The organism is Paraglaciecola sp. T6c (assembly GCF_000014225.1).
GTDB classification, from domain to species: domain Bacteria; phylum Pseudomonadota; class Gammaproteobacteria; order Enterobacterales; family Alteromonadaceae; genus Paraglaciecola; species Paraglaciecola atlantica_A.
This window is the reverse complement of the sequence record NC_008228.1, coordinates 2,537,542-2,998,914: the sequence shown is the minus strand read 5'-3', so window position 1 is coordinate 2,998,914 and position 461,373 is coordinate 2,537,542. Positions and strand designations below refer to the sequence as shown.

Annotated in this window: 382 protein-coding genes, 10 tRNA genes and 1 riboswitch (2 of these 393 cut by a window edge); of the genes, 218 read left to right on the top strand and 174 right to left on the bottom strand. The window is 44.3% G+C overall.

Annotation, left to right across the window (positions count from 1 at the left end; all coding sequences use genetic code 11):
• The 7 genes from aroA to pyrF all read left to right on the top strand — a co-directional run.
• A protein-coding gene (gene aroA, locus PATL_RS12625; protein ID WP_011575255.1) for a 3-phosphoshikimate 1-carboxyvinyltransferase crosses the window boundary here: on the top strand, positions 1-798 show its 3' portion. It extends 492 nt beyond the left edge of the window; only the last 798 of its 1,290 coding nucleotides appear in the window; its start codon lies beyond the left edge, outside the window; its stop codon occupies positions 796-798.
• A 125-nt stretch (positions 799-923) separates the two neighbouring features.
• Positions 924-1,601, top strand: coding sequence for a (d)CMP kinase (gene cmk, locus PATL_RS12620; RefSeq protein WP_011575254.1), 678 nt, complete (start codon positions 924-926; stop codon positions 1,599-1,601).
• Between the two features lie 57 nt (positions 1,602-1,658).
• Positions 1,659-3,398 carry a 30S ribosomal protein S1 gene (rpsA, locus tag PATL_RS12615; protein WP_081429937.1) on the top strand — a complete coding sequence of 580 codons (1,740 nt, stop codon included), beginning with the start codon at positions 1,659-1,661 and terminating at the stop codon, positions 3,396-3,398.
• Between the two features lie 70 nt (positions 3,399-3,468).
• A complete protein-coding gene (gene ihfB, locus PATL_RS12610; protein WP_006991151.1) occupies positions 3,469-3,759 on the top strand; it encodes an integration host factor subunit beta in 291 nt (96 codons plus the stop codon).
• 199 nt (positions 3,760-3,958) lie between these two features.
• On the top strand, positions 3,959-4,228 hold the full coding sequence (locus PATL_RS12605; RefSeq protein WP_041713814.1) for a LapA family protein: 270 nt from the start codon (positions 3,959-3,961) through the stop codon (positions 4,226-4,228).
• Positions 4,229-4,230: 2 nt separating this feature from the next.
• On the top strand, positions 4,231-5,400 hold the full coding sequence (gene lapB / locus PATL_RS12600; protein WP_011575252.1) for a lipopolysaccharide assembly protein LapB: 1,170 nt from the start codon (positions 4,231-4,233) through the stop codon (positions 5,398-5,400).
• 6 nt (positions 5,401-5,406) lie between these two features.
• Positions 5,407-6,102: an orotidine-5'-phosphate decarboxylase gene (pyrF, locus tag PATL_RS12595; RefSeq protein ID WP_011575251.1), complete on the top strand. Its 696-nt coding sequence runs from the start codon at positions 5,407-5,409 to the stop codon at positions 6,100-6,102.
• 107 nt (positions 6,103-6,209) lie between these two features.
• Here the strand turns inward: pyrF and ald are convergent, their stop codons facing one another.
• On the bottom strand, positions 6,210-7,340 hold the full coding sequence (gene ald / locus PATL_RS12590) for an alanine dehydrogenase (protein ID WP_011575250.1): 1,131 nt from the start codon (positions 7,338-7,340) through the stop codon (positions 6,210-6,212).
• Positions 7,341-7,490: 150 nt separating this feature from the next.
• Between ald and lrp the strand changes: the two genes are divergently transcribed.
• From lrp to serS, 6 genes are all read left to right on the top strand, one after another.
• The gene (gene lrp / locus PATL_RS12585; RefSeq protein ID WP_011575249.1) at positions 7,491-7,976 is read left to right on the top strand and encodes a leucine-responsive transcriptional regulator Lrp; all 486 of its coding nucleotides are present in this window, start codon (positions 7,491-7,493) and stop codon (positions 7,974-7,976) included.
• A gap of 124 nt (positions 7,977-8,100) precedes the next feature.
• Positions 8,101-10,614 carry a DNA translocase FtsK gene (locus tag PATL_RS12580; RefSeq protein WP_011575248.1) on the top strand — a complete coding sequence of 838 codons (2,514 nt, stop codon included), beginning with the start codon at positions 8,101-8,103 and terminating at the stop codon, positions 10,612-10,614.
• A gap of 3 nt (positions 10,615-10,617) precedes the next feature.
• The gene (gene lolA, locus PATL_RS12575; protein ID WP_041713789.1) at positions 10,618-11,280 is read left to right on the top strand and encodes an outer membrane lipoprotein chaperone LolA; all 663 of its coding nucleotides are present in this window, start codon (positions 10,618-10,620) and stop codon (positions 11,278-11,280) included.
• Positions 11,280-12,617, top strand: a complete 1,338-nt coding sequence (locus PATL_RS12570; protein ID WP_011575246.1) for a replication-associated recombination protein A — start codon at positions 11,280-11,282, stop codon at positions 12,615-12,617. The genes lolA and PATL_RS12570 overlap by 1 nt, the downstream gene beginning before the upstream one ends.
• On the top strand, positions 12,618-13,001 hold the full coding sequence (crcB, locus tag PATL_RS12565) for a fluoride efflux transporter CrcB (RefSeq protein ID WP_011575245.1): 384 nt from the start codon (positions 12,618-12,620) through the stop codon (positions 12,999-13,001). It begins immediately after the preceding gene.
• A gap of 10 nt (positions 13,002-13,011) precedes the next feature.
• Complete coding sequence (serS, locus tag PATL_RS12560; RefSeq protein ID WP_011575244.1) at positions 13,012-14,310, top strand: serine--tRNA ligase; 1,299 nt, start codon at positions 13,012-13,014, stop codon at positions 14,308-14,310.
• Positions 14,311-14,401: 91 nt separating this feature from the next.
• Here serS and PATL_RS12555 read toward each other — a convergent pair whose 3' ends face one another.
• The 5 genes from PATL_RS12555 to PATL_RS12535 all read right to left on the bottom strand — a co-directional run bounded on the left by PATL_RS12555 (position 14,402) and on the right by PATL_RS12535 (position 16,631).
• Complete coding sequence (locus PATL_RS12555; RefSeq protein WP_081429979.1) at positions 14,402-14,740, bottom strand: TusE/DsrC/DsvC family sulfur relay protein; 339 nt, start codon at positions 14,738-14,740, stop codon at positions 14,402-14,404.
• Between the two features lie 83 nt (positions 14,741-14,823).
• A complete protein-coding gene (gene tusB, locus PATL_RS12550) occupies positions 14,824-15,138 on the bottom strand; it encodes a sulfurtransferase complex subunit TusB (protein ID WP_011575242.1) in 315 nt (104 codons plus the stop codon).
• Positions 15,139-15,501 carry a sulfurtransferase complex subunit TusC gene (gene tusC, locus PATL_RS12545; RefSeq protein ID WP_049765888.1) on the bottom strand — a complete coding sequence of 121 codons (363 nt, stop codon included), beginning with the start codon at positions 15,499-15,501 and terminating at the stop codon, positions 15,139-15,141.
• Complete coding sequence (gene tusD, locus PATL_RS12540; RefSeq protein ID WP_011575240.1) at positions 15,498-15,887, bottom strand: sulfurtransferase complex subunit TusD; 390 nt, start codon at positions 15,885-15,887, stop codon at positions 15,498-15,500. The genes tusC and tusD overlap by 4 nt, the downstream gene beginning before the upstream one ends.
• Before the next feature lie 75 nt (positions 15,888-15,962).
• Positions 15,963-16,631: a Bax inhibitor-1/YccA family protein gene (locus PATL_RS12535; protein WP_006991166.1), complete on the bottom strand. Its 669-nt coding sequence runs from the start codon at positions 16,629-16,631 to the stop codon at positions 15,963-15,965.
• A 231-nt stretch (positions 16,632-16,862) separates the two neighbouring features.
• Here PATL_RS12535 and PATL_RS12530 point away from each other — a divergent pair.
• The 11 genes from PATL_RS12530 to PATL_RS12480 all read left to right on the top strand — a co-directional run bounded on the left by PATL_RS12530 (position 16,863) and on the right by PATL_RS12480 (position 26,374).
• A tRNA-Ser gene (locus PATL_RS12530) sits at positions 16,863-16,954 on the top strand.
• Between the two features lie 59 nt (positions 16,955-17,013).
• A tRNA-Ser gene (locus PATL_RS12525) sits at positions 17,014-17,105 on the top strand.
• Between the two features lie 1,561 nt (positions 17,106-18,666).
• On the top strand, positions 18,667-19,311 hold the full coding sequence (uvrY, locus tag PATL_RS12520; RefSeq protein WP_006991167.1) for a UvrY/SirA/GacA family response regulator transcription factor: 645 nt from the start codon (positions 18,667-18,669) through the stop codon (positions 19,309-19,311).
• Positions 19,312-19,314: 3 nt separating this feature from the next.
• Positions 19,315-21,141 carry an excinuclease ABC subunit UvrC gene (gene uvrC, locus PATL_RS12515; protein ID WP_011575239.1) on the top strand — a complete coding sequence of 609 codons (1,827 nt, stop codon included), beginning with the start codon at positions 19,315-19,317 and terminating at the stop codon, positions 21,139-21,141.
• Between the two features lie 69 nt (positions 21,142-21,210).
• Positions 21,211-21,783 (top strand): CDP-diacylglycerol--glycerol-3-phosphate 3-phosphatidyltransferase, encoded by a 573-nt coding sequence (gene pgsA / locus PATL_RS12510; protein ID WP_011575238.1) that lies wholly within the window; start codon positions 21,211-21,213, stop codon positions 21,781-21,783.
• Positions 21,784-21,975: 192 nt separating this feature from the next.
• Positions 21,976-22,050: transfer RNA gene (locus PATL_RS12505), tRNA-Gly, on the top strand.
• A gap of 74 nt (positions 22,051-22,124) precedes the next feature.
• Positions 22,125-22,198 (top strand) — tRNA-Cys (locus PATL_RS12500).
• 51 nt (positions 22,199-22,249) lie between these two features.
• A tRNA-Leu gene (locus PATL_RS12495) sits at positions 22,250-22,336 on the top strand.
• Between the two features lie 568 nt (positions 22,337-22,904).
• Positions 22,905-23,171, top strand: coding sequence for a hypothetical protein (locus PATL_RS12490; protein ID WP_041713787.1), 267 nt, complete (start codon positions 22,905-22,907; stop codon positions 23,169-23,171).
• 597 nt (positions 23,172-23,768) lie between these two features.
• On the top strand, positions 23,769-24,233 hold the full coding sequence (locus PATL_RS12485) for a hypothetical protein (protein WP_011575236.1): 465 nt from the start codon (positions 23,769-23,771) through the stop codon (positions 24,231-24,233).
• A gap of 437 nt (positions 24,234-24,670) precedes the next feature.
• Positions 24,671-26,374 carry a protein adenylyltransferase SelO gene (locus PATL_RS12480; RefSeq protein ID WP_011575235.1) on the top strand — a complete coding sequence of 568 codons (1,704 nt, stop codon included), beginning with the start codon at positions 24,671-24,673 and terminating at the stop codon, positions 26,372-26,374.
• A 207-nt stretch (positions 26,375-26,581) separates the two neighbouring features.
• On the opposite strand, the gene PATL_RS12475 is transcribed toward PATL_RS12480, so the two are convergent.
• The 6 genes from PATL_RS12475 to PATL_RS12450 form a co-directional block, all read right to left on the bottom strand.
• Positions 26,582-26,992, bottom strand: coding sequence for a hypothetical protein (locus PATL_RS12475; RefSeq protein ID WP_011575234.1), 411 nt, complete (start codon positions 26,990-26,992; stop codon positions 26,582-26,584).
• A gap of 209 nt (positions 26,993-27,201) precedes the next feature.
• Entirely contained in the window at positions 27,202-27,396 is a 195-nt protein-coding gene (locus PATL_RS12470; protein WP_049765886.1) for a DUF2938 family protein, read from the bottom strand.
• Positions 27,397-27,746: 350 nt separating this feature from the next.
• The gene (locus PATL_RS12465) at positions 27,747-28,358 is read right to left on the bottom strand and encodes a hypothetical protein (protein WP_011575233.1); all 612 of its coding nucleotides are present in this window, start codon (positions 28,356-28,358) and stop codon (positions 27,747-27,749) included.
• 53 nt (positions 28,359-28,411) lie between these two features.
• The gene (locus PATL_RS12460; RefSeq protein ID WP_011575232.1) at positions 28,412-30,070 is read right to left on the bottom strand and encodes a S1 family peptidase; all 1,659 of its coding nucleotides are present in this window, start codon (positions 30,068-30,070) and stop codon (positions 28,412-28,414) included.
• Complete coding sequence (locus PATL_RS12455) at positions 30,067-31,281, bottom strand: hypothetical protein (RefSeq protein WP_011575231.1); 1,215 nt, start codon at positions 31,279-31,281, stop codon at positions 30,067-30,069. Before PATL_RS12455 ends, PATL_RS12460 begins: the two co-directional genes overlap by 4 nt.
• A 58-nt stretch (positions 31,282-31,339) precedes the next feature.
• On the bottom strand, positions 31,340-32,167 hold the full coding sequence (locus PATL_RS12450) for a hypothetical protein (RefSeq protein ID WP_011575230.1): 828 nt from the start codon (positions 32,165-32,167) through the stop codon (positions 31,340-31,342).
• 331 nt (positions 32,168-32,498) lie between these two features.
• On the opposite strand from PATL_RS12450, the gene PATL_RS12445 reads away from it, so the two are divergent.
• The 9 genes from PATL_RS12445 to PATL_RS12405 all read left to right on the top strand — a co-directional run bounded on the left by PATL_RS12445 (position 32,499) and on the right by PATL_RS12405 (position 40,439).
• The gene (locus tag PATL_RS12445) at positions 32,499-32,924 is read left to right on the top strand and encodes an energy transducer TonB (RefSeq protein WP_011575229.1); all 426 of its coding nucleotides are present in this window, start codon (positions 32,499-32,501) and stop codon (positions 32,922-32,924) included.
• Positions 32,925-33,099: 175 nt separating this feature from the next.
• A complete protein-coding gene (locus PATL_RS12440; RefSeq protein ID WP_011575228.1) occupies positions 33,100-34,476 on the top strand; it encodes a DEAD/DEAH box helicase in 1,377 nt (458 codons plus the stop codon).
• A 162-nt stretch (positions 34,477-34,638) separates the two neighbouring features.
• On the top strand, positions 34,639-34,887 hold the full coding sequence (locus tag PATL_RS12435; RefSeq protein WP_006990939.1) for a DUF3297 family protein: 249 nt from the start codon (positions 34,639-34,641) through the stop codon (positions 34,885-34,887).
• 350 nt (positions 34,888-35,237) lie between these two features.
• Complete coding sequence (locus PATL_RS12430) at positions 35,238-35,483, top strand: hypothetical protein (RefSeq protein ID WP_011575227.1); 246 nt, start codon at positions 35,238-35,240, stop codon at positions 35,481-35,483.
• 183 nt (positions 35,484-35,666) lie between these two features.
• Positions 35,667-36,515 (top strand): SDR family oxidoreductase, encoded by an 849-nt coding sequence (locus PATL_RS12425; protein WP_011575226.1) that lies wholly within the window; start codon positions 35,667-35,669, stop codon positions 36,513-36,515.
• Between the two features lie 97 nt (positions 36,516-36,612).
• The gene (egtB, locus tag PATL_RS12420) at positions 36,613-37,890 is read left to right on the top strand and encodes an ergothioneine biosynthesis protein EgtB (RefSeq protein ID WP_011575225.1); all 1,278 of its coding nucleotides are present in this window, start codon (positions 36,613-36,615) and stop codon (positions 37,888-37,890) included.
• Between the two features lies 1 nt (position 37,891).
• Positions 37,892-38,896 (top strand): L-histidine N(alpha)-methyltransferase, encoded by a 1,005-nt coding sequence (egtD, locus tag PATL_RS12415; RefSeq protein WP_011575224.1) that lies wholly within the window; start codon positions 37,892-37,894, stop codon positions 38,894-38,896.
• Positions 38,897-39,116: 220 nt separating this feature from the next.
• On the top strand, positions 39,117-39,494 hold the full coding sequence (locus PATL_RS12410; RefSeq protein ID WP_011575223.1) for a VOC family protein: 378 nt from the start codon (positions 39,117-39,119) through the stop codon (positions 39,492-39,494).
• Between the two features lie 324 nt (positions 39,495-39,818).
• Positions 39,819-40,439: an FMN-binding negative transcriptional regulator gene (locus PATL_RS12405; protein ID WP_011575222.1), complete on the top strand. Its 621-nt coding sequence runs from the start codon at positions 39,819-39,821 to the stop codon at positions 40,437-40,439.
• Between the two features lie 220 nt (positions 40,440-40,659).
• Here the strand turns inward: PATL_RS12405 and PATL_RS12400 are convergent, their stop codons facing one another.
• The 7 genes from PATL_RS12400 to xdhA form a co-directional block, all read right to left on the bottom strand.
• Entirely contained in the window at positions 40,660-41,874 is a 1,215-nt protein-coding gene (locus PATL_RS12400) for a urate hydroxylase PuuD (protein WP_011575221.1), read from the bottom strand.
• Positions 41,875-41,914: 40 nt separating this feature from the next.
• Positions 41,915-43,210: a guanine deaminase gene (gene guaD / locus PATL_RS12395; RefSeq protein ID WP_011575220.1), complete on the bottom strand. Its 1,296-nt coding sequence runs from the start codon at positions 43,208-43,210 to the stop codon at positions 41,915-41,917.
• Positions 43,211-43,226: 16 nt separating this feature from the next.
• Positions 43,227-43,559, bottom strand: coding sequence for a hydroxyisourate hydrolase (gene uraH, locus PATL_RS12390; RefSeq protein ID WP_011575219.1), 333 nt, complete (start codon positions 43,557-43,559; stop codon positions 43,227-43,229).
• Positions 43,552-44,061, bottom strand: coding sequence for a 2-oxo-4-hydroxy-4-carboxy-5-ureidoimidazoline decarboxylase (gene uraD / locus PATL_RS12385; protein WP_041713784.1), 510 nt, complete (start codon positions 44,059-44,061; stop codon positions 43,552-43,554). The genes uraH and uraD overlap by 8 nt, the downstream gene beginning before the upstream one ends.
• Entirely contained in the window at positions 44,058-44,987 is a 930-nt protein-coding gene (gene xdhC / locus PATL_RS12380; RefSeq protein WP_011575217.1) for a xanthine dehydrogenase accessory protein XdhC, read from the bottom strand. The genes uraD and xdhC overlap by 4 nt, the downstream gene beginning before the upstream one ends.
• A 1-nt stretch (position 44,988) precedes the next feature.
• Positions 44,989-47,343 carry a xanthine dehydrogenase molybdopterin binding subunit gene (gene xdhB / locus PATL_RS12375; protein ID WP_011575216.1) on the bottom strand — a complete coding sequence of 785 codons (2,355 nt, stop codon included), beginning with the start codon at positions 47,341-47,343 and terminating at the stop codon, positions 44,989-44,991.
• A gap of 98 nt (positions 47,344-47,441) precedes the next feature.
• Positions 47,442-48,884, bottom strand: a complete 1,443-nt coding sequence (gene xdhA, locus PATL_RS12370) for a xanthine dehydrogenase small subunit (protein ID WP_011575215.1) — start codon at positions 48,882-48,884, stop codon at positions 47,442-47,444.
• 313 nt (positions 48,885-49,197) lie between these two features.
• Between xdhA and PATL_RS12365 the strand changes: the two genes are divergently transcribed.
• Both PATL_RS12365 and puuE read left to right on the top strand, forming a co-directional pair.
• Positions 49,198-49,842, top strand: coding sequence for a TetR/AcrR family transcriptional regulator (locus tag PATL_RS12365; RefSeq protein WP_011575214.1), 645 nt, complete (start codon positions 49,198-49,200; stop codon positions 49,840-49,842).
• 13 nt (positions 49,843-49,855) lie between these two features.
• Positions 49,856-50,761 (top strand): allantoinase PuuE, encoded by a 906-nt coding sequence (gene puuE, locus PATL_RS12360; protein WP_011575213.1) that lies wholly within the window; start codon positions 49,856-49,858, stop codon positions 50,759-50,761.
• 154 nt (positions 50,762-50,915) lie between these two features.
• On the opposite strand, the gene PATL_RS12355 is transcribed toward puuE, so the two are convergent.
• Positions 50,916-52,247, bottom strand: a complete 1,332-nt coding sequence (locus PATL_RS12355) for an NCS2 family permease (protein WP_011575212.1) — start codon at positions 52,245-52,247, stop codon at positions 50,916-50,918.
• Between the two features lie 589 nt (positions 52,248-52,836).
• Between PATL_RS12355 and PATL_RS12350 the strand changes: the two genes are divergently transcribed.
• From PATL_RS12350 to PATL_RS12310, 9 genes are all read left to right on the top strand, one after another.
• Positions 52,837-53,853 carry an adenosine deaminase gene (locus tag PATL_RS12350; protein WP_011575211.1) on the top strand — a complete coding sequence of 339 codons (1,017 nt, stop codon included), beginning with the start codon at positions 52,837-52,839 and terminating at the stop codon, positions 53,851-53,853.
• 552 nt (positions 53,854-54,405) lie between these two features.
• On the top strand, positions 54,406-55,872 hold the full coding sequence (locus tag PATL_RS12345; protein WP_011575210.1) for a NarK family nitrate/nitrite MFS transporter: 1,467 nt from the start codon (positions 54,406-54,408) through the stop codon (positions 55,870-55,872).
• Between the two features lie 40 nt (positions 55,873-55,912).
• The gene (locus PATL_RS12340; RefSeq protein WP_011575209.1) at positions 55,913-57,625 is read left to right on the top strand and encodes a bifunctional protein-serine/threonine kinase/phosphatase; all 1,713 of its coding nucleotides are present in this window, start codon (positions 55,913-55,915) and stop codon (positions 57,623-57,625) included.
• Positions 57,626-58,171: 546 nt separating this feature from the next.
• The gene (locus PATL_RS12335; protein WP_232283332.1) at positions 58,172-59,512 is read left to right on the top strand and encodes a CmpA/NrtA family ABC transporter substrate-binding protein; all 1,341 of its coding nucleotides are present in this window, start codon (positions 58,172-58,174) and stop codon (positions 59,510-59,512) included.
• Positions 59,513-59,564: 52 nt separating this feature from the next.
• Positions 59,565-60,554, top strand: coding sequence for an ABC transporter permease (locus PATL_RS12330; RefSeq protein ID WP_011575207.1), 990 nt, complete (start codon positions 59,565-59,567; stop codon positions 60,552-60,554).
• Positions 60,555-60,636: 82 nt separating this feature from the next.
• Entirely contained in the window at positions 60,637-61,491 is an 855-nt protein-coding gene (locus PATL_RS12325; RefSeq protein ID WP_011575206.1) for an ABC transporter ATP-binding protein, read from the top strand.
• 193 nt (positions 61,492-61,684) lie between these two features.
• Positions 61,685-62,917: an alginate export family protein gene (locus PATL_RS12320; RefSeq protein ID WP_011575205.1), complete on the top strand. Its 1,233-nt coding sequence runs from the start codon at positions 61,685-61,687 to the stop codon at positions 62,915-62,917.
• A gap of 252 nt (positions 62,918-63,169) precedes the next feature.
• Complete coding sequence (locus PATL_RS12315) at positions 63,170-63,367, top strand: hypothetical protein (RefSeq protein WP_006990913.1); 198 nt, start codon at positions 63,170-63,172, stop codon at positions 63,365-63,367.
• Between the two features lie 24 nt (positions 63,368-63,391).
• On the top strand, positions 63,392-64,111 hold the full coding sequence (locus tag PATL_RS12310) for an SIMPL domain-containing protein (RefSeq protein WP_041714441.1): 720 nt from the start codon (positions 63,392-63,394) through the stop codon (positions 64,109-64,111).
• A gap of 195 nt (positions 64,112-64,306) precedes the next feature.
• Here PATL_RS12310 and PATL_RS12305 read toward each other — a convergent pair whose 3' ends face one another.
• The 10 genes from PATL_RS12305 to PATL_RS12260 all read right to left on the bottom strand — a co-directional run bounded on the left by PATL_RS12305 (position 64,307) and on the right by PATL_RS12260 (position 75,653).
• Entirely contained in the window at positions 64,307-64,750 is a 444-nt protein-coding gene (locus PATL_RS12305) for a hypothetical protein (protein WP_011575203.1), read from the bottom strand.
• A 136-nt stretch (positions 64,751-64,886) separates the two neighbouring features.
• The gene (locus PATL_RS12300; protein ID WP_006990910.1) at positions 64,887-65,258 is read right to left on the bottom strand and encodes a glutathione S-transferase N-terminal domain-containing protein; all 372 of its coding nucleotides are present in this window, start codon (positions 65,256-65,258) and stop codon (positions 64,887-64,889) included.
• A 218-nt stretch (positions 65,259-65,476) separates the two neighbouring features.
• Complete coding sequence (locus PATL_RS12295) at positions 65,477-66,028, bottom strand: TMEM165/GDT1 family protein (RefSeq protein ID WP_011575202.1); 552 nt, start codon at positions 66,026-66,028, stop codon at positions 65,477-65,479.
• A 250-nt stretch (positions 66,029-66,278) separates the two neighbouring features.
• Positions 66,279-67,529, bottom strand: a complete 1,251-nt coding sequence (locus tag PATL_RS12290) for an ABC transporter permease (protein WP_041713781.1) — start codon at positions 67,527-67,529, stop codon at positions 66,279-66,281.
• Positions 67,530-67,539: 10 nt separating this feature from the next.
• Positions 67,540-68,856: an ABC transporter permease gene (locus PATL_RS12285; protein WP_011575200.1), complete on the bottom strand. Its 1,317-nt coding sequence runs from the start codon at positions 68,854-68,856 to the stop codon at positions 67,540-67,542.
• A gap of 9 nt (positions 68,857-68,865) precedes the next feature.
• Positions 68,866-69,609 (bottom strand): ABC transporter ATP-binding protein, encoded by a 744-nt coding sequence (locus PATL_RS12280; protein ID WP_011575199.1) that lies wholly within the window; start codon positions 69,607-69,609, stop codon positions 68,866-68,868.
• Positions 69,610-69,803: 194 nt separating this feature from the next.
• Positions 69,804-71,135: an efflux RND transporter periplasmic adaptor subunit gene (locus tag PATL_RS12275; protein WP_011575198.1), complete on the bottom strand. Its 1,332-nt coding sequence runs from the start codon at positions 71,133-71,135 to the stop codon at positions 69,804-69,806.
• A 379-nt stretch (positions 71,136-71,514) separates the two neighbouring features.
• Positions 71,515-71,979, bottom strand: a complete 465-nt coding sequence (locus tag PATL_RS12270) for a pyridoxamine 5'-phosphate oxidase family protein (RefSeq protein ID WP_011575197.1) — start codon at positions 71,977-71,979, stop codon at positions 71,515-71,517.
• A gap of 261 nt (positions 71,980-72,240) precedes the next feature.
• On the bottom strand, positions 72,241-73,422 hold the full coding sequence (locus PATL_RS12265) for a PepSY-associated TM helix domain-containing protein (protein WP_011575196.1): 1,182 nt from the start codon (positions 73,420-73,422) through the stop codon (positions 72,241-72,243).
• Positions 73,423-73,511: 89 nt separating this feature from the next.
• Complete coding sequence (locus PATL_RS12260; RefSeq protein WP_041713779.1) at positions 73,512-75,653, bottom strand: TonB-dependent receptor; 2,142 nt, start codon at positions 75,651-75,653, stop codon at positions 73,512-73,514.
• A 257-nt stretch (positions 75,654-75,910) separates the two neighbouring features.
• Between PATL_RS12260 and PATL_RS12255 the strand changes: the two genes are divergently transcribed.
• Positions 75,911-76,888, top strand: a complete 978-nt coding sequence (locus PATL_RS12255) for a DUF2608 domain-containing protein (RefSeq protein WP_011575194.1) — start codon at positions 75,911-75,913, stop codon at positions 76,886-76,888.
• A 126-nt stretch (positions 76,889-77,014) separates the two neighbouring features.
• On the opposite strand, the gene PATL_RS12250 is transcribed toward PATL_RS12255, so the two are convergent.
• Positions 77,015-79,093 carry an NADPH-dependent 2,4-dienoyl-CoA reductase gene (locus PATL_RS12250; RefSeq protein WP_011575193.1) on the bottom strand — a complete coding sequence of 693 codons (2,079 nt, stop codon included), beginning with the start codon at positions 79,091-79,093 and terminating at the stop codon, positions 77,015-77,017.
• A 158-nt stretch (positions 79,094-79,251) separates the two neighbouring features.
• Here PATL_RS12250 and PATL_RS12245 point away from each other — a divergent pair, with 158 nt between their 5' ends.
• Entirely contained in the window at positions 79,252-80,172 is a 921-nt protein-coding gene (locus tag PATL_RS12245; RefSeq protein ID WP_041713777.1) for a carbon-nitrogen hydrolase family protein, read from the top strand.
• A 70-nt stretch (positions 80,173-80,242) separates the two neighbouring features.
• Here the strand turns inward: PATL_RS12245 and PATL_RS12240 are convergent, their stop codons facing one another.
• Together PATL_RS12240 and PATL_RS12235 are read right to left on the bottom strand one after the other, a co-directional pair.
• On the bottom strand, positions 80,243-80,854 hold the full coding sequence (locus PATL_RS12240) for a lysozyme inhibitor LprI family protein (RefSeq protein WP_011575191.1): 612 nt from the start codon (positions 80,852-80,854) through the stop codon (positions 80,243-80,245).
• A 542-nt stretch (positions 80,855-81,396) separates the two neighbouring features.
• Positions 81,397-81,663 carry a DksA/TraR family C4-type zinc finger protein gene (locus PATL_RS12235; protein WP_006990895.1) on the bottom strand — a complete coding sequence of 89 codons (267 nt, stop codon included), beginning with the start codon at positions 81,661-81,663 and terminating at the stop codon, positions 81,397-81,399.
• Positions 81,664-82,343: 680 nt separating this feature from the next.
• On the opposite strand from PATL_RS12235, the gene PATL_RS12230 reads away from it, so the two are divergent.
• Positions 82,344-83,411 (top strand): cation:proton antiporter, encoded by a 1,068-nt coding sequence (locus PATL_RS12230; RefSeq protein WP_011575190.1) that lies wholly within the window; start codon positions 82,344-82,346, stop codon positions 83,409-83,411.
• On the opposite strand, the gene PATL_RS22925 is transcribed toward PATL_RS12230, so the two are convergent.
• The gene (locus PATL_RS22925; RefSeq protein WP_232283222.1) at positions 83,408-83,608 is read right to left on the bottom strand and encodes a hypothetical protein; all 201 of its coding nucleotides are present in this window, start codon (positions 83,606-83,608) and stop codon (positions 83,408-83,410) included. The two genes, PATL_RS12230 and PATL_RS22925, sit on opposite strands and share 4 nt — an antisense overlap.
• A gap of 179 nt (positions 83,609-83,787) precedes the next feature.
• Here PATL_RS22925 and PATL_RS12225 point away from each other — a divergent pair, with 179 nt between their 5' ends.
• The 4 genes from PATL_RS12225 to PATL_RS12210 all read left to right on the top strand — a co-directional run bounded on the left by PATL_RS12225 (position 83,788) and on the right by PATL_RS12210 (position 90,617).
• A complete protein-coding gene (locus PATL_RS12225) occupies positions 83,788-84,231 on the top strand; it encodes a hypothetical protein (protein ID WP_232283221.1) in 444 nt (147 codons plus the stop codon).
• 214 nt (positions 84,232-84,445) lie between these two features.
• Positions 84,446-85,909 (top strand): TolC family protein, encoded by a 1,464-nt coding sequence (locus PATL_RS12220; RefSeq protein ID WP_011575188.1) that lies wholly within the window; start codon positions 84,446-84,448, stop codon positions 85,907-85,909.
• Complete coding sequence (locus PATL_RS12215) at positions 85,906-87,483, top strand: efflux RND transporter periplasmic adaptor subunit (RefSeq protein ID WP_011575187.1); 1,578 nt, start codon at positions 85,906-85,908, stop codon at positions 87,481-87,483. Before PATL_RS12220 ends, PATL_RS12215 begins: the two co-directional genes overlap by 4 nt.
• Complete coding sequence (locus PATL_RS12210) at positions 87,480-90,617, top strand: efflux RND transporter permease subunit (protein ID WP_011575186.1); 3,138 nt, start codon at positions 87,480-87,482, stop codon at positions 90,615-90,617. Before PATL_RS12215 ends, PATL_RS12210 begins: the two co-directional genes overlap by 4 nt.
• 73 nt (positions 90,618-90,690) lie before the next feature.
• Here PATL_RS12210 and PATL_RS12205 read toward each other — a convergent pair whose 3' ends face one another.
• The 3 genes from PATL_RS12205 to PATL_RS12195 form a co-directional block, all read right to left on the bottom strand.
• Positions 90,691-91,692, bottom strand: coding sequence for an NADPH-dependent aldehyde reductase Ahr (locus tag PATL_RS12205; protein ID WP_011575185.1), 1,002 nt, complete (start codon positions 91,690-91,692; stop codon positions 90,691-90,693).
• Positions 91,693-91,925: 233 nt separating this feature from the next.
• The gene (add, locus tag PATL_RS12200) at positions 91,926-92,966 is read right to left on the bottom strand and encodes an adenosine deaminase (protein WP_011575184.1); all 1,041 of its coding nucleotides are present in this window, start codon (positions 92,964-92,966) and stop codon (positions 91,926-91,928) included.
• A gap of 268 nt (positions 92,967-93,234) precedes the next feature.
• Positions 93,235-95,085, bottom strand: a complete 1,851-nt coding sequence (locus tag PATL_RS12195; protein ID WP_011575183.1) for a M61 family metallopeptidase — start codon at positions 95,083-95,085, stop codon at positions 93,235-93,237.
• A gap of 216 nt (positions 95,086-95,301) precedes the next feature.
• On the opposite strand from PATL_RS12195, the gene PATL_RS12190 reads away from it, so the two are divergent.
• The 5 genes from PATL_RS12190 to PATL_RS12170 all read left to right on the top strand — a co-directional run bounded on the left by PATL_RS12190 (position 95,302) and on the right by PATL_RS12170 (position 99,457).
• The gene (locus tag PATL_RS12190; protein ID WP_011575182.1) at positions 95,302-95,928 is read left to right on the top strand and encodes a PilZ domain-containing protein; all 627 of its coding nucleotides are present in this window, start codon (positions 95,302-95,304) and stop codon (positions 95,926-95,928) included.
• A gap of 92 nt (positions 95,929-96,020) precedes the next feature.
• Positions 96,021-96,482 carry a DUF962 domain-containing protein gene (locus tag PATL_RS12185; RefSeq protein ID WP_011575181.1) on the top strand — a complete coding sequence of 154 codons (462 nt, stop codon included), beginning with the start codon at positions 96,021-96,023 and terminating at the stop codon, positions 96,480-96,482.
• Between the two features lie 136 nt (positions 96,483-96,618).
• A complete protein-coding gene (locus PATL_RS12180) occupies positions 96,619-97,701 on the top strand; it encodes a sensor histidine kinase (protein WP_011575180.1) in 1,083 nt (360 codons plus the stop codon).
• Positions 97,691-98,509 carry a LytR/AlgR family response regulator transcription factor gene (locus PATL_RS12175; RefSeq protein WP_011575179.1) on the top strand — a complete coding sequence of 273 codons (819 nt, stop codon included), beginning with the start codon at positions 97,691-97,693 and terminating at the stop codon, positions 98,507-98,509. Before PATL_RS12180 ends, PATL_RS12175 begins: the two co-directional genes overlap by 11 nt.
• A 105-nt stretch (positions 98,510-98,614) precedes the next feature.
• Positions 98,615-99,457 carry a DUF6279 family lipoprotein gene (locus PATL_RS12170; protein WP_011575178.1) on the top strand — a complete coding sequence of 281 codons (843 nt, stop codon included), beginning with the start codon at positions 98,615-98,617 and terminating at the stop codon, positions 99,455-99,457.
• A 150-nt stretch (positions 99,458-99,607) separates the two neighbouring features.
• Here the strand turns inward: PATL_RS12170 and PATL_RS12165 are convergent, their stop codons facing one another.
• The 6 genes from PATL_RS12165 to PATL_RS12140 form a co-directional block, all read right to left on the bottom strand.
• Positions 99,608-100,777, bottom strand: a complete 1,170-nt coding sequence (locus tag PATL_RS12165; protein ID WP_011575177.1) for a cupin domain-containing protein — start codon at positions 100,775-100,777, stop codon at positions 99,608-99,610.
• Between the two features lie 66 nt (positions 100,778-100,843).
• A complete protein-coding gene (locus tag PATL_RS12160; RefSeq protein WP_011575176.1) occupies positions 100,844-102,067 on the bottom strand; it encodes an adenylate/guanylate cyclase domain-containing protein in 1,224 nt (407 codons plus the stop codon).
• Between the two features lie 133 nt (positions 102,068-102,200).
• Positions 102,201-103,568 (bottom strand): adenylosuccinate lyase, encoded by a 1,368-nt coding sequence (gene purB, locus PATL_RS12155; RefSeq protein WP_011575175.1) that lies wholly within the window; start codon positions 103,566-103,568, stop codon positions 102,201-102,203.
• Between the two features lie 13 nt (positions 103,569-103,581).
• The gene (gene hflD / locus PATL_RS12150) at positions 103,582-104,241 is read right to left on the bottom strand and encodes a high frequency lysogenization protein HflD (RefSeq protein ID WP_011575174.1); all 660 of its coding nucleotides are present in this window, start codon (positions 104,239-104,241) and stop codon (positions 103,582-103,584) included.
• Positions 104,241-105,374, bottom strand: a complete 1,134-nt coding sequence (gene mnmA, locus PATL_RS12145; protein WP_049765955.1) for a tRNA 2-thiouridine(34) synthase MnmA — start codon at positions 105,372-105,374, stop codon at positions 104,241-104,243. Before mnmA ends, hflD begins: the two co-directional genes overlap by 1 nt.
• A 109-nt stretch (positions 105,375-105,483) precedes the next feature.
• Complete coding sequence (locus PATL_RS12140; RefSeq protein ID WP_011575172.1) at positions 105,484-106,062, bottom strand: pseudouridine synthase; 579 nt, start codon at positions 106,060-106,062, stop codon at positions 105,484-105,486.
• A 226-nt stretch (positions 106,063-106,288) separates the two neighbouring features.
• Between PATL_RS12140 and PATL_RS12135 the strand changes: the two genes are divergently transcribed.
• Positions 106,289-108,520, top strand: a complete 2,232-nt coding sequence (locus PATL_RS12135; RefSeq protein WP_011575171.1) for an NADP-dependent isocitrate dehydrogenase — start codon at positions 106,289-106,291, stop codon at positions 108,518-108,520.
• 61 nt (positions 108,521-108,581) lie between these two features.
• Here PATL_RS12135 and cspD read toward each other — a convergent pair whose 3' ends face one another.
• Positions 108,582-108,800: a cold shock domain-containing protein CspD gene (cspD, locus tag PATL_RS12130; RefSeq protein WP_006990872.1), complete on the bottom strand. Its 219-nt coding sequence runs from the start codon at positions 108,798-108,800 to the stop codon at positions 108,582-108,584.
• A 201-nt stretch (positions 108,801-109,001) separates the two neighbouring features.
• Here cspD and clpS point away from each other — a divergent pair, with 201 nt between their 5' ends.
• Positions 109,002-109,322 carry an ATP-dependent Clp protease adapter ClpS gene (clpS, locus tag PATL_RS12125; protein WP_006990871.1) on the top strand — a complete coding sequence of 107 codons (321 nt, stop codon included), beginning with the start codon at positions 109,002-109,004 and terminating at the stop codon, positions 109,320-109,322.
• A 20-nt stretch (positions 109,323-109,342) separates the two neighbouring features.
• Positions 109,343-111,610, top strand: a complete 2,268-nt coding sequence (clpA, locus tag PATL_RS12120; RefSeq protein WP_011575169.1) for an ATP-dependent Clp protease ATP-binding subunit ClpA — start codon at positions 109,343-109,345, stop codon at positions 111,608-111,610.
• Between the two features lie 108 nt (positions 111,611-111,718).
• Here clpA and infA read toward each other — a convergent pair whose 3' ends face one another.
• The 4 genes from infA to trxB form a co-directional block, all read right to left on the bottom strand.
• The gene (infA, locus tag PATL_RS12115; RefSeq protein ID WP_006990869.1) at positions 111,719-111,937 is read right to left on the bottom strand and encodes a translation initiation factor IF-1; all 219 of its coding nucleotides are present in this window, start codon (positions 111,935-111,937) and stop codon (positions 111,719-111,721) included.
• Between the two features lie 80 nt (positions 111,938-112,017).
• Positions 112,018-112,713 carry an arginyltransferase gene (locus PATL_RS12110; RefSeq protein WP_011575168.1) on the bottom strand — a complete coding sequence of 232 codons (696 nt, stop codon included), beginning with the start codon at positions 112,711-112,713 and terminating at the stop codon, positions 112,018-112,020.
• Positions 112,713-113,417: a leucyl/phenylalanyl-tRNA--protein transferase gene (gene aat / locus PATL_RS12105; protein ID WP_011575167.1), complete on the bottom strand. Its 705-nt coding sequence runs from the start codon at positions 113,415-113,417 to the stop codon at positions 112,713-112,715. Before aat ends, PATL_RS12110 begins: the two co-directional genes overlap by 1 nt.
• A gap of 51 nt (positions 113,418-113,468) precedes the next feature.
• On the bottom strand, positions 113,469-114,419 hold the full coding sequence (gene trxB, locus PATL_RS12100; protein ID WP_006990866.1) for a thioredoxin-disulfide reductase: 951 nt from the start codon (positions 114,417-114,419) through the stop codon (positions 113,469-113,471).
• 258 nt (positions 114,420-114,677) lie between these two features.
• Between trxB and yfbV the strand changes: the two genes are divergently transcribed.
• Positions 114,678-115,124 (top strand): terminus macrodomain insulation protein YfbV, encoded by a 447-nt coding sequence (yfbV, locus tag PATL_RS12095; RefSeq protein ID WP_011575166.1) that lies wholly within the window; start codon positions 114,678-114,680, stop codon positions 115,122-115,124.
• Here yfbV and PATL_RS12090 read toward each other — a convergent pair.
• Positions 115,121-115,651, bottom strand: a complete 531-nt coding sequence (locus PATL_RS12090; protein ID WP_011575165.1) for a SprT family zinc-dependent metalloprotease — start codon at positions 115,649-115,651, stop codon at positions 115,121-115,123. The genes yfbV and PATL_RS12090 overlap by 4 nt on opposite strands.
• Before the next feature lie 107 nt (positions 115,652-115,758).
• Positions 115,759-117,621 carry a signal peptide peptidase SppA gene (sppA, locus tag PATL_RS12085; protein ID WP_011575164.1) on the bottom strand — a complete coding sequence of 621 codons (1,863 nt, stop codon included), beginning with the start codon at positions 117,619-117,621 and terminating at the stop codon, positions 115,759-115,761.
• Between the two features lie 231 nt (positions 117,622-117,852).
• Here sppA and PATL_RS12080 point away from each other — a divergent pair, with 231 nt between their 5' ends.
• Positions 117,853-118,206: a VOC family protein gene (locus tag PATL_RS12080; protein WP_041713773.1), complete on the top strand. Its 354-nt coding sequence runs from the start codon at positions 117,853-117,855 to the stop codon at positions 118,204-118,206.
• A gap of 55 nt (positions 118,207-118,261) precedes the next feature.
• Here PATL_RS12080 and rnhA read toward each other — a convergent pair whose 3' ends face one another.
• Positions 118,262-118,723, bottom strand: a complete 462-nt coding sequence (rnhA, locus tag PATL_RS12075; protein ID WP_011575162.1) for a ribonuclease HI — start codon at positions 118,721-118,723, stop codon at positions 118,262-118,264.
• A gap of 80 nt (positions 118,724-118,803) precedes the next feature.
• Between rnhA and dnaQ the strand changes: the two genes are divergently transcribed.
• The 8 genes from dnaQ (at position 118,804) to lolE (ending at position 124,703) form a co-directional block, all read left to right on the top strand.
• Positions 118,804-119,511 (top strand): DNA polymerase III subunit epsilon, encoded by a 708-nt coding sequence (gene dnaQ / locus PATL_RS12070; RefSeq protein WP_011575161.1) that lies wholly within the window; start codon positions 118,804-118,806, stop codon positions 119,509-119,511.
• A gap of 29 nt (positions 119,512-119,540) precedes the next feature.
• The gene (locus PATL_RS12065; protein WP_011575160.1) at positions 119,541-120,986 is read left to right on the top strand and encodes a TIGR03503 family protein; all 1,446 of its coding nucleotides are present in this window, start codon (positions 119,541-119,543) and stop codon (positions 120,984-120,986) included.
• Between the two features lie 182 nt (positions 120,987-121,168).
• A tRNA-Asp gene (locus PATL_RS12060) sits at positions 121,169-121,245 on the top strand.
• A gap of 32 nt (positions 121,246-121,277) precedes the next feature.
• A tRNA-Asp gene (locus PATL_RS12055) sits at positions 121,278-121,354 on the top strand.
• 26 nt (positions 121,355-121,380) lie between these two features.
• Positions 121,381-121,457: transfer RNA gene (locus PATL_RS12050), tRNA-Asp, on the top strand.
• Positions 121,458-121,668: 211 nt separating this feature from the next.
• The gene (locus PATL_RS12045) at positions 121,669-122,730 is read left to right on the top strand and encodes a CNNM domain-containing protein (protein ID WP_041713771.1); all 1,062 of its coding nucleotides are present in this window, start codon (positions 121,669-121,671) and stop codon (positions 122,728-122,730) included.
• Positions 122,731-122,770: 40 nt separating this feature from the next.
• Positions 122,771-123,454 carry a lipoprotein-releasing ABC transporter ATP-binding protein LolD gene (gene lolD / locus PATL_RS12040; RefSeq protein WP_011575158.1) on the top strand — a complete coding sequence of 228 codons (684 nt, stop codon included), beginning with the start codon at positions 122,771-122,773 and terminating at the stop codon, positions 123,452-123,454.
• Positions 123,455-123,467: 13 nt separating this feature from the next.
• Positions 123,468-124,703 carry a lipoprotein-releasing ABC transporter permease subunit LolE gene (gene lolE / locus PATL_RS12035; RefSeq protein WP_011575157.1) on the top strand — a complete coding sequence of 412 codons (1,236 nt, stop codon included), beginning with the start codon at positions 123,468-123,470 and terminating at the stop codon, positions 124,701-124,703.
• A gap of 117 nt (positions 124,704-124,820) precedes the next feature.
• On the opposite strand, the gene PATL_RS12030 is transcribed toward lolE, so the two are convergent.
• Positions 124,821-126,170, bottom strand: a complete 1,350-nt coding sequence (locus tag PATL_RS12030; RefSeq protein ID WP_011575156.1) for a dicarboxylate/amino acid:cation symporter — start codon at positions 126,168-126,170, stop codon at positions 124,821-124,823.
• Between the two features lie 125 nt (positions 126,171-126,295).
• Between PATL_RS12030 and PATL_RS12025 the strand changes: the two genes are divergently transcribed.
• Entirely contained in the window at positions 126,296-128,479 is a 2,184-nt protein-coding gene (locus PATL_RS12025; protein ID WP_011575155.1) for an Ig-like domain-containing protein, read from the top strand.
• Between the two features lie 122 nt (positions 128,480-128,601).
• Here PATL_RS12025 and astB read toward each other — a convergent pair whose 3' ends face one another.
• A complete protein-coding gene (gene astB / locus PATL_RS12020; RefSeq protein WP_011575154.1) occupies positions 128,602-129,942 on the bottom strand; it encodes an N-succinylarginine dihydrolase in 1,341 nt (446 codons plus the stop codon).
• A gap of 315 nt (positions 129,943-130,257) precedes the next feature.
• Between astB and topA the strand changes: the two genes are divergently transcribed.
• Together topA and PATL_RS12010 are read left to right on the top strand one after the other, a co-directional pair.
• Positions 130,258-132,897 (top strand): type I DNA topoisomerase, encoded by a 2,640-nt coding sequence (topA, locus tag PATL_RS12015; RefSeq protein WP_011575153.1) that lies wholly within the window; start codon positions 130,258-130,260, stop codon positions 132,895-132,897.
• A 115-nt stretch (positions 132,898-133,012) separates the two neighbouring features.
• Positions 133,013-133,567 (top strand): DUF2058 domain-containing protein, encoded by a 555-nt coding sequence (locus PATL_RS12010; protein ID WP_041713768.1) that lies wholly within the window; start codon positions 133,013-133,015, stop codon positions 133,565-133,567.
• A 199-nt stretch (positions 133,568-133,766) separates the two neighbouring features.
• On the opposite strand, the gene PATL_RS12005 is transcribed toward PATL_RS12010, so the two are convergent.
• Together PATL_RS12005 and PATL_RS12000 are read right to left on the bottom strand one after the other, a co-directional pair.
• Positions 133,767-134,054 (bottom strand): hypothetical protein, encoded by a 288-nt coding sequence (locus tag PATL_RS12005; RefSeq protein WP_011575151.1) that lies wholly within the window; start codon positions 134,052-134,054, stop codon positions 133,767-133,769.
• Between the two features lie 121 nt (positions 134,055-134,175).
• A complete protein-coding gene (locus PATL_RS12000) occupies positions 134,176-135,141 on the bottom strand; it encodes a DUF4862 family protein (protein ID WP_011575150.1) in 966 nt (321 codons plus the stop codon).
• A 343-nt stretch (positions 135,142-135,484) separates the two neighbouring features.
• Here PATL_RS12000 and PATL_RS11995 point away from each other — a divergent pair, with 343 nt between their 5' ends.
• A complete protein-coding gene (locus tag PATL_RS11995) occupies positions 135,485-136,144 on the top strand; it encodes a hypothetical protein (RefSeq protein ID WP_011575149.1) in 660 nt (219 codons plus the stop codon).
• A 358-nt stretch (positions 136,145-136,502) separates the two neighbouring features.
• Entirely contained in the window at positions 136,503-137,348 is an 846-nt protein-coding gene (locus PATL_RS11990; RefSeq protein WP_232283220.1) for an HPP family protein, read from the top strand.
• 163 nt (positions 137,349-137,511) lie between these two features.
• Here the strand turns inward: PATL_RS11990 and PATL_RS11985 are convergent, their stop codons facing one another.
• Complete coding sequence (locus PATL_RS11985) at positions 137,512-138,618, bottom strand: DUF2891 domain-containing protein (protein WP_011575147.1); 1,107 nt, start codon at positions 138,616-138,618, stop codon at positions 137,512-137,514.
• A gap of 371 nt (positions 138,619-138,989) precedes the next feature.
• Between PATL_RS11985 and PATL_RS11980 the strand changes: the two genes are divergently transcribed.
• Together PATL_RS11980 and PATL_RS11975 are read left to right on the top strand one after the other, a co-directional pair.
• A complete protein-coding gene (locus tag PATL_RS11980; protein ID WP_011575146.1) occupies positions 138,990-139,475 on the top strand; it encodes a CIA30 family protein in 486 nt (161 codons plus the stop codon).
• A 46-nt stretch (positions 139,476-139,521) separates the two neighbouring features.
• Complete coding sequence (locus PATL_RS11975) at positions 139,522-141,831, top strand: exonuclease domain-containing protein (RefSeq protein ID WP_011575145.1); 2,310 nt, start codon at positions 139,522-139,524, stop codon at positions 141,829-141,831.
• 89 nt (positions 141,832-141,920) lie between these two features.
• Here PATL_RS11975 and PATL_RS11970 read toward each other — a convergent pair whose 3' ends face one another.
• Together PATL_RS11970 and PATL_RS23045 are read right to left on the bottom strand one after the other, a co-directional pair.
• The gene (locus PATL_RS11970) at positions 141,921-142,325 is read right to left on the bottom strand and encodes a DUF1801 domain-containing protein (protein WP_011575144.1); all 405 of its coding nucleotides are present in this window, start codon (positions 142,323-142,325) and stop codon (positions 141,921-141,923) included.
• 675 nt (positions 142,326-143,000) lie between these two features.
• Complete coding sequence (locus PATL_RS23045) at positions 143,001-143,126, bottom strand: hypothetical protein (protein WP_301547043.1); 126 nt, start codon at positions 143,124-143,126, stop codon at positions 143,001-143,003.
• Positions 143,127-143,201: 75 nt separating this feature from the next.
• Between PATL_RS23045 and PATL_RS11960 the strand changes: the two genes are divergently transcribed.
• Together PATL_RS11960 and PATL_RS11955 are read left to right on the top strand one after the other, a co-directional pair.
• Positions 143,202-143,606, top strand: coding sequence for a LexA family protein (locus PATL_RS11960; RefSeq protein ID WP_011575143.1), 405 nt, complete (start codon positions 143,202-143,204; stop codon positions 143,604-143,606).
• The gene (locus tag PATL_RS11955; protein ID WP_011575142.1) at positions 143,606-144,871 is read left to right on the top strand and encodes a Y-family DNA polymerase; all 1,266 of its coding nucleotides are present in this window, start codon (positions 143,606-143,608) and stop codon (positions 144,869-144,871) included. Before PATL_RS11960 ends, PATL_RS11955 begins: the two co-directional genes overlap by 1 nt.
• Positions 144,872-144,977: 106 nt before the next feature.
• Here PATL_RS11955 and PATL_RS11950 read toward each other — a convergent pair whose 3' ends face one another.
• From PATL_RS11950 to PATL_RS22240, 3 genes are all read right to left on the bottom strand, one after another.
• The gene (locus PATL_RS11950; RefSeq protein WP_011575141.1) at positions 144,978-145,475 is read right to left on the bottom strand and encodes a GAF domain-containing protein; all 498 of its coding nucleotides are present in this window, start codon (positions 145,473-145,475) and stop codon (positions 144,978-144,980) included.
• A gap of 277 nt (positions 145,476-145,752) precedes the next feature.
• A complete protein-coding gene (locus PATL_RS11945; protein WP_011575140.1) occupies positions 145,753-146,280 on the bottom strand; it encodes a hypothetical protein in 528 nt (175 codons plus the stop codon).
• A 31-nt stretch (positions 146,281-146,311) separates the two neighbouring features.
• On the bottom strand, positions 146,312-149,827 hold the full coding sequence (locus PATL_RS22240; RefSeq protein WP_011575139.1) for an Ig-like domain-containing protein: 3,516 nt from the start codon (positions 149,825-149,827) through the stop codon (positions 146,312-146,314).
• 459 nt (positions 149,828-150,286) lie between these two features.
• Here PATL_RS22240 and PATL_RS11930 point away from each other — a divergent pair, with 459 nt between their 5' ends.
• From PATL_RS11930 to PATL_RS11895, 8 genes are all read left to right on the top strand, one after another.
• Entirely contained in the window at positions 150,287-152,083 is a 1,797-nt protein-coding gene (locus tag PATL_RS11930; protein WP_086003961.1) for an alpha-amylase family glycosyl hydrolase, read from the top strand.
• A 47-nt stretch (positions 152,084-152,130) separates the two neighbouring features.
• Positions 152,131-152,997 carry an alpha/beta hydrolase gene (locus tag PATL_RS11925; protein WP_011575137.1) on the top strand — a complete coding sequence of 289 codons (867 nt, stop codon included), beginning with the start codon at positions 152,131-152,133 and terminating at the stop codon, positions 152,995-152,997.
• A 142-nt stretch (positions 152,998-153,139) separates the two neighbouring features.
• Positions 153,140-155,566: a TIM-barrel domain-containing protein gene (locus PATL_RS11920; protein ID WP_232283219.1), complete on the top strand. Its 2,427-nt coding sequence runs from the start codon at positions 153,140-153,142 to the stop codon at positions 155,564-155,566.
• A 240-nt stretch (positions 155,567-155,806) separates the two neighbouring features.
• Entirely contained in the window at positions 155,807-156,583 is a 777-nt protein-coding gene (locus tag PATL_RS11915) for a substrate-binding periplasmic protein (RefSeq protein ID WP_011575135.1), read from the top strand.
• 125 nt (positions 156,584-156,708) lie between these two features.
• Positions 156,709-157,044 carry an excalibur calcium-binding domain-containing protein gene (locus PATL_RS11910; RefSeq protein WP_011575134.1) on the top strand — a complete coding sequence of 112 codons (336 nt, stop codon included), beginning with the start codon at positions 156,709-156,711 and terminating at the stop codon, positions 157,042-157,044.
• A 174-nt stretch (positions 157,045-157,218) separates the two neighbouring features.
• A complete protein-coding gene (locus PATL_RS11905) occupies positions 157,219-157,857 on the top strand; it encodes an HD domain-containing protein (protein ID WP_011575133.1) in 639 nt (212 codons plus the stop codon).
• A gap of 139 nt (positions 157,858-157,996) precedes the next feature.
• Positions 157,997-158,383: a ribbon-helix-helix domain-containing protein gene (locus PATL_RS11900; RefSeq protein WP_011575132.1), complete on the top strand. Its 387-nt coding sequence runs from the start codon at positions 157,997-157,999 to the stop codon at positions 158,381-158,383.
• 223 nt (positions 158,384-158,606) lie between these two features.
• Positions 158,607-159,527, top strand: coding sequence for a M14 family metallopeptidase (locus PATL_RS11895; RefSeq protein ID WP_011575131.1), 921 nt, complete (start codon positions 158,607-158,609; stop codon positions 159,525-159,527).
• Between the two features lie 68 nt (positions 159,528-159,595).
• On the opposite strand, the gene PATL_RS11890 is transcribed toward PATL_RS11895, so the two are convergent.
• Positions 159,596-160,402 carry a class II aldolase/adducin family protein gene (locus PATL_RS11890; RefSeq protein ID WP_011575130.1) on the bottom strand — a complete coding sequence of 269 codons (807 nt, stop codon included), beginning with the start codon at positions 160,400-160,402 and terminating at the stop codon, positions 159,596-159,598.
• An 87-nt stretch (positions 160,403-160,489) separates the two neighbouring features.
• Between PATL_RS11890 and PATL_RS11885 the strand changes: the two genes are divergently transcribed.
• Both PATL_RS11885 and PATL_RS11880 read left to right on the top strand, forming a co-directional pair.
• Positions 160,490-161,407 (top strand): LysR family transcriptional regulator, encoded by a 918-nt coding sequence (locus PATL_RS11885; protein ID WP_041713763.1) that lies wholly within the window; start codon positions 160,490-160,492, stop codon positions 161,405-161,407.
• Between the two features lie 566 nt (positions 161,408-161,973).
• Positions 161,974-163,254 (top strand): DEAD/DEAH box helicase, encoded by a 1,281-nt coding sequence (locus tag PATL_RS11880; RefSeq protein ID WP_011575128.1) that lies wholly within the window; start codon positions 161,974-161,976, stop codon positions 163,252-163,254.
• A gap of 100 nt (positions 163,255-163,354) precedes the next feature.
• On the opposite strand, the gene PATL_RS11875 is transcribed toward PATL_RS11880, so the two are convergent.
• Both PATL_RS11875 and PATL_RS11870 read right to left on the bottom strand, forming a co-directional pair.
• Positions 163,355-164,794 (bottom strand): MFS transporter, encoded by a 1,440-nt coding sequence (locus tag PATL_RS11875; protein WP_011575127.1) that lies wholly within the window; start codon positions 164,792-164,794, stop codon positions 163,355-163,357.
• Between the two features lie 108 nt (positions 164,795-164,902).
• Positions 164,903-166,606 carry an RluA family pseudouridine synthase gene (locus tag PATL_RS11870; protein WP_011575126.1) on the bottom strand — a complete coding sequence of 568 codons (1,704 nt, stop codon included), beginning with the start codon at positions 166,604-166,606 and terminating at the stop codon, positions 164,903-164,905.
• Positions 166,607-166,898: 292 nt separating this feature from the next.
• On the opposite strand from PATL_RS11870, the gene PATL_RS11865 reads away from it, so the two are divergent.
• Positions 166,899-167,306 carry a DoxX family protein gene (locus PATL_RS11865; RefSeq protein ID WP_011575125.1) on the top strand — a complete coding sequence of 136 codons (408 nt, stop codon included), beginning with the start codon at positions 166,899-166,901 and terminating at the stop codon, positions 167,304-167,306.
• A gap of 133 nt (positions 167,307-167,439) precedes the next feature.
• Complete coding sequence (locus PATL_RS11860) at positions 167,440-168,213, top strand: IclR family transcriptional regulator (RefSeq protein WP_011575124.1); 774 nt, start codon at positions 167,440-167,442, stop codon at positions 168,211-168,213.
• Positions 168,214-168,543: 330 nt separating this feature from the next.
• Here PATL_RS11860 and PATL_RS11855 read toward each other — a convergent pair whose 3' ends face one another.
• From PATL_RS11855 to PATL_RS11830, 6 genes are all read right to left on the bottom strand, one after another.
• Complete coding sequence (locus PATL_RS11855; RefSeq protein WP_011575123.1) at positions 168,544-170,013, bottom strand: sodium:solute symporter family protein; 1,470 nt, start codon at positions 170,011-170,013, stop codon at positions 168,544-168,546.
• Between the two features lie 78 nt (positions 170,014-170,091).
• Positions 170,092-170,892, bottom strand: coding sequence for an SDR family NAD(P)-dependent oxidoreductase (locus tag PATL_RS11850; RefSeq protein WP_011575122.1), 801 nt, complete (start codon positions 170,890-170,892; stop codon positions 170,092-170,094).
• Entirely contained in the window at positions 170,892-171,236 is a 345-nt protein-coding gene (locus PATL_RS11845; RefSeq protein ID WP_011575121.1) for a cupin domain-containing protein, read from the bottom strand. The genes PATL_RS11850 and PATL_RS11845 overlap by 1 nt, the downstream gene beginning before the upstream one ends.
• A 91-nt stretch (positions 171,237-171,327) precedes the next feature.
• The gene (locus PATL_RS11840; RefSeq protein ID WP_011575120.1) at positions 171,328-172,260 is read right to left on the bottom strand and encodes a 3-keto-5-aminohexanoate cleavage protein; all 933 of its coding nucleotides are present in this window, start codon (positions 172,258-172,260) and stop codon (positions 171,328-171,330) included.
• Between the two features lie 3 nt (positions 172,261-172,263).
• A complete protein-coding gene (locus PATL_RS11835) occupies positions 172,264-173,175 on the bottom strand; it encodes a 3-hydroxyacyl-CoA dehydrogenase family protein (RefSeq protein WP_011575119.1) in 912 nt (303 codons plus the stop codon).
• A gap of 125 nt (positions 173,176-173,300) precedes the next feature.
• A complete protein-coding gene (locus tag PATL_RS11830; RefSeq protein WP_011575118.1) occupies positions 173,301-174,176 on the bottom strand; it encodes a cyclase family protein in 876 nt (291 codons plus the stop codon).
• A gap of 323 nt (positions 174,177-174,499) precedes the next feature.
• On the opposite strand from PATL_RS11830, the gene PATL_RS11825 reads away from it, so the two are divergent.
• Positions 174,500-176,797, top strand: a complete 2,298-nt coding sequence (locus PATL_RS11825) for a TonB-dependent receptor (RefSeq protein ID WP_011575117.1) — start codon at positions 174,500-174,502, stop codon at positions 176,795-176,797.
• A gap of 295 nt (positions 176,798-177,092) precedes the next feature.
• The gene (locus tag PATL_RS11820) at positions 177,093-178,418 is read left to right on the top strand and encodes a transporter (protein ID WP_011575116.1); all 1,326 of its coding nucleotides are present in this window, start codon (positions 177,093-177,095) and stop codon (positions 178,416-178,418) included.
• A gap of 145 nt (positions 178,419-178,563) precedes the next feature.
• On the opposite strand, the gene PATL_RS11815 is transcribed toward PATL_RS11820, so the two are convergent.
• From PATL_RS11815 to PATL_RS11800, 4 genes are all read right to left on the bottom strand, one after another.
• A complete protein-coding gene (locus tag PATL_RS11815) occupies positions 178,564-179,046 on the bottom strand; it encodes a hypothetical protein (protein ID WP_011575115.1) in 483 nt (160 codons plus the stop codon).
• 15 nt (positions 179,047-179,061) lie between these two features.
• The gene (locus tag PATL_RS11810; RefSeq protein WP_011575114.1) at positions 179,062-179,733 is read right to left on the bottom strand and encodes a C39 family peptidase; all 672 of its coding nucleotides are present in this window, start codon (positions 179,731-179,733) and stop codon (positions 179,062-179,064) included.
• A 19-nt stretch (positions 179,734-179,752) separates the two neighbouring features.
• On the bottom strand, positions 179,753-180,100 hold the full coding sequence (locus tag PATL_RS11805) for a hypothetical protein (protein WP_011575113.1): 348 nt from the start codon (positions 180,098-180,100) through the stop codon (positions 179,753-179,755).
• Positions 180,101-180,181: 81 nt separating this feature from the next.
• The gene (locus PATL_RS11800; protein WP_011575112.1) at positions 180,182-182,140 is read right to left on the bottom strand and encodes a hypothetical protein; all 1,959 of its coding nucleotides are present in this window, start codon (positions 182,138-182,140) and stop codon (positions 180,182-180,184) included.
• Between the two features lie 624 nt (positions 182,141-182,764).
• Between PATL_RS11800 and PATL_RS11795 the strand changes: the two genes are divergently transcribed.
• Positions 182,765-183,592 carry a winged helix-turn-helix domain-containing protein gene (locus PATL_RS11795; RefSeq protein ID WP_011575111.1) on the top strand — a complete coding sequence of 276 codons (828 nt, stop codon included), beginning with the start codon at positions 182,765-182,767 and terminating at the stop codon, positions 183,590-183,592.
• A 58-nt stretch (positions 183,593-183,650) separates the two neighbouring features.
• On the opposite strand, the gene PATL_RS11790 is transcribed toward PATL_RS11795, so the two are convergent.
• The 3 genes from PATL_RS11790 to PATL_RS11780 form a co-directional block, all read right to left on the bottom strand.
• A complete protein-coding gene (locus PATL_RS11790) occupies positions 183,651-184,559 on the bottom strand; it encodes a LysR family transcriptional regulator (RefSeq protein ID WP_011575110.1) in 909 nt (302 codons plus the stop codon).
• Between the two features lie 207 nt (positions 184,560-184,766).
• The gene (locus tag PATL_RS11785) at positions 184,767-185,888 is read right to left on the bottom strand and encodes a zinc-binding dehydrogenase (RefSeq protein ID WP_011575109.1); all 1,122 of its coding nucleotides are present in this window, start codon (positions 185,886-185,888) and stop codon (positions 184,767-184,769) included.
• 157 nt (positions 185,889-186,045) lie between these two features.
• Positions 186,046-188,202: a tetratricopeptide repeat-containing diguanylate cyclase gene (locus PATL_RS11780; protein WP_011575108.1), complete on the bottom strand. Its 2,157-nt coding sequence runs from the start codon at positions 188,200-188,202 to the stop codon at positions 186,046-186,048.
• Between the two features lie 323 nt (positions 188,203-188,525).
• Here PATL_RS11780 and lepB point away from each other — a divergent pair, with 323 nt between their 5' ends.
• Positions 188,526-189,176: a signal peptidase I gene (lepB, locus tag PATL_RS11775; protein ID WP_011575107.1), complete on the top strand. Its 651-nt coding sequence runs from the start codon at positions 188,526-188,528 to the stop codon at positions 189,174-189,176.
• A gap of 112 nt (positions 189,177-189,288) precedes the next feature.
• On the opposite strand, the gene PATL_RS11770 is transcribed toward lepB, so the two are convergent.
• Together PATL_RS11770 and PATL_RS11765 are read right to left on the bottom strand one after the other, a co-directional pair.
• Positions 189,289-190,101 (bottom strand): alpha/beta hydrolase, encoded by an 813-nt coding sequence (locus PATL_RS11770; RefSeq protein ID WP_011575106.1) that lies wholly within the window; start codon positions 190,099-190,101, stop codon positions 189,289-189,291.
• A gap of 13 nt (positions 190,102-190,114) precedes the next feature.
• Positions 190,115-191,233 carry a Zn-dependent alcohol dehydrogenase gene (locus PATL_RS11765; protein ID WP_011575105.1) on the bottom strand — a complete coding sequence of 373 codons (1,119 nt, stop codon included), beginning with the start codon at positions 191,231-191,233 and terminating at the stop codon, positions 190,115-190,117.
• Between the two features lie 154 nt (positions 191,234-191,387).
• Here PATL_RS11765 and PATL_RS11760 point away from each other — a divergent pair, with 154 nt between their 5' ends.
• The 4 genes from PATL_RS11760 to PATL_RS11745 all read left to right on the top strand — a co-directional run bounded on the left by PATL_RS11760 (position 191,388) and on the right by PATL_RS11745 (position 195,377).
• Positions 191,388-192,263 (top strand): helix-turn-helix transcriptional regulator, encoded by an 876-nt coding sequence (locus PATL_RS11760; RefSeq protein ID WP_011575104.1) that lies wholly within the window; start codon positions 191,388-191,390, stop codon positions 192,261-192,263.
• Between the two features lie 206 nt (positions 192,264-192,469).
• The gene (locus tag PATL_RS11755; protein WP_011575103.1) at positions 192,470-193,627 is read left to right on the top strand and encodes a cytochrome P450; all 1,158 of its coding nucleotides are present in this window, start codon (positions 192,470-192,472) and stop codon (positions 193,625-193,627) included.
• 96 nt (positions 193,628-193,723) lie between these two features.
• On the top strand, positions 193,724-194,032 hold the full coding sequence (locus PATL_RS11750) for a 2Fe-2S iron-sulfur cluster-binding protein (protein ID WP_011575102.1): 309 nt from the start codon (positions 193,724-193,726) through the stop codon (positions 194,030-194,032).
• Positions 194,033-194,120: 88 nt separating this feature from the next.
• Positions 194,121-195,377, top strand: a complete 1,257-nt coding sequence (locus PATL_RS11745) for an NAD(P)/FAD-dependent oxidoreductase (RefSeq protein ID WP_011575101.1) — start codon at positions 194,121-194,123, stop codon at positions 195,375-195,377.
• Between the two features lie 75 nt (positions 195,378-195,452).
• On the opposite strand, the gene PATL_RS11740 is transcribed toward PATL_RS11745, so the two are convergent.
• Together PATL_RS11740 and PATL_RS11735 are read right to left on the bottom strand one after the other, a co-directional pair.
• Positions 195,453-196,805 (bottom strand): sensor histidine kinase, encoded by a 1,353-nt coding sequence (locus PATL_RS11740; RefSeq protein WP_011575100.1) that lies wholly within the window; start codon positions 196,803-196,805, stop codon positions 195,453-195,455.
• 2 nt (positions 196,806-196,807) lie between these two features.
• The gene (locus PATL_RS11735; RefSeq protein ID WP_011575099.1) at positions 196,808-197,542 is read right to left on the bottom strand and encodes a response regulator transcription factor; all 735 of its coding nucleotides are present in this window, start codon (positions 197,540-197,542) and stop codon (positions 196,808-196,810) included.
• A 167-nt stretch (positions 197,543-197,709) separates the two neighbouring features.
• On the opposite strand from PATL_RS11735, the gene PATL_RS11730 reads away from it, so the two are divergent.
• On the top strand, positions 197,710-198,153 hold the full coding sequence (locus tag PATL_RS11730; RefSeq protein ID WP_011575098.1) for a Spy/CpxP family protein refolding chaperone: 444 nt from the start codon (positions 197,710-197,712) through the stop codon (positions 198,151-198,153).
• Positions 198,154-198,377: 224 nt separating this feature from the next.
• Here PATL_RS11730 and PATL_RS11725 read toward each other — a convergent pair whose 3' ends face one another.
• Together PATL_RS11725 and PATL_RS11720 are read right to left on the bottom strand one after the other, a co-directional pair.
• Entirely contained in the window at positions 198,378-198,623 is a 246-nt protein-coding gene (locus PATL_RS11725; RefSeq protein WP_011575097.1) for a hypothetical protein, read from the bottom strand.
• Between the two features lie 155 nt (positions 198,624-198,778).
• Entirely contained in the window at positions 198,779-199,174 is a 396-nt protein-coding gene (locus PATL_RS11720) for a hypothetical protein (protein ID WP_011575096.1), read from the bottom strand.
• 402 nt (positions 199,175-199,576) lie between these two features.
• On the opposite strand from PATL_RS11720, the gene sodC reads away from it, so the two are divergent.
• Positions 199,577-200,119, top strand: coding sequence for a superoxide dismutase family protein (sodC, locus tag PATL_RS11715; RefSeq protein WP_011575095.1), 543 nt, complete (start codon positions 199,577-199,579; stop codon positions 200,117-200,119).
• A gap of 65 nt (positions 200,120-200,184) precedes the next feature.
• On the opposite strand, the gene PATL_RS11710 is transcribed toward sodC, so the two are convergent.
• The 5 genes from PATL_RS11710 to PATL_RS11690 form a co-directional block, all read right to left on the bottom strand.
• The gene (locus tag PATL_RS11710; RefSeq protein ID WP_011575094.1) at positions 200,185-200,565 is read right to left on the bottom strand and encodes a hypothetical protein; all 381 of its coding nucleotides are present in this window, start codon (positions 200,563-200,565) and stop codon (positions 200,185-200,187) included.
• 103 nt (positions 200,566-200,668) lie between these two features.
• A complete protein-coding gene (locus tag PATL_RS11705) occupies positions 200,669-201,700 on the bottom strand; it encodes a porin (RefSeq protein ID WP_011575093.1) in 1,032 nt (343 codons plus the stop codon).
• An 18-nt stretch (positions 201,701-201,718) separates the two neighbouring features.
• Positions 201,719-202,999: a TRAP transporter large permease gene (locus PATL_RS11700; protein WP_011575092.1), complete on the bottom strand. Its 1,281-nt coding sequence runs from the start codon at positions 202,997-202,999 to the stop codon at positions 201,719-201,721.
• Complete coding sequence (locus tag PATL_RS11695; RefSeq protein ID WP_011575091.1) at positions 202,999-203,529, bottom strand: TRAP transporter small permease subunit; 531 nt, start codon at positions 203,527-203,529, stop codon at positions 202,999-203,001. Before PATL_RS11695 ends, PATL_RS11700 begins: the two co-directional genes overlap by 1 nt.
• Positions 203,530-203,670: 141 nt before the next feature.
• Positions 203,671-204,744: a TRAP transporter substrate-binding protein gene (locus PATL_RS11690; RefSeq protein WP_011575090.1), complete on the bottom strand. Its 1,074-nt coding sequence runs from the start codon at positions 204,742-204,744 to the stop codon at positions 203,671-203,673.
• Positions 204,745-204,987: 243 nt separating this feature from the next.
• On the opposite strand from PATL_RS11690, the gene PATL_RS11685 reads away from it, so the two are divergent.
• Positions 204,988-206,382, top strand: a complete 1,395-nt coding sequence (locus PATL_RS11685; protein WP_011575089.1) for a cache domain-containing protein — start codon at positions 204,988-204,990, stop codon at positions 206,380-206,382.
• Positions 206,379-207,026 (top strand): response regulator, encoded by a 648-nt coding sequence (locus tag PATL_RS11680; protein WP_011575088.1) that lies wholly within the window; start codon positions 206,379-206,381, stop codon positions 207,024-207,026. The genes PATL_RS11685 and PATL_RS11680 overlap by 4 nt, the downstream gene beginning before the upstream one ends.
• Positions 207,027-207,119: 93 nt before the next feature.
• Here PATL_RS11680 and PATL_RS11675 read toward each other — a convergent pair whose 3' ends face one another.
• Together PATL_RS11675 and PATL_RS11670 are read right to left on the bottom strand one after the other, a co-directional pair.
• Positions 207,120-207,734, bottom strand: coding sequence for a LysE family translocator (locus PATL_RS11675; RefSeq protein ID WP_011575087.1), 615 nt, complete (start codon positions 207,732-207,734; stop codon positions 207,120-207,122).
• A gap of 353 nt (positions 207,735-208,087) precedes the next feature.
• Positions 208,088-211,378: a glycoside hydrolase family 15 protein gene (locus tag PATL_RS11670; protein WP_011575086.1), complete on the bottom strand. Its 3,291-nt coding sequence runs from the start codon at positions 211,376-211,378 to the stop codon at positions 208,088-208,090.
• A gap of 514 nt (positions 211,379-211,892) precedes the next feature.
• Here PATL_RS11670 and PATL_RS11665 point away from each other — a divergent pair.
• Positions 211,893-212,702: a ferredoxin--NADP reductase gene (locus PATL_RS11665; protein WP_011575085.1), complete on the top strand. Its 810-nt coding sequence runs from the start codon at positions 211,893-211,895 to the stop codon at positions 212,700-212,702.
• A 151-nt stretch (positions 212,703-212,853) separates the two neighbouring features.
• Here the strand turns inward: PATL_RS11665 and PATL_RS11660 are convergent, their stop codons facing one another.
• The 5 genes from PATL_RS11660 to pckA all read right to left on the bottom strand — a co-directional run bounded on the left by PATL_RS11660 (position 212,854) and on the right by pckA (position 221,145).
• The gene (locus tag PATL_RS11660) at positions 212,854-215,568 is read right to left on the bottom strand and encodes a cation-transporting P-type ATPase (protein WP_011575084.1); all 2,715 of its coding nucleotides are present in this window, start codon (positions 215,566-215,568) and stop codon (positions 212,854-212,856) included.
• A 273-nt stretch (positions 215,569-215,841) separates the two neighbouring features.
• On the bottom strand, positions 215,842-216,813 hold the full coding sequence (locus PATL_RS11655) for a universal stress protein (protein WP_011575083.1): 972 nt from the start codon (positions 216,811-216,813) through the stop codon (positions 215,842-215,844).
• Between the two features lies 1 nt (position 216,814).
• Entirely contained in the window at positions 216,815-218,521 is a 1,707-nt protein-coding gene (locus PATL_RS11650) for a cation:proton antiporter (protein WP_049765954.1), read from the bottom strand.
• 388 nt (positions 218,522-218,909) lie between these two features.
• The gene (locus tag PATL_RS11645; protein WP_011575081.1) at positions 218,910-219,266 is read right to left on the bottom strand and encodes a DUF1428 domain-containing protein; all 357 of its coding nucleotides are present in this window, start codon (positions 219,264-219,266) and stop codon (positions 218,910-218,912) included.
• Between the two features lie 247 nt (positions 219,267-219,513).
• Positions 219,514-221,145 carry a phosphoenolpyruvate carboxykinase (ATP) gene (gene pckA / locus PATL_RS11640; RefSeq protein ID WP_011575080.1) on the bottom strand — a complete coding sequence of 544 codons (1,632 nt, stop codon included), beginning with the start codon at positions 221,143-221,145 and terminating at the stop codon, positions 219,514-219,516.
• 999 nt (positions 221,146-222,144) lie between these two features.
• On the opposite strand from pckA, the gene PATL_RS11635 reads away from it, so the two are divergent.
• From PATL_RS11635 to PATL_RS11595, 9 genes are all read left to right on the top strand, one after another.
• Positions 222,145-224,994, top strand: coding sequence for an FAD-binding and (Fe-S)-binding domain-containing protein (locus tag PATL_RS11635; protein ID WP_011575079.1), 2,850 nt, complete (start codon positions 222,145-222,147; stop codon positions 224,992-224,994).
• Positions 224,995-225,021: 27 nt separating this feature from the next.
• A complete protein-coding gene (locus PATL_RS11630) occupies positions 225,022-226,047 on the top strand; it encodes a hypothetical protein (RefSeq protein ID WP_011575078.1) in 1,026 nt (341 codons plus the stop codon).
• A 487-nt stretch (positions 226,048-226,534) separates the two neighbouring features.
• A complete protein-coding gene (locus PATL_RS11625) occupies positions 226,535-227,236 on the top strand; it encodes a MotA/TolQ/ExbB proton channel family protein (RefSeq protein ID WP_011575077.1) in 702 nt (233 codons plus the stop codon).
• A 5-nt stretch (positions 227,237-227,241) separates the two neighbouring features.
• The gene (locus PATL_RS11620) at positions 227,242-227,667 is read left to right on the top strand and encodes an ExbD/TolR family protein (RefSeq protein ID WP_011575076.1); all 426 of its coding nucleotides are present in this window, start codon (positions 227,242-227,244) and stop codon (positions 227,665-227,667) included.
• Positions 227,664-228,083, top strand: coding sequence for an ExbD/TolR family protein (locus PATL_RS11615; protein WP_011575075.1), 420 nt, complete (start codon positions 227,664-227,666; stop codon positions 228,081-228,083). The genes PATL_RS11620 and PATL_RS11615 overlap by 4 nt, the downstream gene beginning before the upstream one ends.
• Positions 228,083-229,093, top strand: coding sequence for an energy transducer TonB (locus tag PATL_RS11610; protein WP_011575074.1), 1,011 nt, complete (start codon positions 228,083-228,085; stop codon positions 229,091-229,093). The genes PATL_RS11615 and PATL_RS11610 overlap by 1 nt, the downstream gene beginning before the upstream one ends.
• A gap of 6 nt (positions 229,094-229,099) precedes the next feature.
• Positions 229,100-231,439: a TonB-dependent receptor gene (locus tag PATL_RS11605; protein ID WP_011575073.1), complete on the top strand. Its 2,340-nt coding sequence runs from the start codon at positions 229,100-229,102 to the stop codon at positions 231,437-231,439.
• A gap of 100 nt (positions 231,440-231,539) precedes the next feature.
• Entirely contained in the window at positions 231,540-232,649 is a 1,110-nt protein-coding gene (locus tag PATL_RS11600; RefSeq protein WP_011575072.1) for an alpha-hydroxy acid oxidase, read from the top strand.
• A gap of 118 nt (positions 232,650-232,767) precedes the next feature.
• A complete protein-coding gene (locus PATL_RS11595) occupies positions 232,768-233,451 on the top strand; it encodes a Fe2+-dependent dioxygenase (RefSeq protein WP_011575071.1) in 684 nt (227 codons plus the stop codon).
• Between the two features lie 38 nt (positions 233,452-233,489).
• Here PATL_RS11595 and PATL_RS11590 read toward each other — a convergent pair whose 3' ends face one another.
• From PATL_RS11590 to PATL_RS22690, 3 genes are all read right to left on the bottom strand, one after another.
• Entirely contained in the window at positions 233,490-234,116 is a 627-nt protein-coding gene (locus PATL_RS11590) for a trimeric intracellular cation channel family protein (protein ID WP_011575070.1), read from the bottom strand.
• 75 nt (positions 234,117-234,191) lie between these two features.
• Positions 234,192-234,704, bottom strand: coding sequence for a DUF421 domain-containing protein (locus tag PATL_RS11585; protein WP_011575069.1), 513 nt, complete (start codon positions 234,702-234,704; stop codon positions 234,192-234,194).
• Positions 234,705-235,004: 300 nt separating this feature from the next.
• Entirely contained in the window at positions 235,005-235,145 is a 141-nt protein-coding gene (locus PATL_RS22690; protein ID WP_157043409.1) for a hypothetical protein, read from the bottom strand.
• Positions 235,146-235,657: 512 nt separating this feature from the next.
• On the opposite strand from PATL_RS22690, the gene PATL_RS11580 reads away from it, so the two are divergent.
• The 5 genes from PATL_RS11580 to PATL_RS22920 all read left to right on the top strand — a co-directional run bounded on the left by PATL_RS11580 (position 235,658) and on the right by PATL_RS22920 (position 241,774).
• Positions 235,658-236,278: a hypothetical protein gene (locus PATL_RS11580; protein WP_011575068.1), complete on the top strand. Its 621-nt coding sequence runs from the start codon at positions 235,658-235,660 to the stop codon at positions 236,276-236,278.
• Positions 236,279-236,496: 218 nt separating this feature from the next.
• Positions 236,497-239,370 carry a UvrD-helicase domain-containing protein gene (locus tag PATL_RS11575; protein ID WP_011575067.1) on the top strand — a complete coding sequence of 958 codons (2,874 nt, stop codon included), beginning with the start codon at positions 236,497-236,499 and terminating at the stop codon, positions 239,368-239,370.
• A 195-nt stretch (positions 239,371-239,565) separates the two neighbouring features.
• Positions 239,566-239,919: a RidA family protein gene (locus PATL_RS11570; RefSeq protein WP_011575066.1), complete on the top strand. Its 354-nt coding sequence runs from the start codon at positions 239,566-239,568 to the stop codon at positions 239,917-239,919.
• A gap of 233 nt (positions 239,920-240,152) precedes the next feature.
• Positions 240,153-241,538, top strand: coding sequence for a GntP family permease (locus PATL_RS11565; protein ID WP_011575065.1), 1,386 nt, complete (start codon positions 240,153-240,155; stop codon positions 241,536-241,538).
• Between the two features lie 137 nt (positions 241,539-241,675).
• Positions 241,676-241,774, top strand: a complete 99-nt coding sequence (locus PATL_RS22920; RefSeq protein ID WP_367643188.1) for a hypothetical protein — start codon at positions 241,676-241,678, stop codon at positions 241,772-241,774.
• A 297-nt stretch (positions 241,775-242,071) separates the two neighbouring features.
• On the opposite strand, the gene PATL_RS11560 is transcribed toward PATL_RS22920, so the two are convergent.
• On the bottom strand, positions 242,072-242,431 hold the full coding sequence (locus tag PATL_RS11560; protein ID WP_011575064.1) for a DUF2750 domain-containing protein: 360 nt from the start codon (positions 242,429-242,431) through the stop codon (positions 242,072-242,074).
• Between the two features lie 161 nt (positions 242,432-242,592).
• Positions 242,593-244,458: a tetratricopeptide repeat protein gene (locus PATL_RS11555; protein WP_011575063.1), complete on the bottom strand. Its 1,866-nt coding sequence runs from the start codon at positions 244,456-244,458 to the stop codon at positions 242,593-242,595.
• A gap of 335 nt (positions 244,459-244,793) precedes the next feature.
• Between PATL_RS11555 and PATL_RS11550 the strand changes: the two genes are divergently transcribed.
• The 4 genes from PATL_RS11550 (at position 244,794) to PATL_RS11530 (ending at position 249,512) form a co-directional block, all read left to right on the top strand.
• Positions 244,794-246,428: a cation:proton antiporter gene (locus PATL_RS11550; protein WP_011575062.1), complete on the top strand. Its 1,635-nt coding sequence runs from the start codon at positions 244,794-244,796 to the stop codon at positions 246,426-246,428.
• 188 nt (positions 246,429-246,616) lie between these two features.
• Entirely contained in the window at positions 246,617-246,889 is a 273-nt protein-coding gene (locus tag PATL_RS11545; protein WP_006992215.1) for a helix-turn-helix transcriptional regulator, read from the top strand.
• A gap of 846 nt (positions 246,890-247,735) precedes the next feature.
• Positions 247,736-248,566 carry a hypothetical protein gene (locus PATL_RS22915; protein ID WP_011575060.1) on the top strand — a complete coding sequence of 277 codons (831 nt, stop codon included), beginning with the start codon at positions 247,736-247,738 and terminating at the stop codon, positions 248,564-248,566.
• A 181-nt stretch (positions 248,567-248,747) separates the two neighbouring features.
• Complete coding sequence (locus tag PATL_RS11530) at positions 248,748-249,512, top strand: siderophore-interacting protein (protein ID WP_011575059.1); 765 nt, start codon at positions 248,748-248,750, stop codon at positions 249,510-249,512.
• Between the two features lie 60 nt (positions 249,513-249,572).
• Here the strand turns inward: PATL_RS11530 and PATL_RS11525 are convergent, their stop codons facing one another.
• From PATL_RS11525 to PATL_RS11515, 3 genes are all read right to left on the bottom strand, one after another.
• The gene (locus PATL_RS11525) at positions 249,573-251,699 is read right to left on the bottom strand and encodes a TonB-dependent receptor (protein ID WP_011575058.1); all 2,127 of its coding nucleotides are present in this window, start codon (positions 251,697-251,699) and stop codon (positions 249,573-249,575) included.
• Between the two features lie 214 nt (positions 251,700-251,913).
• Positions 251,914-255,246, bottom strand: a complete 3,333-nt coding sequence (locus tag PATL_RS11520) for a mechanosensitive ion channel domain-containing protein (RefSeq protein ID WP_011575057.1) — start codon at positions 255,244-255,246, stop codon at positions 251,914-251,916.
• Positions 255,247-255,273: 27 nt separating this feature from the next.
• Positions 255,274-256,179 carry an AraC family transcriptional regulator gene (locus tag PATL_RS11515; protein WP_011575056.1) on the bottom strand — a complete coding sequence of 302 codons (906 nt, stop codon included), beginning with the start codon at positions 256,177-256,179 and terminating at the stop codon, positions 255,274-255,276.
• Positions 256,180-256,367: 188 nt separating this feature from the next.
• Here PATL_RS11515 and PATL_RS11510 point away from each other — a divergent pair, with 188 nt between their 5' ends.
• Entirely contained in the window at positions 256,368-257,363 is a 996-nt protein-coding gene (locus PATL_RS11510; protein WP_011575055.1) for an aldo/keto reductase, read from the top strand.
• Between the two features lie 10 nt (positions 257,364-257,373).
• Here PATL_RS11510 and PATL_RS11505 read toward each other — a convergent pair whose 3' ends face one another.
• The 5 genes from PATL_RS11505 to PATL_RS11485 all read right to left on the bottom strand — a co-directional run bounded on the left by PATL_RS11505 (position 257,374) and on the right by PATL_RS11485 (position 262,995).
• Complete coding sequence (locus PATL_RS11505) at positions 257,374-257,808, bottom strand: MarR family winged helix-turn-helix transcriptional regulator (RefSeq protein ID WP_011575054.1); 435 nt, start codon at positions 257,806-257,808, stop codon at positions 257,374-257,376.
• A gap of 115 nt (positions 257,809-257,923) precedes the next feature.
• Positions 257,924-260,266, bottom strand: coding sequence for a bifunctional diguanylate cyclase/phosphodiesterase (locus tag PATL_RS11500; protein WP_011575053.1), 2,343 nt, complete (start codon positions 260,264-260,266; stop codon positions 257,924-257,926).
• 92 nt (positions 260,267-260,358) lie between these two features.
• A complete protein-coding gene (locus PATL_RS11495; protein ID WP_041713731.1) occupies positions 260,359-261,666 on the bottom strand; it encodes a sensor histidine kinase in 1,308 nt (435 codons plus the stop codon).
• On the bottom strand, positions 261,666-262,337 hold the full coding sequence (locus PATL_RS11490; RefSeq protein ID WP_041713729.1) for a response regulator transcription factor: 672 nt from the start codon (positions 262,335-262,337) through the stop codon (positions 261,666-261,668). Before PATL_RS11490 ends, PATL_RS11495 begins: the two co-directional genes overlap by 1 nt.
• A gap of 190 nt (positions 262,338-262,527) precedes the next feature.
• Positions 262,528-262,995, bottom strand: coding sequence for a hypothetical protein (locus PATL_RS11485; protein WP_011575050.1), 468 nt, complete (start codon positions 262,993-262,995; stop codon positions 262,528-262,530).
• 239 nt (positions 262,996-263,234) lie between these two features.
• On the opposite strand from PATL_RS11485, the gene PATL_RS11480 reads away from it, so the two are divergent.
• The 3 genes from PATL_RS11480 (at position 263,235) to PATL_RS11470 (ending at position 269,425) form a co-directional block, all read left to right on the top strand.
• The gene (locus PATL_RS11480; RefSeq protein ID WP_041714417.1) at positions 263,235-266,567 is read left to right on the top strand and encodes an MHYT domain-containing protein; all 3,333 of its coding nucleotides are present in this window, start codon (positions 263,235-263,237) and stop codon (positions 266,565-266,567) included.
• Between the two features lie 36 nt (positions 266,568-266,603).
• On the top strand, positions 266,604-267,599 hold the full coding sequence (locus PATL_RS11475; RefSeq protein ID WP_011575048.1) for a response regulator: 996 nt from the start codon (positions 266,604-266,606) through the stop codon (positions 267,597-267,599).
• Between the two features lie 290 nt (positions 267,600-267,889).
• Positions 267,890-269,425: a methyl-accepting chemotaxis protein gene (locus tag PATL_RS11470; protein WP_011575047.1), complete on the top strand. Its 1,536-nt coding sequence runs from the start codon at positions 267,890-267,892 to the stop codon at positions 269,423-269,425.
• A 199-nt stretch (positions 269,426-269,624) separates the two neighbouring features.
• Here PATL_RS11470 and PATL_RS11465 read toward each other — a convergent pair whose 3' ends face one another.
• Positions 269,625-271,916 carry a sensor domain-containing protein gene (locus PATL_RS11465; protein ID WP_011575046.1) on the bottom strand — a complete coding sequence of 764 codons (2,292 nt, stop codon included), beginning with the start codon at positions 271,914-271,916 and terminating at the stop codon, positions 269,625-269,627.
• Between the two features lie 410 nt (positions 271,917-272,326).
• Between PATL_RS11465 and PATL_RS11460 the strand changes: the two genes are divergently transcribed.
• The 6 genes from PATL_RS11460 to PATL_RS11430 all read left to right on the top strand — a co-directional run bounded on the left by PATL_RS11460 (position 272,327) and on the right by PATL_RS11430 (position 280,548).
• Positions 272,327-272,403: transfer RNA gene (locus PATL_RS11460), tRNA-Met, on the top strand.
• Between the two features lie 834 nt (positions 272,404-273,237).
• Positions 273,238-273,314: transfer RNA gene (locus PATL_RS11450), tRNA-Met, on the top strand.
• A 727-nt stretch (positions 273,315-274,041) separates the two neighbouring features.
• A complete protein-coding gene (locus PATL_RS11445) occupies positions 274,042-277,743 on the top strand; it encodes an ATP-binding protein (protein WP_011575045.1) in 3,702 nt (1,233 codons plus the stop codon).
• On the top strand, positions 277,740-278,363 hold the full coding sequence (locus PATL_RS11440; RefSeq protein WP_011575044.1) for a condensin complex protein MksE: 624 nt from the start codon (positions 277,740-277,742) through the stop codon (positions 278,361-278,363). Before PATL_RS11445 ends, PATL_RS11440 begins: the two co-directional genes overlap by 4 nt.
• Positions 278,360-279,634, top strand: a complete 1,275-nt coding sequence (locus PATL_RS11435) for a hypothetical protein (RefSeq protein WP_011575043.1) — start codon at positions 278,360-278,362, stop codon at positions 279,632-279,634. Before PATL_RS11440 ends, PATL_RS11435 begins: the two co-directional genes overlap by 4 nt.
• Positions 279,635-279,639: 5 nt before the next feature.
• Positions 279,640-280,548 (top strand): DUF7281 domain-containing protein, encoded by a 909-nt coding sequence (locus PATL_RS11430; protein ID WP_011575042.1) that lies wholly within the window; start codon positions 279,640-279,642, stop codon positions 280,546-280,548.
• A 26-nt stretch (positions 280,549-280,574) separates the two neighbouring features.
• Here PATL_RS11430 and PATL_RS11425 read toward each other — a convergent pair whose 3' ends face one another.
• The 4 genes from PATL_RS11425 to PATL_RS11410 all read right to left on the bottom strand — a co-directional run bounded on the left by PATL_RS11425 (position 280,575) and on the right by PATL_RS11410 (position 285,187).
• Positions 280,575-281,708 carry an ABC transporter permease gene (locus tag PATL_RS11425; protein ID WP_232283218.1) on the bottom strand — a complete coding sequence of 378 codons (1,134 nt, stop codon included), beginning with the start codon at positions 281,706-281,708 and terminating at the stop codon, positions 280,575-280,577.
• A gap of 106 nt (positions 281,709-281,814) precedes the next feature.
• Positions 281,815-283,122: an ABC transporter permease gene (locus tag PATL_RS11420; protein WP_011575040.1), complete on the bottom strand. Its 1,308-nt coding sequence runs from the start codon at positions 283,120-283,122 to the stop codon at positions 281,815-281,817.
• Positions 283,115-283,825: an ABC transporter ATP-binding protein gene (locus PATL_RS11415; protein ID WP_041713726.1), complete on the bottom strand. Its 711-nt coding sequence runs from the start codon at positions 283,823-283,825 to the stop codon at positions 283,115-283,117. The genes PATL_RS11420 and PATL_RS11415 overlap by 8 nt, the downstream gene beginning before the upstream one ends.
• 63 nt (positions 283,826-283,888) lie before the next feature.
• Positions 283,889-285,187, bottom strand: a complete 1,299-nt coding sequence (locus PATL_RS11410) for an efflux RND transporter periplasmic adaptor subunit (RefSeq protein ID WP_041713724.1) — start codon at positions 285,185-285,187, stop codon at positions 283,889-283,891.
• Between the two features lie 143 nt (positions 285,188-285,330).
• Between PATL_RS11410 and PATL_RS22470 the strand changes: the two genes are divergently transcribed.
• Positions 285,331-285,654, top strand: coding sequence for a DUF1272 domain-containing protein (locus tag PATL_RS22470; protein ID WP_011575037.1), 324 nt, complete (start codon positions 285,331-285,333; stop codon positions 285,652-285,654).
• 112 nt (positions 285,655-285,766) lie between these two features.
• Positions 285,767-287,947, top strand: a complete 2,181-nt coding sequence (locus PATL_RS11405) for a molybdopterin-dependent oxidoreductase (protein ID WP_011575036.1) — start codon at positions 285,767-285,769, stop codon at positions 287,945-287,947.
• Between the two features lie 103 nt (positions 287,948-288,050).
• Here PATL_RS11405 and PATL_RS11400 read toward each other — a convergent pair whose 3' ends face one another.
• The 7 genes from PATL_RS11400 to PATL_RS11370 all read right to left on the bottom strand — a co-directional run bounded on the left by PATL_RS11400 (position 288,051) and on the right by PATL_RS11370 (position 302,150).
• The gene (locus PATL_RS11400) at positions 288,051-291,119 is read right to left on the bottom strand and encodes an efflux RND transporter permease subunit (protein ID WP_011575035.1); all 3,069 of its coding nucleotides are present in this window, start codon (positions 291,117-291,119) and stop codon (positions 288,051-288,053) included.
• A gap of 12 nt (positions 291,120-291,131) precedes the next feature.
• Positions 291,132-292,355: an efflux RND transporter periplasmic adaptor subunit gene (locus PATL_RS11395; protein WP_011575034.1), complete on the bottom strand. Its 1,224-nt coding sequence runs from the start codon at positions 292,353-292,355 to the stop codon at positions 291,132-291,134.
• A gap of 254 nt (positions 292,356-292,609) precedes the next feature.
• Positions 292,610-293,206 carry an RNA methyltransferase gene (locus tag PATL_RS11390; protein WP_011575033.1) on the bottom strand — a complete coding sequence of 199 codons (597 nt, stop codon included), beginning with the start codon at positions 293,204-293,206 and terminating at the stop codon, positions 292,610-292,612.
• Between the two features lie 17 nt (positions 293,207-293,223).
• Positions 293,224-294,240: an aldo/keto reductase gene (locus PATL_RS11385; protein WP_011575032.1), complete on the bottom strand. Its 1,017-nt coding sequence runs from the start codon at positions 294,238-294,240 to the stop codon at positions 293,224-293,226.
• A 91-nt stretch (positions 294,241-294,331) separates the two neighbouring features.
• Complete coding sequence (locus PATL_RS11380; RefSeq protein WP_011575031.1) at positions 294,332-297,454, bottom strand: efflux RND transporter permease subunit; 3,123 nt, start codon at positions 297,452-297,454, stop codon at positions 294,332-294,334.
• The gene (locus PATL_RS11375) at positions 297,447-300,917 is read right to left on the bottom strand and encodes an efflux RND transporter permease subunit (RefSeq protein ID WP_011575030.1); all 3,471 of its coding nucleotides are present in this window, start codon (positions 300,915-300,917) and stop codon (positions 297,447-297,449) included. Before PATL_RS11375 ends, PATL_RS11380 begins: the two co-directional genes overlap by 8 nt.
• Positions 300,918-300,932: 15 nt before the next feature.
• On the bottom strand, positions 300,933-302,150 hold the full coding sequence (locus tag PATL_RS11370) for an efflux RND transporter periplasmic adaptor subunit (protein ID WP_011575029.1): 1,218 nt from the start codon (positions 302,148-302,150) through the stop codon (positions 300,933-300,935).
• 542 nt (positions 302,151-302,692) lie between these two features.
• On the opposite strand from PATL_RS11370, the gene PATL_RS11365 reads away from it, so the two are divergent.
• Positions 302,693-303,274 carry a porin family protein gene (locus tag PATL_RS11365; RefSeq protein WP_011575028.1) on the top strand — a complete coding sequence of 194 codons (582 nt, stop codon included), beginning with the start codon at positions 302,693-302,695 and terminating at the stop codon, positions 303,272-303,274.
• 93 nt (positions 303,275-303,367) lie between these two features.
• Here the strand turns inward: PATL_RS11365 and PATL_RS11360 are convergent, their stop codons facing one another.
• The 6 genes from PATL_RS11360 to PATL_RS11335 form a co-directional block, all read right to left on the bottom strand.
• Positions 303,368-303,673, bottom strand: coding sequence for a hypothetical protein (locus PATL_RS11360; protein WP_011575027.1), 306 nt, complete (start codon positions 303,671-303,673; stop codon positions 303,368-303,370).
• A gap of 295 nt (positions 303,674-303,968) precedes the next feature.
• Entirely contained in the window at positions 303,969-305,696 is a 1,728-nt protein-coding gene (locus tag PATL_RS11355; RefSeq protein WP_011575026.1) for a cupin domain-containing protein, read from the bottom strand.
• A gap of 83 nt (positions 305,697-305,779) precedes the next feature.
• Positions 305,780-308,218 (bottom strand): TonB-dependent siderophore receptor, encoded by a 2,439-nt coding sequence (locus PATL_RS11350; RefSeq protein ID WP_011575025.1) that lies wholly within the window; start codon positions 308,216-308,218, stop codon positions 305,780-305,782.
• A 316-nt stretch (positions 308,219-308,534) separates the two neighbouring features.
• Positions 308,535-309,914: an 8-oxoguanine deaminase gene (locus PATL_RS11345; protein ID WP_011575024.1), complete on the bottom strand. Its 1,380-nt coding sequence runs from the start codon at positions 309,912-309,914 to the stop codon at positions 308,535-308,537.
• A gap of 149 nt (positions 309,915-310,063) precedes the next feature.
• Positions 310,064-311,524, bottom strand: a complete 1,461-nt coding sequence (locus PATL_RS11340; protein WP_011575023.1) for a uracil-xanthine permease family protein — start codon at positions 311,522-311,524, stop codon at positions 310,064-310,066.
• 47 nt (positions 311,525-311,571) lie between these two features.
• Positions 311,572-313,131: an adenosine deaminase family protein gene (locus tag PATL_RS11335; RefSeq protein WP_041713722.1), complete on the bottom strand. Its 1,560-nt coding sequence runs from the start codon at positions 313,129-313,131 to the stop codon at positions 311,572-311,574.
• Between the two features lie 410 nt (positions 313,132-313,541).
• Between PATL_RS11335 and PATL_RS11330 the strand changes: the two genes are divergently transcribed.
• Both PATL_RS11330 and PATL_RS11325 read left to right on the top strand, forming a co-directional pair.
• A complete protein-coding gene (locus PATL_RS11330; protein WP_041713719.1) occupies positions 313,542-314,381 on the top strand; it encodes a sulfurtransferase in 840 nt (279 codons plus the stop codon).
• A 143-nt stretch (positions 314,382-314,524) separates the two neighbouring features.
• Positions 314,525-315,226, top strand: a complete 702-nt coding sequence (locus tag PATL_RS11325) for an SIMPL domain-containing protein (protein WP_011575020.1) — start codon at positions 314,525-314,527, stop codon at positions 315,224-315,226.
• A gap of 184 nt (positions 315,227-315,410) precedes the next feature.
• Here the strand turns inward: PATL_RS11325 and PATL_RS11320 are convergent, their stop codons facing one another.
• On the bottom strand, positions 315,411-316,100 hold the full coding sequence (locus tag PATL_RS11320) for a cytochrome b/b6 domain-containing protein (RefSeq protein WP_011575019.1): 690 nt from the start codon (positions 316,098-316,100) through the stop codon (positions 315,411-315,413).
• 418 nt (positions 316,101-316,518) lie between these two features.
• On the opposite strand from PATL_RS11320, the gene putA reads away from it, so the two are divergent.
• The 6 genes from putA (at position 316,519) to greA (ending at position 327,137) form a co-directional block, all read left to right on the top strand.
• Positions 316,519-320,325: a bifunctional proline dehydrogenase/L-glutamate gamma-semialdehyde dehydrogenase PutA gene (putA, locus tag PATL_RS11315; RefSeq protein WP_011575018.1), complete on the top strand. Its 3,807-nt coding sequence runs from the start codon at positions 316,519-316,521 to the stop codon at positions 320,323-320,325.
• Between the two features lie 176 nt (positions 320,326-320,501).
• Entirely contained in the window at positions 320,502-320,975 is a 474-nt protein-coding gene (locus PATL_RS11310; RefSeq protein WP_006993387.1) for an Lrp/AsnC ligand binding domain-containing protein, read from the top strand.
• A gap of 89 nt (positions 320,976-321,064) precedes the next feature.
• The gene (gene dapB, locus PATL_RS11305) at positions 321,065-321,868 is read left to right on the top strand and encodes a 4-hydroxy-tetrahydrodipicolinate reductase (RefSeq protein ID WP_011575017.1); all 804 of its coding nucleotides are present in this window, start codon (positions 321,065-321,067) and stop codon (positions 321,866-321,868) included.
• 290 nt (positions 321,869-322,158) lie between these two features.
• A complete protein-coding gene (gene carA / locus PATL_RS11300) occupies positions 322,159-323,304 on the top strand; it encodes a glutamine-hydrolyzing carbamoyl-phosphate synthase small subunit (RefSeq protein ID WP_011575016.1) in 1,146 nt (381 codons plus the stop codon).
• Between the two features lie 38 nt (positions 323,305-323,342).
• Positions 323,343-326,561: a carbamoyl-phosphate synthase large subunit gene (gene carB, locus PATL_RS11295; protein ID WP_011575015.1), complete on the top strand. Its 3,219-nt coding sequence runs from the start codon at positions 323,343-323,345 to the stop codon at positions 326,559-326,561.
• Between the two features lie 99 nt (positions 326,562-326,660).
• Entirely contained in the window at positions 326,661-327,137 is a 477-nt protein-coding gene (gene greA, locus PATL_RS11290) for a transcription elongation factor GreA (protein ID WP_011575014.1), read from the top strand.
• A 159-nt stretch (positions 327,138-327,296) separates the two neighbouring features.
• On the opposite strand, the gene PATL_RS11285 is transcribed toward greA, so the two are convergent.
• The gene (locus tag PATL_RS11285; protein WP_011575013.1) at positions 327,297-327,857 is read right to left on the bottom strand and encodes a type 1 glutamine amidotransferase domain-containing protein; all 561 of its coding nucleotides are present in this window, start codon (positions 327,855-327,857) and stop codon (positions 327,297-327,299) included.
• Positions 327,858-328,405: 548 nt separating this feature from the next.
• Between PATL_RS11285 and PATL_RS11280 the strand changes: the two genes are divergently transcribed.
• Complete coding sequence (locus PATL_RS11280; protein ID WP_041713717.1) at positions 328,406-329,299, top strand: DMT family transporter; 894 nt, start codon at positions 328,406-328,408, stop codon at positions 329,297-329,299.
• Between the two features lie 116 nt (positions 329,300-329,415).
• Here the strand turns inward: PATL_RS11280 and lnt are convergent, their stop codons facing one another.
• Genes lnt through miaB form a run of 5 tightly spaced genes read right to left on the bottom strand, consistent with a single transcriptional unit; the run spans position 329,416 to position 334,772 of the window.
• Positions 329,416-330,909 carry an apolipoprotein N-acyltransferase gene (gene lnt / locus PATL_RS11275; RefSeq protein ID WP_011575011.1) on the bottom strand — a complete coding sequence of 498 codons (1,494 nt, stop codon included), beginning with the start codon at positions 330,907-330,909 and terminating at the stop codon, positions 329,416-329,418.
• A gap of 14 nt (positions 330,910-330,923) precedes the next feature.
• Positions 330,924-331,784 carry a CNNM family magnesium/cobalt transport protein CorC gene (gene corC, locus PATL_RS11270; protein ID WP_011575010.1) on the bottom strand — a complete coding sequence of 287 codons (861 nt, stop codon included), beginning with the start codon at positions 331,782-331,784 and terminating at the stop codon, positions 330,924-330,926.
• 33 nt (positions 331,785-331,817) lie between these two features.
• On the bottom strand, positions 331,818-332,276 hold the full coding sequence (ybeY, locus tag PATL_RS11265) for an rRNA maturation RNase YbeY (RefSeq protein WP_011575009.1): 459 nt from the start codon (positions 332,274-332,276) through the stop codon (positions 331,818-331,820).
• Positions 332,273-333,310, bottom strand: coding sequence for a PhoH family protein (locus PATL_RS11260; protein WP_011575008.1), 1,038 nt, complete (start codon positions 333,308-333,310; stop codon positions 332,273-332,275). Before PATL_RS11260 ends, ybeY begins: the two co-directional genes overlap by 4 nt.
• Before the next feature lie 28 nt (positions 333,311-333,338).
• Entirely contained in the window at positions 333,339-334,772 is a 1,434-nt protein-coding gene (gene miaB, locus PATL_RS11255) for a tRNA (N6-isopentenyl adenosine(37)-C2)-methylthiotransferase MiaB (protein WP_011575007.1), read from the bottom strand.
• 432 nt (positions 334,773-335,204) lie between these two features.
• Between miaB and kdsA the strand changes: the two genes are divergently transcribed.
• Positions 335,205-336,056 (top strand): 3-deoxy-8-phosphooctulonate synthase, encoded by an 852-nt coding sequence (gene kdsA / locus PATL_RS11250; protein ID WP_011575006.1) that lies wholly within the window; start codon positions 335,205-335,207, stop codon positions 336,054-336,056.
• Positions 336,057-336,197: 141 nt separating this feature from the next.
• On the opposite strand, the gene PATL_RS11245 is transcribed toward kdsA, so the two are convergent.
• Positions 336,198-336,485 (bottom strand): hypothetical protein, encoded by a 288-nt coding sequence (locus tag PATL_RS11245; RefSeq protein ID WP_232283217.1) that lies wholly within the window; start codon positions 336,483-336,485, stop codon positions 336,198-336,200.
• Between the two features lie 216 nt (positions 336,486-336,701).
• Here PATL_RS11245 and PATL_RS11240 point away from each other — a divergent pair, with 216 nt between their 5' ends.
• The 10 genes from PATL_RS11240 (at position 336,702) to PATL_RS11195 (ending at position 347,950) form a co-directional block, all read left to right on the top strand.
• A complete protein-coding gene (locus PATL_RS11240; RefSeq protein ID WP_011575004.1) occupies positions 336,702-337,613 on the top strand; it encodes a transcriptional regulator GcvA in 912 nt (303 codons plus the stop codon).
• Positions 337,597-338,220: an alpha/beta family hydrolase gene (locus tag PATL_RS11235; protein ID WP_011575003.1), complete on the top strand. Its 624-nt coding sequence runs from the start codon at positions 337,597-337,599 to the stop codon at positions 338,218-338,220. Before PATL_RS11240 ends, PATL_RS11235 begins: the two co-directional genes overlap by 17 nt.
• Positions 338,221-338,321: 101 nt before the next feature.
• Positions 338,322-338,693 carry a DUF423 domain-containing protein gene (locus tag PATL_RS11230; RefSeq protein WP_011575002.1) on the top strand — a complete coding sequence of 124 codons (372 nt, stop codon included), beginning with the start codon at positions 338,322-338,324 and terminating at the stop codon, positions 338,691-338,693.
• Positions 338,694-338,696: 3 nt separating this feature from the next.
• Positions 338,697-339,767 carry a 23S rRNA (cytidine(2498)-2'-O)-methyltransferase RlmM gene (gene rlmM, locus PATL_RS11225; RefSeq protein WP_011575001.1) on the top strand — a complete coding sequence of 357 codons (1,071 nt, stop codon included), beginning with the start codon at positions 338,697-338,699 and terminating at the stop codon, positions 339,765-339,767.
• Between the two features lie 163 nt (positions 339,768-339,930).
• Positions 339,931-340,455 carry a negative modulator of initiation of replication gene (locus PATL_RS11220; protein ID WP_011575000.1) on the top strand — a complete coding sequence of 175 codons (525 nt, stop codon included), beginning with the start codon at positions 339,931-339,933 and terminating at the stop codon, positions 340,453-340,455.
• Positions 340,456-340,468: 13 nt separating this feature from the next.
• Complete coding sequence (gene pgm / locus PATL_RS11215; RefSeq protein ID WP_011574999.1) at positions 340,469-342,118, top strand: phosphoglucomutase (alpha-D-glucose-1,6-bisphosphate-dependent); 1,650 nt, start codon at positions 340,469-340,471, stop codon at positions 342,116-342,118.
• 252 nt (positions 342,119-342,370) lie between these two features.
• Positions 342,371-344,866, top strand: a complete 2,496-nt coding sequence (locus PATL_RS11210; protein ID WP_011574998.1) for a glycogen/starch/alpha-glucan phosphorylase — start codon at positions 342,371-342,373, stop codon at positions 344,864-344,866.
• Positions 344,867-345,027: 161 nt separating this feature from the next.
• The gene (locus PATL_RS11205) at positions 345,028-346,350 is read left to right on the top strand and encodes a putative bifunctional diguanylate cyclase/phosphodiesterase (RefSeq protein ID WP_011574997.1); all 1,323 of its coding nucleotides are present in this window, start codon (positions 345,028-345,030) and stop codon (positions 346,348-346,350) included.
• Between the two features lie 104 nt (positions 346,351-346,454).
• Positions 346,455-347,507, top strand: coding sequence for a succinylglutamate desuccinylase (gene astE, locus PATL_RS11200; RefSeq protein WP_011574996.1), 1,053 nt, complete (start codon positions 346,455-346,457; stop codon positions 347,505-347,507).
• Between the two features lie 116 nt (positions 347,508-347,623).
• Complete coding sequence (locus tag PATL_RS11195) at positions 347,624-347,950, top strand: heavy metal-binding domain-containing protein (protein WP_006993363.1); 327 nt, start codon at positions 347,624-347,626, stop codon at positions 347,948-347,950.
• 68 nt (positions 347,951-348,018) lie between these two features.
• On the opposite strand, the gene PATL_RS22465 is transcribed toward PATL_RS11195, so the two are convergent.
• From PATL_RS22465 to PATL_RS11180, 4 genes are read right to left on the bottom strand one after another with little or no spacing between them, the layout of a single operon-like run.
• Positions 348,019-348,180: a DUF2897 family protein gene (locus PATL_RS22465; RefSeq protein WP_006993362.1), complete on the bottom strand. Its 162-nt coding sequence runs from the start codon at positions 348,178-348,180 to the stop codon at positions 348,019-348,021.
• The gene (locus PATL_RS11190; RefSeq protein WP_011574995.1) at positions 348,177-348,878 is read right to left on the bottom strand and encodes a M15 family metallopeptidase; all 702 of its coding nucleotides are present in this window, start codon (positions 348,876-348,878) and stop codon (positions 348,177-348,179) included. Before PATL_RS11190 ends, PATL_RS22465 begins: the two co-directional genes overlap by 4 nt.
• Positions 348,875-350,005, bottom strand: a complete 1,131-nt coding sequence (gene dapE, locus PATL_RS11185; protein WP_011574994.1) for a succinyl-diaminopimelate desuccinylase — start codon at positions 350,003-350,005, stop codon at positions 348,875-348,877. Before dapE ends, PATL_RS11190 begins: the two co-directional genes overlap by 4 nt.
• A complete protein-coding gene (locus PATL_RS11180; protein ID WP_041713715.1) occupies positions 350,002-350,346 on the bottom strand; it encodes an ArsC family reductase in 345 nt (114 codons plus the stop codon). The genes dapE and PATL_RS11180 overlap by 4 nt, the downstream gene beginning before the upstream one ends.
• A 229-nt stretch (positions 350,347-350,575) precedes the next feature.
• Between PATL_RS11180 and PATL_RS11175 the strand changes: the two genes are divergently transcribed.
• From PATL_RS11175 to PATL_RS11155, 5 genes are all read left to right on the top strand, one after another.
• Positions 350,576-351,346, top strand: coding sequence for a rhomboid family intramembrane serine protease (locus tag PATL_RS11175; protein WP_011574992.1), 771 nt, complete (start codon positions 350,576-350,578; stop codon positions 351,344-351,346).
• A gap of 202 nt (positions 351,347-351,548) precedes the next feature.
• Entirely contained in the window at positions 351,549-351,995 is a 447-nt protein-coding gene (locus tag PATL_RS11170; RefSeq protein WP_011574991.1) for an acyl-CoA thioesterase, read from the top strand.
• Positions 351,996-352,207: 212 nt separating this feature from the next.
• Complete coding sequence (locus tag PATL_RS11165; RefSeq protein ID WP_011574990.1) at positions 352,208-353,296, top strand: GGDEF domain-containing protein; 1,089 nt, start codon at positions 352,208-352,210, stop codon at positions 353,294-353,296.
• Between the two features lie 360 nt (positions 353,297-353,656).
• Positions 353,657-355,165, top strand: a complete 1,509-nt coding sequence (locus PATL_RS11160) for an MFS transporter (protein WP_011574989.1) — start codon at positions 353,657-353,659, stop codon at positions 355,163-355,165.
• A gap of 22 nt (positions 355,166-355,187) precedes the next feature.
• A complete protein-coding gene (locus tag PATL_RS11155; RefSeq protein ID WP_011574988.1) occupies positions 355,188-356,918 on the top strand; it encodes an alpha-amylase family glycosyl hydrolase in 1,731 nt (576 codons plus the stop codon).
• A gap of 44 nt (positions 356,919-356,962) precedes the next feature.
• Here the strand turns inward: PATL_RS11155 and PATL_RS11150 are convergent, their stop codons facing one another.
• The gene (locus PATL_RS11150) at positions 356,963-357,982 is read right to left on the bottom strand and encodes a LacI family DNA-binding transcriptional regulator (RefSeq protein ID WP_011574987.1); all 1,020 of its coding nucleotides are present in this window, start codon (positions 357,980-357,982) and stop codon (positions 356,963-356,965) included.
• 285 nt (positions 357,983-358,267) lie between these two features.
• Here PATL_RS11150 and glnS point away from each other — a divergent pair, with 285 nt between their 5' ends.
• A complete protein-coding gene (gene glnS / locus PATL_RS11145; RefSeq protein WP_011574986.1) occupies positions 358,268-359,944 on the top strand; it encodes a glutamine--tRNA ligase in 1,677 nt (558 codons plus the stop codon).
• Between the two features lie 111 nt (positions 359,945-360,055).
• Here glnS and PATL_RS11140 read toward each other — a convergent pair whose 3' ends face one another.
• On the bottom strand, positions 360,056-360,799 hold the full coding sequence (locus tag PATL_RS11140; protein ID WP_011574985.1) for a YciK family oxidoreductase: 744 nt from the start codon (positions 360,797-360,799) through the stop codon (positions 360,056-360,058).
• A 258-nt stretch (positions 360,800-361,057) separates the two neighbouring features.
• Here PATL_RS11140 and PATL_RS11135 point away from each other — a divergent pair, with 258 nt between their 5' ends.
• The 6 genes from PATL_RS11135 to PATL_RS11110 all read left to right on the top strand — a co-directional run bounded on the left by PATL_RS11135 (position 361,058) and on the right by PATL_RS11110 (position 371,171).
• Positions 361,058-363,676: a VolA/Pla-1 family phospholipase gene (locus tag PATL_RS11135; RefSeq protein WP_011574984.1), complete on the top strand. Its 2,619-nt coding sequence runs from the start codon at positions 361,058-361,060 to the stop codon at positions 363,674-363,676.
• 96 nt (positions 363,677-363,772) lie between these two features.
• On the top strand, positions 363,773-364,807 hold the full coding sequence (sohB, locus tag PATL_RS11130; protein ID WP_011574983.1) for a protease SohB: 1,035 nt from the start codon (positions 363,773-363,775) through the stop codon (positions 364,805-364,807).
• 366 nt (positions 364,808-365,173) lie between these two features.
• On the top strand, positions 365,174-367,783 hold the full coding sequence (locus PATL_RS11125; protein WP_011574982.1) for a TonB-dependent receptor plug domain-containing protein: 2,610 nt from the start codon (positions 365,174-365,176) through the stop codon (positions 367,781-367,783).
• A gap of 224 nt (positions 367,784-368,007) precedes the next feature.
• The gene (locus PATL_RS11120) at positions 368,008-369,453 is read left to right on the top strand and encodes a cryptochrome/photolyase family protein (RefSeq protein ID WP_011574981.1); all 1,446 of its coding nucleotides are present in this window, start codon (positions 368,008-368,010) and stop codon (positions 369,451-369,453) included.
• Positions 369,454-369,613: 160 nt separating this feature from the next.
• The gene (locus PATL_RS11115; protein ID WP_011574980.1) at positions 369,614-370,375 is read left to right on the top strand and encodes a Nif3-like dinuclear metal center hexameric protein; all 762 of its coding nucleotides are present in this window, start codon (positions 369,614-369,616) and stop codon (positions 370,373-370,375) included.
• Between the two features lie 37 nt (positions 370,376-370,412).
• Positions 370,413-371,171: a methyltransferase domain-containing protein gene (locus PATL_RS11110; RefSeq protein ID WP_011574979.1), complete on the top strand. Its 759-nt coding sequence runs from the start codon at positions 370,413-370,415 to the stop codon at positions 371,169-371,171.
• Between the two features lie 14 nt (positions 371,172-371,185).
• Here PATL_RS11110 and PATL_RS11105 read toward each other — a convergent pair whose 3' ends face one another.
• Entirely contained in the window at positions 371,186-371,671 is a 486-nt protein-coding gene (locus tag PATL_RS11105) for a glutathione peroxidase (protein ID WP_041713712.1), read from the bottom strand.
• A gap of 76 nt (positions 371,672-371,747) precedes the next feature.
• On the opposite strand from PATL_RS11105, the gene PATL_RS11100 reads away from it, so the two are divergent.
• Together PATL_RS11100 and PATL_RS11095 are read left to right on the top strand one after the other, a co-directional pair.
• Positions 371,748-372,620, top strand: coding sequence for an NAD(P)-dependent oxidoreductase (locus PATL_RS11100; protein WP_011574977.1), 873 nt, complete (start codon positions 371,748-371,750; stop codon positions 372,618-372,620).
• 126 nt (positions 372,621-372,746) lie between these two features.
• Positions 372,747-373,010 carry a hypothetical protein gene (locus PATL_RS11095; RefSeq protein ID WP_041713709.1) on the top strand — a complete coding sequence of 88 codons (264 nt, stop codon included), beginning with the start codon at positions 372,747-372,749 and terminating at the stop codon, positions 373,008-373,010.
• Positions 373,011-373,105: 95 nt separating this feature from the next.
• Here PATL_RS11095 and PATL_RS11090 read toward each other — a convergent pair whose 3' ends face one another.
• Both PATL_RS11090 and sbcB read right to left on the bottom strand, forming a co-directional pair.
• A complete protein-coding gene (locus tag PATL_RS11090) occupies positions 373,106-374,764 on the bottom strand; it encodes a DUF342 domain-containing protein (protein WP_011574975.1) in 1,659 nt (552 codons plus the stop codon).
• Between the two features lie 150 nt (positions 374,765-374,914).
• A complete protein-coding gene (sbcB, locus tag PATL_RS11085; protein ID WP_011574974.1) occupies positions 374,915-376,345 on the bottom strand; it encodes an exodeoxyribonuclease I in 1,431 nt (476 codons plus the stop codon).
• A 231-nt stretch (positions 376,346-376,576) separates the two neighbouring features.
• On the opposite strand from sbcB, the gene PATL_RS11080 reads away from it, so the two are divergent.
• The 3 genes from PATL_RS11080 (at position 376,577) to PATL_RS11070 (ending at position 381,436) form a co-directional block, all read left to right on the top strand.
• A complete protein-coding gene (locus tag PATL_RS11080) occupies positions 376,577-376,996 on the top strand; it encodes a CBS domain-containing protein (protein WP_011574973.1) in 420 nt (139 codons plus the stop codon).
• 98 nt (positions 376,997-377,094) lie between these two features.
• The gene (gene hrpA, locus PATL_RS11075; RefSeq protein WP_041713707.1) at positions 377,095-381,018 is read left to right on the top strand and encodes an ATP-dependent RNA helicase HrpA; all 3,924 of its coding nucleotides are present in this window, start codon (positions 377,095-377,097) and stop codon (positions 381,016-381,018) included.
• A gap of 115 nt (positions 381,019-381,133) precedes the next feature.
• Positions 381,134-381,436, top strand: coding sequence for a PilZ domain-containing protein (locus PATL_RS11070; protein WP_006993337.1), 303 nt, complete (start codon positions 381,134-381,136; stop codon positions 381,434-381,436).
• 132 nt (positions 381,437-381,568) lie between these two features.
• On the opposite strand, the gene PATL_RS11065 is transcribed toward PATL_RS11070, so the two are convergent.
• Positions 381,569-382,756: a class I SAM-dependent rRNA methyltransferase gene (locus PATL_RS11065; RefSeq protein WP_011574971.1), complete on the bottom strand. Its 1,188-nt coding sequence runs from the start codon at positions 382,754-382,756 to the stop codon at positions 381,569-381,571.
• A 100-nt stretch (positions 382,757-382,856) separates the two neighbouring features.
• On the opposite strand from PATL_RS11065, the gene PATL_RS11060 reads away from it, so the two are divergent.
• Positions 382,857-383,840 carry an NAD(P)H-quinone oxidoreductase gene (locus tag PATL_RS11060; RefSeq protein WP_011574970.1) on the top strand — a complete coding sequence of 328 codons (984 nt, stop codon included), beginning with the start codon at positions 382,857-382,859 and terminating at the stop codon, positions 383,838-383,840.
• Positions 383,841-384,039: 199 nt separating this feature from the next.
• On the opposite strand, the gene PATL_RS11055 is transcribed toward PATL_RS11060, so the two are convergent.
• From PATL_RS11055 to PATL_RS11030, 6 genes are all read right to left on the bottom strand, one after another.
• Complete coding sequence (locus PATL_RS11055) at positions 384,040-384,258, bottom strand: EF-hand domain-containing protein (RefSeq protein ID WP_011574969.1); 219 nt, start codon at positions 384,256-384,258, stop codon at positions 384,040-384,042.
• 111 nt (positions 384,259-384,369) lie between these two features.
• Positions 384,370-384,576: an EF-hand domain-containing protein gene (locus PATL_RS11050; protein ID WP_011574968.1), complete on the bottom strand. Its 207-nt coding sequence runs from the start codon at positions 384,574-384,576 to the stop codon at positions 384,370-384,372.
• 435 nt (positions 384,577-385,011) lie between these two features.
• Positions 385,012-386,787: a sugar phosphorylase gene (locus tag PATL_RS11045; protein ID WP_041713705.1), complete on the bottom strand. Its 1,776-nt coding sequence runs from the start codon at positions 386,785-386,787 to the stop codon at positions 385,012-385,014.
• A 10-nt stretch (positions 386,788-386,797) separates the two neighbouring features.
• Complete coding sequence (locus PATL_RS11040) at positions 386,798-388,027, bottom strand: hypothetical protein (RefSeq protein ID WP_006993331.1); 1,230 nt, start codon at positions 388,025-388,027, stop codon at positions 386,798-386,800.
• Positions 388,028-388,088: 61 nt separating this feature from the next.
• A complete protein-coding gene (locus tag PATL_RS11035; protein WP_011574966.1) occupies positions 388,089-388,913 on the bottom strand; it encodes an HAD-IIB family hydrolase in 825 nt (274 codons plus the stop codon).
• The gene (locus PATL_RS11030; RefSeq protein WP_011574965.1) at positions 388,906-389,796 is read right to left on the bottom strand and encodes a kinase; all 891 of its coding nucleotides are present in this window, start codon (positions 389,794-389,796) and stop codon (positions 388,906-388,908) included. Before PATL_RS11030 ends, PATL_RS11035 begins: the two co-directional genes overlap by 8 nt.
• Positions 389,797-390,169: 373 nt before the next feature.
• A riboswitch (molybdenum cofactor riboswitch) is annotated at positions 390,170-390,320 on the top strand.
• Positions 390,321-390,345: 25 nt separating this feature from the next.
• Here PATL_RS11030 and moaA point away from each other — a divergent pair.
• The 8 genes from moaA (at position 390,346) to modB (ending at position 395,366) form a co-directional block, all read left to right on the top strand.
• Positions 390,346-391,314, top strand: coding sequence for a GTP 3',8-cyclase MoaA (gene moaA, locus PATL_RS11025; protein ID WP_011574964.1), 969 nt, complete (start codon positions 390,346-390,348; stop codon positions 391,312-391,314).
• A 16-nt stretch (positions 391,315-391,330) separates the two neighbouring features.
• Complete coding sequence (locus tag PATL_RS11020; RefSeq protein WP_011574963.1) at positions 391,331-392,023, top strand: molybdenum cofactor guanylyltransferase; 693 nt, start codon at positions 391,331-391,333, stop codon at positions 392,021-392,023.
• A 114-nt stretch (positions 392,024-392,137) separates the two neighbouring features.
• Entirely contained in the window at positions 392,138-392,683 is a 546-nt protein-coding gene (gene moaB / locus PATL_RS11015; RefSeq protein WP_011574962.1) for a molybdenum cofactor biosynthesis protein B, read from the top strand.
• A 3-nt stretch (positions 392,684-392,686) separates the two neighbouring features.
• Positions 392,687-393,187, top strand: coding sequence for a cyclic pyranopterin monophosphate synthase MoaC (gene moaC, locus PATL_RS11010; RefSeq protein ID WP_011574961.1), 501 nt, complete (start codon positions 392,687-392,689; stop codon positions 393,185-393,187).
• Positions 393,184-393,429: a MoaD/ThiS family protein gene (locus PATL_RS11005; protein ID WP_011574960.1), complete on the top strand. Its 246-nt coding sequence runs from the start codon at positions 393,184-393,186 to the stop codon at positions 393,427-393,429. The genes moaC and PATL_RS11005 overlap by 4 nt, the downstream gene beginning before the upstream one ends.
• 3 nt (positions 393,430-393,432) lie before the next feature.
• The gene (gene moaE, locus PATL_RS11000) at positions 393,433-393,897 is read left to right on the top strand and encodes a molybdopterin synthase catalytic subunit MoaE (protein WP_011574959.1); all 465 of its coding nucleotides are present in this window, start codon (positions 393,433-393,435) and stop codon (positions 393,895-393,897) included.
• Positions 393,890-394,684 (top strand): molybdate ABC transporter substrate-binding protein, encoded by a 795-nt coding sequence (modA, locus tag PATL_RS10995; RefSeq protein WP_011574958.1) that lies wholly within the window; start codon positions 393,890-393,892, stop codon positions 394,682-394,684. Before moaE ends, modA begins: the two co-directional genes overlap by 8 nt.
• A complete protein-coding gene (modB, locus tag PATL_RS10990) occupies positions 394,674-395,366 on the top strand; it encodes a molybdate ABC transporter permease subunit (protein ID WP_011574957.1) in 693 nt (230 codons plus the stop codon). The genes modA and modB overlap by 11 nt, the downstream gene beginning before the upstream one ends.
• Positions 395,367-395,670: 304 nt before the next feature.
• On the opposite strand, the gene fur is transcribed toward modB, so the two are convergent.
• From fur to PATL_RS10960, 6 genes are all read right to left on the bottom strand, one after another.
• A complete protein-coding gene (fur, locus tag PATL_RS10985; protein WP_011574956.1) occupies positions 395,671-396,093 on the bottom strand; it encodes a ferric iron uptake transcriptional regulator in 423 nt (140 codons plus the stop codon).
• 222 nt (positions 396,094-396,315) lie between these two features.
• Positions 396,316-396,840 (bottom strand): flavodoxin FldA, encoded by a 525-nt coding sequence (gene fldA / locus PATL_RS10980; RefSeq protein WP_011574955.1) that lies wholly within the window; start codon positions 396,838-396,840, stop codon positions 396,316-396,318.
• A gap of 54 nt (positions 396,841-396,894) precedes the next feature.
• Positions 396,895-397,107 (bottom strand): DUF2788 domain-containing protein, encoded by a 213-nt coding sequence (locus PATL_RS10975; RefSeq protein WP_006993318.1) that lies wholly within the window; start codon positions 397,105-397,107, stop codon positions 396,895-396,897.
• A gap of 61 nt (positions 397,108-397,168) precedes the next feature.
• Positions 397,169-397,948, bottom strand: a complete 780-nt coding sequence (locus PATL_RS10970) for an alpha/beta fold hydrolase (RefSeq protein ID WP_301547054.1) — start codon at positions 397,946-397,948, stop codon at positions 397,169-397,171.
• A gap of 90 nt (positions 397,949-398,038) precedes the next feature.
• Positions 398,039-398,440 carry an H-NS family nucleoid-associated regulatory protein gene (locus PATL_RS10965; RefSeq protein ID WP_011574953.1) on the bottom strand — a complete coding sequence of 134 codons (402 nt, stop codon included), beginning with the start codon at positions 398,438-398,440 and terminating at the stop codon, positions 398,039-398,041.
• A gap of 181 nt (positions 398,441-398,621) precedes the next feature.
• Complete coding sequence (locus tag PATL_RS10960; RefSeq protein ID WP_081429932.1) at positions 398,622-400,256, bottom strand: electron transfer flavoprotein-ubiquinone oxidoreductase; 1,635 nt, start codon at positions 400,254-400,256, stop codon at positions 398,622-398,624.
• A 443-nt stretch (positions 400,257-400,699) separates the two neighbouring features.
• On the opposite strand from PATL_RS10960, the gene PATL_RS10955 reads away from it, so the two are divergent.
• From PATL_RS10955 to PATL_RS10945, 3 genes are all read left to right on the top strand, one after another.
• Positions 400,700-401,449 (top strand): electron transfer flavoprotein subunit beta/FixA family protein, encoded by a 750-nt coding sequence (locus PATL_RS10955; protein ID WP_041714408.1) that lies wholly within the window; start codon positions 400,700-400,702, stop codon positions 401,447-401,449.
• Complete coding sequence (locus tag PATL_RS10950; RefSeq protein WP_011574950.1) at positions 401,449-402,375, top strand: electron transfer flavoprotein subunit alpha/FixB family protein; 927 nt, start codon at positions 401,449-401,451, stop codon at positions 402,373-402,375. The genes PATL_RS10955 and PATL_RS10950 overlap by 1 nt, the downstream gene beginning before the upstream one ends.
• Before the next feature lie 348 nt (positions 402,376-402,723).
• Positions 402,724-404,682, top strand: a complete 1,959-nt coding sequence (locus PATL_RS10945) for a beta-galactosidase (protein WP_011574949.1) — start codon at positions 402,724-402,726, stop codon at positions 404,680-404,682.
• A 56-nt stretch (positions 404,683-404,738) separates the two neighbouring features.
• Here the strand turns inward: PATL_RS10945 and PATL_RS10940 are convergent, their stop codons facing one another.
• Together PATL_RS10940 and PATL_RS10935 are read right to left on the bottom strand one after the other, a co-directional pair.
• Entirely contained in the window at positions 404,739-405,047 is a 309-nt protein-coding gene (locus tag PATL_RS10940; protein WP_011574948.1) for an isoamylase early set domain-containing protein, read from the bottom strand.
• Between the two features lie 580 nt (positions 405,048-405,627).
• Positions 405,628-406,602: a GlxA family transcriptional regulator gene (locus PATL_RS10935; RefSeq protein WP_011574947.1), complete on the bottom strand. Its 975-nt coding sequence runs from the start codon at positions 406,600-406,602 to the stop codon at positions 405,628-405,630.
• Positions 406,603-406,827: 225 nt separating this feature from the next.
• On the opposite strand from PATL_RS10935, the gene PATL_RS10930 reads away from it, so the two are divergent.
• The 3 genes from PATL_RS10930 to PATL_RS10920 all read left to right on the top strand — a co-directional run bounded on the left by PATL_RS10930 (position 406,828) and on the right by PATL_RS10920 (position 410,347).
• A complete protein-coding gene (locus PATL_RS10930; protein WP_041714407.1) occupies positions 406,828-408,633 on the top strand; it encodes an acyl-CoA dehydrogenase in 1,806 nt (601 codons plus the stop codon).
• A 157-nt stretch (positions 408,634-408,790) separates the two neighbouring features.
• Entirely contained in the window at positions 408,791-409,555 is a 765-nt protein-coding gene (locus PATL_RS10925; RefSeq protein WP_011574945.1) for an SDR family NAD(P)-dependent oxidoreductase, read from the top strand.
• A gap of 27 nt (positions 409,556-409,582) precedes the next feature.
• A complete protein-coding gene (locus tag PATL_RS10920; protein ID WP_011574944.1) occupies positions 409,583-410,347 on the top strand; it encodes an SDR family oxidoreductase in 765 nt (254 codons plus the stop codon).
• Between the two features lie 96 nt (positions 410,348-410,443).
• On the opposite strand, the gene PATL_RS10915 is transcribed toward PATL_RS10920, so the two are convergent.
• The 5 genes from PATL_RS10915 to rne form a co-directional block, all read right to left on the bottom strand.
• Complete coding sequence (locus PATL_RS10915) at positions 410,444-410,773, bottom strand: YdbL family protein (protein ID WP_011574943.1); 330 nt, start codon at positions 410,771-410,773, stop codon at positions 410,444-410,446.
• 9 nt (positions 410,774-410,782) lie between these two features.
• Positions 410,783-410,956, bottom strand: a complete 174-nt coding sequence (locus PATL_RS22460; protein ID WP_011574942.1) for a YnbE family lipoprotein — start codon at positions 410,954-410,956, stop codon at positions 410,783-410,785.
• Between the two features lie 2 nt (positions 410,957-410,958).
• On the bottom strand, positions 410,959-413,550 hold the full coding sequence (locus PATL_RS10905; RefSeq protein WP_011574941.1) for a YdbH domain-containing protein: 2,592 nt from the start codon (positions 413,548-413,550) through the stop codon (positions 410,959-410,961).
• A 131-nt stretch (positions 413,551-413,681) separates the two neighbouring features.
• On the bottom strand, positions 413,682-414,989 hold the full coding sequence (locus PATL_RS10900; protein WP_011574940.1) for a DEAD/DEAH box helicase: 1,308 nt from the start codon (positions 414,987-414,989) through the stop codon (positions 413,682-413,684).
• A 182-nt stretch (positions 414,990-415,171) separates the two neighbouring features.
• Positions 415,172-418,330, bottom strand: a complete 3,159-nt coding sequence (gene rne, locus PATL_RS10895; RefSeq protein ID WP_041713700.1) for a ribonuclease E — start codon at positions 418,328-418,330, stop codon at positions 415,172-415,174.
• Between the two features lie 574 nt (positions 418,331-418,904).
• Between rne and rluC the strand changes: the two genes are divergently transcribed.
• Genes rluC through rfbD form a run of 5 tightly spaced genes read left to right on the top strand, consistent with a single transcriptional unit; the run spans position 418,905 to position 423,383 of the window.
• On the top strand, positions 418,905-419,861 hold the full coding sequence (rluC, locus tag PATL_RS10890) for a 23S rRNA pseudouridine(955/2504/2580) synthase RluC (protein ID WP_011574938.1): 957 nt from the start codon (positions 418,905-418,907) through the stop codon (positions 419,859-419,861).
• Positions 419,862-419,912: 51 nt separating this feature from the next.
• Complete coding sequence (gene rfbB / locus PATL_RS10885; protein ID WP_011574937.1) at positions 419,913-421,004, top strand: dTDP-glucose 4,6-dehydratase; 1,092 nt, start codon at positions 419,913-419,915, stop codon at positions 421,002-421,004.
• A 2-nt stretch (positions 421,005-421,006) separates the two neighbouring features.
• Positions 421,007-421,900 carry a glucose-1-phosphate thymidylyltransferase RfbA gene (rfbA, locus tag PATL_RS10880; protein ID WP_011574936.1) on the top strand — a complete coding sequence of 298 codons (894 nt, stop codon included), beginning with the start codon at positions 421,007-421,009 and terminating at the stop codon, positions 421,898-421,900.
• A 27-nt stretch (positions 421,901-421,927) separates the two neighbouring features.
• Positions 421,928-422,476 carry a dTDP-4-dehydrorhamnose 3,5-epimerase gene (gene rfbC / locus PATL_RS10875; RefSeq protein WP_011574935.1) on the top strand — a complete coding sequence of 183 codons (549 nt, stop codon included), beginning with the start codon at positions 421,928-421,930 and terminating at the stop codon, positions 422,474-422,476.
• A gap of 46 nt (positions 422,477-422,522) precedes the next feature.
• On the top strand, positions 422,523-423,383 hold the full coding sequence (rfbD, locus tag PATL_RS10870) for a dTDP-4-dehydrorhamnose reductase (protein WP_011574934.1): 861 nt from the start codon (positions 422,523-422,525) through the stop codon (positions 423,381-423,383).
• Between the two features lie 65 nt (positions 423,384-423,448).
• Here the strand turns inward: rfbD and PATL_RS10865 are convergent, their stop codons facing one another.
• A complete protein-coding gene (locus PATL_RS10865) occupies positions 423,449-424,033 on the bottom strand; it encodes a Maf family protein (RefSeq protein ID WP_011574933.1) in 585 nt (194 codons plus the stop codon).
• A 123-nt stretch (positions 424,034-424,156) separates the two neighbouring features.
• Here PATL_RS10865 and yceD point away from each other — a divergent pair, with 123 nt between their 5' ends.
• From yceD to PATL_RS10800, 13 genes are all read left to right on the top strand, one after another.
• Positions 424,157-424,684 (top strand): 23S rRNA accumulation protein YceD, encoded by a 528-nt coding sequence (gene yceD / locus PATL_RS10860; RefSeq protein WP_011574932.1) that lies wholly within the window; start codon positions 424,157-424,159, stop codon positions 424,682-424,684.
• A gap of 10 nt (positions 424,685-424,694) precedes the next feature.
• Positions 424,695-424,865 carry a 50S ribosomal protein L32 gene (gene rpmF / locus PATL_RS10855; protein ID WP_011574931.1) on the top strand — a complete coding sequence of 57 codons (171 nt, stop codon included), beginning with the start codon at positions 424,695-424,697 and terminating at the stop codon, positions 424,863-424,865.
• A gap of 12 nt (positions 424,866-424,877) precedes the next feature.
• Positions 424,878-425,903, top strand: coding sequence for a phosphate acyltransferase PlsX (plsX, locus tag PATL_RS10850; RefSeq protein WP_011574930.1), 1,026 nt, complete (start codon positions 424,878-424,880; stop codon positions 425,901-425,903).
• 3 nt (positions 425,904-425,906) lie between these two features.
• Positions 425,907-426,866, top strand: a complete 960-nt coding sequence (locus PATL_RS10845) for a beta-ketoacyl-ACP synthase III (protein WP_011574929.1) — start codon at positions 425,907-425,909, stop codon at positions 426,864-426,866.
• A 61-nt stretch (positions 426,867-426,927) separates the two neighbouring features.
• The gene (fabD, locus tag PATL_RS10840; RefSeq protein ID WP_011574928.1) at positions 426,928-427,857 is read left to right on the top strand and encodes an ACP S-malonyltransferase; all 930 of its coding nucleotides are present in this window, start codon (positions 426,928-426,930) and stop codon (positions 427,855-427,857) included.
• A gap of 14 nt (positions 427,858-427,871) precedes the next feature.
• On the top strand, positions 427,872-428,609 hold the full coding sequence (fabG, locus tag PATL_RS10835; protein ID WP_011574927.1) for a 3-oxoacyl-ACP reductase FabG: 738 nt from the start codon (positions 427,872-427,874) through the stop codon (positions 428,607-428,609).
• Between the two features lie 183 nt (positions 428,610-428,792).
• Positions 428,793-429,032 (top strand): acyl carrier protein, encoded by a 240-nt coding sequence (gene acpP / locus PATL_RS10830; RefSeq protein WP_006993870.1) that lies wholly within the window; start codon positions 428,793-428,795, stop codon positions 429,030-429,032.
• 78 nt (positions 429,033-429,110) lie between these two features.
• Positions 429,111-430,349: a beta-ketoacyl-ACP synthase II gene (fabF, locus tag PATL_RS10825; protein ID WP_011574926.1), complete on the top strand. Its 1,239-nt coding sequence runs from the start codon at positions 429,111-429,113 to the stop codon at positions 430,347-430,349.
• A 132-nt stretch (positions 430,350-430,481) separates the two neighbouring features.
• The gene (pabC, locus tag PATL_RS10820) at positions 430,482-431,297 is read left to right on the top strand and encodes an aminodeoxychorismate lyase (protein ID WP_011574925.1); all 816 of its coding nucleotides are present in this window, start codon (positions 430,482-430,484) and stop codon (positions 431,295-431,297) included.
• A gap of 24 nt (positions 431,298-431,321) precedes the next feature.
• On the top strand, positions 431,322-432,320 hold the full coding sequence (mltG, locus tag PATL_RS10815) for an endolytic transglycosylase MltG (RefSeq protein WP_081429931.1): 999 nt from the start codon (positions 431,322-431,324) through the stop codon (positions 432,318-432,320).
• A gap of 67 nt (positions 432,321-432,387) precedes the next feature.
• Positions 432,388-433,017 carry a dTMP kinase gene (gene tmk, locus PATL_RS10810; RefSeq protein WP_011574923.1) on the top strand — a complete coding sequence of 210 codons (630 nt, stop codon included), beginning with the start codon at positions 432,388-432,390 and terminating at the stop codon, positions 433,015-433,017.
• Position 433,018: 1 nt separating this feature from the next.
• On the top strand, positions 433,019-433,921 hold the full coding sequence (holB, locus tag PATL_RS10805) for a DNA polymerase III subunit delta' (protein ID WP_011574922.1): 903 nt from the start codon (positions 433,019-433,021) through the stop codon (positions 433,919-433,921).
• A gap of 62 nt (positions 433,922-433,983) precedes the next feature.
• Positions 433,984-434,757, top strand: a complete 774-nt coding sequence (locus tag PATL_RS10800) for a TatD family hydrolase (protein WP_011574921.1) — start codon at positions 433,984-433,986, stop codon at positions 434,755-434,757.
• Between the two features lie 172 nt (positions 434,758-434,929).
• Here the strand turns inward: PATL_RS10800 and PATL_RS10795 are convergent, their stop codons facing one another.
• Positions 434,930-435,442, bottom strand: a complete 513-nt coding sequence (locus PATL_RS10795) for a hypothetical protein (RefSeq protein ID WP_011574920.1) — start codon at positions 435,440-435,442, stop codon at positions 434,930-434,932.
• 413 nt (positions 435,443-435,855) lie between these two features.
• On the opposite strand from PATL_RS10795, the gene PATL_RS10790 reads away from it, so the two are divergent.
• Together PATL_RS10790 and PATL_RS10785 are read left to right on the top strand one after the other, a co-directional pair.
• Positions 435,856-437,628 (top strand): alpha-amylase family glycosyl hydrolase, encoded by a 1,773-nt coding sequence (locus PATL_RS10790; RefSeq protein ID WP_011574919.1) that lies wholly within the window; start codon positions 435,856-435,858, stop codon positions 437,626-437,628.
• A gap of 292 nt (positions 437,629-437,920) precedes the next feature.
• On the top strand, positions 437,921-440,365 hold the full coding sequence (locus PATL_RS10785; protein WP_011574918.1) for a membrane-bound PQQ-dependent dehydrogenase, glucose/quinate/shikimate family: 2,445 nt from the start codon (positions 437,921-437,923) through the stop codon (positions 440,363-440,365).
• Positions 440,366-440,461: 96 nt separating this feature from the next.
• Here the strand turns inward: PATL_RS10785 and PATL_RS10780 are convergent, their stop codons facing one another.
• Positions 440,462-441,697, bottom strand: coding sequence for a tyrosine-type recombinase/integrase (locus PATL_RS10780; protein WP_011574917.1), 1,236 nt, complete (start codon positions 441,695-441,697; stop codon positions 440,462-440,464).
• A 491-nt stretch (positions 441,698-442,188) separates the two neighbouring features.
• On the opposite strand from PATL_RS10780, the gene gnd reads away from it, so the two are divergent.
• Together gnd and PATL_RS10770 are read left to right on the top strand one after the other, a co-directional pair.
• Positions 442,189-443,658 (top strand): decarboxylating NADP(+)-dependent phosphogluconate dehydrogenase, encoded by a 1,470-nt coding sequence (gene gnd, locus PATL_RS10775; protein WP_011574916.1) that lies wholly within the window; start codon positions 442,189-442,191, stop codon positions 443,656-443,658.
• 607 nt (positions 443,659-444,265) lie between these two features.
• On the top strand, positions 444,266-445,081 hold the full coding sequence (locus tag PATL_RS10770; RefSeq protein ID WP_011574915.1) for a TlpA family protein disulfide reductase: 816 nt from the start codon (positions 444,266-444,268) through the stop codon (positions 445,079-445,081).
• Positions 445,082-445,089: 8 nt separating this feature from the next.
• On the opposite strand, the gene PATL_RS10765 is transcribed toward PATL_RS10770, so the two are convergent.
• Complete coding sequence (locus PATL_RS10765) at positions 445,090-445,365, bottom strand: TIGR03643 family protein (protein WP_011574914.1); 276 nt, start codon at positions 445,363-445,365, stop codon at positions 445,090-445,092.
• Between the two features lie 963 nt (positions 445,366-446,328).
• Here PATL_RS10765 and PATL_RS10760 point away from each other — a divergent pair.
• The 3 genes from PATL_RS10760 to PATL_RS10750 are packed head-to-tail and all read left to right on the top strand — an operon-like array spanning position 446,329 to position 447,589.
• Positions 446,329-446,808, top strand: a complete 480-nt coding sequence (locus PATL_RS10760; protein WP_011574913.1) for a YeeE/YedE family protein — start codon at positions 446,329-446,331, stop codon at positions 446,806-446,808.
• Positions 446,808-447,281, top strand: a complete 474-nt coding sequence (locus PATL_RS10755; RefSeq protein WP_011574912.1) for a YeeE/YedE family protein — start codon at positions 446,808-446,810, stop codon at positions 447,279-447,281. The genes PATL_RS10760 and PATL_RS10755 overlap by 1 nt, the downstream gene beginning before the upstream one ends.
• 5 nt (positions 447,282-447,286) lie before the next feature.
• On the top strand, positions 447,287-447,589 hold the full coding sequence (locus tag PATL_RS10750) for an ArsR/SmtB family transcription factor (protein ID WP_011574911.1): 303 nt from the start codon (positions 447,287-447,289) through the stop codon (positions 447,587-447,589).
• 94 nt (positions 447,590-447,683) lie between these two features.
• Here PATL_RS10750 and PATL_RS10745 read toward each other — a convergent pair whose 3' ends face one another.
• On the bottom strand, positions 447,684-450,812 hold the full coding sequence (locus PATL_RS10745) for an ATP-binding protein (RefSeq protein ID WP_011574910.1): 3,129 nt from the start codon (positions 450,810-450,812) through the stop codon (positions 447,684-447,686).
• A 416-nt stretch (positions 450,813-451,228) separates the two neighbouring features.
• On the opposite strand from PATL_RS10745, the gene PATL_RS10740 reads away from it, so the two are divergent.
• The gene (locus PATL_RS10740) at positions 451,229-452,110 is read left to right on the top strand and encodes a universal stress protein (protein ID WP_011574909.1); all 882 of its coding nucleotides are present in this window, start codon (positions 451,229-451,231) and stop codon (positions 452,108-452,110) included.
• Positions 452,111-452,371: 261 nt separating this feature from the next.
• Here the strand turns inward: PATL_RS10740 and PATL_RS10735 are convergent, their stop codons facing one another.
• Positions 452,372-452,956: a GNAT family N-acetyltransferase gene (locus PATL_RS10735; protein ID WP_011574908.1), complete on the bottom strand. Its 585-nt coding sequence runs from the start codon at positions 452,954-452,956 to the stop codon at positions 452,372-452,374.
• 382 nt (positions 452,957-453,338) lie between these two features.
• Between PATL_RS10735 and PATL_RS10725 the strand changes: the two genes are divergently transcribed.
• The 3 genes from PATL_RS10725 to PATL_RS10715 all read left to right on the top strand — a co-directional run bounded on the left by PATL_RS10725 (position 453,339) and on the right by PATL_RS10715 (position 455,232).
• The gene (locus PATL_RS10725; RefSeq protein WP_011574907.1) at positions 453,339-453,803 is read left to right on the top strand and encodes a c-type cytochrome; all 465 of its coding nucleotides are present in this window, start codon (positions 453,339-453,341) and stop codon (positions 453,801-453,803) included.
• Positions 453,804-453,959: 156 nt separating this feature from the next.
• Complete coding sequence (locus PATL_RS10720; RefSeq protein WP_011574906.1) at positions 453,960-454,922, top strand: DnaJ C-terminal domain-containing protein; 963 nt, start codon at positions 453,960-453,962, stop codon at positions 454,920-454,922.
• Positions 454,923-454,926: 4 nt separating this feature from the next.
• Positions 454,927-455,232 carry a chaperone modulator CbpM gene (locus PATL_RS10715; RefSeq protein ID WP_011574905.1) on the top strand — a complete coding sequence of 102 codons (306 nt, stop codon included), beginning with the start codon at positions 454,927-454,929 and terminating at the stop codon, positions 455,230-455,232.
• 33 nt (positions 455,233-455,265) lie between these two features.
• Here the strand turns inward: PATL_RS10715 and PATL_RS10710 are convergent, their stop codons facing one another.
• On the bottom strand, positions 455,266-456,123 hold the full coding sequence (locus PATL_RS10710) for a cation diffusion facilitator family transporter (RefSeq protein ID WP_011574904.1): 858 nt from the start codon (positions 456,121-456,123) through the stop codon (positions 455,266-455,268).
• A gap of 202 nt (positions 456,124-456,325) precedes the next feature.
• On the opposite strand from PATL_RS10710, the gene PATL_RS10705 reads away from it, so the two are divergent.
• The 3 genes from PATL_RS10705 to PATL_RS10695 all read left to right on the top strand — a co-directional run bounded on the left by PATL_RS10705 (position 456,326) and on the right by PATL_RS10695 (position 458,695).
• Entirely contained in the window at positions 456,326-457,522 is a 1,197-nt protein-coding gene (locus PATL_RS10705) for a two-component system sensor histidine kinase NtrB (RefSeq protein WP_011574903.1), read from the top strand.
• Positions 457,512-458,150: a response regulator transcription factor gene (locus tag PATL_RS10700; protein WP_011574902.1), complete on the top strand. Its 639-nt coding sequence runs from the start codon at positions 457,512-457,514 to the stop codon at positions 458,148-458,150. Before PATL_RS10705 ends, PATL_RS10700 begins: the two co-directional genes overlap by 11 nt.
• A gap of 137 nt (positions 458,151-458,287) precedes the next feature.
• Positions 458,288-458,695 (top strand): response regulator transcription factor, encoded by a 408-nt coding sequence (locus PATL_RS10695; protein ID WP_011574901.1) that lies wholly within the window; start codon positions 458,288-458,290, stop codon positions 458,693-458,695.
• Positions 458,696-458,874: 179 nt separating this feature from the next.
• On the opposite strand, the gene PATL_RS10690 is transcribed toward PATL_RS10695, so the two are convergent.
• From PATL_RS10690 to PATL_RS10675, 4 genes are all read right to left on the bottom strand, one after another.
• Positions 458,875-459,297 carry a universal stress protein gene (locus PATL_RS10690; protein WP_011574900.1) on the bottom strand — a complete coding sequence of 141 codons (423 nt, stop codon included), beginning with the start codon at positions 459,295-459,297 and terminating at the stop codon, positions 458,875-458,877.
• Between the two features lie 430 nt (positions 459,298-459,727).
• Positions 459,728-459,907 carry a hypothetical protein gene (locus tag PATL_RS10685; RefSeq protein ID WP_041713693.1) on the bottom strand — a complete coding sequence of 60 codons (180 nt, stop codon included), beginning with the start codon at positions 459,905-459,907 and terminating at the stop codon, positions 459,728-459,730.
• Between the two features lie 266 nt (positions 459,908-460,173).
• Positions 460,174-460,527, bottom strand: a complete 354-nt coding sequence (locus tag PATL_RS10680) for a cupredoxin domain-containing protein (protein ID WP_011574898.1) — start codon at positions 460,525-460,527, stop codon at positions 460,174-460,176.
• 35 nt (positions 460,528-460,562) lie between these two features.
• Positions 460,563-461,373, bottom strand: the end of a protein-coding gene (locus PATL_RS10675; protein WP_011574897.1) for a heavy metal translocating P-type ATPase. The gene runs 1,442 nt beyond the window's last position; 811 of the gene's 2,253 nt are visible here — the last part of the coding sequence; its start codon lies off the right edge, out of view — the gene reads right to left on this strand; it ends in the stop codon at positions 460,563-460,565.

The following is a 461,373-nucleotide window of genomic DNA, read 5'->3' as shown; positions in this document are numbered from 1 at the left end:
AATATTAGTGTGGAAGGCGCGGTTTCTAGTCAGTTTTTAACCGCGTTACTCATGGCCGCGCCATTATTTGAACATGACAGCGTTATCAATATTGTCGGAGAGTTGGTATCGAAACCTTATATAGACATTACGCTTAATACCATGGCGCAATTTGGTATAACCGTTGAAAACAACAACTACCAAAGCTTCACTGTCAAAGGTAACCAACAGTACCAAGCTGCTGGCGATTTTTTGGTTGAAGGTGATGCCTCATCTGCATCTTACTTTTTAGCCGCGGGTGCCATTAAAGGCGGCACGGTGCGTGTTACCGGCGTAGGAAAGAAGAGTATTCAAGGGGATATTCGTTTCGCCGATGTGCTCGAAAAAATGGGCGCGAAAATCACATGGGGCGATGACTATATTGAAGTCACAGGTGCACCTTTGACTGCGGTCGATATGGACATGAACCACATCCCTGATGCAGCAATGACCATCGCAACGACCGCATTATTTGCCGAAGGCACCACGTCAATTCGTAATATTTATAATTGGCGCGTCAAAGAAACAGACAGATTAGCCGCTATGGCCTGTGAATTACGTAAAGTGGGTGCAGAGGTTATCGAAGGTCAAGATTACATCACTATTACGCCTCCGAACACGTTGATTCAAACTGATATCGATACTTACGATGATCACCGCGTAGCTATGTGTTTTTCACTTGTGGCATTGAGCGATACACCTGTGACGATTAACGATCCTGACTGTACGGCTAAAACTTTCCCTGATTACTTCACTCGCCTAAAGCAAATAAGCGCCTAAATTAGTGACCGCTGTGAACATGAGCTCGTGTTTACAGCGGTCACAAGATTGTAAACTTGCTTACATTGCTTATATAAATTCAACGGGTATAATTGCGCGCGATTTTCATTAGCTCAGGAGAGAGCATGCAATTATTTCCCGTCATCACAGTAGACGGCCCAAGTGGAGCTGGTAAGGGCACCGTGAGTACCTTATTAGCCAATCGTTTAGGTTGGCACTTCCTCGACAGCGGCGCGATCTATCGTGTTTTGGCTATCGCCTCTATCCATCATCAAATTGATCCTAATGACGAAGCAGGCCTATTGCCATTGGCTTCGGGCTTGGATGTTAACTTTGAGCCAGCAGAGCATGGCTGTAAGGTGATTTTAGAAGGCGAAGATGTCAGTGATGACATTCGTACAGAAGAGGTCGGGGCAGTGGCCTCCAAAGTGGCGTCACTACCAAGTATTCGTGAGGCGTTACTGCGTCGCCAGCGAGCATTTAAAGAAGCGCCAGGTCTTGTCGCCGATGGACGTGACATGGGTACCATTGTATTCCCTGAGGCAGATGTAAAGATATTTCTTACGGCGAGCGCCCAAGAGCGTGCTAGCCGTAGATTTAATCAGTTGAAAGAAGCTGGTCATAATGTTAGCATATTGCGCCTTTTGGCTGACATAGAGGCTCGTGACGAGCGCGACTCAAATCGCAGCGTAGCGCCTTTAGTACCAGCAAAAGACGCGCTTATTGTTGATTCTACTGAATTAACAATAACGCAAGTAATTGATAAGATTACTGAATTTGCTAGTTCTAAAATCGAAATCTGATTTAAGAGCTAGCATTATATCACTTGTAAACTGCCCAACATCAGGATGAAGTTGGCAATGAATAACAACCCCACGTTAGCCGGATTGCAGTGTGGATGTCAAAATGAAACAAATAACTTAACTATGACTGAAAATTTTGCTCAACTATTTGAAGAAAGCTTAAAAGAAATCGAAACCCGTCCAGGTGCAATTGTTAAAGGTACTATCGTATCTATCGACAAAGACATCGTACTTGTAGACGCAGGTTTGAAATCTGAAAGCGCGATCCCAGCTGAACAATTCCGTAATGCTGACGGTACACTAGATGTTGAAATCGGAGACCAAGTTGACGTTGCTCTAGACGCAATTGAAGACGGTTTCGGTGAAACAATCTTGTCTCGCGAAAAAGCAAAACGTCACGAAGCCTGGGTTGAGCTAGAAAAAGCTTACGATGACAAAGAAACGATTAAAGGTGTTATCAATGGTAAGGTCAAAGGTGGCTTTACGGTTGAAGTGAATACAGTTCGTGCATTCTTACCTGGTTCATTGGTTGACGTACGCCCAGTACGCGACACGACTCATCTTGAAGGTAAAGAACTGGAATTCAAAGTTATCAAGCTTGATGCTAAGCGTAACAACGTGGTTGTTTCACGTCGTGCGGTTATCGAAGCAGAAAGCAGCGCAGAACGTGATCAACTTCTTGCTAACCTTGAAGAAGGCCATGAAGTTAAAGGTATCGTTAAGAACCTTACTGATTACGGCGCGTTCGTTGATCTTGGTGGTGTTGATGGTCTTCTACACATTACTGATATGGCTTGGAAACGCGTTAAGCACCCAAGTGAGATCGTTAATGTTGGTGATGAAATCAACGTTAAAGTACTTAAGTTCGACAAAGAAAAATCTCGTGTTTCATTAGGTATGAAACAAATGGGCAACGATCCTTGGCAAGAAATTGCAGAGCGTTACCCTGAAGGTTCTAAATTGAGCGGTGCAGTCACTAACCTAACTGACTACGGTTGTTTCGTTGAAATCGAAGACGGCGTTGAAGGTCTAGTTCACGTATCTGAAATGGATTGGACTAACAAAAACATTCACCCATCTAAAGTGGTTAACTTGGGTGACACTGTTGAAGTTATGGTTCTTGAAATTGACGAAGAGCGTCGTCGTATTTCTCTTGGCCTTAAGCAATGTAAACCTAACCCATGGGAAGAGTTTGCTAAGGCACAGAGCAAAGGCGATAAAGTTAGTGGTAAGATCAAGTCTATCACCGACTTCGGTATCTTTATCGGTCTCGACGGCGGCATTGACGGCTTAGTACATTTGTCTGACATTTCTTGGAACAAGACTGGCGAAGACGCTGTTCGTGAATACAAGAAAGGCGACGAAATCTCTGCTGTTGTTCTACAAGTTGACCCAGAGCGTGAGCGTATCTCTCTAGGTGTTAAACAGATTGAAGAAGATCCGTTTAACCAATACCTGACGGATACTAAGAAAGGTACTATCGTTGTTGGTACTGTGACTGAAGTTGACGCCAAAGGCGTAACTGTTAAACTTGCAGAAGAAGTTGAAGGTTACATCCGCGCAACTGATTTAGCTCGCGAACGTGTTGAAGATGCATCTGAAGTAGCATCTGTAGGCGACGAAATCGAAGCTAAGTTCATGGGCGTTGACCGTAAGAACCGCATCGTTAACTTGTCTGTTAAAGCAAAAGACCAAGCAGACGAGAAAGAAGCACTTGACAAAGTTAACCAACAAGAAGAAGTTGGTTTTGCTAACGCATTTGCTGAAGCCTTTAAAGCGGCGAAGAGCGAAGATTAATCAATCAAGGTGCGTATTATACGCATCGATAAATTTTCACAACGTACTTATATATTGAAGGAGAGTTTTAATGACAAAGTCAGAACTTATCGAAAGACTAGCGGATAAAGCCCGTCACGTACCTTCAAGAGACGTTGAGTTGGCTATCAAGGAAATGCTAGAGCAAATGGCGCAAACCTTACAAAAAGGTGAACGCATCGAAATCCGCGGATTTGGAAGTTTCTCTTTGCATTACCGCGCGCCTCGCGTAGGTCGTAACCCTAAAACAGGTGAGACAGTGGAGTTAGACGGTAAACACGTTCCCCACTTCAAACCTGGTAAAGAGTTACGAGAAAGGGTCAACGAAGATTTAATTGCTTGATTTATCTCTAAATCATTAAAACGGCACTCCAATTGGGGTGCCGTTTTTGTTAGAGTGTAGTAAATTATAAGTGACGTTTATAAACGCATTTCGTTATTGGCCGTAGTGGTAGCTGTTTCGAATACTTAATTCAGGAATGAGTAAAGTATGTTTATAAAAAAGAGTTCAGATCCAAATGCCCACTAGGAGGCAAATAAGTATGAAGTTGAAGGGATTACTATCTCTTATTGCTGTATTAGTCTTGCTGTTAATAGGCGGCTTTATTGGTTCTCAAAATACCCATAGTGTCACAGTAAATTATCTTGTAGCGCAGAGCGACATCCGTGTGTCATTACTTATGCTGATTGTGTTCTTATGTGGTGTGCTACTCAGCGTAATTCTATTCTCACTTTATGCTTTACGATTAAAGTGGCGAGTAGCAAGTTTAGAACGCCAACTTAAAAAATCTAATCGTGTAGACTCCCTTTAATTATGCTTGAACTGCTTTTTCTGCTATTACCTGTAGCCGCCGGATATGGCTGGGTGATGGGGCGCAATAGTGTACGTCAAGCACAGCGTAAGCAATCTAGTATTTTATCTAAGCATTACTATAAAGGCTTAAATTTCCTCTTATCTGATGAGCCTGATAAGGCCGTCGATACTCTCATAAAAATGATCAACCTCGACAGTGATACGGTTGAAACCCATATTGCCATGGGCAAATTTTTCAGACACCGAGGCGAGTTAGACAGAGCAATACGCGTTCATCAAAATCTTGTCAGTAAAGAACAAATTTCTCCAGCACAGCGCGAATCTGCCCTCAAAGAATTAGGCAAGGACTATGTGCTTGCAGGCTTTTTGGAGCGTGCTGAGAACGCTTTTCTGCAGCTATTAAATTCAGACAAACATTTTCTAGATGCACAACAGCAGCTTTTCGATATCTATCAAGCCACCAAAGAATGGGGCAGAGGGATTGAGCTGGCTGAGAATATGATGGAAAATCATGGCGATAGTGACGAGCTATGCATTCGCATCTCGCATTTTTATTGCGAGCAAGCGGCTATTTATGTACGTAAAAATGAACTTAATCTAGCCGAGAAAACCTTGCAAAAAGCCATTATGGCTGACCAAAATACCGTTCGCCCATGGCTAATGCTAGGGCAAATAGCGATTAGCCAAGAGCAATATCAGACCGCCATCGAGTACTTACAACAGGTGCCTTTGCGTGATGTATCTTGGTTGAGTGAAGCGGTGCCGTTGATAGAACAAAGCGCTGAAGCACTGGGCGATCTTGAGCAGCTAGAAAAGATCCTTAACGAATATTGGCAGCAATGTGCCACCTCCTATCTAGCCAAAGTGAAATTAATGGCACGGCAGGGTTTAACAAAAGAAGCGGCTGATGTTTTGCTTGATCAACTGCGTAAACATCCCACCATGAAAGGCTTTAAAACGCTTATGGGGTTGTATATTGAACAACAAGCCCCTGATGAGTCCATGAATAGCCTTGTGCTATTAAAAGAGCTTGTTGAAGAGCAGATTAAGCAGCGACCTAAATATCGCTGTCATAGCTGTGGCTTTTCGGGCGGGCAAATACATTGGTTGTGCCCATCCTGTAAAAAATGGGGCCAGGTTAAACCGATTAAAGGCTTAGACGGAGAATAAACGTTAATGCAAGATCCAAAAGTGGTTATCGCACTTGATTTTGATGTAAAGAAAGACGCACTTGATTTTGTAGATAGGATTGACCCATCTCAGTGCCGTCTAAAAGTCGGTAAAGAAATGTTCACGTATTTCGGTCCTGAGTTTGTTCGCACTTTGGTGGCGAAGGAGTTCGATGTATTCCTCGATCTCAAATTCCACGATATTCCAAATACCGTTGCCAAAGCGTGCATAGCCGCCGCAGATTTAGGCGTATGGATGGTGAACGTACATGCTTCTGGTGGCGAAGATATGATGATACGTGCTCGTGAAGGCTTAGCTCAGTTCGGTCAAGACAAGCCTCATCTTATCGCAGTAACAGTGCTTACCAGCATGGATAAGCGTCAGCTGTCACAAATTGGTATTCAATCATCGCCCATGGAGCACGTGTTAACGCTTGCATCCCTAACCAAACAAGCAGGACTTGACGGAGTGGTATGCTCGGCACAAGAAGCTGCAATGTTAAAAGAGACTTTGGGTAAGGAATTTATGTTGGTGACTCCCGGTATTCGCCCCCAGGGAAGTGACGTTGGTGATCAGAAACGTATTATGACACCTCAAGAGGCTATGCAAGTTGGGGTGGATTACATGGTTATTGGCCGGCCTATTACGCAAGCGAAGGATCCAGTCGCTGCGCTTGACGCTATTAATGTATCTATTGCTTGAGCTAATATTTAAAATTTAGACATTTACGTTAAATTTCTAGACGCATTTAAACGCACAAAAAAGGCACTCGAGAGTGCCTTTTTTATTTAATCTACATCCATTGATGTTTAGGCACTCAGTGCCGTTTTAGGATCGGTGTAGGTCAACCCTAAAGATTTTCCGAGTGCATCAACTACCGCTTTGTAAGTAACTTTACCTTCATGCACATTCAAGCCGTTAAGCAAATGCGCATCATCTAACATAGCCTGCTTAGGCCCTTTGTTAGCCAAAGCTAAACCGAAAGGTAGCGTTGCGTTGTTCAGTGCCATAGTGGATGTACGCGCAACACCGCCCGGCATGTTTGCTACGCAATAATGAACAACACCATCTACGATATAAACCGGATCTTGATGTGTCGTCGCTTTTGAGGTTTCAAAACAACCACCTTGATCAATAGCGACATCAACCACTACTGAGCCCTCTTTCATGTTTTTAACATGTTCTGCGGTCAATAGTTTAGGTGCTGCAGCGCCAGGAATGAGTACTGCACCCACCACTAAGTCAGCTTTTGACGAATAATGCTCAATAGCATCAACTGTTGAAAAAACGGTTTTAACACGGCCATCAAAAATATCATCTAACTCACGTAAGCGCGGTAAAGAGCGATCCAAAATGGTAACATCAGCACCAAGGCCCAACGCCATCTTAGCTGAATTGGTGCCTACAACACCGCCACCGATAATTAGCACTTTACCCGGAGCTACCCCTGGCACACCACCCAACAATGTACCACTACCACCTTGTGCTTTTTCAAGATAGTGCGCGCCAGCTTGTACCGCCATACGACCAGCAACTTCACTCATTGGTGCAAGAAGGGGCAGGGCGTTGCGGTTATCAGTTACTGTTTCATAGGCAATGCAGGTTGCGCCAGATTCAATTAGTAGCTCGGTCTGTTTAGGATCGGGGGCAAGGTGCAAATAGGTATACAAGGTTTGGCCTTTGCGCAGCATTTTGCATTCATTTTCTTGCGGCTCTTTAACCTTTACAATCATCTCAGCTTTGGCAAAAACGGTTGCTGCATCAGGCACTATTTCAGCACCGGCAGCAATAAACTCTTCATTGGTAAAGCCAATAGCGGTACCCGCATTATCTTCAATTAGTACTTGATGTCCATGAACAACAAACTCTTTAACTGCAGCAGGCGTAAGACCTACGCGATATTCGTGGTTTTTAATTTCTTTTGGTACACCAATTAGCATAAATTTTCCTTTGAAGGTTGAACCCGAGGGCGATTGAATGCGGTATTGCATAATGAGCGAAGTATAAGTGAAGGTTCGAAGAAAATTATTCTGAAGATTTAATGCTTTAAGTATAAAATAGGGAGAAAGCCATTAAATGCAGTATTATCTATGTTGATAAAAACACCGAAACACCTCGATAGAATCGATCGCAATATTTTAAGTGAGCTGCAAAAGAACGGCCGTTTATCAAATATCGATTTAGCCAATAAGGTCGGTCTAAGTGCAAGTCCTTGTTTAGAAAGAGTTAAACGTCTTGAGAGTCAAGGCTATATTCTAGGCTATCATGCGCGAGTCGACCCACAAAAACTCGGTGCGGCGATGTTAGTCTTCGTGGAAATTACGTTGACCAAAACGTCGCCTGATATCTTTGAGCTATTTTCTACTGCGGTAAAACAGCATGAAGACATCCAAGAGTGTCATTTAGTCTCTGGTGATTTTGATTTTTTACTTAAAGCGCGAGTGGCGGACATGTCGACCTATCGTAAGTTGCTTGGTGACACCCTACTTAGATTACCAGGAGTGAATGAATCTCGAACTTACGTTGTAATGGAAGAAGTCAAAGACACCACCATGGTGAAAATTAATCAACGCTGAACTGTTTAACCGCAGATTGCTCAAATACTGGGCATAAGCACGCCGTTGTCTAGGATTTTGACCAAAGCACTGGTATCTTATACAGCTAATTTTACGCAGTAACCCTAAGTTGAAAGAAAACGCTATGGCAAGACTCACAGGTATCCAACGGATTATGGAAGTAGGCATGATGCTAAGTTGCGCATTTGCTTTTTTCTTACTCCTCGCATTGGCTTCTTTTCATCCAGCCGACCCAAGCTGGAGCCAAGCTGGTTTGCAAGGTGACATTCACAATTGGGTTGGCGCGATTGGCGCTTGGTTAGCTGATATTTTATTTTTTACGTTCGGCTACATTGCTTACATCTTCCCCTTCACAGCGGCATTCGCCGGTTGGTTTATGTTCCAGCAACGTAAGCGTATTTCTGAGTTTGACTATTTAACGATTGGACTGCGAATTTTAGGGCTATTGTTGGCCCTTGTTGGTGCAGCGGGAATAGCCAGCCTTAACTTTAATGATTTATTCTATTTCTCGGCAGGAGGAATGTTAGGTGATGTAATTAGCGCATCGCTTGTTCCTTATCTCAATTTCGCCGGTACGGTTCTTATTTTACTTAGCTTGTTTTGCACTGGCTTTACGTTTTTAACTGGAATTTCATGGTTAACCGTTGTCGATAAAACCGGTGCGTTGGCCGTCGCGTTTGCAACAGGTGCTTGGTCTCTGCCACAGAAAATCCAAGAAGCTCCCATGCTACGACTCGGTTTTAATCGCGATAGTAAGGACGAGCAAGCAAGCACTGATGACAAGCTGAATACTTCAGTTCCTCCGCCTTATACACCCGATCACCAGCGTGTAGAGCCAAGTGTGACGCCTTTTAGTCATGACGAGCCTGAACCGAGTTTTAGTATTCCCGATGAGGTGTTGTTCGAGCCCGAACCGAAAAAAGAGGAATCGAGCCCAATTTCAATCAGCGAGTTGCGCGACAAGATAGGCTTTGGCCGTAAAAAGAAATCGCAAGACGATATTGATGAAATGCAGGATGAGCCAGAAGCACCTGCTGAGCAGCCCAAGGATAAGGCGCATAATGGCGTTTATGTTTCTGATGACGTTAAAGCCAATCTTGAGGCGCAAGCGGCAGCTAAAGCGATTGCCGACAGTAAACCTCCTGAGCCAATGCCGTCATTTGATTTACTGCAACGAGCAGACAAAATTAAAAATCCGATTACCCCTGAAGAGCTTGAAATGGTCTCTCGCTTACTTGAGGAAAAACTAAAAGACTTTAACATCGATGCACAAGTGGTAGGTGTGTATCCTGGGCCTGTTATCACCCGTTTTGAGATGGACTTAGCGCCAGGTGTCAAAGTCAGTAAGATTACCGGTCTTTCAAAAGATTTGGCCCGTGCGATGTCTGCTATTTCGGTGCGCGTGGTGGAAGTCATTCCAGGTAAATCGGTAATAGGTTTAGAGTTGCCCAATAAAAAGCGCGACATGGTGCGCTTGAGCGAAGTGATTAGCTGTGACGCTTTTCAAAAAGCCGAGTCCGATTTAACCATGGTGTTAGGAGCAGATATATCAGGCCAACCTGTGATTGTTGATTTAGCCAAAATGCCACATTTATTAGTGGCAGGTACCACTGGCTCAGGTAAGTCTGTTGGGGTTAACGTCATGATTTTGAGCCTGTTGTATAAATCAACGCCAGAAGACGTGCGTATGATCATGATTGACCCGAAAATGCTTGAATTGTCTGTTTATGAAGGCATACCGCATTTGCTCGCTGAAGTGGTAACCGACATGAAGGAAGCGGCCAACGCACTGCGCTGGTGTGTCGGGGAAATGGAGCGTCGCTACCGTTTAATGTCAGCCCTGGGTGTACGTAATCTCAAAGGCTTCAACCAGAAAGTCAAAGATGCGATTGAAGCAGGCCAACCGATAAAAGATCCCTTGTGGAAATCAGAAGAGAGCATGTTAACGGAAGCGCCTGATTTGGAAAAACTGCCGGCTATCGTGGTCGTGGTCGACGAATTTGCTGACATGATGATGATCGTTGGCAAAAAAGTCGAAGAGCTTATTGCCCGTATAGCCCAAAAAGCCAGAGCGGCTGGTATTCATTTGGTACTCGCCACACAGCGTCCGTCAGTTGACGTTATCACTGGTTTGATAAAAGCTAATATTCCTACCCGTATTGCGTTTCAGGTGTCATCAAAAATAGATTCACGAACTATTTTAGACCAACAAGGCGCTGAAACCTTATTGGGAATGGGCGACATGCTTTACTTGCCACCAGGTACTGGCGTGCCGACACGGGTCCACGGCGCGTTTGTTGATGACCCGGAAGTACATGCTGTAGTAGCCGATTGGAAAAGCCGCGGTGCACCGCAATACATTGATGAGATTCTCAACGGTGACACCACAGCTGAGGTATTACTGCCCGGTGAGCAACCAGAAGGCGGCGATCAAGAGTTTGATGTGTTTTACGATGAAGCCGTGTCTTTCGTCACTGAGTCACGCCGCGCGTCAGTATCAAGTGTGCAGCGTAAATTTAGAATTGGTTACAATCGTGCAGCACGCTTGGTCGAACAAATGGAACAAAGTGGTGTCGTAACGCCACCAGGGCACAATGGTAATAGAGAAGTGTTGGCACCTCCACCACCAAGAGATTAATTTATGATAGGTATTCAGCAAAATATGAACAGTGTTAAATATATCGGTTACGTGGCGAAGTTATCAGGGACTTTATTGCTAATGTTAGGGGCTATTTTTAGCGTAAATGCCCAGCAAACCGATGAAGATAAACTGAAAGCGCGATTGCAAACCCTACATAACTTTAGCGCCTCGTTTACCCAAAAAGTGACTGACGCGAATCACGAAGTACTGCAAGAAGCAACTGGGGTGATAAAGCTAAAACAACCCAACAAACTATATTGGGAGCTCAACCCGCCCAATGAAAATATTCTCATTGCCGATGGCAGTACTCTATGGAATGTGGACCCTTTTGTGGAGCAAGTTACTGCCATCAGTCAAGACCAAGCAGTGGCCAATAATCCCCTTATTTTGCTCACTCAGCCGAACAGTGACGCTTGGGAGAATTTCAGTGTTTCTCATACCAATGATACTTTTCGTATTGATGCGAAAAAACCTGATTCTGCAGTACACTCACTCGTGTTGGTGTTTGATGGGGCACAGTTAACGTCGATGAGCATGCAAGACAGCCAGCAGCAAATTAGCGACTTGTATTTCAATGATATTCAGCAAAATAAAACGGTCAGTGATGAGGTCTTTACCTTTAGTCTGCCTGAAGGCTACGACTTGGACGACCAACGTAACTGATGAATCAAGGATTCGATTTTAGCCATCAAGACGACCCAAGCTTCGCACCACTAGCTGCACGCATGCGCCCGCAGAATATTGCCGAATATTTCGGCCAGCAACACATTGTTGGTGTAGGCAAACCCCTGCGCAGCGCCATTGAGCGTGGCCACTGCCATTCGATGATCCTCTGGGGGCCGCCTGGTACAGGTAAAACCACATTAGCTGAAATTATTGCTATGCATTGCGATGCGCATATCGAGCGGATCTCCGCAGTTACTTCCGGCGTAAAAGATATTCGCAGTGCTATTGAACAAGCAAAACAAAATGCGCTTAACCAGGCCAAGCGCACCATTTTATTTGTTGACGAAGTACACAGGTTTAACAAGAGTCAGCAAGATGCGTTTTTGCCTTTTATTGAAGACGGCACGATTACGTTTATTGGCGCCACCACAGAAAACCCATCTTTCGAATTAAACGGTGCTTTATTATCTCGTGCTCGGGTGTATGTGCTTAAATCACTGACTGAGAATGACCTGACAGATATTGCTAAGCGCGCGTTAACTGACGAGCCCCGTGGGTTGGGGCAGTTAGCTCTGCAAATAGAAGACAAGGGTATTGCGCTTTTAACCGAGCTTGCAGGCGGTGACGCAAGGCGTCTATTGAATTATATTGAGTTGGCTGCTGACTTCTCCACTGAAGGAAAAATCACGCTTGAAGCCATTAAAGAAGCGGTAGGCGAAAAGGTCGCTCAGTATGACAAAGGCGGGGACCAGTTTTACGATTTAATCTCTGCCTTTCACAAATCTGTGCGTGGCTCATCTCCTGATGGTGCTTTGTATTGGTATGCGCGTATGTTAAATGCTGGGTGTGATCCGCTTTATGTGGCACGGCGTTTATTGGCCATTGCTACTGAAGATATCGGTAATGCCGATCCCCGAGCGATGGAAGTCTGCCTCAATGCGTGGGACATTTTCCAACGCATTGGCCCTGCAGAAGGCGAACGAGCCATAGCGCAGGCTACCTTGTATTGTGCAAGTGCTGCCAAGAGTAATGCGGTTTATACGGCGTTCAAGCAAGCGATGCGGGATGCTAAATCATTGCCGGATTACGAAGTGCCTAGCCACTTACGTAATGCTCCCACTAAGTTAATGAAAGAAATGGGGTTCGGTGATGGCTATCGCTATGCCCATGATGAGCCAAATGCCTTTGCTGCGGGGGAAAGCTATTTACCACCCGAAATGCAAGATACACAATACTATGTGCCTAATGAGAGAGGGCTGGAGATAAAGCTCAAGGCGAAATTAGATTTTCTGACTGATTTAAATAACAAGAGCGCTCATAAAAGGTACAAGTAAATGCAGCATAGTTTTGCTATATACACATATATTGCGCTAGGGGGCGCAACAGGTGCCTGTTTACGCTTTTTTCTTTCCAGTTTGATGTTGCAATGGTTTGGCAAAGGATTTCCTTTTGGTACACTTCTGGTCAATATTGTAGGGTCGTTCAGTTTAGGACTGCTTTATACGCTCATTGAACAGGGGCATCTTGAAATCGTCGTTTGGCGCACAGCCATTGGTATCGGTTTTTTAGGCGCTCTTACTACGTTCTCAACGTTTTCAGTAGATAGCCTCATGCTGTTGCAACAAGGTATGTGGCTGAAAGGGGCGCTCAATATATTTATTAATGTCACCTGCTGTTTATTTGCAGCATGGTTGGGTACACAACTAGTTAAAGGTTAAGTCAAACAAGATGTTAGATGCTAAGTATTTACGTAACGATATAAACATTGCGGCGCAAAAACTCGAAAAACGAGGTTACACCCTTGATGTTGCTCAGTTCACAGCACTAGAGGAAAAGCGCAAATCTTTACAGATGCGCACTCAAGAACTACAAAATGAACGCAATGTACGCTCCAAGTCTATCGGTAAAGCGAAAGCATCAGGTCAAGATATTGAGCCTTTGCTTGCACAAGTCGGCCAACTTGGTGATGAGCTTAATGCGGCCAAAGCCGAACTGACAGGCTTGCTAGATGAAATTCAGACGCTGACTTTGAATATTCCTAACTTGCCTGACGACAGTGTGCCTGAAGGCAAAGATGAAGACGAGAATGTAGAAGTGTCTCGTTGGGGCACGCCTCGGGAGTTTGATTTTGAAGTCAAAGATCACGTTGATTTAGGTGCTGGTGTCGCCAACGGTTTAGATTTTGAAACCGCCACTAAGTTAACCGGCTCTCGTTTTGTGGTGATGCGTGGCCAAATAGCGCGTTTAAACCGAGCCATTGCTCAGTTCATGCTTGATTTACACACAGAGCAGCATGGTTATCAAGAAATGTACGTGCCGTATTTAGTGAACGAAGAAAGCATGTTAGGTACAGGTCAATTTCCTAAGTTTGTAGGGGATGCTTTTCACACCAAACCCGCAACCGAAGAAGGTCAAGGCTTGTCCTTGATACCCACGTCAGAAGTGCCGTTAACCAATATTGCACGTGACTGTATTTTTGCAGCCAATGAATTACCGATTAAAATGACGGCGCATACTCCTTGCTTTAGAAGTGAAGCGGGGTCATATGGTCGTGATACTCGTGGTCTTATTCGTCAGCATCAATTCGATAAAGTGGAGATGGTGCAATTGGTCGAAGCGGACAAATCATTCGAAGCTCTAGACGAATTAACTGGCAACGCTGAAAAAGTACTTCAGTTGCTTGAATTGCCCTACCGTAAGATGTTGTTGTGTACCGGCGATATGGGCTTTGGTGCATGCAAAACATTTGATTTAGAAGTGTGGTTACCCGCACAAGATACCTATCGTGAAATTTCGTCTTGCTCAAACATGCTTGATTTCCAAGCGCGTCGTATGCAAGCACGTTACCGCGACCCGCAAACGAATAAAACCGAGTTGCTACATACGCTAAATGGTTCAGGGTTGGCAGTAGGACGCACGCTAGTGGCCATTTTGGAAAACTACCAGCAAGCCGATGGCAGCATTACCATTCCTGAAGTGCTTCAGCCTTATATGAATGGTGTAACTGTGATTGGTGCCGTTAAATAGCGTGATAGCGCTTTGGCGTTACTGATACAAAAAAGCGCGGCCACTTTGTAGATAAGTGGCCGCGCTTTTTTATGATTTTATATGCTTTAAACTACAAACATTTCGCGGGTTTGGGCAGGCCGGCTATTTTTGTGGCTTGTTTAGCAGGACCTTTTTTAAATAACCTAAATAAATAACGGCTGTTGGCTTTTTCTTCACCAAATTTTACCTTCATGGCTTTGACTAAGGCACGCATAGCTGGGCTGGTGTTGTACTCTAAATAAAAATCGCGTACGAAGTTGACTACTTCCCAATGGGCATCGGTTAACTCGATGCTCTCTTCTTCGGCTAAAAGGGGTGCTAAATCTGGTTGCCAGTCGTCCACATTTAATAAATAGCCTTGTTTGTCTATTGGGATCTGTTGCTCTTTGTATTCTATATAACCGCTCACGTGCACTGAAACCTCTTAATATCTATAATCTCGGGCGACTTACTTCACCTCTGGTTAAAGATGGTGTAAATCAACATTATTATTTACCAACTGATCGTCGTTTTGTAGCCAAGCGTTAGTGCGACAAAACCTTCCATGCTGATAGATTTTATTAATTTAGAGTTTGTACCTGTAGATTTTAGATGATTTGCTCTGGCGACCACATCATCTTCTAGGACAAAGCAGGTAATGCCTAATGATAGGCTCAGTTCTCTTAATTGATGACTGACATCCACATGGTTCAATGCGTATGCGCCATCTTGTATCAACATGATCCCGTCACCGTTATTGCAACGTTTAAAAACACTTTCAAATACAGTGCTGCTAAAAGGACTGGTGCTAACAATATGCAGTGTCATTTAAAATCTCATCAATTGGTCAAGCTGAGCTAGCTGCTGATTTAGCTCTTCTGGGGGCAGGGCGGTGACTTCTATGCACAAGTCTGACACCTCTAGTTTCCTTTCGCTGAGACTTTGCTGACAAACATAAATGTCGTCAATATCGTAGAATGTGAGAGCGGGAAACGTCTTGCTGTAATGCCTACCTTGTTCAGGAGATGGTTGTTGGGATTTGAGCAATTGAAATACGCCATCATCTACAAAAAATAGCGTCACTTCTTGTCCAAAATTGGCCGAGGCCAACGCTAAGTCCAAGCTTTCCTGTCCGTTAGACAGACCATAAGGTGCGGTACTATTAATGATACCTAAGGTTTTCATAATCAAAACTGTATCACCTTATCACTGACTTGGCATAGCTCAACTAAATCACCCAAACCTACTTCGATAAAAGGCTCGGTTAGGTTAAACCCGTGCTGGTCGTTATCTTTGGCATCTTGCGCGTTAATGACGCCTCGGCGGTTAGCCGCGGTGACGCATACATTTAACGGTATGCGATGTTGTGTACCTAACTCTATCCACGCTTGATGCACGTTAAATTCATCACTATGACCCGCCTGATAGCCATTGGCATTCTGTACGCCCGCTTGATAAAAGAAAACGCCTTTTATTTCGTGTCCTAGAGCCAGCACACTGCACGCAAAGCGATAAGCAGTAAATGCATGTTGTTGCTCAAACGGAGCGTGGGTAACCAATAAACAAAAGCTTGCCATAATTGAAAATCACCTGAGTTTAGTACAAATAAAAACACCCCGACTAAGCGGGGTGTTTTTGCAACACATTAACGATTAATCATCGCCACCGAAAGCACCTAGTAGGTGAAGGATCGATGTGAACAAGTTATATATATTCAAGTACATTGAAACTGTCGCGCGAATATAGTTGGTTTCGCCACCGTTGATGATACGGCTAGTATCAAACAAGATGAAGCCAGACATAATAAACACGATAGCAGCACTGACGGCCAAGCTAAGCGCAGGGATTTGGAAAAATAGGTTAGCTAGAGACGCAACAACCGCCACGATTAAGCCGACGATTAAAAAACCACCCATGAAAGAGAAGTCTTTCTTCGTTGTTAAAACATAACCGGATAAACCAAAGAACACTAACGCGGTTGCGCCAAAGGCCTGCATAATCATTTCAGGACCATTTTGGAAGCCAGCATAGTAATTTAGGGTGTAACCCAAAGAGCCACCTAATAAACCGGTAAAGGCAAATACGAATAAAATGCCCATTGAACTTTGTGATGCTTTATTTAAAAAGAAAATCATAACCAATGCGGCAAGGTTCATACCTAACGCAGCACCTGGGCCGATATTCATTGCAGCAGCTATACCAGCACACACTGCGCTAAATGTCAGAGTCATTGCCAATAGTAGGTACGTATTGCGCAAGACCTTGTTAGTTTGCAGGGCAGAACCCTGAGCAGTATTGCTATACGTAGTACGATGTTCCATTTGTTACCTCCAATAGGTAAAGTGATGTAGTGAAAACAGATAATATATCTATGATGCCTTTGTATGGGGTTTTGTTCAATTATTCAAGTGCTAGGGGCGACTAATATGCGAAATATTAGTAACTTGATGTAAAAATGGTCAGTGTGCCTAATTTGTGGTCGGTCAGTAAGTTTTGATTAATTAAGGCTTTACAAGCACGTAAAACGTCATTAATATTCGGCTCCTCAATTCGGAGAGGTGGCAGAGCTCGGTTTAATGCACCTGACTTGAAATCAGACGTAGGGTCAAACCTACCGGGGGTTCGAATCCCTCCCTCTCCGCCATATTGTGAAGTAAATAGATGCAAATCATTAGAGATGAATCTGTTTACACAAAAAGAATTGGATAGCTGGCAGAGCTCGGTTTAATGCACCTGACTTGAAATCAGACGTAGGGTCAAACCTACCGGGGGTTCGAATCCCTCGCTATCCGCCATAAAAACAAAAAAGCCTCAACGTTGTTCGTTGGGGCTTTTTTGTTTTTGCTGTGTCGGTAGTGAGGGGGGAAACCCACGCTGTTCGAACGAATGTCTTGAACATTCATTACCGCCGCAGGCGCGCGTAGCGTCAGGCACAGGGAAGTGCTTGAGTACACTCCTCGCACTGTTTTAATGTCACTAGATAGTTAAATCAAAAACTGTATCTGTAGGCTTTTCCGTTTTCGCTGTGTCGGTAATGAGGGTGAGAACCCCCGCGGTTCGAACGAATGTCTGGAACATTCATTACCGCGGCTGGCGCGCGTAGCGTCATGCACAGGGAAGTGCTTGAGTACACTCCTCGCACTGTTTTAATGTCACTAGATAGTTAAATCAAAAACTGTATCCGTAGGCTTTTCTGTCTTCGCCGAGTCGGTAGTGAGGGTGAAAATCCACGCTGTTCGAACAAATGTCTGGGTTACGCTTCGGGCTTTGTCTCAGTGATAGATAATTAAATCCCCACTCATATTCGTTAATTCTAATGTGAATTAATGCGTGCGCACATATTAAAGTGCAATGGTGTAAGTCTTCGTTATTTCATTCCTCGCAACCGAAGAGCACCCAGTGACCCTCGCTTAACCATATGAGCCAGAGTAACAGCGATACCTCCAAGCAATATGACGCTTGCTTAAAGGTACAAACTAACATTGTAGTTGGCTGACCAAAACACTAATAGCCCTATACAGCTCGGCGCTATGATGCGCGCGGTCCCATAAGCTAAATAAACTTCGTTGGGTTAGGGGGAGAAGCGTCCGAGAGCGTGAAAGGCTTATTCGTATGCGTCGGCGCAGATCTCGGGTACACCATCATCGGTGATGGAATAGTCGTAAATAGCCAATATGAGTCATCATAAAGCATAAGCCTAATTATAGGCCCACAAACAAAATTGAATATTTACCTAATATGCTTCAAAGGTAATATTCAAATTGAAGATGCAAAATTAATAGCAAATTTATCCAATACTTAGAACAGGATGAGTGGCAACTTAGCTTGCATTTTAAGCAATTTGGGGTTTGTTAGGTTGTGAAAATGAGCAAAAAGTTTACGTAAATCGATAAATTAGTACGCTTGACAAAATATAACCGTGACTTTGTAGGGTTATTTACTTTATGCTCTTTGCCTAACGGTAATATCAGTTTAGTTAATATATGAAACACAAAAACGAAGTAGGCAGTTTGGCTAATCGCCTTGCCAACATAGCAGATATGCCAAGTAAATGCCGGTGCGGGGGCACACCTACAGCGCCCGCTAAGGTCCCTGATTGTGAAAACCGATGGATTATTCGATGCTCTGTCGCCACCTGTTTGGCAAGAAATACGGGGCAGGGTTTGAAAGATACCATTCTGGGTTGGAACCGATTAAGCACACACTTTTACCGATAAGTACAAAATTCACACAGTTTTATAAAATAAACACGTCTTGTGAGTGAATACAAGGTAATTGAGGGCTGAAATATTTTCTAATTTGTGTGATATTGAACGCCTTAATCGAGAAAAATAACACTCCTCTAGGAGCACTTGTTTGATAAAAATATTGTTGGTTGATGACCATGAGTTGGTCAGAACCGGTATAAGACGTATTTTGGAAGATGTACAAGGTTTTGTCGTAGTTGGAGAAGCTACAACGGGTGAAGAGGCAGTCAAATTCTGCCGTAAAAATGCACCCGATTTGGTATTAATGGATATGAGTATGCCTGGCATTGGTGGATTGGAAGCGACCAAGCAAATCTTGCGTTTTAGTGAAAATACACGTGTTATCGTGTTATCGGTTCACAAAGAAAACCCCATTCCTGCGAAAGTGATGCGTATGGGAGCATTTGGTTATTTAACGAAAGACTCAGATCCTAAAGAGATGGAGTTGGCTATTCGTAAAGTAGCCGCTGGGCAAAAGTACGTTTCCCCTGATATCGCCCAGCAAATTGCAATAGGTGCGCTAGATTTCAGTGACGGCAACCCGTTTGAGTCTCTGTCAGAGCGCGAATTAGAGATCACGCTTATGCTGACCAAGGGTTCAAAAGTCCCAGACATTGCCAAGTTTTTAAATATCAGTGCGAAAACAGTGAACACCCATCGTTATCGTATGTTTGAAAAGCTCAATGTCAGTACGGATGTTGAGCTGACTCATTTGGCACTGCGCCATAAGTTGATTAATTCAGAAAATTTGTAATTCATGAGTGACACTATCGAGTTTGATTCTAAAGCGTTTCTCAAGGATCTCACTAATCAACCGGGCGTTTACCGCATGTACAATCACAAGCAGGATGTGATTTACGTGGGGAAGGCTAAAAATCTCAAAAATCGCGTATCTAGCTATTTTCGTAGTCAAGTTGATAGCATCAAGACTCAGTCTTTGGTGAAGCAAATTGCACACATGGATGTCACTGTCGTGCACAGTGAAGCGGAAGCTTTCATTCTTGAGAACAATTTTATCAAGAAATATAAGCCCCGCTATAACGTGCTGCTGCGAGATGATAAGTCTTATCCGTTTATCTTTTTATCAGACCACCAACATCCCCGCTTAGCCAATCATCGTGGCCCTAAAAAGCGCAAAGGTGAGTACTTTGGCCCGTATCCAAGTGCTTGGGCCGTGCGCGAAAGTTTGCGCACAATGCAGCGAATTTTTCCTATTCGCCAATGTGAAGACAGCTATTATCGGGCGCGTTCAAGACCCTGCTTACAATATCAACTGCAACGTTGCGCCGGACCATGTGTTGAAGGGCTAGTGAGTGATGAGGACTACCAAGCGCAAGTAGATTTAGCGCGCATGTTTCTTAAAGGTAAGAACAAGCAGGTAATTGACTCTTTGGTGCAGCATATGGAGCGCGCAAGCACGGATTTGCGCTTTGAAGCTGCAGCGCGCTATCGCGATCAGATAAGTGCGCTAAATAAAGTGCAAGAGCAACAGTGGGTCAGTGGTAACCAAGAAGAAATGGACGTGTTTGGTTTTGCTTACCGTAATGGCATTGCCAGTATTCAAGGCCTGTTTATTCGCGACAATAAACTGTTAGGCAGCAAAAGCTTCTACCCCAAAGTGCCTGCTGAGGCTACTGACGAGGAAGTGTTTCAGTCTTTTATCCTACAATTTTACTTAGCAGGCAACAAAGTTATCCCTAAGCAAATTGTTACGCCACTGGAATTAAACGAACAGGGCGCAATAGAAGAGTTATTGACCAAAGAAGCAGGGCGTCGTATTCAGTTTTATCGCGGTGCCAGAGATGAAAAGCGCCGCTATTTAGATTTAGCCAATACCAATGCCGAAAATGCATTGATTGCGAAGCAGGGCCAGCAAAAATCGGTATTTGCACGCTATACCGAATTAGAAAAAATACTTGAGTTTGAGCAACCCATTCAGCGCATGGAATGTTTTGATATCAGTCACACTTCGGGTCAGTTAACGGTGGCCTCATGCGTGGTATTCAATCGTGAAGGGCCGTTTAAAGCAGATTATCGCCGTTTTAATATTGAAGGCATTACCCCAGGGGATGACTATGCCGCTATGGCGCAAGCGTTAGCAAGGCGATATCGCGATGTAAAAGACGACAGTAAAATACCGGATATCCTATTCATCGATGGCGGTAAAGGTCAATTGACCCAAGCTGAGGACTACTTTGAAGATTGGAAACACGAGAAGAAACCTTTACTGATAGGTGTCGCGAAAGGCAGTAGCCGCAAGGCAGGATTGGAAACGCTTATTTTGGCTGGCAACCATGCTACTATCCCGTTATCTGGTGACTCCATCGCGCTGCACCTTATTCAGCATATTCGTGACGAGTCTCATCGATTTGCGATTACCGGGCACAGAGCGCGGCGTCAAAAGGACAAAAAGACCTCTAAGTTGGAATCCATTCCAGGCGTGGGGGCAAAGCGTCGTCAAAGTTTGTTGAAATATATGGGCGGTTTGCAGGGGATCTTGCAAGCCAGTCGCAGTGAAATCGCCAATGTGCCAGGGATCAGCGCAGAACTAGCGGATACGATTTATGACCATATCCACAATTAATAACAGCGCGTGGTTAACACGCAGCAGGTAGGGCAGCCTACCGAATCAATAACGAGGACTCACCGCTCCATGTGGACTATCCCTAATATCATCACAGTGCTCCGGGTTTTACTGATACCGATTTTTGTCGCTGTGTATTTTCTTGATTGGCAGTGGGCGCATCAAGCCGCTGCATTTGTTTTTTGGTTCGCAGCCATCACCGATTGGTTTGACGGCTACTTAGCCCGTAAATTGCAACAGTCTACCGCATTTGGTGCTTTTTTAGACCCAGTGGCTGACAAGCTCATTGTCGCAACGGCCCTCGTGTTAATTACCCACACCTACGCCACCATCTGGATAACCATTCCAGCGATTTTACTATTAGCCCGAGAAATATATATTTCAGCACTACGCGAATGGATGGGCCAAAAAGGGATGCAAGATACCGTCAAAGTTTCGTTTATGGGTAAAGCGAAAACGATGGCACAAATGTTAGCCTTGATAGGTTTACTCTCGGAATTGCAGTATTTTATGGGAATTCCCATTTATTGGGTCACCCTGGGTTACATATTATTGTACTTCGCGGCGGTTTTATCTTTCTGGTCGATGATTTCTTACACACTTGCAGCATGGCCTTCATTATCAAAATCAGAGAAGAAATAGGCTTATTTGCGTTAAATTGATGGAAAAAAAAGCGCATTAGTCAAAAATCAAGCAGTCAGTCATAAAATGTTATTTTTGTTGTTGACAGTCTTGATAGTGAATGTAGAATGCAGCCCAGATTTAGAGAGCAGCACACAACTCGATAAGTAAACAAGTCACCGTTACTTAACCAGTTAGCTTTTTAAAACAGGTGCGGGAATAGCTCAGTGGTAGAGCACAACCTTGCCAAGGTTGGGGTCGCGAGTTCGAATCTCGTTTCCCGCTCCAAATTAAAGTAGCAAGTAGTAGAAAGGTTTTACTACTGGTAGCTTGATACGAATTTCGTTTCTAGCTCCAAATGTGGCGGAATGGCAGAATGGCTATGCAGCGGATTGCAAATCCGTGGATCTCGGTTCGACTCCGGGTTCCGCCTCCATATACGCTTTAGCAATACCAGCTTGTTTTCATTAACAAGTATCCCCCCGATGCCCGGGTGGTGAAATTGGTAGACACAAGGGATTTAAAATCCCTCGTTCGTAAGGACGTGCCGGTTCAAGTCCGGCCCCGGGCACCATTTATATTTTCGTACAAATCCAAATACATCATTTTGTTTCAGAAATCGATAATGGTCTGATTTAAACCACGATTTGCGCAATGTGGCATCTAGTCTAGTTCAAATACCAAATACGCCTCTTTCTGTATCGTGCGTCAATTTCCAAAAAATCTTGTGATGAAAGTGAATAACGCTATTCATCCATTTTTTTATTGCTTTCGATTTTTCGCTTAGCGTAGGGACGTTTGAGCATCTCATCCTTTACCCTATTTTCAAACACCAACTTAGCCGTTGCGCCTCATCCATAACTGTTAATACACACAAGTTTGGGTTTATTTTCGGATAACAGCGAGCTCTAGGCATTTTTCTGTGTTTCCAAAAGTGAATAATATAAAATAGAAAAAATTTAGCCTGTACAACGAGTTAACGCGTATGTTAAAACGAAATATGGGGAAAGGCGGGTGAATTTCGTGCTTAATACGCGGATGCAGTCACGGAAACTTTCCGGATATTAATATTGTTACTTGGTAATACGATGACTTGCATCACTAATGTAATATTAACTACCTCTATACACGACGGCGCTTGGATGAATAGCGACTACGGAAGTGTCGATATACTAAATGACTACTTATATAACCAATACCAAGGTTCCCGGTTTAATTGTGTTGTCGAGCACTCTGGGGGGAATAAGCCTATGAGTTGTGACATTTTTATTGCCGCTATAGATTATTTAGATGTTGAAGCGTTTATTGCATTATTTTATCAGGTTTCTTGGGATAGACCTGAAGAAGCCCAGCTATTGATCAGAACCGAAGGGCAAGTCACATTTACTGCTTACCAGGCAAAAATATAATGAACAAAACTTGGAGCCAAAAACACGCCGACATCGTCGTTTTTTAGCCCAAGCATTTATGACACCACACTACTGCGTTAATGATGGATGTCATCTTATTCGCTTAGGAGGGTATTGCTTATGAACGTTTGCCAAAATTCACTGAGTGACTCAATTGACGACTTTTCAAACCTTTTATTTGGTCAAAAAGATAATTGCTGTCTAGGATAATCCCTTCTCTGATCGGCAGTAATGAGTGATCAGGTACGACGGTAAAAAGGTAAAATAACTGCGATTAATTTGTTTTAGTACTCTGGTCCTTTATACATATGTGATTCGATAATCAATGTCTATACTGAGCATTGATAGATAAAAGCTATCTCCAATTGCCGTTGATATACTTTGAAAAATAGTTAGTCTGTAGTTGTGATATTATCACATAGTGAGATATTACAGTGAATAAGCGCTTTGCTAAGTAACAATGGATGTTTTACACATGCAAGGTTATTGAAATAAAGCATGAATAAGCGGTTATCCTAGCCATTGAGGTTGTCCGAAGGTTTACCCTAAGTATTAAGCCCCCAGAAGACAACGCCCTTACAGGAGAAAGTGTACATTATGTTTACTAAAGAAATGGTACATACAGCGCTACAAACGTGGTGCGACAACGTAGTAAAAGTTGGCAAAGTTCATTCTGAAGGAGGCGACGTTCAAGCGTTTTCTCTGCAGGTACTATCTGAAAGTTACGATTACGATAATGGCCATGTGTTGTTTAAACCAACACTTACGTTTGGTCAACAGACATTTCGTCCCACGAAAGAAGGTGCACTTTCTTATTTTGTAGGCGGAAATAGTGAGTTCCCCGATGATAAAGGATTCAAGCTTAAGCCATGGGTAAAAGTTTGGTTCAGTAAAGAGGATTTTATTCTGCACAATGATTTAGCCATTGTGCAATGTAACGTGCATTTTATTGGTGAAGACGACAGTCATATTTTTGTGAACAAGAGCTTTGTTTTTAAAATATGTGACGATGGCAAGGTACGCATTATTTTGCATCAATCATCATTGCCGTATCAGCCTTAATATTGGCTACGTGTTTTAGTATTTAACGACAGGAGCTGTTGCTCTAACAACGGCTCTTTTTTATAGGCCTAAAGATACAAACACATTACCAGGCCTGTATGGTCTCAAGGTAAAAATCTGGCTAGATGTGGGCGTATTAGAGTCGCCATAAAACATCATTCACAGGCTCGCAAGCATCGCCAAAAGTCAAAGCGCTGCACTCGTGTGTTGTTTACAACGCACTGGACTCAAATCAACTAGACTTGCGCATTTCCAAACAGTATAAATTGCAGTCACCCGATGCTGCAAAGTGCACAGTAAAGCTCAGCTGCTGCTTCGCTTATCGTTGCCAAGATGAAAGTGTTAAATGCATAAAAACAGTTATTGCAGTGCAGCTCCTGTGCAGTTTGAATATACTGTTCTCCATCAATCTGATATCAAAAGGGCGTTTGAATTCCATGGCTAACCAACCTATCGCTGATGTGCCTAAAAGTGTATACACACTTAAAGATTTGGCGTCTTTAAGTGATTACTCCTTACTTAATACGCTTAACTGTGATCCCGATGCCACCGTAACGGGCGATGATTGCGCACCAAGACAAGTGTTTTCTGGGCATTATGTGCCCGTTAAACCGACACCTATTGCTAACCCGATATACGTTGCCCATAGCGAAACATTCTTTGCTGAATTAGGGTTTGATGACAACCTAGTGCACACAGAGGATTTTGCTAGTTTATTTACCGGCGATATATCGAATGTTCCATCCCCTATGCGCCGAGTTGGGTGGGCCACAGGTTACGCGCTGTCTATTTACGGTACCGAATATGTTCAACAATGCCCATTTGGAACGGGCAATGGTTACGGCGATGGCCGAGCGGTTTCTGTGCTTGAAGCTGTGATCAACAAAAAGCGTTGGGAGATGCAGTTAAAAGGTGGGGGCCCCACACCTTACTGTCGTGGCGGAGATGGCAGAGCCGTGTTGCGCTCAAGTGTCAGGGAGTTTTTAGTTCAAGAGCATATGCATGGCTTGGGTGTGCCAACCTCTCGATCGTTATGTTTGTTTGTCTCGCAATCAGAACAGGTGAGACGTCCTTGGTATTCTGAAGGCTCTTATGCCACAAACCCAGATATGAACGTATCTAACCCTGTGGCGATTTCAACGCGTGTCGCCCCTTCGTTTTTAAGGGTGGGTCAACTTGAACTCTTTGCTCGTCGCGCTCGCGTTAATCAATATCCCAATGCGCTAAAAGAGCTAGAGATGATCGTGTTGCATTTGATTGCGCGCGAATATCAAAATGAGATTGATCACGAACTCGCCATTTCAGAGAAGGTCGTACAATTAGCCCTCGCATTCCGTGACCGATTAACCACGTTGATTAGCCACTGGCTACGCGTGGGTTACTGCCAAGGCAATTTTAATAGTGACAACTGTGCTTGTGGTGGTTATACGCTCGATTACGGTCCATTTGGTTTTATTGAGCTTTTTGATCCTTATTACCAACCATGGACGGGCGGGGGACAACATTTTTCGTTCTTCAACCAAGCGGCGGCAGCACAAACAAATTTCGACATGTTTTGTAAAGCCTTACAACCTCTGCTCTCGGAAGCGCCCGAAGCGCTTGAGGAATTGAATCAGATAAACCTTGGGTTCGCTTCAGTCATGCAAGCAAAAATGGAAACAATGTGGGCATCAAAACTTGGCTTGGCATCTTTTGACGCTCAGCTGTTTAATCAACTGATCACGTTAATGGTACAAACCTCTGTCGACTACACCATTTTCTTTCGTGAACTGTCCAAAATCCCAGGTGATATTGCAGGTTTAAGCAAAAGCTTCTACAACGCGCCAACAGGCGAGTTGTCTGAGCAATGGGCTTTGTGGCTGCAAACTTGGCTAAGTGTCGTAAAGGTTGATCAGGACATTCAAAAAGCTGCGCAAATGATGCAGCAAGTTAATCCTAAATATACTTGGCGAGAATGGTTAGTTGTGCCAGCTTACCAGCAAGCGGGAAAAGGTGACTTCGAACTTGTTCGTGAGTTGCAGCAGGTTTTAACGCAGCCCTTTAATGAGCAGTCGAGCGAGATTGAAAATAACTACTACAGCTTAAAACCTCAGGCGTTTTTTGATGCCGGTGGCGTGTCGCACTATAGTTGCTCTTCCTAAATTCAAATAAGCTCGTTGACCTTCCCTGTCACTAGGACAGCAAGACGAAATCTTTATCACGCTGTGTGTCGTGCACTGTTTTTCGCCGACTAAGTAGATAGCGAGCATAAATATCTTCATATGCTTTAGCGGGGAGTATATGAAGATATAGCGTGAAAATTGATTTAATTACGTTATTGCATACCCACTCAAACAACCTATACCTACTTAATACTCTTTTGTTTTGGCTTCGCCTAAAAATAACAGTAAGTAAGTCAGGCCGATAATGCCAAACAATGCGCACCCTGATAATAAGAACGGATCAATCACGATGTTTTCTTTAAACTCGAATGTTCCTGCTGATATTTTCTTCCAGCCCATAAAATGCTGGTTCGCTGCAACGCTTGCGCCAAAAAAGCCAATCACCGAGCCAATGAACTTAGTTATCCAATGGCCGGCGGCGGGAGATACTAATATAAGTCCTAAAATACCGATCACGGTGCGTTGTGCTCGGCAATAAGGGCAAACGTAGACCATGCCGGTGAGGTCCGTCGACCATGCCACTAATGAGATAACAATAGCGACCAACCCCACTATCTTAACGTGCACCAAATAGGTGTTTAATTGGAATAGGTTCATGTGTACTAGTTTCCTTGTTAAAAGCGATGCTCAAAGTGATGTTCAAAGCGAGATTCGGTCGCGTTTGTCGTGTTAAGAATAGCCGTAGGCTCATCGCACCACGGCTCATCTATATGGCTGACAAATCTGTCCCTGCTAAATAACCACGCGGGTGAAGTTCGTAATTGAGTAATGTACTCTCTGTTACCTGCTATCGCGTATGCCATTAATCAATTACAGCGCATAAAAATGATGCGCTGCCACACCTGATAAATCCAAACCAAGGCCAAAGATTGAATGATTGATAACTCTATGACTTTGGCTCTGGCTAAATTAGGATTTGGTGTGCGAGATATGGCAATACCCTCACCCATGCCCGGCTGTGTTATTAAAAAAGGGGTTAACACCGTAGCGGTACCAACCATAACTGCAGGCCCAATGATTGGACTCTGTATTCATGGATTTAGGTAAATAATTAATATAGATACGTAACATGTGCCGATACGCAATGGGCTATCATCCAATCATTAACCTGCATGCGTGACTGCCTACAAAATGCCGCAGCTTGCACTGCGCCGAGCCAAGCCGCTTAAAATTCCCGAGGTTTCCCCGTTTAAAGGGGCTAGCCACTGCTAGCACAATTAAAAATCAACTCTCGAATCACGATAAAGAAATCGCTGTGACTCACAGTATTGCACCAAGCGAGTCAGCAGCCACCAGAACACACTGGGAACGAGCACTACTGGTCAGGTATTAACGAAGTAAACGCTGTTGCTTAATAACCCCAAGGTGCATCGGGCTGAGGGATTGGCTTGGTTAAATCAAAATCCACTCTAAACTCTCTGCCTTCACGAATTAATCGATACGAAAAGACATCCGGATAAATAAAGATTTGCCATGTGTTGGTGATAGATTGCGCTAAACCTTGCTCAGCGAATAACATTTTAGAATATTCATCCGCAGGGAAGGATTGAATCTGTTTATAACCAGCATCAAGTGTATGCCCTCCATACATGGTTACTGGATCATCAGTGCCGTCTTTATGGCGATGGTCGTGCTTTAGACTAAGACCACTGCCGGTTTTTTTAATGATCCAGGTACGTGACGCATTGTCGCCAACATAAAACGGAATGTGTAATTCAGATGGCGTGCACGTGCGTACAAACATCACTAATTTGGCATCAAACGCTGAACTTGGCTGATTATCAACCGCTACCTTACCCCCAAAGGCCTTGCCACAATATTGGGCAATACTGGTAAAAAAGGCATCGTGGGTAGGTATGGAAACCAACGGTGCCTCTTTAGCCAAAGTAGTGCTGCTTATCAAGCAGCTCATCAAGGCGACCATAGATATGAAAGGCGAGATTAACCAAGGTTCTTTATTCATTTTATTCTTCTTATCATTTGTTTTATACAAAAATTGTATCAGTTCAACTTTCGCTAACTGGTCGTTTGGTCACAGGGATTAAGCGTTTTTTTTGATTTGGCGCTTAATGTTTCCGCTAAGTCTTTTAACATATTCGCTAGCATCATTTTGTGCATGGGTGAGGGGAGTTTACCTTCTAAAAGCAAACAGTCCCCTCGAATACTGAGGGTTGCATCTGGTGCTAATCCCGAGAGTATTCTTTTAGGCTGAGCTAATTCAGCGCTTAAATCAAATTCTCCTGAGCTTACCTCAGTTTCTTTCGCGCTGGTAACTTGCGTTAGGTTACAGGGCTCATAGCGCTTACCAAATTGCTGGTTAGCATCCTCTGCCAGCGATTTAAGCAAGGCATCAACTTGCTGTTGCTCAGAAGTGGACGTTAACGCCCCCGTGGCAGAATAGCATTGACCATCAATAGCGAGCTTAATGTTGGTTAAGCCCAGCTCAGCGAGTCTCATTAACCCTGCTCTTAACATCATGCCTTGCGCCATTCCTCCTATTACTGTGAGCTGTTCATCTTCCCCTAACGCCGAGAACGCTTCGTCATCATCAGCTCCATTTTTTTGTGCATTTATGGCCGGTAGGTATTGGCTGAACATACGGTTGAAATCACTTGGATTTGCTTTCATCCATGCGACAGCTCTATTGTCATCACTTCCGCTCTTTTGTTTGACCATTCGCACTTGTGTGGGCCCAACATCGCCATCGGCAATAAATCCATCCATCACTATACCTTCGGTTACGTCACCGTCATTCGGGCCATGTATTTTGAATGTTCCGTGAGAGGTTTTTGCAGATGGCATTGATTGCCATAATCTGACCTCGTCGCCGTCAACCACGGCAACACCAATATTACTTCGCGGGCTAGTAGGAAATTCCACTGTGTAGTCGTAATGCGTCGTATCGTCTGAAGGAGTGAAGGTAAGGCGGATATTATCCGGAATATTTGGTGCCCTTGCAGCCCATATTCCATCAAGCGTGTAAGGGGCATCGACTGATGGGAGCAACCCCCAAGGAAGGCTGCGACTGGTCACAATTTCTTTAATTTTGGCGAGTGAAACGACACCGGTTTGGTGTGATGAATGGGTCGCTATTAAGCCCATGATGCCACGTTCGCCTATTAATGGTGCTCCAGAGGTACCGACATCCAATTCAAGTCCTACGGCATATACATCGTAGAGGTTATTGGCGGATTTATTAACACGTTCAATTTGGCCAAATTGCTCTCCCACGTGCCAATCAGCTGCTTTACCAATATAAGTGACCTTACTTTGCGGGCTAATAGCAGTGATATCAGCCGCAGCGTATAGCCAAGGGGCGCGACGCGGCATGGCAATTTTCAACACCGCTAAGTCGAGCCCTTTTGAGTCCCCAGCAACGACTTGAGCAGTGTGTACTGTGTTTCCATCCCTGAAAAAGCGCACCGTTAATGCCTTCAATTTGTCTCCTGGATTTGCGCCCTCTATAACATGGTTCGCTGTCACCAAATACAGGTATTCGTCTCGTTCACCTATGACCCATGCAAAGCCTTGTTGGTTAGTATTTGTCATTTTGGCGTTAACAGATACGACATTATGGCGTAACGATTGAGCTCTTTCTCGTAACGTTACATCCGCATGTGATGCCGCCGCATTCAATACGAGTACGAGCGCTATCCATTTCATTATCTTTTTCATTGTTTAACCCTTATTACGGCAAAACCTGTTGCCAGTAGTACACCCAAAATCGACCCAATGATGCTCACCGCAGGTATGCCTATGAGATAAGCGAGTAATTTCGGGGTTTGCTCCTGCGTAAACGCTTGGCTTCCCACTCGCATCGATTTGACCATTCCTTGATACCAAATTTGTAAACGGTGGGGATCGGTAACGCTCTCTTGCATTGACATTTCTATCCCCATGGCTCCCTCAATACTTTTGACATGAATACATTCTCCCTTATGTAGGTTTGATGCAGCATGACTGCCCCTTAACTGATATTCGCCCGATGTCACAGTACAGCGTCCACCATTTCTTTTTGAGTCTTCAAGGGTATATTTTGAAAAAGAAAACTGACTCGCCTCTAGGCCCGCAAGACTCACTAAATCACGGGTATGCAGTCGAATGCGTGGGGTTTGCCCTAGTGGGGCGCTGACTAATGTTCTTCGGGGCAATATACACTTATCTTCCATAGGGCAGGTCAGTGGTCGTCTCACCAATGGCGCTTTATCAGCCATCACGAACCGTGTTTCTCCTGCATGTTTGAATTCTGCACGCACGACTAACTCATCAGAGACCGCGGGAGAACTGGGGGTCATAATAAATATCAGAACACGTTCCTGTTCATCCCATTCGATCCATAGCTTTGTACCTGCGGGCATGAACAAAGATTCAAGTGAGGCGGTGCTCAGTGAAGTAATCTGCAAGACATCAGAGTCTAGGGGCTGGGTAAGTTCTGGTATTTGCGGGGAGTCGATTTGCGTGAACTGCGACAACAAAATAGGATTTTTATCCATTGTCCTTAGCGTACCTGACCAGTCGAAGTCTTTTGACAACGTGATTTCAACTGATGTCGATTGCACTTTAATATGACCAGGCGTAGGTAAGCCCGGTATAAATGCGGCAATGGCTAATATCCCAATAGTAACAATGACCACCATGCCATATGCGCCCATTTTTATACTTCTTTGCAGTTCTAGCACGGTTGAAAGGTTGTCTAGTTGGCGTAACGCTTCAGACACAGGTGCCGACGGATCCTTACCCAAACGCAGAGTCACACTTTCGAGTAATGCTTTTTCTTTCTCTTTTATACGCTCGCTAGCCTTGCTAAGTTGCTTCCTACGTTCTCGGCGGCGATTGAAGCTGGATGACTTAAATAGCTGTTTTACACTTGTTACTAGTTTAAACATTGCGACCCTTTGAAACGATCTGTAGCTAAGCGTATTTATCGTTTTAATGATTGATAGACTAGAGCGCTGGGCGCGGCAATGCGATATTGAATATTTGTATAATCCATTCATTGCTTGTCATTGGTTTTGCTGCAACTTCCAGCTTAATAATTTGAGGAAGTGTCGATGGCCATGTAATTAAAATAGGGATTGGGGCACCAACAGCATAGCTTTTTGATTCATTTACGTACTTGTCAGAAACACCTTCACCCAGAAGTCGCCAGGCAATTTTTTTAATCGGCACGCCCGCTCTTACAATAACTTGAGTATCAAACGCTGCGGCTGTTTTGGCAGGTGAGTTTGCGATTTTGGCATCCACAGGTATATAGACCATTCCTTTATTGGTTTCCTGCCAGCCATAAATCCCTAATTCCTGAGCGTCGAGTTTAATTGTGCTCAGCACCTCGTTTACCGGCCATGAAATGGTAGCGCTAGCATCGAAGGTCGTATCCATGCGGTAATACAAGCGCGGCTTTAACGCTAACCCTCTTATGCTGATTGACGATGTGCTCATTTGTTGCGTCAGGTTCGGCTGCATTATCTGGATGACGTCGTCCTTAGAAAAATGCTCTATCAGAGGGGCGTTAAGCATCGAAACAAGCTCAAAATCTGCGGACACCGGGGACTCGTAAAGCCCTTCGCAAATGCCACTTCTGTCCCTGTAGCCATTAGCCCCAGAATCCGCTCTCTTTAATAACTGCGTGTCACATGTGCTTGAGAGCGCCAAAGTAGATGAAAAATACGATGGCATTAATAGCAGGAATAGGCGTAAATAACGTAAAGAATAAAGGCGATAATAGCGTTTATTTAGCGACGTTTGGCGCAGTAAAACTGATGTGTTTTTCATTGCTCTTATGCTCCCTGCATAGTAAGCGGTATGAAACCATGATCCTTATCACTGCAAGAACATCCGAATCCGGTACGCGAAGTGCGTTGTAGTTTTACCTTAGTCGTTCGCTGTGGGTCAATGCTAATTGTGTAAAAAACAAACACTTTAAGTTCGTGAAACGTTCCTAGTAGTACTTTGATAACCTTAATAAATACGTATTAACCTGTTGCGAACATATACGCTATGCGTGTTTCCATGGCTTTTCTGACTCTCCCAGTGCGTAGTTCAATTCGTGCTAACCCCTTCCGCATTTTCTGGTATCTTAATGTTGTCATTGCTTGGAGCGTTTATGAATAAATTACTGTTGGTTATCTCTGGGGCGCTGCTAATCAGTGCTTGCACGAGCGTGCCGAACAAGAGTGCCTTGACCCCATTGGATTTAACGGCCGATAAAGCTGCAGTAGATGAATATTGGCTTGCTTATCGTAAAGTCACGCCTGTGTATCCAACGCTGGCAAAACAACAGAAATTATCAGGTTGCGTTGAGTTTTCTTTGCTTATTGATGCAAATGGCCGGGCGGTCGCGCCTGCCATCATTAAATCTTTCCCGAAAGGGGTGTTTGAAAAGCAGGCAACGATTGCCATTGAAAAATGGGTATGGGTACCAACTCAGACTAATACCAAGCGCCAGCCCGTCATGCTCACCTTTCAACATGATTTCGTTGTTAGGCAATCCTCGAATAGCAAAGCGGCTTACGATGCGTGTAAAATCTAACGTGTTGGCTTAGTTAAGCGCGGCTCGGCTAGATTGGCGTTGGCGCGTCTATTAGATAGCCAAGCTAGAATAATCACCGCACTTGTTGTCGGTTTAGCCTCCGTTTTTCGTCGGCGTTTCATCCGCTTTTTATCTTCTGTTACTGATTTATATTTAACCTAAGGGATCCCAATTTATGTCATTTGAGGCATTAGGCTTGCGTGATGAGCTCATTCACGCCATTGCTACACAAGGTTACTCGGTCGCCACAGACATTCAACGTGAAGCAATACCCCTTGTGTTAGCTCAACATGACCTGTTAGCCGTAGCCCAAACCGGTACAGGGAAAACGGCGGCGTTTACCTTGCCCTTATTGCAACGTTTAGCCGCGAAACAAAGCACCAAGGTACAGGGTGTGCGAAGCTTGATTGTTACCCCAACTCGGGAATTAGCAGCGCAAGTAGCCATCAGTGTTGAAATTTACAGTACTCAGTTGAATATTCGCAGCTTTGCGGTTTACGGCGGCGTTAGAATCGAGCCGCAAATAGCGCAATTGCAAGAGGGCGTAGACGTGCTGATTGCCACACCTGGCCGTTTACTTGATTTGTATGAACAGCGGGCTTTGCACTTTGAAAACCTAGAGATACTCGTGTTTGATGAGGCCGATCGTATGCTGGATTTAGGCTTTATTGATGACGTAAAGCGCATTCAATCGCTGTTGCCTGTTAAGCGTCAAACGCTGTTGTTTTCAGCTACTTTTTCAAAACAGATTAAACACTTTGCGAGGGAAATGCTGAATGCTCCAAAGACGATTGAAGTCAGCGCCGTGAATAGTACAGTGGATTTAGTCGCGCAAACATTCCACCCGATAGAGCAGGCGCGAAAAAGCGCCGCGCTTATCCAACTTATTCAACAGCACAGATGGTCGCAAACACTAGTGTTTATCCGCACTAAGCGAACGGCTGACGCACTAGTGACTGAACTTGAAGATGCTGGTATTGCTGCTGCATCTATTCATGCCAACCGAACACAACATGCACGTACCCAAGCCTTAAATGCCTTTAAGGCCGGTGAAATACAGGTTTTGGTTGCCACCGATATCGCAGCTAGGGGCATTGATGTTAGCCAGTTACCCTGCGTTGTTAATTATGACCTGCCGTACGTACCTGAGGATTACGTGCATCGTATTGGGCGAACAGGACGAGCAGGAAATACAGGGACGGCGATTTCTCTTTTCAGCCCAGATGAGATCTCGCAGCTTCAATCCCTTGAGCGCTATTTAGATCAGCATCTAAAGCCTTCTACTTTGGTTGGTTTTGCGCCAAAAGACCAAGTGACAAAGTCATGGTCAGCCAACAAAGCCAACACACGCGTTAACAGCGCTGAAAAACCCACCTCAAGGAATATGGAAAATACGAAACATGTGAAGGGCAAACCCCCTGCAGCCAAGTTAAACATTGATGATGAAGATGATGAACTGTATGGGAATTTCGAAGCTGACCCGCATACTTCGAGTTCACGAAAACAGCACAAAGGTAGTGCAGGGGGAGCCAAACGAAGTCGCAGAAAATAGTAGGTGCTGCTAACGCATCTCTTTACGGTAGTTTTTTGCGCACTCGTTAAGGCCTAGCAAACAAGCTGTGAAAGGTCGTTTTATACCGATTTGACACAGTTATTGAGTGCACCGGGCATATTGTCTACAATAGCGAACTTTTTTCGAATCTAGGTCATTTTTATGAACGACACCACTAACTTACCACCGTTACCCGATCATCTTTCAAGCAACCCTCGTAGCCGCCACTATGTGGAAGAAGTGTTTGAGCACAACATTGGAATTCGCTTGAATGGTAAAGAGCGCACCAACGTAGAAGAGTACTGTATCAGCGAAGGTTGGGTAAAAATTCCTTCACCTAAAGCGTTAGATCGCCGCGGCCAACCGCTATTGATAACCTTAAAAGGAACGGTTGAAGCTTTTTACGCTTAATCGTTCGCTGTACTTCCGTCGCGCGAGGAAAAGCCGCGGTAGACAACACCCTTATAGACGTGACGAAGATAATAATGCGCATATGAGAAAATACTGTGCGGTGTCTGTGGCAATGTGTCGCGTAATCTAACGCTACGTTTTCATAGGCGACGTGCTTTTCATACGCTACGCACTTTTCATACGCTACGCACTTTTCATACGCTACGCACTTCAGAGCACTACACTGGTCGGCGAACTTGATCGTTTCGCGTGCGTAGCAGACTATTTGCGAAGAAAAGCGCCCTTAACACTGCGCAGCTATACGCTAATACCGCCCGCGATTTACCAATTGACTCGGTTAGATAAACAATATGATTACAATGATTATTACCCTAGTTGGCTTACTAATATTTATTGTCGGGGCGTTGTTACTACTACTTGAAGCGTTCAACCAGAGTACGTTTTGGGGACTCGCGTGTTTATTTATTCAACCTGTATGCTTAGTGTTCATCGTGCTTTATTGGCGTGTGGCAAAACTGTCTTTTTATACTCAGGTGGCCGGGCTCGGTATGTTACTCATTGGTCTTAACTTACACGATTATTTTAATCCACCCTAAGCAACTTCATTTACTTTCAACGCTTTATTGCATCCATAGCTTAATCGTTCATAAAAGCATGTTCATAGCATAATCTTCCATACTTCCTTGTCTTTTTTTTATCTTCCTCAACTGTTATGTTAATTGAGATATTTTTCACGCTATTCACACAATAACGTACAGCTCTATCATCAGGTGGTGAATATGAAGATTGCGGTAACAGCGGCGAGTGGCCAATTGGGCAGGGCGATCGTCAATACCCTTGTCAAACAAGTTGGTGCAGCAAATGTAGTCGCTTTAGCTAGAACGCCGGAAAAGGCCAGCGCCCTTGGGGTTGAAGTGCGCCCTGGTGATTACAATAATTTACCCGAGTTGGAACGCTCATTAATGGGTGTCGACACCTTATTGTTAGTCTCTGGGATGGATGCGCCCGACAAACGAATCGTGCAACATCGCAACGTTATTAATGCAGCTAAAAACAGCGGTGTTTGCAAAATCGTCTATACCAGTGTGCAAGGAGCGCAGCAAGGCACCGCTTTCTCACCCGTCATTCAAAGTAATAGGCAAACAGAAGAAGACGTAAAATCCAGCGGTTTAGAGTGGGTCATTGGCAGAAACGGTATTTATATTGAGCCAGATATTGAATATATCGCAAGCTATAAAAAGGCTGGTAAGGTGACCAATTGCGCAGGGCAAGGGCGCTGTGCGTATACATGTCGGGGGGAGTTAGCGTACGCGTATGCAAAAATGCTGACTGAAGATAAGCATAATGGCCATACCTATAATTTACATGGTGAATTGTTAACCCAGCAGCAACTAGTTGAGCATCTAAACAAAGCATTTGACCTTAACCTTCACTATGTCCCATTGACCTTTGAAGAATACCAAGCAGACCGCATGGCTGAACAAGGGGATTTCATTGGTACCGTGATTGCGGGAATTTACCAAGGTATTGCGATAGGAGCGCTAGAAAACGAAAGTCACTATCAGCAGGCTTGCGGTAGGGCGCACCAATCATGGCAAGACTATTTTCTAGCCTCCGTTAGTGGCTAGGCGTAGCGGCTTTGCTCTTTTTCATCGAGTTTAATGAAATTTTCATGAAGTCAGATAATACTGGCTCAGTAAAATAGACCATAAGAAATCATATGATATGACGGTTGCATCTCACATTTTAGATTCATCAAACATTCCACTGATTACTCGCTTTCATGCTCGTCGCCAGTACAGTCTCGATTTGGCCAAGTCACTAACCAGTGAGGACATGCAGCTGCAGTCTATGCCAGATGCCAGCCCTACCAAGTGGCACTTAGCGCATACGACTTGGTTTTTTGAGCAGTTTATTCTGCACGCTTTTATTGAGGATTATCAGTCACCTCAACCGCAATTTAATTATTTGTTTAATTCCTATTATGAGCAAAAAGGCGAGCGTTATCCCCGTGCTCAAAGGGGGATGATCAGTCGCCCTTCGATAGAAGAGGTATACGCGTATCGTCAGCAGGTTGATGCCGCCATCGAACAATTACTAACCCAAAACAGCGATGCTGAGTTGCTTTCGCTTATAGAGCTGGGCATGAACCACGAGATGCAGCACCAAGAATTATTGTTAACCGATATTTTGCATGCCTTTTCACTGAACCCTCTTTACCCCGCTGCTTTCGCCCTTAGCGCTCAACCAGAGCGAGCATCGGCTGAGTTGTCATTATCTGAGCACTTCATCACCTTCGAGGCTGGGCTACATGAATTCGGTGTTGATCCGCAACCTGAATTTTATTTTGATTGCGAAGGTCCAAAACATAAAGCCTATGTAGCTGCATTTTCATTAGCCAAAGGCTTAGTGACGAATGGTGACTGGTTAGCCTTTATTCACGCAGGCGGATACCAAAACCCTGTGTTGTGGTTAGCCGATGGCTGGGCGACAGCGCAGCAGCAACAGTGGCAGCATCCGCTTTATTGGCGAAAGCAAGAAGAACAATGGTTTCAATTCACCTTAAATGGTCTTGTGCCTTTGGATTTAACGGCGCCGGTTTGTCATATCAGCTATTACGAAGCGGACGCCTATGCTCAGTGGAGAGCGTGCCGCCTGCCTAGTGAATACGAATGGGAGTTAGCAGCACGGACGCAGCACATTGCGGGTAACTTCTCTGAACATCGCGTTTTTACGCCTACTGCACCCGGTAGCCCAGATGATATGCAATTACACGGCGATGTTTGGGAGTGGACACGCAGCCCATACACGCCATACCCTGGGTACAAAGTGCCTGAGGGGGCAGTAGGCGAATACAATGGTAAATTTATGTCAGGGCAATATGTCTTGCGAGGTGGCTCTTGTGTCACGCCCATTGAGCAAATGCGCGCAACCTATCGAACTTTCTTTTACCCCCATCAACGTTGGCAGTTCATGGGCCTGCGTTTAGCTAAGGATTATTAAAATGGCCTTTCCCCCCGTCGCCCGCCAGATTGATGCAGCTCATCAAACTGCGTTAAAAGAATCGTCATCTGAGCAAGATAGGTTAGTTGAAGACATTACTGCAGAAATAACGTCAGGTTTATTAGCAGAGCAAAAATCAATTTCATCGAAGTTTTTTTATGATAGCTTGGGGTCAAAGTTATTTGATCAAATCTGCGATTTACCTGAGTACTATCCTTATCGCACTGAAATGGCGATGTTGCCTAATATCGCCAAGGACTTGTCTGAGTTGATTACTCAACCAATAGAATTGATTGAATTTGGAGCCGGTAGCTTAACCAAAATTAGGATATTGCTACAAAGCGTGAATATGATCCGCTCAGTGGTGCCTATTGATATCGCTCAGGATCACCTGCAGTGCGCGGCTGATTCGCTGGCTGCTGATTACCCAGATATTAATGTATCGCCGATTTTTGCTGATTTTACCCAGCCTATATCATTAGAGAATCAAAGCGACTTTTCCAAACTCGGCTTTTTCCCTGGATCGACGATTGGTAATTTTAATCGCGAATTTGCGCTGCAGTTTTTACAGCGACTTCGCCGTTCTTTAGGGGACAGCGCAATGCTGCTAATTGGCGTTGACACCAAAAAGTCACCGCAGCAGTTACATCAAGCATACAACGACTCCGCAGGTGTTACTGCAAAGTTTAATCGTAATATTTTGCGTCATGTAAACCAGATTACTGGCAGCGATTTTGACCCCGATGCTTTTGAGCACTATGCACTATACAACCCGCACCTAGGTCGAATTGAAATGCATCTAGTCAGCCAGTGTGAACACGTTGTACATATTCGTGACCAGCAGATTTCGTTTCACCAGGGCGAAACCATACATACTGAAAACTCTTACAAATATCGCCCTGATGAGTTTATTCATTTGGCCAGAATGGCGGGGTGGCAATTCGAAAAGCAATGGTTAGCGAAAGACGATATGTTTTCAGTGTTTTTACTGCATGCAGATGGTTAAAAAATGTTATTCACACCGCACAGCCTCGGGATCACTAAAGTGAAAATACTAAACTTATTGCTCATGTTTTGTCGTGCTGGTAAGTTATTGAGTTAACAGATAATACATTAAGGTTCACTGTGATTTATCTATCCTGTTTTGCCAGTTAGATTGGCGTAAAAGGCTCAGGTTTATCGGGTTAACCTCATTTGGGCCATAAGGCAATTTAAGGAGTATAGGTATGTTTAGTCACGTGATGATAGGTGTTAATGATATGGAAGCATCAAAAAAATTCTACGATGCGACCATGCAAGTTTTGGGTTACAAGCCCGGCGTAATGGATGAAAAAGGCCGTTGTTTTTACTTTGACAAAAGTGGCGTATTTGCCTTAACCAAGCCAATTGATGGCGAACCTGCATGTCACGGTAATGGTTCAACGCTTGGCTTTAAGGTTGAAAGCACAGAACAAGCTGAAGCATGGCATGCAGCAGGCATAGCCAACGGTGGTGTGGCCTGTGAAGATCCTCCTGGTGTGCGCGGCGAAGGCGAAAATCAAATGCATTTAGCCTATCTTCGAGATCCTACCGGTAACAAAATTTGTACTCTGCTGCGAGTTTAAGACTGGATTAATGAGGTTGTAAAAAACAGTGCGGTGTAAACATGGGTGCTGGGCGGAACGTGCAGCATCCATGGTTTAACATGACAGCGCAGTGCATCAGCAAAATAGTCATCAAAACGCTCTTTATAGAGCGTTTTTTCGTTTTTACTTTAAAGCTGTATTTTTACTTCACTGTCATCTGAATGTACCTTTTTCGGTGTTAGGCTGTTCTGAGCGCTTTGTCCACAATGGCAAATAGCGAATGAAGAGTACGAAAGCTGAAATAAGAATGTGTTGGCGAAAATCGCACGTTGCTCAACACACAAAAATAAAAGACGTTAATCTATGTTTGTTCCCCCCAATTTGCGTATTCAAGAGAACCAAGAAATTGACCGGTTTATCAGTGAAAATAGCTTTGGTATTTTAGTGTCTGAGTCACTTGATGCTACGCATATCCCGTTTATTTATCATCAAAATGAAGGGGAGTGCGGGATACTCTATGGCCATATCGCTAGAGCCAATCCTCATATTCATCAATTGACACAAGAGAAAGCATTGGTGATTTTTAGTGGCCCCCATGCATATATATCTCCTACATGGTATGCAGAAGGACCTGGTGTGCCCACGTGGAATTACGCCGCGGTTCATTGTAAGGGCCAAGCAAGTCTAATCAGCGATGAAGAAACGGAGCAGGCGATGGATGCTTTAGTGGCAAAGTATGAGCCAAGTTTACTCAACAATGAGGTGAGAATGCCTGCGGATTATCAGGCTAAATTGCGCCGAGGCGTAGTAGGCTTCAAAGTCGTTATCGAACATATCGATGCCAAGGAAAAACTCGGGCAGCAGCGTAAGGAGGCTGATCAACAAGGTGTATTCAAGGCCCTAAGTCAAAGCGCTGATTTAGGCGATATACAATTGGCCAACTATATGCAAAAACGCCAACTTGGTGTGGGCGGCGTCGAATAAGCGCAAACTTATTAGACTCGCCCACTGCCGTGCGCTGGTGGTTCTTTGGCGTTAGGCTAACACTGTTGATTGCAGACGACGAATAGTGGTGACGCAGGCAAGGCGTGACTGACTGTGCTAACCGTATTTGCGATGTAAGCGATATAAAAATGGCCTAAAAGACATTTTAGGCCATTTTTATTACGTATACCGTTTGTGAAAAGAATTCCTACTAAACAGTTTATTGCTCAAACCATTTACGAATGGCTGCTCTGTCTTGCTCTGTCATACCGGTTTTATTCATTAATGGCATATCTTTACTGACAACGGCACGCTGGTATATCAGCGGTGCTTTTGCCTGAATTTGTTGCCACGAATCGAGCATTAATCCCAGTGGCGCAACAACGAACAATTCATCCGTCGGTTTAGCGGAGTGACAATTCGCACAATGGGTTTGAATAACGTCAAACGCGTGTTGTTCAGTCGCGCTAAGTTGAACTGGTGCAGACGCGCTGATATTGGCGGTTTCAAGCGCTTTCGAATCATCAATATGCGATCGAGGGTAAGAGACCCAACCGGCAATTAGTAACATACCTATTGCGCCCGTGATGAGTACTGATGGGCGCGAAATGCCTACGTGCTTTAGGTTAAAGTAATGGCGTATCCACGCTGACACTATACCAATAGCCATAAGCACTGCCCATGCCTGAGGGTGTTGGAAGGTCATAGGGTAGTGGTTGCTGATCATAATAAACAGTAATGGCAGGGTCAGGTAGTTGTTGTGTACTGAGCGCAGTTTGGCCGCTAATCCCCAAGCAGGATTAATCTCCTTGTTGTTGGTGACCGCATCGACCATTAAGCGCTGAGCGGGCATGATTTTAAAGAAGACATTGCCAGCCATTATTGTGCCAATCAAAGCGCCAACATGCATGAACGCGCCTCGGCCACTAAACCAATGTGTGGCTAAATAGCTTACCGCACCGATCAGCACCAACAACATAATGCCGAATAGAGCAGGGTAACGGCCAAGTGCGCTGCGACAAGCACCTTCATAAATAAAGAGTCCGCCAAATATTAAGCCCAAACCACGAATGATGGCTTCTTTTGGGGTTAAGTCCATCACAGCAGGGTCGATCAAATAAATAGAAGCACCGTGGTAGTAAATTAAGCTCAACAGCAAGAAGCCACTTAGCCAAGTGGTGTAGGCTTCCCATTTAAACCAGTGTAGGGTTTCTGGCATTTTCTCTGGACCACGTTGATATTTGGCCACTTCGTAAAAGCCACCTCCGTGTACTGCCCATAAATCACCTTTTATGCCTTTATCTTGTTTCCACTTTGGCGGTGTACGTAGATTGTTATCAAGCCAGATAAAGTAAAAAGAAGCGCCTATCCAAGCGACGCCCGCAATCACATGAAACCAGCGGATAAATAAAGATGACCATTCAAACCATGCCATTATGATGTTCCTTGTTTGTAATTCTTATTCTTATAGTAAGTTATGTGTTTGCTCGGTAAACCGGCTCGCCGGCGATATAAGTGGCCGTGATGGCTCTGTCATCAGCAAGCATACTCAATGCAAATATAATGTCTTGGATCTCGTTTTGTTGTTCACAGCGCAAACTGGTGAGCTCGTCAAAATGCGGGTCAACTATGACGAAATCTGCATCCGTCCCAGCATTTAGGTTGCCAATACTTTGCTCTAAACCTTGTGCAACAGCGGCGCCCTGGGTCATCAGATACAGCCCATGTAATGGTGGTAACTGCTCGGAGCGTAATTGCCCTACTTTATAGGCTTCGCCCAACGTACGCAGCATACTAAAAGTGGTTCCTGCACCAACATCCGTGGCGAGGGCCACTGGGATATCGTATTTTTCCGCCGTTTTTAAATCGAACAAACCACTGCCTAAAAACAAGTTCGATGTAGGGCAAAAAGCAATACTGGCGCCACTATCGCTCATGCGTTGCCATTCATGCTCTTGCATGTGAATACAGTGACCAAACATAGCTTTAGGGCGCAGCATATTGAACTTGTCATATACGTCTAAATAGCCGTTATAGTTAGGAAAGAGTGAATTAACCCAGTCGATCTCATTCAGGTTTTCGTTCAAATGGCTTTGAATGTACACATCTGGATATTGCTGTGCCAACTCGCCCAATGCATGCAGTTGTTCATGGCTACTGGTGGGCGCGAAACGCGGGGTGATCGCATAATATAAGCGGTCTTTGCCGTGCCAACGCTCAATTAATTCAGCGCTTTCTTTTTGGGCGGTTTCTGGCGTGTCTTGTAGCCATGATGGGCAGTGCCTGTCCATGCATACCTTACCCGCGATCATTAACATTTTGTGTTGCTTAGCCGCTTTAAAAAGTGCATCTGCAGCACATTGATGCACCGAAGAGTAGACCATGGCGCTGGTGGTACCGTTGCGATAAAGCTGGCGTAAAAATATATCTGCTATTTTGGCTGCATACTCTGGGTTGGCAAATTTCTTCTCAGTGGGGAAGGTGTAATTATCCAGCCAATCGAGCAACTGCTCACCGAAACTCGCCAACATTTCTGTCTGCGGGAAATGCAAATGGCTGTCGATAAATCCCGGCATGATGATCTGGTCACGATAATCGTGAGAAACCGCTTCAGGGTACTGGCTCAAAAGATCATTAGCCTGGCCTGTGGCTAGGATCTTGCCATTTTGAGTGACCAAAGCGCCGTCCTTGATATAGCTGAAGTCTACTTTCGGCTGCGCCGTCTTCTGTGGAAAATGTAAAATAGAGGCAAGGTATAGATGTGTCGTCATTTAAAAATAGATCCCGTTAGCTACCGCGGTAACTGCTAAAGCCAAATGGAGAGATGAGCAACGGTATATGATAATGACCACCGTCGGCGGTTATTTCAAAATGCACATCTACGAAAGGGTAAAACGCACTGCCGTGGGCCGCTGACAAGTACTCACCAGTGAGAAATCTAAGTTGGTATTGTCCTGCAGAAATCGTTAACTCACCCCACTGATTACAACGGCCATCTGGGTCAGTTTGCACATGCGCAATATTGCCTTCTGGTGTTGTTAGTATTAATTGCATATTAGCCGCAGGCTTGCCTAAGGTGGTGTCTAGCACATGGCTAGAAAGTGACGGTGCTTTATTCATCTGAAAGACCCTTTAGTATACGTAACATGGTAATTTTAATTTGTTCACCACTGGCAATATCGATTTCGGTGGCAGTAGTATTGTGGATACGCTCTTCGATTTCCTGAAGCATGGTTTTCGCGCTCAAGCCGCTGGCGCAAATGATAAAAATAAACCCGTGCTTTTCTTTATAGGCTAAGTTCAGTTTTTGCAAAGCCAGTAGAGTTGCCTCATCCGCTTGTGCAGCCCCATCTTGCTCATTACTTGCCATGGCCTTGGTACTGGCATATTTCTCACGCAAGCTGCTGATATCCCCAATCATGGGATGGGCGTCAAATGCTTGCAGAACATCCTCTTTATTCATGTCTTGCCAACTTGCTTTCGCTTTTTGCAGCAGACTCGGCGCATTGGCATAAGGCCGTTGCTCTTGCATTTTCGTTACCCAGCGCTGCGCTGCGCAAGTTTGAGCAAAAAACGTTTCAGCCTCACTCGCAGTGAGGTTATTCAATTCAGTTAAGGTCATAATGAGTCTTTTAATTTCTTAGAGGCGCGCCACGCGTTCACTTGCTTTTGTCGCATTTTAAGCGCTTGGTTGGTGTTAAGTTGGTTTTCTTGCGTACTCGCGCCCTCACTGGGTTGTTGCTCAAGTGCATCACTGTTTAGGCGTTGTATGATTTGACCCGCAATAGACACCGCCACTTCAATGGGGCGTTTACCTGGAATGTCTAATACCCCAATTGGGCTGACCAAGCGCTCGGGCTGAGTTACATCAGGCATGCGCGCGGCGATACGTGTGACAAATCGTTTCGCTTTGGTGTTAGAGCCTATCATACCGATATAAGGCAGGTCAGGGCGTTTAAGCGCCACCTCAACCAATTCGTAATCTAATTGATGATTGTGGGTCATAACCACCAACCAACTATTGGCAGGTGCCCGAGCGATATGCTCAGTTGGCTCATCGCTCACTATGATATCTAAATTGGCAAAATCGTAATTCGGGTGTCTTTGTCCCGCGCTGCTCTTGGGAAATAATGCTTCACGTTGATCAATCCACTGTATTTGCAAAGGCAGCTGCGCTAGTAACGGAATTAACGCATGGGCCACATGACCCGCGCCGTAAATTTGCACGGTTTGGCATTGTTCTATCATCACTTCAAACAATACGTTGACCGCACCGCCGCAGCATTGCCCCAATTTACTGGAAAGCGGATAGTGCTCAATGTGCTGTGTTTGCTCGTTATTCGCGAGTAGACCTCTGGCTTGTTCCGTAGCGGCAAATTCTAAGTGCCCGCCGCCTATCGTGTCGAAAGTTTCATCCCCGGTCACAATCATTTTGGTGCCGTTGCCGCGAGGAGTCGAGCCCGCAGCGCCAAGGACTGTTACCAATACGTAGGCTTTGCCTTGCGCTTGGCATTGATGCAATGCGTCAAACCATTTATTGGTATTCATCTTAACTAGGCTCGCTAGACGTGGGGTCAGCATCTATAGACATAATACATTTCAGCACGGCTTCTGGCGTGGCAGGGGCGGGTAACTGGGGATCAATTTTGTAGTCTGTTAAGCTTGAAATCGCATCTTTAATGGCACACCAAACTGAATTAGCCAACATAAAGGGCGGTTCACCCACCGCTTTAGAGTGATAAATACTGTCTTCGTCATTGTCCCTTGGATACAGGTCCACATTAAACACGTCGGGGGTGTCGCCAATGGCAGGTATCTTGTAGGTCGCCGGGTTGTTGCTGATCAAGCGACCTTTATCATCCCACTTTAAGTCTTCGGTAGTGAGCCAGCCCATGCCTTGTATAAAGCCACCCTCTATCTGCCCTATATCAATGGCTGGGTTTAAGCTGCGGCCCACATCATGCAGAATATCGACACGCTCTACTTTGTACTCGCCCGTTAAGGTGTCGATGGAGACTTCGGAAACCGACGCACCATAAGCAAAGTAAAAGAATGGGCGGCCATTACCTGTGCTGCGGTCATAATGGATTTTAGGGGTTTTATAGAAGCCCGTTGATGATAACGATACGCGGCCAATGTAGGCATCTTGTACTAGTTGCACGAACTCCACGTTATGTTGGCCTAACGTGACGCGATTGTCGGCGAAAGTCACTTTATCCGCGGTAAGTTCCGAATCGTCGATGGTTTTTGCATAGAATTCTGCTAAGCGCTGTTTGACGCTGATACACGCATTTTGTGCTGCTTTTCCGTTAAGATCGGTGCCACTTGATGCTGCCGTGGGCGAGGTGTTCGGCACTTTATCAGTACGCGTAGCGGTGACTTCTACATCATGCAAAGAAATGCCAAACTCATTGGCTACAATCTGACCAATTTTAGTATGTAAGCCTTGACCCATTTCTGTGCCACCGTGATTAATCTGCATGCTGCCGTCCGTATATACATGCAGCAGTGCCCCAGCTTGATTCAAATGCTTAGCAGTAAAGGAGATGCCAAATTTTACGGGCGTCAGCGCCAGGCCTTTTTTAACAATGGGACTGCTTTTATTAAACTGAGTGATGGCCTCTCTGCGGGCCCAATAGTCAGAAGAGGTTTCTAATCGTGCAATCAAATCGCCCAACAGGTTGTGTTCAACCGTCATACCATAAGGTGTGAGATTTCGATCTTTGTCGCCATATAGGTTTAACTTACGTACCGTTAGCGGATCTTTTCCTACTTTTCGAGCAACAGCGTCCATCATGGCTTCAGCAACTATCATACCTTGTGGGCCACCAAAACCGCGATAGGCTGTGTGTGACACCTGATTCGTACGGCAGCGATGACCCGCCACATTGACGTTTTCAAGATAATAACCGTTATCGCAATGGAACATCGCCCTGTCGACAATGGCATCTGATAAGTCAGGTGAGTGCCCGCAGTTACCGTTTATATCTATATCAGCCGCGTTAATTAAGCCTTCTGAGTTAAATCCCACTTGATAGCTGTTTTCAAATGGATGACGTTTACCCGTGGCAATCATATCTTGCATGCGCGGTAAGCGAAGTTTTACAGCGCACAGGTTACGTTTGGCAAGCAAGGCAGCTATACACGCCCATTGTGCTGCTTGGGTTTCTTTACCGCCAAAACCACCGCCCATGCGACGCATATCCACCACGACCTTGTGCAATTTACAGCCTAATACCTCTGCGATGAGTTTTTGAACTTCACTGGGGTGCTGGCTCGATGTGTAAACCAGTACGCGGTCTTCCTCATCGTTTATCGCCATAGACACTTGGCCTTCAAGATACATGTGCTCTTGGCCGCCTATGCTTATATGTCCTTGCGCGTTTAGTTCGCTTTGGCCAATGGCGGTGTCAAAATCACCTTGTTGCATAAAATGCGCTGGGCGCACAAAATTACTCTGTTGTTTCGCAGCTTCAACCGTTAGGCAAGGAGCTAATGGCGTAATATCAACCTTGGCTTTCAGAGCGGCTTGACGCGCATGTTGCACGCTGTCGGCTAATACCGCGAATAAGGCCTGACCGTTAAATAATACGTTACCTTGGGCAAAAATAGGGTCGCCATCAAATACTGGGGCGATATCTACATGACCTGGTACATCATCCACAGTAATCACATCAGTTACGCCTGGGCTTGCCCAAACCGCTGTCAAATCGATAGAATTTAATGCACCTGAGGCTTCAGGGCTGGTGCCCACGGCCGCGTACTGCAAATTCGCAGGCTGGGGCATGTCATCCACATAACGGGCTTGGCCGCTGACTTGGCGAATGGCACTTTCGTGGGGATGAGACTTGCCTACTTTCCCTTGGGGGTTACTGGTAAACGGCTGTTCAATAAGTTTACGCATGGTCGTAACCTCGCTGTATTAGTGATTGGAAAAAGCTAAGAAGACAAAAAAGCACACGAGGTAAAAATAACTTGTGGCCACAAGTAACACAGCAAAGGTTATTCATATGCGTGCACCCGTGTTTCAATTTGCTGGCTGTGTTGATTCGTTTGTAACCAAAAGCGCTTAAACAGATTGACTAACAAGGTTTGACGATACTCAGCGCTGGCGCGCACGTCATCAAGGGGCGTAAACGATTCACTCAGTACTTTTTTGCCTAACTCAAAGGTACTGTTTTTAGACCAATCTTTGCCTTTTATGGCATCGCTTAACGCATCAACGGATGCTGGTGTGGCTGCTACGCCGCCAAAACCAGATTTTAGTTGTGTTACGTTATTGTTCTCGTCCAGCGTCAAATTAAACACGGCACACACAGCTGAAATATCATCTTCTTGGCGCTTAGAAATTTTATACGCGCGCACTTGGGCGCTCGGCTCAAGGTATGGGATGAAAATCGCTTCAATCCATTCATCACTTTGCAACAACGTTTGGCGATAACCCGTGAAAAAGTCGCTGATAGCGATGTCTCGACGAGCTGTACCATTATCTACCTTGATCACCGCATTTAGCGCCAATAGTGCTGGGGGCATATCACCGATGGGGGAGGCGTTCGCAACGTTGCCGCCCAAAGTGGCTTGATTGCGGATAGGTGTAGAGGCAAACCTGTCGAGTAGTTCGTGCAATGATGGGAAATGTTTAAGAAGTAAAGCTTCCATCTTACTGAAGGGGACCGCTGCACCAATTTTTAAACCGCTGCTGGTTGCTTCAACAACTTGGAGTTCTTCCACTTGCGTCAAGCTGATAAGTGTCGGCAATGACTTTAACTGCTGAGTGACTTCTAATGCGATATCCGTACTGCCCGCAAAAAAGCGTGCGGTAGGTTCTGCTTTAATCGTCGCAGCAAGCTCGTTTCTGTTAGTCGGCATAAATAAGGTATCTAAGCCAGCCTCACTTTTAGGCAGCGCGTTTAACTGGGCTATTGTGGCGGCTTGCTGTTGGCTGAATTTGTCGTGTGGCGCGCCAGTGCATGAGGCTAAAGCGGCATCAATGATAGGGCGATACCCAGTACAGCGGCATAAGTTGCCGCCTAATGCTACATTCACTTGCTCCCGGTTGGGTGCGCTGCCTTGTTGATAAAGGGCGAACATCGACATTACAAAACCAGGGGTACAAAATCCACATTGAGAGCCATGGGCATCTACCATTGCTGCTTGCACTGGGTGCAACGTTTCACCATCGGCCAAATGTTCAACGGTTAAAAGTTGCTTACCTTGCACCGCAGATAAAAACGTAACACAGCTATTCAAAGCTTGGTATTCAAGTGCTGAGCCTTGCTCATTCGCTTTTGCCACCACGACGGTGCACGCGCCGCAGTCTCCTGAGGCACAACCCTCTTTGGTGCCGCACAGATTACGTTCATCTCTTAAATAATTCAGTAAAGTGGTGTCAGCTTGTGTGGCATCTATGTGCACAGCTTTGTCGTTAAGTAAAAAGCTGATCATGGTGGTCTCCGCGTGGCTCAGTCATAAAACTACTTATAATGATGGGTATAATAGCTTGATTAAATACAAAAACCAGACCAGTTGGTCAGGTTTTTGCTAAATACTTTTCGATTCTTGGTATTATGAGTGCTTAGTGCCTAGCGACATTTTATGTTTGTGACTTGCTTGAATAATGCCTAAGTCGCTAATTTGTCGAGAATTAACCGTGAATATAGGCAATCAAGAGATTTTTAGGTAGGATGTTAACTCAATGTTAATGGGGCATGTAAGGCTCTTCAATATGAGCCCTTTGAAAAGGATAGTAACGGATTAGATGAGTGACTCATTATCAAAAAAAGATGACAGCATTGGCGCAATTAATCGCGCAAAAATTTTAACCGCAGCTGAAAAAGAGTTTGCAATTCATGGGTTTAAAGGAACCAGAGTGCAAAATATAGCGGATAGAGCGGAATTGCCGAAGACTAATATTTTATACTATTTCAAATCCAAAGACGGTTTGTATCTTGCGCTGCTACAAGAAATTCTAAGTTTGTGGAACAGCAGTTTCGACAACGCTAAAGCGCAAGACGATCCTGCTCAAGTGTTGGCTGCGTATATAGCAGACAAGATGGAAATCTCTCGTTCTCGGCCTGATGCATCGAAAATCTTTGCACTGGAAATCATCAACGGTGCACCAAACTTGAGCAGCTTTTTTAAAGACCAACATTCCAATTGGATGAATTCTCGAGTGGCAGTAATACGCCAATGGATCGAGTTAGGAAAATTACCAGACATTGATCCTCATTATTTGTTGTTCAATATTTGGGCGAGCAGTCAACACTATGCTGATTTTTCTGCTCAGATCACTGAACTAATGGGGCACGAGATGGATCAAAGCGAATTCGCAAACGCCACTAAGAGTTTAATTAAGCTCATTTTGCAAGGCTGCGGCCTAACAGTACCGAACGAATATAAATGACAAGAGATAGACAATGAACCACGCATATCCACGAGATTTAATCGGTTATGGCGATACTCCGCCCAACCCAAACTGGCCCGGTAAGGCAAAGATCGCGCTACAGTTTGTACTCAATTATGAAGAAGGTGGAGAAAACTGTGTACTTCATGGTGATGAAGCATCTGAAGTTTTTCTTTCTGAGATTATTGGCGCACAGGCATACAAAGACAGGCACCTGAGCATGGAGTCCATGTATGAATACGGTAGCCGTGCAGGTTTTTGGCGATTACACCGCTTGTTTGAACGCTTAAATGTGCCGATCACAGTATTTGGTGTCACGATGGCGCTGCAACGAAACCCAGAAGCGGTCGCTGCAATGAAAGACGCCAAATGGGAGATTGCTAGCCATGGGATGCGCTGGATCCACTATCAAGATATGCCTGAAGCCCAAGAGCGTAAAATGATTGATGCCTCTATGCAGCTTCATCAAGCCATTACTGGTTCAAAACCCGTGGGTTGGTACACAGGCAGAACCAGCCCGAATACCTTAAAGCTCATCTCTGAGCGTGATGATCTGTTATATTGCGCCGACTCTTACGCGGACGATCTTCCTTATTACGACACCAACTATCCAAAACCGTTGTTGATTGTGCCTTACACGCTAGATACCAACGACATGCGTTTTGCCAGTGCACAAGGGTTCAATAGTGGTGAGCAGTTCTTTCAATATCTTAAAGATGCGTTTGACGTGCTATACGAAGAGGGCAATTACGCGCCTAAAATGCTGTCGATTGGTTTGCATTGCAGGATCATAGGTAGACCTGCCCGTATGGCTGCGCTGCAACGTTTTATCGAATACGTACAAAGTCATGACCAAGTATGGCTGTGTACTAGACAAGAAATAGCGCAACATTGGAAAGACAACTTTCCCTACAAGTAACAAGTAGCCAGTAGAAGGTAACAAGCAGCGATAGATTGCTGCGCTGAAGCCATAAAAAAACGCGTAGTAGGCAAGCCCTCTACGCGTTTTTTATGGGGGTGGGGCTCAGGTGCCTACACTAATTCGTTGTTTCAAATTCGTTATTGCAGATTCGTTATTTCAAATCTAGGACGTAACGCAGAATAAACACCGCAGCCATGGCATAGGTTATCCATGTGACCTGTTTGTACTTGCCTGTGCCGACCATGATACCCACATAAGTGATAAAGCCCATGGCTATGCCTTCGCTGATACTGAATGTCAGTGGCATAACCAATAGCGCAACAGTGGCTGTGGCAAGCGCCGTTAAATCATCAAAGTCTAACTGCCTGAAAGAGTCCATCATTAAGATACCCACCATGATCAGCGCCGGCGTGGTCGCCATAAGCGGGATCACTTTCATCAAAGGGGTAAAGAACAAGGCAAGCATGAAACATAACGCTACGAACACACCGGTAAGGCCAGTGCGGCCACCAGAAGATACCCCCGCAGCAGATTCCACATAGGATGTCACGGGGGATGTACCAAGGGCAGCACCGACCACACTTGCGGTTGCATCTGCGGTCATCGCAGGGCCTATTTTGGGTAAACGCCCGTCTTTGTCTAACAAGTTAGCCCGGCGTGAAACGCCAATTAGGGTACCGATAGTGTCAAACATGTTCACGAACAGCAGGGCGAAGATAAGGTCCCACGTGGTTGCGATGTTTTCTATGGGATACATGAGATCCATGGCGAAAAACGTAGAGCTTATGCTATCGGGCATGCCAACAAATGAGTCAGTGTGCTGAGTAAGGTAACCGTCTGCAGTCGGTATAAATGCGCCAATCAAGGTCAGCACCAATACAGAAATTAATATCGCTCCAGTGACCTTTTTAATAAAGAGTACAATGGTTAGCAAAATGCCGGCGACCGCGAGCATAGTGGCAGGCTCTGATAGATCGCCAATCGTTAGGAACGTGGCAGGGTGGTCAACGACAATGCCAGCGTTTTTTAAGCCAATAAAAGCGATGAATAGACCAATACCACATTGCACCCCTATTTTGAGCGCAGCGGGGATGGCATCGGCTATTTTGGTTCGCACCCCAGTCACCGACAACAGCAAAAACAGAATACCGTTCCAAAACACAATACCCAGAGCTGCTTCCCAATGAATGTCCCTAGTTAAACATATTGTAAAGGCAAAGAATGCATTCAAGCCCATTCCGGGCGCCATGGCGATGGGGTAGTTGGTCATAAAAGCCATTAGCAAGGTGCCCAAGCAAGCGGCAAGTGCTGTGACGGTTATCAAGCCGACAACCGGCATACCGCCAGCGGATAGAATGCTCGGGTTAACCACCAATACATAAGACATAGCCGCAAAAGTGGTTAGGCCGGCGATAAATTCAGTTTTAATATTGGTGCCGTTGGCTTGCAGCTTAAAAAGCTTTTCGAATACTGCGTTAAACATGGATGCTTCTCATTGGGTTCTCTTACTAGCCGCACAGGGCCAATGATGAAAGGGTTAAAGTAACCCCGTGAAGCAAAAACCTGACCATTTAGTCTAGCTTTGGTGTGGTTTATGCTGAACAATGATACACAAAGTCACTAAGAAGCGCTTTCTTGAACCGTTAACAACGGGAAAATAATAGCGGCAAGGGTGTTTTCTTGAGGTAAAATACGTATTTAGCTTAGGTTATTGCCAACGACTGCTCATTTTAGGTGCGTTATATGCCTTTTTCTAGTGCAATAGCTAACTCGTTTACTCGATGAAAAGTGCAGTAGATGACACGTTTGGTTGCTCAAGAGCGCAATCGACAGCGAGTGTAGTGACTGACTAAGCGCGCAATAGATAAACAGGTTTAACAACGCGCTGAATGCATGCACAGCAGTGCATCACAAGACACATAACCCATACTTATCCGCTAACGCAGGACTAAAATAACAGACAATAAACTATCACCTTGTAACGCAGCAGAAACTAACAAGAACAACCAAAAGCAATAGAAATATGAATGGGCCTTTGTGTACATCCATAATAATGATAAGAGGAATAAAAAATGCCCACGCCAGCTACACCCATTGCAGAACTGATAAATTCACTTCCCAAAGCTGAATTGCATTTGCATATAGAGGGCACACTTGAGCCTGAATTAATGATGTCTTTGGCAGCAAAGCATAACGTCGCACTGCCGTACGCAACGATCGATGATGTACGCAGCGCCTACAATTTCGATAATCTACAGAGCTTTCTCGATTTGTATTATTTGGGGGCGTCAGTGCTGCAAGATGAAGACGATTTTTACCGCTTAATGTGGGATTACCTGTGTAAGTGTAAAGAAGACAACGTAGTGCATGTTGAAATGATGTTTGACCCACAAACCCATACTGAGCGCGGCGTCGGTTTTGACGTATTCATGCCAGGCTTCAAACGCGCGATGGAACAGGCAGAAAAAGAATGGGGGCAATCTAGTCTCTTGATCATGTCGTTCTTACGCCACTTAAGTGAAGACAGTGCGTTTGAAACCCTCGATGCTGCCGTGCCTTACTTACCTATGATTGCAGCGGTTGGCCTAGACAGCTCTGAGCTGGGTAATCCGCCAGAAAAATTTGCTCGCGTTTTTGCTAAATCGAAATCTCTGGGTTTGATGCGTGTGGCGCATGCCGGTGAAGAAGGGCCCGCTGAATATATTTGGAGTGCGTTAAACGAGTTAGATGTGCACCGTGTGGATCATGGTGTGCGCAGTGTTGAAGATACGCAGCTAATGGCACATCTTGCCAATAGGCAAATGCCGTTAACCGTATGCCCTTTGTCCAATATCAAGTTATGCGTATTTGATAAAATGGCGGACCACAATATTCTTACTCTATTAGATGCAGGTTTGTTGGTGACAGTTAATGCTGACGATCCAAGTTACTTCGGTGGTTACTTAAACGACAACTACCACGCTTTAGCGGCCGATTTGCCCATGACTCATGAACAGGTCAAAACGTTGGCCGAGAATAGCTTTAAAGCAAGCTTCTTGGATGACGAGCAAAAGGCCCATTGGCTTAGCAAAGTGGCCTCACATTTATAACCTTATCTAACGCAAAGGAATGCGTTTTTTCATAGTCGGCAATGTTTTCAACGACTTATTCAAAAAGCACGCTTATTAAAGCGTCTCGCAAAGCTCCTCTCAACGCATTTCTCAACGCATCTCTCAAGGGGTTATTCACAGAGAATAGCGTGGAAACTTACCAGGCAAGTTGTTGTTGCGTGCATAGCGCATAGCATGTTCACGACGAGTAGGATGGGGGGAGGCTATCTAAAGAAAGAGCAAAGCAAGCGCAAAGCACGATTACAGTGCAAAATGCACCAATATCACCCCGCGGTTTCTATTAAACGCGTTTCAAATTCGTCTAAAAATACTTAACTTATTGTAATTAATAGCTTTTAGAATTTTGGCACCATAGGTGCAAACATTATTGCTGAATGCACTTGTGTTAATAATAACGTTAAAAACGAAACACATACTGACAGAATTACCTCGTTGTAATTTCTAAGTAAGGCAATGTAGCCCGCAATGACTTTCCGTGTCCTGGAGTCTTTGCGGGTTTTTTTTTGAGTAAATTTTCTATGAGAATTCATCATGAGCGTTGAGAAATTTAATTTGCTGTCTTTCACCGGCAAAATGAAAACCCTACATCTATCCTGGATAGCCTTTTTTATCACATTTATGGTGTGGTTCAATATGGCACCCCTAAAAGGCGCTATTGTCGATGGTGTAGGCCTGACTCTCAGCGAATGGAAAACCCTGCTCATTATCAACGTTGCGTTGACGATCCCTGCGCGCGTGATTATCGGCGCGCTAACCGATAAGTTCGGGCCACGAATTGTTTACTCTGCATTAATGGCAATATGCTCAATACCCTGTTTTATGTTTGCTCTGGCTGATAGCTTTACCCAGCTGCTTATCGCGCGTTTTGCATTAGGGTGTATTGGTGCAGGCTTTGTTGTGGGAATTCGAATGGTGAGCGAATGGTTCCCACCCAAAGAGCTTGGCACGGCCGAAGGCGTTTACGGAGGTTGGGGCAATTTTGGTTCAGCGGCTGCTGCTTTTACCTTGCCCACTATAGCTATTTTGTTTGGTGGCGAAGACGGCTGGCGCTATGCAGTAGGCATCACCGGGCTGATGAGTTTATTGTTCAGCTTTGTTTACTATAAAAACACCACCGATACCCCGAAAGGTTCTACTTATTTCCGCCCTAAAAACTTAGGCGGAATGGAAGTCACAAGCGTAGGTGACTTTTACTTGCTGCTGGTGATGAAAACACCTATGTATCTGGCCTTAGCGCTACTTAACTGGAAGCTTTCACCGCAAGGCGTATCGCTATTAGGTGAAGGTGTTGCATTAGCAATATATCTGGGTCTAAGTGCATTGTATGTTTACGATGCGTATCTTACCTACAAGGTCAATAAAGACTTATTTACTACCCCGGTTGCCGAGGTACATCGTTATTCTTTTAGGCAAGTGGCGGTATTGAACATTCTGTATTTCGCCACGTTTGGCTCTGAGCTAGCGGTGGTTTCTATGCTACCGGCATTTTTCGCCGAGACCTTTGAGCTCAGTATGGCGACGGCGGGTTTATTAGCGGGTATGTATGCGTTCATGAATTTAATGTCGCGTCCTGGTGGAGGCCTGATTTCGGACCGCTTCGGGCGCAGAAAAACCCTACTTATTTTAACCGCGGGATTAGCAGCGGGTTACTTTTGCTTGAGCTTGATTGATGCCACATGGCCGATTTGGTTGGCGGTGGTTGCGGTTATGGCATGTTCCTTCTTTGTCCAGTCAGGGGAAGGGGCGGTCTTTGCCGTGGTTCCTTTGATAAAACGTCGTTTAACGGGGCAAATTGCCGGTATGACAGGAGCCTACGGGAATGTCGGAGCGGTTGTTTATTTAACGGTTTACTCTGTGGTTGATACGTCCACTTTCTTTGTGGTCATTGCGTGCACGGCTGTGCTTGGGTTTGTGGCATTGTTGTTTATGAAAGAGCCACAAGGAGCGATGACGGAAGTGCGCGAAGATGGTAGTGTCGAGCTTATCAACGTTACATAAGGTAACGTAGCGTTCAGTCTGTTTATACGAGAAAAGAGCCTTGGAAAAACTTAAATTAGAATTTGGCGGTTTTTCCAGTGAAGGGGTAAAGGCAGAAAATCAAGACGCCTTTGCCGCTTACTTACCCAAAGAGCCTGATTTAACCTCTAAAGGCGGCGTGGCCGCTATCGCCGATGGTGTTAGTGTTTGTACACGTGCTAAAGAGGCAGCCATCACCTGCGTTACCAATTTTATTCAAGATTACTACCAAACTCCCCAAACCTGGACGGTAAAACACGCTTCCGGCAAAGTATTACAAGGCCTCAACCGCTGGTGCTATGGTCAGCACGATTACGAGCACGGTGGTCACAGCCAGATGGTGACTACCTTCAGCAGTATGATATTCAAATCGACGACGGGGTTTATTTTACATTCAGGTGACACGCGCATTTGTCGCATACAAAATAATGATTTTGAGCAACTCACCACAGATCACGTATCACGGCAAGGGCGCAATAATGTATTGACTCGGGCGGTGGGGATAGAGGCGCATTTAGACGTTGATTTTCGTACAGTCGAACTCGTCAAGGATGATATTTTCGTTTTAACGTCTGACGGGGTGCATGAATTTTTAAACAGCAAAACACTGATTGCTCTCATGACAGCCAGGGATACTTCCTTAGAGCAGCGGGCTAAAAATGTTGTTAACGCAGCCATGGCCTCAGGCAGTGACGACAACCTAACGTGTCTGTTGGTCAAAGTGACTGAGCTGCCCGATGCCAGTTTAGATGAGCATTATCGACAAATTATGCATTTGGCCATGCCGCCAGCGCTTGAAGTGGGCATGAAGCTTGAAGGCTATCGCGTGGTACAAACGGTGTTTAATGGTACGCGCAGTAGCTTGTACAAAGTCGTAAACGAATCAGACGGCAAAACCTATGGCTTAAAAACGCCCTCACAACACTTTGTTGATGATCCTGTTTATCTCAGTGGATTTCTGCGTGAAGAGTGGATAGGCCAACACATCGCTCATCCAAATATTATGCGTATTCATAAGCGACCAAATGACGCGAAGTTTATGTATCATGTTTGTGAGTACATAGAGGGGCAAACATTACGCCAATGGATGCACGATAACCCCGTTCCGTCTATTGAGCAGGTGCGCACTATTATTCGCCCATTGGTGCTTGCGTTACGTGTGCTGCAGCGCAGAGACATGGTGCACAGAGACGTGAAGCCTGAGAATGTGATGGTGGACGGTAACGGCGAAGTCAAACTGATTGATTTTGGTACTGTGCTGGTAAATGCTTTGGCAGAAACCAATTCACTGCCCCTTGAAAATATAGCCTTGGGCTCGGTTCACTACATTGCACCTGAGTATTTGCTTACGCAAAACAGTGATTACAAGTGCGATATGTTTTCTGTGGCCGTGGTGGTGTATGAAATGCTAACAGGGCACTTGCCGTTTAAAGCGTTTCGCTATCAAGATTACATCCCCCGTTCCTTCGATGAATGGGATTACCAGCCATTACAGACCTTTCGAGGTGATTTACCTCAGTGGTTAGACTTAACGTTACGCAAAGCGCTGCAGCCAAATCCGCTGTTTCGTTATGATGCGTTTTCTGAGTTTTTAGTGGATCTCTCCCAACCCAATCAGGCGCTAGTATCCGCTGCAAACAAACAACCTCTTATCAAGCGTAACCCGTTAGTAGTGTATAAAGGGCTGTGCATTATTCAGCTGGTTATTATCCTGTATCTTTTGAGCTTACTTTAATTATCTTCCCCTTTTTAACGCATCTTTAGCAGCTGTTTCAATGCCGTAATCAGAGCATCTATCAGATTTTTTAGCAGCTTGTTAGCGATTTAGGTGCGCAAAGAGTGTGCAAATGGCGTGCAAAATTGCACCTATATGGTTTTAGTTAAAACAGCTCTTAACACTAACTTCCAGTTAACTGATTGTTTTTAATGGTTATTTTAAGTTGGCATTGTTGATGCTAAGAGGTATTTGCAATAAAACAATAAAAATAGGCATATGGGAAGTGCACTTAACGTGCATGCATAATTGCATTCATAAAGCATGTGTTTAAAACGCATGTATTTATAAAAATGTATTTATAGAGCATACAGCGCAGCATGAAACATATTTGTAGGTTTGCCATGACGGCGGAACTACAACCGGCAAAGTAGCCCACAAGCATCCAAATTTTGGATGGTTGTGGGTTTTTTTTTGGAAAATTTTTGAACTGATACGGAGTAGGAAATGGTTAATAACAGATTGTTAAACTCGCTTGTACATACCGTGAAATCGCTTCGTTTTGCAATGATTTCAGCAGTGTGCACAACAACGTTAGTTGGGCAGGGTGTGTCGGCACAAGAGTTAGGATGGCCAGAAAAAGAAGAACTAAAATTCGGCTTCATTAAACTTACCGACATGGCGCCGTTGGCAATAGCTTATGAGAAAGGCTACTTCGAAGATGAAGGCTTGTACGTCACATTGGAAGCACAAGCAAACTGGAAAGTGCTACTCGACCGCGTCATTGACGGTCAATTAGATGGGGCGCATATGCTCGCGGGGCAACCATTAGGGGCAACCATAGGGTATGGCACAAAGGCGGACATCATTACCGCCTTCAGCATGGACTTAAACGGAAATGCCATTACGGTTTCGAATGATATTTGGCAGCAGATGAAGCCAAATATTCCCAAGGAGAACGGTAAACCAGTCCATCCTATTAAAGCCGATGCCCTTAAACCGGTTGTTGATAGTTACAAAAAACAAGGTAAAGCATTCAAAATGGGCATGGTATTCCCCGTGTCCACTCACAACTATGAGCTGCGTTATTGGTTAGCCGCTGGCGGTATTCATCCGGGATATTATGGGCCGAATAATGACGTGAAAGGCCTGATTAATGCCGATGCTCAATTATCGGTTACTCCACCACCACAAATGCCGTCCACCATGGAAGCCGGCACTATTTATGGTTACTGCGTGGGTGAGCCGTGGAACCAGCAGGCGGTGTTTAAAGGCATAGGCGTGCCGGTGGTTACCGATTACGAAATTTGGAAAGACAATCCTGAAAAAGTGTTCGGGGTAAACAAAGCATGGGCAGAAGCAAACCCAAATACCCATATTCGTGTGGTAAAAGCGATGATCCGCGCGGCTATATGGTTAGATGAGAAAGACAATGCTAACCGTCCTGAAGCGGTACAAATTCTAGCGAAAAGCCAGTATGTAGGGGCTGATGCAGAGGTGATTGGCAACAGCATGACCGGCACCTTTGAATATGAAAAAGGCGATAAGCGCTCAGTGCCAGATTTCAACGTGTTCTTTCGCCACAATGCCACCTATCCCTATTACAGTGATGCTATTTGGTACTTAACGCAAATGCGTCGTTGGGGCCAAATCAGTGAGCAAAAATCTGATGATTGGTACAAAAACATCGCTAAGCAAGTGTATCGCCCTGATATTTATGCTCAAGCGGCGAAGTCATTGATTGCTGAAGGGAAAGCAAACGCAGCGGATTTTCCCGAATTTGCCAGCGAATCAGGCTTCAAAAAGCCACAAACACACTTTATCGACAATATCGTTTATGACGGCAGTCAGCCTAATGCTTATCTTGAAAAGTTCGAGATTGGCTTAAAAGGCGACAGCAAAATTTAATCGCAGCCAAAGAGGTTGGGCATGGCTCAACCTCGGCTTAGAGGAACATATTATGTCTAAAGCACAAACGGCATCGCTTATATTAACACCGGTGAAAAGCGTCAATATCAGCTTGGTTTCATCCTGGCTAAGAAATGCAGCATTGCCACTACTGGGGATCTTAATATTTCTCGGCTTGTGGGCTGTGCTTGCCAAAAACATTGATACATCACTGGGGAAGTTCCCAGGTCCAAGCGATGTGTTAACTCAGGCTCAAGTATTGATTGAAGAGCATGGGGAACAGCGAAGTAAAGCCAACGCATTTTATGAGCGCCAAGAGCAGCGCAATGCCGCACGGGTCGCCAAAGATCCCAGCTACAGTCCGACTATTCGCGCATTTACCGGTGCTCCGACTTTCTTTGATCAAATATGGACCAGTCTATACACAGTCACGGTTGGCTTCTTGATCGCCTCGGTTATAGCGGTACCACTGGGGATATTATGCGGCTTAAGTAAAGCCTCTTATGCGGCCATTAACCCGTTGATCCAACTGCTCAAACCTGTGTCACCTTTAGCGTGGTTACCATTGGTCACTATGGTGGTTAGTGCGGTGTATATAAGCGATGACCCGATGTTTTCGAAATCGTTTATTACATCAGCGGTCACTGTGTCTTTGTGCTGCTTGTGGCCCACTTTAATCAATACCGCTGTTGGGGTATCGAGTATTGACAGTGATTTGATCAACGTGAGCAAGGTGCTCCGATTGGGACCTTTTTCACATGTGATGAAGATTGTGATGCCATCATCAATTCCAATGATTTTTACCGGTTTGCGCTTGTCGTTAGGCATAGGTTGGATGGTGCTTATCGCTGCAGAAATGCTCGCGCAAAACCCAGGGTTAGGCAAATTCGTATGGGACGAGTTTCAAAATGGTAGCTCAGAGTCATTGGCTAGGATCATGGTAGCGGTATTAACGATCGGCTTAATTGGTTTTGCGTTAGACAGACTAATGTTGCTGCTGCAGAAACAAGTGAGCTGGGACAAAGGGGCGGTGCTGCGTTAACAAGCCTTGGCAAAGTCGCCACTGCTCTATCAGCGAGCTAAACCTACTTTCAAACAAATCGGCAACGATAAGGCAGACAATAATGACGCATAAACATCATTTAGAACTAACACAAGTAGGCATTGATTTTCCTACCCCAAAAGGGCCGTTTACGGCGTTAACTGATGTGAACTTGCGTATCAATAAAGGTGAGTTTATATCCCTAATTGGTCATTCAGGGTGCGGTAAATCGACAGTACTCAACATCATTGCTGGCTTGCACAAGGCCACCAAAGGCGGGGTAATCTTAGACAGTCACGAGGTAAACGAGCCGGGACCTGAGCGTGCTGTTGTGTTTCAAAACCATTCCTTGTTGCCTTGGCTGACGGCGTATAAAAATGTCGAACTAGCGGTCAAGCAAACCAGTAAAGGCCGCAGTAAAGCAGAAATGCGCGACTGGGTTGAGCACAATTTAGAGCTGGTACACATGAGTCATGCGGTAGACAAACTGCCTGCTGAAATATCCGGTGGTATGAAGCAACGCGTCGGTATTGCCAGAGCGCTAGCCATGGAGCCTAAAGTGTTATTAATGGATGAGCCATTCGGTGCGCTAGACGCGTTGACTCGGGCGCATTTGCAAGACTCCATCATGGAAATTCACGCTGACCTAGGTAACACAGTGGTGATGATCACCCATGATGTTGACGAAGCGGTGCTTTTGTCAGACCGCATCGTAATGATGACTAACGGGCCGTCAGCCACCATAGGCGAAATTTTGGATATTGAGCTTGCTCGTCCTAGAGACCGTTTGGCACTGGCAGACAACCCTCAGTACAACCACTATCGTCACGAAGTACTGACCTTCTTATATGAGAAGCAGCGCAAGGTCGAATCGGTAGCTGCCCACCGCAAAAAATCACAGGTCAATAACAAGGATAAAAGCGCGAATGTCGCCTAATACAGGCTAATGGCGATACGGGTTATCTGCCATTGATGTAATTAGAACAAGTGGATAAACAGACATAAATGCTGAACAGAATGAACCTAGCCGCTTAGGCTGGCGAAAGGCTCTGTGCGACTAAAAAATCAAATATAAGCTCGACGTAACGGGCACAAACACATTTTACATCACACAATATTAAGGGATATACATGAGCACGCACATCGTAAAACTTAACAAAAAGAAATCTGCACTTGCGCTAATGGTTGGGTTGGTATGTGCTGGGGCGACCATGGGACAGGCACATGCAGCAGAGCAAAGCAGCATTACCAGCGCCTTAAAAGAAGGCACTGCAGCGGTTAACCTGCGATTGCGCTACGAAGATGTTGATCAAGATACTAACGATGCCAGTGCATTAACCTTGCGCACCATGCTTAATTATACCACTGATAGCTACAAGGGTTTTTCAGCCAAAATTGAAGTTGAAGACACACGCATTGTATTGGGGCAGGGCGACTACACCGTTGGCCCAAGTGGCTATAATCCTGGGCAATATTCGGTTATCGCCGATCCAGAGCATACAGAGCTTGATCAAGGCTACGTGCAATACCAAAACGCCGGCGTCACGGCAAAGTTTGGTCGTCAAATTATCACCATGGACAATCACAGGTTTGTGGGGCATGTAGGGTGGCGTCAAGATTGGCAAACGTTCGACGGGGTGAGCGTAAAATACGTGGCCAATAAAGATTTAACCTTAAACTACGCTTATTTAAGCCAACGTAATCGTATCTTTGGCCAAGACGCTGATTTAGACAGCAAAGATCATCTCTTCAATGTTGGGTACAACACCGCATTAGGAAAATTAGTGGGCTACAGCTACTTGTTAGAAGTTGATAACGACATTGACAATTCACTAGATACCTATGGTTTTAGCTTTAATGGCGGCACGAAAATAGCAGATACTTCAGTGTTGTACGGCATTGAATATGCCACCCAGAGTAGCGAAACCGCCACCACTGATTTTGACGCTGATTACTTGATGCTAGAAGCAGGGGTGAAACTGTCGGCAGTGACCTTAAAACTTGGTTACGAGTCACTGGGCTCTGACGATGGCGCATATGGCTTTTCGACGCCACTTGCTACTCTGCACAAATTCAATGGATGGGCTGACACCTTCTTGAGTACCCCAGCTGAAGGGCTGGTGGATGTGAGTGTATCTGCATCCGGCAAGTTGGCAGGTGGTGGATGGTCTGTGATTTATCATGATTTCAGTGCCGATAAGGACTCAAGCACGGTTGATGATTTAGGCAGTGAGATTGATTTCAGTTATGTGCGTAAATTTGAAGGCGGCTATGCCACGGGTATCAAATACGCTGCTTATTCAGGGGACAGTGGCCGTCAAGATACTGATAAGTTGTGGGTTTGGGCAAGTGCTGCATTCTAAACGCGATTCTAGTATCACTATCTGACGGTTTTGAACGGACCTCGTTTTTACGCAAAGTGTTCAATACCTAAATAAACCACAAGCAAGCCAGAAGCAAGTACGTGCGTCGTTAAATGTTTAGCGGCGTCCTACTTGCTTTTTTTCATCATATTATCCTAAAGTCGTAAAAAAGCAGCGCGATTGAATTAGCTTTGATAAGCTAGGGTACGAACGCCATTTCGCACGCTATTTTTATTAATTTCAAGGATATATATGTCGGAATTTGAATCCATCGCCAATACAAGCTCTTATTTTGTTGGCTGGTTTACCCTCGCACTGATTAACGCCGGTTTAGCACAAGGCAAAGGCCGTAATGGTCTTATTTGGTTTATCGTATCTTTGTTTGTGGGACCCTTTGCGACGTTACTGATAGTCGTATTTGAGAACCTTAATAAACAACGCCATTTTTAAGTTCCGATGAAGAATACCCAGGACGTGAATACCCAGACCAGAGGCGCAGCTTTTATATTAGGCACGTTTTTGTGTGCCGGGTTGGTTGTACTGGGTTTTCAGATAAGCAGTGCGGTAATCGAGTACCGTCAATTCGAGCGCAGTGTCACAGTAAAAGGCTTATCTGAACAGGAATATCCCGCAGACATTGTCATTTGGCCAATTCAATACACGGTAGCGGATAACTCACTTGACGCACTTTATGCATCGATTGAAACCAACACCGGTCTCATTTCAGACTTTTTACGTCAACATCACATACCACAGACTGACATCAGCGTATCCGCGGCGGCCATTACCGATAAATCGGCCCAGCAATACGGCGGTAATGCCACGCCCACCTTTAGGTTCACCGCTGTGCAAACAGTGACTGTCTATTCTGGCAACATCAGTTTGGTGCGCGAGGTCATGGGGAAGCTAACTGAGCTGGGCAAAAAAGGCATAGTACTTAATCAAAATAACTATCAAGCCAACGTCGAATATATTTTCACACGTCTAAATGATGTTAAACCTTCGATGATCGAAGAAGCCACCACAAAAGCCAGAGAAGTCGCCGAAAAGTTCGCTAAAGATTCAAACAGTGTGCTTGGTAAAATAAAACGTGCCTCACAAGGGCAATTTAGCATTACCGCGAGAGATAGAAACAACCCCCACATTAAAAAGCTGCGAGTGGTGTCAACAGTAGAATATTACCTGTCTGATTGATGGCGTTTTTATCTCAGGGATGGCACGACATTCTTAATGTCTTTACGCCGTTTTCATTGGCTCAGGCATTTTTGCATCGCTTCTAGCTTGATTTGAAAAACAGGGTTGTGAAAGACCTAAGCGCCGTTAACCTCAAATTTACTGTAGTGGAATATATTTGTTCTGATAACTGACTTGCGAAACAGTTATCGTCAGCTATGAATCCTGTCGCCATAACCGCATTGTACCTAATAAATAAAAGGTACCGTAGATGCAGCATACAATGGAACTTACCATCCAAAACATCATTGAATTTTGGTGAATAACGGGATTCGTGGTAAAAAAAGGAACGACCAAACCAGCGCCCCCACGCACCAAGTAAATAACGCTAATGGCGACTAAACACGTCTTGATAAAGGGCAATTTAAAGATTAACCCTGCACCAGATAAAGCATAAAGCCCCCAAACAGATAAGACTGTCGCGATAACCAGTGTCACAATGGTTGGGTATGAGTCTCCATTAGCAGCCATTTGGGCCATGTGCTCACCAGCACCAAAGAAACGATACCAGTCTGGGCCTCCAAAAATACAGCTAACGTGAAGCAGTGCCGCAAAGAAGCTCAAGTAGCCAGCGCTGACAAGTAAATTATTCCTTTGCACTTACACCCTTTTGGCCCTTAGGCATATTACATTACTACTGCATAACACCGTCTAACAGGCTCAGCATATTGCCCAGATAATTCTTAACCTCAGAAATGCCTAAGTTATGCCGCTTCTTCTTTTAGCCTTTAATTATTTAGGCAAATTTTTGCTGTAAATAATTAATGATTTCAGATGACTCGTACATCCAGGTGTCTTGACCGTCTTTTTGAATACGCAGGCAAGGCACTTTTACGGCACCGCCGCCTTGTAGTAAGGCTGCTCTGTGCTCTGAGCCTTCTTTAGCGTTACGCTTTTGCATAGGTAAATTCAGTTTGTGTAACGCTCGGCGCGTTTTGATGCAAAACGGGCAGGCGTAAAACTGATACAACGCATAATTGCTTAACTCGGCTTCTACTTTAGCTTGTGCTTCAGGACTGCGTTTCTGTTTGCGAGGGCGGGTGATTAAATCAATTAAAATGATCAATCGACCCAAGGCTTCGCGGATAAACTTAATAATAAACTTCATTTCTTGTACTTAACTCTTTCATTTAACCCATTGAACCAATCGGCGCATTATAAGCATTAATGCCGCTAAAAGAGAGCCAATAATGATAACAAAACATTTCACCCCTTCTTGCGATGCTTAAAGAGCAGTAGCTGATTCAATCTAATGGGGTCCATTAATTTTTTGCCAAGGGGCTCATTAGCGAATGGAATAAGTCCTAATAAAACAGCACGAGCATCTCAAAAAAATCCGTACACACCTATCGCAATAAATACTACTGCTGCAAGCACACGGGTCAGGGAAAATGGAATGCGCTGCATGATGTAGTTACCTGCAAATACCACTGGTACATTTGCCAATAACATGCCGAGTGTTGTTCCCATGGTTACCCATACAAAGGATTGGTACTGCGCGGCTAACAGTACCGTAGCGATTTGGGTTTTATCACCGATTTCAGCGATGAAAAACAGCACCAACGACACCACAAACGCGCCATATTTATCCAAGCTTGTATTTGGCGCATCGTCTTTATCGGGAATAAGTAACCACAACCCCACTATGATAAAGCTGGCGTTGATGATGATTTGACCCATATCGCTGGTGAGGAATTGGCTTATCCAACTCCCAAACCATGCGGAAATGCCATGGTTAAGCAAAGTAGCGATTAAAATGCCGGCGATGATTTGCCACGGCTTTTGCAAGCGAGTCACGAGAAGTAAAGATAAAAGCTGAGTTTTGTCGCCCATTTCGGCAAGGGTAACGGTCAGCGTTGAGGTAAATAAGGCGTCCATTTGAAGATACTCGAGCGGGATACTAAACCAAAGGCAAATAGTCGCCTCCCGCAATGGGGCGCTATTTGCCTTAGGTCTTGCCGATATCAACACATGTGAATGTTAATACGAAACTGCCATAAGCCATGAGGGCTCAAGTATGTTGACAGTCTCACTCGAATGAACGAGCGGGCTACTCCCCTAAGACGCAGGCAGGGTACAGAAACTCTGAGGGCGCATCAAGTGTTAATCTGACGTATTTGTTACTAAGTCACGCACTTCTCGTGGCTAGCGCTGGGGGAATGTTTGCTGCCTTTTTAGCTGGGCCATATACGGCTAATTGCCCCACAACCCAAAGCGCTAACATGCCTAGAGGGATGTAATACCAAGTCATTGGATTTAGGCTGAAGACGTCTACCAGCACGATATTCAGCCCTATGGTTAACATTGCGCCCAAGACCACACCCACAGTACTTATTAGCAAGTTTTCTAACATAAAGTAGCGAACAATCGCTTGCTGACTGGCGCCTAAGGCTCGACGTGTGCCTATCTGTTTTTTACGTTGATTCACGCTAAAGCTTGCTAGCCCTACAATGCCAAGGCCAGTGACAATGACCAAGACCACCATAACCGTCACCAAAATTCGGATCATTGCACTGTTGTCGCGATAGGCGCGAACTCGCGTTTCGTCAATGCTACGCATATCTCGCACAATACGACCCGTGTTACTTTTCGCTAGCAGACTTTCCACTTCGGTCATAATGCGGTCACGTTGGCCGGGTTTGGTTCGAATGAAATAGCGGCTCGTTTCAGCATCGCGAATTTCTGGGGTCAGTATCACATTATCGACGTTGTCCCAGCCCACCCAAGGCGCTTGCAATTTGTCGATAATGCCGGTGATTATCATGGGTTCGATATCGTTAATGTACACCGTCTTACCCAGTGCCCCTAAGCCATCATCCGGGAATAAACGATTCGCCATAGCAAGTGTGATGATCACTTTATCTGGCCAGTGGTTTTGACTCGCAACACGCGTCTGAATGTCGGTTGGGCTGAAGTTTTCACCAGCCACTAACGCCACATCCAAGGTGTTTAAAGCGTGTTCGTCGACCATATAGACAGCGCTGCCCGTGCCATCAAACTCGGCTCCAGGCTGGGTTTGTAAGCCCATTGACCAACCACTGTTGCTCATTGGAATGGCGTTGATTTGAATGGCATCCACCACGCCTTCAAGAGATCGAATTAAGTTTAAGTCTTCTTTGATCGTCACTAACGTGTTGAAGTCATGGGTAAAGCCAACGCTTGAAAGATAAAAACTGTTGGCTTCATCGATACCACTAGGGCGTTTCATCTGTTCGCTACGCTCATGAATAATATAGATAGCGTTAACGACTATGGTCATGGTGAAGGCGATTTGCAAAGCAATCAGTATGGCGCCGACTTTGTTTCGCAGCAATGCTCTTAGTATCGGGCCCACTTCCCAGTTTTCAGCGAAAAAAGACCGCTCTTTTAGTTTATTCATCATTCAATCCTTATTGACTTTTAAGCTGACTAGCAGGGGCTATGTTGCATGCGCGCCACGTTGGGTAAAGGCCAGCACAAACACTGGCAAATAACGACAACAGTAGTGCAGTAACAATCATGGTGCTGTCTAATGTGGCTAAATCATTAAGCTCATCGCCGTAAAGGTGGCGAATGCCCACCAAGCCGAGCAGGGCAAGTAATAAGCCCATTGCTCCCCCCGCTAAACCAACCGCGCCGGTCTCAACTGTATACTGTAAAAATAAATCTTGTTTGGTCGCGCCCACCGCTCGGCGCAGGCCAATTTCAGCAGATTTCGCGCTAAACTTAGCCAGTTGCAAGCCTATGGTATTGAGCAAGCACACTATTAAAAACATGAAAGACAGCCACATCATAATTTGAGCGTCATCAGCCACGACTTCCTGGTCGTCCATCCACTGCATCACATTGAGTAATTGATTGTTTAGGGGGCGAGGGAAGCGGCCAAGCTTTTTTTGGTCATTCACGTAATTGTTCAGAAATGTCAGATACGCTTGTTTATCTTGCTCGGTTTCAAGCTCTACCCACATTTGAAAGTTAATGCATTCTGATTGTAAAAATGCCTGAAAGCCTTCCCCTTCTGGGGATTTCCAGCAGTTGGTATTGCCCCAATTTGGCAGCTCAAGTTCTTGCTTTAGATAGAAGGGCATAAATAGATCTTCGGGATCGTCAAATGCGCCGTTGTTAACGTCATAAAATTTTGGCAAGGGTTGCCAAGCATCGAGTACGCCGATAACGCGAAACGATTTGCCAAAGATGATGATGCTTTTACCCACGGAGTTTTCTCCGCTAAACACCTTGTCATTCGTATCTTTACTCAACACGACAACCAGTTGGCGGTCTTCGTCGGCTTGTTGGTCCCAGCTGTTTCCATATTTAAAGGGCACGTTAAACATAGGGAAAAAGTCACTGAATGCTAAGCGGATCGAGGCCTCGAACGGATTTATGTCCGGATTATCTGGCTGAATAATGGCCCCTGATTTGGCCATGGCGGTTTGCCGAAAAGCTTTCTTCGCCGACACAAGGTTAGTGGCTTCTGTCCAGGTCAGTTGATTAGGCGGGGTGTTTGGCTCATCGTTAAAGCCAGTATTGGGGTCCCAGCTGTCGACTTGTACATGAAATAACTGGCTGCTTTTTTCAGGGATAGGATCCCCAGACATCAAGTAATTGACTGTGATTGTGGTCATGCTTGCACCGATGCCAAGGGCGATAGCCGCAATCATTAACCCTGTGAGTATGGGGTTACGTTTGAAACTGTTAAAGGCAAGTTTTAGGTAATAGTTAAACATGGGATGTCCTTATTTAACCAGATCAACAGCAGGGCCGCTATCCGTGGTCGCCGGATTTGGCATATCGACTTTGGTGACAATGGACTCATTCATTTCACTGACCTTGCCGTCACGCACATGTATATTGCGCGTTGCTTGCGTTGCCAAACCCGCATCATGGGTGACCATAATGATGGTGGTTCCATTGGCATTGATGTCTTTGAGTAATGACATAACGCTCTGGGCCATATTGCTATCAAGATTCCCTGTGGGTTCATCAGCGAGTAAAAATCGTGGCTCGCCGGCCAGCGCTCGCGCAATGGCAACGCGTTGTTGTTGTCCACCTGATAGTTGAGCTGGAAGGTGTTTCATGCGCTTGGCTAAGCCGACCATCTCAAGGCTATTTTCGATACGTTTTTTTCGCTCTTGGCGATTAAACCCACGATAGCGCAGGGGCACATCAACGTTATCAAATAAGTTCAGGTCGGGGATAAGGTTAAAACTTTGAAAAATAAAACCAATCTTTTGATTGCGCAGGCGACTGCGAGCGGCATCGTTTTGGTGACTGATATCAACGCCATCAAGTTCAAAGCGGCCCTCTTCGAACGTCTCAAGCAGCCCGGCGATATTCAAAAAGGTGGTTTTACCCGAGCCTGAAGGGCCGGTCACCGCAACGAAGTCACCTTCATTTACTTGTAAGTTGAAATCACGTAGCGCGTGGGTTTCAATTGAGTCGGTACGATAAATTTTCTTGATGTCAGTCATGGTCAGCATGATGTTGTTCCCTGTATGTGTAAACGTTATTACCGCGTATTAGTGGGTGTTTGTTTATGTCTTTTTAAATGAGCTTTCGTGTTACCTTTTTTATGAATTCGTTTGTTTAAGGTGTCTAAATTTTTATTGGCGCTTTGTTTATATGGATGTTCTCTACCTGGTCGCTCTTAGCAGCGTTACTTTTGTGTCCTGCTTCACTGAGTAATAAGCACGGTTTGCGCATCATTGAATTGTTCAGTGCTTGATATGATTACCTGTTGATCAGCGGTTAGACCCGACAATACTTCGACATTGGATAAACTGCGTACGCCAGTGACAATATTGGTACGTTTGGCTAAGTTACCTTCCACGACATAGGCAATGCGTCCTGAGCCACTTTCTAAAAATTGACCGCGAGATAGCATCAATACATTAGGACGTTTGTCCATCAAAATACGCGTGGTTAAGCGTTGATTTTGGCGTAAGCCTTGGGGTTGAATTAGCGCATTGCCTTGAGCGTCTTTATTGGCAAAGCGGACCCGTCCGGTAACTTGGTTATTTTCGATTTCTGGGGAAATAGTGACTAATGTGGCAAGGTGTTCATCACCGTTGATATTGACAATCGCTGACATGTTTATCGCTAAGTCATCGGCGTAACTTTCTGGAATATCCACTTCGAGTTCGAACTCAGATAAGTCAACCACACTTAAAATCGCTTGATTCTTTGCTACCTGATTTTTTTGCTGGGCCGCTAAATTGCCTACAATGCCGCTAACAGGTGAGCGCACGTCAAGTGTGTCGACTTTCCTAGCCAAGTCGCTGACTAACAACGCTTGGCGCTTTACTAATAGCTGTTTTGATTGCACTTCAAACGCCAAGCTCTCTTTGCTCAAAGCGGCATCTTGCTTGGCATGTTGAAACACAAGCTTGGCATTTTCGAGCTCATCTTGGGCCTTTTCGAAATCTATTTGGCTAATAGATTGGGTGCCAAAGGCTTTATCTGCTCGACGCTTTTCACGGCCAGCCGCGACAAGGGCAACATTGGCTAAGTCCACCGCTTTTTGATTTTTCAGTGCTTGCTTTTTAGCTTGAATTCGCTGGCGGTCAAGCTCCATTTTGAGCTTTTGTAGGCTTGATTCCTCTTGTTGTAACTCGTTAGTTAATTCTGGACTATCGACACTGGCGACAACTTGCCCCTTGATGACAGAATCCCCTGCATCTACCAATAGGTTTATCGTGCCTTGTGCTGGGCTATACAAACGCGGGCTAACTGCTGCTACAACCCGCCCCTGAACGGATAAATCACGCACTAAATCACCCCTAACAACTTTGCCTAGGTGAATGCGTTTGGCGGAAATACTGGTGTCGGATGATTGCCAACTGTTTACTGCTGGGGCAACCGCCCAATATAGAATGAGTACGCAGATAACGCTCAACACCGCTATCCACCGTGCATTAGATGACTTCTTTTTTTGAATTATTGTGTCTTGAGCGCTGGTATCTGAAATACCATCATTTTTTGCGCGCCCAGTGTTTGGCGTGTTCATGCTTATCCCTGTTTTTTGCCTTAATCATTGGGTAAGTCGAAGGGGAAAGGAGAAAGGTTTAAATTTGGCGATAATTAATTTAATGAGGCGCTGCACGCTCATCGTTATGTGCTACATTCCTTTTTGACCAATGCGGTGAATACCTGACTATTAAGCGTCGCCACTAATACGCAGCAAATAACAGTGAACTGTATGGCTGTAAGCGTCTAAAAAATAGTGTGGACACGCCTGAAAGAAGGTTAATAGGGCATATAAAAAAGCCAGCACTGTGATGCTGGCTCATAAAGGAATACGTGTATTACAGATTACGCGCCGCAGATGCGATTTATTTTACACCGGCGCTTCTTCATAATGAAGGTTCTCTACAACGAAGTTTTCTCTACAACGAAATTTGTTCGTGCTCGCCCATTTTTTCTGGTTGCACTTTGCCACCAAAAGTAAGGCTTATCATCGCTTTAAAATCAGGATCAGCGTGCCAAACCTCAGCTTCATTTAATTCAAAACGCAGCATTTTAAGGCTAGGGTCGTCTTTACCGTCTTTGTACCATGCTGCAACCTGCTTGGACCAATACTTGTCTATGATCTTAGGATCGGTTTCTTCTACCAAAGTGCCGGATATGCAAGCAAAGACCTTGTGATCTTTACTGACGAACTGTGCCATGGCACTGCCACCTGCAGCACTACGATTGGTTTTGGTGGTATAGAACCAAAAAGCACTATCGGCGTCTTTATCTAATTGGGCGTGCATGGGCTCTTGATGAGCATCTGAATCCGTAAGGCCAAGCATGACGATTGGGCTATCAGCCATGGCTTTCCACATTTTTTCGCGAATATCGTTAGACATTGTGTTCTCCTATTAGCAGTGGCGACACCTTATAATGCTCATGAAGAACATCTGTGCCCCACTTTGAGTAAAGATACTTAACGTTGAAACTAATAAAGCATGGACTGTACCAGACGAGATAAAATCAGACGTCTGCTGCTGAACCTCAATTCACAAGCGGTGTGCGAAGGATGCGTTGCTCTTTAAAGCCAATACCATATACAGATCAGTGGGCAACAAATTTAAGAGAGGGAAGAAAATTATTCATGCTTGGTATAATTGTTACCGAGTCGCACCATTGATAGCCCTGATGCGTTTATTCCTTTGAGTCGTTAATTTGCCTTTCTTTGCTCTGCGTCGAGTAAAATACAAATAAATGCCTGAGCCCACAAAAAATAGCGGTAGCAGGCTCAATATTAGCCATATGAATTTGATCGGTAGGGCAATAAAGTCGCCAATGTGAAAGGCGTATTTAAAGTTCCATACCCGAGTTGCTAAAGAGGTATCACTTGCATCAAAGCTTTCGATAGCGTGCCCCGTCGAGACATTTGACCAACTATAGCTATATGCATGACTTTCATCTGGCATACGTATTCGAAGTTTCAGTGGGGCATTTCGCGTTTGTGGTAAATACACACGATACAGCCAGCCACCCGGCAGTTCAGCCTGAGCAGATTTAACCGCTGCATCCAGTTGATATTGCTCATTGCTTGACTTATTCCACAAGTTTCGCTGAGAAAAGGTTCGATTATCGCTCAGTACTTTCGTTGGTCGCGGGGTTTGAACTGACGAAAATGTCAATGTTTCTACGATTGCCTGAGTTTCATTTTTAAAGTAAAAAGCGAGGCCACTGAATCCAATTAAAAACAGAGGGAGCAAACTATAAACCCCCAACACATTGTGTAATTGCATGAAGCGGATTTTGTTTTTCGCTTTCCATTTCACGTTAAGGCGTTTTAAGCGGTTCTTGGGGCGGACCCACAAGTAAAAGCCAAGTAGCAGTTCGGAACACAAAATTAATGTCGCAATAGGGGGGAGTAAGGCAAATGGCCGAGCATCATCTGCGGTGTATAGTAACCATTGGTGCCAGGCCATGGTAAAGCCATAAAACGTTTCATCATATTGGTAATGTAACAGGACATTGGCGTTGTATTGGTTAATGCTCACATAACTTTTATCAGCGAGGCGAACTTGCCACGCCCTAAAAGGAGATTTGTCTTGTTCAAAAAAAACGATCGGTGATCGAGTCGTTTGATAGACCTGTTCGGCTAGTTGGCTAACAGGTAATGGGATGGGCAGTACATCGGCGATTTGAATGGGCTGTACAGACCAATACTGAGGGTTTAGCCACGCCTGAATATCTTTAGCAAAGACTAAAAATGCACCTGTCACGCTTAAGTTAACGATAAAAATAGCGCTGACTAACGCCAGTATAAGGTGTACTCGTCTTAACCAGGTTTTCAAATTAGTCCTTCAAAGTATGAATACTAGCTGCACACGTGTTGCCCATTGCATCAGGTTACGTGATGCAATGGGCGCGACCATGGGGTGCGTTAAAATTGGTAAGTCGCGCCAAAGTTAACGGTCATTCCTAAGCCTTTGTGGTTATATCCGTCGTAGGTATAGACTTGTGAGCGAGCAGGGTAGTAATCATTGTTCAACAGATTCTCAATGCCCATAAATACTTGCCATTGATTACCTAAATCATAACTGCCGTTAATATTGATCAACTGGTAACTATCAACCGGCCCCTGATCGCCAATATATTCGCCATCAACTTGACCAAAGCGTTTTCGTGAACCTACGTATAAGTAATTTAGTGCCAAGCGAGCACCATCAACGGGTTGCCAATTTACATTAAAGGTGCCTTTTGGAGCACCAATATCTTTACCTCCTAAATACACATCTAATTCAGTATTTTTACCTTCAACCCAAGAGTAAGTCGCTGACAGGTCTAAATTGGACTGCACTTTATAAGTGGCCAACGCTTCGTAGCCATATATTTCTTGTGGGGCACGAACGGGTAAATATACCCCGGTCTCAGCATCATAAGAATTTGTCGTGCCTAACTCTGACGTACTGCGATAGGCGGAAAACTCGACGCGTAGGGCGTCGATTTCAGACGTAAAACCGAGTTCGTAGTTATCAATAATTGAGGCTTGGGTACGAATAAGGGCGATGTCTGTGACGGTTGCAGTGCGCAGCAGGCGGCCGGTATCTGATATGTCTGCGCCCTGCGAATAACTGATAAAGGGTCTAAATGCATCACTTAAGTTATAGCGAATGGCTGCATTGTAGGTAGTGGCTTTGTAATTGAGGGTATCACCGACGACGTCAAAGGCGACTGAGCATTGGTCGGCCGTGCGGCACAAGCGAAGGGTGCTAAAATCAGCCACTTTTAAATCAATGTTTTCATGACGAACGCCGGCTTTGATAATAATGTCATCATTTACAATCCATTTGCCTTGCACGAACCCAGCGATGTTTTCCATATCCATTTCAGGCACCCATACACGGCCGTCGACTAATGGCTGTGAGGTAACATCGTTTAATGCGTCGATGCCGTAAATTAACGTGGTATCAATGTCCTGCAAGGTAAACTGGCTGTTAAATGTGGCCCGTAGGCCTTTTTTCTCAGACTCTATAATGGATTGGCCTCCATCAAATCCTTGTTCTGGGTTGGCTAGATTTGTCGAAAAGAAGAAAACATTTTCAATCCGCTGGGTGTATGCATCGACCACTAATTGGGTTTGACTAAATATCTCGTCATCTGAGTACTTAAGCATGACATTGTGGTTTTCTGGGCCTTGAGGTTCACCGACGATAGACGAGCCGTCGGGGGATTCAATAGCATACGTTTTATCGCCTGAATTGATATTGCCAACCACATTAATTAAGTCAGTATCTTGCTTTGACTTAAAATAATTGTAGGTCAGTTGTAGCGTCTTCTCGTCATCAAACTGATAACCAAATTTAGTAAAATAATTTTGCGAATTAGTATCCGATAGCCCATAAGTTAGACCGAGAATATCGCCTTGTGCATCCCGTTGAACGCCGTTTTCTTCATAGCTTGCATTAAGTACATAGCTAAATTTATTTAGCTGCCCATTCATGCCCGCATCCACCCGACTACCTAAGGTGTCTTCGAGTTTTACCGCACTAAAACGTGAAGAAATGGTAACGTGACCGGCCATCGCTTTATCACTGGCCGCTTTTTTAGTGATGTAGTTGATAATCCCCCCAGCAGCGCCGTTGCCGTATACCGAGGTTGCCCCTTTAATGACTTCGATACGCTCAATGGTGCTAGCATCTAAACTGCGTACTCCCAATGAACCGTTGCGTAATGGTGTGGACTGAGGCACGCCGTCAATCATGATCAAGGGGGCGCGGCCTCGTAGTGTTTGGCTTGAATTACTAGACGTGCCAGTTGATGGTGCTAGACCTGGAACAAGTGTTGATAGTAGAGACTGTAACTCACTGGTTACTTTTAACTGATCTTGAATTTGTTGCTGGGTAATGATCACGATTGATGCTGGCACTTCATCAATGCTCTCCATAATACGGCTACCCGTCACTATCATACGCTCGATAGTTGGGTTATCGTTTTGCGTGTTACTTTGAGCCTGAAGTGCTGTGCTAACTAAAACGCTGAGGATTGATAAATAGCTGATAGGTGTTAAACAGGTGTACCGCATTGAATATCCATTTAGGGTCATGAAAAAGTGCATGGATGTTAATGCTAATTATTATCATTTACAAATTAAAGTTGAACTTTTCTGTTATTCATTAACATGTGAATTTGATAGGGGGTGTGCAGAAGCCTAGCCACATATACTGTTAAATAACGAGTTAATAAGTTGGTTTCACTACTTTAACGCGGAATTGTGGCTACACGATATACGGTAAGTGTTGTATTATCTTCGCCTATTTTGCATAGAACGATAAAATAATAATGCTTAAAAACCTTAGTGTAAATCAGGCCAATGTAACGCGCCTGCAGCGTAAATCATTGATGTATGCCGGTATGTTTGGGCTCAGCGTTTCACTGCTTTTAGGAGGCTGCGCCTCAGGCCTAAGCAGTAATGGCAATACGCAAGCCTCTACCGTGCAAAGTGCTACCGCGACAAGCATAGAGCACGGACAGATCATTAATGTGGTCTACTCATCAAATGACCTACAAGATGCCGTTAATAAGGCTAATGCCTTAGACGCACAATCTACGTTGCTGGTATTTGATATAGACGACACCCTGCTGACCGCGACGGAGTTTTTTGGAAGTGATAAATGGTATGACTGGCAACGAGGCCGAGCCATTAGTCCTAGCGGTAAAGTCATTGCTACCCAAGACAGCGAAAAAGTGAATTGTTTGTTCGATACCTTAGGCATGGTGTTTGAAATAGCGGTGAACAAACCTACGCAAGCTGATATGGCGACATTGGTGAACGGTGTGAGCAACGACGTGGTTATTTTAACCGCACGCTCTGGAGCCTATCGTGCGGGCACCATGCGTGAGTTAGCGCGTAACCAACTGGACTTTAGCGATAAGTCTTTAACTTCACCTGATGTTGGCTTGCATTATGACTATACCCTCGGTGGGCGCACTGCAAATGTGAGCTATGTGGACGGCGTATTTATGGTCCAAGGCATGAATAAAGGCGTAATGTTGCTTGATTTACTGGCACGCACAGGTCATGAGTATTCCTCAGTGGTATTTGTGGATGACAAGCAGCACAATATTGACAACATGGCTAATGCCCTTAAAAGTGCCGGTGTGAATTTTTATGGTTATCACTACACGCGTATAGCAAAGACGGTAACCGACGAAGAAGTGGCGCAAGCCAACGCCGCACGTGAGGCGTTAAGCGATTTGCTCAGTGCACACTTTGCTGATAGGGCAAAGCATATCAATCAGCGCCAATGCGATTATTGATTGCCAATCAATCATCTTTACACTGCCATGAGGCGTTTACTAAAAGATAAAACAAAACCGCTATGGCTCATCCCTTAGCGGTTTTTTTATTGCCATTTCTAAGAGTACTAGCGTGTGCTAAAGGCGCTAAATTTTAGCTGCCAGCTCAGCACCTTGCCTGATTGCCCGCTTGGCATCTAATTCTGCTGCAACATCAGCGCCGCCAATAATATGCACAGGTACACTTAGGGATAGTAAGCCGTTGTGAAGTTCTCTTAGTGGCTCTTGACCAGCACAAACAATGACATGGTCTACTTCTAATACGCGTGGCTTACCTTGAATATTAATATGCAGCCCCGCATCATCCACTTTGACGTATTCAACTGAGTTGATCATTTGCACATTGTGGTGGGCGAGTGATGCACGGTGCACCCAGCCGGATGTTTTACCCAGTCCCGCACCAACTTTGCTCGATTTGCGTTGCAGCAAGTACACCTCCCGGTTTACTTCTGATAGTTGAGGTGCTGTCAACCCTCCTGGGTGAGTCACGGTTTTGTCTATTCCCCAATGCGCTAACCACTTATCAAGGTGGGTGGTCAGGGCTTCGTCTTCTACTAGAAATTCAGCTACATCAAAACCAATGCCACCGGCACCTATAATGGCTACTTTTTGCCCGACCGGTTTGTGATCTCTTAGCACCTCAATGTAGCTCATGACTTTTTCGTGGTCACTGCCTTCAATATCCCAATGCCTAGGCTTAATGCCGGTCGCCATGACGATTTCGTCAAATTTCTGCTCAGCCAGCAGCCCTGCATTTACCACTGTTCTTAGATGTAAGGTCACTCCGTATACCTCAATCATGCGGGCGTAATAGCGCAAGGTTTCGTAAAACTCCTCTTTGCCTGGGATTTGCTTGGCGTAATTAAATTGCCCTCCAATTTCAGATGCTTGATCATATAAGTGCACATCATGGCCGCGCTGTGCAGCATAGGTTGCAAACGCCAAACCTGCTGGGCCTGCTCCAATGACCGCCAGTTTTTTTGGGACTGAGACTGTTTTGAAAATAAGTTCAGTTTCATAACACGCTTGTGGGTTGACTAAGCAACTGGCTCGCTTTTGGGCAAAGGCATGATCCAAACAGGCTTGATTGCAGGCAATACAGGTATTGATTTGCTCTGATTCGTCGCGCATGGCCTTGGCGACAAACTGTGAGTCTGCCAAGAAGGGGCGCGCCATCGACACCATATCGGCTTGGCCCTCAGCTAATATTTTTTCGCCGATCTGAGGAGTATTAATGCGGTTGGTGGTGATAAGCGGAAGCGAAACCTCAGCTTTCATCTTTTGCGTAATCCAGCTAAATGCTGCCCGGGGAACGGACGTAACTATGGTAGGTACTCGCGCTTCATGCCAGCCAATCCCTGTGTTGATAAGCGTTGCACCAGCTTGTTCAATGGCTTTAGCTAGGTAAACCACCTCGCTCCATGGTGCACCGCCCTCTACTAAGTCCAGCATGGATAAGCGATAGATGATGATAAAATCGCTACCGACTTTTTGCCGTGTTTGGGTGACTATTTCAACGGCTAGGCGGGCTCTGTTTTCTACGCTACCGCCCCATTCATCGTCCCGTTGATTGGTACGCTCGCAGAAGAACTGGTTTATCAGGTAGCCTTCAGAGCCCATTATTTCCACACCATCGTACCCGGCGACTTGGGCGTAACTTGCACAGGCCACATAATCGGCAATGGTACGTTTAACTGCACGTGAGGTGAGTGCCTTGGGTTTAAATGGCGCAATAGGCGCTTTAATTGCTGACGCAGAGACATTAAACGGATGGTAACCGTAGCGACCTGAGTGCAAAATCTGCATGCAAATTTTGCCTCCTTCTTGATGCACCGCATCTGTAATGACTTTATGTTTTTTGGCGTGGCGCAAACTGCTCATGCGCCCAGCAAACGGGGCTACCCATCCGGCAATGTTAGGGCTTATGCCGCCGGTAACGATTAAGCCCACACCGCCTCTGGCACGCTCTGCATAAAAAGCGGCTAATTTATCAAAACCCCCTTTTTCTTCCTCTAAGCCCAAATGCATTGAGCCCATCAGCGTGCGGTTTTTTAATGTGGTGAAACCTAAGTCCAATGGGCTCAGCAAATTCGGAAAAGCAGAAGCGCTCTGTTCCTGTGTTCCAGCGTGGTTTTCTGTTTCAGGTGTTACTGTCTGTGCTGTCATGGTGAGGCCTTTTTATTTTTTATCTAAGAGTAAGGCCCACAGCACACCAGTGCAAGTGAGGGAATAACTGCTAAGCATGAATAGGCATATTGACAGCACGTCGAAAAATGCGGCACATTCACGTTACGACTTGGGAATATTGGGAAGCACACATATTAATGAACACTAAAACGATTGCAGCATTACAACTTGGCTCATCTGACTTAGGCACGAGCGACACACTAAAGCGGATATTGGGCTTTAAAGACGCCATTATTAATAGCCAGTGTGATGTATTGGTGATGCCTGAAGCCCTTTTAGGGGGGTACCCAAAAGGCTCTGATTTTGGCACACGTGTGGGCTATCGCACCGAACAAGGGCGTGAACAGTACATGGCTTATTTTAAGCAAGCGGTTGAAATAGATGGCCCTGAGGTGCAAGCCTTAATCGAATTAGCGCGTGAATGTAATACTGCTGTGGTGATTGGCATTATTGAACGGGGCGGCAGTACTTTATATTGCACCGCGTTATTTATCACTCAAGCGGGGGAGGTGCATAAGCATCGAAAACTCATGCCAACCGCTAGCGAGCGTCTAATATGGGGCCAGGGCGACGGCTCGACGATCCCTATTGTGGATACCTCGGCAGGGCGTGTGGGGGCTGCCATTTGCTGGGAAAACTACATGCCATTGCTTCGCAGCACTATGTACGCCAAGGGTATGGATATTTGGTGCGCACCTACCGTGGACGACCGAGATATTTGGCAGGCAAGTATGCGCCACATTGCCTACGAAGGACGAAATTTTCTGGTCAGCGCCTGCCAATATCAAGGGCCACCTAAACCGGGCGAAATGCTCGATCATGCATGGCCAGCGGACAAGCCATTAATTCGTGGTGGCAGTATGATCGTATCGCCAATGGGCGAAATACTCGCTGGGCCATTGTATAACGAAGAAGGCTTGATCAGCGCTGAAATCGACTTAGATGACATTATTAAGGCGCGTTACGATTTAGACCCTGCTGGGCATTACTCGCGCCCTGATGTGTTTAAACTGACGGTGGATGAGCGGCCAAGACCGCCGTTTGAAGCAGAACAATAATTTAATGGCTAAAATCAGTATGCGCTTTATTGTTATAGGCCTCTAATTGTGATGCGGTAAGAAAACCAGCTTATTCACAAAAGGTTGTATTTGGGAAGTGGGGGTCGCAGATGATCCCGCCCCATTGATAGGCTTTTTGCCCGTCGATTTCAATTTGAAACCAAGGGTAGCCATTAAGCATGACATCAGTTTGTGATAGCACTTTGATAGGTTGTCGCTCTCTTGCTGAGCCTAAACGCGTTGCGCTGGTACTTGGTGTTAGGCGATAGTTACCCCCCCAAGAAAAAGCACTCTCGGTGCGAGACAATGCGATGAGTGAACTGATCCTTTTTCGGTAAACTCGCTTTATACAATCAAAACTGAAATGACACGCTTTACGTTGTGAAAGCCACTGGGTTTGGCTGCGCTGAATTTCAAGTTTCTTTGCCGGCTGAGCTTGATTGTTAGCGATGGCGACTTTGTACCGCTTGCTAAGTTGTTCATCTAACGTTGACAACTCTACACTTCCGCACACTATTTTTTCGTCAGTTTGGGCCGCATTTTGGCAATTAAAACTAGCTGAAAACGCATTGCTGGCCATCATTGCCAGGATTGTTGCGCAGCCTAATTTCAAAGTGAGTAGTGTAAATATTTTGCTGAAAGTGGACTCTTGCAGCTGGCTTAAGCCATTTTTGTTATTCATGTATTGACCTTATTACGCCCTGTATTTCGCGCGCTATTTTCAACAAGCTGTATTTCACATGCGATATGTCGCGATAAAAAACGATGTTCATTAGGACAGCCATCTTACCAGCAGCCATGCTACCAGTAAAAATTGACGTTAAAATGGCAAGGGATAAAAAACCATGTTCATTAGGACAGCCATTTTACCAGCAGCCATGCTAGCAGTAAAAATTGACGTTAAAATGGCAAGGGATGAAAACGCCCATGCTGCCATATGATGTAGACTGGGGGATTAGCCTTACGTGGCTATAAGAGCTGTGTTTGGTTTCTCTGGCTTAAACACGTTTGTTTTGCTTATTCGGTGTAAATCATCCGCTTTAAGCAATTCGGTTTACATTATTCAGTTTAACCAATTTGGTTTACACCAGTTGGCTTGGATAGCTTTAAAGACCATATATATCAAACCTTAGAGTCAAGCACTGTGACTTCAGGTGGCGAGCTTGATAAGCCAATCGTCAATTCGATGTCAGGCAGCAAAGCTATGAAGGGGAGCGATGCGGATCATCTTAATTGGCTGTCTTTACTACCGCGGCGATTAATAGAGGAGGTAACACTTGCGTGCTTTTCTATCTCTGTTTGGCAATTGATACACAACTGAACCCCGGGTAATGCGACGCGTCTGCGCTCAGGAATAGGTTCATCACATTCTTCACAGAATTCAGCACTTTCGCCTTTCAACATCTGACTTTTCGCGCGGGCTACCGCTTCTTCAACGCTCGCGTCTATCTGGTCTTGTACTGCACCGTCTTTTGCCCAACCACCAGCCATTTTGCCTCCCGTTTACTTTTTGCATTCTTTGTCGTATTTATGATGCGCGAGTTTCGATTTTTGATTTTTTATCCGCAATCCGCAATCGTCTGTCTTTCAGACGTTTAGTTTTCTGTAATTCTATTTATGGGGTGCTAACGTCAACAGCAGCAACTCACTTCTAGATTCAAAGTAGCAAGGAAAATACCGGATTTAGCATTTGGGGCTTAGCGTCCTAGAATAAAGGTTTCCAGCCAATGACAGCACCAAATGATGTGCAAAAGCTTTGGTCTCTTTGGTTGTCTTTGAGTACCAACGACACCTGATAGGGAACATTTTTCATACTTCATTCAACGAAGTGCGCCGAACAAAGAGTGCCAATAGAGTGCGCCAATAGAGTGCGCCAATAGAGTGTTCCAATAGCGTACGCCAATAAAGTAAGTCAAAAAAATGCGTCGATAAAGTACATCAATTATCAAAGCCCTGAGGCTGTCTCTGAGCAGCCTACCAACAAAACAAGATGCAACCTTGTCGATTTACACCACATAGCTGCCTATCGGATAGCGCTAACACTGCTAAGTACGAACAGTCAGCACGGCGTTTGTGCGACTACTCAAAAGTGTGACAAAGCTTGTCAAACGGGAACCTTTGGCCTAGCCGCTGTCTTTTTAGTAGATGAAAAAACTTGTAAATTGAGCACTATGCATTTTGACCCTATTCTGCCCGCAGTGGTGGGAACCACTTTGATTGGACTATTTCTTTCACTTGCCTTTAGGTATTTCAAGCTCCCTCTTGTTTTGGCCTATATTGTGACGGGGCTGATTGTTGGCCCCCAATGTTTAGGCCTAATTAACGACATTAATGTGATTGAGACCATGGGCTCGTTCGGCGTCATACTGCTGCTTTTTTTCATCGGTATGGAGGTGAGCCCTGATAAGTTACGGCGTAGTTGGCGGGTGTCTATTGGCAGCACAGGATTACAAATTGTTCTGTGTGTGGCATGCGTATACTTGGTCGGTAGTCTGCTTGATTGGTCGCTGCAGCGTATCGTGTTATTGGGCTTTGTGCTGAGTTTGAGTAGTACGGCTGTGGTGCTTAAATTGATGCAAGACAGCAACGAGTTGCATAGTGAGCAAGGTCAGCATGTGTTAGGCGTGTTACTGGTGCAAGATTTGGCTGTGATCCCCATGGTCATTGTGATTGGCATGATGGATGAAACCGGGGTGCAGTCCGATGTGATCGCCATGCAGGTTGGGGCGGGCATAGGTGTGTTGTTACTAGTACGTTGGTTGCTGAATCAAGAATACATTGAATTCACGTGGTTGAATAAGCTTAAGGTGAACCACGAACTTCAAGTTTTTGGCGCGCTTTTATGTTGTTTTGGCTTAGCCTTGTTGTCTGGGTTGATGCATTTATCGACTGCACTAGGTGCCTTTGTTGGCGGCATGCTGGTGGCGAAAATGAAAGATTCGATGTGGATCAGAAGCAGCTTACAAGCCTTTCATGTGGTGTTTATTGCGTTATTTTTTATGTCTATCGGCATGTTGCTAAACGTGCAGTTTATCGTGCAAAACAGCACCTTATTAATCTCATTGCTGCTCATGGTGCTGGTGGGTAATACCTTGATAGCGACTTTCACACTGCGCTTATTGCACGTCAGTTGGACAAAAAGCCTTTATGCTGCGGCGATGCTTGCTCAAGTTGGGGAGTTCAGCTTTATATTGGCTACGCTTGGCCGCCAATCAAAGCTTATCAGTGATTATGGTTAACATGTGACCGTGGCAGTGATAGCCCTGAGTTTATTTGCCAGTCCGTTTTGGGTGGCTTTGGCACGTAGGGTATTGCCGTCACTGCCTAGAGCAGTTGAGCCGAGAGGTGAAGAGTAGAAAGCGACAGAGTCAAAAGCAATAGACTGTAATACAGCAGCGCTAAACGCGGCGGTATTGAATATGACGGCGCGTAGCAAGCTTAATGCGCCGACAATTTGTTGTCGCTATGGTGCTGACGAATTAATAAGCGCCAACACAACAATTAACAATACGCCTGCAAATTTGTCGTGCAAGTTACCGTAATTAAAGGATAAACTAAGGTTACTTGGCATATCGACGCCGAATTTTTAGTGCACAAGATGAGTATTTGCATTTCATGAGTCATAAATTTACATCTTACCTGTTGATCGTATTGCTGCTTGCCATGCAATCTTTTGGGGTGAATGGAATGACATGTATCAGCATGCAAATGGGCGCTGATGATGCTTCCATGCCGCGCTCGCATACTCAAAATCAAACGCTAAATACCGCCCAAAGTGATGACGATGCGCCGTGTTTGATGCAGGCGTCGCACACGCTCGCTAAGTCAGGTATCGCCAGCGACCACCAGGCTCAGGCCAGTGATATGCAAATGGCGTGCTGCGACGAAGACACTGCCGATTCTTGCCATTGTCCCGAAAGTGCTTGCGGTGCAGGGGTGATAATTGCCTCTACTACTGATATGATTTTCTTTCGCTCAGACGACAAAATCATCAGTGTTTTGTTCTCTACCGCGAACCCCTTCCAATCTAGAGCAAAACGCCCTCCCATAAGCGGTTAACACAATCTAATTGGGCTTAAATTTGCCCAAATATTGTTTTAATCGAGAAAGCGAGGTGAATGACTCACTCTTTCTCTTCGAAATAACGCAAGCGATGTGAAACTGACTATGCGCCCTGTGCTATGCACCTCTTACCGTGTAAAGAGCGCAGAATATAACGCTCAGAATAAAGCGCTCAGATCGCATCGCTTAAAAATGTTTGTCGAGACACATCATGACGTTGACTATTTTAGTGCACCCTCTACGTATCAAGGTATTGGGTCAAGTCAAAAACAAAGTGCTGCTTACAGCTTGCTTGCTGTTACCCCTAGTATTTGCATCATCAATGAGTTGGGGAATGTCTTTATCCCAAGCCATTTTACAAGCCCAGCAGCAAGACCCATGGTTAGACGGTAGCCAACAAAAAGAATACGCGTTGCGTGCTCAAGGGCTGGCCAGTGATTCTTTACCTAATCCTGAACTGTCATTTGGTTTATTGAACGTCCCTAGCGACGGCTTTGCGCTAGATCAAGAGCCCATGACCCAGTTTAAGGTGGGGGTGAAGCAATCGTTCACCCGTGGTCAAAGTCGCCGTATTAGCCGCCAGCGTTACCAACAACTTGCTGCTGTTCAACCTTTTCTGCGTGACGATCGTTTGAAGCAAGTCGCATTAACCGTGACGCTGATGTGGTTAGACTTATACCAAGCAAATCAAGAGATTGCACTGGCTTTGCAGTTGCGAGAGACATTGCAGCAACTGATTGATATTAGTAAAGCGAATTACGCGACCACGTTTGCCAGTCGCCGTAACAGAGCCACCCAAAATGACGTGCTGATGGCGCAACTCACCTTGGCCAAAGTGGACGATAGAATTGTTGAAATCAATAGCAGCAAACGTTCAACACAAGCCAAGTTGTGCCAATGGTTAGCTCGGGAAGATGGATATGATGATGACAAACCCACAATTGCCCATGACGAAGTGCCGCCGTCTTTGCAATTACAAGCCTGTCATTTAGATGAGGCGGCACATCAGCACCTGCCATTATTTTCTGCAGTGCCTAGCTTCGTTGTACACGAACCCTTAAACGCACAAACGACGCTGAACACATTACAGGCGGTCGTATCACAGCATCCCCGAGCTAAAGCCGCGCAGCAATCTATTAGCGCTAGCGAAGGGGACGTTAAGTTAGCAGCAGCACAATATGCTCCGCTGTGGGGGGTAAATCTAGGTTACGCCTATCGGCAAGACGACGCCTTCAATCAACGTCGCGCCGATTTTTGGTCAGTAAGTGTGAGCATGGACATGCCGCTTTTTTCTCGTGCTAAACAAGATAATGCTTTGGCTGCTGCACATCATCAAAAAGAAGCGATGCGAACAGAGTATCGCTTGGTTATGCGTGAAATGGTGGGGCAATTAAATGACTTAGCTGTGCAATACCGCCAATACCAAAAGCGTGTAGCGCATTACGAGGGGGTTATTCTGCCGAATATTGCTGAGCAAAAAGAGGTTAGCGTGGCGAATTTAAGTCACGACTACGGCAGTTTAGAACTGGCATCAGAGGTATTGATCACAGCTAACCAGGCGGAGTTTGAACGTCTTGCCTTAGTGGTAAAGCAGCAAAAAGTGCGCGCTAAAATTAACTATTTTCTACCTGGGCAGTCACTGCTGTCTTCGCATGATCAGGAAAATCGCCCATGAAACCCTTTTTCAGTGTCACCATTTCGTTTGTTGTCGGTGCAGTTATTGCCCTTGTTATTTACACACAGTTTAACGAGCAAGCATCGAATACGGGTATGAGTCACTCAAGTGATTCCGCCCAAACGCAACCTAAAAAAACGCCTTTGTATTGGGTGGCGCCAATGGATGCAAATTTCCGCCGTGATGAACCGGGTAAATCCCCCATGGGCATGGATCTTATTCCGTTTTATGGTGCTGGCGATGATGGCAGTGGCTCTTCGCAAAGTGAGCAGGCAGGACGGGTAAAAGTGTCACCCAATGTGGTGAACAATTTAGGTGTACGTACAGACTTTGCGCGCAGTGCCCCCCTTGAAAACACTATTCAAACAGTGGGATACGTGGGCTATAACGAAGACAAAATTGTGCATATGCACCCAAGAGTTGAGGGTTGGGTTGATGCCTTGTATGTCAGTACCGCAGGTGAAGCTGTTACCAAAGGGCAAAAAGTATACGGCATCTATTCACCCCAGTTGGTCAGTGCTCAGGAGGAGTATTTACTAGCGAAAAAAGGTAAGAACCACGCTTTGATAAAAGCAGCGCGTTTACGGTTACAGTCATTACACATGCCACAAGAAGCACTAGTCCAACTTGATAGTAGCAATGAAGTAATGCAAAGCGTGACGTTTTACGCGCCTCAATCTGGGGTGCTGGAACACCTTAAAATACGCCACGGGTTTTATGTAGAGCCGGGCACAACCTTGATGTCGATTGCCAGTTTGGATGAGGTTTGGGTAGAGGCTGAAGTCTTCGAGCAACAAGTTGACTTGCTCGAAGAAGGGCTTGGGGTGACGATGAGCGTGGGGTACTTACCAGGGCGACGGTGGCAAGGAAAATTGGATTATATTTATCCGTCGTTAAATGAAACAACCCGGGCTTTACGTGTGCGTCTTCGTTTCGAAAATCCCGAACGCCTGCTAAAGCCAAATATGTTCGCAAATATTACGATCAAGGCAAACTCAAGCCTGCCCGTGGTACTTGTGCCGCGTAGCGCCGTTATTCGAACGGGTGTTCAGGATCGCGTGGTACTCGCTTTAGGAGATGGTTATTTTAAATCTATAGAGGTCAAGCTTGGGCGCATGAACAGGGACTTCATCGAAATACTAAGTGGCATTCAAGCGGGAGACGAGGTGGTAGTTTCGGCGCAGTTTTTATTGGATTCACAGAGCAGTATTTCGTCAGATTTTAAGCGTTATGAGCACCATGGTGCGCCAAACATGCAAGGCATGGCTGATACGCAAGACATGCCTGATATGGATACCCACTTTGATGCGAACAAGCCAAATATTCAGCGAGCAAGTGTTCGCGGTGTCGTTAATAGCGTTGATGTGTCTACTAGGCAGGTAAATATCAGTCGCGCCGGGATTGAAAAATGGAATCGCGGGCCTGCGACGATGAACTTTGTGCTGGGTCGTGAGCTTGAACACGCCCAAGTTAATAGGCTGCAAGAAACCAAGGCGATTCAATTTACCTTCGAAATACGTGACGGTGACTTTGTGATCACTAAGCTCTCATTCGTCGATGAGGAAACACCATGATTGTGCATGTCATTCGTTGGTCCGTGAACAATCGGCTATTAGTGCTGCTGTTAACAGGGATAATGGTTGGCATGGGGCTTTTTAGTCTCAAGCATACGCCTGTGGATGCGATCCCTGATTTATCTGACGTGCAGGTCATTATTAAAACCAGCTATCCCGGTCAAACTCCTCAAGTAGTGGAAGACCAAGTAACGTATCCGCTCACTACGGCCATGTTGTCTGTGCCTGGCGCAACAACCGTTCGTGGTTTTTCATTTTTTGGCGACTCTTACGTATACGTCATTTTTAATGACGATACCGACCCATATTGGGCCCGAACACGGGTGCTGGAATATTTGTCTCAGGTGAGCCCCAATTTGCCGTCGCAAGCCAAACCGCAATTGGGCCCTGATGCTACAGGCGTGGGCTGGGTGTATATATATGCCCTTAAGGACGAAAGCGGGCAACATGATTTAAGCGAGCTGCGGGCATTACAAGATTGGTTTTTAAAATTCGAATTGCAAACCGTACCGGGTATTTCCGAGGTCGCTGCTATTGGCGGCATGATTAAGCAGTATCAGGTGGTGGTCGACCCGAATAAACTGCGTGCTTACAATATTCCGTTAAGCTTAATACAAACCGCGATACAGCAAGGCAATCAGGAAGTGGGGGCGTCAGTGGTTGAGATGGCCGAAGCTGAGTATTTGGTTTCAATTAATGGTTATGTGCAACAACGTGACGATCTTGCTCGCATTCCACTTGGTGTTAACAAGCAGGGAGTACCTGTGTTGTTGCGCGATGTGGCGAGTATTGCACTAGGCCCTCAGATGCGCCGGGGCATTGCCGAGCTAAACGGTGAAGGGGAAGTCGTTGGCGGTATCGCCGTTATGCGTTTTGGCGAAAATGCGCAAAAGACCATTGAAGCCTTTAAAGCAAAACTGGAGGTGCTTAAGCAAGGCCTACCTGCTGGTGTAGAGGTGGTGCCTGTATACGACCGCTCAGAGTTGATCAACAGCGCTGTCACGCATTTATGGTCCAAGCTGCTAGAAGAGTTGTTGATTGTGGGGCTAGTGTGCGCATTGTTTTTGTTTCATGTTCGCTCATCTTTAGTGGCCATTGTCAGTTTACCCCTGGGGATACTCGTGGCGTTTGTGATCATGTATTGGCAGGGCATTAACGCCAACATTATGTCTCTTGGAGGAATTGCTATCGCTATAGGGGCGATGACCGATGGGGCGATAGTGATGATTGAGAACATGCATAAACATATGCAAGACACACCACTGACAGACGCCAATCGGTGGGATATTGTGGCCAAGTCTGCCTCTGAGGTCGGGCCCGCATTGTTTTTTAGCCTGTTAATTATCACCGTCAGCTTTTTACCGGTTTTCATGCTTGAAGCACAAGAAGGGCGAATGTTTGCACCGTTGGCATTTACCAAAACCTACGCGATGGCAGCCTCGGCCGGCTTAGCCATCAGTGTGGTGCCTGTGCTGATGGGGTATGTCATACGAGGAAAAGTCATAAGTGAGCACAGAAACCCGATTAATCGCGGCTTGGTCGCCTTGTATATGCCCGCACTAAAAACCGTTTTGGGCTATCCAAAAACAACCTTAGTGGCAGCGGGTATGATTACATTGGTTGGTTTTTATCCGCTTAAACACATTGGCTCTGAATTTATGCCGCCTCTGGATGAAGGGGATTTGATGTATATGCCCAGCACGTATACCGGTATTTCTATCGGCAAAGCGCGAGAAATATTACAACAAACTGACAAACTTATACGCACCGTACCAGAGGTAAAAAACGTGTTTGGTAAAATAGGCCGCGCAGACACCGCCACTGACCCTGCGCCGTTGACCATGATTGAAACATTCATTCAGTTCAAACCTAAAAGCGAATGGCGCGAAGGCATGATAAAAGACGATATTCGCCACGCTCTGGATGACGCATTGCAGCTTCCTGGGATCACTAACGCTTGGGTGATGCCGATTAAAACTCGCATAGATATGCTAGCGACCGGTATTAAGACCCCTGTGGGCATCAAAGTTGCGGGTGAGGACCTAGACGTCATTCAACGAATAGGGCGAGACATCGAGCGGTTATTAACGCCTATGCAAGGCTCAGCATCGGTATACGCCGAGCGGGCAGTGGGAGGGCGTTATATCAAGCTTGATATAGACAGAGAAGCCGCTGCCCGATATGGCTTGAGCATTCGCGCTATTCAACAAGATGTATCAATGGCGATAGGCGGCGTTAATGTGGGTGAGTCGGTAGAAGGCTTAGCGCGTTATCCTATCAATGTTCGCTACCCAGAGGCCTATCGAGATTCACCAGAGCAAATTAGTTTGCTGCCCATTGTGACAGCAGATGGGCAGCATATAACCTTAGGTGAGGTGGCTCGGGTTTATCTCGACGATGGTCCAGGGGCAATCAAAAGTGAGAATGCTCGTCTTAATGGCTGGATATTTATCGATATCCAAGATATCGATGTCAGCCACTACGTGGAAAATGGTCAGGCATTACTTGCACAGAAGCTAGACTTACCTGCTGGCTACAGCGTCACGTGGGCCGGTCAATACGAATACATTGAGCGTGCAAAAGACAAGCTCACGTATGTCGTACCGCTGACGTTGGCGATCATCATTTTGTTGTTATATCTGAATTTCAAGCGCTTTGCCGAGGTTGCCATCATCTTAGGTACGTTACCACTGGCGATGATAGGTGGTGTATGGCTACTGTATTTAGCGCAATACAATCTGTCTGTGGCGGTTGGCGTCGGTTTTATCGCGCTGGCGGGGGTGGCGGTTGAAATAGGCGTCATCATGTTGGTGTATCTGAATCAGGCATATGCGCAATTGCAAATAAATGCGGCTCGCGATGCCAAGCACATAACCTTAACGGATCTACGAGAAAGTGTTATTCACGGAGCGGGATTAAGAGTGCGCCCTGTCATGATGACAGTGGCAACGATAGTGATAGGTTTGCTCCCTGTGATGTATGCGAGTGGCACCGGGTCTGAGGTGATGAGTAGAATAGCTGCCCCAATGGTGGGTGGCATGGCAAGTGCTTTGATATTGAGTTTACTGGTGGTGCCGGTCGTGTATTTCTTGTGGCGCAAACAGGACCTTGAAACGTCACCACCGCGGGGCTGATTTAGTATCGAAGGGATTCACGTTGCGCCTTTGGGCAGATAGCCTAAGGGCGCGATGCTATAGCATCAAACGCTTAGCGCTTCAAAACAATGCGGTATTTCACATCCCCTGTACGCAGGTGCTCGAGTGCCTGATTTATCTCATCGAAAGAGTAGGTTTCGATAACAGGCTTAATGTCATGTAGCTTAGCGAATTCAAGCATTTTTGCGATGGTTGCGGGGCTGCCAACAGGTGAGCTTGACACGCTGCGCTGTTGTGACATTAACGAGAACACGCTGATGTTTAACGGCTCGGTAATGGCGCCAACAAAATGCAGTCGTCCTCGAGGCGCTAGGGTGCTTATATATGCTTCCCAATCCAATGTAACTGCCACGGTTGAAATAATAAGGTCGAATTCCCCTGCGGCTTGTTGGATGTCGGTTTTGTCTCGGGAATTGATAACGCGGTGAGCGCCTAATGACAGCGCTTCTTTTTGCTTGGATTCACTTGAGGTAAATGCGGTGACTTCACAGCCCCACGCGTTTAAGAACTGCAAGGCAAGGTGCCCCAAACCGCCGATTCCGATAACCGCCACCTTATCCGTGGGTTTGATATTGAACTCGCTTAAGGGGTTAAAAACCGTAATGCCGCCACAAAATAGAGGGCCAGCTGATGCGAGATCGATTCCATCAGGAATAACCACCACAGCGGTTTCTTGGGCACGAACTTTGTCGGCAAATCCGCCGTGATGACCAACGATCGTCGGTCGTGCTTTGGCGCATAAATTGTGATCCCCAGTGTCGCATTGGTGACAATGAGTGCAATAGCCAGCATGCCAGCCTAAGCCCGCAACTTGGCCGACTCTCAAGCCTTTTACCGCATCGCCGATTTGGCGAATTCTCCCCACTACTTCATGACCGCCTACTGCTGGGTATTTACTGATCCCCCATTCGTTATCAATGACGCTCAAATCACTATGGCACACGCCGCAATACATAACGTCAAGTTCGACTTCGTTCGGTTTTAGTTCGCCCGGGTCGTATTCGTAGGGGGTTAGTTCGCCCTTTGGCTCGTGTGCAGCATAGGCCTTAATCATGGTTGGTCCTTAACGGTTCATTTGAAGTTATCCCCTTATAGTGCGCTTCACAGCGCGGGGATAACAATCAAAATGTGTATCACAACCATTGATAAACGTTCGCTGTTATCAGTTATACATCCGTTTAGCTTCTTGAAAATAAGGCTAATGACCATTAGCGTCACCCACAATCAGCTCCATAGTTAACAGCGCTAAATAAGCGCTAAATTGGCGTTAAATCAGCGAGAAAGCGCTTAAGCCGCTTGGTATTCAGCTTGTTTTACATACTGGCTTACCTGATAAAGATATTGACTGATTTCAGTGTCTTTTAACCACGAAACTTTGAAGGCATTTTCCACTAAAGTAATCATCTCTTGTGCGCTAAATTGCCCTTCTTTTTGTAGCTCGATAAAGTTTTCATTTAGGTAGGCGCGAAAATATGCAGGATCATCAGAATTAATGGTAACCAGTAATTCATGTTCAAGCATTTGGCGAACCTCATTAGAGGTTAATGATTGCACCACGAATCGGTTGGAAATAGGACATACGGTTAAGCCCAGTTGCTTGTGCTTAATCTTTTCAAGCAAAGCGGGATCTTGTAGGGCATTTACCCCGTGGTCGATACGGTCAACTTGAATGTCGTCCAAGCACTGCTTAATGTGCACCAGAGTGTTGTGCTGATTGACGTCGCAATGCATCGTTAACTTTAGATCCAACGCTTTGGCATATTCAAACACTTCGGCAAACTTAGCGGGCGGGTTATCGCGCTCATTAGAATCTAGCCCCACACCCACTAACCATGGTAGATAGGGCATAGCAAGTTTAAGGTGCTCCATTGCTGACTCAGCGCTAAGCTCGCGCAAAAAGCACATGATCAGTTGACTTCTAATGCCAAGCTTTTGCTCTGCATCTAACTGCGCTTTATGAATGCCGGTAATGATGGTTTCAAAACTTACCCCACGGGATGTATGCGCTTGGGGATCAAAAAATAGCTCTGCGTAGACGATATTTTCGCTGGCTGCTTTGGTCAAGTAGTCCCAAGTAAGCTGATAAAAATCTTCTTCTTTTATCAGTACATTCATGCCCGCGTAGTAAATTTTTAAAAATGAAGGCAGGTCGTGAAAATCATACGCGGCGATGAGTTGCTCTGGGGTGTCAAACTCCAACGGAATACGGTTTTTTACGGCTAAGGCAAAACTTAGTTCAGGCTCCAGAGTGCCCTCAAGGTGTACGTGCAGCTCTGCTTTTGGCATATCCGAAATGAATTGCTGTATATCGAGTGGTTGTGTTTGCAATGGACGTGTCCTTTTTATTATTTGAATAAATAGCAAATTTACAATGCGCTAACGTATACAGCAAAGTTCATGCCCGAGATATATTTGGCTATGACCTTCATTTAAAAGAGAATTATAAAGTACGGCTGGGATAAAGCAGTGATACCTGCACCAATTTTGCCGGCAAAGCAGTCAAATGTACAAAAGTGGTGCAGGGGCCAGGATTAACTACCCTTCTTGGTGATTTTGCTGTTCTCTTTACGGGGAGCATCACCATGAGGGCAGCGTTTTATTTGCTCACAGGCAGCCAGTTTTTCAACTTTTGCGCATCCGATATGGTCAAGTAAATCGTGTCTAGCGAGGCATTTTCTACGGTGAGGTCAATTTGTTTAAGCCGTTGGTGACGCAGAGCCGTTAACGTCACGTTACTTTTGGCAGCATATTGATTATAAATTGTCAGTAAGTTTGCAGCGGACACTTGCCAGTCATCAAAACTGATCAGCTGATCGCCCACTTGTAGTCCAGCGTTATAGGCTGGCGTATTTTCGCTAACTTGGGTCACTAATACCCCGGTGTCTGCAGCTTTAAAGGCTGCGCCAAACTGAGTTTTTTGGACCCGAGGAGCAGGCTTTCCACCCGCATCGCTGGCATCAATACGTGGGCGCTTGTGCAATGTCACCCCAAAGTCATGCAATAGGTGGCTGACCGGGAGCTCTTTGATTGTGTGCAATGCATCTTGCAGGAACGCAGCGAGTGGTAAACCCATTTCGTTGAGTACGATATGTTGAATAATGTCATCCGGCGTGCCTATATTCATTTTGCCATGGTGCTGCCATAAGTAACGCATGACATCGTCTAAGCTTTTGGTGTGTTGACTTGCCGCGCGTATGTGCAAATCAAGACACAGCGCGATAACAGCCCCTTTGACATAATAACTGACAATGTTGTTGATGGCGCTAGCATCTTGTTGATAGAACTTGGTCCAGGCGTCAAAGCTTGAGGCTGTGACGGTTTGTTTAAAGCGACCCGCATTACGCTCTAAACGCGTAAGCGTTTGGCCTAATACTTCTAAATAGCTTTCATTGTTGGTCACATGGCTGCGGGTAAGGCTTAAATCGTCGTAGTAACTGGTGAAGCCTTCGTAAATCCATAGTTGGGGAGTATACGCTTCATAACTAAGGTTGCTGGCCTGCAGCGCAGCGGGTTTGGTACGTTTTACATGCCAAGTATGCAGAAATTCGTGGCTGCATAAACTCAAAAAAGTACGATAACCATCAGGCATGTGATCTGCTTGGGCGGTACTGGGTAAATCATCTCTGCTGTAAAGCAGTGCTGTAGAAGACATATGCTCAAGGCCGCCAAAATCTTTGCCTGTTAGCATGGTGATAAACAGATAGCGCTCAACGGGCGGCGTATCGCCGAATAAGGTGAAATGATGGGCGCAGAGTTTACGCAAGTCTGCTGCCATGCGTTGGGTATCGCTGCGGTGTCCGCCGGCCAGAATTAACTCAAAGTGACAGATATGTTCAGCGCTTTGTTGTGAAGAGGTGCTGGCGACTGGGGTAACAACGTCAAAAGGCACGATATCGTAATTTCCCATTAAAATGGGATGGTCTATCAAGTCGTTGTAATTGTCAGCGCAGTAGTCCCCGAAATCGTGATGCTCGGTGGCTCTAGCAAGGGGCAAGGTAGTTGCCACTCGCCAATGCTTACATTGGGCCTGTTCAGGCCTGATTAGGGTCACTAGCACAGGTGCTTCGCGGTGCTCTTTGATCGCTAGGAAAGTACTTGTGCCGTTAAAAAAGGCAAAATCGTCAAATACGTAAGCACTGCGTACCGATAAATCAAACGCGTAAACACTGTAATTTACCGTTATTGGGCCAGAGTTTGCTGGCAGCTTCCAAGTTTGTTTATCTAGTTTATGTATCGATAATGCCTGACCTTGGGCGTCTTGAGCGGATATTTCAACGATATTTTTCGCGAAATCCCTGATCATGTAACTGCCGGGTATCCAAGCGGGTAACGTCAGTTCATGACCATCACTTGAGGGCATATTAATCTGTAATGAGACGTCTAGCATATGCCCGGCAAGAGAAGAAACGTTGAGGGTGTAGTGGATATCAGCAGAATGTTGAAGCATGAACTAAAACCTTAAAAAACATGGAGATGACTGAAGTCGATTCGCATTGAATAAATTCAATTTGAGGATGAATCTTTACGAAAACACTTTATATTAAAGTAAATTTTACGTTAAATGGACAAAGTACAGTTTACTTTGTTTTTGATACTACAGGATATTTGACCTTTGCCACACAATAGCGGGCTATCAAGTGATGATTTATTTAAGCTGCGATCGATGCGACCGGGCATGATTGTAGACTTGCAAATTCACTCGCCAACATTAAAAAGACGAGTAAAAACGGAATTCGTAGGCATAGACGGGAGCCGAAATCTGATCTTCCGATTCCCTGATGAGAACAAGTGGGCAGGTCTTGGTGGCGCAATTTACATGAATAATACTATGATTGTGCGCTGCATTTTAGAAGATGAAACGGGAGAGATAGTCGCATTCAAAGTCAAAATAATCATAGTGATCACCCGGCCATCTAAGTTGGTATTTACCTCATTCCCGGAAAGTATTCAAAGTCACGGTTTACGCGCTGAACAGCGAGCCCAGACACGCATCGCTGCGTTGTTAATTGATAGCCAAGAGCGCAGCCACATAGTACCTTGTTTGGTGCGCGATATTTCGAATCAGGGGTGTATGATCAGTATTGGGCGCGACGCAAAAGGGGTAAAGCCAACTGTGGATCAGGAGCTTGAGTTACTGATACCAAATTCAGAGGGGGATGACATCAGTTTGTCCGGTCATGTGCGAAATAAGAAAGAGGATGATACTCGGCATTATTTCGGGATCCAATTTTGCGATGATGAAAATGACGTGGCCAAGCTGCTGAGCCAACTATTAATCAATACCGGATAGCATTGGCAAAAAGGCGGATAGACGGGACATTAGGTTTTCGGTATCCTCAAGCCAACTGTTAAATTATTGTTAAAAATAGAGCGAGAGTGTACATGCGCCGTATAGAAATCCTGTTGAACGAGTATGGTCACAGCCATACCAATAAGCTCAATATCTTAATTCACGCGATTGCCGTGCCGGCAATTTACTTTGTTACGTTGGGGCTACTGTGGTCTATTCCTCGCCCTGAACTGTTGATGCACTTCGATGTGACGTGGGCGCACATTGCGGTCATTCCAATGCTGGTGTACTACTTTCGATTATCAGGCCCAATTGGGGCCGCTATGACCCTATTGAGCGTCGTGTCTTTATACGGAATTATGCTGATTGAAAGCTCAATATACGAAGTATGGATTGTCTGTTTGGCTATCTTTGTGGTGATGTGGATCCTGCAGTTTGTGGGTCACAAAATCGAAGGTAAAAGCCCGTCCTTTTTCAAGGATGTGCAGTTTTTACTCGTAGGGCCTGCTTGGTGGTGGGTACATTGGCTTAAACGCATGAATATCGCGTACTAAACACCTCATCCCCGTTTTGAGCGATAATAGCTCTCAAGATGCGATAAACGGGGAAGGGCGCACGCCCAACCGTCAGCACTTGCTTCTTCTTTCCCGTATAATCGTGATTTGATTGGATTTTAATGGTGTTTCTTAAATGAAGTGGCAGGCGTTATTTGACACCCGTGAACGAATGTTTTGGACGCTACACACGCTTGGGTGGTGTGGTTTCGCGGTAATTTATTATATAGGTTCTTTCCTGCACGATATGCGCAGTATTTGGCTGTTCGTGATTATCTTAAATGCCTATGCGGGTTGGTTATTGACCATTCCTTTGCGTTACATTTACGCCCGCGCTATGAAGCTCAGCCCGTTGAAAATGTTGATGGTGGTGTTCGTTAGCGTGTATACGATTGCGCTAATGTGGGCATTAGTGAAAAACATCAACTATTGGGAAATATATAAAAAGGGATATCGTCCTGAAGAATGGTACATGTATTTTACCAATACGGTGAATTCCTTAATCATGATTGGCTGCTGGACTGGGCTCTATTTTGGTATTAAAAACTACCAAATGTTGCTTAAAGAAAAACAAAATAGCCTCAGAGCATCCACCATGGCGCATCAAGCACACATCAAGATGTTACGTTACCAGCTTAATCCGCATTTTTTGTTTAATACCTTAAACGCCATTTCGACACTGATTTTAATGAAAGACAACAAAACCGCTGAGTCTATGGTAACTCGCCTCAGCGACTTTTTGCGCTATTCCCTAGATAAAGACCCTATAAAAAAAGTGCCATTACGCCAAGAAATTGAGGCATTAACCCTTTATTTAGCCATCGAAAAAGTGCGCTTTGAAGACCGTTTGACTGTTATTTGGGACATTCAACCCAGTGCAAATGAAGCATTAGTGCCTAGCTTGATTTTGCAGCCATTAATCGAAAACTCAATTAAATATGCTATTTCAAAATTAGAAGAGGGTGGCTGTATTGCGATTTCAGCTAAAGTATTTGGCCGAGATCTGATGCTAGAAGTGACCGATAATGGGCCAGGGGCGGACATTGAAGAAGGCCAAATGTATCGCGAAAATGGCGTGGGTCTGCAAAATATTCAAGAGCGTTTGGACTCGTTATACAAAAATGATTTCTCTTTTAGTATTTCTAATAGCCAGCCTTCTGGTATAAAAGTGTTTATTCGTATCCCATTTGAGACACAAGAAGCAGTGCATGAAAATTAACACTATTGTTATCGACGACGAGCCTCTAGCGCGCAAAGGCTTAGCGATACGCTTGGGTCAGTTCGAAGAAATTAATCTCGTTGCCCAGTGTAAAAACGGACTTGAAGCGGTGACCCTCATTCCGCAGTTACGCCCAGACCTCATTTTCCTCGATATTCAAATGCCAGGCTTAAACGGCTTTCAAGTGATCAACAAGTTGCGTGAGCTTAACCAGCCTGTACCCATGATTATCTTTGTGACCGCTTATGACACATATGCAATAAAGGCATTTGATGCGCATGCGCTAGATTATGTGCTCAAACCCGTTGATGAGAAACGTTTGCGTGCAGCGGTAGATAAAGTCATCAGTCACGTGATGTTGCACAGTGAGTCAGATCATAAGCAAACGCTGGCCAAAGTAGTGGCTGATTTTACTGGGGACGATTGCGAGGATATTTTACGCCGATTAGCCAGTGGTGAAGCGCTCAATACCACGCAATACGGTGATGTGTTAGCGATTAAAGATGGCACAGAAGTAACGCGTGTCGCCGTCGCTGAAATTCAATGGATAGATGCCGCTGGCGATTACATGTGTGTACATGCGCTAGAGCAAACACATATTATGCGCCGTACCATGAAAGAGTTAGAAGAAGAGTTGGATCCGCGCATATTCGTAAGAGTGCATCGCTCAGCCATAGTGAATATCAAATATGTGCAAAAACTCGTCAGTCATATCAGTGGCGAATACCACTTAATTTTATCCAATGGTACCGAGTTAAAGGTCAGCCGAAGCCACAGGGATAACGTTAAGAATATGATTAATAGCTAATATTTAGTAACAATCAGAGTAGAGTGAGTAGGCGAAATTGTCACGACTTCGAGTGGCTAAATGGTTATATTCGGGTATTAGTTCACCTGCGTGATTGAGACAGACATGAATAAATTAATTTTAGTCGTTTTTACCCTTGGTATGCTACTTACAGGGTGTAGCTCAAAGTTCGCTTATAACAATATAGATTGGCTAATGTATTGGTACATAGACGACTACGTGGAGCTGGATAAAAGTCAGAAATCACTTTTAGATAACCACGTTGAACAATGGATGCATTGGCATCGTCAAGACGAACTGAGTGAGTATAAAGCGCACCTACAAACGGTTTATCAACAGGTTTCTGCGGGGCATGTTAACAAGGCCCAGTGGTTGAATCATTTTGAAGAAGGCAAACAGCATTGGGTACGCTTTAGAGATCATGTTAGTCCTGAACTTGTTAATTTAGCCCCAAAATTAACCGATGAACAAGTCAACGATCTGTTTGCTCAAATACAGAAGCAAAATGAAGAGCGCATTGAAAAACGCGCGGATCGCACATTTGACGAACGATTAGAAAAGAACATTGAAGATACTCAGGATAACGTTAAAGAGTTCATAGGAAAGCTAAGCAAAGCACAAAAAGAGATAGTGGTGAATTACGCTGATGACTTTAAAAGTAGCTTTGATTTATGGATGGATTATCGTCAACGTATCCAGCAGGCTGCCTACGATATGTTACTCAACTCGCGCCATGAAGAAGACTTTACGTCGCGCTTTTTAGCGCTTTTGTCCCACCCTGAGCAATACCAAAGTGACGAACTGATGGCTATATCAGCCCATAACAATCAAGTGTACGCATCGATGCTTGAGGCATTAGGCCAATCGCTAAGCCCAAAGCAAAAGAAAAAGGCCCTCAATGAAATCGACGATTTAATTGAGGACATAAGCGACTTGCAAGAAGATTGATAGCCGTTGCCGTGCGCAAAGTTACCGAGTATTGAAAGTTGCCGAGTATTGAAAGTTACCGAGCACAGAAACACCGAGAGTAATACTATAGCGTGCACTGCAATGGCTCGTAGCGATTTTACTGTTCAGCGCTACTGAGATACTTGAGCGCTAAAACATTTCTTCTTGAGGTAACCAGGCGCCAGCGTTAACCAATTCGCTTATAAGCTGTACCCAAAAGTGATTGATCGTGACAGCGGTGCCCTTATCACTGTGCAAATCAAATTGCCACGAAGCCGATTGAAGAAATGCTCGCACTGCTTGAGCATGCTCCGGTGGAGCAAAAAATGCTTGGCCTTCAATAAAGAACTCCAATGATGTGTTCTCATCCGATTGCGCTAAGTAAATAGGGCGTATGCCAGGTTGACGCTCAAACACTGTTTGCTGTTGGAATAATACTAATATTTCTTGTAAAGAATAATCTGGGTTGTGTTGCTCATCGTAACCCTGATTTAGTTGAGTATCACTGAAGTGAGAAGTCAGCCAACGCGTGAAATCAGGGGAGTCGATAGCGTCATGCAGCATATTCCGGAAACTATGTATTTCCTCTTGTGCTAATTCACTGGGATCAAATCTAGGGGTTAATCCTTTGTCTTGGTAGCGTTTTTTAAATATGCCTAAATCGATACTGTAATCCGCTAGTGACGAGAGTAAATCTTGTTGGGTCGGCGCGCGAAAGCCTACTGAATAATTCATGCAGTCTTCTAATGCGACACCATTATGTGGGCAACCTGCCGGGATATATAGCATATCTCCCGAATGCAGTACCTCATCTATGATAGGGGTAAATCCCTGTATTTGACTGAGATCTGGATGGGGGTGGTAAGTTGAATACTCGCCTCGTTTACCCGCTTGCCAGCGCCTGCTGCCTTTACCTTGAATAATAAATACATCGTATTGGTCCAAATGAGGACCTACGCCGGCCCCGGTATTGGAAAAGCTCACCATTAGATCGTCTAAGCGCCAGTAGGGGATAAAATTAAACATGCGAATAAGGGCGTCAGCTTCATCAACATGTTGATCAACACTTTGTACTAACAGACTCCAGCTACCTTGGCAGGCATGTTCGAAGTCACTGATTGGCCCGTGTTGAACGTGCCAGTTGGCATTTTCAGATGACACTATTCGCGAATCTATCCTTGGGTCTTGGGCTAAGCCCGCGAGCTCATTTTCATCAAGAGGGTCTACAAATTGCGAAAATGCCCCTTTAAACACGACTGGGCGTTTTTGCCAGTGAGAGTCTAAAAATAGTGTTGGATCAAAGTTATCAAATACGTACATCGTGTGAAAAACCCTTGTGCCTTATAACGTTATAGTGCGCTGAAAATAGGATGAATGGAAAAGGGGTTATTCAATTTCCCCAAGCAACCAATAGGTTTTAATTTGCCCCAATCCTTTGATCTTGACTTCACCTCGTGGCTCGAAACAATATTTATGCTTTGCCATTTCGTAGGTAGACTGGGTCACTTGAATCTGGTCGGTTCGACCGTGGCTTTCCATTCTGGCCGCTAGGGTAACAGCTTCACCCCACAAATCGTAACAGAATTTGCTGCGACCAATAACGCCTGCTACGACTTCCCCTGAGCCAATACCAATACGTAGCCCAGTGGTTAAGTGATATTTATGTTGTAGTGCGCTAAAGGCGTCTTTTACCGCTAACGCATAAGCGCAACATTGCACCGCATGGGCGTTGTTGATGTCAGGCACACCAGCTGCTGCCATGTAGCCATCGCCAATGGTCTTTATTTTTTCCAATCCATGATGTTCACTTAATCGATCGAATTGACTAAAAACGTCGTCGAGTAAGTCGACCAACGCTTGCGCCTTAAGTGTTTTTACGAGCAAGCTGAAATTTTCGAGATCGAGAAAGCATATTGAGACTTGATCATATTGGTCAGCGATTTTACCTTGTACGGTTTTTAAGCGCTGGGCGATGGGGCGCGGCAAAATATTAAGCAGTAGTGCCTCTGAGCGTTGATTGGCCATGAAAAGCTTTTGCTGAGTTCGCGTCATATTTCGTCCAACATGCATACTGGCTAAGGTGCAGGATAAGGCGAGAAAAACGGCACTGGAAAAACTGGCGACCTGATGGTATTCAGATAAATATTGCGGGTTAACTTGCCAAATGTAATATCCATCAATCAAAAGAAAAACAACGACGTGAGACTCGATACATACCCACATGGCGATAGTTTGGGCGTTAAAGATAAAAGGGCAAATGAACACGCCCAACAGTAAATAGTAATGTACGTTCACATTAGCTTGCCAGATAACACTTGACCACGCGATGTAGCTGATAAATAGACCAACCAAGATGAATTTTGCCTCGCGTTGCAAGCCCGTACGATTCAGAAGGGGAACGAGACAAAAAAGCGCACCATGACTTACGACTAAGGTTATTTTATATCCGCCACCGAAGTGCCAATAATAAACAATAATGGGCACTTGCAACAAAAGTACAAATATCACCATTAGGCTGATGATATTGCTTATCCGCGTTGGGTTAATATCAGCCGTTGTATTTTGAGGAATGCCACACCAAATCCATGCGTGCAATAATTGAGTGACCATAGGGTCTTCCGTTTGACCATGAGGAATTGAGTATAGGCTAAAAAGGTGGGGTGTAAATTTGGGCGTTCAGGGGGCCTAGCAGTGCGATAAGACACGAAAGAGGGGAATGATTTCCCCTCTAATAATCTGCATCTTAAATCTGGTTTACAAGCTCAACAGCTTGGCCGATGTAATTGGAAGGCGTCAGTGCTTTGAGCTGCGTTTTCGCTTCGTCTGGCAATTCGAGTCCATCGATAAACTCAGCCATGATTTGCTGATTTACTTTCTTGCCACGGGTTAATTCTTTGAGTTTTTCATATGGCTTTTCAATGCCATAACGACGCATAACGGTTTGAATCGGCTCTGCGAGTAATTCCCAGTTGTTGTCTAATTCATCCAGTAAACTCTGCTCATTCACTTGTAGCTTGCTGATCCCTTTCAGGGTGGCTTGGTAGGCAATGATGGCATAACCCACACCAACACCTAAGTTTCGTAGCACCGTTGAGTCAGTTAGATCGCGCTGCCAGCGAGATACAGGAAGTTTAGTGGCTAAGTGACCAAACAAAGCGTTGGCTAAGCCCAAATTACCTTCTGAGTTTTCAAAATCGATAGGATTCACTTTATGGGGCATAGTGGAAGAGCCAATTTCCCCCGCGATGGTTCTTTGCTTAAAGTGACCTAATGCAATATAACCCCAAACATCACGGTTAAAATCAATCAATATGGTGTTGAAACGTGCAATGGCATCGAATAATTCAGCGATATAATCATGGGGTTCAATTTGCGTGGTGAAAGGGTTCAATGTCACGCCTAAGCTAGCCACGAACTCTTCTGCAAACTGCGCCCAATCAAGACTAGGGTACGCGGATAAATGCGCGTTATAGTTACCTACGGCGCCGTTTACTTTACCGAGCACCGCGACATTGGCAATTTGGTTACGCTGGCGCTCTAGACGATACGCAACGTTGGCCATTTCTTTGCCCATAGTAGTGGGTGAAGCGGGTTGACCGTGGGTACGTGCCATCATCGGAATATTCTGATATTCCTTGGCAAGGCGTTTAAGCTCGCTAATTAATTTGTCACTGTAGGGCAAGATAATGCTATCGCGCGCTTCTTTAAGCATCAGTGCGTGTGACATATTGTTGATGTCTTCTGAGGTACACGCAAAGTGAATGAATTCATTTACTGCATTCAGCTCTGCGTTATCCGCTACTTGTTCTTTTAGAAAGTATTCAACCGCTTTAACATCATGGTTCGTGGTGCGCTCAATTTCTTTGATACGCCCTGCGTGGCTTTCATCAAACGTGGCCACTATGTTATCGAGTAATGTATTTGCCTCAGCGCTAAAGGCTGGTACTTGCTCGATAGATGCAGTTGACGCTAACTTTTGTAACCAGCGAACTTCAACTTGTACCCGATACTTTAGTAAACCGAACTCACTGAATATACTGCGTAATTCTGCTGTTTTTTCAGCGTAGCGCCCGTCAATGGGGGATACGGCGGTTAATGCGGATAACTGCATGAAATGTGTGCTCCTAACGTGATTGGTTAATTTGCGCTAATGCTTGTTCAGCGCACTCTAAAATGCGCTGCCGGTTGAATAATACTTGTCGGCGTTTACCGCCGAGCTGTCGCCACAATACAGCTGAGCGCAGACCTGCTAATAACAGAGCTCGCACCTTATGTTGATTATCACTTTGCTTGAGCAGCTCTGGGTCGCCAGATACTTGAATTTTCGCGGTAACAGGGCTAACAACATCACTGTATATACTGGCCAAATTAGACAGCATTTGCCCTTCAAACAAATCTAAGTGAAGTTGTTGGCGTTTTATATGATTAATTCTGTCGCCCAATTCATTCATCCGCTTAGCTGAGCGGGCTAACTTGCGCTCAATACTCAGCAAATTAGCGATATAGCGAGTAATTTCTGTGTCTTTTGGGGTCGCGCTATTCCCTAGTTGCGCACGCAGCATGTCAAATCCGATTTTTAAATTGCCGATTTGGCCATACACCTGTTCGGTATTATCTGGTTCGGTGATGATGATGCTTTCAATGCTCGCTTTGAATGCCTGCTCGTCGCACGTTCCATGCTTAGACACTTGTTTAACTAATGCTGCCGCTTGGCATACACCTGCTAATGCCAGACTTCTTTCTATTTCGCTGGTGTTTAAATTCTTCTTGTTCGAGTTTTGCATTAACGAATATAGCTCTCTATTATCCCGCCACCTAAGCAGACTTCATTTAAGTAAAACACGGCCGATTGCCCAGGAGTCACTGCTTTTTGTGGCTCATCGAACATAACACGCACGTTGCCGTCAGGTTCTGGTGTTAGTGTGCAGGCAATGTCTTCCTGGCGATAACGTGTCTTAACACTGCATTTCATTGGCGAGGTAGGTCCCGTTCGGTCGACCCAGTGCAATTGATTGGCGATTAAACCGTTAGAGTAAAGGCGAGGGTGGTCTGCACCTTGTCCAACAATCAAAACGTTACGCGCCATGTCTTTGTCAACCACGTACCATGGATCGTCACCGAACTCTTTCATGCCACCTATCATTAGCCCTTTGCGTTGACCCAAGGTGTGATACATCAGCCCCTGATGCTGGCCAATTTCTTGGCCTTCTGGCGTTTCGATAACGCCGGGCTGCGCAGGGAGGTACTGGGATAGAAAATCAGTGAATTTACGCTCACCAATAAAGCAAATGCCGGTGCTGTCTTTTTTATCGTGGGTGATAAGCCCTTGTTCTTGAGCAATTTCGCGTACTTGTGGTTTTTCTATATCACCAATTGGGAATAACGTCTGACCAACATGCTGTTCGCCTAAGGTATACAAAAAGTAGCTTTGGTCTTTGTTGTCATCCATACCGCGAAGCATTTGCCAATGGCCATCCACTTCACGGCGGCGCACATAATGTCCAGTCGCGATGTAATCGGCTTCAAGTTCTTCTGCGGCGAATTCAAGAAACGCTTTAAACTTAATTTCTTTGTTGCACATGATATCCGGATTCGGCGTGCGCCCTGATTTGTATTCCTCAAGGAAATATTCAAACACGTTGTCCCAGTACTCTGCCGCAAAGTTAATTTGATGCAATACTATGCCGAGCTTATCTGCAACTGCTTGAGCGTCTTTTAGATCGTCAGCCGCTGCGCAATATTCATCATTGTCGTCTTCTTCCCAATTCTTCATGAAAAGGCCTTCAACTTGATAGCCTTGCTGCAGCAAGATATAGGCTGAAACAGAAGAATCGACACCACCTGACATACCAACAATAACCTTTTTCTGGCTATTACTGGCTAACTCGGTAGCACTAAGGGAATGAATATAAGGCATGATAAATAGTAAAGTCTCAGTAAAAATGGTGGCGAATTCTAGCAAATAACCGCGCATAGATCATCTGCATTGTAAGCATAATATGTGACATTATGTTGTACGGGTGATGCTAATCGAGTTCCACATATTGACCGGTATCGATGCCGTCTAGCGTCCAATTTCCGATTCGATAGCGAACTAGTCTAAGGGTAGGGAAGCCGATATGGGCAGTCATGCGTCTAACTTGGCGGTTTTTACCTTCGCTAATGGTGATAGATAGCCAACTGGTTGGAATGGACTGCCGAAAACGCACCGGCGGTGTGCGGGGCCATAAGGCGGGTTCGGGCATTGATTCAACCTTAGCAGGGCGAGTCAACCCATCTTTTAGTTCTACTCCGTCACGCAATGCTTGTAACTGTCGTTCTTGTGGGATCCCTTCCACTTGGACCCAATAGGTTTTTGACGTTTTCTTTTTAGGGTCGGTAAGTTTGCTTTGTAGTTTACCGTCATTAGTGAGTACAAGTAGACCTTCGCTGTCTTTATCTAAACGTCCGGATGCATAAATATCAGGAATAGGGATAAAATCCTTCAGGGTTTGTCTACCAGTGGCATCGGTAAATTGGGTTAAGACATTAAAGGGTTTATTAAAAAGTACAATTTTTGTACGGCTGGCGGGTGTTTTTGGCTTTTTATATTGATCAATGTTCATTTCTTGTAACTTATTATGAATAAAACAGCTGAGTTATTTTGCACTCTGGCACGAATTGTTTATTATCTTCGGGCGAAATTTTCAATCTCACTTTACCTGATGTCAGGATCGGATGTGTTAATTCCTGATAAATTTACTAAATGACCGCTATTTAGCAGCAGCCAATGTGCTTTATATCAGTCTACACTAATCCGGTAGCTCTCTACCGCAACATTTGAGGTATATAATGACAACTCAGAAGTCAAAGATTATCTATACGAAAACTGATGAAGCTCCCGCGCTGGCAACATACTCATTGCTACCAATAGTTGAGTCGTTCGCTTCATCTGCTGACATTGAAATCGAACTTAGCGATATATCATTAGCAGCACGTATTTTGGCCAATTTTGCTGATTATTTGAGTGACGAGCAGAAAGTACCTGATGCCCTAGCAGAGTTGGGCGAGCTCACACAAGACGCAGCAACGAATATCATTAAGTTACCTAATATCAGTGCTTCTAAGCCACAACTTAAAGCTGCTATAAAAGAATTGAACGATAAAGGGTTCAATGTACCGGCTTACCCCGAAGACCCAGCGACTGATGAAGAAAAAGACATCGAAGCGCGTTACTCTAAAGTATTAGGCAGTGCCGTAAACCCAGTGCTTCGTGAAGGTAACTCTGACCGCCGTGCCCCTAAAGCAGTAAAAAGCTATGCACGCAAAAATCCACATTCAATGGGAGCGTGGAGCCAAGCGTCACAAACTCATGTTGCCCACATGCGCGGCGGTGATTTTTACTCAGGTGAAAAGTCTGTAACGGTGAAAAACGCCGGTCATGTGCGCATCGAATTCACTGACAATAACGGTCAAGTAAACGTATTGAAGCCACGAGTTGATTTGCTTGCTGGCGAAGTGATTGATGGCATGTTTATGAGCAAGAAAGCCCTTTGTGATTTCTTCGAAGAACAAATTGAAGATGCAAAGCAAACCGGTATTCTTTTCTCATTGCATGTTAAAGCGACCATGATGAAGGTGTCTCACCCGATTGTATTTGGTCACTGTGTTAAAGTGTTCTACAAGAAATTATTTGAAAAGCACGCTGCGTTATTTGAAGAATTAGGTGTTGATGCTAACAATGGTTTGGGCAGTGTTTATGACAAGATAGCCACTTTACCCGAGTCTCAGCGCGCTGAAATTCAAAAAGATATTAATGCCTGCTACGCTGACCGTCCTCCTATTGCGATGGTTAACTCAGATAAAGGTATTTCTAACCTTCACGTACCAAGTGACGTAATCGTTGATGCTTCAATGCCAGCAATGATCCGTTCTTCTGGGCAAATGTGGGGTCCTGATGGAAAACTGCATGATACTAAAGCGGTTATCCCAGAAAGCACTTACGCGACTATCTATCAAGAGATGATCAACTTCTGTAAAACCCACGGTGCATTTGATCCCACCACTATGGGATCTGTCTCAAACGTTGGTTTGATGGCGCAAAAAGCGGAAGAATACGGCTCTCACGACAAAACATTTGAAATGACAGGTGCTGGTAAAGTACGTGTTATTGATCAAGACGAAAATGTGTTGATTGAGCATGACGTAGAAGAGGGCGATATTTGGCGTATGTGTCAGGCGAAAGACGCGCCTATCCAAGATTGGGTTAAACTAGCAGTTAACCGCGCGCGCCAATCTGGCGACCCGGCAATTTTTTGGTTAGATGATGAGCGTGCTCATGATGCTCAGCTAATCGAAAAAGTGAATACCTACTTGAAAGATCACGATACAGAAGGCTTGCACATTGAGATAATGGCGCCTGTGCGTGCTATTCGTTATTCAATGGAACGCGCCCTTCGTGGATTAGACACGATTTCTGTAACAGGTAACGTTTTACGCGACTACCTAACAGATTTGTTCCCTATTCTTGAATTGGGTACCAGTGCAAAAATGTTGTCTATCGTACCTTTGATGGCCGGTGGTGGTTTGTTTGAAACAGGCGCTGGCGGTAGTGCTCCTAAGCACGTTCAGCAGTTTGTTGAAGAAGGTCACCTACGTTGGGATTCACTCGGTGAGTTTTTAGCGATTGCTGTATCAATTGAAGATTTGGCAATCAAAAATGACAATGCGAAAGCGAAAGTATTGGCTAAAGCATTAGATGCCGCGACCGAGAAATTGCTAAACGAAGGTAAATCACCTCAGCGTAAAGCAGGACAACTTGATAACCGAGGCAGTCATTTCTATCTTGCGATGTATTGGGCTGAAGCGTTGTCGACGCAAGCTGAAGATGCGTCATTAGCGGCTAAATTTGCGCCATTGTTCAAAGCGCTTAGCAGCAACGAAGCTAAAATTGTTGCTGAGATTGATGCAACTCAAGGTTCGCCAGAAAACATTGGTGGGTATTACTACCCAGATGATGCATTGCTAACCCAAGCAATGTGCCCAAGTGCAACATTGAACACCATTCTAAAAGATTATAAATAAAAATTTTTAATTAAGCATAAAAAAGCAGACCTTCAGGTCTGCTTTTTTTATGACCAATCTTTTATTGTTCGGGCTCACCGTTAAAGTCGATGTTTTCAGCGTGTAGACCCTTAGGCCCTTGCTGCACATCATACTTAACTTCTTGCCCGGCTTTCAACGAGCGGTAACCTTCCATTTGGATAGTTGAGTAATGAGCAAAAATATCATCACCACCATCTTCTGGAACGATAAAACCAAACCCTTTTGCGTTGTTAAACCATTTTACTTTGCCAACAGCCATACTTCTGCTTCCTTTTAATCCCTTGAACTGACGCATATTTATCCCCACAATGAACCATGGGAAAGGCGAAAATGTTAAAATAACAGATGTCGCACTAGAAAATGTAGATTTTTTAACCTGTTTTTGTCAAGGGTAAATTGATAAATAAACGAATGTTAATAAAACTGCAAAATTTGCACTAAGGGCACTATTCTTCTTATTATGAGCAAAGACAACACAATAAACATAGAGCGTGAAAAGCAGCTAGACACGGTTAAGCAAAAGTTAGCGCCACCACCCATGTATAAAGTTTTGCTGAATAACGATGATTACACACCGATGGATTTCGTGATCGAAGTATTGGTTAGGTTTTTCAACTTGGACTCAGAAAAAGCCCATCAAATTATGTTGACCGTGCACTATCGAGGTCGAGCAGTATGCGGGGTTTACACCGCCGAGATTGCCGAAACAAAAGTAATGCAAGTCACCCAGTATGCCAAGAAGCATCAACACCCGTTGATGTGCACTATGGAACAGGTTTAGCGCAGTAAGAGGGTCTAAAAATGTTAAATAAAGAATTAGAACAAACGTTAAATGAAGCGTTTATCTTTGCTCGAGAGCATAGACACGAGTTCATGACAGTCGAGCACCTTCTGTTGGCTTTGCTTGACAATGGCTCTGCAACCGAAGCACTACAGGCGTGTGGTGCAAATGTCGATATTATCAAAAAAGAGTTAACCGATTTTGTAAAAGACACTACGCCACTATTACTTGAGGACGCAAATAACGAACGCGAGACTCAGCCCACTTTGGGTTTTCAGCGCGTATTGCAACGTGCGGTATTTCACGTTCAATCTTCGGGTAAAGAAGAAGTGACAGGAGCCAACGTTCTGGTTGCTATTTTTAGCGAGCAGGAATCGCAGGCAGTATATATTCTGAAAAAAGCCGATGTTACTCGCCTTGATGTGGTTAACTTTATCTCCCACGGCGTGTCCAAGAATGATGAAGAGACACCGCATTCTATTGAGCAGGACGAAGAGGGCGCAGGTCAAGAATCTGGTTCGTCTATGCTAGATCAGTATTCCACGAATCTAAATGAGCTCGCCAAAGAGGGAAAAATTGATCCTCTGATTGGGCGTGACTTTGAGGTGGAGCGCAGTATTCAAATACTCTGTCGTCGCCGAAAGAACAATCCTTTATTGGTCGGTGAAGCAGGGGTAGGTAAAACAGCGATTGCGGAAGGCTTAGCCTTTAGAATTGTTCACAATGATGTGCCTGACGTCATCGCTAACGCCGTAATTTACTCTCTGGACATGGGTACCCTCTTAGCGGGCACTAAATACCGTGGTGACTTCGAGAAGCGCCTTAAAGGGATATTGAAAGAGTTAGCTAAGGATCCCGATGCAATTTTGTTTATTGACGAAATTCACACCATCATTGGTGCGGGTGCAGCATCTGGCGGAGTCATGGATGCATCAAACCTATTAAAGCCCAAATTAAGTAGCGGAGAGCTGCGCTGTATGGGCTCGACCACGTATCAAGAGTACCAAGGTATTTTTGAGAAAGATCGTGCATTAGCACGTCGCTTCCAGAAAGTGGATGTTATCGAACCGTCAGTGGCTGATACCACAAAAATATTGATGGGCCTTAAGTCTCGCTATGAGGAGCATCACAGTGTGCGCTTCACGCAGAAAGCGATTCGCGCCGCGGCAGAGTTGTCAGCGAAATACATCAATGAACGCCACTTGCCAGATAAAGCAATTGACGTAATGGATGAGGCTGGGGCAAGTCAGCGCTTATTGCCGCCCTCGAAACGCAAGAAAACCATTGGTGTGACGGATATTGAGCACATCATTTCAAAAATTGCGCGTATCCCTGAAAAGTCTGTGTCATCCAGTGACAAAGAATCGCTGAAAAATCTTGATAGAGATTTAAAGTTGGTGGTGTTTGGTCAAGATCAAGCAATCGATACATTAACTGACGCTATCCGTTTGTCTCGAGCGGGCCTCGGTGCAGAAACCAAGCCGATTGGTAGCTTTTTGTTTGCTGGCCCAACGGGGGTTGGTAAAACGGAAATTACCCAACAGCTTTCAAATATTATGGGCGTTGAGTTATTACGCTTCGATATGTCTGAATACATGGAACGTCACGCAGTGAGCCGTTTAATTGGTGCGCCCCCAGGGTATGTAGGCTTTGATCAAGGCGGGTTACTGACGGATGCTGTGATTAAGCACCCTCATTCTGTAGTGCTGCTGGATGAAATTGAAAAAGCCCATTCAGACGTGTTTAACATCCTATTGCAGGTAATGGACCACGGAACACTGACAGACAACAATGGCCGTAAAGTGGACTTCCGCAATGTTATTTTGGTCATGACCACGAATGCTGGGGTACAAGAAACTATTCGTAAATCGATTGGTTTCAAGCAACAAGATCATAGCCATGATGCAATGTCTGAAATCAATAAAGTGTTTACCCCCGAGTTTAGGAACCGTTTAGACGCGATTGTGTGGTTCAATCACTTGGAGCAAGACGTGATATTGCAAGTCGTTGATAAGTTTATTATTGAGCTGCAAGTTCAGTTGGATAACCAAGGTGTATCTTTGGAAGTAACAAACGAAGCAAGGCAGTGGTTAGCGCAAGAAGGCTATGATAGAAACATGGGCGCGCGTCCTATGTCTCGTGTTATTCAACAGCAGGTCAAGAAAGAGCTTGCCAGTGAATTGCTGTTTGGTGAACTTAGCCAGGGTGGAAGCGTCAAGATTTCGTTGAAGAACAAGAAACTGGTTTTCACTTTCAAAGCGTTGAAAGAAGAGAAATCTGAAGCCTAGAGAGCTGAGCAGGTAAGTGTGAGGGCCAAACGGCCCTCACCACTAAATTACAGACATAGAAAAAGGCCCAATGTTTTAGCAACATTGGGCCTTTTCTTTTACTGTATTCTAACGAGCGCGGTAAATAATACGCCCTTTAGATAAATCATATGGCGTCATTTCACATGTTACTTTGTCGCCTGTTAAGATGCGGATATAGTTCTTACGCATCTTTCCTGAAATATGTGCAGTAACAACGTGACCGTTTTCTAATTCGACACGAAACATAGTATTTGGAAGGGTATCCAACACTGTACCTTCCATTTCAATACAATCTTCTTTCGCCATGTAGCTCTGTTACCTCTGTAAATAATAAGTCTCAAAAATGCCGCGCAGATTTTGCCCAATAACGACGGCCGTGTAAAGCTTTACCAGTCTTTTTTTGAAATTAGCTGCCATTTTTGCTCAATAAAGCGCTCGTGGGGCAAAAAATTGCGCTTATACTGCATCTTCTGACAGTTATCGATTTGATAGCCTAAATATAAATGTTGTTTGTTTAACCGCTTGGCTATCGAAATTTGCTGCAATACCGCGAACGTACCTAACGAGCGCTCAGCTAAAGAAGGTTCGAAAAACGTGTACACTGCTGAAAGTGCGTTTTCCAATGCGTCAGTTACAGCAATGCCGACCAATTCACCTGACAAGTGTAACTCAATGTAAAGTGGGTCTAACCAATCACCATGGGCAAAGCTTGCGTATTGCTCTGGCGTGGCAGGGTACATGCTGCCGTCTTGGTGCCGCGTATTGATGTATTTCTCATATAAGGAGTAATAGTGGGCTTTGTCTTGCTCACTGAGTACGACCGTTATATCGCTGTTACGTTTGAGGATACGCTTTTGGCCTTTGGATGGTGCGAAGTCAGCTACTGGCACGCGAATAGCCTGACAAGCAGTGCAGGCGCCACAATGGGGGCGGTAAACCTGAGCACCACTTCGGCGAAAACCAGCGGCCATTAGCATTTCATAATAGGTGTTGTGCTCTGTTTCCTCTGCGTACACGAGCAGTGTTTCCTGCTCATCAGGCAAGTAACTGCAAGGAAAACTCTGACTAATTCCAAATTTCATTATGGTTGCGTTAATTCTCTAGGAAGCCACAACGATTGATCCATTGGGTGTTTCACTGCTTCTTTGAGCCTGTTCAAAAACTCAGCCCTTGGCATTTCGATGCATCCTAGGCTAGCCAAATGATCATTCTGTAACTGACAATCAATAAACTCACAGCCGTTTAGGCGTAAAAGTTCCACTAAGTAAAACATAGCAAGCTTGGACGCATTCGTCGCATAGTGAAACATTGATTCACCGCAAAATACATTACCGGGGGTAACACCATATAAGCCGCCAACGAGTTCTTCATCATCCCATACTTCAATTGAGTGCGCGCCACCGCAGCGATGCAATTCTATGTAGGCATTGATCATGTCATCCGTGATCCAAGTTCCCGAAGATTGCCGTTTTACTTTGGCGCATGCATATATAACTTCATCAAAGCGCCGATTGACTGTGACGCGCAATGGTGTTTTTCGAATAAATTTCCTTAAGCTCTTCGACACGCTAAAATTATCTAAAGGCAAAATGCCTCGCGGGTCTGGTGACCACCATAAAATTGGTTCATTGGCACTGAACCAAGGAAATATACCTTGCTGATAAGCATGTAATAAGCGGTTTACCGACAAATCACCGCCAAAAGCGAGCAGGCCGGGAGGATCAGTTAACGCGTGAGCTGGCGGGGGGAAATGCAAGGATTTATCTAATTGAAACAGTTCAATCATACTGACTCAGTGAAGTAAAAGGCCTCATGTGAGGCCTTATCTGTAGAACGTTTATAGGGCGTCTAAGAATTTCTCAGCATCTAGTGCTGCCATACATCCTGTGCCAGCTGATGTAATGGCTTGGCGATATACATGGTCACTTACATCACCTGCAGCAAATACACCCTCAACACTGGTTTGTGTTGCATTACCGGCGGTGCCACTGTTCACTTTGATATACCCGTCTTTCATCTCCAATTGGCCTTCAAATATCCCCGTATTCGGTTGATGACCAATAGCAACAAACAGCCCCATTACATCTAGCTCTTTACTTTCATCAGAGGTGGTCGACTTGATGCGCACACCCGTGACGCCCATTTGGTCGCCAAGCACTTCATCAAGCGTGCTATTCAAGTGTAGGGTTACGTTGCCGTTCTCTGCTTTATCTAATAAGCGTTGAGATAGTATCTTTTCGCTTCTAAAGGTGTCACGTCTATGAATAACATGCACTTCTGATGCGATATTAGATAAATAAAGTGCTTCTTCAACGGCTGTGTTACCGCCGCCAATCACAGCAACTTTTTGGTTACGATAGAAGAAACCATCACAAGTAGCACAGGCCGAAACACCTTTACCCATAAATGCTGTTTCTGATTCCATTCCTAAATATTTTGCGGACGCCCCAGTGCAAATAATCAGTGAATCACAAGTGTAGGTACCTGCATCACCCACTAAGGTGAACGGGCGTTTTGTCAGATCTGTTTTATTGATGTGATCAAAAATGATTTCAGTATCGAATTTTTCAGCGTGCTGCTGCATACGAACCATTAAATCAGGACCTGTTAGCCCTTCAGCATCGCCGGGCCAGTTCTCTACTTCAGTTGTCGTGGTTAATTGCCCACCTTGCTGAATGCCAGTTAACAGTACAGGGTTTAAGTTTGCGCGCGCCGCATAAACAGCAGCCGAGTAACCCGCAGGACCCGAGCCTAAAATAAGTAATTTTACGTGTCTTGATTCAGACATGAATGTCTCCAAAGTAATTTTGTGGGCGATTTTATGCAATAGCGCCAATGAGGTAAAGCGGTTCTCTTTTTATTACGCATAGAAATGCGTCTATACAGGTAACTTTCAATCTTTATGATATGAAAAATTAACTATAAGTAATATTTCATTGTTATTTAGGCCGAACTAATCCTAAGGATAACTTTCTAAACAGTGATCTTTTCGCTAATATTCTGAGTAGCTCTGAAGTGGGCATGTAATTTTATTAAGTAGGTTATCATGGCACAAACCGTATTTACTTTATTTAAAGATGGCCAGCAATATATGCAAACTTGGCCAATTAAAAAGGAACTGTATCCACTGTTTCCTGAATGTCGGGTTATTTCCGCCACTAAATTCGCCATTAAAACCATGCCACCTTTGGCAGTACTAACTGTCGCATCTGCTTATTCAATTACTGGGGTAGAGACCTTGCCTAATGCTGTGGCCATGGGTATTTTCTTTTTATCTATCCCCGTACAAGGACTGTTGTGGTTAGGCCATCGGGCTAATCAATGGCTTCCCCCTATGACCTCGAGTTGGTATCGCGATATCCATCAAAAGATGCTACAGCAAGGTTGTAAAGTTGGGGGGGCTAAATCTCGTCCGAAATACAAAGAGCTTGCTGTTTTACTCAAAACTGCATTTGACGATCTCGATAAGGCCTTTACTCAGCGCTGGTTCTAATCGTTTTTTGTTTCTGCGCAAATCAACACGCTATGACACTGGCGGCAAATATACTGTTGCTGCTGCCGTTTAACTTTGTTGTGCCGTCTTATGCTGAGCTGAACTTCACCACATGCGCATCGATAGAGAAATCGCTTTCCGCTCACTTTAGTCACATCCATTTGATGGTAGGTATGGCCTGTTAACCCAAATATTTGTTGCATTATCCCTCGCCACTCTTTGCCGTGTGGCTTCACTCGCCCATAGAGGTTAAATACCACTAAATGTGCGACTTCATGGGGCACTACCTCGTTGATGAATGTAGTGTAATTGTCTGTCAAAAGAACCGGATTAAAACGCAACTCGTTCGATTGCAAGCGTGCACAACCGGCTATTCTACCTCTTTGGTTAAAGTGTATCTTAGGCATAGCTAGGTTGCTTTGCAGTTGCGTATTTGCTTGCTCCATGCAAATACGCACGCGTTCTACAACATTGCTTTGCATGTCTATCTGATTAAGTGAGGTAGTGGGGATGGAAGCCGTGTTCATTATCGGGCGCTTAGTGTGCACTTATGAAGTAGAATGGTTTGAGGAATAATTAGCAGGCCAATGTATTATTCAATAAAAATAACACATTGACGCGGCTAAAAGATTTACTAAATATCGCAGGTTAGGCAAAAAGCGTAAACGCCCCGAGGATCATTAAGTTTTGCTACATTATCGAAATCGGCTGTTACTTTGTTGATCAGGCTCATTAGCTTACTGTCACTTTGAGCAAACTGGGTCCTCGCTAACACAACAGAGGCATTTGAGAATAACTCTTTCCAAAATAACTCACTGCTATTTAAAGAGCGCTCTACATAGGTGACGTCATACTCTGATAAATTAGCGCGGGCTGCCGCCGCAGAGACTGCGTCATCAATATAGCCGAGGTGGTCGACCAAGTTTAATTTCAAAGCGGTCTCACCAATCCACACACGACCTTGCGCTATGTTGTCCACCGATTCCTTGCTCATGTGACGTTCCTCAGCCACCAAAGATATAAATTGATCGTAGCCATGCTCAATACTGCGCTGCAATACTTGACCCATTTTCGGGTCAATACCGCGAGTAATCCCCATGCCTGCGAAGTCAGTTGTGCCCACACCATCGGTATGCACTCCAAGGTAATCCAGTGTGTTTTCAAAACTAACGAACATACCGAATATACCGATTGAGCCGGTTATCGTACTCGGTGCAGCCCAAATCTCATCGGCACTGGCTGAAATCCAATAGCCACCTGATGCAGCATAGGTACTCATGAGTGCAACTACTGGTTTACCCGCTGCCTTGAGGTTTTCAATTTCTTGTCGAATGATCTCAGAAGCAAATGCGCTACCCCCAGGTGAATCCACATATAAAACTACCGATTTTATACTGTCGTCTAAACGCGCTTTGCGTAGTAATTCTGCGGTGCTATCACCCCCAACGGTACCGGGTTTTTGCTCGCCGTTTAAAATCGTTCCTTTGGCAACCACGACGCCGACTTTATCAATACCTGTATTTAAATGGGGAAGGGGTGGGTTAACAATGTGTAAGTAATGTTTAAAGGTGATATTGGTATAACCGAGTTTGGCGTCTTCATCTTTGCCCACGACCGACACAAGCTCTTGCAGTACTTGTTCTCGTGTTTTTAAACCGTCTACCCAGCCGTTGTCTAAGGCATACTGGGCGAAATCGCCATTTGCGTCTTCAAACTTAACCATAAACTCATCAACTTTTTCGTCGAAGTTATCGGTAGACAGCCCTCTGGCTTCAGCAACGCTGTTTTTGTATTGTGACCACATACCGTTTAACCATGCCTTGTTGGCTTCTTTAGCGGGTTGTGACATGTCGTCGCGAAGCAGGGGTTCAACCGCTGACTTGTAAGTACCGACTTTGAATACGTGAGTGGTTGCTTTGATTTTCTCTAGGGCTGATTTGTAATACATGCCGAAACGACCATACCCTTCAAATAACATCCATCCCATGGGGTTCATGTAAACGTGGTCAGCATGACTGGCAATGTAATATTGCTCTTGAGTGTAGTAGTCACCGATGGCGTAAACGGGTTTTTCACTGAGTTTAAAATCGTCTATTGCTTGTGCAACCTGTTCAAGCTTGTCAAGACCTGCGCCGCTGAGTTCGTGCAAGTCGAGTACGAGTGCTTTAATTCGTCTGTCTTGCTTAGCGTTATCCAAGGTGAGCAATATATCTTGTAACAAAACCTCAGGTTTTTCGTTTGCTTGACCCAGTGCTTCTTGCATAAACGCTTCGAAAGGGTCAATGGCGTGCTTCTGAATAACGATGTCACCCTTGATATTCAGCACTAGTGCTGAATCTTGTTTCACACCTATTTGCCCGTTGTCCCTAAAAAATAACGAGATTATGCCTATGGCAATAACGAGAAAGATAAGATTAAAGAATAACTTACGGCTAAAATTGAGTACTAACCAGATGCCGCCAAATAGCGCCTTGGTCCAACTTTTATCGGTTGACATATAAAATTTGGTTCACTTACATAAAAACAATAATGCATCCTAACGAAAATCTTTACTCGTTAGAATCTACAAGTGTAAATTAATGTAACTTTTGCTGATTTTTACTGCAGAGATATTACCGTTAGCGACATTTTAACGAATTTTACATTTTTCATTTACGCTTGAATCTGTGAAAAAAATCGTATAATCATTAGGTAGGCGCATCTGCCAATCAACCATTGGAGACGAATGATGTCAATACACCATAAAATTAACTACATCGAAATTCCTGTCAAAGATATACGTATCACAAAGGCTTTTTTCACTGCGGTATTTGGTTGGGAGTTTACTGACTATGGTCAAGAATACACGTCCTTCACCGGTGCAGGCATTGACGGTGGTATGTTTAGTGCGCAGAAATGTGTATCAACCGACAATGGTAGTGTTTTAGTTGTACTTTATAGCGAAGATTTAGCAGCGACTCAGGCCGAAATCAAAGCGCATGGAGGAAAGATAGTACAAGATGTATTTAGTTTTCCTGGCGGGCATCGCTTTCATTTCTGCGACCCTTGCGGTAATGAGTATGCGGTGTGGAGTGACAAGTAGTGCCTTAGAAGGAGCCAGTCATTGGCTCCTTTGCACAGAACTAGCTGCGTACCGCTTATCCTTGAAACCCTTCATCGGGTAATAAACTCTTACCTGACGCCGCATCTCGTGCTAACACGTCGCATCGTTCGTTCATGGGGTGCCCCGAATGGCCTTTTACCCAATGCCATTTGACGTCATGTCGACCAACTTGCTCATCCAAGCGTTTCCATAAATCAACGTTCTTAACCGGTTTTTTATCTGATGTACGCCAACCATTCTTGCGCCAATTCTTTATCCATTGATTGATGCCGTTTTTTACATATTGACTGTCGGTGGTTAAATCAACTTTACACGTCTCTGTTAGGCTAGCTAATGCTTCAATCGTGGCCAGCAGCTCCATTCGATTATTCGTGGTGTGAACAAAGCCCTGGCTTAATTCCTTACTGTGCTGATTGAATAATAGCACCGCGCCATAACCACCTGGCCCTGGATTACCCAGGCAAGAACCGTCAGTATAAATTTCTATGTGTTTCATTTCACTTATCAATCATTTAAAATTTTTCGCAGTATAATGTAATCAACACTTAACGTCAGCCCGAAACAAATAGAGAAAACATGAGACAAATCGTACTTGATACAGAAACGACCGGTATCGATCCTAGGCAAGGTCATAGAATCATTGAAATAGGCTGTGTGGAGTTATTAAATCGCCGCTTAACAGGTAACACGTTTCATGTGTACGTTAATCCCCAAAGACTCATTGAACAAGAAGCGATAGAGGTTCACGGTATTACTAACGAGTATCTGTTAGACAAACCGCTTTTTGCAGATGTTGCTGCTGATTTTGTAAAGTTCATCAGTGGCGCTCAGCTCGTTATTCATAATGCGCCGTTTGATGTGGGCTTTATGGATCACGAGTTTGCTCGTGTTGCTGCGATGGCGGGCAAAAAAACCAGTGATATGTGTACCGTGTTAGATACACTCGAAATGGCGCGGCAAATTCACCCGGGTCAGAAAAACAATCTAGATGCTTTGTGTAAACGCTACGGTATAGACAACTCCCATCGAGAATTGCACGGCGCATTATTGGATTCCGAGATACTCGCTGACGTTTATCTAATGATGACTGGCGGGCAAACGGATCTTAATTTGTCTGGTAAGTCGAACTCCGATGGCGGCAGTCAGGTTGAACGTATTCGCAGGCTTGATCCTCAGTTAAATCAGTTAAAGGTTTTACGCGCCACAGCCGATGAATTAGTAGAGCACGAGAAGCGTTTAGATCTGGTTAATAAAGAAGGCGGTTCTTGTTTGTGGCGTGAATAAGCGCCAATTTTCAACACATTTGGGATGCTATGTTAAAATGTCTGTTATTTGGTGCGCTTATATTACCTGCTTTTGTTAGCGCACAAACGCCTCAAGCAGAACAGGCCCCATCCAATCCGCTTACGTCATTAGGTAATGACTTTCAAAACAGTATTGAGCTTCTACAAAACCGTTTTCGAATTGATTTCGAAGTGGATGAAATTACCATGGTCTTTTTTCGCGAATACGGCAGTTTACCTGTTGTATTAGTAAAGCCCGATGGCAGTAAAATCTATCAGTCTCAAGCTGATGGCGAAGATATTTTTTGGTTCGATACTGCAACCTATGACATGGTCAGTATTAAAAAACCGATGCCAGGCCCTTGGCAAGCGATAGGCGAAATTGAGCCGGGTAGCCGAGTGATGGTGATTAGTGAGCTATCGCTTCATGCACAGCCGTTACCCAGTGTTATCTTCTCTGGCGAGATTCTCAAGCAAACCGCTTATCTCACCAATGGTGGCGAGCCCATCAATTACACCGAGTTTAGAGACGTCGTTACGCTCAACATGCAATTTTTCAGCACAAACAATCCAGACAGTAATAATTTTGGTGCTGACTCGCAAACTATTGCAACATTTGAAGACAATGGCCAGGGGATGGACGAAATTCCGCTGGATGGCACATTCACTGGACAGTTTAATTTGTCAGTGGCTGCTGGTGAGTGGATCCCTACTTTTATGGTAAGCACGCCAATGTTCTCACGAGAGCAAGTGGGCGAGCCGGTGATGCTATATCCCAATCCCATTCATATTACGGTTGAGCAAAATGGCGGGGGAGGTGGATACCACAAGCTGATGGTCGATGCAGACCGGGAACATATCGATATGTCATCCCTGTTGATTGACGGTAAAGTCAAATTTCCAAATGGCGATATTCAAAACTTTTCCATTACTGACGAGTCACCGGATATACGTGAGTACCTGATCGTCAATTATGAATATGGTGTTTATCGCGTGAAGTTAACTGCATTTGGTAAGACCATAGATGGCCGTGATCTTATTCTGGATGTGCCCGAATTTAGTTTCTTAACAGAAGAGCCTTTTGTAGAGCCTGTGATAGATGAAACGGCAACAGGGGAAGGCACTCAAGTCACTGATGAACAAGGTCAGCCATTGATGGCACAACCTCAGCTCGACGCTGAGCCCGAAATGGAAACATCGACCTTGATCATGTTGATAGTCGGTATCAATGTATTTCTATTAATTGTGGGGGGGGCGCTAATTTGGTTTGTTACCAGAGAAAAACCGCTCACGGTTAGCGAGGTTTTAAACCAGAACACAGAACAAAGTGACGCGAGCGAGAGTAAACCAGGATGGTTTGCACGGCTTAAATTGCGCTTTGCACGTAAAAAAGACGATGCACAAGGGGAAAGTGAGAAAGCCGATAAGAAGCAAAAGGAAGCCTCGAAGAAAGATAGCCCTAAGAAAAAAGCCTAATGTTGAATGCATTTTGGTCAAATTGCTCACTGCGTAGGCAAACAAACGAAAATATTGAAATTAAGCGATAAAATCCAGAAAAAGCAGTTGACTCGATACGGGGTTAACCGTATTATCTGCGCCGCGGTTGAGGGGAAGGTCCTAGATTAACTTCTTAACTCGTTGAAAGTATTAAAGAAACTGGAGCGGTAGTTCAGTTGGTTAGAATACCGGCCTGTCACGCCGGGGGTCGCGAGTTCGAGTCTCGTCCGTTCCGCCAATTTCTTTTAATATTTTCGGTTTTGAAACAGCGGAGCGGTAGTTCAGTTGGTTAGAATACCGGCCTGTCACGCCGGGGGTCGCGAGTTCGAGTCTCGTCCGTTCCGCCAATTTCAAAACAACAAAAATTATATGGGGAGCGGTAGTTCAGTTGGTTAGAATACCGGCCTGTCACGCCGGGGGTCGCGAGTTCGAGTCTCGTCCGTTCCGCCATTAATTTTTCTTCTTTTTTTATCCCAGTTTTATTCTACGTTATCTTCGCCGATTCTTGGCAAATATTTGAAACAACTTATCTTGTGTGATGCTTAGCTATGTGGCTGAAATTCATGTCATTATCCTATGCTTAAGGTAAACTGCTTGTTCTGAATTTTACCGTGTTGATGTTATATTTTTGCACGAACGATTGACGAATAGGTGGGTTAGTTTGATCTTACTGATGTTTTATATTGTTTTGGCTTTGGGAGTATCTTTTATATGCTCAATTGCAGAAGCCGTGATATTGAGTGTGTCCTCTGCTTATATATCTGTGCTTGAGAAGCAAAAACACAAAAGTGGAGAACTCCTACGCCAGCAAGTTCAAAATATCAATAACCCTCTGGCAGCAATTCTTACTTTGAACACAGTGGCCCACACCATGGGGGCTGCGGGGGCTGGAGCCCAAGCGGTTGCCGTCTTTGGCGAAGTGTACATGGGCGTTATCTCTGCTATTTTAACCTTGTTCATTCTGGTCTTTTCAGAAATCATCCCAAAAACAATGGGCGCCACCTACTGGCGAAAGTTAGCCCCTGCCACAGCGTATTTTCTTAAGTACCTAATCTTGTGCCTCTACCCGTTTGTACTGCTGGCGAACAAGCTGACGGCGGGGTTTAGCGATGACTCGCCCTTAAAAGGACTGAGTAAAGCCGAATTGGCGGTGTTAACGGATGAATCCTATCAAGAAGGGCAAATAGCAAAGCAAGAGGCGAATATATTACAGAACTTGTTGGCCCTTGATGAACTCAAAATAAAAAGTGCCATGACCCATCGTACGGTTATTTTTTCTGTTCCTGAAAACATGACGGTCGAAGCGTTTTATCATAAACATGGAACAATTGAATTTTCCCGTATTCCGATTTATGAGCAATCAGAACCAGAGAAAATAACGGGTTACGTATTAAAAAAAGACATTTTGTTAGCCATGATCCGTAAAAATGAAAAGAACCCACTGAGCGTATATCGCAAGGACATGGTCACGCTGTTAAGCAGTATGCCACTGTCAGCAGCTTTGCATCCATTACATACTAGGCGCGCTAATATGCTATTAGTGGTGGACGAATATGGTGGCTTAGAGGGTATTTTGACCGACGAAGATTTGACTGAATCTTTACTCGGGGTGGAAATCGTCGATGAAAACGATAAAAACGTGAGTATGAAAAAATTAGCGAGGTTAATGTGGCGTCGCCGTGAACGCGCGGCTTTGCATAAAACATCACAAACAAAATCATAAACGACAGCTAAAGACTGACATCAAAGGTAAGAACGAATATATGCATGAACTGCTGAAATGTGACCATTTATCTAAACAGTATGACGATGGTAAAGAAAGTGTTCAGATACTAAATAATGTAAATCTAAGCGTGAATACATCTGAACAGCTCGCCATTATTGGCAGTTCAGGCTCAGGAAAAAGTACTTTATTACACTTACTTGGGGCATTGGATCAGCCCACATCGGGCACCGTACTTTTTGAACAACACGATATCTTTTCCTTCACAAGTGCCGAACAGGCGAAATTTCGTAATCAATCACTCGGCTTTGTCTATCAAGCCCATCATTTATTACCTGAATTTAGTGCGCTGGAAAATGTGGCTATGCCTCGCTTGATTGCCAATGAAAAACGCGAAGAAGCGATGCATCATGCACAGAATATGCTTGAAAAGGTCGGTTTAGCCCACCGCTTAACACACAGGCCAAGTATGTTATCTGGCGGAGAGCGACAACGCGTGGCGATCGCCAGAGCATTGGTTAATCAGCCAAAATTAGTGTTGGCCGACGAGCCAACGGGTAACTTGGACACCAAAACCGGTGAAGGGATCTATCAGTTGTTGAATGAATTGCGTGACATCAGCCAAACAAGTTTTATCGTGGTCACCCATGATATTCAGTTAGCGAAACGCCTCGACCGTTCTCTGCGTTTAGTCAATGGGCAACTTAGCCCACAACTCGATTAAAAGTAGAAATTAGATGAATTTGATTTTTCAATTGGCGTGGCGATTTCGCAGCAGTAAGCAGCAAAATGGCTACATTTCGTTTATTTCTGCTTCGTCAACATTTGGCATAGCCTTAGGCTGTTTCGTACTGATTTTGTTGCTATCTGTTATGAATGGCTTTGAACGAGAACTTAAAGACCGACTTTTATCAATCATTCCACATGGTGAACTATATGCCGTCAGTAGTCAGGGTATTTCCGATTGGCAAAAAGAAGTAACAGCCTTACAGTCAGACCCGCGCATTGAGTCTGTTCAGCCCTACACAAAGGCCACGGGCATGTTGCAGAAAGGCAAAAAAATGAAAGCCATTGAGTTAGTGGGCATCGATACTAAGTACGCAGAAAATGACGGCATGCTTAGCAGTGTACCAGCCGAGCAATGGCAGGCGTTTAGCGCCAATCAGCAGGGCGTAATGCTGGGGGCTGGAGCGATGGCTAAACTGGGTATTTTGTTAGGCGATAAAGTGAAACTGCTGCTACCTCAGTTAAGTGATGACTTGTCCATTCGGGCTCCTAAAACACTTTGGTTAACCGTGGTCGGTGAAGTTAAAATTGGCGGTGAGTTAGATAATCACATTGGCTATATGCATTTGCCATTGGCCTCAGAAACCCTAGGGGTCACTCATGGCGTGCAAGGTTTGCGTTTTCGCTATCACGACCCATTCGCCGCCCCCATGATTACCCGTGAGATCGGTTACGGTTTCCCCCATGAAGTCTTCATGTCTGATTGGACTCGGACCCAAGGTCACTTATACCAAGATATTCAATTGGTGCGTGTGGTGGTGTATATCACGTTGATACTTGTGATAGGTGTGGCGTGTTTTAATATTGTGTCGACGTTAGTGATGGCGGTAAACGAGAAGCAATCTGAAATTGCCATGCTCAAAACAATGGGTACAACCGACCGCAGTATTATTCTGATTTTTATGCTCCAGGGCCTCATAAATGGCCTAATAGGCACTGTAATTGGTTTGGTTTGCGGCGTTTTAATGGCGTTAAATTTATCTTCGGTCGCCCAAGGTATTGAACGTCTAACAGGTTTTCAGTTTTTATCCGGAGATATTTACTTTATCAACTTCTTACCGTCTGCCTTGAAATGGCATGAGGTCTATATTACCGGCTTCATCGCTATCGCATTGACCTTGCTGGCAACGCTTTATCCTGCGCGCAAGGCAGCTAGGGTTAACCCCGCCACTGTTTTGGGGCATTAGAAGGGTAGATAGCTTAACCTTAAAACTCAACCATAAAAAAGGCAGTGCGTTTTTAATGCACTGCCTTTTATCATTCTATGGCTCGCATTGTTAGCGGCCGCTCATGATGAGCAACGGCTAACTCGCTTTTGGCGAATGCAATGTTTCTTCCTCTTTACCTGCGTCAGGATCCTTGTATCTGTCAATATCAAATTCTCCCTCACTTTTGGCGACGATGCAGGCCACCATACAGTCACCTGTCACGTTAACCGAGGTGCGTGTCATATCGAGTAGACGATCAACGCCGATAATTAAAGCAATGCCTTCAACCGGCAAATTGACTTGTTGTAGCACCATGGCCAGCATGATCAAACCAACACCAGGCACACCCGCTGTACCAACGGATGCTAGTGTTGCGGTCACTATCACCATCATGTAATCGCCTAGGGATAAATCGATACCATAAACCTGTGCGATGAACACCGTCGCCACGCCTTGCATAATCGCGGTGCCATCCATGTTTATTGTCGCGCCAAGAGGAATGGTGAAAGATGCAACAGAAGGCTTAACGCCAAGTTTGTTGGTTGCCGTTTCTAGCGTAACCGGTAAGGTCGCGCCGCTGCTTGAGGTACTAAAAGCGAAAATGGCTGCGTCACGCATCTTTCGCAGTAAGATGATTGGACTGAGTCCACTTAAAAGCTTCAAAATAATGGGGTATGACACAAACGCATGCACCATTAGTACGAACATCACTAGCAAGAAGTATTTAAGCAAACCGGCAATGGTATCAAAACCGATGGTGGCGAAAAGTTTGGCCATTAAAACAAATACGCCATATGGCGCTAGGTTCATTAATATAGTGACCAGTTTCATCACTACTTCGCTAAGATCTTCAAACATAGACGTTAAACGTTTACCTGCTTCACCCGCCATCGACATAGCCACGCCGAATAACACCGAAAACACGATGATTTGTAGCATATTACCTTCGGCCATCGCGCTGACTGGGTTTGAAGGCATCATATTGATAATGACTTGACCAAGACTCGGGGCCTCTTTTGCTTGATAGGCAGCGTCCGTGGTCATGCTAATCGATTCACCTGGGGAGACCAAAAGTGCAAAACCAACCGCTAGAGAAATGGCAATGGCGGTTGTGCCGATATAAAGCAGAATAGACTTGCCGCCTAAACGCCCTAGTTTACTGGGATCCGACAAACTTGCGGTACCGCAAACCAATGAAACAAACACCAAGGGCACGACAAGCATTTTGAGGCTGGCGATAAAAATTTGCCCGACAACATTAAATATACCATCGACTAAAAGTCCATACGTAGAAACCTCTAACCCAAATACACTAAACGAAAAATCTCCGCTATCATCAAACAGTTGCTGGAGAAGGCCACCGATAACGATACCGGCCAGCATGCCGAAAAATATTCTGGCTGTTAAACTGAATTTTTCGGGGTTGGAGGGGAGGGATTGGCTCATGATTTTCCTGAATTTATTATTATTGCCCATAGGTTAGCAAGTTTGCCCAATAAGCTGAACAATTAAAATGTTCATATGTGTGACACACCGCATTGGTTAACTGTTAAAAACAAAGGACTATTTGTATGTATCAACGCACAAGATTGCTTTTAAGCAGCTTTATATTGTTTACTTTATTTGCCTGTGGGGGAGGCGGCTCTGATTCAATCACCAGGGGCGAGACACCTAACTCAGGTGATAACCCAAGCGACACCACTACCTATTCAATTGCCCTAACCTTAACAGATTCAAACCAGCAAACTGCTTCGCAACTAAGTGCGTCTACCCCGCTAACGCTAACTGCTCGGGTAACCGACAATACAGGGGCTATCGCGACAGATAAGCTTGTCACCTTTACCTTCAGCCCAGAAGGCTTAGCTGATTTTAATAATGACTCAGGTACTGCTTCAACCGGCACAACAGGTGAGGCCAGCATAACCTTATTGGTGGGGGGGAGCTCAGGCTCTGGAGAGGTTATAGCAACCCTCACTGGCGGAGAGTCAGCTAGCACAACCTTTACCTCACAAGGCACTACACAAGTGAATGAGCAGCCCAGCTCGCTCGACTTATTTGCAGGTGCAGTACAATTGCCTTCAAGCGGCACCGACAGCATAGCGCTAATCGCACTGCTTAAAAATGCGCAAAACGTTTTGATGGAAGGAGTTGATGTGGTGTTCTCAGCTGATGCTGACGCGGCGTTACTGATTACGCAGGGCACAACAGGCAATGATGGCCAAGCAACGGCGTCATTGACGACGCAAAATAACCGTCAGAATCGTGATATTCAAGTGACAGCCACAAGCGGCACATTGAGCCAGACTTTATTGATATCTGTTATAGGCACCACGGTGAATATTGATGGTCCAAGTTCAGTCATATTGAACGACCCCGTTGATTTAACCATTAGCTTACTTGACTCAGATGGCAATGGTATAGCCAATCAGCAGGTTAACTTATCGGCTGCTAACGGGCTGTTAAGCACCACCACACCGACGACAGGCACCAATGGTCAAGTCACTGTTACTTATACGGGCAATACATCTGGAGTTGAAACGATTTCGGCCAGTGCCCTAAACGATGAGAGTGAATTCACCTTGGCGGTTCAAGCGGATAACTTTAGTTTCACCAGTGTACCTACTGAAGAAGTTAACCTGAACGACGCTCAGTCCCTTGGGTTAACGTGGTTATCAAACAACATTGCGGTATCGGGTGCTCAAGTAACGTTGACCACCTCAAGAGGGGCCATAGCCACGCGCACTAAAAATACTGATAGTGATGGCTTAGTGAGTTTCTCTATCTCATCTGATAATGCGGGGTTTGCAACGGTTTCAGCGACGGGCACGGACAGTGGCGGCAATCAAGTGACGGCGCGCACTCAAATAGAATTCGCTGCGACGGTAGCGGATAACATCATAGTGGATGCCACACCTGACTCTATCGGCCCCACAGGTGAAATTAGTACCATTAGCGCAGTGGTGCGCGATGCTCGAGGCAATTTGGTCAAAGGCAAAACCATTAACTTTTTACTGGATGATGTGAGCGGTGGGCAAATTTCACCGAATCAAGCCACAACAGATAGAAGCGGCATTGCGAAAACGGTGTATACCTCAAATGCATTAAGCACATTTGAAGGGGTGAAGGTGTACGGCACAGTAGATGATACCCAAAGCGTGTCGGCCTTCACTTTGCTAACGGTGGGTGACAAGCCGTTCGATATCGTCTTTGGTACGGGCAATACCATTCAATCGCCCACTGAATCATCTTACACAAAAGAGTTCTCAGCATTTGTAACCGACCCTGATTCTAACCCGGTGGAAAATGCCAACATTACCTTTTCAGCGCCGCCAAAGCCTTTCAAACAAGGGGGAACGTACGAGAAAGGATTCTGGATGTTTAATACCACTACTAACATCTGGAATAAAAATGTTACGGCGGTGTGTGATAACGAAGATGTTAACGGAAATGGTATTCTTGACGAAGGTGAAGATATAAACGGTGATGAACAATTAACACCTGGCAACGTTGTAGCAGTTCAATCTCAGGGGACGACGGATGAAAATGGCCAGGTAGTATTTACCCTTAGTTATCCAAAAGCGTTTGGAGCATGGACAACCGTATCCATTACCGCTAACGGTGAATCTCAAGGCAGCGAGTCATCTGAGCAACATGATTATGGTTTAGGCGTAGCAGCGGACGATTTAACAGACTCAGCGTCAGCACCTCCCGCAAATCCTTATGGTGAGTCAGCCAACTGCAACGACATTTTATAAACAGAACATTTCAAACTAGAAAGCCCTATATCACAACCGTGATATAGGGCTTTTTTTATGCTCTCTTTAATGGATTTAAACAACCTAAACAGCTTTAAATCCCCAAAAAATAAGACAACGCTTTAGACTTTTTGGAACGGATAAACCGACCCGAGTTTCAATAACTGGGTGAGTTCGTCAAGGGCTGTACGAGACTCATTGAGCAAGGCGACATCACGCAAATCATCTACCGATAAACGGTCACGGTAATGTTTATCAACCCAATTATTTAAGCGTTCGAACTGGGCATCATTCATCATAGTGCTTTGATTTACTGCGGCCAATTCAGTCTCGTTCATGGCTACGCGTAACCTCAGACAGGCAGGCCCACCGCCGTTTCGCATGCTTTGTTTTACATCGTAGTAGCGAATGTGTTTTATCGGCGTATTTAGGCTAACCAGCTCATTTAGATAAGCTGAAACCGCAGGATTCTCTTCGCAATCGGTAGGGGCTATGATCGCCATCTCGCCGTTCGCCAGTGTCACCAGTTGGGTATTAAACAAGTAGCTTTTTATGGCATCTTGTAAACTTACTTGCTCTGTTATTACCTTGATAAAGTGTAAATCGCCCGCACCGTATTTTTGCTTGATTTCAGCGAATGCTTTATCCGTATCTAGGAAAGCCTGCTCGTGATAGAAGAGCACATTTTGGTTCCCCACAGAAATCACGTCATTATGGAAAACACCTTGGTCGATTAAATCTGGGTTTTGCTGAATAAACACGACGTTGTCGTCACTTAGTCCATGTAAGCGGGCAACGGCTTGACTGGCTTCAAATGTTTGACGAGCAGGGAATTTTACCGGTGCTGGTTTGCTTTTATCAAAGGCATAACGCCCATATACGAATAACTCGACACCCCTTTCGCCGTACTCACGACACAAGCGCGTATGGTTTGCTGCGCCCTCATCACCAAAATGCTCATTGTCGGGCAAATGATTGTGGTGACTGAAATACTGCTGATTAGCAAATGTGGCTTTGAGAATATTGCCAGTGACTTGGGGCTCCAAAGAGCGGTGATATTTATTGGTCAGATTCGCAGGAGTAAAATGGACCTTACCATCGGCGGTATCCGCACTAGGGGAAACCGTAGCGGCGTTGGCTGTCCACATGCTAGATGCTGAACAACAGGCTTGAAATATAGCGGGGGCTTGCTTAGCAGCTTGCTGCAAAACATTGGCGTCAGAGCCGGAAAAGCCTAAACGACGTAACGCATCCACGTCAGGACGCGCCTGAGGAGCCAACACGCCCTGAATCATGCCAAGGTCAGCTAGGGCTTTCATTTTCTTCAAGCCCTGCTTAGCGGCTTGTTTAGGGCTACTCTGTGCACTCGCATTATTTAGCGAGGCAACGTTACCGTATGATAAACCAGCATAGTTGTGGGTTGGTCCAACGAGTCCATCAAAATTCACTTCAAACTGCTTCATTCTATCCTCATGTGCGCATCAGTATTCGCTAAACTAAAAGCGAAAAAGTTGACCTTGAAAATGACCATTCCATCTTCATCTAGGTGTGTCATGGTCGGCATTATACTGGTTTTAAAGTCGCTGCCAATCGAGGTGATTAAATTATGAACAGTGAATCGTGCTTACGTATGACGATTATCGGATAAGTATGAAGAAGAACTTGTTTTCTATTCACTTTGTCGATATATGTTAAAAAGCATTTTATAGAGGTGAACGAACAATTCTTCTACGGTTCATCTAAAAACCCTAATAAATACAAAGGTTAAGACTAATTATATGGCAAAGTCTCTGGTCATTGTCGAATCACCGGCAAAGGCGAAAACAATTAATAAATATCTCGGAAAAGATTTTATTGTTAAATCTAGTGTAGGCCACGTTCGAGACCTTCCAACGAAAGCTTTAGGCAAAGTTCCGCCTAAAAAACCGGCAAAAGAGCTAAAATTATTATCGGAAAAAAAGCGTGAATCGTATTTACGCGAGCATGAATATCGCAAATTAGTTGATCGTATGGGCGTCGATCCGAAAAACGATTGGGAAGCCCATTACGAGGTCCTTAACGGTAAAGAAAAAGTCGTTAACGAACTTAAAAAGTTAGCCAAAAATGCTGACACTATCTATCTCGCAACGGATTTGGATAGAGAAGGGGAAGCCATCGCTTGGCATCTACAAGAATTGATCGATGATCCCTCAAAAGATTATCAGCGTGTGGTGTTTAACGAAATCACCAAAAACGCCATTCAAGAAGCCTTCTCTGAACCTGGGAAAGTCAACGTTGAGCGGGTTAATGCACAGCAAGCTCGTCGATTCCTCGATCGTATTGTGGGCTTCATGGTGTCGCCATTATTATGGAAAAAGGTCGCTCGAGGCTTATCCGCTGGTCGTGTTCAATCTGTTGCTGTACGTCTTGTCGTTGAGCGTGAACGTGAAATTAAGGCCTTTGTACCCGAAGAGTTTTGGGACGTGCACGCGGACCTAGTCACGGCAAAACAAAGTGACCTGCGTATGCAAGTTGCTAAATACAATGACAAAGCATTTAAGCCGGTCAATAAAGCGCAAACAGATGCGGCCTTATCCGATTTAGAAGGGGCTGATTACAAGGTTGTGAGTCGTGATTCAAAACCGACTCAATCTCGTCCATCAGCACCTTTTATAACCTCAACTTTGCAACAAGCCGCCAGCACGCGCTTAGGCTTTGGTGTAAAGAAGACCATGATGATGGCTCAACGCTTGTATGAAGCGGGTCACATCACGTATATGCGTACCGACTCAACCAATTTAAGCAAAGAAGCGGTCGATGCCTGTCGTGATTATATCGGTGATAATTTTGGTGATAAATACTTACCAGAAAATGCCCTGAAGTACGGTAGCAAAGAAGGTGCTCAAGAAGCCCACGAGGCTATCCGCCCGTCAAATGTGCTGCTTAAATCAGAGTCTTTATCTGAAATGGAACGTGACGCGCAACGCTTATACGAGCTTATTTGGCGTCAGTTTGTTGCTTGTCAAATGACACCTGCAAAATACGATGCGAGCACCATTCGCGTATCAGCTAATGGTTATGAGTTGACCGCAAAAGGTCGCGTGTTGAAGTTCGACGGTTGGACTAAAGTACAAAACCCTCAGCGTAAGAAAGGCGAAGAAGACTTCTTGTTGCCGGATGTAAAAGAAGGCGAAAGTCTTAATCTTAAACAACTTGATCCGAAGCAGCATTTTACTAAACCTGTGGCTCGTTTTAATGAAGCATCCTTGGTAAAAGAACTGGAAAAACGCGGTATTGGTCGCCCATCAACCTACGCTAGTATCATTTCTACCATCCAAGATCGCGGTTATGTGCGCCTTGAGAGTAAGCGTTTCTATGCTGAAAAAATGGGTGAAATAGTCAACGATCGCTTGCTGGAGAATTTTGATAATCTGCTGAGTTTTGATTTCACCGCCAAGATGGAACAAGAGCTAGATGAAATTGCCAACGGCAAAGTCTCGTGGAAAGACGTACTCAACGATTTTTACGGTGATTTCGAACAGAAGTTGCACCTAGCGGAAAAAGATCCCGAAGACGGCGGTATGCGCTTAAACCAAGCGGTACCAACAGATATTGCCTGCCCCAAATGTGGTCGCCCAATGAACGTGCGTACCGCCAGTACCGGTGTGTTTTTAGGTTGCTCTGGTTATAACTTACCACCGAAAGAGCGCTGCACCGGCACCATGAACCTCACCTCTGGTGACGAAGTTATCAAGGTAGATGACGAAGAAGAGCTTGAGACTGAGTTACTGAGAGCGAAACGACGTTGTCCGATTTGTGCTACCGCCATGGATAGCTACTTGGTGGATGAAACTCGTAAACTGCATGTGTGTGGTAATACGCCTACGTGCCCCGGTATCGAAGTTGAAGAAGGCACGTTCAAAATAAAAGGTTATGACGGCCCCATTATCGAGTGCGACAAATGTGGTTCAAACATGGAGCTTAAAAACGGCCGCTTCGGAAAGTACTTTGGTTGTACTAACGAAGAATGTAAGAACACCCGTAAGTTACTGCGAAACGGTGAAGCTGCGCCGCCTAAAGAAGACCCAGTGGATTTGCCTGAATTAGAGTGTACTAAATCAGATGCGCATTTTGTATTGCGTGATGGTGCCTCGGGTATTTTCATGGCAGCGCATAATTTCCCTAAATCACGGGAAACTCGTGCGCCGCTTGTGGCTGAATTAGCGCGCTTTAGGGATCGCATTTCACCTAAGTTTTATTACTTGGCAGATGCGCCGGCTAAAGATCCTGACGGTAACGACACGCTCGTGCGCTACAGTCGTAAAACCAAGCAACAATATGTTATGAGTGAAAACGAAGAGGGCAAAGCCACTGGTTGGTCCGCTTGGTACACAGATAACAAATGGACGGTAGAAGATAAGCGTAAAAAAGCAAAATAGCGCTTTTGAAACCCAGTCCTCATTACTTATAATAAAGTATTGATTACCCATAATAAAAAGCCGGTAACTTATCCTTGCCGGCTTTATGCATTCTACAAAACCAATAGGCACGAGTATGGCATTGTCACTCCAAGAACAACTTTTACAAGCAGGCCTCGCTGACAAGAAAAAAGCGAAGCAAGTGCGCCAGCAAAAACACAAACAAGCAAAAGAGAAAAAGAATCACAATGTTCAACAAACCAACGAAAGTAAAATTGCCGCTGAAAAAGCCGCCGAGCAAAAGAAAACCCGTGATAGAGAGTTGAACCAAAAGGCCAAAGCTGAAGCAGAGAAAAAAGCGGTTCAAGCACAAATTGTGCAGATGATTAACGTCAACAAACAATCGCGTAAAGTGGGCGATATTGCATGTAACTTCAGTGATAATAATGTAATAAAGCGTATTTATGTTGATAAAAACATCCATACCCAAATTACGCAAGGCCAGCTTGCGATCGTTAAACTCAATGACGTGTATGAACTTATTCCTATGCCGGTGGCAGATAAAATTGCTGAACGAGATGAAAGTTACGTACTGTATCGCGCCGATATTCTGCCAGAAGAAAAAGCCAAGAACAGTGAAGATGAAGACTGGTACGCCGACTACGAAATTCCAGATGATTTGAGTTGGTAACTGGGGGAATGCCAAATAGTGCTATCTGTGGATAGCGCTTTTTGATGAATGTGTGGCATGTTTGCGCCACAGCAACTTAGTTAAGGTGACGGTACTTCACTTTACGGTATTTGAGGTGACGTTATGTAAAGTGCTGCGCAGGGAGTCCGTCGCTGGCTTTACTTTGCAGTTACTAATTACTTCCTATGATAATACCAGCCTAGAAGTCTTTCTCGTCACGGGTTTTTACTAGCATAATTTTAAAGCCATTAAATTGCTTACCCATAATGTTTTTCATGGCGAAAATACCAAAAAAGATTCCAAGAGCGGCTCCGAACCCTTGAATATAAGGGGTAAAAGGCTCGATAGATAAGCCAAGAAAGGCCAGCGCTAAGCCGATAGTAAAACCGAAAACTACAGCGGTGGGTACCGTCCAAATCAAAAAACGCCAAGCCCAGCTCCACCAAATGCGCGCTGCTTGAACCCAAGTTACTTTTATTTCTTCCATGAGCCACCTTTGACGTTAAGAGTGTGTTGGCTAAACCCTATAAGTGCACAGTTTACAGCCGTCTATCGAAAACGGCTAAACGCAAAAGCTAGCTCAGCTAAAACATAATCAATTAAACTGCTTACTTGAAAAATCTATCAATCATTGCCAACGCAGATTGGTTATAGCCCACACGAGGCTCAAGCGGCGCGTCTTTGGGGCGAATACCGAGTTTTATACCGACAATCGAGTCATGGGTTAACGCCTCTCCACAGGCCGCTAACGAGCGATGGATTTCTTCTTCTGTCAACAATGAATGCTCAGCGCCAAAATCAACAGTTGAGTTTTTCGCTGCAGGCATGTGCGTGTCTTTCCAAATGCCATAAGGTGAATCTTGGTCTGTAACACCGGAGAACATCAAGCCTTTGAGCAAACCGTGAGCCTTAACGTGTTCAATATGCGCTAACACGCCTTCAGTGCTCATGCTTTCAATGGCGGAACGCCCCCAGTTGATGAGTAGCCCTAGGTTGGCATTGTTTGCTGCATTAAGTTCGTTTATGACTGCTATTTCATCATCAAGTGACAAAAAGCCTTTAGCGTGGTCGTGCTCAGGTACTAGTGCGTCGCAGTGTTCAATGACAATATCGGCGCCGTGCCAATCCCAGCTGAGCATGGTTTCTAATGAATCCTGCAAAGATTTCGCCGAGCCCTCGGCTTTGCTTCGATCTGGAGCCGTTTGTATTTCAATGGCTTTAACAGCCTTGCGGCCAAGGCCTTTATTTAACTTGCCAATGGCATCACAGGCTCTTTGCATAAAGGCGAGGGCGTCTTGGCGACCAGCTTTATCATCTGATGCGATGCCAAAGTGTGGGTTTTTACCCAATGCACCCATGATGCCCGGCACGCAGGTAAATACAAATTGCCAATCAGGACTCACGTTAGCGATAAACCAATCGTCATCATGGGGATGTAACGAGCCGGTGAAGGGGTGCTCTAAACCTTGCACATTTTTAAGAGCCTTTAGCTTAGTAAAATAAGCGTGTTCAGCTTCAGCGTCCCACTGTTCCCACGCAGGGGAGGTGGCGTAGGAGCCGACAAAATAATTCATGTGAATTCCTTTTTGAAAAGTGAAGGGAAACAGGTGTTTATCCAACTTTAGCATGAAGGAAGATGCTTGCGAATAGCCACATACGCGCGCTAAGTGTAAAGATACTTCGCTGAGATAAGGAGCTTGTATTAAACACAGTGTTGAGGGCGTCTTGCAGTATCGGTGAGCAGGGTGTGGCTGATTCAAGACTAAGGACGTTGTCTCTGTCACAATTGGCTCAAGGTTTGCACTATTTTCAGTATTAGGTATGCGTATAAGCGTTAGCAGCTCTGCCAATTTATCACGGCGTGCTAACGGTAAAATACCACTTTGTTTTATTTGGGCAAATCTAGGAATCAACGCAATGCAAATCCAACAATCAAAGACCACTTTGTTTGACTACCTTAACAACGCTAGTGACGCAGATGCCGCATTACAAGGTGTGGTAGATGCCCAGAAAAATAATATTTCTGCTGGATTGTCTGATGTGCAAAGTAATTTAGCAAACGGAAACATTGATGACGCGTTAGCGCGTTTAAAATCAGGTGAGAACGGCATTAATCTACAAACGCTAGATAACATGCTTAGCTTCAACATGCGCGGGGTCACTGAAGATCTCACAGATACAGCGAAAAGTTTAGGTCTTACTTTTGATGTTAAGCTCACCCAAGAAGAGGGGGCATGGGTCGTTAGCAGCGAACATGACCCTGAACACAAAGGCCTCGCTCAGCTCCAACAATACCTCGATAGAAACCCCAGGCTGCAAAGTAAGCTAGATGATTTAAATTCGTTGTCAGAATTTTATGAACTAGGACAGTCTCAGGAATATGCAAAACAACTACAAGAAGCTGACGTGCATGAAGACGACGTAGTCACGTACTTAACACAAAGCCGAGACTACTTGTTTTCACTGGACAGTTTTTATTTATCGGATGCGGGGCTCTCTATCGCCTCTCGCGGGGAGTCAGATGGCTTGTTTGAGCAGGTGAAAAAAACATTGGGGTTAAGTGAAGAGGAGGATTAATGCGTTGTCAGACTGCAGCTTACTGTATCTCATTAGGCAATTCGTGGGTGGCGGTTATTTGCCACAGGGGCAGTGATATATTCTGTTAATTGCCGCTTTAAAAGCATGAGCGTAACAAATACAGATCTTAAACAGCTAACTTACACTCAGCAGGTATAGCGAATGTCTTGCCTTTAGAGCGTGTTTTTTACTAAGATCCCCCGCTCAAATTTAAATATTCTATTTTTTAATGCGCCTACATTCTTTTTTTTACGAGCTTAGACATCTACTTGGCATTTCTGCTAATACCACCAGTCACAATGAAAAAATCATATCCGCCTTAGGGGGTGCTTTAGGGATCGCTGGGATAATGTGGGTCATGCATTTTGTAGTGCAAGCACAACTGTTAACAATGCATAGCAGTATTATGATCATCGCTTCGATGGGGGCAAGCGCCGTCTTGCTATTTGCTGTGCCTCACGGGGCGCTTTCGCAGCCGTGGGCTGTTATCGGTGGGCACCTCATTTCAGCTGTGCTGGCGATAACCAGCGTAAAGTTTCTAGGGCATGGGTCTTGGGTTGCCGCTTTTGCTGTGGGCGGCGCAATAGGAGCTATGTATTACTTACGTTGCATTCATCCCCCTGGCGGAGCAACTGCGCTTACAATCGTGGTTGGCGGGGCAGACATCAACGCCTTGGGGTATGATTTTTTATGGTTGCCATTGGGGCTGAACCTAATCGTCATCATGCTTATTACATTGGCGTTTAATGGTTTATTTGATTGGCGACGTTATCCGGTGCACCTTTCTCACAAGCTAAAAAGAGGCGCTAGTACCCCATCGGCCGAGCGGGAGCATGAATTAACCCAAGAAGATTTTGCCGCTGCTATGCAAGAGTTAGATTCATACGTGGATATCACCCCAGATGGCTTGACGGACTTATTGGAGTTAGCCAAAAAGCATGCTGAAAAAAATACCACGCATCCATCCCGTATTATCGCGGGGCGGATATACAGTAATGGCAAATTGGGGCGATTGTGGAGTATTCGCCAGGTCGTTGATGCAGCACCGGCAAACACTCATGCCAGTAAAGACAAGGTAATATACAAAGTGTTAGCTGGTGATGGTGGTTATGAAACACATATGTGTTTACGCCGCGAGTTTCACACATGGGCGCGTTTTGAAGTGGAAAAACATAATCAGCAATGGGTGAAAGTAGAGGAATAAGCACCCCGTTATCCATCGAGTAACAGCAGTCAGCTTCATAAAAGTGTTTTACTACTGACTGCGCTTTTACTTCATTTAATTTTATATATAGGCGCCATAAATGGCGCCTGCGCCAAGTGAGTGTGATAAACAATTGCACTTTCGAGGCACAAAACGCTGTAATTTAACGCAACCCTCGCTCGGTCGTTAAGTACGTCGCAAAGCTGCCCAACCAGTGACTGCCCATATAGTGCATATCGTGGATCACCGAATTTATGCCGGCTTGCTGATGCTTCTGAGCTGCACTTTGGATAGCGGCTACTCGTTTATCGTCTGCTGGCAGCGCCGATGCAATTCCCTCTAGCATCCACGCTCGGCTCAGGTTTAGGCCATCCAGATGGGCGAGTTTACCGTCACTTTTATCTGTGACAGTGGCTACGCTTATCCAGTGGCTGTCTCCATTTTTGGGGATCGACGGCAAAAATGATGTTAACCAAGTCGCATATTCGCTGGGCGGTAAAATGCGGCGCATTAAATCGGCCTCCGCAATGCAGGGTGATAAGAAATCTTGGCCCGATGGTTCATATGCTAATGGGCAATTAACATCATTGGCGTATAAACGGCTTACGGTGCTTTTAAGCAGTTGATTAAAGGCGCTATTGTTCGCTGTTTCACTCCAGTCTAACATTAGACCAAAGGCAAACGCGGTTTGGCTGTGCTCGCCCACACGGATCGGAAATGACAATTTGGGTAGCCAGTCGCTGACGTTCGCGACGATTTTATCTTCCAGTGGCCCAAGCGTTGCTAGCCATTTTTTCGCTTGCGGGTCGTCCCACTCACGTAATTCAGTGGTTAGCTGTAAGAACCACGCCAAGCCATAAGGGCGCTCAAAACTGGTGCCTGTGCCTTCACGATTAAAATAAGCCAGCTCACCCTGAATATTGGCTTGGCTAAAGCTTTGACTCAAACTTGTCATTATATCCTGATAATGCGCTGAGTCTGGGTACTGACTGGCAATACGTGTCAGCAACCAATGGCCATGTACAGATGAATGCCAATCGAAACACCCGTAAAAAGCAGGGTACAACGCTTTGGGCGTTTTGACGTCGTCTTTGCTCGTCATCATGTGCTTAATGATGTTGGGGTATTCTTTGTGCACACATTCAAGGGCAAGTTCGGCAAAACGATCGGTCACTTGGTCCTCGCTCGGTGCTATTATTTGGTCATTTTGTGCTGCGAAGGCGATGCCGCAGTACATCGCAATGGACAAACTCATGGCTTTGATTTTCATGAAAAATCTTATTTTTTGGAATTGTTAAACGCAGAATACTCGCTGTGTATGGGGGTTGCAACACGTGGTCAATCTGCAGCGCTGGTACTGGCAAAAAGAATGAATCAATGAACGAGCGAATACTCGGATACATGACCCATCCTGCAAAGAGCAGCAATGCACTATAACTACGATGATGAACCTATAAGCCGCTTCAGCGTATAAACGCTAACTTTCACAGCTGCGCATAGTTTCCGATTAGCAAATATGCATTCACAACTTGCGTCAAAACAGTAAAGCTGGGTAAAATACTGTATAAACCACTGTATGAAAATATTGGCCTGTTGAAATAGGCGATAAGCAATAGATAATAGAAAGTGAGCGCGTCACCGATGAATCTTTTTAAAATTAATGAAAATGACTGTTGGCAATCGGTAAACGATGGCGTAATGGGTGGCGTATCAAAGTCACAGTTATCCCATGTTGACAAACTCGCCGTGTTCAGCGGGCATGTTTCACTTGAGAACAATGGTGGTTTTGCCTCCGTAAATCGGCGAGTATTTGTATCAAACGTGCCTCACGAAACTCAGGTGTCGATTCGAGTTATGGGTGATGGCAAGCGCTATCAGTTTCGATTGAAAGCAGGTACTGAAAAAGGCGCGCCATCTTATGGTGTCGGGTTCACCACTGAAGCGAATGAATGGCAAACGTTCCGCTTTAAATTGAGTGAGTTTAAGGCAACGTTGCGCGGCAAAAAAGTGCTTGAGGCCCCACCACTGAATTGGTTAGATGTGAAACAGCTGGGCTTTTTGATTAGCGATCGCCAAGAGGGTGACTTTTGTTTATTGATTGACAGTATCACTCTACATGAACGATAAGACTGCCAGTGCCAGAACCCGTATACCTCAGTAGAACGTAACCTATATGCAAAGCCCCGTGAAATCAGGTCTAATATTGCCTGAGAAATACTACCTTGATCATTTTAACGAGTTCCTCGCTTATACGCAGACCCATTGCGCGGCATTATTATTGCCAGCACATCACGATTTTATTCAGCGCTTTGAGCAATTAGCGCACAACACCCAATGCATGTTTGTGCGTGTGGTAAATCGAAAAGGCCTGTTCATCGCCTGCAGTACCTTAACCTACGGGGAAATTGAAGACTGCCAACGGGAGCTAGCGATACTCACTGACTGTGGCGTGTTACGTTCGGTTGTTACCAGCGATGTCAGTCCCTTTCTCGATACGCTGAACAAGGCGCAATTGATCGAATTATTAAGCTCGCAACAGGTAACGTTTAAAAAAAGTGCTGCCAAAGCCGTTTTATTAACGCTAGCCCGTACGCTTAGCGCTGAGGCAATCACCCAACATACCTTATGCGACGATTTCAAAGTAAAAACATTCGTTGATGAGTGGCAATACTTACTGTTTTTATTTTTTGGCAATCTTAATAGCGCGCTAGACAAGTTCTCCATGCGGGACTTGGGCGTCCTTAAAACGCGCAATAAATCTAAGCAGCAAGGCCCGCGCTTTGACGGTATTGAAGAAGCCCAAAGTGCCTTCTATTTTGCTCAGCAAAAACAGCGTTTGGGATCTCTGTGCCCCGAAGGACTGACTGAATTTGCGCAACAGCAAGAATTGCAACAAACGCCCGTGGGGATTACAGCCAATGAATATGCTGCACACTTTTGGTACGAGCTGGGCTGCGCCTTATTAGCCATTGATTGTGAGAACGCTAAAACACAAGCGCTGGCATTTTGGCGTTTATCTTCACACCAAAAAGCACAAGAGCGCTTGATCAGAGAAACCTATAAATTTGATAAAGAGCGCGCCAAGTTGGCCCTTGAAGCGATACTTGATGTACCGAAAGACGACGAACTAAGTTTGTTCGCGTTTGACTTTTACCAACGTAAGTTCAATCAAGCAAAGTTAAGCGTGCGTACCCAGCGTTTACGTGAGCACAGTCACAAACTTTACATTGATGAAGTGTACAAAGATCGCGTGGAATTAGGCGTAAAACGCTACTACGAGGGGCAAAATCTATGCGTGGATAATGCTGCGCATGGGGGTAAACAGCAAAGCGAGCTTCAGGCTGAATCTCTTGATCAAACCCCAGCACAATTGCCGGCAAATATTTTCGCTTATAGAACCGAAAATCGCTTATTCAGGGCACTATTTGGTTTAACGTTTTGGCATGAATTGTTTAATGAGGCCGAGCGCGCAACGGGCTCAGAGTTTGACCGCAGACCACGCCTGATAAAAGAAAACTGTCTGTACGATGAGTTAGGTGCTCAGGTGGAAGCGCGCTTAGCGCTGTTCACTCAATGTCAATCTCAACCCCAGCCCCAGCCTCAAAACAAACACCAGATAAACAGCGTATCCAGCCATGCCATGGCATACCTGACGCAAGTTGCAAGTCGATACTATGGCCAGCCTAACGGTATATTTCGTTGGCACCCCAAGATGCTTGAGATCATTGGCGTATTCTTACGACATGTAAACGGGCAATGGGTAGCGGACCACTTAAGAGCAATGGCGAAAAACTACCAAGGGTTAAAAGATGGTTACCCAGATTTAATGGTGATTGAAAATCAGCAACTGCGCTTTGAAGAGGTGAAAGCGCCGGGGGATCAACTTCGCGCCAATCAGCTGGTGAGTATCGACGCATTGCAAAATGCCGGGTTTAACGTCGGGGTGTGTCAAGTAGAGTGGCGTTATAACCCCCAACAACCCTATGTCGTGGTTGACGTTGAAACGACAGGAGGATGCAAGCCGGGGCATCGCATTACTGAAATCGGCGCGGTTAAAGTGATTGACTCCAAGGTGGTCGACAGCTGGAGTAGCCTTATCAACCCTGAAAGACGGGTGCCGCATTTTATTACCCGTTTGACGGGGATCAGTAATGATATGGTCGAAGACGCGCCACTTTTTTGCGAAGTCATAGATGATTTAGAGGCGTTTATGCAAGACTGTATTTTCGTGGCTCACAACGTGAATTTCGACTATGGCTTTTTTAAGTTGGAATACGGGCGATTAGAAAGAGCGTTCTCTATGCCTAAGCTATGCACAGTGCGCGAAATGCGTAAGTATTATCCTGGCTCACCATCTTATTCGTTGGGTAAATTAAGCAAAGAATACGGATTGTCTCTTGATAATCATCACCGAGCCTTATGTGATGCTCAAGCTGCTGCTGAGCTACTGATCATGGTGAACGAGAAAAAACACACAGTATAACGCTTGCCTGCGTGCGCTGGTCCGTGAGCTTTCTTGGTAACGGGTAAGTATGACGCGTTGAATTTAAGGAATAGCAGAACGCCCGCTGCTTAAGTAGGTTGCGCGCCCAGTAGTGGTAAGTGTTTTACCTTGTGATAGGTCATCGCGATTAACAAGCACTGGTTTAATGGCGTGTCATAAATGCTTTTGGTTAAAGGAAGACTAAGTGCGCGATTGCCCTGATAAGTAAAACTGTTTGGATACACCTCTTTGAATGTGTCTATTAGCCGAGTCTGGCAGTGAAAATAAACGTTGAAGAGCTCTGGTGTTTTGTCTTTCCAATCGATGCGGATAGGGCTGCCACCTTTTACTGAAAAACTTGGCTCGCCCCATTTTAGCGACTCCTCCACTTTACCTAAGCGATGCACCTTAGCAATATGCCGTATTTCATTTCGAATAGCGCTAAACTGCGCTCTGGCGATTTTAGGATACTTATCAGAAATGACGATGGTCATAATGTAGGGTTTCTCCACTCTTTAACGTTGGCCGATAGAACCGAGTCCCGCTAACATTCAACGCCAGATGACAGGGGTTACAAATTACATTATGTCACGCTGGATCACGCTAGGCGGCCCAATAGGTTGGTATAAGCTCGGCGTATTGATTTCAGTTGCGATCAAGTCTTGCCTTGTTCTAGGGTGCATCAGGTGGTTGAAATTGTCTACTTGCTGTCTATCTGCTGATAATGGGTATTTAACCAAGCATCCAAGGTATCCTCTTGCAGCAGCATCAAGGGACTTGACGTGCTGTGAATATTCGCCAGTTTAGGGTGTGAGGCCAAGGTGACAATTGAACAGCCAAGGCTGACCTCAGCGCTTTGTTTGTTGATATATTTTTGTATAAGCCCCCAAACGCGATAGCGCCTTTGTGCGCAATAACGTCATGTAGTGCTTAGGTATGTTTTTATTACCTCGCTGTTCGAATTCAGTTTCTCCAAACCCTTTGGCAACGATGATGCAACGGGCCGTCCTAAAAGGTTGGTACCCAGCTGTTCGGGGTATATTTAGCTTATCGTAGCGGGGATTAAAACTGGTAAATTTGGAGGGTTTGAAGCCGGTGTCTCTCGGTTCAAGTAACAGCCACCACGTTGCTTTTTGAAACAAACGCTGACCCTCAAGCTCGCGGATGATTTACGCGTCGCTTGCAGCGCGAATAAACCGATTGGGCGCTAACGGCGTCATCGTTAAATCGATACCTAGGGTGACGCATAAGCCTTGAACGAACTCATTGTCTATCACATTAAGCCTTCCACACATGTTGCATCCTAATTGCACCCTAAAAATTAATTAAAGTTATTTGAATTCGACATATACTGTATATAATAACAGTGTATGTTGAAATTTATTCCTATTAAAGCCTCTGCCGGTATTGTTGGGTTCGAATCCCCTGCAACAGAATATACCCAGCTAAGCCTAGATTTAGACCAACTCTTGATTGACCATCCATCTGCGACCTATATCGGTATCGCACAGGGGGAGTCGATGACCGGAGACGGTATTTTTTCCGGCGACTTACTGATTGTCGACCGTGCCCAAGATATTAAAGATCGAGACGTGGTGGTCGCCAACCTCAATGGTGTATTTGTGTGTAAAAAGATTGATAAAGTGCAGCGTTGTCTACTGTCATCCAGTAATCGATTTCCCCCCTATTTTTTACAAGAAGGCGATGATTTCCAAATAGAGGGTGTGGTGACGCGCTCGATCCGCCTGCATCGACCTTTTAAAAAGCCAATGTAATGTTCGCTCTATGTGATGCCAACAGCATGTACGCGAGTTGCGAAAAAGTGTTTGATCCAAGTATTCGCAATAAGCCAGTGGTGGTGTTGACCAACAACGATGGCTGTATTTGTGCAGCGTGTGGCATTGCCAAACGAATGGGTGTCGGGAAGAAGTTCGTACCTTATTTTCAGGTCAAAAAAGAGCTAGAAGCGGCAGGTGTCGTTATTCGCTCAAGTAATTACGAGCTTTATGCCGACCTGAGTCAACGCATGATGGATACGTGCGCGCGCTTTGCCCCTGACATCAATGTGTACTCTATCGATGAATGTTTTTTATATTATGGTAAAGACGCAACTGCGCCCCAAGATGGTTGGAATAACCTTGCTAACAGTATTCGAAAAACCGTGTGGCGGGAAGTGAGGTTGCCTATCTGTGTTGGCATAGGGCCGACGCCTACATTGGCTAAAGTGGCCAATCACGCGGCTAAAAATGTGAGTGGTTTTATCGGCGTGGCAGTGCTGGATAACGAAGATGCGCGTAAGCATGTGCTGAAGCAACTGGCTGTGACTGACGTGTGGGGCATAGGAAAACGTTTAGGTGTTAAATTGAATGCGCTGGGGATCCACACAGCGTGGGAGCTTGCAAACCGTGACCCGTCGCACATCAGAAAGGCGTTTTCGATTATCGTGGAAAACACGGTGCGAGAGCTAAATGGCGAGATTCGTCACTGCTGGGAAACCGTAAGAGGGGCCAAAAAAGAAATATACAGTACGCGCAGTTTTGGCAGTCGCGTGACTGATTATGATGAATTGCGAGCGGCGCTTGCTGGTCATGCTGAAACTGTAAGTGTGAAACTGCGTAAACAAAAAAGCGTGACCAGTAGTATGACGCTTTTTGCCACTAATTCTCCCCATGATAATGGCGGGTATGTGCGGCGCTCTTTCTTTCATCGCTTCACTGTGCCCACAAATGACACGCGTAATATACTTCATGTGATTGACAGTGCAATGTCTCAGCTTTTTCAACCGGGTGTACATTATTACAAATGTGGTGTCGGGTTGATGGACTTACATGAGCAGGATTTATATCAGTATGATTTATTTAACCCGTCGAATGACAACTCAAGGTTGATGGCATGTATGGACAATATTAACTCGCGCTACGGACGTTCAACCGTGCAAATGGCGGCCAAAGGCTTTGAGCAACGTTTTTCTATGAAGCGGGCGTTTTTGTCCCCGCAGTACACGACGCAGTGGCGAGATATACCAAAAATTAAGTGCTAGTACTTAATGGCGTTGAAAAAAAGCAATAGCAGGGATCATTTAAAGTACTAAACAGACAACCTGTGATTACATAAAATAGGTAGTCAGAGCTCGCGCTTAAAGAACACTATCGAACGCTATAACCTTCAATTAGTACTTTTTCTGCCGCGGAGCCGAAGCGTTGTAAAACGCTGATATCTTCGTCAGTGAACACACGAGGCTTATCAAACAACAGACAAAATGTGCCCACTTCGTAACCTTCGCCCGTATGTAAAATACTACCAGCGTATGCGCGAATGAATGGGGCGCCTGTTACCAAAGGATTATTTTTAAAACGCTCATCAGCAAGGGAGTCTGGAATGATCAAGTATTCTTCCTCGGCAATGGCGTATGTACAAAATGAAATTTTTCGTGGTGTCTCTGTTACGTCCAAGCCTTGTTTTGATTTAAACCACTGACGGTCTTCAGTAATTAAGCTGATTAAACAAGATTTGCTATTAAAATGATTTCTTGCCTCAAGGGTAATCGCATCAAGTAATTGGTCTTGCTCTGTGTCAATGATATTCAAGTTTTTTAACGCACTTAAGCGTTCCAGCTCATGGGGTAACCGTGGGTAATCGGGCATGTGATACTCAGTTAACGTGACGGGATTTCGATGTCGATTTCTTAGTCAAGTTGTGAAAAGGGGGAAGGGCGTATAAACGCGAGCGATATTATCATACTACCTTGGTTAAGATATAAAATAACGTAGGAATTGCTGTCATATCTGCAGTTAAATGTGGTGCGATAATGCTGCCATTTGCTCGTTACCGACAGGGAGAATGTGCGCATCAGGGCGAACACGTGCGGATGTTCGCCTGATACGAGGTGGTAGTGTTTTATGGCTCTTTTTTTAGTCCCTTTTAGCTAGTTAACCGGGCCCGAGTGCGGTGACGCAGCGCGAGGCAAAATGCAGTAAAAAGAAAAATGCTGAACGTGCCTGCTGCGGGTACTGAGTTAACTTGCGCTGACGCGTTTAGAGCCGCACTGTCAATGGGCATAAAGGATTGGATATTGGCTAAGGTAAAGTCAGTGGAACCAGAGGCAATAGCGGTCAAATTAAACGTGAATGCACTAAAGTTTGGCTGCGTAAAATCCTCAAAGTCGATAAAAGACATCGCAACACCATACGTTTGTGCGCTGACCTCAAAAATAAATGCTCCAGTATTTGCTAAGTCACCGCCCACCGAATTAGGCGCGAAAGCAAAAAGATCAGTGTCAAATTCTATTTCAAAGCCCAGAGTACTGAATGGATCAAAATTTGTAGCGGATACGGTGACCGAAAGCGCCTCGCCTATGTTTAATTCAGGCGAACTGACATCTAGGGTAAGCAAGTTCGCTTGGCTGGGTAGGCTAAAACACAGTGCTAAAATTAACAGTAATTTTTTCATGAGATATATTCCTTATTCTTATTTTGTTTGACTAGGGTGCACAGCGGGTTCGGGTGCATGCGTTCATGAGTAGTCGTGTGTCGAGTAAGTTAACCGTACCATCGCTATTCATATCAAAAGACAGGTCGATAGATTGCCGCATATGAATAGCAACGATTAAGCTTTGTATGTCGTTGATATCCACGTCGCCATCTAGGTCGTAATCGCCGACCAACGCAGGGCTGACGATGTTGATACGTTGCACAGCGAGGTCTTGGGTGGCGCCGTCAGTGGACTTGACGAGTACATAAAGAAAGTAAAAATCATTGGCGGGTAGTGCATCACTCGCCGCTATATTGGCGAGGGAAAACGTGACGCTGGCTGAGCCCGATTGCTGACCAATTGCATTGGCATCTTCGAGTATGATGTCTTTAACCATAGAGTAGTCTTCTCTCAGATGGCGTAAGAAGAAACGTATACCGCCTAGCTCATCACTGACAGCGTTGCCTGTACCCATATCAAAATCAACTGAAACCGCTAATGAACCGCCCACTTCGTAGTCTGTGGAGCGATATAAATTCGGCTCGCTAAATGTCAAGGAAAGCTCACTCACCTCTTGCTCGATACGAATGGGAAATACACCAGGAATGTTATATTTATCGCCGTTGGTGCTATTAAAAACAGCAAACAAATAGTAAAAATGCCCAGCAGGTAAGGCTGCGCTGGGCGTTAAGTCTGCTAGTGAAAAGGTAGCGGTGGCAGCACCTACTTGTTGACCGATTGCTGAGGCATCTTCGATAATGATGTCATTGATGAGGCCAAAATTTGCGTCCAGTTCACGTAGGTAAAAGCGCACGCCGCCTTGCTCACTCGTCACTGTATTTCCATCGCCCGCCTGATAATGTGCTGTTACAGTAAGTTGTTGGTCTGTTTTGTAGATTGTATCGCGATATTTACGCGCATCATCCAGTGTTAACGACGGGCTTGTGTCAATATTGCCTGCTTCAATACTAACCGGGAAAGCACTTGTTGATTGAGTTTCCCCGTTACTAGAAACCACCCTAACAAATAAAAAATAGAACTCGCCATCAGGGAGGTCTGCACTGGCTTGTAAATTGGTGGGTAGGGCTAATTCGACGCTAGATGTACCACGTTGAGTATTGACCGCGTGACCATCTTGCACAATAGCAACATCAGATATTAAGCCAAAACTAGCGGTTAAATGACGCAGTCTGTATTCGACCCCGCCAAGTGCTGCCGTCACAGTATGGCCCGTACCAGCATCATACTCAGTGGTGACGTGCATAGCTTCACCTGCGGTATATACCGTACTTGCGTAAATGCTTTGATCATCGAATGTGATCGACGTAGGGGAGGGCAACTCAACCTCGATGTCTACCTGAGCAATAAAGCTGCCCTCTTCAGTGGTTGCAGTGATCCTCGCTTCCCCCTGCATTAAGGCACTCACCAAACCTGTTTGCGTTACAGTAGCCACCTCGGGCGCACTGGATTGCAAAAAATAATTTTGGTTGGTGGCAAAGTACGGGGTGATAGTGGGGTTTAGTTGTAGTGTGCTTCCCACAGCGACCACAGCCGATGTGGGCTCAATAGTGATCCCCTTTACAGGGCCAGCACTGGGGCGGACATCTGATGTGAAGCTAAACACTTTAAGGTTCACGCTGGCAATATGTCCCCCATCATCGCCAAAGGTCACATCTATTTCGTTATTAGTGCGCAAAAGGTCAATGGGGACAGGAAATTCGATAACACCAAAAAAGTCGCCTCGGGTGTTCTGAATATCCCCAGAAATTTGTGCTGAAGCTGTTAAGGTTTCTCCATTAACAGCGATAGTTGGTGCGAGAGACTTGCCTAACTTACGCCCAACAACAACGCGCAATATGCCTTCACCAAGCGCGCTTGTAGCAACCGAATTAATATTAAAGCGACTGATTTGATTGGCTGAAATGGGTTTTAAATATTCAGTGGCAAAATACTTTTTCTCTTGTGATGTTTCGTTGATGACGATGTCTGAAGGGTAATCGTATTCGATTACCATAGTCGCTTCAGCAGCAATCGTGACTTCTTGGATATCTGACGCATGACTTGTTTCATCAAGCGCGGGGGCTGCGCCTTTGAGATACAGATGCTTAATGCGTGTCGTGGGCTGACTTGACGCAGGCGCGCCGTACTTGTGCACAACAATTTTTTCCGCTTGTTCAGTAAGATTACTGATCAGCACATATGCTTTGTCATTTTGTACATAGCTATCAATAAGGAAATCACTGTTAGTGGAAAAGGTATCAACGCGAGTGCCTTTTACATCGGACCATAGCTGATAAAATTTGACCATTTCAGTAAATACCCAGTTTTCACCGGTTTCATTCGGTGCTTCCTTTTGTTGACGAAGTAATCGCCAATTGTAGGGCGTACCGTCTGCTGCCGTGCCCCACAACGCTTTGATGGGGACAAAGGGAATAGAGGTTAAGACGGAATCGGGACGACTGAGAAATTGCATTAACATGGGGCTAGCGGTTTTAAGAAACCACCAATCGCGTAATGCAGACCAAGGCGCATTTTCCATGGGTCTATTTCGGCCGCCATATTCTGAAATAACGTGAGGTTTGGTTTCACCTAAAGCGAGTAGCGAATATTGATCTATCATGTCTAATGTTGCTTCGAGTCGACTACCTTTAAAACGATTGTCGTCCTCAAGATCATAAAAATGGGTTGAATACACATCCATATGGCTGCCACTGGTATCAATAAATAGCTTCATTCTTTCTTCCCAGCGAGCAAACTCTCTTTGCTCAAATATAGGGAATGCCACCGTAAAGCCACCAATTTTTATATGGGTGTTGTGTTGTCGAAAAGCATCGGCAACGTCGTTATGAAAGGTAAAAATATCGATTGGCGGGATGGGCTGCTCTAATCCGAGTTCATGTGGCGCATCCGTTACCTGATAAAGAGGTTCGTTAAGCACTTCAAAGTAAACGGGCGCTAGGTGTCCCTTTGTCACGGGATCACCCGCAGAACGAAAAAACTCGTTAACATATTGTCCAAGGAAATCACCGACCGCGTCGCCACCTTTTGCTTGCCAAGCACTTCCACCGCAACAAGGTGAAGTGTTACCTAGATAATGCGCTCTGGGTTGGCCGCCTATCATCAAGTCTCCTCGGCCATCGTATTGATGTAAAGCAGACTTGTTTTGTCCCCAATTGGTTTCGCGCTGGGCTTGACCCCGAGCGATGATATTCTGCGGATCTGCATAACCTATGTTGGCTGGGTCCTCAATGGCTTGGTTAAAATTCCAAACGGTGCCACCGTTATCTCGACCAAAATAAACGTCTAACTCTTCCATCATATACTTAAGTTTGTCTTCTTCACCCTGCCAATCATTATCGTTTAGCGTGGAATGCAGTTTTATATGGTTTTTGCGCTCAAATTCAGATTTACCTTCAACTGAATGTTTGACATTCAAATTAACAACTACCTCTGTCGTTGCGTGTATGTATGTTGGTATCGCGACCAAACTCGACGTTACAAGCAACCACGGAATGACTTTTAACATAGTGCGTTCCTATTATGTATGTGGTGGTTTTACAGGCTCAACTAACTCGCTTAAAACTGAATCGACACGTAAATTGGGTTAGTTGCGGGCAATAGATTATATTACTTGGTTAACAAAGTGTAATTAATTGTTAACAAAAATGTTTGGTGTTTTACGTGAAGGGTTGTCTTATACAGGCTTCTTGACCGTGATTGTTTCATTGCTTTGGTGATGAATACGTATGTAGGGCGCTATGCGGGGTAAGGGATGGCAGGTATGATTTGTGACTAATTTGTTAATTTATCTGTATTGGATACTATCTTTATGCGTTTACCGTTGTCATACATGCTCTCATATTCTTTTACTCGCGCGTGGAGTGTGCCTCTTGTAGTGCTTACTAGTAGTTTATTTGCCTGTTCGCATGAATCGGGTAAGCGAGATGAAAACGTTCAATATAAGGGGGGCGTCGCAGTGGCGAACATGACGCACGAGCACGTGAAGCCAGTGGTGTACCAGGTGTTTACCCGGTTATTTGGCAATACCAATACCACCAATAAGCCATGGGGCACCATTGAAGAAAACGGCGTTGGGAAATTCAGTGATTTTACCGATGAAGCCCTGCAAGGCATAAAAGAACTCGGCGTCAGTCATATTTGGTATACGGGCGTACCCCATCACGATGTGATCACCGACTATAGCGAGTACGGTATTTCAAATGACGATCCCGATGTGGTTAAAGGCAGAGCGGGCTCGCCATATGCTGTAAAGGATTATTACACGGTTAACCCAGATTTGGCAGATGATCCAGCAAACCGGTTGGCAGAATTCGAGGCACTGATAAAGCGCACGCATAAAAACGGCATGAAAGTCATCATTGATATTGTGCCTAACCACGTGGCAAGAAATTATCAATCGCTGGCAAAACCTGATGGTATGAGTGATTTCGGTGAAAAGGATGATGTAAGTCTTGAATATGCGCGAGATAACAACTTTTATTATGTCGTTGGGCAAGATTTCACGGTGCCAAAAGCCCCTCAAGGATATCAACCTTTAGGCGGGGAAACCCACTCGTTAGCTGACGGGGAATTTAAAGAATCACCCGCAAAGTGGACGGGCAATGGTTCACGCAAAGCACAACCTGATGCCAATGATTGGTATGAAACAGTGAAAGTTAATTACGGCGTTAAGCCTGATGGGAGCTACGATTTCGCCACGCTACCCGCGCAATATGCCGACAAAACGGCCGATGAACATGTGGTGTTCTGGACAAATAAGAGTGTGCCGGACTCATGGATTAAATTTCGTGATATTACCCAGTACTGGTTGGCAAAAGGTGTAGATGGGTTTCGATACGACATGGCTGAAATGGTGCCAGTGGCGTTTTGGAGTTATCTAAATTCGCACATTAAACACACCAATCCGGAGGCATTTTTACTGGCTGAAGTGTACGATCCGACTAAGTATCGAGAGTATATTACTCAGGGAAAAATGGACTTCTTGTACGATAAAGTCGGCTTTTATGACAGTTTAAAAGGGGTCATGCAAGGTCAATTACCCGCTTCTGTTATTACAAAAGCGCATTCAGAAGTAGCGGATATAGAGATGCATATGCTGCACTTTTTGGAAAATCATGATGAGCAGCGCATCGCTAGCCCTCAGTTTGCTGGCAGCAGTGAATTAGGAAAGCCGGCATTAGTCGTATCAGCCTTAATAAGCCGCGCGCCGACACTCATTTATTTTGGCCAAGAAGTGGGGGAAGATGGCAGTGAAAATATGGGCTTTGGTTCAGCCTCTCGCACCACCATTTTTGATTATGCTGGCGTTCCAGCGCATCAACGCTGGATGAACCAAGGAAAATTCGACGGTGCGATGTTAGCCCCAAGCGAAAAAGCCCTCCGGGATTACTATCGCCGGGTGTTACGTATCTCAGCAAGCCAAAGCGCGATGGCGGGGCCCTATGCGGACTTGCATTCAGTTAATCTTAATCAGAACAACGATAATGATGAAGCAACATACAGCGAGTCTATTTACGCATTCAGCCGCTTCGATGACGAGCAAAAAATAGTGGTAGTCAGTAACTTTAGTCAAGGGGGGAAACAGTTCGAATTAGTGATCCCCGAAAGCTTAATTTCTCAATGGGGGCTACCTGATGGCGAATATACGATGTTCGATTTACTCAGTGAGCAAAAAATGAATATTAACGTGGAAAATCAAAAAGGTCGTATATCAATGACGCTAGGATCGTTACAATCTGTGGTACTGAACCTCGTGAAGTAAAACACGCAGGTAGAATTTTTGATAACCACATTGTAAAGGCAGGATAAATGCGGAATTGGATAGCGAGTTTGAGTCGTCTGTTGTTTTTAGTGATGGGTATGGTGTTCACGTTTTTCGTACTATCTGGTTGCGGCGAAGTTATTCAGCGCCCGACGTCGGCCGCGTCGAATGTATCTGTATTACCTTATCCGTTTTTAATACCTGAACTGGATCGCCAAAGAACTGTTCGCCTTTATCTACCGCCGAATTATGAGCATGAAACTCAGTCATACCCTGTTATTTACATGCATGACGGACAGAACCTGTTTGATAATGCCACGGCTTACGCTGAAGAATGGGGAGTGGATGAAAGTCTAAACGCGCTGGCTAAAACATCAGGACGAAAATTTATCGTTGTTGCCATCGATAACGGCGGTGATTTTCGGATGAATGAGCTTAGTCCATGGGCCAATAAACGCTTTGGGGAAGCACAAGGAAAAGCATATATGCAGTTGATTGTGGATGTAGTGAAACCTTATATCGACAACAACTATCGCACTAAAGTCGATGTAAAAAACACCGCGATGATGGGCAGCTCAATGGGCGGCTTAATCACCCACTACGCCATACACAATTACCCAGATGTGTTCGGCAAAGCCGCTATTTTTTCTCCCTCTTATTGGTATTCGCAAGATGTGTTCAGTGATACCAGGCTACATAGAAGCAAAGATTCCGCTCGTCTATACGTGTTATACGGCAGTAATGAGGGCGACGGGATGATTGCTGATACAGACAAAATGCAGCGATTGATTAAAGAGCAGGGTCACCCTCGTGAAAACATGCAATTCGTATCCATCGCTGGTGGGCAACACAATGAACAACTTTGGGGTGATTCATTTACCGATGCGATTGAATGGCTGTTTGAGATACATTAGGCTTGTTATTAATTGGGAGTTGCCTAATCGACACCTATATTGAAGATACATGTTATTGCTGCAATGCATTAGCAATGAGCACATTAAAGAGAATTCGCACCTACTTATGATAAAAATACACATTTCAACTGGACGAAAAATAATGATGCGGTTATTTGGACTTAGCCTGATTTTATTGGCATTTACGGCGGCAAGTAGTGAGTATCAATCACACGAATTGAATGGCCAAGTACTGCATATTCAAACTGATGAAGGGCAACTTAGCATTACGGCACTGGCGAGTGATTCTTTTGAAGTCTTTTATCAACCCAAAGGCATTAAACAACTCCCATCATTTGCGATCGATGGGGTCGCAAAGCAAACAGAATTGACGATATCAGATGATGCATCACGCCTTACGCTAAGCGCACCTGGTATTCGTGCACAAATAGATAAATCGCCCCTGCGGATCCGCTATTTTCGTGATGACAAACTACTGTTAGCTGAGCAACAAGGCTTGTTCATTGACGCTGACAAGCGAGGTTTTAGTTTCGATTTGCAAGAAAATGAAAAGTTACTTGGTGGGGGTGAGCGCATAGTGGGGATGGATCGTCGCGGTCAGCGCTTTCCTCTTTATAACAAAGCGCATTACGGCTACACCACTGAGTCAAATCAGATGTATTTCGGTTTATCCGCTGTTATGTCGAGTAATAAGTATGTATTGATATTCGACAACTCTGCCCGCGGGGAAATGGATTTAGGTGCTAGCAATAGCGATGAAATGCGCTTTGAAGCGATAGGCGGACGTACCAGTTACATTGTCGTTGCAGGAAAAACCTACCCATCGTTAATTGAAAATTTCGTCACTGTGACGGGGAAGCAGCCTTTGCCGCCTAGATGGGCATTAGGCAGTTTCGCCTCGCGCTTTGGCTATCGTAGTGAGCAAGAAGTGCGAGATACGGTAAAACAATACCAAGAATCCGGATTTCCATTGGATGCACTCGTGCTCGACCTATATTGGTTCGGAGCGGATATCAAAGGCCATATGGGTAATTTGAGTTGGGACGAAAAGACCTTTCCTACGCCAGTCAAGATGATCAGTGATCTGCGTAAAGAAGGTGTAAAAACAGTCGTGATAACTGAGCCTTTTATTCTGTCTTCGTCTAAAAACTGGCAAGAGGCAGTCACGCACAATGCCTTGGTAAAAGATCCTGAAGGTCATCCTTATCAATTCGATTTTTACTTTGGCAATACCGGTCTAATTGATGTGTTCGATAACGACGCCCGCGATTGGTTTAACCAAACCTACGCAGCGTTGTACAAACAGGGTGTAGCGGGTTGGTGGGGAGATTTAGGTGAGCCAGAGGTGCACCCAGCAGATGCTCAGCATAACCTTAATGGAATGTTGGCAACCGGTGACGAGGTGCACAATGCATACGGTCATAAGTGGGCGGAACAAGTTTATCAACATCAGGTGTCGTTAGCGCCGAACACCAGACCCTTTATCATGATGCGCTCAGGTTTTGTTGGCTCACAGCGCTACGGCATGATCCCATGGACAGGTGATGTCAGTCGCTCTTGGGATGGCTTGAAACCGCAAGTTGAATTATCACTGCAAATGGGCTTGCTAGGCTTGGGGTACACTCACTCTGATTTAGGCGGATTTGCAGGAGGCGACGTGTTCGATCCGCAAATGTATATTCGCTGGTTGCAATACGGTATTTTTCAACCTGTTTTTAGACCCCACGCACAAGACAATATTGCCCCAGAACCGGTGTTTCATAAAGGCAAAACCAAGGATATTCTTCGTACCTATGTAGAGTTGCGTTACGCCATGATGCCGTACAATTACTCTTTGGCATTTGAGAACAGTTTGACCGGTATGCCCTTGATGCGTCCGATGTTTTTTGAAAACGAAAATGACATATCGCTCATCGATGTAAAGGATCAATATTTTTGGGGAGATGCGTTATTGGTTAAACCTATCACTCAAGCAAATCAGAACGAGGTCAGCATCACCTTACCCAAAGGAGCTTGGTTCAATTTTTGGAGTGACGAGCGCTATGAGGGTGATCAAACGATAACCATGCCTACTGACATAAAGTTGCTGCCTGTCTTGGCTAGAGGTGGGGCTATTATCCCTATGACGTTACCCGTACTGAGTACGGATGATTATTCAACCAAAACACTCGATTTACATTATTACGCGGATAAAAGCGCGTTAACGTCCACGTCCGTTATGTACAACGATGACGGTAAAAACCCTCACGCTATTCGCGATAAGGCATTTGAAACGCTGACGTTCACAGCCAAGCGTCAAGTTGACGAGAGCAAACCCGATTCTTTAGTGTTTGAACTTAAACGCACAGGAGAATTCAAAGGCATGCCGGGAAGCAGGATGGTGTCACTTTGGATCCATAATTGGCCGCAAGATATTAATCAAGTGCTGGTGGGTGACAAACAATTACCACAGATTAAAGACAAAACGACGTTTTTAAACGCAAACCGTGGGACCCGTTGGGACAGTGAAACCAACACGCTTGAGGTGAAATTTGGATGGGACGCAGATACTTCAGTTCAGGTGTTTTAATCTTCAAATAACACTATGGTAGCCATCGCATGGTGGCTATATACATAGTGATAATTTTATCTTTTATTATTCAAATCAGTTGGTTGCATCACTATTACGCATCATTTAAATTGGTGCTTTACGTCATACTGCGTTATTTTCAATCACGCTGAAATCAACAATGAGACGTTGTAGGCGATTAATTTGATATAGGCTGAGTATTTGAATTACAGATTGGTAGTGTGGTTAATAGCAAGCTTAATGATGTTTCAGGTTTCGAGCGCTGAGCACAAGCCTATATTGACAGCCTGTGGACATCACGATTATGCCCCATGGAATTGGCTTGAGGACGATAAGATTGTCGGAGTATGTGCTCGGGTCGCAACTGATCTTTTTGGTGCACTCGGATACGATGTTGACCTTACTTACGTAGGCCCATGGAAGCGTTGCCAACAAATGATAGAGAAAGGAGAGGTTGATCTTAATATCTGTTCTTTCAAAAATTCACATCGTGAAGAATATTCAGTGTTTTCCTCTGAGCCAATGGCAATGAATGAAAATGCTATGTTCGTCAATAAAGACAATTACTTTGACTTTAACGGCCTAGAAACGCTTAAAGGCAAATTAATAGGCTTAGTCCGTGGTGTAAGCCTAGGCAATGAGTTAGATGATTATTTAGCTAACAATAGCCACGTCATTCGCGTCAAAAATCATCAAGCATTGTTATCGATGTTGAAACTTAACAGAATTGACGCAGTGATACTTGGTCGTCAATCTGGACGACACTTGCTGAATCTGTATGATCTTAATAGTGAAATTGTCGACTCACCTAATGGATTACTGAAAGGCGATCTGTACTTTTCCTTTTCAAAAAAATCACCTCATACCGGCTTACTAATTGATGTAAATGAAACACTAAAGTCTGATAAGTACAGGGTATGGCTGGCAAGCCTATTGGAACGGTATTCCCAAATGCATAAAGAATATAAACAGAACAAGATGTTACAGATTAACCCGCTTGGGGCACTGCGAGATTAAACTAAGCAGCATAGGTCATTGAAAAAATAGCTATGTACGCCTTTAAATACCTATCGACGCTGGTTTGGATGGCAAATGTTGTTATATTGTTGCCCTAAGCTAGGGCATAGATAAAGAATTCGAAAATGGGAAAATTAATCATTTTAGCGGCTGTGCTGTTTGCTGCTCTTCAATATATTGGGGAGCCAGAAGCACAATCGAATACTTCGCAATCAGAACAAGCGCAAAAACCTACGCGACAATCTCCCGTGGAAATGCGGGCTAACCAAATACCCAAAGTATCAGCGTCACCAGCAAGAAAACCGGCACCCATGATAATGAATTTTCGTTGTGATGGTCGCCAATATTGCGGACAAATGACATCTCGCGCTGAAGCTGAATATTTTTTACAGCATTGTCCAGATACAAGAATGGACGGCGATGATGACGGAATACCGTGTGAAAATGACACCCGCTTTTAGGCTAGCGTTTAGTAAATATTCCGAATAATGTACTGTTTGTAATTCGAACTGCTCGTTTTCGTACCAATTATAGTGCCTAATTCTTCAAGTAATTCGATAACCTTATTAAAAATAGGTGATTGAAAAATATACAACCTTTGATGATGTAACGCACGAGTTATTAGGTGGACCAAAATGGACCTATTCGTGGTCAAAATGGCTGAGTTCATAAAAGTAGAAATGGACACCGACGCCGCCCATGATTTTCAACACGTTAAGCGGGTTGTTCTAAATGCGAAACAGTTATGTGAAGCGGAAAAGGCTGACGAGTGGGTTGTTATGCCCGCGGTGTGGTTACATGATTGTGTGACTTTGCCAAAGGATCATCCTGAGAGAGCGTCAAGCTCACGCTTAGCGGCGGATAAAGCGGTGACCTTCTTATCCGAAATTGGCTACCCAAAAACGCATTTTGACCATATTCATCACGCTATTGTTGCACATAGCTACAGTGCTAATGTCGCACCTAAAAGCTTAGAAGCTTGCGCGGTGCAAGACGCTGACAGACTAGACGCCATTGGAGCGATAGGTGTTGCAAGATGTTTGCAAGTGGGTACCTCGATACAGCGCGATTTTTACGAGCCTGATGATCCTTTTGCTTTGTATAGAGATGTCGATGATTCACAGTTTACTCTTGATCATTTTTTTCAAAAATTGCTCAGGATAGAGGAAATGCTTCACACCGAGGAAGCGAAAAGAGAAGGGCGGATCAGAACTGATTTCATGCATCACTATTTACGTCAATTGCGTCACGAAATGGGTTTACTGCGGCGGTAAAAGCAGAGCCAAGCACTTTGTAGTATAGTTTTGTTACCCTATCTGGTGTGCTTCATGATTAACTTCGTACGTGGTTCCAAGTTGGAACACACTCATTTATCGTTAAAGTATGTCAGGACATTCTAAAAGGAGCTTTAGTATGTGTCAGTTGTTCATTGAGGCAGAATCAGAACAATGGTTGAGTAGAACTAAGTCATTGCGCATAGAAGGTGTTGTGACCTCAATTCGATTAGAAAATTTCTTTTGGGATGTGTTAGCCGAAATTGCCTTCCGTGATGATATGTCGGTTAATCAGCTCATCACCAAGCTTTATTTTGAATCACAAGAAGCAGAGTTAGATTTAAGTAACTTTACTTCCTTTTTGCGGGTGTGTTGCAGTCGATATTTATCCTTGGTCGCGGATGGCGAACTAACTCGCTGTGAAAAAACACCTATGAAAAAAGAGGGTATAGACATGCTGCTTAGCCAGGAAAATCAACGTACTTTAGCAAGGCGTCGATGCTTTACCCGAGAGCCTTCCGTATAGCCTGTATAAACATTCCCTATCATATGCGATGTTACTCAACTGAGTGACATCGTCGGCTCTTTAGCACGTCAAGGTTCTATTCCTCACAGTCAAGATAAGCTGACAATAGAGTATTGATTTAAATTTGAATAATTTGGTCTCTCTCTGACACTGCTCAGCAAATACTTTATGATACTACGCATTGTCACTGACCGTGTTTAGATAAAAATCTGTAAGGTAATTCATGAATCAAGAGCTCACGTATCACATCGGTAGACCCGGTATTCCTTGGACACAATCTGAAAAAGACCAATGGTTAACGCAACAAACCATTAAGCGAAGCTATCAAAATGAAGTGGTTGTTCATATCGACAGCCTTCGCTCTCAATTTAATGTGGAGCAATACGGCACGCTGGATTACGAAAGCGGCCCTTACGCCCTCTATGCTATTACCAGCAAAGAATTCGACCTCAATAAACCAACTGTATTAGTCACCGGTGGAGTGCACGGTTATGAGACAAGTGGTGTTCAAGGGGCATTGCGTTTTGCTATGCGTCACGGGATTGATTATTTAACGGACTTTAACCTTATCATCGCTCCCTGTATCAGCCCGTGGGGATACGAAACAATCAATCGTTGGAACCCAATGGCGATAGATCCAAATCGCTCATTTGTACCCCAAAGTATGTCACCAGAAGCGGCTCAAATCATGGCGTATGTGAGCAATCTCGGCCTAACGATCCACGCTCATATTGATTTACATGAGACGACTGACACTGATAACAGCGAGTTTAGACCAGCCCTTGGTGCAAGAGACGGAGTTGTGCAAGATATATGGCAAATTCCTGATGGCTTTTACACCGTCGGCGATACCCAAAATCCGCAAGATGCATTTCAACGTGCGGTGGTGAAAAGTGTTGAGCAAGTCACGCATATCGCGTTGCCTGATAGCGAAGGTAAATTGATCGGTGCACCTATGACGCAACACGGGGTCATTAACTATGCACTGAAAGATTTAGGCTTATGTGCTGGGTTTTCTAATGCACGCTACACTACAACCACTGAGGTCTATCCTGATAGCGAAACGGCTACGCCGGAAGAGTGCGTTCTGGCCCAAGTCGCTGCAGTAATAGGCGCATTAGATTACTTGCGTCAACAAGGCTGATAACGCCAATAGATGAACAAGGCGTAACAGCGTTGTTCATCTCGATAGGCTAGGTTTGGGCGTAATGCCTACTCTAAGAAACTGGCGTCTTGCGCTAACAACATCGAATATAAAGGCTGGAAATTGCCCCAAGTCACGAGCTCAGAGCCGTTGGCTGCTTTGGTCTTACGGGCAATATCTGGATTTATTAAGGTCAATGGCCCCGCAGCTTGTGCCAGTAACTGGCTTTGACAACAGCTATCCATCAAAATAAAGTTTGCCACAGCTGCATCAACCGATGAGCCCACTGTGATAAGACCATGATTTTGTAAAATAACCGCACTGTGTTCACCCAGCGATTCAGCAATCATATCGCCTTCCTCTTTTTCAGCCACTACACCTGTGAACGTGGCAAAAATACCGTGATTTTCAAAGAACATGCACGCGTCTTGAGAAATTGGTAGCAGAGGTTGGCCTAATGAAGAAAATGCTCTGCCATATTTAGTGTGCGCGTGAGCAACCGCATTCACATCAGGCCGGGCCATATGGAGACGAGAATGTATTGCAAATGCAGCGTTATTGACGGCATGTGCACCATCAATAATATTTCCTAGATGATCAATACGCACTAAATCAGACGCCTTAATCATAGAAAAATGAATACCTAGAGGGTTGACCCAAAACGTATCAGGCTCTATGCAGTCGCGCAGGGTAATATGGCCAGCTAAACCTTCATCAAAATGATGTAGCGCAAACGCTCTAAAACCCGCGGCTAAGTGTTGTTTTTCGTATTCACGTTGTTCAAATTTATCACTAAACGAGGGCGGCATCGGAATTTTAAATTTACCTGCGCCAATAGCCATGTGTTTCGCATCTTGTTGAATCTTGTTGCTCACGTCTTACTCCAATTTGGATGATTTGACACCAGTCTAATAACTAATAGAATAAATACGAATGATGTTATTTTATTCCAAAGTATGAATATGTTGCATAGTAAAATTGATTTAAATTTATTTCTTATTCTTGTCGCGGTTTACCAAGAAGGCTCAATTACTGGAGCAGGTAAACGACTCCATCTCAGTCAACCCGCGGTGAGTCATGCACTTTCAAGGCTCAGAGATAAATATCAGGATCCGCTATTTGTGCGCCACGGACGCAAAATGATCGCCACTCAACTGTGCCAAACGATTATGCCCAGGGTACTTAGCTCGGTGGCAGAGCTAGAGTCCACTTTGCACGACATTGGCGACTTTGACGTCCATCAATATCAGCGCGAAATGAAGTTTGGTTTTAGGGATATCCTCGAGTCTATATTCTTTCCTGAATTGGCCACTGATCTGATGGCTAACACTCCAAATATTACAGTGCACAGCCGCCAAGTGAGCCGTCTAGACATGGAGGCTGCTCTTGAAAGCCAAGCTCTCGACATCGTAATCGATGTGCTTACACCAACCAGTAATGATATTCATCATACATTGATTTGTGATGAACATTTTTCGTTAATTTGCCGCAAAGGCCACCCCATATTATCTGATATGAGCTTGGCTAATTACATTAAGGCCGAGCATGCGTTAGTGACCTTTAAAGATTCTGCGGTCAATACCGTAGATATGGCACTGGCTAAACATGCTGTTGCGCGCAAGTTTGCTTTAAAATGTGAACATTACTTTGCTGCAACCAGTGTCATCAGTCGCTGTGACATGTTGCTCACCATGCCCAACGCCTATGCGCGATTACTAAAACAACAAATGCCCGTTGAGGTCGTTCCTTTGCCGTTCGAGGTACCCATTTTGCCTGTACACATGTACTGGCATAAGCAAGCGGAGCACGACCCACTGAATAGTTGGATGCGGCAGAAGCTACTGGCTATTGCTAAACGCGTTATTCCCCCGCCATCTTAGGGTTCTAAAAGAAGTAAGCGCCTTGCAACAATATACGTCTTGGACGTTCCACTAAGAATCGATGAGCGTAACTCAATACAGGAACATCGTTCGTTTGGGCGAACGTGCAAATGTGTATTAACCTGTTTACCAATAAGGACAATGACTTTTTTCATCAATGCCTGGGAAACCTATTTTATGTTTACTTCGTGATGTGCGATCCATGATGTGATGGGATCCAAATTTTATTCGCAACAGGAGGAGTGAGATTGATGAATAGATATTTAATCAAGCAAGGGGGTCTGCTCAATGCCACTTTGTTGGCGAAAGTGGCGGGTGTTTTGTTTCATTTTTAACGTGTAATTTTCAGTTATAGCCCGATTAGGTTCATTAAGTGCTGTATTGGTTGATATAGTTGTGAATCGAAATAGAATTTCCTGTATATTTCGCCATCGTTTTTTAACCCATCACGCAAATTCAACATTCAGACGTTACGATATGATAAATAACGTCATGGCAACTATTTACACAGATAGCATGTAAACAAGTTGCGTCTATGTTTTTGTCTGCCAGAAAGAGAAATTAGCATGAACTTTTCATCATTAGATTTAGCGCCAGAATTGCAACAAGCCATTGATGCTTGCGGCTATAAAAAAATGACCCCAATCCAGCAGCAAGCCATCGTGGTTGCTCGCCGCGGTCGTGACGTGTTAGCCAGTGCGCAAACAGGTACGGGTAAAACAGCTGCGTTTGCTGTGCCTATTTTACAGCAAATGTTAAACAAGCCTAAAAAGACGACACCGGGTACACCCAGAGCGCTTATTTTAACGCCGACCCGAGAGCTTGCCGAACAACTAGCAACCAATATTGCGAACTACGCGAAATTCACTGACATCTCAGTCACGGCTCTTTATGGCGGCGTAAAATTAGGCGGCCAAGCCAGTAAATTAAGCGCTGGTGTGGACATTGTTATTTCGACTCCTGGGCGATTATTGGAGCACATGACGTTGAAAAATGTCGAATTGGCTAACGTTGAATTTGTGGTCCTCGATGAAGCCGATCGTATGTTGGACATGGGCTTTATCGCCGATGTACGCCAAATGCTGGCGCAAATCACCTCTGCTCACCAAACATTGTTATTTTCAGCGACCATTTCCCCTACCGTGAACGAGCTTGCCCATAAGCTGCTTAAAAATCACCAAGAGATTCGCGCCACGCAATTAAACAGTGCCGCGGATACCGTGCAGCATGTGATGTATCCTGTGTCTGAAGAAGACAAAATTCGTTTGTTCAAGACGTTATTAGCTGAGCAAAACTGGTATCAGGTATTGGTCTTTACCAGTACTAAAGAGCAAGCGGATAAACTGATGGCCGCTCTTAAAACCAGTAAAATTGATGCTGCAGTTTGCCATGCTGATAAAAGCCAGGGCGCGCGCCGCCGTGCAATCGCAGATTTTAAATCAGCCAAATTACAGGTCCTTATTGCAACGGAAGTGGCGGCCCGCGGCCTAGATATTCAAGGCCTTGATTATGTAGTGAATTACAACTTACCTTACTTACCAGAAGATTACGTGCACCGTATTGGGCGTACAGGTCGCGCTGGGCAGCAGGGTAATGCTATTTCATTTGTGAGCCGTGAAGAAGAGCGCACAGTAGAGAGGATAGAGCGTTTAATTAACGGCAAAATCAAACGTATTTCACGCCCTGACTTTGCATTTAGTAGCCGCGAATCTTTACTTAAAACGGTGCGTAAACACAGTAAAAACAGCCGTACTAACAAGGCATCGCAGACCGTCATTCGTATGGATAAAAGCGCTACTAAGACAAAGCCAAAAGCAAAACCTAAGGCAAAACGAACGAGTAAATAAGCGTCATAAATGTAGAACAAAGCGTGGCCTTGGTTAAGGGCAATATTTAAAAAAAGAGTTGCTCCTAGAGCAACTCTTTTTTTGTGTTGGCATAACTCAACTAGGGGGCCGGTTCATCTTTGTCGTTTACTGTGATAGGGGTGTCAGGTTTTGCTTCTCGCCCACGAAAGCCGGATATGATGCAAGCGATAACCACACACCCGAACGATATATTTAACGCGACAAGCACCGTCTGTAATAGTGCTGGGTACTGCTGAGGCACGATTTGCGCATCGCCAATGTAATGGTGCACCAACAAATTCACCATGCTCATGCCAACAAGGTTACCTATGGTCCTAGCTAAATTTAATGATGCCGACGCCACGCCCAACTCGGTACTGTGCACAGCGCCCATAATGGCGTTGTTATTAGGGGTAGAGAACAAACCAAAACCAATACCAACAAGCAGCAATGAGCTGCCGATATACCAAGCTTGGGTATCAATATCCATTCGACTTAAAATAAAGAAGCCACACGCCACAATAGCGCAACCTGTGGTCGCGAGTAATCTGGGCTGAACCTTATCTGATAGTTTACCCGACAGTGGCGCTAAAAATGCCATGGCCATTGCCTGCAATAAGATAATTTGCCCAGATTCAGACGGGCTAAACCCTTTCACATATTGCAGATACAAGCTGAGCAAGAAGGTTAGGGGATAGTTACTGGCATACATCAGTAGTGACGTGGCCAAAGACATAGAGAATACTCGGCTTTCCTTAAACATCTGTACCCGTATCAGAGGTTGATCCCGTTTTGACTGATGAACCACGAACCAGACCATAAAAATCAATGCTATACCCAGCAATAAAAAGCCCAGAACGGAAGGTAATTGGCTTAACCCAAAAACGAGACATGTGGCAGCAATAATGAAAATCCCCGAGCCTCGCCAATCAAATTTCGCTTTACGTTCGTTTTTCCATTCCCCATGCATACGCATTTTGATGAGTACCAGCAACATAACGACTAAAGGCACTTGAAATAAAAATACTGAACGCCAACCCCATAACTCTGTGAGCCAGCCGCCAACCGCTGGGGCGACAGTTAATCCTATGTATACGCAGGCTGCCGCTATCCCTAGCGCGAATCCGCGTCTTTCTGCTGGGGTAACCGAGGTCAAAATAGCCACACCGGTACCGAATATCATCGCCGCGGCGGCGCCTTGCATGAATCGCCAAAACAATAACCATTCAATATTAAATGCCAAAGCGCACATGGTGGACGAAATAACATTAAGCACCAGACCATAGCTATAAATGCGCTTGCGCCCGTAATTATCCGCCAGCTTGCCAAAAGGCAGCATCAACGCGACATTCGCGAGTAAAAAGATAGTGGGCAGCCAACTGACCATTTTGGCGTTGGCTTGAAGCTCAGCGGCAAGATCCGGGATCGCAATATTGACAGACGCCATGCCCAAAGGACCAATAAATGAGCCTGCACAGACTACAATAAGCGCTACCGTAGTCAGTGGCAGTTTTGATAAAGAAGGAAATAGAGAAGCCATATACACCGATAGTAGCGAGAAGAATGGGTATAATACTCATTGCAGTGATGACTTTCACTGCTCAAGCTATAAATAATCGACTTTTAGCAAATACCGACCTGAGGTAATTTAAAAATCAGGGTTGCAGCTAAACTCAAGCCATTGATTGGATACCGGGTGAAACAAGCCCAAATATTGCGCATGTAAATGTAAACGACGGGCTTGAGTACCGTACAAATCGTCCCCCACAATCGGCATGTTTAACCCGCGCTCGTGGGCGCAATGAACACGTAATTGGTGTGTTCGTCCTGTTCTGGGGTGCAGATATACCTTAGTTTGCTGTGTTTTGTGGCGCCGTTCAATCACTTGCCACGTGGTGTGGGCTGGTTTGCCGGTTTTTTCACATACGCATTGTCTGGGCCTGTCATAAAAATCACCTGCTAGCGGCAAAGTAATAACGCCGTTTTCATCAGTTACAATGCCATCAATAAGGGCCATATAGCGTTTGCTGACTTGCCGGCTGATAAACTGTTTTTGCAGCACCTTGTGGGCAGCAGTGCTTAACGCAATGACCATCAAACCTGAAGTGGACATATCCAAGCGATGCACTATTAATGATCCTGTGGCATGGGGCAGCATTGCTTTGATGCGGGTATAAACAGAATCACTGATATGCTTACCCGGTACAGATAACAACTGGGCCGGTTTATTGATGATAAGCATTTCATCGTCTTGGTAAATGATCTCTATTTGCTCGCCGTCAGCTGCGTTTTTCAATAGCTGATTTTCTTCTACTGTTAACCCCTCAAGCATGTGATTCAAAATGGGTTGGCATTTTCCAATACATGCAGGGTAAAACTGCTTGTGTTTGCGCACTTGTGATTTAGGCGAAGCCCCCCACCAAAACTCCGCCATGGCAACAGGCGTTAAATTATGGCTATAAGCATAATGCAGCAGTTTGGGGGCGGCACATTCACCCGCACCAGCAGGAGGTGTGCGCATAACGGTGTCACTGAATATTGCGGCCAACGATTTGTTATCCCCAAGCGCATTTAAAAATTGGTACTGCTCGAAAAGACGCTGCTGTAGCTGTGCTGAAAGTGTTTTACGTCGTTTCTTTAGGGATTGTATTTGTCGTTCAAATTTATCGAGGGAGTCTTTAGCCGAGGCTATCGTGCTCAATAGATCTTTTTTGTGTTGGGTAAATTCAAGCTTTTCTTCAATGCTTTGGGCTGCTAAGGACTTAAACAGCGACTCAAGCTCAGCGTTTTCTGGCTCAGCAGTGGTATTATCTCGTAGCGCTTTTCGTTTAGCGCGATTAGCAACGACACGTAAACGCTTTTGTTCAATTTCAGCAAGGCAATTCGCTTGGGTATGGGCAAAGTTGTCTTTGGCAAGCTGGTATGCAGAGTCTTGCAAAATAACATCAAGCTCGGCTGTTATCTGCTTGATCATGTGCTGCTCATCATGAAAAAAACTATCGCTTGCCAGCATATCAAACACAGGAGGTACAAACTTGGGTAAGTGATTTTGCTCAGCTAACTTGCCGGAAAAAGCACTTAAATAGCCCAGCTTGCCGACACTGTTTTTGACCAACAATACTCCGAACATTTTGCCAATAATCAATGCAGGGTCGTCAGTTAAACCGAAATTATGATACCAATCCGTTTGCGTCAGTATATGCTGTTGCAGCTCTTTTGCTGCAAGCTGACACAACGCGTGAGGCTGGTAGTAAAATGGAAACGTAAATTTTTCAGGTAACGTAGAGGACAAAATATCTGCGGAAACATCAGCAGAAAACGTCGTAAAGCAAGAGGGTTGATTAGATGTCATTGGCGATAGTGTGTCGTGTAGATCGATTTAGCATTGGGGTGAAAGAGCGGCAAGTTTATCATACCCATCGCTTTTACTTTAGGGCCAATGAAGCATTTATACGAGGTTAAGTGCTTTTAATATTGAGCTGCTAGAATCGCAAGCATCTGCTTTTTTTGCATAGCTTATGGCTCGATAAAAAATGCTCAGTAAAGAGCAGCCCTTCCTAGTTTATCCGCCTTCGCATGCTGTATTGTCAGTGTGTTTGCAACAGCGCCTCAGTGGCCTTTAATAATAACAATAAGGAAATCGTATGAATATGTTTGAAACCGCGTGTCTGCTAGTGGGTAGGTTACTACTTGGCTTATATTTTATAGCGCCAGGCCTTCAAAAAATAGTAAGTTTTGACGCCATGAGTCAGTACATGGAGCATCATAACGTTCCGCTTGTGACGCCGCTTTTACTGCTTACCATTGTCATACAATTAACCGCTGGGCTGGCGATTATTATCGGTTTTAAAGGCCGATTTGCGGCATTTTTATTAGCCGGCTTAACGCTGATTATTAGTCTATTTATGCATAATTTTTGGAACTTACCCGAAGGCGGCAATATTGCTCATGAAACGCAGAACTTTGTAAAAAATATGGCCATTATGGCGGGATTGCTGATATTGGCCGCACGGGGTACTGGTCAAATGAGCGTGGATAACCGTCAGAAATAGCTAGGTAGTGGTGCGGTCTACTTTGACTTAGGTTGATAACGTGCATGTAGTACCAATAAAAACTGGTTGAAATGTATTGTATCGTGATACATTTTAGGTATGTGTTTTCATATTACTAATACGAGGTGACCATATGGAAAATGAACCTAGCTCGCGCCAAGGGATACAAGTAATCTCTCGTGCTGCTAACATCTTGCGAACGCTTGAGGGGCACCCTGAAGGGTTGAGTCTTAGTGCTATCGCCAAGAACGTCAAACTTGCGCGTTCAACCGTGCAGCGTATCGTTAACTCACTGGCTTCTGAAGGTTTTTTAATTGCAGCAAGTCCTACCTCTCGCGTGCGCTTAGGGCCGGGGCTCGTGTCTTTGGGCTCTGCGGCGAAGGCAGATATTGACAGAGTACTCATACCTCACATGAAGAACTTGTCAGATGAAGTAGGGGAGACAGTGGATTTATCTGTGCAAGACGCTGAAAACATGATCTTTATTGATCAGGTCACCACTGATACCCACCAATTACGCGCGGTCTCTGCGGTAGGGCATGCCTTTTCGATCTACAGCTGCGCCAATGGCAAGGCGATGCTTGCTACCATGAGTGACGAAGAAGTTATGGCTTTTGTTGACGCTCACCCTATTAAAGCCTTGACCCATTCAACCATCACTAGCACCGAACAGTTGCTCACTGAAATCGCCAGTATTCGTAAGAATGGTGTAGCGTTTGATAAGGAGGAACACTGTGAAGGGGTGTGCGCAATTGGCGTGGCGATTGAAGACCCTTATGGGCGCAATATTGCGATTTCCATTCCGGTTCCCACTGTGCGTTTTAATCGTAATAAAAAGCAACTTGCTAAACAGCTGCGTGAATACAAAACCACCATTGAGTTAGCGTTAGGTAAAGGCGCCATGTAATCGGTTAAAGCATTTACAATCAAAAAGGGCGCCATAGCAATATGGCGCCCTTTTTACGAAGTGTGTCCCATCCAGAAATAGGGTGGCGTTATTTTTTGTATTTAACGTAGCCACTTAACGCGATAGCGCCATATGCGAACATCATAAAGACCACGCCAGCCATCCAGAATGTTGTTACTGTGTCCATAAATCACCTCTTATCGTCATGTCTATTTAATTAGACTCACTGAGAAATTTTGCGACCAAAGTACCTAACACCAAAATGAGTGCGATGATCACAAGGGTTGTAGAAAATATGCTCCAAAACATAAGTCACCTGTAAATTTTATGTTAATTACTTGTTGTTTTTAGGTCAAGGTAAGTTTGGCTTTTGAAGTAAGCTTTTTCACCTTTAATCAGAAGATTTGCCACACATCCCACTGCGATAGAGGCGGTCAACGCCATAACTGCATTGCTCTTGAGTAATCCAAGGTTCAAAGCAATATCTGAAAAAGACCATAAAAAATTGCCCGCCCACACGGTGACCAATGTAATGAGTGCCGCCAGTGCGCTGCGCTGCCAGAACAAGCCGTAGATGATGATGAAGAATACGGGTATTAACCAGGCAAATAACCAGGTCATTGCGGCTAATATAGGCGGTAAAAATGATGCCACCGCGATAGCAATACTGGCCAATACCACAATCGCAATCTGGGTCACCTTGGTCATTTGCGCTTCGGTCGCGTCAGGTTTAAATAGCCCCTTATAAATATCATTACTAAAAATAGTGGCTGGGCTGAGTGCTGTCATAGCGAAAGTCGATAAAATGGCTGCTAGAAATGACGCTAACAGTAATGCTCCTAACCAAGGAGGAAGGTATTCTACTAACATTTGGGTGGCGGCCTTTTTCGGCCCGAGTTCGGCAAATTCAGGAATAGTCATCGCGGTAAGGCCCAGCACCACTGCAAAAACACCAAATAAACCATTAACGGGCGCTGCTATCCACAGTGCTTTTTTAATCGTTTTCTCATCTTTGGCGGACATGGCCGTTTGTAATAGCATTTGATTCACTGATTGGCTAAACAGTACCGCAACCACCATGCCCAGGGTAAAGGTCATCAAAATTTGTGAGTTGCCAAAAACGGATATCATGTAATCCATGTCTTGTGATACAAAATGCTCAGCCACTGAATCAAAATTACCGCCAGGTAGACGCAAGGCCATAAAAATTGTGGCTAAAATAAGCCCGACATACATAACAACCGCATTGATGAGGTTGATCCAACCGACTTCTTTCATACCCGCTAGCACAACGTAGAATATGCCGATAACCCCACCCGCTATGGCCCCATTGGTGATACCCCAGCCTGTCATCGCATTAATGATGATGCCAAGCCCTTGAGTCTCTATGGTTAGAATACCAAAAATGATCCCGGCCATAACGCAGGAAACGAGCACTCTGATCCCTTTGCCGAAAAGGTGCTCTAGCAGTTCTGGCACTGTTGTCACTCTAAGACGGCGCACCCACAACCCAGTGCTGTAACACACCACAACCAGTAAAATTACATGAGCGATACTAAACCAAATAGCAGCTGCACCCACTCCCCAAACCATTTCAAACACGCCTAATATATGTGCTGTACCCAGCACGGTCAGTGCCATGGTGGCCGCAACCACTCCCACAGGTAGGCTGCGACCACCTAGTGCAAACTCACTGTCATTATGCGTGGATTGACTTTTTCCGCGTTTCAACCAAAGGGCGACGCCGCAGATAGTGACAATTTCATAAAGTAAAACAATGAACAACATGCTGGTTTTCATAAATAGCTCTTCTTATTATTAACAGTCTGGGTGTGGGCGTCCGGTAAGGTCGCCCAACATGGCAATTTGATCACCATGCTAACCTGCTGAGTAACCGCCGTCTGCGTAAATTACGTGTCCGGTATGAAAGCTCGATGCGTCTGATGCAAGAAAGAGCAGGGGACCGGCAAGGTCTTCTGGCTCACCCAAGCGGCCCATAGGAATGCGAGCGAGAATATTTTCTCGGGTACTTTTGCCTGGCTCGTTGTCTTCAAACATCCAGGCTGTTAGGTTCGAGCGAAATACGGTGGGGGCGATAGCATTCACGGTAATGTTGTGTTTGCCCCATTCGCAGCCCAATGCTCTGGTTAAGCCGTCAACCGCCGACTTAGATGGGCAGTACGCTGAATAACCCGCAGGATGTCCAAGCTTACCTCGCGCAGATGAAACCAATACGACTTTGCCGCCGCCGCCCTGGCTCATGAACTGTTTACCCGCGGCTTTGCATAACAGCCAAGAATCCCGCACGTTGGCGTCCATCACTTTTTGCCAACGCTCGGTGCTTAAATCTTGAATGGGATCTACGTCATTTACACCAGAGCCCACCACTAGAATATCGAGCTTGCCATAGGTAGAAACCGCTTGTTCGACCATGGCATCGCATTCTTGTTCGGTGCTTGGACGAGTGTTACGTGTGGCAACATGTATTCCTTCTTGCCTTAGGGATTCTGCCAGTGATTCCAACGCCTCTTTGTTGCCACCTGTTAGTAACAGGTTGCACCCAGAATTGCCGATCACGCGAGCGGCAACTTGACCAAATGCACCAGTTGCACCCGTAACAAGCGCGACCTTTCCTTTTAAATCAAACAGGCTGGCTGGATTCGTAAGATAGTTATTCATTATTTATTCTCCGGATAAGGCATGATCACTAACATGCTGACCGTATTATTGGTTTTATTGATAAGTGTCCGCTTGGCATTAGGCGGAATACGACAACTGTCTAAAGGCCCCAAAATGACCTCTTTATTGTCGTGAGTAATACTGACTGAGCCCTCAAGCACGACGTAAACTTTCTCTAGTGGGGATACATCTCCTTGTGCACCGCCGCCGGGCAAAAAGTGTGAAAGTCCTACCCAAAAATTTTCTGTGTCACTTGCATCCCAGCCTTGTAAGCGAAGGCCGCAAACATCGAAATGCCCCGGGGCCTGATAAGGCATGGCGTCTTCTAATTTGGTTACATTCATTTGTTGCACCTGCTGTCATTGATATGACTAACGTTCTTATAAAATGAGGCGGGGGAGACTCACTCACGCGCCTGAATATGGCCAGACAGCATTAAAAGCTGACGTTGTCCTTGCCTTTGAGGTTCAATATTTGACGCGCTTCTGCTGGCGTGGCTATTTCTAACGAAAATTCACTCAGGATGCGCTTGATTTTGGTGACCTGCTGGGCGTTACTGGTAGCGAGTTCCCCGCGTCCAATAAACAAGCTGTCTTCTAGGCCGACGCGCACATTGCCGCCCATTAAAGCGGCTTGGGTAGAGAAAGGCATCTGATTTTTACCTGCCGCTAAAACGGACCAGTGGTAATCGTCACCGAACAATTTGTCAGCCGTTTTGCGCATGAACATTAGGTTATCTTCATCTGCGCCAATACCGCCCATAATGCCGAATATAGTTTGAATGAAGAATGGCGGTTTGATTAAGCCGCGATCGGCAAAATAGGCCAGATTATAAAGGTGTCCCACGTCATAACATTCATGTTCAAATTTGGTTCCGTGGTCGCCCATGATGTTCATGATTTTCTCGATATCACGAAAGGTATTACGAAAAATAAAGTCATCGCTGTTACGAACATAGGGTTCTTCCCAGCTGTACTTCCAAGACTTATAACGGTCTGCGAGGGGAAACATGGCGAAGTTTAAGCTGCCCATATTCAGCGAACACATTTCAGGTTTAACTTCCATTGCCGCCCACAAACGTTCTTCAACCGTCATGGTAGGGCTACCGCCTGTAGTCAGGTTGATGACTGCGTCGGTGCGTTCATTAATCACTGGTAAAAACTGCTCATATACTTTTGGGTCGCCCGTGGGTTCCCCCGTTTCCGGGTTACGTGCGTGTAAATGAATAATGGATGCACCGGCTTGTGCGGCATCAACAGATTGTTGGGCGATGTCTTCTGGGGTAAATGGCAGGGCATCCGACATGGTTGGGGTGTGCATTGCGCCAGTTACTGCGCAGGTAATAATGACCTTTTTGTTCTTTTTCATGGTTTATCCTTTAGAATTCACGGTATTGACTAAATATTTGCTCAGATTTTCTCGCAGGGTTTGGGCGCTTTCGTCAGTCCAACGTTTAAAGCCTTGGCCGGTTTTTATTCCTAATTCACCTTTTTCAACCTTGCTTTTAAGGATGTCAGAAGGGACGGTATCGCGGTTGATGCTGGCCAAAATGACATTATGAATGTCCAAGGTTAAGTCCAGGCCTACCAAATCGGCATTTTCAATTGGGCCAAGCACGGGCATTCGCAGACCAAAGCTATTTTTCACGACTGTGTCTATACCTTCGGCCGTGCATACCCCGTCATTAATTAGCGCTATTGCTTCTCGCCATAAGGCATGCTGCATGCGATTACCTACAAAACCTGGAACGTCTTTATGGATATGTACTGGTTTTTTCCCCGCGAAGGCTAACAGCGACATCATGCTTTCAACCGTGGCCAGAGACGACTGTTCGCTTTGTACTACTTCTACAAGCGGCACTAAATAAGGTGGGTTCCACCAATGGCAACCTACGATCCGCTCATTACAGTCCAAGCCTTCAAAGATCTCCTTGATGGGGATCACGGATGTGTTGCTGGCCAGAATGGTGTCTGGTCGTGCATGACGCAGAATATCTGTAAATATCTGTCGCTTTAACGGTAGTTTTTCGGGCGCCGCTTCAATCACAAAATCGGCATCGGCGACGGCGGTCTCTAAGTCGTCGCTGATGTGAATGAAATCGAGCGTACTCAAGGATTGGGATAGGGCGGTCAAATTGGCCGCAATTTTTTGTTTTGCGGTTTGGCGAGCACCTTCAATCGGATCGTACAAGGTGACTTGTATTGCTTTGTTGGCAAATACTTGCGCGATGCCACAGCCCATAAGCCCTGCGCCAATAACCGTAATGTGAGATGAGGAGAACATAGTCTTATTCCTGCTGGATGTACTGAATCAGAAAGGTATTGCATCTGGAAATAGCATCGGAAAACAAAATCGGGAGACATCGCGGATTTATATGCATGACAGATAAACCCGCGGTTTCGACCTGTTTACTCTGTGTCTCCTTGCTCGATACGGTACTCACCTTTAGGGTCAACCATCGCCACGAGGCGCACCATACAACCGTCGCCGCCTTTCCAGCGCCATGGGAATGCAGCAATAGTGCAGCGCTTGCCAGTGACTTTGTCTAGTTCGCCACCCACATTCTCAATGCCGCAAATACCACTGTTCAACAGGGCTCTATGGCACGGCTCCCAATCAGGAAAATCTTCTTTAATGCCACGACCGCCGGTGAATTCACGGTACTCGTCTTCAAGATGAGGAATAAGAGGTCCTGTGCCATGTGGACCGATAGCCGTACCCAGCGGATGATCAAGTGCTTGCACATCAATACCGACCATTTTGACTTTCTTCTTTGCTAACCACTCGCCCGCTTCACGGTACAGTCCTGGGCCATAATGATAATACTCAGCAGAATCAGCATAGGTATGGTGCCAACCTGTATTGATAATAACGATATCGCCTTCGCGTATTTTAGGACGAACGTTTTCAAGATCTTCAGCTGTAATGACTTCCCACTTTTTCTTGGGAATAGACACCACAACACCTGCACCGAAGAATCTTGGCAGTGGCATTTGATCCATAAATGGGGTGCCTTCAACCACGTGAGCTGGGGCGTCAATGTGGGTACCTGAATGCATTACTGTGGTGATTTTTTGCGTCAGAACCCCTGAACGAGAATGACCATGAAGACGCTCGATTTTGACATCTTCAAAGTAAGGCCAACAAGGCTGTCCCAAACCCCATTCATGGCTTAGGTCGTAAAACTGCATCCCGGTGTCGTTACTTTTATTTTCTTCATCGATCATTTTATCCATGTCAACTTTTGGAATTCTGTGTACTCGTTTTATGTCATTAATTTTCATATCTCACCTATTCACTATGTGGTACATCTGTATCGAAAATTGAGATTAACAACGAATTTTTTATATGTCAACGAATAGTTAAATTAGTGTTCCAGACTGTTAATTTAAAGAATTTATCTTATTTATCAGTTGTTTGATAAAGGTTTTGGATGGTGTTCTAGTGCGCCAGTTATTGTTTTTAACAAAAAATATACATTTATTTGACACGGTGTGAAGCTGTCTGTAGTTTAAAAATTGATCGGTACACTCATATCGCATGGTGGTTGAATTGCACTACTTAGAGCGAGTCACAAATATAAAAGTAACAGGACGGGCACATAGAAATGATAAGAATTAATCAAATAACAGCGAGTTTATTGACGGTTTTTGCAGGCGCTATCTCGCCGATTGCGATTGGCCAAACACCAGACGTTGAAACGCAAGGTGGGCCTGCACTAGAAGTGATTGAAATCACGTCTCAGAAGCGGGTACAAACGTTACAAGAAGTACCTGCCACGGTAACCGCTGTTTCTGGCGCCCTGCTTGATGAATATGGCATCGATGACTTGTTCGAGATGGCGGATTTAGTGCCGGGCATGGTGTTTTCTCGCGCGCCTGATGACGGCTTAGCGCTGACTTTGCGCGGGTTAGGCACGCCTGCTCGCACACAGTCTTTTGATCAATCGGTTGCCTTATTTCAAGACGGTATGTTCGTTGGAAAAGGGCGTATGTACTCAGCGGCGTTTTTTGATGTAGAGCGCATTGAGGTCATTAAAGGTACGCAAAGTACGCTACTGGGTAAAAATACCAGTTTGGGCGCCATAAGTGTTATTTCTAAAAAGCCCAGTGATGTGTTTGAAGGGAATATAAAGGTGGCTCGGGAATTCGTAAATGATGGTTGGACGGTCGATGGTGGGCTGGATATTCCATTGGCTGATAATTTTAGTGTGCGCGTTGCTGGCCATTATGTGGATCAAAACGGTTGGGTTGAAAATCTGGCCACTGGGCGAGACGTGCCTGAAGATAACGACACAGGTCTGCGCATTACAGCGTTGTATGAGCCCACAGATTCAATCATTGTGACCGGGGTTTATCAACATTCAGACAGTGAGCGCATCGGCAACGGTTATCAGTTTGTGGATAACGGCGATTATTTCAGCGACGACGTGTTGGCCGTCATCGGTGAAGCGCAACTCGATGACACCAAAAGCGCGGTGTGTACACAGTGCCCCAATGAAGAGAGTTATCACGATACCACCGTTGATTCCTATAATTTAACCGTTGAAAAAAGTCTGGATGATTTTACGCTAACCTCAATTACCTCTTACGCTAAATACGACATTCTATTTTATGACGACTTTGATTTTGGCAATGCCTTTGACGAGTTGACTTATGTCACTACAGGTGAAGTTGACTATTACAGCACGTACTTTAAACGAGCAGAAACCTATGATCAGTTTTCACAGGAATTTCGGTTAGCGTCTGAGGGGAGAGACGACTTCGATTACATGATGGGTCTCTTTTACTTTGAGAGCGATTGGGATTCTTTAGAGGAGCAATTTTATAACACTCCTAACTTTCCGCCGGATAACGCAGGGCAGTTGTTCAATGGGTCTTTCGGCAATGATTTCAAACAGCAAACAGACACGCTGTCTGCGTTTATTCAATCAGATGTCTATCTCTCTGAAAAGTTAACGGTATCTGGAGGTTTACGTTACACGGATGAAAGTAAAGATGTGCAGTTTGATCGCGTTCAAGGCGAGCTAGCTACGCTTTGGAATACGGTGGTAAATCCTCCGTTTGAGTCTGACTTAACATTTGATGATAGTTTTTTAAACGGTAATGTCAGCGTGAAATACGAATGGTCTGATAATACCGTTGTTTACAGCTCTTATGGGGTAGGGAGCAAGACAGGGGGATTCGCAGAATCTGCTGAAGTGAGCAGTGCCAATCCGTCGTTAAATGTTGAAGATGGCGGGGCGCGAGTGGCAACAGAAGAAACACATACGTATGAAGTAGGGTCGAAGATGGTGTTACTAAACAACAGCATGAACCTTAACATTGCTTTATTTTATACAGACATTGATGATTTTCAAGAAACCTCATTTTTAGTCACAGGCGCCAGTGCCAGTTTTATTACTCAAAACACAGATGTGAAATCGAAAGGGTTTGAGATTGACAGTAAATGGCAAGTTACCCAAGATATCCAAATAAATGGAGCACTCGCCTTTGCTGATTCAACGCACAAAGAGGATGGCAGCGATTTAGCGCAAGCGCCAAAGTGGACAGGTAATATTGGTTACTTGTACACCAATGAACTCGAGTCTTGGGATATGCATCTGCGTTCGAGCGGCTCTGTGCGCTACCGAGATAGCATGTTCAGTCAAATAAATGAAACTTACGCGTCTGATAGTTTAACCACGCTAGATTTTACCCTAGGTTTATATTCTAACGACGATACTTGGGAAGTGATGTTGGTAGCGCAGAATCTCACAAATGAACGGGCGAGTGATTTTAGCGGACCGCCGGCGGCACCCATAGGTGCTATTTTAGGTGCGCCTACGGGCGATCAAGGTATTACCTCGGAAACATTGAATACGCAGCGTACGATTAAACTGCAAATGAGCTACCATTTCTTTTAATCGCTACTGAATGTTAAATTCCAAAAGGTATTTAAAGCCGATTTTTAAGGGACTAATAAAGCGCTATTTTATTTACCTGCATTAAAACTCATAACACCCAATATTAATGACTGGTATTGGGTGTTTTTTATACTTATCAATTTAGGGGTTAAGTCTTTTTATTTAATAACTAGAATGCAATTTTATAGATTAAAATTTGAGTTTTATTCACTCATTCACTATTTTTAATGCAGGATAAATTAATTTATACGTTGTAAAGGTTTAAATGTTTTCGTAAACGAATAAAGGATTAGTTATGGAAAACGTCGTAAATCAGATAACCCCCCTCTTTTCTTTCAAATTATCAAAATTTGCGCTGGCTTTTTGGCTAAGTTCATCGTCAATGACTTATGCTGCACAGAATATTGAGGGTGATGATACATCTGTCAATCAATACAAAACTGAGCTTGAACGGCAGCGGGTTTTATTAACCAAGCAAGGTGAGAAAATAGAAGCACTGACGCGCATGGTGAATGCCCTTATGGCGAATAATCAGGCAACGGGGTCGGATGAAAACTCAAATAAAAACCCGAACAAAGGTACATCACACAATGTAGCTGGTACTAATACATCAACATCGAAACCTAAGCAGGCTAAACCAACGCAATCAACAACCTCTAACGTGGCGCAAAACAAGCCCGTTGGTCAAGCTCCGCCTAAGTCGTCAAATGTGATTGGCGCCAGCGCCATTCCTGAATTAGGAGATACCTTTAGCGGTGTGTTATCCGGTAAAGGCACATTCGTCTTAGAGCCTTCTTTTGGCTATTCATATACCGATAACAATCGGGTTTTCTTAGATGCTTTTTCTTTCATACCAGCATTAGTTGTGGGGCTTATTGATCTGCGCGAAATTAAACGACACAGCTTTATTGGCAGTATTTCAGCCCGTTATGGGATCACCGAGCGCTGGGAAGTCGATTTGAAAGTGCCTTATCTCGCACGAAGTGATAGCCAGCGGTCACGCCCTGTCAGTGTCGGGGTAAGTGAAGATGAGATCTTTAACGCTGACGGCCATGGGCTAGGGGATATTGAGGTGTCGACCCGTTATCAACTCAATAACCCAAAAGATGGAGGCCCCATTTTTGTCGCAAACCTTGTGGCGACTATTCCTACTGGTACCAGCCCATTTGAAGTTGAATTTATGCAATCGACCCCCGGCGCGGTATTTCCCACAGAGCTGCCAACAGGCTCGGGGTATGTGAGTATTCAACCTAGCGTTACTGCTATTTATGCGACTGATCCCGGCGTATTTTTTGGAAATTTAAGTTATGGATACAACATGGACACAGACGAGGAGGTGGGTAATGTTGACCCAGGTGACAGCGCGGGGATCAGCTTCGGTCTTGGGGTATCATTGAATGAACGGGCATCCATGAGTCTGAGTTATTCTCATAAGCATGTGTTGAAATCAAAGATCAACGATATAAAAATAGACGGGAGCCAACTCGATATTGGCCAGTTAATTATAGGCTACTCGTTTCGATATTCGCCCTCAACAAACGTCAGTCTGTCATTGGCGATCGGTGTGACAGATGATGCACAAGATACGCGTTTGAACTTCAGACTGCCGGTGACGTTTTAGTGATTAACGTTCAAGTACTCACGCAATAACCAGCTAAATATAATAAGTTTTTGGCCGCATCGTGTTCTGGCAAACTGTCGATTGATATATGGCTTATTAATACATCACTAAGCTACATCCTTTGAATCCACCTATGACTTAGGTGCTACTGGTGCGCTATGGCGTTAAAATACGTGTTATATAATTGGTCTTGGGAAAAGGCTTGTTTTGCATGCTCTAAGTTCTTTATTGTGATATCGATATTGGTTATTGCGGATAACGTTTGGTTATCTAATGTGTTCTGTAAAACGGTATTTAATGAATTGGTAGGCAAAATGGACTGCAAAGAAAATTGGTCTTTGCTTAGTAAAGCAAAATCTTGCGGGGTTTGAAAATAGGAATGACTGACTAATTCGCCGTTTCTGAATATGCTTTTTTGAAAATTTAAATCCACCACCACGCCATTACCGAGCACAAAGCCTGCGCGCAACTCTGCCAACGCACTTTCTGCAACGGGCTCCCACTGAGTATGCTCAGTCAATTTGTTAGCAGAAAGGGCGTGAGTACTGTAGGTGGAGGTTGCCATTAAAAGTACGCTAATAGCGTTAATGCGAGTGGTTAAGGTGCGAACGGCTGCTGGCATATTCATAAATGAGTCCTTCACTTAAAAGTCGACGCTGGATGGCTGCAATACGTTAAATAGCCCTAGGCTGGCATGGTCGATGGCCAACCCTAAGTTTGCCCTAACGAGATGATCGTTTTGTTGATCGTTCTTGTAATGATTAACGGCTATGTCCTTTCGATCTTGTATTACAAACACAATTCGGTCTCCCCACATCTGTTGAAAAGCATCTATTTTTATCGACTTAATACCAACTGCTGGATCACCCACTAGCACCTCGGAGTCATTACTGCCTTTGATGATCACGAAGTGCATGTAACCGTTGTTATTAATAATTGTGATGGCAGGAAGCTGCGCACTGGCTAGTTGTTTGAGAGTGATTTTGAAACCATTTGCGTTATAGCCTCGACGAGTCAGATAGTGTTTCATATCGAGTAGAGAAAACCCTTGATGCTTAATTTTTTCTTTGTTGCCATGTGCGAACATGTCTTTAAACACGCTTAATTCATTCACTTGGTCGTCGTAATGAAACGATAATAAGCTTGCTAACGTGGCCGAGCCGCAGCTGAAGTCATATTGTTGTTTGTAAATGGTTTTAAAGCGTAGCTCGGCAATACTGGAAACTTTAATCGAAAATTGGCCGTTAAAATCGACTAGGCCGCCCCAAGCGGGGGAAGTGGTCAATAACAGTAACAAACAAAGTAAAAGTCTCATGTGTACACCTATTCATCCGTTAATTAGGGGCAATGGTCACTGTGATAATGGTAGAGTCCTGAATAATGACGTTGTTACCGGTATTTTGAATAATAGAAAAAACGCCGGCCGCTTCATTGAACGAGCCGCGATCAATTGTGTTATTTCCGGTCACACTATTTGAATTGTAATTGTTGGTCAGTACAGCCTCTAAGTGGCTATTGTTGGTCACATCCACCACACCACCCATACCACGTTCTTGCTCTAAATCTTCGAGCAACACGGGTGGCATTTCATCTATATTTGGTTGTGCAGTTACACAAAAAGACACCGATAAAAGTAACGGTAACAAAGATGATACGCAGGTAACTCTCGATAATATCTTCATGGCTAGTATCCTTATTAATAAGTTACTGGCGCTGCCGCCAGTAACTTATTTATCCTTGAAATGAAGCCTACAATAAGGAGGTTATTGTGGGTTCACATTGACATTCCCTTGGAAGGATACTTGCTGCTGAGCTAAGGCATTGTGCCCTAGGTTCTGCACGTTTTGGTTGATACCAGCGGTTCCATTGAACGTATCAGACATACTATTGTTACTAGCGATAGTTGACTGATTATCAAAGCTGTACGTGACGTAGTTGCCTGTTACTGTGCCAGTTAAGTATGAATCATTGACACTGTAAGTCGTGGTGGCCACTCCGCCGTTATTCGCCGCAGACGTTCCCCAGCCTTCGGACCAAGCCGAGCTACTGTCGCTGTTATCACTGTTATCGCTGTTGTCACTATTATCAACAGAGGCTGTGCTACCACCATTGGCAGAGGCGCCACCTTCGGCGGCACTGGCATAACTATTGTCACTGTTATCACTATTATCACTGCTGTCACTGTTGTCTACGGTGGCTGTGCTGCCACCATTAGCAGAGGCGCCACCTTCGGCCGCATTAGCGTAGCTATTATCGCTATTGTCACTGTTGTCTGAATTATCTGAGTTGTCAGAATTGTCAGAGTTATCAACATTGGCTGTACTGCCGCCATTAGCCGACGCGCCTCCCATGGACGAACTAGCATAGCTGTTGTCAGCGTTATCAGAGTTGTCAGAATTGTTGCTGTTGTCTGAATTATCCGAATTATCTGAGTTGTCGCTATTGTCCGTGCTGGCTGTACTGCCACCATTGGCTGACGCGGCACCCATCGCGTTGGCGCGCGCCATGCTGTTGTCGCTATTATCACTGTTGTCTACCGAGGCGGTACTTGCGCCATTAGCGGCTGCAGAGCCCATCGCACTGGCACTTGCCATGCTGTTGTCTGATCGGTCAGAACTAGCGGTACTGCCGCCATTGGCTGCTGCGTCTGATGCTGATGCATAGCTGTTGTCGCTATTGTTGCTGTTATCGCTATTATCAGAGTTATCAGAGTTATTGCTGCTGTCTGAATTATCAGAGCGGTCACTCATGGCGGTGCTGCCGTTGTTTGCAGTCGCCTCAGTGCCCATAGCATAACTGTTGTCACTGCTGTCTGAGCTTGAGCTATCTGAATTGTCAGAGTTGTCGCTATTATCTGAGTTATCAGAGTTGTCGCTATTATCTGAGTTATCAGAGCGGTCTGTCATCGCCATACTGCCGTTATTTGCCGCAGAGTCGGTGGCTGAAGCGTAGCTACCATCGCTTTTATCACTGTTATCAGAATTATTGCTGCTATCAGAATTGTCAGAGTTGTCGCTGTTATTTGAGTTGTCTGAGTTGTCAGAACGATCACTCATAGCCGTACTTCCATTGTTGGCGGCAGATTCAGTGGATGATGCGTAACTTCCGTCGGATTTATCACTGTTATCAGAGTTGTCTGAATTGTCACTCATATCAGAGTTATCGCTGTTATCGCTGTTGTCAGTTGCGGCCATGCTGCCATTATTTGCTGCAACTTCTGACCCTGAAGCAGAGCTGCCATCAGAGTTATCGCTATTGTCTGAGTTATCACTGTTATCAGACGCATCGGAATTGTCTGAATTGTCGCTATTATCAGTTGCGGCCATGCTGCCATTATTTGCGGCAACTTCAGACCCTGAAGCAGAACTGCCATCAGAGTTATCACTATTGTCTGAGTTATCACTGTTATCAGACGCATCGGAATTGTCTGAATTGTCACTATTATCAGTTGCGGCCATGCTGCCATTATTTGCTGCAACCTCAGACCCAGAGGCAGAACTTGCGTCGCTGTTGTCAGAAGAGTCAGTGCTGTTGTCGGTATTGGCGGTAGAGTTCTCATTTGCCGCAGCGGAAGAGTCTCCGGTGCTATCAGCACTGGCTGTGGCTGTTTGGGAATCAGCAACTTCGTTTGCGGTATTGGTAGGGTTTGCCCATACACTGGTTGCTGAACCGAGTATGATAGCCATGCTTGCTGCTAATAAACTTTTATTAAATGATTTCATCTTTTATGCTCCATTAAAAAACGATTGGTTACCATTCACTGATCGTCACACTGAAAATAGCAACGCCTTAATATTCAAATTATGAAAAAGGAAATTGAACATTTATCTTGTTCTTAATCTCCCGCATCAACTGTAGTTAAATGGAAACTAAAAATTCCATTAAATACATATTAAATTAACCTCAAAAATAGCGTTAAGGACCAGTATCAGCTTGGTTCTTTTAAAATTTGGGTAAAGTAAATTCTCTTTTTGCTGGGCGATATGGGGTAGGTTTATTTAATGGAATTTGAAATTCACAAAATCTTCTTTAATTAATATATACACAATGAATGAACGTATTTTTTAAATGAATGCGAATGTTGGCACTGAATAATTAAAAACATCTGCACACTCTCATGTCGGTTTTTTTTACATGAATGCTTAATGACAGACATTAATATAATTAGTGTATAGATTAAGTGTCAGTATTACTTAATGTTAATTTAAGTGGTTCGGTTATTGCTATCTTCTTAGGGTTACGTGAATTAATCAGACATTTCAGAATAGGATTCTGTTTTATTTACTCAAATTTAGGCTGTCTTGTGAGTAGAGTCCATCTGGTTAAGACAACTAAAGGATGAGATCATGACGCTTACTCAAGCACAGCAAGGCGTGCTGGTGATATCAAACGACAGCTTTTTAATCGGTTTACTCACGGGTATCAGCATTGCTAATAATTTTTCTTTTCGCTCTGTTTCACCGACGTATCCACTCAATATTGAAAGCGTCAATCATGTATGTAAGGTGGTATTGATTGATTTGCGAGCGGTATCGGCAGAACTAATGGCTTCGCATCTTAAAATATTGCAGCAAATTCATACTCAGTCAGAGATCCCCATTTGTGCTATTTACAGCAAAAGTGATGCAGGATTCAATCATCACTTGTCCTGGGTGAACTATTTTGATGAAACCGATTTAAGCGGCCGTCTAGACAGATACCTCAGTCAGGTGATTGCTAATGAGAGCCATCAAAGGGAAGAAAGGCGCAATAGTGAACGGCGAAATGCTATTGATAGACGCGGTATTCCTGCGATATTTGGTTCCGTACAAAGTAATCTGCAACCGATGATACTCAATAGCACAATACTTGATGAAGAAGAGCAATATGTGGTTGGCCCTTTTGTCATAAATCACAACTGCAGAACGGTATTTTGTCAGGGCAAGGACGTAATGCTAACCAGCAAAGAGTTCAAATTGTTTACCTTGTTAGCGCAAGTGCATGACCATGTTTGCAGCACCGAAAAAATTATTGAGAAACTATGGCCAGATACACGGCGCGCAAACAAGTCGGATTTATATCAGTACATGCATTTACTGCGCAAAAAAGTCGAAGTGGACCCGGATAACCCAAGGTGGATCCTTACGGTCAAAGGGGTAGGCTACCGGTTAAATACCAACCAATTACTTCTATAGCAAATGTGACGCTAAGGCCTAGATAGCGGTGCTAGGCGTTCAATGACAGTTTGCTGCGTTAGAGTTGGGTAAGCAGCGCAGCGACCTTTTGCTGTAGATCGATCTTAAATGCGTTCACGGTTGGGCTGAGTAACCGCCTTTCAGCACAAATTAGGTTAAGAGGAAATGTTTCTCCTTGCCAACCATCTACATCAAGCTCAATCAATCGCCCTTGTATTAGGTCTTGAACGATATCCAATTGAGACTTCCTAGCAATACCTTTTCCAGCAATGGCCCATTTACGGGTGATGTCGCCATCTTTACACTGCCGATTACCGGTTACATCAATGCTGGTGTTTTTGTTGTCTTTATTGAATACCCAGCGAGAATGCAAAGTATCATTATGTCCGTGACATAAACAATTGTGTTGCGTGAGTTCTTGCAACGTGTTGGGCGAGCCAAATTGTTCAATATAACTGGGTGAAGCGCACAATACCGGAACATTGTTAGCAGCAACCGGAATGGCAATAAAGCCGGAGTCTTTTGGTTTGCCGTAACGCAAGGCTAAATCGACTGGTTGACTATATAAGTCGGCGGGGCTGTCTGATAACTGCAGTCGTATTTCCAATTTTTGATGTAGCGTCATGAACTCATCAAGCCATGGCAGTAGTAAATTTCGGCCCAAATCTGAAGGGGCTGAAAGCTGAATAACCCCACTTAACTCTGTATCTTCGCTGTGCATTTGCGTGGTGGCTTCATCTAAAATACTGAGTGCATCAATGCAATGGCGCAAAAATTGTTCGCCTTTCTGGGTTAACCGCAGATTTCGAGTAGACCGAATAAATAATAGAACACCCAGGTCGGCTTCCAAACGTTTCAACGAAGCGCTAACCACAGCAGGAGACAAATCCATCTTCCTAGCGCAAGCTGATAGGCTGCCTTGCTGTGCGGTTTCACAAAATATTCTCAAATCATGCAGATTTTTCAAAGGCTACCCTAACTTTCAATAAGATTTTGAAAGTTTTCCATAACGCGACTTTATTATCAATATAACGATAAGCATTAAACATAACACGAGGTGAGAATATTGATGACGAAAAGCGCTGGATTTGGCGATGCTACGCAGGACTGCGTGAGTGTAAACAGTAAGTAGTTCACTGAGGGTTACCCCCTCAGTGAAACGTCAGGCAAATAATTAACCCTTATTAGGGTTCAATATGTACTTACCGCCAGTTGATTTAGCAAAATATTTAACAACTGTTTGCGGGTCTAAGGCTTCTTCAAAGCTAAGCTCTACACTTGATTCTATGGCGAATGTGGTATTAATTTCATCTGCCACGCGTTGATGTAATTCGGCTACCTTAGTGGCATCTAACTTGCCTAGGAAGCGCATCAATAACCAGCCGCCGACACTCCACGTCATGCCAAATGCGCGATTGAGTGTGGTAGGGGAGAAATCAAGGCCACCGTATATGTACACTTGCTTGTTATCAAGCGAGCCATAAGTATTGAAGCCCGTTGCATCTTTGCTACCCACCGCTTCCATCGCGGCTAAAATGTCACTTGCCAGTTCACCGCCGCCAATTGCATCAAATGCAAGCGTTGCACCGGTGGCCTCTATTGCTTTGTACAAATCCTTTTTAAACGTCTCACTAGTAGAATTAACAACGTATTTAGCCCCTAGCTTTGTTAGTAAATCTACTTGTTCTTGTTTGCGTACAATATTTACCAGTTGTACACCTTCTTTTAGGCAAATTTTATTCAGCATTATGCCTAAGCTTGATGCAGCAGCGGTATGCACTAATGCCTTATGGCCTTCCATGCGCATCGTTTCAACCATGCCAAGTGCCGTCAATGGGTTAACGAACGACGAAGCCGCAGCCAAAGGCGTGGTATCGTCATGATGGACAATACACGCCTGAATAGGAACGCAGCAATATTGGGTATAACAAGCGCCCGTTAGCACTGCGACTGTCTTGCCTAATAAAGATTGCGCCTTTTCGCTATCGCCAGCAGCCACAACCACACCTGCTCCTTCATTGCCAATAGGCAAGGTCTGGTCTAATCGTGATTTAATGCGCGGCAACATACCTGGGTGAACAGGGGCGCTGTAAGTCGTTTTGTCATCACTTAGTGTTGCTTTTGATAGATCCGCCGGGCCAAACATGGGCCACATATCAGAGGGATTAATGGGCGCTGCGTGCATTTGCACCACTATCTCATGGGCTTTTGGCTTAGGTACGTCGACCTCTTTTAGCGTGATATTGAGTTCGCCTTGTGACGAAATGTGGGTAAATAGTTGTTTGGTTTTATTCATTTTTGTTGATCCTGTCGTGGTTTTCTTCGAAAACGACGCACAAAATCGTTGCTCGAAGAGATGATAAATCAATTGGGTGCAAAAAATTAACATGGGGATTGAAGACGTACGAGTCAATAGAAATGTTACATGATCATCACTGTGATAAATTATTCGCTTAGTGGGATTTTTGCGAGGTCAACACGGTTATCTTGTTAGTAGGAGCCGAGTCCTCAAAATATTGCGAACACAGCTCAATAAGGTCCAACGTCGGTTGGTGAACTTTTTCAATGCCCACCCAGGCGTTACGTCCGCTTTTTTTGGCTTGATATAAGCATCCGTCGGCTAGGGCGATCAAGGTTTTCCAATCCGTTTGCTGGCTGTGTTCTAAAATCGGCGGATAACACACATAACCGATAGAGCAGGTGTAGTGAGACAGTGCTTTATCTGAAAGACGAAATGGACTAGCGCTGACTTCATCAAGTAAGCGCTGAGCCAACAGGGGCGCGTCACTACGATCTATAAAACGCGCGATCCCAACAAACTCTTCACCGCCCCAGCGCACTAGATAATCTGACTGCCTAAACACGCGCGCTAGGCGCTTTGTAAGTTGCCGTAACACTTCGTCACCAACATGATGACCGTGTTCATCGTTCACACGCTTGAAGTGATCCATATCAATCATGAAAACGACAATATCCCCTTGGTGAGGTGTGGGTGTTTTACCATCTCGCCAATCATCATAAATTCGTTGGCTTTTTTCCAAATCTGTTTCTATGTGATTCTCTAAAAAGCGCCGGTTGTTAATGCCAGTAAGCTTGTCGGTTAGGCTAATGGCTTCCATTTCCCGATAAGCGGCTTGTAACTCGACATTTTTCTGGCTCAATTCAAGTGTACGAATTGCCACTTCTTCGCTAAGTCGCTTGTTTAATCTGCGCTGGGAAATACGACCGTAAACAAGGGCAAATAAAATGGCACTGACGACAATCGACGCTAGCCAAACGTTTCTGCTCCATTGCGCTTGCTTCAATGTGACTTGAGTTAACGCCTGTTCTTTTTCCAATAATTTAATTTGTTGGGCACGGCGCACGAACTCTGTTTGAGATTGCAGTGTCGCTATAGTTTTGATTCGAGTGGTGTTGAGTATTTCATCGTCTAACTTTTTTTGATAAAGCAAAGCATCTAAGGCTTGCCTGAGGGCATCTTCCTGCAGATACGCTTTTACCCGTAACGCTTCTAGCAGCGCTTCGTCATGGGATTCATTATTCTTTTTGGCTTGTGTCACACCCGCATCAATGTGCTGCAATGCCAATTCAGTATCTTCATCAAGTAGGGCTAATTGCGCAGATGTGCGATAAGCATCAACCAATAAGCTCTTATACTGCTTGTCAATTGCTCGCTCGATAACACCGTCTAACATGGTACGAGAAAGGGGTAAGTTACCCAAGTTCATTTCTAAGGTAGCCATGGACAATATTGCCCAATCTGTGTCTCTTGGCGCTTGAATCTGTTGAAAGAGCGTCAAAGCTTCTGTTAAGTGATATCTAGCTTGCTCATAATCGGCGAGTTGAATGAACTGGAAGCCGACTTTATTGTGGCTATAAGCAATGTACTTCTTTTCCTCAGAGGCTAAATCTATTTTAAGAGCGTCTTGAAAATAAGTCAGGGCGAGTTTGTCGTCTCCCATCAGGCGTCGAAGGTCACCAAGGTTGTACAGGGCGCTGGCGATACCATTTTTATCATCCAACTCATGATGCATTTCTAATGCACTTTGATGTGCTTGGGCTGCACCTTCTAGCAGTCCCATCTTCTCCAGCACAAGCCCTATACTGTTGTAGGTAGAAGCAACGGCAGAAGTATCATTTTGCTGCTGACTGATTTGCATAGCTGAATAGATGTATTCTAAAGCCTGAGGATAGTTAGATTGGTAGCGATAGGTTAATCCGCGCTGCCGATATGCCTTAGCGAGTCCGGCCTGATCGCCTTGTTCTTGATACACATTGATGGCTTTATTGAGCAAGTCATGTGCGGGCGCATAATGATTGCGCTCCATGGTATTCCTTGCTTGTTCAAAATACACATCAGCGAGTGCTAAGGCGTCGTTTTTGCTAACCGCTAGCTGCTGAAACTGCTCAGTGAGTGCTTCGGCTTTGTTCATTTCGCCTTGCTTACGGGCAAGCTCAATAGCACGTTTAAGCGGATTGATTTCAGTATAAGTAGGAATGTGGTCTACTTGAAACGGGTTAACACCGACTTGAGCTATGACATTGCCATGGCATAACAGTGCGCATAAAAAAACAGCATTTCGTCGTGCTATTGGTTTCCTCCAATCCAAAGTGAACTCCGTGTATATAGTGCTAAGCAAAAACTTACGCTTTACACTTGCGCAAATGAGGTGCGCAGCATAAATAGTATTCAAGTATTACATGGGTAAAAAGTCATAGGTAGCATTAAACGCTCATTTTTCATTCAAACATCAAGGGAGGTCATGAGTCCAATGTTAACGCACTTTACGCTTCGTACATTATTGGTAACAAATGAACACGATATTATTGGCGCTTAGCTGCAATATTAAGTGCTTGTATAGCGATGATAACACGCAGCCGATAGCAGCATGTCTGCTCAGATAAACAATGCTCGGATAAACAAGGGCTTAAGATGATGACAAAATTAACTAAACTGTATAAAGACAACAGAGCGATGGTGTTGTTCATTGCTTTGATGTGCGTGTTTAGAAGTGCTGTGGCCGATTGGAACGAAGTGCCGACAGGCTCTATGTTACCGACCATAGTCGAGGGTGACCGGATCCTCGTGAATAAATTAGCCTATGACGTGAGTACCCCTTTCGTTCATCACTCTTTGTACAAGTTAGCTGATCCGATGCGCGGTGACATTATTGTATTCGACTCTGCAGTATCAGAAAAAAGATTGGTCAAACGTGTGGTAGGGGTGCCCGGGGATACCGTCGCATTAATGGATAACGTGCTGTTTATTAACGGGCGACAAATTGGTTATGCAGATTTAGCCAACATAGATAATTTCACTGAGGTCACGGAGGATCTGCTGGGCATTCAACACCGTATCCGCGTGGCAAATAACGGCTCTGCGTTAGCAAACTTCCGCGCGGTAGACATTCCCTCAAATTACTATTTGGCTATGGGGGATAACCGCGATAACAGTGCTGACTCCCGCGTGATAGGTTTAATACCACGTGATGAAATTATCGGCAGGGCGAAACAGGTGGTGATGTCTTTGGACTATGACAATTACTACCTGCCAAGATCTGACCGGTTTCTACATGATTTGTAGTACTGGAAGCGGTAATCTTATTAGCAGGAGAGCGAGCTAATTAGCAAAAGTGAATGCTGTCAAAGTCATTTACATTCTCAGTGCGATAAAAAGCAACTCACTACGCTGCTTTTTATCGCTTTTTATGACTTTTTTCGATATTTGAAAACCATGTAAAGCTTTTTGCCACATGCTCATGCCAATATGACCATTGATGTGCCCCAGGATACTCTTGGTACATGTGGTCGATGCCAAAGGCAAGAAATTGGCGATTTAACCACTGATTAGATGCAAGCAGAGGGTCATCAGTGCCGCAGTCGAAACGAATAGGGGGCAGAGCTGCGGCGTTTTTTCCCGCCCAATATAATATGTTTGTTTCGTTGGCATTGGCGCAATCATAAAAGGATAAAGGGGTATTAACAAACTGCGCCATGTCTTCAATTCGGGTGATAGATGAGTGCGCGGATATTGCGCTAAATTGCTCAGGATATTTTACCCCCAAACGCAAAGCGCCGTATCCGCCCATGGATAAGCCACTAATATACCAACGGCTTTTGTCTGTGACATAGGGGACTTTGACTTGTTTAACCGCCTGAATGACATCGTCGATTATCCACTTCTCATAATCACCTGTTTGTCCAAGGGGCAGATAAGCAGAGCCATCTTTTAAGCCCCCATCCGATGGCATCACCAGCAAGAACTCTTCTAACCCTTGATTTTGCAAAGCGTCATAAACCTGATGTATGCCACCTAGATTCATCCAAACCCAGTGGTTGCCATAGACACCGTGCAAAAACAGTATGACCGGAATATCGGGCTTAGTAGAGTATGCGTTATACAAGCTGATGTCGTGGCGCGCATCTAAATAGCTAGAGTGGATGGTCACGAATTGTGTCTTTGCTGGGCTATATTCAGGGGCCGATACTTCTAGTTGTTTAATGCTCAAGGGTGTCTCCTGATTAATCAAATATGATAACGCCTTTAGCGATACGCCCGTTGAGCATATCGTCAAAGCCATCAGCCACGTTTTCCAGTGAATAGGTTTTTGTCACGAGTTCATCGAGCTTGAGTTGGCCATTTGAATATAAGTCCAATAAAGCTGGAAAGTCCGTTTGTGGGTTACATTTACCATATAAGGGGTTCATGTAAATTTTGTCCCACTCGAATAACTCACAGTTAAAATCAATGCGCTGCTCGATACCACTAACTTGTACTGCTGTGCCCGCATTTCGAATAAGCGCCAAAGGAGCCGAGCCTAACGCGGGAATTGCCGTACATTCAAACGCATAATCAGCTCCTCGTCCTTGCGTGAGTTCTTTCACCAATGCACTCATTTGGGCAAAATCCAGATCGTTTTGAATAGAGATAATTCCGTGGGTGGCGCCAAATGCTTTCGCTTGCTCAAGTCGTTCCTGGTTGATGTCAATTGCGATGATTTTTCGCGCGCCAGATATACGCGCCGCTTGAATCACGTTTAAACCGACCCCGCCACAGCCAATGACGCAGACTGTACTACCGGCTTTCACTTGCGCTGCATTAACGACCGAGCCATAGCCTGTCATAACGCCGCAGCCCACAATAGAGGCTGATGAAAAGGGGATGTCATGCTCGAATTTAACTATCGCCGCTGCTTTGACGACCGTGTATTCACTTAACGTTCCTAAATGAAACGAACGCTCGATTGCCGTACCCGATTGCGTTGTCGCGCTGGCGTGAGCATGTCCGCAAAGGCCATTGCCGCACACGGGCGAGTTATTTTCACAAATGTGTACATTTCCTTGCTGACAAGCAAAACAGTGCCCACAGGGGATTGACCAATTAAGTATTACTTTATCGCCTACGTTCAATCCGGTGACGTCTTCACCAACAGCGTCTATGACACCTGCACCTTCATGACCAACAACAAAGGTTTTGTCCCAATTCTGAATGGAGTCCCAATCGGTGTGGCATAAACCAGAGGCCTGTATTTTGACTCGTACTTCACCTTTCCCTGGGGCCGACACTCGCAGAGTGACCAATTCGTATTGGCCCCTGCCATTTGACACAATAGCTTTAGATTGGCGTTCGACGTGTTGCATAAGGTGATCTCTCAACGTTTTTCTATTCTGTAAAAGTATCAAAATTAGAGCATGAACCCGCGCCAATTTATGTCACATTCCGGTGACAAAGTATCAAAAATGAGGGTAGACTGATTTATATTGATAGTGATTGACTGTTAACAATGAGGTTCCGGTGAAGCAACAAAATGTCTATTGTGAGCCTTTGTGTATCGCCAAAGAATATTTATTCGATATACAAAAAGTAAGTTATCAAGAAGAAGAGCCGTATTCATGTTTGATGCACTTTCATGAAGTACATGAACTGATTATTTTTGAAGATATTCAGGGCAGCTACTTTTCAAGCCAAGGAGACTCTACATTACACAATAGTGACATAGTGCTAACACCCGCGCTAGAAGTACATAACTATGAAATAGGCCCTAAGGCTAAGTCTTGGTACCTGATTCAGTTCTTACCTGAAGTGCTTGATTTGCCGCAATTTCAATCTATCAAGCCAATGTTTAACCGCGGCATGCACCTGAGAATGGACAGCAAGAATACGTTGATCGTTCAGCAACAAACCAGGTGGCTGGTGGAGTGTTTCGAACAGCAACCTCGCAGTGAGAAGAGCCTTACGTTACTGTCGTTACTACTTTTGTGGATTGCGGATCAGGCGCAAGCGGTGACGCAAAATAGCGAGCATACCCTAAAACAATCTCACGGATTTTCGCGTTTGCTGCCGGTGATTAATCTATTTAAACACGATAAGTATGTTAATTTGTCGGTGGGGGAGGCTGCTGAAAAATGTCACTTATCGACTTCTCATTTTTCTCGTTTATTCAAAAGTGTCTTTCGTCACACTTACGCCAATTATATTTTGCAACACAAGCTCTATCATGGGGCTCGAATGCTCAGTCAAAGCAAATACTCTGTCACTCAAATAAGTTACGAGATGGAATTTTCCAGCCCATCCCACTTCATTGCTCATTTTAAAAAGTATTACGGCGTAACGCCTTATCAATACCGAAGCGATATAAATCGCAGAATGTTGATCGCAGAAACAGCCTAAAAACACTATTCTCTCACCGGCCTTTGTATACGAATATGTTATTTTTCAGGTGTAAACGCCTATTTTTCACTCATCAGCCCTTAATCAAGGTCGAAATTTGATATTTTTAGTGAGTATCTAGGTATTTATCTTTCTTTTACGCTCTTAAGATAGTCCTCAAGTTGTTAAACAGTTGTTATCAACATCAAGACTGCATGGGGCTCATAATGAAAAATTACCAATCTTCAGATCCGTTTAAAGAAGCTCGCGTGTCAAGTGGGTGTGCGCATATGAACGATCAAGATGATCCTGTGACCATGATTTTACGTCTCAAAGATGTGCGTAAGACAGCGCACAATTGGAAGACCTTTCAATCTGGTGCAGCCCCAGGGCGCATCGTTATTCCCTCTGAAGTGAACATTCGTGACACTCGGCAAATACCTTTTGAAGTGGACCCGCCGTTACACGGCGCATTTCGCTCCTTGCTTGACCCTTGGTTTAAACGCCCCTTAAAGGCGCAGTACCAAGAAACCTTGGCTCAGCAAGTTAATGCCTTGGTGGATGACGTATTAAAGGCCGATAGCATTGACGTGGTAGAAGACTTTGCACTATGCCTGCAATCGCGTGCGCTTACCTTATTACTTAATACCGACGCAGATGAAGCAGATACATGGATTGGCTGGGGTACGCATGTGTTTCGCAGTGAAGATGACCCCCTAGATGGCGACAAAGCGGCCATCCTATATGATTACATTGATGAAAAAATAAAGGCCTCATCCCCCAATCCAGAGGGCGATTTGTACAGTGTATTGTTAGCGGCAGAGGTTGAGGGCAAAAAGCTAACACACGAAGAAATCAAAGGGATCATGATACTCACCTTTGCGGGCGGGCGAGACACTGTTATCAACGCCGTGACAAATACGGTCAGCTACTTTGCGCAGCACCCTGAATCATTGGCTAGATTACGTAATGAGCCCGAAATTATTGGCCGTGCGATTGAAGAACTTATTCGTTATTTCACGCCGCTCACCCAGATGGGCCGCGTGGTCACGCAAGACACTCAAGTATGTGAACATGCGATTAAAGCTGATTCTCGCGTGTCCCTTTGTTGGGCATCGGCCAATCGCGACGAAAGTGTTTTCGAATCGCCAAATGACGTCATCTTAGATAGAAAGTTAAACCCGCATGTGAGTTTTGGTTTCAGTCATCACAACTGTTTAGGGGCCACACATGCTAGGCAAATTATGCGGGTATTGATTGAAACCTTGATGGCTAAAGTGGGCTCAATCGACATTATTGATTTCGAAGAAAACATAGAATATTTGGGCGAATTCGAACGTAAAGTGGGGTTTCATAAACTGCACGTTAATATTCATCCTCGATAAATTTCCGCGTTACTCATCCTGTGGGTAGTTCACTTTACCAGCGATCCGCGTGCACGATTGTCACGCATGAAAGCGAAAAATAAAGAAGGTTAGAAAATGGCAAAAATTACATTTATGACACAAGGCAATATTCCTGTTGTGGTCGAGGGCGAGTCCGGTTCAGTGATGGCTCTAGCAGTAGAAAACAATGTTGCAGGTATTGATGGGGACTGCGGAGGCGTGTGCTCTTGCGCAACCTGCCATGTGCATGTGGCACAGGAGCAGTATGCGTTAGTGGGCGAAGCCAGTGAGATTGAAAAAGACATGCTAGAGCTTGACGATGATGCCAATGAATACAGCCGTTTGTGTTGTCAAATTAACATTACGCCAGCGCTAGATGGTTTAGTGCTGACCGTAGCAGGCTAACCAGCAACAACCTACTTTGCACCCAAGTAAAGTATCCACAAATATGTATTGGCATAGAATAAAAATGAGCATAAAAGGTGACTGAGTCATGACAAGCACAACGATTTCAAGACAAAGATGCATCATAGTCGGTGCGAGTCATGGCGGTGTTAACCTAGCGTTTGCCCTACGTAAAGAGGGTTACGAGGGGCGTATTACTCTTATTGATGCAGACTGTAACCTGCCATATCACCGGCCGCCTTTATCAAAAACACACTTGATTGCAAATGAACCTGCTGGCCAGTTGCTAAAACCAGAACAAGGTTATCAAAAAGCAGACATTAGCTTGATGCTAGGGGTGAGCGTGGTGGATGTTAAAAGTAAGAACAAACAGGTTTTGCTTGATGATGGTACGCGCCATCCGTACACCCAGTTGGTATTAGCCACTGGGGCAAGCCCGATCACTCCACCCATCCCTGGGATTGACTCTGCTAAGCACCTTTACACTATTCGTACCGCAGATGATGCACATGCCATTGCTACCGCGTTTAAACAAAGTGAGCAAAAACGCGTTGTTGTGATAGGCGGAGGTTATGTGGGACTCGAAACTGCCGCTTCGTTACGAAAATCTGGCGCGGTAGTGACAGTGCTAGAGAGAGAGCCTCGGTTATTGGCGAGGGTGACTGCACCTATGATGTCTGACTACTTTTATGCCTTGCATCGCCAGCATGGCGTAGAGGTACATAATGATAAAAACGTCAGTGAGATAAAAACAAACGCAAATGAGAATAGCGTTGTCTGCAGTGATGGTAGCGAATACCCTGCGGATATCATCATAGTGGGCGTGGGTGTGCGAGTGAACACTGCTTTAGCGGATAAAGCCAATTTGGAGATCAACAACGGCATAGTGGTTAATGAAGCTAATCAAACCAGTGCACAGGATATATTTGCTATCGGTGATTGTTGCGCCCAGTTTAACCCGCATTACCAACGATGGTTGCGACTTGAATCAGTGCAAAATGCGTTAGACCAAGGGAAAGTGGCCGCCGCTGCTATCTGCCATAAAGCATTCAAAACTCAGCCTGTGCCTTGGTTTTGGTCGGATCAATATAATATTAAGTTGCAAATGGTGGGCTTATCACAAGGCTACGATGATGTTGTCATGCGCAAAGAGTTAGATAAACCTGATAGTTTCTCGGTTTGGTATTTTAAAGGGAATGAGTTGTTAGCCGTAGATGCCGTCAATAATGCCAAAGCTTATGTCTTGGGCACAAAATTTATTAACGCCATGGAACAGGTAGATAAAAATAAACTCACGGATAATAGCGCGCCTTTGTCAGCGTCTATCATCAAAGAGTTCGCTTAGCAGCCGCGCACAATATTGCGCAATATCGATATTGAGGGGAGGGCTCTGATCATATATGGCTAGAGTCCCAATATGCTAAGCGAGTGTATCTTGAGGCAGTATTATTTCAACAAGCAATCCGCCACCGTCGGGTGTTGACATACGAAGTTCGCCTTGATGTTTGTTGATGGCCTTAAGTGCGATACTCAGCCCTAAACCAAACCCATTGGTGTGCATTTTATTGCCAGCGCGATAAAAGGGTTGCAGTAATTTAGCCATTTCACTTTCATCCACGCCAGGGCCATGATCCCGTACGCTGACGACGATACTGTTTTCTCTGTTGTGTACGCTAATGTCTACTGATTGCCCGTCAGATGAATATTTACAGGCATTACCAATGATGTTGTCGAATGCTTGCAATAATGCTTCTGGGTAGCCATTTAACTGTGCCTTGTTATCCGCTTTGAATGTGACTGGAATATTAGGATAGGTAACGGCCATGTTTTTAATCACTTGCTCGCACAACGCGTTAATACTACAAGGCTCCTGAGCTGGGTTACCCTGTTCAAGTTTAGAGTAATCGAGGATCTGCTGAATAAGTTGATCAATGCGCAAACAATCATTGTGTATTTGTTTAACGTGACGACTGTCTGGGCTTTTCTGTTCGATAAGTGCAGCCGATACTTGCAAACGGGCCAGTGGGGCACGCAATTCATGGGATACATCATGCAGTAATTGTTGCTGAGCAGTGGCTGCGGCATGAGTTTTATTGATCATAAATTCGATGTCTTGGGCTAAATCAGCCACCTCATCGCCTCGGGTAAGCAATGCACGCGGCAGTGGGGCAACTTCTTGCTTGTTGGCATAGTGACGACTAAACGAACCGAGATAATTTAATGGTCGCGTTATACTCCAGCTGAGTAACGCACTGACCAATGCCGATGCAAAAAAAATGAAAACGAACTGCAGCGATTGGAACCGATACATTAGTTGCGTGTATATCCTAGGCGCTTGCGGTTTTTTACTGAAAACTAGGTAGCTTCGCCCCGAGGGACCTAACACCGAGTATTCGAGGCGGTCTTCAGGTTTTACTTTGTTAAAGCGGTAATGATAAATACGCTGGTTAGTGTCATCCATTATCAGCATCGACATCAGATGACCCCGGCGGTTCTCTTTTTTATTGATCCAATTTTTTAATTTTATCGACCGGTTTGCATGTGGAATCAACGTCTGCTCATAGCGCCATACGATCCGCTCCGCTTGGGTGAGCACGTCATTGCTGTAGCGTTTGGTGTAGTCTTCTGAAGAGTATTTACTGATGATCACAAAGCTGGTGGCAAACATCACCAACAAGCTGGATAACCAAAACCAAATAAAAACGCGCCAGAACAAGCGTTTGAAGCCTATCTTGTGATACGTAGATGCTAACAAAGTGCTAAATTTTGCCATGCTTAGTCGTCACTTTGGGTTGGCTGTTGCTCGGTTAACATCTGATAACCGACGCCGCGAATTGACTTGATCACATCGTTTATCCCCTGTGAGGATAGTTTTTGTCGAATTCGGCTAATGTGTACGTCCATGGCGCGATCATAAGCTTCAAGTGGGCGGTTTAGCACTTCTTGCGTCATGTCTTGCTTGGTAATGGTTTGCCCAGCGCGCTCCATCAATAAACTTAACGCATTAAATTCCGCACTGGTTAATGGCAGGGTGGTGTTATTCACAACCGCGGTACGTGTGCCAGTATCGAGCTCTATGCCATGCAACAGAGCATGCACAATCGTTTTGCCCGCTGCGCCGTTGCCAAGGGAGTTTTCGGTGCGACGAATGATGGCCTTAATCCGTGCACTGAGTTCTCTTGGGTTACAGGGTTTACCTAAATAGTCATCGGCGCCCATTTCAAGACCCACAATTCTGTCAATGTCGTCGCCACGTCCCGTTAGCATTAATATAGGAACTTGGCGTTTAGCGCGCACGCTACGTAATACGTCAAGTCCGGACATGCCAGGCATCATTATATCGAGCACTACCGTGTCGAATTCATCACTTTGCAATAAGCGCTCTGTGGCGGCATTACCTGAATGCAGCGTTTCAACCTCAAAGCCTTCTTCTTGCAAAAACTCGCTCAGCAAAGAACAAAGAGTTTCATCGTCGTCTACTAATAGGATTTTGTACTTTTCATTTTTCATAGGCAGAGATTACCCGCTTTACATTCATCTAGGATTAACTTTACTGAACTTTACACTAGCTTAACCCTACTTATCGAACGTAATGTGCATACTGAGCCCCGTTGATTAGATAAACCTTTTACCCACGTCATTTATTTTAATGACCCAAACTAAGTAGGAATATTAAGATGAAAAAATTAATTACTGGCGTTTTATTAAGTGCATGTATTGCAACAACGGCTTTTGCTGGTGCAAAGCATTCTGACGGTCACAGAGGCCAAGGCTTCTTACCCATTCATAAAATGGCACGCGTGCTCGACTTAAGCGATGAGCAAAAAGATCAACTTAAAGCGTTGAAAGAAGAAATGAAAGCGAACCGCCCAGCAAAGGGCACACAAACGTCGCTTAAAGCGCAACTAGCGGCGCTTGATCCCAGCGACGCCAGTTATGAGCAAGAGCTTAGTCAACTCGCCGATTTAAGTGCGGAACGTGCAAAAGCAAGAGTGTTGAAAATGGCCGATATGCGGATCAAAGTGCAGCAAATATTAACCGCTGAACAGCTTGAAAAATTTAATGAGATCAGTGAGAAGCGTGCCAAACGCCATCATAAGAAACGTGACGACAAAGCGTAATTAATTAAATCAAGTACATAACGCCTGATTTCATTTAACATTACAACAGAGCATCTTGCAAAAGATGCTCTGTTTTTTGTGAAAGCCTACTCAGAACTACTGACCCCTTGTCATTTTGTTCAAGGTTCGGTCATGTTTCATAAAGTGATGTTAGAAAACCGTAGTTTTGGGCAGTATTTTTGATACTCAAGAGTCTCTCCATGTTGTTAAGGGGGGATTAGAAACTAATTTTCTGGCTTGTCGCTTATGGCGGCCTCTTTCTTTAACCAAACAAGTGCATCAGGCACATTGTCAAAGCTACGAGCGTTCTGATTCGCCTTTACAAGAATTCGCGGGTCGTTGATTTTTCGAACGGCACCGGATGGAACAACCAGGGCATGTTCGCTGGTCTGATTGAAATTATCAGTGAGGGAAATCGTGACGATGTGCTCATCAAGCACGATTGAATAATGTCCATGTGAGAGTTCCATCCTGTACCTCTTTTTAATACTCAGTCATTACTTATAAGGCATTTAAGTTGGCTATCTGCGTTTGAAATCAAGGCGGTGGAATCCTATTGAGTTTGTCGCCTTGCAGACAGGTAAACGGCATAAGTGACGGGCCACAATCAGCAGAACGCCACCTGTTATGTGGCGGCGCGTTTTGTTTGCATCTTTAGCCAAAGTAAAGCGTCAGGTATATTTTTAAACGATTTAATATTTTGCTGGGCTTTCGCGGGAATACGCGATTCCTCCATTTTGGATAATATGTCAATTTTGACCACGACCGCTTTGGCAATCATATTTTGAGTATTGAGCCACGCGTTGTACTCATCAATTTCTTTGTAGCCTTCTGGCGTTATCCCTTCTAAGGCAAAGTCGTTTATCAATATACAGAATGGGGCTCCTTCAAACTGCTTAATTGCTTTTCTTATATCGTCAGTAAGTGCTTTGGCACCGAATTCGTTAAAGCTTCCTGCGAGCTCAATTACAATTACATTATCTTCAATTGTGATTAGATGATTTCCGTGCTCAAGACTCATGTGTTCCCCTTCCTATATGGATAATACTTACAATGAAATATCAAATTTCTGAATATGTAAGTTAATGCTAGCCGAGGCAAATTTTGCATATATTGACGCAATATGAAAGTAATAGTCGCCTATTTGGGCTAAGACACGGCTAACGCATCGTCAAAGCTATGTAAAATATTCATCTATCTGAGTAAATAAACGCTTTTTTTCGACCTTAAGCGGGCTTAGCAACTAAACGACTAAGTAACGGGGGAGCGCTATTACCCTTGTAATAGACGGCTTAAAGGAGTCTAAGCAAGTATATGTCGCATTGGTGTATTTTATGCTCCCTTGTTTGAGTCGAAAACCGATTACCGCATCTCGGCGACTCAATGACAGCGGTAATTTTAATCGCAAAATTTGGAGGACGTTATGAAGAAGTTTTTATTACCAGTACTAGTGGGATCGATCTCTTTGGCTCTTAGCGCAACAAGCATTGCCGCCCATCATGATGAGGGTAAAAAAGTAGTGATGAATAACCTGGAAACCGGTGAAAGCATCGGCAACGTGATGGTTAAGGATTATGATGATGATGGCGTGGTGTTTACACCTAACTTAAGTGGTTTAACACCGGGTGTTCACGGTTTTCATATTCATCAAAATGGCGACTGTTCTGCGTCGATGAAAGACGGCAAAAAAGTGTTAGGCGGTGCAGCCGGAGGACACTATGACCCAGAAGATACCGATAAGCACAGCGTGCCTTGGTCAGAAGAAGGCCACGAAGGGGATTTACCGACGTTGGTTGTTGATGAAAAAGGTAACGCTACCCAACCAGTATTCGCTCCAGAGTTAGAATTGGATGACATAGAAGGCCGTGCAATCATGATCCACGCGGGTGGCGACAATTATTCTGATTCACCCAAAGCACTAGGTGGCGGCGGCGAGCGTGTCGCGTGCGGGGTTATCCCACAATAGCGCCTAACGTCTCAGCGTCATGTAAATAATGAACCGCTCATTTGGTTCAAAATAAAAGCGACTAATCAGTCGCTTTTATTGTTTTTGTAGTCTTGATATTCGAGCCACAGCAAAAATTCTTGGTAGGTTGGGCTGTTGTTAGTTTTTGCTACTTTGTACGCTTTAAACTGAGAAAACTCGTCTTTTCGTGCGGTTGCTCCTAACGCTGTTGGCTTAGCATCCGCGCCTGTAACTGTTGAGTTATTATTCTGCTCTTTCGCTTGGGCTTGCACTTGGTGTTGTGTGGGAGCTTCTTCGCCAGAGAACATTTTGCTTAAAGAGAATTCGCCCTTTTCTCCAGAGAATACGCCTGGTCCTTCGAGCTCTTCTTGGGCGAGAGTAGCGGTACTGACAGCCATTAACCCAGCGAATGCCATGCCTAATGCAGTCTTGGAAAGTGTACACATATTAAAATCCTTACCTAATGGGAAACGCAAAAAGTTCGGCAACATTAACGCGAAATGTGTAACTGAAGCCGGACTTTTTGCTATGCAGATACAGCGAATATTACTAAAAGCGCACCATGCCACCAAGTGCAAATGCGTTGAAGCTTTCTTCTTCGTCAGTATCACCTTTGGTCGCTTGCACCCAGAAACTGACACCGCCCACAGGAGAAAAATGATAAGCGACGGTAGTTCTTGTATGGTCAGGTCCCTCAATACCCGCGGCGTCTTCTGAGGCATAATTACCCATGCTGTAACTAACCGCGTGCTTGCCTTGGGTATAACCCAATTTCCAGTTTAAGAAATCGCGGTCGCCACCGTCCACTTGGTCAGCTACGCCATAAGTTGCGCTGAAGTTAACGCCTGAATCATGAAGGTAGCCGGCGAGAATACCGTAACCGCTTTCAGCTCCGAGAAAACCAGCAGTACTATTACCATCAATGTTTGCTTGCGGGTCTTCGTCGTTGTCTGCATCGCCGAAATCAGTAGACCATGCATTAACGCGCCAACCGTTGGCGGCGTATTTAATCGCCATTTCGTAACTGCTGTCTTCGCCGTATTGGGCGTAGAATTTAGCACCGTCTAAAAACGTTGGAGATTCGTACACGATACGCTCGCTGAAAATAGACTGCGTTTGAACGAATGGCGTTTGGCTTTCACCGACCGGGCCGCGGCGAGTTGAGCCAAAGCGTTGGCTCATGCCTAGTGGGTCTGACCACCAAGTGCCTGATTGATCCACATCAGAAACGATCCAAGTAATACTCGCGCCTGTCCCCATTTTCACTTTACCAAACTTACCTTGTACCCATATTTCTTGAATACGATTGCGTGAGTTGGTGCCGTCATGCAGGATATTAGATACCCCTTCATCTAGGCCAATTTCCACTTGCGCCCCGAAAGTCAGTTCATTGTATTCAACAGAGCCTTTAACACCTATGGTAGATTCAGCGAACTCGTGGCGGCCGAAGTAAAGGTCATCAGAGGTGTCGTCTTTAACGATGTCATATAGCACTCGGCCATAAGCGGTGACTTCTGCTTGTGCAGATTGGCTGGCTACAAGGGGGGATAGCATGGCTAACGCGAGCATAGATTTTTTCATGTGTATGTCCTATGTGTGTTATTGCAATATAAGGTGTTCAGGAAATAAAACGACCAGCAGCAAGACCAAGACTTGCATCAAAATAAAGGGCACTACGCCTTTATAGATGGTGGTGGTTTTAAGAGATTTAGGTGCCACGCCTTTTAAATAGAACAAACTAAAGCCAAAGGGGGGCGTTAAAAATGAGGTTTGCAGATTCATTGAAATTAAGATGGCGAACCAAATTAAATCGATATCCAGCACCATGGCAACTGGCGTCAGAATGGGAACAATCAGGAACGAAATTTCAATAAAATCGATAAAGAAACCAAGGAGTAAAATGGTCAGCATGGCCAGTATGATGAAGGTCCATTTGTCTCCTGGTAAGTCTAAGAAGAAGTCCTCCACAAGATATTCGCTACCAGAGTAGCTAAACACCATTGAAAACGCAGTAGCACCGACGAGCACAGCGAAGATCATGGCGGTGACTTTTACCGTTTCGCCCGATATTTCGTGTACACCTTTGAATGAAAAGCGCCCATACATAGCTGATAACACTAATGCACCCACAGCGCCAATAGCTGATGACTCCGTGGGGGTCGCAATACCAGTGAAAATCGAACCCAGCACGGTAACAATAAGCAGTAGTGGCGGAAAGATGTCTTTAATGGCTTGTACAATGATGGTTCGCTTATCTTCTGTGACGTCAATCGGCGGGCAAAATTCAGGTTTAACTTTTCCTAAAATTAGGATGTACAGGGTATACACCACTATCAGTAATACGCCTGGAATAACGGCAGCGCGAAACAAATCGCCAACGGGAACGCCCATTACATCGCCTAAAATAATCAAGATAATAGACGGTGGAATGATCTGCCCGAGCGTGCCGGCGGCGCATATTACACCAGCTGCGGTCGGTTGGTGATAATTATTTTTAAGCATGACGGGCAAGGAAATCACGCCCATGGCAACGACGCTTGCGCCAACGACACCGGTAGAGGCTGCTAATAACGCGCCGACTATAATAGTAGAAACGGCAACGCCCCCCGATATACCGCCGAATAACTTGGCTGACGATTCAAGTAGGCGCTCTGCTAGACCGGTTTTTTGCAGCACTATGCCCATAAAAACAAACATCGGAATGGCCATCATGGTGGTGTTTTCCATGATGCTCATGATGCGATAAGGCATAAAAGCGAATAGGTCTGCGCCGAGCACAATCACACCAATAAGCACGGATACCCCAGCGAAGGTAAACGCCACGGAATAACCCATGAATAAGCACAGCAAGGCAATGCCAAATAATACTAAACCTGTCATTAGATGGCGTCCTTATGATCTGTGGAGGGGGTAAAGGTGCCGCTAAGACGTTGTATTTGTTCGAGCATCACGTACAGGGCGCACAAAATCAGAAACATCGATGAAACGGGGATAACACCGCGAATGATAAAGCGGTGGGGCAAGCCACCAGGATCGGCACTGCCTTCGCCCATTTCGTAGGCTTCAAGGGTGTAGTCCCAGCTGTAATAAAGGATCAACAGGGTGACGGGCAGCACAAACAGCAAGGCCCCGAATAAGTTGATATAGGCTTTCACTCGAGGGCTAAAGTTGTCGTAAAATACATCGACGCGCACGTGGCCGTCGGCTTTTAAGGTATAACCAATCCCGAACATAAACATGGCAGCGAACAAGTGCCATTCTAGCTCTTGCATACCAATACTGACTTCATTGAAGAAGTAACGCATGATGACGTCATAAAACACGTTCAAAATCATTAACATCATCAGCACACTGCATAAATGGCCAACGCCATCTATAAATTTGCCTAGTAACTTAACGACTGTATTCATAATAAATCTCTGACACAGGGCCTATGTGCCGTCACCTATGGAATAAACCGTGACAGGCAGCCAGCCTAAAATTAAAAGTAAGTAAAAGGACAGGGAATAGGCTTGAAGACTCACATTAAACTGAGTCTTCAAGCCTTTTTGTTACTCGTTTGACTCGAAGCTTTCTAGGTAGGCTTGGTCGGCGAACTTAGTCCAAGCGCGTACCTGCTCTTGGTAAGTCTTGATGGACTTCAATATTTTGGCTGTTTCTTTATCTTTTGCTGCAAACTCTGCCAATAGCTCGTCATTCGCGTCACGAATGGCATTCATCACTGGTTGCGGGAAGGTCCGAATTTTCACATTCGGGTATTCGCTTTGCAGGGCTTTTAAGTTCACACCATTTTCATGGGTAGACTGTGAATACATATCGTAAGCAGCGGTTTTCATGGCCACAGTGAGTATTTTTTGTAGATCAGCAGGCAAAGAATCATAGGCTTTTTGATTGACCATAAACTGCAGTTCAGTTGCGGGCTCTTGCCAGCCGGTGTAGTAGTAAGGCGCTATTTTGTGAAAGCCCATACGTAAATCAAGAGACGGGCCAACCCATTCTAAGGCATCAATGGTGTTACGTTCTAATGCTGTGTAAAGCTCGGCAGACGGGATGTTCGTCGGACTTGCTCCAAGCTTAGCCAGTACTTCACCGGCGAAACCAGGAATACGCATCTTAAGTCCTTTTAAATCCTCAACAGTGTTAATTTCTTTTCTGAACCAACCACCCATTTGCACGCCAGTGTTACCGCCAGGAAACGACAATATACCGTATTGATCATAGGTTTCTTTCATCAACTCCATACCGCCACCATAATAGAACCAGGCATATTGCTCAGGGGCGGTCATACCGAACGGCACTGTGGTAAAAAACATGGTGTTAAAGTCTTTGCCCTTCCAATAATAAGATGCCGAGTGACCCATTTGGTATTGGCCGCTTTTTACAAAATCGAAAATGCCTAACGCTGATTTATGTTTGTTGGCTGAATCGATGCGAATGGTTAGACGCCCGTCAGACATCTCCTTGACCATTTTTGCCATGTTTTTGCTAGCATCACCGAATATGGGGAAGTTAGGGCCCCAAGTTTCCGCTAGGCGCCAGCGATACTTTTTGCCATCGGCGGCACTGGTTGGCGCATTGAGGCCTAGAGCCAGTGCTAACGTGAGTAATAAATGTGTTGCTTTCATGGGAATTCCTCATAAATGTTCAAAGGTCACATCGGCGATTTGCTAACGCCAAGTGAAAAACTGTTAGAGGAATGTTAAATGTTTGTGAGTGTGTAACTATTCGTATGAACACCCATTTGTACTAGGTAGTTTTACCTAGGTAGAAGTAGGTTGGCGCCCAAGCGGAAAGACTGAAATAATCCTACTTTAACGTTCACAATAATTTAACACGCTGAATTTGCTCGGCTTCAAGGCGCAATTAATATGACTTTACCCTTAAGACTGCTGTTTATTGCAGTGCTGCAGGTAGTATTGACGTCTATCTTGACGTACTTCTTAGTGACAGATGAATACCGAGACCTCTCCAATCAAAGTGTTGATACCCTAGAAAACTTTCTTATTGAACAAAAGCATCAAGAGCTGGAAAACTACACCCTACTTGCTGTCTCAGCCATGTCAGACGCTTACGAAAACAGCGCCATAGATGACGATGAAGCGAAAGCCCGCGTTACCGAGATAATTCACGATATGACCTACAGCGGTAATGACGGCTACTTTTTCGTTTATGACGGTGACGGCAATGGCGTGGTGCACCCTAAAGAGCCCTACAGAGTCGGTAAAAATTGGTGGGAGCTTGAAGGCGAAAACGGTGATAAGACGATACAAATTCTGCTGGCTAACGCCAAGGCAGGTGGGGGATTTCACCGTTACCCTTGGCGAAAACCTTCTGCGAATGAAATGTCTGAAAAAATGGGTTACTCAGTGTTTCTTGAGAAATGGAATTGGATGATTGGTACGGGTGTGTACTTAGATGACGTAAACAGTCAACTAAATAAACTGCAGCGAGAAATTGACCAGCACATTAATAAAACTAAGCAGATCATATTGCTCGTAGCCATGTCGTCCATATTTCTTATATTTCTGCTGGGACTGATTCTAAATTTAAGTCAAAAGAAAAAGACCGATCAAAAAATCAGTGAATTGGGGCTTAAGATCATCAACATGCAGGAGGAAGAGCGTCGGCACATATCGCGAGAATTACACGATGGTATTGTGCAAGTGTTGGTCTCTATTAAGTACTCATTAGAAGCGACAGGTTTATGGCTGAAAAGAGCCAAGGTCGATAAGCCTCAACCGTTGGAGCACGCCCAAAGTAATCTGCAAGATGCTATCAGTGAAATACGCCGAATATCCCATCATTTGCACCCCAGAATATTAGACGAGTTGGGTTTGTCTGCCGCAATGGACGCACTAGCTACCGAATTTAGTGAACAAACAGGGATCGCAGTGAATGTGACTAAGCCAGCAGTACGAAAGTTAGTGCAAAATGGGATCAGTACGACTTTATATCGTGTGGTGCAAGAATCCTTGATTAACGTGCAAAAGCACGCACACGCCAGCGAAGTAAATATCGAGATGACTATCAAAGACAAGTGGCTAACGTTGACGATCAGCGACAATGGATGCGGTTTTGATGCCCACAACACAGATAAACCTGATGACTATGGGATAGGATTACGAAATTTGGCCGAGCGCGTAGAATATCATCTAGGGGAATTCAACGTACACTCGTCAAACGACGGAACACAGGTTACTGCGCGAATTCCAAAAGCTAGCTACGCTAATACTCACACAGCTACACAAGGCCCTTCAGTATGACCGAAACACACAGTGAGCAACCGATACGACTATTGCTGGTAGATGACCACCCTATGGTACAAGGGGGACTTAGCGCCTGTTTGTCGTTTTATGATGACATTGAAATTGTCGGCATGACCCATGATGGCAAAGATGCACTGGAAAAGGCGCTCGATTTAAAACCTGATGTGATCTTAATGGACATCAGTATGCCCTCTATGAACGGCATCGATGCCACTGAAATTATCACTGACAGTCTCGATGACACCAAAGTGTTGATATTTAGCATGCACGATAGCCCCGAGTTTGTGACAAGTTCGATTCAAGCGGGCGCATCTGGCTATATTTTAAAAGACACGACATCGGAAGAGGTGTATTACGCAATTAAGGCCGTCGCTAAGGGACAAACCCACTTCAGCAGTTCAATTGCAAAAATGCTGATTGATAAGCCAATCAAAGACACCAGTCAAAAGCTCACTACCCGGGAGCAGCTCATTTTAACCCATGTTGCCCAAGGTAAATCGAGTAAAGAAATCGCGCGCATTCTTAATATCAGTTTTAGAACCGTTGAGGCGCATAGGCGCAATATGAAGAGCAAATTAAATATTGAGTCCCTGGCTGAGCTTATCTGTTACGCGGTTGACCATGGGCTGGTAGAAAAGTGATACCTGGGCTTCACTGATACTTGGGCTTCGCAATGCGCTGCGCATCGCACGTTTGATAAAGCGCTAATAATGGCTTATCTATTAGAGGCCAACCTAAATAAAGGCTAACCAGGCGCCAACGCCAATTAGCAAGCTACCAGCGATGGCGTTCATCCAGCGGATGTTGTTACCGCGATTTAAAAATAAGCGCAGGCTTTTGCCGCCGGTGGCGTAAATAAGCATACACAAAAACTCACTGAGCATGATCAAGCTCACCAGCACAACAAGTTGCCCAGTAAGGGATTGGGTTACGCTAATAAAGGGCGGTAAAAGGGTCACCATAAACGCCCAACCTTTGGGATTAGCAATGGCGGTAATAAAGCCTTGTGACGCAAGCTTCCCGCGAGAGGTAAAAGTAGGGTTATGATCTGTGGTGACCTTATTATGAGCAAAACACATCTTGAGCCCCAAGTAAGCTAAATATGCGCCGCCCACCCATTTGAACACGTTAAAAACACTTGGGTAGTTGAGCATCACACTGGCCACACCGATGACGGCGGCAATAGCGACAAGGGCAACACCAACGACTTCACCTATCATCATCCACATTGTGCGGCGTACACCCACGCTCATACCCAAGGTCATGGCCAATGTCATACACATACCAGGTGTAATAGAAACGAAAAAGAAAGTGGGAATAAATACCGCGAGAAGAGCTAAATCTGGCATGAATGCGCATCCAAGTTGGCAAATTAAAACCCGAGCAGTTTACCCATATCAGATTGATTTACTAGGAATACTATTGCCAGTGTCCCCTAAACATACGAACTTGTGGTTTATCGCCTTGCTCTTTATTGTAAACATACCTCCCTAAACAATCCTGCAGAACTCATGTAATGAACCAACGCGGTGTAACATGCCTAAATGGTTTGTTGACAAGATCACGTGCAGCAGTTGTGAACGATTTCGCCTACTGACGAAAAAGGCACTAGATTTGATGTAAACCTAGTGCCTTTACAATAAAAAATTGAGAACGTCTGAAATTATGGCTCTTGAGGCTACTCTCGAGGTTACTCTTGAGCCTACTCTTGTGCTTCTGTAGGCGATGCGTCGCTGGCAGTTTTATCACTGGTTAGTTCGCTATCTGCTGCTTCGATGTTCTTTATTTCATCACTAGCTAACCCTTCACTTGCTGAGCGTAACGTTAACAACTTACGCAGCGCAGAGACGATAAATAGGGTGGTTTCCATGGGAGAGCGATGATAAAAACTATCCCAGGCTTGGCCTTTATGCTCTGCGTAATTATCCATTCGTTCAGGGTGAACTTCGCTGTAGGCTAGGTGCACAGCATGGCCGATGGTTACATCAACAATCAGCGCCTCATCAATCTGTAAACTTGGGTTTTGTTCAAAGAAGCGACCGAGAGCGCTCATGGTTTCCACCGTAAGCTGGCGATACTCTGGCGCTTGAATGTTGTTTAACATCTGCTCTATCAACAGCGCAAATGCGGCTTCGCCTTGGGTCATGTCACTGAGAACCATATCGCTGGCAACCCGGTTACGCTTGTCCATTTTGTTACCAATAACTAACCCAGTGGTGTGCTTAAAGATGCTCCAAACTTGCGGGATGAAACCCGCGGGGCGTCTGTCTATTACGCCTTGATGCTGGCGCCACACATACCAGCCCTCAGTTGGCTCTGTGAGTTCTTCAAAGCCTGAGTCTTGATCCCAATCCAATTTGCCCGAGACACATTCAGCATGAAGCTCTTCGAGTTTAATCGGCAAATCAGCTAGATTTTGGTATTCCTCAAGCACCGCCTCGATCTGATCCTGAATTTCAGAAGGCGCCAAGTTCATGATGTGCTCATACGCCTCATCAGGGGTTTTGTTATGTTCCCGAGATATCTGACTCGTGAGCAGTACAATCAGGTAACTTACGCGCACCGTTAACAATTCGCTGAATAGTTTAGGGCGAGACTTCACCAACATGCCAAGGGACAATAATACTTCTTGCGTTAATACTTGGTCGCGCACATCTTCTCGGCAAAATTGATTGATTTTGGCTAGCAGCTCGTCGTCTTGTAAGGGTTTAGAAATAAGTGACTCATCACTGTAAGCACGGCCTACTTGAATAAACTTTTGGGCGACAAGTAACGCGCTCACGGCTAAGCCCAAGTCACCATCTAGTTTGCCCAACAAGCCTGAGGCGTGACGCAGCACAGACCACAGACGCAACCGACCTGCTTGCAAGTAAATTTCTTCGATTAACGACCTAACAGTGTGGTGTTGGCCGTGATAGGTAATGGTGCTATCAAGCGATAAAATCTTGCTCATAGCGGCAAGAAGAGCAATTTGTTGATACAAATTATTAGAGTGTTCAAGACGAGCATGCAACTCATTTGCATCAGTGAGTGAGTCAATCTCTCGCTCTTGGTCTGATGTGAGCGCCAAATGATTGCCAGATAGCGACAGGGCGCAAGAATGGCTGAACAAATCTCGTAGGGGCTCTGATGGCAGCACTAAATCATTTAATTGCTCCACTCGTTCCACTGCAGATGTAGGGGTGAGCTGCGCCATAGCGCCATGCTTAACCGGTATATCATCTACTTCGCCCGTGGCAATCTGCGCCATTAATTCAAAAAACGAACTGCGATCACCATCCAACAAGTTATGCGTTAATAATACCGTGACGGTCGGGCGCCCAACTTCGGTCCAATTTGAGTGCAAATAGCTCAACTCACTCTTAAAGCGGCGCACAAGAAAATCAATGTCGTAACTTAAAAAGTACTCGTGTTGCATGAAAGAGGGGGTTAAACACACGGCGCGCTGCTTGTTGAACATATAAACGCGGCTGGTGGTTAAGCTTTTTAGCATTCTAGGGATACGACCCGTTAACCCTAAACTGTCACATCTGCCGACTTGGCCATGTACCGCAGCAATATCCTCTGGCCGATAAACCTTTACCGGTGCAATATCGCTTAAGGTTTCTGTAGCAACACCGTGCGCGGCCAACTCTTGTTGTAATAGCTCATCTTCTGCTAAAAAAATCAGCTGAACAACAGGCTGCATTTTCGGTTTCCCGTGGCGGCGCCCCAAGGGGTCTAAGTCACCCGGTCTGAGCAAACCATCTTCGAGCATGGTACCGAGTAAAAATAAACTTTGGGCCCAAACTAATGGCACATTTTCATTCGGTAATCGATTTTGTGAATGTGGCTTTGCGCGCTCTGCATCAATTGATTCAGCGGGCACAAAGTATAATTCAGGCAGCAATTGAAAGCCGTTTTGTTCAACCAGTACATTATCTAATCTGTCTCGATAATGCTTAATTTGTGGTTTATTGTCGGTGAAAATAGCATCTAAATAGAGATAGGCGTAGAACAACGGCCACTCAGATTCAATGTTTTCAAACTGCTTTAACTCTTTATCTTCGTAATGCAGACGCCCTTCATCTTCAAGCACGGTTTGGTGGCCATCACGTAAAAATCTTTTCAAGCCGTAGCGGCCCTCAAGTTTAGTAACGATTTCAGTTCTGACGCGATCTGACAGGGTTTTATCGGGTACAGCAAACGCCGGGAAACCAATGACACTGAGCAATGCCGCATCAATTTCTTTAGTATTAGATTCTCTGGGGAGCATGGCGCTCAAGGTAATGTTCGACTGAGCGATGTTGTCTGGAATAACGTGAATTACTGAGCTCAACGAGCCTTTCGCGCCATAAAGATTAAAACCAGAGAGTGCTTCAAGCGCTGCCTTTGCCATGCCAAGCGAACTGGCGTTTAATTCCACGCTACCACTATTACTTTTAGCGCCACGCTCCCAAATACCGAAGTCTGGTGTTCGATAGGCACGCTCGATGTAATACACCAAATTTTGAATAAAGCACACTTCTTCGTCTGACCAGATAACATCGAGTCCAGATGCAATCATTTGCGTCAGTGTTAGCAGAAACACTGAGGTCGCATCAATTTGTAAGTGGCCCCATTCTGCATCACCTACCACGCTATCACCTGTGATGGTGTCGTATTTGGCATGCAAAGCATCAATAGGATTGCGGGTTTTCTTGAAGACTTCTATTTTTTCGGATTGGGCCATCATGGAGCGTAGCAAACCACGCATTAACTTCACGGTACGTTGCTGCAATTCATAGCCTCTGCCATCGTCGCTATCGACTTTGCGGTAGGCGAGGGCTAAACCCCAAACGGCTAAAATACTGTAAACATTGTCTCTTACCCACGCATCTTGGTAATTCCCGTGGACCGTGATGGCGGTACTCGCTGGTAATAGGCCACTGACAGGATGTTGTTTGTCTAAAATAACTGACTTTATTTGCTGATAATAAGCATCTAATTGGGTGTTCAATTCTAAGTTGTGCATACAAAATCCTAATAAATTCGTAGGAAGCGATTCAATAGGCTTCCTAAATTGCGCAGCGTACCTTGCCTGTAATACCCAAGTAAGATACCCACGCAGAAAATGAGTAATAACAAGTTGTGAATGCTTATATCATCTAACTTGGTTTGCTAACAGTGAACAATAGGTTAAGGCTGGCCTTGCATTGCTATTATGTGCAATTGAAGATAACCAAAACTCCAGCAATGTTTGCGCCACGGTGCGTGATGCATAACACGTCTAAGACTTAACAGCTTTTTACGCTGTCATTTTATTAACGATAGCCTATAACACCAAGAACTTAAACGTTTAAGTTCTTGGTGTCTTATTTAACAAGTGATTCCCATCAAGCAAGTGCTAGGGCGCGATTATGGTGCAAAGTGCTTACTGTTTGCAGTGCTATTTACATTTGTCGTTACAAATAAATGCAAATAAGAATTATTACTATTGAGGTGATTGTGGGATACTACTGGAAGTTATTTGAGGAGGAAATTTAAGAATGCGCAATGTGATTAAAGAATGTGTGACTTCTGTTCATCATTGGAATGACACGCTATTTAGTTTTAAAACCACCAGACAGAAATCTTTCACCTTTGAAAGCGGTCAGTTCGTCATGATCGGGTTGGAGCTTGCGGGTAAACCTTTAATGAGGGCTTACAGCATTGCCAGTGCTAATTACGCCGACGAGTTGGAATTTTTCAGTATTAAAGTACCAGATGGTGCGCTGACGTCAGAGTTACAAAAAATCAAAGAGGGTGATGAAGTCATGTTGACGACTCGCGCAACAGGTACGTTAGTAGCGGGTTATCTTCAGCCGGGTAAAAATTTATATCTGCTGAGCACTGGCACGGGCTTAGCACCATTTATGAGTATCATTCAAGACCCCAATATCTACGATCAATACGATAAAGTGATATTGGTTCATGGTGTACGCTGGGCATCTGAGTTGGCGTACCAGCAAGAGATAGAGGTATCGCTACCGAACAATCCATTCTTTGGGGATATAGTGCAAGAAAAACTACTGTATTACCCAACAGTGACGCGAGAAGACTACCAATACAACAGTTTGAAAACGGCTGATGGAATGTGTCCTCATCAAGGACGGATAACCGATTTGTTACTGACGAACAAATTGACCGATGACTTAAGCCTACCCAACATCGACCCTGAAAATGACCGGTTTATGTTGTGCGGCAACGATGCCATGTTAAAAGATTTAGCCGCTATCTTAGACGCCAAGGGATTCAGTAAAGCGAATTCACGCTCCCAAGGGCATTATGTTATTGAGCAAGCATTCATCGAAAAGTAAGTCGAACGAGGTTTTGGTGCACCACCAATGGCAATGCGTAAGACGCTATTCAGCTCGTGAATTTACTTTTGTGGTGCCTTGTTGCAAACGAACCGTGGCTCCAACAAGATACGAACAGATACAGCACTGCCTGTTTCATATTCATTAGGCCTCAGGTAGCTTTAATTCGCTGCATCGAAAGCCTCATCTGTTTTTCTATTTCAAGAATAACGAACAGGGTGATACCTACACCTATGATCGGTAAACCATCGAATAAAGGGATCGCTTCTGTTGCAAATACGATTTGCAAGGGGGGAAAATAGGTTATGGCAAATTGCGCCACAGTAATAATCGATACAACTAACCAGACTACCTTAGTACCGCATACAGCCTGCCAAGTTAATGATGTAGAGTAGATATTGCGAATGAAAAACAATTGAAAAATTTCCATTACAACTAAGGTATTCAAAGCCATGCTTCGAGCTAGTTCTAGAGAATAGCCGCGATCAACGGCGTACATATGAATACCAAACACACCGCATAGGAATAAAACAGAAACTAAGATTACATACCAGATCATTTCTCTAGACAACAGAGGTTCGTTACGCCCTCGAGGAGGGCGGCGCATCGTGCTTTCTTCGCTCGGTTCGAATGCTAACGCTATGCCAAGTGTTATTGCCGTAATTAAGTTGACCCAGAGGATTTGAATAGGGGTAATAGGCAACGTCATGCCCATTAACAATGCGACAATGATAGTCATGGCTTCACCCGCATTAGTGGGTAGTGTCCAACTGATGACTTTTTTGAGGTTGTCGTAGACGGTCCGTCCCTCGCGCACTGCAGATACGAGAGATGCAAAGTTGTCGTCGGCCAGCACTAACTCTGCAGCTTCTTTAGCAGCTTCACTGCCTTTTTGGCCCATCGCAATCCCCGCATCGGCTCGTTTTAACGCGGGAGCGTCATTCACGCCATCTCCAGTCATCGCTACTGTCATACCATGAGATTGCAGTGCCATTACTAATCGTAGTTTGTGCTCTGGGCTGGTGCGGGCAAAAATATCGCATCCAAGAACAGCATTTCGTATCGCGCTTTCGTCCATACCATCAAGTTCCACACCAGTTAGTACTTTATCGGTAATTTGTAAGCCAATTTGCTTACCGATAGCTGCTGCAGTTTTGCTATGGTCACCAGTTATCATCTTAACGCGAATACCGGCTTCGAAACATTGTGCAACTGCGCTAATCGCTTCTGTACGAGGAGGGTCTATCATGCCTAACATACCAATCAGTGTTAATGTGCCTGTGACATCAGCATGCTCTAAAACGGTGTGTGATGGTGTCACTGTTTTGATGGCAAACGCTAATACACGTTGGCCAAGTCCAGCGATAGTCTCAGCTTGGTTGTTCCAGTAGGCTATATCTATTGGCTCTGATTTGTCGTTTAAGCCTTTTTGATGTGTACACATGGCCAAAATTTGTTCTGGGGCACCTTTTACAAATATGCAGGCTTGTTGCTCATGATTGTGATTCAGCGTAGCCATAAATCGATGTTTAGCATCAAACGGTATGGCGTCTGTTCGGGGCCAGGTAGCGTTAATTTCTTTTAGGTTGAGGGTCATTTTTACGCTAAAAGCGAGTAACGCGCCCTCCATAGGATCTCCTTCGACTAGCCAGTTTCCGTCTTGCTCTCGCAGAGCGGCGTCATTACATAGCGCGGCAGCTTGCGCCAATTCATTAGGTATAAAATCAGTAATAGCCACGGCTTTAGTTTCTAGGGTCAACTTACCTTTAGGTTCATAGCCATTGCCTCCTAAGGTGAGTAAGTGTTGCTGCGTGAGTACTGAAGCCACCATCATTTCGTTGCGAGTTAATGTGCCTGTTTTGTCAGAACAAATAACGGATACTGAACCCAAGGTTTCAATCGCGGGTAAATGACGCACTATGGCATTTCGTTGAGCCATGGCTTTAACACCAATGGCTAACGTTATGGTTAGAACCGCCGGTAAACCTTCTGGAATTGCTGCTACCGATAGCCCCACTACTGCTAAAAACATTTCAGTAAAGTTATGGTGTTCAACAAAATACCCAAACACCAGTAACACGGAGGCAACGGCAAGGATCATAATTGTCAACCACTTGGCAAACACCGCCATTTGCTCAACTAGAGGCGTGGTTAACGTTTCTACTTTTGACAACAAGCCGCTAATACGACCTATTTCTGTGTCTTTTCCTGTACCGACCACTACACCCTTGCCTTGACCCGTACTGACTAGTGTTCCTGAATAAGCCATGCAAGTGCGATCACCGAGTGACGCACCGATTTCAACGACCTTACTTTGCTTTTCGACTGGCAGTGATTCACCAGTTAAAATCGCTTCTTGAATTGTTAAACCATAAGCGGAGAGCATTCTGAGGTCGGCAGGCACTTTATCACCAGCTTCAAGTAACACTATGTCACCAGGAACTAAATCTACTCCATCAACGTTGGTGCGCTCTGCGTCACGGATCACGTTGGCTCGAGGCGCTAGCATCTGCCTTATAGCGTTCATCGCTTGTTCTGCTTTGCCTTCTTGAATAAAGCCAATCACAGCATTCGCAATAACCACCGCTAAAATAACGCTCATATCAATCCAATGCCCAAGCACAGCGGTAATCACTGCAGAACCGATTAACACGTAAATCAGAATATTATGAAAGTGCATTAAAAAACGTACGAACGCGTTGCTGCGGACAGCTTGTGGCAAACGGTTAGCACCATGAGTTAACAAACGAGCTTCAGCCTCAGCTTGTGTTAATCCGTTCGTCGAGCTTTCTACGCTTTTAAGCGTTTGCTCAGCCGAGGTACTGTGCCATGTAGATTGTGCAATATCCGTGTCAGTTTTTTGCATGGTGGCCTCGCATATTTAGGAAATTCAGCTGTATTGGAAAGAAGAGTGTGTGAATTGATGGTATCAAGAGCATGCAAATCTAATTTGATATGGGGCAATTTTTTTGTCGCTATTGGCGATATTTGATTAGGTTTCTTTGCCTAAAAGGCAACAGCTAGCAGCCTGTTGTTGACCGCTTTGGTATCCAAATTAATTCTATCTTTTTGTCAGCGGTTTACATTCAGCCAATTATTAATTCACTAAGAATGCTGGGAAACACACGATTCACATGCATTACGTCGTTGACTTTATAGGAGAAACAAATCCTTGAGGCTTGATTGCCAATACCGAACTGTTTAGCTGATTGAAAATGGTCTCTGCGGTGTTGCCTATCACCAATCCAGCAATTCCGGTGCGGGCAACCGTTCCCATAACGACTAAGTCTGCATCTATCTTTTTGGCTATTTTTGGGAGCTCTTCACCCGCGGTCCCTTTAACGATATGAGGGATTAATGACAAAAAATTAAAAGAGTCTACTCCGATTTCTTGCTTTACGTTGTCAAACAGTAAATCCATTTTATAGCGACTGTTACGAAACTCTGACTCTAGCATTTCTTCTTCGATTTTCTCCGGGTTATCGGCCCATAAGCTGACAAAGCCTGCATGAGTTGCATTGTAAACAGTAGCCACATGTATTCTCGAAAACTCAGCCACGGCGATAGAGCTGCAAAGACTCATAATCATATGATTCAGTTCATCGTTGCATGTATTGACATCTTCAGAATCAAAATCGACGGCAGCTAAAATATTTTTATAACGGGGCTTTTCGTCTTTCTTCATGAGCCAGATAGGGCAAGGACAATTGCGTAATAACTGCATGTCGTCACTACCGATAAAATGGTCGAGCCAGTTTGCTTTGTCCACTTCTTTTATGAGCATGTCATATTTGTCAGCTAGCACTAGACGCACAATTTCAAGGTATCTTTTGCCAACTTTTAGCTGCACGTTTATGTTTACGTCTGCATCGAGACAGGTTACCAACTGCTTTAACTTTTGCTCTTGTTCAGTGAAGATAACTTGTTCAATTTCTATCGGGTTCAGTCCTTCTGTGTTAAACGAATTCGGAATTGAAAGGGTAGGGAGTACAAGGAGCACCGTCAGGTCGACCTGATTATTTTTTGCTAGCGCAATAGTGCGTAATAATGAAAGTGGGGGTTTTAGACAATCGTTGTTTAATATATATAAGAATTTGTTAAACCTTTTCATGTTATCCCTTTTCTTGTTGAGTGGCGTTAATATCAAGACCTTCATAAAGTATGCGAACGGCTCGGTCTGCAGTATCTTGAAAAGGCTCGAGCACCAATTCAACACCGAGTAAGTTTAATTCTTCGGTTTCGGCACGACCTTGTGAAATAACGGCTAACTTCCCTGTGTAGCCCGCTGAACGTGTTAACTGAATAACCGTTTTTCGATTATCTTCAGAGGATAAGCCAGTGTGGAGATGAGGAATAGTCGACACAATCCATTGTGCATGTTTGAGAGGCAGTTCAATGATAAATTCGGCGTCTGTTGCGTCCCCGAAATTACAATCCAACCCCAATTGATGCCAATGTTTAATCGCCGCCGGATTAAAGTCGATACCTAAGACTTTAATCCCCTCATTTTTGAGTTGCATTGAAATAGCCGTTCCCAGTCTTCCTAAACCAAAGATGATAACTGGATATTGGTTGCCTGAGTTCTCATCGGTAGAGGCCTCTCGAGGTATGCCCGAGCGCTCGAACTTACCTAACAACGGAGCAAAAAAAGAATAGAGTTGGTGTGAATAAGTAATCATATAGGTTGAAACCCCAATAGTGATAATACCCACCAGCGTCACTAAACCTAAAATGTCCTGCGGCACATGGCCTAACCCTATGCCCATGGCGATAAAGATTAACGAAAACTCACTAATCTGAGCAACCGTTAAGCCGGCTAGGAAACCCGTTCTTTTGCCATATCCCATCAGCCCCATAATCGACATGACAATAAGTGGATTACCAAACAAAACAAACAGTGAGAAAATAATAGCTGCCGGTAAATGAGTGCCAAGCTTTGATAAGTCTAATGTGGCCCCTAGAGCAATGAAAAAAAACAACAGCAAAAAATCACGTAAAGGAGCGAGTCTTGCTGCGATGCTTTCCCGATAAGGTGTTGACGCTAATGCCACGCCGGCCAGCAAGCCCCCGACTTCCATGCCCAAACCGACTATATCTCCTATGGCTGCAAACAATGCTGCTTGTGCAATGGCATAAATAACTAATAATTCAGGCGCTTTAGCGAGTTTTTCCGTTAAAGGATTCGCAATGTAGCGTACAAATACAATCACAAAACCCAGTAAACTCAATCCTGATATAGCAACGTGCCAAACTGAAGAGTTATTTGCATCACCATGCCCACTAGATCCAATACCAATAGTCGCTAACACTATCATCGCGACTACCACTACCAAATCTTGCACAATCAAAAAACCTAAAGCAATTTGACCGTGTAAGGATTCTATTTCTCGTTTATCAGATAAAAGCTTTACGATAATAATGGTAGAAGAAAATGTAAGCGCAACGGCGACATAAAGGCTAGTAATGTAACCAAGTCCAAGCCATAAACCGATCAAATAACCAATCAGGGACGTAAAAATAACTTGGCCTAGCCCCGTTAAAACCGAAACCCCACCAATAGACTTAATTAACTTTACATCTAGCTTAATTCCAACAAGGAAGAGCAAGATCGCTATGCCTAGTTCAGACAAAAGAGTGATTTGATCTTTAGAATGCACGATATCGAGCACTGAAGGCCCGGCAATTAAACCGACGGCAATAAAACTAACAATGAGAGGTTGTCGCAACAGTAAGCCGACAAAACCCAATGAAGCAGCCAGCACTAAAAGCACTGCAATTTCTGTAAAAGAGGACTGACCAATAAGTTCGATTAAATTCATGTCATCACTCATGTCTTAAAAAATAAAATGTATATTCTGCATCTTTAAAGGTAAATATATTGCCAAACAAAACCAAGTCGAATGTGAGCTAGATCAATAATAGGTATAAGTTTATTCATTTGTTAACACTGATGTGTCTGACCAACTCTTCTTGCTTTTTACTACCCCTATTTCTTCTGAAGGAATTTAATGAAGGATATTGAACTGTCGCAATAGAAAATGTAGGCAAGGTTATTTCGAGAGGGCGTATATTTAAAGTAACTTGAGACGGGCTCGAACAAACCTATAACTCGAGCCATTATTCGCTGCTGCTCGAGATGTGCTAAAAGGCACGCATCATTTGCTCAGCGTTTACTGCTTAAAACTAGGGGGCAATACTGTGGCTTAATTACTCATCTACGAGTACTTCAAAACCACCATAAATCATGCGTTTGCCATCAAATGGCATGGGGGCGGTAGCAGGGTCAAAGCGTGGGTCATTCATGCATTTTTGCATGCCTTGGTCCCTGACTTCTTTTGACGGCCAGGTGATCCACGAAAACACCACGGTTTCATCTGCTTTTGCTTGTACGGCCTGAGGAAAAGAAGTCACTTCGCCTTCAGGTACGTCCTCGCCCCAACATTCTGTGCAGCTTAATGCGCCGTATTCTTCTCTGAAAATTCTTATGCACTGTTTGGCGTACGCTTTGTATTCTTCTTTATTTGCGCTTGGCACGGCAACAACAAAACCATCGATATAAGACATATGCACCTCTGTAGGTAGGCTGCATCACTTTATTGTGATGTCGTTATGATCGATAGCACAAATTCAAAGATTAAAAAGCAGCAATGTCGTCAAAGCGCAGTATTCAGCGCTGAAGTAAGCGATGAAGTTAGCGATGAATCGTAATGCTGAAGAGGATCGGAATTTGAAAGTGGAAGAGGAGCTAAGCAGATACACTTAGGTGTACCTGCTTATGTTAACAATATTCAGTAAATGAGGTTAGCGTGTTCTACGCGCTTTTAGCATGGCTAAACAGGCTGGGCCCGGCTGCAACTAATACTCTACCATTATCGGTATCCGTAAATTTATCAAAATTATCAATAAACAGTCCCGCTAAGCTTGTTGCCTTATCGGTCCATTGGCTCTCATTATCATAGGTTTTACGCGGGTCAAGAATGTCTGTGTCTAGCTCACCTAATTTTTGCGGGATCTGTAGATTAAAAATAGGTAGGGTGGTCGTGGCAGCATCATCTAAAGAGCCGTCTAAAATTGCGTCGATAATGGCTCGAGTTGCTTTAATCGAAATGCGCTTGCCGGTGCCATTCCAACCTGTATTGACTAAGTAAGCCTGCGCATCAGCAGCCTGCATACGATTTTTAAGCACATTAGCATATTGCGTAGGATGAAGGCTTAAAAACGCTGCGCCGAAGCAACTAGAAAACGTCGGTGTAGGCTCAGTGATACCACGCTCAGTGCCCGCCAATTTAGCGGTGAAGCCAGATAAGAAATAGTACTGGGCTTGTTCAGGCGTCAATTTTGATACCGCAGGAAGCACACCAAATGCATCGGCCGTTAAGAAAATGACCTTGTTTGCGTGGCCTGCGCGCGAGACGGGCTTCACAATATTGTCGATATGGTGAATAGGATAAGATACTCGGGTATTTTCAGTCTTGCTGTTGTCGTCAAAGTCGATTTTACCATCGGCATCAACCGTCACGTTTTCAAGCAAAGCATCTCGGCGAATCGCATTATAGATATCAGGTTCGTTTTCTTTACTTAAATTGATGGTTTTGGCGTAGCAGCCGCCTTCAAAATTAAACACGCCATTGTCATCCCAACCGTGCTCATCATCGCCGATTAATTCGCGATTTGGATCTGTCGATAAAGTGGTCTTTCCGGTACCGGACAGACCGAAGAAGATTGCAACATCGCCGTCTTTTCCTACATTTGCACTGCAATGCATAGAGGCAATGTTTCTAAGGGGGAGCAAGTAGTTCATCATTGAGAACATGCCTTTCTTCATCTCACCGCCATACCAAGTGCCACCAATCAGTTGTACTTTTTCGGTTAGATTAAATGCCACGAAATTTTCAGAGTTAATTCCGTGCTCTTGCCAATTTGGGTTATTGGTTTTCGCGCCATTCATCACCACAAAATCTGGATCGTAGTTAATCAGTTCTTCATCTGTTGGGCGTATGAACATGTTTTTGACGAAGTGAGCTTGCCATGCGACCTCTGTAATAAAGCGTACTTTTAAGCGGGTATCTTCATTTGCGCCGCAGTAAGTATCAACCACAAACAGGCGTTTGCCGCTGAGTTGTTTTGTCACTGTGCTTTTGAGGTCGTCCCACACGGCAGGAGAAATCGGTTTATTATCGTTTTTACCTTGATCAGACCACCAAACGGTGTCCTTGGTAACATCATCGCGCACTATGTATTTGTCTTTAGGGGAGCGGCCGGTGAATTTGCCTGTGTTCACGTTGACGGCACCTAATTCGGTCACGACACCTTTTTCATAGCCTTCAAGGCTATGGTGTGTCGTTTCCTCAAACAATACGTCATAAGAGGGGTTATGTAGAATTTCAGTGGCATCGGTAATGCCAAACTTGGCTAACTCTGCGGACAATTTGTGTATATTCATTAACTAACCCTTCAGTTTGCTGTGGCGATAAAACGGTATGTGCGATTCGAATTGACCTAACCTGCAAGAGCCAAGTCATCATCCTTTAAGGCGAAAAATACTGGCGTAACATTAAGCTCGCCTTGTGTACTATTTTAAACACTTTTAACGAATATTTGAAAGTGGTCATGTAATGAAACATAGTGAATTTCATAATTTGATAATGTTTTATCATAAAGCACGGTCAAAACGTTTTCTGGTCAGCTTAGAGACCACCAAAAATGACCAACCCAAAACGTTTTAAGCCTAGGCTACTGGTATTAAAAGATATTTTACGGGTCTTATAACTGACTGATTAATAGTATTAATTTACATTATTTTTACCTTGTTATCATTTGTATCACTATTCAACGCTTACTTTTAAGAGGCTTTGGGCAATATTGAACAACCTACATGCTTTGTTACCTATAGTGAGTATTGATGTTGTATATGTTGAAAGCATACAGATTTTCCGAAATTACTGATCAATTGCCTGATTTATCATGTCAGTTACGCTGGCGATCAACACATCAAAACAAGAATTAACGACCTTTTTTACAAACCTTCATACTTAACCAGTCAGTGCTTCAATGCTGCCAAGCGCTGATACCAATCACTTTGTCCAAGGAGTATATTTCACAAAAGCGTTCATCTGCTGATGAGGTCTAATCTTAGATATGAAACTAATAGAGGCGCTTACACTGTAAAAAGGCCAGTGCTTAGGATTAGCTTGGACATCCTGAGTAGTCAATCGTGAGATATAACCTTCTTTAGCGGTAATTGTCATTGTCAAATGGGTAGTACCCTGGATAAAATTAATTGCATAAAAGCTGTTATGGTTTGTACTTGATGCCTTACCCACAAGATGCGATTCTTTCCCTTCTTATTCGAGTTAGCATGTTTTGAGCATTATTGTTCTTTGCTCATAAATGCCATTTTCTTCCCAACTCAATCCTTTACTAGATTTATTAGGACAATAAAATGACGCCGTTGCCTGTCAAATACCTGCGTGAAATTGAAACCCTATTACCTCCTGAGGCGATTATTCAAGATATTAGCCGGCGCAGAGCACTCGGAGTAGACGCAAGTTTTTATCAACTCATTCCTCAGCTCGTCCTAAAACTATCAGACCTTCGACAGGTACAAACAGTACTTGCCCTGAGTCATCAATTTCAGGTGGCTGTTACATTTCGAGCAGCAGGTACGAGTTTGTCAGGGCAGGGGATATCTGATTCAGTGCTCATTACGTTAACTGACGACTGGCGCCAACATGAGATCTTCGATGACGGTCTTCGCATCAAGCTGCAACCTGGCATCATTGGTGCCGATGCTAATCGGATACTGGCACGTTACGGTCGTAAAATTGGGCCCGACCCAGCCTCTATCAATAGCTGTAAAATTGGGGGGGTCGCAGCCAATAATGCCTCCGGTATGTGCTGCGGCGTAGCGCACAATAGTTATTACACTGTAAAGGATATGACCATAGTTTTAGCGGACGGCAGTGTGGTCGATACCAGTGATGCTAGCAGTGAGATGCAGTTTCGCGAGGCGCACTCATCGTTACTGAACGAGGTTAAAATGCTGGCCCAAATGTGCCAAGGGAACGAAAGATTACGCGAGTTAATTACCCACAAATACCGCCTTAAAAATACCTGTGGTTATGCCCTTAATGCATTAATCGATTATCAGGAGCCGCTGGACGTGCTGATGCATTTGATGATTGGCTCTGAGGGAACGCTTGGCTTTATCGCCGACATTACTTACCAAACCGTTGTAGAGCATGAACACAAAGCCAGTGGTCTGTATTTATTTGCCAGTGCTCAACATGCCTGTGCTTTAGTAAAGTCGCTTGAAAAGCAAAACGTAGATGCAGTGGAGCTGATGGATCAGCGGGCGCTTAATTCAGTGAAGGGCCAACCAGGGCTGCCAGATGCATTTTGTACGCCTTATGATGGTTACACTGCGCTGCTCATTGAAACCAGTGCCGACAGCCAAGAAGCGTTGGCGGAAAATTGCGCTAATATCGAGCGTTGTATAGTCCCCTATGCGCCAGTGCAATCTATTGCGTTTAGTCGTGATCTTGTACTCAATCAGCAATTGTGGGCGATTCGAAAAGGTACGTTTCCCGCAGTAGGTGCGGTGCGTCAAGCGGGCACAACTGTGATTATTGAAGATGTGTGTTTTCCTATCGAAAATATGGCCGAGGGGATCCAGCGTTTACATCAATTATTTGATCAGTACGGATACTCAGAGGCAATCATATTTGGTCACGCGCTTGCGGGAAATTTACATTTTGTATTCACCCAAGCATTTGATGATCAGAGTGAAATACAGCGCTACGATGATTTTATGCAAGCAGTCGCTCAGCTTGTAGCGGTGGAATTTAAGGGCTCACTTAAAGCAGAGCATGGCACGGGCAGAAACATGGCCCCTTTTGTTGAGTTAGAGTGGGGGAACGAAGCCTACAGTGTGATGAAAAGACTCAAAGACATTATTGACCCACTGGGAATTTTGAATCCGGGGGTGATACTCAATGAGGACGCCCAAAGTCACATCAAAAACCTTAAACTCCTGCCAAAAGCCGATGAAATAGTCGATAAATGTATCGAGTGTGGTTTTTGCGAGGCTGTGTGCCCATCCCAAGCGTTGAGTTATACCCCAAGACAGCGCATTGCGATTTGGCGGCGTATACAACAATTGCGCGAAGCAGAAATTGTGACCGACAGCGAAACCCAAGAGCTGCAACAGTTAGAGACAGACTTCCAGTATATGGGCATAGATACCTGTGCAGCGACTGGGCTGTGTGCCCAGCGATGCCCCGTGGGAATCAATACAGGTGATTTAATTAGGCAGTTACGCAGTGAAAAACAAACAAACGTCGGCGAAATAATCGCTAAGTTCAGTGCAGAACACTTCTCGCTGGTGAGTAAATCTGCGGGAGTTGGTTTTGCGCTCTCAAGCAGTGCCACCAAACTGCTAGGAGATCCTTTAACTAACAAGATAGGTGCTAAAATGCACCGATTATCTACGAAAAATCTGCCTTTGTGGCAAAGTCAGTGGCCCAGTAAAGGGAAAAAAATAACCATTGACGGTGCACTTAAAGCCAAGAAAGTCATCTATTTTGCGAGCTGCGCCAGTCGCAACATGGGGGCCGCTGCTTCAGACAATGAGAAACGCTCTACATATGATGCCGCCCGTTCTATTTTTAGCAAGGCAGGGTATCAGGTCATGTTGCCTGAAAAGCTTGATGAATTGTGTTGTGGTATGCCGTTTAGCAGTAAAGGTTTCCCTGATTTGGCCCAGCAAAAGGGTGAACAATTAGCTGAGCAATTAAGGGATATTAGCAGCGATGGAAAAATACCCATTGTGTTTGACACTAGCCCTTGCAAGCAACAAATCCAAGAACTGAAAGATGTAATAGGGTTGCAAATTTTCGAGACTAGCGAGTTTATGGTGAAGCACGTTATCGCCGATTTAAAGATTACCGCGCAAATCGAGCCTGTCGCGCTGCATGTTACCTGTAGCAGCCGTAAAATGGGCCTTGCACCGTATTTACAGGCGTTGGCAAGAACCTGCAGTGAAACAGTGATAGAGCCCCAAGGCATTGAATGTTGTGGTTTTGCGGGGGACAAAGGGATGTTTGTTCCTGAGCTAAATGCCAGCGCGTTGCGCCATTTAAAGGATCAAATACCAGCTAGTTGCACTGCAGGCTACAGTAATAGTCGCACGTGCGAGATAGGGCTAAGTCAGCACAGCGGAATTCCTTATCACTCGCTATTACTATTACTTGATGATGTGAGTCAGCAAAAGAGCCAAGATGCCATTGCATAAGTCACCGTTAAAAAGGGAGAAAGTCATATGGATATTAGTCAGAGCCAGCTAGCACAAGCGGTGCAAGAGGGTATCCTGAGTCGTGAACAAGCTGAGCGCTTAAGTCTGTTCGTTGACGGTTTACCGAGTACCACTGCAACGTTTGATTTCACCCATCTGCTTTATTACTTCGGTGGTCTTGTCGCTATCGGCGCAATGACACTTTTTATGACGTTAGGCTGGGAGTCATTTGGGGGTTCGGGCATTGTTACGCTGTGTGCGGTATACGCTATAGCAGGAATAATGTTAGCCAATCGTTTAGCAAAGAAAGGCTTACCTACTGTGGCAGGCATATGTGCCACCTTTGTCATATGCTTAACACCGTTAGCCGTTTTTGGATTGCAACACCTATTGGGGGTATGGCCGAGTGAAGACAACTACCGTGATTATCATCGCTACGTTCAGTGGCACTGGCTGTATATGGAGTTGGCTACATTAGCCGTAGGAGCAGTATTAGCGAGAATTTATCGCTATCCATTCTTGCTGATGCCCATTGCACTCACGCTGTGGTACTTATCGATGGATCTCGCGGTTATGTTAACCGCAGATTATCCCGAGTTCGAGTTACGTGCATTGGTTTCTATGTATATGGGCCTTCTCATTTTAGGCCTAGCATTTTGGGTCGATATTCGCTCCCGCAATTCACTGGATTATGCGTTTTGGTTGTACCTGTTTGGCACCATTGCTTTTTGGTGTGGTTTGTCTATGCAGCATTCTCAAAGCGAATTGTCTAAGTTAGCCTACTGCTGTATCAATCTTCTTATGATGGGGTTTGGCATTGTGTTGGTACGCAGGGTCTTGGTTATTTTTGGTGCACTGGGGGTCTGTGGTTATCTAGGATACTTAGCTTATGACGTGTTTAAAGACAGCTGGCTTTTTCCTATTATGCTCACATTATTCGGCGCGAGTATTGTTTATCTGGGGATCCTTTGGCAAAAGCACGAACAAAACCTGACTTATCGGCTACGCGGTCGATTACCCAAAGCATTACAAGATCTGCTGAAAAACAAATAACGTTAGGGTAAGAGCAAAAGATAAAGCGAACATTTTATTCTCTAAGCATGTGTCTATGCCTGTGTATTTTTCTCAGTATAAGTACCTGTTCTTTGTGTTGATTGACGCTACAGATTCTTTGCAAATCAGGCGTTCATTGCTTTGTCATTAAGCATGAACTGTGCCTCCACCCTTGCGTTTTTATACACAAATGCAAAACATTCGGCTTTTTAGCGTTGTTTTTTGAGAGACGTTCACTCCTGACACTCTAAATACAAGTCAATATCATTTATTTATAAATCTCTGCTGGTTGCTAGTTTGACATTGGTTATCCCTGTCAATATGAGCCTGTGTATAACTTGTATGCTGCTTTTATTGATTTCTTTATAACCAAAATAAGAAAAATCGACAATTATCGTTAGATTTAGTTCAATAAACAGTTGTCACAAATCCTATAACGTTGTAAATTGATAATCGTTCTCATTTAGATTGTTATTAGGGTATTGCTGTGATTGATTTGCTTGTAAATGGTGGAGTAGTGGTGTGGCTTTTGATCAGCCTATCCGTGGTTGCGTTAAGTGTCGGTGTATTTAAAGCATGGCAATTTTATAGCACGCGCCCAAAACCCGCTGATGCAATTGAACAAGCGTTCGGTTTTTTACAACAAGGTAAACACGCTCAAGCATTGTTGCTAGTGAATGGTCAGCGTAATTATCGCGCAGCACTTATTAGCAGTACGGTGCAGTTAATCGATAAATCCTCGTTGGCATTAGACGACATCAAAGATGAAATTTATCGCCAAGCACAACTCGCCATCGCACAGCTCAATAGTTACCTACGTGTATTAGAAGTTATCGCCACGTTAGCCCCCCTAATGGGACTTTTTGGTACGGTTATCGGCATGATAGAAGCATTTAAAGCTATGGAATCTGCCGGTGCTCAGGTTAATCCTGCCGTATTATCTGGTGGGATCTGGCAAGCACTTCTTACCACAGCGGTTGGTTTAGCTGTGGCTATTCCCGTTTCCATGCTTAATAGCTACTTCGAACGTAAAGCGGAAGTTGAGTCACAAGCCATTCAAAATGACCTCCAGCGCGTGTTCACCATCTACGCGAGTGCTAACAGCTCTGCAATGAACAATAAAAACGCGTCTAGCTCAAAGCCATCGCCGACTAAGCAGCAACCCACAAGTCATCAAGGCGCTGAGTAGTTACTATGTCTAGCCTGCTACTGCCGCAACGCCGAAAACAAAGTATCAGTCTGACTGCATTAATTGATGTGGTATTTATTCTTCTGATGTTCTTTATGCTGACCTCGTCCTTCACCAAGTTCAGTACTGTGGAAATGCAATCGAGTTTGGCGGCCAGTGTGTTGTCTGACAGCAAACCACAACTCTTACGTTTAAGCCCGGACGGGCAGTTATCCGATGCACAACTGTCGGTTGGGAACAGCGCAACGCTGACAGATTCAGCCCTGTCAAATGTGTTTGAAACGCATTTGCCAACGGTGTTACAGCCAGCAGCTGATACGCAAGTACAAGTCATTGTTGATGCGCTTTCACGCATGAAGGTATTGGGTTTTACGCAAGTTACTTTGGGTAAGTCTCGTCCTCAGGCTAACGCGATAGCGGGGCAACAATGAGCTTATTTAATCAAGCACAGGGCTCAAAACGCAAAGCGAACAGTGACGACAATCTGATCCCATTGATTAACATCGTTTTTCTGTTACTTATCTTCTTTATGATTGCAGGGAAAATCGAGCAAATTCAGGATGCAGGATTAACCTTGCCAGACAATAGCCAAACCAAACCGGCTATCGCACAACCAATAACCCTACAACTATCAAAAGACAATGAGATCCATCTCAATAATGAGGTTGTCAGCGTTAACGAATTACCTGAAGCATTGAGCACACTATTACAGGAGCACTCAGCCAATATTGCTGTGCGCGCCGACAAAAAAGTGACGTACCAAGATTTAGACAAAGTGCTAGATATGTTACGCGCTGCAGGGTTTAGCACCATCAACTTATTCACCCTAACGACAGAGGCAAGTTGATGCGTGCTGCTACACAACAAAACACTGAACAACAGTGCATGGCCAGTCAATCACAAGGCATCATTGGTTTACTTTCGCCGAGTTTTCATACTAGCGGGCATAAACGCCAGTGGTTGGTAGCGATCGCTGTAGCCGCCGCATTGCACGCCAGCGTATTTGCTGCCCTTTCAATTACCCCCGAAGAAGTACAGGGCAGTGCTATGGGAGAAGGACAAGACGGTATTGAAGTCGGTTTAGGGATGCTCGGATCGTATCAAGATCAACAGCTTGTTGAGTCTGAACAATTAGAAGAAACCCTTGAGGCCCATCAAGAGCCAGAGCCAGAGTCTGAACCATTGCCTGAACCAGAGCCGGTAGTTGAGCCAGAGCTAGTAGAAAAACCGCAGTCCATCATTGAGCCTAAAGTAGAGCCAGTCATTGAGAAAACCGACCCTGAGCCAAAATTGGACCGCATTGACGTACCTGTAATCGAGCAAGTTTCGGCTGAAAATGCGCTGCAAAAAATAGTCGAACCTAAAGATGAGGTTCCTGAATCGCCAGTAAACAAAACCCAGGTAACAAAGACCGAGACAAACCAGCAAGACGTGACCAAGTCGACTACCGAAGTAGCACAGCAAAATGCACCAGCACCGACTGCACAAAAAGCCACAAATCGTGGTACGGGCAGTGCTAGCTCAACACGCTCCGGTGGCCGAGCTGGGAATGCGAATGACTTCTTCGCGCAGTTGCAGGCGCATTTGCGCAAGTATAAAACCTACCCAAGAGATTTAAAAAAGCAAAAAATTGAAGGCGTGGTGCAGTTGCAATTCACCATCGATCACGATGGCTATGTATTGGCCTCTAGCATCAAAAAAAGCTCAGGCTCAGCTGAACTGGATAAGGCTGCGCTTGATATGTTGCAAAAGGCCAACCCTTTGCCACTTGTACCCGATTCAATTAAACGAGAAAAGATCACGCTCGTGATCCCCATTGAATATTCATTAATCACCAACTCAGCATTTAAGGATTAGTTACCCATGAGTAGAAAAAAGACGTGTCAAATAGCGCCATTGAGCCTTCGCTCACCTAAGGTTAACACTAATAAAACCTTGTTAGCATTAAGCGTTCCCGGCATGTTAATGAGCCCGTTTGCTATGGCTCAAGAAGACGAACCCATTGTATTGGACACCATGCAAATTGAAGAGCGTACCGTTGATACCAACCCTTACGCGCAAGCGGGTGCTCCCTATAAAGCGCAAGTTTCAGGCGACTCACGCCATGTAAAAGAGCTGGCCGATACACCGCAAACCATCAGTGTACTGACGCAAACTCAAATTCAAGAATCTGGAAGAACTGACTTAAAAGACATCCTCGCGGCACAACCTGGTATTACCCTAGGTACAGGTGAAAACGGAAATGCATTTGGTGATCGTTACATTATCCGCGGCCATGAAGCACGCAGTGACGTGTTTGTTGATGGTTTACGTGATCCAGGCATGACAACCCGTGAAAGTTTTGCAACAGAGCAAGTTGAAATCACGAAAGGCCCAAGCTCTACGTTTGCTGGTCGTGGTTCAACAGGTGGTGCGGTTAACAGCATTACTAAGCAAGCGAGCACGGAATATGACTTCTCTAAGCTCGAAGCAGGTTTAGGCACAGAGGATTACCGCCGTATCGCCCTTGATAGCAACAAACGCATCAATGACGACCTAGCAGTACGCGCCAATATTTTGCATTCGTATAAAGAAATTCCAGATCGTGGCCCTGCAGATCAAGAACGAAATGGTCTTGCGCTTTCTGTTGATTACAAAGCAACAGATAAGTTGAAACTTACCGCTGATTATTACTACTTAAAAGCAGAAGATACCCCTGACTTGGGTACTTATATTGTTGCGGGCGGCGGTAAGCCAGTGGCGGATTTGCCTGTTTACTCTCAAGATGGACAAGACTTTCTTGAGTCCGAAATTAATACCTTTACCTTGCGCGCACAATACGAAATAGACAGTGATACGCGTGTTGAAAACTTAATGCGTTACGGGACGACCGATAACGGTTATGTGACGACAGGCGCCCGCGGCACCAACCGTGACGCTAGCGATCCAGACGCACCAAGCGCAGCAACCGTTAGCCTTAGCACACACCAAGGTTGGCAAGAGGTGGATTACTTCGCGGATCAGTTAAACGTATATTTAACCCGTGATCTTGGCGGTTTAAAGCATAATTTTGTAGTGAGCGCAGAGTACAGTGCTCTTGATGTAGATAATGGCGTTTATAATGTGACTAATACTGGTGATACCAACTGTGTGACATCTGGTCGCGGTGGTGCATCAGCTGGTTTCTGTATCGTAGATGCAAACGGTAACTATATTGATAACATCAACAGTGTTACGGGTCGCAGCATTGAAAAAGGTGCACAAGACTCTGATTACTCTATTGATACTGTATCAGTCTCAATCATGGACACGGTTGATATTAACGAGTTTTGGTCAGTATTTGCTGGCGTACGTGCTGATAGCTTCGACTACGACAATGTCGTGACCAGTCGAGGTGTTGCTACGGCTTACGACTATTCTGACACGCTTTGGAATGGTCATGTTGGCGTGGTATACAACATCAACGAAGATGCTAATGTTTACTTGACCTACAGCACATCAAGCAACATCAACGGTGGCGAGTCTGACTTAGGTGGCAACTGTGGTTACGGCGGTATCTGTGGCGACCCTCAACAAGTAACAGACAGTAAACCGGAAGACACCGAAAACTTCGAATTAGGCACGAAATGGAACGTATATAACGATAAGTTGTTGCTAACCGCTGCTATTTTCCAAATCACCAAAGACGACGTAATGGAAAGCATCGGTGACGATGACTACGCCAGTATCGGTACGCTAAACACGGGCAAAAACCGCGTTAAAGGTGCTGAATTCTCAGTGGTAGGCAATATCACCGAAGACTTAAGCACTCAGTTTGGTGTGACGTTTATGGATGCCGAAGTGCTTGAGTCATTCGACACCGACAGTGTAGGCCTCACGTTGAGTAATTTTGCTGATAACAGTGCGTTTTGGCAGTTACGTTATCAAGCAAGCGATGCTTTCTCGTTCGGTGGCACTATGACCTACTCAAGCGAGATGTACGCAGGTCAGCCTGACTCTGCAGCTGGTTATAACACTGGTATCGATGATTACTCGTATAAAGTGCCTAGCTACACCTCGTTCGATGTATTCGCGACCTATGCCTTCAGTGAGCAGCTAAATCTTCGTCTTAACGTTGCTAACGTGACAGATAAAGATTACTACTTAGCAGCATACCGTAGTGGTGCATTTACCTATATTGGTGCAGCACGAAACGCCAAGCTAACGTTAACGTACGAGTTTTAATTTTAGCTAAAAACGTTTTATTACAATTTGTGTAATTTAATCAAGGGAGTAGGTTGGTTTACAACGTGCTCCCTTTTTTGTTTTGGGTTAAGATTTAGCCATGAAAAAAGATCATTACGTGTTACCTAAACTAAGTCAAATTCCAGCCGATGTGATTGCTATCAGTGATTATGAACGTTTAGCGAAAGACTATATGCCTCACGGTATTTATGAGTATATTGCTGGCGGAGCAGGGGACGACATTACCCTGAATCGGAATAGGACTGCATTTGATGCTATCGGCATGAATAAACGCGTGTTGCGTAAATTTTCCAAAGGCACCACGGAAATTGCCTTGGGCAGAGACCGGTTTAGTTGGCCAATGTTGATTGCCCCTTTAGCGTATCAAAGCTTGTTGCACCCACAAGGTGAATTAGCCACAGTGGAAGCGGCTAACGCGGTTAACATGGGGATGCTAACCAGCACCTTGTCGACCTTTCCACTTGAACAGATCAGCGCTGCGCAACATACAGGTAAATGGTTCCAGCTTTACATGCAGCCGGATCCAGAGCATACACTTGACTTGGTAAGACGAGCAGAAAAAGCGGGTTATACCTCCATAGTGGTGACCGTAGATGCTCCTGTAAGCGGCCTTCGTAATCGCCAGCAAAGAGCTGGTTTTTCATTACCCCCCAGTGTGGTGGCAGCAAATTTGGTAAATTATCCCACCTCAAAGGCACAGTCATTATCGCCTGGACAAAGTGTGTTACTCAACGGTTTGATGGCTGATGCGCCCGATTGGGATGACATTCAATGGCTGCGCACCAATACGCACTTACCTGTTTGGATAAAGGGCATTAGCCATCCACAGGATGCCTTGTTAGCGGTCGAAAGTGGTTGCGCGGGTATTGTGGTTTCGAACCACGGCGGGCGCACGCTAGACGGCCTTGCCCCGAGCATTGATTTGTTACCGCCAGTACGAAGCGCGGTAGGTGAGGCATTTCCCATACTGTTAGACAGTGGCATTCGCCGAGGTACCGATATTTTTAAAGCCATAGCCCTAGGTGCTAACGGTGTATTAATTGGCCGCCCCGTACTAAATGGCCTGGCTGTTGCAGGAGCACTGGGAGTTGCCCATAGTCTGACCTTACTTCAGCAAGAGTTAGAGCTTGCAATGGCATTAACCGGATGTGAAACCATCAGTGATATTACCCTAGATTGCATTTATTAACGTTAATCAGCTGGCTGATTTTGTATTTCGCGCGAAAGTGTAGCGAAGACGATAACGACGTAAAAACCTTACGAGCAAAGTAAAAAAATGCAAAAACACATAAACGAAAGAGAGGCCCATGTTAACCGTTATTGAAGACCTACTGTCTAAAAAAGAAGTTACCCAATTCACCCAAGCATTAGATAAAGGCCAGTGGCTAGATGGTAAACACACCGCGGGTAGTCAGGCTTCAAAAGTAAAATATAATCAACAACTTGACGATGGCAGTGCATTGGCTATCGAACTTCGAAATACGGTCATTCGTAAATTATCGGGAAATGCGTTGTTTATGTCTTCTGCACTGCCGAATAAAATTTATCCTCCTAAATTTAATCGCTACCAAGGCGGCGAGCATTACGGGTTACACGTAGATGCATCTGTGATGCCTATTCCAAATAGTCATCAGATGCTACGCACAGATTTATCTGCCACGTTGTTTTTATCAGAGCCAAAAACCTACGATGGCGGCGAACTCAGTATCGAAACCCAGTTTGGTTTGCAGCAAATTAAGCTCAATGCGGGTAGCGTGATTCTGTATCCTGCTAATAGCCTTCATCAAGTTAATCCGGTGACAAAAGGGCGCAGAACAGCCTCGTTCTTTTGGATTGAAAGTCTAGTGCGCAGTAACGATCAGCGCAGTATGTTGTTTGATTTGGACCAATCTATTCAAGCGCTTACGGTTGAGCTGGGCAGTAACGATGCTGAAGTAAAACGCTTAACTGGGGTGTACCACAACCTGATGCGCAGTTGGGCGACGTGCTAAGTCGCTTCAATGCTCTGTTACTATGAGTTTATGGCAAGTTAGTCTTTATAATGGCGTTTCTTGAATATTTTTGGCCGCCAATTCCAGTGAAGTGCCCCCATTCGCAAGAAGACAGTGGCAAATAACGAGCCCAAAATACACCATATGTACGGCGCGCCAAAAGAGAAAAGCACAGCATAGACTAAACCGCCCGATACACATGCAGAGGCGTACAGTTCCCCCCGCATAACTGACGGGACCTCCCTGCAAATTACATCACGGATCAGCCCACCAAAAATACCTGTAGTGGTGCCCATGGTTATGGCGATGAGCATACCCGTTCCGCCAATTAAAGATTTCTCAATACCGACAATATTAAAAATGGCCATGCCCACGGCATCGAGCAGCAAGAAGTAATAGTTCGAAACATGGGGCAGGTAGCGAATAAATGCGACTGATATGAAGATTGCAGCATAGGTTGAGTACAAATAGTCTGGATCGGCGACCCAAAATACCGGCTCATTCAGCAATAAGTCGCGAAGAGAGCCACCACCTAATGCGGTCACACTGGCCACCACGACCACGCCAAAGCCACCCACTTTTTTTTCGTAGCCGAGCAGCGTGCCTGATACAGCAAAAAAAGCGACACCAATTAGGTTGAGGACATGAAAGTAGTCATCAGTCATCTTCAATACCTGAGGTTGTTAAGGGCTATGGACAAGGTGTTTACCCCTGAGGTTGTAATGATTGGCCAATAGGTATTAGCTGGCGTCACTGCGTAACTTCATAATAAGTTGATCATGAATTTCACTTTTCGGAACGATACTTAACTCGCCGTCAGCCTCAAACACCACTGCCATGACTCGGCTTGAATCACCGAAACCGGCTTTTCGAACACCTGCCTCTACTTCAATGCGGGTCAGGCGTGCATCTTTCATCGCATGCTCTATATACTCACCGTCGAAAAACACGAGTTGTGGCGAGGTTTTTACCACTTTGTCGAAAGTCGAAAAATGGGCGCTGGCCCAAGTAAGTAAATACTGTAAAAGGAAAAGTAGGCTAACCGCGACTAACACCTCAGCAATGACCACGTCTTTCAATAAGATAGCAGAGCCTAAGATGGAGCCTGCTGCTACGGTGATTATCCAATCAAAGTTGTTCATTTTAGCAAATGAGCGTTTCCCCACTAAATGTGTCGCTATGATCAAAAAGGGATAAATAATCAAGGTAGTAGTGACAATGCGCGTTATTTCACTCCAAGATTCAAAAAACATATTTCTCTCCATTTTAGGTGTTGAATGAATGAACTGTGGTAGACATTTCAGTGTCCTTGCGAGCGGATATTCGCGCTTTAACGACTCTTCTAGAAATCAACTATTATGCCAATGTCGAAATATCTGCAAAGGTATTGTAAAGGTGGATAAAGAACCCGTGCCCCAAGGGGGGATTGAGGTTTGAGGTGTACGATACACTTGTGTTAACACGGGGAAATAGGCGAGTCGAAGGTAATTTTTTTCTTACTGCGTATGTAGCATTTGCAAAGGAAGCGTGGGCAATGCCGAGCAAAAAGCGGTTCAATGTTTTGTGTCGCCACGTTTATGCTCACAAGTTTTATCTACGGTCTCGTCTTTAAATTCAAGGTCAAGTTCAAGTTCAAGTTCAGGTACATTTTCAAACTTAAACGCTGGTTGAGCAACGACACAATTGGCTGGCATTCTAAGCGCTGCACGTATCTAAAAAGCAGTATCTAGCTAAAGAACAGAACTTATTTAAAAGGGACTTTCTATTTAAATAACATTGGGGGTATACAGGCCACTGCTTAGCTCAAGAAAGCGAGTCAGAGGGAGAAAAACGTATCTACCTGTCGCTCTGATGCCATAAGTCACGATATGCACAGTTTATCACCGGTTATTGCACGTTGGATACGTTGTGTAATGGGTTTACAGCGAGATATTCGAGCGTTTATGTGGTAGCATAGCGATGCATTTAAAGCGCTAAGGCATTCAAATTTACCGTACCGGGCAACAAGCAGATGGTACGAGATTATGAATAAGCCTAAACAAACTGATGAAGCTTACATACAAACAATATTTATTGTCGGCATGTGCAGATATAAGCAGCGTATGGTAGTCCTGATAATTGAGGGCTCAACGCCTTAAAAAGAACATGTCAGGTTAGTAAGTACCTCAGTTTGTGAATAAATAATAATGAAAATGGAGGTACATAAATGGAACCTGATATCGATGTGGCTAATAGTAAAAAGCAAGAAGTGAATCAAGTATTGCGCTCGTCACTGCTGAAGGTGGGGATTGAGCCAGATTCTACCGAAGAGCTTATCAATACCACCCTTAATCCTGCAATTTCAGTTAGAGCCCCTAAAAAGCCCATCTCAAACGATGAAACAGATCCAAACATCGGCACTAATCAACAAACGGCGGATGCGATTAAACCCGGCAATATAAAGCTTAGTATCAGTACGTTAATTGAGCATATTGAGAGAAGCCAACCCAGTGGATTTCAGCACAAGCAGGAGCCATGGCTGGGGATTTACGCCTTCATTGAACTGCTGCGCCTGATAAGCGATTTGCAAGAGGTGACCATCAGTGAAAACGACGCCATGGTGATCTGGTGTATGTGGTTTGTCAGAGCCCGCAGGACTAATACGATCAGCGGTAAAGATTTATTGACTAAAATTAACTCTCACTTGATCCGTTATGAGCGCAGCGCTCTAATGGAAGATGAGTTAGAAAGCAGCTTAAAAAATCTGCAAGAAATCAGCGCTATCCGTAAATCCAAAAATGCAGCAGACAGTTGGTATTTGGTAGGCTGGGTGAAAAGAACCTACTAAAAGAGTAATATCAGCTGAGCAACGCCGCCTTTTAGAGCCAAATCCGGTGATGAGATGGCGGCGATATTTTGGTTTATTCTAACTTTGTTTTTATTTAGCCTTTACGTCTGTGCTGTTTACGAGCCATTCATTCAAAGAGCAAGCACTACTGTGCCTCCCGTACTGTTTTCCAGTTTGTTATTTTCTTTTTCAGTTAACTCATCAACAAGTAGGTTTCCTTGCATTCGAATTCCTTACCGCCAAGTGCGGACAATCCTCCACATTATGCAATAACGCCCCCATCAGCACGTGACCAAAACCCCGAAGAAGCACGATTCATTAGCCTAAGCTGGTTTGGTCGAATTTTTTCCCCGCTACAAGTAGATCTTAAATTCGATGAGTCCGGTGTGTATTTTCCAGAAGGTGCCAGACTATCAAAAGAATTAAAATCACTTTTGGGTGCTAACCATATAGGCAGCGGTGAAAAGAAATCTGTCACCTTTTTATCTTGGCAACATTTTGATATTCCACCTGCCTTTGAGTGGCGCTGGCTTGGCGCTACGATGATATTCCAGGTAAACGCATTGGCTCATGAACTGCATTTTTTGGGATACCGTAGTAGCCAATTTCAAGCAGGTCAGATTCAGGCTGAGTGGGGGAATTACCACCAAAGCAGATTATTGCAGTTGGTGAATAACATAGAAAATGCGACGCAAGCAAGGTATCTCAGGCATTCACACGTCATCGCCATTAAGCAGCGCGTAGCGCTTGAGTATCCACGATGGCACACTTGGGCGCAGAATGCTCCTTTGGACAGTACCGTAAAAGAGGCTGTTATAAAGCTAAAGGCAATGCATCAATGGGAGCAAGCGGATATTGCGGCAATACGAGAAGGCTACATTCAAAAACAACTTCATTTGCATGCAGATTTTTTTCAGCGAGTTGAGTCAAACCCTTTAACAGACAAACAACGACGCGCCTGTATTATAGATGATGACAATAATCTACTACTTGCTGGAGCAGGGACCGGAAAAACCAGTGTAATGGTCGGCCGAGCAGGCTACTTGCTAACGAGCGGTCAAGCGAAACCAGACGATATTTTACTACTGGCTTACGGTCAAAAAGCCGCCACTGAAATAGACGAGCGCATTAAGCACAAGCTAGACGGACAAAGCATCAAAGCCAGCACTTTTCACAGCTTGGGACTATACATTATTACCAGCGTCGAAGGTAAAAAGCCGACCTTATCCCCATGGGTGAATGACGAGCAAAAGAAAAATAAATGGGTATTGGCAAGCCTAGAAAATCAGCTGCAAAATGTATCCTATCAAAAACAAGTGATTGAATACTTAAGCAACTATTACTATCAATCAATGAGTCCGTTCGATTTTGACGCTTTATCTGATTACTCCCGTTATTTGAATGAAAACAATGTGCGTACATTGAAAGGGGAGCCGGTAAATTGTTTCGGACACCTGCACATTGCTAACTGGTTGTATCGAAATGGCATTGAATATCGTTACCAAGCTAAATATGCTTTTGACGTTGAAAATAAGCATATCGGTGGGAACAGAGCAGATTTTTATTTACCACACGCTGATGTGTATATCGAATATTACGTGCTAGATGATGAGGGTAATACACCCAGTTATACCGATAACAATCGTTATCAAGCAATGATGGAAAATAAACGACAACTGTATAGCTATCATGGTTCAAGATGTATTGAACTATTTTATTATCAATACGTTAACGGAAAATTGAACAGCATACTGAAACGTTCTGCCAATAAATTACAGGTCAAGAACGTTCCTTTATTAAATGAAAAGATGCTGAACACGTTACAAAAATCTAATTATTTGAGCGAACTTGCAATCTTGTTTTGTCAGTTAATCGGCTTATACAAATCAGCTATTTCTAGTAAGTTCAGTGTAAAAGCTGTGCTGGCCGATATCACCTCAAAGGGCAAAGCGATTGATTCTCAGCAAGCACGAATTGCTTTTACTTTGCTGCGGCCTATATTTCAGCATTACCAGAAGCATTTGAGCCAGCACGCTTACATTGATTTTGAAGATATGATCAGCAAAGCGATAACGTATGTGGAAAAAGGGCATTTTACAGCACCATGGCGATACATAATGGTGGATGAGTTTCAGGATATCTCAGAGCCTAGAGCTCGTTTAGTGCGATCACTAAGAGACAGCACGCGTTCTGTTAGCGCGTTACCAAGAAAAAATGAGAGTGTGCCTTCAAGCCGTGAGGTGTTACCGCGCAAACAAAGTCAATCGGCGTCTATATTTTGTGTTGGCGATGATTGGCAAGCCATATATCGATTTAGTGGCGCAGATGTGAGCTTGACTACGCAGTTTACCCAGTACTTCGGCCACAGCATTGAAAATGTTTTAGACCAGACGTTTCGTTTCAATAATAGAATTGGTGATGTGGCCACTCAATTTATCAGTCGAAATCCGGCGCAGATAACCAAGAATATTCGCTCTCTCGTTAAAGTAGCGGACCCAAGAATAAGGGTTCTATACAGTGATACTCGATTAAACAGCGAGACTCAGTCATCAAATACTGAAAAGTTACTGCACCAAGCGTTAGCTACTTTAGCAGGCAAAGTGGATGAAATATCTGAGCAACATAATAAGCGCGGGAAGACCGAAAAAATTAGACCAACACAGAGCAGCAAGAAGGATACACTGCGGCAGTGCTCAAAGCCTACAGTCTACATTTTAGCGCGTTTTTGGTTTCAACTACCGGATAGAGAAGGTCTAGAAGCGCTCAATAAGCAATACACTAAGCTACATATAAAGTGCTTGTCGTTTCACGCAGCGAAGGGAAAGGAAGCGGACTACGCCATTATCACCGGCATGACTGCAGGTAAGCATGGCTTTCCGGCAGATAAAGTCACTTCACCTGTGGTAGAGGCACTTTTACCCAAACAAGAAACGTTTACGTACGCAGAAGAAAGACGCTTATTTTATGTAGCGCTTACTCGTGCTAAACATCACGTTTATGTCCTCGCTGACATGACCCAAGCGAGCGCTTTTGTCACTGAGTTAATGAATGGTACGTACGATGTTGAGCTTACATTGTGTAATGAAAATTAAGATGTAATAAAAACTAAGATGTAATAAAAACCAAGATGTAAAAAAAATAAGTGCAAAAAAACATGTTACCCAATTCGTGTGGGTGACATTCGTAAGATACAGAGCATTAGCAGGCAAAAACATACATTCATCACTTAGTTGTTGCTATTATCTCGGCCTTCGTTTTCGTTAATCTTAAAAATCACAGGGGCTATTGTGGCAACAATCGAGCGTAAAGAAATTAAACAACGTATGAGTCGAGTGGTTATTCATCAGGGAACCGTCTACCTCTGCGGCCAAGTGGCAGCCGATGCCAATAAAGGTATCGAAGAGCAAACCCAAACTATGTTGGACAAAGTGGATGCGCTTTTGTTGAGTGCTGACTCTGATCGTGAGCATATTTTGTCAGCTACTATCTATATTAAGGATATGACAGATTTCGCTGCGATGAACACCGTGTGGGACGCCTGGGTGCCAGATGGGCATGCACCAGCAAGGGCGTGCGTTCAAGCTGCTATGGCAAGACCTGAATTATTAGTCGAAATATCGGTAGTTGCGGCTCAAAAATAATCCTAGAGTATAAATACAAAAACAAAGTAAAACTCGGTATCGTTTTTGATTTTGCTCTCAAGTGTGCCTGGTGCATTCCAGCCGAAGATTTAATCTACTAAGGGCGAACATTGGGCTAGTAATAGTCGTGCTCACCCTTATAGTCTTTTTGAATTTTATTCATCATTAGAAGGTGAATCTCCCCTTTGATAGTGTTAATTTGTTGTTAACTTACAACAAATTGAACATTCAATATGCTTAATCAGCCTTTTACACATGAACCCTGGTACTTATTAACGCTAGCACTTGGCGCTGTGCTAGCGTTGTTATTTCTAATTGTGCGTGTTCGTTTGCATGCTTTTATCGCTCTGTCGCTTGTGAGTCTAGTGACTGCATTAGCCGCTGGGATCAGCATCATGGAAGTGGTGCCAACTTTGATGAGCAGCTTCGGTGGTACGCTCGCATCGGTGGCATTACTGGTAGGCTTAGGCGCTATGATAGGCAAGTTGCTCGAAGTTTCGGGCGGGGCGCAAGTATTGGCTGACAACTTAGTCAATCGTTTTGGCGAAGACAAAGCGCCTTTGGCACTGGGTGTCGCTTCGTTGTGCTTTGGGTTTCCAATCTTTTTTGACGCTGGGTTAATAGTGATGATGCCCATTATCTTCAGCGTAGCCCGGCGATTCAATGGCTCGGTATTAACCTATGCCTTGCCGGCAGCTGGCGCATTTGCCGTGATGCATGCTTTCGTACCACCGCACCCAGGGCCTGTTGCAGCAGCAGAATTCTTAGGTGCGAATATTAGTTTGCTGTTGATGGTGGGGTTAGCTATTGCTATTCCTACTTGGTATCTGGGCGCTTACCTATACGGTCAATATGCGGGTAAACGTTTTGATATTCCTTTGCATTCGCTATTCAATCAAGACGAACAGTCATCGAGGGATTTAACCAGTGGCGAATTGCCCAGCTTTTCTAGCGTGATACTGATTTTACTCTTGCCCGTGTGCTTAATTTTTATGGATACTGGCCTTAATACGTTGATTGCTGCGAATGTTATCCAAGGTGAAAGTGCATTTGTGCATACCTTGCGTTTATTGGGCAAAACACCGGTAGCGCTACTTATTACTTTATTAGTCAGCATTGCACTTTTTAGCCGTCGCTATGGCATGGGAAAAATTGAACAGTGGTGCGGGGACTCTTTAGCGCCTATTTGCGGAGTGATTTTAGTGACAGGCGCTGGCGGCATGTTTGGTGGCGTGCTTAGAGCCAGTGGGATTGGCGATGCTTTAGCAGGCTTACTAGCCGATACTGGTATGCCGATTATCGTAGCGGGTTTTATTATCTCTGCCAGTTTACGCGTGGCCCAGGGCTCAGCGACAGTTGCATTGACCACCACGGCTGCGCTATTAACGCCAATGGTTGCCGTTACGCCGGGTTTGTCTGCGATAGATTTGTGTTGCTTGGTTATCGCTATTGCGGGTGGCGCGACGGTGTTGTCTCACTTTAATGACTCTGGCTTTTGGTTGGTCAGTAGACTGTTAAATATGGATGAAAAAACCACATTGAAAACATGGACAGTAATGGAAACCTTACTCGGTAGCTTGGCATTTATGTTTGCTTGGTGTTTAAGCCAAATTTTTTAGTCTGGCATGTCAGGGGCGCTTATCTTTGCTACAGCGCAGGTCATCGGCATCTTGGTTAAGGTCATTGTTTGATATTAGGCTCTATCTGCTCATACCAGATGAGTTGTCGCTAGGTACAAAAAGGGCTGGATATTGAAATGCGCGTAAATGGTCAAGAGATGCAACAAGCAAATACCAACGACATGGTTTTCGACGTGGTATCCACACTTGTACTCATTAGCGAGTGCATGACGTGAAAACCAGGTGATTATATTGCCACGGGCACGCCTTTAGGGGTGGGGTAACCAAGAAATCCGCCTGTGTTCTTGCAAACGGGAGCTATTGCCGAAGTAGAGGTTCAAAGAGCGGAAATTTTGAAAAACGGTATTGACCTTGAGGAGTAAACTCATTGAGAGCGCAGTAAAATTGTGCTCTCAATGAGACGATACTAGTAAAGTTTGGCTCCGTATATTAAATAAGGTCACTTTAACCTGGTGTAGGTCCACAGGAATTAAATGACAAACCAAACCTCAATCCTCTGTTTACCGAAATGTTTAGAATTTTTCAACTTCTGCGAGCATCTGACTGAAGTCTGCCAGTTCTACTTCTAAATATTCACCACCGTCGCGCCACTCGATACCAATAACAACATTATCTTCGGCTAAATCTTCAACCCAAAATTCTAGCCAATCTGATACTGAAATAGCCTTGGGGATATAGTCTTCCCATTCATCTACACAATGCTCTTTGGCGAGCTGTGCATTTGACCATAGTGGCATCACGTCCGTGTCTTCAAAATTAATCGAATCTAATATTACCCAGCCGTCACTGGTTTTATCTTGTAACGCCCATAACTCTTGGGTGTTTTTAATTTGCGCCATAAAATCGGCTGAGTCGATGTGGGTATCTGTCATGGTGAGCTCTAGTTGGCTGATTTGTGGCGCAATGATACGGCCTTAATTAGCGACTCACAATATAAGATTACTGATAACGTCCACATGTTTTAATCACTATGTTAATTGAAAGCAAACGTGCCGTATTCTTTAAATTCTAATTGATACTTCAACGGCATTATTCAATGCACTACTGAACCACTAAGCTCAAAATCAGCGTGCTGCCACGCTTTTAAAAATCGCTTGTTAACTTTGCTGGCCTCCGTTGATAGCCCTTGAGCCAGTAGTGCCTGATGTAAGCCATAAAGGGACCAACCATTCTCTGGAAATACGTGTAAATCGGCTTGGTAGACGTGTTGGGCCTTTATCGATTCACCGGCTGCAAGTAGTGCGGCTCCAAGTGACTGGCGTACAGGGGCGTGCCAATCGGAAGGCTCATTATAGTTAAGTGAGTCTTCAAGCGCGCTGGCTTTTGTCAGCGCGTCAATGGCAGCGGAATAATTCTTGGCCTTGGTTTCTATTTCGCCTTCAAGCACTAGCGCAGCAATATTAATGACACTGTACGCATCATTTATTTGCCAGACGGTTATATCTTTGAGTTTTTTGTTCTTCGCTTGTTGTTTCAAGTATTGCAGGTGGGTTCTCGCTTGCAAGATATGTCCATTAGAACTAAGTGCGCTACCCTGGGCGTAATGCCACACCGCTAGCGGATATAAAAGTTTTGTAGCAGGTTTGGGAATGTTCATGATTTTTTCCCATTTACCGAAACGTATATAAGCATACCAAGGTGTTACCCAATAATGCTGGAGGGTCCCAAGACCTTCTTGCGTCATTAGATGCGTGTCTATATGCGCCGCCATGTGCTCAGCCGCTTTGATTGCTTTTTGACTATTGCCTTGCATACTAGCCATCGCCCATAAAAAATGCCGATTATGTGGTACGTAAGCTAATGGATATACCCCTTGTTGGCGGCATTGAGTGATGTAGTTATTATCGACCAAAATGGCGTGCTCGTTACTCAGTACCCCCTGTTGATAACGACCAGTACGAATATAAATATGTGAAGGCATATGCACCAGATGACCCGCCCCTGGCACTGCCGTTTCGAGTATTTTTGCACTGGCGAGCCCGCGCTCAGGCTGTTTTGAAGCTTCTACAGCGTGAATGTAATAATGATTTAGCCCCGCATGAGATGGGCTGAACTTTAGTCCGTCTTCTAACACCGCTAATATTTCATTGGTCCATTCTTTAGGTTGGCCATCGTTTTTCCAGTAATCCCAGCTATGAATAACCATGAGCGCTTCAGCCAATAGGGTGCGAAGGTTGGCATCATCCGGATATTCCATGACTAGTGCTCGCATAGCATCTGCATAGTTTGCATCTAGACGATTACGATCAGATAGAGACTCGTCTAGGGAGTATCTTTGCCTGAGTGCATGAATAAGCGCAGCTTCTTTAGGAGAAGCGTACTCAATTAACGCAAGTGCCTGAGTTATGGCTTCATGAGCGGGCTGCACTGCACTTGGCTCCATTGCTCCATTAATATTTGGGCCTAAGACTAATGCTTGCCCCCAAAAAGCGATAGCGCTTCTTGGATCTAGCGCCGCGACTTGTTTAAACGAGCGATGTGCTTCTAAGTGGTTAAATCCATATGTAAGGGCTATGGCTTGGTTAAAAAAAACGTGTGCGTCTTCATTGCCGGTAGATGGATAAAAACCATGCTCTCCCATACCTGATAGCTTAGGTGCAATTTGCCCAGCAAAAATGTTGTTCTCAATATTCAGTGCATGCTCTGAGGGTTCATTGACGTTGGCGATAGAGTGATTTTGAGCAGATGAGGCATGACGCGCTAAGGGGGCTTCGGCGGTATTTGATGAGCAGCCGATGAACGTCAATGTACAAAATAGTGCAAAAGCTAGAGATTTACTACTTGGGGTAGCTTCAAATTTGACACGTCCGAAGTGAAAACGGAAAGCGTTATTCAGGTCAATTTTTATGTGTAAAGAAACAGCATCAAGTGCAATGAATAGTTGTTTAACGGCTTTCATGTTTATGTCCTTATCGTTTTGTTTTAAATGGCTATTACTCCACTTTAGGCACGGGTTAGCATTACAAACGCCCAATCTACTTAGTGAGTTAATTCTTCTAGCAGGATAGAACAAGCGAGTTCTTGAGCCCAAATTATAGTGACATTGTGAAAACTGTCATGGGCATTCCCTCAGATTTTATTAATCTTCAATTTTATACAAATAGACATATTAAAAGGCCGGGTATATTCTACTTATTCCTATAAATGCAAAATATAACCGTTTAAGTTCCTTTTTGTTATAAGTTTGTTAGTGCAATGTAGCGTTGTGCTGATATTGAATTTGGATTGAGATACATGGATTCTGTTTTACTGATAATTTTTATTTCGTTGGCCATTGCCACTGTCTTGAACATAGTGCTGAAGAAGCTTTCTGTGTCACATATTATTGGCTACATCATGACAGGGACCATTATCAGCAATATTTTCCATTTCGATGATAGCGAAAAGTTGCACTCTCTCGATCTGATAGGCGAATTTGGTATTGTCTTTTTAATGTTCACCATTGGTTTAGAGCTTTCTTTTAATAAGCTTAAAAAAATGAAGGAACTGGTGTTTATCAATGGGTTCGTGCAAGTCGTGGGTAGTGCGCTGCTCATTTTTGCTATCGCTTACTATCTATTTTCACAAACAATTACGGCGTCGGTGATTATTGCATTGGCGTTTAGTTTGTCATCGACAGCCATTGTTTTAAGTTACCTGAAGAAATCAAAAGACGTTGTGACCCCTTATGGTGAAAAATCGGTGGCGATCCTGATTTTTCAAGATTTAGCCGTGATCCCCATACTGCTATTAATAAGCTTCTTAGCAAACAGCGAGCTGTCTGTAGGTGACGTGCTTTTAAATACCTTACTGTCAGCCACCTTGGTGATTGTGTTCATGTTTACGCTGGGCAAGAAGATTATTGAATGGCTGCTGCATTTTTCCACAAACGCTAAACTGGAAGAGCTATTTTTGGGCTCTGTGCTGACCATTGTGATCGGCGCCTCATTGCTTGCCCATGAAATGGGATTTACTTACTCATTAGGTGCATTCATAGCAGGCATGATCATCGCGGAAACCAATTTTCATGTAAAAGTTGAGTCAGACATCGCTTCCTATAAAGACATTTTGCTTGGTGCGTTTTTCTTTTCCATCGGCACGAAAATAGATATCGCTTATTTTTATCAAGAGTTCTTCATGGTACTGGGTGTTTTAGCATTAGCTATGCTGACAAAAGCGCTATTTATTTTTGCGCTAATACGCCGCAAGTCAAACAAAAGTGATGCAGTTAAAACTGCCATCGCTTTGTGCCAAATAGGCGAATTTTCATTTGCGATATTTTCGCTGGCTTTGTCAGAAAATATAATTTCTAACGAGTTAGGTAGCTTCCTTATTCTCGTGACCGTGCTGTCGATGATAGTCACGCCTTTTATGGTCAACAATATCTATAAGTTAGCTTCATTTTTCGTGGTTGAATTCTTCGAGTCAGATAAAATCACCCCCATCAATGAACAGCAGCACACCGTCATTTGTGGCTTTGCCATTGTCGGACGTATTGTGGCAAAGGAGCTTAAAGCGAAGGGCATACGTTTCATCATTATTTCCGATAATTTACAACATGTACTACTTGCTCGAGAACGGGGCTACATGGCTTACTTTGGACACTTAGACAAACGACCCGTTCTGGAATCATTGAAAATAGAAGAATCAGCAAGTGTCATTTTAACAGTCACAAATTTAGTCAAAAAGAAAATTATTTGCCAAGCCGTCTTGAACTTTCATCCTCAGGCTAAGGTGATTGTGAAAATTAATAGCCAAGAAGAGAAAAGGGCGCTAATGGGAATGGGGATATGCGCATTTGTGCATGCTGAACACGAAACCGCTCGATTATTAGTTAAAAAAAGTATCTCTAATAGCGTTGAGGTGGACGATACGCTGGCTACCGATTAACAAAGTTACTTATTAAGAAAAGTCAATTAGTCTTTATGTTGATTAAATTATAAGCAATTCGCATAAGCCTCTCAATACACTTCTATATATGTTCTAGTGGTTATGGGGGATTTTTCTTTACTTAGGTGTCGTAAAATAGTTACCATTAACAGTCGAATTAATTAACCGCTTTTTTAGGCAAACTAATCATGGATTTACACAGTAGTGAACTGCCGGTCATATTAAGAAACCTCAGAAAAGAGGCGGGTTATACTCAAGGTGATTTAGCGCTGCGCTTGGGGTTGAGTCGTGAAACGGTTTCAGCGATAGAGAATAATAAGCCTGAATCTTTGCGAACATTGCAAATTGAGGTTGTGAAAAAGTGGTGGTCTGTATGCCGTAGTAAGGCCAAAGAAGAAACCCGTAACAATTTCGTCAATCAAATCGTAGGCTACTTTAAATTTATCACGGATAGATTCTAAGCCCCTGTGTTTGTAGGCTCTTCCCGTCTCCCAAAAATCTTTGGTTCGATTCTTTTTGTATGTGCCGGATTTCTCACTTACGGTGATGGATTACTGTTCGAAAAAATTTACCTAGCCCTATTAGGGTTTGTTGCAGTGTTATTTATTCGCGACATTAACCTTGTCAGCATTATTATTATTTCTGCAGCCGCTAATTTGTCTTCAGAATTACTTTATCCTCTTGTTATCAGCGAAAAATTCCAGATCTCTTTAAAACTGGCTACGTATCTAGTGACCTGTTGGACCTTGTATAAAGTTAGTGAAGATAGTCTTCGATGGCCGACAGCAGTTGTGGTTGTGTTATGTCTTGGGGCTGAGGCTTATTGGTATTTGACTTCCCAAGAAGCAGCAATGATCTTTTGGTATGTTCTGTTGCTAACGATAAACTTGTGGGTTAGGCATTTCCTCTTTGCACGTGTGTTTATTATGGCGAAGTACTTTCCTAAGCAATATAGCTCGCTGGATCTGGATCACACCCTATACCAACTGGTTTTCTTTTACATACTCTTACACCAATTTATATTAGTCGAGTACGTTTTACGTCGTGTCTTTGACCTTCCAAGTACCTTTGTTTACTACGCCGCACCCTACATATTCCACGGGCTAACTACTTATTCTGCCCTTTTGGTCCTCATCCAAGGTTACATACTAATATCGAAAAATTGGTTTAAAGCCTAAACTCGTCTCTTCCCAACATACTGTGTATATGTTCATATTTTAACCTTATATGTGACATTGCCGATATAGATCCTTGATAATCATTTTGGTGGAAATTTCTCCGCTGAAAATATTAATAGGATCTAAGTCATGAAAAAATTCACTCTTACTGCCACTGTTGTTTTATCTATTTTTGCCTCTAGCTCAGCATCTGCGATAGGTACGGGTGGGAAAATGGTTCCTCCAAGCTTGATAGGAACCGGTGGGAAAATGGTGCCACCAGCGCAAATCGGCACAGGCGGTAAGATGGTACCTCCTAGCTTTACTGTCGCTGATATATCAAATAGCGCGTCTAGCCTAATAGGAACCGGTGGGAAAATGGTGCCGCCAGCGCAAATCGGTACAGGCGGAAAGATGGTACCTCCTAGCTTTACTGTCGCCGATTTATCAAATAGCGCGTCCAGCCTAATAGGAACTGGTGGGAAAATGGTGCCACCAGCGCAAATCGGTACAGGCGGAAAGATGGTACCTCCTAGCTTTACTGTCGCTTATTTATCAAATAGCGCGTTTAGCCTCATAGGAACCGGTGGGAAAATGGTGCCACCAGCGCAAATCGGTACAGGCGGTAAGATGGTACCTCCTAGCTTTACTGTCGCTGATTTATCAAATAGTACGTCTAGCCTAATAGGAACCGGTGGAAAAATGGTGCCACCAGCGCAAATCGGCACAGGCGGTAAGATGGTACCTCCTAGCTTTACTGTCGCTGATTTATCAAATAGCGCGTCTAGCCTAATAGGAACCGGTGGGAAAATGGTGCCACCAGCGCAAATTGGCACAGGCGGTAAGATGGTACCTCCTAGCTTTACTGTCGCTGATTTATCAAATAGCGCGTCTAGCCTCATAGGAACCGGTGGGAAAATGGTGCCACCAGCGCAAATCGGTACAGGCGGGAAGATGGTACCACCAGCTGCGATGGCATAATCGGCATATATTTTTGTAAAAGTACACTCAGCAAAAGAATAGAGCGCCTAGATCATTACGATCAGGCGTTTTGTTTATGGTTCCCCTTCCAAAGCAGTAAATAGTAATAATTCTCATTTAATGATTGACTATCATTGCAATCGGTATATAGTTGATATTGTCAACCACTTGAGGAGCTGAGATGAAACCCAAAGCACGTTTAGTTAGCGTTACACGCGTAGAATCATTGTCGCCACATTTACGTCGGATCGTATTTAGTTCAGAAGAACTGGCTGGATTCCCCCAAGGAAAAGAAGGTGCTCATGTAAAGGTACTGGTACCTCATCCGGGGGAACAATTTCCTGAACTCGCTTTTGATGCACCCAAACCAGCATTTAAGCGCTCTTATACCATTCGCAGCTTTGATGCAGGATCGTCAGAGTTAACCATTGATTTTGTAGTCAATCGACACGCAGGTCCAGCGACCAATTGGGCTAGTGCGGCCAAAGTAGGGGACTTCGCGGCAATTGCCGGCCCTGGAGCCCCTAAGTTAAGCAACTACAATGAAGACAACTACTTACTTATTGGTGATTTAACCTCAATAAACGCAGTTAATGGTTTTGCTAGATACATACCGAAACAGGCAAACTTAAAATCGATTATTACTGTACCCACACGCGCTGATGTGATTGCCATGGATGCGGGGGAGCACCTCAATATAGAGTGGCATATCGAAGATGAATCAAGCCATACACTCGAACAACACGTTGAAAGGGTCGCTAAAATAATGCCCTGTGACAACACTCAGGTATTTTTCGGCTTGGAAGCGCGTAGCGTGCGAACAATAAAAGGCATATTGTTGGATGACTTAGGTTATGAGCGCATGAATCTATTCGCTACTGGGTATTGGAAGAAAGGTGTGGATGCAGATAAATTTAATCGCCAGAAGCAGCAGAGCCCGCTTTAATTTTTACTAAAGCAAAACAATACTGCTCAATGGCGTTGGCCCATCTGATGTCTTTAACGACTAAAAAGCGTAATTTGCGCCTAAATATATCGCGCGAGGCTGTCCACCGAAATACCGGTAGGAGCCAAACGCGTAATCCGCTCGGCTGGCATATTCTCCATCGAAGACATTTTCTAGCTTGGCATTAAGGCGTATCTGCTTATTGATTTGCCATTGGGCCCGTATATTGAACAAGTCGTGTCCGGCATATTCATGTTCATTTGCTGGATCAAGAAAGTAACTGCCAATGTGTTGCCACTCTAACGCTAGGGATGTGGCATTCGTGGGCTGCCATTCTAAGCGGGCGTTGCCTTGTTGACGAGGGGCTGTATCGATTTCGTTGCCATTTACAACGCCACTGCTTAAACGATCAAAGTCATACTCATGTTTTGCGTACGCATAGTTGGCCAAAAAACGTAAGTTATCTAAAACGTTTATGCTAACTGTTAGTTCAACACCGCTATGGTTTGTTTCGCCATCAGTTACATTTAAACCATCGTCATCACGAAAGAAAAAGTTATCCTTCTGCATTCGATATATGACCCCTTGGAACGTTAACACTTGATAGGCACCTCTTATGCCAGCTTCAATACTGTTAATTTCTTCGGAATCAATAGTGCCTATGGTTTGTTGGTTTTGGAGCCGATATAAATCCGTCGTTTGAGGCGCTCGAAACCCGTTAGACCAATTCGCAAACAAAGAGATATTATCACTTACACGGTAATTAGCGCCTATTTTGGCACTGGTGTTATTGAAACGGTCAGTGCGATCTTCTGGGCGTTGATACAAGCAACTCACAGCTTGACCGTCATTGTTGATACAAGATGTGCCATCCGCCTTGGTTGTGCCATTCGCGATTAAATTATCATAGTCATATTCTGTGCTATCGAATCTAACATTGGTGGTAAAGACAAGCGCCTCGTTATATTGCCAATTGACTTGGATATATGGTGCAAGGGTCGATGAATCGACCTCATAGTCAAAATGCACACCTTGTTGTCTTGCTTTTCCGAAGCTAAAGCGGTCTGCTAGTTCTTGGGTTTCCGTCAGTTCACCTTGCGTCCAGTCTATATCGATGCCAACTACAAGAGAGACGGATTGGTTTACTTGCCATTGGTAATCAGAATTGACACCCAAGCTAAAGTGACTGTTTTCTTCGATAGCGCGTGAGGGGAGGTAGTGCTGGCGAAATTCCATACTGTTACTTCGAAAATACGGTGTAACGTTAATCAATTCATCGTTGTTAACTTGATAAGCAATATGCGTTGCGCCTCGAATGGAAGACCATTGCCGATACGCATCGGGATCACAGTTTTTTTCCATTGCTGAGCGATCTTTATATAATTTGTCGGGCGCGAAGTTAGAGCTAAAGCAACCCTCACCGTTATCACCAGAGGCGATAAAACCTGCAGTGTCTTGGTCAAGATCAAAACCAGACAGTGAGCTTTGGATAGTCAGTTGGTCTCGCTGATAATCATGACGTAAGCCTAATTTACTCGAGGTAAAACCGCTGTCGTTTTGATAACCGCCATCGTCAACAACCTGAATATTCAGGCCGATGCCTTGGTTTGCAGGTCCTTGATCGTCAATGTGACCCAATGCACCGTTAAACTGAACTCTATCATTAGGGCCAAATGTGATGCCTACGTCTGCGCCATTGCTCGGCGTGAGACTCAATACATTGATAACACCGTGCACTGCGTTAGAACCATATACTGCGCTATTTGGGCCTTGGATAACTTCGATGCCATCCGCTTGGGCCAAATTTAACTCGGCTAAACCATTGTTATTGGCAAACCCAGCAGCACGTGTCGCCACGCCGTCTTGCATAAATAGAAAAGCCCCCCCAGCGCCCGGGCCTGTGAGGATAGGCGAGCGTAGCGAAGGCAAGTTTTCAACACCATTATTAGCTTGCACATATACGCCGCTGGCTCGATTGAGTATGTCGCTGGCGAGGACAGCATTGACTCGCTCAATCTCTTGCTCATCAATAAGATTAACATTGCTGCTAAGTGCCATTATGTCAGTGTTTTGATGGGAGCCGCTAACAACGATGACTTCAACAGGTGATTGTTGCCCAACGACGAAGGAACTTTGTAGTACAAGAGAAAGCGTCGCTAAAGGGGCTACTGATTTTTGCAAGAGCATGAATACCTTAGATTAAACTGCAACTTAGGGCGGCATTCTACCTGTATTCGTATGCTGGTTGAAAGCGGCAATGTTATTCACCTTGAGTTATTGTCAGTGAAGCGATTAACCAACCTTGAGCGAAATAGGCTAAGGGCCCGTTTTACAATTTGGGTTTCAAAGCTCGGGTTTGACAGCGCGATTCTTACATTAAGACATGTAATCAAATAGCGTGCTAGGGCATAGCGGGTTTGTCAGAATGCACATTCACGTCGATGGCATCTGACACGTTTAAATGGACATCTTGTTGGGGATACGCAATCTCAATACCCGCCTGTTTAAATGCTTTTTCAATGTGCATGTGTAACTCATGGGTCACCATGGCTCTGTCGACAACGGCACGGGCAAAAACACGCAACTCAAAATCTAGGCTGCTCGCCCCGAATGCTAAAAACAAAGCGGCGGGAGCGGGATCGTCAAATACATTATGACTATCAGTTGCAACTTGAAGGAGTAACGACACGACTTTATCAGTGTCACTGCCATAGGCAACACCCACAGGTATTACGATACGGGTGACAGGGTCTGATAATGTCCAGTTAATAAAATCTTGGGTAATAAAGGTTTTATTAGGGATGATAAGCTCTTTTCTGTCCCAGTCACTGACGGTGGTCGCACGAATACGGATCCGCGTTACGGTGCCGCTGTGACCGGCAATAGTGATGGTATCGCCTAAGCGTATAGGGCGCTCAAACAAGATAACAATACCGGATACGAAATTAGCCACAATTTCTTGCAAACCAAAGCCCAAACCCACGCCCAGCGCAGCAATAAGCCATTGTAGTTTAGACCACTGGGCTCCAAGTATATTCACCGATACAATAATCCCGATGATCACTATGCTGTATTTGAGCATAGTGGTAATAGCGTAGCTCGTGCCGGGGGACAAATTTAACCTCCCCAAGATAGTCATTTCTAATAAACCTGGTAAGTTTCGAACACCGACAAAACTGATAACAAGTATGGCCAAGCTTAACAAGCAGCTCCATAGCGTGATGCGTTGTGCTGGGGAATTTGGGTCGTCGCTGCTAATTTCCCACATGACGATATCGTCTAACGAATAGGCGATGGGTGATATGTCTTGCCAGACCATAGATAAAGCGGCAAGCAGCATCAACCAAATAATTAGGCGGATAACGGCTTTGGTTTGAGCGGTTATTGTATGTCTGTCGAGTTCTTGGGTATCGATGATTTCGGGTACGCCTTCACCGGATTGTTCAGCGGCTTCTTGTTGCGCATTAGCGACAATCGAGGCTGCCCGTTTACTGCGTATTTTTTCAAGTGCGATACGTCGTGCATTAACCGAAACGGCGCGCTCTGCAGTGTAGTAGCATAGCAGCGCGAGGGTACACAACCATGCAGATTCGAGTAGTAAAGCGAGGATGCGCTGAGCGCTGTATTGATAGCCAATGGCCGACAGTATGATCAAGAATACGGGGACTAGTATTAACAACGAATACAAAAAGTAGGAAAAACGCTTAGCGCTGTGCTGTGAGATGCGGTAACGCTGGTAGGCGTTACGCGTAACCCTGGTGCCCGCAATAGCTAAAGAAAAGCTCAATATAATCAACGCAAATTGCCCTAAGTCTTCCCGGATCTCCACGCTGGCTTGATTGTTCAACAGGGTCATAATGATGACGACAGGGATAAAGACAATAATCAGTAAACGATTATTCTTGCGTAGCAAAGCCAGATTCGATTCACTCCACTTGAAGTGGATTTCCCCCAGTCCATTTTTACGCACAATTTGCAGCATAAATTCCAAGTAGAGCATCACTAACCCACCGACAAAAAAAGCATTACTCAGGCTATTGGCGAAGCCTGATTGTGCATCGCAAAGTAATGCGGCTGCGAAGAGTAATAGCGCAGGCGGCAAAGATAACCCAAAGGTAATGGCTAACCCCAGTAGGGTATATTGAAAGGCATCAGTTTGTACCTTACCAACTAATGGGGCTATTTGTGTGAGACGTTGTTTAATCCGCTTTCTGAACAAGAGGGTAAGAATCAAGGCGACGAATATACTTACTACGCCGATTTGATTGTGTTGTAAGTTTGCATTGATTGCCTGAGAAACATTTTGCCAGTGCTCAGCACGAAAGAGCCAACTGGCAGACGTGCCCGCAGCCGCAATCGTTCCTAAATCAAACGGAGTGGCGCTAGGTATCCAAAATAAGTTGCTTTCAAGTAAGTCGCTATAGGTTTCGGTGCGTTCGTTTAAATAGCGCAATTTATCGAGCAACACGGATAACACATCAACGTGTTGGGTATAAATTGAACTTAGCTGAGATATTAACTCTCTGCGCTGGTCAACTAAGCTTTTAACCTCGTCTTTCCAGCGGGCATTATCTTGTCCGATTTGATTCATTAACGCGTTAATTTCCAAGGTATCAAAGGGTGCCCGGCGTTGATTAATGCTGAACATGGCAACGCGATTCTCCACCAATGAGCCCTCCGTTTTCTTGATCCACTCGTCACCATTAACGAAGCGTGAAGCTAATTCCCATTCTTGTCGCAGCGCATTACCAAATATTGCTGAGGATTCGTACACCTCAAGCTCAAGGAGTCTGTTTAAGGAGGAAAATTTGTTATTCAGTTCATTTATTTGCGTTTGGATCTCGTTAAGCTTTTGACTCGTGGCGTCTTGTTGTTCCGTTAATGATGTGGCTTTTTTCGCTAATGCTTCATTTTGCTTGGCTATGTCCTGTAGTGTGCTTGGCGCGCTGATTAAAGAGGCCGTAGTTGCTTCAAGCTGAGCCAACATAGAGGCATTTTCTTTTTCATCCAATTGATTTTGTAATCTGGTCAATGCGTCAAGTAACTCAAGGTGAGCGCTCAGTTTTTTTTGTTCAAACGAGATTTCTGCGTCAAGAATGGCGAGGTGATCCGGACGATAAGCGAGGCGCTGCTTCAGTGAATCGATCTTGGCTTGCAGCATTTTACGCTGGGTGGCTTGTGCTACGCTTGTCGCCAATTGGCTAGGATTAGCACTTTCATCGGCCCCTAAATTAGCATTGGTAGTATCGATTGCAATTTGTGTATCACTGATGATTTGGCGCAACAGTAAACGCCGCTCATCGTCTAGTGCCGCTTTTAATTCCGACACCTTTGCTCGACCACTGGTGACCTCACCCTCGGTATCTGTTGACAAAGTAACCAGGGTTTGAAGTGAAAGAGGCTTATTGGGTAATGTGGGCGGAGTAAAGTTAACGTGGGCTTGCTTAATGTTTGTTAGTGTTTTTGGCGCATCTTTAATGGCTTGCTTGTACTTTTCGCTTTGCTGTTCAAATTGTTGTGTTGCACGGATGTTTTCAATCGCTTGCTGGTACGAGGTTTCAATTTCGACTTTTTGTTGTTCAGAAATCTGTGCTGCATCTGAGGCAGTTTTTAAACGTTGTTGAATTTCTTCAATGCTGGGTATTAACTCATCGTCTGCATAACTAAATGCGCTTGTGATAAAGGACAACAGGAAAATAAAGCGAAACAAAAGGGAAAACGTTGACGTACGCATAGGGATCCTAACAAGAGTGACATTCCATCATACCTTAGAAGCAGTGCGTGCGTCTTGTGCTGGAGGAACTGAAAAAAGCCGACGGTATTCACGACTAAATTGAGACGCGCTGGTATAGCCAACTTCAAAGGCAGCGGAGGTGGCATTGTGCTGTTCAAACATCATTTTGCGTTTAGCAGCATGTAAGCGCACCATTTTGATGTATTGAATGGGTGAAGTGTTTGTCGCTGCTTTGAAGTGATGATAAAACGACGATTCACTCATATTGGCTTTACTGGCCAGTGTTGCAATATCCATGCTCGAGGCATAGTGACGATTAATAAATTGAAGTACATTTGCTATGTGATATTGCTGTCTGTCTTGGCATGCAAATGCCCTCAGCAATGAGCCGTGTTCTGCGTTCAGTATGTGGTAAATTAACTCTTTAAGTGCGAGTTGACCTAGTACATGCGCTTTTGTCGTTGAGTGAGCACAATCTAGTAACCTAGATAAGGTGTGTTGAATGTCAGTGTTCATTTTACTGACATAAATTCCCCTAGATGACGTACCGTCGTTACTCTGTATATCAATTGCTGTGACGGGGGCTTCTGGTTCATCTGGCATCTGCATCAATAACTCATTGATCATGTGGGTTTCAAGGCTAATGCGTGCGGCGAGATAGGGACGTTGCTCGCTGGCTTGTAATATTTGCCCCTCCAATGGCAAAGGCACGCAACTAACTAAGTAATGCATGGGATCGTATTGATAACGTTCTTTACCGAGGTAGGCCGCTTTAGAGCCAAGTAACACCATGTATATACTAGGTTGGTATATGACAGGCATAGGGCTCGTCGTTGGCGTGTCTCTACGAAATAGGCTTAAATGTGGAACGCTAGTATTAAAGTCTCCCTCATGTGGCGCCAGTTCAAATACTTTTTTAATTAACTCTGTCATAACCGACACCTAGGTTTTAGCTTATTGATTGTGATTTAGTATGCCACCTACGCGAAAATGAAAAAGAGGCTTTGTACTAGATTGTAGGATTAGGCAATGTTTATCGAGGATCACCCAATCATAAAATTATCTGGCACCGCTATTATTGTATCTGCCCATTACATATTTATTTTGAAGGAGTCAGCGCAATGCACAAGCGGCAATTAGGTCAACAAGGGTTAACGGTGTCCAGTATCGGTTTAGGGTGTATGGGAATGTCAGATTTTTACGGCACCCATGATCGCGAGCGTTCATTTGCAACTTTAGAGCAAGCCGTCAACAGTGGAGTCACTTTCTGGGATACATCCGATATTTACGGCCCAAAAACTAATGAGCAACTTATTGGAACGTTCTTTAAACAGCACAAAGGCGCGCGAAGCAAGATCACATTAGCCACTAAGTTTGGCATTATGCGCGATGATGCGGGCGGTTTTCTAGGATTTAATGGCCATCCTGACTATGTGAAACAGGCTTGTGAAGCAAGCTTAAAACGATTGGGTACAGATTGTATTGATTTGTACTACCAGCACCGTATGGATCCTAACGTCCCGATCGAAGATACCGTCGGTGCGATGTCTGATTTGGTTACTCAAGGAAAAGTGAGGTTTCTGGGGTTATCCGAGGCGGGCAGTGATACGCTAAAGCGTGCTCATGCTGTGCATCCTATCAGCGCATTGCAGAGCGAATATTCATTATGGAGCCGAGACATTGAAACGAATATCTTACCAACTTGTGATGAGCTTGGAATAGGATTAGTCGCATACAGCCCGTTAGGCCGCGGTTTTCTAACTGGAGCCATCACGTCACGTGATGACTTGGAGGCGGGTGACTGGCGCCTAACGAATCCGCGTTTTTCAGAACAAAACTTCGCCAATAATTTGGCTCTTGTGGATGCGATACATCATATTGCACAATCGTTAAATTGTACGCCGGCGCAATTAGCCTTAGCGTGGATAGCTGAGCAAAGCCCACATTATGTGTCTATACCTGGTACTCGAGCCCCCTCAAGAGTTGTTGAAAACGCTTCAGCCGCAGAATTAATCATTAGCCAGCAACAATGGGTAGACATCAATCTTAAAATTGAACGCTGCCAAGTATTTGGAAAGCGATATACAGACGAAGCAATGGCAGCGCTGGGGCAATAGGTGCTCCGCGCTAGAGTGTATCTTCACGTACTAAATTGTCGGCTATTTTATGGGCAATAGTGTCAAAAAGGTCAATTTCTTGAGGACTTAACCCCTGGGTCATTTGTGACTGTATTGTTTTTTTCGAAGCTTTGAGTTGTGTCATCAATGTTTTACCAGCGCTACTCAACGTTAAAATTTGGCTGCGCTTATCTTCAGGATGGGCGTTTTTTTCTATCAATCCAGCTGCGAGTAACTCTTTTACCAGCCGAGCGACTTGTGCTTTGTCGCGGCTCAGTGTGGTTACGATATGATTTGCAGTACAGTCTGGTGTTTCTGCTATTACCGTCAAGCTTCTTACGTGCATCGCACCTATGCCCAACTCGTTCGCATCTATGGCTGCCCTGATCGTGATTCGGTAACGTTCTGAAATAGCAAAGATATGCTCTATAAAGTGCGAATGCATTAATATGACGCCTGTAAGCTGGTTTAGTTGATTCTATCAACAAAGAGCTCACGCTATCCAGTAGCGATGGGATATATAAACACGGCTCAGGGGGCTTGGATGGGATGACGCAAGTTTAGGTTGCTTTATGCTGCTGCAATAACGCATTAAAAGCGTGGTGCTCAAGGGGTTTAGCGAATAAATACCCTTGGCCATAATCACACCCCATTTTCTGCAAAATATGATATTGCTCCTGCGTTTCTATGCCTTCAGCAACGACCTTTATGCCTAATTTCTTGGCCATAACGATAATGGCTTCACACAGCACTTTGTCGTTACTGACCTCTGTCATGGAATGAACAAACGATTTATCTATTTTAAGAAAGTCGGTGGGGTATCGTTTTAAGTAAGAAATTGACGAATAGCCTGTGCCAAAATCATCTAATGCGATATCAACTCCGGCTTGCCTGAATTGAAACAATTTAGTGGAAATACTTTTGTTCGCGTCCATCAGCAGGCTTTCGGTGATTTCCAAGAGCACGGCTTGTGGTGGGGTGCGATTTATCAACATTTTTTCTAGCCACAGGGTAATACAATGCTCGGGGTCAGTGTAATGTACGGGGGAAGTATTAATACTGATTTGCAAAGTTGGGCACAGTGCTTGGCGCCATTGACATACATCTCGACATACCTGTTCAAACACCCAATCACTGATATCTATGATTAGGCCCGTTTCTTCAGCAACGGGAATAAAGTCATCAGGCCCCACAAGTCCGCGAATAGGATGTCGCCATCTTATTAGCGCTTCTGCTTTAGTGATGCTTTGATCCAGTAAATTGATGATGGGCTGATAAACAATGAAAAATTCATCGTTATCAATAGCATGTCGCAAATCTGTTATTAGCGCCATTCGTTTCACTGCGGCGTCTCGCATGTTTTTGGTGTAATAGTGATAGTTGTTTTTACCTATTGCTTTCGCACCATACATTGCTTGATCAGCATTTTTTAATAAGCTAGACACATCATCAGCGTCGTCAGGATAAATAGTGATGCCTATGCTCGCACTAGTATGCACAATTTCACTCTGTAAATGATAAGGCCTAGATAGGCCTTTGAGTATTTTTTGCGCGGTTTTTTCAAGGCCACTGAAATCTACAATATCATTTATGATGACAACAAATTCATCGCCACCTAACCTAGCTACTATATCCTTATGACGAATACAGTCTTTGATGCGCTGGGCGCAATCAACGAGCAGGTCATCTCCTACGCTATGACCAAGCGTATCATTGATGTCTTTAAAATTGTCGAGATCTAAGAACAACACAGCAACTTGAGTTTGGTTGCGCTTCGCCACATTTAGGGCTTGTTTTAAATGCTCCCCCATAATATTGCGATTAGGTAGCTGCGTTAGCTCATCAAAATTGGCTTGGTGCCATATCAAATCGCTGTTGTTCTGGCGTTCTATTGCGATGCTTGTAATGTAAGCAAATTGTTCAATTCGTTGTAATTCTTCCGTGCTGGGCGCGGCTGGATAAGCGTGATATATGGCGAAAGTGCCCAATACGGTGCCGTCAGATGCTTTGACCGGCTCAGACCAACAGGCGCCCAGTTCAGCTTTTTCAGCGAGTTCTGTCCATGCAGACCAGTAAGGATGGCTACTGATATCTTCGACCACGGTGCGCACCCCAGTAAAGGCGGTTGTTCCACACGAGCCTTGTCCTATGCCAATATCTAAACCATTGATCGCGTCATTATAAAAACTGGGCAAAGAAGGTGCGGCCCCACATAACAACTTTTTATCTTTGAGCAACAAAATACTGCATTTTTGGTTCAGATATTCAAGCTCTACCGCTTTGACGATCTCATGTAGCACGGATGTAAGGGATACAGAGTGAACAATTTTTTCTAGAATGGTGTTTCTAACGCGAGTGAGCTTTTGGGTTTCGTTTAATTTGTTCTGATATTGCCGTAACGTTTGTGCTGCATGAGTCAGTTGTTCTTTCTGCAGCTCACTTTCAACCATATTGGCTAAATCTTGTAGTATCAATTCATCGGAGCAAGTAAATGACTTGGGCTGTGTATCAAAGACACATAAAGAGCCCACGTGATAACCATCCATAGTGATTTTTATTCCTGCATAAAAGCGTAAGAATGGGTCACTGACGACGTATGGGTGGTCTTTAAAACATGCACTAAGGTGAGCGTCTTTGACGACCAGTGCTTTATCCTGAGTAATGGTATGCGCGCAAAAGGAGATATTTCGATCTAAGTCAGTGGCTGGAAAATTAACCACAGATTTATACCATTGACGTTCTTCATCAATAAATGAAATTGACGCGAACTGACAACCAAAAGAATGAGCAGCTAAACGGGTGATGCGGTCAAAGCGCTCCTCGGCTACTGTGTCCAATATGTTTAGCTCATGTAAAGCGCTAACGCGTTGTTTATCGTTTGAAGGTCTCGGCGCGGCTTTCAATTTGTACTCCTATACAGCACACCTTTAAGTTACTTAAACGGTAACCCCATGTAAACATGATCTTTAGTATGACCTAGAAATACAAATTTCTCCTACTTGGCAGCTTGAAAATCGACTTTGACCTGGTAACAACCTGGTTGATCAGTCACCTCATATTGCCAACCGTGTCTATGGATGATTTTTTCGCTTAATTGTAAACCCAGCCCATAACCCAGAGAATTAGTCGATTTTCCTAGATTCGGTATGTTTTCCGTGTTCTCGTCTTGTGCAGCGGTATTGATAATAATGACGCTACTTCCTTTTTGAATTACATCAACAGTACCTTGCTGCGTGTGCTGGTAAGCGTTTCGAATTAGATTGCTCAACACTATGTGACAGGCCGTCTGGGCGGTATCAAACGCAAATTTATCCACTTGAACGTTTACATCTACTTCCTTGCTATTTAACAGATATACCAACTCAGATGACAACTGCTGCACTTTTTCGTCGAGTTGCACCCGCTCCATTGGCACGGGTTGTTCATCATTGTGGCTCAACCATAACAGGGTATCGGTTAAGTCACTCATGGTCAGGCCTGCACGCTCGATACGTGCCAAGGTTATCTGTTGTTTCTCCGTCATTTGGGTCTGGCCACATAGTCGCCGCAATAAATCAACGTTACTGCGAATAACAGAAATGGGCGTGCGCAATTCATGACTGGCGTAACTTAAAAAAGTCTTCTCCCTGGCTAAACTTTCATTGACTGAATTAAGGCTACTTTGGATGATAATGGCGAGGGTGTTAAGTTCGTTATAAGTAAAATCGGGCGGGGGAAGCTGCACGTTTTCATGGTTTAGTGCTTTTGCCCAATCTCTAAGTGACTCCACGGGTTTAGCCACTTTGCGCATCAGAATTATGAGCAAGCATGCAAACATAGTAATGACTAAGACTGCTGTGATAATGATCCAGTAAAACCTTGACAGTAATGGCTTAGCTTTATGCTGAGGTTTAAATTTATCCAACATAATTTTAGAAATGTAGCGCGGTTCGCCAGCTTGATTGCGGATCATAGCGATAAAATACAGATTATTGGGTAAGGAAAAGAACGATTTTTGGTCTTTCGATTTTAATAGTTCGTTTTCCTCTATGGGGGGGGAATCAAAACGCTGCTGAATTATAGCGGGAGTATCCTGCCAACGACTCGCAATCTGAAAGTCTGCGAAATTCGCAGGTTGGCCATCCTCTACATCTGTGGTCATAACCAATTCGCGCATAACGCCATTTAATCCGCGGTCCAACCCATCGATAAAATAATTGACGGTAAGCATCGATAGACCGATTGTCATGACGGACCCGAGTAACACCATAGTGATAAAAAAATACAGTTTTAAGCTGGGGCGGATCTTCATCGCGTTTTTCATTATGCTTTCTTTTTTATTGCAAAGCCGACACTGGCAACAGTATCTAACGTAATCGATGCTTCATAAGCATCGAGCTGTTTACGCAAGTGGTAAATGTGGACTTTTAGGCTATTGCTGTCTGGCTGATCGTCACCCCAAACGCTCTGAATAATCTTTTGCCGAGTAACGGTTTGCGGGCTGGCGCGCATGAGGACCTCGAGAATTTTAAGCGCAGTGGGGGAGAGTTTGAGAGGGTGTTGCTTGAATGAAGCAATACGCTGGGTTAAATCAAAATTAAGGTCGCCCACCGATAAGCGCTTTACTTCACCGCTACGCCTACGCCCAAGCACTTGAATGCGAGCTACCAGCTCCTGCATAGCAAAAGGTTTAACCAAATAATCATCGCTACCAGCTTGAAACCCTTCTAATTTATTATCCAGCGTATCCCTAGCGGTTAGCATGAGTACGGGAGTATCAATACCTAATTCGCGCATGCGTTTACACAAGGTAATACCATCCATCTTGGGCATATTGATATCCAAGATGATGACTTGATATGATTGGCGTTCAATCAAATGTAAACCCATGAGCCCATTGCTGGCATGGTCACATTGCATAGACTCAAGTTCAAGGTAGTCGACAACTGTGCTGGCTAAATCGATGTCATCTTCAACCAGTAATACATTAATCATGTTGGTGGCTCTTTTGTGACACATTAAACAAAGTTTTACGAATGTTAGCACAGCCAATCCTCGGGATTATTCGAGGGGATCCTTTAACAAACGACCTCAATTGACTGGCTTACTCACAAAAACATATTGATGTGATGAGTAAAATACACCGATAGTTTAAGACGTTTAAGGTTAAGGCAGGGTTAACAGCTTATAGCTTGCAATCAAGTAGGTCATTAAGCAGCGTTTTAATTGGCTCGATAGGGAAGTTACTGTGGATCAATATGCTTTGCCCACTGTGCAATATAATTTGGATCGCCTCACGGGTAGAGCCAGACTTTACTAAGCGTATGCTGTGCATCTTATCGAAATACACTATCTCGTGAACGTCACCGTCTTTTAAACACAAATGTGTATCCTCAATTGTTAACGAAGGAAAGTCGGTTTGGCGCCACTGGTTTATCCAATAATGAAAGGTGAATAGTGCAATGACAAGTAGTCCAATTGGACCTAACACCACCAACGCACTGCGTGCAATGAGCCAAAGTTCTTGTGATGAAAACTGCGTTAACGTCCAGGCGATGTAAAAACCTGCTAATGACAGCAATGCCAAAGGAATATAAAGCCGTTTGAGTATCTGAAGTTTGTGTTTGTTTTGTTGGTATTCGAAATGTTGCATAGTGTTCCGGTAATCTGGGAAATAAAATAAGCCTGCCTCATTTACCGATCATGGTAAATTTCTAAGCAGCAGATTTTAAATACTTTTCATCTAGAAAGTGGGAAATTTTATCATCTTTCTCACTGCCATTGTGTAAAGATATGGTTTTTCATACCATTATCAAAATTAAAGCTGGTGTTACAGGGTTAAAAGTCGATACCTTAAGCATCTATTCTGTCCTTTTTATCTGTCCGATATTTATGTATGAAGCTGTAAAAACAATGTTTGCGCCCGTAGACGACAATTTACTGATCGTAGGCGAATTTGACCTGATGTTGCTTATTGTATCAGTCGGTTTGGCGATTTTTGCGTCATTCATGGCAATGCTCGTCGCATCTCAAAGTGCTTACATGGAAAATGTTGTTAAAAGAAGGATCTTGTCCCTCGTAGCCAGTGTAGCCTTAGGCGGGGGAGTTTGGGCGATGCACTTCGTCGGTATGTTGGCGTTTTCTTTGTGCACACCTATTGCCTACAGTGCTGGCCTCACGGCTACCTCAACTCTACCAAGTATTTTAGCGTCTTGGGTTGCGCTGACGACCATCACCCGTAAAACAGTTTCTGTGAATCGTTTGCTGGTAAGCGGCATTCTGATGGGGGCAGGTATCGGTACTATGCACTATGTAGGCATGAGTGCGATGGAAATGGCGCCAAAACTGCGTTACGACCTGGGTACGTTCGCGCTCTCTATAGTTTTTGCCGTGGTATTTTCAATGCTCTCGCTATGGATCCGCTTCGGGCTGACCTTCATGGATACTATGCGTTACGGTAAAGTTTATCGTAACGTCATTTCCGCAATCGTTATGGGGTTAGCTATCTCAGGCATGCATTATATAGGCATGGCAGCCGCACGATTTGTTCGCCCCCCAGGTTTCGAATTTTCAAGTCAAAGCGCGTACATTTCTCAATATTTAGGCTTCACTGTGGCGCTTATTACCATTGGGATTATCGTGCTCGTACTGGCCTCAAACATGGTGCTTAAATATAAAGAGTTGACTGAGAAAGCACGAATAAATGAAGCACGGTTGCGTGCAACCATAAACACGTCAGTGGATGGGGTGTTAGGGTTTGACAGTAACGGCATTGTAGACAGCGCCAATGACGCATTCTGCCAGTTAGTCGGTTGTCGTTCTGACGACATCATTGGACAAGATGTGCGCGTGTTAATAAGAAAGGAGAATATCAACGAATTTAATCAGTACCTTATCGATCGTACTCAGGACAATGGCCATGCTTTAGGTCGAGGAAGAGACGCTCTTATTAAGCACTTCGATGGCAGTTTGATCCCGATACGTTTAGCAATAGGTCATGTTCGGTTAAATAAAGAAAGTCATTTCGTGGCATTTATGTCCGACTTGCGGTATCGCATCGAAATGGAGCGAGCACTGCGCGAACGCGAAGCACAATTTCGCTCTTTGATCAGCAATATTCCAGGTATTGCTTATCGCTGCAAGAATATGGAAAACTGGCCCATGGTGTTTATCAGTGACGCGGTTGAATCAATAACAGGTTATCCAGCGGAAGATTACATCTCGCCTGATCCCAAGCGCCATTTTTATGAACATGTTCACCCAGACGATATTGCGGATATTACGCAAAAAGTACTTCCCCATGGGGAATTTCAACTGGAATACCGTATATACAATGCAAAGGGCGATATTCGTTGGTTGCTTGGTTATGGTACACATGTTGATGACGAGGAGTCAGGGCAACGATGGCTAGATGGCTTTATCATGGATATCACCGAACGTAAGGAAATGGAACAATCATTACTCTTAGCCAAGGACAAAGCTGAACAAGCTGCTTCTGCGAGGGCTGCTTTTCTAGCCAATATGAGCCACGAGATCCGTACCCCGATGAATGCGATCATCGGTTTCAGTGACATCTTGTTAGATGATGCAATTGAGCCTGACCAGAAAAAGCACCTTACTACAATAAATAAATCTGCAAAGTCCTTGCTGCACCTCTTGAACGACATTTTAGACAGCGCCAAACTAGACAAAGGGAAATTTGATTTAGAGATGCGCGACTTCTCATTAATAGAAGAAGTTGACTCAGTTGTTTCAACGCTTTGGCTTGGTGCAAGCAACAAAAATTTGTATCTGAATGTCAATATTGATCCAGCCGTGGAGAATCAATTTCACGGCGCTCCGGACAGGATCCGGCAGGTTCTGACTAATATTGTTGGCAACGCAATCAAGTTTACCTTAGAGGGCGGAATTGATATCAACATAGGCGTAAAACCGAGCGGCTGTATTGACTTCTCGGTAAGTGATACTGGTATAGGGATGACGCCAGAGCAGCTAGCCTTGGTATTTGATGCCTTTGGACAAGCCGATGCCAGTATGAGTAGGCGTTTTGGAGGCACTGGCCTTGGAACGACGATCAGCAAACAACTTGTTGAACTCATGGGCGGTAAAATATCGGCAACCAGTGAGTTTGGTAAAGGAAGCTGTTTCTCGTTTTCTTTGCCTCTCGCGCCGCCTAAATCTGATGAGTCAATGGACGTGATTTATCAGCGCTGTACTTTACCCCCTTTAACTATGTTAATTGTTGATGATATTCAACAAAATATCGACCTGCTGTCACTGTTAATGAAGCGTCAAGGACATACGGTTGTGACGGCTCGCGATGGTAAACAGGCACTGCTTAGGATGCGTAGCGAAAAGGTTGACCTTGTATTGATGGATATTCAGATGCCCATCATGGATGGCCTCACATCTGCAAAAGAGCGGCGTAAACAAGAGCAGACTGAAAGTTTGCCCTATTTGCCGATCATTGCCCTTACCGCCAGCGTATTAGCCGAGGACAAACAAGCTGCTTTAGACGCAGGGATGGATGGATTTGCCAATAAGCCCGTTGATATAGAGCTTTTAAATGTAGAAATTGCCCAAGCTTTGGGAGTCGATTTAAGCTGTGAAATTGAAGACCCTACTGAGGTCAATTCTAATGATTCACATGTAATAAATGAACGCCAGGGGATCAGTTTGTGGGGCGATAAAAGCGTTTGGCTCAAAGAAGTTAGCGCGTTCATGGAAAACAACCAAAGTAATATTGTTGCACTAGGGCGCATGCAAGTGGCTCCTAATTGGCAGGAGATACAAACCAAGCTGCATACTTTTAAAGGGCTGACTGGCAATCTAGCGCTAACCCAGCTGAGCGATTTAATCAGTGATGCAGAGCGCTGCGCAATGATAAAAAACACACAAGATCTTGGTAGTGTGTTTAAGGATATCGATAGCGCCTTCGATGCAATAAATAGCTACTTGGCCACCCAGCAAGTTGGAGCGGATACAGACTCTCAGCTAGACAACCATGAAACACTCAGTAAAAAAGAGCTTGTCGATATTATTGAAACGCTTATAACTTCAGCGCAAAACAATGAATACGACGAAGAGACAGCCCAAGCACTGGTTGACGGTGCAAATAAGACTATATTGGATAGATGCAAAAGCATACAAAACGCATTAGATGATTTTGAATTTGAACAAGCTGTTCATCAATTACAACAGCTTAGTATGTCGAGTCTGTCGTAACAAACGTCCAAAGAATTAAGAGAATGAATTTACACCATGTTAAGTGAGCATAATACCAAGCAAAAAGTACTTATCGTCGATGATGAGCCGGCTAACCTAAGAGTACTAAAGAGGATCCTTGGCGATCTATACCGATTATCGTTTGCCAAAAGTGGTGAAGAAGCGCTGCGCTTGGTAGAGCGGGATTTACCCGATTTAATTCTATTAGACGTCATGATGCCCGGTATGACAGGATTCGAAGTGTGTAAAAGTCTCAAAGATAGCCGACAGACAAGAGCGATTCCGGTCATGTTCGTTACTGCGCTAAATGACGAAGTTGATGAAGCCAAAGGATTCGATGTCGGTGCAGTTGATTACATCACTAAGCCGGTTTCACCAGCGGTTGTTAAGGCGCGAGTGCGTACGCATTTATCTTTAGTACAAGCTGATGAGTTAAGGCGAACCCGTTTACAAGTGATCCAACGTTTGGGTAGGGCGTCAGAATACAAAGATAATGAAACAGGCACCCACATTTTGCGCATGAGTCATTATTCTAAAATTATGGCGTTGGCCTATGGTTTGACCGAAACCGCTGCCGACAATTTACTGCACGCAGCGCCCATGCATGACATAGGTAAAATCGGTATTCCGGATAGCATCATGCTCAAGCCGGGAAAATTAACCGATGAAGAGTTCACTATTATGAAAACGCACCCGGAAATCGGTGCTGAAATACTGGGTGATTCAGACTCAGATCTGATTGCGCTAGCGAAAACGGTATCACTAACACATCATGAGAAATGGGATGGCACAGGCTATCCGAATGGGTTAAAGGGAGAAAATATTCCTCTGGAGGGCCGTATCGTCGCCATAGCTGATGTGTTCGATGCACTCACAAGTAAACGACCTTACAAAGATGCTTGGCCCGTACAAGAGGCAGTGGATTTCATTCATGCACAAAGTGGTAAGCATTTTGATCCCGCTCTTGTTGCCTTATTTAAAGGTTGCTTGCCTGAAATTTTAGAAATTAAGCACCGCTGGCAAGACGAATAAACCACTGAGTCAGTAAATGACCGGTTAAATGTTCTAGTAATATTTGTACTGACTTTTAATATGATTAAATTTTTGTTTTTAATGACTTAACGAAACGTCACTTCATTTTCAATTTAGACATCTTTCCTATTGATAACCTTTAAAATAACATAGACTTTAGTATAGTTTTTGAGTCGCTTGTCGATACCCACTATAAATGCAGATAGAAACAAAGAAATGAGTGTGAGTGTATGAATTCCTATCAATCCCTAGGCACTGATTATCACTAGACGCTATAGCAAGGAGCTAACATGAGTAAAGTGCGGAACGATAGTATTGAGCGTGAAGTATCTGTAGCAATCGGGGAAGAATTAGTATCAACGACTGACACTAACGGCATCATTCAATATGTGAATGACCACTTTTGTCACGTTTCAGGATTTTCTCGCGAAGAGTTGATTGGTCAACACCACAACATAGTTAGACATCCCGACATGCCCAAAGCGGCATTTGCTGACATGTGGGGGAAACTCAAGGCAAAACAAGCATGGAGAGGAGCGGTAAAAAACCGGTGCAAAGGAGGTGGGTATTATTGGGTCGATGCGTTCGTTACGCCTGTTTTTGAAGAAGGTGAACTCAAGGGATACCAGTCCGTAAGAACCCACCTTATCGGGCCTTACAAAAAGAAAGCGCAACAACTGTATGCCAAATTGAATAAAGGGGGCAATGCATTTGGTTGGTTCGATGATAAATGGAGCGCCAAAGACATGCTCTATAGTATTTTAGCAACAGTGTTCATTGCATTAACTTTTGTGTCTCCTTTTTTTGCTCTGTTCCTTTTTCCTCTACCCTATGTCATTTTTAAGGGGGAGTTGCTTTATGTGCGGCGCCACGCAAGATCTCTACGAGCTCAATATGACAGTGTCTCCCGTGCCATTTTCGCATCAGATGGGATCGCAGGGGTTAGTATTTTTGCATTGAAAATGCAAGAAGGGAAAGTGAGCACCATTCTCGGACGAGTGGTTGATAGCACTTCATCCTTAGATGCGGGTGTAAAGTTTTTACAGCAAGCCGTAATGAGAACGAAGAAAAGCGTAGAAGATGAAGCATATGAATTAACTCAAGTCGCCACTGCGGTTGAGGAAATGGTGGCATCCATCAATGAAGTGACTCGTAATATTAGCCACACATCAGAAAAAGTGACCAGTGTTCACCAAGATTGCCGCCAAGCAACAGATGCTATGTCTAACACCATGAACAAAGTTGGCGATTTAGCCACTGATGTGGCTAAATCTGCTGGCTCTGCGGCATCGTTAGCAGAAGAAGCTGATCGCATTAATGATGTTATGCAAGAGATTCAAGGGATTGCCGACCAAACTAATTTGCTTGCCTTAAATGCCGCCATAGAAGCAGCTAGAGCAGGGGAGCACGGAAGAGGGTTTTCAGTTGTAGCAGATGAGGTGCGTGCTTTGTCTAGCAGAACGCATAATGCGACGACTCAAATTCAGACATCGGTCTCAGAAATACAAAGCACTTTATTAACGTGGTCACAGACGTTAGATGAAGGGAAGAACGCGGCACAGTCTTGCGTTGAAGAAACAAGACAAACTCAAGATTTGGTGAACAAAGTATATGACGATGTGAGTGATATCGCACAATCAGCTAGTCAAATGAGCATAGCCGCTGACGAGCAAAGTTCAACCGCAGCCAGTATCAGTTCGAACATTACTAATATCAGTGATGCCTCTAAACATAATCTTGAACAAGTGGAAAGGGTAGAGCAGGAGGCACAATCCATATCAATGCGTTCTAAAGCACTCGCCGCAATGGGCCTAACATTCGGTTAATTGTCCGTGTAATCATTCCTATGAGCATTGAACGCTGTTCGATAGGAATGATTTAATCACAGTTGGACCAGCGTACCGGATATTAAGCAAAAATTTGAGTAAGTGGCACGAATGAACTTATTTTAATTATTCTGAATTGGGCAGGTTAGCTTTCACTAAATGTAATTGCCCCAACAACGCTGCCATTTAAAGCAGAGAATTAATTGTTAATCATATTTTTACGTTGTAATGGCAGCTTTACGTTTGGCATTTGCGTCTTGTCTATCAATTTTGCGATGTTCTGTCTGCTCATTGGTCGGGCGAAAGCGAAACCTTGAAAACTTTTACACCCCATTTCTAATAGGCAGTCTACTTCTCGTAGGTCTTCAACGCCTTCAGCTAATACATCAATCTTAAACACCTTACACATGGCCACAATAGCTTCGACAACTTGTGCATTTTTAGCGTCACTTTGAATATTAGTAATAAACTGGCGGTCTATTTTTACTCTTTGTACTGGGAAGTTGGTTAGTTTAGATAAGCCAGAGTAGCCCACACCAAAGTCATCTAAGGTGATACAGAATCCAAAGCTTGCTAAATATTGCACTGTGGCAATGGCGTCGGGGATATTTCGGGTTTTGGCCGACTCAGTCAATTCAAGCTCGATGAAGTGAGGTTTGATGTTCTGTTCAACCACACAATTAATTAGGTACTTTTTAAAATCAGGCTGATCTAGGTCGGGGCCCGAAATATTAATCGCAACAGGCACAATATCCAGCCCTTCGTCTTCCCATTGCCTTATCTGCATGCATACGTGGTTGACTAACCAACGGGTGAGTCGCAACACTAAACCAGACTGCTCAGCGATAGGAATAAATACCCCTGGGGATACGCCACCAATGATGGGGGAATTCCACCTCAGCAGCGCTTCCATACCAATGATGGTGCCATCGCCGCGCACTTTAGGCTGGTAATCCACGTATAATTCGTCGTTCGATAGCGCTTCATTAAGTAAAATACTGATTTCCTGATGTTCAATGAAGCGCTGTTGGCTGCCAGTTTCATAATAGTTTATCACCGCGTCATTATCTGTCACCGCATGCAGCGCGTTATTGATTAACTGGCTTACATCTTCGTCTATTTGATGAGTAGCTACCCCAGCCTTACAATCAACGTGTATGGAGATATCATCAAACACTATACTTCTAGGGAGTGTTGAAACCACTTGCTGCATTGCACTTTTGATGATTGCATCATCCAGAATGGAAATCGCAAAACCTAAACTGTGTTTATCAAGTACTGCAATACAACTACGATCACCTATTTGCTCACTTAATATCGTTGATAGTCTTTTAAGCACTTTTGGCAAATATAAGAAACCGTATTTTTGTTCAATAAAGTGAGCATTGTTTATTCTAATCGCACATAACGAAATGACAGTATTGAATTGCGCCGCATTGGCTGAAAGTTTATTTTCTAACCATTGTCGGTTCGGCAAGCCAATGTTCTCGTCATATAGCTTCTGGCGTTGTCTTGCTTGGGTTTGCACCGCCAAAGTCTTGTGAAGTAATGCTTTAGCACTTACATCTTGAATCGTTATCAAGGTGTGTAACTCATCGTTTATCGACTGAGCACTCAATTCGAGTACTTTCATTTTTGCGCCTAAAGTACGATTAACAACTAGTTTGTCATTTTGTTCTGATAATTCCGGAAAAATGCTGTCGACTCGTTCTCCTATAAACTGTTTAGGCAAATTGTTGCGCAAAAGAGAGATAGCAGCGTCGTTGGCTTCAATAATATTTCTTTTGTTATCAACGATGATTTTCGCGGTCTGAGCATCGACAAAAAGAGCGTGATATAACTGGTTTTGGCTAGTGAGTATTTGATTACGCTCAATGTTAAATTGGTTACCTCGCTTTGCTGCGATACTCGCTCGAGCGATGGCCAACGGAATACAAATATTGGTAAAAACGAACAAGATGACATGCAAGTAATAATTAGCATGTTTTAGTACTGGAAAAGGGGTGAAATAATCTGCTAATGAAATCTGGTTTATTAAAATATACAGTGGTAAAAAGTTTAGAAAAATACAAAACAATCCCGCCTTCCAGCCTAATAAAATAAAAGCAACAAATGGCGTAGAGTACATGACGACAGGGCCGAGCATAGATAAGGTTTGATTGTTCTGGGTGGCGTTGAAACTGATTGCTGCCAACACTATTAAGCCAATCAAACCACAAGAACTCAAGTAATAGTGACGGCGGGAGATGAAAAGCATAGCGGTCAATGCAATATAAAAGGTGAGGGACATGGGGATAACATAGGCTATTTTTTCTGTCACACTTTGCCAGGCGCTTTGAATTACAAACACAGAACACAAGAGTAAAATCGAAACGAGCATGATGCGGAGCGAGCTTATGCGCCAAGCTTCGACTCTGGCTAAGGGGGAGTAGTCATCTTGTAGATAGAAATAATCTTTAAGTTGTAACTTAAGGCGAGCGATGAAAGACATATAAATCCTGACCAACTATACGTAGTACTTGGTTACAACACTGAATTTTCGACTATGTTACTGATTATCATTCACATTTTATAGAGGTGATGGTAAATAAAACGCTCGATTAAAAAAGTAATTTGTAACAAAATGAAAATTTTGTAATGAGTTGTAATCGCGTCTAGTACAACATATAAGCACACGAGTAATTGTTGTATCTCTACAGAAATTAAGTACGTAACTTCATGGGCTATATTTAATAGGTGCGACTGGCGCAACAAAGCATTCAAAAAATGTATACGAACCGTCTGAATTTATGTATTGCTTTAAAAAATGTTCGGTTTGTATGATAAGTGACCATTTAAACAAATCGTTGTTGATTGTACTTGCAATAGCCAATTAAGATATATAAAGTGCGCCACATCGGACGCGGGATGGAGCAGTCTGGTAGCTCGTCGGGCTCATAACCCGAAGGTCGTAGGTTCAAATCCTGCTCCCGCAACCAACCGATACCTCTAGATTTATTCTCAAAAAAGCTCAAAAAACAAAACCAAATTTGCCTCGGGCTCGATCTTCGTCTCCGCGAAAGGTCGTAGGTTCAAATCCTGCTCCCGCAACCAACCGATACCTCTAGATTTATTCTCAAAAAAGCTCAAAAAGCAAAACCAAATTCGCCTCTGGGCTCGCTCTTCGTATCCGCGAAAGGTCTTAGGTTCAAATCCTGCTCCCGCAACCAACCGATACCGCCAGATTTATTCTCAAAAAAGTTAAAAAAAAGCATATTTGCCCTCGGGCTCGCTCTTCGCATCCGCGAAAGGTTGTATAATCACATCCTGCTCTCACAACCAACCGATACTTCAGAATTAATTCTTACTATTTCAAAAAGTAAAAAGCCAAAATTAAATCGCCCTCGGACTCGTTCTTGGTATCCACGAAAGCCCAATATTTCAAATCCTGCTTACACAGACAACAAAACCTATGCGTTAAATTGTGTAGACCCCTAGAGTTGTTAGAACGTAATTCACATTCCAAACTAATCGATATAAAGGCATATCGTTAAACACATCAAATACCTTATCTGCGATCCTCACTGAAATATGGGTATAAACAGTATAAGAGTTGATTGAAAGGTGTTTTAAATTGATGTGGGTGATGGTGTGAGAGCTCTTTGGTAATGATTAACTCGTAATAGCAGCAGGCGTGGTCTTTATCAACGGAGTTATTTTCTGCTAAACGCTTAAAATAAGCACGAACTGCGGGATAAACCAGCAGTCAGTATCAATAAGTAAAACTTCTCTTGTATTGCGCTGAACGTCTCTATATATTGCACCACATCGGACGCGGGATGGAGCAGTCTGGTAGCTCGTCGGGCTCATAACCCGAAGGTCGTAGGTTCAAATCCTGCTCCCGCAACCAACCGATACTTCAGTTTTATTTCTTATATTTCCAAAATCAAAAGCTAATTCGCCTCTGGGCTCGCTCTTCGTATCCGCGAAAGGTCGTAGGTTCAAATCCTGCTCCCGCAACCAACCGATACTTCAGTTTTATTTCTTATATTTCCAAAATCAAAAGCTAATTCGCCCTCGGACTCGCTCTTCGCATCCGCGAAAGGTCGTAGGTTCAAATCCTGCTCCCGGAACCAACCGATACTTCAGAATTAATTCTTACTACATCAAAAAGTAAAAAGCCAAAACTAAATCGCTCTCGGACTCGCTCTTCATATCCGCGAAAGGTCGTAAGTTCAAATCCTGCTCCCGCAACCAACCGATACTTCAGAGTTAATTCTTACTATTTCAAAAAGTAAAAAGTAAAAAGTAAAAGCCAAAACAAATTCGCCTCGGGATCGGTCTTTGTCCTCGTGAAAGGTCATAGGAACTGCAAGCTTGAGATGAACTAAACGCTAACGGTTCACACCTAGCGTGCTTTGACACATTAAAGCAGTAGTTATTTGCACAGATAAGCGCACTTGTTAGAACGCGAATTTTTATCCGCACTGTCTATAACCCTATCCGTTAATCACCAAGCTTTGTTAATACACTCATATTCAAGGTATTCAAGCGGCATAAATCTAGGTAAAATTTAGGGTTACGAAGTTAGCCAATGTGTTTGGCTTATGTTTTCTACCCCTGAGTAAAGGACGTCTATGCCTGGGTTACACCGCATCATTCTAATTAATTGTCACCTTCCTGGTTTTGTTGAACTTGACGTATCTGGTCACAGTAATATCTGTGGCACCAATGCATCGGGTAAAACCACTTTGCAACGCCTGATCCCCGTTTTTTATGGCGAGCTTCCCAGTAAAGTGGTGCCCAAGACCCGTAAAAAATTCGATGAATTCTATTTGCCTCACGCCAATAGCTATTTAATTTACGAATATCAGCGCGAAGACGGTCAAGAATGTCAGGTGGTGTTAACGCGCAAAGGCAGTGATGGGGTGCAGTATCGTCTTATTGATGCGCCCTATAAGAGCGAGCAAATTCTTGTTGAAATGGAAAACGGCGAAGCGCAAGCGATGCTGCCAGAGCAATGGATTAAGCAGCTCAGGCAATTACAAATAGACTTCTCTCATAAAATTCAAGCCACCAGTGAATTTCGCGGCATTATTCAAAACGATGCCAGTGTGGGTGGAACAGGACGTGAAAACACCAAGTTAAGGCAACTGGCAAGCCGATACAGCTTGGTGTCTAGTGCGCATCGTATACGCCACATGGAAAAGCTAGTCAGTGCGGTACATGCTAAAGAAGGCAAGATGGATACTCTGCGTACCATGCTGGCAGCCATTTTTGAAGAAGATGGTTTAGTACAACCCACCACGACAGTAAAAAACACCAAAGCCCGTGAGTGGATCACCCAAATGCGCCAAACCATGCGTTTGCAAAGCATGCAGGGTGACTACGAAAAAATTCAGGAGCAAACAGAGCAGCTCAATGTCATTGAACAGCAATTGTTGTTACTGAAGCCGTTACTGGAACAAGACTTACAGCACCTAACCACAGAAAAAGCCGATGGGCAGGAACAGAAAAACAACTATAAAACCCAGCAACGCGCTGAAAAAGATATCTTCGAGCAAGCAGAAGGTGAACTGAACAGCCGGCTCAGTGAAACCAACGAGCAATTATCCGCCAAATCCTCTCGTTTAGATCACCTGCAGCAGCAGTACGAAAAGTACCAAGACTCAGATATAGAACAGCTGCAAAAAGACATGGATGCATTACCCCTAACGCGGGAAGAATACGAGCAAACGTTAGAGCAATACAACTTACTCATAGAGCAACACAAAGATCTGCAAAGCCAACTTGAGCAGCAGAAATTTAAATTATCTGAGTCATTAGAGCGCCTATCTCGTAAAAATCAGGCAAGCGTGAAGGTCATCAGGCAGCAAAAAGAAACTGTTCGTCAAACCCATCATGAAAAAGAAAGCGCTCTGCGCAGCCAATTCGAGCAGCGTAAAGAGCAGCAAGGGTCAGAGTTTGAACAACAGCTGATGGACGTTGAGCGCAGTATTGTGCGCCAAGAGCACCAAGCGAAGCACGCTTCTGCCACCGATGAAGAAATGGAAAATGGGGCGCTGGCCGATAAACGTTTAGAGCTCGCCCAGCGAGCATGGCAACAAAGCTCTGGTGCTAAAAAACAAGCTGAAGCTTTGCATCAGCAGTGCCAGCACAAACGTGATGAAGCTGACAAAACGCTACACAGAGCCCGTCTTGCTACCCGCCAAAGTAAAGATCATCTACAACAATTGCATAAGCAGCTTTCCCCTGAGCAAGACAGCCTACGTCAATTTTTACGAGACAATAAACCCGGTTGGGAGCAATCCATAGGGAAATTGATTGTCGAGCCTTTGCTTGAGCGAAAAGATCTTTCCCCTAAGTTAGTAGAGACCTCAGACGAACAACATTTATTGGGTGTGCAATTAGATACCTCAGTGATTGATGCCCCCGCTTATGCCCAAGATGAAACCGCATTGCGCGTGGCGCTTCAGCAAGCAACTAAACACTTATTAGCAGCCGAAAAAGAACAAAAAAGCGCTGAAGCAGAGCTTGATCAATTGCATCAAGAAGCTGAAATGCAGCGCGAAGTAGTCGCAGAGCGCAATCGTGCCTTTGAGCAAGCTGAACAAGAAGTCAGTTACGCCCAAAGCGCTAAGCAGCGTTACTCAGACGAGCTCAAAATCGTCCTACAAAAACGTCGTCAACAAGCACAAGCGGCCCTAGACACGTTACTGCAAGAGAAAAAGCAAATACTTGAGCAAAAAGCTGACGCCATTGCCTTGCTTAAATCCGATTACGACGAGCAGTTGCTTGAATTTAAATCTGGTTGGCAAGATGAAGTGGCTGTGCTTGATGAGCAAATAGATGAATTAGAAAAGCAAGTTGAGCAGAAACGTCAGCAAAATCGTGAGCAAATTAAACAGCTTGAAGAGGCATTTAACCAAGAGCTTGCTAACAAAGATATCGACCCAAATACCCTCAAGGCACTCAAACAGAAAACCGAAAGCCTAAAAAGCTTAATTCAAACGGTGACCAGTCGCCGCGAAGAGCTAAACGAATATAAAGCATTTATGCAGTCAGATTGGCTGAAACAACGCCCAATGTTACTTGAGCAAGAAGCCGAGCTTAAAGCATCTGCACAGCAACTAACTCAGCAACAAAGTACGCTGCAACGTCAATACCAAAACAAACGCACTGAGTTAAGCCAAGCCTTGTCAGCGATTGAAAAACGCTTATCGGCCTGCAGTGCATTGATCACCGAAATTGAACCTATGGTGCGCCAATTAGCCAATATTGCCTTTTCATTTAAAGCGAATGATGAAAGCGATATTAATTTAGGCGATCAAGCCGAGCGTATTAGTCGCTGTACCGAGGCGCTTGAGAGTCGCAGCCGCGGTGAGAAAAAACTTAAAGAGGCTTTGTCAGAGTTTGAAGCGAATCTCGGCAAAGATGCCGGCAAAGACTTTTTAGATACCATGCTACAAGCGTTTAGCGTGCTTGATGAAGATGCCAACGTGCGTGACCGCCTACCTATTTTGCAGCGTTTATTGAGTATTTTAGCCTCTCGTCAGCGACAAATCGTTGAGCAGGGTGAAACCATAGGCGGGGATTTAAATAAATTCTTTACTGTGTTTAGCGATATTAACCGTAAGATCTCACTGCAGAGTAAACGCCTCACCGACGAAGTATCAGATGATTTGACCCTAGATGGGATCGCCCGCTCAGAGGTAAAGATTATCTCCACCGTGGATGAACTGAATTTCTGGACTCCTCTTAAACGCTTTGCCGAGCAGTATGATAACTGGAATAAATCCGATGCCTTTTTGCCCAGTGAAACCTACTTAGATACTTTAGCCGATGTGGTTGAAGTGCTGCCAAACGATGCCAATTACAGCATTGAGTCTTTGCTGCGATTAGAGCTGCACCTAAATGAAGGCGGCTCAGATTTAGTGATTAAAAATGACAGGCAATTACTGGAGTCATCCAGTCATGGTATGGCGTATTTGATTTTGTGTAAGTTCTTATTGGCTTTTACGCGTTTGCTAAGAAACCAAGCGAATATTGATATCCATTGGCCTATCGATGAAATTGGTACGCTTGCCTATCACAACGTTGAAAAGCTGTTCGCTGCCTGTGATACCAATCACATCAATATTTTAGGGGCGTTTCCTAACCCTGAGTCTGATGTATTGATGTTGTTTAAACACAGATACTTAATCGATAAGCAGCGCCAACGCCTTGAGAAGATAGAGCCTAAGCTCAGTCGTATTGCTGAACGCTTGCAACAAAATAGCCTATCCAGCAGCAATGCTAACCACACAGCAGATAACAAAAATCCACAGGTGACAGCATGATAGAAAATGGCCCATTACTCGAGCGTTTACTTGAAGGCGAGTTTATTTGTGCGGTGACTGACGAGCACAGTTTTCATAAACTGCAAAACGAACAACTGGTTGAAGATCTAAATCATTTTTTGCGCCCTCTCAATCGCCGCGTGGCGAAAAGTGAAGACGGCGCCGTGTACTTCTTAGCCTATTGCGAGCTTAATCAACAAGCGCGGCAGCAACTCAGTCAGCAATTTAATGCGACGGTGCAATCATTGTTACCCATGCTCGAATGGATGCAATTGGTGCAAGAAGCCATGGGACGCGATGGTGCACTAAGTGCAGGGGATACCATCAAATTGCAAGACTTTGAATCAAAAGTGGTAGATAACCAATCCCTTATTCAGCGGTTAGGGCAGTTATCTAACGACAAGCTTTTTAAGTCCACCAGTGACAAAGCTGATATGCAGATCAAGCAAGTGTTTAAGCGCATCAAAGAATTGGGCTACATCTATCAGCCCCATAAAGACCGCTTGTTTTATATTGTGACCGGTAAAGTCGAGCAACTTATCGAATTAGTGCGTTTTATAAAAGACGAAGAAAATGTGCCCATTGACGAAGATGCTCCTGAGCAAGAGGCCATGTTTTGAGCAACATCAACGAAGGCAAAAGTAATGCCCAGAGCAATCCGTTATTTCAACTGGGCAAAGAGCGCCTAGAGCTGATTGGCAAACATGCAGAAGCCCTTATGCAAGGCTATTTGCAAGGCCATGTGGATGAAAGCAGCTTTAGCCAACAGGCGCTTGAAAAGTTAATCAATGGGCGTATTTTATGGCGCCCAGATGAGCAGCAACCCCTGAGTTTACGCCCTAATGTTAATGAGCTCATCGCTGGGTTAACCCAAGATGAGCGCAAACGTCAGATCAACTCTGACGTGGGCGAACATTTAGACTTAATTCATACCCGAGTGCAGTCGTTGCAAGCCGCTAGGCAAAAAGGCGACTACGCAGCAAGTGAGCATCATATGCAACTGCTGACTGAGCGGGTGCATGATATGACTGGGCAATTTGGCGATGCCATAGAAAGCCTCTGGCATAGGCTTAATACCGAGTTTGGTTTTGTCAGCAGTCTAGATGATAAAATTCTTGAAATTGAACTAGCACAGCGTCAATTAAGACGTATTCTCGATGGATTCAAAATCATTAGCTTTGATGATTTAATTCAACTTGCTGGCAGTGACGGCGGCCTACGAAAACTCCTCGTGAGTCAACTACAAGCGCGTATCTCCGAGCATTCGGGCTCTTTGCTGGAAGTACAAAAACGTTTGGTGTTGTTAATGGCGCGTTTCCGTCATCAACAAGAGCGCGCTTTGTTGGTCAATCGAATGAGTGCGTTTTTACGTCAACACCCAAATTTCAAAGTCGGGGATTACCCAAACCGCAGTCAAGTACCCGCTGTGATCAATCAAGCTCACGGTATCATTGCACAAGCATTTGTTGCCCTTGATAGGCCACAAGACAGTTATGCACTGGCTGAAATTGCCCGAGCTATCCCGCGAGATCTAGTGCCTGAGTCGCATTCAGAAAAGCAAACTCAAGGCTTTGCCACGTCAGTACAAGATTTGGTGGCCACAGAGCAAAAGCAGTTGGCCAAAGATGTTGAAGATTTCTTCTTGCATGTCATTGAGAGCAGCGCGGCGATCAGCGGGGTCGATTACCTCGCCGAGAATGAGCTGCCGTGGGAGCCTGAAATGTGGCTGTTTCAGATTGTGGCTGAATACGAAGGCCTACCGCAACAAAATAAGCAAAGCTTCATGCTGGAAAAAGACAGCGCGCGCAAGAGTCCGTTTAACCACCTGCACATTATCCAAGATGTTAAATTAGGCATGCGTTTCTTCGGTGATTTTCAGGCCGCGAGCTAGCATTTATGACTGACTCATTGATGCCTAAGGCCAAGCTGCTGCTCAAAGAACAGTACTTTGCTTTATTGCATGATGAGCAGACCCGCACCAGCAAAACAGCCACAGTCAGCCATATTATGGCCTGGTGCGAGCAAGAATTTATTCAGCCTGGGCAATGGTTAAATAAGCAAAAGCACTTCCGTTTTACTCGTCATGGCATTGAGGCCATACGCGACAATTATTTGCTGAGTGTGGGTGAGGATATTTTTGCTGATTTTAGTGAGGATATACATCAAAGTGCAGCCTTAAAAAGCACAGATGAAAAGCAAGGGCGAATAAAACCCACGCAATCGTTAGTGCTGTGTGCGCTGTCTCATCAAGCGCCTTTGTTATCAAATGACATGCAAACACTCAACGCGTTTAATCAGCAGTTTTACCCGTGTGAGCAAGTTAATGTAGAACTGGATTTAGCTAGGCTGAATTTAGCGGATTTCGACAACCTGCTGGTCATCGAAAACCGCGATAGTTTTAATGATTGGCATCGCTTTCAAGGGCAGGTGACGCAAAAACTAACTAAGCTTTTGGTTATTTACCGTGGTGACAGTGAACACAGCAGCAGTACTAAGGCGTTACTCGAACATTGGCAACACGCGCGTCCCCGTTGCCCAAGGATTTATTTTGGCGATTTCGATTTAGCAGGCATGCGCATTGCGGTATCGGGCCAATATTCCCATCTTTTGCTGCCAGAAGTAGATTGGCTAACATCACATTTAGTTAAACAACATTACCCAGATGTACAACTCAAATTTCTAGCAAATTTATCGCTGCACTGCCCACAACAATGGCAACATTTGTTGTCGGTGATGCAGCAGCAGCGTGCAGGCCTGCGCCAGCAAATGATGTATCAAACGGCATTGGTGCTTTATCCGTGTTGAGTAATATCCATTGATCAGCCAATAAATTATATACTTCTGGTCGCCATGGCGGGTGATACGCTCATTGCGCGCACTGCGGGTCTAATCACCGCTAATTGACTGATCACAAAGATGATAAATATGCCTAGCGGTAAATAGAAAATAGGCAAGGGGGTAAGTGCGTACCGTGAAACAAGAAAGATGTTTAACACCAAGGTGAGCACAACGCCAAGAGCAGCGCCAATGGCGCAAAGCAATGCATTCTCAAGCATAAAATGCTGCAAAATTTGTCGTTTATTTGCCCCCAGGGCTCTGCGTATACCAATCTGCTGGCGTCGCTTATCAATATTAAAACTGGCCAAGCCTGCTACGCCCATGGCGGTCACAAACGCTAATACAATAATCACGACTAATAGAATGCTCACAGTCGCAATGTCTGCGGCATAAATTTCGTTTTTAGCTTGTTGAATACTCTTTATTTTACGTATGACGCGCTGAGTGTTTTCTTTAGCGAGTGTTGCTGAAAGGCTTTGCATCAGATCATCTAGTCTATTGGCATGGGTACGGATCACATAGCGTGCTGAGTTATGGGTCACTCGGGCAGGGGAGATAATGCTATTTTCAACGTGCTGCCATTCAACCCAAGGCGCATGCAGTTGTTCGACTATGCCTTTGACCACAATAGGCGTGCTTTGATTGACATATATTGTTTTGCCTACCGCACGTTGCCAATCTGACTCACCGAATAATGCCGTCGCTGTGGCTTTACTGATCAATACGTGACTTGGCCATTTGCTGTCCGCCTCGTTAAGCCATAGGGTATCTTGCTCATTGAAATTTTCGCCGGCCACTAGCGTTAAAGCAAAGGTGTTAATACCATGCTCATCAAACTTGTAACTAGCTGCAGGGATGAGCGCAGCGTCTTTATCGGTGCTGGTTTGTAATTCATACCAGTTACCGCTATCAGACAGAGGAAACGAATTAGTCTGCACTGCGTCAATCACACCATCAGTGGTGCGAATAAGCCTCAAGTCATTTTCAATTGTCGCCCTAGGGTTAAAGTCTCGCGTAAAACCAGAGCTGGTCAAAAAGAAGGTGTGCTGCTCATCAATACCAGTATGGCGTTCAATATGACTGAAACGATCCCAAGTTATTGCTAAACCATTAGTGATGATAGCCATGGTAATTGCTATTTGAAAGACAACTAACATAGCGCTGAAACGCTGCCGGGTTAAGGCGCGAAAGATTGGACCTACATTAAGAAATACGTTCATCTACATGATCTGCTTATTGCTTGATTTGCATAGCGGGCATCGGCCTGCACGCTGTATACACGGGGACAAGGCCGGCTACGATAGTGCCTAACACTGCTAATGCAATCACACCGCTGGCGATGGTGATATTCAAGTGAACTAAATGGCCGTATCCGGCATAAAGTGCAGCAACACCTTGCAAGCCAACTACTGCTAAAAAGACACCCAATACGCCGCCACAAAAACCTATTAATATAATTTCTAGTGAATACTGCATAACAATTTGGCCAAAATTAGCACCAAGGGCTCGGCGCAGGCCTATTTCACTGTGCTTGGCATGTAGCTTTGCACTGAGTAAACTTGCAGCATTGATCAGGCAAACCAGCAAAAACATTAACGACAGCCAAAACATGACTTGCACATCTTGTTTAACCACTTGTTTGTAATCAAGCCACTGCTCTACGTTTAACAAGCGATTGTTAAGCGGGCGCGGAAAGCGGCCCAGAGACTTTTGTTGTTCGACGTAGTTTGTCAAAAAGAGACTGAATTTAGACAGCTCGTTAGGATCATCAAGCTCCACCCAAAGTTGAAAATTGACGCATTCTGAATTCAAAAATGCATCGTAGCGCTCACTTTCCACCGCCTTCCAACAACTGGTTATGCCGCCGTGGGGCAATTCGAATTCCGCTTTCAAACCCAGCGGGAGATACATCTCTTCAGGGTCGCTAAATGCACCGTAAGACATGTCGTAAAATTTCGGTGAAAGATGCCAGTCGTCTAAAACGCCAACAACCGTAAAGGTGGCACCAAGCATGGTCAAGGTTTGCCCCACGGAGTTAGCGCCATCAAACACCCGTTGGTTAGTCTCTTTACTCAGAACCACCACGTAATCATTATTGTGCTCGGCACTTTCATCCCAGCCCGCACCGTAAATAAACGGCACATCGAACATAGGGAAAAAGTCTTTACTGGTCACGCGCATCACCGCCAAAAAAGGTGTTAAACCTTGCTTTGCAGGGTTCACCATACCCCAAGTAATGGCACTGGCGCTTTGCCGCTTAGCGTATTTTGCCTGTACGATATTATTGGCATCTGTCCAGGTCACAAGTTCGGGGGGAAGGTTGGGCGCCACAGCGGCTTGATTCGGATCCCAATTATCCAGTTGAACGCGAAATAATTGTGCACTTTTATGGGCTATTGGGTTTGCTGACATACTAGTAACAAGCGTTAGTGTAATAGTGCAAGCTGCGATCCCCAAGGCAATGGTTAGCATGGTTAACGCGCTATGTATTTTAGAGCGAAAAATACTGTTTATTGCCAAGCGGCAGTAATAGCTAAACACGTTGTACGCTATCTGCTTGGGGCGAAGTGCTTGATGTACTTGAGTCACACACACGGCCGTCGCGCACCACTATTTGTCGCTGAGCCTGCTGGGCTAAACTTTGGTCGTGAGTGACCATGATAATAGTCGTGCCACTTTGGTTGATTTCTTGTAGCAACGCCATCACACTTTTTGCCATCTCACTGTCTAGATTACCTGTTGGCTCATCGGCCAGTAAAAATCGTGGTGAGCCTGCTAGCGCCCGTGCGATAGCGACTCGCTGTTGCTGACCACCTGATAACTGAGCAGGGAAATGTTTTAAACGCTTGCCTAAGCCAACTCGCTCTAAGCTATTCAATATTCGCTCCTTACGCTGGGCAGTATTAAAGCCACGGTAGCGCAGAGGCACGTCTACATTATCAAATAAATTCAAATCGGGAATTAGATTAAAGCTTTGAAAAATAAAGCCTATCTTTTCATTGCGTAATTGACTGCGCTGACGGTCGGTCAAGCCCTGAATATCTTGCCCATCAAGAGTGTATTCGCCACTATCGAACGTTTCGAGCAAACCTGCCACGTTTAAGAATGTGGTTTTACCTGAGCCTGAAGTACCGGTTACAGCCAAAAAATCCCCTTCGTTGACCTGTAAAGTAAAATCTTTGAGTGCATGGGTTTGCACTACATCAGTAGTAAAGACCTTACCAATATTATTCATTGCTAACATACTTCACCTTGTTGTTATTGTTGTTTATCGCATATAGACAGTGGTGTCAACGAACTGGTGAATCTAGCGTGCTAACAGCACTGATTCAGCTCCATCGAGGGCGTCGGTTGAAGAGATAATAACCTGGTCACCCTCGGTCAAACCGGCCAGTATTTCCACTTCACTTAAGCTGCGCGCACCTATCGTAATCGGCTGGCGTAATGCCATATTGTCTTTAATGACATAGGCAAAGCGACCATTGTCACTTTGTAAAAATTGACCACGGGGTAGGGTTAACACAGATGACTTGTTTTCCATGAGTATTCTTGTGCTCAGTCGCTGATTCTGCCTTAGGCCTTCTGGTTGCTTTAGGGCTTCGCCTTGATGGTTTTCTTTGGCGAAACGCACACGCCCGGCAACTTGGTTATTCTCAATTTCGGGGGAAATAGTCACTAAAACAGCGGCGTATTGTTGAGAGTTTAAACTGACTTGTGCATCCATACCGATTGCTAAGTCGTCTGCGTAACTCTCGGGGATATCAACGTCTAATTCAAATTCGGATAAATCCACCACACTTAAAATCGGTTGATTCTTACTAACCTGATTTTTCTGTTGCACCGCAAGGTTGCCAACGATGCCATCCACAGGAGAGCGCACTTGAAGCTGATCAACTTGGCGCTTAGTTTCTGATACCTGTAACGCTTGGCGTTGTACCAATAACTGCTGGGTTTTTAACTCAAAGTCGAGGCTTTCTTGATCTAAGCTGGCGTCTTGCAATGCATGCTTGAGCACCAACTGCGCATTTTTTAAATCGTCTTGGGCTTTTTCAAAATCAATTTGACTTATGGCATGGGTGGCATAGGCATTATCGGCGCGGCGCTTTTCACGCTCTGCTGCTACGGTGGCAACCTTGGCCAAATCCGCGGCTTTTTGTTTCTCTAGGGCGAGTTTTTTGCCTTGGATCCGTTGTCTGTCTAATTCCAGCTTATTACGTTGTAAGCTAGATTCTTCCTGCTTGAGCTGATTAGTTAATTCTGGACTTTCAATAGTTGCCAATAATTGGCCTTTCATTACTTTGTCACCGGCATCAACTTCAAAGGTGATCGTGCCTTGCGCTGGGCTATAAAGACGAGGGCTAACGGCGGCAACAACACGACCTTGAACGGATAAATCTCGTACAAAGTCTTTTACGGTCACTGTGGCTACCCGCACATTTCGCATCGACAGACTGGTATCCGCAGACGACCAGTTACGTACCGTACTCCAAAATACATAAATAAGCGCTGCGCACAGAAACAGAACAGCGACGACAACCCATAGGCTTTTCTTAGAAGAAGGTTTTTCGAGCACGGTATCCTGTGCACTTGTATCGGTTATATTCAATTATGTTCCTTGAGACATTCGCCATAGACGAGTACATTTACACCTTGACCCAAGCCTTTTAACGTCTTGTTTCACAAGGGTAAATTAATTGCGCCTGAGTGTCTATACAACTTGATAACAATTACTTACATTTTGAAAAAAGGATGAGAATAAACATTATGTTAGCCCTACGTCCTACGTGCGAGCACTGCAACAAAGCATTACCACCTGATGCCAAAGATGCCATGATTTGTTCATTCGAATGCACCTTTTGTGCAGTGTGTGTTGAACAGATATTGTCAAATGTATGCCCTAATTGTGCAGGCGGTTTAACCCATCGGCCGATCCGCCCTAGCCGTAACTTCGTTAATCATAATTGTTTAGAGCAATACCCCGCGAGTAGCGAGATAATTCATAAACCTGTTGATCTGAAGAAACACAAATTACTGTTAAGTATGCTCAAAGGACTCGGCCCCGAGTTTAGATGAGAACCTCATACAGCAAGGCCTGAAGGACTGATTAATAAATTTCGATGATGCTTGTGTATAAGATGTTAAATCTATAACGTTCTGTTTACGTAAATTAAAGGATAACGTTGTGATGCAAGCACAGCCGCAAAAACACTTTTCAACCTGTACCCTATGCGAAGCCATGTGTGGCATTGAAGTGACCACAGTGGAACGTGAAATTATCTCCATTGCTGGGGACAAAAAGAACCCCTTTAGCGAAGGTCACGTATGCCCTAAAGCGGCTGCCCTTAAAGATTTATACGACGATCCACAACGTTTACGCCAACCTATGCGTAAAACAGCCTCAGGCTTTGAACCTATTGGCTGGGAAGAAGCACTAGATACGGTCGCCGAAAAATTACATGGCATTCAACATAAGCACGGTAAAGATGCAGTTGGGGTCTACCTAGGTAACCCAAATGCCCACAATATGGGCAGCATCTTATTTGGTCCGTATTTCTATCGCGCCTTGAACACCCATAATCGCTATTCTGCGACCTCTGTTGATCAATTGCCTCATCATATTGTGAGTCGACAGATGTTTGGGCATCAGCTGCAAATTCCAATTGGTGACATTGATCACACCGATTATTTCATGATCATAGGTGGTAATCCTCTTGCTTCAAACGGCAGTATCATGACCGTGCCGCACATTAAACGTCGCTTGAAAGCGATCCAAAAACGTGGCGGCAAGGTGGTGGTGATCGATCCTAAAAAATCAGAAACGGCAGATATAAGCTGCGACCATCACTTTATTAAACCAGGTAGTGATGTATTGCTGATGTTAGCCATGTTACATACGCTATTTGCCAAAGGCTTAGTGGATGCTGGAGAGCTACTAGAGCACGCTCCGGATTTACTGCAAGTTGAAGCATATGTAGAATCGTACTCACCAGAGCGAGTGGCAAAGAGAGTAGGGATAAGCAGCGAAGAAATAGAGACGATGGTGAGTGAATTTTGCGCAGCAAAGTCGGCTTTTTGTTACGGCAGAATGGGCGCGAGTGTGCAAGTCTTTGGCACGTTGACTCAGTACCTTATTATGTTGTTCAACATGCTTTCCGGTAACTTCAACCGCCGAGGCGGTATGATGTTCACCCAACCAGCGGCAGATACTTTACCTCACTCTGGGCGTGGCACCATGGGTAAGTACAGCTCGCGCGTACGTAAGTTGCCAGCCTTTGCGGGGGAATATCCTGTCGCTGCATTGTCAGAAGAAATCACCACCCCAGGGGATGGGCAAATTAAAGCCATGGTGATAGGTGGGGGCAACCCGGTACTCACCACATCAAATGGCAAACAGCTAGATAAGGCCTTTGAGCAACTAGAGTTTGTGGCGGCGGTAGATTTCTACATTACCGAAACCAGTCGCCACGCGGATATTATTTTGCCACCCGTCACCGCTCTAGAGCGGGATCATTACGACGTGGTATTTCATAATTTCGCGGTGCGTAACAGTGCGAAATTTTCACCTGCATTATTTAGCCAACCAGCGGATACCAAAACAGATTGGCAAATATACCTTGGCCTAGCAGAGCGCATCGATCACCTAAATGGTAAAGCCACTGAGCATTATGCCAAACTGTGGGAAAAAGAGCCTACTGGGGTGGTGGACGACATGCTCAAATCCGGTCGTTACGCCAATGGCGAGCACGATATTAGTATTCAAACCTTGCGCGATCAGCCTCACGGCATCGACTTAGGCCCTTTACAACCTGAGTTACCCGGGGCTATTTATCACACAGACAAAAAAATCAGCATGGCGTTTGATTACTTCATGGCTGATTTGCCTAGAGTTGAGCACCATTTTTTCAGCGATTCGTCTCCCCTAAATGCTCGTTCAGCAGCTACGTTAGATTTGATTGGTCGCCGTCACTTGAAATCAAATAACTCTTGGCTACATAACAGCCCAAGAATGATGAAAGGCGTGAAGAGCAATCAAAAAGGCCAAAACCCCCGTTGCAGTGCGCAAATACATCCAGATGATGCAGCACGGTTTAATATTAAAGATGGGCAGTTTATCACTGTTACATCCAGGGTAGGCCAAGTGGAAATTGCCGCTGAGCTAACTGAAAAGATCATGCCTGGCGTGATTTCTATCCCTCATGGCTGGGGTCACAATAAAGCGGGTAGTAGCTGGTCGTTAGCTGAGCAAAACAGTGGCGTAAGTGTCAACGATTTGACCGATGAAATGTGCCTCGATGAATTGTCTGGCAATGCAGTGCTTAATGGCGTGCCAGTGACCATTGCTGCGCTTGAAAGCCCACCAGTATAATTGCTAGATATAAAAAGACCGGCTCACGTTATTCTGGTACGTGAGCCGGTCCTTTTGTTCACATTAAGCATTCCTCTTACTTTTATACCTATGAGGGACTTGTTTAAACGGCGTTGGCCGACTCTTCCTGGGAGACCCTGAAAAATCCAGCGTACAACACAGGTACCGCGCCTAACGTCAGCACCGTGCCCACAGCGAGACCAAAAGCAATCACACACGCCATGCCATAAAAAAGTGGGTCGTGGCTGAGTATCAATGGCAGTAGGCCCGCCACGGTAGTAATGGTGGTCATCGCAATAGGCCGGACCCGAGTAATACAGGCGTTCACTATGGCATCGTAATCAGACGCACCGTCACGTCGCTCAATATCAATTCTATCAATCAACACAATTGCATTATTGATGATAATCCCCGCTAAGCTGTACAAGCCCAAGGTCACCATAAAACCAAACGGTGCAAACATAACGCTTAAGCCCAGTACCGCTCCGATAAAGGACAGAGGCATGGTTAATACAATGATGCCTGCACGCCTAAATGAGTTAAATTGCGCCACTAACAAAATCAGAATCAAGCCTAATACCATTGGCATGCTTGCGCTAAGCGCCTGTTGTGCTTCTTGTGATTGCACGATCACACCGTCGTATTCGATGTGATGATTTAGCGGCAGCTCAGCGGCCAATTTTTGAATATCTGCATCGATTATTGCTTTTAAATCTTCTGCAGCCATACGGCTATTTCTGGCCTCAACACTGACAGTGGTAAACATGTCTTCGCGCTGAATAATCGAGTATTGGTTTACCGGTGAAAACTCAGCTACCTGAAACAGCGGGATAGCCTTGCCCGTGGCTTGAGAGAACACATTCAATGAGCGTAAACGGTCTAGGTTGTGCCTCTCAGCATCACTGGCCCTGAACATGATAGGGATGATGTCATCTTCTTCTCGAAACTCTGTGACCGATGCACCAGAGAAATACGCTTGCAAAGAATTAGCGATGTCTTGTGAGGTAACTGATGCGCGGCGAGCACGTTGCTGGTCAACCCGCACTTCAATTTTAGCAATCATACTTTCCCAGTCATTGCGGATGTCCCGGGTATCTGGCACATCATAGAGCAGGTCCATGACCTCTTGGGCTTTTTGATAAATGACGTCTTTGTCTGGGCCTTTAACTTGGATTTTAATCGTTTTTGAGTCAGACGGGCCCAAGAACATCTTTTTAGCCCGCACAGAGATGTTGACGAAATGCTTTTCGAGATCTTCATCAAGCTTAATAGCTAACGCGGCGATGTCGTTCTCTGGTTTGATATTAAGCACCATAAAGGCTTTATTCTCGGCGGGATCCTCAGGACTTAGAGACAATACAAATCGTGGCCCGCTGAAACCAACATAAGCAGAATGGCTTTCAATAAAGTCATAACCTGAATCATTATCAAGCCAATCCATGATATTGCGTATTTGGGTGTTAGTTTGTCGCTCAGATGTGCCGCTGGGTAAATCGATGTTAACGATCAATTGATTACGATCAGATTCTGGAAAAAACTGTTTTGGTATCACTTTCATGGCGAATACCGACGCGATTAATAGTGCGAATAGCGTGCCCATAAAAAGCAATTTATAGCGCAGGATCACGTGCAAGAACGATTCGTAACGCTCTGTAACTTTCTTTGAAGCCAGTGCATCAGCGCCACCCTGAGGCTCATCCACTTTGATAAAGTGATAACACAACAGTGGTGTAACGCATAGCGCCAGCACCCAGCTGGTCAATAAAGTGATCAAGATAACCAAGGATACCGAACGCGTGTACTCTCCGGCAACGTGCTCAGCGAGCATCAGGGGTAAGAAAAACAAAATAGTCGTGGCGGATGAACTGAGTAAAGGTACCGCAAGTTCTTTACCGCCTTGGGTCATGGCCTTGAAACGCTCTTCGCCATCTTCTAAACGTCGCTTAAAATCCTCAGCGATAACGATGCCATTATCCACCAGCAAACCTAAGGCGATGATGAGCGTGGCCAGACTCATGCGCTCTAAACGAATGTCAAAAACTTGCATAATAGTTAAAGTCGAGAGCATGACAAATGGCACTATCGTGCCAACGATTAGACCAGTGCGCATGCCTAAGAAGAGCACCACCACAATCAACACGATAATGAGCGTTTGTAGTACGTTCATAGACACACCTTGAACGGTTTTTTCCACTTGCTCGGCTTGGTACGTGGCGATATGCAGTTGATATCCAACAGGCAGAGAACTTTCAAGTTGTTCAATGGCGGCTTTGAGGCGAGGGGCATACTCCAATATATTGTATTCAGGCAACATAGAAATGGCGAAAACAATGGCTTGCTCGCCATTGAAGTAGGCTAAGTCATCTGGCGGGTCAACATAGCCTCGATTAAGTGTGGCAATATCGCTAAGCGCAATTGACTCTTGGGTCCCTGGAATGGTTATGTACGTTTCTGCTAAGTCTTCTAGACTGCTAAAGTTGCCCGTAGGCTCAATGATAAAAGACAATAAGCCCGTGTCGATTTGTCCGCCCGAACTAATGATATTCTGGGTTTGAAGTGCGCTCATTAATGCATTGGGAGAAATGCCTAGCTGAGAGAGTTTCGCGTTAGACGTTTCTAAATAAATGCGCTCATCTTGTACCCCTAGTAATTCAATTTTTTTCGTACCTTTTACCGCATACAAGGTATCCCGGGTGTGCTTTGAAATGTCGAACATCTTACTTAAGTCAAAACCATCTGCGGTGAGTGCCAATGTCAGTACTGATACATCGCCAAACTCATCATTCACATAAGGAGCGCTGGTTCCTTCTGGAAGTGAGGCTTGTGCTTGCGCCACCTTGTTGCGCACGTCTTGCCATATTGCATCTAAGTTAAAGTAACGGTCGTATATTTCTACGTGAATAACGGATAAACCGGTAGAGGAAGACGAGCGTAGTTTTTCCACTTCGGGTATTTTGCGGATTTCTTCCTCTAGTGTTTTGGTGATCAATAGCTCGACACGATCAGGCGACATACCAGGGTACGCAGTACTTACAATTGCTTCACGAATAGTGATGCTTGGATCTTCACGTGCAGGCAGGGTGAAGTAGGAGATGACGCCATTGATGAGTAAAATAGCAACGATCATCAGTACCAATTTCTGATGTTTAAAAGAAAATTCCGTAAGATTCATAGTGCTCAGCCGTTAGTTGAAGCGTTTTACATTGGCATCGAGCAAGGTCACTTTCTGACCATCTCGCAGAAAGGACACGCCCGCGATAGCGATAATTTCCTGCGCTTTGAGGCCTTTTGCGATAAAGACCTCATTACCCAAAATGTTGCTGGCCACTACGTCTCGTTTTGACACGGTTTGCGTAGCGTCGTCATAAACAAATACGTACTTAGTTTGATTCAAGCCCGCACCTAACGCAGACACAGGAATGATCATGGTTTTTTTCGCCGCTACATTTGCACCATTCATCTGACCGCCAAGGTTCTTGCCTTTAGCACTTTGGGTATCGGCAGATTGGCCCTCAGTGCTTTGACCATCTCCTACTTGGGACAAGGCGTTTTCATATGTCTCATTGATATAGGTGATGTCTACTTCAGCCGTCATTCCAGCGCGCAGTTGCGGTGAACTGCCGTTTAATACCATAGTGATAGGGAATGCATTTGCGGTCTCAGCTCGGGTACCCACTTCGGTGATAACACCCGTTAGTTCAACATTTGGCGCGGCAGGGAAACGCACAGGAACAATCATACCGTTGGATAATTGTTGAATTAAACTCTCAGGTACTGACACATGAACTTCAAGACCGCCGTGACCTTCAACTTCAAATACGCTTTGTCCCGGAGAAATTTGCTGCGATGGCTCAATCATACGTTTAGTAATAACGCCATCGTAGGGGGCTTGAAGGGTACTGTCTTGTCTGTCTTTGGTGGCTAGTTCAAGCTGACTTTTAGCGACTTCAACGTTACTTAGGGCTGATTTATACGCTGCTTCTGCGTTGTCAAAACCAGACTTTGATACCAACCCTTGTTCAACAAGTTCTTTATAGCGCTGATACTCGTTTTCAGCTTCGTTCAGTGCTGAGCTAGCTTGGGCGTACTTAGCTTGAGCGGATTGATAGTTAAGATTAAAACTGCGTTGGTCGAGTGTGGCTAGTACTTGACCCTTAGTGATTTTCTGGCCTAGATTAACCGATACACCATCGACTTTACCGCCAACCAAAAAGCTCAGTGACGCTTTTTCAATCGCGGCAGTGGCACCGGCTAATCTGCGCACTTGGGTCAAGTCATGCGTTTTTACCTTTGCCCAAGCAATGGGCCGAATGACTTCGTGTTTAACCTCTGATTGTTCAGAACAAGCGGTGAGCACAAAGAGTATGCTCAGTACTAGGCTGCTAAATAAATATGTAGTTTTGTTCACGTGTTCATCCTAGAAAATGAAATTATTACGGTTAACTTATTCTTAAACACACTACTTTATGTTACGCGTAACCTATGCGCGCCTTTAAAATAAGTATCTGTCTAATATGCCTTCACTATGTATAACGCCACGTAATCGCTAGATTAATGCGTGAAAAGAGCGAGATACGCGGTGACCGACACGCGGTGTGCGACACCCGCTGTGCGTAATCCGTCACCACTGTTGTGCACATAAAATGCGCTATTTGTCGGCGCTTACTGATCCTGTGATTGTGCTTTATTTAGCACACTGGTCCTATTATTGGTGTCTCGACTCGCAACAATCACTTGGTCACCGTATTGGGTGTTGTTCGATTTGGCGAGACGGTCATAAAGTAATACGTTCACCGTCGCTGCTAAGTTCATGCAGCCTTTAGTCGGTACATACACCACATGTTGGCATCTATCTAAAACGCTTTGTTCAATAGAGCCATCTTCTGGACCAAATACATAGTATGCATGTTTAGGGTGCCTAAAGTGAGGTAAGGGCGTAGCGCCCTCTACTAATTCGACAGCCACCATGGCTATGCCGGGCGCCGGCTCAGGTGTGGTGACCTGTTCAACTGGAATGTTTAAACCGACATTTTTAGTATCGGTATTGAACGCTCGAGCGCGCGCATAGCGTTCCCCTGTGTAGTAGATGGTATCAGCGCCATAACATCCGGCTGCACGCAGAATACTGCCCATGTTTTGTGGGCTTTTAGGATTAATGATGCACAGGGCGACGCTGTCCTTTTTAACTTCGCTGCCGTCTGCAGTTTGACCATCAGCGGTGCCTTGGTTTTTGCTATCAGTATCAATATTATTTTGCATTTCTGTCGATATTCCCATTAACTCGCCAATATCTGGTTAATGTTGGCAAGTTGTTCTGGGCTAAATTGTAGGTTGTTCAAAGCGGCTACGCAGTCTTCAATTTGCTCCACTCGGCTAGCGCCGATAATTGCAGAGGTCACAGCCTGGGGGTGAAGTACCCAAGCCAATGCAAGCTGCGCTAAACTCTGATTGCGCTCAATGGCTACTTCGTTGAGCTTTTGCACCTTTGCTATTTTGTCTTGAGTGATATGGTCAGCGCTCAGATGGATTTGCTCAGTGCGTGCAGCGCGTGAACCTTCAGGGATACCCCTAAGATACTTATTGGTTAGGAAGCCCTGGGCTAATGGGGAAAACACCACTGAGCCAACGCCGTTGTCTGCAAGCGCATCGGTCAAACCCTCTTCAATCCAACGGTCAAACATATTGTAGCGGGGCTGATGCACCAACAATGGTGTGCCTAAATCATTAAGAATAGCGATAGCCTGTAGAGTTTGCTCGGCGCTGTAATTTGAAATACCCACATACAAAGCACGCCCCGAGCGGACTATGGTGTCCAATGCTTGCATCGTTTCTTCCAGCGGCGTGTCCGGGTCAAAGCGATGGGAATAAAACACGTCAAAGTATTCAAGCCCCGTGCGCTTTAAGCTTTGGTCACAGCTGGCAAGCAAATACTTGCGTGAGCCACCAATACCAAACGGGCCTGGCCACATGTCGTAACCGGCTTTACTGGATATCAGTAACTCGTCGCGATAGGGCGCTAAGCTCTTTGTTATTATCTTGCTAAAGGTCGATTCAGCAGAGCCGTAGGGAGGGCCATAATTGTTGGCTAAATCAAAATGATTGATCCCCAAGTCAAATGCTTTGTGCACCATCGCTTGAGCATTGCTGTATGTATCGACTTCGCCAAAATTTTGCCATAAACCTAAGGATAATCGGGGTAGTTGAATACCGCTCTTACCACAACGCTTGTAAGGCATATTTTGGTAGCGGTCTTCGCTTGGTAAATAGGTAGGGTTTGGCTGATGGGTGATCATAGCAACTCGACTGGCAAAATTTTCGATAGCCTAAACCAAAGCCTTTGAATTCTCAATTTATGTATGACAATTCAAAGGCTTCATCGCCACGCTAAATCTTAACGACTTTATTCGCCCATTGTTTCGAGGTCTCTATTAAGTGTGCGGTTTTCGCTCGCATGCGCAGCAGTAATACATACGCCAGAGGAACGAGCACCAAGCTGGTCGCGGTAGAAAAGGTTAAGCCACCAATGATCGCTATCGCCATAGGGGAATAGGCCGGGCCATCACCGCCAATAGAGGTATTGCCTAGTGCCAATGGCACTAAGCCAACAATAGTGGTCGCAACTGTCATCAAAATAGGTCTCACCCGGGTTAAACATGCCTCAATGACGGCGGCATTGATTGCTATACCCTGACCAATCAACTGATTGATCCGGTCGACCAGCACAATGCCGTTATTCACCACAATTCCCATCAATATCAGCATGCCTATCATGCTCATGACCGACATAGCGGTGCCTGTGACAAACAACGCCCAAAATACACCGGTCAGTGAGAATAATAATGAGGTGATGACTGCGGTGGGTAACAGTAATGATTCAAACAGTGCAGCCATCACGATGTAAATCATGCAAATGGCCAATAACATGTTAGTTTGCATGACAGCTTCATTCTGGTTTTGTCTATCGATACTGCCATCAAAGGTCCAACTATAACCATCGGGTAGGGTGAGGTACTGCATCACGTTTTCGATACGCTCTTTGGCTTGCTGCAGCGTAACATCCTCTTCCATATTTGCACCTATGGTCAAGGAGGTTTGACGGTAACTACGGCGGATTTCTGCTAAGCGCGGTACGATTTTGGTTTCGCTGACCATATCTAGCGTAATGGTCCGCTGACCAATGCGAGAAATGGTGAGGTTTCTAAGTTCTGTAATAGACTCCTGCAGTGCTTCATCGAACAGCATACGTATCCCAATCTCACCACTTTCAGCGTCTCTAAACGTACGAAGGTTAGTACCGCGTAAACCACTGGCAATAGTGTTGGCAACATCGCTGGCGGATAAGCCATAACGATAAGCTTTGTTTCGATCGACAATCACTTGCAGTTCGAATTTCTGATTATTGCCCTCAATTCCCACGTCAGTCAGGCCATCAATTCGCTTAATTGCTGGTAATACACGTTCAGCGACGTCACTTAAGGATGCAGAAGAGTCACCTAATAAGGTTAGCTGCAGACCACCGCCATTACCTTCTTCCCACTTAAAGGATGGACGAGCGCGGGCAAACTTAGGCATATCTTTGAGGATCCGCTCTTTTAGTTCGCCTTTAGAGACTGGCATATCATTTTTTAGGGTCAGCGCTGACGTCGCTTCACCCGCTGTAAAATAGGTGTAGACCTGCTCAATTTGAAACGCATCTTGATTGGCGTACAAGTAAGCTTCCATTTTGTCGACTGATTTTTCAACCTCAGCCAAACTGTAATTGCCTTGTATGTCATAGTTAAGCCATAACCGACTGTTGTTGTCGTCATCATCATCCCCAGTGACAAACTGCATAGGAATAGCCGTGCTGACGAGTATCAGTAGAGCAATAACACACGTTAGGCCACGGTGCGTTAGAGACCAGCTAAGGACGCGTTGGTATTGTTTGGCGAGTTTACCCATGCCAGGTGCTTGAGCAGTTGCACTCACGGTTTTGCTCGATAGGCCGCTGGATAATCGGCTAGTAAGCAGGGGGATCAAGGTTTGGGCGATAAGCAAAGACGCGAACAATGAAATACAAATAGCGATGGCCACATGCTCAAGAAAGATGGTGAGATTCACTTTTACGCCAATTATGTTAGGTAAAAATACTATTGCTGTGGTGGTCGTCCCTGCAATCACTGCCAAGCTGACTTTACCCACACCTGCTTTTGTGGCGTCAATTGGGTTAGGGTAATGATTGCGTTCTTGTTGAATACTCTCGGTGACTACCACGGCGTTATCCACTAACATGCCCACCGCAAGCATCAAACCCATCATGGACAGTATGTTGACGGTGTACCCCATGAAGTACATACACCCTAACGTGATGCAAATAGAAAAGGGCACGGATAAAACAACGATTAATGTTGTGGTTAAGTTTCGTAAAAACGTATACAGCACCATAACGGATAGCAGTGCACCGAGTAAGCCTGCATTGAGTAAATCGCTCAAGGATTCGGTTACACTTGCAGCTTCATCATCCATCACGAAAAGTGTGATGCCTGTAAAGGCAGGACTCTCATCGGCGTGGTTAATGACTTTCATGACTGCATCGGACACCGCGACCAAGTTACTGTTTGACTCCCTATAGATATTAAAGCCAACGGCGTAGGTTCTGTCTAAATGTCTGCCCTCGGTGCGCTTAGGGCTTTCATAGCCAATTCGGGCGATGTCACTTAACAGTACGCCCTTTTTGATGATCAACGCGTTAATGTCTTCTATTTTGCTAAATTCGCCCTGTGGATTGATGGTTATCTTTTGTTCTAGGTCGTAAAAAGAGCCTGCAGTCATAGCAAAGTTTGCTTGGCGCAGCGCACTGAGCAGTTGCGTATTGGTAATACCCAAACTGGCTTGTTTTTGGGTATCTATACGAATAGCGATCTGTTTTTTAAGCACGCCGTATAACTCAACTTTTGACACACCTGCAACTCGTTCAATGGGTATTTTAAGGTTGCGCTCAAGTAAGTCATAGGCATCTGACAAGTCACGCTCACTGGATACCCTCAACTGGAAAATAGGTAAATCACTGGTATTGAATTGATAAACCAAAATTCGCTCTACATCTGCAGGTAAGTTATTGCGAATGGCGTCTATCTTTTCTCTGGCTTCAATGCCCTTGGCTTTGAGGTTTTCGTCCCAGGCAAATTGTAGCTGTATTTCAGCCGCGTCTTCGGTTGACTTCGAACGTAAGCGCTTGATGCCTGACATGGTGGCCAGTACTTCTTCCACTGGGCGAGTGATCATTTTCTCTATTTCAGCCGGTGTGGCATTTTCATAAGGAATTCGAATGGCTATTTCAGGGATATCAATACTGGGGAATTTCTCCAGCGGTAATAGTTGCGAGGCCAAGATGCCAAATAACAACATGGACAAGAACAACATTCCTATTGTCACGGGGCGTCGCATAGCAAAGGCCGCTAAGCTGGCGCCTGCAGCGGCGAATTTGGCTTGCTCTTGTTGATTCTGTTGCATGTCGGGCTTATTCATAACCTAGCGCCTTGTTTGTCATGCTCGTCGGTTGCGCATTTTGCGCCATTAATGCATCTGATTTGCGATCAAACAGGGCATATAAACACGGAATAAAGAACAAGGTGAGCAGCGTTGCGAACAGCAAGCCAAATATCACGGTGACTGCCATAGGAATGCGCATCTCAGCACCTTCGCCAAGCCCAAGCGCCATCGGCAGTAACCCTAGGGAAGTGGTTAAGGTTGTCATCAATATAGGACGAAGTCGATTGTGGGCGGCCTCGATAATGGCCTGTGTCTTTATTACGCCCTCTGTCCTCAACTGATTAATGCGGTCAATAAGCACAATCGCATTATTCACCACAATACCTGCCAACATGATAAGACCAATAAACACCACCACGCTGATGTTCGTTTGAGTGATAAACAAGCCGAATATGGAGCCTGCACATGCCAGCGGCACAGTGAGCAGTATCAATAGTGGATGCAACAGCGACTCAAATTGAGATGCCATGACCAGATACACTAAGAAGACAGCCAGTGCCAGAGCAAACTTCAAAGACGCGAAACTGGTTTTCATCTCTTCGCTTTGACCGGCCACTCGTGCTTGCAGCGAATACGGTAAGTTCATGTCTTTAATATGTTGATTAGCCATCTCAACAGCTTGGGCTAAATCACCATAGGCGAGATTGGCAGATATCACCGCGACGCGTTCTTGCCCGATGCGGGTAATTTCACTTGGTCCAATAGACATGCTCAAGTCCGCTACGGCATTTAAAGCAATGGCTCGCTGTGCCCCAGGATTCACTATAATGCGCCCTATATCCTCAATTGAATCACGCTGCGTGTTGAGGCTGCGAACCAGAATATCAATTTTGCGATCATCTAAATTGAACTGGCTTGCCACTTCACCACCGACTTTGGCGTTTATCAGTGTGGATACCTGGGGTGCACTTAAGCCTAGTTGAGCAAGTTTTGCGTGATCAAAGGTGATTTTAAGCTCTGGTGTGCCTCGCTGCAGGGAGCTGGTGACATCGCTAAAACGCGAGTCTTGTTGTAGGGCGTCTACTAAGATTGCGCTGTATTTAGCCAAGCTAGTGAGGTTGTAGCCAACTAAATCGATAGATAACGGAGCTGCAAAGCTAAACAATTCAGGTTGGCCAAACTCTGCCTGCACCCCAGCTTGTCTTCGTAAGTAGTCTCGCATTTTCTGTTGTAGGCTTTTTAGTTGCTCACTTGTTGCATCGCTTTGCATCACAACATTTAATTTGCCCCAGTTTTCGCCGCCCTGTCTGGCTGACGCGTTCATTAAACTGCCAGTGCCGGCCAATGAATAAGTGCGTTTTACGCCGTCCTGCGCCTCGGTAAAGGCGGACAATGCGGATAAGGTATTATCGGTATAGCTGAGCAATGTGCCGCTTGGTAACGTGACTTCAACGTAGAATTCCCCCTGAGACATACTCGGGATGAGCTCCATACCGAGCCGCGGAATAAACATTAATGAGCTGGCGGCTATTGCCACTATGCCAACCAGCAGCAACGCGGGTGCCCGCAATGCGAGTTTTAGTAAGCGTGCGTAATAGAAAGACACGGAATTGAGGGCTTTTTCAAATAGCCAAAGCAGCGGTTTGAAAATAAAGCCTAAAAGCTTAGCTAACGCTCTAAATACGATGAGTACTGCTGTAGATAAAATAAGGGGTAGGTAATGAAACACCCCACGGGATAACCACACAAAAGGCAGCGCGAGAGTGGCGAAGATCCGTTTAGTGACACTTGGTTCGCCGCCACTTTTAACACCAGCCTGACCACCAGAGCTGTTATTAAGGCTAGGGTCAAAGTCAGAGTCAAAACCTGCACCAGACAAGTCAATGGTGTCATAAAAGGGGTTTGTTAACGGGCGTGGGGGTTGCTGATGCGTGTTAGCGCTGTCCGTTACACCTAGGGACGTGTCGCCATGAGCGGGTTTCGAGCGCGCTTGTGCCGCCAACATAGGAATAACGGTTAACGCAACAAGCAAAGAGGCTCCTAACGCAAAGGTAACGGTCAGGGCTTGATCGGCAAACAATTGACCGGCGATACCTTTAACAAATACCAAAGGAAAGAATACCGCCATGGTGGTAAGGGTAGAGGCGATGATCGCCATGGATACCTGTTTCGTTCCTTGTGCTGCCGCCTGTTTAACATCGCTTTGTGTTTGCTTGTGCCGCTCTATGTTTTCAAGCACGACAATGGCGTTATCGACCAATAGGCCGATGGCCAACGCAATACCGCCCAAACTCATGATGTTCAAGCTGATGTTGTTGCCATACATAAGGTTGAACGTGGCAATGATAGACACAGGAATAGAAAGAGAAATGATGAGGGTGGGCCAAACATTACGTAGAAATAAATACAACACCACCATCGCCAGCACGCCACCTATTATGCCTGCAGATTTTACATCGTCGATGGCATTAGCAATGAATACTGACTGGTCGTAAATCAGCTGTATTTTGTAGTTAGCCGGTAATGCGCTTTCTAGTTGACGCAGTTCTGCATTTACATTTTGCGCAACTTGTACTGTATTAGCATCCCCTTCTTTGTAAATGGCAATTTCGACTCCTTCTAACCCGTCGAACCGTGTAATTGAATTCCGCTCTTTATAAGCATCTTGAATAACAGCAATATCACCTAAGCGGATATTTTTGTTGTCACGTCGAGCAACAAACACATTTTGCATATCTTGTATGCTAGTGAACTGATTAAGGGTGCGTACGGTGTAAGCTTGAGAGCCATCGTCGACACGCCCGCCTGCAGCATTAACGTTTTCTTCTTTTAAGCGTTTGATGATGTCGCTCATGGGGATGGCTAATTGACTGGCCTTTTGTTGATCAACCAATACGTGAATTTCGCTTTCTAAGCCGCCGCCTATTTTGATCGACGCTACACCGCTGATGGATTCTAACTTACGCTTAATTTGTTGCTCTGCGTACTCCCGCAGTCGTTTCATGCTAGTTACATCAAGCGCGGCGCTTTGAGTGACGTCAACGTTTTTTCCGGTATTACTGGTGCTGCCAATACCGAAACCGAGGCGCATGACGGGATCTAAACTTGGGTTGAAACGCAGCAACACAGGCTTTTCAACGTCTAAAGGTAAAATTAAGGTATCGAGCTTTTCACGTACCTCTAGACTTGCCATGTCCATGTCAGTGCCCCATTCAAACTCCAGCAGCACATCGGACTGCCCAGAGGTAGATGAAGACGTGACCTTACGCACGCCTTTAACAACGCCAATGGTTTCCTCAATAGGCTTAGAGACAAGCTGTTCGATTTCGCCAGGTGCTGCCCCTACATAATCGGTACGAATAGTCAGGGTAGGGTAGGATAATTCAGGTAATAGGTTAATGGGTAAGCGTGACAGCGACACCATGCCAAATAACACAATGGCAAAGGTGAACATCCACACCGCGACCGGGCGCTTAACTGCTATATCAACAATATTCATGCTAGGTGTCCTTACTTAGCGAGTGTGATCGGCGTTTGAGGCTGTTGTGTCTGTATCTGCGGCTTCGCCCGCGTCATCACCGTTAAATTCAATGGGCTTTTGAGTGCTAGAAACTGGCTCTTCAACAGGTGAACGAGCCTGTAACATAAGTGAATCGGCATTAACCACTTCTACAGGTGCTTGGTCTTTCAAATTTTGATGACCGGTAATCACCACATGCTCGTTGCCCTTCAAGCCACTGAGTATCTCTACATAGTCACCCTCTTGATAACCCACTTGAATTTCTTGTTTGTGGGCAAGGCCGTCATTCACAACAAACACATTGACTTTATTATCAATGCTGAGCATGGCTTTACGAGGCATAAGAGTAGCGTGCTGGTGGGTGTCGTAATTCAAACTGACATGGGCGAACATACCGGCTTTAAGCAATTTTTTATCATTTGGTACACGAAGCGTCACTTTAAACGTGCCAGTGGCGGCATCAATGACTGGGCTGATGCGCTCAACATAGGCAGTGACCGTACTGTCTTGCAATGCACTTAAGGTTAATTTTGCCGCTTGATTTTTATGCACCCGAGATAGTTCTTTTTCAGGTAAGTAGACAACGCCATGTAATTCATTTTGTTCGACGATATGGAACATTTGAGCACGTTGAAATGATTCGGTTAAATTACCCACTTTGGCGTTACGTGCGGCAATATAACCAGAAATAGGCGCCACGATAGTGGCTTCTTTTAAGTCTAACTGCGCCAGCGATAACGTCGCCTTAGTGGATGCGTATTGGGCGCTAATTTTATCGTAGGTGTCGTCGCTCACTAGCTTTTGGTTATACACCTTGTCTATTTTTGCCAACTCTTTTTCGATGCCAATTAAATCCGCTTTTGCCCGTGCGAGGTTTAAGCGATAACGCTCTGGCTCTAATTGCGCAAGTACTTGACCTTTGGTGACGTAATCACCTTCTTCTACGTAAATGTGTTCGATGATGCCCGAAGCGCGGGCGACTACGTAGGCTTCTTCTTTGGCTTCAAGTACCGCTGTGGTGGTGTAATTAGAGGAAATCTCGCCGATATGCAGTGCGCCTGCTTCTACGGGCACTGAAATGACCAATGCTTGTTCGGGCTCAGTGCTGGTGGCATCTGCGCCGCCACAAGCCGAAAGCAGTGCAGTGCTCATAAGTAATGTAAGTATCGTGAGTGCGTTAAAACTGATAAACGGTATCGTTTTAATCGTCATTTTATTCCCCTGTATCGTTATTTTTATGATGCTAAATATGTGTGTAAAGACCATGTGATGACGCGTTAAGTAAACTTTGTAGCGCTTTGGTCTGTTTTTTTCTTAATACAGCAGAAGTTGTGCCATGTAAAAAATTAACTTTTATTGCAACAAAATCAGTATGTTATATTACTTTTCTCGACTTGCAATTTTTTAGGTTAGGTCAAAAAAGCGATAGTTTGGCGTAAACCCCCACTTATTCGTCACGAGCCAAAGTATGCGCAAATCGATGTTGTCGGTTAGATGAAAAACACCGGAACACCGCGAGCGAACGGGTTGTTTTTTGGCCAGTAAAAGTTGCAAGTACTTAAGCAGTTTGTTCACAAGCGAACGCTGTGAAAGGCCTATCTAATATATGGTGAAAAAAGGTTAAGTTATTGTATTTTATCGAATTTATATTATTAAGGTTTGTTTGGCATAACACTTGTTTAAGCCTAGTTCAGCAACGTGAATAGCTTTGCTTTGTAACCAACACTCTTGATTAAGCAATACGGAGATAAACTATGAAAAAATTTACCCTTACGACACTAGCAGCGACCTCTTTACTTATGACTTCAGGTGCTTCCTTTGCTGCGACGAATGATGGTGTTGATCACCACGGTATTTATGTAGGTGCCGGTTATGGTTTAGTAGATGTGGATGGAGATGAAGACTTTGATCGTGACGATAACGCAGCCAATGTGTATATCGGCACACAGTTTAACCAATACGTATCGATTGAAGGTGGTTACATTGATTTCGGCGAGTACGGTAACGATACGTTCAACACCGAAGTTGACGGCTATACACTTGGCTTAAAAGCGGGTTTGCCAGTCAACGAATATATCACCGTGTACGCTAAAGGCGGACAGTTATGGTGGGACGCTGACATCAACGCAGCCGGTGTGAATGACAGCACAGACGGTGATGACTTGTTTTATGGCGTGGGTGCATCTTTCGCTGTGTCTGAAGGTTGGGATGTGCGCTTAGAATACACACGCTTTGACTTAGAGTTTGAACGTGATGAAATCGGCATTTTGTCAGAAATCGACAGCTTCGACAGCGATGTTGATTACGCCAGTGTTGCCGTGCAGTACACTTTCTAAGTTATAACACTCAGTGAGATTAATGCGCAAAAAGGGCCTGCTAAAAGCAGGCCCTTTTTTTATGTTTACCGTATATATACGAGTAGAAAGGTATTAGTTAGTATCTCCTTGTGCCGCCGCAATAATAATTTTCATCGCTTCTTCTTTGCTAAAACCAGACTCAATTAGCGCTTCATAGTACTTTCTTTGTAATTGTGCTCTCGCCTTTACCAACTCAGGGTCGCTCATGGCGCGTACCTGATTCTTCATTTGTTCAGCTAATTGCGAATTAACAAAATCAAGAGGGCTGCCCATTTGCTGGGCATGTGTGCTGGCCGTGAAAAATGTGCTCATCGCTACACCAGCGATGAGCATAGCAACACCTCTTGGTGTAACACGTGATAGATAAAACTGGGGCATGAGATGTTCCTTTTGCAGTTAATGGCATAAAACAAGCTATGGTTTGTCTACTTAGCAATGCCGGGCAGTAGAGTCGGTTTAATCTAAAAATTCTTTAATCTAAGATTTCTGGGTTTAATGGTAATAACCGTCTTTATCACAGTAATATTAGAGACAAGACTCCACAAAATAAGTTGCAATAAAAATGGTGGGTGTAATTAAGAGGAAGTAGGCGAGAATAAGCGAAAATGAATATAATAAGGCCCAGTGAAAACTAGGCCAAATCGTTTGCATGATAGCGCGACTGGCGAGTCGCTTAGCGCGTTAGGGTTTTAATCAAATCGCTGTGTTGTGGGAAGGTGCTGACAAGTTCTGCTTGTTCAGCTAACTGCATGTCTTGATATTCAAAACCCGGCGCGACGGCTTCGCCAATAAGCCCATAACCATAATCACCGGTCGTGGATATTTTTGATGCTTTCCATGTACCGCCTTTTACCACCATTTGCATCTCATGACCTTGGGTTGGATCAGGGCCGAGTATATGAGTTTCAAGGCTGCCGTCTTGATTGAGCAAATAATAGGTAATGGGGTCACCCACGTGGAAGTAATGCATAATATCCGAGCGGTTCATGTGAAAGTGACCGATGGGCGATTTCGCACTGAGCAAATAGTAGATAGATGTCATATTGACGCGCTCCCCATGCTCTGTGCTTAACATGGGGCGGTGATCCGCTTTAAACGTTTGACGATAAAAGCCGCCTTCCACATGACCCGTTAGATTAAGCGATTTTATTAGCTCTTCTGCGCTGAGTTTGGCATCCACCGGCTCAGTGGTCGGGGTTAACATCTCGTTTAACGTATCTTCATCTGGGGCCACTTTTGATGCCTCATAGGGCAGGGCATCTTTGTAAATATCCCAATTAGCGATGATATCATTCACCACTACACTGCCGACACTGTAGGCAGATTCAAGGGCTGATTGCATTCCAGCATAGCCATTTTCTCCGCTTTCCATGGCAAGGTTGTTTGCGGCGGTTAGACTGTCGGGCTGCATTGAATAGTTGCTAGCAGCGCGCAATACCATAAAACGCGACTTGTCAGCTTTTTGCGCGTTATCCAAATAGATCATCGATTGATAACTGCCGGTGTCTTCCATGCCTGAGGTCACAAAGTTAGCTTGGCCGTTACTCCAATAGGCTGACCAATCATTGGCCCATTCATTTAGTAAGTTTCCATGCCAGAAAGTAGCTGCCGCCATGTGGTCGCCAATTAATACAAACGGACGCTTACGGGCATTGGGGTAATTGAGGTATTTTTCACGTAATTCGTACATCGCAGGATAGTCGCTTAGTGCAGTATCTTTACTTAACTCATAGGCCCACTTAGTTAGCTGAGTGTTAAGCTGATATGCCTCACCATTCATGGCTTGCACCTTTTCATCACTCGGCGTGACGGGGTCTGCGCTGATAGGCTCTACGCTAAATAAGGGAAAGTAACCGCTTTTCCAATCTGCCGGAATTTCTCTGGCGTCAATTTCATGCGCTAGGTCGCCATCAACTAACCAGTTGGCCCACACAGCTGAGCCGATTGAGGCATCTTGCGGGTCAACCCCGGCTATGCCAGCGACTAACCAATAGGCGTGCGTTAAATCAAAGCGTGGATCTAACCCTAAGGCCATGATAGCCGCAGCTGCCTTTGCTGTGCCCATACCCGTGACTATGCCCATAACGCCTGTGTCTTCATTCACGTAAATATCGTGATGTGACATAGGAAATGCATAGCGGGTATCTAGATTTTGGCCTTCTTTCCACATTTGGAATTCGCCGGGCTTGTCGTCATCGTCTTCGCCAATTTCAAACATGGTGACCACTACGACTTTAATTTCTAGAGGTTGGGTCATTTCAGTGGCGGCTTGCGACGTGTTTGCAGCGCTTGATGGCGATGAAGTTGATGATGGCGTCGTGCTTTGACACGCAGTTAACGCAAGGTTTAAAAAAAGGATACTGGTGAGACAAAGCGCAGATTTGGAAAACGTTTTTAGCATAATGTAACCGTATATAAAAAAACAGGCATGCTAAATAGCATACCTGTCTGTTGGAATAAATCACCTATAAACATGGCTGGTGATTAGAACTTATAAGATACCGACGCTTGATAGTGACGTGGTAGCTCAGGCAACACAATTTGTGCACCAAACAAATCAGGGAAGTTAGCACGATAGTACTCTTCGTCCGTTAAGTTTTTGATGTTCAAGCTGGCTGACCAAGTATCTGTGGTGTATGTCACACCTGCATTCACCAAGGTGTACGAAGGTAGTTTCACAGATTGTGAGAAGCTAGAGTAAGTCTCATCAGCACGCACAATGCTGGCACTCGCCGCATAACCGTTTAAGAAGTCATAAGTAGCGTTTAACGTGTAGATGTTTTCAGGGATACCGGCTTTTCTGGCTGATTCTTTACTTGCACCTTCAGGGATCAGTGTTAAACCGACTGGGTTACCACCAAACACCAATGATGGGTCAGTTAAGCTGGTTAAATCTTCAGCACCTAAGAAACCGAACAATGAACCACCGTTGCCGTCGTTGTACGCGGTTAAGTTATACACCTTCATTTTGGTATAACCGGCGCCGACTACTAGTTGGTCGTTCACTACCCAACGTAGTTCAAATTCGGTACCTTTGTTTTGCGTGGTAGCGTTGGTCACAATTGCTTGTGCGTTAAAATCAGAACGCTCTTGTTCATATACAGACAAGGCGAAATATAACGAATCGTCTAAGAACGAACCTTTTACACCAAACTCAGTGAGTTCAGATGTATCAAATGCGCCGTTGTAGCTATTGCCTTCATCATCGATTAACTGACCGTAGCCAATTTCCGCACCTTGACCGGCCACTAAAGTTGCTTGCTCAGCCAGTGTCACATAGGGGATCAAGCCAAACTCGGTTTTATATGAAATACTGGTATTCCATGACGTACCGTCAACCGTTTCACTGGTTGACAGAATGTCACCTTTTTCGAGCAATAAATCACCGCGACTTGTTGTTTCTATGTCGATGGTGTCGTAACGCAGACCTAATACGATATTCAAACCCCAGTCCCACGTTAAGTCTGTCATGGCAGCGATACCATAATCGGTATAATTGCCCTTATCGTAGTTATCGTAATTGTCGTTGATACGAGTCGCCATTTCACGTCTATCAAGCGCTGTGGATTCCATGGTTAAATCGCGACGGTTGAAGTACTCATAGGTGAAATCATCACCGTGTAAAAAGTTGGTGTGACGAATCGACGGTGATACTTGAAATTGTGCTAGCAACGAGTTGGTTTCGTATTCAGTAGAGAAGATAAGTTTGTTCTCAACCACTGAGCTGTTGTGAAACTGCGAGAAACCGTAGGCGTTCTCGTTTAAGTTCTCATAGTCTTCATAGAAGAATTGATTTTTGATTTCCCAGCCGTTATCGCTGTAGTAAATCGCATCAAAATACAAAGTTTGTACCGTGTTTTGCAATACATCATCAGCTGCGACCAATACTTGATTGCGGCCCAATGTGGTCGTACCCACATTTTCTAATTGCATTAGATCAGTAGCATCTGCATCTGTGAACAAAGAAGGCACGGCGTAAAAGAAACCATTACCTGCTAAGTTCACTGCGCCATATTCTTCATGAGAAATTGCACCGCTACCATCTGTGTCGATGTTTTTCGCTGTGCCTGTGATATAGGTGCCGTTATCGATTAGATCTTGCGTTAGGCGGTTCCAACCAGCCACTTGGTTACCGTCGTAATCGTGGTACATACCGCCGAATTCGAAACGAAGGTTATCCGTTACATCGATATTGAATGAGCCTTGTAGCACGGTTTGGTCGGTACCTGAGTTTTCATAATAGCTACCTGAATTTTCAACCTCGCCGTACAAATAGAAACCTGCTTCTTTGCCGCCCAATGTAGCAGGGCCGCCGATTTCTGCAGTCATGACACTTTTATCCCATGACCCTAAGGTATAGGAAAAAGCGCCTTCGTTTTCTTCAAGATACTGGCCACCACTGGCGCGTGCTGACTTGGGATTAAAGTTTAAGTAGCCACCGATTTTGGCTGGGCCATAAATTGGAGATGCAGGGCCACGTACAATGTCAATGCGGCTTGATGCACCAATAGGAGTCGGATAGTTACCTGGGTTGTCTAAGCGCTTAACGCCGCGAAAATACGTTTCGCCTGGCGTACCACGCACGTCAAGTGAGCCTGCGACACCAAAAAATGATTGAGTAAACGTACCAGGCGAGAAGGCAACTAAATCGTCTATGTCGGTGACAGCAAAGCGCTCTAGCATTTCATCACTGATGGTAGATGCTGAACGGGGCGTCTCCAAAATTGACTTACCGAAGCCGAAAACGGCTTCTACGCCTTGACCAGGTAGACTACCTAGTGATCCCGTTACTTCAATTCGCTCTACATCGGCGGTTTCCTGAGTTGCCGATTCTTGAGCCGATATGGTGGGAGTTAGCGACATGGCTAATCCTAACAAAACAGCTTTGCTCAAGGTTGAGCTTTTAAATAAGGGATGGTTCATCTGTATTCCTCTCACTTTTATTCTTATGGATGTGTGTATAGTTTGAAATTATGGTGTTGCTACACGGACTAATAGCATGAAGGGTGCCAAAGACTTGTCCAAATGGTCAGGTAATTAGTCTAATAGGTAAGTTGTTGATATATATGATATATTTTATTTTTTCTTAGACCAAACACGATAAGGATGACGCAAAATAGTAGCGCAGCATTATTAGTTGCACCAAAATGGCTCGAAAATGACTTATTTGCACCGTAACACGACCAAGTGGCGCGTGAACCTATTGGTTAAATAAATTCACGATACCTGCAGACTTAGTTTAATTCACTGCAGATTGCAGCTTTTTGGCGAGTTTTGTATGCTCGATTTGCAGTTCTTGTTCGTCAATTGCGTAGTGTTGACCCTCTTCTATAACCCATTTACCTGCCAGCATCAGTTTATCAACTTGATGTGCACCGCACGTCACTATGGCTGCGATTGGGTCTCCGGCACCAGAGAAACGTAGTTCGCTTAAGTCAAAAATGGCTAAATCTGCTTGTTTGCCTGTGTGGATCTCACCAATGTCATGTCGATGAAGCAAAGAGGCTGAACCTTTCGTTGCGAGCCCTAAGGCATATTCAGCCGTGATATCGACAGCGCCATAACGTAACCTTTGTTGTAACAGAGATTGGCGAACTTCTTGTATCATGTTCGAACAGTCATTTGATGCTGAGCCGTCTACCCCTAAACCCACTCGGCAACCTGCTTTCATTAAATCCAACGTAGGGCATATGCCTGACGCCAACAGCATGTTTGAAGAAGGGCAGTGGGCAATACCGACTTTCGTATTGCCTAAACGGACAATTTCGTCTGGTGTGAAGTGAATGCCATGGGCTAGCCATGTTCTGTCGGTTAACCAGCCGCATTGTTCTAAATAATCTAATGGGCGTGCTCCGTAGATGCGCTGGCAAAATGCATTTTCGTCTTCGGTCTCGGCTAAGTGAGTATGAAGCAATACATCATTTTGCTTGGCTAAAAGGGCGGTTTGTTTCATCAATTCTTGAGAAACAGAAAATGGCGAACAGGGCGCCAGCGCAATTTGCAACATCGGGCTGGCATGCTTGTTAGCGGATTGGTGATAGGCGTCAATCACGCGCTGGGAGTCTTTGAGAATAATGTCTTCATTTTGTATAACAGAATCTGGAGGTAACCCCCCACTGCTTTGGCCCAAGCTCATGGAGCCTCGCGTCAGAATACCTCGACAACTTAACTCTGCTAACGCTTGAACCTGAACGTCAATGGCATGAGTGAGTCGCTTTGGGAACACATAATGATGATCTCCAATGGTTGTGCAGCCAGACTTCATTAACTCAAGCCCTGCTAATTTAGTTGCACTGTATAGCATCTCTTCGTCTAGGTTTTTCCATACTTTGTATAAAAATGTTAACCAAGGAAACAGTGGTTTATTCAGCGCCCCAGGCACACAACGCGTCAGGGTTTGATAGAAATGGTGATGAGTGTTGATCATGCCTGGCATGATCACTTTACCGGTGCAGCTTTCTATAGCATCGAAGTGTAACTTTGGTGTTTCGCCGCTTTTTACTAATTCAATAATACGGCTACCTTGGATCAATAAGCCGTTGCCGGCGTTTTGGTTGTTGGCGGTGAATACCGCTTCTGGAGATTTAAGCCATAACGTCGGTGATGTGCTTGCTTGCATAACGTGCGTCCCTCAAAAAATGCATACTAATGGGTATTACTTTTGTAGCTATTTAAAAAATAGGTGGTGTTAATGAACGTGTTTAATCTTATGAAATGGTAAATTCGTCCACTCGTTGCTGCTTCTCTTGTTGCTGTTCTCGTTGCTGCTCATTGCCGTTCAGACTCGTTGATTGGCGATTCATCAGCTAACACTGTGGCTGCTGGGTGATTGAATCGAGGCGCTAGTGACGGGTCTTGTGACTCAACATTATCTTCTTCCAGCTCACCAGCTTTTGGCTCGGGTATAGCAATGCTCATGATAATCGCGCAGAAACCGGCAGTGGTCACCGAAGATGAAAGTATGTTGTTGGCTAATTGCGGTAATTGGGCAAGTGTCTCAGGTACCATCATGACACCTAAACCTAATCCTAGAGACGTTGCGATAATAAGGCTTTTTCGTCTATCTATAGGCTCGCTGGTCAGTATTTTTACGCCCGCAACCGCAATAGTGGCAAACATAACAAGCGTTGCGCCGCCAAGCACAGGTTTAGGCATAAGCTGCAAGACACTGCCAACAACTGGAAATAAGCCAAGTAACACCAGAAAGCCGGCGATGTAAAATCCAACATGGCGACTGGCGACACCGGTCATTTGTATTACCGCATTGTTTTGCCCGAATGTGGTATTGGGAAAGCTATTAAACATGGCTGCCAACATAGAATTAACCCCGTCCGCTAAAATTCCCCCTTTTATGCGTTTGAGGTAAATCGGCCCTTTAATTGGCTCCTTACAAAAAAGGCTGTTGGCGGTTAAGTCTCCTGAGGTTTCAATTGCACTTAGGAAGTACACCAGTGCGATCGGAATAAACAATTCCCAGTCAAAGGCGACACCGTATTTAAACGGCTCAGGTATGCTGATTAAAGGGGATGACAGCATATTATTAAATGACAGGATCCCCTGATACCAAGCAATGATACAGCCTACTAACATGCCAATGAATATAGCGCTTAAGCGCAACAGTGGATATTTAGATGCATTAAGGGCAATCACGGTAATAAGTACGCTCAGGCCTAAGATGAGATTATGCGGCGCGCCAAAATCCGTTGCATTGAACCCGCCGGATAAATCGGTCATGCCAACTTTAATTAAGGTGATACCGATAGTGGTGATCACGATCCCTGTAGTGAGCGGGGTGATCACTGCTTTTAAATACTGAATAAATTGACTTAATACAATTTCAACAAAGGCACCAAAGAAACATAAACCAAACATCAGAGCCATGATTTCTTCATTCGACCCACCACGACTTTTTATTGCGGTTCCGGCGACTAACAGCGCGCTGATGAAAGTAAAACTCGTTCCCTGCACAGCGATAAGCCCGCAGCCGACAGGCCCAAATTTTTTAGCTTGAATAAAGGTGGATACGCCGGATGTCATCAGCGCCATACTGATCAGATAGGGTATTTCAGCCTGTAAGCCAAGCACAGAGCCGATGATCAATGTGGGGGTAATGATGCCAATAAAGCACGCCATAATATGCTGAAGCGCAGCAGTGGTGCTATGACCAACAGAAGGGACATCTGTTAAAGAATATAATATTTCACCGTTTTTGGGGCGAGTAGTCTGCATATGTTGGCCTATTTTTAATCTGTTATGGGAAACAAGTTTTTCAGGGTTCAATTATTTTGTAGTTGGCAAAGTCCATATTGCCGACAAATAAATGTGCCGTAACGGTCAGGTGTTTGACTAAAACTGTTGGCCCCTTGGTCTAAAAACGCCCGTTCAAATGCGTTGATACGGGAATGATAATCAGCCAGCAGCGCACGTTTAGTTTGCTCGTCAACAAAACCGTGCTTGAGTGAGTTTTCGGCTAAACCAGTCAGCTCTTGCCAGGATAAATTAAACTCTTTAACGGCAACAAAGTACTCGTCTGTCATATTTGAATCCCACATACCGCGGTCGTCGGTTGATAACGATACTGGGATCCCGGTGCGCAGGTATTCAGGGAAGGGGTGTTGATGATATTCATCGACGTATTCAAGCAGTAAATTACTTATAAGGTTAATCTCTACTAAATAGCGGTCGTTACGCATCAATAACATGGTGCCAGGATCGTCGATTAAGTTAACACCATGACCTATACGATTTGCGCCTAATAATAGGGTGTCCCTAACATGAAAATTGGGTTCATCTACCTCACCTGCATGGATGGCCAGCGGTATATTCGGGATGCGCTGGCGTAATTTTCGTAAAGTGGATAAAAACCGCAGTGGATACCCTTTATCGTTGTCTTCGCGGCCGACCATATTGATTCCCACGTAGATGTCTCTGTGCCTATCAACAAAGCGATACATCCATTCGAGCTCTTGTTCGGCGTTGGGTAAAAAGCGCAATAGCGCATATTGCAATCGGGCGGTGACCCCCGTGGAGATGGCATCATCTTGGGCTAACCGTTGACGGAATATATCGACTACCTCGTCCGGCGAATAGTGAGAGCCATCTGGTTTAATGCCGCCTTTAGCATTGGTTTGCGCTTCTATATATCGCAACCCTTCTCGTGCAAAAGACTGCATATTTTTAACCAATAATTCTGCCATGATGATTGGATTGCGATTCAGATCGCCCAGGCGAGACCAATGCTTTTCAAAAAATTCAGCCCGTCCTTCAAACGGCTTGTCTAATCTAATGCTATTCATCCATGCGGATTTTTGCTCGTTTGACAACGCGGTGAGTTCGCGATATTCACTTTTCTCGCAATCACTCAGCGCTGCATAGTGGCTGTGTTGAATCGTCTTGAATAACAATAATTGCGGATTTCCGCCAAATTCATTGCTGCCATAGCCATGACATTGTTTGATAAACACCTTAGTGTAATAGCGATATCCACCATTGGTTTTCTCATCAGTAGCAAGGTTGTACCACCAATGGCTAAAGCCCGAACCGCCAAGGTGGTGATGAAGGTCACCTCCTTTTGGTAGCGCATATAAAAAGTTATATAAGGCTGTGTTATCAGCCTGTTGCTTAAATGACTCAAACCAATGCGGTTTGGGGGTCATTGGCGTGTCTGCCTTTGTGCTTAAGGGGAGCAAAGTACAACCAAAGAAAACGAGAAGTTGTAAATAGTGATTCATGTAACGATAAGAATATCGATTGTTTTGGAGTGTCGGGTTCGAATTGTTGTGCAGATTGAGGTGGTGTTTATAAATGTAACGACGAATTTGTTGTACGATGTTCATAAGAGTGTCCGTAGCTGTTGACTGATAAAGTTTAGTCAAGATGGCAGAGTCCATTGCAATTATTTGACCAAATGGTCAGTCTGGAATATCTCTTTAACGTGTTGTAATTGAAGGAATAAATATCCGTTAGGTGTTGTAGGATTCACATTTTAAGCAAGGTTGCACTTTAATGGTGCAATTTACCTCTATTTTGATACACACATTTGCATCACACATCAATCAAATACACGCTTACTCATTGAATGGTAAACATTATCGTGATTACAAATTGATGAAGCGAGCTAGTCCGCATCGGCTAAAACGATCATGTATAGTGGTTGATAATGTGAATATTTGCTCAACACGTAACAGTGAACAGATACCCAGAATACTCTTGATTTATTGACTCGACATTTATAATGGAGAACACAGTGCAAAACAGTTCAGCCCTTGTCAGCCCACAATGGTTACATGCCCATTTGGATGATGCGAACATAATGGTTTTCATGAGTACGATGAACGTGATCACCACAGGCGAGCCAGAACCCATGCCTGCTGGTTATATCCCTAAAGCCCAAGTATTTGATTTTGAACATCAGATTTGCGAACCATCTAGCTCACTTCCTCACACTATGCCCAGTTCTGAGGTATTTCAGCAAGAAGTGCGAAAACTTGGGGTGAATAAAGACAGTATTGTGATTGTTTATGATAATCAGGGGATGTTTAGCGCACCACGCGTGTGGTGGATGTTTACGTGCATGGGCCACAAGCAGGTCTATGTGTTAAATGGTGGTTTTCCTGAATGGCAAAAAGCGGGATTCAAATGTGCCGAAACGTTGTCGCAAGCGAAGCAAGAAGGAGACTTTATTAGTCAATTTCATGCTGAGCGTATGATAGATGCCAGTGGTGTATTAGCTGCACTTGATGCACCTGACTGTCATGTCATAGACGCCCGTTCAGCAGATAGGTTTTATGCAAAGGTAGCAGAGCCGAGACCGCACCTTCGCAGCGGCCATATGCCAAATGGGTTGAATTTACCTTTTAGTGACTGCATTGAAAGTGCTCAATTGTTAAGCCCCCAACGACTGCGGACTAAATTCGATGCATTAGGTGTCCGTGAGAATGACAAGTTAATGTTCAGTTGTGGTTCGGGGGTAACAGCCTGTGTTTTAGCCTTGGCCGCTAATGAGGCCGGGTATCAAAATATACAAGTTTATGACGGTTCATGGAGTGAGTGGGGTGCAGATGAAAGATTACCTGTTGTTAGATAATCATATAAGAACCCGCGCTAGTCGCTAGCACCTTCTGTTAAGCAAAGGTAAGCAATTTATTCAGTGAGTATTCATTCACCCAAGTAGATAATTCTATCATTCAAATTTAGCGATTGTGACCATCGCCATGTAAAGGAAATAATATGAAAAACGTGTTTGCTATTGTTACTCTGTTGGCGTCAAGCGCCGCATTAAGTTTTAGTCCACTCAGCGCCGCCAGTGCTGAGGACAAGGTGCATCAAATCAGCGTTAGTGGCCAAGCGAATGTGGCAAGTGTGCCAGACCTGTTCCAGTTCAGTGTTTATGTAGAGGAGCAAGGAGAGCGGGTTCAAAATCTAAACAGTGTAGTCGCAGACAAAACCCAAACCATTATCAGCAGTGTGTTGGCTTTTGGTGTTGACAAAAAAGACGTGCAATCAATGCGTGTTCAGCTTAATCCTTGGTACGAACACAGTAATAACCAACGCATTCAAAAAGGCTTCAAGCTTTCAAGAGAAATTAACTTCACCTTGCGCGATATTGCCCTGTATGACCAAGTGATTGATGCGGTATTAGCGACGGGAGCGAGCCGTATTGATGGCTTCAATTATGTTGTCGAAGATCCACAGCCGCAGTATTTAGCGGCGTTAGAATTGGCACTGAAGGACGCAAAATTACGGGCCTCTCGTATGGCAAAAACCTTGGGCGCCAAACTAGGTAAGGTTATATCAATCAGCGAAAATAGCGGCTATTCACCCATGCCTAGAGGTCGTGAAGTGATGATGATGAGCAAATCAAGTGATTCACTACCAGGCCAAATTAACACCGCTGCGCAGGTAAACGTGACATTCGAATTGGTTGAGTAAAGTGAGGCGGTTAAATGCCTAATAGTGAAATGCGAGCTTAATATTGTTATCAAAAACGTGCTTGATTAGCTATACCGTGCAGGATTAATTTTAAAGGTTTAGGAAAAAGAGGTTAGCGAATACAGCATACCCATGGATGCTGTATTCGTTTATCTACTTAATTGATTTCGTGAAAAGTCAATTTTCAATAGTAATAATCAAGTTCTACTTCGGGCGGAGCAATAACGACCAACCAATATATGAAGGCACAAATAACCATCGCCAGTACTAAAGCTAATATCAGTCTTGAATGATTAATCCCGCTTTTCGATTGCACATTTTTATGCCCATGAAGCATCGCACCGATCAAGGGCTTCTTAAGCAATAACTCGTAACTTAAAATAGCACTAATGTGTAAACCAATAATCACCAATAATACATCGAACAGGGTGTGATGCAGCCACTGCATGATACCCTGCGTCTCATCAGATACGCTTGAGTAATAAGGCCCTGTAAATAACACATCATCGGTAACGAACAGACCGCTTAATGCCTGAGCGCCGACCACAATCAAAATAGCGGGCACCATTAGGGCGCCGAGTGGATTATGCCCCGTGTACGTTGATGGATGGCGGCTAAAAAGTGTACTTGTGTAGTGTAAAATGGCGCTAGGGCCACGTAAAAAAGAACTAAACCGGGCATGTTTTGGCCCAGCAAATCCCCAAATTATTCGAAATATTACCAAGCCTAATAAACCGTAACCAAATTTAGCATGCAGATCCATGTAGCCATCTAATACTTCAGCCGTTAGCCACTGCGCAAAAATCAGCAGTACGAGGGCCCAATGAAAAATGCGTAAGGGGAGATCCCAGACCAATGTTTTGTGATGTGTCATATTTTGGCTCGAATAATGAATACTAAAAAAAGGAATATACAGAATATTGTTACTAACGATAAAGCACAACTCAAGAGGAATTATGTATTTGTCTTGGTGGTGGTCTAGTTTTTGTCCTTATTGCCTGTGTCGCGAGGAGTAAATGACCTCACAGTTGAGCGGCAATTAGTCAGTTTCACCATGGTAAACACCTCTTACCAGTTTATTAATCCGTCAAATTCCCTTTTTACGCTGTTATTTGGCTGATTTTAAGGAAAATAAAGTAGCATATTCTCTATTTTCAAGCATAAAATGCGCGCAAAACTACTATGACCTTTTTATTACATTAACTGGGTTTAAACAACAAGGTTCAGCACATAAACCAAAGAGTGACTGCTGCAGCCAATTTATCACCTTATTAACACGACTGAGATTTCCTATGTTGCAGGCAAATTTACCATCAATACGCCAGACTATTCGCACTAATACCTACCTCAATGAGGGGGATAGTGTTGAATATATGCTCAAGACTAATCCATTGAGTCAAGAGGCGCGCAATAACGTACATGCAACGGCGTTATCATTTGTAGAGCATTGTAGAGCGAATCCCGACAAGCAGGGGTTATTTGACGCCTTCCTACAAGAATACAGTTTATCTAGCCATGAAGGTGTCGTGTTGATGTGTTTAGCTGAAGCACTATTGCGGGTACCTGATAGCTATACTGTTGACCGTCTTATCGCTGAAAAAATTCATCTTGGCCAGTGGGGTGAGCACATAGGTAACTCTGAAGAGTTACTAGTGAATGCTGCAAGCGTAGGCTTATCGCTTACCAGTAAAATACTAGGTAAAGAACAGAGTAAAGGCCAGAGTAATGAGCAGGGCAGCAATGATGAGCCAAGCAACTGGTTCCGTAAGCTTATTCAACGAGTAGGTGAGCCTGTTGTGCGCGGTGCGACGTTGCAGGCCATGAAATTTATGGGGCAGCAATACGTATTGGGCCGAGATATTAAAGAAGCGGCAAAGCGTGGTAGAAAAGGCAATGTTGAAGGCACTCGCTTCTCATTTGATATGTTAGGGGAAGGGGCCAGAACCTACAAAGATGCCAATAAATATTATGATGCTTATTTATCAGCTATCCGCTCCATTGGGCAAAGTAACGATGAGAGCGATGTTAATTTAGCGGACGGGATATCGGTAAAACTCAGTGCGTTGCACCCACGTTATGAATTCAGTCATCATCATTTAGTGATCGATGAATTACTGCCAAGCGTTTTGTCTTTGGCGCTTGAAGCCAAAAAATTCAATATTGGTTTTACCATTGATGCAGAAGAAGCAGCTCGCTTGGACATTGAACTCGATGTATTTCAAGCACTGGCGTTTGCGCCGGAATTAGCCAATTGGAACGGATTGGGTTTTGTGCTGCAAGCCTATCAGAAACGTGCACTTTTTGTAGTGGACTGGCTGGTCGAGTTAGCGAAAGCAAGTGAACGTACATTAATGGTGCGCTTAGTTAAAGGCGCATATTGGGATGCAGAAATTAAACATGCACAAGAAATGGGGTTGAGTGAATTTCCGGTCTTTACTCGAAAAGTACACACAGATTTGAGTTATCAAGTTTGTGCTGGCAAATTGCTCGATAACCGAGATTGTATCTACCCTCAATTTGCAACACACAATGCTTATACTGTTGCGCTCATAATGGAAATGGCGGGAGACGACACCAATAGTTTTGAGTTCCAGCGTCTGCACGGCATGGGTGACTTACTTTACGGCCAAATTAGAGAAACCACCGGGCGTGAGTTACCTCTAAGAGTCTATGCGCCAGTGGGTGTTCACAGAGACCTACTCCCTTACTTAGTGCGTCGATTACTTGAGAACGGCGCCAATGGTTCATTTGTTAATCAATTCTTAGATGGTAAAATTGCCGCCTCGAATCTGGTGCAGAGTGTTGAAACAACAATCGGCAAGGCTCAGGGAAGCCGCAATAGCCAAATCCCTCTGGCTCAGGACATATTTAACGCCTTCGGTGAAAAGCGTGATAACTCCCGGGGTATCGATTTAGACGATCCTCTGGCATTTGCTACGGTTGCCCATCAAGTAACGGCTTTTTCTGAAAAAAAATGGCAGGCAGGACCGATCATCAACGGCGTGATGAACACCGACAATGCTTACCCTTTGTATTCGCCTGCCGCTACTGACAGCCTGATAGGGTACTGCACCGATGCTTCTGCAAAAGATGTAGACATTGCGATGAATGCGGCGTCTGCAGCGCAACCAGCTTGGCAAGCAACGCCAGTAAATCAGCGTGCACAAATCATGGAAAAGGTTGCTGATTTATTGGAAGCACAAACAGAAGAGCTAACCGCACTCATCAGTTTTGAAGCGGGTCGTACCTTAAACGATGGTATATCAGAAGTACGAGAAGCTGTTGATTTCTGTCGCTACTACGCGTTACAAGTGCGCCATCTGGTATCCGATAGCCCAACCCAACCCAAGTTAAAACAAGGTCAGGGCGTTTTCGTGTGCATTAGCCCTTGGAACTTCCCGTTAGCTATTTTTGTTGGTCAAATTGCAGCAGCGTTAGTGGCAGGTAATACAGTCGTGGCCAAACCGGCGGAACAGTCGCCATTGATTGCGACTCAAGCTATTAAACTAATGCACGATGCAGGGGTGCCCACAGATGTATTGCACTTACTGACGGGCTCTGGACGCGAACTTGGTCCAGTACTAATGGCTGATGAAAGGGTTGCAGGGGTCGCATTTACTGGGTCTACCGCAACGGCACAGAGTATTCAAAAGGAGTTGATTAAACGTGGTACTACCTTGCCGCCTTTTATAGCTGAAACGGGCGGACAAAATGTCATGTTAGTGGACTCAACAGCGCTACCCGAGCAGGTCGTTGATGATGTCATTCAATCTGCGTTCTTAAGTGCTGGGCAACGTTGTTCTGCGCTGCGTGTATTGTATGTACAAAATGATATCGCCGATAACTTGATTGACATGTTAAAAGGTGCGCTTGCTACCTTACAAATAGATCAACCCTGGAAACTAAGTACAGATCTTGGGCCAGTCATCGACGCAAATGCATTAAATACATTGCAAGCGCATTGTGAAAAAATGACCAAAGAAGCCAAATTTGTTGCCAAGGCAAAGGCACCAAAAGACGTTAAAGGCTTTTATATTTGTCCTCAGGTGTTTGAAATTGAAAATATCAATGTACTAGAACGCGAAGTCTTTGGACCTATCTTACATATTGTTCGCTATAACGCGAAAGAGTTAGACCGCGTTCTTAAAGACATTAACGATACAGGTTATGGCTTAACGCTGGGAGTGCATAGTCGACTTAAAGAGTTCGCCGATAAGGTGTACGCTGAAACACATGTTGGTAATACCTACATCAATCGAAACATGGTCGGGGCGGTCGTTGGGGTAAACCCGTTTGGTGGTCATGGTCTATCAGGTACTGGTTTCAAAGCCGGAGGTCCGCACTACTTATTACGTTTTACTAATTTATGGGCTGCGGAGCCTGTTGTCGATCAACTACCTAGCGAAATATCAGAGACGTCTAGCCTTAGCAAAGATACCCAAATGAGTTTGCGCGTGGCCAAAGCTGAGCAAAGTACTTGGCAAAAGGTGCCCATCACCCAGCGCATTAAGTTCATTGAGAATGCTTTCGCGGGTGCGCAACATCTACCGGCATTTTCAGCGATGCCAGCGGATAGCTTAAAGCAAGCTTCGCGAATGTTTGCACAAGCGCGGCACAATTTTGGCGAGGCCATAACGTTACCAGGGCCAACAGGTGAAACGAATGAGCTATCACTTCACGGCCGCGGTGTATTTTTAGTCGTGCTTAAACAAGGTGATGAAGTAACCAATTTACTGCAAGCAATGGGAGCTTTGTTAGCAGGAAATAGTATTGTGCTTATTCATTTAGCGCAAACGCCAGCTAGCACCAGCTCGGTGTACAAAGCGTTAGAAAGTTTTGTGCCGATGGCAAACGTGCAATGTATTGATTCACAACAAGCGTTAATGGCACTGTTATTAATCGACGGTATAGCAGGCGTGGCAGGAAGTAACGCCCCAGGACTCATTAGCGCTTTGGGTGCCAGAAAGGGGGCAATCATCCCGTTTGTGGGAAGTATGTCTGCAGATTATAGTTTGCTGCGTTTTGCCACAGAAAAAACCAAGACGGATAACGTCGTAGCCACAGGTGGTAATGCGATGCTGCTAAACCTTAAAGAGTAAACTTGAGGTTGATATTATTCGTTGTTGTTGATTTAAGCAGCACTTATCACTGGATGATTAGTGTTAATGCTGCTTAAATTAAGCCTTTTGGGTAATTTACCTGACACTAATTCTGTCTATGATTAGCATGAACAAAACTAAAAACGATAAAATCGTGTTACTACAAGGCAAATACAATGAAAAAAGGCCAAGACACCTTAGACCGCACTGATCTTAAAATACTCGATATACTACAAAGAGAGTGTCGTATATCTAACGTAGAATTAGCCAACCAAATACATTTAAGCCCCACACCGTGCTTAGAGCGTGTTCGTCGTTTAGAGAAAAACGGCTATATCGAAAAATATGTCGCACATTTAAACCCTAAAAAGTTAAAGGCTAATTTGACGGCCTATGTACAGCTTTCACTTGCCAGTACCAGTACTGAGTCAGTAAAAGAATTTAATCAACAAGTCAGTGAAATTGATGAAATTGTGGAATGCGCGATGGTTGCAGGACAGTTTGATTACCTGATTAAAATCCGTATTGAAAACATGGATGAGTACTGTAAATTTTTGGGTTCAAAATTAGCCTCTATAAAAGGCGTGACGCAAACTCACACCTACGTCGTAATGGAAGAAGTCAAGTCAACTCATCTCATTCAATTATAAGAAATGATAGATTGACCTGCTTGTATGGCTGAAAGCCTGATGTAAATCAGGCACAATGTCGCCACAGATTCCTATGACGTACAAGCAGCATGAATAAAATTGCAATATTTGGGGCCAACGGCCGAATGGGTCGCGTATTAATTGAAGCGATAGATCAATCGCAAAATGCCACATTAAACGCGGCATTTGTCAGAGCAAGCTCCTCTATGATGGGTGTTGATGTTGGGGAACTAGCGGGCATAGGCCAGCGTGGACTCACTGTCACTGACGCCAATTCCGCTGACTTTTCGCAAATTGACATTGTCATCGATTTCACCCTCCCAGAAGCGCTCGAAGCTAATTTAGCCCTGTGTGTCCAACAAAAAAAGCCAGTCGTCATCGGTACGACAGGTTTAAACCAACAGCAAAAAGACGCTCTGCAACGGGCGAGCCAGCATATTCCTATCGTTTTTGCTGCTAATTACAGTATCGGGGTCAACCTATTACTTAACTTAGCCCGCCAAACTGCGCGTGTTATGGGGGGGACGGCAGACATCGAGATTATAGAAGGCCATCACAGGTTTAAAAAAGATGCGCCGTCTGGTACTGCCGTGGCAATAGGTGAAGTTATCGCTGATGAGCTTGGCCGTGACCTATCTACCTGTGCTGTATATGGCCGTGAAGGCGACACGGGCGAGCGTGACCAACAAACGATTGGCTTCGCTACCGTCAGGGCAGGGGATATAGTGGGTGAACACACCGCACTGTTTGCAGATATTGGTGAGCGAATCGAATTAACCCATAAAGCCTCAAGCCGCCTGACCTTTGCTAATGGTGCTGTTAAAGCCGCTGTTTGGCTTAAGAATAAATCCCCAGGGCTCTATGATATGCAAGATGTATTGGGGCTAGCCTAATACGTCCCATATCAAGTGAGCATAACTTAGGGTTTTAACCCTTAATGCAGTAAATGTGGTTGAAAGCACTGTTTTAACTATTTTTCTAATTGGGAATAGACCTTAATCAGGCTTTCATGTATATTATTGCGAATTTGCCAAATTTTAGTGGGTTTTTAGTAAATCCATGGAATTAATAGCTGCAAATACGGTAAAGCGGGATGTAATTCAACTAGTTACAGCCCGTTTTTTATAGGTTTTTGCACATTGCCCGTGTAAACACCTTAGGTTAACTATATTCGGAGGTTGACTTGGCTAATTCCGCCCTTTTAGTGCTAGAAGATGGGTCTGTTTTCAATGGCACGGCTATCGGAGCGACTGGTATGTCTGTTGGTGAAGTGGTGTTTAACACCTCAATGACAGGTTATCAGGAAATTCTTACTGATCCCTCTTACGCAGAACAAATCGTAACTTTAACCTATCCCCATATTGGTAACACCGGTACCAATAGCGAAGATTGTGAATCAACAAAAGTGTGGGCCAAAGGCCTTATCATTAGAGATTTACCGCTGCTAGCGAGTAATTTTCGTAGTGAACAATCGTTGTCTGAATACCTTCGTGTAAATAATATTCTTGGTATCGCAGATATCGACACTCGCCGTTTAACGCGTATTTTGCGTGATAAAGGCGCGCAAAATGGCTGCATCATCGCAGTCGATTCAAGCTCTGAGATTACGCTTGATAAAGAATTGGCCCTTGAGAAGGCGAAAGCGTTCTCTGGTTTGAAAGGTTTGGATCTTGCCAAAGAAGTCACCACTGACGAAGTCTACAGTTGGACCGACGGTTCATGGACGCTTGGCCAAGGCTTCAACGAAAAGCAAACTGATTTGCCGTTTCACGTCGTAGCCTACGATTTTGGTGCCAAACACAACATTTTACGTATGTTAGTAGACAGAGGCTGCCGATTAACGGTGGTACCTGCTAAAACCACAGCAGAAGATGTACTGGCGTTAAACCCAGATGGCGTGTTTTTATCCAACGGCCCTGGTGATCCTGAGCCTTGCGTTTACGCGATCGAAGCGATTAAGACCTTGCTCGATAAAAACCTGCCTATTTTTGGTATCTGTTTAGGGCATCAATTATTGGCACTAGCCAGTGGTGCAAAAACTGTAAAAATGAAATTCGGTCATCACGGTGCTAACCACCCAGTGAAAGACATACTTGGTCAGCGCGTCATGATCACCAGCCAAAACCACGGTTTCGCTGTTGATGAACAATCGATGCCTGACAATTTAGATGTTACCCATGTGTCATTGTTTGACCAGTCATTACAAGGTATACACCGTAATGATAAGCCCGCGTTTAGCTTCCAGGGACACCCTGAAGCGAGCCCCGGCCCTCATGACGCGGCACCTTTGTTTGATCACTTCATTAAATTGATGCAAGCAACACGCTAAGACGACCCTTAAGCCCCAAATTTAGAGTAACAAGCACAATGCCAAAACGTACCGACATAAAAAGTATCTTAATTATTGGTGCTGGACCGATCGTCATCGGCCAGGCCTGTGAATTCGACTATTCAGGTGCGCAGGCGTGTAAAGCACTGCGTGAAGAAGGTTATCGAGTTATTTTAGTTAACTCTAACCCTGCCACTATAATGACCGACCCTGAAATGGCCGATGCCACTTACATCGAGCCGATCCATTGGGAAGTGGTTAGAAAAATTATTGAAAAAGAACGCCCTGATGCCATTTTGCCAACCATGGGCGGACAAACCGCACTTAACTGTGCGTTAGATTTAGATAAGCACGGCGTGCTAACTGAATTCGGCGTTGAAATGATTGGCGCCACTGCGGATGCCATTGATAAAGCCGAAGATCGCGAACGTTTTGATAAGGCGATGAAATCAATTGGCCTTGAATGCCCCCGTGCTGAAATTGCGCATAGCCTAGATGAAGCATTCGATGTTTCAACTCGTATCGGTTTCCCCTGTATTATTCGCCCATCTTTCACTATGGGTGGCAGCGGTGGCGGTATTGCCTATAACGTCGAAGAGTTTGAAGAAATCTGCCGTCGTGGTCTTGATTTGTCACCAACGTCTGAACTGTTGATTGATGAATCATTGATTGGTTGGAAAGAGTATGAAATGGAAGTAGTACGGGATAAAGCAGACAACTGCATTATCGTGTGTACTATCGAAAACTTTGACGCTATGGGTGTTCATACCGGTGATTCGATTACCGTTGCGCCAGCCCAAACGCTTACCGATAAAGAATTTCAAATTATGCGTAATGCCGCTATGGCCGTATTGCGTGAGATTGGTGTTGAAACGGGAGGCTCAAATGTTCAGTTTGGTGTTGACCCCCAAACTGGTCGTTTAGTTATTATCGAAATGAACCCGCGCGTTTCTCGCTCATCGGCTTTGGCATCTAAAGCGACGGGCTTCCCGATTGCAAAAGTAGCGGCAAAGCTAGCCATTGGTTATACCTTGGATGAACTTGCCAACGATATTACAGGTGGTTTAACACCTGCGTCGTTTGAGCCGGCCATCGATTACGTTGTAACTAAAATCCCGCGTTTTAACTTCGAAAAATTTGCTGGTGCCAATGACCGCCTAACGACTCAAATGAAGTCAGTAGGTGAGGTCATGTCAATTGGCCGTAATCAACAAGAATCCTTGCAAAAAGCATTACGCGGACTAGAAGTTGGTGTTAATGGCTTTGATTCTATTATCGATTATACCGATCCAGAAAACAAAGCGACCATCATTCGTGAACTTCGCGAGCCAGGAGCTGAACGCATTTGGTACATAGCAGATGCGATGCGAATGGGCATGGACATCGAAGAGATTTTTGCCCTAACGAATGTTGACCGTTGGTACTTAGTGCAAATTGAAGATCTGGTTAAAGAAGAACAAAACGTCGCGAACATTGGTTTATCTGGTATTGATGCCACATTGATGAACCGATTGAAGCGTAAAGGGTTCTCTGATGCGCGTATCGCTGATTTGACCGGTGTCGACCAAGGTGATGTGCGCCAAATACGTCGTGGCTTTGATATTCACCCTGTCTACAAACGCGTTGATACCTGTGCGGCTGAGTTTGCCTCTAGCACTGCATATATGTACTCAACGTACGATGAAGAATGCGAAGCAAATCCCACTGACAAAGATAAAATTATGGTTATCGGTGGCGGGCCTAACCGCATTGGTCAAGGAATTGAGTTTGATTATTGTTGTGTTCACGCTGCTTTGGCAATGCGTGAAGATGGCTACGAAACTATCATGGTTAACTGTAACCCTGAAACGGTTTCCACTGATTACGATACATCAGACCGTTTGTACTTCGAATCAGTGACCTTAGAAGACGTGCTGGAAATTGTCCGTATCGAGAAGCCCGTTGGCGTTATTGTTCAATACGGTGGTCAAACCCCCCTTAAGTTAGCGCGTGATTTAGAAGCTGCAGGGGTACCCATCATTGGTACTTCACCTGACGCTATCGATAAAGCGGAAGATCGTGAGCGTTTCCAGAAAATGGTCAACAAGTTGAACCTCAAGCAACCGGCGAATGCGACGGTAAGCAATCTTGAAGAAGCTTTGCTCGCGGCTGAGAAAATTGGTTTCCCATTGGTTGTTCGCCCTTCATATGTACTTGGCGGACGCGCGATGGAAATCGTGTATGACCTAAAAGATTTGAAACGTTACTTAAACAATGCGGTTAAAGTCTCTAATGACTCACCTGTATTACTCGACCGTTTCTTAGATGACGCAATTGAAGTGGATGTAGACGCTATCTGTGACGGTAAAGAAGTCATGATTGGCGGTATTATGGAGCACATTGAACAAGCAGGCGTTCACTCAGGTGACTCAGCATGTTCGCTTCCACCTTATTCGCTGAGCGAGGACATTCAAAACGTCATGCGCGAGCAAGTTAAAGCCATGGCATTAGAATTAGGTGTGGTCGGTTTGATGAACACGCAATTCGCGGTCAAAGACGGGGAGGTATACTTAATTGAAGTTAACCCTCGTGCTGCTCGTACTGTGCCGTTTGTGTCTAAAGCGACAGGTTTGGCCATTGCCAAAATTGGTGCTCGCGCTATGGCTGGTCAGTCTCTTGCTTCGCAAGGTCTGAGCAAAGAAGTCATTCCTCCGTTTTATAGCGTTAAAGAAGTGGTGTTGCCTTTTGCTAAGTTTCAAGGCGTAGACCCCTTACTTGGCCCTGAAATGCGCTCTACCGGCGAAGTGATGGGAGTAGGTGATACCTTCGTGGAAGCTTACGCTAAAGCAAATTTAGGTGCTGGCGAGCCCATCCCAGCAGGAGGGAAAGCATTGCTTTCTGTTCGTCTTAACGATAAAAATCGTATTATCGAATTAGGTCGAGCCATGGTAGCAAAAGGATTTAATCTTGAAGCAACGCGCGGAACGGCTGAAGTGCTGAATAAAGCCGATGTGCCTTGCTCTATTGTGAACAAGCTATCCGAAGGTCGCCCTAATATTGTAGATGCGATTAAAAACGGTGAATATTGTTATATCATCAATACCACCGAAGGACGTCAAGCAATCGATGATTCTGTGTATATTCGTCGTGAAGCGCTGCTAAATAAAATTCCTTATACCACCACTATGAATGCGGCGTTTGCCACGGTTAATGCAAATAAAGCTGACGACCGTGCCAGAGTGCATTCAGTACAAGAATTACATAAACGTTTAGTTTAATCGTTTATTAATTCGGTGCTGGGCGTTGATTTATTACGCTCAGCACTTATTTATTATCCATGTAGAACAACAATCAAAAATAAAGCGAGCTATTGATCAATGACTCAATATCCTATGACGGCTAAAGGCGCAGAAATGTTGCGTGAAGAGCTACAACATTTAAAGTCAGTAAAACGACCAGAAATTATTAAATCGATTGCGGAAGCCCGTGAACACGGAGATTTAAAAGAAAACGCTGAATACCATGCTGCGCGTGAGCAGCAAAGCTTCTGTGAAGGGCGTATTCAAGATATCGAAGGTAAGTTGTCCAACGTACAAATTATCGATGTAACCAAGATGACCAACACTGGGAAGGTCATATTTGGCACGACAGTTACTATATTAAATCTACAAAGTGACGAAGAAATTACTTATAAGATTGTGGGTGATGATGAAGCTGACATTAAGAATAACCTTATTTCAGTCAGTTCGCCTATCGCCCGGGGTTTAATCGGTAAGCAGCTAGACGATGTGGTCACCATTCAAACGCCCAAGGGTGCAATTGAATTTGAAATCATTGAGGTAGAGTACGTCTAATTTAAGACTGCTCTTTTGAGTAATCAGTGACATCGTTTACAAATTTATCGTCAAAATAATGAACAAAGCGTGCTTACTGCACGCTTTTTTTGTTTAATGATAAGTTGATAAAGTCATACAAATTGAATCTAGCTCAATAGCATCCACAAGGTTATGACACTAGTGAACGCGTGGCTTAGTGAGCTGCTGAATAACTTGTTGGTTCAGCGCAGCCAGATTGTGGGAGCTTCGGCTGGTATATAAACCTTGATCGACCACGAGGTCCCGGTCAACGACCTTCGCACCAGCGTTTCGCAAGCGATTGAGAACAGTTGGAAATGAAGCAACGAGTCTGTTTCTCAAAACGTCTGCTTCAAGCAACATCCACGTACCTTGATTGATGGCAACCACAGGCTTGAGCTTAGCATCTACAAAGAATGCCTTTACAAAATCTACTGCGTCTCTGTCTTGCAACAGCGCGTCTGGGTTAAATAATCCGCCGGGTAAAATGAGTGCATCATAATCATCAGCTGACACTTTTGACACGACTTTATCTACATCCACTTCTATACCCCATTTGCTGCCGTTCCAGCCTATTATAGTCCCAGGCTCAAGGGAGACAATGTGCACATCAACCCCAGCCTCAATAAGGGCGTCACGGGTTTCAATTAATTCACATTGTTCAAAGCCATCCTTGGCGAGTATGGCTGCAGTTTTTTTATCTGTTAGCGTCGTCAACATCCGTTGCTCCTTATTGCTGCACTGATACTTTTATCCGTTAATGGTTTAAAGTAGCAAAAATGCATTTAACGTTGTTAAGCAATAATCAAACCAACTAAATCGGTGTTGGTGACCTATCAGAAGTTTATATTAACCTTTGATTTATAATGAAAAATTGCTAGTAGTGAAAAGTTAGATTGAATAATTTACTTTTAGTTTAGTAATAATAGTAGAAAGTTATGTAAATTTAGTCGCAGAATATTGGCTTTTATGTCACAAAGATTTACAGCAAAAAAGCACTTATGGTAGGTATATTTACCAGAACGTCTATTTTAGGATGTTTAATTTACCCTTTAATGGGTTAATACAGCATATTGTTAACAAAGCTGACGTTCTCGATATCAAATGTCGAGGGTTTTTACTCCAAAGAACTGGATTGCGCCAAGCGTTTGGCGCAGCACCGCAAAAATCGACAAACCCTTACCTCTGTTACGTTATCATATACAATCCTGTTGACTGTGTTACCTTCCGCGCAGCTATTTTCTGACACCATTTGAGGACTCGCTACTTTGAAAAGCGTTATGTTGTATGTTTTGACCGTGCTTATTTGGGGCTCGACTTGGTTGGCGATTGAGTTTCAGCTTGGGGATGTGCCAGCACCGGTGTCTTTAGCCTATCGCTTCGCTATCGCCGCTTTTGTTATGTGGTGCTACTGCGTGTTTAAAGGTATGAATATGCGGTTTTCAAAGACAGATCATGGCTTTTTTATGGTGCTGGCCTTGTGCAATTTTGGTCTGAATTATTTAGTCTTATATTGGGCGCAAAATTACCTCACCTCAGCCATGGCTTCTATTGCATTTTCAACCCTGCTTCTGATGAATATAATTAATACGCGTCTGTTCTTTGGCCGTCGCATCGCTAATCGGATATATATTGGAGCCTTGCTTGGCGTCGTTGGTTTAGGAGCATTGTTTTGGCCAGACATGAAAGACCTCGATTTTACCAGTGATGCCATGCTTGGGTTGGGCCTTGCACTTGGCGGCACCTTTTTAGCATCATTGGGGAACATGGCCAGTGTGCGCAATTCATCCCATCAGGTCGGTGTGATGCAAGGTAACGCATGGGGGATGTTGTACGGTGCGGTGGCACTCGTTTGTGTGGTGTTGCTCAGTGACGCTCAATTTACTTTTTCTACAGAACTTAGCTACGTTATCTCACTGCTTTATCTCTCGTTATTTGGCACAGTGATTGCCTTTGCGTGCTACTTTTTATTATTGCGTGACATTGGTCCTGAAAAAGCCAGTTATTCCATCGTTTTATTTCCAATTGTGGCTGTGCTCTTGAGTACTGTTTTCGAAGATTTCGTATGGCACGCTAACACGGTATTTGGATTTGTATTAGTACTAGTAGGAAATGCCATTGTACTCACGCCATTAGCAAAAGTTAGAAATTGGTTAGGGTAGTTCGTTAGGTGAGTTGGAGGTGATAAATTTGGCATCCGGCCGAAAGTGACCCAACGAAAGCGCGTTAATACAACGCGCTGCGTGTCGAAACAATTTAGTAAAGGTTGAGCGCTTCACTAAGCCGTGTGATTAAATCGAATGGCGATCAAAACCCCAAACACACTTAACAGCCATGCCCCAAGGTCACCAGAATAACGATAGGGTGTGGTCCCAGTGACTTTTTGTACTTCATCATTTAACACGCCGGTCTCGAACTGAGGTAATCGGCTTTGTACCTCGCCGTTTGCGTTGATAAACGCAGTAATACCGTTGTTCGTTGAACGTAGTACTGGCAAGCCGAATTCCTTTGCACGGACCTGTGCAATTTCTAAATGTTGCGCAGGGCCGTGGGAATGACCGAACCATGCATCGTTACTGACAGTAATAATGAAGTCAGTATCGGCGTAGAGATTTTGTCGGATTTGCCCAGGAAACGCGATTTCAAAACACAGTGCAGGCGCAAAATGATAGCCATTGGCCATTAAATTCGCTTGTTGATAATCGCCACGGGTGAATGACGACATGGGTAGATCAAATATGGGCGCTAAGCCTCGCAACCAATCTTCCATTGGAATGAATTCACCTATGGGTAATAGGTGGTGTTTATCGAACCGATTAGATTGAGGATAATGATAATGCCCGTCGCTATCCGTAGCCTCCTTGAGGCCGACAGCAATAATGCTGTTGTACGCTTGACGCGTTTCAAAATTGTAGTTAACGATGCCAGTAAGCAAACCTACGCGATGCTCTGCGGCCTCTTGATCGAGTTGCATCAGGTAATCCACCGCTATCGGCTCAAGTTGCGGTATCGCAGCTTCAGGCCAAATAATGACTTGGTTGTCCCAATGCGCTTCTGTTAGCTCAAGATATTTCTGCATAGTAGGCCAGTCTTGCTCTGGTGCCCAACGTATATCTTGGGCTATGTTACCTTGCACCATGGCTATTTTAACTGGCTTATCAACAGAGGAGACCCAATTATATTGGTTCAACGTCCAGCCACTGAGGTACACGAACATCGCCAACACGACAGGCGCCATGTAACGCTTATTCATAAACCACACAGCAGATGCAGCACAAAGCGCCATGAGTAAAGCGGCAACACCAAACTCGCCTATTACAGGGATCCAACCTGCCAAAGGACTTGATATCTGGCTATAGCCGATGGAAAGCCACGGAAAACCAGTTAAAAATATGCCTCTTGCCCATTCGCACAGCAACCAAACGAAAGGCAGCGCAAGGCCCCATACTGCAGGCGTAAAATATCGCTTGGCTAATTTGCTGAATAGCATGGGATACAGGGCTAAATAACTGCACAGTAATACCATTAAGCCAATTGAACCTGCCAGAGGCAAGCCACCGAAATCGGCGATGCTCACATGTACCCAACTGATACCTACGCCAAACCAGCCTAAACCAAAACTAAAGCCTAATTTGGTTGCTTGCTCTGGACGGGCTTTGTATAAGACACATAGGTATGCCGTGAGGGCGATGGGCATCACTGCCCAATACGAGAAAGGAGCGTAGCTTAGGGTTAAGCTCGCTCCAAGTAATAATGATAAAATGTATAGCATGCGCGTTATGGCACCTAATCTTCGCTGTGGGGAAGGGTAACCTTTAATTGAATAAGGCGTCTGGAGTCAGAGTTGGTAACCGTAAAAACGAAACCATTGATGCTGACTTTCTCGTCGCGCATGGGCATATGACCAAACGCTTTTAGCACAATCCCACCTATGGTATCGGCCTCTTCTTCGTCAAAATCAGTTTTAAAGAACTCGTTGAAATCTTCTAATTCTGTAAGCGCTTTGACTGAATAAGTGTGTTTGTTTAAGGCACGTATATTATCGGTATTGGTTTCTTCAGCGTCATGTTCATCTTCAATTTCACCGACGATCAGCTCGAGAATATCCTCGATAGTCACTAAACCTGAAACACCGCCGTATTCATCCACTACAATGGCCATATGAAAGCGCTTTTGTTGGAACTCTTTCAGTAGCACATCAACCCGTTTACTTTCAGGCACGATCACTGCGGGGCGAAGTACCTGCTTGAGCTCAAACTCTTTGCCCGGAAGAAATGCGTATTTTAGTAAATCTTTAGCGAGGATGATCCCTTCTATATGATCTTTGTCTTCGCTGATGACAGGAAAACGGGAGTGCGCCGAATCTAGCATGATCGGTAAAAATTTATCTACAGTCTCAGTAATATCAATAGTGGTCATTTGAGCACGAGGGATCATGATCTCTCTAACACGCATCTCACTGACTTCCATGACGCCTTCGATCATCTCGCGAGTTTCTTGATTGATGACTTCTCGTTGTTCTGCATCAGTGATGACAGAGAAGAGTTCGTCTTTGCTTTTCGGTTCTCCCGTGAATGATTGGACTATTTTATCCAACCAACCTTTGTTGGCAGAACCGCTAGTAGAGGGGGGGTTATCTTCGCTCATGATCTCGTTAAATTATGGTTTGAGTGGCTATCATCATTGATCTTGGTAAGGGTCGTCAATCGAAAACTGTTTAAGTATATCAACCTCTAACGCTTCCATCTCTTTTGCTTCATCATCGTTAATGTGGTCAAAGCCCAATAAATGCAAGGCTCCGTGAACGATCATATGCGCCCAATGATGGTGTAATTTTTTGTGTTGTTCGTCGGCTTCGTGCGCTACAACATCGGCGCAAACGACTAAATCACCCAATAGGTTTAAGCTTAAACCCGGTGGCGCTTCAAAAGGAAAAGATAACACATTAGTCGGTTTGTCTTTCCCTCTGTAGGTAAGATTCAGTTCTTGGCTTTCTTGTGTCTCAACGATCCGCACGGTAAGTTCATGCTCCGACAATTGTTGATGTGCAAGAACCGCATTCAACCAGCGCTGAAAGTCATCAGCGCTGGGTAAATTGGCAGCATCACTGGCAACTTGCAGATCAACAATTGCACTCATGAATTGTCGCTTTGTTGCTGAGTATGTTCTGCTTTCTTTTGAAGACGAATACGTTCTTGCTGTGTTTCGTAGTCTTCGTAGGCCATAACGATTCGGGCAACCACAGGGTGGCGCACTACATCGTTGGCGTTAAAGAAGTTAAATGAAATATCGTTAACGTCCTTTAATACTTCGATGGCGTGACGAAGACCTGAGCGCATTCCTCGTGGTAAATCGACTTGAGTAATGTCCCCCGTGATCACCGCTTTAGAATTAAAACCAATACGCGTTAAAAACATCTTCATTTGTTCTACGGTCGTGTTTTGGCTTTCATCTAGAATAATGAAAGCATCGTTAAGTGTGCGCCCACGCATATAAGCTAAGGGGGCTACCTCAATAACATTACGTTCAATCAATTTTTCGACTTTTTCAAAACCAAGCATTTCAAACAAGGCATCATAAAGCGGGCGCAGGTAAGGGTCGACTTTTTGGGATAAATCACCAGGTAAGAAGCCTAGCTTTTCGCCGGCTTCCACCGCAGGACGAGTGAGCAGAATACGGCGGATCTCTTGACGCTCTAAAGCATCGACTGCTGCGGCAACCGCGAGATAGGTTTTACCGGTTCCGGCAGGTCCAATACCAAAGCTGATATCGTGGGTTAAGATATCCGATACGTATTTCGACTGGTTTGGATTGCGCGGTTTAATCACACCCCGTTTGGTTTTGATATGTACTTCTTTGCCGTAATGGCCTGCTTCTGCGCGCTCGAGACATTTAGCCTCTTGGATCGCGAGGTGAACCTGATCAGATTCTAAATCAGGGATTTCGCCGCGCACAGGCTGAGTTTCAATATACAACAGCTTAAGTAACTGGGCTGCACCACTGGATTGTAGTGGTTGGCCTGTTACTTTAAATTCATTACTGCGATAGGTAATTTCTACCCCTAGGCGGCGTTCAATTTGTTTAATATTGTCATCAAACGGTCCACATAAACTGGCCAAACGTTTTAAGTCAGATGGCTCTAACACGATTTCATTACTGGTAAGTTTGCTCAATCGGTATCTCTCGGTTATTTAATGTTTATCAATGTGCTGGCACAAACTGAGCGACGCCTAAGGCATCGGTTTTATTTGTTTGCTTGGCCAATATGGCCTGAGGCGCCACATTGATACGTAAATTCATGTCGGCTTCTTTGCGTAGAACATCTCCGCGCAATGAGTTGGCAAACACATCTGTGATTTTTACATCTACAAAGCCGCCAATCATATCCGGAGTGCCTTCAAAGTTAACCACTCGGTTGTTTTCAGTACGCCCAGAAAGCTCCATCGGATTCTTTTTAGATGGGCCTTCTACTAATACTCGTTGTTCACTGTCAATCATATTCCGAGCAATGCGCAACGCTTGCTGGGTGATGCGATTTTGCAATAGCTGTAAACGCTCTTTTTTCGTTGTTTCAGATACATCGTCGGGTAAATCTGCTGCCGGCGTACCCGGACGCGCACTGTAAATAAAGCTAAAGCTCAAATCGAAATCCATTGCTTGAATCAAATCCATTGTCGCTTCAAAATCATCGTCAGTTTCACCTGGAAAGCCGATGATAAAGTCTGATGACATACTTAAGTTAGGACGAATCTTCCTAAGCTTACGAATTTTCGACTTGTACTCTATTGCAGTATGGCCTCGCTTCATTAAATTCAAGACACGATCTGAGCCTGACTGTACAGGCAGGTGTAAATGATCAACTAATTCAGGAATGGTCGCGTAAGCATCAATGATATCGTCAGTGAACTCAACGGGATGTGATGTGGTGTAACGAATACGGTCAATACCATCGATTGAGGCAACCATTTCTAGTAACTCAGCAAAGGTACAAATCGCGCCATCATGATGTGGGCCACGAAACGCATTCACGTTTTGACCTAACAAATTGACTTCACGTACACCTTGTTCTGCTAGCTGTGCGACTTCAAGTAATACATCATCGACTGGACGACTGACTTCTTCGCCCCGGGTATAAGGTACCACGCAGAAAGTACAATATTTTGAGCAACCTTCCATAATAGAAACAAAGGCCGTCGGGCCTTCCGCTTTGGGTTCTGGCAAGCGGTCAAACTTTTCTATCTCAGGGAAGCTAATATCAATAACGGAGGAGCTACCACCTTTGATCTGATTTATCATTTCTGGCAAACGGTGCAGCGTTTGCGGACCAAACACTAAATCTACAAATGGCGCACGTTGACGAATCACCTGACCTTCTTGCGATGCCACGCAGCCACCAACACCAATGATCAATTCAGGCTTATCTTGTTTGAGGTTTTTCCAGCGTCCCAATTGATGAAACACTTTCTCTTGGGCTTTTTCGCGGATAGAACACGTATTGAGTAAAATGATGTCGGCTTCTTCCGCGGTGTCAGCAACTTGATATCCATGGGTTGAATCCAATAAGTCAGCCATCTTCTGCGAGTCATACTCGTTCATCTGACAGCCCCAAGTTTTAATAAAAAGTTTTTTAGTCATAACGCCGTGTACTTACCTTTGATGTGAAATCTTTGCTCATAGAAAAGCAATGCAATCTGTTAATGCTCTTGATTGGGAACAACCTAAGGAGGTTAGTCGAAAAAATGGAGCAAAATCGAACCGCGTATTTTACGGGTTATTGTGACGCTAGGCTAGTTTTATCCTGTTGGAATGACACAAAATTAGGCAGAATTTAGAGCCTTGTAAACGAATTGCTACGTATCGAGTGGTTTACTGGCCATCAGCGACGAAACAAAGCTGATATATTAGTGAATAATTATGCATTTAGCCTAAGCCAATGAAGCTGTTAACAGCAATAAGTATTCTATTTGTATCAATATCAATTAGGATGGGTTCTCCCTACTTACGCTCTATCCAAGCGTATACAGCCTTGCTATTCTTGCGCCCTAGAATATTTCAAAGGCGTAATTCATGAACAATTTACACAATATTGCTGTTGGTGACATTCAGGTTGCTAACGACAAACCTTTCGTACTGTTTGGGGGGATGAATGTTTTAGAATCCCGAGATATGGCCATGCGCATTGCTGAACACTACAAAGAAATTACCAGCAAACTTGGGATCCCATATGTTTTCAAAGCCTCGTTTGATAAAGCCAACCGCTCATCGGTGAATTCATATCGCGGGCCGGGTATGGATGAGGGATTAGAAATTTTTGCAGAAATCAAAGCGACCTTTGATGTGCCACTAATAACCGATGTACATGAACCTGCTCAAGCAGCCCCAGTCGCTGAGGTGGTTGACGTTATTCAATTACCCGCATTTTTAGCACGTCAAACAGATTTGGTAGTCGCTATGGCTAAAACGAATGCCATCATCAACGTGAAAAAGCCACAGTTTTTAGCCCCACATGAAATGCGCCATATCATTACTAAATTTATGGAAGCCGGAAATGACAAAATAATTTTGTGCGAACGAGGCTCTAGTTTCGGTTACAACAATCTGGTTGTCGATATGCTAGGTATGGATGAAATGAAGCAATATGCTCCTGTCATTTTTGATGCCACGCATGCATTGCAAAAGCCTGGGGGCAGAACGGATTCCGCTGATGGACGACGAGCACAAGCAGCACAGTTGGCAAGAAGTGGTATGGCGTTAGGATTAGCTGGGTTGTTTATAGAAGCACACCCGAACCCAAATGAAGCGAAATGTGATGGTCCATGTGCGTTATCATTAGACAAGTTAGAACCGTATTTACAGCAAATGTTAGCGTTAGATGACTTGGTAAAAGGTTTCGCACCTTTAGACACCAGCGCAAATTAAGTCCTGCATAACGTTTTACTTACACAACATAAGAACTGATACAACACGACTGAGCTGAGAGGTTTTGAGCATACAGCGCAACCTGTATGCTCAGAACGTCTAGATAAAAATGCGTTAATGCTTTAAATGGATAACGCTTTACTATTCGGCCAAGGTAGCGGTTTGCGGCGCATTTCCGCCACGTTTGTCATTTGTAAGTGCAACGTCTTGTTGGCTATTGCTGAGACTTTTTTCAAGGCCAGCAACGATAACGTGTAGTGCTGGTGAACTGTCATTATTACTCATATCAGCTAACATGGATTCTAAACTCGCTTCGATTTGCTCTGTTACGTACATTGACGTTAAATCAAATTCTTGAGCGAAAGATTGTTGACTGAATACTAATGCAAATAAACTGCTTAAAATTAAATTTTTACGATTTTTCATCATTATCACCTAAAGTATATTAATGTTTAATGTAAACATATTTACTTATTTGTTAAATAAATACGCATTATGTTAACCCTTGTTTTAAAAGGGCTTTTACCTTTGACGGTTCGAATAATATACAATTTATGTTGATGATAAAAACGACAATAAGTATCGCGATGGATTAGAAAAACTAATAATGCTAGACTTTATTCAAATCTTATTCTTGTTGATGTTATGAACCGCAGACTGCCCCCACTTAACGCTCTTAAAGCCTTCGAAGCCGCAGCGCGTCATTTGAGCTTTACCCGCGCTGCTGAAGAACTCTTTGTGACACAAGCGGCTGTCAGTCATCAGATTAAATCCCTCGAAGAATTTCTATCCATGAAACTCTTTATGCGTAAAAACCGCTCTTTGTTACTCACTGAGGAAGGTCAAAGTTATTACTTAGATCTCAAAGATATTTTTCAAGCGTTACAAGAAGCGACTCAGCGGCTACTCGCCCGAGGAGAAAAGGGCGCGATCACGGTCGCTCTGCCGCCAAGTTTCGCCATTCAGTGGCTCGTTCCGCGTCTGAATCAGTTTAGCCAGTCTAACCCTGATATCGATATTAGGATCAAAGCGGTGGATTTTGACGAGGGTTTTTTAACAGATGATGTGGATGTGGCCATTTACTATGGTCGTGGCAAATGGCCAAATGTATATGCTCAGAAACTGCACACTGAATATTTAACGCCAGTATGTTCACCGCTGTTGTTCCAAGGTCAAAAGCCGCTTGAAAAATTAGAAGATTTGAAACATCACCTATTGCTACACGATTCATCAAGAGAAGCGTGGAAAAACTGGATCAAGCACTTTCGCATCCCAGGTATCAACGTAAACCAAGGGGCCATATTCAGTCACTCCATGTTAGTACTGCAAGCCGCCGCATTGGGGCAAGGTATTGCACTAGGGCACAGCGTTTTAGCGCGGCCTGAAATTGAATCAGGTCGATTAGTGTGTCCTTTTGATGAGAGACTCATCGCCACCAATGCGTACTATGCAGTATGTCACCAGTCTCAAGCTGAACTTGGCAAGATAGTCGCATTCTTACAGTGGCTGCAAAGCCAAGTAGAAGACGAACAGGAAGATGATGATTTTAACCAATAAAGCACAGGATCCGATTGCTCATTTAATACTTGCTCATGGTGCAGGGGCAGGTATGCACAGTGCGTTTATGGCGCGAGTTGCTGAATTGTTCGCCCAGCGAGGCGTCACGGTAACTCGATTCGATTTCGAGTATATGCAAAAAGCTGGTGAGTTAAACCGCAGGCAGCCGCCAGATAGAATGCCTAAGCTTCAGGCATACTTTAGCTATATTATCGCCGAGTTAGACGCTAGCTTACCGCTTTTTATTGGCGGCAAGTCAATGGGAGGACGAGTGGCGACCATGTTGTTGGATGAATCAGATGCCATGGGAGGGATATGTTTTGGTTACCCATTTCATCCGCCAGGTAAATTGGACAAACTAAGAACAGAGCACTTAGCCATATTAAACAAGCCACTCTTGGTGGTACAGGGAAGTCGCGATACATTTGGCACCCAAGAAGAAATGGCAACATATGATTTACCTAGCACCATTCAAACGTATTTTTTGCCTGATGGCGATCACAGCTTGAAACCACGCAAGCGCTCAGGTTATACCGAAGAGGCGCACATTATTGCTGGCGTCGACGCAGGTGTTGAATTTATTCGCCAGCTTGTAACCAGTGAATGAGATCTCGGATAAGTTCAACAACAAATATACTGGGTTATCATCGCAGATATTTATCACGCGCCGGTGCTAGATGACCTCGTCGCGAATATAAGGAACGCAAAATGAAGATTTATCTCATCGTAGGCACCGCGAGTGCGATGCTTGCGGTTATACTGGGGGCATTCGCCGCCCACGGATTAAAAAACCAACTGTCTGAGAGCCTGATTGGGGTCTTTCAAACGGGCGTTCAGTATCAAATGTACCATAGCCTAGGGCTTATTTTATTGGTACTTACGGCTCAGTTGATGCCGAGTCCGCAGCTAGTGTGGTCAGCGGGTTTTATGAGCGCAGGCATAGTGTTATTCAGTGGTAGTTTATATTTATTGGCCATCACAGGGATTAAATGGTTTGGACCAGTCACGCCGTTAGGGGGGCTGTGCTTTATCATCGCGTGGGCGTTATTCATTTATGCAGCAGTTAAAGGGTTAAAATAGATAATGGCAGGATTAGCATTATATTGTCGTACCGGCTTTGAGAAAGACTTAGCCAATGAAGTGGTTGAAAAATGTGCTGAGCTTAATGTGTACGGCTACCCAGAGCTAAAAACAAATAGCGGCTTGGTATTGTTTCAATGCTACCAAGCAGAGGACGCAGACAAATTAGCTAAAACATTACCTTTAACTACATTAATATTCGCCCGTCAGCTCTTTGCGTTTAGCGAACGATGTGAGCAACTCGATACCAGTGATAGGATCGGCCCAATTCTAAATGGTTGTATTGAATTTCCTGAATGTGGCGAATTACGCGTTGAACATGCAGACAGCACACAAGGGCGCGAGATTTCAAAATTTTGCCGAAAAATAAGTGTGCCGCTGCGCCAAGCGCTCAGGGGAAAACGCATTTTAACGCCGCTGGAGCGCAGTAATCTACCTGTCTGCCATGTGTATTTTGAAGACAGCACCACCGCTATTGTGGGTTATTCTTATCCTGCTAATAACTCGTCCTATCCGTTGGGCATTTTACGCTTGAAGTTTCCCAATGAAGCGCCTAGTCGCTCCACATTGAAACTGGACGAAGCATTTCAATTATTTATTCCCAAAAAAGAACAGGCAAAACGTTTATCGGGTGGCTTACATGCCGTTGATTTAGGTGCCTGTCCAGGCGGCTGGACTTACCAACTGGTGAAACGCGGCATGTTTGTTGAAGCAGTGGACAACGGTGCCATGGACGAAGCACTTATGGCGACAGGGCAGGTACGCTATTGTCCAGAAGACGGTTTCAAATTTCAGCCAAGAAAAAACAATGTGTATTGGTTGGTGTGTGACATGATTGAGCAACCTCAGCGCGTGGCGAAACTAATGGCCACTTGGATAGCCACTAAGCGTTGCCAAGAAACCGTATTTAATCTCAAATTGCCGATGAAAAAGCGTTATGAATCCGTTAAAGAAGCATTGCAAATCATCGATCAGTGTATTGATCAACATCGCGCAGGGCCGTATGATCTGAAAGTTAAACACCTTTATCATGACCGTGAAGAGGTAACTGTTCACATGCGATTAAACACATAATAGGTCGTGAGCATTTTTCAGTTAGTAACATTAAAGCAATATAAAACAAAAGCTTATAAGTAGTGCACAAAGCGATTATATATTCGTTAATATAAATTAAACCGTGCGAAGGTGTAAGCGATCAGTATAATAATGAACAGAACATAGACAGTAGTGACCATAAATGAAGAACATTGAAATAGAAGATGATTTGTACGCATATATAGCGTCTCAGACACAACACATTGGTGAGACGGCCTCAGATATTCTGCGTCGGTTGGTTATGCCAGAAAACACAGTAGTGAAAACGGTTGTGGCTGCTAAACCAAGCGCAACAACGAAAAAACCAGTAGGTGATGTTTTTAGTCAGATAACCACTGACGAATTAAGTGAATATCCGAAAATGGTTGAGCGATTCTTAAAGATTTTATCGGTACTTGAGAGCATGCATGGTGCTCAGTTCGATGAAGTACTCACACTCAGTGGCAGAAATCGCGTGTACTTTGCTAAAGACAAAGAGACGTTGTTGCAAGCCAGTAGTGTGACAAACCCAAAGCAGATCGGAGAATCTACGTTTTGGGTTATGACCAACAATAACACGGCTAAGAAAGCGTCATTAATTAAGGAAGTAGCAGAAGTACTAGGCTACAACGCGAACGATGGACAACGTCTTGCCGCATTATTTGCCCCGGAATTATATGAAGACTAACTGAAGGATCTACATGGCTATTCACTCAGAAGCAGGTAAACCAGCGTCACAAGCGCAACTTGTAAACGTTGCGCAATTAATTAGTGCCTATTACAGCAATAAACCTGATAAAAGTGACATCAGTCAAGGTGTTACTTTTGGTACATCAGGGCATCGCGGAAGTGCGTTTAAAAACACCTTCACTGATACTCACATTGCAGCGATTAGTCAGGCATTAGCAGAATATCGACAAGCCAATAGTATTACAGGTCCCATGTATGTGGGGATGGATACACATGCGCTTTCTGAAGCTGCTTTTACCACTGCCATAGAAGTACTCGCAGCAAACGGGGTCAAGCTGGTTGTTCAGCAAGACCGAGGCTATACGCCAACGCCCGTGATAAGCCATGCAATTCTTGATTATAATGAGGGCAAAGAGTCCGGTTTAAGTGACGGTGTGGTCATTACACCTTCCCATAACCCACCCGAAGATGGGGGATTCAAATATAACCCTCCTCATGGTGGTCCTGCTGACAGTGATGTGACCAATCAAATTCAAGCCCGCGCTAATGAACTCATTCATAACGATCTTCTGGATGTGAAGCGCATGTCTTATCAGGCAGCTTATGACACCGGCCTAGTCGAAGAAGTTGATTTCTCTGATAACTATATCGAGCAGTTAGATCAAGTCATCGATATGAAAGCCATTGCACAAGCAGGGTTAACTCTGGGTACAGATCCCCTAGGCGGTGCAGGTTTACATTACTGGGATAAGATTGCTAAACGATACGATTTGAGCATCGAAGTGGTAAATCGAAAAGTCGATCATCAATTTGGTTTTATGCGCAGAGATAAAGATGGCAAGATACGGATGGACTGCTCCTCACCTTATGCAATGGCTGGCTTAATTGATCTTAAAGATCGTTTTGATTTAGCGTTTGGTAATGATCCCGATTTCGATCGTCACGGTATAGTGACAAAAACCAATGGCTTGATGAATCCTAATCATTATCTGGCGGTTGCCATTGAGTATCTTTATGCTCATCGTCCGGATTGGCCCACAGGACTAAAGGTCGGTAAGACCTTGGTTTCAAGCAGTATGATTGACCGCGTCGCTCATGATGCCAATCTCACCGTGGCAGAAATGCCAGTCGGGTTTAAGTGGTTTGTTCAAGGTCTGCTGAAAAGTGAAATTGGTTTTGCTGGCGAGGAAAGTGCCGGCGGTATCTTTTTGCGTCGTAATGGTAAGCCATGGGCAACCGACAAAGACGGCATCATTTTATGTTTATTGGCTGCAGAAATTCTTGCTGTTACGGGCAAAGACCCAAGTGAACATTACCAAGCTTTCACCAAAAAATTCGGTGCACCTTTATATACGCGTATTGATGTTGCTGCGACTCACGCACAGAAACAGGCGTTAAGCAAAGCGGACAAAAATGCAATTACGTCCACTGAATTAGCTGGTGAACCAATTGTGTCCATTCAAACCCATGCATCGGGGAATAACGCCGCGATCGGCGGGGTGAAAGTGGCGACTGAAAATGGTTGGTTTGCTGCACGACCTTCAGGCACTGAAGAAATTTATAAAATTTACGCAGAAAGCTTTAATGGTGAAAAACATTTACAGCTTTTGATCAAAGAAGCACAAAATCTGGTGGCGCGTATATTTGTAAGCGTGAAGTAGCGACATTTTTTCATTCTCGCAATCACATGTGATATCTATGTAAAAAGAAAGTGTATTTAATGTGATGGTAAATTCTAAGTTAAGGCGGTTGAATACGTATTCAACCGCCTTTTTTGTTTTGTTAACCTATTTTTAACAGATTTATTTGAGTATTCCTGCTAAAACTAGTCTCAGTTTATTTTTGTAATTTAATTACGGTTTATGTCCTTAGGATGTTAACTGAATTTTAACAAATACCACTGAGGTAGAGAAATGACCACCAAAACCACCAAACGAGCAACCAAGAAGGTTGCTTCATCAAGCAAAACGATGATGAATAAGGCTGAACTCAAGGCATCGATTGTAAAACACTTACACTGCTCTTTAGGTACAGATGAAAACAAAGCAAACAATCACGCTTGGTGGAAGGCGACTTGTGCCTCTGTGCAAGAACACGTTTTAGAAGGACTGCGTAAAACCCAAAAATCGCATTATTTAAATGATACCCGTGCCGTACATTACTTTTCGGCAGAGTTCTTAATGGGTCGTTTGACGTCTAACAACTTACACAATCTGGGGTTGTTCGAACAGACTGAAAAAGCGCTAAATGAATTAGGCGTGAATTTAACCGATATTATGGAAGAAGAGCCCGATATGGCATTGGGCAATGGTGGTCTAGGTCGCCTGGCTGCTTGTTTTATCGATTCACTGGCAACATTAGACTTACCTGCTGTGGGATACGGCTTACATTATGAGCACGGGCTATTTCGTCAAGAGATCCAAAATGGTGAACAGATTGAACGCCCTGACAGTTGGCGAGACTATGGCAATCCGTGGGAGATTTGCCGACCTGAATCGATACAAGATATTCCATTATTTGGCTACGTAGAAACTAAATACGGTGAGAATGGGCGCATTAGTAAAGAGTGGCATCCTGGTCATATTGTTAAAGGTTTACCTTGGGATATTCCAGTGGTGGGGTACGGTGGTAAAACCGTAAACGTTTTGCGCTTATGGCAAAGCCAATCCTCAGACTACTTCAACTGGGATGTTTTTAATGCCGGAGGTTACGTGGATGCTCAAACAGAAAACGTCCAAGCGGAAACCATTTCAAAAGTACTTTATCCAAATGACGAAACCCAAGCGGGCAAAGATTTACGTCTTATCCAGCAGTACTTTTTTAGTGCATGCTCCCTAAAAGACATTATCCGCAGATATAAACGGGCCCATGGCGATGACTGGAGCCGTTTCTCTGATCAAGTGGTTATCCAATTAAACGATACCCATCCTGCTGTTGCTATCCCAGAGTTGATGAGAATATTAATCGACCGTGCTGAACTTGATTGGGACTATGCATGGAGTATCTGTAGTAAAACGTTTGCCTACACCAACCATACCTTGTTGCCTGAAGCATTAGAAAAGTGGCCTGCTCGTATGTTTGAAAGGATATTGCCTCGCCATTTGGAAATTATTTATGAAATTAACCGTCGCTTCATGGACGAAGTGGAAGCGGTTTGGCCAGGTAATAATGAGATCAAGCGTAAACTGTCTATTATCGAAGAGGGGCCAGACAAAATGGTACGCATGGGGAATTTGTCAGTCATTGGCTCTTTCGCCGTTAACGGGGTAGCAGAAATCCATTCGGAGCTGGTTAAGAAAGATTTATTCCCTGAATTTAATCATATGTGGCCAGGTAAACTCACCAATGTGACAAACGGCATCACACCGCGTCGTTGGTTGAAGGCGTGTAATCCTGCATTGTCACAGTTAATTGACGGTAAGATTGGTCAGGATTGGCCCTTAAATTTAGATAAACTGAAAGGTTTAGCCGAATTTGCCGATGACGCTAAGTTTCAAAAGCAGTTCATGAAAATCAAGCGTGATAATAAAGTGCAACTGGCGAACGAAGTGTTGGCGTTGACAGGTATTGAGATTAACCCAGATGCGATATTTGATGTACAGATTAAACGTCTTCACGAGTATAAGCGTCAACATTTAAACCTGTTGTATATCATGGCGTTGTATCGTCGTCTATTAGAGAACCCTGACTATGACATGCATCCTCGCGTTTTCTTGTTCGGTGCCAAAGCAGCACCTGGTTACAAGCTTGCTAAAGACATCATCTTCGCTATTAACAAAGTGGCAGAAAAAATCAACAATGACGCACGGGTTAATCACAAATTGAAAGTGGTATTTTTGCCTAACTACCGCGTGAGTTTGGCTGAGAAGATGATCCCTGCTGCAGATATTTCGGAACAGATATCCACCGCAGGTAAAGAAGCTTCTGGTACAGGCAACATGAAACTGTCCTTAAATGGTGCTCTCACGGTGGGGACGTTAGACGGGGCAAACATTGAAATAGCCGAAGAAGTCGGAGATGAAAATATATTCATCTTTGGCCTGACAGTAGCCGAAGTAGAAGCGTTAGATAAGAAGGGCTATAACCCGTTTGATTATTATGATAATAATCGCGAGTTAAAAGCAGTACTTGATTGGTTAGACAGCGATTACTTTACACCAGGTAAGCCCGGAGCGCTTTCTTCATTAAAACGCAGTATGTTGGAAGGGGGAGATCACTATAAGGTACTGGCTGATTTTACGTCCTATTGCGAAGCACAATCTCTTGCTGATAATGCGTACAAAGAGCCACAAAGATGGGCCAAAATGGCGATACTCAATACGGCGCACATGGGGAAATTCACTTCTGACCGCTCAATCAAAGACTATGTTGAGCGCATTTGGAAGCTTAATCCTTGCAAAGTTGAGTAGTATTTATGCATTGTAACTTTAGCAGCCTAATGGCTTTCACCCCAGCCATTTTCCTGTAGACTATTACCCTATATGCAAGGCGCTAACTATGGTTAGCGCCTTGTTTTTCCTAATCAAAATAGACACACAGTGTCAGAAGTATTTGGGGTTTATCTATTTGCATGAAGCCTGTTCATGATTCATTGCGAACAATACCGAATCGTCACGTCTTCTTAAGACAAATAGACGATATGCTAAAAAGCCATCCTCATCATTCGATGCTTTTGATTGATGTGGTACGTTTTTCAGATGTCAGTAGCAGCTTTGGTTATGAATTAGGTGACGAGTTGTTGCTCAACATTGCCAATAGAATTTGCTATTTGTTTGATGGCCATGGTGCTCACTTAGGGCGTATCAGTGGCGACATCTTCGGTTTAGTCATTCCAGGTAAATTCAGCCAAGTCCAACTTCAACGCTTTTATATTCACTTAATTGAACATTTTAAAACCCCAATTGGGGTAGGTGATCATTCATTTATTGCTGATTTTAACGTGGGTGCGGTCTCTAACGAAGAATCCGCCATCGCGGCTAGTCAATTTTTTACCCGAGTTGAAGCAGCACTAAAGCAAGCTAAACAAAATCGCTACGATAATTTTTGTTATATGAGCCTTATCGATAAGCCAAATAATAGCCGTTCGATAACATTAAAAGCTGATTTGAAACGCGCTTTGTCAAGAGATGAACTTGAGATATATTTCCAACCTAAGGTGAACCTGCGCACATTACAAATTGTTGGTGCTGAATGCTTGTTACGCTGGAATCATCCGCTGGATGGTGTGCTGTTTCCGGGCGCGTTAATTGAAGCTGCTGAGTCATACAATATGATGAACGAGATGGGCTACTGGGTTTTGGAAGCCGCCTTTAAAGGGGCAAAAGAACTGAGTAAGGCCAATATACATCTAAAGCTTTCGGTGAATATGTCACCAACCCAGTTGTACGATCCAAACTTTGTCGACCAGCTTGCTGACTTTGCGCTAATATACGCGGTTAACTTAAGTCAGATTGAGATTGAGCTAACGGAAGACGTGGCGTTATCAAATTCGTTTGTTGTAACCTCTCAGTTGACGCGTATACGAGCGCTGGGGGTATCTGTTGCGATTGATGATTTTGGTAAGGGCTATTCGAATTTAGCGTATATGCGTAATATTGAACTTGATACTATAAAAGTCGATAAAACGTTTGTGATGGAATTAGCTGAAAATCCTATTAATCGTGCAGTAATAGAAGCCTCTAAATTGATCGCAACCGCAGCCAATTGCGAATTAGTCGCAGAGGGTATCGAAAATATTCACCAGCTACATGTGCTGCGTGAAATAGGTGTAGCTGAGGGGCAGGGCTTTCTATTTTCACGGGCAGTGCCATTGCAGGAATTTATCGGATTAACTCAACAAGACTTCATCGTAGGAGATTCCCATGCACGGTTAAGTCGTCTTGATAGTGCCTAGCCATTGGCATTCCAGATAACACTCTTCTTTGGACGCCAAAAGAATATTTTTTACACTGTAAACATCATTGTCGGCCAGTCAAAATTAAAGCGCAAAGGTAACGTATGCAAACTGTTAATACGCATAAACTCATTAGTCATTTACAACAGCAGGGACAGTTTTTAACGCTATCGCGTTGCTCTGGCGAATTAGTACAAAACCCTATTTCTTTCACACTTTATGAGCACACGCAGGTCAGTATTATCTCCCCTGGTATTATTTCATTTTCACCCAAAATAAAGAGTGACAAAGCCATTGTGCTATCGAGCGGGATCCACGGCAATGAGACAGCCCCTATTGAAATATGCGACCAATATGTCATAGATATTTTGACGGGTAAAATACGTGTTGCTCATCGGATATTGTTCATTTTTGGCAACTTGCCAGCAATGGATAGAGCCACCCGCTTTGTAGATGAAAACCTAAATCGCTTGTTCAGTCATGCTCATGCAAGTGAGTCGGTTGATCAAAACAGCTACGAATGTGCTCGCGCGAAAGAAATAGAAGAGGCGGTCGCTGAGTTTTACGGATCAGGGCACGGTGAGGAGTCGCGCTATCATTACGATCTTCATACGGCTATCCGCCCATCGAAAAATGAAAAGTTTGCTGTGTATCCCTTTTTACATGGCGAGAAGCACGACAAAGAGCAAATTAGTTTCTTGCTTGCTTGCGGCATCGATACCTTTCTACTCTCTGGTAGCCCTACAACCACTTTCAGCTATTATTCCAGTCGTCAATTTGGGGCTCATGCCTTTACGGTGGAACTAGGTAAGGTACAAGCGTTCGGTCAAAATGATATGTCTCGTTTCACCCAGGTTAACGACACCTTGAAACGCTTTATTTCCGGTCAACCATTGAACCTGAAATCGTTTAATGATCAAGATGTGTTGATTTACCAAGTAAATCAGGTGATCAATAAGCATGCGGAAGACTTTGAGTTGGACTTTTCAGACGATTTACCGAACTTTAGTGACTTTCCCAAGGGCACCTTATTGGCGCATGAAACAGGCAATGAATACCGCGCTGAGTTTGACGGTGAAGCGGTTGTTTTCCCTAACGCAAACGTGGCAATTGGCCAGCGTGCGATTTTAACCGTAATCCCCACTACGCTTGATTGATAGGTGCACCTCAATAAGATTGTATTTGTTACAAATACGAACGTAATTTCAGTACGTTATTAGAAAAAATTTTGCTAACGTTCAGTAGGTCAAATGGATTAACAAGGGACAATATAATGATTATGACTACCACCCCCAGTATTGAAGGCAAAAAAATCGAACGTTATTGCGGAATAGTTGTAGGGGAAGCTGTGATGGGGGCCAATGTGTTTCGCGATATATTCGCCGCCATTCGTGATGTTGTTGGTGGGCGCTCCGGTGCTTATGAAGATGAACTAACAAACGCTCGACAAATAGGATTTCGTGAGCTTGAAGCTGAGGCGCGCTCTATGGGCGCTAATGCTGTGGTAGGCATTGATATTGATTACGAAGTGGTAGGCAAGGGCGGTAGTATGTTGATGGTCAGCATCAGCGGCACGGCGGTGAGCTGCAGCGACCTTTAGTTCTGCGGCCTTAAGCAACTTGTGTTGGAAGTTGCTTAAGGTCCAATACGACTGACGTACTTAGGCTATCACTTTTTACCCCAATCATCGTCTTCGTCATCAAAATTTTTATTATTGTCTTTCGTTGGTTTAGGCAGTTTCTCATTTGCACTTTGTTGTAATAGCAATATATTGCCAATGATAAAACCCAATACGACCACAATGATGGCAACGACTATCCAAATATTCATTTAACCTCCTGATGCTCACGATCTGATATTCCTTTGTTTAGTATGTACCTGTGATAGATCATCGGCAATCGATTTAACACCTCAGCTTTGCCTTGGATATCCTGTTTATCGAGCAGTGCTTGAAGAGCTGGTAATGTCAGCAAGCTAAGCATGTTTTCAGCCACGGGACGGTAACTTAAATGCCAAGGCTCCACGGATACCCCACCGGTAAAATTCTGATATGGCATGTAAAAATCAAAATCAGCCGCATGCGTTACTAACCATTTATTCAGTGCTGAACAGGGACCACCCTCGCTGTATTCTTGCGGGATAAGTTGTAAGGTTTGACCGGCTCGAGCCATGGCGTACTTGTCATATACATCGAGATCGGTGCCCCAATGATGACGGCTTGCCCCTGGCAATGCTGACCAAGTGAGTATGGCGTGTAGCTTTTGTTCAGAGGTCAGTGTGGTTGCATCTAATGGTTCACCGGTCTTGGAATACAGGGGGCGTAATCCCCGCCATTTATTGTCCCAAATCAATTTTTGCCGGGCAAAGTCGCGATAACCGCTGGCGATATTGATGTAAATGTTGTCTTTTGCTGCACTTCGCTGCATGGCGCTAAAGGCAGAGAAAGTGTTAACTTCAAGGCGATGGCCATCTTGTGCCTCACACAAATGTGAGGCATCAAGACCTAAGGCATGCTCAACATTTATCAAGCCAATAGCCTTTGCAAAATCCCTTCATATATTTTCGCAAGTTGTGCAAGATCGTTAATATTCACATTTTCATCAATTTTATGAATAGTTGCGTTGATGGGCCCCAATTCAATGACTTGCGCACCAGTTGGAGCGATAAAGCGCCCATCGGATGTGCCGCCGGCCGTAGAAAGTTCTGTTTCCCGGCCCGTTACGTCTTTTATGGCGCTTTGTGTGGCTTCAACTAATTTTCCAGAATCGGTCAAGAAAGGTTGCCCATTGAATGTCCAGTCGATGTGGTAGTCGAAATCGTATTTATCGAGTATCGTCGTTACGCGCTCAATAAGTTGCTTGTCGGTGACTTCTGTTGAAAAGCGAAAGTTAAAACATGCCGATAAGTCACCAGGGATAACATTACCGGCGCCTGTGCCTGAATTGATGTTAGAGACTTGGAAGCTAGTAGGAGGGAAGGAGGCATTTCCACTGTCCCAATGGGTTTGCGCTAACTCAGCAAAAGCGGGTGCCGACAAGTGAATTGGATTTTTAGCTAAGTGAGGGTATGCAACGTGACCCTGCACGCCTTTCACTGTGATATCACCGGTGAGTGAACCCCGGCGACCATTTTTAACGACATCACCAATCAGCGTAGTACTGGAAGGCTCGCCAACGAGGCACCATGTCATTTTTTCATTGCGAGCTTCTAGGGTATCAATTACGCGAGTAGTGCCATTAATAAATGGACCCTCTTCGTCGCTGGTAATTAAAAATGCGATCGAACCTGAATGTTCAGGATGCTTGGTCACAAACGCTTTAGTGGCAACAAGCATCGCCGCTAGGCTGCCCTTCATGTCCGCAGCACCACGGCCGTACAACTGACCTTCATGCTGGGTGGCGGTAAAGGGTGGAAATGTCCACTTTTCAGCAGGGCCGCTGGGCACAACATCTGTGTGCCCAGCAAAACAAAATACGGGTCCGCCTGTGCCTTTTCGGGCCCACATGTTGGTTGTATCGTCAAACACCATAGATTCAATATCAAATCCTAACGGGGCCAGATACTCAGCCATTAATTGCTGACAACCGGCATCTTCAGGTGTGACTGACTGTCGATTGATTAATTCTTCTGTTAACGCAAGTACTTCACAACTCATTTGAATATCTCTAGGTATTGGGCGTCTTTAAATCCGACTACGTGATGATCTTGATGAATAAGTAATGGACGCTTTATCATGGCCGGTGCTTCATGCATTAACGCTAAAGCAGTTTCTCGATTTAGGTTCTCTTTCTGTTCGTCAGTCAATTGTCTAAACGTTGTACCGCGTTTGTTTAGTAGGGTTTCCCAGCCAACGATGGCTTCAATTTCTTCAAGCCATTTTGGCTCGATACCGTCTACTCTATAATCATGAAATGTGTATTCTATTTCGTTCGCAGTTAGCCATTTACGTGCTTTTTTTATCGTGTCGCAGTTCTTGATACCGTACATTTTCGTCATGAAATTACTCGTTACCCGCATTAATTAACTAGCCGCTCACTATAGCGAGACTGTGCGGGTAGGGTAAAGAGGAAACAGACAATTGGCGTGAATTGATTAATAGCAAGCACCATTACACGTGATTTCAGTGTATTTTGATATGCCGTAGAGAAAGCTGTTCACACAAATAATTCATAATATAAGTTTGGGCGAGCCTTTTAATTTTAGTTTTATACCACACATTAAAACGATGAACTTTTCAAAGCGCTTGTCCAATAGCATTTTAGCCAGTACTGCATTTGTATTGACTCTATGGTGTATAAAATCAGCTGAAATACTATTCTCGATTGATATGCACATGTTTGCAGTTTATCCCCAGACACTTAACGGAAGCCTTGGGATCATCACAGCGCCCCTCATTCACGGTTCGTTGGAACATATTTTTAGCAACAGCCTACCCTTGTTAGTGTTACTCACGGCGTTTTTTTATGGATACCCTAAAACACGCACTCGGGTGCTTATCAGCGTGTGGTTGCTGTCAGGAGTTGGTGTATGGTTCTTCGCGCGTGATGCTTATCATTTAGGCGCAAGCGGGGTGACCCACGGCATATTTTTTTATCTTTTAGTGGTTGGGATTTTACGTCGTGATAAATCGTCGGTCGCTATTATGATGATCGCATTTTTTATGTATGGCGGAATGACCATGAGCATCTTTCCCCGTGAGCCTGACATCTCGTTCGAGTATCATTTATTTGGTGGATTAGCCGGTGCTTTTGCAGGTCTACTTTGGAATAGATTAGACCCTAAACCTGCCGTGAAGCGTTATCCATGGGAGCATAGCAGCGATGAAGAAGACCCTATCATCAAAGATGAATGGCGTGTTGTGGTTAATTCAAGTGATCCAAGTGAAAACCTCAGCAACTTAAAAAATGATGACTTGAACACTGCTTTAGATAAAGGTGGAGAAAAGGTAGAAAAGAGCACTTCATCTCATTCAATAATTATGACGCGTAAAGAGTAACTCTACACTTATTAAGGGTTTCCACGGTTACGCGTAGCTGTTGACGCACTTTTTTGAGCATAAAGTTAACGCAAATGACATTCCAATCAATCAGCTAAATAGATAGTTACTCATTGTTTTAATTCGTGGTCTTTTCTTGAAGCACGTAAGATAAAAATCTGTGCATATGCCAAGTAACCCCAAACAAGTGAGATCAAAAGATATGGATTTTAACTACTATTTTCGCGTCCGTTACGGTGAGTGTGATGCACAAAGCGTGGTATTTAATGCACGCTACGCAGACTATGTTGACATCACAATGACCGAATTTTTTCGAGCATTTTATGGTGGTTTCGATAATCTATTAAGCCAAGGGTACGAAACCCAAGTGGTAAACCTCAATATTAGTTGGCAATCTTCAGCGCGCTTTGATGATGTTATTGCAGCCTCTGTGAGTGTCATGAAGGTCGGGAATACGTCTTTTACCTGCGAAGTAAACCTAGTGCATCAAAGTAGTGGTAGAGCAATCGCCAATGCACAAATTACCTATGTTTGCGTTGATGCGACTACGTTTATCAAAAAGGCTGTTCCGCAAAGCTTACGCAGTGGGCTATTAGATCAAAAACAATTGCCTGCTATTAACCACGCAGGTGAGATTCAAGGAGCGTAGTTTCGCTTTTTTTCTTCTAGATTATACTTTAGTAGCATACTCAGTTAGTCGATATACTTTTATAGTGTTACTACATCAGTTGCTGCTAAGCACAAGCATAAGAGGCTGGTAAGTTCTTGATTAGGTTAATATTTTAACCCAGAACAATGAATGCGCTATGGCGTGATAACAATAAATAACCTAAAAATAATAATCATAATAAAGGGTTTGTAATGGTGCCTCAGAATAGGAAAAGTGACACTGCGTTGTTTGACGCTTTGCGCATTCGATCAAGTTTAACCGTGGAACGTTTGTCCGCTTTAGTCAATCAACCCAATATTAATCTTAAGGCGTTGAATCAATGCCTTTCCCCTCTTGAAAAACAACTTCCTGCGATTATTGATGAGATCTATGCGTCACACCCAGAGATGGCAGATGTGGCGTTGCAGACTGATGAGTTCAATCTCTCTACAGATTTGCGATATCTTCTTAAGGCCTATATCAAGGAGTTATTGGTCAATAATGAGTATGACGAGCAGTACATCAGTAACCGTATCGTGTTAATTGTACATTATAAAAATATTGGTGTACCAGCGTTAACCTTCATTCAGTTTATCGATACTTTGCGCCATGTATTACTCCAACATATTGAGAAGATACCGACTTTGAGTTCTATAAAAGAGCCAATTAGCTTGGCCATTCGCCAATTACTGCAGTTCGACCTTGAGTTGTGTGTTGACATTAACGTGGCACATTTACACGCTGATATCGAGGAACTGCGAAAAGAACACAACGAATTACGCAAAAATATTGAAGCTAGAATTGCCCAGCGCACAAAAGATTTGATGGAGCAGGTGCGATTGGACCCGCTGACTAAAATATACAACATCAGTGCGATGCAAGAAATGCTCGATAAAGAGCTCGCATTAGCGAAGCGTCGGCACACAAAGTTGTCGTTAGTGTATTTTGATGTTGACCACTTCAAGCGTATAAATGACACCGAAGGGCACTTAAAAGGAGATGAAGTGCTTAAAGAAATCGGTCAAACACTGCGCCAGTGCGTGCGTCAAACAGACATAGCATGCCGTTACGGTGGTGATGAGTTTTGTGTCGTGTTACTGGAGTGTAATGCACTTGAAGCGCAGAAAGTATGTGAAAAACTGATCGCTACTTTTCAATCCCGTTACCCGACTTATTCGTTTAGTATGGGGATCGCTGAAACAGGAGCATCGGAATTTGTCAGTGTTAAACAGTTGATCCATTTAGCGGACCAGAAAATGTATCTTGCTAAAAAACAAGCGGGTTACAAAATAGTACTTTGAGTTAACATCAAACAAGGCCAAGGATAATGCTTATTCGGTCCTTGGTTAGGTACATGACTCCCCAAGTCCGTGCATTGTCATCTAACCCCCTCTTGTATTAACGTTGCAAAACTAACGTTTCAGAATCCTGCATCAGTACCTGTTGTTATCTGAATACGTATGCAAGCACTTGTTTAGATATTGTTACAAAGGATAATCTAACTCATCATATAATTGACGTGCTTGTTTACATACCTCACTACGCCAAATTCGTGGCTACCTGATGTCAATGTACAAGATGCTACAGCAATCAATTTCATCAGTAGCTGTAGCTAATGTAAGCACTTTGTCGATACACAATAATAAATAAGAGACCCCTTCATGCAGCAAACTAAACCACAATTAAGCTTTTGGCAGATTTGGAACATGTGCTTTGGCTTCCTCGGTATTCAATTTGGTTTTGCCTTGCAAAATTCTAATGTCAGTCGAATATTTGAGTCCCTTGGTGCTGATTACAGTAATTTGGCGGTCTTGTGGGTAGCCGCGCCTATTACTGGCTTAGTGGTTCAGCCGATTATTGGCTATTTGAGTGACAATACTTGGAATCGTTTAGGCAGAAGACGACCGTATTTTCTTTGGGGCGCTATTGCCGCAAGTGGTGCGTTGTTCATAATGCCAAATTCACCTACCTTGTGGTTTGCTGCAGGTATGCTGTGGATCATGGACGCCTCAATTAATGTTTCAATGGAACCGTTTCGGGCGTTCGTGGGTGATATGTTGCCCCCTAAACAACGTGCCAGCGGCTATGCCATGCAAACCTTCTTTATTGGTGTTGGTGCTGTGGTGGCGTCTGCTTTGCCTTGGATGATGACGAACTGGTTTGATGTTTCGAATATTGCTGCACCTGGCACCGTTGCCGATTCTGTTAAATTCTCGTTTTATGCTGGCGGCAGTATCTTCCTGTTTGCGGTTTTATGGACGGTCATTTCAACCAAAGAGTACTCCCCGGAGCAATTAGCTGCGTTTGATGCTGCTCAAGCGGAGAAAGACAAACAATCTCTCACTATTACGCACACTAGAACAGCAGGGCAGTACATTAAGGGAGGCAGTCTTTTTTGTGTTATTGGGTTAGCCTTACTTGTACTGATTTACCTCAACATCGACCAACTTGATAAAAATTTATATATTTTGGCCGGCGGGCTGATTGCTTTTGGCATTTGTCAGTTAGTTGGGGCCTCTATGGTGCACCAAAAACGCACCAAAAATGGTTTCGCGCAAGTCCTTGGCGATCTATTTGCTATGCCCCAAGCCATGCGTCAGTTGGCAGTAGTGCAGTTTTTCTCATGGTTTCCTTTGTTCGCGATGTGGATTTATACCAATTCAGCCGTCACATCTCATCATTATGCCAGTCGAGATACCAGCTCAATTGCGTACAATGAAGGTGCCGATTGGGTGTCAATCCTGATGGCGACCTATAATGGCGTGTCTATTTTCGCTGCCATTGTCATTCCTTTTGTCGTTCGTAAACTCAATTTGCAATATGCACATTTAATCAATCTATCGTTGGGAGGCATTGGCTTTATTTCCTTTTGGTTTATTCGCGACCCTGCTTGGCTTGTCTTAGCAATGGTCGGTGTCGGATTTGCTTGGGCGTCGATTCTTTCAGTACCTTACGCCATCTTAGCCAACGTGTTACCCAGCAACAAAATGGGGGTATACATGGGAATTTTTAATTTCTTTATTGTTATTCCACAAATCCTTGCTGCCAGTATCTTAGGTTTTTTGATCACTAAGGTGTTCGATAATCAGCCTATATTCGCGCTTGTGATAGGCGGTTGTAGCATGTTGATAGCGGGCGTGATGACGTTACGTGTGAAAATTCCTCAATAAGCAATACGAGACCATTTTATTTATGAAAATTACATGTCCGTCTTCATCCAATACTGCGCAATATTGCATGCGTACACTTACCATATCAGTTGTGCTTGCTATGGCTGGTTGTGCTCCTACCAATAAGAGTCATGTCACAGAGTCAGCTAACAGCACAACACAGCAGTCTTATGGCACCGATAATCCGTTTGTAAAAGAAGCGGTGTACTTTGTTATGACAGACAGATTTGTTGATGGCGATAAGGCAAATAACTACTCTGAACAAGGTGGAAATCTGCCTAGTTTCAATTTGCCCTTATATGGTGAAAACGGTGAAACAGCTAATGTGGGTTATTTGGGGGGGGACTTACGCGGTGTGCTTGATAACGGACGATATATCAGCGATATGGGGTTTACCGCAGTTTGGTTAACACCTGTAGTGGATAACCCTGACCAGCAATTTTCAGGCGGCGAAGCCATAGGCTTCAAAGGCGCATTTAAGGACGGTGGTAAATCCGCTTACCACGGCTATTGGGCCTCAAATTTTTATAAAATCGACGAACATTATCCTTCTAGCGATCTTGATTATAAAAAATATACCAGCAGTATGCGTGAACAACATGGTTTGAAAACGGTGTTTGATGTGGTCGCCAATCATGGCTCACCTTCTTTTACTATGGCGGTTGAGCAAGAAAAATTTGGTAAACTGTATGATGAAAACGATCAGCTTGTGGCGGATCATCACAACGTACCGCCGGAGAAGCTCGATCCAAATAATCCTTTGCATCAGTTTTATCACACTGAACCGGATATTATGCAGCTATCTAACCTGAATGAAGATAATGCACAATTACGCGACTACTTAATTAACGCCTATTTATATTGGATAGAGCAGGGGGCAGATGCATTTAGGATCGATACCATAAAACACGTGCCACATCATTTTTGGCAGGAAATGGCTGCTCGGGTTAGGGCATTGCACCCTGATTTTTTTATGTTTGCTGAAAGTTATGATTACAATGCCAACTTTATAGCTCAACATACCTTGCCTAAAAACGGCGGGATAAGTGTTTTAGACTTTCCGGGCCAAAAAGCCATTACAGATGTTTTTGAATCATCAAGTAGTGATTTTTCCGACTTGTTGCCTTATCTACATTTGACTCATGGGCCCTATGCGAATCCCTACGAGTTAACCACGTTTTACGACAATCACGATATGCCAAGAATGAACGCCAGCGATACGGGTTTTATTGACGCGAATAATTGGTTGTTTACCAGTCGCGGGATCCCAGTCGTTTATCAAGGGTCTGAAATTGGCTTTATGCGAGGTAAGGCGGAGCATCAAGGTAACCGTAATTACCTTGGCCAAGCCAATATTGATTTGGCCAAAACCCATCCAATCCACAATGCCCTCACTGGAATTGCTAATGTGCGCAAAAGCACGCCTGCGCTACAAAATGGTTTGCAGGTCAACCTTGAGTTCAAAGGCGATTTCGCAGCGTTTTATCGGGTTATACAAAAAGGTGATATCGCTCAAACGGCGCTTATATTGTTGAACAAGAGCGATGAGACACATCGTTTTACTATTTCTAAGTATTTGGATGCAGGCACCTGGACTGAAATGCGCTTTAAGCAAGATACGCAAGTTATCGAGCAAGGAGAATCGTTAGTCGCTGAGGTACCAGGTCACAGTGTTCATGTGTGGGTCAGAGACGCAAAAGTCATGAACGAGTCCCTCAACGCGGAATTAGCGCGATTAATGGCGTTTAAATGATCCGTATTAGCAGCCATTTCAACGGCGCTGGCAACTATGGTTTGCTAGGCGCCGCTTGACTGGCGAATAACTAAGTCAACGGGCATTAAGTAATGCTCAACTTTTTCACCTTCAATTAATTTAAGTAAGCTGTCGACTAATATCTCGCCCGCTAAAATGGTGTCCTGCTTGACGGTAGTCAAGGCAGGTGTCGCAAAACCGGCCACAGGGACATTGTCAAAACCTACGACGGCGATTTGGTGAGGGATAGGTATATTGCTATCTCTTAATGCTCTTAACACCCCGATCGCAATAAGATCGCTAGCACATACAATCGCATCGATATCAGGATACCGTTTAAGCAGTGCAAGTGTCGCACTGTACCCGGAATCTTCAGTCGAAATAGCGTCTTGTTGCACTGCGCTTTGAGCGACGTCTGCCAGTGTCAGCGCCTTGTGATAACCTTGGTAGCGCGCAAAAAATTCAGGGGCGCGGGTGTCTGCTCCGCCGATAAACGCGAATTGATGACGACCCAAGCCGAGCAAATGTTGAGTCACATCAAAGCCACCTTGAAAATTATCACAACCAATGGACACACCGGGGTGTTCATCGTCTAATGCTCCCCAGCGTACAAAGTGTGTGTTTTGTGCCTCTAGTTGGCTCAGCTTCGTGCGGTATTCGGTGTAGTCACCGTAGCCTAGTAAGATGATGCCATCAGCTTTATTAGAATCTTCATATTCCGCATGCCAATCATCACTAAGATTTTGAAATGAAATAAGTAAATCATAACCAGCTTTTGCCGATGCGCGTGTGATGCTGCCAAGCATAGATAAAAAAAATGGGTTTATTAGCGAGTTATCAGAGGTTGGGTCTTCAAACAATAACAGCGCTAGGGTTTTGCTGTGTTGGCGCCTCAAGTTACTGGCATTTTTATCGACTTTATAATTAAGCTCTAGGGCTATAGCTTGCACTTTTTCACGGGTTTCTTTATTGACCAATGGACTATCACGAAGAGCACGGGAAACGGTCGACTGCGATACACCAGCTTGATGAGCGATATCAAACGATGTTGCTTTTGCTTTCATTACTTCAAACCTTATTCTACAAAATTAGTACGATAGACCTTTTGTTATTAAGGTTTATACACTAGCCTGCCATTGAAATCCCTCATTTTATCAAAAGATGTTACGTTTGCCTCACTTAAAGCTACGGAAACTTAAGTAACTGATTTGCAGTATTTAAAAAGCCCAAAGGTCGAAAGTGATAAGACGGATAGATCGTTAAAATTGGCAATAAAAGGACTTTTCGGGGGCTGAATACTGGTATAATATCCGCTGTTTTCTACGTATAAGTGTTAGGGGTAAGTATTAATGGCCGAGACCGAGAGTCGTCCGACCAATTTCATTCGTCAAATCATCGATAAAGATCTGCAATCAGGTTTGCATAAGCAGATTCATACGCGTTTTCCACCTGAGCCAAATGGTTATTTGCATATAGGTCATGCTAAGTCTATCTGCTTAAACTTTGGCATTGCGCAGGATTACCAAGGTCAGTGCAACTTACGGTTTGATGACACCAACCCTGATAAAGAAGACATTGATTACGTTAATGCGATTAAAAATGACGTAATCTGGCTAGGTTTTGAATGGCATGGCGAAGCACGATACTCGTCTAACTATTTTGATCAACTGCACGCCTATGCCGTTGAGCTAATAGAGAAAGGCTTAGCCTATGTGGACTTTTCGAACCAAGAACAAGTACGAGAAATGCGTGGTACTTTGACAACTCCAGGTACCAATAGCCCTTATCGTGATACGTCAATCGAGGAAAATATTGCTCAGTTTGCGAAAATGCGCAACGGAGAATATAAAGAAGGCGAGTGTTTGCTGCGGGCTAAAATCGATATGTCATCGCCGTTCATGTGTATGCGCGACCCAGCGTTGTATCGCGTTAAGTTTGCGCATCACCATCAGACTGGCGATAAGTGGTGCATATATCCTATGTACGATTTTACCCATTGTATTTCTGATGCGATTGAAGGCATAACCCATTCATTGTGCACGTTGGAATTTCAAGACAACCGACGATTGTATGACTGGGTGTTAGAAAACGTCACTATTGATGTGGTACCGCGCCAATATGAATTTTCTCGGCTCAACCTTGAATACACAGTGCTTAGTAAGCGCAAGCTCATCCAATTAGTGGATGAAGAATTTGTGAGTGGTTGGGATGACCCGCGTATGCCTACCATTGCGGGTCTTCGTCGCCGAGGCTTTACTGCTGCTTCGATTCGTGAATTTTGTAAACGTATTGGCGTGACCAAAATGGATAACATGGTTGAAATGAGCATGTTAGAGGCGCCTCTGCGGGACGAACTGAATGAAAATGCTCCGCGCGCTATGGCCGTGCTCGAGCCAGTTAAAATAGTGATAGAAAACTATCCACAGGATGGTGTTGAATTACTTGCGGCGCCTAATCATCCCAACCGCCCCGAATTGGGCAGCCGCGAAGTGCCCTTCGCACGGGAAATTTATATTGAAGCTGAAGACTTCAGAGAAGAAGCCAATAAGAAATTTAAACGCTTGGTACTAGGTAAAGAAGTGCGTTTACGTAATGCCTATGTCATCAAAGCGCAGCGTGTTGAAAAAGACGAGCAGGGGAACGTGACCACCATATTTTGTGAATACGATGGCGACACGTTAGGAAAAGATCCTGCAGATGGCCGCAAAGTAAAAGGGGTTATCCACTGGGTGTCAGCTGCTCATGCGGTTGCCGCTGAAATTCGCTTGTATGACAGTCTTTTTACTGTGCCTAACCCAGCAGCCGAAGACGATTTTGTGGCGTGTATTAATCCTGAATCATTAACAGTCAAACAAGGTTGGGTTGAACCCAGTCTGGCCAAAGTTGATATTGATGAAGCAAATATTCAAGCATTTCAGTTTGAGCGTACTGGGTATTTTTGTTTCGATAAAGACAGTACAACAAGTAAGTTGGTCTTCAATCGCACCGTCGGTTTGCGAGACACATGGGCTAAAATAGGGGACTAATTAGCCAAGCCAGACGCTTTTATCCGAGCGAAATAGAAAAGCCCCTGTTAATGATGATTAACAGGGGCTTTCTTTATGATTGCTGAGATAGTTCGAGGACAATAAAGTTAGCTATTTAGGCTGCGCATGAAAGGTTTGACCTGTCTCGTGCCTGCTTTCGTCACTCATTAAATACAAGTACAGTGGCATGATGTCCGCCGGCGTTTTCAAGGTTTCAGGATCTTCACCAGGAAAGGCCTGAGCACGCATATTGGTGCGTGTTCCACCGGGATTAATGCAATTGGCGCGTATTGATGTGTTCTCATTTTCATCCGCAATGACTTCCATCATCCCTTGGGTCGCAAATTTAGAAATTGCATAGCTGCCCCAGTAAGCACGGCCTTTGAGCCCCACACTTGAGGTGGTAAAAACAATCGAAGCATTGTCTGATTTTTTTAAAACTGGGATCAATGCCTGTGTCATAAAAAATTGGCTATTTACATTCACCTGCATGACTTTATTCCAGTCTTCTTCGCTTATCTGCTGCAAAGGCTCTAAGTGTCCTAGCAGGCTAGCATTATGCAATACGCCATCTAGGCTAGGAAACTGAGCATCAATGGTGCTAGCCATATCGCGATAATGTTGCACCGTTGCACCCTGTAAGTCCAAAGGAATAATAGCCGGCTCAGGGCCTCCATTATCGACTATTTTATCGTATACCGCTTCGAGCTTACTCACTGTTCTGCCCAACAGAATAACGGTAGCGCCGTACTTTGCGAATTGTAGGGCTGCTTCTTTACCTATGCCGTCGCCAGCACCCGTAACGAGAATGGTTTTTGAGGCTAATAAACCAGATATTGGTTGAAAATCGAGCATATATGTCTAATTCAAGTAAATTTTGCTGATTTTATCATTTAGATGTGAAAATATCCTACCGAATTAGTCTTGGAAGACGAGATTGTTTTACGTTACAAGTGATTAACAAACCTTTGCAAATCAATATCAAACTACATAAGATGGGTCAGGGAGTAACTGGTCTAACGTGTTATTTATACTGATAATAAATGTGCATAGGTCTAATTGATTCCGAGAACATGCAAAGCCAATTGAATAATAAAGAGGTAGGGAAATACAATGAATAAACTTTTGCTTAGTGCGAGTATCGCAGCTGTGCTGGGACTTACAGGCTGTAATGGAGACTCCGTAGCAGATATAGAGACCAATACCCCCGTCGAAAAACCATTCGCCCGGGTAGTATTTGACCCTGCAAACAGCGATCTTAATTTGCCCAACGATTTGTTAATGTTACCAAGTGGTAACTTTTTCGACTTTACATTAAATACCGAAGGCGATGCCGTATTTGATGGCGGCAACCCAGAACACGCACTAAGCGCGCTAGATGGATGGTCAACACAAAATCCATTTTCAATCAGAGTAACCCTACCTACTGGACTTGATATTGACGCAAGCAGTGTAAATGGCGCGTCCATCAAACTATTTAAAGCAACCCAAGCCCTAGAAGGCACCTCGGCAACGTGTCAGGCCATAGCCGCAGTAGCCGCAGCACCAGGTGTACCCTGTGAACTAGGTGAAGAACTAGTGTATGGGGTCGACTTTGTCGCTTCCTACACCAATGAAGGTTCAGGCTCAATTGCCGTTATACCTCTTAAGCCGTTGGCATCTAGCCAAGGCCATATGTTGGTGGTAACTGATGCTTTGCTTGATACTGATGGAAAGAGCGTTAAAGGCTCAAGTTCGTGGGAGCTCGCACGTCAAGATATTAATACCTTACCCCTTGCCACCGAAGAGCAGCTGCAATTACAAACATTAGTTAATAGTTTGGTGGATGTGGTGATCCCCTCTGGTATAGAGCGTGAAGCGATTTCTTATGCAGCATATTTTTCTACGGTCTCTGCTGGCACCGTGATGGATTCTGTTAAAAAACTGCAAATTGCCGGTTATGCCACTGCGTTTGGCGCGACGATGGCAGCGACAGGCGGTAACGTTGCAACCGCAGCAACCGTTGCTCGTGATTACTTACCACAACTAAATGTATCGGCTGAGGGTATTACAAAAGCATTTGACGTCTTGGCTCCAGCATTGCTATCTGAAGCCGAGTTAGCACAACTAACGGCTGTGGGTTTAAATACCTGTGCCGGCCTTGTAACGAATATCATGGACACCAGCTCTGCTTTAAACGAGGTGGCTACGCAAACGTTTGAAACAGCCGGTCCTTTCTGTGCAGCTACTCGCATCGAAGGTGAGGTAAAATTACCTTATTATTTGAGCACCACCAATCCGTTAGGTGACTGGTGGCGCGCAATGTGTACCAGTGGCGCTACGATGCAACTAATGGGCGCTGAAACAGTGGGCTCATTAATCCAAGCTGGGGCTGTCGGGCCAAATGATGAGCTGTGCCAAGTCGCATCTCAAGGGCAGTTGCGGGATTTAGATTTATCGTCTTTAGGTATCGACGACCCACGCAATTTGACCAAGTTTAATCCTTTGCCTATGGCGCAGGGAACGAATGATGATGATGAGTCAACACCATTCAACGAAGCGGGTACTGAAACGTTAGGCGTGCAGTTTACCGTACCTGATGAGTCAGTGATTGCCATGCTATCGGCGGCAACGGGGGGCGCAATTGACGTACCGACGAAACCTGAAGGTGGCTGGCCAGTCATTATCGTTCAGCACGGTATTACTGGTCAAAAAGAAAATGCGTTGGTCGTCGCAGCCGCGTTCTCTCTTGCGGGCTTTGCAACGGTAGCTATTGATCACCCATTACACGGAGCTCGCGGTTTTACCTTAGCCGATGGAACGAACGTAAATGCGTCTACCAATTCGCCTACGGATTACATGAACCTTGCAAGTTTAATTACGGCTCGTGACAATTTACGTCAAAGCGCGACTGATACCCTAGGTTTGCGCCTAGCTTTGAATGCCATAAATGATGCTTCAGGGATAGTGGATGTTGATACATCTAAAGTTCATTTCATCTCTCAAAGCTTGGGCTCTATCTCTGGTATGAACACACTCGCTAACGCTAATACGCCGTTCGAGGGTGATTTTGCCCCCTTTAGCGATATGTATAATGTAGACACCGCCGTGTTGAACGTGCCATCAGGCGGCGTGGCAAATTTCTTATTTGAGTCACCTGACTTTGGGCCACTGATTAAAGGCTCTTTATTAGCAGCTTCATCAGAAGACTTTGCCGCCTTTTTAGGCCAATTTGCGGCGGCCAACGGACTTACCGCAGAAGCGGCTATTCGCCCTGCCTTTACCGCATTTTATGGTGCATTAGAAGATGCACCTAAAGCAGAGATTGATGCTACTTTCAGTCAGTTTGTATTTGCGGCGCAGACAATATTAGATGCCGGTGACCCCATTAATTATGCTCAACAAATGGCGGGCAATACACCAACGCTAATGCAACTTGTTGTCGGTGGTGGAGTGAATGATGATGGTACAACGGCGTTGACAGACCAAGTTAACCCTGTTGTTACCTCATTGCCATTATCCGGCGGTATTCCCTTATCTAAAGTGATGGGCTTAGAGCAAGTGTCGGCCACAAAACAGAGTGATACTACGCAAAATGGCGTTGTGTATTTCTCGGCTGGGGCGCACCAATCTTTGTTTGTGCCAACCCCGAGTGTTGCTGCAACGGTAGAGATGCAGAATCAAGCAGCCAAATACTTCGATTCAGAAGGAAAAGATATTGTTATTTCAGATGAGTCTGTTGTGGCGAACTAATTTTTCACTGAAAGACAAAAGCTAGGCCTCGCCTAGCTTTTTTTTTGCGATTTAGTCCCAATATCGCTTAAGTCAGTTATTAAGGAGTAAACAGAATTGGAATTTTTGTACGAATACGGCTTATTTATAGCCAAAGCAGTGACCATAGTAATCGCTATATTGTTAGTCGTTGGAGGCGTAGTTGGGTTGATCAGTAAACAGAAGCAACCCAAGGGAAACCTTGAAATTGACTCAATTTCAGAGCGCTTAGATGACATTAAAGACAATGTTAATCATCTCATTTGCAGCAAAGACGAGTTAAAGAAGAAAAACAAAGAGCAGAAAAAAGCGGACAAAGCCGCTAAAAAAGAGACAAAAAACAAAGGCGACGATGATGAAAAGGGTAATCTTTATGTGATTGACTTTAACGGCTCGATGGATGCCCATGAAGTCGATAACTTAAGGGAAGAAGTAACCGCCATCATTTGCATTGCGAAGCCTAAAGATGAAGTGCTCGTTCGACTTGAAAGCGGTGGCGGGGTTGTGCATGGCTATGGTCTTGCAGCATCGCAATTACAACGCCTAAAAGACAAAGATATACCGTTAACCGTTGCTGTTGATAAAGTGGCGGCAAGTGGTGGTTATATGATGGCCTGTGTTGCAGATAACGTATTAGCCGCAAAATTCGCCATTATTGGCTCTATTGGGGTTATTGCCCAAATTCCTAACTTTAATAAATTATTAAAGAAAAACGATATTGAGTTTGAGCAACACACAGCCGGGCAATTCAAACGCACGTTGACCATGTTTGGCGAAAACAGTGATGAAGGACGTGAAAAATTCCGTGATGAATTAGAAGACGTGCATCAAATGTTCAAAGGCTTTGTGCAAGAGCACAGACCTGCGCTGGCGATTGATACTGTCGCTACGGGTGAATATTGGTACGGCAGTAAAGCGTTAGATCTTGGATTGGTTGATACCATACAAACATCTGATGACTTTTTGCTCGACGCGAACAACGTTAAGAAAATTTATTCAGTGAAATATTCGGTCAAAAAGAATCTAGCTGAAAAATTTGGCATATCAGTCACCAAAGGCGTGGTGCAATCGTTGATTAAGGTATTGAGTAAGACCCAAGTTATTGCCAAATAGGCAATTAGACTTATGATTAATTTTTGCTTAAAAATACCGGTTTAATGCCGGTATTTTTTTGTTTAAGAAAAATCATTGTGCAATTTTTATCTATAGAATATATCGCAAAAATCAAAAAGCCTGCTTGATTACGCTGTGAAATAATATTTTAGAGTGTAAATCACTGTTAGTGACGACTAACACTATTGGACCATTTAATCTGTTTGTAAGTTCAACTTTTTATCGTTATAAATAATATGTAATTCAATGCAAACCGGACAGTTTCTACTGAGTTATTAACCGTGCAGCGCCTATCAGTTCACACTGAAAAATAATAATAAAACAGGGGCGTGCATAATTAAAAAAACAAATAAAGTTGGAAATAAAATGAACACGTCATTAAACAAATTAACGAAAAGTATTCGCTACGTTATTGCTACATCGACAGCTGTTGCGGTTACCGCAATAAGCCCTGTCTATGCTCAACAAGTAAAAGACGATAGTGCGGAGGTAGAAAAAATTGCGGTGGTAGGGAGCCGCTCAGCACCTCGTTCAGTTGCAGATTCTCCAGTGCCTATCGATATCATCGGCGGCGATGAGCTCGGTAAGTCAGCCTCCACTGACATGCTTGATATGTTAGTAAGTACGGTTCCGTCGTTTACTGCTCGCGCACAGCCTATTTCTGATGCCGCAACCCTTATTCGCCCTGTTAACCTACGTGGTTTGTCTTCAGACAGTACTCTCGTATTAGTTAACGGTAAGCGGCGCCATCGTGCGTCTGTTATTGCATTCCAAGGTGGTGGCATTAATGATGGCGCTCAAGGCCCAGATATTTCAGTTATCCCTAGTTCAGCGTTAAAACAGGTCGAAGTATTACGCGACGGCGCAGCTGCTCAGTATGGCTCTGATGCCATAGCAGGTGTAATGAACTTTGTTTTAAAGGATGACGCTGACGGTGGCTCTCTATCGGTTAAACGCGGTGAGTACTACGAAGGTGACGGCGCAACAACCACTGTAGAAGGTAATGTTGGTTTACCGTTCACTAAAGATGGTTACGCTAACCTGAGTTTTCAGCTTAAAAACGCCGACGCAACCAGTCGCAGTGTACAGCGTCCCGATGCGGCTAATCTAATTGCTCAAGGTAATACTGCTGTTGGTGATCCGGCACAAATTTGGGGTAACCCTGAGATCAACGACGACATTAGCCTATTTGGTAACGTAGGGCTTGATCTTGGCGATGACAAGAAATTCTACATGTTCGGTAACTATTCTGAGCGTGATATTGTCGGCGGCTTTTACTACCGAAACCCCCACAACCGTGGTCAAGTCTATTCAAATGATGAAGGCGAAACGCTATTAGTCGGTGATGTGGCTGAGGCCGCAGGGGCAGAGCGCACTTGTGCAACAGTTGCTATTCCTAAAGTGACGCTAGCTGACGGAACGGTTGTTGACGGAAATGTGTTAGATACCGCTGCCTATCAACAGATGGCTGCCGATCCTAATTGCTTCTCAATGAATCAAATTTTCCCTGGTGGTTATACACCCGCGTTCGGCGGAAACATCACTGATACCTCTTTGGTTATTGGTGTTGAAGGCGAATTGAAAAATGGTTTCTTATCTGGCGCGTTCTTCGATTTGAGTGGTTCTGTCGGTCGCAGTGAATCATCGTTTAACTTAACAAATACTCTTAATCCTTCGCTAGGTCTTGATACCCCAACTGAGTTCGATACGGGTAAATATATCCAGTTGGAGAAAATGTTCAATTTAGATTTATCTAAGCAAATTGACGTTGACAGCATTGATTCACTTAACTTAGCAGGTGGTCTTGAATGGCGTGAAGAGTCATTTGAAATTGTTGCGGGTGAAGAGGCCTCTTGGAAAGCTGGTGATTATGCATCACAAGGGTTCAACATTGGCTCTCATGGTTTTAAAGGGTTCGGCCCTGAAGCACAAGGCACTAATACTCGTCGCAGTGTAGCGGCCTATATTGACGTAGAAGCGTATATTACCGAAGACTTGTTGCTCGGTGCTGCGGTTCGTTACGAGGACTTTACGACCTTTGGCGATACCACTAACTATAAGTTGACGGCCCAGTATTCCGTCACTGATGAGCTTTCTTTGCGTGCATCAACCAGCACTGGGTTTAGAGCTCCTACTGTAGGGCAAGCGAATGTGGTTAATACACAAACGTCTATCGTTGGCGGTGATTTGATTCAAAGTTTCTTGGCGCCACCGACTGATACATTGTCAGCGTTTTATGGCGGTAAAGAGTTGTCTCCTGAAGACTCTCAAAGTTACGCAATTGGTGCGGTTTATCAAAGTGGGGACTTCTTCATGAGTGCTGACTTATACAGCATTACCGTTGAAGATCGTATTGCCCAGTCTAGTAAAATTGACGTAAACCCAGATGACTACGAAGAACTAAGAACACTAGGTGTACAAAATCCTGAGCTTATTTCTGCTGTTACGTATTTCGCTAATGACTTTGATACTAAAACCCAAGGTTTGGATTTAGTGGCTAACTACACGCATCCAATCTTTGAATCTGGTGATACCAAGTTCTCGTTAGCGTACAACTGGAATGAAACTGAAGTCGAAAAATTCAATCCTGATACAACGAGCGTAGGCAAAGTAAAATTACTTGAAGAAGGAATTCCTCACCATAGAGCGACATTCACTGTATCGCAAAGCTGGGATACAGTGAGTGCCTTTATTCGCGTTAATTATTTTGGAGAGTACTTCGCCGTTCACGCTGATGATGCTGAACCAGGTGGCTGGAATGAGGACGCCGGCAGCAGCGCAACGGTTGACGCAGAAGTAAGTTACTTTGTAACCGACCAAATTACCTTATCTGCAGGTGCTAGCAACTTGTTCGATAATGATGCTCAGGAGCTTCCAGCTAGCTCGTTTGCGGCAGTAGGTGGTCAATATTATGAAAGTGGACCTTTCGATTACAATGGCGGTTTCTACTACGTAAAAGCAAAGTATAACTTCTGAACATACAGTAGCTTATAAAAAGCCTTGTTACGATAATCCGTAACAAGGCTTTTTTTTTGCATTTTTTACGAGCATATTTCACTCAAATCGTTTTTATGATGTGATGGAAAATATAGTAAGTACTACGCAATAATAGAATTCTGCTATTTGAAGTGATCGTGTTTTGATCAAGTTTCGTATGTCCGTTAGAGAAATCGTTTAATTTGGATTAAAAAGGGACGGACGTGAGTGCACTAGTTTGGTTAAGAACTGATTTAAGAAGTAAGTGGAATAGCGCGATAGATTATGCAGTTGATAATCACGATAATGTGACGGCGGTTTACTTTACCACCAAGGAGCAATGGGACACTTATAATCTGTCCAGCCACAAGGTAGCCCTCATATATCAGCGTTTAGTAAATCTGCATAAAGAGTTGGCCGAACGTAACATAGAATTGCAGGTTATTGAGGGGAGTATTTACCAAGCGATCCCCGTTCGCCTCAAGGATATTTGCACCAAAATTGGCGTCACTCATGTTTATTGCAACGCTGAATATGAATGGGATGAACGCCAGCGTGACTTGGCTGTTAAGAATATTCTTAAAAAGATTGATATCCCCCTCGCCATGTTTCACGACACTTGTTTAGTGAAACCCACTGAAATAATGAACCTTAAAAATGAGCCGTATAAAGTTTTCACGCCCTATTTTAAGCGTTGGTTAGACACGACCTTACAGCAATTACCCGGTGTACCAGATAATCATAAAGCCAGTGATACTGGTCTGAGCCAATCAGCAAACGACAGCATCCAAATCGATTCATTATTAAAAACAAATGAGATAGAAATCAGTAAGGAGTTTTCGACCAATTGGCCAACCACCGCGGCTAAAATAACTAAAAAACTGAATGCATTTATCATCGAATTTTCCCCAGTATACCCAAAAAATCGGGATATTCCGTCAGTAGACGGTACCAGTAAGGTCTCCCCTTATCTATCTATCGGGGCCCTGAGTCCAGCGCAGTGTTTATTTCATGTATTACAAGAGTACGGCGATGATGCTTTGTCACTAGAACACGGGGCCTACACTTGGATAAAAGAAATTGCTTGGCGCGATTTCTATCGCTACGTAATGTATCACTTCCCCCATGTCAGCCGTGGGTTACCTTTTCAAAAGCATTATCAACACTTTAAATGGGAAAGTAACCAACACCATTTCGACGCATGGAAAGCAGGCAAGACAGGTTATCCGATTGTCGATGCAGCAATGATCGCGTTGCGAGAAACCGGTTGGATGCATAATCGTTTACGTATGATAGTGGCGAGCTTTTATTGTAAGCATCTTTTATTACCTTGGAAGTGGGCTGAAGACTATTTCATGAGTCAGTTGATTGACGGTGATTATGCTTCGAATAATGGTGGCTGGCAGTGGAGCGCATCGGTTGGCACTGATGCAGCGCCGTACTTTAGAATTTTCAACCCTACGACCCAAAGCGAACGATTTGATCCTAAAGGGGAGTTTATTAAAACGTGGTTGCCTGAACTTGAACATTTAAGTCCTAAGCAAATACATGAACCCAGTAAACACTGTGACGTCCAACGGATAGGCTATGCATTACCTATCGTTGAGCACAAAGCATCTGTTATGCGTACAAAAGAACAATTTAAAGGCTTTTTAGCCGCCTTAAAGTGATCTGTATATTTGTTATTATTTCGTATTTCAAGCCCGTTACGGTTACTGTTTCTTTGGGAAAATTACCCTATAATGCGCCACATTCGTACAGCACTCAGTGATTCACTAAGTCATTGAGTGCTGTCATAGTCGAACGCAATTTTGTATAGGTTTGTGATTTATGAGCATGACTAATGTGGCGTTACTTAGCTACTTAAATGAACTTTTAAAGCCCGAAAGAGTGCAAGATTTTTGTCCAAACGGTTTACAAGTCGAAGGCAAAACGCAGATTCAAAAAGTCGTGTGTGGTGTGACTGCTTCACAAGCACTCATTGATAAAGCAATACAATTAAATGCCGATGCGATTTTTGTACATCATGGTTTCTTTTGGAAAGGTGAAGCGGCAAATATCTGTGGGATGAAGAAAAAGCGCATAGCTGCGTTAATTAAGAACGATATCAACCTATATGCCTACCACTTACCTCTCGATATACACGACGTATTGGGCAACAACGCTCAACTAGGAAAACTGCTGAATATGGCACAAATCAGTCCGTTACTGTCTGAGTCTCCAGAGGGGATCGTTATGCAGGGACGGCTCGAACCCGCTATGTCGGCGCGAGCCCTATCCGACAAGTTGGTCAGTATATTAGGGCGTGTACCGCTACATGAAGGTGCTGACTCTGACCTGATTAAGAGTGTTGCCTGGTGCACGGGCGGTGGGCAAGGGTACATTGAAGCGGCAGCACGTGCGGGCTTTGATGCATTTATTACCGGAGAAGTCTCTGAGCAAACTATCCATAGCGCCAGAGAAATGAATATTCATTTTTATGCCGCTGGGCACCATGCCACAGAGCGCTATGGCGCAAAGGCGATAGCTGAGTATCTCGACGCCAAAACACTACTGAACGCAGAGTTTATTGATATACCCAATCCCGCTTAGCACCCAATAGATTGACCACATTTTAACGAGAATACGGATGCACAGCGAAAAGCGTGATCAAAATTTTGATGCCATTGCAGATAAGTTTGAAAAGAACATTTATGGAACAACCAAAGGTCGCTTGCGCCACGAGTTACTTCAATATCATTTACGCAAAAATATCGATTTTTCAACATTAAGCATCGCCCTTGACGCCGGTGGTGGCACAGGTGAAATGTCACGGGTACTGCTTCAGTCGGGCGTGAATGTAACCTTGAGTGACATTTCAAATGAGGCACTAGCCATCGCTAAGCAAAAATGCAGTGAGTCTAGCGCGCTTTCAGTGATTCATAGCGATATATTAGGCTTACCTGATTGTGAATATGATTTAGTCATTTGCCATGCTGTACTCGAATGGTTAAATGATCCTTATGTTAATGTTCGAAAACTAATTTCGATGACGAAAATTGGCGGCTATTTTTCGCTGACGTTCTTTAACAAAGATGCGCAAATGCTCGGCAACTTACTCTATGGAAATTTTGATTACGTTAAACAAGGCATGAAGGTGAAGAATCGGGTACGCCTGAGTCCGAACAAACCGCTTCAACCCAGAGCTGTGATTGATTTTTTGCAGAAACAGCCCGTTTCGATTATATCTACGGCGGGGATCCGCTGCTTTCACGACTACTTAAAAGACCCCACAATGCAACTAAGTCACTATGAACAACTCAAAGAAGCCGAAATGGCATTCGGTGATAAAGAGCCTTATATGTGGTTAGGCAAATACTTCCACATTCTTATGCGCAGAGACGCCTGAAGAGTAAGTTACTGTTATGCGCTTAATAGCGCTTCAATGTCCTTTTTAATCTGTTCCGGCTTGGTTTTAGGCGAATAGCGCTTAACCACGTTACCGTGTGAATCGACTAAGAATTTGGTGAAATTCCATTTGATGCGGGTCGATCCAAAAATACCTGGGGCATGTTTCTTTAAGTACATGAATAAGGGGTGTGCATTAATGCCATTCACTTCAACCTTGGCAAATAGCGGAAAAGAAACAGAAAAATGAGTTGTACAAAATTGTTCAATTTCCTCATCATTACCTGGCTCTTGATGCCCAAATTGATCACACGGAAAGCCCAGCACCTCGAACCCTTGCGTGGCATAGGTTTCCTGCAATGATTGCAATCCATCATATTGCGGCGTAAATCCACACTTACTTGCTGTATTCACAATCAAGAGCACCTTACCGTGATATATATCCATTGAAAGGGCATGGCCGTTGTTGTGTTTTGCAGCAAATTGGTAAATGTTATTCACGGTTTAATTCCGGTTTTTAAAGCGATGTAATATAGTGGCATTTTTACGAAAACTATCAAGGATTTAAAGCATCATTATGACAACAAAAATAGCGTTTATTGGACTCGGTGTAATGGGCTTTCCAATGGCTGGACATCTTGCTAAAGCCGGTTATGAAGTCACGGTATACAATCGTACTCAATCAAAAGCACAGGAGTGGTTAGCGCGTTTTGATGGTCTATCACAAAGTACCCCAGCCAAAGCGGCGAAAGACGCTGACATCATATTTATATGTGTTGGTAATGACGATGATTTGCGTTCGGTAGTTTGTGGAGAAACCGGGATTTTAGCAACCGCAAAAGAGGGGGCTATTATCGTAGATCATACAACGGCTTCAGCGGATGTGGCGCGTGAAATTGCAACATTATCGGCACACCAAGGGGTGGCATTTTTAGATGCCCCCGTTTCTGGCGGGCAAGCTGGGGCTGAAAACGGACAATTAACAATCATGCTAGGTGGTGACGAATCGAGTTTTACTCAAGTGGAGCCTATCATTGCATCCTATGCTAAATTCAGTCGATTACTCGGTTCAATAGGCAGTGGTCAACTTGCAAAAATGATGAATCAAATTTGTATCGCTGGTGTGGTACAAGGGTTAGCTGAAGCGCTTCACTTTGGTCAAAATGCCGGGCTCGATTGTGAGTCGGTCATCGATGTTATCTCTCAAGGAGCAGCTCAATCATGGCAGATGGATAATCGCTCAAAAACCATGTTAGCGGGCGAGTACGACTTTGGTTTCGCAGTAGATTGGATGCGTAAGGATTTAGGGATTGCTCTTGATGAGTCTAGAAAAAACGGAAGCACACTGCCGCTGACAGCGCTAGTTGACCAGTTTTATGCTGACGTGCAACGCCAGGGCGGGAGTCGGTTTGATACTTCGAGTTTACTGACTCGTTTGAAAAGCCATTGATAAGCTTCAACGCCAGATGATGTTGTTTTATTGTTTATCGTTAGTTAAGTCTTTTTATGGTTAGCACTCTTAACGAACACCAGCGACCGAAAGGTTAAGAAACCTAATAAAATACAAGGAATCGTTATGAAAATAAGAACTCTATTGATACTTTTGACCATTAGCGGGTTAACCGCTTGTTCGTATCCCTATGGCTATCATGCTCCTGCACCGGATACATGCGATGGGGCACCCGGATGTGCAGCTTCTGCCATCTTTTCAGGCGTAGTCAAAACAAAACCTAGAGAGGGCCAAAAGTGCGCGGATATGTTAGGTGAAAATAAACGTGAATGTGAAGCTCAGGTTGAATCTATTAAGCGCTCTATCGAAAATGCCAAGAAGCAGTCCTAATAACGTGTTTTAGTCATAAAATTATCGAAAAACGGCGTGTATAGCGCCGTTTTTTGTTAATCGCACTAGGTGGAACTGGCACAACTCATCGTTCGTTAAGTAGTGACCGCTTCACAATGCCACTGGTGGCCATGAAAACTTACATTCGCTTTTCCATACTCTCTGTCTGCTCGCCAAGTACGGTTGTTTAGCTTAACGACAACACCTGGGTAAATACGTTTATTTGCCGATACCATGATCCGTTGCTGGTAGTCGTCTTTATTTGCTGCAAGCTCAACTGCCTTACGTTCAAGCCATTGCATTAACTGGTGTTCGTTTTCGAATAGTTCTTGAGCTGCACTGACTTTGTCCCTCAGGTCATCAGGAATAAATTTGCTGTGGATAAGCTTCATGCGATCTTCGTGACGACTACAGTTTTGGCGAATTTGCCTAACCAATTCGTCCAGCGAGTCTTTACGCGCTAGAAGTGAATTAAACCCATCGCTGAAATCTAACGTTAGATTACTACCAGAAACAGCGCCAAACGTACCTGCTTGAACTCGGTTTTGACTGAAGATAGAACACGCAAATAAATTTCCATTAGGTTTATCAATCGGACCAACAAACATTTCCTGTCGACATACGACTTTACTAAACGCTAATTGACGACCAATGGTTACACCACCGTCACATTTTATATCCAGCCCTTGACCATGTTGAATATGAATACTGCCTTTTGCGCGCAACGTGGTACTGTACTCGGTTCCAGCATCATTCACTTTGCCCATTGCGCCTTCGGTAATTATGATATCGCCACCAGCACGAATAGTGGCAGACTCAACAAAACCGTTAACGGTTACATCGCCGGTTGCAATAATTTCCATTTTTTCTGTGATATCGCCATTGACCAAAACCGCACCGTCATAGTTGACATTGCCTGTACCGACGTTAACGCCTTTACAGATATAGGTATCGTCTACCCACATCTTTTGATCTTTAAATTTAGGCATGCCTGAAATTTCTGCGATAAGTAGATTCTCGTCCTTATCGCTTATCATGGTGCCATCACCTGGCCTGAATGTTATCCATTCCCCCGCTTTAGGGCGGATAGTTTCACCCGTAACGGTATAACCTGAACGACCATCAGAGGGAGGCATTCTGCGCAATAATTCGGTGCCGACTTTTACACATATAATGTCGCCTAAATTGCGCATATCAACACGACCGTGATGAGATGATTGAGGACGCAATATGCGATCTAATGCATTTTGTACTAGCGGTTTTAGCTTTGATGAACGGCCTGTTTTAGGCGGCAAACCTTTGGCGATTGTCGCACTGACAGATTCTCCCGAGGCTGAGGATAGATAAGATTGATGCAATGCCTTCAGACGTTTAGTGCTCAACCCGCGTACGATATTACTTTTGTTTGCAAGTGCGACTAAGTCAGTTAGGGTTAAAAGAGGTGCACCGTAGCCTTTTGTGATCGTCATACTAGCGCTTAATTGGCCTTCTTCAACCTTACATCTAATCTCGTTATCTTGCCGTTCGCCTACGCGCTCCACGAGCGTTCCGCTGGCTTCTGTTTTAATTGCTGTTTGTGTATCGGCTAATAACGTTTGGATAGCATCATCATTCAGATAAAACTCGGCGTACTCGCTTTTCTTTATAACCTGCAACACGCTTTTAAAATCAATTTTACCGTCCAACTCTTGTGGGTTAATGTGCGCACTAAGGTGCGTATTTGTTTCATCAACCGTTAGGGTTATTCCATCCATTTTAATCACCTACATTATAAATATTGAAACACTTCATCATTACAACCCACAATCTCAAATACTTAGATAAACTCGACATCACTGTGTTTATTATCGGTCATAATCCACAATGCATGATTATTTAGAAATATACAGTGATTAATAGCTTGCTTAAAGTTGTTCAGCGTATGTATATAACGCTTTAAGTATGGCTAATTTGTCGTTATTAGATTGATACTGTTCGCTGAGTAACTCTAAGGTTTGTACGTAATCCGTCATCGTAATACTGGACGGTGACGTATCATCCAACAAGCGGAACTTACGGTGATTTTGCCAGCGTTGCAGTTCTTGCTCATTCAACGATGTGGGGAAATTTCGACCTTTATAATAAAACAGCAGATTGTCTAATCTAGGATCTTCAAAGGGGAGTGTAAGGTCGGCCAATTGTTCAGTGCTACTGTGTAACACTTGATCCATCAAAGCCCGATCTTTTGGACTAAAGAATGCGCCGCTATAAAGAGCATGGTCAGCGTCCTGTTCTTTGTTATCTCTAGTCGTGCTATGAACCGCAATCAGTTTAGCAACCAACTCAGGGTGTTGTTTGAGTACTTTTAGATTGCTTAGGCACACTTCTCGGTTAATACCGAGTCTAGCCGCGTTAGATTCATCTAACGTTTTAGCCGGAGCAATTACAGGGCTTTTGTTAACATGAATTAATTTGATTGGTAAACGTTGTTCACCTTCTTCAAGCATATTGGATGGGGTGTAGAGCTTTTCAATAATCTCGTCCACCGACAAATCAATTAAAGGCTGAATGTCTAACGCTAGATTTACCACTATAAAAGCATTTTTATTAGTAGGATGTTGAGCAACAGGGGCTATCCACGTACAACACCCGTTTATGGCTGGTAGCTTTGAGGATATATGTACCAAAGGAGTATGTGCATTGATATCGAAAAGGGCAATAACGTTTTTCTTAAACCGTAAATTAAACAAATAATCGTATAATTTTGGCTGCGCAGTTTTGACGAGTTTTGCCATACCAATCGTGGCGTGTACATCCGACATGGCATCATGGGCTGCAGCATGCTCAATGTTATTCGCTTTGCTTAAATCTTCTAATTTAAAACTAGGAGAACCATCGTCTTTTAATGGCCACTCTATACCCTCAGGTCGAAGTGCGTAACAGGCTCTAACAACATCGATAATATCCCAACGACTATTACCATTGCGCCATTCGCGGCCGTAGGGGTCGTAAAAGTTTCGATACAGAGTGTATCGTGTCACTTCGTCATCAAAACGGATATTATTGTAGCCAGCAACACAGGTTTCAGGCGCCGAAAATTCTTGATGTATCTTTTGGATAAAGTCGGGCTCTACCATGCCGTCACGCAAGCTATGTTGTGGTGTTATACCTGTGATCAAACATGCCTGTGGGTTAGGTAAATAATCATTTGGAATTTGGTTGAAAATCATCAAAGGCTGGGAAATGATGTTCAGATCCAAGTCGGTTCGAATACCAGCAAACTGACATGCAGGATCTTTTTGAGGATTAACGCCCCATGTTTCGTAATCGTGCCAATATATCGATGGTGTAGACACAGTATTCCTTATCGTTTTGATTCTCAGGGGATCTCAACAGAATTACGTTGCAAACTCAAATTAAACCCCGTTTTTTGTTTATAACTATGTAATTTAATTGAACATTGTATTTATTTATCTCGCACAAACTAAAGTACTACCTATAAAGCCTATTAAAACCGACAATTTGTGCTTAACTCTAAGTGTGTTAACAATTTGTTGTTCAAATGGTAGCTCACCTTTGGAGTATTTATGCAATCATTACGAGTTAGCGATTATATGAATTGTCGCCCTGTTACCTTTTCTCTAGAAATGTCTGTAGCCGAAGCCGTCGAACGTTTACTACAAAGTGGACAAACGGGTGGTCCGGTTGTTGACGAAAAGAATAAAGTCGTTGGTTTCCTATCGGAGCAAGACTGTTTGGTAAGAATGATCGAATCAAGTTATTACCGAGAGCAAGTTTGTCGGGTGAAAGACATCATGCAAACGGAGGTTATCTCAATTCGTCCTTACGTCTCTGTGATTGAACAAGCGCAGAAAATGTTAGTCGCTAAACCTAAGGTTTACCCAATCGTTGACGATGACGGTTATTTATTAGGAACAATCAATCGCTCTCAACTTTTGAACGCAATAGATATGCAGCTAAGAGATGGATACCGTATAGCCGGTTAGGCTTTTTTAGGGTTTTACCCAATCGGTACTAGTATTTAAATTCTCATTCTTCTAGGATCAACACCCATTGTGGTTGTCCCTAGTATGAGCAAATTTTATTGTCTTCACATTTATCAGAAACGCAAAGCGCTCCGTTAACTTATTCCCAATTAAGCGAACTGACGTCAGTGTGTATGGCGTCGGATCGGTTTCGTTTTCAACGCCGCTTTAAACAGATTCAACGATTCGATAACAAAAAGAAAAACGAAGCCCTCGCTAAGTTGAGTAAAGATATTGATAGGTCGGTGTTATTAAAAGAGCAAAGGCAAGCTAACCTTCCGAAGGTAGAATACCCAGACTTACCCGTTACTGAACAAAAACAGAAAATTTCAGATGCGATCCGCGATAATCAAGTGGTGATTATTGCAGGTGAAACGGGCTCGGGTAAAACAACTCAAATTCCGAAAATTTGTTTAGAGTTAGGGCGAGGTGTAAGTGGTTTAATCGGCCATACTCAGCCACGAAGACTCGCCGCTAGAAGCGTCGCTAACCGCATAGCAGAAGAACTACATAGCGAACTAGGAAATGAAGTCGGGTTTAAAATTCGTTTCTCAGATCAAGTGAGTGACCGTACCTATGTAAAGTTAATGACAGACGGTATTTTGCTCGCAGAAATTCAACAAGATAGATTTTTAAATCAGTATGACACCATTATTATTGATGAGGCGCATGAGCGAAGCCTCAATATTGATTTTATCCTCGGTATACTGAAACAACTACTGCCTAAAAGACCGGATTTAAAGTTGATCATCACCTCAGCGACGATCGACCCTGAGCGCTTTTCAAAGCATTTTGATGATGCTCCGATTATTCAAGTGAGCGGCCGAACTTTCCCAGTCGAAATGCGTTACAGACCATTACTAGATGACGACGGTGAGAACGACAGGGACCAAGCGCAAGCGATAATTGATGCGGTGAATGAACTGGGTAACCATAGCCAAGGAGACATTTTAGTCTTTCTGAGTGGTGAGAGAGACATCCGCGACATGGCAGATGCACTGACACGTCAACAATTCCGGCACACTGAAGTCGTGCCACTTTACGCTAGGCTGTCTGCAGCAGAACAAAACAAGATATTTCAATCTCACTCGGGTCGACGCATCGTGCTTGCCACCAACGTCGCTGAAACATCATTAACAGTGCCTGGGATTAAATACGTTATTGACCCAGGTACGGCCCGTATCTCACGGTACAGTGTGCGCAGTAAAGTACAGCGATTACCAATTGAGCCCATTTCCCAAGCTTCCGCCAATCAAAGGGCAGGGCGTTGTGGTCGCGTATCAGATGGTATCTGTATTCGTTTGTACAGTGAAGATGACTATAACAATCGCAATGAGTTTACTGATCCTGAAATACTAAGAACGAATTTAGCCTCTGTCATCTTACAGATGATGGCGCTAGGCCTTGGCAAAATTGACGAGTTCCCCTTCGTGCAGATGCCAGACTCACGCAGTATCAATGATGGTTTTAATCTGCTCGAAGAGCTTGGTGGAGTCGAGAAAAATACGGGGCGTTTAAACTTAACCACCATCGGCCGGCAAATGGCGCGTTTACCCATCGATCCTCGCTATGCCCGGATGATTGTCGAAGCAGAAAAACTCAATAGTATGCGAGACGTATCTATTATTACCGCTGGTTTAAGCATTCAAGACCCGCGAGAGCGCCCACAAGATAAACGGCAAGCGGCTGATGAGAAACACCAAGCATTTGCCAATAAAGAGTCTGACTTTTTAGGCTTATTAACGCTTTGGTTAGAATTTAAAGCAAAACAAGTCGAACTGACCAACAATCAATTACGCAAGTGGTGCAAGCAAAACTTCATTAACTATTTACGTATGCGAGAGTGGCAAGACATTGTAAGCCAGTTGAGAAAATCTATCGCAGAGCTCGGGTTTAGTATCAGCCAGGCAGATGCGGATTATCAAGCTATTCACCAAGCGATGGCTGCTGGATTGCTATCTCATATCGGCAATAAAGATAAAGACAAGGAATACCTTGGCGCACGTAACGGCAAGTTCATGTTATTTCCTGGGTCAGGAATTGCCAAAGCGAGTCCTAAATGGGTGATGGTTGCTGAGCTTGTGGATACATCCCGACTATTTGGTCGAATGGGCGCAAAAATTGAACCTCAATGGCTGGAGTCACTAGCGCCTCATTTAATTAAACGTAATTACAGTGAGCCACATTGGTCGAAGAAGCAAGGAGTTGTCCAAGCGTTTGAAAGTGTGACTTTGTACGGCTTACCTTTAGTTTCTAAACGTCGCGTTGTTTACAGCCAAATAGACCCAGTTATCAGTCGTGAAATATTCATACGAGAGGCCTTGGTTAATCAAGATACTAAGTTAAATGACGATTTTTTAACTGAAAACCAGTTAGAAGTGGATGAAATTAAAGGGTTAGAGGATAAGACACGCCGCCGCGACTTGTTGGTGGATGAAGAGGCGTTGGTTGATTTTTATGCTCAGCTTATTCCTACACATGTATGCAGCGAGGCCAGTTTTAAGAAATGGTGGGGCAAAACTAAAAACACCCAGCCCGACTTGCTAACCTATTCAAAGCAAATGCTGCTTAAGAACTCACCGACAAAGTCACATGCATATGATTTCCCTGAAACGTGGCAGCAAGGCAATTTAACTCTGCGTCTAGATTATCACTTCAACCCCACGGATATAGATGATGGTGTCAATTTATTGGTGCCGCTTTCCCTATTAAACCAGTTGTCTGTTGTGGGGTTTGATTGGTTAGTGCCTGGGCTACGTCACGAGCTTATCGTCACTCTTATTAAATCATTACCAAAACGTCTTCGACGAAACTTTGTACCCGCACCTAACTACGCGGATGCTTGTTTGTCCGATATCTCTGCGATAGATAAGAAAGGCCAACCTATCGCTTTTCTAAGTGCAATCAGCCAAAAGTTAAAGCGCATGACTGGCGTAGAAGTCGAAATAGAAGAATGGCAGATAGATAGCCTACCTTTTCATCTACGCTTTAATTTTAAAGTGCTAGACGATAATAACAAGGTCGTGCAACAAGGTAGGGATCTGCAGGCGTTACAGCACCAGTTACAGGGAAAAGTAAAGCAGAGCCTGAGCAAAATGGCGAAACCTGGATTAGAAAGGTCAGGCATAACTCAGTGGGATTTTGAGCGCTTACCCACTGAATATGTCAGCAAGCAAAGTGGATTTAATGTAAAAGCGTACCCTGCGTTGGTGTCTGAAAAAAATGCGGTAGCGATAAAACTATTTGATAAGCTGCATATGGCACAGCAAGCGCATCAGCTAGGATTACGACAATTAATTTTGTTATCGATTCCATCACCTATTAAATATCTGCATGAAAAACTGCCTAATAAAGCTAAGCTCGGTTTGTACTTTAACCCATTCGGGAAGGTTGCTGCCCTGATTGATGATGTCATCGCGGCCGCAACAGACGAGCTGATAGAAAGCTACCGTGACCTTCACGGTGACATTCGCACGCCAGAAGCCTTTCACGCCTGTAGCGAGCATGTTCGCAGCGAAATAAATGATAGCGTGTTAACCATCGCCCAGAAAGTTGAAACCGGCCTAACCAAAGCGCACCAAATCAAGAAGAAAATGAAGGGTAATGTGCCGATGGCGATGATCAATGCTTATGGGGATATAAAGCAGCATTTAGACAGCCTAGTATTCAACGGGTTTGTAAGTGATATCGGTGCTCGACGTTTGAGCGATTGGCAACGCTACATTGAAGGGATCGCCAGACGAATCGAAAAACTACCTATCGACCCAACAAAAGACCGCTTGCATCAATTGAACGTAGAAAAAGTGCACGGTGAGTATACAAAGCGGTTGCAGAAAATCCCTGCCGGCGTACCTATACCTGATGAATTAAAAGAAGTTCGCTGGATGATAGAAGAGCTTAGAGTGTCATTCTTTGCCCAGCAATTAGGCACAGCTATGCCGATATCAACCAAACGGATTATCAGCCAATTAGACGCTAATTAGCTCATTTAGGGGCAATCTTGATATTTAACTGAGTGGATTAAGAAAAGTCCGTTGACATTGCTTAATCCGCACCCTATAAACACAGAGTAGGCAATAAACTAGGACGGAATTTTTGATGTTAGGCTACAACGACAAACGTAATTTTTTTCGCATGATGGTCAATTCAGCTTGCGAGATTGTGGTTAACGACGATGAGTCGAGTCGTACGTTGCACGCAGTATGTAAGGATATAAGTGCTACAGGCATGTCATTTGAAGTGGAAGAGCAATCCGTAGAAATCGGTACCGCTGTTGACGTTTATATTGAATCAACAAACAGCCAAATCCCTTCCTTGTCAGCCAAAGCACGCGTGGTGCGCTCTGAGTGCAATGAAGACAGCACCTGCGTAATTGGCGTCGAAATTACTGAGATGAATTAGCCTTAGACATAACGGGCTGTTACTCTCAGTTATAAAGGTCTAGGACGCTGAGCAAAGCGTAGGAAAATAAACAAGCGCTAACCTTAGAAGTAGCGCTTGTTAAGTATTTCTATAACGCCTCACAATAGTACCTCACAGCACTTTGCAGATTAATCCCTTCAAGTAAAACCCCTCAGGGTAGTTTGTTGAGACCGGATGATCAGGCGCTTGTGATAAGCGCTGGATTATTTGTACTTCTCGGCCAGCATCTAATGCAGCATCCGCTACGACTTTTTGAAACAAATCGAAGGGCATTAAACCTGAACAGCTAAATGTGGCTAGAATGCCGCCAGGGGCCATGATCTGCATTGCCAGCATGTTGATATCTTTATATCCACGACACGCTCTATTTAGCGAAGCCTTAGAGTCTACGAATTTGGGTGGGTCGAGTATAATTTGGGAAAACTGTTTAGACTGTGCTTTGTAATCACGTAATGCTTGAAATACATCATGATTAATAAACTCACATTTTGAACTATCTAGCTGGTTAATATCCACGTTGCGTTTAGCCGTTTCAAGGGCAAGGTCAGATACATCTAAACTAGTAACGCTACACGCACCAGCAGCAAGTGCATAACTACCGAATGTGCCTGTGTAGCAAAAGCAGTTTAATACGTCACGATCTTTGGCATATTGAGCGGCGATAGCGCGGTTATCGCGCTGATCTAAATAGAAACCCGTTTTATGACCTTGTTTCACATTGACGATGATTTTTACACCATTTTCTTCAATGATGACTTCATCCGGTATGTCGCCAGCAAGCACTTGGGTGATTTCTTCTAATCCCTCTTTTTTGCGCACTGCTACATCACTTCGCTCATATATGCCATGCTCAGGAAATTGTGCTTTTAGCGCCCATACTATTTTTTCTCTATGTTTATCAGCCCCTGCTGAGAGCAGTTGGCAGACGATAACATTGGCATAAACATCGATGGTCACCCCTGGTAGGCCATCTGATTCTGCGGCAATCAAACGATATCCGGTTAAACCATGTCGCTCAATTAGCTCTTCTCTGGATTGTTGGGCTCTCGCGATACGACGTTGAAAAAAACCGTTGTCGACACTTTCATTTTGCGTAAACGTCCATATTCTAACTTGTATCTGAGAATGTGGTGAGTAGGCTCCGCGGCCTAGCCATACGTCTTCGTGACTATAAACATCGACGGTATCGCCGAGATTCATTCGGCCTTTAGTGCTCTCAATTGCACTGGCAAATATCCAAGGGTGACGACGTAATAAAGACTTTTCTCGACCGGGGTGAAGTGTAACGCGTGATGACATAGTGTGGTGGTTTCCAGCATACAAATTGAAAGTAGATGAGCGTGGCGCAAAATCACATTATCAATGGTACAAATTAAACAAAAAATTCAATGGAGAATTCATGCAATTTATCGATTATGAAGAAGGGACGGCAACGGACACGCTTTTTGTTAATGATACTACAAAACCTACCCTCAAACAGGGGCAAGTGTTAGTAAAGGTACACAGCTTTGGTATTAACCGCGCTGATACACTACAGCGCCAAGGTAAATACCCAGCACCAAGAGGGGAAAGTCCAATTCTTGGTCTTGAGGTATCAGGGGAAATTGTAAGTCTTGGTATATCTGCTGATAACGAGTCTTCCCGTTGGCAAATAGGCGATGAAGTCTTTGCGCTTGTGGCTGGCGGCGGGTATGCCCAATATGTGGCGGTCAATTCTGAACACTTAATGCCTAAGCCTAAAAACGTGGATATGCCGAGTGCCGCTGGTATCGCCGAGGTTTTCTTAACGGCATACCAAAGTTTGTTTCAAGTGGGCGGATTAAAAACTGGGCAGCGGGTTCTTATACATGCTGGAGCGAGTGCTGTGGGTCTTGCCGCGATTCAATTAGCAAAAGCAGATGGTTGTCATGTCAGTGTTACCGCATCAACTGAGAAAAAACTTGCGGTATGCGAAAAGTATGGCGCCGATCGACTGATAAATTACAAAACTCAAAATTTTGCTGAATGTTTCGAGCAAGGCGGAGTCGACGTTATTATTGATTTTGTTGCAGGGGATTATTTGAATCGAAACTTAAAAATCCTCAACGCTGATGGAACGATAGTGTACTTAGCTATGTTGGCCGGTCGCTATGCCGACAAAGTAGACATGGCCCTGATGCTTGCGAAACGCGCCACCATCACAGGCTCTACACTGCGAAGCCGGAGCGACGAATACAAAAGCGTTTTAATACATGACTTTTGTCACAGATTTTTGGCTGATTTTGACAATGGTGCTTTAAGACCTGTTATCGACACCCAATATAACGTAAAAGATATTGCTTTGACGCACGAACGCCTTGAACGAAATGACACCATGGGTAAATTGGTTGTTAGTTGGAATTAATCTATCTCGCTACAAGGTTGCTTACTTGAGGCGATGTTAAATGTCTTAAAAGATGTGTGGCGCACGTCTCGTGATCAATTACTTGGGAGGTAGGTCACAGATTTATCATCGATTGTTTGAAAATTAGACTATGAAATGGAAGGTTAGAGACAATAGAGAGTCTCTAACCTCATTTTATCGATTACAACGTCGATAAGAATTATTGCTGTTGAAGCACACTGAACTCCTCTTTAGAGACAAATCCATCCTTGTTGCTATCTAATTCGTTGAATATAGTGGCCAAAGTAGTATCAATACTGGCTTCTTTTGCACTTAACATATTGTCTTCGTTTACATCTAAAGCAGCAAAAATATCCGTTGCGGCAAATGCGCCTACTGACGTTAGGGCGAGAACACCCGCTATAATAATTTTTTTCATTCGTTTCTCCACGTTATTTAAGAATGTCGTTTACTTTGTAAGGCACTAGGATTGATTTAACGTTACGCTGATTTTAATAGGCTACAATCTTGCGACCAAGGCAATAAGGGTTTAGTTCTCTAACTCACTGGCGCTAAGGTAACCATCCTTGTTTACATCTAACTCGGTAAACACCGAAGACAGGGCCGCATCTGAGGAGGCTTCTTCTAGGCTAATGCGACCGTCATTATCCGTGTCTAACGCGTCCATTATATCGTCTTGTGCCAATACACAGTTTGAGGCGAAAAGTAGGCTAGTAATAACAATTAACTTTTTCATCTTATCGATTCCTTATGGCTAAATATTTAGCTAGGTTTTCGTAGCGATACCTGATTCTATTGAATCCGGTCTGACAAATTTAAAGAGCGAACTTGCTCGGTGGTTCAGATCGGGTAGAAGCATTTATATATATGCCGAACTCGCTCATAAACTCAGCTAAACGGTTACACGCTTCATGCCAACTAAGAATAGTGCATAATTTTCAACGAGTTATAAGGGGGGGAGCGGCCTAGATACAAAGTGGACAATGATAATTTAATGTTATAGTGCTAAAACAGTTACACAAATTCCGGGTTGAAACAAAAAGTGTTAAATATCAATTGTTTAAATGGAGTTAAATTGGTTACGCGTAGCGAAAAAGCAACAAAATAAAGAAACATTTTGTGTGCATTGTCTCATTTATTTTGTCGCCAAAGGTAAGAAGGATTTGGCAATTTAACGTTTAGGTAAATTGCTGATCCACATCGTTTGATATGGTGCTAGTTCAATGAAACTGTCTGCAGCATAAATGGGTTGCTGCGTCATTAAGTCTATCCACTCGTCGGTGCCTACTAAGTTAATATCACTTAAGTGTATTTCTTGTATCTCATCACAAATATTACTGATACAAAATATGCTTTGTCTTCTATCGATACTCTGACGCCAGAAACCAAATACTTTGCTTCCTAACTGCAAGGTAAATTGTGTAGCGTTGGGGTGAAATGCCACCTGCTGGCGGCGTATGGTGAGTAGCTCACCCATGGCCTTCAATACGCGTTGGTGTTGGGAGTAGGGCGATGCTAATTGCTTCTGTAATTCAGTATATTGCCATTTGTGACGATTTATAGCGCGGTTATGACTGGTATTTTTAACCCGTTCGTAATCATTACCTGTAGCCAATAAACTGTGAATATAGATCCCAGGGATCCCTTCTAAACCAAGCATAATCGCATGGGCGCACATAAAACGCTGGAAGCCCCATTTATCCGTTCCCTTCGTTGTCCCCTGAAGAGCGTCATATAATGCAATATTAATTTCATACGCTTTTTGCTGCCCATTTTCAGAAGCACGCCACGAAATTCTGCCGCCAAAATTCTGCATAGTGTTTACGAGTACCGTGAGCTCCTCGTCTTCTAATAAGCCTTCAGCTGGTCGTAGGCCGATTCCATCATGGGATGCAATAAAATTAAAATAGGTAGTGCCGTTTTGCGCTGGGGGCATGCTCATTAACCATGACTTCAGGTAATGACAATCACCCGTAATGAGAGTATTTACCAACAATGGGGGCAAAGAGAAATTGTAGATCGCATGAGCTTCATTGGCATTTCCAAGGTAAGCTAAGTTTTCTCTATTTGGTATATTCGTTTCTGTGATAATAATCACATCTGGCTGCGCATGTTCAATAAGTGTGCGCAGTAATCTTACCACTTCATGGGTTTGTTCTAAGTTGATACAAGGTGTGCCAAGTTTTTTCCATAAAAAAGCCACGGCATCCAGCCTGAACAGCCTGACGCCATTATCCAAATATTGACGAATGATTGAAACGAAAGTTTCTAACACTTTGGGATTACGAAAATCAAAATCAACTTGATCGTGACTGAATGTGCACCAAACATGCTCGATACCTTTTGCTGTTTCAGTCTCACGTAATAGAGGAGACGTACGAGGCCTGACCACATTTGATAAGTCTTCATCTGGACTTGCCGTGTAGAAGAAGTCGCTGCCTGGTCCTTCGCCCTTAATGAAGTTATCAAACCAAGCGCTTCGCGAAGAACAATGGTTAATTACCACATCTGACATTAACCTAAAGTCTGTCGCGATCCGTTTGATGTCTTCCCAATCGCCTAATGCTTCGTTCACACTAGAATAGTCGATCACAGAAAAGCCATCATCTGAACTGTAAGGAAAAAACGGTAATATATGCACGCTGTTCAAGTTCTTCGCACAGCATTCATTTAAAAAGGTGTAAAGGGTCGTTAATGGCTTCTCCCCAGGCGATTCAATTGAATCGCCATAAGTGATCAGCACGGCATCTTCTTGCGTCCAATTATTGTGGTGGCGTAAAGGAGGTGCGATTGATACGTCCTTTTCAAACCCCATCGTAGTCAACAGATCTTGGGCGAATGTTTGATAGGTAACACTCAGCTCAACCTCATTGTAAATAACAGCCAAATGATGTTCGACTAACTCGGCTAATTGGTCATAAGTACTTTGCATTGCTTCACCATTCATTATTGTTGTTCTAAAGGGATTCTTTACACTCGTTATAATCTTGTTCAACAGCGTCTTTTAGCCGCTCCAATACATTAGGCATAGCACTTACCACACGGTTCCAGCTTGGGATGAATGGGGTTTCCATTGGATTATCTAAGAAACTTTCGCCTGCCTTCATAATGTTCTGGGCAAACAACTCAACCGCTTTTTCTTCGTTGTGAATATCCAGTGACAAGCCATTCATGATGGCATCGTTATGATAGGTTTCGACAAAATCTAAAGCGATTCGGTAATACGTCGCTTTGATAGAACGGAACGTTTCCATGTTGAACGTTTCACCCTGAGTCGCTAGCTTTCTAAACATGGCCTTGGTAATGTCGATAGACATTTTCGACAAACCACCTGCGTCATTGTCAGCTGAAAGATCTTGATGCTTATGATCATATGTTTTGGCAATATCTGCTTGGCACAGGCGATTGCTTGAATAGTTTCTGTGCATTTCTGATAACACACCAATCTCAAGACCCCAGTCGCTAGGAATACGAATATCATTTAAAACGTCGCGTCTGAAGGAGAATTCGCCGGCTAGGGGGTAGCGGAAGCTGTCCATAAAATCGAGATAATCGGTGTTGCCAATCACACGCTTTAACGCTCTGAGCATGGGGGTGACGAGCAATCGTGATACACGACCATTAATTTTGCCGTTAGCAACACGAGCGTAATAGCCTTTACAAAACTCATAGTTAAATTGTGGATTCGCTACTGGATAAATCAATCGCGCTAGCAGGCTTCTGTCATAGGTTAATATATCGCAATCATGTAGCGCGACTGATTCAGCCGTGCCTGTGGCAAGAATGTAACCCATGCAGTACCAAACATTACGGCCCTTTCCTAACTCTTTTGGCGCAAGGCCCATTTGAGCTAGCTCTTCGTCCAACGCTTTGAGACGAGGTCCGTCATTCCACAAGATACGGTGGTTCTGTCCAAGTTTGTCGAAAAAGCCCAGTGCATGCTTGTATTGTTCTTTATCTGCTCGGTCTAAGCCGATAACGACTTGAGAAAGGTAGGGGACTTTAGAAATCTCTGAAACAATATGCGGTAACGCCTCTCCTTCTAGCTCAGAAAACAATGAAGGTAATATGAGCGCCATCGGACGCCTCCTAGCAAAACTCACTAGTTCTTTTTCTAAATCTTCAACGGGTCTTTCAGATAAGTTATGTAATGTGGTAACAATGCCGTTTTGATAAAAGTCAGCCATGATGATTCCTTTGGTTCTAGGATAAAAATAATAAGTAAATTAATAAAAGTTGAGCTTTAGACTAACTTTCATTGATCAGAATTTTAGATAAACATTCAGTCCAGCCTGAAGGTCCTTCTAATGTACTATCGTAGACACCTGTTGTTCTCTCAAGTGGTGGAAACGAATGGGTGGGTGATTTAATACGTACCGCAATGTTACTGGCTTCCAGCATAGCCACATCATTGTTGCTATCGCCTAACGCGACACTCAAAGTTGCACTGTGCCCAATATGACGTTGGAATGCCGTGACTAACCATTGCAAGGCAATTCCTTTATCGCATAGTCCTGACACACCAAGAAAGCGACCGCCTTGTAACACGGTAGCACCCAGTTGCTGCAACTGAGTGACAAACTCGCGCTTTCTATCTGGCGACCCGAGCCATTTAACGGGCTCACTAAACATACGGGTGTTGGCCAGCTTTGCATTATTAGGGCTAAGTCCGGTGTGCTCTATGAGTTGTTGCTCGCCCATGGTAGAAAACTGCAAAAACTCTCCTGAAAAGTCACTTTCAACACTGGCAATTAATGCCAGCCAATGCGAGCGAGGTTGAGCAAATTCTTTGACCCAAAAGCCTTCTATGCTCTTTGTACCTTCGGGCTGTGTCTTCATTAAATGCTGAGGGATAAAAACCGCAGCGCCGTTTTCTACGATAAGTGGACCATTAAGTTTTAGCTCTGCCATAAGAGAGTCTAATTCTGCTTTGGTTTTGCTTGTGGTAGGGATGACTGGAATGTGTTTGCTTCTAAGGACATCCAGCATGTTCAGTGCTGGCGCATAACTGTAAGTGTTATGATCCAACAATGTGCCATCCATATCGGTAAACACGAGTAACTGTTTAAGCATGAACACCTCTTCGTGTAAGTGCAGTGATTCTGCGCGCTGAATTTAAACTGAACACGAGGTCACATTTTTGTGGCAGCGTTGATAAACCATGTTCAGTTAGGCGTTGATAATATTGTATGAAGGCTAACACTTGCTCATCGCTCATTACTTTGCTTCCAGTACTAGAATCTGCGGTCGAAAGGGAGGCACGTAATTTGTGCTCTTGTTCCAATCGCCACGCATAGACGCTCTCAAAAGAAGGTGCCTTGAGCATCACCCAATAATCCATGTTCGCATAAAGTGGTACGTAGTTTTGCGCCAATTGTTTATTAACGAATCGGCGCCACACACCCGTCTCATCTTGTTCGTCTTCAAGGGCATTGATGGGAGCGATAAGTTGTGCCTCATTCTGTGCTTCAACGCCCCAGCACCAACCTTCAAAAATAACCACATCTACCTGTCCGTCAATCTGTTGCCATTGACTCACCGGAGCGGGATTGTCATCGGCTTTATTAAACCGAGGGATTGATGTGGCAACGCCGCTGTGTAGCGATGAAAGCACCTGTGACGCTAATGCTATATCGTGTGTGCCTGGCACACCGCGTGTTTTGAATAGTGGGTGCACCTTGACGGCAATAGCATTGCGCTGGGATTGATCCAGATAAAAGTCGTCAAGTGACATGACAACCACTTTTAAACCATGCTCTTGTGTAAGGTAACTGGCCAGAAACTCGGATAATGTTGACTTACCAGACCCTTGGCATCCATTGATGCCTAAAAAATAGGGCGCGCATGCACCAGATTGGTGCTTGGCGATGTTTTCAGCAAGCGGTATGTACCATTTTCTTGCATCGTGTAAAAAGTCCTTACTTAACTGATGTTTATCAGTAAATTCGGTTAACATATTTACGTTCTCTCCCTTGTTATGCACCAATGTTGCTGCTCATTAACCATATTCAATATGCTATGACACATCTAAGCAATCAACATACATGCCAATCACTATCAGTGAGTATGCTTGGCTGCTATTTCTGGGCTAAGGGGCATGAATTTTAAAAGGTGAGAAGCGCAGTGAGTATCTATTGCGTTAATATAGTGAGGTATGGATATAACGCTAAAAAACGCACGCGCTAAACAGACTTCGTCTTTGCGCCAGGGTGATGAGTGTCACATACATATTTGTACACAACTCTTAGGCTGGTTAAACTCAGCGCTAATAGCTTTAAGCGCCCTAAGTGTGGTAAAAATAGTGGGTCGAAATTAATAAAGTAGATATACAGGTGGTTTAACTCCGAGCCTTCATACCTAAATCAGAAGACAAGGTATGTTGGCCGCGAAGTGCGTTCGCAAGAATGTGTCATTCGCCAGGGTTGTGAGAGAAATCAAACAGCCTCCCCGTAAGTGCCAAGGCGATAAGGCCCGGCAACTTCAATTTGGAAAGGTGTTAGTGAATATGTTGCAAGATAAATTTGGTCGCCGGTTTCATTACCTGCGGCTGTCCATTACTGATGTGTGTAATTTTAGTTGTGAGTACTGTCTACCTGATGGGTATCAGTGCGATACCGACAGGGATTTCTTGTCTCTGATTGAAATTACACGCATTGCAGGTGCCTTTGCGAAACTAGGCACCAGCAAAATTCGTATAACGGGTGGCGAGCCTTCGCTACGAAAAGATTTGCCAGACGCTATTCGTGCCTGCGCAAATACCCCGGGCATCAAGCAGGTCGCGATCACGACGAATGGTTATAAATTACCTGATCATATCGACAGCTGGGTAGAAGCTGGCCTGACACAAATGAATGTCAGTATTGACAGCTTGGACCCCCGTATGTTCGCGTCTATCACTGGCCACGATAAACTAGATGTTATTCTGCGCGGAATTGATAGAGCCGTAGAGCTTGGGGTGACAGTGAAAGTCAATGCTGTTTTGATGCGCCACTTTAACCAGCATGAGTTATCCGCGTTCTTAAAGTGGATCAAAACAACCCCAATTACGTTGCGCTTTATAGAATTAATGCAAACCGGTGATAATCAATTGTTTTTTGATAAGAACCACGCCTCTGGTTTGCCCATTAAAGAGCAACTTATCAGTGAGGGATGGCAGCAAATTATTCGCGATAAAGCCGCGGGGCCAGCGCAAGAGTTTGCTCACCCTGACTTTAAGGGGCGTATTGGTCTTATTATGCCCTATAGCAAAGACTTCTGCGCGAGCTGTAACCGTCTTAGAATTTCAGCCTTGGGTAAACTGCACCTGTGTTTGTTCAGTGAACAGGGCCTTGATATACGTGAGTATATTGCTGACGATGATACCCAGCGTTTACAAGAAGAGTTAAGGACACTCCTAGGAGATAAAAAATCCACTCACTTCCTGCATGATGGTTATACTGGCGCCACTAAGCACCTTGCAATGCTGGGCGGCTAACACTTGATGCGCTTTCATGTACGTTAATCAAGTCAACATGACGATTGATGTTGGCGAAAGCTCATCAACGTCGATATCGCCTGATGACAACAGCATGAGTGTCATTGGCTTGGTGCTCGCGGGCGGTTTGTCATCGCGCATGGGGCAAGATAAAAGCCTGCTTCGGCTTAAAGACAAAAATCAAACCTTACTCAGTCATGCACAAGATCTATTAACCCATGCCGGAGTAGGGACAGTATTAGTGAGTGGCAAAGAGCCCGAGCAGATCCATGATATATATCCAGATTGTGGCCCTTTAGCGGGGGTCCACGCGGGGATGAGCTATCTCGCTGAGCGACATCCTGGGCAAGTTACCGAACGTAGTGGTGATGATGTGCAGCAGGCCATGGGACTATTAGTGTTGCCGGTAGACATGCCAAATGTCACTCCAAACACATTGAAAGCATTGGTATCTGTGGGCACGCAAAGCGACGTGATCGTGCATTTCACAGGGTTTAATTTACCTGTTTACATCCCATGTAAAACTGACTTATTTACATCTTTAGAATGTGTATTGCGCGAAGGTAAATCATTGTCTTTATTTAATATGTTTGAAAAAAATCACGCCAATGCAATAGCTATTCCTGGTGATATTCATCCAAACGAGTTTGATAATATTAACTCGCCAGAGCAGTGGCTTGAATTAAATCGAAGCTTTACTTCGGGCTAAATACCTTGACTCAGTGCTTAACGATAACCAGCGGTGCAGTAAAAGTTGCGGACTATTCGCTACTAAACAATTTTGTACGTTGCTCAAAACGTACTCCAAAAATCTAGGATATTTATGGGACACACGAACAATTCAGATGTTATCTCACTCAATATTGCGGTACTGACTGTGTCAGATACGCGAGATGAAGATACGGATACATCCGGTGCTTACTTAGTGAGTGCATTAGAAGCCGACGGACATCGGTTAGTAGATAAGCGTATTGTAAAAGATGATAAGTACCAGCTCAGAGCGAGGGTATCTAACTGGATCGCCTCAACTGATGTACAAGTAGTACTGGTCACGGGTGGCACAGGCTTTACGGCTAGGGATACTACACCAGAAGCCTTATCGGTATTATTTGATAAGGAAATTGAAGGGTTTGGTGAACTATTTAGGTACATATCCTATACGGAGATTGGTACCTCTACAGTGCAATCCCGCGCTTTAGCAGGCATGGCCAATGGTACTGCAATATTTTGTATGCCTGGCTCCACTGGAGCATGTCGAACCGCGTGGACAGGCATATTGCAGCAACAACTCAACTCAACTCACAGGCCTTGTAATTTCATCGTGCATTTGAAAGACGTTAATGCAACACCTTGTGAAACTCGGGGGTAACGGATGGCGCAAGATAAAATGTTGTCCCACGTTAATCAGCAAGGCGAAGCGAACATGGTGGATGTCACCGATAAGTCAGTTACGCAGCGCGTTGCTTATGCTCAAGGCAGAGTATTGATGTCGCCACAAACATTGTCTCTCATTAACAACAAGCAACACGCCAAAGGAGACGTCTTTGCTGTTGCGCGTATCGCAGGTATTCAGGGCGCTAAAAAGTGCAGTGATTTAATTCCATTGTGCCATCCGCTAATGCTAACCAAAGTGCAAATAGACTTTACAAACCTTGAAGATAACAGTGGCATCGAAATTACGGCTATGTGCAAACTAGCGGGACAGACAGGGGTAGAGATGGAAGCTCTTACCGCGGTTTCTGTCGCCGCGTTGACCTTATTTGATATGTGCAAAGCGGTGGACCCATCAATGACCATCGACGGAATTAAAGTGCTCGAAAAGCAAGGGGGCAAAAACGGTCATTGGCAACGAAAAGAGGTTGCAACGTCATGATCAAGGTTCTCTTTTTCGGTCAATTGAAAGATCAAGTACAAACTGGCTCAACAGAGGTCGCCGAGTCCGTGGGGGATGTCGCTAACCTGAAGCAGACTTTGGTGTTACATCACCCTCACTGGGGCGAGTATCTATCCGCTGATGCCACTCTGGTTGCTGTTAACCAGGTAATTGGCAATGAAAAAACGTCACTGGTTGATGGGGATGAAGTCGCGTTTTTTCCGCCTGTAACGGGGGGATAGAAAGTGAGTGATATCATAGCGGTTCAAACAGAAGATTTCGATCATGGTGTACTTTACGACGCACTCAGACAAGACAGTCTAAGCAATGGCGCTATCGTGACCTTTAGTGGTTTAGTGCGAGATTTTAATCAAGGGCTGGCAGTGGGGGACTTGTTTTTAGAACACTATCCGGCCATGACCCAAATCAGTTTGCAGCAGATTGTATCGCAGGCTCGGGCTCGTTGGGGTCTTGGTAAAATCATACTTATTCACCGTGTGGGGCATTTGGCTCAGGGAGACCAGATTGTTTTCGTGGGTGTGACATCGATGCATCGTAAAGATGCCTTTGAAGCTGCGCAATTCATAATGGATTATTTGAAAACAGAGGCTCCCTTTTGGAAAAAAGAATCGACAGCGTTAGGGGAAAAATGGGTTCAGGCAAATATCAGTGATACCGCAGCACGTCAGCGATGGACTAGCGATGAGTAAGCTCAGCTGCGTATTCGTGTTTGTAATGACTGCATGTATGAGTATGAGCGCAGTTGCAGATGTAAAAGTAGCGGTTGCAGCGAATTTTAAGCCGACCCTAACGTTGCTCATTGAACGGTTTACGTTAGAACATCCAAGCATAAAAGTCAGTATTTCAAGCGCTTCCACTGGGGTTTTATACGCCCAAATAGAAAGAGGCGCGCCCTTCGACCTATTTTTATCCGCTGATAGCGAACGCCCGAGGCGACTTGAACAAAAATCGTTAGTGGAAAAAAACACACGCAAAAATTATGCGTTAGGCCAGCTTGTATTATGGATCAAGGGCCAAACAAATGTTGCCCCTAGCTCACTGGATACGTTGACGGGTAAGCTTGCTATTGCGAACCCTAAGCTTGCACCTTTTGGTTTAGCCGCTGAGCAAGCGTTAAAAAAGCTCGAAAAGTATGATCAGTTGAGGCCTAGTATCGTGATGGGGAATAACGTTTCCCAAACGGCACATTATATACAAACAGGGGCCGCTCAAGCCGGATTTGTCGCGCTCAGTCAAGTATTGAGTATTATAAGTGCCACCGAAGAGTACTGGTTACTGCCCCGTCACCTTTACTCACCGATAAACCAACAAATGGTCATTATCAAGCAACAGGGGCGCACTGAACAACAAACAAAAGAGACCCTCGCACTGTACCAATATATTCTCGGTACAACAGGGCAAGGGCTTATAGCAAAAAGGGGTTATCAGAGTAGTGAGATGCAAACTGATTCGGGAGTAAAGCCTGATGCTCAGTAATTTTGTAAGCAGTGAGATATGGCTCGCCACGTTGCTTACGTTGAAACTCGCGAGTGCAACGACCTTGGTGCTACTGGTTATTTCAATTCCTTTGGGATGGTGGTTAAGCCAATCGAATAATCCCGTAAAACCCGTTATTGAAGCATGCGTGACTTTACCGTTAATTTTGCCACCTACTGTGCTAGGTTTTTATCTTCTTGTGTTGTTTTCTCCACAGCATCTTTTAGGAGGCGCGTGGGTCACGGCATTCGACACAACGTTGGTTTTCTCTTTTTACGGCTTACTCTTAGGCTCTATTTTGTATAGTTTGCCATTTATGGTGCAACCAATACGAGACGCATTTTTAAAAGTGGATCGCGACCTCTTAGACGCCAGTCATACCTTAGGAGCGAGTAAAACCAGCACATTCAGGCGTATCATTTTACCTTTAAGCAAACATGGTATTACCACAGGTTGTATTTTAGCGTTCGCACATACGGTGGGTGAATTTGGTGTGGTACTGCTTATTGGCGGCAATATAGAAAGTGAAACGCGTGTTTTATCTATCCTGCTTTACGATTTAATTGAAACCAATCAAATGGACGCCGCAAATAATGTGGCGTTAATGTTAGTTGGCTTTGCTTTTGTGGTTTTGTTGTCTTTGAGTATGATGAGGCGCAGGGGAAAATATACAATTTTATGATAACGCTGTGAATTTATCACCAGACACAGTGCTTCATTTAATCTCAAAGGGTGGGGTACAACATGGCTAATGTTGTTTTCGTACTAGGGATAGAGACTTGCTCGCCAGCACAACTCAAACCATCACGTTGAAAAGCAAATATGTATAGACGTGATGTGTTAGCAGTGGAGAAAATGAATAAAGGAAAAGCTGAGGGATAAAAAGCCAAGATAGAATATACATTTTGGGTGATATCTATCTTGGCTATTGTTGTACGCATCTATATTAGATTAGCGTCTCAAAGGGTATATTGTGCAGAGACTATTTACTCGTCGTTGCCACAGTCATCTTGACACTCACCGTACAGATAAAGGCTGTGATGAATAAGCGTCATGTTGTGGCGTTTAGCAACTTCTTCTTGACGCTTTTCAATTACTTCATCTTCGAACTCAATGACCTTACCGCAATTTAAACATACGAGGTGGTCATGGTGTTTCTTATGACTGATTTCAAAAACAGATTTACCACCTTCAAAATGGTGACGGTTTAGAATGCCAGCATCATCAAATTGGTTTAAAACACGATATACCGTGGCCAAACCGATTTCTTCGTCTTGTTCGATTAGGATCTTGTAAACATCTTCAGCACTGATATGTTGATTGTTCGGATCTTGTAGTATTTCGAGGATTTTTAAACGAGGTAATGTAACTTTTAATCCCGCTTTTTTGAGTTCTTTATTTTGGTCCATAGATCCAACTTAGCATTTGATGTAAACAACGTAATCATAAACTGTACCGATTATAGCGTCGGTTATCCAGTCATATCATCGCTTACGAATTCAACAGTTCAATTAAAGGGCGTTTTACTTAATTTAATATTCAAAACCGACCCCAAAATACGTTTTGATTTCTCTTTAATCATAAAAAAGGAGCTCACGCTCCTTTCATAACGAAGGGTGTTACTACCGAATTTATTGCAGTTCAGCTAAGCACATTTCTTCGTGTATTTGTTTGCACCAAGCCTTTACTCGGCTTTCGGTCAATTCAGGTTGTCTATCTTCATCAATACCAAGGCCGACAAAGTGGTCATCATCAGCCATGCCTTTTGATGCTTCAAAATCGTATCCCTCGGTAGGCCACTGACCAATCAAAATAGCGCCTTTAGCTTCAACGATATCCCTGACCATACCCATAGCGTCTAAGAAGTACTCAGCGTAATCCTCTTGGTCGCCACAACCAAAAATCGCGACCAGTTTATCGGCGAAATCGATTTCTTCTAACTCTGGGAAGAAGTCATCCCAATCACATTGCGCTTCGCCGTAATACCAAGTAGGAATACCAAACATGAGTAAATCAAACTCGGCAATATCCTCTTTACTGCTTTTGGCAATATCGTGTACGTCGATTAGGCCTTTGCCCAATTCTTTTTGAATCATCTTGGCAATATGTTCAGTGTTACCTGTGTCACTACCAAAAAATAGGCCTACGCTCGCCATCGTATTGAATACCTCAAAATCTAGTTATACATGTCTGGTCATTCACCAGAGCCATTAATTCGCTTGCCAGAAAAATTGCACGACGCCCTTAAACAAAAAGCCTGCGGCACCTAAAAACAAGACTAAATAAACAACAACTCTACCTATCATAGGTACGTTATTCTTCTTCAAAACATCATGTACCGCAAAGCCCATGAGTAAGAATAAACCAACCAACGCCAAATCTAAGGCGATGGCTTCAATTTGTTCATAATTTTCGCTTAACATGGGAACTCGCTACATTTCATTGCGGCGCTACTTTAGCATATTGAGGCAGTCTTGAAAAAAACTAATTTCGTAAAAATGTGAGTATATGATCCGCACACTCTGCCGGTTTTTCAGCGTGCAACCAATGACCAGTCCCTGAAACGACTTTAACGCGGCTTTTGGGGAATAAATCCGTTGTTTGTTTGGTGTATTCTGCGACTAAGTAATCAGACAGTTCACCTTTAAGAAATAAAACGGGTTTGGTGTATTGACTGTCACTGCTAATCGCTTGTGATAACAATGAATAGTCTCTATGCAATAGAGGTAAATTAAAGCGCCAATGCCAAAAGTGTGTTTTGGTATCTTGGTATAAGCTTTTTAATAAAAACTGCCTAACAGAAGCCTCATTGACAAATTTGCTCATCATTTTATCAGCGTCTTTGCGGTCTTGAATGCTTTCAAGCTTTACATTTAGTAAAGATTTAAAAACGTTACTGTGTCTTGGCTCATACGCGACTGGTGCTATGTCAAGCACCGTAAGTGTCGAAATAATTTCTGGATAAGTCAGCGCCATTTGCATAGCGACTTTTCCACCTAAAGAGTGTCCCACTGCATTTACACGTGAAATGTTTAACTGAGCTAAAAGAGCAATAATAGAATCCGCGTAACCAGTAAAACTAAACTGCGCAGAGTGCTCTGACTTTCCATGATCCGGCAAATCAATAGATAGAATATTGAAATCTTGGCTTAATTTACGGCGCAACATAGCGAGGTTATCTAAACTGCCGAATAGACCATGTATTAATAATAACCAAGGCTGATTTTTTTCACCGTGGTCGATTCTGTGGTTAATATTTAAAATAGAAATAATGACCCCTATTCATCAATAAGGTTAGTGGTACTGCGAAGAGAAGAGGGGAGAGCGGCCAAAATTCAATGACCACTCATTCACTTAGTCTAGTAGATAAGAATCTAGTGATTTACCGTTATCAAGTTCAGCTTTGAAAACTTTAGGCATACGACCAATACCAGTCCATTTATGCTCATTACCTGCGCTGTCTTTTAAAATATATTTTACTGGACGTTTTTTGCCCACTTTAGTTGATTTTTTCGCGGGTTCAGCTTTTTGTAAATCGTTGACATCAAGTCCTGCTGCTTCTAATTGCGCTAGGATCTCATTTAGCTTTTCGTTTTTCTCTTTGGCCGCTTCTTGCTGCTCTAATTCTTTCGCTTTACGGTTATCAATAATCGAATTGAGTTTATCTGCGACTGTTTCTAATTCTTCTACCGATAATTCCTTTACCGCTCCTTGTAATCGACGTCCATGAGTCAAAATGCTAATAAAATCACTCATAATTACCCTTCTTATTTAAATGTATATTTTGTTTGAACATATATTTTTACGTGATAGTTAGCAATAAGTTTATCGGAATTTATGATTTTTCATAGTTTTAAAACTTAAATATTCGAATGTTTTAAAATTGAAAAGAAAAAAAGGCGAAATAAAATTCGCCTTTTAGATTCATTAAAACTAATTACATATTTGGGTAATTAGGACCGCCTGCACCCTCTGGTACTACCCATTGGATATTCTGTGTAGGGTCTTTTATATCGCAGGTTTTACAATGTACGCAGTTCTGGGCATTAATCTGCAATGCTTTTTCACCTTGCTCATTATCTATGATTTCATATACCCCGGCCGGGCAGTAACGCTGAGCGGGTTCATCATACAAAGGTAAATTCACCGTAATTGGAACAGTATTATCCTTTAATTTAAGATGACAAGGTTGATCCTCTTCATGATTGGTGTTTGACAAAAATACAGAGGACAACTTATCGAAACTCAGCACACTGTCATATTTTGGATAATCTATTTTCTGGCAGTCTTTGGCCTGCTTAAGTTGTTCATGATCTTTCTCGTTATCAGACAAATTAAAGAACATGTTGCCATTAAAGATATTCTGCTCAAGGGTGTTATAAGCACCGCCGCCAAACGTGCCAAATTTATGTAGCGCAGCACCAAAATTACGCGACCTGAATAGCTCATCGTAGACCCATGAGTCCTCGAACCGTTTACTGTAATCGACTAAATCCTTACCGCCAGCGTCTTCAGGTCCTAATGCATTAATCAATGTTTCAGCAGCCAACATGCCGGATTTCATGGCCGTGTGATTGCCTTTAATCTTTGCAAAATTCAACGTACCCGCATCGCAACCTACCAGTAAGGCACCAGGCAAGGACATTTTAGGTAATGAATTATACCCGCCCTTGGCAATGGCCCTTGCGCCATAGCTCACGCGTTTGCCACCTTCTAAGTATTGTTTAAATACGGGGTGGTGCTTCATGCGCTGGAATTCATCGAACGGGCTCAAGTGCGTATTGCTATAGTTGAGGTCAACGATTAATCCGACAAATACTTGGTTATTTTCAACATGATATAAATAAGAACCGCCTGACGCTTCGGTTAACGGCCAACCCGCACTGTGAACAACTAAGCCTTCTTGATGCTTACTTGGTTCAATATCCCAAATTTCTTTAAAACCAATAGCATAATGCTGTGGGGACTTACCTTTATCCAGTTCAAATTTCGCGATGAGTTCTTTGCCTAGATGACCACGGCAGCCTTCTGCGAACACTGTGTATTTGGCACGAAGTTCCATACCAGGCATATAACCATCTTTATGCTCACCATTATGCCCTATGCCCATATCACCGGTTAGCACCCCACCAACACTGCCATCATCATTGTAGATAACTTCTGCTGCTGCGAATCCCGGAAACACTTCAACGCCAAGGGACTCTGCTTGCTCAGCTAACCAGCGAGTGACATTACCCATACTGACAATATAATTGCCTTCGTTGTGCATGGTTTTCGGCGTCATGATATTGGGTAATTTAGTGGCCTTTTCTTCGCTGCGTAAATAATAAATATGATCTTCTTTGACCGGGGTCGTAATAGGCGCCCCCATTGATTGCCAATCTGGAAACAACTCATCCATGGCACGTGTTTCAAATACTGCACCAGATAATATGTGCGCGCCCACTTCAGAGCCTTTTTCAACAACACAGACCATAAGTTCTTGGTCTTTTTCCTGTGCCAATTGCATCAATTTACATGCGGTAGAGAGCCCAGCTGGACCAGCACCGACTATCACAACATCAAACTCCATCGATTCTCGTTCCACCAGTATCTCCTTCTTTATAAATATGTATTAATTAAAAAAATGCGTTTGTGTTTACTCGTCACACAAATTTTACAATTTAGTTGGCAGATGTTTTACGTATAGCGCCGACAAAGCGCAACTTATTTGTATATATATTTTCTATAAGCCACGTTTATGCGGCGTTACGGCTCGGGCCACAGACTACAAATACTGAATGCCATAGAAACCCTTTTACTTCAAAACCAATCTTTCAACTGCCTATTTTACAATCTAAGTGTTGGCTAAATCATCCTCATTGTCTTTCAAAAGGGGGATATATTGCTTTAGATCATTTGTTCGACAAAGGGGCGGGTTGACGTGTACGTCAACAGAACGTAAATTGAATGTATTCCGTAAATGTAATGTTAATTACATTTTTGTTGCTTAAACGCCTGTCAAATGAGGTGAAAATGAAAATATTAGTGCCGGTAAAACGCGCAATCGATTACAACGTGAAAGTGCGAGTTAAAGCCGATCACAGTGCAGTTGATTTAACCAACGCCAAAATGTCCATCAACCCATTCTGTGAAATCGCGGTTGAAGAAGCAGTCAGACTGAAAGAAAAAGGTGTTGCAACTGAAATAGTGGTTGTTTCCATCGGTGATAAGTCTTGCCAAGAACAAATTAGAACCGCTCTTGCGCTCGGTGCCGATCGCGGTCTGCAAATTGATACCAACGAGTATTTGGATTCATTGCAAATAGCAAAACTACTTAAGAAGGTGGTTGAAGAAGAGGCCCCTGACTTAGTTATTCTAGGTAAGCAGTCTATTGACTCAGATAATAACCAAACAGGTCAGATGTTAGCAGCGCTTACTGGTATGCCTCAGGGCACGTTTGCATCAGAAGTGAATATCGATGCAGGTAAGGTGAAAGTAACCCGCGAAATTGACGGCGGTCTACAGACAGTAGAGCTTAACTTACCAGCGGTTGTTACCACTGATTTGCGCTTAAATGAACCGCGCTACGCGTCTTTGCCTAATATTATGAAAGCCAAGCGTAAACCCCTTGAAGTAAAAGTAGCCGCTGATTTCGGCGTTGAATTAAGCTCGAATGTGAAGGTGCTCAAAGTGGAGCCACCTGCACAACGTTCTGGTGGCGTGAAAGTAGCTGATGTAGCTGAATTGGTTGATAAATTGAAAAACGAAGCGAAGGTGATCTAATGGCAATTCTTATTTATGCTGAGCACGACAACAGCCAGTTGAAGTCTGAAACACTCAAACTTGCCAATGCTGCGAGCAAGATGGGAGATGAACTCCATCTTTTGGTTGTTGGGTCTAACTGTGCTGATGTGGCTAATCAAGCAAGTGAAGTAGATGGCATCAGCAAAGTACTACTAGCAGACAACGCCGCCTATGAGCATCAACTAGCAGAAAATGTCGCTGACTTGGTTGCCGAAATGGGTAAAGACTACAGCCACATTGTTTGTGCCGCGACCACAACGGGCAAAAACTTTATGCCTCGTGTTGCCGCCTTACTCGACGTAGCACAATTATCAGATGTTATTGGTGTACAAAGTAGTGATACGTTTGTACGTCCTATCTATGCGGGTAATGCGATCGCGACAGTGCAATCAAGTGATAACATAAAAGTGCTAACAGTGCGTACTTCAACATTTGATGCAAATGCTACGGGCAATTCTGCACCGATAGAAGCTATAGACTTAGTGAAGTCATCAAGCATTTCTTCATTTGTTAGTGCTGAATTAACCAAATCTGAGCGTCCAGAGCTCACAGCTGCTGACGTTGTTATCTCGGGCGGGCGTGGTATGCAAAACGGTGATAACTTCAAATTGCTTGATGGCATAGCAGATAAGCTTGGTGCAGCTATGGGCGCGTCACGAGCTGCGGTTGATGCTGGGTTTGTGCCAAACGATATGCAAGTTGGTCAAACGGGTAAAATTGTCGCGCCCCAGCTTTATATCGCTGTTGGCATATCCGGTGCAATCCAGCATTTAGCCGGTATGAAAGACTCTAAAGTCATCGTTGCTATTAATAAAGACGAAGAAGCACCAATATTCCAGGTGGCTGATTACGGTTTAGTCGGAGATTTGTTTGACGTTCTTCCGGAACTAGAAGCAGCGTTGTAGGCAATACCTTTTGTCATTCGAATGCCGCTTTATATAAGCGGCATTTTTTTATCTGCTGTTCGTGGATGTCTTCGTTACATTACTGCTTTGCGTCCTTCGTAGAATGACCACTAAAGGCCATGCTTATTAAATAGCAATAAGCTCGCTTACATTCATTATCCTGAATACCTGAATACCTGAATACCTGAATACTTGAGTTTGCTCTAAACATGAGCAAGCATTTAGGCGTTAGGTTAATTAATCATCGAACAAAGGTACAAGACAAAAAATTCTTTGCGTTGAGTACGATAAGTGTTTAATTTCCTCACATCATATTTATCATACAAATAAAATTATGGAGGCGTCACTATGGTCGCAACATCAAACAACGTTCTTGCACTAGGAGTGTGCGACTATCCGGAGCACGTTCCGGCTAGTGAATGGAAAACCCATGCAGAACAACAAAAGGCTATGGGCTTGCAATATGTACGTCTAGCAGAGTTTTCGTGGGCTAAAATTGAACCTAGCGACGGCATATTTGATTGGCAATGGCTTGATGATGCGATTGAGACTTATGTTTCACAGGGCCTGAAAATTGTTATGTGCACGCCAACTGCAACTCCCCCTGCATGGTTAGTTCAGAAGTATCCTGAAATGCTAGCTGTTGATGCGCAAGGCCAAACCATGAAGTTTGGCTCTCGTCGCCATTATGACCATGCCTGTGATATTTATCGCCAAGAATGTAAACGTATTACAACCCTTATGGCTCAGCGTTATGGTCAGCACACTGATGTGATTGGTTGGCAAACTGACAATGAACTTGGCCACGAAGGGACAGCAGTATCTTACGGTGGTGCGAGTGCTGAGCGTTTCCCAAAATGGCTTGAAGCTCGATATGAAACCTTAGATGCATTGAATGAGGCATGGGGTTGTGCATTTTGGAGCCAAGACTACTCACAGTGGCAACAGATTTGTCCGCCTAATTTGACTGCTGTACGTCAACCAAATCCGTCACAAGCGTTGGATTATCAACGCTTTTGCTCTGATATGATTGAAGAATTTCAACAAGTTCAAATCGATGTACTTAGAGCACTTTCTCCTCATCGCTTTTTGACTCACAATTTTGTCATTTTCGCTCAAGAGTTCGATTTATACAAAGTCGCCAAAAATTTGGATTTTGTCGCTTGGGATAGTTACCCGATCGGCATGTTAGAATTTTTTGCCACGTGGGAAACTGAACAAACAAAGTCGGAGTTTGCTCGGACCGGTCACCCTGATCTAGTGAGCTTTAATCATGATCTCTATCGCGGAATTAAAGGCGGCAAGGATTTCTGGGTGATGGAGCAACAGTGCGGTCATGCCAACTGGGCGCAGTATAATCCGTTGCCGGCTAAAGGGGCAGTGCAGCTTTGGACAGCCCAAGCCTGGGCCCATGGTGCGAGTTCAGTGACCTATTTTAGATGGCGCGCAAGCCATATGGCACAAGAAATTATGCATTCAGGTTTATTACAACAAGATGGGCGGGCTGACCGGGGGTACCAAGAAGTTAACGACTTCGATACTGCTCAGTTTGCACTGGAAAAAGTGAACGTTCGAGTTGCTGTGCTTCATGATTACAACAGCCTGTGGGCTTACAATCTTCAACCCCACAATAAAGATCTAAATTATTGGCATCAGTTTATGATGTTTTACAGCGCACTTCGTGAGTTAGGGGTAGACGTAGACATTATTCATCCCGAACAACTTGCGGACAAGGAGTATGCTTTAGTTGTTGCGCCTGCGCTGACTATCATGACATCAAAAATAGCGTCTTATTTGAGCCAGAGTGCTAAAAATTGCCCTATTATTTTTGGACCACGCACTGCATTTCGTAATGATACAGGCCGAGTAGCAGATAAAGGACAATTTCAATTAATAGAAGATTTGGTAGGTATCAAATTAGCAAATTTTGATTCATTGCGCCCAACGCTTTCCCAATCAATTGAACAGAGTGAAACGAGTACGGAATTTTTTGCAAAACTTTGGTGTGAGAGCTATGAATTAACCGATGCGGATGCCACACACACGTATGTAAACGGTCCCATGGCAGGACTTGCTGCGGTGACCAAAAAAGATAATGTGAGCGTTATTGGCGCTTTATCAGGGGCTTTAATAAAGAGTGTTCTCAATTCGGCATTAGGTGAAGTAGGTATTGAAACCTTCACATTGCCTAAAGGCATGAGATTGAGTCGACGTGGTGAAACAACCCTTGTGCTGAACTTTAATCAGCAAGACGTGGAATGGAGTGGTACAACCTACCCAGGCGTATCTTTTACAACACTCGACTAAGTCTTTAAAATTGGGGGCTATGCAAATCATTCAAAATGCAGAGCACCCAATCCATTTTAAAGCTTGATAACCGAGTTTTCTTCATTAGACATCGGAGACATGGCATAAGCATCAGCCTGCCAGTCATTCTCATACGCTTTACCGTCTAACAAGTAACGAAACTGATATTCTTTCTCAACGGGTAAGTCCATGGCTGCAGAAAAGCTACCATTCTTAAGCTTCTTCATCACAGTAGCTTTCTTATCCCAATCATTGAAGTCACCCACGATACTGACAGAATCTGCTGCTTTAGCCTCTTCCTTGCTGATTTTAAATGTGACCTTACAAACGGGTTTCGATTTTAAATATTGTTTCTTAAAAGCCATAATTTCCTCTCAAACGTAATTAAAGAACAGATTTTGTGCATTTATACACCAATTAGCCGTAATTTTATAATAATTTGTAATAAAACTACGAAATAAGCCTAAAATTCTTAAACTCTTATAGTGTTCGACTAAACTATTGAACTTCATCATCGCGCATTATTACCGCAGCGGAATAGCATGTTATTTAATAGCACATCCTAAACCACTATCATCTTCAAATAGCTCGTTATGACAATCCTTTCTAGAGACTAAAACGCGCATTTTAAATATGCATCTCTATTTTAGCGCACATAACTTGCCCTAAATTGATGCATATCATTTGTTTTTCTTATTTTAGCCATTGACGACATAAGGGCAAAAATTCAGCACCACTCTTGTAACTATTTGATGCGCATAATTTTCTTTAGTTTAACAGCGCATTATCTGGCAAATCAGCTAGGTATTGTGTTTAATACTCAGCTCAATAGCTTTTACTAAGCATAAACTGTGCTCAATATGATTTACGTTAGCTAATTCCCCGTTGCTAAGCTTTATGATGTGAAATATACCCTGATAGTTATCAGCTGAAAAACGTACAGGCTCAACGTCTAAATTTCTTCCCGTATTGGCTGGGAGACAAACCAGTGTGTTTTTTGAAAAGTCGGGTGAATGAGCTCAAATCATCGTAACCCACGAGATTCACAATGCGCTCTACGCTATGAGCAGATGCTTCTAAATGCTTTTTAGCTGCTTCAACTCTCACACCTTGCAGGTAAGCTAGGGGGGATTGTTCCGTTGCGCGCTTAAAGCGGCGAACAAAAGTACGAGATGTTAAATTTACTTTTTCGCACAAGGTGTCTACCACAATTTTTTGCGCGAAATGCTCCTCAAGCCACTGTTGTACAGCGAGAATTTCCACATCCTGATGGTATTTCTTAGTGCGCAAAGAAGCGTAAGCAGATTGGTCCCCACGAGATAAATCGATAACGTGAGCCTTGGCTGTTGTGGTCGCGATATCATGGCCAGCGTAACGCTCGATCAATAAGAGTGCTAAATCAAACCACGCCATTCCTCCGCCTGAACAAAAAATGTTGTCTTGCTCGGTGATCATTCTATCGATTTGCAAATTAACATTGGGATATAGCTGCCTAAATAAGTCTGCGTAGCCCCAATGTGTTGTTGCCATACGCTTGTCAAGTATTCCTGCCTGAGCTAAAAAAAAAGCGCCACTGCAGTTACTCGCGATATCTGCTCCTAAAGCGTGGTGTTTTCTTATATGGGCTAAGAGTTCAACATTATTTTTAAGGACATCAATGGGATCACCACCAATGGTAGGAATAAGGAGGAGATCCGTTTTGTCTACGCTTTCTATTGACACATGGGCATTCAATTCAAGCTGATTAATACATTTAACCTGCTTTTGGCATAACGAGGCTATTTGAACATCAAACAGCGGTTTGATGGGTAATCCCTGCATCCGCTGCCAAGTAATACCTGCTAAACCAAATATATCTAGCACCCCAGTGATAGCACTAGCGTAGGCTTGATCGAATCCCAAAATAGTCACTTTGTACACTAATTCGCCCTCTCTATAAACCCGTGTTTTTAGCGCGTATCACGGTGCGTTATATCTGTCATATACGACCATTATTATGTCATATATGACAATTAATCGCCTGACTTTTATCTGCGAAGCTAAGCACCGTTAAAAGAATGTTGCCTTTATAAGAGTCGAAACATATCAACAAATACTTATATGTTTGGCGTAAGCGGCAAGTTAATCAGAGAAGGTGTGGGTAAAATGAGTGAAGAATTAGTCAGTCGTAAAGAACTAGCATTTCAATTGTACGAGTTGCTCGATACAGAGTCCTTATGTGATAAAGAGCGATTCAGTGAACACAACAAAGATACGTTCGATGCAGTCATGGACACCGCGGAGAAAATCGCACGGGAAAAGTTTGCACCACATAATCGAAAGGCTGACCTCAATGAGCCGACCTTTGATGGTGAGAAAGTTCACATGATCCCTGAAGTAAAGGAGGCGTTCGATACCTACGCAGAATCAGGGTTAATTGCCGGCCGTTTCGATTTTGATGATGGCGGTATGCAACTGCCTGAAACTATTATGATGGCGTGTTCAAGTTACTTTACCGCGTCGAACCCCTCCAGCACATCTTACTCATTCTTGACAGTTGCCGCAGCCAACGTGATCAAGAACTTTGCTGAGCAGAGTATTAAAGATAAGTTTATGCCGCGTATGCTCACAGGTGAGTTTACTGGGACTATGGCGTTAACTGAGCCACATGCCGGTTCTTCTCTTGCTGATATAACCACAAATGCAAAGCCGGCTGATGATGGTACGTATCGTATTAAGGGCAGTAAGATGTTCATTTCGGCGGGTGATCATGAATTATCTGACAACATTGTGCATTTGGTACTAGCAAAAATTCAAGGCGCGCCTGCGGGTGTTAAGGGTATTTCACTTTTTGTGGTGCCAAAATTTCGCCTCGATGAAAACGGCGAGCCAGCACAGCGTAATGATGTCTCACTGGCAGGACTTATTCATAAGATGGGGTATCGAGGCACTACTTCTACCGTCTTATCGTTCGGCGAAAAAGACGATTGCCACGGCTACTTAGTAGGCGAAGCGCATCAAGGCCTTAAGTATATGTTCTTGATGATGAACGAAGCGCGCATTGGTGTTGGTTTTGGTGCCGCTATGCTTGGGTATTCAGGCTATCGTTACTCGTTGGGCTACGCTAAAGAAAGAACACAGGGGCGTGTTGCGCCAAACAACAAACCGACCGACAAACCAGCCACTATCATTAAACATGGTGATGTAAAGCGCATGCTATTAGCGCAAAAGTCATATGTCGAAGGTGCTATGTCATTGTGTTTTTATGCTTCCAGACTAGTTGACGAACTGCATATAGCAGAAACACCAGAGGCGAAACAGAGGACAGCTGAGCTGCTTGATTTGTTAACCCCTGTGGTGAAAGCATGGCCCAGCGAATTCGGCCCGAAAGCTAATGATTTAGCAATTCAAATTCTGGGCGGCTCAGGCTACACCAGAGAATATCCAGTAGAGCAGTGCTGGCGCGATAACCGTTTAAATCCGATTCATGAGGGGACGAACGGTATTCAAGCGTTAGATCTGATGACACGTAAATTATGGCAGGCAGATGGCGCTGGTTTAGTGCAATTACAAAAAGTCATGGGCGAAGACTTCGCTAAAGCTCAACACCCAGTGAGCAAACAGCTTATCGCTGATCTTCAACCTTACTTATTAAGATTGCAAAAGCTTATTCCGGTCATAGGTGCGGAGTTAGCAGGTGAAAACCAAAATGCACTGCTAGCCAATGCGAGTTGCTTTTTAACCATATTTGGCCAAGTAGTTGTCAGTTGGATGTGGATCAGGCAGGCAATTACGTCAGAAGAAGCACTTAATAAAAATGCGGTATCACAGGATGATGAAGCATTTTATCGCGGAAAATTACAAGCTGCGAAGTATTTCCTTGATTGGGAATTACCATTGACGGACCGGGATTTTAAAGTGTTAAGCAGCATGAGTGACAGCTGCAGTGCGATGCAAGAAACTTGGTTTTAAATTATATTAATTAGGGATAGTTAGCAGCGTTTATTATGGAATAAGAGCGCTTTAATTGGCAAAGCGCGGATCCAGTTATCTATCCGTCTTTCTAAATTGCGCTTGTTAAAAACCCCAGAGGTACAAACGAATTTGAGTATAAGGTGGAATACAGCTAATGAGTGACAACAGTGTTGCTGGAAAGCATATATTAATTACAGGTGGGGCCTCAGGAATTGGGGCCGAGTCTGCTTTGTTACTAAGTAAACGAGGGGCCAGTATCACACTGGCAGATCTAAACGACGTCGATGGCAATGCTCTAGCTCAACGCATCTGTGATGAAGGCGGTCAAGCGCGTTTCGTTAAAGTAGATGTCAGCGAAAGTGCATCCGTTGCGGCACTTTTTGATTCGGCCATTGATGAATTAGGTAATATCGATGTGTTGATAAACAATGCTGGCATTGATCACGATCCTAAATTTATGCTGGAAATAGACGACGCTACCTTTCATAAAAATATCGCGGTGAATGTGAATGGTGTGTGGTTTTGCATGAAGCAGGCATTGGCTCATATGATGCAAAATGGCGGTGGCCATGTGATCAATATCTCATCTGTGGCAGGTATTCGCGCCGCTCCCACGTTATCAGCCTATAGCGCAGCGAAACATGCAGTCGTGGGGTTAACCAAGTCAGCAGCGGTGGAATATGCCCGGCACAATATACGTTTTAATGCTGTCTGCCCCAGCTTCATTCGCACCCCTATGGTGGAAAATGTTTTGTCTAAATTAGATGAACGTGGGCAAAAAGCACTCGTCAAGGCTAATCCAATGAAACGCCTTGGAGAGCCACAAGAAGTGGCTGGCGCGATTGCTTGGTTATGTACAGCAGAGTCAAGTTTTATGACCGGCCATACCGTAGTACTCGACGGTGGTATGACTGCGTAACGTGTTATTAATATTAAAGGACAATAAATGAAAACAGAATTATTTGATCTAACTGGCAAAGTTGCCCTGGTAACCGGTGCAAGCCGGGGTATCGGTGAGTCTATTGCTAGATTACTGGCCACTTACGGCGCACATGTGATTGTATCAAGCCGCAAGTTAGACGGTTGTGAAGCGGTTGCTAAAAGCATTCGCGATTCAGGTGGTAAAGCTACTGCGATGGCATGTCATGTAGGTGAAATGGCGCAAATAGACGCCACGTTTGACGCTATCAAGAAAGACTTTGGGCAATTGGATATATTAGTGAATAACGCTGCAGCTAATCCATATTTCGGTCATATATTAGATACTGACTTAGCGGCTTATGAAAAGACGGTAGATGTGAACATTAGAGGCTATTTCTTTATGTCTATCGCCGCCGGAAACATAATGAAAGAGCAGGGTGGCGGGGTTATTCTCAACACAGCATCGATCAACGGTATTTCTCCAGGCAATATGCAGGGAATTTATTCTGTAACGAAAGCTGCGGTGATCAGCATGACTAAGGCATTTGCAAAAGAGTGCGGCTCGCTAAACATTCGAGTGAACGCATTACTGCCTGGTTTAACCGAAACGAAATTCGCATCGGCTTTGACATCCAATGACAAAATTCTTAAACAAGCTTTGATGACGATCCCATTAGGACGTGTTGCTCAGCCTGACGAAATGGCTGGAACCGTATTGTACCTGGTATCTGATGCATCTTCATACACGACAGGCACAACAGTCACAGTGGACGGGGGGTACTTAGCCTAAACTATTTAAAAGCGTGTTGCCCGTAAATAGAAATGAAGCCGCCAGTGTAACGAATACACTGGCGGCTTTTTATGCTGAATCAATGAGATTTACTATCTACGGCTTTTTAACCCATGCACCGTTAACCAACACAAAATGCCCAGTGTCGGTTTTTTCATAGGCTTTCTTCGCAGCTAACTTTTCAACTTGCTCAAGAGTAAGGTTATTCTTAGTAGCTAATTGCGCATACTTTTGCTTTCGTTTGTCGTTTACCTCTTTGATCAAAGACATTACGTCAGGCTTACTCACTACTGCACCAAGATAACCGTCTGTTTGCTCGCCAACCAAACCTTGTGCTTTAGCGTCATCCAATTCTATTGCAAAGCTCATACTGGCGAATAGTAAGGACGATGCTGCTAGCAATGTAGGTAATAGGTTCGTTTTCATGTTCACTCCTTAAAATAATTCACTGTCATCGCTGAATAAGTCATCTAACTCTTTATCAACTTTCACACGTATTTCGTGATCTATCTTTACATTAATGTTGATAGTAATGGGTTCTTTCGTTTCTACTTGCACTTTATGAGTACAAGCGCTCAACGGTAACAAGGCCGCCATTAGCCAATACATTTTCACTCTTCACCACCTTTTTTAATGTTATGTTCAATTTGATTCTGTACCGAATCAGTCAATCTTAAGGAACGCATCAAGGTTAGAATATTTTCCTCGTGGTGGTAATTAAAATTAACTGCTTGTTGTTGCGTTGGATTTTTCCCTAATATAGAGAAATCCAAAAACAATAATCCATCGGAATTCAACTTCACTTTACTACTTAGTTTTTCAAACTCTAGATCTTTTAAATAAAGCAACTCGGTTTGTTGTTGAGCAATGGAATCAAATGCGGGGTTGCCATCAATTTTAAGGGCACCACCACTGTCACTCTTTAATAGGCCGTTATCGATATTCACTTTGCCGTCTTCTAACGTCAAAGGCAATATCCCACTAACAGAGCCAGTTACATCAATACCATTTTGTTGCTGTAATTCAACAATTTTGGCTAAGTCAATATTGTTCATGGTGAGCTGAGCGTTTTGGTTACGATTGTCTAACCAGAAACCGCCTAATATGAAGTTACCACCTAATACGTTACCCGTCGCTTTGTCGACTTTAAGGCTGTTGTTTTTGATTGAGTAGTCCAAAGCAATATTACTGATAGGTACCCCAGTGTTCGCATTCAGTATAGTTAACCTAGCGTCATCAAGCTGAAGACCCGCTGAATCAGAATATACGTTATTGTGAGTTGCAATACCGCTGGCACTGAAGTCTGCGTATTTTATCTCTGCGTTAACAAGTTCAATAGATGCCTGTAAATCTTGACCGTCTGACTTCATCTGAGCATCAATATCCAATGTACCATCTTGCAGTATAAGCTCCGGCAAAAACCGGCTAGCGACTGCTTGCAAGCTGTCTATGGATTGCTGGCGCATCATTAGATTAAGCTGCTGTCCAGATTGGCCGAGTTTAAACTGCAAAGACTTTTCTATTGACACATCGTGCTGGCTATTTAATGTGCTAGAGCTGCGCTGTGCTGTAATGTCATGCCGTACATCAATGCTCGAAAAAGTTAGATACTGCTTCGCAGATACATTAATAGCGATGCCACTGAGTATCGAGTCACCGCTAAAGTCAAAACGATTAAAATCAGATACATTACCGGTTAGGTGATTCGTTAGTTTGTTTACCAATACAGCATCTCGTTTGATTTGCGACGAGGTGACATCAGACATCACAGAAACATTGTTTATATTTTCCCCGGATAGGGTGAGGGCGGCCTGCACTGATTTTATCGTGATAGGGATGCTCGCATCCTCTGGACTCAAATAACGTAAACCATTTGCATCTGCTGTTAATTGCAATGCAATTCCTCTTCGGGAAGATACAGATCCACTGGCGCTCATCGAAAACGTATTATTGGTAAAACCTGCCTGTGAAAAATTTTCGGCCTCAATGACTCCATCAATTTGACTTAATGACCAATCTCGGCCATTTACTTCTACGTACGCACTATGAGATAGCGTTATTGGTGGCAGAGGTGATCGCTTGGCTAAATTTTCACTCGGTTTTACGTGTTTGTTTAAATTCAGTTGCCCTTTTAGGGCAAGCCTACTTTCAATATGAATGGGCGATCTTTCATTTGGAAACGAAATGCCTGTATCAATTAGCGTTAGCGCTAATGCTTTGTTTTCATCAGTGAGTGACAAGGAAGGAACCACTGCATCATTGAGTGTGACTAACATAGGTGTTGATGATGTGAGTGAAAACACGTTAGGTAACTTAATCGGCACCTGAGGCAACAATGCCAGACAGTCGTCACCGAATACAATACGGTTGTCTAAAGCAGAAACATCTAAACTGAGTTGTTGGGTTAACAGTGAAATATCAGCAACCACAAGCCCATCGATTTCAGGCTGCATTGAACACGAATTGTGATTGTAATGAAAAGAGGTATTAAGACTATGTTTTGAGAAAAGCTGGTTACCGTCAAATCTGAGATGAGTACTGATCTGAGTATTCATAAAAGAAGTTTGATTTAGCAAAGGCTTGAGATCCGCTAGTTGCGTTTCATTAAGGCTAACGAGACCGATGACTTCAGATAGCACCCATTCGATATCAGCCGTAATAGCGCTTTGCTCACTTTCATCATCAGTTGTTGTCAAATAAAGCGTTGCTTGAATATCACCTTCGAATTTCAAAGAATCGGGTGTTGGTTGAATAAGGCTAAAGGTCAGTGACTCTTTTAGTACATCGCTGTTAATCGTAACGTCATCAATGGTTACTTTGGGGAAGTTAACTGGTAGTTTCCAGCTGGTTATGTCTATGGGTGCGATATTAGATGAGGGTTTATCAGCGCTTTTACTCGAAATGTGATGAACAATCAGCGATGAAGTATAAAGTGTATTTTTTGGGTACGAGAATAGCGCGTCCTCGATTTTAGCTTTTATCCCCGGAGCTTGTAAGCACAACTCTTCCAATTCGATATTCAATTGGCTATCAATATCAAACGATAGGCAGTTCACAGTGATGTGTTGATCACGAGCGTAGTGCTCTATGAAAAAGATGCTAATTGCGTTTCTGAAAAAATACGTTGTAGCGACAATGATGAACAATATAACAAAAGAAAGGAGCGGAACAGCGTAGCGCTTTTGAGAAAACAGTTTACCCACTGAGAACAGCCTAGCAAGAAGCGAATCAAGGCTAGTACAGTAACAAAAAATGCAGATATTAATCTAAGAAAAATTTCTGCGCTTTACCCGAAACACGATAAAACGCAGAGGATGGATACTCTATTTAACGATTAAGACGCTGAGCGGCGAGGGCTGGCATTTTTAGGCCCATTACCCCGACGGTTACCAGAGTGGTGCCCACGAGCATTATCACCAGAACGTTGACCATCTCGGTGCTGAACTCGAGGTTTTTTAGGCTTTTTAGGTTTAATAGGGCGCGAATCTAATCTTGATTCAGGTAATGCATGAACAGGCTCAAACCCTTCAATCCCCTTGCGTGGAATGATTTGCTTAGTAAAACGTTCAATATCAGCCAGCAAGGAAAACTCATCCGCGGTGACAAGTGAGATAGCTTGTCCACTTGCACCAGCACGGCCTGTTCGACCGATACGGTGAACGTAATCTTCTGCTACATTGGGTAGGTCATAGTTGACTACCTGGGGTAATTGACTGATATCTAGACCACGAGCAGCAATATCGGTCGCCACTAATGCACGCACTTTACCGCTTTTAAACTCGGCTAGCGCTTTTGTACGAGCGCCTTGACTTTTGTTACCGTGAATAGCCGCTGAGGTAATACCACGCGCTTCAAGCTGCTTGGCGATCCGATTCGCACCATGTTTAGTGCGGCTAAATACCAACACTTGTTGCCAATCATTGTCTTTAATCATGCGAATCAAAGCGGGTGTCTTTTGATTCTTATCAACGGGGCACACAAACTGTTCCACGGCTTCTACTGTTGTATTAGGCGGGGAAACAGATACTTCGACCGGGTTATTCACAAGCCCTTTCGCTAATGCACGTATATCATCTGAAAAGGTGGCTGAAAAAAGTAAGTTTTGACGTTTCGTTGGTAGCAGCTTTAGCACCTTTTTGATGTCGTGAATAAAGCCCATATCTAGCATACGGTCCGCTTCATCCAGCACCAAAATTTCTAAATCGTCAAATCTAACCGCATTCTGGTTATACAGGTCAAGCAAGCGCCCCGGTGTGGCGACTAGAATATCGACGCCTTTGCGCAACTTGATCATCTGTGGGTTGATGCCAACACCACCAAACACAACAGCTGAGCGCAATGGAAGATCCTTGCCATAGTCAACCACACTGGCAGCGACTTGCGCTGCAAGTTCACGCGTAGGAGTTAACACTAATGCACGAGCTTGGTTTCCACGTGCATGTGTTCCACGATTCAGCAATTCGAGTAAAGGCAGAGTAAAGCCCGCTGTTTTACCTGTACCGGTTTGTGCTGCTGCCATGATGTCCTTGCCTTCTAATATGGCAGGTATGGCTTGTGCTTGAATTGGAGATGGGTCTGTGTAGCCTTTCGCTGTAACGGCAGACAAAATTGCGGGGGATAAGCCTAAATCGGCAAAACTCATATTTTACTCGCTGGTCGTGAATTAATTATCAAATTCTATGCTGCTTTTTCAAGCATTATAGAGAGGGCGGGAGGATACAGTATATCCCGTGATTAGCAATCGAGAATATAAAAAAACCGCTGTTAGCTATGCTGACAGCGGTTTTATATTGACACTATTGAACGCTTACGCGTCTGACAATTTTAGTCTTGTGATGCGGGTCTCGTAGCCGGTGCCCCGGAACGAGTTGATGCAGCCACCATAGCAGCTGATCTTCCAGAAGCATTTACAGACGGTCGTGCATCATCACTTAGCGAACCAATGTTTAACGTGTTGAACTCATGCTCAACACTGGCTGGCGTAGCCATTGGGTGTGAAGCACGAGCCTTAGTATCGCTAGCGCTAACCTGAATTGATTTTGACACCGCTTTTTTCGCTTTTGGCTTATTCGTAGGTTTAGATTTCTCTTCACGCTTTTCTGGAGCTGACGGTATCGTTTGCACAATGACTTCATCTGCTTCAGGGGCGATTGCAACCGCGTCTACTTTAGGTGCTGCAGTTTCAACCTTTGCGTTGTCGACAGGTGCGTTATTTTCCACGCTAGTATCGTTTGCGATGACAGGTTGCTCATCAATAGATTGAACTGCCGTGACCTCAGGCGCTTCAGCGACTTCTTCACCTTTGGAAATAGTGTCTTCTGGTTGAGTTAACAAGTCGCCTTGAGCCGGTGCTTGTTGAGTCACATCAGCACTGATAGCAACCTCAGAAACTGTATCCGTTACAGGTACAGCATTTTCTTTGATGGCTTGTTCAGTTTGCACTGGCGCTACTTCAGCCTGTGGTGCATCAAATTGTAACTCATCCTGCTTAGCGCTTTGCTCGTTATCGGTCACCTGTGTTGCTTGAGCTTCCTCATCTTTACGACGCTTTTGACCTGCAGCACGAATGTGACGAGGTGAACGACGACTGCGTGTACGCTGAGTCGTGTTTTCACCTTTATCGTTACCGGTGTTATCCATTGACTCTGGTTTAGCTGGGTCTTCATGGGTCTCGTGAGAAGACTCTTGAGCGCGCTTCTCTTCCGCCTTCGTCTTAGACTTTTTCGGTGATTCAATATCTTGTGCAGATACTGCAACAGGAGCCTGAGTTTCCGCGGTAGCAGGAGTGTCCTGTGTAGCGGTTTGCTCAATGACTGCGGCAACTTTGCTGTCTACTTCAACAGCAGCTTGAGCGTTATGATTGTTGGTTGCAGCGATATCAGCATTGCTAGTGTGAGTTTTAGCCTTAGCTGTTTGCTCTTTACTATCATCTACACGCACGCTACGTCTGTTATCACGACGTTTGCGACGCTCAGCAACCTTGTGCTCTTTTACTTCTTTTTGAGGAGCTGCTGGCTTTTGATCTTTCTTCTGCTCAGTGTTAGTTAGCTCTTTTGGCGACTTGTTATCGTTTCGAGGTTTACGATTATCATTGCGACGAGGCTTACGATTATTCGGCTTTTCATTGCCATCGCGGTTGTCTGAACGATTGTCGTCCTTGCTTGAAGAGCGGTTGTCATCGCGATTATCTGAACGATTGTCACCTTGCTTACTGCGGCGAGGATTGTTTCTATTGCGACGTTGTTGCGGCTTACGCTGAGGTTTAACTTCAGGCTCTGGCTCAGGTTGTGGCGCTGGCGCGAATAACGACTTCAACCAACTAGCAATTTTTGAGAGCAACGACACGCTTTCAACATCAGCCTTTTTGGGTGTTTCAGGTTGAACAGCTGCAGCCTTAGCAGGCGAGACGAAGCTCTGGAGCATAGGTTGTTCTTTAACAGGTGTGGCCGTTACGGCTTTATCTGCTTCGGTGTCTTCGTTTTTCATTAACTCAACGTTATAGCTCATGTCATGAATAGCATCATCGGGTCGACGACGAGCAACGTTGTAGTGAGGGGTTTCCATGTTCGGATTTGGAATAATGACCAATTGCACTTTATGACGTTTTTCAACGCCAGCAACCGCGCCGCGTTTTTCATTCAACAGGTAAGTGGCCACATTAACAGGTAGCTGGGCTTCGATTTGCCCTGTGTTGTCCTTAATGCTTTCCTCTTCCATGATACGCAGTACTGATAATGCTAACGATTCAGTCCCACGCACGGTACCGTGACCACTACAACGAGGGCACACATTGTGGGCAGAGTCTCCTAGTGATGGGCGTAAGCGTTGACGTGACATTTCAAGTAAACCAAAACGAGAAATGCGACCCAATTGCACTCGAGCACGGTCGTGTCTTACCGCGTCTTTCATGCGGTTTTCCACTTCACGTTGGTGACGTACAGGCGTCATGTCAATAAAGTCAATGACCACCAAACCACCTAAATCACGCAAACGTAACTGACGGGCAATTTCATCAGCGGCTTCAAGGTTGGTATTAAATGCAGTCTCTTCGATATCACTGCCTTTGGTAGCGCGGGCAGAGTTAATATCAATTGAGGTAAGGGCTTCGGTTGGGTCAATTACGATTGAGCCACCTGATGGCAAGCGCACTTCACGCTGAAAAGCAGATTCAATTTGGCTTTCAATTTGATAATGGCTGAATAAAGGCACATCACCACGATATAGCTTCACACGATTCGCGAAATCAGGGCGAACCAACTCGATGTGCTTCATGGCTTGCTCGTAAATACTGGTTTTATCAATCAGTATTTCGCCAATATCACGACGCAGGTAGTCGCGAATTGCGCGTACAATAACATTGCTTTCTTGGTGAATTAGGAAAGGAGCAGGGCGAGAATCCGCCGCTTCAGAAATAGCGGTCCAATGGGTTAATAAAACACTCAAATCCCATTGTAATTCTTCAGCTGATTTACCAACACCAGCGGTACGAACAATTAACCCCATTCCATCAGGTAACGTAAGGTTGCTTAGGGCTTGTTTAAGATCCGTACGTTCATCACCTTCGATGCGACGAGAGATACCACCGGCTCTTGGGTTATTAGGCATCAATACTAGGTAGCTACCTGCCAAACTGATAAAGGTGGTTAACGCAGCGCCTTTCTGGCCTCGCTCTTCTTTATCGATTTGAATAATAACTTCCTGGCCTTCTTTGATGACGTCTTTAATATTCGGACGGCCTTCAAATTTATAACCTTGAGGAAAATAGGTGCGGGCGATTTCTTTAAGAGGTAGGAACCCGTGACGCTCTGCGCCGTAATCCACGAAAGCTGCTTCTAGACTAGGCTCTACGCGGGTTATTGTACCTTTATATATATTGGCTTTTTTCTGTTCGTGACCAGGGCTTTCAATGTCTAAATCGTAAAGCTTTTGACCATCGACGAGGGCAACACGCAATTCTTCTTGCTGCGTTGCATTGATTAACATTCTTTTCATTCTTATTGACTCGGTGGTGTACCGATCGCCACGGATGAAAGACATGCGTTGAGTTTCGACAATTTTCTGTCATGCAGCCTCGCGGCTGTATCTAACTAATTTTAAGTTTCTGCCTAAGTACCTTATGCGTTATTTAACGCATATATGTATTAAATACTTCCCATTTGGGTGTCAGTTTCGGCATTTCCTGACTTATATAAATTCGTTTCTTAAAACGGTTAATACTCGGTGGTTATGCGTTGAAAAAAATGGGCATAACAAACCCAGTATGTTGTCAATTCAATTACATTCTTTACATCGGCCGCGATCAAATAGTTATTTATCATCGCTGATGTCTTGGTTCTGTTTTATCTAATCCACGAAAAGTTACTCACTTCGCGATTGATAGGGCAGTATTTAACGACTTATTTGTATCGCACTGCTACCAGAACGGATTATTACATCTGTTTGTCTTGTTCGGCGTGTGCCTATAGCAAGACTGGCACATTATCACATTAAAATCTAAACGCTGGCAAGCGAATAAAGTGCTGGTCATACATGGGGGGCTTCCAGTTATAATACTCTGATGATCACAGATACTACATTTCAGAAAGTCCAGTTTATCGATATCGAGCCCGACCTAGAGGGTCAGCGCATCGATAATTTTTTACGTACCTTACTCAAAGGGGTACCTAAGAGCCTTATTTATCGCATCGTGCGTAAGGGCGAAATTAGGGTTAATAAAAAGCGCGTTAAGCCTGAATATAAGCTTCAAGCCCATGACCAGTTACGCATTCCGCCCATACGTGTGTCTGAGCCCAATGAGGCGCCTTCCACTAAATTGGACAAAGTGGCTTCACTTGAGTCTCATATTTTGTTCGAAGATGATTTACTTATCGTGTTAAATAAGCCATCAGGAATGGCAGTGCATGGAGGCAGTGGTTTGAGCTTCGGGGTGATTGAAGCGCTTCGTGCATTGCGCCCTCAAGCGCGATTCTTAGAATTAGTTCATCGTTTAGACCGAGACACATCAGGTTGTTTAGTTATCGCTAAGAAACGCTCAGCACTTAAAAACTTGCATGAGCAACTTCGTGATAAAAAAATGGATAAGCGCTATCAAGCATTAGTAGTAGGTGAATGGCCCGAAAATCGTTATAAAGTCAATGCACCATTGTTAAAAAACATTCTTAAATCGGGTGAACGTTTAGTGTCGGTGGATACTGAAGGTAAACCGTCTGAAACACGTTTTCGTGTACTCGATAGATTTTCAGGCGCCACGCTAGTTGAAGCCTCACCTATTACAGGCCGTACCCACCAAATACGTGTACATTGCTTGCATGCAGGTCATCCCATTGCTTGCGATGACAAATATGGTGATTCAGAGTTTACTGGGCTGATGAATCAAAAAGGGTTGAAGCGTTTATTCTTGCATGCGTACTCCTTAGCGTTTATTCACCCAAAGACTGAAGACAGAGTCAGTTTTCAAGCCCCACTCGATAAGCAATTAAACAGAGCGTTAAGCGTGTTGGAAATTCGTAGTTAAAAACAAAGACAAGATGTCTACTTTTAGATTTAAAAAAGGGTTTAGTTTTACATGAAAATACTCGTTACCGGTGGAGCCGGCTTTATCGGCAGTGCTGTCGTCAGGCATTTATTAGCCAACACGCAAGACAGTGTGATTAATGTTGATGTATTAACGTACGCAGGAAACACAGAGTCCATTCCCCAAGAATTACACAGCGACAGATATCGTTTTGAGCAAGTAGATATTTGTGATGCAGCAGAAATAAAACGTGTATTCAATGCACACCAACCTGATGCGGTGATGCATTTAGCAGCCGAATCACACGTTGATCGCTCTATTGATGGGCCGGGTGCCTTTATTCAAACCAATGTGGTCGGCACTTATACACTATTAGACGCCGCTCGCGCTTATTGGCAGGATTTGCCAGAAGAGCGCAAAGGGCAGTTTATTTTTCATCATATTTCTACCGATGAAGTCTATGGAGACTTACCTCACCCGGACGAAGTCTCTGGAGGCGGTGAATTGCCTTTATTTACAGAAAACACCCCCTATGCACCCAGCTCACCTTATTCGGCAAGTAAAGCGAGTTCAGATCATTTGGTCAGAAGCTGGCAGCGCACTTATGGTTTACCGACGGTAATCACAAATTGCTCTAATAATTACGGCCCTTATCATTTTCCCGAAAAGTTAGTCCCACATGTCATTCTAAATGCGCTGGCCGGTAAACCTTTACCTGTATATGGTGATGGCAGTCAAATTCGCGACTGGTTGTTTGTTGAAGATCACGCCCGTGCGTTATGCCTAGTAGTTAAATCTGGGAGTGTAGGAGAGACGTTCAATATAGGCGGCCATAATGAAAAGCGTAATTTAGATGTAGTACGTACTATTTGTGCGTTGCTTGATGAGTTAGCCCCGCAACAAAGAGCAGCAGATATTTCAGCCTACGCTGATTTAATTACATTTGTGAAAGACCGGCCAGGGCACGATGCTCGTTATGCCATCGATGCTAGTCATATTCAAAAAGCGTTAGGGTGGAAACCAGAAGAAGACTTCGTATCAGGTATGCGAAAGACGGTGCAATGGTATCTTTCCAATGAATCATGGTGGCAGCGAGTGTTATCAGGGAAGTATAAACTAGGCCGTTTAGGCGAAGGGGAGTAAACATGGCTAATCACATTCCTAAATATAAAGGTATCATTTTGGCTGGGGGCTCAGGCTCCCGCTTACATCCCATTACGCAAGGGACATCAAAGCAACTACTGCCTATTTATGACAAGCCAATGATTTACTATCCTCTTTCGGTATTAATGCTCGCAGGTATTCGGGAAGTAATGATCATCACCACTCCCGAAGATAAAGCAAACTTTCAACGTTTGTTAGGAGATGGCAGTCGCTACGGCGTTGAAATCGAATATGCCGTGCAGCCGAGTCCAGATGGCCTTGCTCAAGCATTTATTATTGCAGAGGATTTTATCGGCGATGCGAATGTCAGTTTAGTATTGGGGGATAACATTTTTTATGGTCAGCATTTCTCTGACAAGTTGAAAGACGCCACCCAAGTGACAAAAGGTGCCACCGTATTTGGTTATCACGTCACTGACCCAGAACGCTTTGGTGTGGTTGAATTTGATAAAGATAAAAAAGCCATCAGCATTGAAGAGAAGCCCCTAGCGCCAAAATCACAATATGCAGTAACAGGTTTGTATTTTTATGACAATGATGTCATCGACATCGCCAAAAATATCAAACCGTCTGTGCGTGGAGAATTGGAAATCACCGATGTGAATTTAGCGTACCTTGAAAGAGGGGATTTACACGTGTCGTTATTGGGTCGTGGTTTCGCTTGGCTTGATACAGGTACCCACGACTCGCTCCTTGACGCTGGGCAGTTCGTACAAACCGTTGAGCACCGCCAAGGCTTGAAAGTGGCGTGTTTAGAAGAAATTGCCTATCGCAATAAATGGATAGACAAAGCGCAGTTGACGGAACAAGGCAACAGTTTGGCCAAAACAGGTTACGGCCAATATTTGCTCAAAGTCGCAAATGGTTACGAGTAATCCCAATTAATTTTCTGAGTTTATAATATGCAAATCACCCCAACACCACTCAATGACGTTCTCATATTCGAGCCAAAAGTATTTGGCGATGAGCGAGGTTTCTTTATGGAGACCTTCCGCGCGGACTTATTTACCGAAGCAACAGGTGTGAAAGCACTGGTACAAGATAACCACAGTAAATCCCGCCAAGGTATATTACGCGGCTTACATTATCAGTTAGAGCACACCCAAGGTAAGTTAGTACGGGTTACCCAAGGCAGTGTATATGATGTGGTCGTAGATTTACGCCAATCTTCTTCCTCCTTTGGTCAATCATATGGCATCGAATTGTCAGCGCAGAATAATAAACAACTGTGGGTCCCAGCGGGTTTTGCCCATGGTTTTTACGTCACCAGCGAAACAGCTGAGTTTGTATACAAATGCAGTGATTATTATCACCCACAATCTGAAGTGTCTATTTTATGGAATGATCCTGCCCTTAGCATCCAGTGGCCATTAGTGAACGGAGAAACGCCAGCATTATCGGAAAAAGATAAAGTGGGTTGTTTATTCAGCGATGCCCCAAAATTTGCTTAACAGTGCGCTGATGCACATTTAATCTAAATTTAGATACGGAAATATTGTGAAAGTACTTATCACTGGAAAAAAAGGTCAACTAGGGTGGGAGCTTTGTAACCGCGCTCCCGAACCTACTGTTGAGGTGTTCGCTTTTGATAGCGCAGAGCTCGATATAACTGATGCTAAAAAAGTTGCTGAAATTTTTTCATCTATTCAACCTAACGTGGTTATTAATTGCGCAGCTTATACCGCAGTAGATAAAGCGGAGACAGATGAAGCCACCGCCTTCTTAGTAAATGAAGAAGGTGCTAAGAATATCGCTAACGGCTGTAAAGAAGTCGGTGCAAGGTTGTTACACATATCAACTGATTTTGTTTTTGATGGGACTAAGTGTTCACCTTATATCGTATCTGATAGACCTAACCCGCTTGGAGTGTATGGCGCGTCAAAATTAGCAGGTGAGTTAGCCATTCAAAGCATGCTGCCTGAGGCGATTATTGTGCGAACGGCCTGGGTATATTCTAGCCATGGTAATAACTTCGTTAAAACCATGCTGCGGTTAATGCAAGAGAAATCCCAGCTAGGTATTGTCTCAGACCAAATTGGTACACCCACTTACGCTGCTGGGCTAGCTGATTGGCTTTGGGCGGTGGTCGACAAGCCTGATATTAAAGGCATGTACCATTGGACAGATGCAGGCGTGGCCAGTTGGTATGACTTTGCTATCGCTATCCAAGAGCTAGCACTAGAAAAGGGACTTTTGCATAAAGCGATCTCAGTGCAGCCAATCTATGCGGCCCAGTACCCGACGCCGGCTAAAAGGCCCGCATTTTCTGTTGTCGACAAAACCGCGGCAGAACAGGATTCAGGTGTCCAAACTGTCCACTGGCGCAAGCAATTATCTAATATGCTCGATAATCTTTAGGTAAACAGATATCCATTTGGTATTTGAGAAACGTCGCTCAACAGCATAGTTGAACGATGTTTCATCTACTGCATATGCTCAAATACATCAATTTCAAACTTTTTTAGCATCGCCACTAGTGCAATTAGAGGAAGACCAATAAGGGTATTAGGGTCGCGACCGTCTAACGATGAAAATAACGCTATCCCCAAACCTTCGCTTTTAAAGCTACCAGCACAATCATACGGCTCTTCAAGTTCAAGATATCGACTAATTTGTTTAGCACTAAGTGATTTAAATATTACATCAAACGTTTCAACAATCGTTTCCTGACGCTGTGTTTTACTATCAAGTAAGGACAACCCGGTAAAAAAAGTAACAGTTTTTCCGCTTAGCTGTGTAAGCTGGTCAAATGCCTTGAGCTTATTACCAGGTTTACCGAGAATAACACCGTCAACACAAGCGACTTGATCAGAGCCTATAATAAGACCCTTTTGAGTTACCCCTACAGATAATGCCTTTTCTGCTGCCAATCGCGCCACTAAAGTGTTGGCAGACTCATTATTCATCGGCGTTTCATCCGCGCTGGGTGAGGCACATGAAAAGGGGATACACAGCTTTTCAAGAATATTTTTTCGATATGGGGAGGTTGAAGCAAGAATTAGTTTCATCAATTTGACGACCTGTATTATTATTGACGGCCGACATAAAAGCATAAATTGCTTAATTTACATAGGACTTAAGATCATATTTTCTTTGACTAAACCCTTTTCAGCCTTTATGATGCGCGCGCTATGCAGAAAGTAAAATTACCTAAACAACTCGACCCAATCAAAAGTGCAACAAAACGCTCTGAATATCAGGGGGTAATGTTAACGGCTGATATGCCGAGATTGCTAAGTACAGTTGCTGGCGTAGACGACGAAGTTGATATCGAAGTGAAGTTTTTAAAAGACGAGCAGGGTCTTTCATACTTCGAAGGTCAAATTCGTTGTGAAACATCACTTGTCTGTCAAAGATGTAATGGTGTTTTTACTCATCCTTTAGACGTGTCGTTTTGTTTCAGTCCTGTGCAGGGACTTGATGATGAAAAGGCCGATGAGTTACCGGATATTTACGACCTGGTAGAGGTCAATGACCACGGAGAAGTCAATTTACTTCAAATTTTTGAAGACGAAATGATCATCTCTTTGCCAATTGTCGCCCTTCATGCAGAGGAGGATTGTGACATAAAAGCAGAGGACATGACGTTCGGAAAAATTGAACCGGTCGATGAACGTCCAAACCCGTTCGCGGTTTTGAAAGAACTTAAGCGAGACTAGGAGCAAACTAATGGCAGTACAAAAGAATCGTAAAACTCGTTCTAAGCGTGGCATGCGTCGTTCGCATGATGCGTTGGGAACTGCGACTATGTCTGTAGATTCAACATCAGGTGAGACGCACGTTCGTCATCACGTTACAGCTGATGGTTACTACAAAGGCAAAAAAGTTCTCTCACTATAATTTGAGATAGCTTTGCGTCATCTAACCTTAGCGTTAGATATTATGGGGGGCGATAACGGCCCCCATATTATTCTATCTGCAGCTTTAAAAGCACTGAATGAATTCCCCCACCTAAATTTAATTTTTTGCGGAGACGAAGATGTTATTACATCTTGGTTAAACCAGCACTCCTCTTCCTTATCCAATCGATATTCAATAGTTCATTGCAACCAACAGGTTTTGATGGATGACAACCCTGTTAAAGCGCTTCGTCATAAAAAAGACTCGTCTATGGCCTGTGCTATTAAGCACGTTCACAATGAGCAAGCGGATGCATGTGTAAGTGCGGGTAATACAGGCGCTTTGCTGGCAATGGCATGCTCTCAACTGAAAACTCTCTCTGGTGTTAACCGTCCTGCTTTGGTATCAAGCTTACCCACTGCTAAAGGTCACAAAGTCTATCTTTTGGATTTAGGCGCGACGGTACAAAGCGACGCACAAACGTTGCTACAAAATGCTGTGATGGGGTCTGTATTAGCTGAGCAAATTGCAGGAATTGAACGCCCGAGAGTGGCTATTTTAAACGTGGGTGAGGAGCAAATCAAAGGCCCTGCGAATATCAAAGAGGCGAGTCAATTATTAGCCGCCAGCGACCACTTAAACTATATTGGGTTCGTTGAAGGTGACGATATATTTAACGATATTGCCGATGTCATTGTCACCGACGGCTTCTCAGGAAACATCGCTTTAAAATCCTGCGAAGGACTGGTTAAGTTATTGATAGAGCAAGTAAAGCGTGATGCTAAGCGAAATATATTGAGTAAAATCATGGCAAAACTGGCCATGCCCCTATTACGTCGTCTCTATTTGCGAGTGAACCCCGACCAGTATAACGGTGCGAGTCTGATAGGATTGCGCGGAATTGTGGTCAAAAGCCACGGAAATGCCTCGGATGAGGCTTTTTTGTATGCGATCCGCGAAGCGGTTCAAGAAGCCGAAAGGCAAGTTCCCACAAAAATTAAAGATAAGATTGAAAACCTCTTGATGGAGCGATCGTAATAAATGAATTCTAGAATAATTGGTACTGGTAGTTATTATCCAAGCGACGTGCGCACGAACGCCGACTTATCCCTCATGGTGGATACGTCAGACGAATGGATAACAGATCGCACTGGTATCAAAGAGCGCCGCATTATCGGGGAGCATGAAACCGCTGCCACTATGGGCTTTGAGGCAAGTAAAAAAGCACTGGAAGCAGCCGGTATAGACGCCAAGTCATTAGACATGATTGTATGTGCCACAACCAGCGGACGTTACTCGCTACCCAGTACAGCCTGTGAGATCCAAAAAGCGTTAGACGTCGATGGCATTCCTGCATTTGACGTAGCAGCTGCTTGCGCCGGTTATTGCTATGCATTAAGCGTGGCTGATCAGTACATTAAATCAGGCATGGCAAAACGCATTTTGGTCGTAGGAACTGATTGCCTAAGTCGCATGATCAGCCCAGAAGACCGCACTATGGTAATTTTATTTGGTGACGCTGCAGGTGCAACAATTATCGAAGCGAGCGAAGAGCCTGGCATATTATCCACCCATATCCATGCTGCAGGGTCATACGGTGATTTATTGGCCATTGGTAATCCAACTCGTGGGGATGAATCATCCATCCACGAAAACTGGGGCTCTATGAAAGGCAATGAAGTATTCCGCGTTGCTGTGACAAAGTTAAGTGAAATCGTTGAAGAAACCTTAGCCGCCAATAATATGCAGAAATCTGATTTAGATTGGCTCGTTCCTCATCAGGCTAACTTCCGAATAATTAAAGCCACGGCGAAAAAATTAGATATGTCGCTTGATCAAGTGGTTATAACACTTGAGCGCTACGGTAATACGTCAGCGGCGACGGTGCCAACGGCCTTAGATGAAGCAATTCGAGATGGGCGTATCAAGAGAGGGCAAAACCTCCTATTAGAAGCCTTCGGTGGTGGTTTCGCCTGGGCATCTGCTTTAGTGCGATATTAAATACCAGCATCATTAATATGGTGGTAACGATTATTTTAGTGATCAAATGAAAGGAAGTTTTATGTCAAAACGCGCGTGGGTGTTCCCAGGTCAGGGTTCACAAACAGTGGGCATGTTGAAAGACTTAGCGGCTCATCATCCGCTAGTAGAAGAAACATTTAGCCGGGCAAGCAAGGTCTTAGGTTACGACCTTTGGGACGTAGTACAAAACGACAATGGGCAAACATTAGGACAAACGCAGGTGACACAGCCTGCGTTGTTAGCTGCTAGTTTCGCTATATTCCAAGTTTTAAAAGCACAAAGCGCTAATTTACCGCACTATCTTGCAGGTCATAGCTTGGGAGAATACTCAGCCCTTGTGTGTGCTGGTGTTCTATCATTTGAAGATGGCGTCAAATTAGTAGAAGCGCGCGGCCAGTTTATGCAGCAGGCTGTCCCTGAAGGGGTAGGAGCGATGTATGCGATCATTGGTCTTGATGATGCGAAAGTCATTCAAGCATGCGAACAAGCGCAAAACGAAACACAGCAAATCGTATCTGCGGTAAACTTTAATTCACCAGGCCAAGTCGTTATTGCAGGCAATGCAGAAGCTGCTGAAAAATCAGCTGAGCTGTGCAAAGAAGCGGGCGCTAAACGCGCTCTACCTCTAGCAGTAAGTGTGCCTTCTCACTGTGCTTTGATGAAACCCGCTGCAGATAAACTTGCTGAGCTATTTGAAACTATTGAGTTTACAACCCCTTCTATAGGGGTGGTAAACAATGTTGATGTCGCTATTGAATCTAATGTAGAAGATATTAAATCTGCACTTTTGCGCCAGTTATATAGCCCAGTGCGTTGGACTGAAACCATTCAAAAGCTATCCGCTTTAGGCGTAAGCCAGATTCATGAAATTGGCCCAGGTAAGGTGTTAACTGGCTTGATAAAACGCATAGATAAATCATTGAGCTGTGATGCGGTAAACAACGCAGAAACAGTATCGACAATTCAATAATATAGAGAATATATATGTCTGGATTAGACGGAAAAATAGCACTTGTAACGGGCGCTAGTCGCGGTATCGGTAAAGCGATCGCTGAACAATTAGTCAACGATGGAGCGACGGTCATTGGTACAGCTACATCTGAAGCTGGCGCCAACGCTATCAGTGAGTATTTGGCGGACAATGGCAAAGGCATGGTACTCAACGTATCAGAGCCAGAATCGATGACTCGCTTGTTAGCTGACATCGCAGAACAATTTGGTGTGATCGATATTTTGGTCAATAATGCCGGTATCACCCGGGATAACCTGCTCATGCGAATGAAAGATGAAGAATGGCAAGATATCATTAATACCAACCTCACATCCGTGTTTAACATGTCTAAAGCAGTTTTACGTGGCATGATGAAAAAACGTTGTGGTAGAATCATCAATATTGGTTCTGTTGTTGGCAGTTCAGGTAATGCAGGTCAAGCAAACTATGCTGCAGCGAAAGCTGGCGTTATAGGTTTTACTAAATCAATGGCACGTGAAGTCGCTTCTCGTGGAATTACAGTCAATGTAGTTGCTCCAGGTTTCATTGATACTGATATGACCAAGGCACTGAACGACGACCAACGTGAGGCCATTTTTAAAGATATTCCAGCAAATCGTTTAGGCTCTGTTCAAGAAGTTGCCTCAGCGGTTGGCTTTTTAGCTAGTAATAGCGCCGCATACATAACAGGGGAAACCTTGCATGTAAACGGTGGAATGTATATGGGGTAGTATGTTTATTTAATAACCTAGGTTATTAAAACATTGCTTGCCTGTTAATTTTTTGTTGATTATTATATAGTTTTTAGTGGTTCGACCAGTAAAAAACTTCAATGTCTTGCTTGCAAGGCGGTGGGTTGGTGAATACACTACTCGAAATTTATATCTAGCGACTTTTAAGGGAAAACTAGAATTATGAGTGACATCGAAGAACGCGTTAAAAAAATCATTATTGAACAACTTGGTGTTAAAGAAGAAGAAGTAAAATCAGAAGCCTCGTTTGTTGATGATTTAGGTGCGGATTCTCTAGACACAGTTGAATTGGTTATGGCTTTAGAAGAGGAATTTGATACTGAAATTCCTGATGAAGAAGCAGAAAAAATTACAACAGTTCAATCTGCTATTGACTACGTTAACGCTCACAAAGACGCGTAAACAGTTTTTAAAAACGGCTCTTTCTGAGCCGTTTCTCTTATCTAACACACCAAATTTATATTACGTTCGGAGGCCAAAGTGGCTAAACGTCGGGTTGTAGTAACCGGTCTTGGCGTACTCTCTCCTGTGGGCAATGATTATGCTTCCACGTGGCAGAATATCGTCGGCGGTAAAAGTGGCATAGGCCCTATCACGGTTTTTGATGCATCTGAATACACCACGCATTTCGCAGGGGAAGTGAAAGACTTCAACGTTGAAGATTACATCGCCAAGAAAGAAACCAAGAAAATGGACAAGTTTATCCAGTTTGGTATTGCAGCTGGAAAGCAAGCCTTAGTGGACTCAGGTTTAGCCATTACTGAAAAGAATGCCTCTCGAGTTGGCGTAGCCATTGGGTCAGGTATTGGCGGTTTAAGTTTGATTGAAGAAAATCATACTAAATTAGTTAACTCTGGGCCTAAGCGTATCTCGCCCTTTTTCGTTCCTGCTACTATCACCAATATGATTTCAGGCTTCCTGTCCATCATGGAAGGTTTAAAAGGCCCTAATTTAAATATTGTGACTGCCTGTACCACAGGTGTCCATAATATGGGGATAGCTGCACGTACCATTGCTTACGGTGATGCTGACGCGATGTTAGCTGGCGGTGCGGAAGCGTCTATTTGCCCATTGGGCTTAGGTGGCTTTGCGGCTGCTAGAGCGTTATCAACTCGCAACGATAACCCGCAAATAGCCAGCCGTCCGTGGGACAAAGACCGAGACGGCTTTGTTATGGGCGAGGGTGCCGGTGTTGTTATGCTAGAAGAGTATGAGTCAGCGAAAGCTCGCGGCGCAAAAATCTATGCAGAGCTTGTTGGTTTCGGCATGAGTGGTGATGCTCATCACATGACATCACCGCCCGAAAATGGTGAAGGTGCAGCCGCTGCAATGCACAATGCACTCAATGACGCCTCAGTGAATGCGCATCAAGTAGGCTATATCAACGCTCATGGTACATCTACACCAGCGGGTGATGTAGCGGAAGTTGCTGCAGTAAAGACTATTTTTCAGGACAGCGCCAAAAAGGTACTTGTTAGTTCAACAAAATCCATGACCGGCCATTTATTAGGTGCCGCTGGTGCAGTTGAGGCTATCTTCACTATCTTAGCGTTGAAAGACCAAGTAGCCCCACCGACTATTAATTTAGATAATCCAGGTGAAGGGTGCGATCTTGACTTTGTTGCACACGAAGCCCGCTCAATCAAAATGGAGTACGGCTTGTGTAATTCATTTGGTTTTGGCGGTACTAACGGTTCGTTGCTATTTAAAAAAGTGTAATTTATCACGCACGAATAGTATCTAAACGAAGCCTGTAATATCATTGCTATTACAGGCTTTTTTGCATCAGATTACTCTCTTTATTCTAAGACATGATTTATCCTAAGACATGATTTTTTCAAAGACTCACATATGATTGTAAATGGTTCATCCGCGACACAACTCGCTATCACAGATAGAGCGACCCAATATGGCGATGGGTGCTTCACCACCATGTTAGTTAGAGACGGAAAGGTCGAGTACTGGGATGCGCACCTAACACGGTTACAATCAACCTGTGAACGTTTGTTAATTTCTTCGATAAATTGGGATGAGTTAGCGCTACATGTCTCAGCTCTGGCAGAACAAAAAACGCTTGGTGTGTTGAAAGTGTTAATTTCACGAGGCTCCGGTGGACGTGGTTATAGCCCTGAGGGGGCGAAAACCCCTGTTTACATCGTTAGTCAACATCCATTTCCTGCTCACTACCAAGACTGGCAGCGAAAGGGTATCGAACTCAATGTCAGCAGTATTACGTTGGCCAAGCAGCCATTGCTTGCGGGTTTGAAACATTTGAACCGCTTAGAGCAAGTATTGATAAAGCATGAATTAGCTAATGATGCCTTTCATGATTGCTTGGTTCTCGATACTGATGATGTGATTGTTGAAACCTCGGTGGGAAACATATTTTGGTATTGCGAAAATGCTTGGCATACACCTTCGCTTAATTTTAGTGGTGTCGAAGGCGTTATGCGTAACCAAGTGATGGCATACTTATTGGCTAATCAAGTACCCATCCATCAGTGTAGAGAAGGACTCAATAGCATACAATCTGCCTCAGAGGTTTTCGTGTGCAATAGCCTGATGGGCATTGTCCCGGTATCAGCAATTGAGTTTAGTGATGGTCACAGGGCATATTATTTAAATGAGAAAACACGCGATTTACAAAACGGAGTAATGAATTATTAGTATTAAAGAACAAGGAACGAAGACTTGAGAATCAACGTAATCAAAGTGTCCTCATTATTGATGACTTTAGTGATTGTTACGTTAATGACAGGCTTGCATTATCTAAAGCAACAAGCAGAAAGACCATTAACGCTTAATGAGCCACTTTTACTTACTGTCAAGAAAGGGCAGTTCTCTAACAGCATTTTAAAGCAGCTGAAAGAACAATCACTGATTGATGACACCCTCGGTCTTAAAGTGATGCTCAAAGTAATGCCGGAGATCGCTAATGTAAAAGCAGGCACTTACGAAATCGAGCCAGGCATGAACGGTATCGATGTTTTCCAACTTATTGCCAGTGGTAAGGAGAAGCAATTCGCCCTTACATTGGTAGAAGGCCTTAGGTGGCAAGATTGGGAAAAGCAGCTTACGAGTCATCCCTACGTTAAGGTGGGTGATGACTTTAGCGAAAATGTAAAAAGATTTAGCCACGACATTGAAGGCCAATCTTTAGAGGGATGGCTGATGCCGGACACCTATCATTTTGTGGCAGGCACCAGTGCATTTACCATCGTAAAATGGGCATACAGCGCAATGCAAAAGGAACTCGCACTGCAATGGCAACATCGCGACCAGAATGTGCCTTATGCAACGCCTTACGAAGCGCTTATTATGGCGTCCATTATTGAAAAAGAAACCGCATTAGGCGAAGAGCGAAGTCGTATAGCAGGCGTATTTGTTAATCGCCTGCGGTTAAATATGCGTTTACAAACCGATCCGACTGTTATTTATGGCATTGAAGATTTCGACGGTAATATCACGCGTAAAGACTTAAGACAAGCAACGCCTTATAATACCTACGTGATTAAAGGTTTAACACCAACCCCCATCGCCATGCCCAGTAAGCTAGCGATAAATGCAGCCCTCAACCCGTTAGCCACTGACGAGCTGTATTTTGTGTCTAAAGGGGATGGCAGTCATCACTTTTCAGAAACGTTACAAGAACATAATCGTGCCGTACGGCAGTACCAATTAAATCGTTAATTTGGTTAACGCAGGCTACTTAAGAACACCCTATAAACACGCACAGTGAGCGTAAAGGAAATGAAGTTTGATACACCCAGGTAAATTTATTGTCATTGAAGGATTAGAAGGAGCGGGCAAAAGCACCGCTGTCAGTATCGTGAAATCCTGCATAGAGCAAGCTGGGCATAGTTTAACCTGCACTCGTGAGCCAGGTGGAACGGCTATGGCTGAGGCCATTCGTGAATGTGTTAAAAAAGATTGGCCAAACGAAACGGTAACCACAGAAGCTGAACTGTTACTTATGTATGCTGCCCGCGCTCAGCTGCTGCACAATGTTATTCACCCTGCATTAACGTCAGGATCTTGGGTGCTGGGCGATCGACATGATATGTCATCCCAAGCCTATCAAGGCGGAGGGCGTGAAATACCCCAAACATTGATTCAACCTCTGCGTGATATTACCTTGAAGGGGTTCGTGCCTGACTTCACCTTATACTTAGATGTTGAACCAAGTATAGGCTTAGCACGTGCACGAGGCCGTGGTGAGTTGGATCGCATAGAACAGCTTGATATATCCTTTTTTGAGCGTACCCGTGCACGTTATCTCAGCTTGGCTGAGCAAGATGAGAACTGTGTTGTCATAGATACAATGCAGTCAATCGAGCAAGTGCACCACGATATTCAACACGCCATGCAACAGTTTTTGGCGGTGTAAAGTGTATTCTTGGTTACACGCTTCTTTACAGCAATTGTCCCAGCGCGCGGCGACGTTGTCGTTGCATCATGCGTTATTGCTAAAAGGTGAAAAAGGCATAGGTAAAACGGAATTTGCACAACAGCTAGGGCGGTTTTTACTGTGTGCGAATAAACCTGCTCTCTCGAAAGATAACTTAGGTCCTTGTGGTCACTGCCAGTCGTGCTTATTGTCAGCGGCTGGGAATCATCCAGATTTATACGAAATTCGTTCTGACAAGCAAATTGGTGTCGATGCTATTCGCGACGCAATTAAAAAGCTTTCAGGCTCGGCTCAACTGTCAGGCGCTAAAGTGCTGCTTATTCATGACGCACACACTATGACAGAGTCTAGTGCCAACGCATTATTAAAAACCCTAGAAGAGCCTACAAACAACACATTCTTGCTCTTATTAAGCAGTCACCCTGAGCGCTTACTACCGACCATTTTAAGTCGCTGCGAAAAGGTAGCGTTATTCAGTCCCACTCAACAAGAGTGTATTGATTGGTTGAATAAGGAAGGTTATGCAAATGTTGATGACGCTTTGTTGCGTTTATACGGTACGTCTCCTTTAGTACTGATTGAGCACTTAAAAACACCGCCCAAAGTCAATTATCAAGAACTAGTTGAAAATCTAGGTTATTTGAATGTGGGTACGGCGGACCCAGCCGCGCTGGCAACGAAATGGCAAGACGAAGCCATAACAATTGTAAAGTGGTTACAGGTATGGCTTGTAAACCAACTTAAAACTGGCCAGCCCAACACCGAACACTTATGGCAGATGCACGCGCGATGCGTCAACGCTAACGAGCAATTACGTAACCCAGGCGTTAATAAAACCCTGGTGCTTGTCAACATTTTACAGTCGATGGCATTAAAGGCCTGAAAACCTATTTTGCTTGATACTTTGCTTGATACTAGATTAACGATTTAAAGTAGGAATATTCTTTGTTTGTAGATTCACATTGTCACTTAGACCGATTAGATAAAAGCCCAGAAGAATTAGCGGAAGTCATCCATTTTGCACAGCAGCGCGGTGTCGAGCATTTCCTGTGTGTTTGCGTGTCCGTCAATGACTTTCCAGCTATGATGCAATCCATTAAACCCTTCAATAACGTTTCAGCATCCTGTGGTGTACACCCACTTCACCAAGATGAGGCTTGCACTTATGAAGAGTTACTCACAATGGCCAAGTCCGAGAATATCGTCGCGATAGGTGAGACAGGCTTGGATTATTTTTACAGTGCAGATACAAAAGAAGTGCAGTTAACATCTTTTGTCGATCACATAAAAGTAGCCAACGAATTAAATAAGCCTTTGATCATTCATACACGAGATGCGCGCCAAGACACCATTTCCTTATTGAAAGAATACAAAGCGCCTCACACACGCGGTGTGTTGCACTGCTTTACAGAAGACTGGGAAATGGCTCAAGCGGCTATAGAATTAGGGTTTTACATTTCTATTTCAGGGATTGTCACCTTCAAGAGTGCCCAAGAATTACAAGACGTGGTTAAGAAAATTCCACTGGAAAACCTACTGATTGAAACAGACTCCCCTTGGCTCGCGCCTGTTCCCTATCGAGGTAAGCAGAACCAACCCGGTTACGTACGAGAAGTAGGGGAGTTCATTGCTAAGCTAAAAGGGGTTTCCGTGGATGAGCTGGCCAAAGCCACCACTGAAAACTTTTATACCTTATTTAATATCCCCAGAACCATCTAGTGATTGGTTGTTTATTTGATTTAGTCATGCCGCATAATGCGCGGCATCGTTAGATCAATCGGATATTCTAGCCGTACTTAAAAATATTCCCCTCGATGTCTGGTCTGGGCTGCGTTCATACCCATTGTGATAAATCACAGCGTTGAGTGGCCAGTTATTTACTGGATCGGTATTACAAACTCGTTGAGATTGACTCAGCTGAGGTACTCAGAACGTTATAGCCTTTTTCGGTTTTTTCATGAGAAGGGCTGTTCACCACCACAACCCATTTTCCGGCTGAGGTCGCATCACGAGTTTGATTAACGACTGCGTCCTGATCTGGTCTTAGCGAAGCCAACCCAGCGATCATCAGGCCTACAAAAAAGCCTAAGATGGCTAATGCAATAACAGTCAATACTGGGCTGGTTTGGGTGTAAGCGGGCCCATAAAACCCTAACAGTACACCGCAGAAAACGCCTAACACCACACCCATGAGGGCTAACCCCATATGGGCTTTTAGCATAAACAGTCCGACTTTCTTGTCGTCGTTCTCTAATTTCTCACCAAAATGTGGATCATGCGGTGCCACGATACTCACTTCATCATGTAACAGGCCTGTTGACTGCATCACTGCTGATGCTGCATTTTTAGCAGCCATCTCGTCACCATAAATGGCACTTACTTTACCTCTGATTTCTTGGCTCATTTCGATTTCCTTTTAAATTATTCATCTTCTCACAGCAAAATGGATGTGCTTTCAGTGGTAAGAGCGCTGCAAAACTCATACCTCTAAACATAGTGATAAGCACGCGGCTCGACTCATCGCAAATTAACGCTGTCCAGCGTATTTTGTGGAGCAATTAACAAATTGTTTGGGTCTATATAAGGGATTGATAGACGACAAAATTACTCTTTCAGTGAAAATTTTACTCATCTGAATGCGGTATTAGCCGTTTAAGAAATTTGCTATAAGTTTTATGTTTGAACGAATAACGATTAAATAAGACCAACAAAATCAATAAGCCGACCGCAAATCTATTTCACAAACTAAAAATCCACCAAGTTGGCGCGTATTCCGCTTAGTGCACAGTTCTTCTATTTCCTTTATCGAGACCTTTTATGTCAAAAGAACGCATTGCATCCATGGGATTATTCAAATCAGATAAAGGCTATGAAGTCGCGCTATGGGCGCCCAATGCCAAAGCCGTAGCTATCCGCGGTGAGTTTGATGATTGGAGTGAGAAGGGCGTTGCTCTTACGCTTGAAAATGATGGTGTATGGACTGGTCAAATTCCCCAGTTAAAGAATCATCAAAAATACCAATTTAGTATTACCACGCAATCTGGTGATGTGCTAAAACGCAACGACCCTAGAGCGCGATTACTAACGAACAGTGTGGGCGCATCAGTCGTTTATGATGACGATTACCAGTGGCCCGAATCCCCCTTTCAAATGCCAGAAAGAAGCGCTCTTGTTATTTATGAACTCCACATAGGGACGTTTAACTGCAAAGCTATCGGTGAAACCGGCGAAGCAAATGAGCCTGGTACCTTTAAAAGCACCATCGAAAAATTAGACTACCTCGCAAAGCTAGGCATTAACTGTATTGAAGTCATGCCGGTAAATGAATTTGCGGGTGACTTCAGTTGGGGTTACAACCCGGCATACCCATTTGCGGTGGAGGAAGCTTACGGCGGGCCTGATGGTTTAAAAAATCTGGTACGCGAGGCTCACGCTAGAGGCATCGCTGTTGTGCTTGATGTTGTCTACAACCATTTTGGACCAAGCGACCTTCATTTATGGCAATTTGATGGATGGTCTGAAAATAACAAAGGTGGGATCTACTTTTATAACGATTGGCGCAGTGATACGCCATGGGGTGACACAAGACCCGATTATGGCCGACCAGAAGTACGCCAGTACATATACGACAACGCAATGATGTGGCTGGAAGAGTTCCGTCTTGATGGATTGCGCATGGACATGATCCCCTACATGCGCTCAGTCAGTGGCTCTGAAGATCCGGACGATGCAATTGAAGAAGCATACGATTTAATTCGTTGGTTAAATAGCGAAATTCAACGTCGTCACCCCGGGAAAATCGTTGTCGCAGAGGACCTACATGGAAACGATTTTGTCACAGATAAAACTGAACATGGTGGGTTAGGATATACCGCGCAATGGGATGCAGACTTTGTTCATCCAATAAGAGATGTACTAACACAACCTGAAGATGACAGCCGAGATCTAAATTTGGTCGAAAAAGCATTAACCAGGCAATACTCTGGTGATCCATTAAGTCGTGTGGTGTATGTTGAATCTCATGATGAAGTGGCTAATGGCAGCGCGCGGTTGGCGGAAGAAATAGCCCCCGGTAATGTTGATAAAGACTATTTTGCACGCCAGCGCTCTGCTATTGGTGCTGCGCTAACACTCACGGCCCCTGGCACCCCTATGTTGTTTCAAGGCCAAGAGTTGCTTGAAGATTTATGGTTTGATGACAAAGATCCCATCGATTGGTCTCGTAAACAACAATTCCCGCAACTTCATAAGGCGTATACAAGACTAATAGCCTTGCGTACAGAGCATCCGTCATTGCAAAGTGTACATCTTAATATCACTCATATGGACCACCAGAACAAAGTACTGGCGTATCAGCGCGGTGAACGAAAAGAAGGAGTCGCGCCTTTGCTGGTAATTATAAACTTTAAGAATCAGCGCTTTGATAATTATAAATTAAGCCATTTTGATAATGCCCAATGGCAATGTCTGTTCAATTGGCAAAATGGTTATCATGAACCGAATGAATTTCATTTTGAGCATGGTGAGGATAACGCCACTCAGTTGAATATTGGTGAATACCAAGTGTTGATCTTCGAGGCGAAACGGTAATGACCATTAAATGTGCTCAAGCTGGTGCATTTGAATAAAGATGTGCTCATTAAGCCTTTCATCTAAATTTTATTGGTAATTATTACCCCCGCGTTGAAATTATTACATTTCAGGCGGGTACTTTTTCCCTGTACCTCCCAATTTCTGGTTCATCAAGTGTGGTGCATGCTTTGCACCATCTGCCTTGATTGAAGTCATAAAATAAGCAATTTGTGCTGTCTTACTACAATGTCGCACGTCAGTTTTCGACATTCAGTCACTCTTCTAATTATCTCAAAAAGGAAAACGCTAAATGTCTTCTTCTTCAAACCGACGCATATCTAATTGGCCGCTGCGGATGTTTTCAGTGGTTAGCTTTCTCATCGGACTCTATTTAGCAATAGGTGGCGTTTGGTTAGTCGCCGAAAACGGCTCTTATTACTACGCTATCGCAGGCGGAACTTTAATATTAAGTAGTTCCTTACTCTACTTTAAGCAACGTTTAGGCTTGTGGGTTTTTACTCTGCTCTTTTTCGGTACGCTAGGGTGGACTATTTGGGAGTCAGGCACAGATTATTGGCGATGGGTTCCTCGTATGGGCGTGCCTGTAGTCCTTTGTTTTGTTCTCGCGTTGTTACTGCCTAGTCTGGGGTTTTCGAAACGCGCGAGCCTTTCTCTTGCAGGGGCATTCGCGGTAATTTTTGTTGGCGCGTTTAGTATGGCTTTCGTACCCACAGGCTGGACTCACAATGCCATGGCTCCTCAAGCAGGAAGTAGCTTGATCAAGCTTGGCAACCAAAACGGCATAAACGATATTAGTGCTGATGACTGGCCCGTGTATGGTCGAGATAACCATGCCAGTAGGTATTCACCTGTGACCGATATAACACCTGAAAACGTCACATCTTTAAAAAAAGCATGGCAATACAGGACAAAAGACATCCCCTCTAAACGCTACGGCGCTGAAACGACACCTATTAAAATTGATGACAAACTTTACTTGTGTACCGCAAGGAATAAATTAATCGCCTTGAATGCACAGAATGGCAAAGAGATATGGCGCTATGACCCAAAAGTAGCTGACGAAGACATACCCTATACTGCAGCATGCCGCGGTGTAGCTTATTATAAAGTACCTCCCACTGAGGAAGTTCATATTGAGAAACGAAACGAAAACAGTATGAACGCCATTACAGACGGCTTACTAGCGTGTCGCGAAAGGATCATTAGTGGCACGTTAGACGGGAGGATCATAGAAGTAGATGCGCAAACAGGTAAACCTTGTTCTAACTTCGGGAATAAAGGTGAAGTTGATATCAAGGAACATATGGGCAAAACCCCCAGTGGCTTTGTTGCTATTACGGGTGTTCCAGTGATTGTTAAAGGTGTGATCATCACTGGGCACCAAGTTCTAGATGGACAAAAACGTTACGCACCATCAGGCGTGATCAAAGGATTTGACGTACAAACCGGAGAACTTCGTTGGGCGTGGGACATGGTCAAACCTAATATTGATAAGTTACCCCCTGCAGGAGAAACATATACACGAGGCACACCCAATATGTGGACCTCAGCTACGGGTGATAACGATTTAGGGTTAGCGTATTTACCCATGGGTAATTCATCTGCCGATTACTGGAGTAGTTCGCGCACTAAAGCAGAACTAAAATATGCCACGTCCCTCGTTGCCATGAACGTAAATACCGGTAAACCAGCGTGGTCATTTCAAACAGTACACAAAGACGTTTGGGACTACGACTTAGGCTCACAAGTTAGCTTAATTGAATTCCCTACCAATAATGGTCAGGTTCCAGCATTAGTGCTAACGAGCAAACAAGGGGACATTTACATACTCAATCGTGAAACCGGCGAAGTGCTAACGGGTGTTGAGGAGCGCACAGTACCTACCGGGGGAGTGTTACCGGAGTTGCGATCTGACACGCAGCCATTTTCAACATTTCATACTCTACGTAAGCCAGATCTCACCGCTAAAGACATGTGGGGGGTCACTATGTTCGATCAACTGGCATGCCGTATTCAATTTCAAACCGCTAGTTATCATGGTATTTACACGCCACCAACCACACAACAGCATTGGATTGAATACCCAGGATATAACGGCGGATCAGACTGGGGAAGTGTTGCCATCGACCCGCAAAGAGGTGTGTTGATTGCAAATTACAATGATATGCCAAACTACAACCGACTCGTTTCGCGTGAGGAAGCCAATGAAAAAGGGTGGAAACCGAGAGACGAAATGGATCATGATGATGGAGGAGCCGAAGGTGCTGGAGACCCTCAGCAAGGAACCCCCTACGCAGTTGATGTGAATGCAGGGTGGCGTTTGCCTTTGACTGGACTACTGTGCAAACAACCACCCTACGGTGGGATACGAGCTATTAACCTAGAAAATGGAAAAACCTTATGGGATCGTCCTCTGGGAACCGCTCGCAACAATGGTCCCTTCGGTATTGCATCGGGATTACCAATAACCATAGGCACGCCGAACAATGGTGGCAGCGTGGTGACTAAAAGCGGTTTGATATTCATAGCGGCAGCGACGGATAACCTTATCCGCGCTATTGACATCAATACCGGGCAAACAGTGTGGCAAGACGAGTTACCCGCTGGCGGTCAAGCGAACCCAATGATGTACCGAGAAAATGGTAAAAGTTACTTGGTTATCGTCGCTGCGGGGCATCATTTTATGGAAACGCCTCCAGGGGATTATGTCATCGCTTACGCACTAGATGAATAAGCGAGGCTGGCTTAAAAACAAGCGCTATATTTAAAAGCCCAAACTTTCTTGGGCTTACTCTTTAAGAAAGTACGCCCGTGAGAGTAAAAATTGCTTTTATAATTTACGCGGCACTGTTGCCTCAGCTTGTTGTTGAATATCCGTAGAGATGTAAATTGAAAGCGTGGATAAGTCAGCATGCCCCGCGTTTTTCATCACCACTTGTAGCGGCGTCCCCGCAGTAATGGAGGTGGTAATTCCTGTATGGCGTAACGAATGAACGCTAAATTGTCGAAGCTCGTGAGCTTCTTGAGGTGCTGTTTCCTCTAAGTTATCTGCAGTAGTATCAAACACGAAGCGCACAATACTACGTATAGATTCGATACCTAGCTGTGCGGTTAAAATGCCTGTTTCGCGCCCGTGAGTCCCGGCTTTGTGACGCACAAACAAGGGAACTTGTTCATTAGGTAAAGGCAAATCACTGAGTCCTATATAACGTCGATAGTGACTCAAGCATTGAATTAACTCATCAGGGCAGGGGATCATACGGCTTTTGCCACCTTTACTGCGTGGAATTTTAAACACCCAATGCCCGCTTCTGTGGCGTATAAAGCTGCTCATCATAGGCGTATAGCCTGGCCTAGCGGCTATTTCAGAGACCCTTGGATAGAGCAAGTACAACATGGCGAAAAGTAGGCGGGTGCGTTGGTGTTTTTCTGGTTGAGTATCCGCAAGATGATTAACCTGCTGCCAGACACTCTGCCATTGTAATTCACTCAACGCTTTTTCATCATCAGAAGACTCGATAACGTGCGTATTATTTACGTTCAGCCTGCGCAACAACACAGCCGCAGGATTCTTATCACAGTATTCCATGTCACTTAAAAATAAAAAGAACCCGCTTAATAGAGACAGCTGTGCTTTTAAGGTGGATGTTTTTCGCACATAGCATGCTGCGTCTCTTAATACGAACGGCCGCCATTTGGGATTAGGCTCAATTGTGCCGTCTTGCTTGTGCGCGACAAAGAACGGGTATGACGCATGTGTGATAAGTTCTGATGGCGGCTCATTGCAAAAATCCACAAACTTACGTAATTGCACTCTGTCTATTTCAGCAATGGAGAGCTCTTTCACCCGCCAAGCCCAGTTAAATAAAAGATTTAGTTCACTACGGATCGACTTAAAGTTATTAGCGTTAAAACGGTTCTCACTCAAATACTCAATGGCTAACTCGTAACTGTAGGCGGCGTCCTTTATTGATAGGTCAAAGTCCATCACTTGTTGATTAATATAAGCAACCCCCACGTCCAGTTGTTCAGCATGAGGAAATAGCGGCATAAATATAATTGACATGAATTAACAGTAAGCAATGTTTACGAATTACGGCATATTAACTGTATATTAATACAGTTAATAGGGCTTGATACAAAATTAGCGGCGAAATCATGCTTGGGGTGATTAATTACGGGCTAAATTTAACGTTAAAACATTTTTTTCGCTCTTGTAACTGGCGTCTTAACAGCAGTAAATGTCATACTCTTCAACCGTAGCCTAGTAAGATAACCTGAAACCTTCTTATAGTAATGTTGATCACGGCGGGTTGGTCGTCACCAAGTTGTCGAATAAAACGTCGTTCGGCGATGAGAGATTATTCAAATTACGCGGTTACTCATCGAAACACTGAACTGATTGGGCACAGAGCTAAAGTTGACCTTGATAAATTGCGCTTTTGCCCCCAGTAATCATGCAGTGTTTATAAGCCAATCAGATTTAATAGCCATGCCTTGTTTTAGCAATATTGGTATGCGTTTTTTTACTCAGTACACGTTATTAAGGAATGTGAAATGAAAAGCAAGTCGGACATCGGTTTAGTCGGTTTAGCCGTAATGGGTGAGAATTTGATCCTTAATATGGAATCAAAAGGTTTCACTGTAACTGCCTATAACAGAAGTTATTCAAAGGTTGAAAAATTTATTGGCGGGCGCGCTAAAGGTAAAAATATCCGCGGTGCAGACAGCGTACAATCCTTAGTGGAATCTCTTGCCACTCCACGTAAAGTGATGCTGATGGTCAAAGCAGGCCAAGCTGTAGATGATTTCATCGAACAGCTTATTCCTTTTCTGGACGAAGGCGACATCATCATTGACGGTGGCAATACACACTTCCCAGATTCAAATCGCAGAACTGAGTATTTAGAGAGCAAAGGCTTATTGTATATCGGTACGGGTGTGTCTGGTGGCGAAGAGGGGGCTTTGAAGGGTCCTTCTATTATGCCTGGCGGCTCAAAAAAAGCGTGGCCATTAGTTAAGGATATTTTCCAAGCTATCTCAGCCAAAGTGGCTGATGAAAATGGTAACGAAGTTGTTCCTTGCTGTGATTGGGTCGGCGATGCTGGCGCGGGTCATTTTGTAAAAATGGTGCACAACGGTATCGAATACGGTGACATGCAACTCATCTGCGAAGCCTACCAATTAATGAAAGTAGTACTTGGCTTAAACTCTGATGAGATCCAAAAAGTATTTGCGCATTGGAATACCACCGAATTAGACAGCTACCTTATCGACATCACCAAAGACATCTTTGCCTTCAAAGATGAAGACGGTGAACCTCTGGTTGAAAAAATCCTCGATACAGCAGGGCAAAAGGGCACGGGTAAATGGACTGGGGTGACCGCACTGGATTTGGGTGTACCGTTGACGTTAATCGCTGATTCTGTGTTTGCTCGTTGTATTTCTGCAAAAAAAGAGCAGCGTGTAGAAGCATCTAAGGTTGTGACTGGACCTGAGGTTAACTTCACAGGAGATAAAGAAGCCTTTATCGAAAACCTTCGCCAAGCAGTGCTTGCTGCTAAAATCGTATCCTATGCTCAAGGTTATATGCTAATGCAAGAAGCCGCAAAAGAGTTCGGCTGGGAGCTTAACTATGGCGGTATCGCGCTAATGTGGCGTGGCGGATGTATTATCCGTTCAGCGTTTTTAGGCAAGATAAAAGAAGCTTATGATACCGATCCAAAGCTAGAAAATTTATTGCTAACGCCTTATTTCAAAGACACCGTGGAATCTGCTCAAGCAGGGTGGAGGAATGTGGTTGGCACTGCAGTAATGAATGGTATTGCCATTCCTTGCTTAAGCTCAGCATTAACCTATTTTGATGGGTTTAGAACTGCGCGCCTTCCAGCGAATTTGTTGCAAGCCCAACGCGACTATTTCGGTGCCCACACGTATGAGCGCACTGACAAGCCAAGAGGTGAGTTTTTCCACACCAATTGGACTGGTCGTGGTGGCGATACAGCCTCAACCACTTACGACGTATAGTGTTTAACTAACGTTTAGTTCCTAACTAACGTCAACCAATATAATGAGTTAAGGGCAGGGGACATGCTGCTCTTAACTCATTTAATATTGAGTGATGTATCCCATTCGGATCGCGATTTCAGCAAGCCTATTCATCTAATAACTTCAAATTTATCTTAGTTTTATCATCACGTTATTCAACATTTTTCTTAAAGCGTTCTGCAGGCATATTAAGCATTAATAATAGTTTATTTACGCTGCGCTCCAACTAGGCATCTGGTGTGTAGTGCAAGAAATAGCCTATCCGTTTATGTAGTCTGGATAAATTAATCACACTCAAAATTTCGCTTTAATAAAACGATAGATACAAAGGGCTTACTATCGATCTTCATACCCGTATAACGCTAATTATATGGGTGTAATACACATTGCAATCATTCATTGCCGTCTCAGAATTCATCCTGTGGGTTGCCGCTGACATGGAGATAAAGTCGAGAATAGTGATACAATTTACCGATATTCAAGTGTAATCCACAGCAGTCAGTCAATTTAGAATGCCAATTGGCGCTATACCTGTGTTTTAGCTAATTTCTCTCAATTTATTATCACAAACAGTAAGGGCCCACTTTTGTCATCAATCACATTCGGTTCTTTCGCGCTTCCTGTATCTCCTATTATTCTGCTGGTTAGCCTCATGGTAGGGCTGTTAGTGGTGGCTATTTTAGGCAGAAAACAAAGTATTTCCGTTGGTGACTCCCTGGTCAGCATTGTCATTTACAGTTTGGTGGTAGGCAGGATTGTATTTGTCATTAAGTTTTTCGATAGTTACGACTCGCTATGGCAAGTGTTAGATATACGTGACCGTGGTTTTGATATGTTTTCCAGCTTCATTGCAGGTCTTCTCATCCTGTTGTTACAAATACACCGGCACCCGCAGCAACGAAAAATACTGATAGCGGGTGCAGCGACAACGGTCCTGCTATTTACCAGTATTCAAGGAGTTATCAACGCAGGCAATGAACAATCAGCACTTCCTAATTTAGCCTTCAATACACCACAGGGCGCTTCAGTTAATTTGCAACACGTCTCGAATCAAAATATAACAGTGATTAATCTTTGGGCTTCTTGGTGTGGACCTTGTAGACGCGAAATGCCGGTGCTTTACAGCGCTGAACAACGTTTCCCAAGCGTCAAGTTTATTATGTTAAATCAAAGAGAGCCCGCGGATGTGGTCACCGAGTTTCTAGCAGAGATCGATTTACATTTTAATTATGTCTTACTCGACACTAAAGGAGATATCGCCACAATGATGGGGGCTCATGGTTTACCCATGACCTTATTTTACGATGCAAGTGGCGAGATGATTTCCAGCCACTTTGGCGAGGTATCTGCAGCGAGCTTACAGGCTGAGTTGCAAAATTTAACCCAAAAGAGTACTCAGTAACGCTACTGTTATTTCCCAGAGCGTACTTTGTATTGGGACATACAATAACCGCGGGTCACTAACGGATTGCGTATTTTCTGATGTTTAGTTTTACGTCCCGAGACACGGGCTCGCCAGTTTTTAAATGCCCTGTGATGTAAGTTAGCACGCATCAGCTTAATGGTTTGTGACTCACTGAAACCATACTCCCGATGAATAGCCTCAAACGGTGTGCGGTCTTCCCAGGCCATCTCGATAATGCGTGATATCTCTGGTGACATTGAGTTGTGTTTAGCCAAGTTCATATTGCCTCTATTAAAGCGCACCGTGTGATAGTGCATTTTTCATAGCGACTGTATACGACAATCAGCGACAGCTAAGATCACTTTGATACGCTAAGTTATGCTTATGGTGAGTGCGCAAGTACGCGAAATACATTGGTCTGTTTATAGCGAACAGCTGTCTTTAGTGAATAAGTCTGATGCCATGAGTATGCTGGGCAGTAAACCGAACAACTTATAATAAGATTAAAAATTCTATTTTCGAAGGGCACGCATTTCGCTCGCTGTTGAGTACCAGCTTGTTTAGCGCCTAATATAGTTAATTTAACATAATATACATTATACGAATATTGGTACTATTATCTGTGCGAGCATTTGGGCTCACTGCAGATTCATCATTTTGATAGTCTGAACTCGTTGTGCACGCTTTCACGTTTACTGGCGTAACCAGCTATCGCATTACATAGCATTTTCATTTGTGCTGATGTTTGGCCTATGATGCAAATTACAGTGTCGACTTTGCACAGCACCATTTATTATCTATCCGCTTGCGTAATATCTACGAGCAGCCTGTGCATCATTCCAATAGTCATTAGCGCCTGCTTTTTTCAGCCTTGTGGGATATCCCCAAATTTGTATAATTCGAGTAATACTCTTAAAAATCTTGTCATCGTTACTAACACGCGAAGTTATCAATTCCCGTAGAAGCAGTCTCTTATGAAAATCACATTTTTTGAAAATCACATTTCTAAAATGAATCTAAACCCTCATGCATAGCGATCAATTCTTAGTATGAGCCATCAGCAGATGTGACGATAACCGGTTTGCGAAATGATATGAGACATCGGAGCACTCAATGACGTATTACTCGATTGACGCCCTTATATTTACGCAACAATATACCTTTGCAATAACTACCACTTTAAATTGCCGCCTTAATATCGTATATTTACGAATAACGATATTTATAACCTGGTTTATCTAAATATGAACACTAATTTGATTCTACAGGCCTTTTTAGGCGGCGGTTTAATTGGCTTAGGTGCTTTTGCGCTGATGCTGTTTAATGGCAGAATTGCCGGTATTTCCGGTATCACCTTCGGCGCTATTTTTAGTCACAATGGTGGTGGTAAAAATAACAATAGCGAGAACAACAAATGGCGTTGGTTCTTCATTCTTGGGTTAGTGATTGCGCCATTGATCACCAGTGTGTTTGGCTTTTCATTGCCTGATACCTTTCCCAGTGCTTTTAGTGCGAGTAGCAACAATGTCATCAATATATCATTGATGGTAATTGGCGGTTTGTTAGTGGGTTTTGGTACTAACCTGGGTTCAGGCTGCACCAGTGGCCATGGTATATGCGGTATTAGTCGATTATCTGCTCGCTCAATTACCGCAACCTGTGTGTTTATGGTTTCCGCCATTCTCACGGTTGCAATGATTAAACACCTGTTTGGAGGTGCATAATGCAAGTGACTAATGCCCGTAACAATGCGGTTACATCACAGGTTTCTACTTCGACGTATAATCTAGTTGCTTTGTTGTCGGGGATTTTATTTGGCGCCGGTTTAACAATTTCAACTATGGTTGACCCTGCTCGTGTCATTGGCTTTCTTGATGTATTTGGTGCATGGGAGCCAACCCTCGCCTTTGTGATGATGGGTGGAATATCCGTGTACATGCCTTTGTATTGGGCATTCGTTAAACCCAAAAATAGAACGATACTTGGTAGCTCACTTCATCTGCCAACAAAAACTGACATCGATAAACCGCTGATCTTCGGTGCATTGCTGTTTGGTATCGGCTGGGGAATATCCGGAATATGCCCAGGGCCTGCATTAACCAACATAACCAGTGGCGATATGGGTATATATGCTTTCATACTCTCTATGGTAGTTGGTATGATTAGCGCCTCTAAAATGAGCAAAAAATTAGGATAACCCATATGACACTTGATGATATGCGCGACAACGCAGATAAAGCCGCAGCGCTCTTGAAGGCAATGGCTAATCAGCATAGGTTAATGTTGTTGTGCTTATTGAATAACGGTGAAATGTCAGTTTCCTCGTTAAATCAACAAGTGGCGATCCCCCAATCTAGTTTATCTCAGCACTTGGCGGCGTTGAGACGCGAAAAATTAGTGGTGACCAGACGTGACGCCCAAACGATCTATTATTCTTTGGCCAGTGATGAAGTAAAAGCGGTTATTAATACCTTGTATACTTTGTACTGCGCGCCCCAAGATTAAAACGCGCGACTACCTCGTTCATGGTCATTAATTGAGGCCTTTTGAATTTTCACTAAGTGGCTCTAATTATTTTCTGATATTGGTATCTGGGAAATTAACGTTGAGGTGCCTGATAAACCGACAATGTCCACTTAGTGACTTTTTCTTGCATAATGTCTTCGTTGACGGGTTTTGTTAAGTAGTCATCCATGCCTGCACTTAAGCACTTATTTCGCTCGCCTAACATTGCGTTAGCTGTCATGGCAATAATAGGAATATTTTTATACAGCTCCCCTACTTCGCCTTTCCGAATACGCTGACTGGCCTCATATCCATTCATGATGGGCATTTGGCAATCCATTAGTACGCAGTGAATGACTTCATTCCTGCGCTCGGCCAATATCAGTTGTTGTAAGGCTTCTTTGCCATTTGTCGCTTGAAGTAAGGTCACAGGCAATCTCGACAGCACGCCTTTGGCCACTTCAACATTTATTTCGTTGTCATCCACCACCAGTACCCGAGCCCCTTTTATTTTCTCAAAATCACCAGGAGGGTTTTCAATCTGGCCGTTAATCTCTGGGGGGCGGTTTACACTTGCAGCCTCAATACTCGAAGAATTGGTATTTAACCGTGTCACTTTTTGCAGAAATTCAGTACGCAAAATTGGTTTAGTCAGCACGGTTGGCTTGATATTTTTCAACCACGCGGTGGGCTCACCGTCACGTTTAAGTAAAACCACTTTAGCGCTTCCATCATCTATGGCGATACATTCTAGCCACTTATCATCCAGCGCCATTAAGTCAGGATGTTGCTGGTCAATCACAATATAATCTACTCGCGGCTCTGACCAAGTGCTAGGCATCTCAGCAGCAAACATTTTATCGAAACTCTCAGCAGGGGTTATCGTTCCACCCAAGGCCTCGATCATCTGGCAAGTGCTTTGATATAGCGCTTTATGCTCAATAAACACCGCCGTGCTGATATTTGCTAAGCAAGTGGAAGGTGGTGATAATTGACACAAATTGGCATCTGCGCTGATAGAAAAATAAAATACGCTTCCTTGGTTTTTCTGTGACGTAAAATTCACCTCACCTTTTAATAAAGTGACTAATTGCCGGCAAATAGATAATCCTAACCCCGTACCCCCATGCTTCGAGGCAACGCTACTGTCTGCTTGCGAAAAAGCGCTGAAAAGTTTGTCCTGGTTTTCTTTAGCGATTCCTTCTCCTGAATCCGCGATAGCGCAATGTAAATGTACCTTGTCCTTCACAAGTTCAGTATGAGCGGATACTTTTATGTATCCCGTTTCAGTAAATTTAATCGCGTTGTTGACTAAATTAGTCAGAATCTGTGAAAAACGATGAGGATCGCTAACCATTGACTGGTAATTTAGGGCTGACACATCAATGATAAATTCTAGGCCTTTTTCTTGAGCCTTGACCGCCATACTGCCGCACAGACTCTCAATTAAATTTACTGGATTGAAAGGCTTAATATCTAAATCTAACTTGCCCGCTTCAATTTTTGACAGATCTAGAACGTCATTTACCAGCGTCGATAACGTATTGACACTGACTTCCGTCATCTCAATATATCGCTGCTGGTTTTCAGATAAGTGCTCACGTTTAACCAAGTTTAATGTGCCTATGATCCCATTGAGGGGCGTTCGCATTTCATGGCTAATGTTGGAAATAAACGCACTTTTGATGCCGCTGGCTTTTTGCAATTCTACTGTGCGAAGGGCGACTTTTTCCTCAAGTTCAGCGTTAGCCTGTTTTATTTTTTCATCTGCAATGCGCTCTTGAGTCACATCCCGGGCAATAATAGCGATGCCTTCGATCCGGTCTTCGCTATTCGCAATAGGAGAAAATGAAAGCGCTAAAAATATTGGTGAATTTTCTTGTGATTCAATTTGCGTTTCAATATTCAATTGGCGGTGTTTATTCGACAGCCGCTCAAATATATCGCTCAATTCAATGTCATCAAATACCCGAAGTTCCATCAAGGTTTTGCCAATCACATCTACAGCACTTAAGCTAAGTAACCCCTTGGCCGCATTGTTCCAGCTCTTTACCCTACCCGTCAGATCAACACTGATAATCGCATCTTTAGAGGCGCTGACGATCGCAGCTGACTCGGCGCGAGCATCTGCTAGCTGTTTGCTTTTGTTTGCACTGCGATTAAAAAAGGCGAGCACAATCAACATGACAATTGTCGCGCTGAATAAAAAAGCATAAACCGTGGTTCTTCTGGTTGTTTCTATGGCGTGAACGAAACGCGCTGGTGCAATCAACTTAGCTTGAAGAAAGCCACCATCCACATCGTCATTGAGCGTCACTTTCTGATCTAATACGTAAAAAACATCACCTTCTTTATTGCGATAGCGGATTTGTGCAAATCGATGTGAGATGTTTTCTGTAACACTAAATACTGAGTTCCAGTTAAATTCCGGCGAGAGGTCGTGACTGTACTGATATTGTTCATCGGGAGTGATAAGAAAAAATCCATCACTGTCAGTTAACGTTAGAAAGTTTGGCGAGTCCAACGTATTGCTCAACGAGCTAAACAGCGGCAAGGTATTAATGTTAACAATAAGGAAACCAAAGCGTTTACCACTATCGTCGAATATCGGCAGCGATAATCGCAACATAGGTCGATATGGATAATCCAGTTTGCCATACTCTTTGTTAAGCGAAATGCGCGACATGTAAATTTCACCTTCTGACAAAGCTGCGCTCTTTTGGGCGTACTCACTGGCCCGTTTACTTTGCAATTGCTCTGGTGACACTACTTCAATATTACCGGCCACTCTATCAACCCTCACTAACTCCATGGCGGACTTATCAGCGCTTATCACCCTTATTTGATCGTACTCAGGGTTACTGGTTAAAAAAGCAGAAAAGATCATTTCCAAGCGTTGACGCCATTGGGCAGATGTAGTGTTGTCGAGCGGATCAACACCGTTGTGTTCCAATGCTCTGGGTAACCCACTGACTGGTGGAGTCGCGTGCAGAAAGCGTAAATCTTGTCGATAATTTTCGATGTCCTCTTGAGCCTGTGCATTGATTTGATCGCCCGCTGCAGACAGAGTGCTCTTTAACTCATCTGTAACAGACTGGCTTAGTTGAAATTCGAAAACCGCCACTGCGCTGGCCAATAGGAGCAAAATAGCCACTAACGTTATGGGTAGTACATGCTTATGAAATTTAAATTGACTACGAAGAGGAGGAATCGCCTGCGCCATTAATAATCCTTAGTTAGCCCTGAGTCTTACAACATTGGCGAAATACCAAACATTCAGGACGTACAGACTATATACTTTAGTATAATAAGACCAGTGGGACGGCAGTCTTTTTTTGCTTCAATGAGAGTATTTTTATTACCCTTTCATATTTCAGTGGAAACCACATTTTTTATCCCGACGTCATCATCTGGCGCGTAATTTCGGTCATAGGGACGTTATATTGTCTCTTCATTTATGTGGTTTTCCGCGTGAATTCACATCCGAAATGCGTATGCTGTTCAGCCAATCATTTAGTTGTCGCCTTCGTTTAAAAACTTGTTTTAGCACAATATTTTGGTATAAAAATTAAAATAGTATGATAATAAAGCAGATACTAAAGCAATTGTAAGTTGCCTTTATAACCAAGGAGTTCCCCAGTGAATGTTAAGCGTATATTAGTTATCGCCGATCGTAAGGATTCTTCGCAACAAGCCTTAGCCCATGCAACTTTGATGGCTAAGCAGTTTAATGCATCAATTCATGTAGCCGGTTTTTGTTACGAACGCTTGTCCGTGCTAGATGAAAGCATGTCTAAAAGTGACATCGATACTGCTAAGCAAAAGATCGTCCAAGCCAGCCAAGCGTGGTTAGATGAAACCGTGTCTGAATCGTCATTACCAGTATCAACAACGGACGAAATGGTGTGGAGTAAAGACATTGCCGCTTGGGTCACTAAACATTGCTCAACTCACCAGTATGATTTAATTATCAAAACTGGGCATCGCAGCGAACACGCGTTTTATGTACCTACTGACTGGCAACTATTACGCAGCGGTAATGTGCCATTGCTCTTAGTGGCTGAAAAGAAATGGCGCAAAAAGCAATCGATCATGCTCACTCTTGACATGGCTTCGACTAAAAAGACCAAGCAAGCACTTAATCAAAAAGTGATCGATGCGGGGAAAGTGCTAGCCAACGCGAACAATATGCCAATACATGTATGTTTTAGTCTCGCCTTGTCACCTGTTCTCAAAGATTTAGGCATCATCGATAAGCGTAAATCGTTAAAAGAGGCTAAAAAGAAATACATACCCAAAATACAGGCTATGTTTGGCAGCCAAGGTATCCTAGAAGAAAACATACATATTAAAGTAGGTTACGCCGATAAAGTGGTACCCAGTGTTGCATCAGATGTGGGAGCGGCGTTGGTCATTATGGGCAGTGTTGGCCGCAAGGGCCTTAAAGCGAAAGTGTTAGGCAACACAGCAGAAAGCGTTTTGACCTTGCTAAAAACCGATGTGCTGATCATTCAACCCTAGGTTAGTACCCATATTGGTATTGCCATTTACCCGAAGGTGTGGGGATGGCAGTCCAGACCGTTTGCAAATCTGAGCTTAATTTAATTTTGTATATACTATGAAAGAATATCGGCATCACTGCACATGCAAATCCGATATTAAATAAAGGCACTGCTAAGCTCCCCCCTGCGCCCAATTGTCGCGATAAAAACCACAGCCCCCTTTAATCGATAACAACAAGGCTAACGATTAAAGGGACATAAAGGCTGATAATATTGAACTTTATAGGGTCAATGAGTAAATAACTTGATGGGCATCATCTCGATCTCGCTTTTCACTCATGTTCAGTTCGCGCGCTAACGCCCGCATATCTTGGTTATCTGCCAATTCGATGGCGTATAAAGAGCCGATATTATGTACTTTTGCATAGTCAATTAAATGTTCGGTCAATAGTTTACCCAACCCTTTGTGTTGCCAAGCATCACTGATGGTTATTGCAATCTCATGTGCGTTTTCATCGCCCGTATAGGCATAACGGCTCTCGCCAATTTCTTTTTCAGTCCCAGTAATAGGATCATGCTCTGTGGCGATAAATGCCATCGAATCTTCACCATCGATGGTACACAAGGTTTTTAACATAGACTCAGATAATGTGTTAATGCCGCCTAAGAAGCGATAATGTTTGGTCTGAGCAGATAGATTTTTAACGAAATCTGCCTCTAATGCCTTATCTTTTAGATTGATAGGCCTAATGGTAATTTTTTTACCATCCAAAATATGATGGCACAACTCGCCAGGCACATGAGACGGATTGATAGTTGATGCAGCGCTATCTGCATGCCCTGTACTTTGCATAGTATCTTTCATTTTTAATCACTCACTCTCTTCATTGATTTATGTAAGAGATTAAAGATGATTCAACCTCTTGCCGGTTTATTCCTATCTACGTTAATTGATAAAGAAACAGAGAATTTGACGCCGATCAATTAACCAGTAAGGCAAGTCAACAATCTGTCTGTAAGGGCAAGAGATAGCGGCGAACTCGTAACAATTATTTTTCACAGAGCGGCTAATACCAGTGCAGCTAACACCAGTGAAAATAACGCCAACGACGATTACACCAACACAATTTTCAGCAATCTTGATCAGCATCAATAAGGATTTAGATAGGTACTTCCTTTTTATGCCCGGCTTGGTTATTTTTTATGCGTAAGAGCAACATTAATCGCTGATTTTAAAAGGTGCTAACATGAAAAATTTATTGTTTATCAGTTTAATTACTCTGGTGATGTTTTTAGCTGGGTGCGGAAAAGGAGCTGATTCACCTAAGGGCTTTAGTCTACCTAAAGGGAGTGTAGAAAACGGAGAACTAGTATTTAACAAGTACCAGTGTTTGGCGTGTCACACCCTTGAAGGTTATGACGATGCGGCCTTGGGCAAAGTATTTGCTGATCCGATCCCACTTGGTGGCACATCAGCCAAAGTGAAAACTTATGCTCAGCTTGTGACTTCGATCATAAACCCCTCACATGAGCTTGCGCCGCGCTCGCGCGCGTTAGTGCCTGTCGTTGATGAAAATGGACAGTCAAAAATGACCGTATTTAACGACGTTATGACGGTTACAGAGATGATAGACGTGGTGGCTTTTTTACAACCAAAATATAAAGTTAAACCGATTCAATATACTAATTACTTACAATATCAAGTGCCCTAAGAAGCTGTAACACAGAAAATTCATACTAAACAATACAAGGTTAAACGCGGTAGAGCCGCGCTTTTCATCAGACATTTTTAGTATATATCGCAATACTTGTATGCCTAAAGTTCGTGCACATCGCGCACCTCAGGCATGATTACCACGAGATAGATAATGGAATTTAAAGATTACTATGCCATCCTTGGTGTTGCCAAAGACGCCGAGCTTAAAGAGATTAAAAAAGCGTACCGTAAACTTGCGCTCGAATTCCATCCTGATATGAATGCCGCAGACGATGCCGAAGAAAAGTTTAAAGAAGTTGCTGAAGCATACGAAGTCCTCAAAGATACTGAAAAACGCGCAGAATATGATGAGCTTCGCAAATATGGCGCGGGACAAAAGCAAGGCTTTACGCCTCCGCCAGGTTGGCAAAGTGGATCACAAAACACCCATTGGGATGGCAATAGTGAGGACTTTTCAGATTTTTTTAATTCTGTATTTTCAGCTCGTCGTTCTCGCCAGCAGCCTCACAATGACCCATTTAGTCAAGGGTACACTCGGGCTGATTATCCAATGACGGGGCAAGATGCTGAGCTTGAAGTGCCTATATTTTTAGAAGATACCCTGCATTCATCTGCTAAAACTGTCGAGTTTATGCAATCTGAAGTGATTAACGCTCAATTGGTCAAGAAAAAGAAAACCCTGAAAGTAAAAATACCGCAAGGGGTAGTAGATGGCCAGCGCATACGTCTTAAAGGGCAAGGTGGTAAAGGTAGTCAAGGCGGTGAAAACGGCGATTTGTATTTACATATTCGTTTGGTCCCCCACCCACTTTTCGATGTGCAAGGTCATGACTTAACGATTACGCTGCCACTTGCCCCATGGGAAGCAATATTGGGTACAGAAATCACTATTCCAACACTGGACGGCAAAGTCAAAATGACCGTGCAACCTAACAGCCAAACAGGTCAAAAATTACGAATTAAAGGAAAAGGTTTGAAACGTAAATCCGGCAACGGCGATCTTTTTGCCGTGCTCAAAATTGTTAATCCGCCTGAACCTGACGAACGAACGTTAACCCTATGGAATGAACTTGCTAAAACAAGTGCTTTCGATCCCAGAAAAGAATGGAGTTAACAATATGAACGAGTCAATACTCAGCGTTTCCATTGAAGAGCTATGTAAAAGTGATGACATTGACCAGACTATGGTAATAGAAGTGGTGGAATTTGGCATTGCTCGGCCTGTAGAGGGAAATACAATTCAAGACTGGAAGTTTGACACTTCCACAGTGCATTGGTTAAAAAAAGCGATTCGTCTTAACCGACAGTTAGAAATTGACTGGGTAGGTGTGGCGATGGTGATTGAGCTTTTGAAGCAACGAGAAGCACTCGAATATGAAAACCATGCCCTGCAACGGCAACTCGCGCGATTCTTAGAAACATAATCAGTCTACAGGGCAAAAATTAGCTATCAAGCATCAAGTTTCATGATCAGTTACGCTGTGTCTTGGCTCTATGTGTACTAACACATCTTGAATATTAAATTTTTTGGCTAATACCCGTTCAATTTCATCAGCGATGAGATGTGAATCTGCCGTGCTGAGTTCTGGGTCAACTGTGACGACAAGATCCGCCACCCGTCCATTCGGTACTTTTCTTGAGCGCACGCGAATAACTGAGTCGACGCTATCCAAGCGATTAATTTCAGCTGAAACAGCGCCAGGGTCTACATCGCTATAATCGACCAATATTGGGATAGCGCGCTGAAAAAGTTTGAAGGCCAAATAAAAAATGAGTAAAGACACCAGAATAGCAAAAGCAGTATCTAGCCAATAGTAACCGCGCGCAGCAAGCTGCCAGCCGACTATTACTACAATTGTGGTTAATACGTCACTTAAGGTATGGCTAGCGTCAGCCTGTAACAAGTCTGACGCTAACTTTTTTGCCCAGTACCTCTGCCATATCGTTAGCAAGATGTTAACAACAAGCGTACCGGTCAGCACGATAAGCCCTAAGTAGTTCTGCTCCACCGCCTGACCGAAGCGGTTGTATGCATTAATTAACATTTCAAATGCGACGATACTCAACAAAGAAGCAAGACCAAACACTGCTAACTGTTCAAATTTCTGATGACCATATTGGTGGTCCTTATCGGCAGGCGAATTAGCAATATTGGTCGCCATCCACGCCATGATGTTATTCACCACATCCGTAAAAGAATGTACCGCATCAGCAATGACAGCGGCTGAATTAGCGCTGATCCCCACGGCTAACTTAACGCAACATATAAATAAGTTTACGCAACCTTCTATTAGTAAAACACGCTTCACGTTCATTACTTATGATCCCTTTGAAAAGCCCAGTCGCTGCACTCTTACCTGTCTATAAACGCCCAAAATACGCAGATAAAAAGAAGTTTACCTTTCCTAAGATAATAATTTTGGGTATTTTAAAATCTAGAGCTAATGATTGTCGAATAATATTTGGCAGCGAGATTTAACCTAAGCATTAGGCTTAACATGATTGCCTTGGAGCACTGTGGACAGCATAAATAAGCGACCTACCCCTGATCAGGATGAAGCGGATGCCCTCGCCAAATTAAACGCATTACTTAACGCGGCTGTCGATGCAATGATCATTATCGACCATACCGGCACGATTGAATTATTTAATGCAGCGGCCCAAAGAATGTTTGGCTATTCAGTGCAAGAGGTAATTGGCCAAAATATTAAGATGCTGATGCCTGAACCCTATCGTAAAGAGCATGATCAATATTTAGACAACTATATGAGAACCAATCAAGCTCGGATTATTGGTATTGGGCGTGAGGTAAAGGCGTGCAAGAAAGACGGTGAGATATTTCCTATCGAGCTTTCTGTTGGCGAAGTAAAAGAGTCAAGCCATAAACAGTTTGTTGGTATTATTCGTGATATTTCCGATCAAGTGCAAGCGCGCTCAGATGCTATTGCTAATCGAGAAAGATTAGCTCACGTAACCCGGCTTAGTACTATGGGAGAAATGGCTGCAGGGATTGCCCATGAAATCAATCAACCCTTATCTGCCGTAAGTAGTTATGCCCAAGCGTGCAAGAATTTATTGCAACGCGAAAACAGCTTAGCCAATGCATCTCAAAAACAAAAATTAACTGATACGCTAGAAAAAATCAGTAACCAAGCCCTAAGAGCCGTTGAAGTTATTCGGCGCCTACGAGAATTTGTCAAAAAGCGCAATACAGAAAGAGAGTACATTAACTTTAATGACCTTATTCAAGACACTATTGATTTGGCGAAAGTTGATACTCGCCTACTCGATCATGGTATAAAACTAACGTTATGTAACGCTCCCGCCCCGTGCTTGCTCGTAGACCAAGTACAGTTACAACAAGTCCTCTTTAACCTTATTCGTAACGCGATTGACGCCATGGAAGATCAACCCTCGGCGCCTGTAATGATCCACACAAAATGGATAAACGAACAATATCTGGAAGTGTCTATTTGCGATACTGGCTATGGCATAACAGAAGAAAATAGGGCGCGACTCTTTCACCCTTTTTTCACTACTAAAACGTCTGGTATGGGCATGGGGCTGCCTATTTGTCAGTCCATCATACAGTCGCACGGAGGTGAACTAAAGCATAGCCCTGGTAGCCCTCAAGGAAGTGTTTTTTCGTTTACCCTGCCCGCTAAACCTATCGTTAATCACAAAACCGATGAAGTAACTAACAATGAAGAATAAAAGCACGTCGTTTGAAACAGAACAAATCGTACATATTATTGATGATGACGAGGCAGTACTTGACTCTCTCAGTATGTTGTTGGATTCCGTTGGTGTGCACAACGCCATTTATGCTAACGCACAAGCATTCTTAAACAGCTTTTCATCAGACGATATTAGTATGCTAAGTGGCTGCATTGTACTGGATATCCGCATGCCTGGTATGAGTGGAATGGAATGCCAACAGCGCTTAGAAGCGCTTAAATGTCCTTTACCCATCATATTTATTACCGGCCATGGCGATGTACCAATGGCTGTCGAGGCGATGAAAAAAGGCGCGATAGAGTTTATTCAGAAGCCATTTCGTGAACAGGTTCTGCTCGACTGCATACAGCACGCTTTACAGGTCAATCGAGACAACCAACAGCGTACCTTGCACGCATTAGAGGTAGAAAAAAGATGCCAATCTCTTACTGAGCGAGAAACTGAAGTGATGCATAGGGTGATTGCCGGTCAAGCAAATAAAGTGATAGCCAGTGAGCTAAATTTAAGTCAACGCACGGTTGAGATCCACCGTGCAAATGTTATGGACAAAATGCAGGTAAGGTCTTTAGCTGAACTTGTTACCCTGGTGGTGGCTAAAGAGTAATCAATACTCATCATCTTTAATTCATATCTTTAATTCAGATCACTTAATGTGGCGGTAATTTGATCTAGCGCAACATCCTTTTTGGCGTGGGATATATCTTTACTTAGAATATCTTTAATCGTGCGTCGAATATCTCTATGATTAGTACTCTTGTAACCAAAAATCACCATCCAATCATCTATTTGGTAGATCACCAGAAGGATGCTCGGGCGGCGCTCTCAAAATTACTTTCTCCCCTGGATGTAACGATTCAATGTTTTGCCAGTGCTGAAAGTTTTATGCGTCAGCAAATCAGTGATGACGCAATCGGCATGATCATTGAAGCGCATCTCGAGGATAAAAAAGACAGTGGCATAGAGCTACTAGAAACGCTCGTCAAACGTGGTTTTCATTTACCGACTATTGTTATGGCAAGTTCCAGTGACATACCCACTGCGGTAAGAGCTATGCGAGCTAGCGCTGCTGATTTTATTGAAAAACCCTTTATAGAGCATGTATTGGTGCATGATGTACAACAGATAATAAATGGCGCAAAGCCGCATTGAGTTTTGCGTCATTCAAAACATATAGCGCTATAAACTATCCTTCATTCCTAATGACTTAATACACTTCTCAATACACTTGATAGTACTTAATAGCACTAGCCAAGGTTGTAGCACGCCTCGCCACGCTTAGCTGTGCCCATTCTAACATGACGCTACGCTCTATTTTTGAGTTCAGTACCCTACACTTTTACCGCCAAAACATCACATTTGACCCCATGCAGTACACCATTAGCGGTGGATCCTAACAGCAGTTTTAGCCCACTTTGGCCATGCGTACCGATAACAATTAAGTCAGCTTCGATGCGCTCTGCATATCGGTGTATTTCATCAGCAGGAGAGCCCACCGCAACGTGTGTGTTCTCTTTCGGTATTCCTGATGTCACGGCAATTTCTTCTAGTCTGCGTTCAGATTGTGCTTGCAGATTTATTAGTTCGTCATTTTCAAACGCAATACCATAAGGTTCGAAATACGTTTGTGCAAACGTGACATATAACAGATTCAGCTTCGAGGGTGAATCAGCCACTGCGAGCGCTTTACTCATCACTAAGTTCCCAGGACTGTTAATATCTAACGCAACCAATATCTTTTGATAACCGAGCATTGTTTTCTCCTCATTATATTAATGTCAAAGGTGACATTTTCATTCCGCATATGGATTTATTAACACCAATCCCACAATATAATTAAAGTCGATTTGAGAAAAAGAAGCTTGATCCATGTCAAGCCAAGTCCGAATAAAACGAACGTAGCCAGCAGGCGCAAGTAACACCACTATCGGAACATGCTCCATGGCAAATGAGGCCAACAAACATAACGTGGTAGCATGAGGGTTAACTAACTTTGAATGTGCTGTAAAAGGAGAGGCTTGATACGCAGAAGTTATCAAAGCTTAATTTGGCGTATCGCGAACGGTGAGGTTGTTTAATCAACGCCTATATCAGTATAGTCAGCTGAGCAATACCCATCGATATAGGCGCTTTTTAAAGGTGAGGTGTTATTAAATCGGCATGGGTGAAGCTAATCTTGCACTATTAGTGCGAGAAGCGACGAGGTTGGTCTTCATCATTCCACTTAGACTTATACCTGTTGACCTGTAAAGGTTTATGCAAAGAGCGAGACGTTCTGTTTAGCTTTCGAAACGTACCATCAATATAATTTTCGATAGACTCAATGTCTGCGTGTAGGTTGTATCTGTCTTGGAATGTTTTCATTGTGACTCTCCTTACTGGCTATATCAGTGGTGTAACGTATTTTTGCTATCCGTTATCACGTGCATTTGTTAAAACAAGTTGTCTTGTCAATGTGATAGCAATGGATATGCCAGCCTTATTGTCATCAGCAAAGCGCCCCTATCCCAAAGGATTCAAGGCAAAGAGCGCTAAGTTCGTAGATGGAAACATATACATAAGGGCATTAGGAAAGTAAATGCCACCATGAAGATGAAATAATTACACGTAACTCTAACTCGCCCTTAACATCACTCTGCGATGAGCTTTCCCTTATACATTTGCATCTGGCAGTGAAAGTCGTATTGGCCTTCACTTAGCGCAGGTAGCTCAATACGGTTACTTTGTCCCATTTTTAACGCCAAGCTTAAGTCCAATTGGGGGAAGATCACTGTTTCAGCGCAAGGTGCAGGATCCTGACGGTCAAAATCCAACGTTATCTTCGTACCCGCGCTCACCGTTATATTGCTAGGTTGGTAAACCCCATTATTGACTAAAATCTTAATTTGGTTACTGGTAGATTGCGCACGCTTAGGCGTATAAAGCCAAAACCACCACACGATAGCCGCGATAAGCAGTGCACCTAGTAGGTTGATGAACAACATCTGTTAACTCCAAACATGTCTTAAGAAAATACGCTCTAAGCTGATTTATTAACCTTAAAAAAACGTAATCGATTTGCGTTACTCACCACGGTTAACGACGACAATGCCATGGCCGCGCCTGCGACAACAGGATTAAGTAAAATGCCAAAAAATGGAAATAACACACCGGCGGCAATGGGAATTCCAGCAACGTTATACATAAACGCGCCGACCAGATTTTGTTTTATATTGGTAATGGTGGCTTGACTTATTGCCAACGCATCAGCCAAACCATGTAGGGAACCGCGCATTAACGTCACATCTGCACTTTCAATCGCGACATCTGTGCCTGTCCCTATCGCAAACCCCACATCAGCTTGCGCAAGTGCCGGGGCATCATTGATGCCATCCCCTGTCATACCAACAACTTCTCCGTGTTTTTGACGCTTGATTACTTCCTCCACCTTGTCTTGGGGCATAACCTGGGCGATGTAATCATCAATGCCCACTCGTTTTGCTACTGCTTTCGCTGTAGCCTCGTTATCACCGGTGAGCATGACAAGGTGAATACCTTTGTTTTGCAACCGTTTTATGGCAGCTAAAGAATCGCTTTTAATCGGGTCTGATACCGCGATCAAAGCACTCAGTTTTTGGTCGACCGCAAAATACATAGGCGTTTTAGCATCATTTGCTAGTGTCCCTGCTTGTTCAACAGCAACGCTAACGTCTATCCCAAATTGATGCATTAGTGCTTCATTACCAAATAACAAATGCTCACCGTTTAGGTAGCCTGTCACCCCTTTACCGGTGATCGCGTCAAACTTGGTGACTGCATTAAGCGGGTAATCGCGCTGTTTCGCATACCCC

What these genes read in the sequence shown, in the direction of transcription:
- cmk (WP_011575254.1), top strand. Translation starts at nt 924, where the DNA reads ATGCAATTATTTCCCGTCATCACAGTAGACGGCCCAAGTGGAGCTGGT.
- rpsA (WP_081429937.1), top strand. Translation starts at nt 1,659, where the DNA reads ATGAATAACAACCCCACGTTAGCCGGATTGCAGTGTGGATGTCAAAAT.
- ihfB (WP_006991151.1), top strand. Translation starts at nt 3,469, where the DNA reads ATGACAAAGTCAGAACTTATCGAAAGACTAGCGGATAAAGCCCGTCAC.
- PATL_RS12605 (WP_041713814.1), top strand. Translation starts at nt 3,959, where the DNA reads ATGAAGTTGAAGGGATTACTATCTCTTATTGCTGTATTAGTCTTGCTG.
- lapB (WP_011575252.1), top strand. Translation starts at nt 4,231, where the DNA reads ATGCTTGAACTGCTTTTTCTGCTATTACCTGTAGCCGCCGGATATGGC.
- pyrF (WP_011575251.1), top strand. Translation starts at nt 5,407, where the DNA reads ATGCAAGATCCAAAAGTGGTTATCGCACTTGATTTTGATGTAAAGAAA.
- ald (WP_011575250.1), bottom strand. Translation starts at nt 7,340, where the DNA reads ATGCTAATTGGTGTACCAAAAGAAATTAAAAACCACGAATATCGCGTA.
- lrp (WP_011575249.1), top strand. Translation starts at nt 7,491, where the DNA reads ATGTTGATAAAAACACCGAAACACCTCGATAGAATCGATCGCAATATT.
- PATL_RS12580 (WP_011575248.1), top strand. Translation starts at nt 8,101, where the DNA reads ATGGCAAGACTCACAGGTATCCAACGGATTATGGAAGTAGGCATGATG.
- lolA (WP_041713789.1), top strand. Translation starts at nt 10,618, where the DNA reads ATGATAGGTATTCAGCAAAATATGAACAGTGTTAAATATATCGGTTAC.
- PATL_RS12570 (WP_011575246.1), top strand. Translation starts at nt 11,280, where the DNA reads ATGAATCAAGGATTCGATTTTAGCCATCAAGACGACCCAAGCTTCGCA.
- crcB (WP_011575245.1), top strand. Translation starts at nt 12,618, where the DNA reads ATGCAGCATAGTTTTGCTATATACACATATATTGCGCTAGGGGGCGCA.
- serS (WP_011575244.1), top strand. Translation starts at nt 13,012, where the DNA reads ATGTTAGATGCTAAGTATTTACGTAACGATATAAACATTGCGGCGCAA.
- tusB (WP_011575242.1), bottom strand. Translation starts at nt 15,138, where the DNA reads ATGACACTGCATATTGTTAGCACCAGTCCTTTTAGCAGCACTGTATTT.
- tusD (WP_011575240.1), bottom strand. Translation starts at nt 15,887, where the DNA reads ATGGCAAGCTTTTGTTTATTGGTTACCCACGCTCCGTTTGAGCAACAA.
- PATL_RS12535 (WP_006991166.1), bottom strand. Translation starts at nt 16,631, where the DNA reads ATGGAACATCGTACTACGTATAGCAATACTGCTCAGGGTTCTGCCCTG.
- uvrC (WP_011575239.1), top strand. Translation starts at nt 19,315, where the DNA reads ATGAGTGACACTATCGAGTTTGATTCTAAAGCGTTTCTCAAGGATCTC.
- pgsA (WP_011575238.1), top strand. Translation starts at nt 21,211, where the DNA reads ATGTGGACTATCCCTAATATCATCACAGTGCTCCGGGTTTTACTGATA.
- PATL_RS12490 (WP_041713787.1), top strand. Translation starts at nt 22,905, where the DNA reads ATGAATAGCGACTACGGAAGTGTCGATATACTAAATGACTACTTATAT.
- PATL_RS12485 (WP_011575236.1), top strand. Translation starts at nt 23,769, where the DNA reads ATGTTTACTAAAGAAATGGTACATACAGCGCTACAAACGTGGTGCGAC.
- PATL_RS12480 (WP_011575235.1), top strand. Translation starts at nt 24,671, where the DNA reads ATGGCTAACCAACCTATCGCTGATGTGCCTAAAAGTGTATACACACTT.
- PATL_RS12475 (WP_011575234.1), bottom strand. Translation starts at nt 26,992, where the DNA reads ATGAACCTATTCCAATTAAACACCTATTTGGTGCACGTTAAGATAGTG.
- PATL_RS12470 (WP_049765886.1), bottom strand. Translation starts at nt 27,396, where the DNA reads ATGGTTGGTACCGCTACGGTGTTAACCCCTTTTTTAATAACACAGCCG.
- PATL_RS12465 (WP_011575233.1), bottom strand. Translation starts at nt 28,358, where the DNA reads ATGAATAAAGAACCTTGGTTAATCTCGCCTTTCATATCTATGGTCGCC.
- PATL_RS12460 (WP_011575232.1), bottom strand. Translation starts at nt 30,070, where the DNA reads ATGAAAAAGATAATGAAATGGATAGCGCTCGTACTCGTATTGAATGCG.
- PATL_RS12455 (WP_011575231.1), bottom strand. Translation starts at nt 31,281, where the DNA reads ATGTTTAAACTAGTAACAAGTGTAAAACAGCTATTTAAGTCATCCAGC.
- PATL_RS12450 (WP_011575230.1), bottom strand. Translation starts at nt 32,167, where the DNA reads ATGAAAAACACATCAGTTTTACTGCGCCAAACGTCGCTAAATAAACGC.
- PATL_RS12445 (WP_011575229.1), top strand. Translation starts at nt 32,499, where the DNA reads ATGAATAAATTACTGTTGGTTATCTCTGGGGCGCTGCTAATCAGTGCT.
- PATL_RS12440 (WP_011575228.1), top strand. Translation starts at nt 33,100, where the DNA reads ATGTCATTTGAGGCATTAGGCTTGCGTGATGAGCTCATTCACGCCATT.
- PATL_RS12435 (WP_006990939.1), top strand. Translation starts at nt 34,639, where the DNA reads ATGAACGACACCACTAACTTACCACCGTTACCCGATCATCTTTCAAGC.
- PATL_RS12430 (WP_011575227.1), top strand. Translation starts at nt 35,238, where the DNA reads ATGATTACAATGATTATTACCCTAGTTGGCTTACTAATATTTATTGTC.
- PATL_RS12425 (WP_011575226.1), top strand. Translation starts at nt 35,667, where the DNA reads ATGAAGATTGCGGTAACAGCGGCGAGTGGCCAATTGGGCAGGGCGATC.
- egtB (WP_011575225.1), top strand. Translation starts at nt 36,613, where the DNA reads ATGACGGTTGCATCTCACATTTTAGATTCATCAAACATTCCACTGATT.
- egtD (WP_011575224.1), top strand. Translation starts at nt 37,892, where the DNA reads ATGGCCTTTCCCCCCGTCGCCCGCCAGATTGATGCAGCTCATCAAACT.
- PATL_RS12410 (WP_011575223.1), top strand. Translation starts at nt 39,117, where the DNA reads ATGTTTAGTCACGTGATGATAGGTGTTAATGATATGGAAGCATCAAAA.
- PATL_RS12405 (WP_011575222.1), top strand. Translation starts at nt 39,819, where the DNA reads ATGTTTGTTCCCCCCAATTTGCGTATTCAAGAGAACCAAGAAATTGAC.
- PATL_RS12400 (WP_011575221.1), bottom strand. Translation starts at nt 41,874, where the DNA reads ATGGCATGGTTTGAATGGTCATCTTTATTTATCCGCTGGTTTCATGTG.
- guaD (WP_011575220.1), bottom strand. Translation starts at nt 43,210, where the DNA reads ATGACGACACATCTATACCTTGCCTCTATTTTACATTTTCCACAGAAG.
- uraH (WP_011575219.1), bottom strand. Translation starts at nt 43,559, where the DNA reads ATGAATAAAGCACCGTCACTTTCTAGCCATGTGCTAGACACCACCTTA.
- uraD (WP_041713784.1), bottom strand. Translation starts at nt 44,061, where the DNA reads ATGACCTTAACTGAATTGAATAACCTCACTGCGAGTGAGGCTGAAACG.
- xdhC (WP_011575217.1), bottom strand. Translation starts at nt 44,987, where the DNA reads ATGAATACCAATAAATGGTTTGACGCATTGCATCAATGCCAAGCGCAA.
- xdhB (WP_011575216.1), bottom strand. Translation starts at nt 47,343, where the DNA reads ATGCGTAAACTTATTGAACAGCCGTTTACCAGTAACCCCCAAGGGAAA.
- xdhA (WP_011575215.1), bottom strand. Translation starts at nt 48,884, where the DNA reads ATGATCAGCTTTTTACTTAACGACAAAGCTGTGCACATAGATGCCACA.
- PATL_RS12365 (WP_011575214.1), top strand. Translation starts at nt 49,198, where the DNA reads ATGAGTGACTCATTATCAAAAAAAGATGACAGCATTGGCGCAATTAAT.
- puuE (WP_011575213.1), top strand. Translation starts at nt 49,856, where the DNA reads ATGAACCACGCATATCCACGAGATTTAATCGGTTATGGCGATACTCCG.
- PATL_RS12355 (WP_011575212.1), bottom strand. Translation starts at nt 52,247, where the DNA reads ATGTTTAACGCAGTATTCGAAAAGCTTTTTAAGCTGCAAGCCAACGGC.
- PATL_RS12350 (WP_011575211.1), top strand. Translation starts at nt 52,837, where the DNA reads ATGCCCACGCCAGCTACACCCATTGCAGAACTGATAAATTCACTTCCC.
- PATL_RS12345 (WP_011575210.1), top strand. Translation starts at nt 54,406, where the DNA reads ATGAGCGTTGAGAAATTTAATTTGCTGTCTTTCACCGGCAAAATGAAA.
- PATL_RS12335 (WP_232283332.1), top strand. Translation starts at nt 58,172, where the DNA reads ATGATTTCAGCAGTGTGCACAACAACGTTAGTTGGGCAGGGTGTGTCG.
- PATL_RS12330 (WP_011575207.1), top strand. Translation starts at nt 59,565, where the DNA reads ATGTCTAAAGCACAAACGGCATCGCTTATATTAACACCGGTGAAAAGC.
- PATL_RS12325 (WP_011575206.1), top strand. Translation starts at nt 60,637, where the DNA reads ATGACGCATAAACATCATTTAGAACTAACACAAGTAGGCATTGATTTT.
- PATL_RS12320 (WP_011575205.1), top strand. Translation starts at nt 61,685, where the DNA reads ATGAGCACGCACATCGTAAAACTTAACAAAAAGAAATCTGCACTTGCG.
- PATL_RS12315 (WP_006990913.1), top strand. Translation starts at nt 63,170, where the DNA reads ATGTCGGAATTTGAATCCATCGCCAATACAAGCTCTTATTTTGTTGGC.
- PATL_RS12300 (WP_006990910.1), bottom strand. Translation starts at nt 65,258, where the DNA reads ATGAAGTTTATTATTAAGTTTATCCGCGAAGCCTTGGGTCGATTGATC.
- PATL_RS12295 (WP_011575202.1), bottom strand. Translation starts at nt 66,028, where the DNA reads ATGGACGCCTTATTTACCTCAACGCTGACCGTTACCCTTGCCGAAATG.
- PATL_RS12290 (WP_041713781.1), bottom strand. Translation starts at nt 67,529, where the DNA reads ATGAATAAACTAAAAGAGCGGTCTTTTTTCGCTGAAAACTGGGAAGTG.
- PATL_RS12285 (WP_011575200.1), bottom strand. Translation starts at nt 68,856, where the DNA reads ATGTTTAACTATTACCTAAAACTTGCCTTTAACAGTTTCAAACGTAAC.
- PATL_RS12280 (WP_011575199.1), bottom strand. Translation starts at nt 69,609, where the DNA reads ATGCTGACCATGACTGACATCAAGAAAATTTATCGTACCGACTCAATT.
- PATL_RS12275 (WP_011575198.1), bottom strand. Translation starts at nt 71,135, where the DNA reads ATGAACACGCCAAACACTGGGCGCGCAAAAAATGATGGTATTTCAGAT.
- PATL_RS12270 (WP_011575197.1), bottom strand. Translation starts at nt 71,979, where the DNA reads ATGTCTAACGATATTCGCGAAAAAATGTGGAAAGCCATGGCTGATAGC.
- PATL_RS12260 (WP_041713779.1), bottom strand. Translation starts at nt 75,653, where the DNA reads ATGCGGTACACCTGTTTAACACCTATCAGCTATTTATCAATCCTCAGC.
- PATL_RS12255 (WP_011575194.1), top strand. Translation starts at nt 75,911, where the DNA reads ATGCTTAAAAACCTTAGTGTAAATCAGGCCAATGTAACGCGCCTGCAG.
- PATL_RS12250 (WP_011575193.1), bottom strand. Translation starts at nt 79,093, where the DNA reads ATGACAGCACAGACAGTAACACCTGAAACAGAAAACCACGCTGGAACA.
- PATL_RS12245 (WP_041713777.1), top strand. Translation starts at nt 79,252, where the DNA reads ATGAACACTAAAACGATTGCAGCATTACAACTTGGCTCATCTGACTTA.
- PATL_RS12240 (WP_011575191.1), bottom strand. Translation starts at nt 80,854, where the DNA reads ATGAATAACAAAAATGGCTTAAGCCAGCTGCAAGAGTCCACTTTCAGC.
- PATL_RS12235 (WP_006990895.1), bottom strand. Translation starts at nt 81,663, where the DNA reads ATGGCTGGTGGTTGGGCAAAAGACGGTGCAGTACAAGACCAGATAGAC.
- PATL_RS12230 (WP_011575190.1), top strand. Translation starts at nt 82,344, where the DNA reads ATGCATTTTGACCCTATTCTGCCCGCAGTGGTGGGAACCACTTTGATT.
- PATL_RS12225 (WP_232283221.1), top strand. Translation starts at nt 83,788, where the DNA reads ATGAGTCATAAATTTACATCTTACCTGTTGATCGTATTGCTGCTTGCC.
- PATL_RS12220 (WP_011575188.1), top strand. Translation starts at nt 84,446, where the DNA reads ATGACGTTGACTATTTTAGTGCACCCTCTACGTATCAAGGTATTGGGT.
- PATL_RS12215 (WP_011575187.1), top strand. Translation starts at nt 85,906, where the DNA reads ATGAAACCCTTTTTCAGTGTCACCATTTCGTTTGTTGTCGGTGCAGTT.
- PATL_RS12210 (WP_011575186.1), top strand. Translation starts at nt 87,480, where the DNA reads ATGATTGTGCATGTCATTCGTTGGTCCGTGAACAATCGGCTATTAGTG.
- PATL_RS12205 (WP_011575185.1), bottom strand. Translation starts at nt 91,692, where the DNA reads ATGATTAAGGCCTATGCTGCACACGAGCCAAAGGGCGAACTAACCCCC.
- PATL_RS12195 (WP_011575183.1), bottom strand. Translation starts at nt 95,085, where the DNA reads ATGCTTCAACATTCTGCTGATATCCACTACACCCTCAACGTTTCTTCT.
- PATL_RS12190 (WP_011575182.1), top strand. Translation starts at nt 95,302, where the DNA reads ATGCGACCGGGCATGATTGTAGACTTGCAAATTCACTCGCCAACATTA.
- PATL_RS12185 (WP_011575181.1), top strand. Translation starts at nt 96,021, where the DNA reads ATGCGCCGTATAGAAATCCTGTTGAACGAGTATGGTCACAGCCATACC.
- PATL_RS12180 (WP_011575180.1), top strand. Translation starts at nt 96,619, where the DNA reads ATGAAGTGGCAGGCGTTATTTGACACCCGTGAACGAATGTTTTGGACG.
- PATL_RS12175 (WP_011575179.1), top strand. Translation starts at nt 97,691, where the DNA reads ATGAAAATTAACACTATTGTTATCGACGACGAGCCTCTAGCGCGCAAA.
- PATL_RS12170 (WP_011575178.1), top strand. Translation starts at nt 98,615, where the DNA reads ATGAATAAATTAATTTTAGTCGTTTTTACCCTTGGTATGCTACTTACA.
- PATL_RS12165 (WP_011575177.1), bottom strand. Translation starts at nt 100,777, where the DNA reads ATGTACGTATTTGATAACTTTGATCCAACACTATTTTTAGACTCTCAC.
- PATL_RS12160 (WP_011575176.1), bottom strand. Translation starts at nt 102,067, where the DNA reads ATGGTCACTCAATTATTGCACGCATGGATTTGGTGTGGCATTCCTCAA.
- purB (WP_011575175.1), bottom strand. Translation starts at nt 103,568, where the DNA reads ATGCAGTTATCCGCATTAACCGCCGTATCCCCCATTGACGGGCGCTAC.
- hflD (WP_011575174.1), bottom strand. Translation starts at nt 104,241, where the DNA reads ATGCAAAACTCGAACAAGAAGAATTTAAACACCAGCGAAATAGAAAGA.
- mnmA (WP_049765955.1), bottom strand. Translation starts at nt 105,374, where the DNA reads ATGCCTTATATTCATTCCCTTAGTGCTACCGAGTTAGCCAGTAATAGC.
- PATL_RS12140 (WP_011575172.1), bottom strand. Translation starts at nt 106,062, where the DNA reads ATGAACATTGATCAATATAAAAAGCCAAAAACACCCGCCAGCCGTACA.
- PATL_RS12135 (WP_011575171.1), top strand. Translation starts at nt 106,289, where the DNA reads ATGACAACTCAGAAGTCAAAGATTATCTATACGAAAACTGATGAAGCT.
- cspD (WP_006990872.1), bottom strand. Translation starts at nt 108,800, where the DNA reads ATGGCTGTTGGCAAAGTAAAATGGTTTAACAACGCAAAAGGGTTTGGT.
- clpS (WP_006990871.1), top strand. Translation starts at nt 109,002, where the DNA reads ATGAGCAAAGACAACACAATAAACATAGAGCGTGAAAAGCAGCTAGAC.
- clpA (WP_011575169.1), top strand. Translation starts at nt 109,343, where the DNA reads ATGTTAAATAAAGAATTAGAACAAACGTTAAATGAAGCGTTTATCTTT.
- infA (WP_006990869.1), bottom strand. Translation starts at nt 111,937, where the DNA reads ATGGCGAAAGAAGATTGTATTGAAATGGAAGGTACAGTGTTGGATACC.
- PATL_RS12110 (WP_011575168.1), bottom strand. Translation starts at nt 112,713, where the DNA reads ATGAAATTTGGAATTAGTCAGAGTTTTCCTTGCAGTTACTTGCCTGAT.
- aat (WP_011575167.1), bottom strand. Translation starts at nt 113,417, where the DNA reads ATGATTGAACTGTTTCAATTAGATAAATCCTTGCATTTCCCCCCGCCA.
- trxB (WP_006990866.1), bottom strand. Translation starts at nt 114,419, where the DNA reads ATGTCTGAATCAAGACACGTAAAATTACTTATTTTAGGCTCGGGTCCT.
- yfbV (WP_011575166.1), top strand. Translation starts at nt 114,678, where the DNA reads ATGGCACAAACCGTATTTACTTTATTTAAAGATGGCCAGCAATATATG.
- PATL_RS12090 (WP_011575165.1), bottom strand. Translation starts at nt 115,651, where the DNA reads ATGAACACGGCTTCCATCCCCACTACCTCACTTAATCAGATAGACATG.
- sppA (WP_011575164.1), bottom strand. Translation starts at nt 117,621, where the DNA reads ATGTCAACCGATAAAAGTTGGACCAAGGCGCTATTTGGCGGCATCTGG.
- PATL_RS12080 (WP_041713773.1), top strand. Translation starts at nt 117,853, where the DNA reads ATGTCAATACACCATAAAATTAACTACATCGAAATTCCTGTCAAAGAT.
- rnhA (WP_011575162.1), bottom strand. Translation starts at nt 118,723, where the DNA reads ATGAAACACATAGAAATTTATACTGACGGTTCTTGCCTGGGTAATCCA.
- dnaQ (WP_011575161.1), top strand. Translation starts at nt 118,804, where the DNA reads ATGAGACAAATCGTACTTGATACAGAAACGACCGGTATCGATCCTAGG.
- PATL_RS12065 (WP_011575160.1), top strand. Translation starts at nt 119,541, where the DNA reads ATGTTAAAATGTCTGTTATTTGGTGCGCTTATATTACCTGCTTTTGTT.
- lolD (WP_011575158.1), top strand. Translation starts at nt 122,771, where the DNA reads ATGCATGAACTGCTGAAATGTGACCATTTATCTAAACAGTATGACGAT.
- lolE (WP_011575157.1), top strand. Translation starts at nt 123,468, where the DNA reads ATGAATTTGATTTTTCAATTGGCGTGGCGATTTCGCAGCAGTAAGCAG.
- PATL_RS12030 (WP_011575156.1), bottom strand. Translation starts at nt 126,170, where the DNA reads ATGAGCCAATCCCTCCCCTCCAACCCCGAAAAATTCAGTTTAACAGCC.
- PATL_RS12025 (WP_011575155.1), top strand. Translation starts at nt 126,296, where the DNA reads ATGTATCAACGCACAAGATTGCTTTTAAGCAGCTTTATATTGTTTACT.
- astB (WP_011575154.1), bottom strand. Translation starts at nt 129,942, where the DNA reads ATGAAGCAGTTTGAAGTGAATTTTGATGGACTCGTTGGACCAACCCAC.
- topA (WP_011575153.1), top strand. Translation starts at nt 130,258, where the DNA reads ATGGCAAAGTCTCTGGTCATTGTCGAATCACCGGCAAAGGCGAAAACA.
- PATL_RS12010 (WP_041713768.1), top strand. Translation starts at nt 133,013, where the DNA reads ATGGCATTGTCACTCCAAGAACAACTTTTACAAGCAGGCCTCGCTGAC.
- PATL_RS12005 (WP_011575151.1), bottom strand. Translation starts at nt 134,054, where the DNA reads ATGGAAGAAATAAAAGTAACTTGGGTTCAAGCAGCGCGCATTTGGTGG.
- PATL_RS12000 (WP_011575150.1), bottom strand. Translation starts at nt 135,141, where the DNA reads ATGAATTATTTTGTCGGCTCCTACGCCACCTCCCCTGCGTGGGAACAG.
- PATL_RS11995 (WP_011575149.1), top strand. Translation starts at nt 135,485, where the DNA reads ATGCAAATCCAACAATCAAAGACCACTTTGTTTGACTACCTTAACAAC.
- PATL_RS11990 (WP_232283220.1), top strand. Translation starts at nt 136,503, where the DNA reads ATGCATTTTGTAGTGCAAGCACAACTGTTAACAATGCATAGCAGTATT.
- PATL_RS11985 (WP_011575147.1), bottom strand. Translation starts at nt 138,618, where the DNA reads ATGAAAATCAAAGCCATGAGTTTGTCCATTGCGATGTACTGCGGCATC.
- PATL_RS11980 (WP_011575146.1), top strand. Translation starts at nt 138,990, where the DNA reads ATGAATCTTTTTAAAATTAATGAAAATGACTGTTGGCAATCGGTAAAC.
- PATL_RS11975 (WP_011575145.1), top strand. Translation starts at nt 139,522, where the DNA reads ATGCAAAGCCCCGTGAAATCAGGTCTAATATTGCCTGAGAAATACTAC.
- PATL_RS11970 (WP_011575144.1), bottom strand. Translation starts at nt 142,325, where the DNA reads ATGACCATCGTCATTTCTGATAAGTATCCTAAAATCGCCAGAGCGCAG.
- PATL_RS23045 (WP_301547043.1), bottom strand. Translation starts at nt 143,126, where the DNA reads ATGTGTGGAAGGCTTAATGTGATAGACAATGAGTTCGTTCAAGGCTTA.
- PATL_RS11960 (WP_011575143.1), top strand. Translation starts at nt 143,202, where the DNA reads ATGTTGAAATTTATTCCTATTAAAGCCTCTGCCGGTATTGTTGGGTTC.
- PATL_RS11955 (WP_011575142.1), top strand. Translation starts at nt 143,606, where the DNA reads ATGTTCGCTCTATGTGATGCCAACAGCATGTACGCGAGTTGCGAAAAA.
- PATL_RS11950 (WP_011575141.1), bottom strand. Translation starts at nt 145,475, where the DNA reads ATGCCCGATTACCCACGGTTACCCCATGAGCTGGAACGCTTAAGTGCG.
- PATL_RS11945 (WP_011575140.1), bottom strand. Translation starts at nt 146,280, where the DNA reads ATGAAAAAATTACTGTTAATTTTAGCACTGTGTTTTAGCCTACCCAGC.
- PATL_RS22240 (WP_011575139.1), bottom strand. Translation starts at nt 149,827, where the DNA reads ATGTTAAAAGTCATTCCGTGGTTGCTTGTAACGTCGAGTTTGGTCGCG.
- PATL_RS11930 (WP_086003961.1), top strand. Translation starts at nt 150,287, where the DNA reads ATGACGCACGAGCACGTGAAGCCAGTGGTGTACCAGGTGTTTACCCGG.
- PATL_RS11925 (WP_011575137.1), top strand. Translation starts at nt 152,131, where the DNA reads ATGCGGAATTGGATAGCGAGTTTGAGTCGTCTGTTGTTTTTAGTGATG.
- PATL_RS11920 (WP_232283219.1), top strand. Translation starts at nt 153,140, where the DNA reads ATGATGCGGTTATTTGGACTTAGCCTGATTTTATTGGCATTTACGGCG.
- PATL_RS11915 (WP_011575135.1), top strand. Translation starts at nt 155,807, where the DNA reads ATGATGTTTCAGGTTTCGAGCGCTGAGCACAAGCCTATATTGACAGCC.
- PATL_RS11910 (WP_011575134.1), top strand. Translation starts at nt 156,709, where the DNA reads ATGGGAAAATTAATCATTTTAGCGGCTGTGCTGTTTGCTGCTCTTCAA.
- PATL_RS11905 (WP_011575133.1), top strand. Translation starts at nt 157,219, where the DNA reads ATGGACCTATTCGTGGTCAAAATGGCTGAGTTCATAAAAGTAGAAATG.
- PATL_RS11900 (WP_011575132.1), top strand. Translation starts at nt 157,997, where the DNA reads ATGTGTCAGTTGTTCATTGAGGCAGAATCAGAACAATGGTTGAGTAGA.
- PATL_RS11895 (WP_011575131.1), top strand. Translation starts at nt 158,607, where the DNA reads ATGAATCAAGAGCTCACGTATCACATCGGTAGACCCGGTATTCCTTGG.
- PATL_RS11885 (WP_041713763.1), top strand. Translation starts at nt 160,490, where the DNA reads ATGTTGCATAGTAAAATTGATTTAAATTTATTTCTTATTCTTGTCGCG.
- PATL_RS11880 (WP_011575128.1), top strand. Translation starts at nt 161,974, where the DNA reads ATGAACTTTTCATCATTAGATTTAGCGCCAGAATTGCAACAAGCCATT.
- PATL_RS11875 (WP_011575127.1), bottom strand. Translation starts at nt 164,794, where the DNA reads ATGGCTTCTCTATTTCCTTCTTTATCAAAACTGCCACTGACTACGGTA.
- PATL_RS11870 (WP_011575126.1), bottom strand. Translation starts at nt 166,606, where the DNA reads ATGACATCTAATCAACCCTCTTGCTTTACGACGTTTTCTGCTGATGTT.
- PATL_RS11865 (WP_011575125.1), top strand. Translation starts at nt 166,899, where the DNA reads ATGAATATGTTTGAAACCGCGTGTCTGCTAGTGGGTAGGTTACTACTT.
- PATL_RS11860 (WP_011575124.1), top strand. Translation starts at nt 167,440, where the DNA reads ATGGAAAATGAACCTAGCTCGCGCCAAGGGATACAAGTAATCTCTCGT.
- PATL_RS11855 (WP_011575123.1), bottom strand. Translation starts at nt 170,013, where the DNA reads ATGAAAACCAGCATGTTGTTCATTGTTTTACTTTATGAAATTGTCACT.
- PATL_RS11850 (WP_011575122.1), bottom strand. Translation starts at nt 170,892, where the DNA reads ATGAATAACTATCTTACGAATCCAGCCAGCCTGTTTGATTTAAAAGGA.
- PATL_RS11845 (WP_011575121.1), bottom strand. Translation starts at nt 171,236, where the DNA reads ATGAATGTAACCAAATTAGAAGACGCCATGCCTTATCAGGCCCCGGGG.
- PATL_RS11840 (WP_011575120.1), bottom strand. Translation starts at nt 172,260, where the DNA reads ATGAAAAAGAACAAAAAGGTCATTATTACCTGCGCAGTAACTGGCGCA.
- PATL_RS11835 (WP_011575119.1), bottom strand. Translation starts at nt 173,175, where the DNA reads ATGTTCTCCTCATCTCACATTACGGTTATTGGCGCAGGGCTTATGGGC.
- PATL_RS11830 (WP_011575118.1), bottom strand. Translation starts at nt 174,176, where the DNA reads ATGAAAATTAATGACATAAAACGAGTACACAGAATTCCAAAAGTTGAC.
- PATL_RS11825 (WP_011575117.1), top strand. Translation starts at nt 174,500, where the DNA reads ATGATAAGAATTAATCAAATAACAGCGAGTTTATTGACGGTTTTTGCA.
- PATL_RS11820 (WP_011575116.1), top strand. Translation starts at nt 177,093, where the DNA reads ATGGAAAACGTCGTAAATCAGATAACCCCCCTCTTTTCTTTCAAATTA.
- PATL_RS11815 (WP_011575115.1), bottom strand. Translation starts at nt 179,046, where the DNA reads ATGAATATGCCAGCAGCCGTTCGCACCTTAACCACTCGCATTAACGCT.
- PATL_RS11810 (WP_011575114.1), bottom strand. Translation starts at nt 179,733, where the DNA reads ATGAGACTTTTACTTTGTTTGTTACTGTTATTGACCACTTCCCCCGCT.
- PATL_RS11805 (WP_011575113.1), bottom strand. Translation starts at nt 180,100, where the DNA reads ATGAAGATATTATCGAGAGTTACCTGCGTATCATCTTTGTTACCGTTA.
- PATL_RS11800 (WP_011575112.1), bottom strand. Translation starts at nt 182,140, where the DNA reads ATGAAATCATTTAATAAAAGTTTATTAGCAGCAAGCATGGCTATCATA.
- PATL_RS11795 (WP_011575111.1), top strand. Translation starts at nt 182,765, where the DNA reads ATGACGCTTACTCAAGCACAGCAAGGCGTGCTGGTGATATCAAACGAC.
- PATL_RS11785 (WP_011575109.1), bottom strand. Translation starts at nt 185,888, where the DNA reads ATGAATAAAACCAAACAACTATTTACCCACATTTCGTCACAAGGCGAA.
- lepB (WP_011575107.1), top strand. Translation starts at nt 188,526, where the DNA reads ATGATGACAAAATTAACTAAACTGTATAAAGACAACAGAGCGATGGTG.
- PATL_RS11765 (WP_011575105.1), bottom strand. Translation starts at nt 191,233, where the DNA reads ATGCAACACGTCGAACGCCAATCTAAAGCTATTGTGTCAAATGGCAGG.
- PATL_RS11755 (WP_011575103.1), top strand. Translation starts at nt 192,470, where the DNA reads ATGAAAAATTACCAATCTTCAGATCCGTTTAAAGAAGCTCGCGTGTCA.
- PATL_RS11750 (WP_011575102.1), top strand. Translation starts at nt 193,724, where the DNA reads ATGGCAAAAATTACATTTATGACACAAGGCAATATTCCTGTTGTGGTC.
- PATL_RS11745 (WP_011575101.1), top strand. Translation starts at nt 194,121, where the DNA reads ATGACAAGCACAACGATTTCAAGACAAAGATGCATCATAGTCGGTGCG.
- PATL_RS11740 (WP_011575100.1), bottom strand. Translation starts at nt 196,805, where the DNA reads ATGGCAAAATTTAGCACTTTGTTAGCATCTACGTATCACAAGATAGGC.
- PATL_RS11735 (WP_011575099.1), bottom strand. Translation starts at nt 197,542, where the DNA reads ATGAAAAATGAAAAGTACAAAATCCTATTAGTAGACGACGATGAAACT.
- PATL_RS11730 (WP_011575098.1), top strand. Translation starts at nt 197,710, where the DNA reads ATGAAAAAATTAATTACTGGCGTTTTATTAAGTGCATGTATTGCAACA.
- PATL_RS11725 (WP_011575097.1), bottom strand. Translation starts at nt 198,623, where the DNA reads ATGGAACTCTCACATGGACATTATTCAATCGTGCTTGATGAGCACATC.
- PATL_RS11720 (WP_011575096.1), bottom strand. Translation starts at nt 199,174, where the DNA reads ATGAGTCTTGAGCACGGAAATCATCTAATCACAATTGAAGATAATGTA.
- sodC (WP_011575095.1), top strand. Translation starts at nt 199,577, where the DNA reads ATGAAGAAGTTTTTATTACCAGTACTAGTGGGATCGATCTCTTTGGCT.
- PATL_RS11710 (WP_011575094.1), bottom strand. Translation starts at nt 200,565, where the DNA reads ATGTGTACACTTTCCAAGACTGCATTAGGCATGGCATTCGCTGGGTTA.
- PATL_RS11705 (WP_011575093.1), bottom strand. Translation starts at nt 201,700, where the DNA reads ATGAAAAAATCTATGCTCGCGTTAGCCATGCTATCCCCCCTTGTAGCC.
- PATL_RS11700 (WP_011575092.1), bottom strand. Translation starts at nt 202,999, where the DNA reads ATGACAGGTTTAGTATTATTTGGCATTGCCTTGCTGTGCTTATTCATG.
- PATL_RS11695 (WP_011575091.1), bottom strand. Translation starts at nt 203,529, where the DNA reads ATGAATACAGTCGTTAAGTTACTAGGCAAATTTATAGATGGCGTTGGC.
- PATL_RS11690 (WP_011575090.1), bottom strand. Translation starts at nt 204,744, where the DNA reads ATGAAAGCAACACATTTATTACTCACGTTAGCACTGGCTCTAGGCCTC.
- PATL_RS11685 (WP_011575089.1), top strand. Translation starts at nt 204,988, where the DNA reads ATGACTTTACCCTTAAGACTGCTGTTTATTGCAGTGCTGCAGGTAGTA.
- PATL_RS11680 (WP_011575088.1), top strand. Translation starts at nt 206,379, where the DNA reads ATGACCGAAACACACAGTGAGCAACCGATACGACTATTGCTGGTAGAT.
- PATL_RS11675 (WP_011575087.1), bottom strand. Translation starts at nt 207,734, where the DNA reads ATGCCAGATTTAGCTCTTCTCGCGGTATTTATTCCCACTTTCTTTTTC.
- PATL_RS11670 (WP_011575086.1), bottom strand. Translation starts at nt 211,378, where the DNA reads ATGCACAACTTAGAATTGAACACCCAATTAGATGCTTATTATCAGCAA.
- PATL_RS11665 (WP_011575085.1), top strand. Translation starts at nt 211,893, where the DNA reads ATGCGCAATGTGATTAAAGAATGTGTGACTTCTGTTCATCATTGGAAT.
- PATL_RS11660 (WP_011575084.1), bottom strand. Translation starts at nt 215,568, where the DNA reads ATGCAAAAAACTGACACGGATATTGCACAATCTACATGGCACAGTACC.
- PATL_RS11655 (WP_011575083.1), bottom strand. Translation starts at nt 216,813, where the DNA reads ATGAAAAGGTTTAACAAATTCTTATATATATTAAACAACGATTGTCTA.
- PATL_RS11650 (WP_049765954.1), bottom strand. Translation starts at nt 218,521, where the DNA reads ATGAATTTAATCGAACTTATTGGTCAGTCCTCTTTTACAGAAATTGCA.
- PATL_RS11645 (WP_011575081.1), bottom strand. Translation starts at nt 219,266, where the DNA reads ATGTCTTATATCGATGGTTTTGTTGTTGCCGTGCCAAGCGCAAATAAA.
- pckA (WP_011575080.1), bottom strand. Translation starts at nt 221,145, where the DNA reads ATGAATATACACAAATTGTCCGCAGAGTTAGCCAAGTTTGGCATTACC.
- PATL_RS11635 (WP_011575079.1), top strand. Translation starts at nt 222,145, where the DNA reads ATGACGCCGTTGCCTGTCAAATACCTGCGTGAAATTGAAACCCTATTA.
- PATL_RS11630 (WP_011575078.1), top strand. Translation starts at nt 225,022, where the DNA reads ATGGATATTAGTCAGAGCCAGCTAGCACAAGCGGTGCAAGAGGGTATC.
- PATL_RS11620 (WP_011575076.1), top strand. Translation starts at nt 227,242, where the DNA reads ATGTCTAGCCTGCTACTGCCGCAACGCCGAAAACAAAGTATCAGTCTG.
- PATL_RS11615 (WP_011575075.1), top strand. Translation starts at nt 227,664, where the DNA reads ATGAGCTTATTTAATCAAGCACAGGGCTCAAAACGCAAAGCGAACAGT.
- PATL_RS11610 (WP_011575074.1), top strand. Translation starts at nt 228,083, where the DNA reads ATGCGTGCTGCTACACAACAAAACACTGAACAACAGTGCATGGCCAGT.
- PATL_RS11605 (WP_011575073.1), top strand. Translation starts at nt 229,100, where the DNA reads ATGAGTAGAAAAAAGACGTGTCAAATAGCGCCATTGAGCCTTCGCTCA.
- PATL_RS11600 (WP_011575072.1), top strand. Translation starts at nt 231,540, where the DNA reads ATGAAAAAAGATCATTACGTGTTACCTAAACTAAGTCAAATTCCAGCC.
- PATL_RS11595 (WP_011575071.1), top strand. Translation starts at nt 232,768, where the DNA reads ATGTTAACCGTTATTGAAGACCTACTGTCTAAAAAAGAAGTTACCCAA.
- PATL_RS11590 (WP_011575070.1), bottom strand. Translation starts at nt 234,116, where the DNA reads ATGACTGATGACTACTTTCATGTCCTCAACCTAATTGGTGTCGCTTTT.
- PATL_RS11585 (WP_011575069.1), bottom strand. Translation starts at nt 234,704, where the DNA reads ATGTTTTTTGAATCTTGGAGTGAAATAACGCGCATTGTCACTACTACC.
- PATL_RS22690 (WP_157043409.1), bottom strand. Translation starts at nt 235,145, where the DNA reads ATGCCAGCCAATTGTGTCGTTGCTCAACCAGCGTTTAAGTTTGAAAAT.
- PATL_RS11580 (WP_011575068.1), top strand. Translation starts at nt 235,658, where the DNA reads ATGGAACCTGATATCGATGTGGCTAATAGTAAAAAGCAAGAAGTGAAT.
- PATL_RS11565 (WP_011575065.1), top strand. Translation starts at nt 240,153, where the DNA reads ATGCTTAATCAGCCTTTTACACATGAACCCTGGTACTTATTAACGCTA.
- PATL_RS22920 (WP_367643188.1), top strand. Translation starts at nt 241,676, where the DNA reads ATGCGCGTAAATGGTCAAGAGATGCAACAAGCAAATACCAACGACATG.
- PATL_RS11560 (WP_011575064.1), bottom strand. Translation starts at nt 242,431, where the DNA reads ATGACAGATACCCACATCGACTCAGCCGATTTTATGGCGCAAATTAAA.
- PATL_RS11555 (WP_011575063.1), bottom strand. Translation starts at nt 244,458, where the DNA reads ATGAAAGCCGTTAAACAACTATTCATTGCACTTGATGCTGTTTCTTTA.
- PATL_RS11550 (WP_011575062.1), top strand. Translation starts at nt 244,794, where the DNA reads ATGGATTCTGTTTTACTGATAATTTTTATTTCGTTGGCCATTGCCACT.
- PATL_RS11545 (WP_006992215.1), top strand. Translation starts at nt 246,617, where the DNA reads ATGGATTTACACAGTAGTGAACTGCCGGTCATATTAAGAAACCTCAGA.
- PATL_RS22915 (WP_011575060.1), top strand. Translation starts at nt 247,736, where the DNA reads ATGAAAAAATTCACTCTTACTGCCACTGTTGTTTTATCTATTTTTGCC.
- PATL_RS11530 (WP_011575059.1), top strand. Translation starts at nt 248,748, where the DNA reads ATGAAACCCAAAGCACGTTTAGTTAGCGTTACACGCGTAGAATCATTG.
- PATL_RS11525 (WP_011575058.1), bottom strand. Translation starts at nt 251,699, where the DNA reads ATGCTCTTGCAAAAATCAGTAGCCCCTTTAGCGACGCTTTCTCTTGTA.
- PATL_RS11520 (WP_011575057.1), bottom strand. Translation starts at nt 255,246, where the DNA reads ATGCGTACGTCAACGTTTTCCCTTTTGTTTCGCTTTATTTTCCTGTTG.
- PATL_RS11515 (WP_011575056.1), bottom strand. Translation starts at nt 256,179, where the DNA reads ATGACAGAGTTAATTAAAAAAGTATTTGAACTGGCGCCACATGAGGGA.
- PATL_RS11510 (WP_011575055.1), top strand. Translation starts at nt 256,368, where the DNA reads ATGCACAAGCGGCAATTAGGTCAACAAGGGTTAACGGTGTCCAGTATC.
- PATL_RS11505 (WP_011575054.1), bottom strand. Translation starts at nt 257,808, where the DNA reads ATGCATTCGCACTTTATAGAGCATATCTTTGCTATTTCAGAACGTTAC.
- PATL_RS11495 (WP_041713731.1), bottom strand. Translation starts at nt 261,666, where the DNA reads ATGAAAAACGCGATGAAGATCCGCCCCAGCTTAAAACTGTATTTTTTT.
- PATL_RS11490 (WP_041713729.1), bottom strand. Translation starts at nt 262,337, where the DNA reads ATGATTAATGTATTACTGGTTGAAGATGACATCGATTTAGCCAGCACA.
- PATL_RS11485 (WP_011575050.1), bottom strand. Translation starts at nt 262,995, where the DNA reads ATGCAACATTTCGAATACCAACAAAACAAACACAAACTTCAGATACTC.
- PATL_RS11480 (WP_041714417.1), top strand. Translation starts at nt 263,235, where the DNA reads ATGTATGAAGCTGTAAAAACAATGTTTGCGCCCGTAGACGACAATTTA.
- PATL_RS11475 (WP_011575048.1), top strand. Translation starts at nt 266,604, where the DNA reads ATGTTAAGTGAGCATAATACCAAGCAAAAAGTACTTATCGTCGATGAT.
- PATL_RS11470 (WP_011575047.1), top strand. Translation starts at nt 267,890, where the DNA reads ATGAGTAAAGTGCGGAACGATAGTATTGAGCGTGAAGTATCTGTAGCA.
- PATL_RS11465 (WP_011575046.1), bottom strand. Translation starts at nt 271,916, where the DNA reads ATGTCTTTCATCGCTCGCCTTAAGTTACAACTTAAAGATTATTTCTAT.
- PATL_RS11445 (WP_011575045.1), top strand. Translation starts at nt 274,042, where the DNA reads ATGCCTGGGTTACACCGCATCATTCTAATTAATTGTCACCTTCCTGGT.
- PATL_RS11440 (WP_011575044.1), top strand. Translation starts at nt 277,740, where the DNA reads ATGATAGAAAATGGCCCATTACTCGAGCGTTTACTTGAAGGCGAGTTT.
- PATL_RS11430 (WP_011575042.1), top strand. Translation starts at nt 279,640, where the DNA reads ATGACTGACTCATTGATGCCTAAGGCCAAGCTGCTGCTCAAAGAACAG.
- PATL_RS11425 (WP_232283218.1), bottom strand. Translation starts at nt 281,708, where the DNA reads ATGGCTATCATCACTAATGGTTTAGCAATAACTTGGGATCGTTTCAGT.
- PATL_RS11415 (WP_041713726.1), bottom strand. Translation starts at nt 283,825, where the DNA reads ATGTTAGCAATGAATAATATTGGTAAGGTCTTTACTACTGATGTAGTG.
- PATL_RS22470 (WP_011575037.1), top strand. Translation starts at nt 285,331, where the DNA reads ATGAGAATAAACATTATGTTAGCCCTACGTCCTACGTGCGAGCACTGC.
- PATL_RS11405 (WP_011575036.1), top strand. Translation starts at nt 285,767, where the DNA reads ATGCAAGCACAGCCGCAAAAACACTTTTCAACCTGTACCCTATGCGAA.
- PATL_RS11400 (WP_011575035.1), bottom strand. Translation starts at nt 291,119, where the DNA reads ATGAATCTTACGGAATTTTCTTTTAAACATCAGAAATTGGTACTGATG.
- PATL_RS11390 (WP_011575033.1), bottom strand. Translation starts at nt 293,206, where the DNA reads ATGCAAAATAATATTGATACTGATAGCAAAAACCAAGGCACCGCTGAT.
- PATL_RS11385 (WP_011575032.1), bottom strand. Translation starts at nt 294,240, where the DNA reads ATGATCACCCATCAGCCAAACCCTACCTATTTACCAAGCGAAGACCGC.
- PATL_RS11380 (WP_011575031.1), bottom strand. Translation starts at nt 297,454, where the DNA reads ATGAATAAGCCCGACATGCAACAGAATCAACAAGAGCAAGCCAAATTC.
- PATL_RS11375 (WP_011575030.1), bottom strand. Translation starts at nt 300,917, where the DNA reads ATGAATATTGTTGATATAGCAGTTAAGCGCCCGGTCGCGGTGTGGATG.
- PATL_RS11370 (WP_011575029.1), bottom strand. Translation starts at nt 302,150, where the DNA reads ATGACGATTAAAACGATACCGTTTATCAGTTTTAACGCACTCACGATA.
- PATL_RS11365 (WP_011575028.1), top strand. Translation starts at nt 302,693, where the DNA reads ATGAAAAAATTTACCCTTACGACACTAGCAGCGACCTCTTTACTTATG.
- PATL_RS11360 (WP_011575027.1), bottom strand. Translation starts at nt 303,673, where the DNA reads ATGCCCCAGTTTTATCTATCACGTGTTACACCAAGAGGTGTTGCTATG.
- PATL_RS11355 (WP_011575026.1), bottom strand. Translation starts at nt 305,696, where the DNA reads ATGCTAAAAACGTTTTCCAAATCTGCGCTTTGTCTCACCAGTATCCTT.
- PATL_RS11350 (WP_011575025.1), bottom strand. Translation starts at nt 308,218, where the DNA reads ATGAACCATCCCTTATTTAAAAGCTCAACCTTGAGCAAAGCTGTTTTG.
- PATL_RS11345 (WP_011575024.1), bottom strand. Translation starts at nt 309,914, where the DNA reads ATGCAAGCAAGCACATCACCGACGTTATGGCTTAAATCTCCAGAAGCG.
- PATL_RS11340 (WP_011575023.1), bottom strand. Translation starts at nt 311,524, where the DNA reads ATGCAGACTACTCGCCCCAAAAACGGTGAAATATTATATTCTTTAACA.
- PATL_RS11335 (WP_041713722.1), bottom strand. Translation starts at nt 313,131, where the DNA reads ATGAACATCGTACAACAAATTCGTCGTTACATTTATAAACACCACCTC.
- PATL_RS11325 (WP_011575020.1), top strand. Translation starts at nt 314,525, where the DNA reads ATGAAAAACGTGTTTGCTATTGTTACTCTGTTGGCGTCAAGCGCCGCA.
- PATL_RS11320 (WP_011575019.1), bottom strand. Translation starts at nt 316,100, where the DNA reads ATGACACATCACAAAACATTGGTCTGGGATCTCCCCTTACGCATTTTT.
- putA (WP_011575018.1), top strand. Translation starts at nt 316,519, where the DNA reads ATGTTGCAGGCAAATTTACCATCAATACGCCAGACTATTCGCACTAAT.
- PATL_RS11310 (WP_006993387.1), top strand. Translation starts at nt 320,502, where the DNA reads ATGAAAAAAGGCCAAGACACCTTAGACCGCACTGATCTTAAAATACTC.
- dapB (WP_011575017.1), top strand. Translation starts at nt 321,065, where the DNA reads ATGAATAAAATTGCAATATTTGGGGCCAACGGCCGAATGGGTCGCGTA.
- carB (WP_011575015.1), top strand. Translation starts at nt 323,343, where the DNA reads ATGCCAAAACGTACCGACATAAAAAGTATCTTAATTATTGGTGCTGGA.
- greA (WP_011575014.1), top strand. Translation starts at nt 326,661, where the DNA reads ATGACTCAATATCCTATGACGGCTAAAGGCGCAGAAATGTTGCGTGAA.
- PATL_RS11285 (WP_011575013.1), bottom strand. Translation starts at nt 327,857, where the DNA reads ATGTTGACGACGCTAACAGATAAAAAAACTGCAGCCATACTCGCCAAG.
- lnt (WP_011575011.1), bottom strand. Translation starts at nt 330,909, where the DNA reads ATGCTATACATTTTATCATTATTACTTGGAGCGAGCTTAACCCTAAGC.
- corC (WP_011575010.1), bottom strand. Translation starts at nt 331,784, where the DNA reads ATGAGCGAAGATAACCCCCCCTCTACTAGCGGTTCTGCCAACAAAGGT.
- ybeY (WP_011575009.1), bottom strand. Translation starts at nt 332,276, where the DNA reads ATGAGTGCAATTGTTGATCTGCAAGTTGCCAGTGATGCTGCCAATTTA.
- miaB (WP_011575007.1), bottom strand. Translation starts at nt 334,772, where the DNA reads ATGACTAAAAAACTTTTTATTAAAACTTGGGGCTGTCAGATGAACGAG.
- kdsA (WP_011575006.1), top strand. Translation starts at nt 335,205, where the DNA reads ATGAACAATTTACACAATATTGCTGTTGGTGACATTCAGGTTGCTAAC.
- PATL_RS11245 (WP_232283217.1), bottom strand. Translation starts at nt 336,485, where the DNA reads ATGATGAAAAATCGTAAAAATTTAATTTTAAGCAGTTTATTTGCATTA.
- PATL_RS11240 (WP_011575004.1), top strand. Translation starts at nt 336,702, where the DNA reads ATGAACCGCAGACTGCCCCCACTTAACGCTCTTAAAGCCTTCGAAGCC.
- PATL_RS11235 (WP_011575003.1), top strand. Translation starts at nt 337,597, where the DNA reads ATGATTTTAACCAATAAAGCACAGGATCCGATTGCTCATTTAATACTT.
- PATL_RS11230 (WP_011575002.1), top strand. Translation starts at nt 338,322, where the DNA reads ATGAAGATTTATCTCATCGTAGGCACCGCGAGTGCGATGCTTGCGGTT.
- rlmM (WP_011575001.1), top strand. Translation starts at nt 338,697, where the DNA reads ATGGCAGGATTAGCATTATATTGTCGTACCGGCTTTGAGAAAGACTTA.
- PATL_RS11220 (WP_011575000.1), top strand. Translation starts at nt 339,931, where the DNA reads ATGAAGAACATTGAAATAGAAGATGATTTGTACGCATATATAGCGTCT.
- pgm (WP_011574999.1), top strand. Translation starts at nt 340,469, where the DNA reads ATGGCTATTCACTCAGAAGCAGGTAAACCAGCGTCACAAGCGCAACTT.
- PATL_RS11210 (WP_011574998.1), top strand. Translation starts at nt 342,371, where the DNA reads ATGACCACCAAAACCACCAAACGAGCAACCAAGAAGGTTGCTTCATCA.
- PATL_RS11205 (WP_011574997.1), top strand. Translation starts at nt 345,028, where the DNA reads ATGAAGCCTGTTCATGATTCATTGCGAACAATACCGAATCGTCACGTC.
- astE (WP_011574996.1), top strand. Translation starts at nt 346,455, where the DNA reads ATGCAAACTGTTAATACGCATAAACTCATTAGTCATTTACAACAGCAG.
- PATL_RS11195 (WP_006993363.1), top strand. Translation starts at nt 347,624, where the DNA reads ATGATTATGACTACCACCCCCAGTATTGAAGGCAAAAAAATCGAACGT.
- PATL_RS22465 (WP_006993362.1), bottom strand. Translation starts at nt 348,180, where the DNA reads ATGAATATTTGGATAGTCGTTGCCATCATTGTGGTCGTATTGGGTTTT.
- dapE (WP_011574994.1), bottom strand. Translation starts at nt 350,005, where the DNA reads ATGAGTTGTGAAGTACTTGCGTTAACAGAAGAATTAATCAATCGACAG.
- PATL_RS11180 (WP_041713715.1), bottom strand. Translation starts at nt 350,346, where the DNA reads ATGACGAAAATGTACGGTATCAAGAACTGCGACACGATAAAAAAAGCA.
- PATL_RS11175 (WP_011574992.1), top strand. Translation starts at nt 350,576, where the DNA reads ATGAACTTTTCAAAGCGCTTGTCCAATAGCATTTTAGCCAGTACTGCA.
- PATL_RS11170 (WP_011574991.1), top strand. Translation starts at nt 351,549, where the DNA reads ATGGATTTTAACTACTATTTTCGCGTCCGTTACGGTGAGTGTGATGCA.
- PATL_RS11165 (WP_011574990.1), top strand. Translation starts at nt 352,208, where the DNA reads ATGGTGCCTCAGAATAGGAAAAGTGACACTGCGTTGTTTGACGCTTTG.
- PATL_RS11160 (WP_011574989.1), top strand. Translation starts at nt 353,657, where the DNA reads ATGCAGCAAACTAAACCACAATTAAGCTTTTGGCAGATTTGGAACATG.
- PATL_RS11155 (WP_011574988.1), top strand. Translation starts at nt 355,188, where the DNA reads ATGAAAATTACATGTCCGTCTTCATCCAATACTGCGCAATATTGCATG.
- PATL_RS11150 (WP_011574987.1), bottom strand. Translation starts at nt 357,982, where the DNA reads ATGAAAGCAAAAGCAACATCGTTTGATATCGCTCATCAAGCTGGTGTA.
- glnS (WP_011574986.1), top strand. Translation starts at nt 358,268, where the DNA reads ATGGCCGAGACCGAGAGTCGTCCGACCAATTTCATTCGTCAAATCATC.
- PATL_RS11140 (WP_011574985.1), bottom strand. Translation starts at nt 360,799, where the DNA reads ATGCTCGATTTTCAACCAATATCTGGTTTATTAGCCTCAAAAACCATT.
- PATL_RS11135 (WP_011574984.1), top strand. Translation starts at nt 361,058, where the DNA reads ATGAATAAACTTTTGCTTAGTGCGAGTATCGCAGCTGTGCTGGGACTT.
- PATL_RS11125 (WP_011574982.1), top strand. Translation starts at nt 365,174, where the DNA reads ATGAACACGTCATTAAACAAATTAACGAAAAGTATTCGCTACGTTATT.
- PATL_RS11115 (WP_011574980.1), top strand. Translation starts at nt 369,614, where the DNA reads ATGAGCATGACTAATGTGGCGTTACTTAGCTACTTAAATGAACTTTTA.
- PATL_RS11110 (WP_011574979.1), top strand. Translation starts at nt 370,413, where the DNA reads ATGCACAGCGAAAAGCGTGATCAAAATTTTGATGCCATTGCAGATAAG.
- PATL_RS11100 (WP_011574977.1), top strand. Translation starts at nt 371,748, where the DNA reads ATGACAACAAAAATAGCGTTTATTGGACTCGGTGTAATGGGCTTTCCA.
- PATL_RS11095 (WP_041713709.1), top strand. Translation starts at nt 372,747, where the DNA reads ATGAAAATAAGAACTCTATTGATACTTTTGACCATTAGCGGGTTAACC.
- PATL_RS11090 (WP_011574975.1), bottom strand. Translation starts at nt 374,764, where the DNA reads ATGGATGGAATAACCCTAACGGTTGATGAAACAAATACGCACCTTAGT.
- PATL_RS11080 (WP_011574973.1), top strand. Translation starts at nt 376,577, where the DNA reads ATGCAATCATTACGAGTTAGCGATTATATGAATTGTCGCCCTGTTACC.
- PATL_RS11070 (WP_006993337.1), top strand. Translation starts at nt 381,134, where the DNA reads ATGTTAGGCTACAACGACAAACGTAATTTTTTTCGCATGATGGTCAAT.
- PATL_RS11065 (WP_011574971.1), bottom strand. Translation starts at nt 382,756, where the DNA reads ATGTCATCACGCGTTACACTTCACCCCGGTCGAGAAAAGTCTTTATTA.
- PATL_RS11060 (WP_011574970.1), top strand. Translation starts at nt 382,857, where the DNA reads ATGCAATTTATCGATTATGAAGAAGGGACGGCAACGGACACGCTTTTT.
- PATL_RS11055 (WP_011574969.1), bottom strand. Translation starts at nt 384,258, where the DNA reads ATGAAAAAAATTATTATAGCGGGTGTTCTCGCCCTAACGTCAGTAGGC.
- PATL_RS11050 (WP_011574968.1), bottom strand. Translation starts at nt 384,576, where the DNA reads ATGAAAAAGTTAATTGTTATTACTAGCCTACTTTTCGCCTCAAACTGT.
- PATL_RS11045 (WP_041713705.1), bottom strand. Translation starts at nt 386,787, where the DNA reads ATGAATGGTGAAGCAATGCAAAGTACTTATGACCAATTAGCCGAGTTA.
- PATL_RS11040 (WP_006993331.1), bottom strand. Translation starts at nt 388,027, where the DNA reads ATGGCTGACTTTTATCAAAACGGCATTGTTACCACATTACATAACTTA.
- PATL_RS11035 (WP_011574966.1), bottom strand. Translation starts at nt 388,913, where the DNA reads ATGCTTAAACAGTTACTCGTGTTTACCGATATGGATGGCACATTGTTG.
- PATL_RS11030 (WP_011574965.1), bottom strand. Translation starts at nt 389,796, where the DNA reads ATGTTAACCGAATTTACTGATAAACATCAGTTAAGTAAGGACTTTTTA.
- moaA (WP_011574964.1), top strand. Translation starts at nt 390,346, where the DNA reads ATGTTGCAAGATAAATTTGGTCGCCGGTTTCATTACCTGCGGCTGTCC.
- PATL_RS11020 (WP_011574963.1), top strand. Translation starts at nt 391,331, where the DNA reads ATGTACGTTAATCAAGTCAACATGACGATTGATGTTGGCGAAAGCTCA.
- moaB (WP_011574962.1), top strand. Translation starts at nt 392,138, where the DNA reads ATGGGACACACGAACAATTCAGATGTTATCTCACTCAATATTGCGGTA.
- moaC (WP_011574961.1), top strand. Translation starts at nt 392,687, where the DNA reads ATGGCGCAAGATAAAATGTTGTCCCACGTTAATCAGCAAGGCGAAGCG.
- PATL_RS11005 (WP_011574960.1), top strand. Translation starts at nt 393,184, where the DNA reads ATGATCAAGGTTCTCTTTTTCGGTCAATTGAAAGATCAAGTACAAACT.
- modA (WP_011574958.1), top strand. Translation starts at nt 393,890, where the DNA reads ATGAGTAAGCTCAGCTGCGTATTCGTGTTTGTAATGACTGCATGTATG.
- modB (WP_011574957.1), top strand. Translation starts at nt 394,674, where the DNA reads ATGCTCAGTAATTTTGTAAGCAGTGAGATATGGCTCGCCACGTTGCTT.
- fur (WP_011574956.1), bottom strand. Translation starts at nt 396,093, where the DNA reads ATGGACCAAAATAAAGAACTCAAAAAAGCGGGATTAAAAGTTACATTA.
- fldA (WP_011574955.1), bottom strand. Translation starts at nt 396,840, where the DNA reads ATGGCGAGCGTAGGCCTATTTTTTGGTAGTGACACAGGTAACACTGAA.
- PATL_RS10975 (WP_006993318.1), bottom strand. Translation starts at nt 397,107, where the DNA reads ATGTTAAGCGAAAATTATGAACAAATTGAAGCCATCGCCTTAGATTTG.
- PATL_RS10965 (WP_011574953.1), bottom strand. Translation starts at nt 398,440, where the DNA reads ATGAGTGATTTTATTAGCATTTTGACTCATGGACGTCGATTACAAGGA.
- PATL_RS10960 (WP_081429932.1), bottom strand. Translation starts at nt 400,256, where the DNA reads ATGGAGTTTGATGTTGTGATAGTCGGTGCTGGTCCAGCTGGGCTCTCT.
- PATL_RS10955 (WP_041714408.1), top strand. Translation starts at nt 400,700, where the DNA reads ATGAAAATATTAGTGCCGGTAAAACGCGCAATCGATTACAACGTGAAA.
- PATL_RS10950 (WP_011574950.1), top strand. Translation starts at nt 401,449, where the DNA reads ATGGCAATTCTTATTTATGCTGAGCACGACAACAGCCAGTTGAAGTCT.
- PATL_RS10945 (WP_011574949.1), top strand. Translation starts at nt 402,724, where the DNA reads ATGGTCGCAACATCAAACAACGTTCTTGCACTAGGAGTGTGCGACTAT.
- PATL_RS10940 (WP_011574948.1), bottom strand. Translation starts at nt 405,047, where the DNA reads ATGGCTTTTAAGAAACAATATTTAAAATCGAAACCCGTTTGTAAGGTC.
- PATL_RS10930 (WP_041714407.1), top strand. Translation starts at nt 406,828, where the DNA reads ATGAGTGAAGAATTAGTCAGTCGTAAAGAACTAGCATTTCAATTGTAC.
- PATL_RS10925 (WP_011574945.1), top strand. Translation starts at nt 408,791, where the DNA reads ATGAGTGACAACAGTGTTGCTGGAAAGCATATATTAATTACAGGTGGG.
- PATL_RS10920 (WP_011574944.1), top strand. Translation starts at nt 409,583, where the DNA reads ATGAAAACAGAATTATTTGATCTAACTGGCAAAGTTGCCCTGGTAACC.
- PATL_RS10915 (WP_011574943.1), bottom strand. Translation starts at nt 410,773, where the DNA reads ATGAAAACGAACCTATTACCTACATTGCTAGCAGCATCGTCCTTACTA.
- PATL_RS22460 (WP_011574942.1), bottom strand. Translation starts at nt 410,956, where the DNA reads ATGTATTGGCTAATGGCGGCCTTGTTACCGTTGAGCGCTTGTACTCAT.
- PATL_RS10900 (WP_011574940.1), bottom strand. Translation starts at nt 414,989, where the DNA reads ATGAGTTTTGCCGATTTAGGCTTATCCCCCGCAATTTTGTCTGCCGTT.
- rne (WP_041713700.1), bottom strand. Translation starts at nt 418,330, where the DNA reads ATGTTAATCAATGCAACGCAGCAAGAAGAATTGCGTGTTGCCCTCGTC.
- rluC (WP_011574938.1), top strand. Translation starts at nt 418,905, where the DNA reads ATGATCACAGATACTACATTTCAGAAAGTCCAGTTTATCGATATCGAG.
- rfbB (WP_011574937.1), top strand. Translation starts at nt 419,913, where the DNA reads ATGAAAATACTCGTTACCGGTGGAGCCGGCTTTATCGGCAGTGCTGTC.
- rfbA (WP_011574936.1), top strand. Translation starts at nt 421,007, where the DNA reads ATGGCTAATCACATTCCTAAATATAAAGGTATCATTTTGGCTGGGGGC.
- rfbC (WP_011574935.1), top strand. Translation starts at nt 421,928, where the DNA reads ATGCAAATCACCCCAACACCACTCAATGACGTTCTCATATTCGAGCCA.
- PATL_RS10865 (WP_011574933.1), bottom strand. Translation starts at nt 424,033, where the DNA reads ATGAAACTAATTCTTGCTTCAACCTCCCCATATCGAAAAAATATTCTT.
- yceD (WP_011574932.1), top strand. Translation starts at nt 424,157, where the DNA reads ATGCAGAAAGTAAAATTACCTAAACAACTCGACCCAATCAAAAGTGCA.
- rpmF (WP_011574931.1), top strand. Translation starts at nt 424,695, where the DNA reads ATGGCAGTACAAAAGAATCGTAAAACTCGTTCTAAGCGTGGCATGCGT.
- PATL_RS10845 (WP_011574929.1), top strand. Translation starts at nt 425,907, where the DNA reads ATGAATTCTAGAATAATTGGTACTGGTAGTTATTATCCAAGCGACGTG.
- fabD (WP_011574928.1), top strand. Translation starts at nt 426,928, where the DNA reads ATGTCAAAACGCGCGTGGGTGTTCCCAGGTCAGGGTTCACAAACAGTG.
- fabG (WP_011574927.1), top strand. Translation starts at nt 427,872, where the DNA reads ATGTCTGGATTAGACGGAAAAATAGCACTTGTAACGGGCGCTAGTCGC.
- acpP (WP_006993870.1), top strand. Translation starts at nt 428,793, where the DNA reads ATGAGTGACATCGAAGAACGCGTTAAAAAAATCATTATTGAACAACTT.
- pabC (WP_011574925.1), top strand. Translation starts at nt 430,482, where the DNA reads ATGATTGTAAATGGTTCATCCGCGACACAACTCGCTATCACAGATAGA.
- PATL_RS10795 (WP_011574920.1), bottom strand. Translation starts at nt 435,442, where the DNA reads ATGAGCCAAGAAATCAGAGGTAAAGTAAGTGCCATTTATGGTGACGAG.
- PATL_RS10790 (WP_011574919.1), top strand. Translation starts at nt 435,856, where the DNA reads ATGTCAAAAGAACGCATTGCATCCATGGGATTATTCAAATCAGATAAA.
- PATL_RS10785 (WP_011574918.1), top strand. Translation starts at nt 437,921, where the DNA reads ATGTCTTCTTCTTCAAACCGACGCATATCTAATTGGCCGCTGCGGATG.
- PATL_RS10780 (WP_011574917.1), bottom strand. Translation starts at nt 441,697, where the DNA reads ATGTCAATTATATTTATGCCGCTATTTCCTCATGCTGAACAACTGGAC.
- gnd (WP_011574916.1), top strand. Translation starts at nt 442,189, where the DNA reads ATGAAAAGCAAGTCGGACATCGGTTTAGTCGGTTTAGCCGTAATGGGT.
- PATL_RS10765 (WP_011574914.1), bottom strand. Translation starts at nt 445,365, where the DNA reads ATGAACTTGGCTAAACACAACTCAATGTCACCAGAGATATCACGCATT.
- PATL_RS10760 (WP_011574913.1), top strand. Translation starts at nt 446,329, where the DNA reads ATGAACACTAATTTGATTCTACAGGCCTTTTTAGGCGGCGGTTTAATT.
- PATL_RS10755 (WP_011574912.1), top strand. Translation starts at nt 446,808, where the DNA reads ATGCAAGTGACTAATGCCCGTAACAATGCGGTTACATCACAGGTTTCT.
- PATL_RS10750 (WP_011574911.1), top strand. Translation starts at nt 447,287, where the DNA reads ATGACACTTGATGATATGCGCGACAACGCAGATAAAGCCGCAGCGCTC.
- PATL_RS10745 (WP_011574910.1), bottom strand. Translation starts at nt 450,812, where the DNA reads ATGGCGCAGGCGATTCCTCCTCTTCGTAGTCAATTTAAATTTCATAAG.
- PATL_RS10735 (WP_011574908.1), bottom strand. Translation starts at nt 452,956, where the DNA reads ATGAAAGATACTATGCAAAGTACAGGGCATGCAGATAGCGCTGCATCA.
- PATL_RS10725 (WP_011574907.1), top strand. Translation starts at nt 453,339, where the DNA reads ATGAAAAATTTATTGTTTATCAGTTTAATTACTCTGGTGATGTTTTTA.
- PATL_RS10720 (WP_011574906.1), top strand. Translation starts at nt 453,960, where the DNA reads ATGGAATTTAAAGATTACTATGCCATCCTTGGTGTTGCCAAAGACGCC.
- PATL_RS10715 (WP_011574905.1), top strand. Translation starts at nt 454,927, where the DNA reads ATGAACGAGTCAATACTCAGCGTTTCCATTGAAGAGCTATGTAAAAGT.
- PATL_RS10710 (WP_011574904.1), bottom strand. Translation starts at nt 456,123, where the DNA reads ATGAACGTGAAGCGTGTTTTACTAATAGAAGGTTGCGTAAACTTATTT.
- PATL_RS10700 (WP_011574902.1), top strand. Translation starts at nt 457,512, where the DNA reads ATGAAGAATAAAAGCACGTCGTTTGAAACAGAACAAATCGTACATATT.
- PATL_RS10695 (WP_011574901.1), top strand. Translation starts at nt 458,288, where the DNA reads ATGATTAGTACTCTTGTAACCAAAAATCACCATCCAATCATCTATTTG.
- PATL_RS10690 (WP_011574900.1), bottom strand. Translation starts at nt 459,297, where the DNA reads ATGCTCGGTTATCAAAAGATATTGGTTGCGTTAGATATTAACAGTCCT.
- PATL_RS10685 (WP_041713693.1), bottom strand. Translation starts at nt 459,907, where the DNA reads ATGAAAACATTCCAAGACAGATACAACCTACACGCAGACATTGAGTCT.
- PATL_RS10680 (WP_011574898.1), bottom strand. Translation starts at nt 460,527, where the DNA reads ATGTTGTTCATCAACCTACTAGGTGCACTGCTTATCGCGGCTATCGTG.